This is a genomic window from Paraburkholderia bannensis NBRC 103871 (assembly GCF_000685015.1).
GTDB classification, from domain to species: domain Bacteria; phylum Pseudomonadota; class Gammaproteobacteria; order Burkholderiales; family Burkholderiaceae; genus Paraburkholderia; species Paraburkholderia bannensis.
In genome coordinates this window covers 56028-510538 of the sequence record NZ_BAYA01000003.1, presented here as the reverse complement: position 1 = coordinate 510538, position 454511 = coordinate 56028, and the positions used below count along the sequence as shown (strand labels likewise).

Below are 454511 nucleotides of genomic sequence, written 5' to 3'. Positions count from 1 at the left end.
TGATTCTCGACCTCAACATGCCGGGCATGGGCGGGCTGGGGCTGTTTCGCGAACTCAAGCGCAGCGGCCGCAACGTGCCGGTCATCTTCATCACTGCGCACCAGGACGAGGCACTGCGCGAGCGCCTGCTCAAGCAGGGCGCAATTGACTGTCTATACAAGCCCTTTAGCGATACCGCGTTGCTCGCGGCGCTCAAGACTGCACTGGGCGAAAGCTGAAAGTCCTTTCATCTTTGTACATCCGGATGGCTGGCGCCTATACCTGCGTATAGGCAATCCAACCAATCGCCGTATGGCGCGTGCCCCACCCGTGGTGCTAACCTGACGGCGGTATTTTCACACGTCCGATTCAAATAAAGTGTTTGAATCGACGTGGATATTATTATGGATTGCGAATTAATAAAACATGGATATTCGCAATCTGCCCTGCAGTGCCGCCCCGCAATTCATCAGGAACGTGGATCATGTCAGAACAGGTAAACGAGCGCCGACGGAAGATTCTGGGAACCAGCCTTGCTGGCGTCGCCATGGTGGGCGCAGGGCTGAGCGAGCTCGCCCGCGCACAATCGTCGCTGGCGGGCCCGACTGCCGCCTCAATTGGTGAAATTCGTCAGGTCGAGGCGAATGGCCTGAGTATCGGTTACGTCGATGCCGGGCCGAAGGACGGCCCGGTTGCGATCCTGCTGCACGGCTGGCCCTACGATATCCAGAGTTTCGCCGAGGTCACGCCGATTCTCGTGGCAGCCGGGCACCGCGTACTCGTGCCTTATCTGCGTGGCTACGGCTCGACGCGCCTGCTCTCGGCCGACGCGCCGCGCAACGGGCAACAAGCCGTGGTCGCCGTCGATATCGTCGCGTTCATGGACGCGCTGAAGGTCAAGCAGGCCGTGATCGGCGGCTACGATTGGGGCGCACGCACGGCCGATATCGTGGCCGCGCTGTGGCCCGAACGCTGCAAGGCGCTGGTTTCCGTGAGCGGTTACCTGATCGGCAGCCAGGCCGCCAATGAAAAGCCGCTGCCGCCGCAAGCGGAACTCGCCTGGTGGTATCAGTTCTATTTCTCCACGGCGCGCGGCGAAGCGGGGTACGCGCAGAATCGCCATGATTTCAACAAGCTCATCTGGCGTCTCGCGTCGCCGAAGTGGCAATTCGACGATGCAACCTACGATCGCTCGGCGGCTTCGTTTAACAACCCCGATCACGTCGCCGTGGTGATCCACAACTATCGCTGGCGTCTGGGCCTCGTGCAAGGTGAAGCGAAGTACGACGATCTTGAGAAAAAGCTCGCGCTTGCGCCTGCGATTTCGGTGCCTTCGATCACGCTTGAAGGCGACGCTAACGGGGCGCCGCATCCGCAGCCGGCAGCGTATGCGGGCAAGTTCACGGGCAAGTACCAGCACCGCAATATCGGCGGCGGCATTGGCCATAACTTGCCGCAGGAAGCGCCCAAGGCATTCGCGGACGCCATGCTGCAAGTGCAGCACCTTTAAACCGGAGACGACGACGGATGAAGTTATTTCGCTTTGGCAGCCCGATTATTGCCGCGCTGATGGTGCTCGTAGCGGGCGCGAATCAGGCCGCAGTCGCTGCGGACGCAACGCCTGCCGCATCGCCGATTTATGGCGTGACGATTCCCGAAGGCTACCGCGAATGGCAGATGATCGCGCCTGCGGCGGAAGCCGCGCCGCTCGACGAATTGCGCGTGGTATTGGGCAATCCGGTCGCCATCAAGGCGATTAAAGATGCCACCTTGCCGTTCCCGGACGGCACCATTCTGGTCAAGCTGGCGTACAAGAAAAAGCACTCGGATGACTTCGAACCGGCGACGGTGCCCGGCGCGCCCACCACGGTTCAAATCATGGTGAAGGACTCGCGCAAATACGCGTCGACGGGCGGCTGGGGTTTCGGGCGCTTCATCAACGGTATGCCCGCCGACCTGGCTCAGCATCAGACCTGCTTCGCCTGCCACGCCGCGCGCGTGAAGGATCGCGACTACGTGTTCACGCGTTACGCGCCGTGAATCGTCGCTCCGGGCGTCGGAGTGCCGAACGCCCGGAGCTTCCGGAACAACCGGCGCCTCAACGCGCGCCGGTTTGCACGGGCAGACTTGTCACGCCGCGCAGATTGTTGCGGCGATGCCATTCGAGTGCATCGATATCGACCGGACGTATCTCGGGAAAGCGTGCAAGCAGCGACCGAATGGCGACCTCCATTTCGAGCATGGCAAGCCGTGCGCCCAGGCAATAGTGAATGCCGGCGCCGAACGACAGCGATGTCGCGCCCGTCGTGCGCGCGAAGTCCAGCGTATCGGGCTGCGCGAACATGGCCGGATCGCGATTCGCCGAGCCTACCAGCATGAAAACGACCGAACCGCGCGCGAGCGTCACGCCGGCCACTGTCAGGTCTTCAAATGCCGTACGCACCAGCATCTGCACCGCGCCGTCGTAACGCATACATTCGGCGATGGCACGCGGCAACAGCGTGGGATCCTGCTGCAACGCCGCCATCTGCCGAGGATGGCGAAACAGCGCGATCATCGTGTTACCGATCATATTGGACGTCGTCTCGTGGCCCGCGATAAAGAGCAGGACTGCATTCGACACAATTTCCTCGTCGGTGAGCGTCGAACCCGCGTCCTCCACGCCCAGCATCGCGGAGATCAGGTCGTCGCCTGGTTGTGCGCGCCGCTGCTCCACAATCTCCTGAAAGTAGCGTTCCAGCGTGAGCGCCGCTTCGTCGGCTGCGCGCAGCGCATCGGCATCGAGCGGAGCAAGATCGAATGCGGCGACGAGCTGGCTGGCCGCGCCACCCAATATCGTTGCCTGCGCAACTTGAATGTTGAGCAGCCGGCAGATGATCTGCACCGGCAGCGGATAAGCAAAGTCACTCACGAGGTCGAACCCGGCTTGCGAGCCCACGCGCTCAAGCAATTCCTGCGTCGTCGCTTCGACAATCGACGTCAATTTCTCGATCTGCCGCGCGTTGAATGTCTTCATCAGCAGGGCGCGCAAGCGCGTGTGCGAAGGCGGGTTCATCATCAGCAGCGTGCGGTTCAGCGACTGAAAGACGGGTTGTGCCGTCGCTTGCGCGCCATAGCGGGCGGCAACGCTCTGCAGATAGGTCTTGCCCATGCGCGGGTCGCGCAGCAGGGCGTCCACCACTTCGAAACGCCCGGTCACGAAGGCATTCGGCGCCACCGGCAAAAGCGCCCCTGCCGCGCGAATCTTTTCATACATCGGATAGGGATTGGCGAAGAAAGCGGGCGAGGAGAAATCGGAAAATTGCATAGGAATGGTCGGGGCAATGAGCGTAGTGAGAGCGTAGCGCGCCAGTGGCGCTGCCGTCTCTTCGGGAACACGCGAAGCACGGCTTTTATTCCGTGAAATATTTTTAGAGCGAGCAGGCGAGGACGGCTAGAAACGAAGCTAGTAACACAGCGCCTCGCCGTCGATTTGCACGCTCGCGCCGCGCGTCGGCGGCTCGCGCATGTCGTGATGGACGGTGACCGCCATCGACAGCACATAGCCCTCGTTGCGCAGCGTCTTGATGTAGCGCGCTGCGCGCGCTGTGTCGTTGAGCTTTTGCCGCAGCCGGCTCACGAGCAGATCGATCGAGCGGTCGAACGAATCGGCATTGCGGCCCTGGGTGAGATTGAGCAACTGATCGCGCGTCAAGACCCGTTGCGCATGATCGAGAAACACGCGCAGCAAGCGATATTCGGCACCGCTTAGCGTCACCACCGTGTCGTCGGATTCCAGCAGATGGCGCGCGGTGGTATCGAGCCGCCAGTCGCCGAAACTCAGCACGCATGCGTCTTCCACGGGCTGAAGGGCGGGCGGCAGCATGCGCGTGCGGCGCAGTACCGCCCGGATGCGGGCGAGCAGCTCGCGCGCCTGGAACGGCTTGGCCATGTAGTCGTCGGCGCCCATTTCGAGCCCGATGATCCGGTCGGTGACATCGCCGCGGCCCGACAGCATCACGACGGGCACCATGCGATGGCGGCTTTCGCGCAGCGCGCGATAGAGCGCAAGCCCGTCTTCGCCAGGCAGGATCAGGTCGAGAAGAATCAGGTCGGGCGTGTGCCTGATGAGACTTTCATGCATTTCGCGCCCATTCGACGCGCTCGAAACCTGCATGCCGCTTCGTTCGAGATAAGTCGTGATCAGTTCGCGTATGCCGCGGTCGTCGTCGACAACCAGGATGTGGTCGATTTTTTCCATGATGGTCATAAGCGATGCTGCGGCATATCGATACCGCATGCATCAGGCTAACCCGATTGCGGAATTCGGGCTATTCCATGATGGATTGTGGCAAGCGATGACTAAGGATAGGCGCACCTATACCTTGGTATAAGCGGGCTGGAAAAGACGCAGCAGGCGTCTGCGGAAAATAGTCAGAAAATCGGCGGGGAATAATCTCACTGTTCGTGGCTTACGAAACATTACATTGCGGACACATACTAGATACATAGCCTGTTTTAAATGAGAGCCGACTTTCCGGAAATGATCGTCAACGGTTTTAGCCCGACATCGCCGGATTTCGGTATTGCCGCGTCGATATCAAGACCTCTCATAAACAGGATGCCAAAAATGCCCGAGAATACTTTTTCTCCGCTGCGCCGTACTTTGCTGGCCGCCACTGCCGCCGCCGGTGCGCTTGCGTTCTTCCCCAAAGCGATTTACGCCGCCACTGAAAACACGAAAATCCGCCCATTCAAGGCCCATATTCCTGATTCGGCGCTGGTCGACTTGAAGCGGCGTCTTGCCAATACGCGTTGGCCTGGCAAGGAAACCGTTGGCGACGAATCCCAGGGCGTGCGCCTCGCGCGCATGCAGCAACTGGTTCAATACTGGGGCAGCGATTATGATTGGCGCAAAGGCGAGGCAAAGCTCAACGGCTTTCCCATGTTCATCACGGAAATCGATGGGCTTGATATTCAGTTCATTCACGTGCGCTCGCGCCACGAGAACGCGTTGCCGATGATCATGACGCACGGCTGGCCCGGCTCGATTTTCGAACTGACCAAGGCGATCCGCCCGCTGACCGATCCGACCGCATTTGGCGGCAGCGCCGACGACGCTTTCCACGTCGTCGTGCCGTCCCTGCCGGGCTTCGGCTTTTCGGGCAAGCCGACCACGACGGGCTGGGGTTCCGACCATATCGCGCGCGCATGGGGCGAGCTGATGTCGCGGCTGGGTTACGAGCGTTTCGTTTCGCAGGGTGGCGATTGCGGCTCGGTCGTCTCGCATCGCATGGCGATGCAGCACGTCAAGGGATTGATCGGCATTCACGTCAATATGCCCGCGACCGTGCCGCCGGATATCGCTCGTGCGCTGGCGCTGAGCGAACCGGCTCCAGCCGGGCTTTCCGAAGACGAGAAGAACGCGTTCGACAAACTCAATGTGTTCTATCGTGACAATTGCGGTTATTCGGCGATGATGGTGACGCGGCCCCAGACCGTGGGTTATGCACTGGCCGATTCGCCGGTCGGTCAGGCAGCGTGGATGTACGACAAGATTTCGCAATGGACTTATAGCGGCGGCGTGCCTGAGCGCTCGTTGACGCGCGATGAAATACTCGACGATATTTCGCTTTACTGGCTGACCAATAGCGCGACTTCGTCGGCGCAGATTTACTGGGAAGATCACTCGAATAATTTCAACGCGGTGGATATTTCGCTGCCCACGGCGATCACCGTATTTCCTGGCGAGATTTATCAGGCTCCGCGCAGCTGGGCCGAACGCGCCTATCACAACCTCGTTTATTTCAACAAGGTCGATAAGGGCGGCCACTTTGCGGCCTGGGAGGAGCCGCAACTGTTTGCGCAGGAAGTGCGTGCGGGATTCCGTCCCATGCGCAAACTGGCGTAAATCAGGGCTTGGGGCTACGCGCGGGACTGAACCCCGGTAGCGCGGAACCTATACGTTCATATACTGGCGGTCACGTTCCACGTGCCCTATTCTGACGCTGCCGGGCAGGGCGTCGGCCGCCTTTCTGTTGCGCGTTCCTTCCCGTACGAATCGATTAGAACAGGAGAACGCCTATGAACGCGCACGCCATCGCCCCCGCCGGATCCTTCGACACTCGTGCGTGTGCGCTTGCGCGCTTTTCCTTCGATGCGTCGGCCCGGGCCTTGTGGGTGCTGCTCGCGCTTGCGTGTCTCTACGCGTCGTTCGCCACGCAGGCGCTCAGTTGGCGCATGCTGGTTAGCGTCGGCCTGCCGGTTCTGTTGCCTGCCTTGCTTGCGATTGCGCTTGTCGCGCTTAAAGTCGCTGAGTTGCGCATTCATCTTCAGCGTATGACCGACACGCTCGTACGCAACCCCGGCGAAGCAGCCGACACCGTTCTACCGGAGTCAATGGGGCCGACGCCAGTCGCGCACCTTGCTCGTGCCATCAATGCGTGCTCGCGCCATCGGGCGCGGCGTCAGGCGGAACTGCTGCACGTACTCGCCGCCTATGCGCACGATCTGCGCACGCCGCTCACGCGCATGAACATGCGAAGCGAGCTCGTCGAAGACGCAGCGCTAAGAGACGCGCTTGGCCGCGATCTCGCCGAAATGGCCGAACTGGTCGAGGGGAGTCTTTCGTGCGCGCGCATGCAGTGCAGCGCGGAAGAACCCATGCGCGCCGTCGATGCCGATGGCCTGCTAGATGCGTTGATTGCCGATTATCGTGACGCCGGGCGCCTCGTCAAACTCGAAGGACAGGTGGGGCGTGCGCTGGTGACGTGCCCGCATGCGCTGCGACGCGTGCTCGTGAATCTCATCGACAATGCGTTGCGCTATGGCGTGGACGTGCGTCTTTGCGTGCGCGTGGATGCTGAGCGTCTCGTGATTGCTGTGCTGGATTCCGGGCCGGGTATTGTTCCCGCGCGCCTGGATGCGGTCTTTGCGGCCTGGTATCGCGCACCGGAGACGGCAAGCGATGCGCACGGCAGCGGACTGGGCCTGGCGATTGCACGCCGCCTGACGCTTGCGATGCGCGGCGAACTTGAGCTGGCCAATCGCGCGACGGGCGGCCTGGAGGCGCGTTTGACGCTGCCGTTGTTGACAGCGTAAGCGCGCTGGCTAATTGGCTAATCCGCCGCGAGCGTGACCGTCACGATCGTCGTGCCTTGCAGGCGCTCGGCAAGATGGACGTGAGCGGGACGCTCGCTCCACCAGGCCGCGCGTTTGCCTCGCGAGCGATGGCCCAGTACGATCAAGTCGGGATTGAAGGTTTGCGCGTGACGCGTGACCACTTCGGCAATGCTGCCGAATTTTACGTATCCATTAGCCGCGATACCGATTTTCTCCAACTGGCTGACGGCGTCGCCCAGCGTCTGGCGGGCGTGCTCTTCCATATGCGTGTACGCGACATCGGAAAGCATGCCGCAGCAATTCGCGTTGGCGCGCTCGGCATCGACAATGGCGACGACATCGACGGGAGCGGACAATGCGAGCGAAAGCTGCGAGCAGCGCTCAAGCGCCGCGCGCGCTTCGCTCGTGCCGTCATAAACCAGAAGCATGCGGGAAAGGGAAGACATGGTGTGCCGATAACGTAACGGCGTCATGGCTGACGCCTGAATGAAGGTTGCGTCACCAGAACAGCCCGTTATGCGGATTTATTCCCTATCTTCGTTGCTTAGCCATCCTGTGTAGAAGGACGGGCGATCTGCTTGCCGATCTCAAGCAACTGACCGTCGTCCAGCGAACCGATCAAGGCGTAGCTGAGATTGGCGCGCCGCCAGGTCAGCACATTCATGCTTTCCACGCGCTGATGCGTCATCGTTGCGTCCGGCTTGTCGTCCTTCATCACGCACAAGGCGATGGGCAAACCGGCCTTGGGCAAATAGACGATCTGCACCAGCGGCTTGCCGTGAAAGCGCAGGCGCTGGATGCGCGTAAAGGTCAGGCCGGCAGCGCGCAGGTCGGGTATGTGGATCGGCACGCTGTCTTCTTGATGAATCTGCGCGACGACCTGCGAGGCCAAACTGGGTGCGGGTGAATCGAATGCGACCGTATCGCGCGTATAAAGCTGCTGATAGGTCACCGCCGCCGCGACCCATGGCGAAACGCCGGCCGCCGCTACGTGTTGTGCGTCGGCAGACGCGCCGCTTTCGGCGTGGGGCCAGTCGATCACGAAGCGCAATACAAATGCGCAACTGAGCGCACCCGCGGCGAACGTCATCGCGAGACGCGGCACGGAAAGGCCTGAAGACATGCGAAAGCGTGCGGCAAGACGCGAAAATACCTTGAATTTAGGGCTGGCATGAGAATCGCAGTGACTGGCTTCGTGCGCGCCGGCGTGCGCGCGACTGAGTTCAGCCAGCTCGATCTTGAGCCGCTCGGGAACGGCGGGGAGCTTCTGGTAAGCGAACGCCTGCCGATAGTTGAGCGCGGAAGCCGCGAATAGCGCCACACGCTGCGCGATCTCGGGCGATGCGCTGATCGACTGCTCTACGTCCTCGCGTTCGCGCGGCGTGAGTTCGCCGTCAACATAAGCCATGAGCAGGATGTCATCCATAGTCATGCGCCAATTTCCTTGCTGGTCGCTGCGCGTGTTGCGCGTCCTGCTTTTTTCTGTTCGCTGAACAGCGCGCCAATCGCCTGGCGTGCCCGGGAAAGCCGGCTCATGATCGTGCCGATCGGCACGTCCAGTGCTTCGGCGGCTTCGCTGTAGCTCAATCCTTCCACGGCCACGAGCAGCATGACGACGCGCTGCGTCTCCGGCAACTGCTGCACGGCCCGAATGATCTGGCCGTTCATCGCCTGTTCCTCCGGCGTCTTCGCGGAAGGATCCGGGACGGTCTCCAGCAATCCTTCGTCCCATTCCGTGCCCGAGCGGTTGCGCACGCCGCGCGCACGGACTTCGTTGAGCCAGGTGGATTGTACGATGGAGAACATCCAGCTCAGTGGCGACGTGCCCGGTTGAAGCTGGTGCGCGCGCTCCAACGCGCGCACACAGGCGCGTTGCACGAGATCTTCGGCGTCGTGCTGATCGCCCGAAATGCGCAGCGCGAATGCCCACAGGCGCGGCAGCATGGACGGCAGCTGCGCGGACAGTTCAGCAGCCGTCATCGTCCTGATTGAGTTCATGTGTCGACGATAGGGGTAAGCGGCGAAACCGTCGCCTTGACCAGAACACCCGGCGGGTGAAGGAAATTCCATCCACGACGGCTTTCGCGGCCTTCGACCAGGTGACGTCGAATCGGGCGCATGAGGCGTTGCAGACCCGTGCATTTAAACGGCGCCAGGTATCTGCTATATGTCTGATCGGACGTTTATTGAAAACCTTTGTATCAAGGCGCGAAAAGCAGATACATGGCGACACAAGTCCGTCCGCGCGGCAATGATGCGAACGCAATGGAATGGAGTGCTACGCATGAGTGTTCTGGGTCATGAGGCAAATTGATCAAGCGACGATCTCCGGCGCTTTCTTCTCTTTCATGAACACGGAATGCATATGCGAAACGAGCTCGCGGATATTCAAGGCACTCAGAAACCAGGGGCACCAGAACCCGCATTGATCCGCAAACTGGGCGCCACCGAACATCTGTTCTGGTTGATCGACCGGAATCGCCCGATTCATTTCACGCTGGTTGCGCAGATCGACCAGGTATTCGCGCCGCAAGAATGGCGCGCGGCGCTGCGCGCAGTCCAGCAGCGCCACCCGCTGCTTAGCGCACGTATTGCGATCGGCGCCGATTCGGCTCCGGCCTTTCACCACGATGTCGAGGCGCAGATTGCCTTGCGGCTGGTCGATGACGCGCCGGCGTCGTGGCAAGAGGAAGTGCGCCGGGAAATGGCCACGGCGGTGGACTGGTCATCGGCATCGCTTGTGCGCGCAACGGTTTTGCAGCGTGACGGACATTCGACCATCGTCCTGACTGCGCATCATGCGGTGCTGGACGGGCTGGGCGGTGCGTATCTGATGGAAGACCTGCTGCGAGCGTTGTCGGGCGCGACGCTCAAGGCGCAGCCGCTCGTCGCGCCGCTCGAAGGCATTCTACGAGCGCAAATGGAGGTGGCAACCGTGTCGGGCGAGATGGCGCCGGCGCCCGAGGCCAAGGCATTTCGCGCCGTTTCAGGGGCATGCCCTGACGTCGCGACGCTCGCGCTCAGTGCGCAACTGACGCACGCGCTGATCGAACGTTCGCGCAAGGAACGCACTACGGTGCACGGCGCAATTGCGGCGGCGGTTCATGAGGCGGGGCGGCGTCTGTCGCAGGGCTGGCGCGAGCGGCCCATTCGCACCGTGACGCCGATCGACCTGCGTAAATCGGTCGATGGCGTGAGCACCGCCAACGGTGTCTACATCACGCAGACCATTACGATAGACGACCGTGAGCTCGGTGCGCCGTTCTGGAATGCGGCTCGCGATGTCAAGGGACAGCTTGCTCCCGCGCAGAGTCATGAATTGGTTGTGCGCGAAACAAAAGCGCTCGATGGCTTCATGGCCTCGAATCCGTCGGTCGACGACGCAGCAGGCTTTCTCTCGCATATGCTCGCGTTCGACGTGCTGTTGTCCAATCTGGGCAGTGAGCCGATTGGCCTGGCGTACGAGGGCTTTGCGCTGGAAGCGTTGTGGGGGCCGTTCGTGAGCTCGGGTTTCGCGGACGACCAGGTCGTCGGCGTCTGCACGCTTGGCGGCGTATTGCGTCTTGCCCACACGAGCTATGACGCGATGCCGGGCTTGCTCGACGAAGTGCAGCGCGTATTGAGCGAGGCCGTGGCCGCTTGAAGCGCCAACAGGCGCGCGCCGGACAAACCGGCGCACGCCAACTGCGATCAAGCCCGCAGGATCAGGGTGCTGCGTAAAGCGTCAGCTTCGTTGCAACCGACTCGACGCCGGGCACTTTCGATGCGGTGTCCTGAGCAACCTGGTCTTGCGATTCGTCGAGAATCGTGCCTGCCAGGATGATCTTGCCGGTGCGCTTGTTGGCGAACACGGCGATGTCCGTATCGTTCAGGTCTTTGTTCTTGTACAGCGCGTCGTGTACCTGCTTCGCCAGCGCGTGGTTGGCGGCGCGGTCGGCGCGCATCTGGGCGCGAAGCTGGGCCCTGGTCGGAGCAGCCGTGTCGGCCGCGGGCGTGGCGCTCTGTGCGAGAGCGGCCGTGGAGAGCAGCACGGCGAGTGCGCCCGTCAGTACCTTGTAGCGAAGCGTCATGTAATCACCTGTTGACTTGAGGGATGAGCGGGAAGTCGTCATTGCGGGTCTTGTCCCGTCGAGAAGCATAATCTGCGGCTCCTGGCATCTCCATCAGACGTTCGGTGGCTCACCCTATACGAAAGTCAACAGGGCGTCATACGTTGGGTTGGTGGTGCGGGGTGCGAGTGAAGGCGCGAAAAATAGGGGTGTTGCAGGACGATTTACGTCGCGAGGCTGGTGGCGATGGCGTCGGCAAGATCGTTGCCCCTGACCGGCTTGATCAGGAACGCGATAGCACCGTTCTCCAGGGCCTGTTGCTGGAGTGCGGGCATGGGATAGGCAGTAATGAAGATCGTGGGCAGGCGAATACCGGCGTCGATCATGCGCAGAAACATCTGGACGCCGGTCATTCCGGGCATCTGGACATCCGATATGACGCAGTGGGGCTGCCGGTCGCCTGTTGCGTCGCCTATTGCGGCCAGCATGTCCGTTGCGGACTCGAATGTCACGACGTCATAGTCGAATGAGCGCAGGAAACTGGACAGCCCGCAGCGCACCGATGGGTCGTCGTCGACCACCCAGATCACGTGTGGCGTACACAAAGCATTTCTCCCTTGTCGTGCTGGGGCGCGGAATGGCGATGTGATTTGTGATCCGTCGCGTGTACCCGGCCCAAGCTTACAGGAGACCTCCAGTCGCCAAAATTATACGGAGGTATAGATAGGGTTAGCCGCTATCCGTGGGTAATATGCTGCAAGGATAGAGCCGCCAGGCCCGCGCCATCTCGCTCAGCCAAAGACGCTTACATAATGATTGCAAATAATCGCGCCTGCCAGGCGCGAGGCATTCCCTTGTACTGACGCCTGAAATCAGACACCGGAGGAGCTTGGCATGCCTATTCCCGAGAGCGATCGTGAATCAGGACGACATGGGGTGAACCGCGCCGTAATGGGATCGCTGTCGCCAATGAGTTTCGAGGCAAACGGCGCCGCGAATCGAATCTGCGCGGAACCCGCTGGATCCATCGTATTTGTCGTCGACGATGACGAGTTGCTTCGCGACGCGCTCAAGGGACTGCTGGAATCGGTGGGGTTTCATGTCGAGACCTTTGCCTCCACGGCGCAGTTCTGCGAGCGTGCACGCGCGGATATTCCGAGTTGCCTGATATTGGATGTGCGCCTGAAAGGCGAAAGCGGACTGGAATTCCAGAGGTGGGCGGCGGCCAATGATATTGTCATGCCCATCATATTCATGAGCGGCTATGGCGACATCGAAATGTCGGTGCGCGCCATGAAGGCCGGGGCCATCAATTTCCTGGCCAAGCCGTTTCGCGACCAGGACATGATCGAATCCGTGACCGAAGCGCTGGATCGCGACGCCGTGCGCCTGGCGAAATACCGGCAGGCAAGCGAGTTGAGGGAGCAGTTCGCGACCTTGACGCCGCGCGAGCGCGATATCGCCATGCTCGTCGCGGCGGGTTATATGAACAAGGCCGCCGCGAACGAACTGGAACTCAGCGAAATGACCGTGAAGATTTACCGTGCGCGCGCCATGAAAAAGCTGGCGGCGCGCACCACGGCGGAACTGGTGAGAAAGATTCGCACGTTGCAACTTGCCCGCGGGTAATCGCGGTTGCGGCCACGCGTGTGGTGAAAATAACCGGCAGGGCTGCATGGGGACGGTAATGGACAAGAACGCAATGCAGGTTGCGCCGATAATCGAAGGCGGAGTGGTCTACGTGATCGACGATGACGAGTCGATTTGCGAGGGCCTGTCCAGCTTGCTGCGCTCGTCCGGTTTCGTTGCCCGTACTTTTACGCGCATCGACGACTTTCTGCGTGCACCCAAAGAAGACCTGCCAGGCTGCCTGCTGCTGGACGTGCGCTTGCGCGGCGAAAGCGGCCTGAGTTTTCAGCAGAGCGCGAGCCGCTACGAAATCGACATGCCGATCGTCTTCATGACGGCGCATGGCGATATTGAAATGTCGGTGCGGGCCATGAAGGCCGGCGCGATCGACTTTCTCACCAAGCCGGTTCGCGAGCAGCGCGTGATCGATGCGGTGTCGACGGCACTGGGCCGTCATGCGGCGTGGCGCGAGCGCGCCCGCGCGGAGGCGTCGCTGCGCGCGCGTTACGACCTGTTGACCTCGCGTGAGCGCGAAGTCGTGTCGTACGTGGTGGAAGGCCTGCTGAACAAGCAGATTGCCGGCGAATTGAAACTCAGCGAAATCACGGTGAAGATTCACCGCAGCTCGGCGATGCGCAAGCTCGAAGCGCAATCCGTCGCCGATCTCGTGAGAAAAATGGAAGTGATCAGCGCCTCGCAATACGCGAACAATTGAACGTGCTGAGTGAAAGCGCTCACGCACGCGCAGCGATTAGTCTTGGGGAGACGTATGGCAGCAGGAGCGGGGCGGCTTCCGATCGCCGATATTCCGGGTTGGGAGGCGACGGGCGCCGCAGAAATTCACGGACGCATCTTGACTGCGGAAGTGCTCCAGCGCGAGGGCGACGTGGTGATGGTTCGCGTCACGACCGATGCGTGCGCGCAGCCGCTTATCGTCAAGGCGCCCTCCGAGGAACGCGGCTCTCGCGAGCTGCTCGCATCGTTCGAGAACGAACACGCCCTGCGAGTATCGATTGACGCGCAATGGGGCCTGCGTCCGCTGGGGCTGTTTCGCTCTGGCAGCCAGTTTCTGCTTACGTTGCAGCATTGCGACGGCGCGCCGCTGAGCAGCGAGATCGGCCCCGGCTGTTCGCCCGGCCGCTTCCTTGCGCTTGCGACGTCGCTTGCGGCTGCGCTCAAGAGCATGCACGCGTGCGGCATCGTGCACCATGAAGTGCGCCCAGCGAATATTTTCGCGGATACCCAATCGCGCGTCTGGATCACGGGATTTGGCAGCGCTAACCGCATTGATGGCCAACCTGTGGGCGGCAGCGATAGCGGCGTGATATCGGGCTACCAGTTGCCTTACCTCGCTCCCGAGCGCACGAGCGTCCTCAATCAGCGCGGCGACCCGCGCAGCGATCTCTATTCGCTCGGCGTCCTGCTGTATCAGTTGCTTTGCGGACATCTGCCGTTCGATGCGCAGGGGCGCGACGAATGGATCTATTCGCATCTCGTCACCACGCCGCGGCCATTGAGCCGCACGGTGCCGGATATTCGTGCGGAGATCGAATTCGTCATCAACAAGCTGCTGGCCAAGTTTGCCGACGACCGTTACCAGAGCGCCGCCGGCGTGGAGGCGGATCTCCAGCTTTGTCTGGAAGAAGCCGCCCACGGCGCGGAAGGCCCCGCCGCGCGATTCGGCCGGGCCGATCATAACGCGCCGGTGCTTTTCCCCGTGCGGACATATGGGCGCGAGCGCGAACTTGAGCAGCTTCACGGTGCGCTCGAACGTGTGCGCAAATCGGGCGAAGCCGCCGCGGTGATTGTCGAAGGCGATCCCGGCGTCGGCAAGACGTTCCTGATCGAAGAGTTCAAGCGCAATATCGGCACGGCGGGCGTGCATTTCACGCTCGGAAAATTCGATCAGTACAACGACAGCGTGCCCTATGCGGCGTTTGTCCAGGTCTTGCGCGGACTCGTGCGCCCGCTGCTGGGAAAGTCCGCGCCTGAAATCGCGCTCTGGAAACAGCGCTTCGACGAGGCCGTCGGCAGGAGTGGCGCGCTGATCGTCAGCCTGGTGCCGGAGATCGCGGCCGTGGTGGGCGCACAGCCCGAGGTCGAGGCATTGCCGCCGCAGGAAGCGACCAACCGCTTCATGATGACCCTGAAGCGCTTCCTGATGCTGTTTTCCGACCGTCAGCGCCCGCTCGTATTGATGCTCGATGACGTGCAGTGGCTCGATACGGGCACGCTCGATATCATCGATGGACTTGCGTCGGACACCGAAATTAATAATCTGCTGCTGGTGCTCGCGCATCGAAGTATCGATCCGGGCCGTTCGCGCGTGGCAAGCGAACGCCTCAACAGCATCCTGTCCGCTCGCAAGGCGACGGCCAGAATCGGCCTGTTGCCGCTGACACACGCGGACATCGTCATTCTGATTTCGGAGGCGCTGGGCGCGCAGCCCGAGGCCGTGACGCCGCTCGCTTCGGTGATCTTCGAAAAGACGGCGGGCAACCCCTTCTTCACGATCGAGTTCCTGCGCGAGTTGATGCAGGAGCGGCTGATCGTTGCCGCTTCGCCCGGCGAAGGCTGGACGTGGGATATCGACCGGATCCGCGACAAGGGCTACACCGACAACGTCGTCGACCTGCTGACGTTGCGGCTGACGCGCCTGAATGACGAGACCAAGCAGGTGCTGGCGTTCTTTGCCTGCGTGGGCGGCACGACGCGCATCGGCGCGCTGGCGCGCGTGCTGGGCGCAGATAGCCAGACGGTGCAGGAAACGCTGCAGGAGGCGGAGCATGCCGGTCTTGTCTCGCGCAAGGGCGATGCCTACCGTTTCGCGCACGACCGTGTGCAGGAAGCTTCGTACGCGCTGCTCGACGAAGCGGCGCGCGAGCGTGCACATGCACAGATCGGCGCGAGGCTGCTCAGTACGATGTCCGGGTCGCCGGGCGCCGCCGAGGTATTCGAGGTGGTCGGGCACTTGAACCGCTCGCAGCGCATCCTGTGCCGCGAAGACCTGGCACGGCTCGTCGAACTCGACGTGATGGCGGGCAATGCGGCCCGCGTGGCGGCCGCCTGGAGTTCGGCGCGCGAGTACCTGACTCACGCGCAGAATCTCATCGTGCAACGCGGCGTGAGCGCGGCGCATATCGACGTGTTTCGCTTGCAGCTCGACCTGGCCGAATGCGAGTACCTCACGGGCGACTACGCGCGCGCAACCGAAACCGCGCGCAATGCGGTTCGATGCGCGGGCAACCAGTTGCAGCGCGTGAGCGCGCGGCGCATGGAGATTCGCGTCCATCAGGCGTCGGGCGACTATCGGCGTGCGGTGGAGACGACGCTCGAAACGCTGGCGCTGCTGAAGATCGACGTGCAGGAAGCGAGCAGCGACCCGACATTCGTCGCGCAGAAGCTCGCGGCATTGCGCGAGCAATATCCGCCGCACGAAGTCGCCGCGCTGGCGACACGCGGCTGCGTGGAGGACGCCAGGCACGACGCCGTGATCGGCCTGATCGTCGATGCGATTCCCAGCGCTTATATCTGCAAGCAGGAGCTGTTTCCGCTGCTGGTCATCAAGGCAGCCGAGTTGTGCCTCGCGCGCGGAAACTCGCGGCTGGCGGGCTATATCTACGCGATTTACGCGCTGCTGCTAGTGGGGGTCTCGCGCGATTTCGAACTGGCCCTGCGTTTTTCCGAGCTTGCGCTGGCAGTCAACGAACGTCATGGCGAAGCACGCTTGACCGGCACGCTGCTGCATTTGCACGGCAACCATATTCTGATCTGGCGGCGGCCGTTTCGCGCGGCGATACCTGTCTTGAGCCATGCAATGAGCCATTGCGTGGAAGCCGGCGATTTCATTTACGCGGGCTATATCGCCTTCGAAAGCATCTGGCAGGCATACGAGCGCGGCGAGCACCTCGACGAGGTGACGCGCCTGTGCCGCGAGAACCTGCGCTTTGCAAGCGAACTGCGCAACCAGACGATCTGCGCCACGATCGAACTCGAACTGAAGTTCCTGCTGCGCTTGCAGGGCGTGGAAGCCGTCGAGGCCGTGGATTCGGACATGGCCGCCACGCCGGAACAACGGCTTGCGTTCCTGCACGAAACGCAGTTTGGTTGCGGGATTGCCTTTGCAGCGATCATGGAAATGAAGGCCGATTGCCTGCGCGGCCGGTTTGCCGATGCAGTTGCGCGCGCAAGGGAAATCGAGCCGTTGCTGGGCGCCGTGATGGCCATGCCGATCGAGGTGACCTATTACTTCCTGCGTGCGCTCGCACTCTTGCGCGTGCTGGATGACGAGCCGCAGGAAGCGCAGCGCAGCCTGATCGAGCGCGAACTGGCCGACGCCATCGGGCGGCTCAAGGCGTGGGCGCAGGGCGCGCCTGAGAACTACGGCAGCCGCTACGCACTGGTCGTCGCCGAACAGGCGCGCCTCGTAGGCGACTATGCGCAGGCGGAGCAGGAATACGAACGCGCGATCGAACTCGCGCGCGAGAACGGACAGCCGCATTACGAGGCGATGGCGCGTGAATGTTCAGCGCACTTTTACCGGCAGCGCGGGTTGACGTCGGTGGCGCATGCCTGCTTGCGTTCGGCGCGCGACGCCTACGCGCTATGGGGTGCGGACGCAAAGGTGCGCAGCCTTGAGCAGGAATATCATTTCCTGCGCGAAACCGCGCATTCCACGCGCCATGCCGCCGGTCAGGCCGCGCTGTTAGGCACGGTCGATGTGGCCGCGATGGTGCAACTGTCCCAGGCGGTGTCGAGTGAAATCGACCTCGACAAACTGGTGCACGCATTCATGCAGCTTGCAGTGCGCCACAGCGGTGCGCAGCGCGCATTGCTGATGCTCTGGTCGGGCGAGCGCCTGCAGATTGCCGCCGAAGCAGGTTACGAAGGCAATGGCATCATCGTCGAAGCCAGGGAAATGGATCTTTGCGAATCGCTGGCGCCGCTTGCTGTGATTCGCCACGTCATGCGGGCGCACGAAACGGTCGTGATCGACGATGGCACGGAGCCCAACGACTTCTGCGACGATCGTTACCTGAGTTCGGGGCGTTGCCGCTCGCTGCTGTGCATGCCCCTGTTGCGTCATGCGGGGCTGGTGGGCGTGCTCTATATGGAAAATGGCGTCACGCCTTTCGTATTCGATGCCGCGCGCGTCAAGCTGATGAATATGCTGGCGGCGCAGGCGGCCATTTCCATCGAGAATGCGCGGCTTTATTCGGAGCTCAAGCGCGAAAACGTCGAGCGCCGTCATACCGAACAGCGTTTGCGCCGCAGCGAGGCTTTCCTGGAGGAGGGCCAGCGCATCAGCAAGACCGGCACGTTTATCTGGAACACGGTGACGGGCCGCCTGCTGTGGTCGCGCGAAAACTACGAACTCTGGGGCATTGAATTCTCGTGCGAGCAGCCGACCATCGAAATGTGTCTCGCGCGCGTGCATGTCGACGACCATCCACGCTTTAAAGAGATCTTCGTACAGGCGGTCACTGAAGACGCGCTCTATCGCTTCGAATTCTCGACCGTCCAGGACGATGGCAGCTTGCGCCGCTTGCAGGTTATTTTCCGCCCCTGGTCGGGCGGTGAAAAAGGTACACGCGAATATATTGGCTCGACGACCGATATTACCGACCGGCGCGCATTTGAAGATGCTTTGCGGCGCAGCGAGATGTACCTTTCGGAAGCGCAGCGGCTCAGCAATATTGGCAGCATCGGCTGGAATGTCGATTCGCGCGAAATGACGTGCTCGGCGCAGACGTATCGCATCCTCGAAATGGACGAGCCGCTGCACGCGCATATGGGCCTGATCCTGGAGCGCATTCATCCCGACGACGTCGACCAGGTCAGGCGCGCGCTGCGCGAGGCCGAAGAGGGCGCATCGATTATCGAGGCCGAATATCGCGTGCAGGTCGCGACCGGCGCACTCAAATATCTGCGCATGGTGGCCAGGCCCATCGCGTCCGTTTCGCGCACCGTGGAGTATGTGGGCGCGCTCGCCGACATGACCGAGATTCATCAGGCGCAAAATGCCCTGCTGCGTGCGCAGGCGGAACTCACGCACGTCACGCGCGTGTCGACGCTGGGCGAACTGACGGCGTCGCTTGCGCACGACCTGAAACAGCCGCTCATGGCCATCATCACACACGGCGAGGCGGGCATGCGCTGGCTCAATCGCGCGGTGCCGTCAATCGACGAGGCGCGCAACAATCTCGCGCGCATCGTGAGCGACGCGGATCGCGCCAGCGAGGTCATCAATCGCCTGCGTGCGCTCGCGCGCAAGGAGCGCTCGAACCGCACGCCTATCGACCTGACGCAGACCGTGACCGAAGTGGTGGCGCTCGTGCGCCAGGAAATGGAGAAGCATGATATCCGCCTGCGCGTGGTGGGCGGCGACGATTTGCCGAAAGTGGCCGCCGACAAGATCCAGATTCAGCAGGTGGTGATGAACCTGGTGTTCAACGGCATGCATTCGATCCTGCGTTCGTCGGGCGGCACGCGGGTGCTGAAAATCTCGGCGGAACTGGCGGGTGCGCAGTCGGTGCGCGTGAGCGTGAGCGATTCGGGCACGGGCATCGCGGGCGATATCGTCGACAGGCTGTTCGAGCCGTTCTTTACGACGAAATCGGACGGCATGGGACTGGGGCTGTCCATTTGCCGCTCGATTATCGAGGAGCATCGCGGCTCCATCTGGGCGTTCAATAACGACGATGGCGGCGCGACGTTCTGTTTCGAATTGTGTGCGGCGGAAGCGGGCGCGGCCGACGGCGTGGCGGCGTGAGCGCTGCGACCCGTGCGTTTCGCTTCTAGCCCTGCGCCGCGATGGCGTTCTGCACATGCATCTCCAGGACGCTCCCGCTCACGGGTTTCGTGAGAAACGCGCGCACGCCCATCGACAACGCTTTGGCTTCGACCCCGGCGGTGGGATAGGCCGTGATCAGCACGAGCGGTGTGCGTATGCCCATATCGAGCATGCCCTGGTACATTTGCAGGCCCGACAGGCCCGGCATCTGAAGGTCGGAAACGATGCACGCGGTGCGGTTATACGCCAGCCAGCGCAGTACGTCGGTGCCCGATTCGAAGGTCTCGACTTCATATTCGAAAGAGCGGAGCAAACTGGCGAGGGCGACCCGGACTGACTGATCGTCGTCGACCACGCAGACGTGATGAGCGGCTGACACGCATGATCTCCTGAACAGCGATGTCGCGATGGAGCGGAATTCCAGCGCGTATCGACAGGATCGATATTAATGGCGGAATTCGTCAGGCGGAATCATACGCTTGTATAGCGTGGCGAAAATGCAGGCGTGAGGGCGCCAGACGCGCTCGCTGCGCTCAGGGTGCTTGAAGCGGCTCGGCCTTGACGGTGGCGAGGCGGGTGCCTGCAAACGGGTCGTCGCGCCAGTCCACGCCGGCGGGCTTGTTCGATGGTTTTTCCTGGGCCTTGCGAACCGAAAAATGTTCGAGGGACTGTCCTGCGCTGGTCGCCTGGACCACCCATTGCGGGGCTGCGCCTTCTCCGTCCCATCCATTGCCAAAGGCATCCCGATACTTCACCGCGAGAACACGGCGTTGATCTTCTGCGATCGATGCGGCGATCGCCTCGGGCGTGATATTGAATTCGGCCATCCTGCGCTGGAGGTAGGCCACGATGCTGTCGCGCTTTCTTTCATCCATTCTGGTTGTCTCCGCCTGCAACGAATCCGTCGTGCAGGCCGGTGTAAATCATACCTCACCAGGATAACACAAGGGACAAAGCCTACTATGCCAGGCGCATCCATTAATTATTGTGGGAAAGGTAACGTAACGGCGCATGCCGTATTCCAGCATTTGCCCCGACTCAAGAAGGCCGGCCCGGTGCCGATATGCATTAACCAAACGGTTAATTTTGACGCCGTGAACGCCGTGTTTCCAGACCTTTTCGAGCCGAAATGAAAGTCTCAACCAAGCTGATCCTTCTCGTGGGCACCGCGCTCGTCGGTGTCGTTTGCATCGCCGCGCTGACCCTGTCGCAATTGAAACAGTCGCTGGTTGAAAGCCGGCAGCAGGAAATCAGCAACCTGCTGCTGAAAGCCGAGCATCTGGCGCTTTATTACCAGGCTCAGGAAGCGCAGGGAAAACTCTCGCGCGCCGATGCGCAAAATGCCGCAAAAGCGGCCATTAGCGAGTTAAATGCCGATAGTAAAAGCTACTACTGGATCACCACGACGGACAGCATCAACCTCGTGCATCCGAATCCGGCGCTGATCGGCACGAAAACCGGCGGTAATCGTACGACGATTGGCGACCTTACCGACACGCAGGCGTATGCGCAGGGCCTTCAAAACCAGCATATTGCGCTCGTGGACGTGTTGATTCACCGCTCGGCCAATAGCCCGCTCGAACCGAAATTGCAGGGAGTGGTAGCGATTCCAGCGTGGCAATGGTGGATCGGCACGGGATTCTTTTACGACGATATCGACGCCGCGTTCTGGCGTGTCGCGCGCATCATGATCGTGATTGCCGTGCTGATTTTCGCGGTGGTCGGCACGATGGCGTGGCTCATGACGCGCAGTGTCCGCCGCGCGCTCGGCGGCGAACCTGCCGATGCCGCCGCGCTGGCCGCGCAGATCGCAGCGGGCAATCTCACGGCGCCTGTCTCGCTGGCGCATGACGACCGGTCGAGCCTGATGTACGCCCTCAACGAAATGCGCGGCCAGTTGCGCGAGCTGGTGCAGGGCATCCAGCAGTCGAGCGATTCGATCGCCACGGGTTCGTCGGAAATCGCGCATGGCAATGCCGACCTTTCGCAGCGCACCGAGGAGCAGGCCGCGTCGCTCGAAGAAACGGCCGCGAGCATGGAGCAACTCACGTCGACGGTCAAGCAGAACGCCGAAAACGCGCGCCAGGCGCGTCAGCTCGCGATGCTGGCATCCGAGGCCACGGGACGCGGCGGCAGCGCCGTCAGCGAGGTGATCGAGACCATGCAGGGCATTGCCGACGAGTCCCGGCGCATCGGCGACATTATCGGCACGATCGAGGGCATTGCATTCCAGACCAATATTCTGGCCTTGAACGCGGCCGTCGAAGCCGCGCGTGCGGGCGAAGAAGGCCGCGGCTTTGCGGTCGTGGCCGGTGAAGTGCGGGCGCTCGCGCAGCGCAGCGCGGCGGCGGCGAAGGACATCAAGGGCTTGATCGGCTCGTCGGTGGCGCGCGTCGATGTGGGTTCGGGCCAGGTCGCCGTAGCCGGTGAGCGGATGCGCGAAATCGTCCAGTCGATCTCGCGCGTGAGCGACATCATGGGCGAAATCGAAGCCGCGACGGTCGAACAGAGCACGGGCATCGAGCAGGTCAACCTGGCGGTTTCGCAGATGGATACCGTCACGCAGCAGAATGCGGCGCTGGTGGAGCAGGCGGCGGCGGCCGCGGCGGCGCTCGATGAGCAGGCGACGCGTTTGCGCTCGACGGTAGGGGTGTTCCGGATTGCCGCATAAGCGCGGCATTGCCTGCTTTCGCGGGCCTGTTGCAGCGGTGCAAAAAAAGCGCGGTCTGTTACGACCGCGCTTTTTAGCTTAAGAAACTCAGCTATAAACGGGGAAGCGCTGGGTCAATTCGGCGACCAGCCCTTTGACGCGCTCGATCGTTGCTGCGTCTTCCGGATTGTCGAGCACGTCGGCGATCAGGTTGCCGACCTGCTCGGCTTCCTTCACGCCAAAGCCGCGCGTCGTCATCGCCGGCGAACCCAGGCGGATGCCGCTCGTCACGAACGGCTTTTCCGGGTCGTTCGGGATCGCGTTCTTGTTCACGGTGATGTGCGCGCTGCCCAGCACGGCTTCTGCCGCCTTGCCCGTGATGTTCTTCGCACGCAGGTCGACCAGCATGACGTGGCTTTCCGTGCGGCCCGAAACGATGCGCAGGCCGCGCTTGACCAGCGTTTCAGCCAGCACGCGTGCGTTCTCGACCACTTGCTGCTGGTAGGTCTTGAATTCCGGCGATGCGGCTTCCTTGAACGCCACCGCCTTGCCGGCGATCACGTGCATCAGCGGGCCGCCCTGGATGCCGGGGAAAATCGCCGAATTGATGGCCTTTTCGTGCTCGGCCTTCATCAGGATCACGCCGCCGCGCGGGCCGCGCAGGCTCTTGTGCGTGGTCGTCGTGACGAAGTCGGCGAACGGCACCGGGTTCGGGTACACGCCCGCCGCGATCAGGCCGGCGTAGTGCGCCATGTCGACCATGAAGTACGCGCCAACGGCCTTCGCGACTTTGGAAATACGTTCGAAATCGATGCGCAGCGCGAATGCCGACGCGCCCGCGATGATGAGCTTCGGCCTGGTTTCGTGCGCGCGCTTCTCCAGCGCGTCGTAATCGATATCTTCGTTCGCGTCGAGGCCATAGCTCACGACGTTGAACCACTTGCCGCTCATGTTGAGCGCCATGCCGTGCGTGAGGTGGCCGCCTTCGGCGAGGCTCATGCCCATGATGGTGTCGCCCGGCTTGAGCACGGCGAAGAACACGCCCTGGTTGGCCTGCGAACCCGAGTTCGGCTGCACGTTGGCGGCTTCGGCGCCGAACAGCGCCTTGATGCGGTCGATCGCGAGCTGCTCGACGACGTCGACGTTTTCGCAGCCGCCGTAGTAGCGCTTGCCCGGATAGCCTTCGGCGTACTTGTTGGTGAGCTGCGAACCCTGCGCGGCCATGACGGCGGGCGAGGTGTAGTTCTCCGACGCGATCAGTTCGATGTGATCTTCCTGGCGGCGATTTTCGGCTTCGATCGCGGCGAAGAGTTCGGGATCGATATTCTCGATGGTTGAGACGGCTCGTTTGAACATGTCTTTTCCAGTTTCAGTGTGACGAGGCCGCCGCACTTAGTGGCTAATGGCGGCGATGTCAGCGGGTTAGGCTCTCAGGTTCTTGCGCTTTTTATGGGGCTGCGCTGCGCTGGCAGCACTGCGGCTATTTAAAGCCAGGCGGGGCGCGCCAAGATAGAACGATTGCGACAAGCCGAAGGGACGGGCGCTTATTCCACACGCTATGCGCGCGTCATTCCTCACACGCCATCACTTCCTGAACCGGAGGACGCGCGAGGCGATACGCGCTGGGCGAAGCGTCGAATTCCTTGCGGAATTCGCGCCCGAGATGCGATGCGTCCGAGAAACCGCACGACATGGCGATATCGGCGACGGTTCGATCCGAACCCGTGAGCATCCATGCGGCCATGCGCACGCGCATCTGGCGGCCATAGACATTGGGCGACTTGCCGGTCTCGGCGATGAACAGTCGTTCGAGCTGCCGCACGGACGTATCCACGCGCCGCGCCAGTTCCGTGAACGGCAGCGGATTCGCGATGTGCTGCTCCATGATGAGGATGGCGCGGCGCACCTTGGGATGCGAAGCGGGATCGAGACCGGGCGGGTACGGTTGGGGCGCGTTGCCGCGCTGCGCATCGTCGACGATCAGGATGCGCTGGGCCTTTTGCACGATCGACGCATCCAGGTGCCGCAACAGGATCGCAGCAGCCACGTCGATCGACGCCCGCCCGCCCGAGCAGGTAATGCGCCGCCGGTCGATCACAAACAGGCGGTCGGCGATCAGGCTCGATTCGGGAATCGTCGGGAAACGCTCGACAAAGTCCCAGTAGTGAAACCAGCTCACGCAGATGCGGTAGCCGTCCATGACGCCTGCACGCGCCAGCGCGAACGCGCCCGTGCAAATGCCCACGAGCGTCGCGCCGCTTGCCGCCGTGGCGCGAATGAAGCGATGCGTTGCCTCGCTGGCGGAAGGGCCGGAATGGAGCAGGCCGCCCACGACCAGCAGGTAGTCGAATGTACCGGCATCGTCGAAAGTCGCCCACGGCGTCACCTGAATCCCGCAACTCGCGCGAATCGGCGCGGGCGATTCCGCCACGATTGTCCACGTGCATCGCACGGGGCGACTCAGGTCGCCGTCGTCGCTGGCAAGCCGCAGCAGATCGACAAAGCCCGAGAAAGCCGTCAGCGTGAAATTGGGCAGCAGGACAATGCCGAAGCGAATTGGCCGTCGCGGTTCCTGGTGGTGAGGGGCGATCAGGTGAGGCATGGAATACGGTCAATCAACGAAAAACCCAGGGCGCCGATTTTCAATTCGGTATCCTATGTTTATGGGGCGAGGCACATTCGAAAACCGGTCGGCGCATGGGCGCGCCGACCGGCAGAATCAGGGAATCAGGCGAAACTCAAAGGCACTTCCAGCCCTTCCGGGATGGCGTAGTCCGTCATGTGGCGGCGCGAAAGCTCCCAGTGGGCGCGCACCAGTTCAGCGGCGCGCTCGGTATCGCGGCGCTCGATGGCGTCGATGATTTCGTCGTGCTGATGCGCTGCCTGATGCATTTCCTGCTGGGTGTTGTCGCTGGCCGGGTAGCGATAAAACGTCTTGCCCAGGCGGGCGTGATCGATCAGCAAACGGCGCAGGCTGGGCATCAGGTAATCGTTTTGCGCCATCGTGCCGATCTCCAGGTGGAACTGGTCGTTATAGAGCACCCGGTTTTCCACGTCGTTGGCGTCGATGGCCTCGCGAAAACGCTTCTGGATTTCGCGCAGTTTCGCCACGTCGGCGGCAGTGGCGTTGGCCGCCGCGAGTTGCGTCGTCGCCACGTAAATGAGCGGCGCGGCCAGGAAGAAGCTGCGCAGCGAGTGGTAGTTCATCGACGAAACCCGCGCCGCGCGGTTGGCTTCCAGTTCGATATAGCCCTCGGCGGCCATCTGGCGCATGAGTTCGCGCACAGGAGGGCGCGACAGGCCGAATTCGTCGCACAGGGCCAGTTCGTCCACCACGGCGCCAGGCTTCAGTTCCATGCTGACGATGCGTCGGCGCAGGGTCTCGGCCAGGACGGCCTTGCGGTCGGTGGGGACGTTGCTGTCGTTCTGGGATTCGTCGGGGCTCGTTTTCATCGCGATTCTCTGTCTACCTTTTGTGTACTATAAATCGCCGAGTCAAAAATCTCCAGACGACGCGCCCGCCCGGGCGCCTAGACTCGCTCCTCGATGCTTTTGGACTCGGTGACGGCACGTGTTTTAGCCGGGCGCGGCCGGGTCGCGATCCAGCACAGGATCGAGCCTGCGCACACCATTAACGCGCCGTGCCAGAACGCGTCGGACAGCGGCGCGTGCAGCAGCGTGGCGGCCAGCGCGGCGGATATCACCGGAATGAAATAGGACGCGCCTGCGAGCACCGTGGCATTCCCATGCAGAATGCCGATGTTCCAGGCCGCGTAACCAAAGCCCATCGCCGCGGCGGCCAGGAACAGATAGATCATCGCGTGCATATCGAAGTGCATTGCGCCGCCGCCTTCGAGCGCATATTTGAGCCAGAGGACGGCCGACACCAGCATGAAAAAGGGCGTGACGCCGTTCTTGCCTTTCGCGAGCCGCGCCGTCACTGTGCAATAGGCGGCCCAGATCAGCGCGCCGCTGAACGCCAGGCCATAGCTCAGCGGATTGTCCCTGACGTTCTCCAGCATGCCCGCGAGATCGATGCCCTGGTCGCCGCCCAGCACCCAGCCGATGCCCAGCATCGACAGCACGAAGCCTGGCACGACCAGCAGATTGGCCTTTTGCTTGTTGAACAGGATGGCGGCAACGAGCGTGAAAGTCGGCCAGAGATAATTGACCATGCCGACCTCGATCGCCTGCCTGCCGTTATTGGCGTAGCCGATCGACAGCGAAAGACAGAGTTCGTAGGCGACAAATAGCACGCTGCCCCAAATCAGGTAATTACGCGGAAATTGCCTGAGATTGGGGAAGCCGACCGTCAACGCGAGAAAAGCGGAGGAAACCGTATACATCATGGCGGCGCCGCCGGTTGCGCCGAGACTTTCGCTGACGCCGCGAATCAGGGCGACGATCGACGCCCACAACATGATAGCGACGAGCCCAATGAGCGTTGCCGTATCCTTTTTCATGCTTCGAACCTGCCTGGGTAAATCACTGCCTTATTGCCTTTCCCTGCGGTTTCGCCGTGGCCAGCTTGCATGGCCAGCCACGGCGAAACCGTCGAATGCCCCTGACGCGGCATCGTAATGTCGCGTCAGGCGGGTCTACGCATTCACACGGGCACGTCAATCCAGATCGTCTTGATCTCGGTGTACTGGTCGTGCGCCCAGACCGACTTGTCGCGGCCGCCAAAGCCCGATTCCTTGTAGCCGCCGAACGGTGTTGTGATATCGCCTTCGCCGAAGCAGTTGACGGTCACGACGCCCGCGCGAATTTCGCGCGACAGGCGGATCGCGTGATTCAGGTTGCTGGTGTAGACCGAGGCGGCCAGACCATAAACCGAGTCGTTGGCGAGTTCGATGGCTTCGTCGATGTCCTTGAACGTCGTGACGGACAGCACCGGGCCGAAGATCTCCTCCTGGAACAGGCGACTCGTCGACGCCACGCCGTCGACGACGGTTGGCGCCACGAAAATGCCGCGTTCCGTATCGCCGCCGAAGGCGACGCGCAGTTGCTCCGCCTGGGCCTGCTCCAGATAGGAGCGGACTTTTTCGAAGTGCGTCTGGCTGACCATCGCGCCGATGCGGTGTTCCGGATCGAGCGGATCGCCCATCTTCCATTCGCGCATCTGCACGCCGATGCGTTCGAGCAGGGCGTCCTTGACGTCCGCGTGCACGATCAGGCGCGAGGAAGCCGAGCAGTTTTCGCCCATGTTCCAGAACGCGCCGTTGACGACGTGCTGCGCGACGGCGTCCAGGTCGTCGGCGTCCTTGAGCACCACGGCCGGATTTTTGCCGCCGCACTCTAACACAATGCGCTTGAGATTGGACTCGGCGGCATAGTGCAGGAAGCGTCGGCCCGTGGCGGTGGAGCCGGTGAAGCTCACCATGTCGACGTCCATGTGCAGGCCCAGCGGCTCGCCGACTTCCTTGCCGCCGCCCGGCAGCACGTTGAAGACCCCCGCGGGCACGCCCGCTTCGTGCGCGAGTTCGGCCACGCGCAGCGCGGTGAGGGTGGTTTCCTTGGCGGGCTTCACGACGATGGAGCAGCCAGCCGCAAGCGACGGGCCGATCTTCCACGCCAGCATCAGCAGCGGGAAGTTCCACGGCAGCACCAGGCCGACCACGCCGATCGGCTCGCGCACGACCAGCGATAGCGCGTTCGACCCGACCGGCGCGGTGGCGTCATAGATCTTGTCGATCAGTTCGGCATGCCAACGAATCGTGTGGATCGTCTCGGGCACGTCGGTGTTCTGGCATTCGCGGATCGGCTTGCCGCTGTCGAGGCTTTCCATCGTCGCCAGTTCATGCGCGTTCGCTTCGAGCAGGTCGGCGAACTTGAGCAGGATCGACTTGCGGCGCGAGGGCGGCAGGGTGCGCCAGCGCCCGTCCTTGTACGCAGCGCGTGCGCTGGCGACGGCGCGATCGACGTCCGCCGCATTGCACGCGGCAATTTCCGCGAGCACTTCGTCGGTGGCCGGGTTGGTGGTCTTGAACGTTTCGCCCGAAACCGACGGCTGGAACGTGCCGTCGATGAAGGCCTGAGTCGGAAATTCCAGCTGCGCGGCGAGCGCAGCGTATTCCGTGGCGCTGAGCAGGTCGGCCATCAGACGTGGCCTCCGGTGACGGCTGCGACTTCGCGCTTGAGTTCGGTGACGATCGCTTGCAGGCGTTGCTTCTCGTCGTCGTTGAGACCCTTGAGCGGGGCGCGCACGCCGCCGCTGCGCAGGCCGACGATCTCGCAGCCGTGCTTGATCGACTGCACGAACTTGCCTTCTTCGAGGAAGTCCATCAGCGGCAGCATCGCGGACATGATGCGGCGGCCCTTCGCGAAATCGTTTTCCACGGCGCAGGCCTGGTACAGCGCGATGTGTTCGGCGGGCAGGAAATTGGAGCCTGCGCAAACCCAGCTACGCGCGCCCCATGCGAAGAACTCCAGCGCCTGATCGTCCCAGCCGCACGACAGGCCCAGTTGCGGGAATTCGCGCGCCAGCATATGCAGTTGACCCGTCTGGCCCGAGCTTTCCTTGATGGCGACGAAATTCTTCGACGCGGCGAGCACGGTGTTGAAAAACTCGCGGCCCATCGACACGCTCATGCGGCCGGGGTAGTTGTAGAGCATGATCGGCAGGTCGGCGGCGCGGTCGATCGCGAGCGCGTGCCCGGCGTTTTCCTGCTCGGTCGGCAGCGCGTAGGGCGGCGAGCCGACCAGGATCGCGTCGGCCTTGATCGCCTTGGCGGCTTTCGCGTATTCGACGGAATCTTCCGTGCGCACCGCGCCCGTGCCGATAATCAGCGCGGTGCGCGAGCCGATCACTTCCTTCGCGAGGCTGCCCAGGTCGAAGCGCTCCTGCGCGGTGTGCGCGTAATACTCGCCCGTCGATCCACCGATGATGATGCCGTGCACGCCCGCGGCGACCAGCGATTCCAGCACGTCGGCAAAGGCCTTTTTGTCGATCTGGCCGGCCGCGTCGAGGGGCGTGATGGCCGGAGTGTAGATGCCTTCAAAGTTCATGATGTCGTTCCGTATAAACAAGAATGAGGGGGATAGCCGATCGATGTGATCGGTGTTTCAGTGATTCAGCGAAGCGGCTTCCTGGAGACTGAGCGAGCGCGTTTCCGGCGCGAGCGCAAGCGATGCGGCGAGACCGACAAAGGACACGGCGGCCGCTGCATACATGGTGTTGCCGATGCCGATGCTATTGAGCGCGATGGGCACGAGCCACGTGCCGATTGCCGCGCCGATACGCGAGAGCGACGCGCCCATGCCCACCGCGAAGGCGCGAATATCGGTCGGGAAAATCTCGTTGGGATACACGAGTTGCAGCACTTGCGCGCCGCCGATCAGCACCGCATACGCGCCGAACAATACGAGAATCAGAATGGCCGATCCGTTCGAGCACGCGCCCAGCGCGAGCAGCGCAAGCGCCGACCACAGGAAGCTGTGAATCACCATCGCGCGGCGGCCAATCGTATTGATGATGCGCGTGGCGATGATGCAGCCGACCACGAACAGCAGCGTGATCGCCACCGAGCCAAGCGACTCCCATTGGCCGGTCAGGTTCAGGGCTTCAAGCACGCGCGGCGCAAACGAATAGACCGCAAACACCGGGATCACCGAGCAACTCCAGAACAGCGTGACGAACAACATGCGCTTGCCGTAACCGGAGTGCAGCAGCGCCAGCAGCGACGTCTTTTTTTCTGCCGTTTCTTCAGGCAGGTTCTTCAGCGAGAACGACGGGCCGTAGACCTTCTTGATGATGGCCTCGGCTTCCGTGCGGCGACCCTTGCTGAGCAGCCAGCGCGGTGACTCCGGCGTGCCGATGCGCACGATGAACAGCACGAAGCCGATCGCGGCGGGACTCGCCAGCACCCAGCGCCATGCGTCGGGCGCGCCGCCGCTCAGAATCAGGTTGCCGACGATATAAGCGAGCGCCGCGCCCAGGAACCAGATGATCGTCAGCAGCGCGAGGCGCGGGCCGCGGTACTTGCGCGGCATGAATTCGACCAGCAGCGAACCGGCCACGGGATATTCAATGCCCACGCCCACGCCGATCAGGAAGCGCAGCGCGAACAGCGCCTCGCCGGAATGCACCCACAGTTGCGCGAGCGAGCAGACGAAGAAGATCACGGGCCCGAAAAAATAGGGCTTTTGTCGACCAAGCCGGTCGGACAGCCAGCCGCCCGCAAAGCCGCCAACGAAGATGCCGATGAGCGCAGACGCGGCCACCATGCCCTCCCAGAAGCTGGTCAAGCCGAGCGCTGCGGAAAACTGCACCATCGCCACGCCAATGATGCTCAGGACATAACCATCCATGAGCCAGCCGCCGCTTGAGCGGATGGTCAGCAACTGATGGAACCCATTGAGCGGGACGTCCTCGATGGATACGTGATTGTTCGACATGCCAGTCTCCTTCCATGAAATGAGGCGCCATGTTTCGGGATCCGAACCATGTTTTCTGCGCGCTGTGCTTCGTATAAGGTGCGATCGGTCTCTATGTGCGGAACGGCCGTTTATCGCGTTCCTTCGCAGTCGGTTTGCGAATCAGCTTTCCAGTCCAGCCTTGCGCTGTCCCCACCAGAGCGTCGCGTTGACGCCCATCGACAGGAACGGTTCGGGCGGCGCCTTGTTTGGCCCCGAGGTCGCGAGCAGGAAATTCGTGAGTTCATTGGGCTTGCCCGCGAGCCAGTCGGCGAGCAGCGTGCCCGTCACCGTGCCGCGCGTAATGCCCAGGCCGTTGCAGCAGAGCGCGCCGTACACGTTCGGCGCGAGCTGGCCAAAGAAGCCCTTGTGGTTCTGCGAAAGCGCGAGCGAACCACTCCAGGTGTATTCGAAATCCACTTGCGGCAGCATCGGGAAGCGTCGTTCGAACGACCTGCGATGACGCTGCGCGAAACGCGCGAGATTCTGCTCTTTTGGGCGGCCGTCCGGATTGAACGAAAAGCTGTTGCGCACGAGGATGCGGTTGTCGTGCGTACGGCGCAGCGTGCTGCCGAAGGGATCGGCGGGAATCACGCCCCAGAACGGCTTGCCGCCCAGTTCGGACTGCTCGGCAGCGGTGAGCGGGCGCGTGAGGCTCGCGTAAAGGAACACCGGCAGCATCGTGCGTTCGAGAAAGCCAAAGCGCATGCCAAAAGCGTTATTCGCGAGCACCAACTTGTCGGCCACGATGCGGCCGTTGCGGTGCGCGAGCACGATTTTCTCGCCGTATTCGACGTCGGTGACCGGGGTGTGTTCGTAGAGCGTGACGTTGGGCGGCAGGCAATCGGCCAGGCCCTTCACGAGGCCTGAAGGCTGCACGAGCACCGTGCCCGGCGTAAACAGCGCCTGGCGATAGAACGACGTGCCGATGTGTTCGGGCAGCGCCGCGCCGTCGATGACTTCATAGGACTGGCCCAGTTTGTCGAGCCCGCGGCGATAGGCGTCGAGCACCGCGACGCCGCGCTCCTCCACCGCCGCCTGGTACTTGCCGGACGCGCTCATATGGCAGTCGATGCCGTGCTCGCCCACCAGCTCGCGCAGGATGTTCTGGCCGAGCAGGTTGAGCTTGAGCGTCGTCCTGGCCGTGTCGATGTCGCCGATGTAATCGTCCGCGCCGATGTCGTGCGGCAGGTCGATCGCGAAACCGGCGTTGCGCCCCGAGGTGCCGAAGCCAATCTCCTGGGCTTCGATGAGCACGACCTCATCGTCGGGGAAATTCAGCGCGAGCTGTCGGGCGGCGGCGAGGCCCGTGAAACCGGCGCCGATCACGGCCCAGCGGGCCTTCGATTCGCCCTTGTGACCCGCCTTGGGAGTGCGCGCGCGACTCGTGTGATACCAGCCACACATCTTGTCGTCCGCGGGGAGCGAGGTAACCGTATGCATTTCTAATTCCAATATCGCTTTTGAAACCCACTGCGCCTTCGGGTGATCGCGCACCGGCTACATGCGCCGTCCTTCGGGGCCGTACAGCTCGACGGCGTCTTCCAGACCGTCGGTTGGCATCAGAGTCTTCTAACGTCCAACATCGATGTATACAAATTGTAGACGGAGTATAGGATTCGATTAGGCATAGTAAAAATAAGGGTTTACGCTCTGCGATCGCGCATGGAACGGTGCAACGATGGATTAAGGGTTTTCCCTTGTGGGCGGCGGCGGGGCGGGGGCCAGAGGCAGGCGGGACGGGGCTTGGAGCTTTGCGGCAGGTGGCCAGGCATTGTCGCTGGCGTTCTACGGACGGTCGGAACGGTTCTATATCGGGCGTTTTTGGATCCCGATGATGAATGCGACCTGAAACGAATGCCTGACGATGTCCCCGAAAAAACCACGGAGGAAGACCCATGCGACAGATTGATAGCCCACCTGGCCTGATCGACGCAGCGAGCGCGGGTTACGCCAATCTCGACTCGCACACGGGCGCGAGCCCGGACTCGCACCGGCTTGCCGATGGACTCCAGCAGCGCCACGTCGTGATGCTTTCCATTGGCGGCAGCATCGGCGCGGGGCTGTTCGTCGGCTCGGGGCACGCGATTGCCGAGGCGGGCCCCGCCGCCGTGCTCGCTTATGTATTCGGCAGCCTGCTGGTGGTGACGGTGATGCGCATGCTCGGCGAGATGGCCTGCGCGATGCCCGATTCCGGCTCGTTCTCCACTTACGCGGATAAAGCGATCGGCTCATGGGCCGGCTTCACGATCGGCTGGATGTACTGGTGGTTCTGGGTGCTGGTCGTGCCGCTGGAAGCGACGGCTGCGGCCAACATTCTCAACGGCTGGTTGCCGGATGTGCCGGTCTGGCAGCTTTCCGTGCTGGTGACGGCGGCGCTGACGGTCGCGAATCTCGCGAGCGTCAAGAATTACGGCGAACTCGAATTCTGGTTTGCGATTATCAAGGTGACCGGCATTCTGCTCTTTATCGGCCTGGGCATTGCTGCGCTGTCGGGCCTGCTGCCGGCTGTGCATGTGACGCCGTGGCAGACCATGACGGGACATGGCGGATTCATTCCACGCGGCATGGCGCCGATTGTCGGCGCGCTGCTGACGACGATGTTCACGTTCCTCGGCACCGAAGTGGTCACGATTGCCGCTGCGGAATCGGAAAACCCGGCGCGGGAAATCGGGCGCGCGATTACCTCGGTCGTGTGGCGCATTTCGCTGTTTTATATCGGCTCGGTGCTGGTCATCATTTGCACGGTGCCGTGGAACGATCCGGACTTGACGCGCCTGGGCGCTTACCAGGCGGTGTTGCGCAGTTTCCACGTTCCCTATGCACAACTGATTACCGATGGCCTGATTCTCGTCGCCGTGGGGAGTTGCCTCAATTCGGCACTGTATACGGCGTCGCGCATGATGTATTCGCTCGGCAGACGACAGCAGGCGCCGCGCTTCGTGACGCGCACGACCGCCAACGGCGTGCCGGCGCGCGCGGTCATGGCGTCAAGTCTCGTGGCGTTCGTGGCGTGCGGTGCGAACTATCTCGCGCCGAAATACGTCTTCGATGCCTTGCTGTCGACGACGGGCGCGATTGCGCTGCTCGTGTATCTCGTGATTGCGGTGAGCCAGTTGCGTCTGCACAAGCGCCTGGTCGCGGCGGGCCCGTTGAAGGTCAAGATGTGGCTGCATCCGTTCCTTGGGGTGCTGGTTGTGGCGCTGATCGGCGGTGCGTTCGTAGTGATGGTGATGAGCGAAGACCACCGGCGCGAGGTGGCGGCCACGCTGGGCTGCTGTGCGGCGCTCGCTGCGGTGGGTTACCTGCGCCAGCGTCGTGCGCTGGCCAGGCATCCCACGCAGCGAATGCGCTGAATCAAGCCTTGAAATCGGCTCGAATTCGCGTCGTTCAGATAAACAGCGAAATCAGGCCGCCGATGGTGATGCCTGCCGCGACCCATCGGCCAAACGAATAGGCGTGGTTGGGGTCGGGCGGCTGGTCGGGCCGCGCGAGTCCCAACGCGCCGTAGACCAGGGAGCGCATGGGCTGCGCGTTTGCCTGGTCGGAACTTTCTGGAGTCGTTGTGCTGCCTTGAGCGTCGGTCGTGGCATCCGTCGCCTGATCCGTCGGATCGTCGGTATCGTCTGCCGATGGGTCGATTGATGCACCGGCGGACGTCCCGGTGGATGTCCCGGCGGACGCATCGTTCGACGCAGCGGCATAGCCTTGCGGCGATATCTCGACAGCGTCGTCCTGCGACGCCGGCGTGGCGCTGTTGCCCGCGTCTGTGTTTGCTACCCCGTTTTGTGTGGTGGTGGTCGTGACATCCGTATTACTGCTGCGGGTGTACGCGGCGCCGTCGCCCGCGGTCGTCGCCAAACTGCCGATTTCCATTTTTCACCTCTTTTATTTCATCGCTTTATCGCGACGCCCCGATATTCCCATGCCGCGATGCCAGACCGGCTGGCGAATAGGGCAGAGAAATGCGCGATATTCCGCAACCCATGCGCGTACACACGCGCTGGAAATCGCGACGCAGATCTGCGCGCAACGCCAGGCGTCGAACATTAATCAGGAAAGCAAAGCAGCGTGCCGTCTATGCGCGGGCGATATTCGCGCCGCGCTGGCGGACGTGGAAGACAGCAGTGTGTAAATTTGCCGCATGGCGCGACGAAGCGCTCAGGCCGCGTGCGGCGTCGGCATCAGCGCCATGTTGGCGCTGTTCTCCTGGTTGCGGCTTTCGAGCACCGCGCGCGTGACGCCCGCGCGCGAGGGCGGTGCGCAGACGCAGCACGTATAGGGCTTGTTGGCTTCACGCACCGGCCGCACGAAGCGGCCCGTGCAGGTGCCGCAACGCGTGAGCGTGAGCAGGCCGCCTTCGAAAAAGCGCAGCAGCGTCCATGCGCGCGTGAAGCTCAGCACGCGTTCGGTGTCGGCGCAATCGCAGTGTTCGAGATAGAGCCGGTAAGCACGCGTGAGCGCGTCGAGCCGGCTGCATTGCGCTTCATCGCGAAGATACAGGAAGATATTGTAGAAAAGCGAGGCGTGGATATTCGGCAACCACGTGAAATACCAGTCCGCCGAAAACGGCAGCATGCCTTTGGGCGGCGACGCATCCTTGAGCTCGCGATAGAGCCTGATCAAACGATTGCGCGACAGATTGAGTTCTTTTTCCAGCACCGGCATGCGTGCGCCAAGCTGGATCAGTTCAATCGCGCGCATGACCTCGCGCGCCTCTTCGGTGACACTGCCTTTGTACATGAAGTAGCACTCCCATGGGCAATAGTCCGCTGCCGGTTCACTTCTTCAGAAGCGTGGCGTCCATGCCTGAATTTCACGGGCGATTATAAAAGCGGGAAACCGAGCGTCAAGAATAATATTTTGGAAGTAATTGGAAGTTTCGTTAATGAAATCAAGGGCTTTTTGCATCGGGCCAAGCCCACTAAGGCGCGAGCAAACAAGGTGTTTCATGCAAACTTTCCCGCTGTGCCGAATTGGAAAGGAATAGAAATATTTGTGCACAAAAACGGCGGTGACGCGGGGTTTGTGGCGGGGCATGATGACGCCGGTGCGCCCTGGCGGTGCAATGCAAGGTAATACGGATTATTACTGTGTCTTGCAACGTAACCTTTTCACGGCCGTCTGCCGGTAAACTTCGGCTTTCCAATTTTTACGCGCGTGGCATACCTCGCCGCCGCGTGCTCGCCGGAATGCGAGCACCTCTCACTCGCTTTCTATCGATGATGCTTCCTTTTTCCGCCAGTACTCCTTCGTTCAGACACTTGCGCAAAGGTTTGCCCGGCAGCCAGTCCAGCGGCGTCACACCGGCTGCGCGCAGCGCGGCGGGTGCGCTGGCCAGCCCGCCGCGCCGCAGGCTGCTCAAGGGCACCATGAGCGTGCTGGCGCTAGGTGGTTGCGCAAGCACGCTCCTGAGCGCGTGTGGCGGAGATTATTCGGATGGCACGGGGCCACAGTTCGCGCCGACGCCCGCCGTGAACTCGGTGGCCAACTTCCGCGACGTGGGCGGCGCGGCGCCGGGGTATTCGACGAGCGACGGCGCGCACGTGCGCCGCGCATTGTTGTATCGCAGCGACGCGCTCACGCCCAATGCGGCGGATACGGTGACGCTGGAGCGCATGGCCTTCGCCTGCGTCTACGACCTGCGTACGCCCGCCGAGAACGACGCCACGCCCGATATCGTGCTGACCAGCGCGAACCGCGTCACGCTCAACGTGCTGGGTACGCCCACGCCGCGCTCATTTGCAGGTTATTCGGCGAGCGAATTGAATGCGGCGATGCTGGCGCAGTGGCGCGAACTCGTGACGGGCCGTATGCAGTGCATCGCCTATGGCGCGCTGCTCGAACATATTGCCGAGGCGCCGGGGCCGCAATTGATCGTTGGCGGCGACGGCGTGGATGTGGCGGGCTGGGCGTCGGCGTTGCTGTTGCTGATCGCGAATGTGCCGCTTGAAATCGTCGTGCAGGATTTTCTTCTGACGAATGCGTGGCGCTCGACGACGGTGGATTCGCAGAATCTCACGCCGCCTGTACAGGCGAGCTATCTGCAGGCGGCCTGCGATGCGCTGCAATCGGGCTACGGCGACATCAATCGTTATCTGCAAAGCGGCCTCGGCCTGGACGCGGTGACGGTGGGCCGTCTGCGCGCGCGTCTCGCCGTTTAATCTCGCGGTAAATCTGGAACGCCTGCGTTCAAGGCACGTAAACGCAGGCGCTTAAAGCACGGGCAGCGCGATACGCACGCGCAGCCCGCCTTCGGGGTGGTTGGAGAGTTCGCACTGGCCGCCCTGGTTGCGCACGAGTCGCGTGATGATCGCGAGTCCCAGGCCGCAATGGCCTTCGCCGCCGCGTGCTTCGTCAAGGCGCACAAAGGGCTTGATGGCTGCGGCCACGCGGTCGGCGGGAATGCCGGGGCCGTGATCGCGCACATCGATGATCCATTGCAGGCCTTCGCGGCGCGTGGAAATCTCGACCGGCGGCACGCCATGTTCGAGTGCGTTATCGACGAGATTCGAAATCAGCCGGTCAAGCAAGGTGCGCGGCATGCGAAACGCCGGCCCCGCGCGCAGGTCGAGCCTGAACAGCACGTCCTCGTCGCTGCCGGTGTCCGAATAGTATTGTTCGCGCAGCAGCGCATCCACTTCGACTTCCGGGCCGGCTTCAGGCCGCTGGCGCGCGAATTCGAGGAACTGCTGGACGATATCGTTGAGCGAATCGACTTCGCGATAAAGCTGCTGGCGCTCCACGTCCGAGCCCAGCAGCGATGCGCGCAGCTTGATGCGCGTGAGCGGCGACTTGAGGTCGTGCGCCACGCCGGCCAGCATGACGGCCTGATCGTCGTCGGCCTCGTTGAGCTGCTTCATCATGCGGTTGAACGAGCCGATCAACTCGCGCAGTTCGCGCGGCCCCTGTTCGTTCACGGGCGCGGGCCGATGGCCGGTGCCGAACGCACGCGCCGCCTGTGCGACGAGCGAAAGCGGGCGCTGCATTTGCCACATCGCGAGCAGCGCGACGAGCAGCGACATGGCGAGCAGGCCGCCTGCCATGGGCAGGACGTTGGGCGGCGGCGGCAGGTCGACGGGCGCGACGATCCACGTGGGATGGCCCGCAAAACGCACCCAGAGCGCGCCGCCGCGCTGGTGGTGCATGTCCGCGAGAATTTCGGTGCCCGGCGGGAGGTCGCGCAGCAACTGCTTGCGCAGGTCGGCGAGCGGCTCGCGCCGGGGCACTTCGAGCTTCACGTCGGCGGGCATGTTCCAGGTGGGCACGAGGTGCACGCGCAGCGCGGGCGCGAGTTCGACCTCGTTGGGCGCCGATCCGTTGGCCGCGTGCAGCATGAGCAGCAACCCGCGCTCGAAGCCTTCGACTTCATGGCGGCGCGGCTGCGGCGCGAACACGACAAACCAGCACGCCTGCACGATAAAAAGCACGAGCGCCGACATCAAGGCCATGCGGCCAAACAGCGTATTCAGCGGATTGTTCATGAACCGGCGCTAGCAGCATTGGCTACGCCTTTGCCTTCGATGTCATCTTCGCGCAGCGGCACGAATACATAGCCCTTGCCGCGCACCGTCTGCACGTAGCGCGGCTGGGCGGGATCGTCTTCGATCACGCGGCGCAAGCGCCAGATCGGCACGTCGAGGCTGCGGTCGTTGAACGGCACGCCGTCTTCGCGCAACAGGTCGTGCACCAGCACGCGCGAGAGAACGCGATAGGGATTGCGCGCGAAGATCTTCAGGAGAGCGAAGATGCTGTCGCGCAGCGGCACGCGCTCGCCGTCTCGCAGCAGCGAGCGGGTGGCGAAGTCGAGCTCGAACGGCCCGAACTGGCAGCGTTCGCGCGCTTCGGGCGCGCTGGGCGGCACCGCGCCATGACGGCGCAGCACCGTCTGGATGCGCAGCAGCAGTTCCTGCGGATCGAAGGGCTTGGCGACATAATCGTCCGCGCCGAGCGTGAGCCCGGCGATGCGGTCGGTCACCGCGCCGCGCGCGGAGGCGAAGATCACGGGAATGTCATCGCCTTGCGCGCGCAATGCGGCGAGCGTGCGCAGCCCGTCGGTGCCAGGCATCATGACGTCGAGCACGATGACCGAAGGTCGTTCGAGCTCAAGTCGCCGCGCGAGGTGGGTACCCTCGTGCAGCACGGATGTCTGGAAGCCGTGGGTTCGCAGGAAGCGGGAAAGAAGGTCGCGCACGACCGGATCGTCGTCGACGATGAGAACGTGTGGACTCATCGTGAAATTTTAATTGTTGTCGACGATTCGATGAATAGCGCCAGTGTGACTAATTCTTACCTTCGCTTACCAACGGGCCAGATCACGGCTATTTTCCCTGCGATTTCAGCGTGCTTGACGCTTACTTGACGGCAACAGCCGCTTCCTGAACCGGCGCCTGGGCCGATTTGTCAGCGGTCTTCGCTTCCGGGGCCGGAACCGCAGCCTTGGCTTTGGCGTTATTTGCAGCCTTGTTCACGGCCTTGTCCTTCGACTGTGCGATCGCTTCGTCGATCGACGCGACGCTCGTTGCGTTCGCAATGGCCTTGCTCGACGCTGCGCTTGCCTGCGCATTCGATGCCGACGGTGCGGGCACGGCAGCCGGAATGTGCTTCGCGAGCGCATCGGCGATGCGCTTCTGGCGCGCGTCGGCGGCGACGCCGCTCGGCATCTTGCGCAGGCGCAGTGCTTCGGCGCTGGCTTCCGCGTCTTCGTGCTTCGCGTCGGTGTGCTTGACGGCGGGCTCGATCCCCTTCATTTCGAGCACGGCGTCGCGCGCGGTCGGGGCGAGGTTCTGCGAGGCCACGCCGTCTTTCACGCGTTGCACCGTCGCCTGCTGGCCGTGCTTGAAGTCGCCTTCGAGTTCGGCGATGCGGCGGTTATACCAGTCCGTCACGCAAGCCTTGTCCTTGCAGTTGTGCTGGCGCCATTGCCACTGGCTCACGCGATCGGCTTCGAGCGCGGTGGAGTCGGGCGTTGCGTCGACGGCGGTTTTATAGAGCGCGGCGAGCTTGTCGTCGAGCGCGGACAGCGTCGGGTCGGTGCAGACGATGCGCTCCGACGCCGAAGCGTTGTGCGGGCAATGGAAGCTCGCCGCCTGTGCTGCCGTCGAAGCGGCAAGCGTGGCGAAGAGCGCAAGCGCGGCGGTGCTGAGGCCGCGATGCAGGGAGGTCTTTGCGCGGCGGTGGGTCAGTTCTCGGTTCATGGCGGACACGATGATGTTGAAATGGCAGGGGACGACAGGCGGCTCGTCCGGCGTCGCCACGGCGCACTGCGCCGCAAGGGAAACGATAGTCGCAGCGTCGTCGACACAAAGCCTCGCTCAACGGGGCGATTGCCAGGCCGCTTACGAATCATTTCAAATAGGGTGCGAGCGGTAAGAACTGGGGTGCGAGATTTTCGCTCGATGCCCGCCCAATGCCGCTGGCAGCAGGCGGACAGTTCAAAAATGCTTACCCGATGAGAGATTCGCGAAGAACTGGAAAGCCACTTTCAACATTGGCCCATGACTGCGCCATCGGCCGCCATGCTTTGCCGCGATGATGCACGTCGAGTCCTGCCGTCCGCGCTTGCCCGATGAGTGCCAGCGCGCCGTGCAGCCCATCGACGCGTTCTGCTTACGGTCTCCATGCTCAACGTTTTCCGCTCCTCACTTTGCGCGGCGGCGCTCGCACTCAACGGCTGCGCGTGGACGCTGATCACGGCCGCCGACGCCACCGGCTCGGTGATCCAGGCCGGTTATGCGGTCGCCTCGAATTACTCGTCGCCGAAATTCGTGACGGGACGGCCCGTGAATCTCACCGACGTCTGCATCGAGATCAATCCGATGGTGACGGCGGCCGATTTCGTGCCCTCGCTGCAATACGCGCTCGCGCAGCGCGGCGTGCGCTCGGATCTTTATAGTCCGGGCACCGAGCCGTCCAATTGCGCCGGCCGGCTGGTCTATAACGCGTCGATCGAGTTCGGGCGCCCGACCTTCAGCGACGACAGCAAGGCGTATCTTTCGACCATCAACATGACGATCTTCCTGCACAACCGTATCGCCGTCAGCGCGCGTTACGAGGTGCACGGGCTGAGCACCGACCGCTTTTCCAGCGCGACCGTGAAGCTTCAGGGCCTGATCGACAGCATGGTGGTCGACCAGACGCGCCTCGCGAGTTCGTTCGAGGCGGCTTCAAGCGGCCAGTGATCTTTCTCGCCGCATCTTTCAGGAAAGGAATGGGAAGGTAAGGGGTCTATGCCACGCGTGGCGAGTCCCTTACGATTTGCGCATGACCAATAACGTATTCCTCGTCGACGACGATCCCGTCGTGCGCGACGTCACCGCCGAGTATCTCCAGATGCGCGGCTTCACCGTCACCGCGCTGCCGTCGGCGCGCGCCCTGCAAAACAAGCTGCGTTCCGAGCGGCCCCAGGTGGTCGTGCTCGACATCATGATGCCGGAGGTCGATGGCATTACCGCGTTGCGCGAACTGCGCGCAAGCGGCGACGACCTGCCGGTGATCATGCTGACGGCGCGCAACGAGGTCATCGATCGCGTGCTGGGGCTGGAATTCGGCGCCGACGATTACGTGGGCAAGCCGTTCGATCCGGGCGAGCTGGCTGCGCGCATTCGCACGGTCATGCGCCGCCGCAGCGTGGCAAGTGCGACGGGCGCGCCGGAAAGCCGCGCGTCGTTCAGCTTCGGCCCTTTCGAGCTGGATTTCCGCTCGCGCGAACTTTATCGCGACGAGGAGCGCATTCCGCTGCGTTCGAGCGAATTCGCCTTCCTGAAGCTGTTCGTCAATCACGCGATGACGATTCTCTCGCGCGAGCAGATCATCGAAATCGTCTACGGCGAAGCGGGGAAATATCGTAACCGCAGCCTGGACGTGGCGATCTGGCGCCTGCGCCGCCTGATCGAGACCGATCCGTCCGAGCCGCGCTATCTGCAGACCGTGTGGGGCCACGGCTATGTATTCGTGCCCGACGGGGAAGTGGGCGTGGCGGAGCGCTACAGCGAATATAAGGGCGAATATAAAAACGACGTGAAAATCGAAGACGATTGACGTCAGGCGCCTGCGTTAATGTCAGGCGCCAGCAAAAAGGGCGAATCGCCGGTTAAAGCGATTCGCCCTTTTTTGCGTCCGTTGAAACCGGAGAATCAGAACGTCAGCACGCTCAGGAACATGCGCTGGAGCCAGCCCACGGTCGTGGCGTCGTTGAGCATGCCGTGGCCCATTTCCTCGATGCGGGCGTTGGCGATCTTGCCGGAATCGACGTAATTGTCGGCTTCCACATCGTTGGGATTCACGATGCCCGAAAGACGCAGGCGCTGATGCTCGCCGCTCATCGCAATGATCTTTTCGCCCGACACCACCAGGTTGCCCGTTGGCGTCTTGCTGATGATCGTCACGGCCAGCGTGCCGTTCATGCCGCTGGAAAGCGTGTGGCTGCCGCTGCCGTCGAAGCTCGTGGACGCCGAGCCGATATTGAACAGGCGTGCGAGGCGCGCCGCCGTGCCGGTCGATTGATCGGCGGCCGTGGCGGTGATGTCGCTCGAACGCTTGGCGGCGGCGGTGGCGGTATCGTTGCCGGTATAGGTCTCGGACAGGCGGATCGTCAGCACTTCGCCGATATGCTGCGCGCGCGGCGTCTCGTACAGCGCGACGGAGGTGCCCGCCTGGTAGATCGAGCCGCTCGTGTTGACGTTGAGCGGCGCTTCGGCGAGCGGCGGCGTCATCGGCGTCTCGACAATCGAGTCCGGCGTGGCGCAGCCCGAAAGCGCTGCGGCCGCAAGCGCGAACGACATGCACGACACGAACGACAGCGAATGTTTCGCCGCTTTCCGGTTCGTAATCGAAGGTAAGGAATCCGATGTAACGGAAAGGTGTTGAGCGCGGGAAGATTTCATCATTTTCGTCGGGATACGCGTAGTGGCGGGCTCGGTTTTATCGGCCTCTATAGCCAGAAGACAGCCAGACGGGATTCAGCCTTCGTCGAACTGGCTGACCTTCAACGCGCGCTCTAAGCCCTTGGGGCGCGGGCTGGGTGGTTTCAGCAAATAGGTAAGCGTGGCGCGTCCGCCATCGGGCAGCACGCAGATCGTGATGGTGCTGGCGGCGTTGTCCCAGACGAGCAACGGCACGTCGGCGGTGCCGCGCATATGCGGCTTGCCGTAGCGGGCCGCGAGCAGGTCGCGCAGGTCGAACGCGGTCATGCTGTCCACCACGAAAGACATTTCGTACAGGCGCAGCGGCTCGCCGGGCGCGTCGTGCGCGAAGCGCAGCACGTGATCGAGCGCGGGCGCTCCCGCCACGACCGCGAGCGACGGCGTCCAGCCATTCGACGTGCGGTGGGCCCAGCGGCAGGCCACATTCGGGCTGGCGTAGCTCTTGAGCATCATGCCGATGTCGCCGCCTGCCACATCGGTTTCGCACACCAGCGTGCTTTCGTGCGGCGTCGCGCGGATCATGTTCGCTTCGCGCAGCGCCGTGAGCGTAATGCCTAGCGCGATGCCGCGAAACGAGAACGGCGTATCGTCCTGCACGGCGGCACGCGTACGCGCGGCCGCGAGGCGGCGTGGCGACGGCGCAGATGATGCCGCATGCGATGGCGGCGGATTCGACGACTTTTGCTGGGCTTGCTCAAGCTCGGCCTTGTGCACGTTTTGCGTTGCTGCTGGCGCAGTAACGGGCGGCGCGGAGCCTGCTGCCCCGGCACACGCCGGCATGGCGAACGAGCCGGCGCATAGCGCACCGATGGCCCCTACCGTGCAGACAATCCACGACGCCCGTTTCATGATGCTGCTCCGCTTAGTCGACTGCCGCCGCGCACGCGTCGAACGGGATCGCCGCCGGATGTCCGACGACGGGCACGATCTTCAGCGTCGCCGAAGCGACACGGCAGGGAAATGCCACGACCGCGCAGCCGTCGAGCGGCAGCGCGAGGCTGGCAAGCAAAAGGGCTGTCGCGGTACGCGCGAAACCATTGGAAAGTTGCATGGTGGTCAGCCTGGACATTACCTGGGAGTACGACACGACAATCGACGCAGTGGTCATGCAGTGGTGTTGATGGTGTGGCCGAGCGGGCCGACCGGGGTCGGTAGCACGGATTCGGACTTGCCCGACGTGTTGCCGGCCGGTTGTTGCAGGCCGCTGGGTTTGCTGCTGCGATTGTTCGCGAGCGGCTCTAGCGAGGCCGGGCGGGTAAGGTTGCTGGAACCGATGGAGCTGGTCATGTGGGGCCTCCTTGGCACAATGAAACGAAGAGGAGGGCGCGCGCCGCCGCAGCGGCCGCCCCCGTGATGCACCGCCCGAAAATGGGTTTCGTGGCGGCGAGGGAATCTTCGCGTCAAGCGGCTTGCCATGAAGCAACAATCAAAGGGGCGCTTTACCGGAAGCCTTACGAGTCCTTTCGCGGGTATACAAATACCGGCGCGAAAGCGCCGTGCCACTGCTCGAAATGTTGCGCAACCTTGCCGCCGGTAAGGGCTGAAACCCTTACGTGGCGGGCCTTGCGCAAGCATGCGGAAAACGCATGCTTGCCTCGACAATTTATCGTTTGTGAGCCTTTCCGCGACGGCGGGATACTGCGCCAACCTCAGATGGCGACGATCAGGTTTCACATCATGCGAGCAGATTACAATTTCATTAACGGGACATTCCTCGAAACGGACGCGCAGCGCATCGCCGTCCATAATCCGGCAACGGGCGAACTCATCGCTCACGTGAGCGCCGCGAGCGCCGCCGACGCGATCCGCGCCGTCGAGGCCGCGGCCGCCGCGCAGCGCAGCTGGCGCCGCCTGCCCGCCGCCGAGCGCGGCGTGATCCTCAACCGCTTTGCCGATGCCATCGACGCCCGCTCGCCCGTGATCGGCGCGGTGCTGGCGGCCGAGTCCGGCAAGAGCGTCGCCGACGCCACCTCCGAAGCACATTACGCCGCCGAGATCCTGCGCTACCACGCGCAGTGGGCGCGCCGCATCGAAGGCGAGGTGATCCCGAGCGACAGCGCCAACGAGAATCTGATCCTGATGCGCGAGCCGATTGGCGTCGCCGCCTGCCTGATTCCGTTCAATTTCCCGATCTATTCGTTGCTGCGCAAGATCGCGCCGGCGCTCATCACGGGCAATGCCGTGGTCGCGCGGCCCAGCAACAACACGCCGTGCTCGGCGTTCGAAGTGGCGCGCGCCGCCCAGGACGCGCAACTGCCGCCGGGCCTCTTCAACGTGCTGGCGATGGATCACGACACCGCCGCCGTGCTCTGCACGCATCGCGACGTCGGCATGATTTCGCTGACCGGCAGCGTGGCGGCGGGCCGCAAGGTGCTCGACTACTGCAAGGAAAACATCGCGCGGCCTTCGCTCGAACTGGGCGGCAAGACGCCGGCCATCATCGAAGCCGACGCCGATCTCGAAGCGGCGGCCACGGCCATCGTGCGCTCCAAGACCACGCACTGCGGCCAGCTCTGCACCGCCATCGAGCGCGTCTATGTGCAGGCGTCGGTGCACGCGCGATTCGTCGAACTGTTGCGCGACAAGATGAAGGCAGTGAGCTTCGGCGACCGCGCGGTGAACGCGGATCACATGGGCCCGCTCATCAGCGAGCTGGCGCGTGCGTCGATCCACGCAATGGTCGAGCGCGCCGTGGCTGACGGCGCGAAGGTGGAAACGGGCGGCTACTTGCCCGAAGGCGCGGGCCACTTCTATCCGCCCACGCTGCTGAGCGCCTGCCGCCAGGACATGGAGATCGTGCAGGAAGAGATCTTCGGGCCGGTGCTGCCGGTGCTGTCGTACGAGACGCTCGACGACGCGCTGCGCATGGCCAACGATCACCAGTTCGGTCTGTCGTCGGTGCTGTACACGGAGCGATATCGCTCGGCGATGCGTGTCGCCAACGAGATCGAGGCCGGCGAGCTGTACGTCAACCGCACGCCCGCCGACCCGTACCAGGGCTACCACGCAGGCTGGAAGCGTTCGGGCCTGGGCGGCGACGACGGCAAGCATGGCATGCTCGAATTCACGCAGACGCGCCTCGTCGTCATGCCGTTTTAACGAAAGATAAAGACCCAACCCATTCGTTCGGATCACTGAGCGAATCTCGCACCTGCGAAAAAAGGGCGTCCGCTGCAACGGACGCCCGCTTGAAGAAACGCTGGCCGTTGCGTCGAAGGATGCAAACGAGCCTGCGGTATGGAGACAATCTTGCAGAAGTCCATCGCGAAACCTGTCGCACCCGTTGCGCCTGCGGCCTCGCCGCGCGCCGACGCCTCGTCCATCGCCACATCCGCGGGCAAAATGCAGCGCTACGGCCAGTTGCTGCTGCTTGTGCTGGCCGCGGGCGCCATCTATCCGATTCTCTATCTGCGCCAGGTCTATCAGACCACGATGCTCGATGTGTTCCACATCGACAACGCGCAACTGGGCTACCTGTACTCGGTGCTCGGCATCATTTTCTTTCTGTCGTACCTGCCGAGCGGCTGGCTCGCCGACCGCGTCGCGCCGCGCCTGTTGATCTGCTTTTCGCTGATCGGCACCGGCGCGCTGGGTCTCTGGTATTCGACCGCGCCGTCGTTTCACACGCTGCTCGTGATCTTTTGCTGCTGGGGGCTGACGACGGGCCTCACGTTCTGGGCTTCGGTGCTCAAGCGCGTGCGCATGATCGCGGGGGCGAACGAACAGGGCCGCTTCTTCGGCCTGCTCGACGGCGGGCGCGGCCTGGTCGAAGCGCTGCTCGCGACCGTCGCGCTGGCCTTGTTTGCGGCCGCAACGAGTTCGGGGCGTGGCGAAGCGGCGGGCCTGCGTCACGTGATCTTCCTGTATTCGTTCACGTGTATCGGCATCGGCGCGCTGATGAGTTTCTTCAAGGACGCCGCGCCCGTGCAGGACGATGCGCAAACCGCTGCCGATGCGGCGCAGACCAACGCACGCGGTGCGCTCTGGCGCGATCTCTCGACGCTCGCGAAGATTCCGCAACTGTGGCTCGTGGCAGCGGTGGTGTTCTGCGGCTACCAGATCTTCTGGGCGACTTATAGTTTCTCTGCGTACCTGCAGCAGGGCGAGATGCACATGACGGTCGTGGCGGCCGGCATGGTCACGACGCTCAAGCTCTGGATGCGTCCGCTCGGCGGCATCGGCGGCGGCTATCTGGGTGACCGCCTGTCGAATCTGCGCGTGCTGATCTGGGCGATGTTCCTGGCCGTCGCGGGCCTGATCGGCCTGATCGTGCTGCCGTCGCTGCGCAACATGGCGCTGCTGGGCGCGGTCGTGCTCTTCATCGGCCTTATGACTTACGCGATTCGCGGCCTTTACTGGACGCTGCTCGACTACTGCGCGATTCCCATGCGCATTACGGGCCTCGCCATCGGCCTCGTGTCCCTGATTGGTTATTCGTCGGACATTTTCCTGCCGCTCCTGAACGGTTACATCACGGAGCACTACGCGGGCATGCTCGGCTATCAGTTCTATTTCGCTTACGTGGCCGCTATCGGCACGCTCGGCGGCATTGCCGCGCTCGTGCTCAAGCGCATGTCCACGCGTATGTCCCCTTCACAACCTGCCTAATACGCCCGAACCATGAAAGTCGTTGCATTGCAAACGCACGTCGTCGCGGTGCCGCCTCCGCACCTCGGCGGCATGTACTGGATCTTCGTCACGCTGGAAACCGATTGCGGCATCCAGGGCGTCGGCGAAATTTACGCGGCTACCTTCCATCCGGACGTGATGGTGCCAGCCATCGAAGACGCGTTCTCGCGCTATCTGCTCGACCGCGATCCGCACCACGTCGAGCGTCTGTGGCGCGAAGCCTATTCGAGCGGTTTCACGCAGCGCCCCGACCTGACGATGATGGGCATTGTCAGCGGCCTGGAAATGGCCTGCTGGGACATCATCGGCAAGGCGGCGAACAAGCCGGTCTATGAACTGCTCGGCGGCATGGTGAACGAGCGTCTGCGTTCGTACACCTATCTTTATCCGAAGAACGCCCGCGGCGAGTACGACTACGACGACCCCGACCTCGCCGCCGAATGCGCCGCGCAGATGGTCAAGATGGGTTTCTCCGCCGTGAAGTTCGATCCGGCTGGGCCTTACACGGCGTACTCGGGCCACCAGCTTTCGCTGGAAGTGCTCGACCGTTGCGAAACGTTTTGCCGCAAGGTGCGCGAAGCCGTGGGCAACCAGGCCGATATCCTGTTCGGCACGCACGGGCAGATGGTGCCGTCGTCGGCGATCCGTCTCGCGAAACGCCTCGAAAAATACGATCCGCTGTGGTTCGAAGAGCCGGTGCCGCCGGGCCAGCCCGACGCGATGGCCGAAGTCGCGAAGCACACCAGCATTCCGATTTCGGCAGGCGAGCGCCTGACCACGAAGTACGAGTTCCACAAGCTGCTGGAAGCGGGCGCTGCGTCGATCATCCAGTTGAACGTCGCGCGCGTGGGCGGCCTGCTTGAAGCGAAGAAAGTGGCCACGCTCGCCGAGGTCTATTACGCGCAGATCGCACCGCATCTCTACAACGGGCCGGTTGGTGCAGCGGCGAGCATCCAGCTCGCGGCCTGCACGCCGAACTTCCTGATCCAGGAAAGCATCGGCACGTGGGGCGGCTTCCATGCGGAAGTCCTCAAGCAGCCGATCCAGTGGGAAGACGGCTACATCATTCCGTCGAAGGCGCCGGGCCTGGGCGTCGAGTTGAACATGGACGTCGTGCGCGCGCATACGCCTTACACCGGCAAGCGCCTGCACCTCCAGATGGCGAGCCAGCCGGCCGACGTGCGCGATACCTCGCCTGCACGTGGATGAGCGCGGATAGACGCGTGGGAGCATAGCGATGAATTACGACTACATTATTGTCGGCGCGGGATCGGCGGGTTGCATTCTCGCCGAACGGCTGTCGGCGTCGGGACGCCATTCGGTGCTGCTGCTCGAAGCGGGCGGCTCGGACAATTCGTTCTGGTTCAAGATCCCGATTGGCTTCGCCAAGCTGTACTACAACAAGGTGCACAACTGGATGTACTACAGCGAGCCGGAGCCGGAACTCGCGAACCGCCAGATCTACGCGCCGCGCGGCAAGGTGCAGGGCGGATCGGGCTCGATCAACGCGATGATTTACGTGCGGGGCGCGGCGCGCGACTTCGACGACTGGGCCGCGGCGGGCAATCCGGGCTGGTCGTATCAGGACGTGCTGCCGTATTTCCGCAAGCTCGAATCGCACCCGCTCGGCGATACGCCGTGGCACGGCGCGAACGGCCCGGTGCGCATCTCGCCGATGAAGGACGGCGCGCATCCGATCTGCAAGACCTTCCTGGAAGGCTGCGAGCAGCTCGGTTACGCGCGCAATGACGACTTCAACGGCGCGAAGCTCGAAGGCGTCGGCATTTACGACGTGAATACGCGTAACGGCCAGCGCGCGTCGAGCAGCTTTGCGTACCTGCATCGCGCTGGCGAGCGCCCGAATTTGAAGATCGAGCATCACGCACACGCGACGCGCGTGCTGTTCGATACGTCTGCGGATACACCGCGCGCGATCGGCGTGGAATTCATGCAGCAGGGCACGAAGCGCACCGTTCATGCAAAGCGCGAAGTGATCGTGGCGGCGGGGGCGGTCGACTCGCCCAAGCTGCTGCAACTCTCGGGCGTGGGCCCGGCCGCGTTGCTCAAGCAGCATGGCATCAGTGTGCTGCATGAACTGCCCGCCGTGGGCCAGAACCTTCAGGATCATCTGTGCGTGAGCTTCTACTATCGCTCGCGCGTGAAGACGCTCAACGATGCGTTCAGCAGCTGGGCCAGCAAGCTCAAGTTCGGCATGCAGTACCTGTTCAAGCGCACGGGCCCGTTCTCGATGAGCGTGAACCAGTCAGGCGGATTCTTCCGCACGCAGGCCGATGAAACGCATCCGGACATGCAGGTGTACTTCAACCCGCTGTCGTATCGGATTCCTAAGTCAAATCGTGCGCAACTGACGCCGGAACCGTATTCGGGCTTTCTCGTCTGCTTCAATCCGTGCCGTCCGACGAGCCGCGGCTCGATCGAGATTGCCTCGGGCAACGTGGCCGACGCACCGAAGATTCGCGGCAACTATCTGTCGACGCAGAAAGACCGCGACGAGGCGATCGCGGGCAGCCGCCTGGTGCGCAAGCTGATGCAGGCGAAGGCGCTCAAGGACATCACGGTGGAAGAAGTGACGCCCGCAGGCGAAGTCACCGACGACGCCAGCATGCTCAAGTTCTTCCGCGAACAAAGCGGCTCGATCTATCACCTGTGCGGCAGCTGTGCGATGGGCCCGGATCCGCAAACGTCGGTGGTGGATGCGCGCCTGCGTGTGCATGGCATCGACGGACTGCGCGTGGTCGATGCGTCGATCTTCCCGAACATCACGTCCGGCAACACCAACGCCGCGACCATGATGGTCGGGGAGAAGGGCGCCGACCTGATTCTCGAAGACGCAGACCGCACGATTGCTGCGCGCGGCCTTGCGGACAACGTTCAGCGGGCGGCGGCGATCTCGTCCTGAAGCCACTGCCGGAAAAGCTGGAGCGGCCTGGACGCTTTCTGTTCGGGCCGCACCACGAACCAGTAGGACTGCCGGCCATCCACATGGATGTCGCGCACCGGCGCAAGCAGGCCATCGGCCAGTTCGCGCCCGATCATGTTGCGATCGGCCATCGTCACGCCCAGTCCTTCGATGGCCGCGCGGATCGCGTGGTCGAGCAGGTCGAATTCATAGCCGCCCGAGGTGTCCACGTCCTCGATACGCGCGGCGTCCAGCCAGTGCCGCCACGTCATGTAGCGCTGGTTTTCCGCAGCCAGCACGTGCAGCAGCGTCTGCTGCGTGAGATCGACGGGGCCGTTCGCCATCAGCGCGGGCGCGCACACGGCGATATGCGACTCGTGCATCAGCAGCGAGCTTTCCAGCCCGTCCCATTCGCCGTCGCCAAAGCGGATCGCGCAGTCGAGCGCCGTCGAATCGGCGAGCGTGTCCTGCACCTGCGTCGTCAGGCTCAATTCGAGCGAGGGATGGCGCGCGTGCAGACGCGTGAGGCGCGGCACGAGCCAGCGGCTCGCGAAGGTAGGCGGCGCGTTCACGCGCAGGCGGTTCAGGTCGCTCTTTTGCTGGATCGTGCGCACCGTCACCTCGATGCGGTCGAACGACTGCTGGAGCGTGCGCAACAGCGCGCGCCCGGCCTCGGTCAGTTCGAGCCGGTGATGATGGCGTTCGAGCAGCGTTTCGCCGAGCTGTTCTTCCAGCTGGCGCACCTGGCGGCTCACCGCGCTCTGCGTCACGTTCAGCTGCTCGGCGGCGCGGGTGAAGCTGCCGCTCGTGCCTGCCGCCTCGAACGCCTTCAGGGCGTTCAGCGCCGGCATCTTTCGCTTCAAGGTCGTCTCCTCGCGGGTGGCGCTATCGCGAAAAGGCGCTGCGCCAAAACGACGGAGTATACCGGGACGCGCGGCCTCGGGGGCCGCTGCGGCCTGTGGGGCTTTTTCGACTTTTGAGGGTTTGGCGGCTTGTGGGGCTTTGGCGATTTGTGCGATTTGTGCGACCGCCCGCGCGGGCTTGCGACCGGCCGCCATTCAGCGCCGCGCCTTTGACAGCGCCGCGAGACCGAGCGTGATGGCCAGCGCGAAAACGTAAAGACCGCCGGGGCCGAGCAGGCGCATGAACAGCGACGCCAGCGTAGGCCCGGCTGCGCCGCCCAGCGAGAACACCAGCAGCAGCGTGGCGCTGGTCTGCACGCGGCGGCTTTGGTCGACGTGGTCGTTCACGTCCGAGACGATCACGCCATACAGCGTGAAGGTGAGCGCGACATACAGGAACAGCAGCGTATCGACGAGCCAGGGCACGCGCACGACGATCAGCGCCGCCGCAGCGACGGCCGCGACGAGCGAAACCACGCCGAGCGTGGTGCGCCGTCCGAGCCGGTCAGACAGCCTGCCCACGGGCCATTGCGAGAGCAGTGCGCCGATCAGCACAATGCCCATCGCGTGTGAAATATCGCCCGCCGGAAAACCGATGCGCGCGAGATAGACGGGCGTGAGCGCGTAGAAGGCGCTCGACAGCAAACCGGCGCCGATGCACGCAGGCACGCTGCGCGGCGCAACGCGTGCGAGTTCGCGCAGGCCGTCGAGCAGCAGCGTAGGGCGCTTGGGCGTGGCGAGCGGCGAGGCGCGCGCAGCCGCCTCGGTGACGGGCGGCGGCACGCTCTGCTGCCAGTCGCCGACCAGCGCGACAGGAATCAGCGAAATCACATACAGCCCGTTGACGAGCGCGTGTTCGACATTGCTGCCGGGCGCGCCCACGCCCAGCAGGAACTGCCCGGCGCTCACGCCCAGATAGGTCAGCACGAGATAGAGCGCGAACGCGCGCCCGCGCCGCTCGTTCGGCACGGCGCCGTTCACGCCGCTTTCGATCGACGTGAACACGCCGACCATGCTGAAGCCGGTCACGAACCGCAGCACGGCCCAGGCGTTGGGCGAATCGAAGGAGAGATAGCCGAGCGCGGCCAGCGCCGTGAGCGCGCCAAAACCAATGAAGGCGCGCTGCGGCCCGATCCGCCCGACCAGCGGCCCGAGTCCGAGCGCGCCCGCGATGAAGCCAACGTAGTAGCACGACTGCACCAGCCCCACGCCAAGCGCGCCATGCGCGGCCTCAAGCATGCGCAGCGAGATCAGCGTGGTGAGCAGGCTGTTGCCGCAGACGAGAACCGTGTAGCCGCCCAGCAGGCCATAGAGCGCCCGCATGAACGGGCGCTTAGTGCGTCACGGCGCTGCGTCGCTCGACGAAGCGGCGCACGTAATCGTCGGCGGGGCGCTCCAGGATGTCCTCGGGCGTGCCGCACTGGATCAGGCGTCCGTCGCGCAGGATCGCGATCTGGTTGCCGATGCGCAGCGCCTCGTCCAGATCGTGCGTGATGAAGACGATGGTCTTTTGCAGCGTCTTTTGCAGTTCGAGCAACTGGTCTTGCATTTCCGTGCGGATCAGCGGGTCGAGCGCAGAGAACGCTTCGTCCATCAGCAGCACGTCGGTGTTCGCCGCCAGTGCGCGCGCGAGGCCCACGCGCTGGCGCATGCCGCCGGAAAGCTCGTCGGGGTAGTGGTCGCCGTAATTGCCGAGTCCCACCTTGCCGAGCCATTCGCGCGCACTCGCGAGCGCCGCCGCTTTCTTTTCGCCGCGCGTGACGAGCGCGTACGCCGCGTTATTGAGCACCGTCTGGTGCGGCAGCAGGCCGAAGCTCTGGAACACCATGCTCACGCCATAGCGGCGCAGTTCGCGCAGGCCGTTGTCGTTGAGCTTGAGCACGTCCTTGCCGTCGATCAGGATCTCGCCGACGGTCGGCTCGATCAGGCGGTTGAAGTGACGCACGAGCGTCGACTTGCCCGAGCCCGACAGGCCCATGATGACGAAAATCTGGCCCGAGCCGATCGACAGGCTCACGTCGTTCAGGCCCACATTGCAGCGCGTCTTTTCCAGCACTTCGGCCTTGCCCGCGCCGCCGCGCAGCAGTTCCAGCGCGCGCTCGCTCGCGTCGCGCGCGCCAAAGATCTTGTACACGTGTTTGACTTCGATGCCGCTCATGTTCGTTACCTCTTTACGTGTTCGTAGGTACTGCGCTGGAGCGCATTACTTGGCCGGCTGGCCGCTCAGGTCGCTGGCCTTGGACGCGTCGGCGTTGCTGTCGGCCTGGTTGCGCGCACGGCGAAACGGAATGCGCGACGGCTGCTTGCCCTGGCGCGCGAGACCGCGCGTGCGGCGGCCCTGACCGTAGCCCTGGCTGATGCGGTCGATCACGATGGCGAGAATCACGATGGCGATGCCGGCCTGCGTGCCCTTGCCCACGTCGAGCGTCTGGATGCCCGCGAGCACGTCTTCACCGAGGCCGCGCGAGCCGATCATCGACGCGATCACCACCATCGACAGCGCCATCATCGTGGTCTGGTTGATACCGGCCATGATGCTCGGACGCGCGAGCGGCAACTGCACGCCGAACAGTAGTTGCGTGCGCGTCGTGCCGAAGGCGCGCGCCGCTTCGACAATCTCGCCGTCGACGTGACGGATGCCCAGATCGGTCAGACGAATCAGCGGCGGCAGCGCGTACACGACGGTGGCGAGAATCGCGGGCACCTTGCCGAGGCCGAACAGCATCAGCACCGGAATCAGGTACACGAAGCTCGGCAGCGTCTGCATCACGTCGAGCACCGGCAGCAGGATGCGGCGCAGCGTGGCGCTGCCGGCCGCCAGGATGCCGAGCGGCACGCCCAGCGCCACGGAAATGACGGTGGCGACCACCATCAGCGCGAAGGTCTGCATGAGCTTGTCCCACAGCCCGAAGCAGCCGATCAGCCAGAGCAGGCCGACGAACAGCAGCGCCACGCCTACGCGGCGCGAGGCATGCCAGCTCAAGAGGCCCACGAGGGCGAGCACGAGCAGCGGCGGCATGGCGCGCAGCAGGCCTTCGAGCGGCACGAGCACGTCGCGCAGCATCAGTACGCTGAAGTTGTGGAACGCGTCGCCGTATTGCTGCACGAACGCGGTGACCTGATCGTTGACCCAATCGGCGATCGACAGGTGGAGAAAGGGAGATCCCATGGTGAGCCTCATTCAGCGTGTGACATGTGATGCGGTAAGTGCGGATCAGGTCTTCAGACCGGCCTGCACGCGCGCCGCGACATCCGGCGTGACCCATTGCTTCCAGATTTCGGGGTGCTGCTCGAAGAAGCTGCGCGCGACCGTCGAGGCGTCGAGCTTCTTGTCGTGCATCTGCTGCACCAGCTGTTCGTCGAGCGTGAGCGGCAGGCTCAGTTTTTCGAAGAAGGACACGGCGTCCGGCTGGGCGTCGAAGAACGGCGTGGAGACCGCGACCTTCAGGTGCGAGACCTTGAACGCCGACGCGCACGGCGTGCCCTTCGGGTCGGCGATGGTGTTCCAGCAGGCGTCCGAGTAGGGCGCACCCGCGAGCTGCACGAAGTGGTACTTCGCCATCAGGCCGGCCGGTTGCCAGTAGTAAAAGAGGATGGGCTTGCCGCGTTCGTAGGCCGAGGCAATCGCCGCGTCGAGCGCGCCGCCGGTGCCGGGGCGGAAGTTGGTGTAATCGTCGCCGAGCTTGTAGGCCGACAGCAGGCGGTTGTTGAAACGTTCGCAATCCCAGCCTGCCGGGCAGTTATAGAAGCGGCCCTTGCCGGGTTCTTCGTCGTCGCTGAAAAGATCCTTGTATTGCGGCAGTTGCGCGATCGAACGCAGTTGCGGTGCGAGCGGCTTGATGCCGCGTTTGGCGTCGCCGTTGATCACGTAGTCGGGCACGTACCAGCCTTCCTTGTCGCCGCCGGGGATCAGCTCGCCGACCAGCTTCACGTTGCCGTCTTTCAGGCCGCGCGCAATGATCGGGCTGCGGCCTGTCCAGTGTTCGGCCCAGACTTGCAGGTCGTTATTGGTGAGCGCGGTTTCGGTGGCGGCGGTGGCGCCCGGCACGACTTCGGTTTTGCAGCCGTAGCCTTTTTCCAGCACCGTGCGCACCATTTCGGTCATCAGCGCGCCGCTTTCCCAGGTGACCTGGGCGAGCTTCACGGTCTTGCCTGACTGGCACCAGTTGCCTGCGCTATTGCCTGCTGCAAAGCTGCTCGTCGCGGCGCAGGTGAGTGCCAGCGCCGCGGCGAGGCGTACACCTGCTTTCGTGATTCGTTGCATGTCTCCTCCGTTCGTTGTCGGGGTCGCCGTGCGTGCCGCTGTATCAAGCGGCTTTTTGCGGTTTTTCATTTCGGCGCGAACAGAGTCTAACGGCAGCATTTTGGGTTGCGAAAGCCACGAAAAGTCATCGAAGCATTACCTGATCTCATGCCGATGATCCGGCGTCATGCCCCCATGAGATTTCATAGCTTTCAGCGCTGCGTGGCGTGTGCTGGAATTCGTCTCGACGCTCAGCCTGCATCGATAAAAACCGCACGTTGCAGCGCATCAATCAAACACTGGCACCACAGGAGACGGAGTCACTATGAAAGCCCTGGAAGTCTATATCGGCGAAGGTTTTGCAGGACCAGGCGTAAACGCTGCCCACATCAACATCATGATCGGCCCGCGCAACGGCCCCGTCGGTCAGGCGTTCACGAACAGCCTGTCTTCGCCGTCGCAAGGCCACGTGCCGTTCATGGTGGTCGCGCAGCCCAACGTGCCGGTCAAGCCCGCCACGCTCTACGTGAACAAGGCCGACATTCGCGGCGACCTGCACGGCAACGCCACGTGGGGCGCATCGCAGGCGGCCATCGCGAAGGCCGTCACGGAAGCGATGCTCGACGGCACGCTGCCGCCCGAAGCCGAAAACGAATGGTGCATCGTCACCGCGAACTGGGTGAACTGGTCGTGCGATGACCTGGACGCCGTCTACGAGAACAACTACGTCGCCTGCAAGACCGCGATCCGCGCTGCCATGAACGGGCTGCCGAAGCTCGACGACATCGCGAAGATCAAGGATCAGATCAGCAATCCGTTCTATACGCCCAAGGCCAAAGCGGCCTGAGTCGCGACTCCTCTATCAGGTGACTACGATGCAATACGTGCAACTCGGCCGCTCGGGCCTGAAAGTGTCGCGCCTGTGCCTCGGCACGATGAACATGGGCACGCCCGACTGGAAGCCGTGGATCTATAACGAAGAGCAAAGCGAGCCGATCGTGCGCCATGCGCTCGAAGCGGGCGTGAACTTCATCGACCTCGCGGACTTCTATTCGACGGGCGTGGGCGAGGAAGTCGTGGGCCGCATCGTCAAGCGCATCGCGAAGCGCGACGAGCTTGTGCTGACCACCAAGGTGGGCTATCCGATTGGCGGCGGCGTGAACAACCAGGGCCATTCGCGCAAGCACATCATGGACGGCATCGACGGTTCGCTGCGCCGCTTGCAGACCGATTACGTCGACGTTTATATGCTGCATTACTTCGACGTGAATACGCCCGTCGAAGAAACGATGGATGCGCTCAACGACATCGTGCGCTCGGGCAAGGCGCGTTATATCGGCGTCTCGACGATGTTCACGTGGCAGTTCGCGAAGATCCTGCAGGCGTGCGAGCGCTATAACTTCGCACGCCCGATCAACATGCAGCTGCAGCTGAACTGCGCGTATCGCGAGGAGGAGCGCGAAATGGTGCCGTTCTGCCAGGATCAGGGCGTGGGCGTATCGGTGTTCAGCCCGCTTGCTCGCGGCCTCTTGTCCGGCGATGCGAAGTCGGTGCGCAACCAGACCGACTTCTTCACCACGCAGATGTACGACGATCAGGTCTCGCGCGACGTGGCGCTTTCGGTGGCCGATGTGGCGCTGGCGCGCGGCGTGTCGTGCGCACAGATCGCCCAGGCGTGGGTGCTCAATCGTCCTGGCATTACGTCGATGCTCGTGGGCGCGGACACGGTCGCGCAATTCGACAGCGCGCTCGCAGCACTGGAAACGAAGCTCGACGCCGACGAACTCTATGAGCTCGACCGCAACTACACGCCGTGCGATGTCATCAACGACTACGTGACGTCGCGCATTCCGCGCGTGCCGCGCGCGTCGCGCCGCCTGGAGATCGCAGCATGATCGACGGCCTCAAGGAAACGCGCCTGCTGCGCACGTCGAGCTTCATCGACGGGGAATGGGTCGCGGGCGATACCACCTTCACGGTGACCGATCCGGCCACGGGCAAGCCGCTCGCGGAGGTCGCGCGCGCCGGGGCGCGCGAAACGCTGCAAGCCGTGGCGGCCGCCGCGCATGCGTTCCCCGCGTGGCGCGACGCCACGGCGGCGGAGCGCGCCGCGAAGGTGCGCCGCTGGGGCGAGCTGATGCTCGCGCATCGTGAAGACCTCGCACGCATCATGGTCGCGGAGCAGGGCAAGCCGTACGCGGAAGCGCTCGGCGAAGTCGGCTACGCGGCGAGCTTTCTCACCTGGTTCGCGGAAGAAGCGCGCCGTGCTTATGGCGACGTGATTCCCGCGCCGAAGAAGGGCGCGCGCATCGTCGTGACGAAGGAAGCCGTGGGCGTGGTCGGCGCGATCACGCCGTGGAACTTCCCGCTCGCGATGGTGACGCGCAAGGCCGGCCCGGCGCTGGCGGCGGGCTGCACGATGGTGCTCAAGCCGTCCGAGGAAACGCCGTTGAGCGCGTTCGCGCTCGCCGTGCTGGCCGAGGAAGCCGGCATTGAGCGCGGCGTGTTCAACGTCGTGACGGGCGATGCGCCCGCGATCGGCGACACGCTGATGGCGTCGAAGGCCGTGCGCAAGATCTCGTTCACGGGATCGACGCGCGTGGGCAAGCTGCTGATGCGCGCCGCTGCGGACAGCGTGAAAAAGGTTTCGCTTGAACTGGGCGGCAATGCGCCGTTCATCGTGTTCGACGACGCCGACCTCGATGCGGCCGTGGAAGGCGCGATGGCATCGAAGTTCCGCAACACGGGGCAGACCTGCGTGTGCGTGAACCGCTTCTATGTGCAGGCGGGCGTGCATGACGCGTTCGTCGAGAAGCTCACGGCGGCGGTGCGCGCGTTGCGTGTGTCGAGCGGCATGGAAGCGGGCGCGACGCAAGGGCCGCTCATCAATGTGGCGGCGTTGCGCAAGGTGCAGGCGCATGTCAGCGATGCGCGCGAGAAGGGCGGCGAGATCGTGTGCGGCGGCAAGGAGCACGCGTTGGGCGGCACGTTCTACGAGCCGACCATCATCACCGGCGCGCACGGCGGCATGATGCTCGCGCATGAAGAGACCTTCGGCCCGGTCGCGGCGATATTCCGTTTCGATACGGAAGAAGAAGCCATCCAGGCGGCGAACGATACCGAGTTCGGTTTGTCGGCTTACTTCTATGCGCGCGATATTGGTCGCGTGTGGCGCGTCGCGGGTGCGCTGGAAAGCGGCATGGTCGGCATCAACGAAGGGATCATTTCGACCGAGGTCGCGCCTTTTGGCGGCGTGAAGGAATCGGGTCTGGGGCGCGAAGGGTCGAAGTATGGCCTCGACGAGTACCTGGAGACGAAGTACATGATGATGGGCGGGTTGGGCTGAAGCCCGCTGTCAATGGCATCGGGTATTGAGCGTTCTCCACGCTTTGCCCCTCTGGGCGAAAGCCGCTACGTGAAAGCGTAGCGGCTTTTTTTGTGCCTTGAATCTAGCGACTTGCGGCGTGATGTCCGATCAGCCACTGACTGAAATTCTTCACCCGCACCGTCTCCTGCACCTCGGGCCGCACGTCGAGCCAATAGCCCGACGGCCCGTCCACCTCGACCTCGCTCAACTGCACCAGCGTGCCGTTCGCGAGTTCCTGCTCGATCATGTGCCGGTCTGCGACCGCGATGCCAAGCCCTGCCACCGCCGCATGAATCACCTGATCGAGCGTGCTGAATTCCAGCTCGCCGCGCGGGGCCATTTCCACGTCGAGCGCCGCGGCTTCGAGCCACGCTTCCCACACCAGCAGACGCCGGTCGATATCGAGGATATACAGCCACGGATGCTGCGCCAGGATCTCGCGCAACGCCTGCGTGCTGTCCGGCGCTTGCGAAAACTCGCGCGCCGATCCCACCAGCACATGACGCTCGCGCATCAGCAGCGTGCTTTGGCCGCCCGGCAGCGGTTCCATGCCGAAGCGGATCTGGCAGTCCTCGTTGCGCTCGCTGCCGTGCAGCGGCCCGTATTCGTTCGTGATGGAAATGCGCAGGTCGGGATGGAGCGTCTGGAAATCGCGCAGACGCGGCGTGAGCCAGCGCGTCGCGAGCGTCGGCGCGGCGTTCAGGCTCAGGAGACTGTTGGAAGGATCGGCGCGAATCGTATCGAGCGTATGAGCGATGCTGTCGAACGCGGCCTGGAGCGTGGGCAACAGGCGCTTGCCCGCAGCGGTAATCTCCAGCCGGTGGTGATGCCGCATGAACAGCGGCGTGCCCAGGTAGTCTTCGAGCAGGCGGATCTGGCGGCTGATGGCGCCCTGCGTGACGTGCAGGTTCTGCGCCGCCTTGGTGAAGCTGAGGGTACGGCTGGCTTCTTCGAACGAGCGCAGGGCCGAAAGGGAGGGAAGGCGGCGCATGCTGCAACCTCTTGATGCGAAATAGTACGGATCGCTAAATGGAGCGCGGAACGGAAAAACGCCGGCTTTACGCCGGCGTTTTGTCCACCGCAACCGTCAGAAGGAGTGGGTGATACCCACGCGGCTGACGACCTGGTTCTGCGTGCTCGACGGGTTGAAGCCCGTGATCTGGGCGTTTTCTGCGCCGCCTGCTGCGTGCTGGTACGAACCCATCGCGTAGACCGAGGTGCGCTTCGAGATCGAGTACTGCGCGATCAGGTTGACCTGGTGGTACTTGGGCGACGCGTCGGTGGCATGATCCTGGCCCATCGTGAACGTGTAGCCTGCACCCACCGTGAAGGCCGGCGTGAACGCATACGTGCCCGACAGCTCGTAGTTCTGGAAGTGCAGGTCGTGGCTGCCGTTACCCGAGGAGAAGTCCACGTTCGAGTAATTGGCCATCATCTTCAGGCTGCCCAGCACGTACGATGCGCCCGCCGAGAGAATGCCCTGGTAGCGCGCATTGGCCAGCGCGTTGCCGTAGATCGTGTTCACGTAGCCGCCGCCGCTGCCGTAACCGGCCACGGCCGAAATCGGGTCGTTGATGCGCAGGTAGCCCACGCCCGCGCTGAACGAACCCAGCGTGTAGGCCGCTGCCGCGCTATACGAAGCGTTGTTCGAGAACTGTCCGGCCTGGCCGCCGAACGAGTAGTGGCCCTCGAACTGGAAGCCTGCCATCACCGGGCTGATGTACTTGACGGCGTTGTTGACGGGGAACCCGTTGTCCAGGTTGTCCATGTCGTTCGGGTGCGCGAAGTACCAGCCGCCGTAATTGCCGTTGAGCGAGTACGGCTCGATCAGGTCGACCGTGGCGTCCCACTGCTTGCCCAGCGTGACCTGGCCATACTGCTCCGACTTCAGGCCGACATAGGCGTTACGCGAGAACATCAGGCCGCCGCCTGCCGATCCGGTTGCCGCATTGAAGCCGCTTTCGAGGCGGAAGATCGCCGAATAGCCGCCGCCCAGGTCTTCCGAGCCGCGCAGGCCCCAGCGGCTGCCAGCCGGCACGCCGCTTTGCATCTGCACCAGGCGGCCGCCGCTGCCCGGCACGAGGTTGCCGTTCGCGCCGTTGACGACGTTGTTGGCGTAGTCCACGCCGAGGTCGATGATGCCGTACAGCGTGACGCTGCTTTGCGCGTGGGCGCCTGCTGCGGCGAGCGCGAGCGGCAGCGCCGCGAGAAGTTTCTTCTTCACTCCGAGTCTCCTTGTCCGGACGCCGCTTTGCGGCGCCCATTTCTGGTTGGATGCTGACTTAGGTATTTACCTGGTATGGCGAATTAATTTGTGCCGATCCCGTTACGCGCCGAGCGACTGCTGCACCTTCGTCGCGACATCGGCGGGCACCCACGTCTTCCACATTTCCGGATGGGTCTTGAGGAACTTGAGTGCTTCGGCCTGCGCGTCGACCTTATGCTCGGTCATGTCCAGGATGGTCGTGTTCAGGAAGTCGATCGGGAAGTTGACCTTCGCGAAGAACGCCATCACGTCCGGTTCGGCCTGGCAGAAGGGCGTCGAGACACCGATCTTCAGCTGCGAAACCAGGTACGACGATGCGCACGGCTGCGTGCTGTTGGCGTCGCGCAGCGTCTTCCAGCAGGCTTCGTTGAACGGCGGCATCTTCAGCTGAACGAACTTGTACTTCGCCATCAGCGCGGCCGGTTCCCAGTAGTAGGTGAGGATCGGCTTGCCGCGCGCATAGGCCGACGAAATCGCCGCGTCGAGCGCCGCGCCCGTGCCGGGGCGGAAGTTCGTATAGCTGTCGTCGAGCTTGAGCAGCTTCAGGAGACGCGTATTCACGCGCTCGCAGTCCCAGCCCGACGGGCAGTTCAGGAAGCGGCCGCGATCCGGTTCCTCGTCGTCGGTGAAGAGAGCCTTGTATTTGGGCAGGTCGCTCACCGACTGCAGGTCGGGCGCGCTCGGCTTGATGCCGCGCTTCGGGTCGCCGTGGATCACGTAGTCGGGCACGTACCAGCCTTCCTTGGTGCCGCCCGGCAGCGTGTCGCCGACCAGCTTCACCGAGCCTGCCTTCACCGCGCCCGCGATGATTTCCGAGCGGCCCGTCCATTGCTCCGACCACACTTGCAGGTCGTTGCGCGACAGCGCGGTTTCGGTGGCGGCCGTGCTGCCTGGCACCGTGTCGGTCTGGCAGCCGTAACCGTTCTTGACGATGTAGCGCAGCACTTCACCCGTGAAGTTGCCGCTTTCCCAGGTCACGCCCGCGAAGTGAACCGGCTTGCCCTGGCTGCACCAGTTGCCTGCCGCGTGAGCGGGCATCGTGGCGATGGCGAGCGGGGCGGCAAGCAGCGCCGCCCGGATGGCGGCAATCAGCGGTCGAGTCAATTTTTTCACGACAGTCTCCTTCTATTGGAATTGTTTCGGAATGCTTCAGGTTTAGTCCGGTCGTTCGCGTTTATCTCGCTTCGCCGGAGCGGTGCGCTTGCGCGCTGTAATCGTCGGTGCTTAAGGGGGATCAGTCGTACCGGCTGTCGTGCGCGCGCGTGGCGGCCAGCACGGCTTCATCCAGTTCGATGCCGAGGCCCGGCGCGTCGCCCAGGTCGATCCAGCCCTGCGCGTCGGTTTCGATGGCGCGCGTGAGCGGGTAGTCGCGGCGCGCGGGCGTCCATTCGGGCGGGTCATAGGGAAACTCGACGAATGGCGCGTTGCCCGCACCGGCCACGACATGCAGGTTCGCCGCGAGGCCGATACCGTTGCCCCACGTGTGCGGCGTGAAGACCCGGCCGTTGGCCTCGATCTGCGCAGCGAGGCGTCGCGCCCCTTCCATGCCGAGCGAACAGACCACATCGGGCTGGTAGACGTCGAGGCAATCGTGCGCGAGCAGCGCCGCGAATTCGTGCGCTTCGCGCGTCATCTCGCCGCCTGCGATGCGCACTTCGGTCAACTGGCGCAGCCGCGCGTGGCCCGCGTAGTCGCCGCGATGCAGCGGCTCCTCGACCCAGTAAGGCCGATAGCGCTCGATCTGGCGGATCACGGCGAGCGCGTCGTCGACGCGCCACGGCGCCTGGGTGTCCCAGGGCATGCGCCAGCCTTGATTGCAGTCCACCATGATGTCGATGGCGTCGCCCGCGGCTTCGCGCACGGCGGCCAGCGCGGCGACGTCATCGGCGAGACTCGCGCGGCCAAAGCGCACCTTCAGCGCCGGAAAGCCGCGCTCCACCGCGTGCTGCGCCCAGTGCGCCATGCCGTCGAGCGAGCGATGCACGCCCGACGACGCATAGGCCCGCACCCGGCGCGCGCGGCCACCGGCCATCTGCCAGCACGGCTGGCCGAGAATCTTGCCGGCCAGATCCCAGAGCGCGACGTCGAGCGGCCAGAGGCGGCCCGCGTGGAAGCTCAGGTTGTCGAGCACCGCCGAGTGGCGCACGAGATCGAGCGGATCGGCGCCGATAAACAGATCGCGATAATCGTCGAAGCCATACATCGCGTCGCCCGAACCGATGCCCACACGTCCTTCGGTGTCCTCCACACGCACGATGGTCGCGGGGAAGGCGCGGCGCGGCCGGCTGTCCCAGGACGCCGGAAACGGCGGGTCGAGCGGCAGGCGATGCTGGCTGACCGTGATGCGGGCGATGCGATTTGTCATGGCGCGTATGGCGCCGCTCGTCGCGCTTGAAATGCAGCGCTGGGCGGCGATTGTCTCCTTGGCCTCTACAGGCGTTACCGCATCCTAGAGGGTCAATTTGTGGCACTCAATGAAGTCAATTGAAGTAAATGACAGCCTTCAATTCCCCGGATTGGGCGCGATAATGACCCAGCGGTCGCGCGGGAGCGCGGCGCGCTTCGACCCCTCGGGAAAACACCCATGAACGGCTGGATGCCCACGCTGCCTGCATTGCCACGCGGCGAACCCAAATACCGCGCGATCGCCTACGCCTACGCGCAGGCGATCAACGGGGGCCAGATGTTGCCCGGCGAGAAATTGCCCGCGCACCGGCTGCTGGCCCGCAAGCTCAACGTGACGACTGGCACCGTGAGCCGCGCCTATACGGAGCTGGAACGCTGCGGCATGGTGGTGGCGCGCGTGGGCGACGGCACCTATGTGGCCGAGCCGGACGCCGATGGCGGGCGCCTGCCGCAACGCACGCGCCAGGCGCCCGAGCCTGGCGGCGATGCGGCCGGTTTCGCCAGCGCTGCGGCAACGGGCGGCACGCCCACGCCGCCCGCGCCGGGGCGTCCCGTCGATCTCGGCCAGAACGTGCCGATGCCGACCGACGAAGCCCAGTTGCTCACGCAGACGCTGCGCGAACTGGCCGCCGATGAACGCCTCGCGGGCGAATTGCTGCTCTATCAGCCGGAGGGCGGCCGCCGCTCGCATCGCGAAGCGGGCGCGCGCTGGCTCGCGCGCATGGGCTGCACGGTGGCCGCCGAACGCGTGCTCGTCACGCAGGGCGCGCAGCATGGGCTCGCGTGCGTGCTGCGCGCGGTGCTGCGTCCCGGCGACACGATTTTCGCGGAAGCGCTGAGTTACCCCGGCATCGTCGCGCTTGCGCGGCAACTGCGCCTGAACCTGGTCGGCATTGAAATCGACGAGGAGGGCATCGTGCCCGCCGCGCTCGAACGCGCGTGCGGGCTGCTTGCGCCGCGTGCGCTCTTTTGCGTGCCGACGCTGCACAACCCGACCACGGCGACGCTCTCCGAAGCGCGCCGCGCCGCCATCGCCGATATCGCCGTGCGCCACAACCTCGTGGTGATCGAGGATCTCGTGCCCGCCGCGCTGCTCGACGCGCCGCCCACGCCGCTGGCCGCGCGCCTACCCGAGCACGGCATTGTCATCAGCAGCCTGTCGAAGGCGGTCGCGCCCGGCCTTCGCGTGGGTTACGTACAGGCGCCGCAGGATTGGGTCGGCAAGATCCTCGCGGTGATCCGTAGCGATTGCTGGATGACCTCGCCACTGAGCGCGGAAATCGCGGCGCGCTGGATCGTCAACGGCGAGGTCGACCGCCTCGTCGCGCAGCAGCGCGCCTGCGTGGACGTGCGCCAGGCCATTGCCGCCGAGGTGCTGTCGGGCTGGACGTATCGCACCGATCCCGCGAGCCCGCATCTGTGGCTGCCGCTCGCCGAGCCGTGGCGGGCCGCTGAATTCGCGGCGGCGCTGCGCCAGGCGGGCGTGCTCGCGAAGACGGCGGACAGTTTCGTGATCGGGCGCGGGTCTGCGCCGCATGCCGTGCGCCTGAGCCTGGGCGGCGCGCGTTCGCATGAAACCTTGCGCGACGCCCTGGAAGTGCTTGCGCGCACGTTGCGTAATGGGCCGGAGGGGCTTTATTCGGCGTGATTTAATCGTGGTTTGCCGCGCCTGGCCAGGCGTTTGATTCCCTTAACCATCGAGAAGCGAGCAAACCATGAGCAATGCGAAGGAAGCGAAGAAAAAACCGGCGCAAGGCAGCCAGTTAAAAACGCCGAAGGCGCAAACCGGAGCCGAAGCAGGCAAGGCCCGCCGCACCGAAGTCATGGGCGCAGCCTTCGTCGAGCGCGCGATGGGCTCGATGGATGGTTTCACGCGCCCGCTCCAGGAATGGCTCAACGAGCACGCGTGGGGCAGCACATGGCTGCGCGACGGACTCGACCTGAAGACGCGCAGCCTGTGCACCTGTTCGATGCTGGCCGCGCTTGGGCGCAGCACCGAACTCAAGGGCCACGTGCGCGGCGCGATCAATAACGGCGCGAGCGTGGTCGAGATTCGCGAGGTGCTGCTGCACAGCGCGATCTACGCGGGCGCGCCCGCCGCAAGCGAGGCGTTTCGCGCCGCAAAGGAAGTGCTGGCGGAGATGGGCGTCGAACTGCCCGAATGACGCACAGCACTTGCACTTGCACCGCAATCGCAAGGCTTACGCCGCCACGCCTTCCTCGACCTCGCGTTGCACGCTAGCCGCGAGGCCGTCCACTGCCACCGGCACGCGCCGCGCCACCGCGCACATCAACTCGTAGCCGATCGTCCCCGACGGTTCGGCCACTTCATCCACCTTCACGTTTTCGCCCCACAGTTCGACGTGCGAGCCGATGCCCGCGTCCGGGCACGGCGTGAGATCGACCGTGAGCATGTCCATCGACACGCGGCCCACCACGCGCGTGCGCACGCCATCGACGGCGATCGGCGTGCCGGTCGGCGCGTGACGCGGGTAGCCGTCCGCGTAGCCGCACGCCACCACGCCGATGCGCATGGGTTGCTCGACGGCGAAGGTGCGCCCGTAGCCGATCGTGTCCTGCGGAGCGAGCGTCTGCACGCCGATGATGCGGCTCGACAGCGTCATCGCCGCGCGCAGGCCCACGCCTTCGATGTGGCGCGCCGCGCCGGTGGGCGACGCACCGTAGAGGATCGTGCCGGGCCGCACCCAGTCGCGGTGTGCGCGCGGGTGCCAGAGCACGGCCGCCGAGTTCGACAGCGAGCGCTCGCCCGGAATGCCGGCCGTGGCGGCGTCGAAGCGGTCGAGCTGCCAGTCGACCCCGCCGTCGTCGGCGTTGGCGAAGTGGGTCATGAGGGTGATCGCGCCTATCGTCGGGATCGCGCGGGCGCGCTCCCAAGCGGCGCGATAGGCGTCGGGCTTGTAGCCGAGGCGGTTCATGCCCGAGTTCATTTTCAGCTGGATGTCGATGGGCTGCGTCGTCTGCGCCGCCGCGAGCAGCGCCAGTTGCTCGTCGCAATGCACGGCGAGGGTCAGACGATGCGCGACGGCGGTGGCCACGTCGGCAGCGTCGAATGCGCCTTCTAGCAGCAGGATCGGCTTCGTCCAGCCGAGTTCGCGCACGCGCACGGCTTCGTCGAAATCGAGCAGGGCAATGCCGTCCGCGTCCGCGAGCGCCGCGTAGATGCGCTCGATGCCGTGGCCGTAAGCGTTGGCCTTGACGACGGCCCAGACGCGCGCGCCCGCGGCGCTGCGTGCGGCGAGCTGGAGGTTGTGGCGGATCGCTTCGGGATGGATGCGGACGGAAATGGGACGCGGCATGGGCAATCCTGCGGACGAAGGTTGGAGGTTAGGCGGTTAATCCAGTGATTTGTGCAATCGTATTGATTTTCGTCCAGTTATTTTTAATGTATTTATCCAGTATTTTGGGTTTATCGACTGGGCTTGTGGTCTTTACGTCGATGCCTGCTGTTCGTGCGCCGCGTGGCGCAATGCCTCCAGCACGGTGGCGACGGCGGCGCTGTGCGGCTCGTGGCTCAGCGTACCCACGGCGGGCGCGATGGTCGTGAGCCGCAGCGGCAGCATGCGCAACTCGCGCATGGCGTCGCTGCGGGCCGCGCGCGTGGCCGACGTCACGAACAGGCACGGCATGCGTTGTGCGACCGCGCGATTGGTGTGATGAGAGGCCGATTCCATGACGATCTGCGGCATGGCGTGGCCGGCGCGCGCGAATTCGGCTTCGAGCGCAGTGCGCATCGGCGATCCCAGCGGCGGCGCGATCCACGGGAACGCCGCCGCATCGGGCCAGCTCACGCGCGTGTGTTTGTGCAACGGGTGACGATGGCTCGCCACGACCACCACTTCGTCGTGCAGCAGTTCGTCGGCGCGCAGTCCGCTGGCCAATGCCGTCGCTTCCAGCCGGCACACCAGCAGGTCGAGTTCGCGCCGTTGCGCGAGCGGCAGCAGGCGGTCGAGCGTATCGACGCGCACGTTGAGCTGGATCGGCGTGTCGTGCTCGCGCAGCCACGCCAGCACGGCGGGCAGGAACTGCTCGTCCATGTTGGGCAGCAGGCCGATCGTCAGCGGCTGGCCCAGGCCGTGGCGCAGCGCGTCGAAGGCGGGCTCGATATCGCGCAGGTCGTTGAGGATGCGCGCGATGCAGTCGAGCATCGCCTCGCCGTACAGCGTGGGCTCGACGCGCCGCGAGGTGCGCTCGAACAGCTTCAGGCCCAGCGATTCCTCCAGCTCGCGCAGCCACTTGGAGAGTGCGGGCTGCGAGATCGACGCGGTTTCCGCGGTGCGCGCGAAGCTGCGAAAACGGCCGAGCCATTCGAGCGTTTCGAGGTCGCGCAGACGCAGGCGGCGCAGCGCAACGGGCAGGGCGGCGAGGCGCGCGGCGTCGTGCGACGGCGCGGGTTTCAACGTGGGCTTTAGTGCGGGCTTTAGTGCGGGCTTCGGAGCAGGCTTCGAGGAGGACTTTGCAGCGGGCATGACCGGTCGATTCCATTCATATATCCACGGTTATGGATTATGCGCAATCTTTCATCGAATCTCACGCCGATCCGCGAATAATGAAAAGCCCCGAACAAGGCCCGCACGCAATGACGTCGGGCCACGAATGAAGGAGACGCACGATGAAAGACGGCACCAACGATGGCCGCCGCAATTTCCTCAAGGCAGCGGGCGCTGCTGTGGCGAGCGCGGGCGTGAGCGCCGCCGCGCCGGTGACGGGCATGGCCGCCGAAGCGCCGCGCGCCGCAAGCGCACCCACCGACGGCGTGCCCGCGTTTCGCCAGGCCGCCGCCGCGCCTGGGCAGGTGCCCGCGGGCTACAACATCCTCTTCATCCTCACCGACCAGGAGCGCCACTTCGATGCCTGGCCGTTTCCGGTGCCGGGCCGAACGGCGCTGCGCCGCGACGGCATCACGTTCACGAAGCACCAGATCGCGTCGTGCGTGTGCTCGCCGTCGCGCTCGACGATTTACACGGGGCAGCACACGCAGCACACCGGCGTGCTCGATAACGCGGGCGTGCCCTGGCAACCCGATATGTCGCCCGATATCCGCACGGTCGGCGACATGATGCGCGACGCCGGCTATTACGCGGCTTATCTCGGCAAGTGGCATCTGAGTTCGAAGCTGCACGAAACGGCCAGCCCCTATACCGCGCCCGTTTCCGATTACAACCACACGATCAGGGAATACGGCTTTGACGATTACTTTGGCGTGGGCGACCTGATCGGCATGGTGCGCGGCGGCTATAACTACGACGGCATCACGACCGAATCGGCGGTGAGCTGGATGCGCAATCACGCGCCGCGACTCGCGAACGAAGGCAAGCCGTGGTTTCTCGCGGTCAATCTCGTTAATCCGCATGACGTGATGTTCGTGAACACCGACCCGCCGGGATCGAAACTTCAGGACGCGAACAAGCCGATGCTCGGCAACGCGCATCCCCCCGAAGACGCGCTTTATCAGCAGAAATGGGATCGCGTGCCGCTGGCGGCGTCGCGCCATCAGCCCTATGACGAAGCGGGGCGCCCTGCCGCGCACGGTATGTTCAATGCGGCGCATGCCAACCTCGTGGGCAGCTATCCGTTCACCGACGAGCGGATTCGCGTCTATCAGGACAACTACTTCAATTGCCTGCGCGACTGCGATACGCATGTCGTGCGGCTGCTGCAGTCACTGCAATCGTTGGGGCTGGACGAGCGCACCATCGTCGTGATGACCGCCGATCATGGCGACCATGTGGGCGCGCATCAACTCGTCGGCAAGGGGGCGACGGCGTACCAGCCGCAAAATCATGTGCCGCTGGTGATTCGGCATCCTGCCTATCCGGGCGGCAAGCAGTGCGATGCGCTGACGTCGCATATCGACGTTGCGCCAACCTTGCTGGGCCTCACGGGACTCGACGATGCGCGCCGCGCGACGATCGGCGGCCCCGCGCTCAAGGGCAAGAATCTCGCGCCGTGGCTGGCCGCGCCCGAGAAGGCGCAGGTCAATAGCGTGCGCGACACCGCGCTGTTCAACTATGCGATGCTGCTTTACTACGACAGCGAATGGATGCTCAAGGAACTGGGCACGTTGCGTGAGAAAGGCGTGCCTGAGGATGAACTGCGCCGCCGCGCACTGGCGCAGCAGCCCGATTTTCGTTTGCGCGGCACGATACGTAGCGTATTCGACGGGCGATATCGCTTCACGCGGTATTTCTCGCCGCTGCAATTCAATACGCCGACGTCGCTGGAAACGCTGTTCGCGCGCAACGATGTCGAGCTATACGACGTGGCGAACGATCCCGGCGAGATGCGCAACCTGGCGATCGACCGCAAGCGCAATGGAGAATTGCTGCTTGCGATGAACGACAAGCTCAATGCCGCAATCGCCAATGAAGTCGGCGAAGACAGCCCCGATGTCATGCCGATTCGCGACGGGAAGGTGCAGGTTCAGGTGCGCGGATTTCACTGATTAGCGCACGCGGCGGGCCTCATTGCATCTTGTCGTTGATGCAGGAAGTCAGGACGTGATCGGCCCAGTTGCCATTGATCTTTAGATAGGCGCGTGCAGTCCCTTCGGTTTCAAAGCCGAGACGCGCCAGCAACTTCCCGCTGCGGATATTCTCAGGGCGATAGTTCGCCATCACTCGATGAAGCGCGCAGGTTTCGAAGACAAAGGCGAGTGCGTGCTCCAGCGCTTCATGCATCAGCCCTTTCCCCTGAGCGCTTGCCGAGATGGAAAACCCAAGGTGGCAGGCCTGAAAGGGGCCGCGCACGATATTCGTAAAATTGCATTCCCCAATTACTGACTGACGTTGGGCGTCCCGAATCAGAAGATAAAGCGCGTTGCCTTCGTGCATCTGCTGCACCATACCCGCGATTCTGCGCTGTATCGCCTCGATGGTGTAGAACACGTCGTCGCGCAACGGCTCCCATGGCTGCAAATGCTGCCGGTTATCGAGTTGATATTGCAGCAGTTCCGCAGCATCGGCGGGATTGAGTGGCTGCAAATTCAAGCGGTCGGTTACCAGGCCGGTAGGGGGAATATTTAGGGTGGACATTGTTATAAGCGCTCCTGATTCCTTGTGGTACTTGCGACGCCATTACGGGCGCGCGGGATCGAGTTGCTTATAGTAGAACGTCGTCGCACATAAGCCGCCTTCGGGCATCAGCGCATAGTCCGGCACCGTGCCCGCGCGCTGCCATCCTGCGCGCTGATAAAGCCGCTCGGCGTCGCCGCCTGTGACGGTGTCGAGCACCAGCACCGTCTTGCTCGCCTGCTGAGCGTGGGTATCGACGGCATGCATCAGCCGTGCGCCGATACCTCGCTGGCGCATCGCGCGCAGTACCAGCATCTTCGCGACATCGGCACGATGCGGCTGGTTTTCGGGCTGCGCCGTGACGAGCTGCACCGTGCCGACGATGCGGCCTTGCGCGTCTTCGGCGACCAGCAGGATGCGTTCGTTTGCGGCGACGCCGTCGGCTACGCGCTTCCAGAATGCGAGCGCCGTTTCGCGCGCGAGCGGCGCCATGAAGCTGACGGAAGCACCGCCATCGACGCAATCGATCAGCACGTCGGCGAGCGCATCGAGGCTCGCAGCGGCTTCATTCGCGCTCAGGCGGCGGACTGCGATGTCGGTGTTCGAGTCGTTCATGCAGCGCTCCTTTTTAGGTTCTATAAACCGCGGCTCAACGCTACGAGATAGCGTGCGGGCTGTCCAGTTCTTTCGCCAGCGACGTTTTGAGGATTGCCGATGCACTGGAGCGAATCACAGAAGCGCTTGAGCGGCCCAGTGAGTAACGGCGTTCGTTGAGTTGGAAATGAAAAAAGCCGTACGACATCGCACGGCTTTTTCTATTTGTCGTCGGACGATTAGCGGTAATCGAACGTGCTTGCAACCTTCGTGATCTTCCACACGCCTGCAATCTTGCGCATGAACACGACAACACCTGATTGGTTCTTTGAACCGAACATGACGGGCACCACCGCAACGTCACCCATCATCGTGACCTGACGGGGCGCAATGTGGCTCAACCAGTCCTGGTCGTCTTCGTCCTGCACCTTCAGAAAATAATCGACGTCTTCGGGCAGGCGGTTGTGTTTGTAGTCGCTCCGCAGTTTGGTGACTGTATCTTTGGCGACGTAATCCAGGATGCCCGGCTTGAGCAGCGGGAAGGTCAGGTCAGCGCCGGTCTTCAGGTACCACGTATAGAACTCGCTCGCTCGCGATTCCGGGGTGTCGGACGCGCCCGCTGCGAAGGCGTTGTGCGCTAAGGCAAGCAGGCAGAATGCAAAAATCGGGAGAAGACGCTTCATAGATCAGTCGTGACGGTAAATTTTGTACGGCGGATGCGCCGTGCGGTACGCCTGGCTGGGATAGAACCCGTTCGGCCCCGGATGCGTTTGGCGAAAATCCGAAATCCAGATATTCCCGTTGAATATTGCCATGTGACCGGCAGGGTGTCCGCTGATTGCCTGTATCACGGCAACATCGCCTTTGACCGGTGCGCCGGTAACCTCGTAAAAGCCAGCCGCTAGTAGGTTCGGGCCGTAATTCTTCGCCAATTCAGTTGACGTCACCACGACGCCGCCGAATTGAATCGCGTGTCGAACGTACTTCGCGCAGTGCCCCGTACTAGCGGGTTGTGCGTGATTAAACGCGTAAGCCGCCGCACTAGCGCCGTTATATGCCATTTAAATAATCCTTGCGAGCTGTCGAAGAGTGGCATGTATTTACCAGATTTCTGCAAACGTTGATTTGGCAGTGGGCGATTCCAGGCAGTTGCTTCGGTCAGACCTAATCCGCCCGTTTCGGGGGGAAGTATCGGTCTGTGGATCGACGCTCCCACCGCCAGGTATGCACTACCGATCGGACTCGGATACGGCGTCTTTAACACCTCCAACAACCCCGCCGCAATTTCTTCCAATACATCGCTCACAGTGTGCCGCATGATCGCGACTTTGCTCGCGCTTTCGTCACGTCATGAACCCCGCAACCAACGGCTTTCTGCTTTCTCTTTCGCTGTGCCTCGATATCGGCATCGCCAACATTGCGATGATGAACCTCGCCATGCAGCGCGGTTACTGGAACGGCTTCTGGCTGGGCCTCGGCTCGTGCTTCGGCGACCTGATTTACGCGGTGCTCGCGCTCGCGGGCATGACGGCGCTGCTGCAGTTTTCGGCCGTGCGCTGGGGCATGTGGCTGGGCGGATCGGTCGTGCTGGCGGTGCTGGCCGTGAAGATGATCCGGTCCGCGATGGCATCGGTGCGCGCGGGCTCTGTCGAGCAATCGCGCGAGGATCAAGGCTCGCCGTTGCAGCAACTCGCGAAGGGCGCGCTGCTCGCGCTGTCGTCGCCATCGGCGATTGTGTGGTTCGCGGCGGTGGGCGGCTCGCTGATCGCGCAGTCGGGCGTGAGCGGCTGGCAGGCCACGGGCAGCTTTCTCGGCGGCTTCTTCGCGGCAGGCGTGGCGTGGACTGTGGCGGTGTGCTTCGTCGCTCGCCAGGGCGGCAAGCGCTTTGGCGCGCGTGGGCTGTCGTTCTGCTATTTCGCGTCGGCGGCGCTGTTCGCGTTCTTCGCGTTCCAGGTCGTGACGTCGGGGTATCGGACGCTTATTCTGGGCGTCGCGCCATAGCAAAGCGCAGCGGGCTCACGCCCAGCGCCTTGCGGAATGCGTTGATGAAGTGGCTCTGATCGTAAAAGCCCAGTGCGAACGCGGCGTCCGCGATGCTCACGCCCGCGCGCAGCAGCCGGCGCGCTTCAATCAGGCGCAACTGCATGTGGTACTTGCCCGGCGACATGCCGAACGTGTCCTTGAATGCGCGGATCAGATGAAACTTGCTGACTTCGGCGATGGTTGCAAGCTCATCGAGTTTGACGGGCGCGTCCAGCCGTTCGCGCATGAAGGCCCGAACGCCGTCGAGGCGTTGTACGCTCACACGTTCGACGTGCGTTTGCGGGGCATGAGTACGGCCGTTAGCGAGTAAAGCCGCAGCAAGTTCCGTCAGCGCTGTGTCGTATTCGAGCGTATCCGGCTGCGCATTGCGATCTGCGCCGAGCGCACGCGTCGCGAGATAAAGATCGACGATACGCCGATGCAGCGACGTGTCGGCAAACACGCCCTGGCTGACCTCCTGCGCGCCATCACGCGACGTGAAACCGTTCGCACTGGCGACTTCAGCGAGCAATTGAGGTTCCAGGTACAACGAAACAAATTCAGTATCGCCCCGCGCGGGATCGAACGCCGAGGCCTGGATCGCGAAAGGGTTATAGACCGTCGCCGTACCTGCGGGCGAACTGAACGTCTTGCCATCGAGCCACACGTCCTCGCTGCCCGACAACGTCGCGCTGATCACATATTCGGCGTGCGTATGACGCGGAAACTCCGCCGTGCCCGAGGCCCGGATGCGCGCGACTTCCAGTGCGCCCGTGCGGTAGAACTCCGTGGTCTTGAGCATGCGTGAGCCTGGCGAGGCTATACAAAAAGCGGCGGCATTGCGCCACCGCTTGCGCGAGAAAACCTCAGGCGGCGGCGATCACGTCGATGCGCAGCGCCTCGCCGCCCGCCGCCACTTCCAGCAGGCGATCGACGTTCGGGTGCGCGCCGGGACGGTTGCGTGCGTCGGCGGTGTGCTCGGCGAATACGGCGAGACCGTGCTCCGCGGCTTGCGCGTCGAGCGAACCGAACACCCGTTTCAGGTAGTGATAGACAGCCAGCGAGCCTTGTTTGCCCGGCTTGTTTTCGATCGTCGACACCACTGCGCCCTGGCCGTTGACCAGGTCGATGCGCTCGATGCCGTCGATGGCGGGCAGTTGCGCGAGGTTGTCCTTGAAGACGTTGCCCGGCTGGATCGGTTGCGTGGAGGTAGCGGTCATTTCGGTCAAAAAGTGCCAAGTATAGTCGATCGGGTTGATGGCCCGCGCCCGTGAGGGGCGGCCAGCCGGTATCGCAGTAGAGAACCACTTCCCCGACGAGGTTAGCCAGTAATGGTTTCTCCTGGAACCAAATCGACTGGCTATTTTTGAAAAGTGCTTGAAGTAGCACCACTATTGAAATACATTGGTCTCTCCAAAACCAATTTTGTGAGACCAAGCCATGCGCCATCTCATGACTGCTCTGGCCGCCCTGGCGGCCTTCGGCGCGGCCGCCGCGCACGCGCAGGAAGTCGTTGTCATCGGCCATTCCGCGCCGTTGACGGGCCCACAGGCCGCCAATGGCAAGGACAACGAGAATGGCGCGCGTCTTGCGATCGATGAGCTGAACAAGCAGCACGTCACCGTCGCCGGCAAGGCGGTGACGTTCAAACTGGACTCGCAGGACGACCAGGCGGATCCGAAAGTGGGCGTGCAGGTGGCCCAGAATCTCGTCGACGAGAAAGTGGTCGCCGTGGTGGGGCCGTACAACTCGGGCGTCGCGATTCCCGCGTCGCGCGTCTATAGCAACGCGGGCATTCCGATGTTGCCGGTCGCATCGAACCCCGCGCTCACGCAGCAGGGCTTCAAGAACATCTTCCGGATCGGCGCGAGCGACGAGCAACTGGGCGGCACGATGGCCGAATTCGCGGTCAAGACACTGCACGCGAAAACCGCCGCCATCGTCGACGATCGCACGGCTTACGGGCAGGGCGTCGCGCAGCAGTTCGAGCAGGTCGCCAAGGCCAATGGTCTGAAGATCGTCGATCACCAGTTCACCAATTCGCAGGCCACGGATTTTCTCGGCATTCTCACGGCGATCAAGGGCGAGAATCCGGACGTGATCTTCTTCGGCGGCTATGCGGCGCAAGGCGCGCCGATGGCCAAACAGATGCGCCAGCGCGGCCTGCGCGCGAAGCTGCTGGGCGGCGACGGCATCTGTTCCGCCGATATGGGCAAGGTCGCTGGCGACGCCGCCTCGATCGTCTATTGCGCGCAGGGCGGCGTGGCGCTCGACAAGACGGCCGCGGGCCGCGAGTTCCTCAAGAAGTACCACGACACCTATCACATCGACACGCAGGTCTACGCGGTCAACTACTACGACGGCGTGAAGATGCTGGCCGATGCGATGGTCAAGGCGGGCACGACCACGGACAAGGCGAAGCTCATCGACCAGCTTGGCAAGGAAGAGTACAAGGGCGTGGCGGGCACCTATTCGTTCGACGCGAAGGGCGACCTGAAGGGCGCGCCGACCACCGTGTACGTCATTCGCAACGGCTTGCCGGTTCCGTTCGCACCGTAAACGCAGGGCAATGCGCAATCACCTGGCAGGAGAGCATCTGAATTCATGAAACCGACCCGCACCATTTCGACCGTCGAGGTTCACACCGGCGGCGAGGCGTTCCGCATCGTCACGAGCGGCCTGCCGCGCCTGCCCGGCGACACGATCGTCCAGCGCCGCGCGTGGCTCAAGGAGCACGCCGACGATATTCGCCGCGCGCTCATGTTCGAGCCGCGCGGCCATGCGGACATGTACGGCGGCTACCTCACCGAGCCGGTGTCGCCGGGGGCCGACTTCGGTGTGATCTTCCTGCATAACGAGGGCTATAGCGACCATTGCGGCCACGGCGTGATCGCACTGTCGACAGCGGCGGTCGAACTGGGCTGGGTGCAGCGCACGGTTCCCGAAACGCGGGTCGGCATCGATGCGCCGTGCGGTTTCATCGAAGCTTTCGTGAAGTGGGACGGCGAGCACGCGGGCACGGTGCGCTTCGTCAACGTGCCGTCGTTTTTGTGGAAGCGCGACGTGACCGTGGAGACGCCCACGTTCGGCAAGGTGACGGGCGATATCGCCTATGGCGGCGCGTTTTATTTCTACGTCGATGGCGCGCCGTTCGACTTGCCGGTGCGGGAAGCGGCGGTCGAGCAGTTGATCCGCTTCGGCGCCGAAGTGAAAGCCGCTGCAAACCAGGCCTTTCCCGTGCAGCATCCCGAGATTCCCGAGATCAACCACATTTACGGCACGATCATCGCCAACGCGCCGCGTCACGAAGGCTCGACGCAGGCGAATTGCTGCGTGTTCGCCGATCGCGAAGTCGATCGTTCTCCTACCGGTTCGGGCACGGGCGGGCGCGTGGCGCAGCTTTATCAGCGCGGCGAACTCAAGGCCAGCGAAACGCTGGTGAACGAGTCGATCGTCGGCACGGTGTTCAAGGGGCGCGTGTTGAAGGAAACCACGGTGCAGGGTATTCCGGCCGTAATCCCCGAGGTCGAAGGCGAGGCCTATATTTGTGGCTTCGCGCAATGGATCGTCGACGAGCGCGATCCGCTGACCTACGGCTTTCTCGTGCGTTGATGGCGATTCTCCCCGTACCAGGGGGCTTTGTGCGCGCGCCGGATCATTGCGCGCGCTTTTTTCGTTTGTCGATTTCCGTAGCGAGCCACCCCTGCCATGAAGCTGGATCTCGTTTTTTCAGAGCTTTGGACGTGTCTTGCGAACGGCACGCTGGCGGGCCATCAGCCGTTCAAGGTGATGCAGGCGGCCACGACCGGGCTCGATGGCGCGCCGAGCGTGCGTTCCGTGGTGCTGCGCCGCGTGAGCGAACCAGAGAACCTCATCACGTTTCACACCGATCTGCGCTCGGAAAAAATCGCGGAATTGCGCCGGCAATCGCGCATCGCGCTGGCGGGCGTGGATGCCACGCGCAACCTGCAAATACGCGTGTCCGGCGAGGCGAACGTCGTCGACGATGGGCCGACCAGACGCGAAGCATGGGAAACGAGCCGCCTGCAAAGTCTGGTCGTGTATCGCACCTTGCTCGCGCCGGGCACGCCGATCGATGAGCCGCGCGATGCATTCGACGACCCGCAAAAGCCGCACGACGCCGAGGCGGGTTTCGAGAACTTCTGCGTGGTCGAAGTGCGGCCCGATGCGCTGGAGTGGCTCGATTTGTCCGCTGTGGACGGACACGAGCGCGCGCGATTCGTGCGTGAAGGCGAGCGCTGGATCAGCGGGTGGATTGCGCCTTGAAGGCTCAGCCCGGTGCGATGTCGCGCTGTACGCGATGGATATGCTGCTCGACGTAAAACGCGGCGGCGTCCGCGTCGCCCGTCACGATGGCTTCGTAAATGAGGCGGTGCTCCGCCACGTACAGGCGGATACGCGCCGGATCGTAGATGCCGTCGTCCTTGATGCGCTTCCACAGGGACTGATCCATCGTGTCGGCGATTTCCTGCGCGATCTTGACGAGCAGCATGTCGCCCGTCATCACGGCTAGCTGCCGATGGAACAGGCGGTCGCTGTTGTTCCAGAGCGCGCGCTGTTCCGGATCGGCCACGTCGGTGAGCGTTTCCATCTGCTGAAGATAGTGCTCGGCGAGCGGATCGCGCTTCTTGTGGGCCGCGGCGCGCCGTGCGATGGCGGGCTCCAGGATCAGGCGCACGTCGAGCGTCGCGGACGGGCTGTAGTCGGCCTGCAGCGTGGCCGTGTCGCCGGCTGACGACGCAGCAGCGCGCGCGAGGATCTCGGGCGCGTCTTCGGAGACATAGGTACCCGAATTGCGGCGCGTAATGACGAGGCCCTCGTTCTGCAACGCGCCGATGGCTTCGCGCACCGCAGGCCGCCCGACGCCGAACATGGCTGCCAGTTCGCGCTCGGAAGGCAGGCGCGATTCGGGCAGGTAGCGGCCAGCGCGGATTTCTGCGCGCACCTTCTCGGACACCTGCTCGTAGATCTGGAGGGCGCGGAAATTCGCCGGGTAATCCGGCGTAGCGGTGGGAGCGGTGCGAGCGTCGATGCGTGCGGAAGCCATGTGGGAACCTTGCCAAGCGTTGGTCTCGAATATACCACTTAACCTCGCATGAAAAGTGATCTGGTTCTCCTTGCCGCAGTTCTTACTGAGATTTGGCGCTATTTTCGTGCCAGGTTGCGCCGGACACGCAGCATCATGGATTGATTTCTGCCCAGATGTGGTTTAATTTTGATCCACTTTTAGACCTGATTCACGCCATGTCCATGACCACGCAACTCAAATCGTTCGACGCCAGCGCGACCGCCGCGCTGTTGCCCTATCCGCAGCTCGTGCAGGTTCTGCGCGCAACGGTTCCCGATTACGCAGACGGCAAGATCGTGAGCCCCGAGCGGCTCGTCGTGCCGCTGCAAGAGGGCGGCGTGATGCTCTCCATGCCGTCGAGCGCCGCCGACATCGCCATTCACAAGCTCGTAAACGTCTGTCCCGGCAACGGCAGGCGCGGGTTGCCCACGATCCACGGTCAGGTGATCGCCTGCGACCCGGTCACCGGCGAGATGCTGTTCGTGCTCGATGGCCCGACCGTCACGGGGCGTCGCACGGCGGCGGTCAGCGCGCTCGGCATCCTGGCGCTGCATGGCGCGGCGCCGAAGGAGATCCTGATCATCGGCACCGGAAAACAGGCGGCCAATCACGTCGAAGCCTTCGCGGCGCTGTTTCCGCAGGCGCAGATTCTCGCGCGCGGCACGACGCCCGCAAGCGCGCAGCGTTTCGTGGCAGGGCTCGCGAACGTCGCGCCGAATCTGCGCGCGTTGGACGGCGACATTCCGGATTCGGTCGACGTGGTCGTGACGGTGACGACCAGCAAGTCGCCGGTTTATGACGCTCCGGCGCGTGCGGGGCGCATCGTGGTGGGCGTCGGCGCATTCACGCCGGATGCGGCGGAAATCGGCAAGGCGACCGTCGATAGCAGCTTCGTCGTGCTCGACGATCCGGCTGGCGCGAAGCACGAGGCGGGCGATTTGATCCAGGCGGGTTTCGACTGGAACCACGCGCACACGCTGGCGGACGCCATCCGGCAGAAGCTCGCGCCGGATGCGCCGGTGTTCTTCAAGAGCGTCGGTTGCGCCGCGTGGGATCTGGCGGCGTGCCGCGTGGCACGCGCCAATCTCTAAGCCGCGATTTAAGCCGCGAGCCGATCAGGGCTTCGCCTTATCGAGCGCTTCGAGGATCGCGTAAGCCGCCTTCACGCGCGCCTCGTTGGGATAGCTCTTGTTCGCGAGAATCACCACGCCGATGCGCCGCGCGGGCACATACGCCACGTAAGCCCCAAAGCCGTTGGTCGAGCCGGTCTTGTTGATGAGCGCGTCGGCCTGCGGCGCGAGCGGCGGCGTGAGCGCGTGGGCGGGCGTCGGCTTGAGGATCGCGTCGGGGCCGTTGCCGCGCGCGAGCGTGTCGAGCGCAACCGGCCACGGGTACTGTTCCCACACGAAGTCCTGCGTGAACGGCCCCGTCGTGTAGTAGCCCGTATGCGTGCAGTCGATGGCGCGCTTCCAGGCCACGTCGAGCGCCGCCATGCCCATGTTGGCGTCGATATAGCGCACGAGGTCGCCGGTGGTCGTGCGCACGCCATAGGCTTCGTCGGCGAATACGCCGGGGTTCAGGCGTTTAGGCGCGTCGGTTTTGTCGTAGCCCTGCGCGTAGTGCGCCTCGCTCGCAGCAGGCACGTCGAGCCACGTATGCGTCATGCCGAAGGCGGGCAGCAATTGCTGCTGCACCGCTTCGCGCACCGGCATGCCCAGGCTCTGCGCCGCCGCACGCCCCAGCAGGCCGATACCCATGTTCGAATAGACGCGCTGCGTGCCCGCCGGGTAGGCCGGTCGCCAGGCGCGCAGCCACGCGTTCATCTGCGCATCGTTGTTCACCGCGTCGGGTACGAACAGCGGCAACCCGGACGTATGCGTGCCCAGGTTGAGCACGCTCACGTGATCGAACACGCTGCCGCGCAGCGCGCTCAAGTAGTCGCTGGCGGGCGCGGCAAACGACAGCTTGCCTTGCGTCTGCGCATAGCACGCAAGCGTGGCCGTCACGGTCTTGGTCACGGAGCCGACTTCGAACAGCGTGTCGTTATCGACGCGCGCATGGGTTGCCTTCGACGCCACGCCGTAGTTGTAGAACGCATGCTGGCCGCCCACGCTGATGCCGACCGCCATGCCCGGAATGCCGTACTTCGCCTGCAACGGTTCGATCGCGGCGTCGACGGTGCTTTTGAAGTTGGGTTCGGCGGCCTGCGCGCCGGCCGCTGCGCAGATCAGAGCCATCACTAGCGCTTTTATCTTGAAAGTCATTTTGTCGGGCATGGTTGGGTTGAGAGCGCGTCGAATACGCTGTGTGCCGTGCATTCTCTGGCGTTGCCGCCGCATCGACAAGCGACGATAATTTGCCCCACCCACAAGCAAAACTTATGGATAGACCATGCGTCCCAATGTGCCCCTGCATGCGTTGCGCGCCTTCGAGGCGTCGGCGCGTCATTTGAGCTTCACGCGCGCGGGGCTGGAACTCAAGGTCACGCAGGCCGCCGTCAGCCAGCAGGTGCGCATGCTCGAAGACTGGCTCGGCGTGCCGCTGTTCCGGCGCTTGCCGCGCGGCCTGGGCATGACCGACGAGGCGCGCGCGCTGCTGCCCGTGCTGAGCGATGCGTTCGGCCGTATCGAGGGCGTGCTCAAGCAGTTCGAAGGCGGCCGTCTGCACGAGGTGCTGACGGTGGGCGTGGTGGGGACGTTCGCGATCGGCTGGCTGATGCCGCGCCTCAAGTCGTTTCGCGAGGCGCATCCGTTCGTCGAATTGCGGCTGCTGACCAACAACAATCTCGTCGACCTGGCGGGCGAGGGGCTGGATTTCGCGATCCGTTTCGGCGACGGCAAATGGCCCGCGACGCAGAACACGCGGCTGCTCGACGCGCCGCTCGCGGTGCTGTGCGCGCCGGGGATCGCGCAGCGTCTGCGCAGTCCCGCCGACCTCGCGCGCGAGACGCTGCTGCGCTCCTATCGCACCGACGAGTGGCTGCGCTGGTTCGAAGCGGCCGGGGTCGAGTCGTGGACGGTGAGCGGGCCGATCTTCGATTCGTCGCGGCTGATGGCCGAGGCCGCGATGCAGGGCGCGGGCGTTGCACTCGCGCCCGCGCGCATGTTCACGCGCGAATTGCAGGCGGGGCTGCTCGCGCGGCCCTTCGACATCGAAGTGCCCACAGGCAGTTACTGGCTCACGAGCCTGGCGTCGCGCGCGATGACACCGGCAATGCGCCTGTTCGAGACCTGGATCGTCGCGGCGGCGGCGGACTGAACGACGTTTAAAGCACGTTGAGCATCGCCAGCGCGGTCTCCTGCAGATGCGGCAGCACGCGCTGCACGGCGGCTTCAGGGCTTTCGTTGCCCATCGACATGTTCGTGCTCAACGCGGCGATCACGTCGCCGCCGCGGTTGCGCAGCGGCACGGCCACGCCGCGCACGCCTACCTGCAATTGCTGCTCGATGAGCGCGTAGCCATCGGCGCGTGCGCGCACGATTTTCTCGCGCAGGCGCGTGGCGCTCGTGAGCGTGTGCGGCGTGAACGGCGCAAGCTCCACGCCGTCGAGCCACGTGGAGACCGCCTGCTGATCCTCCTTGTAGGCGAGCAGCACGACGCCCGGCGAGATCAGCGGCGCGGGCACGCGCGCACCCAGCACGAAGCCCGTGGTCATCACGCGCGAGACGCCGTTGCGCGCGATCACGACCAGATCCCAGCCGTCGAGCACGCTCACGTACGCCGATTCGTTGAGCGTCGCGCTCAGTTGCTGAAGATAGGGCTGCACGGTGCGCGGCAGCCGCGCCGAATCGAAGTACGACCAGCCCACGCGCAGCACGCGCGGCGTGAGGCCGAACAGGCGTCCATCGGTATAGACATAGCCCAGCGATTCGAGCGTCAGCAGATAGCGCCGCGCGGCGGTGCGCGAGAGGCCGGTGCGCTCGGCGGCCTGGGTCGCGGTCATGCGCGCGTGCTCGCTGTCGAATGCTTCGAGAATCGCGAGGCCTTTTTCCAGGCCCGCGATCCAGTCGCGTTTGTCGAGGGTGGAGGTTTTCATGGTTCGCTTATCAGCGCAAAACGCAGCGCAAAAAGCCGGGCAAATGCCCGGCCTTTTTCATTCGACGAAATCGCGTGCCGTGGTCAGGCTCAAGCGGACTCAGGCCTGCGCGGGTTTCATGCGCGCGGCGACGATCAGCGAGATCAGGCAGCCAACCGCGAGGTACGCGGCCACCAGGTGCCACGAGCCGTTGCCCACGCCCACCAGCGCCACGGCGATGAACGGGGTGAAGCCGCCGCCCACGACGCTGGCGAACTGATAGCCCACGCCTGCGCCGCTGTAGCGGTATTCGGCGCCGAACAGTTCGGTGAACAGCGGCTGCTGCACGCTCACCACCATGTCGTGCGCGAGGTTCGCCAGCGCCACCGAGAAAATCACGATCCACAGCGTCGAGCGGGCTTCCAGCGCGAGGAAGAACGGCACCGCGCTGGCCAGGCCGATCACCGCGCCGATCAGGTAGATGCGGCGCAGGCCGAGACGGTCGGCAAGCCACGCGAAGCAGGGAATCGTCACGCACGAGATCGCGCCGACAAAGAGACCAATGCCCAGGAACAGGTCGCGCGAGAGGCCCAGGTTGGCCGTCGAATAGCTCAGCGCGAACGCCGTCACGATGTACATGGTGAAGAGTTCGGCCAGACGCAGCGCGACGATGTAGAGGAAGGCCTTCGGGTGACGCGTGAGCGCTTCGAGCACCGGCATCTTGAGCTTGCGATGGCCGTGCTCGACCTTCTCGACGAACTCCTTCGACTCGTCCATGCTCGAACGCACCCACAGGCCGATCAGCACCAGCACGACGCTGAAGAGGAACGGCAGGCGCCAGCCCCACGAGCGGAACGCTGCATCGCCCAGCAGGTGGCTCAGCAGCGCGACAATGCCGGTCGCCAGCACGAGGCCCACGCCGTAACCGACCTGCACGCCGCTGCTATAGAACGCTTTCTTGCCCTTGGGCGCGCTTTCCACCGCCATGAGCGCCGCGCCGCCCCATTCGCCGCCTACGGCGAAGCCCTGGATCGCGCGCATCAGTACGAGCAGCACGGGCGCCCACCAGCCGATCGTGGCGAAGGTGGGCAGCAGGCCGATGGCGACCGTGGACAGGCCCATCAGCATCACCGTGAGCACGAGCATGCGCTTGCGCCCGAGGCGGTCGCCATAGTGGCCGAACACCACGCCGCCGAGCGGGCGGAACAGGAAGCCCACGCCGAAGGTCGCGAAGGCCGCGAGCGTGCCCATGTTCTTGCCGATGGCGGGGAAGAATTCGGCGTTGAACACCAGCGCGGCGACGATGCCGTAGAGCAGGAAGTCGTACCAGTCGACGACGGCGCCGACGAAGCTGCCAAGCGCCGCTTTCTTCGCCTGGCTGCGTGCGTGGCGGGCGTTGGACGGTTCGGCCGCGCCCGTGGATTCGAGGGTGGGGGTCATGAGAGTGTCTCCAGTCCCGGCAGCGTTCTGTTCTGCCTGATGTTTCTGCGTTTGTGACCGCGTATGCGACGACGTATGTGACTGCCTGCCTGGTCACCTGGCTGCGTGTGGTCGGCAGCGGTGAAACGGAGCATAGGGCGGTGCACGCACCGGATCAATGCGTACAACGCGCGAAATGCGCGATTATCGCCCATAAGTGTGCGATTATCGAACGCTTTGAGGGTTAGCACGGAGGGTGATGCTCCGCGCGCGGCGCGACCGTCTTGGGTGCGGTGTACGAATTGGTTAAAATTGCCGCGCGGCGGCCGGGGGCCGCAACGCGTGGCCAGGCGCAGCGTAAGGGCTTGCGCCGCGCGCGTTCTGCACGCACTCTCTAGCTGTGTCCGCCGCCTCGTTTCATCGTTTTTATTCGACGCTTCAACGTCTGGTATCGGGAGCCTCCTGCATGTCGTCTACCCCTCTTTCCGCTTCGGCGGAGCAGGCCAATCCGCTCGGCATGGCCGGGCTCGAGTTCGTCGAATTCGCGGCGCCCGAGCCCGCGGCGCTGGCGGCGCAGCTCGCGCAACTGGGGTTCAAGGCCATTGCGCGTCATATCAGCAAGGACGTCACGCTCTGGCGCCAGGGCCAGATGAATTTCCTAGTCAACGCCGAGCCCGATTCGTTCGCCGCCCGCTATGCCGAGGAGTACGGCATGGGCGTGTGCGCGATCGGCGTGCGTGTCGACAGTGCGCGGCGCGCCTTCGAACACGCGTTGCGGCTGGGCGCCTGGGCCTATGAAGGCGAGCGCATCGGCGCGGGCGAGTTGCGCATTCCGGCCATTCAGGGCATTGGCGACTCGCATATCTATTTTGTCGACCGTTGGCGCGGCCGGGGCGGCCAGCGCGGCGGCGTGGGCGATATTTCGATTTTCGACATCGACTTTCGTCCCATCGACGTCGCCACGGCGCAAGCCGATCTCGAACACAGCGGCACCGGCCTGCAACGCGTCGATCACCTCACGCAGACGGTGGGCGCGGGGCGTATCGGCGAATGGCTCGACTTTTATCGCGACCTGCTGCATTTCCGCGAGATTCACGAAATCAACGCGAACTGGCACGTCGCGCAGGAGTCGCGCGTGATGGTGTCGCCGGACGGCGATATCCGCATTCCGGTCTATGAGGAAGGCACGCGCCGCACGGAACTCATGCACGACTACCTGCCCGATCATCCGGGCGAGGGCGTGCAGCATATCGCGCTGGCGACCGACGACATCGTGCCCTGCGTCGATGCGCTGATGGCCAGCGGCGTCGAGTTCGTCGAGCCGCCGCCCGCTTACTACGACTCCGTCGATGCGCGCCTGCCGGGCCACGGCGTCGATCTGGAGGCGCTGCGCAAGCGCCATATCCTGATCGACGGTGAAATTGGCGACGACGGCGTGCCGCGCCTGTTTTTCCAGACCTTCGTGAAGCGTCGCGCGGGCGAGATCTTCTTCGAGGTGGTGCAGCGCAGCGGCCACCAGGGCTTCGGCGAAGGCAATCTCGACGTGCTCGCGAAAGCGCGCGCGGCGCAGCAGGGCGCTTGAGTTCCGCGAAGGCCTGCTGCGCTCAGGCGGCTTAAACCGTCACGACGATCTTGCCGACCTGCTCGCCGGCTTCCATGTAGCGATGCGCGTCGGCGATCTGCTCGAATGCGAAGGTGCGATCGATCGCGGGCTTGAGCGCGCCCGACGCCAGGCCTTCCGTGATGAAGCGTTTGGCGCGTTCGAGCCGCGTCGCGTCGGTCGTGACTTCGAACAGCTCGTAGCCGCGCACGGTCAGGTGCCGGCCCAGCAGATCCATCACCGGTACGCTAAGGTCGCGCGTGTCGAGCGCACCGTACTGGAAGAACATGCCTTGACGCGCGAGCGCGCGCAGTTGATGCGCGACTTCAGGGCCGCCGACCGGATCGAAGGCGATCTGCGCGCCGCGCCCGTCCGTGAGTTCTAGCACTTGCTGAGTAAGCGCCGCGCCGCCGCCCGCGATCACGTGCTTCGCGCCCGCCTTGAGCAGCGCGTCGCGCTTCTTCTCGCTGCGCGTGAGCGCGATGGGCGTCGCGCCCACCATGTTGGCGATCTGGATGGCGGCGAGACCCACGCTGCTCGACGCCGCGCCCACCAGCACCGCTTCGCCCTGTTTGAGGCCGCCGAATTCGATCAGCGCGCCCCATGCCGTCGCATACATCATCCACGTGGCGGCGGCTTCCTCGAACGACAGCCCGGCGGGATTCTTCACGACTGCATGCACGGGCGCGTTGACGACTTCGCCATACATGCCGTATTCGATGAACGAAAACGCGGGCACCACGCTCACCGCGTCGCCGACGGCGAAGTCCTGCACGCCGCTGCCCACGGCTTCGATCACGCCCGAGCCTTCATAGCCGAGTTGCGCGGGGAATTGCGGCGCGTAGGTGTATTCGCCGCTGCGGTACATGACTTCGGCGCGATTGAGGCCGATGGCCTTGACGCGGATCTGGACTTCGCCGGCCTTGGGTGCGGGCACATCGATAGCCTCGATTTGCAGCACTTCAGGGCCGCCGATGCGGTTGAAACGGACGACGCGTGACATAACAGGCTCCTTCGATCAAACGGTTTCGAATGGACACTGTAGGCCGCAAGACGGCGCGGATAAACGCGCGACGCGATCACTCATTGTTATTCGATTAATAACAATTGGCGGCAGTTTGTTATGGGCGTTGCTGGGGCTTACGCGAGCCGCCGCGCCGCGAGTTCCGAAATCCAGTCGATGAACACGCGCACCTTGCCCGGCAGGTGATCGCGGTTCGGATACATCACGGACACTGGCTTGGGCACCGGCGCGACGTTGGGCAGCACTTCCACCAGATGGCCCGTGTCGAGATACGGTTGCAGCGCGGGCCGCAAGGCCTGCACGACGCCGCAACCCGCGAGTCCACAGGCGAGCAGGGCGTCGAAGTTATCGGTGAGCATGCCGCTGGGCAGCTTGAGCGTGACGGTCTTGCCGCCGTGCCGGAAGGCCCACTCCATCACGCGGCGATTGCGGCCGCTGAAGAAGTTCACGGCCTTGTGCGCCTGCAGGTCGTCGAGCGTGCGAGGCACGCCATGGCGCGCGAGGTACGCGGGCGACGCGCAGGTCGCCATCTGCACCATGCCGATCTGCCGCGCGATCAGGCCCGAATCCTTGAGCTCGCCGACCCGCACCACGCAGTCGATGCCTTCGCCGATCAGGTCGGCGGGCTGGTCGTTCACGCCCAGCACGATCTCCACTTGCGGATAGCGCTGCTGGAAGTCGGGCAACGCGGGCACCACCATCGCCTTGGCGAGCGCGACCGGCAATTCGAGCCGCAAGCGGCCCTTGGGCTGCGGCCGGTTTTGCGCGAATTGCGCGAACGAGGCGAAGGTGTCGTTCACGTTGGCGAGCAGTTGCACGCAGCGTTGATAGAACGCCTCGCCTTCGGCGGTCGTGCTCACGCGCCGGGTACTGCGGTTGAGCAGGCGGATGCCGAGTTCCGTTTCCAGTTGCTGCACGGCCTTGGTGACGGCGGGGCGGTGCAGCTGCAACGCTTCGGCAGCCTGTGTGAAGCTGCCGCGTTCGACGATGTTCACGTAGATCTGCATGGTTTGCAGACGATCCATGGGCGCTCCTCGGGCCGGTCGTGGATGGGGTGAGGGACTCTTGTTCGAGCCCGCATCTTCGCACGCGCGGGCGAGGGCACAGCGCCGCGTGTTGCCTGGCGCACGGATAGGCCGCATCGCATGGCGTAAGCTGTGAGCGGGCCTTTCCCTATGGCGGGGTCGAACAATGATAAGCAGGTGGCACATCTTCGGGACATGGCGCGCGACGCTTTGCGCGGCGATGCTATTTGCCGCCGCGAGCGTGACGCACGCACAGCCGCAAGCGCAGCCGCAAACCCCGGCCCCAAACCTCGCCGCCGAAGACCATCCCCCTATCTGGGTCGCGCGCTCGCCCGGCCATCCCACGCTGATCCTGTTGCCGACGATCCACGCGCTGGCGAGCGACGATCCGCGCGTGAACGCGGCGCTTGCCTCCATCGCGTCCGGCGTGCAGGCGATCGTACTGGAGACCCATACGAAGCCGACGCCCGAGGACACGCAGACGGTCAGGCGCATCGGCTTTTACCCCGCGAACGACAACCTCACCAATCACGTGAGTTCGATGACCGCCGAATCGCTCGCGCGTTGCGCACGCGACAGCGGCGCGGATATCCACGCGTTCTTCCAGACCAAGCCGTGGCTGGCGGGATTTGCGGTGCAGGCCGTGCGCCTGCATCAATGGCGCTGGGATACCGATGGCGCGAAGCACACGCATTTCGTGAGGACGGCGTCGCCGCTGGTGTTTCCTGGCATCGACGAGCGGCTCGAAACGCTGGCGCATCGCCGGCAGATTCCGCTGATTTATCTGGAGACGATGGAGCAGGGCATGCAACTGTTCGACGACATGCCCGCCGCCGACCAGGAAGCGTTTCTGGCAGGCGTTTGCGCGGGATTGCGCGGCGTGAAGACGCCGGGCGAAGTGTCATACGAATCGTTCCAGGCGGCCTGGGCCAGCGGCGACGTGACGGCGCTGGAGCATCTGGCGAACGCGCGTTATCCCGGCGAAAGCGACGCGCATTACGATTTCAGCCAGTACCTGTTCGCGCGCGGCACCGACATTTTCGCGGCCACGCTGGCGCAGGACGGCTACTTCTACGGCAAGGGGCCAATTCTCGTGGCGGTCGGCGCGGGGCATTTTTTCGGTGACCGTTCGCTGCTTGAGCATCTGCGCGAGGCCGGCTATACGATCACGCCGCCTGCCTCTTCTACGGCTCCTGCGCCACAGCTTCCGTCACCGCTGCATGAGGTCGCGGTGCGCTGAATCTTGCGTTTTGCTTTCGCCGTGCGCGCTAATTTCTTCCAGCGCCTTACCCTAAAGGTTCCATCCGCCACGCCGTTAGCCAGGATATGAAGACGCAATTCTCCAAATCCGAAGCGCAACTGATTCTCTCGATCGCCCACGAGCGGGCGGAGTATCGCGCCGCCGTCGCGGGTGTCGAACTGGAATCGGCGGCGGGTTCCGCGATCTACGACACCGTGATCTATTCGACGCTCTCCGAACTTGCCCCGGCGCTTTCGATGGAGGAATTCATCGGCTTGCTCGCACGTCCTGAAGTGCTGCACTGACGCTGGTGGAATTCATCCTGATTCCTGATCGAAGCGAATAGCCGTTCATCCGGACGGCGAACAAATAAATAGGGCACGCCGCGCTTTTGCGCCGCGTGCCCTGTTGCATTGTGGCGCTTAGAACTTCTGGCGGAAGCCCACGCTCACGATCGCCTGCGACTGCGCCGCCGACGAGTGGCTATTGCCCTTGTCCGACACCGATGCCGTCGCGGCCACCGGTTCGCCGATCGCGTTGAGCGTCATGCCCGAAGCGTGCTGGTAGCCCGCGAGCAGGTACACCGTCGAGCGCTTCGACAGGTCGTAGAGCGCGCCCATCGAGACGTTGTGGTACTGCGCTTCGTCGTCGAGGCCGTCGACGTGGCTGCCGCGCGTGTAGCTGTAGCCCGCGAACAGGTGCGTGCGCGGCTGCACGTTCCACATGCCGAACACGCCGGCGATGTTGAAGTTCGCCGTGCCCGAGTAGAGCGAGTTCGTGCCGGCCTTGTATTGCACGTTGCTGTAGTTCACGCCGACCAGCACCGCGCCGAAGTCCCACGTCGCGCCCGTTGCGATGACCTGCTGCGATTGCGCGCTTGCGTAGCCTTCGTTGATCGACGAGTTGAAGGTGCCGTCGTAGGTGCCTTGCCACTTGCCGTAGGTGGAATCGGCGAGGCTCGTCTTGCTGTTGTCCGAGCGCTCGTAGCCCACGCCCACGCGCAGCGGGCCGTTGGCGTAGCTGCCGCCCACGCTCCACGTGTTCTTGCGCTTGAGGCTGCCGGCCTGGCCGCCGAAGCCGTACAGTGCGCCGAACGTGAAGCCCGAGTAGTTCGCGCTCGTGTACTTGATCGAGTTGTCGACGCGCGTGGTCTGGTCGAGATCGTCGATGTCGCCCGGATGCGCGCCGAAGCCGCCGACCACGCTGACCGGCGCGACCGGTGCGACGAAGTCGTTGAGCGAGGTGTACTGGCGGCCCATCGTGAGCGAACCGTACTGCTTGTCGGACAGGCCCATGAAGGCCTGACGGCCGAACAGGCGGCCGCCTTGACCCGAGGTGCCGTTGCTGATGTCGAAGCCATCTTCGAGCAGGAAGATCGCGGCGAGACCATTGCCGAGGTCTTCCTTGCCCTTGAGCCCCCAGCGGCTACCCGAGAGGTTGCCGCTCGTCACGCCCACGTTCGAATGGCCCTGATACGCGCCAGCGGTGCCGGTGCGTTCATTGCTGCGGTAGGTGATGCCCGCGTCGACAATCCCGTAGAGCGTGACGGAGCCCTGCGCCGCCGCGACGCCGGCGAGCGACATCAGAATCGGTGCAGAGATCAGGTGTTTTTTCATCATGTGTTGTCTCGATGAGAGGTGGACCGCCATGATGCGGTCTCTTGTTATGCGCGCAGGAACAGGCCGCCTCGCTGAAAAACACGTGGCGGCCCGCGGCCTGCGCGCGGAAAAAAGGGCTGGATTTTACGGAGTCGTGGCGAAAGCGCCAGTGCTTTCTTTAGCGCGCGGCGCGATGCCGCGCGCTAAAACCCCTGTGCTTTAAGACCCGATTTAAGGCCTGGTTTAAAGGCCGCCTGAAGCCTTATCGCTTGAACGAAGCGCCCGGAGGCGTTTCCGGCGTGACGATGCTCACCGTCTTGCGCACCTTGGCGACATCGTCGGCGCTGACGGCCGCGCCGGTGTTGCCCCAGCTCGTGCGCACGAACGTGGCCACATCGGCGACTTCCTGGTCGGACAGACGCCAGCCGAACGGCGGCATGGTGAAGGTCGACGGCGCCGTCTTCGTGCCTTCCAGCGCGGCGCCCGAGAGCAGCACGTGGATCAGCGACGTGGCGTCCTTGCCCTGCACGACGGGGTTGCCGCCAAGTGCGGGGAACACGCGCGTGTAGCCATGTCCGTCGCTGCGGTGGCAGGCCATGCAGTTGTCGCGATAGATGGCTGCACCGCGTGCGCTTGCGTCGCCGCTTTGCAGCGCGTGACCGGCGGCGGCATCGTAGGCGTAGGGCGTTTCCTTCGCATCGCTCGACGGCAGCGTCTTCAGGTAGCGGGCCATCGCGAGCAGGTCAGCGTCGGTCATGTACTGCATGCTGTGCTGAACCACGTCGGTCATGCCGCCGAATGCCGCCGTGTGCAGGTTGCGGCCGGTTTTCAGGAACTGGACGATATCGTCCTCGCTCCACGCGCCAATGCCGGTACGCGGATTGCCGCGCAGGCTGGCGGGCACCCAGCCGTCGATCGGCGCGCCGCCTGCGAGGAAGTCGTCGCCTTCGAGATCGGTGAGCGCGAGTTCCTGCATCGTGCTCGCGCGCGGCGTGTGGCACGCGCCGCAGTGGCCGAGACCCTGCACCAGGTACGCGCCGCGCGAGACGATCGCATCGTTGTAGTGCGAGCCGTCGAACGCCTGCACCTTCGGCGCGAACATCGTGCGCCAGATGCCCAGCGGCCAGCGCATCGAGAGCGGCCAGGGAATGTCCACCGCACGGTTTTGCGCCGCGACGGGGGCCACGCCCTGAGTGAAGTACGCGTAGAGCGCCTTCATGTCGTCAGCGGACAGACGCGCATACGACGGGTAGGGCATGGCGGGATAGAGCGTCTCGCCGTTCGGGCGCACGCCTTCGCGCACGGCCTTGGCGAAATCGTCGTAACTCCACTTGCCGATGCCGGTATCGGCGTCGGGCGTGATGTTGGTCGAATAGATCGCGCCGATGGGCGTGTCGAATTTCAGGCCGCCGGCGAAGGGCTTGCCGCCTTTCGTGGTGTGGCAGGCGATGCAGTCGCCGGCGCGTGCGAGGTATTCGCCGTGCGCGATGAGCGCGGCATCGGCCTTCGCGGCGGGTGCAGCGGGGGCATCGGCGGCGCTTGCCGCGAGCGGTGCAGCCAGCGCGAACGCCGAGAACGTTGCGGCCGCAACCGTCATGCGCACGACGTTGCGCACGGACTGCTTCACGATGCGCGTGGGGAAAAGGATCGTCTTCATACGGCTCGTCACACGCTCACCAGGGGGCCGGGGTTCTTCAGGTACTGGTTACGGATGGCCTTCGCCGACCAGTAGGCAAGCGCGGCGACCAGACCCGTCGGGTTGTAGCCGATGCCCTGCGGGAACGCGGACGCACCCAGCACGAACACGTTGTGCACGTCCCAGCTCTGCAGATAGCGGTTGAGCACGCTCGTCTTCGGATCCGTGCCCATCACCGCGCCGCCCACAAGGTGGGTGGTCTGGTAGCGGCGCGAATCGAAGTGCGCGCCGAACTCGCGCGTATAGACGTTGATGGCCTGCGGCCCCATCGCCTCGGCGATCTTCTTCATCTGGCCCGTCACGTACTGCGCCATCTTGATGTCGTTGTCCTTCCAGTCGAAGGTCATGCGCAGCAGCGGCTGGCCGTACGAGTCGCGATAGGTCGGATCGAGGTCGAGGAACACATCGCGATACGACATGTTCGAACCGTGCGCATCCATCGACACCGTATGCGCGTAGTGATCCTTGACCGCCTTCTTCCACTGCGAGCCCCAGTTGGGCGTGCCCGCGGGCGTAGCGATGCCGCTGATCGGCTTGACGCCCGCCTGGTTCACCCACAGCGGCGAGCCGCCGACGAAGCCGAGCGGGCCGTGGTCGAAGTTATCGGCGTTGAAGTCGTCCACGGCCACGCCGTTGCCGCCCGCGCCGATGAACGGATTCGTGTACGTGTCCTTGTCGAAGAACGCGGTGATGGTCGAGAGGTTCTGGTACGCGAAATTGCGGCCCACGACGCCTTCGCCCGAGACCGGGTCATACGGCTTGCCGATGCCCGAGAGCAGCAGCAGGTGCACGTTGTGATACTGGAACGCCGAGACGATCACGAGATCGGCGGGCTGGAACACTTCCTGGCCCGACGGATCGACATAGGTGACACCGGTGGCGCGCTTCTTCGAATCGTCGAGCTCGACGCGCAGCACGTGGCATTTCGCCCGCAGTTCGAAGTGCTTTTCCTGCTTGAGCGCGGGCAGGATATTCAGGTTCGGCGAGGCCTTCGAGTACATGTAGCACGCGTAGCCGCTGCAATAGCCGCAGAAGTTGCACGGGCCCATCTGCACGCCGTACGGGTTCGTGTACGGCCCCGACGTATTGGCCGAGGGCAGGCGGTACGGATGCAGGCCGAGCGACTTCGCCGCATCGGAGAAGCGCTGCGCCGAGTACGTATTCAGTTGCGCGGGCAACGGAAAATTGTCGCTGCGGCGCGCTTCGAACACGTTGCCGTCGCCGACAACTTTATCGCCGACCTTGTAAGCCTGGCCCGAGGTGCCGAAGACCTTTTCCGCGAAATCGAAATGCGGCTCCAGTTCGTCGTAGCTGACGCCGTAGTCCTGGATCGTCATGCCTTCGGGGATGAACTTCTTGCCGTAGCGCTCTTCGTAATGGCTCTTCAGGCGCAGCTCTTCCGGCGTGATGCGAAAGTGCACGCCCGACCAGTGCAGGCCCGCGCCGCCCACGCCTTCGCCCGGCAGGAAGGCCGCGAGCTGGCGATAGGGCAGCGCCGTGTCGGCCGCGCTGTGGCGGATCGAAACGGTGGTCTTGGAGAGGTCGAGGAAGAGCTTCTTGCGGATGTTGTACGTGAGCTCGTCGATGGTGTTCGGGTACGCGCCGTCCGGATAGGTGTCGCGATACTCGCCGCGCTCAAGCGCGACCACGGACAGACCCGCTTCCGTGAGTTCCTTCGACATGATTGCGCCCGTCCAGCCGAAGCCGACGACGACCGCGTCCACATGAGGTTTCTTGATCGCCATTACGTGCGCTCCCCGTTGATCGAAACCGGACCGTACGGGTAGGCCTTACCGTTCTGGTTCACGAAATCCATGAAGTCGGCGCGTGCGCCGGGAAAACCGATCATCTTCCACGCGGCCATGTCCTTGTTGCCGCCGTGAACCGGATCGCAGAAGTAGCCTTCGCGCGTGTTTTGCAGCAACTGGCCGAAGAACACCTTGGCCGGCACGCCGTCGAGTTCGACCTTGCCCGCTTCGAGCGCGCCGAGCACGGCGTCGCGCGTGCTGGCGTCGAGCGCGTCGAATTCCTTGCCGTACGCCTTCGAGCAATACGCATTGACTGCCGCGATGCCCAGGCGATACAGGTCGCGCGGCACGAGTTTCAGCTGGTAACCAAGCTCCGGAATGCCTTGCTGGAACGGGCCCTGCATGTACCAGAGCGCGCCGTGCGCGTAGGGCGTATCCATCTGGCGATCGATGAACTCGGGCACGCCCGCGTCGAGGGCGCCAGGGCCCTCGGCATCGGCGGGAATCAGGCGATCGACGGCCGCGCGCAGGAAAGTCCATTCGCGGGCATCGAAGAAGCGGGGTTTGTATTCGGCCTGGGCGGACTGGCCTGCCGCGCCGGGCTGGCTGCCGCCTTGCGCGGAACCGGCAGGCGACTGTGAGCCGCCTTCGCAGGCCGCGAGCGCGCCTGTTGCCGGAACGAGCACCACCGCCGTGCGTAGGAAGCCCCGGCGTGACGTGAGAGGAGATTCGGACATGATTGGAGGATTCTGTATCAATTCGGCATGGCCTGATCCGGCCGTGCCGTTTGCGGGAACCGGCTTTTAGCCTAGGCCGCTTTGCGGGGCAATGGTAATTGGAACCGGTTCCATCATTATCGAAGAATTTTACAACAATCCATTTCAGTGTCCGTAGCGGTGGGGCTGGGGGAGGTGGTTTGGCGGGGTTTGGTGTGCGTGCTGGTTGAGGTGCGAGCGTGAGCTTTTTGCTTGTAAATCAGCGGGTTGGTAGCGTTGCGATTGGCGTCCCCCTATCTCGCGCCGATGAAGAAAAGCCGCTTTCTGGCAAGTGACGCGATGCCGCTTTTGTTGCTTTTAGGGGAAGAATGATCGCGCCGGGTTGTCAAGACGCAGGGGGATTTGTTATGCGGCCGCGATTGGCTTATTTGTCTGATGAAAATTGGAAGGCGAAGACTAGCGACGCGCGATGAAATAGCCGCTTATCGCCGCCGCTGCGACGGCAAAAGCGAGCCACATCGCGAAAAAGAGATTGGCTGACTGCGGACTCGCGTCGAACAGGCTTCCAGGCGGCTGTAATCGCCCATAGAGGTACAACCCTCCCCACGAGATTGCCGTAGCGAGGGTTGCGCCAAGCACTGCTCCAAGGAGGAATCTCAGGAATCTCATTTGAGAAAGGAAACAGGTTCGTGCAGGCAACCAACGGCTGCGAAACGATGGTTGCGAACTATCCTGTTTGAGACAACAAGAAGATTCTGAATTCGGCGAAGCAAAGTTTGGCCGCACGATGGGGCGAGCGCGAACCCATCGCCCCCTCCGAACAAACCCTAACAAATCTCAAAGTTGTTTGACAACTAAACGAGGCCGGTGCTACTGTTCAGTCCATCGACAACCCTCCCATCCAGCACGAGGCCTCATGAACGTGTCCCCGATCGTCGAGAGCGAATTCGCTTCGACCGTGATGGCGGTGCCCCCCCTGGCACGCCGCCCCGATTTCTCGCTCGACGTTGAAGCCAACGGCAAGCTCATCCGTCACATGGAAGCGGGCGGCATCCGCACGCTGCTCTACGGTGGCAACGCCAACCTCTATCACGTCGCCGTCAGCGAATTCCGCGAACTGCTGGACATGCTCGCCGACCTGACCGCGCCCGAAACGCGCGTGATCCCGGCCATCGGCCCGGACTACGGCAAGATGCTCGACCAGGCGCACATCCTCGCGCAGACGAAATACCAGACGGCCATGGTGCTGCCGCTCGCTGGCTTCACCACGCCCGCAGGCGTCGAGGCAGGCCTCACGCGCATCGCCGACGCCGCAGGCATTCCGCTCACGCTCTATATCAAGAGCGAGGACTACGTCGATGTGGACACGCTGGTGCGCCTGATCGACCGCGGCACGCTCATCGCCGTCAAGTACGCCATCGTGCGCGCCGATCCGGCCAACGACCCGTACCTGCGCCGCCTGCTGCAAAGCGTGCCGGCGTCGAAGGTGGTGTCGGGCATGGGCGAGCGTCCCGCGCTGGTGCACGTGCGCGACTTCGGTCTGGCTGCATGGACGACGGGTTCGGGCTGCATCGCCTCGCACGCCGTCATGGCGCTGCTCAAGGCCGCCAAGGAAGGCCGCGCCGATGAAGCGCAACGCCTCTACGACGCCTTCATGCCGCTCGAAACGCTGCGCGACGACATCTCGCTGATCCGCGTGCTGCACGACGCGGTGACGCTCTCCGGCATCGCCGACATGGGCCCGATCCTGCCGCTGCTGTCGCAGTCGCCCGCTGAAGCGCTGCCCGCCATCGGCGCGGCCGCGAAGGAACTGCTGGCGTTCGAGCAGTCGCTGGCGGCGGCGCACGCTTGAGCGTCCTGCAATCGATTGACCTGAACGGAGCGACCATGTCGTCTATTACCGGAAACATGCTGCTGGGCGCGCAGGCCGTGCGCGGCCAGGCAGGCGAGATGCGGGCCTTCGCGCCCGCGCTCGGCAAGGACATCGAGCCGTCGTTCGGCCTCGGCGGGAAGGCCGAGGTCACGCGCGCCTGCGAACTCGCGGCGCAGGCGTTCGACGCCTTCCGCGCCGCACCGCATGAGACCCGCGCGAAGCTGCTCGAAGCGATCGCCGAACGCATTCTCGGCATCGGCGACGAGCTGATCGAGCGCGCCCATCTGGAATCGGCGCTGCCCAAGGCGCGTCTCGAAGGCGAGCGCGGCCGCACGGTCGGCCAGCTGCGCCTGTTCGCGTCGCTGGTGCGCGACGGCCGCTGGTGCGGCGCGGTGCTCGATTCGGCGCTGCCGGATCGCAAGCCGCTGCCGCGTTCTGACCTGCGTGCGCAGCGCATCGGCCTCGGCCCCGTGGCCGTGTTCGGCGCGAGCAACTTTCCGCTGGCGTTCTCGGTGGCGGGCGGCGACACGGCGTCGGCACTGGCTGCGGGTTGCCCTGTGGTGGTGAAGGCGCACCTTGCGCATCCGGGCACCTCGGAGCTTGTCGGGCGCGCGATCCAGCAGGCGGTCGCCGATGTCGGCCTGCCTGAGGGCGTGTTCTCGCTGGTCTTCGGCGGCGGCAACGAGACCGGCGAAGCGCTGGTCGCGCATCCGGCCATCAAGGCGGTGGGCTTCACGGGTTCGCGCCGCGGCGGCCTTGCGCTGGCGCACATCGCCGCCCAGCGCGCCGAGCCGATCCCCGTCTACGCCGAAATGAGCAGCATCAATCCGATGTTCGTGCTGCCCGCCGCGCTGGCGGCGCGGGGCGAGGCGCTCGCCCAGGCTTTCGTCGATTCGCTCACGCTGGGCGTCGGCCAGTTCTGCACGAACCCGGGCCTCGTGCTGGCGATCGATTCGCCGGAACTCGACCGCTTCGTGCAGACCGCGAGCGCGGCACTCACGGGCAAGCCGTCGCAGAGCATGCTGACGGCGGGCATTGCCTCGGCGTACGACGACGCGGTGGCGGCGCGCAAGACGGCGCCGGGCGTCGAGCAACTGGCTGAAGGCACGCAGACCGACGCGCATTGCGCCGCGCTGCCGCTGCTGTTCAAGACGAACGCCCAGCAGTTCCTCGCGCAGCACGCGTTGTCGGACGAGATTTTCGGGCCGACCTCGATCGTCGTGGCCTGCCGCGACGAAGCCGAGCTCCTGCGCGTGGCTGAACAGCTCGAAGGCCAGCTCACGGCGACGCTGCACATCGACCACGACGACTACGCAATGGCCGCGCGTCTCCTGCCGACGCTGGAGCGCAAGGCGGGCCGCATTCTCGCCAACGGTTTCCCGACCGGCGTCGAGGTGTCGTACGCGATGGTGCACGGCGGCCCGTTCCCGGCCACGTCCGATGCGCGCACGACGTCGGTGGGCGCGATGGCGATCGAGCGTTTCCTGCGCCCGGTCTGCTATCAGGATCTGCCGTCGGAATTGCTGCCCGCCGCGTTGCAGGACGACAACCCGCTCGCGCTGTGGCGTCTGCGCGACGGCGAACTGGTGCGCAAGTAAGCGCTAAAAACCAGCCGAAGGCGCTTGCAGAACCGCTGCAAGCGCCTTCCTCACTGGGCCGCCGACAAGGCTTTCAGATTGGCCTCACAAAACCCTTCACGTTGCTTGACAACTTGATGTGTGGTTCGGCATCCTTTGACCGCGGCGCAGTCGACAAAAAAGCTGGCTCAAGAAGCTGGCGCAAGAACAAAGAACGAACAAAGACACTGCGGTAGCCGCGCAGAAAAAATTCCATAAACAGAGTGAGGAGATGCGATGTTCGATGGACGCTTGAAGGCTAGGATGCTGGCCGTTTGTGTGGCGGCCGTGGCGACGCTCGGCATGAGCGCGGCGCAGGCTGATCCCGTTTCCCTGAACATTGTCGACGTGGCCGGCAATCTGCAACTCACGCAGAAGGCCTTCGAAGCGTTCAAGGCGAAGTATCCGAACCTCGTCTCCAATATCACTTACACCAACGCACCCGCGCCGCAACTGCCCGGCAAGATCAAGGCAATGCAGGCCGCAGGCCGCGCCGATATCGACCTCGTCCTGACGGGCACCGACGCGCTCGCCGCGGGCATCGAGCAGAACCTCTGGACGAAGCTGCTGCCGGATCAGTCGGCGGCGCTGCCGGGCGTGCTCGACAAATATGCGCCGGGGCCGCGCAAGATGCAGGATCTTGCGCAGGGCTACGGGCTTGAAGTCTCGTATATGCCGGCGGGGCCGCTGGTCGAATACAACCCCGCGAAGGTCGCGAAGCCGCCGCACACGCCCGCCGAACTGCTGGCGTACTGCAAGGCCAATCCGGGCAAGCTGATCTACGCGCGTCCGGCCAATTCGGGCCCCGGCCGCACCTTCCTGATGGGCCTGCCGTATCTGCTCGGCGACAAGAACCCGCAAGACCCGATCAACGGCTGGGACAAGACCTGGGCCTTCCTTAAAGAGCTGAATTCGTGCGTGCCGTATTACCCGGGCGGCACGTCGGCGGTGATGAAGGAGCTGGGCGAGGGCACGCGCGACATGACCGTGACCGTCACGGGGTGGGACATCAACCCGCGCGCGCTCGGCATCGTGCCGGCCGAATTCAAGGTGCAGGCCTTCGACAACATGACGTGGGTGAACGACGCGCACTTCATGGTCGTGCCCAAGGGCGTGTCGAAGGAAAAGCTCGCGGTGCTCACGAAGCTGATGAACTTCATGCTGGAGCCGCAGCAGCAGGCCATGACTTACGACGACGGCTACTTCTATCCGGGCCCGGCCGTGAACGGCGTGACGCTCGCGATGGCGCCGAAGCAGAGCCAGGACGTGATCGCGAAGTTCGGTCGTCCTGAATATGCGAAGTGGCTCACGCAGTATCCGCACGTCCAGCCGCTTTCGGCGCAGGCGATGGTCGCGGCGTTCCAGAAATGGGATCGCGAAGTCGGCTCGCAGAAGTCGCAATAACCGGTTCATAGGGTTCAAAGGGCGCGAAGCCAGGTTTCGGCAAAGGCCTGAAACCTGGCTCTGAAAAGTGGATCACGTGGTCAGGAAGGTGTCATGAAGCATTCTTTCGATCGTCTGCGTCTGGACGCGGTATGTCGGAGTTTCACGAGCGCGGAGGGCGTGCAGCTCGCGGCGCTGCGCGGGCTCGATCTCGACATTCGCCGCGGTGAATTCATTGCGCTGCTCGGGCCTTCGGGCTGCGGCAAGTCGACGGCGCTCAACTGCATTGCGGGCCTGCAACCGCTCACGAGCGGCAGCATCTGGCTCGACGAACAACGCATCGACGTGCTGCCGCCCGAGAAGCGCGGCTTCGGCATGGTGTTCCAGAACTACGCGCTGTTCCCGCACATGACGGTGCTGGAGAACGTCGGTTTCGGCCTGAAAATGCAGGGCGTTTCCCGCGAAGAGGTGAAGCGTCGCGCGCGTGAAGCGCTGCAACTCGTGCAGCTCGTCGGCCACGAAAGCAAGCTGCCGGGCCAGCTTTCCGGCGGCCAGCAGCAACGCGTGGCGATTGCACGCGCCATCGTGATCGAGCCGCCGCTCGTGCTGATGGACGAACCGCTTTCGAACCTGGATACGAAACTGCGCATCGAAATGCGCGCGGAAATCCGACGCATTCACAGCCAGCTCGAACGCGCAACGATCTACGTGACGCACGACCAGGACGAAGCGCTGTCGATGGCCGACCGCATCGTCGTGATGAAAGAGGGCGTCGTGCAGCAGGTCGCCACGCCCAGGGAAGTCTATAGCCGCCCGTCGAACCTGCATGTCGCGCGCTTCATGGGCTATCGCAACGTGCTGCCGTTCGCGGTGAATGGCGAGCGCGGCGAGCATATCGCGATGTCGGCGTCGGGCATCACGCTCACGGGCGTGCCGATGGGCGACATCAAGGGCAACGAGATTTCCGTGGCCATGCGCCCCGAGGATTTCGAGCGCGCCAATACGGGCGACGCCAACGCCTTCGACGTCGAAGTCGAAATGGTCGAGTACGGCGGCCGCGATTCGCTGCTGCTCGCCAATGCGCCGTTCGGCAAGCTGTGGGCGCGCGTCGAGGGCGAATTCGAAGCGGGCGAGCGCGCCACGCTGCGCGTCGCGCCGTCGCGCGTGCTGGCCTATGCGGAGCGTGCCGCATGAGCACGCTCGTCACGTCGCTCACCAAAGCCCCGCGTGACGCGCGCGGCTGGCTCGTCGCGCCTGCGCTCGGCTTTATCGTCGCGCTGTTCCTGTATCCGTTCGCCTACGGCCTCGTGCTGTCGTTCAAGCCGATGAACGGCGGCGGCATGCTCGCGAACTACGTGCAGTTCTTCCACGATCTCGCGCTCTGGCCGACCGTGTTCGTCACGCTCAAGCTGGCCATTCCCGCGACGATCATCAACGTGGGGCTGTCGCTGCCAGTGGCGTTTGCGTTGCGCCGCAAGTCGCCGTACCAGAAGCTGGTGACGACGCTGCTCGTGATTCCCGTCACGCTCGGCACGGTGCTGATCGCCGATGGCATGCTGAGCTACTTCGGCCCGAACGGCTGGTTTCCGCAGGCGCTGCACGCGCTGCATCTGTACACGAGCGAAGAGATTCGTCTCACGCACAACTATTGGGGCGTGCTGATTTCGCTGATCGTGTCGGGCTTTCCGTTTGCGTTCCTGCTGACGCTGTCGTACGTGACGGGCATCGACCCGACGCTCGCGCGCGCGGCGGCGACGCTTGGCGCAGGGCCGTGGCAGCAGTTCCGCCTGATCTATCTGCCGCTGCTCGCGCCGGGTCTCACGATGGCCGCCTGTCTGTCGTTCGTGCAGGCGTATTCGGTGTTTCCTTCGGCGGTGCTGCTGGGTGCGCCGGCGGGGCCCACGCGCGTGATTTCGATTGCGGCTTCGGAAGCGGCATTCGAAAGCTACGACTACTCGCTCGCGTCGACCATCGCGATTGCGATGGGCTTCGTGCAACTGGTCGTGGTGGCCGCGATGCTCGGGGCGAAGCGCTACTTCTACTCGGGCCCGGTGAGCGGAGGCAAAGGCTGATGACCGCACATCAACGCAATGCAGCCGGCCTGCACGCGCATTCGTCGAATGCGACCAGCGCGTCCAGCGCGCCGCAAACGAAGCCTCGCGCTAGCATCCCCGACCTCCTCTGGAAAGTGATCGTCTGGGGCGGCGTGGTGTTCTTCCTGCTCAACGTGGTGCTGCTGATCGCCACCGTCGGCGTGAACTCCATCGCGACGCGCTGGTTCGGCACGCCGCTGCCGCAGGGCTTCACGCTGCACTGGTATGCGCAGGCGTGGCGCGACTTCCAGCTGGGCAGCGTGCTGTGGGTCACCTTCGAAGTGGTGGGCGCGGTCGTGCTGCTGTCCATCGCGCTGGGCGTGCCTGCCGCGTATGCGCTCGCACGCGCGCAGTTTCCGGGCAAGCGCATCTGCATGCTCGTGTTCCTGCTGCCGCTGATGGTGCCGCCCGTGACCTACGGCATTCCGATGGCCACGGCGATGTACCAGTTTGGCCTCGCGGGCACGTTGCCCGGCGTGATCCTCGCGAACCTCGTGCCCGCATTGCCGTTCGTGATCCTCGTGATGACGCCGTTCATCGAGCAGATCGACCCGAACCTGGAATCGGCCGCGCGCATCTTTGGCGCGAACACGCTGCGCTATTTCCGTTATGTACTGCTGCCGCTCCTCGTGCCGGGGATGCTGGCGGCCGGGCTGCTCGTGCTGGTGCGCACGATCGGCATGTTCGAACTCACTTTCTTTACCGCCGGCCCCGACACGCAGACCCTCGTCGTCGCGCTGTATTACGCAGTGTTCTCGACGGGCGTACGCGCGCCGCAGTCCATCGACGCCATGGCGATGATCTACATGGCGATCACGCTCGCATGGGTGCTGGTCGCGCTGCAGTTCGTCAGCCCGACACAACTCGTGTCGCGCGTGAAGGAACAACGCTAGCGTAGTCGGCCCGCGCCGGCGGTTTTATTGACACACCGCGGAAACACCTGGAGCAACGCAAGATGAGCAACAAGCGAAAGACCCCCGAAGAACTGCGCAGCCACCGCTGGTATGGCGTGAACGACCTGCGATCGTTCGGCCATCGCTCGCGCACGGCGCAGATGGGCTACAGCCGCGAGGAGTACGCGGGCAAGCCGGTCATCGCGATCCTCAATACGTGGAGCGAGATGAACCCCTGCCATACGCACTTCAAGCAGCGCGTGGAAGAGGTCAAACGTGGCATCTGGCAGGCGGGCGGCTTCCCGATCGAGCTGCCGGTGCAGACGCTCTCCGAGCCGTTCCAGAAGCCCACCACGATGCTCTATCGCAACTTCCTCGCGATGGAAGCGGAAGAGACGATCCGCTCGTATCCGGCCGACGGCGTCGTCCTGATGGGCGGCTGCGACAAGACCACGCCCGCCCTGCTGATGGGCGCGATCTCGATGGATCTGCCTACCATCTTCCTGCCCGCGGGCCCGATGCTCAACGGCAACTGGAACGGCGTGACGCTCGGTTCGGGATCGGACACGTGGAAGTACTGGGCCGACCTGCGCGCGGGCAAGATCACCGAAGAAGACTGGAAGGGCGTGGAGGGCGGCATTGCGCGCTCGCCGGGCCACTGCATGACGATGGGCACCGCATCGACGATGACGAGCGCGGCGGAAGCGCTGGGCTTCACGCTGCCGGGCTTCGCCTCGATCCCCGCGCCGGATTCGCGCCATGCGCAGATGTCGGCGAAGACGGGCATGCGCATCGTCGACATGGTGTGGGAAGACCTCAAGCCCTCGGACATCATCACGCGCCAGTCGGTCGATAACGCAGTGACGACCTGCCTCGCGCTGTCGGGCTCGACCAACGCGATCGTCCACATGATCGCGCTTGCGCGTCGCGCCGGCGTCGACCTGACGCTCGCGCAGTACGACGAGATCGCGCGCCGCACGCCGGTGCTCGCGAACATCCGTCCGACCGGCAAGTACCTCATGGAGGACTTCTATTATTCGGGCGGCCTGCGCGCGATGCTCAAGGAACTGGGCGACCTGATCGACGGCACGCAGATGACGGTCAACGGCAAGACGCTGGGCGAGAACATCGCCGATGCCGAGATCTACAACGAAGAGGTGATCTACCGCCGCGCCAAGCCGCTGATGCCCGATACGGGCCTGGCTGTGCTGCGCGGCAACCTCGCGCCGGATGGCGCGGTCATCAAGCCGGGCGCCGCTGAAAAGCGCCTGCACGTGCATACGGGCAAGGCCGTGGTGTTCAAGGACTACAACGACATGGCCGCGCGCATCGACAGCGAAGAGCTCGAATGCGACGAGAACAGCGTGATCGTGCTCCAGAACGCCGGGCCGGTGGGCGCGCCCGGCATGCCCGAGTGGGGCCAGTTGCCGATTCCGCAGAAGATCCTGCAAAAGGGCGTGCGCGACATGCTGCGTATTTCCGATGCGCGCATGAGCGGCACGAGCTACGGCGCGTGCGTGCTGCACGTGGCGCCCGAGTCGTTCATCGGCGGCCCGCTGGCGCTGGTGCAGGACGGCGACCTGATCGAGCTGAACGTGCCGGAGCGCCGCCTGAACGTGCTGATCTCCGATGAGGAAATGGCGCGCCGCAAGGCCGCCTGGGTCGCCCCGGAACCGCGTTTCAAGCGTGGCTATGGCGCGATGTACCAGATGCACGTGATGCAGGCCAACAACGGCTGCGAATTTGATTTCATGCAGCGCGACGGCGCGGGCGGTTGTAGCGGCGGTAGCGAAGCTGGCGGCGAACCCGAGATCCACTAAGGACAACGGGATTCGCAAGTGAAGGCATTGGGAACCGCGTTTAGCGGAACCCGATGCCGGAGCGGAGGAGCACTCTCGCAAAGAGATTCACGAGTAGTCAATAAAAAGCAAACTATCACAACGAAGAGATCAGGAGTACAGATGAAGAAGACCATTCTCGCTTCCACGCTTGGACTCGCCGCACTGGGCGCACATGCCCAGAGCAGCGTCACGCTGTACGGTATCGTCGATACCGGCATTGGTTATCAAAGCAGTTCGGCTGCGCTCGGCAGCAACTCGGGCGGCCACTCGGCCGTCAAGATGGTGCAGGGCGTGTGGGCCGGTTCGCGCTTCGGCCTGAAGGGCAGCGAAGACCTCGGCGGCGGCACGCGCGCGATCTTCCAGCTCGAAGAAGGCTACAACTCGGCGAACGGCGCGCAGTCCACCTCCAACCTGATGTTCAGCCGCGCGGCGTTTGTCGGCGTCGCCAACAAGGACTACGGCACGCTCACGGCAGGCCGCCAGTACGCACCGTATTACTCGCTGCTCTCGCCCTATAGCCCGACGACGTGGCTCACGGGCGCCTATGGCGCGCACCCGGGCGACCTGGATTCGATGGACACGATCTATCGCATCAACAACTCGCTCGTCTATACCTCGCCGAACTTCGCGGGCTTCACGTTCAGCGGCATGTACGCATTCGGCGGCGTGCCGGGCAGCGTCGGCGCAGGCCAGACGTGGAGCGTGGCGGCTAACTATATCCATGGCCCGGTTGGTCTCGCCGTGGGCTTCGAGCGCCTGAGCAACTCGACGAGCGGCGGCGGCGCGTGGGGCTCCAGCTCGACGGCGTACAGCAACGGCGAACCGGGCGTGTCGGGCGTGACCAACGGCTTCCAGACGGCGCAGACGCAGCAGCGCCTGGCGGTCACCGGCGGCTACGCGTTCAACTCGCAGTGGGACATTTCGGCGTCGTACTCGAACGTGCAGTACATCGCGGGCAACGGCTCGAAGTTCTTCGACACGCAGATCTGGAACACGGGCGGCGTCGTGCTGCACTACAAGCCGCTCGTCGCACTCGATCTCGCGGCAGGCTACAGCTACACGCGCGCGACCAAGGCCAACGGCATCCAGAGCGCGGCCTCGTACCAGCAGTTCAACCTCTCGCAGTACTACAGCCTGTCCAAGCGCACGGGCCTGTACTTCGTCGAGGCCTACCAGCGTGCGGGCGGCCAGACGCTGGGCACGAACGGCGCGGGCGACATCATCAACGCAACTGCCGATATCGGCGACGGCCAGAACAGCGCGCCGTCCTCGTCGCGCAGCCAGTTCGCGGGCGCAGTGGGCATCGTGCACCGCTTCTGATCTTCAGGCAGGATTTTCACGCTCCGAGGCAGGTTTGACGGCGGCACCGGGTGGTTCAATCCCGGCGCCGCCGTTTTTTCATGGGCTGAAGCGATGGCGAGCGTTCGGTCAGCTTTGGCGACATTGATTCGTCATCCTGATGAGTGTCCGTGAACTGTCGACGGTAGTCGAGCGGCGCCATCTCCTTGAATGCCCTGAATTGCCGGTTGAAATTCGCGGCATTGGGAAAGCCCGATCGCATGGCGATCACCGAAACCGGTGCTTGCGTGTCGGTCAGCATCCGGCAGGCATGGCCGATGCGAACGCGGTTGATATAACGCCCGACGCTTTCGCCGAGATGCTGAGTGAAATGCCGCGTCAACGAGCGCTCGGAAAGACCGGATGCTTTCGCCAATGTCGATAGCCGCAGCGGGCGCGCGAACTGTGTTTCGATGAGCGCGAGGACGCGGCTGATCTGGTCGGGTTCGTGACCGCTGGCCGCGCCGGTTTTCGCGTCGAATGCGCTAGGCGAAGCGAGCGGTGTGGCGGGCAACGTCGAAAGAAAGTCGAGGATATCGAGCGCGGCGTGCAGCCGTTCGCGAGGCGTCGCGCTGAGCAGGCGATCCAGATGATCGCGCATGCGCGCACCCGCGCCGTCAGCAAACGCCAGGCCGCACGCGGCGCGTCGCAACAGGTCGCACAGGCCGTTGTACTCGGGGCAAATGTCGGCCAGACGCCGTACCCACGCACCGTCGAACCACACGACGATGGCGACTTCCGGCTGCGTATCGTCGATCGAGCGGTTGGACGCCCACGTGTGCGGGAGGTTAGGCGGCACCAGCACCAGATCGTCCGCGCCGTAGCTCGCCACCGAATCGCCGATATAGCGCTTGGCCTGACTGTTCAAAGTGAGCGTGAGTTCATACGCCGGATGGTGGTGCCATTCGAAGGGAATGCGCCGCAATTGCCGGTGGTACACGCGCACCGAACAATCGTGGCCGAAATCGACAAATTCGAACGCTGCTTTCATGGCCGGATCGACGAAATCATTGGCCGGATAGTATCACGCAAGCACGGGCAGCTCGCGTACGCTCCCTCTATCGAAAACACCCATGGAGACGACGCAATGGCCTTGCATATTGACGACCTGCCGACTGCCATCCGCCAGGCGAAGCGCGAACTGCGCGCGATGCTGCCCAACTACCGTGAAGTATTCGCCGAAGTCGAAGCGGCCGTGACGAAAGAGGCCGACCGGATCGCGACGCTGCGCGACCGTGGCGAGGCGGTGATTCCGGAAATCGCGTTCAAGGACATTGTCGAAGGCCGTGTGAGCGACGCGCAGGTGGCGCTCGTCAAGCAGCGCGGTGCATGCGTGATCCGCAATGTGTTCGAGCGCTCGCTGGTGGAGCAATGGGACAACGAGATCGCCGAATACGTCGAGCGAAACAATCTCGACGCCCGCCTGCTCAATCGCGCCGAAGACAAATATTTTGGCCAGCTTGCGTCCAGCAAGCCGCAGATTTACGGCGTGTACTGGTCGAAGCCGCAAGTGCTCGCGCGTCAATCGAACGAACTCACGCAGGCGCGTGTGTTTCTCAACCGCCTCTGGCGCACGCAAAGCGAAGGGCGCGTGCATTTCGACCCGGATCACGTGCCGGTCTACGCGGATCGCTTGCGTCGCCGCCCGCCTGGTTCGGAGTCCCTGGGGTTGTCGGCGCACTGTGACGGTGGATCGGTCGAGCGCTGGATCGAGCCGAATTTCCGCAAGGTCTATCGGCACGTCTTTTCGGGCAACTGGCGCGACTATGACCCGTTCGACGCGGCATGGCGCACCGAGGTCGAGGAAATCCCGTCACCGGCGGTGTGCTCGATGTTCCGCACGTTCCAGGGCTGGACGGCGCTCACGCAGCAGGGGCCCGGCGATGGCACGCTGCAACTGGTGCCCATTGCGAATTCGATGGCCTACATTCTGTTGCGCGCGCTGCAGGACGATGTCGCCGAGGACGACCTGTGCGGCGCGATGCCGGGCCGCGCGCTATCGATCAAGGCCGACTATCACGCGCCGCTGTTCCGCGCGCTCAGCTCGATTCCGCTGATGCAGCCCGGCGACACGGTCTTCTGGCATAGCGACGTGATTCACGCGGTCGAGGACGCGCATCGCGGCAAGGGCTATAGCAATGTCATGTATATCGCGTCGCTACCCGGCTGCGCGAAGAACGATGCCTATTTGAAGCGGCAATTGCCGAGTTTTCTGGACGGCGCAAGCCCGCCCGATTTCCCGGCGGATCATTTCGAAGTGGATTTCGTCGGCCGGGCGAGCGCCGACGACCTCACGGCGCAGGGCCGCGCGCAACTGGGCTTCGATCTGTGAGCAACGGCTGTGCAGAGCCAGGGCGGCTTTAAAGCGCGTGCTGCACGGTGCGCGCCGAATCCGTGATGTCCTGGCCGAAACCGGCAATCGTGTTGCAGCCGGCCAGGCCAAGCGTCGTGGCGGCGACCAGAAGGATCGCCAGTGTGCGAATAGACATATCAACCCCGCGTTGTTATCGACTGCCGGTTGCGCGCTTTATGGCGTTCTCTGAACCGGCGTGGGCGCAAGTCTATCAGCACCTGGCGGGTTGGTGTCTTACATGAACTTCGCCGCTGGCGAGGGCGAAAGGGCGAATGGGACACGCGCCCCGGTGCGCTATCATGCCCCCCGGTATCGCAAAAAGCCCCTCGCCCAACGGCGTTCCTTCACGCAGCACCACGCATCCTTCGTCAACGATGTTCGATTTCCACCTTTCCGGGGGCGTGCTGCTCCCGCATATGCAGGCGCTCGACGCGCTGCAGCTCTGCGGTATCGCCATTGCGCTGGTGCTGGGCGGCATGGTGAAAGGCGTGACCGGCATTGGTGTGCCGCTCGTCGCCATGCCGATCCTCACGCACTTTCTGCCCGTCAAGCAGGCGGTGCTGCTGCTGTCCATGCCCATCATCCTCGGCAACATTCCGCAGGCGCTGGAGGGCGGCGAATTCTGGAAGACGGTCAAGCAGATTGCCGCGCCGCTGATCGGCACCGTGATCGGCAATGTGGTGGGCGTGTCCTTGCTGATCCGGCTGGAGCCGCATCACGCGCAGGCGGCGTCGGGGCTCGCGCTGATCGTGGCCGCGGCGCTGCTGCTTGCTTCGCCGAAGCTCACGCTGTCGCCCGCACTGGTGAAGCCGGTGGGTTTCGCGCTTGGTTTCGGCGCGGCGCTGATGGAAAGCATCGCTTCGGTGCCGGGCCCGCTGCTGGCGATGTACCTGATCGCCTCGGGCGCGACGGGGCGGGTGTTCACCAAGCAGATTGCGATTATCCTGGTGGTGTCGGTGCTCACGCTCATCACCACCTTCGGCAGCGGCGCGCATGCGAACAGTGCAGACCTGGGCATCTCCGCGCTCGCGAGCGTACCCGCGATCATCGGCATGTTTTTGATCCGGCCGTTGCGCGACAAACTGCATCCGTTGGCGTTTCGCGTCCTCGTGCTGGTGTGCGTGCTGGCGGCGGCGGTGCAGATGATCTTCACGTCGGGCGTGTTGTGATGGTGCGATTGCGCTCACACGCAGCACCATGAAAAAAGCGCCCATCTGGGCGCTTTTTCGTATCAGGCCTGGCAAGCGAAAGGACGCTTATGCTTTGCGTCCACGCTTTTCAACCGGCGTGAAATCGAAGCTTGCGAAACTGCCGCCTTGATAGCGCTGCGCCGTCGCGTCGAGCGGATTCGTTTGCGCGAGAATTTCGGCGGCCCAATCTTCGGCGTTCTGTTTAGGCTCATAGCCCAGACGCTTCGCGTCGTCGCTCGCGCCTTCCTGCACCCAGTAGCCGCGCGTGTTGTTCGACACGCCCCACACAACCGCGAAGCCGATCGATTCAACGTTGATCACGCGGTCGATCATATGGAACAGGTCTTCGTGACCGAACCACGTGCTCAGATGGCGGAATTCCGTGGGCTTGGGCAGGCAGCTGCCGATGCGCACGTTCACGGTTTCGATGCCGTGCTTGTCCCAGTAGAGGCGCGCGAGCGATTCGCCCCAGGCTTTCGACAGGCCGTAAAAGCCGTCCGGACGAAACGCACAATCGAGGTCGAGCTTGTCCTCGACCGGATACATGCCGATCGCGTGATTCGAGCTGGCGAACAGGATGCGCTGCGTGCCGTGGCGGCGCGCGCCTTCGTAGACTTCGACGAGGCCGCGCAGGTTGTTCTCGATGATCTCGGGCAGGGGGCGCTCGACGCTCGTGCCCGCCATGTGGATCAGCACGTCCACGCCGTCGAGCAGGCGGTCGACCACTGCGGGGTCGCGCAGGTCGCCGTGCATGACGTCTTCGCCGTCGAAAAGCGGTTCGAGCGGCCGGGTGCCGGCCGCGGAGCGCAGGTTCACGCCGCGCTCGTGCAGACCTTTGCGCAGGACGGTGCCGAGCTGGCCGGCCGCGCCGGACAATGCAACTTTCTTCACAGTGGTTTTACCTCACTTAAAAACGCCAAAAGCCGGCGCCCTCGCGGGCACCGGCCGATGATGGGCCGATCAGGCTTTCACGTTCTGCGCGGCCTGCAGCGAGGCGCTGGCGACATTGTCGCGCTGCTGGTTCGAGATCAGGCGCCAGGCGACGCAGGCACCGATCAGGTCGAACAGCATCAGGCACACGAACAGAGGGTTATAGCCGATCGTGCTGGCCAGTGCGCCGACGATGAGCGAAAACACCGTCGCGCCCAGGTAGCCGAACATGCCCGACAGGCCCGTGGCCGTCGCGACTTCATGCTGGCCGAACACGTCCGACGAGAGCGTGAACAGGGCGCCCGAGATCGTCTGGTGCGCGAAGGTGCCGACGCAGAACAGGGCGATGGCGGCATACGGGCTGGCGACGAGGCCCACGCAGGCCGGCCCGATCATCAGCACCGCGCCGGTCGTGATGACGAGCTTGCGCGAGGTGATCAGCGAGCAGCCGAACCAGCGGATAAACAGCGGCGCGAGGTAGCCGCCGATCAGGCAGCCGAGGTCGGCGGCAAGGAAGGGCAGCCACGCAAACAGCGCGATTTCCTTCAGGTTCATGTGGCGCACGGTGACCATGTAGAGCGGAATCCACGCACCGAAGGTCTGCCATGCCGGTTCGGCCAGCATGCGCGGAATGCCGATGCCCCAGAAGCGGCGCGTCTTGAGCACTTCCTTGAACGAGGCGCGCTTGCCGACGCTCGACTTCTGCGCATCGGTCTGGCCGGCGGCGATGTAGTCGGCTTCTTCTTTCGAGAGCTTGGGGTGCTCGGCCGGCGTCTTGAAGAACACGAGCCACAGCGCGACCCAGACCAGCGCCACGCCGCCGGTGAGCACGAACGCGAATTGCCAGTTGTACTTGAGAATGCACCAGACCACGAGCGGCGGGGCGATCATCGCGCCGATCGACGTGCCGGTGTTGAGCCAGCCGGTCGCGACCGAGCGCTCCCTGGCCGGGAACCACATGCTGATCGACTTCATGCCTGCCGGGAAGATCGCGGCTTCGCTCATGCCGAGCAGGCCGCGGAAGAACGCCAGTGCGGGCCAGCTGCTGGCGAGGCCATGCAGCATGTTGGCGATGGCCCAGCCGAACGCGAAGATCGCAAAGCCGATCTTGACGCCGACGGAGTCGAGCACGAAGCCGGCGATCGGCTGTGAGAGCGCGTAACAGGCCTGGAACGCGGTGACCACGTACGAGTACTGCTGCGTGGTCATGTGCATCGTCTGCGTGAGCGTGGGCGCGGCCACGGAAAGCGAACTGCGCGCGAGATAGTTGAACACCGTGCCGATCATGATGAGGCCGATGATCCACCACCGAACCCCTTTGAGTGTCTTGCGTTGCACTGCTCGTCTCCTGCTTGAACGGACGTCGATGCCGTGGGCGCGATGCCCGTGCTGCGTCCGGATGGATGTTGTAGGCGTGTGCTTGCTGGAGCGTAGTCGCGGGTTTGTCATGCAACCCGGCGATCCCGCTGCCGTTGTTCAGCCGTTTTTCGGTTCTCTCTACTTGGCCGTGACCGACCCGGATAGGGCCTGTCATGTAAGACATCATTCTATTTGCCGCAAAGTTGTAAAGCAAATCTTGTTTGAATGGGGATTTCCCTGGGATTCGTTGAGAGTTTGCGGGTGGTCATGCGGCAGAGGGAGCGGGGTTGCCGCGGCCGGATAAGGGCCGATAAGCCGTTGCATTGGGGCTTCTACAGGTTGTCCGATGACCGGCGGCAAAACGAGACGCAACGGGCTGGTTGACAATTTTCGTGTTGTATTACAACAATGCCGGCATTGCGCCCGATTCTGACTTTGAGGAAGCTCGGGCAACCCGCCTGCGCGACCCCGCGCGTCACAAAAATGGACGAGACACGATGAATTCCCCCGCCATCCCGTTAAGCGAACAAGCGCTCGAACAACTGCGTCACGTCTCCACGGCGACGCTCACCACCCAGCTTTTCAAGCACGGTCTGCGCAACGTCTTCATCCAGGGCGTGAAGCCGCTCGCGTCGCCCGCGCCCGGCACGCCCAATCTGGTCGGCCCGGCCTTCACGATGCGCAACATCCCGGCGCGCGAGGATCTCGACCAGTTGAGCGCGTTCCAGAACCCCGAGCATCCGCAGCGCAAGGGCGTTGAAACCGTGCCTGCCGGCGCGGTGCTCGTGCAGGACTGCCGTGGCGTCACCGATGCGGCGTCGATGGGTTCGATCCTCGCCACGCGCCTGAAGAAGCGCGGGGTGGCGGGCATGGTGTCGGACGGCCCGGTGCGCGACAGCGCGACCATCGCGGCGCTTGGCATGCCGGTCTATTGCGCGGGCGCATCGGCGCCGCTCAATCTCTGCAAGCACCACACCGTCGACCTGAACGTGCCGATCGGTTGCGGCGGCGTGGCGGTGTTTCCGGGCGACATCCTGGTCGGCGACGCTGACGGCGTGGTCGTGATTCCGCGCCATCTCGTCGAGGAAGTGGCGCAGGCGGCGACGGAACAGGAAACGCTCGAATCCTTCATCACCGAGCGCATCGAAGCGGGCGCGGCGCTGCCGGGCACCTATCCGCCGAACGAGGCGACGCTCGCCGCTTACGCCGAGTGGAAGAAGGCGCGCGCTTAAACCGTCCAGGCTGCGCCCGTCAGCGCACGCGTTCGCATGAGTTCGCCAGAGTCAAAAGTTTTCTCAATTTCCGATACGACATGCCGAAGTTTCAGGATCAGGACGTCATCGAAATCGTGCGCGGCGGCTCGCGTCTGCTGATCGCGCCGCAAGCGGGCGGGCGTTTGTTGTCGTGGCGCCTGCACGGCGCGCCCATCATCCACTGGCCCGATGCGGCCGACTGGAGCCAGCCCGCGCTGGTGCGCGGCGGCAATCCGCTGCTGTTTCCTTTCATCGCGCGACATCGCGTGGATGGTCGCATCGGCTTCTGGCGCGATGAGCAGGGCGTCGTGCGCGAGATGCCGTTGCATGGCTTCGCGCGCGACCTGCCGTTCGACGCGCAGGTGGACGAGCAGGGCGCGAGCGTGCACATGACGCTGACCGATAGCGAAGCGACGCACTCGCGTTATCCGTTTCGCTTCCGCTTCGAGGCGCAATATCGGCTGGTGGATGAGGCGACGCTCGAAGTGAGCCTGACCACGACCCACACCGATGAGGCGTCTTCCGATGCGCGTGCGCCTTCGCATATGCCTTACTACGCGGGCCATCACTTCTACTTCGCGCTGCCGCATACGCAGCGCAGCGAGGCGACGCTCGCATTGCCGCGCAACGTCTACCGCCATCAGCTAGCCGATGGCACGACGACCGCGCCGCAGCCTGGCGCGACGCGTTACAACTTTGCCGACCCGCAGATCGTCGACCGCTTCCACTGCCTCGACGGCGAGCCGCAAACGCCCGTACGCATCGACATGCCGACGCTCAATCGCGCTATCGAAATCGACCTGAAGCGTCCCGAGTCGCTGCCGTGGTACGCCGTGACGTCGTGGACGCTGGCGCCCGACGCCGATTTTTATTGCGTCGAGCCGTGGCTCGGCTTGCCCGATGCGATCCACAACGGCCTGGGCTTGCGCTGGCTCGCGCCGGGTCAGAGCGAAACGGCCACGCTGCGCATTGCGGTGAGCGCGCTCCGATAACGCGTGGAAGCCCGCGTGGCAAGAACGTTGTAAATGTGCAGAAGCCTTGCCGGATGGGGAGTTTCGTTCTGCGAGCGCCTCATATGACTTACAATCCACGACACACCTGACAACTCACCGCGTAGCACCAGACCATGGCTGAGCAGAAAGCGCCGAATATGCCGGCGCGGATTTACAGCGACATCCTGAACCGCATCATCGAAGGCGAATACAAGGAAGGCGAACGCCTGCCGACAGAGCACATGCTCGCGGAACGCTTCGCCACCTCGCGGCCGACCGTGCGCGAAGCGCTCGCGCAACTGCGCGCCGACGGCATCATCGCCACGCGCCACGGTTCGGGCACCACGGTCATGCGCCGTCCCGACCCGGACGTGCGCCGCTTCGCGCCGCTCGAAACGTTGTCGGACATCCGTCGCTGCTACGAATACCGCGTGGTGGTGGAGGCGGGCGCCGCCGCGCTCGCCGCGCAAAAAGCCGATGACGCCGACGTTGCCGCGATCCGTCGCGAGTGGGACAACCTCCAGACCATCATCGAAACCTCCGGCATTGGCGCGAAGGACGACTTTGCGTTCCATATGGCCGTTGCCCGCGCGTCGAAGAATTCGTTCTTCATCACGGCGCTCTCGGGCATCCAGGAGCAGATGGTGTTCAGCATGAATCTGTCGCGCAACCTTTCGCTGGTGAAGTCGATCGAGCGTCAGCGCATCGTGCAGCAGGAGCATCTGGAAGTGCTCGAAGCCATCCAGGCGCGCGACGCCGTGCGCGCGTCCGAAGCCATGCGCCAGCATCTGGAGCACGCGGTCAGCCGGATGTTCGGCTCGTGATCCTTGATTGAGGCCTGATTGAAAGGCGGCGCGATGCCGCCTTTTTTACGTGCTTGATTTGCGCGCCTTCTTTTCACGCAACGGTGTCGGCGCGTTTCCTTTGCGAACGTTTTATCCTGTGCTTTTCCAATGGGAAACACGATGGGTGCACCTGTTCTGCGCGCCGCCGTTGCGGCATTGCTGGCCTGCGCGTTGTCTGTCTTGCTCACCGATTCCGCAATTTCCGCCGAAGCGCACCGCGCGCATGCGTCGAACGAGCGTCCCGTCGATTCGATCGCCAGCGCGCGCATGCCGATCGACACGCCGCAAGGTCACGCTGATTTCGCGCTCGATCTGAGTGCAGACTGGAATGCGCCGCAACCCGAGGTGGAGCGGGCCGTGATCGTGCTGCATGGCCGCCTGCGCAACGCCAACGATTACTTCCGCACGGCGCAACGCGCGCGAGAAGCGGCAGGCGGCGATCCTGGCCGCACCTTGCTGGTCGCCCCGCAATTCCTTTCGACTGACGACACGCGGGCCTTTCACTCGCCGCCGGATCTCTTGAGCTGGCATAGGGACGCATGGATGGGTGGGGCGGCTGCAAAGACGGGCGCACCGATTGGCGCTTACGCCGTGCTCGATGCAATTGCGCACCGTCTAGCCGACAAACAGCGCTTCCCAAATCTCAAGACGATCGTGTTCGCGGGCCACTCGGGCGGGGCGCAAGTGCTGCAACGCTATGCGGAGGTCTCCGACGCGCCCGACGAACTCGCCCAGTCAGGCATCGACGTGCGTTTCGTGGTGGCCAGTCCGTCGTCGTATGCGTATTTCGATGCGCAGCGCCCGGTTGCCTTCGACGCCGCGAGTTGCCCCGGATTCGATGACTGGAAATACGGCATGCAGGCGCGCCCCGCGTTCCTGCGCGAACACTCGCCCGAGCAGCTGGAAGCGCGCTACGCGCAGCGCCATGTGCTCTACCTGGTGGGCGGCAACGACCACGATCCCGCTTCGGCCTCGCTCGACAAGAGTTGCGCCGCGATGGCGCAAGGGCCGCAACGTCTCGCGCGCGCAGAGGGATTTTTTCGCACGATGCAGGCGCGTCATCCCGCCGGGCTGAACCAGCAGTTCCATGTGGTGCCGGGCGTCGGGCACGACGAGGCGCGCATGCTGACCTCGCATTGCGCGCTCAATATGATGTTCGATGTGGGAAGTTGCGACGACTGACCTGCCACTGACGCCGCATTGCCGAAAGGAAACTGTCGGCGCGAAACGAAGCCAATCGGCAATATTTGCGCCCAAAAGAAAAACGGGCTTCGCGATGTGCGAAGCCCGTCTTTTTGCGCGGCTGGGACGCCGCCAGGGCATCCAGCCGATATCCTGCGTCCGGCTTAAGCGGCTTGCTTGGCAGCGCGCGTCGCTTGAGCGGCGGCCTTCGATGCTGCCTTGGTGACGGCGTCGATGTTGCTTTCGGCGATTTCGGTCGCTTGCTTGGCAGCCTTGTTCACCGAGTCAAATGCGCCTTGTGCTGCCGTGATGGCCGACTTGAATGCGGCGATCGCGCTTTCCGAACCTGCCGGTGCGTTCTTTGCCGCTGCATCGACGAGCGACTGGACGGCGCGTTGCTGCTGTTCGAACTGGCTCTGTGCGGCTTCGCTGAGTTCCGATTGCGTGGCCGAGACAATGGCGTACACGTTGCGGCCATAGGCCAGCGCCTTTTCGGCGGCGGGCTGCGCGAAGCCGGCTTGCAGCGCGAGGAAGCCTTGCGGATCCTTGGCCGACAGCGTGCGCTGGGCGTGTTCCTGACCTTCGGCGATAGCGGCGCGGGCCGTTTCGATGTTCAGTTCGGCGAGCTTGACTGCGCTCTCGAATGCCTTCGTCGTGAAGCCGAAGAGGGTTTCGAGGCCAGCTTTCTGGGTGGCGGCGAATTGTTCGGGAGTAGGCAGAGTCATGTCGTCGTTCCTGATGGGGGACCGCTACGCGTCGGTTCCGTTACGAAAAGAAGAAAACGTTCTATCGATCACCGGTTCGCGCATTGGTGCGATGCAGCAATCTGTGTCCATAATATCTCAAAACAACCGGGTGTCAAGCGTTATGTTGTGCATCGCAACATTTCAGTAAATGCTTGATTCGAATTAAAAATTCACTGACATCCGCAGCGATTCATCGGAGCAATCATTTCCGATTTGAAACGCATGAAATTTGCGCGTTGCAGGGGACTTTCTGATCGGAAACGACGCGCGTTTGTCGGTCTTCTCCGTCATGCCGCCGCGTCTCGCGTTGGTGCGCGGCACGCTTAAGCGCAGCGCTTTCGGCGCGGGTGCAGAATGTGCGCTCCCTGTCGCGCAGGCAAGCGCCAGGTCGTCCCCCCAACACAGAGTCGCGATTTAACAGAGCGCTATTGGTGCAGCAGCAGAGGTTCGCGTGCGAAGCGAACCGCACGGCGTTGCGCGGCTCGGCAATCCCAAAGGAGAGGTCACATGACTGATTCGAGCGGTAAGTCTCTCGGCAAATCCACGACGAGCGCGGGCGCACCGGCTGTCAGCGACCGCAATTCGCTGACGATCGGCGCAGATGGCCCGATCGTTCTGCACGACGTGCATTTCCTCGATCAGATGGCGCACTTCAACCGCGAGAAAGTGCCGGAGCGCCAGCCGCACGCCAAGGGCGCGGGTGCGTTTGGCGAGTTCAAGACTACCGAGGACGTCTCGAAGTACACGAAGGCGGCCTTGTTCCAGAAGGGCGCGAGCACCGAGATGCTGGCGCGCTTTTCCACGGTGGCGGGCGAGATGGGCAGCCCGGACACGTGGCGCGACGTGCGTGGCTTCTCGCTGAAGTTCTACACGACCGAAGGTAATTACGATCTGGTCGGCAACAACACGCCGGTGTTCTTCGTGCGCGACCCGATGAAGTTCCCGCATTTCATCCGCAGCCAGAAACGCCTGCCCGATTCGGGGCTGCGCGACGGCGAGATGCAATGGGACTTCTGGACGAACAACCCGGAATCGGCGCACCAGGTCACCTACCTGATGGGCGAGCGCGGCCTGCCGAAGACGTGGCGTCACATGAACGGCTACGGCTCGCATACCTATATGTGGGTGAATGCGCAGGGCGAGAAGTTCTGGGTGAAGTACCACTTCCACACCAATCAGGGCATGGAGTTCTTCACGAACGCCGAAGCCGAAGCGATGGCCGGCCGCGACGCCGACTTCCACCGCCGCGACCTGTTCGACTCGATCAAGCGCGGCGAATTTCCGGTGTGGACGCTCTCCGTGCAGGTCATGCCCTACGCGGAGGCGAAGCAGTACCGCTTCAATCCGTTCGACCTCACCAAGACCTGGTCGCACAAGGACTATCCGCTCATCAAGGTCGGCACGATGACGCTCAACCGCAACCCGGAGAACTTCTTCGCGCAGATCGAGCAGGCCGCGTTCTCGCCGGGCAATACGGTGCCGGGCATTGGCTTGTCGCCGGATCGCATGTTGCTGGGGCGCGCGTTTGCCTATAACGACGCACATCGCGCCCGTATCGGCACGAACTTCAACCAGCTGCCCGTGAACCGTCCGAAGGTGCCCGTGCAGACTTATCAGTTCGACGGTCACATGACGTTCGAGCACACCGGCAATGCGCCCACCTATGTGCCGAACAGCTTCGGGCGTCCGTGGGCCGACCAGACCGGCCCCGCCGACGATGGCTGGGAAGCCGATGGCGACATGGTGCGCAGCGCCTACACGCTGCACGCCGAAGACGATGACTTTGGCCAGCCGGGCGACCTCGTGCGCAACGTCTTCAACGACAAGCAGCGCGCGCTGCTCGTGGAGCAGGTGGTCGCGAGCCTGAGCGGCGTGCGCAGCCCGGTGCGCGAGCGCGTGTTCGAGTACTGGAAGAATATCGACGCCAATGTCGGTAGCCAGATCGAGGAGCGGGCGGGCAGCGGCAAATAAGCGGCCTCGCTGACTGGAAAGCCGGAGCGGTGCGCAAGCGCCGTTCCGGCTTTTTTGTGCCCGCTCGCGGCCGCTTCAGCGGGCCGCGAAACTGGCAATTCCGCCATTTTTCGGCTTCTGCGCTGACAGGCGCGAGGGCGCATAATGCGCGTGCGTCAACGACGGCGTCCCGCTTCAGTCACGCTTGCTGTTTGTTTTGCGCGTGCGGGGAATAAACCCTGCGCGCCGCGCGTTATCTCCTGGTGAAATCGTTACGGCCCGCCCACGTGAAAACTTCCTTCTCCGCCACATCGAGCTTTTCCGCCGCCGCGCCTGCGCAGAAATACACGCGCATCGCCGTACTGCTGCACTGGTCGATCGCCTTGCTGATGCTCGGTAATGTTGCGCTCGGCCTGACTGCCGCGCTGCTGCCCGACGGCACGCTTTCCGACGAAGGCATTCGCTTCGTGATCGACACGCACAAGTCCATCGGCATCACCGTGCTGGGTCTCGCGATCCTGCGCGTGCTGTGGCGCATCACCCACCGCCCGCCGCCGCTGCCTGCCGAATTCCCGATGTGGGAGCGCGCCGCCGCGCATGCCGCCCATATCGTGCTGTATGTGCTGATCTTCGCCATGCCGCTCACGGGCTGGCTGCACGACTCGGCGTGGGTGGCTGCGGCCTCGCATCCCATGTATCTGTTCGGGCTGTTCCAGTGGCCGCGCATCGGCTTCATCATGAATCTCGATCCGGCGACGAAGAACCAGTTGCACGAGCAGTTCGGCGCGCTGCATACGGCATGCAGTTATGCGCTCTACGGCGTGCTCGCGTTGCATATCGGGGGCGCCCTGAAGCACCAGTGGATCGATCGTCATTCGGTGCTGCGCCGGATGATGCCGTGAACGACGCAATAGCACGGAAAGAACCCAAAGGACAAAAAGGGACTGCCTTGAACGATTCGCTCGACCAGGCGCTGGCGCGCATTTCACCGCGCATTACGCCGCCGCCGACTCCGTTTATCAGCGTCGCGATCCACCTGGGCGTGATGGTGCTCTGGTGCGTGCTGTTCGCGCGCGCGTTTTTCCTGCAAGGCGTGGTCGCGTGGTCGACCGGCATCGCCTACGTGATCTACGACACCGTGCTGCTGGTGTTCGTGGCCTGGCAGGCGCGCGTGCTGCTGCGTCCTTATGAAAGCGCGAATGCGTCCGCGTCCGCGGCGTCGGCATTGCCGACGCTGGGCGTGATCGTCGCGGCCCACAACGAAGCGGGCGTATTGCCGATCACGCTCGACGCGCTGTTCGCGCAGACGCGCGCGCCCAGCCAGATCGTGATTGCCGACGATGGCTCGACCGACGGCACGGCCGCGTTGCTGATAAAGCACTATGGCCTGGCCGATCCGGGCGAAGGGCGCATGAGCGCGCCTTCCACGCGGTATCCGAATTTGCGCTGGCTGAAGCTTGCGCACGGCGGCAAGGCGCGCGCGTTGAACGCGGCGCTGTGCGCGATGGACACCGACGCCGTGATGACCGTCGACGCCGACACGCTGCTCGAACCCGACGCGTGCGCGGCGATGGCCGATGCCTTCGCGCGCCAGCCCACGCTCGTGGCGGCGGCGGGGCTGCTCACGCCGGTCTGCGGCACTACGGCGGAAGGACGTTTTTTCCAGTGGTTCCAGACTTACGAGTACATCCGTAATTTCATTTCGCGCTTTGCGTGGATGCGCGCGGACAGCCTGTTGCTGGTTTCGGGCGCATTCGCCGCTTTTCGCCGCGAGGCGGTCGTGACGGTGGGCGGCTTCGATCCGGATTGCCTCGTAGAGGATTACGAACTGATTCACCGCTTGCGCCGCTATTCCGCGCGCGAAGGCCTGGGGTGGGACGTGCGCGTAATCGGCTCGGCGCGGGCGACGACCGACGCGCCGGGCACGCTCGCGAGTTTTCTGCGCCAGCGCCGCCGCTGGTTCGCGGGTTTCCTGCAGACGCAATACTGGTATCGCGACATGACCGGCAATCGCCGCTACGGCAAGCTTGGTCTCATGATGCTGCCGGTCAAGGCTTTCGATACCGTGCAGCCGATCTACGGTCTTACGGCGTTCGTGCTGCTGCTGGGCTTCCTGTTCGATGGCCGCTTTACGATTGTCTTACCGGTGCTGGCGGTGATCGTCGGCAAGATCGTCATTGACCTCGCGTTCCACCTGTTTTCCGTGCATCTGTATCGACGCTGGAGCGGCGACCGCAAGAGCTCAAGCTTCGGCATGGCGTTCCTCGCCGCCATCTTCGAGCCGTTCTCGTTCCAGCTCATGCGCCATACCGGCGCGGCGATGGGCTGGGGCCATTTCCTGCTGGGGCGGCGCAAGTGGGGCGTACAGCAGCGCACCGGTCTGGGCACGCAACAGCGTGGCGGGACGGCGACGCAATCGCGCTGAATTCATGCTGGATGCGTGCTGACTGTGCGTTGAATGGGCGCTGAGTGCGCGCTGAGTGCGCGCCGACTGGGCAAGCGCTGCGCTTGCGACTAGACTGCACCATGATGAGGCGTCGAATCGTCATGCCGTCCGGTCGCGCGAACTCGCCTGAAAGGATGCACGGCTTCGTGCACCAATCGGGCGCGTGAATGAAGAAATAAGCGCGGGCGATCGCGTTCAGGTGATGGCATACGCCTTGCTTTTTGTAGCGTATCGCAGTGCGCGGCCCATGACGTAACGTCGTGGTTCAGGTCGCGTCGCTGCATCCACGCGCGAGAACGAGCGATGCAAGTCCATGACGAAATGCGCGACGAGGGCGCGGTGCGCCCGCATTACGGACGATTCCAGCAATGGCTGGAGCGCCAGACCGGCGAGACGATGGCGCGCAAACGCGCCGAGGCGGATCTGCTGTTCCGTCGCGTCGGCATTACTTTCGCGGTCAACGGCGATCTCTCGGGCACCGAACGGCTGATCCCGTTCGACCTGATTCCACGCATCATTCCCTCCGACGAATGGGCCACGCTCGAACGCGGGCTGCGTCAGCGCGTGCAGGCGCTCAATCTGTTTCTCCACGACGTTTATCACGACCGCAATATCGTGCGTGCCGGTGTGATTCCGGCCGAGCAGGTCTATACGAATGCGCAATATCGGCCCGAAATGCAGGGCATCGACCTGCCGCGGGGCGTCTACGCGCATATCGCGGGCATCGACATCGTGCGCGATGGACGCGACGGCGCGTTTTACGTGCTCGAAGACAATTTGCGTGTGCCCTCGGGCGTGTCGTACATGCTCGAAAACCGCAAGATGATGATGCGGCTTTTCCCCGACCTGTTCGTTCAGCACAAGGTCGCCCCCGTTGCGCACTATCCCGACCTGCTGCTCGAAACGCTGCGCTCGTGCGCGCCCGATGGCGTGGACGATCCGGTGGTCGTGCTGCTCACGCCGGGCATGTATAACTCCGCGTATTTCGAACACACCTTCCTTGCGCAGCAGATGGGGGTAGAGCTGGTCGAAGGTAGCGACCTGTTCGTAGAGGATAACTACGTATTCATGCGCACGACCAAGGGGCCGCGCCGCGTGGACGTGATCTATCGGCGCGTCGATGACGACTTTCTCGATCCGCTTGCGTTTCGCGCGGATTCCGCGCTGGGCGTGCCTGGGCTGCTCACGGCCTATCGCGCGGGACGTGTCGTGCTGGCGAACGCGATGGGTACGGGCGTCGCCGACGATAAATCGATCTACCCCTACGTGCCGGACATGATCGAGTTTTATCTCGGCGAGAAACCGATTCTCAACAACGTGCCCACCTGGCAGTGCCGCCGCCCCGAAGACCTGGCCTATGCGCTCGACCATTTGCCCGAGCTCGTCGTGAAGGAGGTGCATGGCGCGGGTGGCTACGGCATGCTGGTCGGCCCGGCGTCGACGCGCGAGGAAATCGAGGCATTTCGCGAGCGGTTGATCGCGCGGCCGGGCAATTACATCGCGCAGCCGACGCTTTCGCTTTCCGCTTGCCCGACCTTCGTCGAAGCCGGGATCGCGCCGCGCCATATCGATCTGCGGCCGTTCGTGCTGTCCGGCAAGACGGTGCAAATGGCGGCGGGCGGGCTGACGCGCGTTGCGCTCAAGGAGGGATCGCTGGTCGTGAATTCGTCGCAGGGCGGCGGAACGAAAGACACCTGGGTGCTCGAATGAGCGCCCTGGTGAAACCCGCAAAAAACCACGTAAAAATCGGAATGAAAGAGGAGCGAGCATGCTGAGCCGTACCGCCGATCACCTGTTCTGGATGGCCCGTTACATGGAGCGCGCGGAGAATACCGCGCGCATGCTCGACATCAATCTCACGGCGTTGCTGTTGCCCGGCAATGCCGACGATGAAGCGCGCACGCATCGCGCGATGCTGCGTATTTCCGAGCTCGATACGGCCTTCGACGAGCGGCACGAAAAGACGACGCGCAGTAACGTGCTGCAATTTCTCGTCGCCGATCCGACCAATCCTTCGAGCATCTACTCGTGCTTGCAGGCGGCGCGCGAAAATGCACGCGCGGTGCGCGGCACGCTGACCACCGAGTGGTGGGAAACCGTCAACGACACCTGGTTGCAGTTCTCCGAATTGTTGCGCGGCGATACCCTGGCGACGCATCCTGAGTCGCTGTTCGAGTGGGTGAAGTTCCGCTCGCATCTGTCGCGCGGCGTGCGCGTGGGTACCGCGTTGCAGGACGATGCGCTGTTCTTCACACAGCTTGGCACCTTCCTGGAGCGCGCCGACAACACCGCACGCATTCTGGACGTGCGTTTCGTCGAAGTGGATCAGGCTGATTCGCGCTCGGCGGCACGCCAGCTAGAGGACTTCTATTACTGGACGTCGATCTTGAGTTCGGTGTCCGCGCTGGAGATTTACCGCAAGGTCTATCGCGACGTCGTGACGCCCGCACGCGTGGTGGAACTGCTGATCCTGAACCAGCAGATGCCGCGTTCGCTGCTGGCATCGATGGAAGGGGTGTGCGTGAATCTCGCGATGCTGCGCACCGATGCGTCCCGTGAAGTCGAGCGCACGGCAGGCAAGCTGCGCGCCGAACTGCTGTATGCGGACTTGCGGCAGATCTTCTCGGTTGGCGTGCATACCTTTCTCACGCAGTTTCTCGCGCGCGTCTACGAACTGGGCAACCAGGTCGCCCGCACGTACCTGATGCTGCCGGTGGGCTAGCGCGATGCGAGGCCGTTCGGATTCCAGATCGATTCGTTGAAGGACATTCGCCATGCAGCTCGCGATTCGCCACGACACCGTCTATCGCTACGATGTGCCGGTGCATTACTCGATCCAGCAATTGCGGCTCGCGCCGCTCACGACGCCTACGCAGATCGTCACGCAATGGCATGTGGATGCGCCAGGCAAGCTCGATGCAAGCCGCGACGCTTACGGCAACACGCTGATGACGCTGGTGCTCTCGCGCCCGCACCGCGAAATACGACTGCGTGTGCGTGGCGAAGTGGAAACGGTGCCGCTCGCACAAGGACGCCTGACCGAAGGCGAAGGGCCGATTCCCACCTGGCACTTCACGTCGCCGACGCGTCTTACCGAGGCCGATGCGGCGCTCACGGCATTCGCGCAAAGCCTTGGGCCGCTTGACGATGCGGCGGCGATGCTTGAAGCGGCCGCACGCATCACTGAGCAGGTGCGCTACGAATCCGGCGTGACCGATGTGGCGCATACGGCCGCCGATGCGTTCTCGCTCGGTCGCGGTGTGTGCCAGGATCACGCGCATGTGATGCTGGCGGTGTGCCGCGCGCGTGGGATTCCAGCGCGTTACGTGAGCGGCTATTTCGCCCCCGGCGACGTGCCGGAAATGGCGAGCCACGCCTGGGTGGACGTCTGGCTCGACAATGGCTGGCTGACGGTGGACGTCACGCACGCGTGTTTCGCAAGCGAGAAATACTGCCGGATCGCGGTGGGGCGCGATTACGAGGCCGCGGCGCCGGTGCGCGGGCGGCGTATCGGCGGGCTGGGCGAGACGCTCGACGTCAGCGTGAAGGTGAGTGCGCTCGACGCTCAGCAGCAACAGCAGCAACAATAGTTTTCTCGTTATACGAAAGGAAACACCGAAGACGGCGCGGGTTTCTCATCAGCAACGCCGCGGCCGGAGCGTGCGAAAATCGCGGCTAGGTTGCAGACACGCACGAGCCGATTCGAAGGACAACTATGACGTACTGTGTAGCGCTTGCTGTGGACGAGGGCCTGGTTTTCCTTTCGGATACGCGCACGAATGCCGGGGTCGATCACATCAGCACATCGCGCAAGATGGCCGTGTTCGAGGAGCCCGGCGAGCGCGTGCTGGTGCTGCTCGTGGCCGGCAACCTGGCGATCACGCAGGCCACCTTGCAGGTGCTGACCGAACAGCGCGACAGCGCGCAGCCGTCGCTGTGGAGCGTGCCGGGCATGGTCGAAGCCGCACGCATCGTCGGCGAGGCGGTGCGCGAGGTGTACCGGCGCGATGCCGAGGCGCTCAAGCAGTTCAATGTCGATTTCAATTGCAGCTTCATCCTGGGCGGCCAGATCCGGGGCCAGGCCATGCGCGTGTTCCAGATCTACGCGGCCGGCAATTTCATCGAAACGTCGAGCGTCAATCCGTACTTCCAGATCGGCGAATCCAAGTACGGCAAGCCGATCATCGATCGCGTGCTCACGCCGCGCACGCCGCTCGACGAGGCCGCCAAGTGCGCGCTGATTTCGATGGATTCGACGTTGCGCTCGAACCTGTCCGTGGGACTGCCGCTCGACCTGCTCGTCTATGAGCGCGATTCGCTGCGGGTGACGCGTTACGCGTCGCTCGATCATTCGAACGCTTATTTCCAGATGCTGCATTCGACCTGGGGCGAGCGGCTGCGCCAGGTGTTCAGTGAAATTCCCGATCCGCTCTGGGCCGACGACGGCGACGTGCCGCGCCACGAACGCGTGGAATTGCCCGCCGTGCCGCGCCTGCCGCTCGACGGGCAGCGTCCGCAGTCTGCCGAAGCGCGCCCTGCCCAGACGCTCGCGCAGGGGCCGCAGCCCGCCACGCCGCCGCGCGGCACCTGAGTTTCTGTCCTTCCTGACGCGACCTGGACGCGCGGCCTTGTGCCGCGCAGGGCGGGTCGCGCGGTATCCTCCTGCTGGACGTTTGATCCGCGGCGCGCGCAGAGCCACAGAGCGCCCTTTGACCGGAACGAGGAGGCAGGCCGATGAAGCATGACGACCCGAAGGTAGAAGAGAACGAGCACCACGCGAGCGGCGTGACCGATGCAAGCGGCGCCCCGGACGACCCCGCGCGCCGCCGCGTCCTGGGCGGGATCGCGGCGGTGGGCGTGGGCCTCGCGCTCAGCGGTTGCCAGACGCCGGAGACGAATGCGGGCCTCGGCCCGCGCAGTGCGGGCGACGCGCGCGTCGATGCCGCGCTGCGCGACCAGGTGCGCCATATCGTCGTGATCTACGCGGAAAATCGCAGCTTCACGAACCTTTACGGCAATTTTCCCGGCGTGCAGACGCCGCTGTCGGGCGTGAGCGCGTCGCGCTACGCGCAGCTCGACCGTGACGGCAAGACGCCGCTCACACAGCTGCCGAAGATCTGGGGCGGACTCGTGCCGCAGGCGCAGGAACTCGACGGCAAGCGCTACATGATCGGCGAGCCGGCCATCGCGGGGCTGGCTAACCAGCCGTTTCGTATCGTCGACACGCATGGCGATCCGTTGCCGAACGGAATCATCACGCGCGACCTCGTGCATCGCTTCTATCAGAACCAGATGCAGATCAACGCGGGACGCAACGACCAGTTCGCTGCGTGGGGCGATTCGGGCGGCCTCGTGATGGGCTATTACGAGAACTCCGCCGAGACCTTGCGGCTCTGGCAACTCGCGCAGCAATACACGCTGTGCGACAACTTCTTCATGGCCGCCTTTGGCGGCTCGTGGCTCAACCATATCTATCTGATTGCTGCGCAGGCGCCGTATTACCCGAACGTTCAGTCGAGTCCGGCGAAGCACATGGTATCCGTGCTGGACGGCGACGATCCGCTCGGCACGCGCCTGAAGGTGGCGGCCAGCAGCCCGCCATCGGCGCTGGGCGGCCCGCCGAAGTTCGTCAACGACGGCGCGTTCACGCCCGACGGCTATGCGGTCAACACGATGGCGCCGCCGTACCAGCCCAGCAGCGTGCGGCCTGCCGAGGACGGCAATCCGGCCTGGGCCGACCCGTCCGATCCCCGTGTAATGCCGCCGCAGACCTTCGCCACGATTGGCGACCGGCTCTCGGCCAGGGGCGTCGATTGGGCCTGGTACAGCGGCGCCTGGCAGTTCGCGCTCGATCATCGCGACACCGGCTCCGTGCCCGATTTCCAGTACCACCATCAGCCCTTCAATTACTTCGCCAACTTCGCGCCGGGGACGACGGAGCGCGCGCGCCATCTGCGCGACGCGGGCGTGGGCGACGACCCCGCCACCAACCGCCTGCTCGCCGATATCGATGCGGGACGCCTGCCTGCTGTCACGTTCTACAAGCCGCAGGGCAACCTGAACATGCACGCCGGTTACGCCGATGTGGAGTCGGGCGACCGCCATGTGGCCGCCGTGATCGAGCATCTGCAGCGCAGCCCGCAGTGGGCCAACACCGTGGTCGTGATGACGCACGACGAGAACGGCGGCTGGTGGGATCCGGTCGCGCCGCCCACGGGCGACCGCTGGGGGCCGGGCTCGCGCATCCCGGCGCTGGTGATCGCGCCGTTCGCGAAGAAGGGGCATGTGGATCACACGTTCTACGACACGAACTCGATCCTGCGCTTCATCAGCCGTGTTCACGGACTCGCGCCGCTCGATGGCGTGGCGTCGCGCGACCGGGCTTTCGCCGCGCGCGGGCAGACGCCGCCGGGGGATCTCACGGCGGCGCTCGATCTGGCGTGACGGTATGGGGCAGACGTGGGCGGCAGGAGGTGCCGGAGGCAGCGCGCAAAATGTTGCCAATCGGAAACCTTCTGCTGAATCCGTGACTAAATCGACTAACTGCCCATCCGATCAATGAGTTGGCGCGCTAGTAAGAGGGTTATCAACAGGTTTATCCCAAGAAGCTGTGGACAACTTTTTTGCGCACTTTTTGTGCATTTTTGCTGGTGCGCGAGCGTTTATCGTTATGAATCATGGGTTTGGTTGCGATGTCCAGTACTTACCCACAAGGCTGTGAACAAAAACTGTGGACAAGCTCGGCGCCAGATTTCGGATCGGCGTCAAAACTGCTGCAATCGGCAACGCCGCAGACAATCCGCTATGCATCAGGTACTTACAGCACTCATCCCAGGGTTACGCACAGGGCTGCCAACAAATTCTGTGGATAGTCCTGCCCATCGAGTCACGCCCGGAACCTGGACGAGGCCCAGATGCTGATATCGATAACACTTGCCTTGCGCAGCTCGCAGTTTCAGTCCGATAATCGGGTTCGCAGTCAGGCTTCCCGGTTGCGTCGTTTGTGGTTTCACAGCCGGAACCAGGCAGTCTGAACAGTTCGCACCACGCATCACCGTACGCTTCGCACCACGCGTCGCGACTCATTCTCCCCGCCACTCTCCATCGCGCCGTGCTCAAGAACTCGCGCTTTGTCGGTCTCCTGCATATTCCTGGATTTTTGCCGCTTGCCGGCGCCACCCTGATGCTGGGCGTGGCCATGTCCTTCACCGCACCGTATCTCTCGCTCTTCGGCGTCGAGCGCGCCGGCATGACGCCGTTCCGGCTAGGCGTGTTCATGACCGCCATTGCCGCGAGCGGCGTGATCGCCAGCACGGCGGCGGGGCGCTGGAGCGACCGCACGGGCAAGCATCGCTTGTTGCTGCTGGCGTCGCTGTGCGCGGCCACGCTCGGGTATCTGTGTCTGTGCGTCGTGCGCGATTACCGGCTGCTGCTCGCGGTAGGCATTGCGTTCATCGGCGCGGGCGGCTGCGCGCTCTCGCTGGTGTTTTCGTTCAGCCGCGCGGCGCTGCCTGCCGCCGACGATGCCGAACGCACCTTCGCCAGCGCGACCTTGCGCACGATCCTCTCGGCGGCATGGGTGTTCGGGCCGGCGGTGGGCGCGCTGGTGCTCGCGGCCACCGGCTTCTACGGGCTGTTCCTGTTCGCCGCAGCCAGCTTCGCGCTGTGCGGCACGATCGTGTGGCGCATGCGCGAGCCGCGCCAGGATGAACATGCCACCCAGCACCTGATGACGCGGCCCACGGCTCAGGAAGTCGCGCAGGAGCGCGCCGAAGACGCCATCGCCCCATATGACGGCCAGCCGCTCACCCAGGCCGAAGTGCAGCCCGCCGTGAAGCAGCGCATCCACGACGCCGCGCCCGATGTCTCGCACAAGGACATCATGCGCGCGATCGTTGCGCTCACACTGATCGGCCTCGCGGCCAACGCGACGATGATCGTGCTGCCGCTCTATATCGTCCACGGCTTGCAGGGCTCGCGGATCGACGTGTCGATCATGCTCGGGCTGGGCGCGTTGATGGAGATTCCGATGATGCTCGCGCTCGGCGCGAAGGCGTCGCGCCTGAACAAGTCGCATTGGCTTGCGGCCTGCGCGGTCGTGCATGCGGTGTATTTCGCGGCCATGGCGGCTGCGCCTGGCGTGCATGCGCTCATTCCGATGCAGATTCTCAACGCCTTCGTGGTCGCGGTGACGTCGTGTCTCGGCATGACGTTCATCCAGGATCTGATGCCCGATGCGCCGGGGCGCGCGACGGCGCTGTTCTTCAACGCATCGCGGCTCGGTTCGATTCTGTCCGGCGTGTTGTCCGGGATGCTCGTGCAGGCATTCGGTTATCGCGGCACGTTTTTGTTCTGCGGCGTGCTCGCGCTGTGCGCGCTCGTATTGTTCGCGGTGCCAGGCGAGCAGTATCCGAAGATGGCGCGTGCGTTACGCGATTTCGTGCGCGAAAAGATGGCCTCGCGCGTGAAATAACGGTGCGCCATTTATCGATTCGATAAGCCATCCGAATCAACCGGCGCAAAAGCAAAGCGGCGCGATGAACGCGCCGCTTGGTGTTTTTTCAGGCGTCGGATTCGATCATCAAGCCGCTTCGGCCGTACGGACACGCGTAGTGTCTTCGACGGCAAAATCTTCGGCGTCCACATCGTAGCCCGACGGTTCCCAGCGCACCGAAAGCAGCGCCACCAGCCCCGCGAGCGGCGCGATCGCGATGATCCAGAACACCCGCGTATTGAGCGCGGCGGCCAGCACCGGGAACAGGAACAGCGAAACCGTGGAGCTTGCGCGCATCAGCGTCTGGTTCAGGCCGACGCCCACGCCGCGCAGCGATGTCGGGTAGCCCAGCGAAGCGAACGTCATGCTGTGCGAACCCGGCCCGATCCCCTGGCCGAACAGGAATGCCGCGAGCAGCGCGACGGCGCTCACGACCTCCAGCGTCGTCGCGGGCTTGCCGACGATCGCGAGGCCCACGAGCGCCACGAACTGGATCACGTAGCCGCAGACCGTCATGTTCCAGGCGCCGAAGCGCGGCACGGTGCGCACGGCGATCAGCCCGCCCACGAACGCAAAGCCCAGATTGAGCGCAAGCGAGGCGAGGATGGTCGTCAGCATCGACTGTGCAAGGAAACTCGAAATGATCACGGGTAGCCCGAACGCCACCGCGTTATAGGCGAACGACGAGGCCACGCCGATCACCGTCGCGAGCACCGTACGCCGCGCATAAACGCCGCGCAGCAGCGCGCCGTAGTTCTTCCACGACGCCACGCGCGCCGGTTTTGCGGCTGACTGGAGGGCTTCGGGTGCGACGTCGGCGTCGATGCCATAGGAGCGTTGCAGGATGCGCGCCGCGCCCGCCAGATCGCCCTGGTTCGCGGCCCAGACCGGCGACTCGCTGATGTAGCGGCTGCGGATCGCGATGATGATGAGCGCAGGCACCGCGCCGAAGCCGAGCGTCAGTCGCCACAGCAGATGCGAATGCGAGGCGGGCAGCGTCGCGTAGAACGCCAGCACGAGCAGATAGGAAACGCTGATCGCCGCGTACCAGACGGGGCACCACATCGCTACGCGCGCCGCTTTGTTGCCGCGGCCCGAGAGGCGCGAGAACTCGGCGAGGAAGGCCATCGCGACGGGCAGGTCGATGCCCACGCCCAGGCCCATCACGAAGCGCGCGCCGCCCAGCACCCAGGCATTGGGCGCGAGTGCGCAGGCCAGTGCGGCGACCACGAAGAAGAACATGTCGGCCATGAAGACGCGATAGCGGCCGATGCGGTCGGTGAGGAAGCCGCCGAGAAACGCGCCGACGATCGCGCCAAAGGTGATCGCCGAGGCAACGAAGCCCGTGCCCGCGGGCGAGAGCGAGAATTCGCGCGCGACGTCCTTCAGGCCGAAGGCGAGGGCGCCCAGGTCGTAGGCGTCGAGGAACACACCGCCCAGCGCGATCGCGACGACGATGCGTGCGTTGCTGCCGGGCGCGCCGCCCGCGTTGACGAGCCGCGAGACATCGGCGGCGCTGCGGATCAGCGCGCGGCCGGGGGAAGGGGAGGCAGAAGCGGGGGCAGAAGCGGAAGACATGCGGGCAGGCGGGCGGCGGCTGGAAAGTCCCGAATGCTACCGGCGGGCCGCCGCCCGCCCAAATCGTCTTTCGTAATGAGCTTATGCGGTGCGCATGCGGCCCGCATCGCCTTGAGTGAATTCCTAGTGCATATAGGTCACGCGGCGCGCGCGGTCGCTCAACTGCACGCCCGCGTCGAGCAGGCAGATGGCAAACCAGCGCGACGTCTTGAGCATGCCGCTTACGCTTTGCATCGGCAGCCAGTCGTTGAGCAACTGCACGGCGGCCTCGCTGCGCGTCGATTGCAGCAGCGCGATCACCTGGAGCAGCGAGCCTTCGTCCTTCGCCAGCTCCGACGCGCAGCGGCAGCGGGTATCGAGCGGGCGGCACGAAGCGCGGCAAAGCGTGCCCATCAGCAGGTCGAAATGGCCGATGCCTTCAGCGCCGAGTCCCGCGTCGGCCAGCACGCCGCGCCAGCTTTCGGCCTTGCCGTAAGCGTCGCAGTGCGGGCGCAGCCACGTGCGCACGGCGCGCAGGATGGTTTGTTCGGCGCTATCGGGGTGCTGGACGAAGGTGTCGTCGATCAGCGTGTCGTTTCTCGCGAAAGGGGCGGTGTAGTTCATGGGAGCCTCCGGCGAACAGGGCGGGTGCGCAAACGGGTGCGCGGATCAGCGGATCAATCCAAACAGGGCCGGCCTCGCCGGCATGGAAAGCATGATGCCCCAAAACGAAGTTAAATGCAAATGATTCTCATTTGTATAATGGGCATGCCGGATGACTGGGAATGCGCATGCGGCACCGCAGCAACACTGCGTGACGATGCAGCGCCGGTCGGCTGGCATCCGTCGTGCCGCGGGAAGGGACTGTTCCAGGCAAGCGGCTTAATTGAAGGGCCACAAGCCGCTACAGTGCCGCCCATGCGTGTTCCAGCGTCGCTGGCGCATCGTGAGAGTTCGCCCCGGCCCGAAGACGGCTGGGGCTTTTTTTTGCGTTGCCTGAAGGCGTGTCCAGCAAGCCTGGCGCGGCACCGGCGATTGCGCCCCTATGCATAAGTCATTGAGGGCAAAAGAACAAGTAAGGTATTATTCGGGCCGCGCGGTGTGACGGCGTGTCGCTTGCACAGGCGTTCAAGAGGTCGTCGGGGGCTCTTTTGAGAGCGGAGAAGCGCGGATGAGCAGTGCTTCACGTTTTTTGTACTAGCATAAAGTTGCAGAAAAACAATGACTTGTATCAGGCGCTGATCTGGAACGGGTTGTTGCGCTGCAAAAGTCTGGTATTCCGTTTACCCTCGTTAACCCTTGGACGTGTGTTGCATTTCGCCTCTCAGCTGACCGAACCATTGCAGCCAGCCTGGTCCGATTTTCACCCCGCGTTATCTTTCAGTTTGCTTGCGCGCCAGCCCGTGCGCAGACGAACTATGTGCCCCGCATTTTTAAGGTCATGTTGAAATGCAATCCGTTCCATTCCTGAGTCTGGCGATCTGGATTCCCATCCTGTTCGGCGTGGCTGTGCTGCGCCTCGGGTCGGACCGCCACCCACAGCGCACGCGCTGGTTGTCGCTGGTCGGCTCCATCGTCGGTCTGCTGGTGACCATTCCGCTCATTACCGGTTTCGACAACCATGTTGCCGCCATGCAGTTCGTCGAATTCCGTAACTGGCTGCCCGATTTCGGCGTGGCGTGGCGACTCGGGATCGATGGTATTTCGCTGTGGCTGGTCGTGCTGACCGCATTCACGACGCTCGTGATCGTGATTGCCTCGTGGGAGTCGATCACCGTGCGCGTGGCCCAGTACCACGGCGCGTTCCTGATCCTCTCGGGCCTGATGGTCGGCACCTTCGCGGCGACCGACGGCATGCTCTTCTTCGTGTTCTTCGAAGCGACCCTGATTCCGCTGTATCTGCTGATCGGCGCCTGGGGCCATGCCCGCCGCAGCTACGCCGCGGTCAAGTTCTTCTTCTTCTCGCTGGCCGGCTCGCTGCTGATGCTGGTGTCGATGCTGTATCTCTACAGCCAGGCACACACCTTCGACATGGCCGCATGGCATAACCTGTCGATGGGCCTCGTGCCGCAGCTACTGGTGTTCATTGGCTTCTTCGCGGCTTTCGCGGTCAAGGTGCCGATGTGGCCGTTCCACACCTGGCTGCCTGACGTCCACCTCGAAGCGCCCACCGGCGCGACCGTGATCCTGGCGATGCTCAAGCTGGGCGGCTACGGCTTCCTGCGCTTCACGCTGCCGATCACGCCGGACGCCGCGCACTTCTTCGCGCCCGCGATCATCACGCTGTCGCTCGTGGCCGTCGTGTACTCGAGCCTGCTCGCGCTCGCGCAGACCGACATGACGCGTCTGCTTGCGTACTCGACGATCGCCCACATGGGCCTCGTGACGCTGGGCCTGTTCCTCTTCAACCAGATCGGCACCGAAGGCGCGATCGTCCAGATGATCTCGTACGGCTTCGTGTCGGGCGCGATGCTGCTGTCGATCGGCATGCTGTTCGACCGCACCAAGACGCGCACGATCTCGGCGTATGGCGGCGTCGTCAACGTCATGCCGCGCTACGCCGTTTTCATGATGCTGTTCTGCATGGCCAATGTGGGCCTGCCGGGCACCTCGGGCTTCGTGGGCGAGTTCATGGTCATCATGGGCGCGATCCGCGTGAACTTCTGGGTGGGCGCGATTGCCACGACGACCGTCGTGATGAGCGCCGCGTACACCCTGTGGATGTACAAGCGCGTGATTTTTGGCGCGGTGGCGAACAAGAGCGTGGCAAAGCTGGCCGATATCGGCCGCCGCGAAACGCTGATCCTGGCTTCGCTGGCCGCGCTGGTGCTGGCAGTGGGCATCTATCCGAAGCCTATGACCGATGCAATCGAGCTGTCGGCAGCCAACCTCGTGACCCAGGCAGGCCGCACCAAGCAGCCCGCCGAGGACACGGCCAACGCGGACGCTGTGCGCACCGATGCCGCACGCTCCGCCTCGGAGACCCGCACGCCGCATTCGCCGACGTAAGCAGGGCAGGTGTTCACTGTAGAAGAATGACGACGCAGCGCGCGCCGTCCCGCTCACAAGGCGGTGCGGCGCGCGGTGCGTTCAACCGTTTCGGATTGTGCAATTCGGAAACAAAGCCGCTGCGGGTCTGAGTCAAGACTTAATTGGGGCATTACGTGCGTGTGTTGATGAGGCGCGACGAACCTCGCGAACGCATGCGACATAGTGTCTCACTTTTGTTTTGACAAAGATCATTTTCAGCATTCATTGATTGTCATGGATCAAAGCGGCTGTATGATTCGGGCGCGCTTCCTTTGCCGGATGTCAGGGGATGTGCCCGGAACTATTCAATGAATGAAATTCAGGCAAACGTGATGAAAAGAACAACCTTGCAAAGGTTATTGCTTCCCGTCAGCGCCGGATTGGCCATGTGTCTTTCCGGTTGCAATCTGGAAGTCCTCGACCCCAAAGGTAGCGTGGGCGTAGCGGAAAAGCAGCTGATCGCGACCTCCACCTGGGCCATGTTGATCGTGGTGATCCCTGTGATCATCCTGACGTTGTGGTTCGCGTACCGTTATCGCGCATCGAACCGCAGCGCCACCTATGCGCCGAAATGGTCGCACTCGACGGCGATCGAAGTCGTCGTCTGGACAGTGCCGTCGCTGATCATCCTGTTCCTCGCGGTGCTCACGTGGAAAACCACGCACGAACTCGATCCCTACAAGCCGCTTGAATCGAACGTCAAGCCGATCAACGTCGAAGTGGTCGCGCTGGACTGGAAGTGGCTGTTCATCTACCCGGATCTGGGCATCGCCACGGTGAACCAGCTGGCCGTTCCGGTCGGCACGCCGGTCAACTTCAGTATCACGTCGGACTCGGTGATGAATTCGTTCTTCATCCCGCAGCTTGGTACCCAGGTGTACGCGATGGCAGGCATGCAGACCCGTCTGCACCTGATCGCTGACCAGGCAGGCGACTACGCCGGCCTCTCGGCGAACTTCAGCGGCAAGGGCTTCTCGGATATGAAGTTCCGCACGCTCGCCACGAGCCAGCAAGACTTCGACGCATGGGTCCAGAAGGTGAAGGCGTCCTCGACGCAGCTTTCGATGGATCAATACGCGACGGTTGCGCAGCCGAGCGAAAAGGCACCGGTTGAATACTTCTCGACGGTGGATCCGAAGCTCTTCAACAACATCATCGCGAAGTACAACAACGGCCACGTCACGAATTTCAGTGACCCGTCCTGCGTGACCAAGGGGTAATCCAAGCATGTTCGGAAAACTTACACTAGCCGACATTCCGTATCACGAGCCGATTATTCTCGGCACGATGATCGGTATGGCTGTCATCGGCGCATTTGTGCTCGGTGGCATCACTTACCTCGGTAAGTGGAAATATCTGTGGACGGAGTGGCTGACGAGCGTCGACCACAAGCGTCTGGGCGTCATGTACATCGTGCTCGCCCTCATCATGCTGCTGCGCGGCTTCGCCGACGCAATCATGATGCGTACCCAGCTGGCTCTCGCGTACAACGCGCCGGGCTACCTGCCGCCGCACCACTACGACCAGATCTTCACGGCTCACGGCGTGATCATGATTTTCTTCATGGCCATGGCTTTCATGGTTGGCCTGATGAACATCGTGGTGCCGCTGCAAATCGGTGCCCGTGACGTCGCGTTCCCGTTCCTGAACTCGCTGTCGTTCTGGATGACGGCCGTTGGCGCCATCCTGCTGATGATCTCGCTCGTCGTGGGTGAGTTCGCCATGACGGGCTGGCTCGCATACCCGCCGCTTTCGGAGCTTGCATACAGTCCAGGGGTCGGTGTCGACTATTACCTGTGGGCGCTGCAGATCTCGGGTGTCGGTACGCTGCTGACCGGCGTGAACTTCTTCGTCACCATCATCAAGATGCGCGCTCCTGGCATGACGATGATGAAGCTGCCGGTGTTCACGTGGACGGCGCTGTGCACGAACGTGCTGATCATGGCTGCATTCCCGATCCTGACCGTCACGCTCGCGCTGCTGGGCCTCGACCGTTACATCGGTACGCACTTCTTCACGAATGACGGCGGCGGCAACGCCATGCTGTACCTGAACCTGATCTGGGCATGGGGTCACCCCGAGGTGTACATCCTGATCCTGCCGGCGTTCGGTATCTTCTCGGAAGTCGTGGCTACGTACGCCAAGAAGCCGCTGTTCGGCTACAAGGCCATGGTCTACGCAACGTGCGCGATCATGGTGCTGGCATTCGTCGTGTGGCTGCACCACTTCTTCACGATGGGTTCGGGCGCTGACGTCAATGCGTTCTTCGGTATCGCCACGATGATCATTTCGATCCCGACTGGCGTGAAGATCTTCAACTGGCTGTTCACGATCTACCGCGGTCGCCTTGAGTTCAACTCGTCGGTGCTGTGGACGCTCGGCTTCATGGTCACCTTCACCATCGGCGGCATGACCGGCGTGATGATGGCGATCCCGGGTGCTGACTTCGTGCTGCACAACTCGCTGTTCCTGATTGCTCACTTCCACAACGTGATCATCGGCGGCGTGCTGTTCGGCTACCTGGCTGGCTTCAACTACTGGTTCCCGAAGGCGTTCGGCTTCAAGCTCAACGAAAAGCTGGGCAAGCGCGCGTTCTGGTTCTGGCTGTCGGGCTTCTACGTTGCCTTCACGCCGCTGTACGTGCTGGGCTTCATGGGCGCAACGCGTCGTCTGAACCACTACGACAATCCGGCATGGCATCCGTGGATGATCATCGCCTGGGTTGGCGCCGTGCTCGTGGCAATCGGTATCGCTCACCAGCTGATGCAGCTGTACGTGTCGATCCGCGACCGCAACCTGCCGGAAAACCGCGACCTGACGGGCGATCCGTGGGGTGGCCGTACGCTGGAATGGTCGATGTCGTCGCCGCCGCCGTCGTACAACTTCGCGATCATCCCGAACGTGTCGGAACTCGATGAGTTCCAGCACCTGAAGGACACCGGCCGCGAGACCGTGGACGTCGCGAACACGCATTACACCGACATCCACATGCCCTCGAACACGAGCGCAGGCCTGTTCATCGGTTTCTTCAGCCTGGTGCTCGGCTTTGCTGGCATCTGGCACATCTGGTGGCTCATGATCGTTGGCTTTATCGGCATCGTCGGTACGGCTATCGCCTACAGCTTCCAGAAGAACGAAGGCTATTACATCCCGGCCGCCAAGGTTCGGGCAGACGAAGAAGCGCGTAGTCGCGCACTGGTCAAGGCGTTTGCTGACAAGCAACGCGGTGGCAAGGTTGAAGAAGCACTGGAGGCCAACTGATGTTGACGAAAACTGGTGCGGCCGCACTCGCGGAGCACGATCACCACGATCACCCGCCGTCACACTCGGTGTTCGGTTTCTGGCTGTACCTGATGACCGACTGCATTCTGTTCGGCACGCTGTTCGCAGTGTTTGCCGTGATGCAGCACCAGTTCGCTGGTGGCCCGTCGGGTAAGGACCTGTTCGACATCAACGGCGTCGCGATGGAAACGGCAGTGCTGCTGCTGTCGTCCATCACGTACGGCTTCGCGATGATCGGCGCGCACAAGCATCGCAAGGGCCAGGTGTTCTTCTGGCTGGCCATTACGTTCCTGCTGGGCGCAACGTTCCTGTATTTCGAACTCCATGAGTTCGCGAACATGATCGCCGAAGGCAACGGCCCGCAACGCAGCGCGTTCCTGTCGTCGTTCTTCACGCTGGTTGCCACCCACGGTATCCACGTGACGTTCGGCATGATCTGGATGGTCGTCCTGATGGTGCAGACGCTGAAGGCACCGGAACTGGGCGATCGCGAAATCCGCCGCCTGTCGTGCCTGAGCCTTTTCTGGCACTTTCTGGACATCGTCTGGATCTGCGTGTTCTCCTTTGTCTACCTTGCGAGCGTGATCTAAATGAGTGCTCATCCTATCCACGAAGAAGAAAGCCACGGCAGCTTCGGCGGCTATCTGGCTGGTTTCATCCTGGCGGTGGTGCTCACGGCAGCATCGTTCTGGGTGGTTCTGCATGGCGGCTTCGCGCCTGGAACCGCGCTGCTCGGCCTGGCCGTTCTGGCAGTCGTGCAGATTGTGGTTCACCTCGTGTTCTTCCTGCATATGAACACGTCGTCGGGCCAGCGTTGGAACGTGACCGCATTTGGCTTCACGGCCATGACGGTGCTGATCGTCGTGATCGGCACGCTGTGGGTCATGCACAACGTCAGCATGAACATGATGTCGCGTTAAGCGCATCGCGCTGATTCCGCATCCGCTGCGGGAGAAGCAAAAAAACGCCGCCTGGGTTTGCGCCCGGCGGCGTTTTTGTTTTTATGCGTTCGGTTGCCCCTGAGTGCGTTCAGTCGATAAAGCGCTGGCGCACGACGTTCGCCACGGCGTTGCCGAGTTTGTGATGCTGCTCCGCTTCGTAGTGAATACCGTCGGTCGAACTGACGCGCGCGAATTCGCCCGCATCGAGAAACGCCGAGCCGTATTTGACCGCCACGCGTTCATAGAGCGGCGCGAGCAGGCGCGACTTGGCCGCGCCGCCCGTGAAAATCTCGCCGAGAAAGCCTACTTCCTGGATCGGCGCGGGCGACATCAGCAGCACATGCGGTGTCGTACCGTCCGGCCCCGCGCGGCAGGCGACCAGCGTTTCAAGCAGCACGTCCACCGAATTGGCGACATCGGCAGGCGTGACGCAAAAGCGTGCCTTGAGGTCGTTGGTGCCGAGCATCAGCACGACCACGTCGACCGGCAACTGGCTCTCCAGGCACGGGCGCAAATAGGCGAGGCCGTTCTTGTGGCGTCCCTCGATCGGGTCGTCGTGAACCGTGGTGCGTGCGGGCAGGCCTTCTTCGACGATCTGCCAGCCGTCGCCAAGCGCGGCAGCCAGCACGCCGGGCCAACGGTCGGCAGGGCCGAAGCGTTCGAGCACGCCGGGAAGGTTCAGCGGCTTGGTGCCGTGGGTGTTCGAATCGCCAAAACAGAGCAGGGTGCGTAACGACATGGATGGCTCTCCTGGTGGTGAGTTTCCGATGCGAAATCTCCAGCTGCCGCGCGTTTTCTAGTGCGCGAACACGCGTGCCGGGCCGGTGCGATAAATCCACTTCGTGAGTCGGGAGATTACTAGACGACTGGTCTAATCCACCTGTAACATGGCAACCCATGAACGCAGCGCCAGCCGTCGAAGTGCGGCAACACATCCTCGATACCGCCATGCCCATCATTCTGGGCAAGGGTTTTTCGGCCGTCGGTCTCAACGAGATTCTCGCGACCGCGGGCGTCCCCAAGGGGTCGTTCTATCACTATTTCGGTTCGAAGGAGGCATTCGGCGAAGCCTTGCTGAAGTGCTACTTCGACGAATATGAAGAACGTCTCGAAGAACAGCTCGTGCAGCGCGGCGGTTCGCCCGTCGAGCGCCTGATGGGCTATTTCGAGGAATGGCGCGTGATGCAGTGCGCGGACGGCCCCGATGGCAAATGCCTTGCTGTGAAGCTCGGCGCGGAAGTCAGCGACCTGTCCGAGCCGATGCGCGCGGTGCTGCGCCGTGGCACCGAAGAGATCATCCGCCGCATCGCGGCCTGTATCGACGAGGGGCGCGCCGACGGCTCGCTGACCGGTATCGGCGATGCAGGCTCGACGGCGGCAACGCTTTACGAACTGTGGCTGGGCGCGACGCTGATGGAGAAAATCCGTCGCGATCGTCGCCCGCTCGACGCCGCGATGGTGACGACGCGGCTGCTTCTGAATCTGCCGCACGCCAGTTGAATCGCGAACGCATGACCCGGTCGTATCCGCAGGTTGTAGCCACAAGTTTTAACCAAAGGTCGTACTTCAAGGCGTAACCAATACGCCACATCGGCATGACATCATCGCTCGGACGTCCCTAAGCGGGCGTCTTCGTGAAGAGTCGTGTCATGCGGCAAGTAACTAGACGACCGGTCTAATTGAACGAGCGCTGAACATAGTGATGCAGCGCGAGAGACCGGTTCCATGGACGCGCAAGCGTTCCGGCATCATCGACACAAGGACACATCGATGAACGTACTGATCGTTTTGACTTCGCACGACGAACTCGGCAACACGGGCAAGAAGACGGGTTTCTGGCTCGAAGAATTTGCCGCCCCTTACTTCGCGCTGCGCGACGCAGGCGCGAAGATCACGCTGGCTTCGCCCAAGGGCGGCCAGCCGCCGCTTGACCCGAAGAGCAGCGATCCCTCGGCGCAGACCGATGCCACGCGCCGCTTCGATGCCGACGCGGCCGCAAAAGCCGAACTTTCCAATACGAAACGTCTCGCCGATATCGACGCGAACGACTTCGACGCGGTGTTCTATCCGGGCGGCCACGGCCCGCTCTGGGATCTCGCAGAAGATCCGCAGTCGATCGCGCTGATCGAAAAGACGCTTGCGGCAGGCAAGCCGGTGGCGGCTGTGTGCCATGCGCCGGGCGTGCTGCGTCACGTCAAGGGTGCGGATGGCCGCTCGATCGTGGCCGGCAAGAACGTCACCGGCTTCGCGAACAGCGAAGAAGACGCGGTGCAACTGACGGACGTGGTGCCGTTCCTCGTCGAGGACATGCTCAAGGCAAACGGCGGCAATTACTCGAAGGCGGCCGACTGGGCGCCGCACGTCGCCACCGATGGCCTGCTCATCACGGGCCAGAATCCGGCATCGTCCGAGCCGGTCGCCGAAGCGCTGCTCGCGCTGCTGGGCAAGAAGTAAGCGTCGCTTATCCCCGTTTCCTTTCGTCGACTTCAAGCAACTTCAAGTAACCCCGCGCGCCGCGACCTACGCGGCGCGTGGAGGGTTTTTTGTTGCTTGCCGCGATAACGCGTGACGAAAGGAAATCCCGATTACTCCATTCACCGTTTTTTCAAGGGCGCGAATGTCAGCCGGAATGCCGGTGCGCGCCGATCAAGGAGAGCAGTAGATGTCCGCATTGTTCGAACCGTTCAAGCTCAAAGATGTGTCCCTGCGTAACCGCATCGCCGTGCCGCCGATGTGCCAGTACATGGCCGTCGACGGCATGATTAACGACTGGCACCACGTCCATTACGCGCAGATCGCCCGTGGCGGCGCGGGCCTCGTGATCGTCGAGGCGACGGCGGTGTCGCCTGAAGGCCGCATCACGCCGGGCTGCACGGGTATCTGGAACGACGAGCAGGCCAGGGCCTTTGCGCCGACGGTCGCCGCCATCAAGGCTGCAGGCTCGGTGCCCGGCATCCAGATCGCACACGCAGGCCGCAAGGCGAGCGCGAACCGTCCGTGGGAAGGCGACGACCATATCGCCGAAGGCGACGCGCGCGGCTGGCAGACCATCGCGCCGTCCGCGATTCCGTTTGGCGCGAACTTGCCGAAGGTGCCGCAGGAAATGACGATCGACGACATCGCGCGAGTGCGCGAGGATTTCGTCGCGGCGGCAAAGCGCGCGCTGGATGCGGGCTTCGAATGGCTTGAACTGCACTTCGCGCATGGCTACCTTGGCCAGAGCTTTTTCTCGGAACATTCGAACCAGCGCACCGACGCCTATGGCGGCAGCCTCGAAAACCGCAGCCGTTTCCTTCTGGAAACGCTCGCTGCCGTGCGCAAGGTCTGGCCGGAACACCTGCCACTGACGGCACGTTTTGGCGTGATCGAATACGACGGCCGCGACGAGCAGACGCTCGCCGAATCGATCGAACTCACGAAGAACTTCAAGCGCGAAGGTCTGGACATGCTGAGCGTGAGCGTCGGGTTCTCGACGCCGACCGCGCAGATTCCGTGGGCGCCGGCGTTCCTCGCGCCGATCGCGCAGAAGGTGCGCCGCGCTGCCGGTCTGCCGGTGTCGTCGGCATGGGGTATCGGCACGCCGGAACTGGCCGAGCGTTCCGTCGCGTCGGAACAGCTCGATCTGGTGATGGTCGGCCGCGCACATCTGGCGAACCCGCACTGGCCGTATTTCGCCGCGCAGGAACTGAAGGTCGATCGCGCGGCGTGGACGCTGCCCACGCCGTACGCGCACTGGCTCGAACGCTACAAGGCGTAAGCTGCGTAGATACCGGACTTTCCGATCGGAAAGTCCGTTGACGATAAGGACATCCTGATGAGCATTTATCTCTTTGCGAGCCTCACGCCCAAGGCTGAGCACGTCGCCGACCTCGAAGCGGAACTGCGCCACATGGTGGCCGAAACGCGCAAGGAAGCGGGCAATCGCCGCTACGACCTGCTGCGTCGCGCAGATGGTGTGCCGGGCTTTCACCTCTTTGAGACCTACGTGGACGAAGCGGCGGTGCAGGCGCATCGCGACAGCGCGCACTACGTGGCGTTTCGCGGCAAGATCGGCGACTGGCTGGCCGCGCCGGTGGACGTCAAGACGCTGGTGGGCGTGGATATCGCCGCTTGACGTTGATGCATTGCTGACGCGCTGATCGCGTTCAGAAGAGAAAGCGCCGGGGCGATGTACTGCCCCGGCGCTTATTTTTTACGGCGTAAATCAAGCCGTTCTACGCATCAGTTAGCGAAATCGAGCACCACGCGGCCCTCGATTGCGCCGCGTTCCATGCGTGCAAAAACGTCGTTGATGTTTTCGAGCCGGTCAGTGCTGACGGTCGCCTTGACCTTGCCTTCCTGCGCGAACATCAGCGACTCTTCCAGGTCGAGCCGCGTGCCGACGATCGAGCCGCGTACGGTCACGCCGCTTAGCACCATGTCGAAGATCGGCAGCGGGAAGTCGCCCGGCGGCAGGCCGTTGAGCGACACCGTGCCGCCGCGCCGCACCATCCCCAGTGCCTGCGAAAAGGCGATCGGCGAAACTGCGGTCACCAGCACGCCATGTGCGCCGCCTATTTCCTTCTTTAGATAAGCCGCCGGATCGGTGGTTTTCGCGTTGACCGTGACGGTAGCGCCCAGACGTTTCGCCAGTTCGAGTTTCGTATCGTCAACATCGACGGCGGCGACGTTGAGGCCCATCGCCCGCGCGTATTGCACGGCCATGTGGCCGAGTCCGCCCACACCCGAAATCACGACCCAATTGCCGGGGCGCGTATCGGTCACTTTCAGGCCTTTATAGACCGTGACGCCTGCACAAAGTACTGGTGCGATATCGATGAAGTTCACGCCCTTGGGCAGCAGGCCCACGTAGTTCGCATCGGCTTTTGCATATTGCGCGAAGCCGCCGTTGACCGAATAGCCGGTGTTTTTCTGCTGTTCGCAGAGCGTTTCCCAGCCGCCAAGACAATGCTCGCAATGTCCGCACGCCGAGTAGAGCCACGGAATGCCCACGCGGTCGCCTTCCTTCACGTGCTTCACGCCGCTGCCCACACCCACCACGAAGCCGACACCCTCATGGCCCGGAATGAAGGGCGGTTGGGGCTTGACCGGCCAGTCGCCGTGTGCGGCATGCAAGTCGGTATGGCACACACCGCAGGCTTCGATCTTCACGATGAGTTCGCCGGGGCCTGGCTCGGGAATCGCCACTTCTTCGATAACCAGTGGCTTGCCAAAGGCACGAACCACGGCTGCCTGCATTGTCTTGCTCATCATCGGGCTCCTGTTTGCGGGGGCGCGCCGCGCAGAACTGGATGCTGGCGCAACGTTCGCCCACCTTGGTGCGCCGGCGACTGCCGGCACCGGATGCGGGGCGCAAGTGCCTCGATGAGGCGGGACTGGCACCTGCGCGCTCATGCTTTCGTGACTCTTTCAGTGTGCCAAATTGTGTGAAGGAATGCGCCGAATCTGCGCGTGTCAAATCGACGCAAATCTCCGTAAAGCGCCGATCAAGTTAATTAACGAGCGCATTTTCAATGTCATATCAGATGGCACTCCGAATCAAATGTTTGCTTTCAAAATGAAGGATTCATGGCATCGAGTGCCCGACACATTGGCCGATTACAATGGACGTTTATCCCATCGACCTGTGCGTCCGGATGCAAATAGAAGACCTTTTCCAGCAGGCACACGAGCGACATATCGCTGGCGACTTTGCTGCCGCCCAGGCGGCTTATGGGCGTATCGTCGAACTTGACCCTTTGCATGGCCCTGCGCATTTCCGGCTCGCGGTCATCGCGATCCAGCAGGGGCGCTATCCTGATGCCATCGCGGGTCTCGCGCGAGCCCTCGACATCGAGCCAGCCAGTCGGCGCTATCGCGAGGCCATCGGGCAGGCGTATGCGCTTGCGCATCGCCACGCCGAGGCCGCCGCAGCCTATCGCGCGTTGCTGGAGGAGGACGCCGCCGACCCGGATCACTGGTTCGGGCTGGCCAGCGCCTTGCAGGCGCAGGGCGCGCATCACGACGCGGCGCAGGCGTGGGACGGCGTCACGCAGCGCGATCCGCAGCGCGCCGACGCATACAACAACCTCGGCATTTGCCGCCAGTTGCTCGGCGATCCAGTGCGCGCGCAGCAAGCTTATGAACGCGCGCTTGCGGCGCAACCGGGCAATGTCGAAGCGCTGGTGAATCTCGGCACGCTGATGCGCGCGCAAGGTCAGCGCGCGCAAGCGCTGGCGTTGCTGCGCGAAGCCGCTGCGGCTGCGCCCGATTCGACAGCGGCGCTCGTGAACCTGGGCGCGTTGCTGCTCGACGAAGGCAATCCGCAAGAGGCCGCGAACGTGCTGGAACGTGCGCTGAAGATTGCGCCGCACTTCGCGCATGCGGCCTACAACTACGGCAACGCGCTGCACGCGCTTGGTCAACGTAGCGAGGCTCAGGCGCAGTATCGGCATGCACTGTCGATCGATCCGTCCCATGCCGAAGCGGCCAACAATCTCGGCAACGTGTGCCGCGAACTGGGCGAGCATAAAGCGGCCATGGACGCATTCGAGACCGCGATCCGTGCGCGTCCTGATTTCGTCGATGCCTGGAATAACGCTGCGAATCTGGAGCGCGCGCTGGGTCATCACGACAGGGCATGTGCGCTGCTGCGCAAGGCGCTTGAACTTGCGCCGGAGCATTCACCCACGCTCAACAATCTCGGCAACGTTTTAAAGGATCGCGGCGAGCTTGACGAAGGCGTCGCGTGTTTCCAGCGCGCCGTCAAGAGCGATCCGGACAATCTCACCGCGCACAGCAACCTGCTTTACGCGCTCTCGTTTCAGTCGTCAACGCCGGACGCAATCCTGGAAGAGGCGCGCCGCTGGTCGATGCAGCACGAGATGCCGTTGCGTGCACAGCGGTTTTCGCATGCACCCGCAGGCTTGCAGGAGCGCCGGCTAAAAATCGGCTATGTATCGGCGGATTTTCGTGAGCATTGCCAGGCATTGTTCATGACGCCGCTGTTGTCGAACCACGATAGAAGCCGCTTCGAGATTCACGCCTATTCGAGCGTCGTGCGACCCGATGAAGTCACCGCGCGTCTCGCGGGCTACGTGGACGTGTGGCACGACGTGCGCCATCTTGGCGATGCGGCGCTTGCCCAGCAAATCCACGCGGACGGCATCGATATTCTCGTCGACCTCACGATGCATATGGCCGATGGCCGGCCCTTGCTGTTCGCGCGCAAACCGGCGCCGGTGCAGGTCGCGTGGCTGGCCTATCCCGGCACGACGGGTATCGAGGCCATCGACTACCGCTTTACCGATGCGCAACTCGATCCGCCTTCGTTCGAGGCGCATTACACCGAACGCACGGTGCGCATGCCCGATACGTTCTGGTGCTACGACCCGCTCGCGAGCGAACCCGCGGTCAATGCGCTGCCCGCGATGAAAGCGGGGTACGTCACGCTCGGCAGCCTGAATAATCCGTGCAAATTGACGGACGCCACGCTCGAATTGTGGGCGCGCGTGTTGGCTGCGTTGCCGAATGCGCGTCTCCTGTTGATGGCCGCGCAGGGCGATGCCCAGGCGCGCCTGGCGGCGCGTCTCGCGCGTCACGGCATCGATGCGGCGCGCGTGCGTTTCGTGCCGTTCCAGCCGCGCGACGCGTATTTGCGTACGTACCATGAGATCGACCTTGGCATCGACACGCTGCCGTACAACGGCCACACCACGACGCTCGACGCGCTGTGGATGGGCGTGCCGGTGGTGACGCGGGTCGGCGCGACCTGCGCAGGCCGGGCCGGGCTGTCACAGTTGGCGAATCTGGGGCTGGATGCGCTCGCCGCATTTTCCGACGAGGATTTCGTGCAGACCGTGGTGTCGCTCGCCAGCTATTTGCCGCGTCTTGCTTATCTGCGCGCGACCTTGCGCGCCCGGATGGAGGCCTCGCCACTCATGGACGGCGCGCGGTTTGCGCGCGGTATGGAAACTGCGTACGAGGCGATGTGGCGCGAGTGGGCCGGCGCGCGCCAGGGCCCGCAGGAAACCGGGAACTGACGCAACTCAGCCGGATGGCCTAAGCCATCCGGCTGAGTTGCCGGGCCGCAAAGCCGCTGTGGGAGCGTTTCAGCACGTGCCCAACATGCTGTATAAATATACAGTAAAATCTCAAACACTCTGCCCGCCCGATCGGGCCGAAAGCGGCCGGGCCTGTCGCCCGGTTCCCACGCCTGTGATCCATCCGGAATGCCAGCGCAAGTGAGCGATAACCGATCCATCCGAATCCGCGGTGCCCGTCAGCACAACCTCAAGAACCTCGATCTCGACCTGCACACCGGCGAAATGACGGTGGTGACCGGGCCGTCCGGCTCGGGCAAGTCCAGCCTCGTGTTCGACACCCTTTACGCGGAAGGGCAGCGCCGTTACGTCGAAACCTTTAGTGCGTATGCACGCCAGTTCCTCGATCGCATGGATCGGCCGCAGGTCGATCGCGTCGATGGCGTGCCGCCTGCCATCGCGATTGACCAGACCAACCCGGTGCGCAGTTCGCGTTCGACGGTCGGCACGATGACGGAACTGAACGACCACCTGAAGCTGCTTTACGCACGTGCCGCGAACCTGTTCGATCGCGTCACGGCGCAGCCGGTGCGGCACGACACGCCGGAGACGATCTACGCCGAGCTGCTGGCGCGTACGGCGGTGGGCGATCCGCGCCTGGTGGTGACGTTCCCGGTCGAACTGCCGGACACAACGACCGAAGAGGAAGTCCAGCAATGGCTGTCCGCTAGCGGCTACACGCGCGTCCAGGCCCAGCGCGAGGTCAAGACCGCCGACGGCACGCGCAAGGTGCTCGACGTGGTGGCGGATCGCTTCCGTGTCCAGAAAGCCGAAAAGAGCCGCGTGGTCGAGGCGATCGAGGCGTCGCTCAAGCGCGGCGCGGGGCGCGTGAACATTTATGTCGTATCGGAAACCGACGCTGCGGGCGAGGTTTCCGATACGAAATCCGAGCCGCAGATCTGGCGTTTTTCCACTGGGCTGCATTGCCCCGACAGCGACCTGCGTTACGCAGACCCACAACCGGCGCTGTTCTCGTTCAATTCGGCTTACGGCGCCTGCGAAGTGTGCCGGGGTTTCGGCCGCGTGATTGGCGTGGACTGGGGGCTGGTGATTCCCGATGCGCGCAAGTCGCTGCGCGGGGGCGCGATCAAGCCGCTGCAGACGCCCGCATGGAAGGAGTGCCAGGACGACCTCATGCGTTATGCCGCCAAGGCCGGGATTCCGCGCGATACCGCCTGGGCCGAGCTCACGCAGGAACAGCGCGACTGGGTGCTCAATGGCACGCCGGACTGGAAGGGCAGCTGGCAATCGCAGTGGTACGGCGTGAAGCGTTTTTTCCAGTATCTGGAATCGAAAGCGTACAAGATGCACATTCGCGTGCTGCTGTCGAAGTACCGCAGCTACACGCCGTGCGAAACCTGCGGCGGCGCGCGCCTGAAGACGGAAGCGTTGCAGTGGCGCCTGGGCACGCAGGCAAATGCGGACGAAGTGCTCGCACCCTCCGCGCGTTTCCTGCCGCATGGCGTGGACTGGTCGCGCGCGCAACTGGAGGCGCTGCCCGGCCTCACGCTGCACGACGTGATGCTGTTGCCGATCGAGCGCATTCGCCGCTTCTTCGACAATCTTTCGCTATCGTCGGCACTCCTTGACGATGCACTCAAGCTGCTGCTCGCCGAAGTCCGCACGCGCCTCAAATATCTGTGCGACGTGGGGCTGGGCTATCTCACGCTGGATCGCCAGAGCCGCACGCTGTCGGGCGGGGAAGTGCAACGGATCAACCTGACCACGGCGCTCGGCACGTCGTTGACCAAGACGCTTTTCGTGCTGGACGAGCCGAGCATCGGGCTGCACCCGCGCGACCTGAACCGCATCGTCGAAGCCATGCAGCGCCTGCGCGACGCGGGCAATACGCTGGTGGTCGTCGAGCACGACCCTTCGGTGATGCTGGCCGCCGACCGCCTGATCGACATGGGGCCCGGCCCGGGCGAGCGCGGCGGCACGATCGTCTATGACGGCACGCCCAACGATATCCGCTCGTCCGGCACGCTGACCGGCGAGTACCTGGGCGGCCATCGCGCGGTGGCCGATGCTTCGCACTGGGAGCGTCGTCCTGTCGACGCGCAGACGCCCAGCCTGCTGCTGGAAGGGGCGAGCGAACACAATCTGCGCGACGTGACAGTGCAGATTCCCTTGCAGCGTCTTGTCTGCGTGACGGGCGTGTCGGGGTCGGGCAAATCGACGCTCGTGCAGGACGTGCTTTATCCGGCGCTCGCGCGTCATCTGGGCAAGGCCACGGAATCGCCGGGCGCGTATCGCGCGCTCACGGGCGCGGAGCAGATCACGGACGCCGTATTCGTCGATCAGTCGCCCATCGGCAAGACCGCGCGTTCGAACCCGGCCAGTTACGTTGGCGCGTTCGATGAAATCCGCAAGCTGTTCGCCAAGGCGCCACTCGCGAAGCAGCGCGGCTATTCGGCGGGGATGTTCAGCTTCAACTCGGGCGAAGGCCGCTGCCCGACATGCGGCGGCTCGGGCTTCGAACACATCGAAATGCAGTTCCTGAGCGACGTTTATCTGCGTTGTCCGGACTGCGATGGCAGCCGCTATCGCCCGGAAGTGCTTGAAGTGAAGATCGAGCGCGGCGGTCGCTTGCTGTCGGTCGCGGACGTGCTCGACCTGACCGTGAGCGAAGCCGCACAGTGCTTTGCTCAGGATGCCGAAGTATTGCGCGTGATCCAGCCGATCGTCGATGTGGGCCTGGAATACGTGAAGCTTGGCCAGCCGGTGCCGACGCTTTCGGGCGGCGAGGCGCAGCGCCTGAAGCTCGCGGGTTATCTCGCGGAAACGGCGCAGGCGCGCGGCAAGGACAAGGCCGCGGGCGGACGCCTGTTCATGTTCGACGAGCCCACCACGGGCCTGCATTTCGACGATATCGCCAAGCTGATGCGCGCGTTCGGCAAGCTGCTGGCGGGCGGTCATTCGCTGCTCGTCATCGAGCACAACCTCGACGTGATTCGCGCGGCGGACTGGCTGATCGACCTCGGCCCGGAAGGCGGCGATGCGGGCGGCGAAGTGGTCTGCGTGGGCACGCCAGACGATGCGATCGCGTGCCCGCGCTCGCACACGGGCGCTGCGCTGGAGCGCTATGAAGCCGCGCTCGGCCATGGCGTCGAACCCGTGCTGGCGGAAGAAGAGGGCATTGCGCTGCAAACCGCGATGCGCGCGGCGCAGGCACGCCGCGAAATCCAGGGCGAGGACGTCGTGCGCATCGTCAATGCGCGCGAGCATAACCTCAAGGCACTCGACGTCGATATTCCGCATGGTCGCTTCAATGTGATTACGGGCGTGTCGGGGTCGGGCAAGTCCACGCTCGCGTTCGACATTCTGTTCCATGAGGGGCAGCGCCGTTATCTGGAATCGCTGAACGCCTATGCGCGCTCGATCGTGCAGCCTGCCGGCCGTCCCGAAGTCGACGCCGTGTACGGCATTCCGCCGACGGTCGCAATCGAACAGCGCCTGTCGCGCGGCGGCCGCAAGAGCACCGTCGCGACCACGTCCGAGGTGTGGCACTTCCTGCGCCTGCTCTACGTGAAACTCGGCATGCAGCATTGCGTGCACGACGGCACGCCGGTCACCTCGCAAAGCGCCGATGCGATCGTCGCGCAATTGTTGCGCGAGCATCGAGGCCAGCATGTAGGCCTGCTTGCGCCGCTCGTCGTGAACCGCAAGGGCGTCTATACCGATCTCGCGAAATGGGCGAAGGGACGCGGCAATACGCATCTGCGTGTCGATGGCGAATTCGTGCCGGTCGCGCCGTGGCCGAAACTCGACCGCTTCCGCGAACACACGATCGAGCTGCCGGTCGGCGATCTCGTGATCGAGCCTGAAAACGAGGCTCAATTGCGCCAGATGCTCGAAACGACGCTCGAAGCGGGCAAGGGCGTCGTGCATCTGCTCGCGCCGCTCGACGGCCTCGACGACGCGCTCGGCAACGGCACGTCGACGTCGCAGATCGGCGCGGTGAAGGTGCTGTCGACACGGCGCGCCTGCCCGGTGTGCGGCACGAGCTATCCCGAGCTCGACCCGCGCATGTTCTCGTACAACAGCAAGCACGGCTGGTGCACGACCTGCGTGGGTACCGGTCTCGCGCTCACGCGCGAGCAGCGCGCCGCCTACGACGATACGGTGATGTCCGCCGACGACCGCGGCCGTGAACAGACGCTGCCTTCGGAAGAACAGGAACCCGAAGGAATGGCTGACGAGCCGTGTCCGGATTGCCACGGCACGCGCCTGAATCCCGAGGCGCGCGCCGTGACCTTCGACGAACACGCGATCGTCGAAGTCGCGCAATGGACGGTGGCGCAGACGCGTCAATGGGTCGAATCGCTCGAACTCAACGGCCGCGACGCGCAGATTGCGCGCGACGTCATCAGCGAAATTCGCAGCCGCCTGCAGTTCCTGGAGGAAGTCGGGTTGGGTTACCTGAGTCTCGATCGCGCCGCACCGAGTCTGTCCGGCGGCGAAGCGCAGCGTATCCGTCTGGCCGCGCAGCTCGGCAGCAACCTGCAAGGCGTCTGCTACGTGCTCGACGAGCCGACCATCGGCCTGCATCCGCGCGACAACCAGATTCTGCTCAACGCGCTGCGCAATCTCGGCGACAAGGGCAATACGCTGGTCGTGGTCGAGCATGACGAGGACACGATCCGTCGCGCCGATCACATCATCGATATCGGGCCGAGCGCGGGCAAGCGCGGTGGCCGCGTGGTCGCGCAAGGCAAGGTCGCCGATCTTGCTGCGCAGCCTGATTCGCTCACGGGCCGCTATCTCGCGAATCCGATCGTGCACCCGTTGCAGCCGCGCCGGGAAGTGAAGCCGGCGCGCGCGGGCCATGAAGCCGTGCCCGCGCAATGGCTCACCGTGCATGGCGGCAAACTGCACAACCTGCGCGACGTGACCGCGCAGATTCCGCTCGGCCGTCTCGTGGCGATCACGGGCGTGAGCGGCTCCGGCAAGTCGACACTCGCACGCGACGTGCTGCTGTCCAACCTGCTCGACGCCGTGGGCCGTTCGGTGCTGTCGTCGCCGGCGGAACGGCGCGCGCGCAAGTCCGCGAAGGAAAGCGCACCGAGCGCCGCTGAACGCCGTTCGAGCGTGCTCGCGCGCACGAGCGCGAAGCCGAAGCTCGAAGTCGCGCATGTGTGGCAGGGCTGCGATTCGATCACGGGATGGGAAAGCATCGACCGCGTGCTCGAAGTCGACCAGACGCCGATCGGCAAGACGCCGCGTTCGTGTCCGGCCACTTATATCGGCGTGTGGGATGCGATTCGCCGCCTGTTCGCCGATACGCTGGAAGCGCGTGCGCGCGGCTACAGCGCGTCGCGTTTCTCGTTCAATACGGGCGATGGCCGCTGTCCCGCCTGCGAAGGCCAGGGAGTCCGAACTATCGGCATGAGCTTCCTGCCCGATGTGAAAGTGCCGTGCGATGTCTGCCACGGCCAGCGCTTCAATCCGGAGACGCTGGCGGTGTCGTGGCGCGGCCGGAACATCGGCGAAGTGCTGACCATGGAAATCGACGAGGCCGTGGAGTTCTTCGCGTCGATCACGAGCATTTCGCATCCGCTGCAATTGATGAAGGACGTGGGGCTCGGCTATCTCACGCTTGGCCAGCCGTCGCCGACGCTGTCGGGCGGCGAGGCGCAGCGCATCAAGCTCGTGACGGAACTGTCGAAGGTGCGCGACGACATCACGCGGCGCGGGCAGAAGGCGCCGCACACGCTCTACGTGCTCGACGAGCCGACCGTGGGCCTGCACATGGCCGACGTCGCGCGCCTGATCCGCGTGCTGCATCGACTCGCCGATGCGGGTCATAGCGTGGTGGTGATCGAGCACGATCTCGACGTGATTGCCGAAGCCGACTGGATCATCGATCTCGGCCCCGAAGGCGGCGTGGGCGGCGGCACGATCGTCGGCGCAGCGCAGCCCGAAGGGCTCGTGAAAGTGGCGGCGAGTCACACGGGCGTCGCGCTCAAGCCGGTGCTCGCGCGCACGGCTGCCGATGCCCCGCAAACCGATGCGGCCGCGAACGGGGTTGCGAACGAAGTTGCGAGCGATGTTGCGGGCAAGCCAGAGGGCGCCAGACGGCGCGCGGGGGCGTCCCAGGGGTAACCCCGCCCGAAGGTCGGCAAAGACGCCTGCAACGGCTTTAAATGGCCTGCGCAGGCGTCAAATCGCTTGATCTGGGCAGTGGCGGCAAGGTATGATGGGTTCCGCTTGCAGCAAGCAGCCGCGCACCTTTGCGGCACATTCTGGCGAGCGGAGCAGCGGACTTCAGATCCCCTCCGACCGGCCACGGATTCCACCTCCTGGTCATCTCATCAGTGCAGCAAGGCTTCGCGCCAGAGAGCGAAGCCTTTGTCTTTTCAGGGCAGACGATTCGAAAGTCGATCGACGCCCGGCCCTTGGCGATGCGAGAGGAATTAACCGATGTTCGACCTCGACAGTGAGGCGCGCGAACGGCTCATCGTGTGGATTAAACGCCGCATGGACGAGTACGGCATTACGCTCGAAGTTCTTGAATCATCAATTGCAGAAAGCGAACGGCTTCCGAAGTACCGCGACGCATATGGCAACTCCTGGAATGGAGAAGGCGATATGCCGAGCTGGCTGTTGCGTTATAAGCATGCGGGTCAGGATATCGAGCATTTCCGCTGCTAGTGCAGTGTGGCGGGCCATTAAGCGCAAGTAACCCGACTGCCGGACACTCGTTTGGCGGATTGTGGCTTCTCCGATATTTCTTCAGTGGCGTTTTAAAATACCTTTCGGCGAATATTGCCCATTTAATCAATGGCGCTTCGCGTTGGTGCGCCCCGTGTTTGTGGCAGTGCTGTCCCGTCTTTGTGTTGAAGCCCAATAAACAGGTTCAAAAGCAGGCTCAAAAGCAGGCTCAAGCCTGCGTTGCGCAATAAGCGCCATAATCGTGCTCGCTGCGGCCTGGCGGCTGCAAGGGGGCGGATATGGCGTTGCTTGTCCTTGGGCTCGTGCTTTTTATCGGCGTGCATTCGATTCGTGTCGTGGCGGCGCCCTGGCGTGCTGCGCAGATCGAGCGCTTCGGCGTGCGTGCATGGCGGGGCGTTTTCGCGCTGGCCTCCATTCTCGGCATCGTGCTGATCGTGGTGGGCTATGGGCTCGCGCGCCGCTATCCGGTGCCTGTCTGGCTGCCGCCTCGCGGCATGGCGCACCTGACCGGGCTGCTGACCGCCATTGCGTTCGTGATGCTCACGGCGGCCTACGTGCCCGGCAATCACATCAAACGCGCGCTGGGCCAGCCTTTCGTGAGCGGCGTGGCGCTCTGGGCGTTCGCTCACCTGCTCGCCAACGGCACGCTGCACGCGATGCTGCTCTTTCTGGTTTTTCTTGTCTGGTCGCTGGTCGAAGTGCGCGCGGGCCGCAGGCGCGACCGCGAAGCGGGCGTCGTATACACGCCGGGCTCGTTCGCGCGCGACGGGCTGACCGTCGTTATCGGCCTTGTGGCGTGGGCCATATTCGCGTTCTGGCTGCATGGCCCGGTGATCGGCGTGAGACCGTTCGGCTGAACAACGCGCCGCCACAAAAAAAGAAGCCTGCTCAATGGCAGGCCTCATCAAGGTACAGCTCGGAGTTCCGCGATCAGATCGCAGTGGTAGCGATCTTAGGGCCGGTTCATGAAAGCCGCGTGAAAGTCCACGTGAAAGTCATCAAGCGGCGGCTCGCGAAGCGGTGCATCACAGGTCGAAGAACACCGTTTCGCCTTCGCCCTGCATGCGGATATCGAAGTGATAAACGATATTGCCGGCTTGCTCCGTGCGACGCGCGATCAGCGTATTGCGGCGTGCTTCGGGCACCGACGCGAGCACCGGATCGGCGGCATTCGCAGCGGCTTCGTCGTCGAAATAAATGCGCGTGAAGGTATGTGTGAGCATGCCGCGCATCATCACGATCACGTTGATATGCGGTGCTTCGCCGGCGTTTTCGCTAGCGGGTTTCACCGTACGCACGACGAAGCGCTGCTCCGGATCCGTGCCGGTGCCCGCGCGTGCGAAACCGCGAAAGCCCGTCTCGGCGATTTGTGCGCGCGACTCGGGGTAATGGCCTTGCGAGTCGACTTGCGAGAATTCCAGCATCGCGTCGAACACGGGCTTGCCGTCACCGTCGATCACATGACCCATCACCGTGATGTGCTCGCCGGGCGTTTGCGAGCCGACGACTTCGGGCGTGAACAGGCTCTTGTAGTCGAAGTTGTACTGCTGCGGGCAAAGGCCGTAGGCGAAGTACGGGCCGACAGTTTGCGAGGGCGTTTCCTTGAGTGCCATGATCAACGCTCCGTGGGGGTCTGGTTCGGGCCGCGCAGCACGATGTCGAATTCGTAGCCGAGTGCGTAGCTGTCTTCGGTGGTGTCGAGCGAGAAGCGCGAAATCATGCGCTCGCGCGCCTGCTCGGGCGTGCCCTGATAGATCGGGTCGAACGCGAGCAGCGGGTCGCCGGGGAAATACATCTGCGTCACGAGGCGCGAGCCGAAGTAATCGCCGAACAGCGAGAAGTGGATGTGCTGCGGACGCCATGCGTTGGGGTGGTTGCCCCAGGGATACGCGCCCGGCTTGATCGTCAGGAAGCGGTAACGGCCTTCGTTGTCGGTCACGCAGCGGCCTGCGCCGAGGAAGTTCGGATCGAGCGGCGCATCGTGCTGATCCTGCTTGTGAACGTAGCGTCCCGCCGCGTTGGCCTGCCAGATTTCCACGAGCGTGTTGCGCACCGGCTTGCCGCCGTCGTCGAGCACGCGGCCCGTCACGATGATGCGCTCGCCCAGCGGTTCGCCGTTGCGTGCCGCATTACGCGTGAGGTCGTGATCGAGCGCGCCGAGGTCTTCCGCGCCATACACGGGGGCGTGCAGATTGCGCAGCTTTTCCTTCAGCGGAATCATCGGCTGCGTCGGGCCGCGTTTGGTGGAGGAGCGATACGGGGGATAGACAAACGCCGGATGCGAATCGAAGTCGCGCGGCGACAGGATGGACTCGTCCATGGTGGGGTGTCTCCTGGCAGGATTTGTGGGAAGAAGTTATTTGCAGCGCGGCGCACCGTCGCATCACGTGCATGCCGCCACTTTATCCAATGCGAAAAGTTATGCAAAATGACGTTTTATCGCGTCTCGTATAACCAATCGTTATGCAAAACCGGCTCGCAGACTCACGCGTCAAATTTCGCCATCTCCAGTGCTTTCTTGCCGTTGCGCAGTTCGGCAGCGTGCAGCAGGCCGCGGAAAGCCTGTCGATTACCCAGCCCGCCGTTTCCAAGACGATCGCCGAACTTGAGGCGGCGCTCGGCGTGAAGCTGTTCGAGCGCGGCCGGCACGGCGCGCTGCCTACACGCGAAGGTCAACTTTTCATGCCGCACGCGAGCGCGTGCGTGAGTGCGCTGCGTCAGGGCGTGGCGCTGCTCGCGCGCGAGGAAGGGACGGTGGCGGCGACACTCGATATTGGCGTGCTGCCTACCGTGGCGACGGCACTGTTGCCCGCCGCGCTGCGTGGTTTCACCGGCGACTGGCCGCGCGTGAGCGTGCGGCTGGTGACGGGGGCCAATGCGGAATTGCTCGAATTGCTGAAGGCGGGCGCGGTTAGTTTCGCGGTCGGTCGGCTCGCGGATCCCGAGCGCATGGTGGGCCTGAGTTTCGAGCAGCTCTATAACGAGCCGCTCGCCGTGGTCGTGCGCAAGGGCCATCCCCTTGTCGCCGATTCCGATTCGGCACAGCCGCTCGCGCCATTTCCTACGGCTTTCCCGCTTGTCCTGCCGCCGTTCGGCACCTTGATTCGCCAGGCGGCAGACAGCCTGCTGGCGGCGTGGGGCGCGCCGCCGCTCACGTCCTTTGTCGAGTTGCTGTCGGTTTCGGTCGGGCGCGCGCTGGCGCTGGAGAACGACGCGGTCTGGTTCGTGCCGTCGGGTGCGGTCGAATACGATCTGCGCGAGGGCACGCTGGTGCGCTTGCCCTTGCCGAGTGCGGGTGGCGAAGAGCCGGTCGGCCTGATTCAGCGCACCGATACGCAGCCGACGGCGGCCGGGCGTGCGTTGATGGATGCAGTAAGGCAGTCGGCGCGCGAACGGGTCGGCGCGCAGGGTTCTGTTACAGCGAGGAAGGGGCGTTCGCGCGCAAAAGGCAAAGCGTGAATATTCACGCGTGTGGCGCGCCTGCGTTCACGCTGCCGGAAGTTTCCTTTTGGAACGCGACGGCTTGATGGTCGCATCAGGCGCAGCTGTTAAGGCCTGGGCGGCTTCCAGCGCGCCCGGCACGGTCTCGCCGGTGGACATCCAGAGCACCACGGCGTCTTCCTTGCTCGTGGACACGGCGTAGTGCCCGGTGCGGCTGTCGAAGTACAGGCTGTCGCCCGCATCCAGATGTGTGGGCGTATAGAGTTCCGTATACAGGCACACGCTGCCGCTGATCACATAGATAAATTCCTCGCCTTCGTGACGCCCCCAGTCATCGAACGCGTCGGCCGAGTGTGCCGTGATGCGCACCAGAAACGGCAACATGGCCTTGTGCGCGAGTTCCGTGGCGAGCAACTCCATCGCATAGCCGCGATACGCGTGCGGCTTGCCCGCGCCGCGCCGCGTGAGCGCGCGACGGCCGCCGGAATCGAGCTTGGGCGTGGAGCCGAACAGTTCGCCCAGATCGATCTTCAAGCCCGCGACGATTTTCTGCAGCACGTCGAAGGTGGGCGACATCAGCCCGTTTTCGATCTTCGACAGCGTCGAGCGCGAAACCCCGCACACGCGGCTGGCGTGCTCGATCGTCAGATCCTGGGCCAGGCGCGCGGCGCGGACGCGGCGGCCGAGATCCGCGGTCGATGAAGCGGCCGATTGCGTGAGCGTGGTGTCCATAAGTGGGGAACGTTAAAGAGGCCTTTTTGAGTGTTCTGGCACGTTTCCGATCATAGCAAAGCGCCGCCTTTCGGAAACATCGGCCAAACGGCTAACGTTTGCAATCGAATCGTCGATTCTGCGTGTTTTGTAGGTACTTTTTGTCGCAGCTGGGCGTTTTGAAGCTCGAATTAACACTGTTTGAAGATTGGCGCGGATCTTTGTGCCTGTCAGAAATGTCTTTCAATATAGTAAGGATGTGAATAGGCCTCGATCTGCGTCGAGGGGGCACGTAACGAACTGCATGGTGATCCTTACTGTTGATTTGAGTGACGAAGATTAAGCAAGGAGAAGCAAATGCGCGACGAACGTCTCGAACTACTGTTGGCCATCTCACGACGAACGCTAGGTGTTGAGCGCTTCGAACTGACCGGCAAGCAAACCGCTGACTACCACCTGGTGAGCTCGGAGGACGTCGGTCGCGCGCTCGAATCCGCTTATGACGCGGGCTTGATCGTCGGACACCGCATCGGCCGCGCCGAATGTGTGCAAGAGTCATAGGCGCTGCTGGCCGCCGTTGAACGCCGGGGCTCAATGCCTCGGCGTTTCCCACAAGAAACCTCCTCTGAACTATTGAGAGCCGCCAGGTTAGCCGGGCGGCTCTTTTTGCTTTTGCGGTCTGTCCGAGGCGAGTGGTTTCTATTTTTTCTTATCGGAAACCCGCGTTTGCTGGTTGTTGTTTCTTAAATGAAACTTCAGGCAACGGGTGGAGTTGAAGTGAAAATTGACGAGAAAGCCGCATGATGTGCGCTTTTTGCATGATGTCAGGCCGTCATGGGGGCAATCGATAGCCGTCTTGCTGCACCATCGCCCCCCGTGTATAGTCGGCTCACCAGAGTTTTGTTTCTTATCGGAAATAAAGGATCGGTCATGGACGCAACACGCATTCTTGCCGACCTCGGCATTTCAGAAGAGGCCAGGTCGGGTGACATCGAAGTGAAATCGCCGATATCCGGCGAAGTGATTGGGCGGGTGGCGAGCCAGTCGGCGGCGGACGTCGACGCGGCGCTGGCACGCGCGCATCAAGCGTTTCTTCACTGGCGCAACGTACCGGCGCCGCGCCGCGGCGAACTTGTGCGCCTGCTGGGCGAGCGCTTGCGGGCACGCAAGGAGGCCCTGGGCAGCCTCGTCTCGCTGGAGGCAGGCAAGATCCTTCAGGAAGGCCTGGGCGAAGTGCAGGAGATGATCGACATTTGCGATTTCGCGGTCGGTCTCTCGCGGCAACTGTATGGCCTGACGATCGCGTCGGAGCGTCCTGGCCATCGCATGGCCGAAAGCTGGCATCCGATGGGCGTGTGCGCCGTGATTTCGGCATTCAACTTTCCCGTTGCGGTGTGGTCATGGAATGCGGCGCTTGCGCTGGTCTGCGGCAATCCGGTGATCTGGAAACCTTCGGAGAAAACGCCGCTGACCGCGCTGGCCGTCCAGAAGATCATGGACGACGCCGTGCGGGCGTTTGGCGACGCGCCTGAGGGGCTCGCATCGCTCGTCATCGGCGGGCGCGAGACAGGCGCGAAGCTCGTGGCCGATCCGCGCGCCGCGATTGTGAGCGCAACCGGCAGCACGGCAATGGGCCGCACGGTCGGCGTCGCCGTGGCGCAGCGCTTTGGCCGCTCGATCCTCGAACTGGGCGGCAACAACGCAGGCATCGTGACGCCCAGCGCCGATCGCGAACTTGCGTTGCGGGGGATCCTCTTTTCGGCGGTCGGCACGGCGGGGCAGCGCTGCACGTCGCTGCGCCGGCTGTTCGTACACGAGAGCGTGTATGACGCGACCGTCGACCGGTTGAAGCAGCTTTACGCCAAGGTTCCGATCGGAAACCCGTTGCAGGCCGGCACGCTGATGGGGCCCCTCATCGATTCGCACGCGTTCGAAGGCATGCAGTCCGCGCTGCAGCAGGCGCGTGCGGAAGGCGGCGCGGTCACGGGCGGCGAGCGGGTGCAGGTCGAGGGCCTCGCCAACGGCTATTACGTGCGTCCTGCGCTCGTGGAAATGCCCGCGCAAAGCGCGATTGTCCTGAAGGAAACTTTTGCGCCGATTCTCTACGTCATGAAGTATCGCGACTTTGACGAAGCCGTTGCGGCGAACAATGCCGCCTCGCATGGTCTGTCGTCGTGTGTATTCACGACCGACCTGCGCGAAGCGGAGCGTTTCCTGTCAGCATCGGGTAGCGACTGTGGCATCGCGAACGTGAATATCGGCCCGAGCGGCGCGGAAATTGGCGGCGCGTTCGGCGGCGAGAAGGAAACCGGCGGCGGACGCGAGTCCGGTTCGGATGCGTGGAAGGGCTATATGCGGCGCGCGACTAACACGGTCAATTATTCGTCGGCGTTGCCGCTCGCGCAGGGTATCGACTTCTCGCTCGATTGATTCGCTTGATTCGCTTGATGCGATAGATTGCTGGGAAAGCAGCAAAAGGCGGGCGACGCTTGAATGCGTCGCCCGCCCGTTTCTTCATCCAATTATTTCGGATTCCAGATCAAGAGGCCAGCCGTCGCAGCGGTTCGAGCGACCAGCCATGCGGCACGCCATGCACCGCAAAGAACCACGCGGCGACCCACGAAGCGGCGATCACTATGAGATCGCAACGGCCACTGCGCCACAGGTTCAGCGAATGGCGCCGCGCGATCCACGGCACGCCAAGCGGATTAGGCCAGTCGGCAAAGAGATGGATTATGCCGCCGCATGCGAAGCCGAATGCCGGCGCGGCGATCAACCAATGCCCGAGTTCGCGATACGCGCATAGCAGCAACGCCACCCAGCCGATACCCCAATGCGTGAGCGTGCGATGCGTGATCCAGAGCTTGCGCTTCTTGCGCCACCAGGCGACTTCGAGCCAGTCGGGCGCCGTACCGCCCGCGACGCCGGCAACGAAAGCTAAAGCAGCCGCAAGGTGCCACGGGGTGTCCGCTCCCGAGTGCGTGACGATAGCGGCGGCGATGACGCCGGCGGCCCAGCCGGTGGCGTGATGTGCGGACCCAGAAGCCATGAAGCGATGTCGTGCAAAATCCAGAGAGGGCGCAATCTTCGCAGATGTGACGACATCATGACAGAGGTTTTATGCGAGTTTTTCGCTAAAAAAGCGTCGTTAGTTGCAACGAGAGAAATTAAGTCGTGCAACGCGCCACGGCGAAGCGAAATTCGGCTTCCGGCGGGTTGTCCGAACTCGACGCGCCATGCGTCACGCGGATCACCGAACCATAGCCGTTCGGGGTGAGCGAGACGAGGTAGGACGCATCCGAACTCGAACCGATCGCGAGTTCCATCGCGTTGCCATTGCGCGATTCGTGCACGCTCGACAAACGGTCTTCAAGGCAATTCGCGATCGAAGAAGGCGAGCGTGCCGACGATGCGTAGATCATCGTTTCGCCATTCGAGGCAGTGCTGGATGGCGACGATCCACAAGCGGCGACCAGTGCGAGCGGAAGGGCGGCGATGAGGCGTTGCGTGAGGGTATTCATAAGCGGCGTGACCAGGGCGGAACAGAGCGCAACGCGAGATGCGTAGCGAGTATGTGCTCATGAGTATACGCACGCGTTGGCTAACGCAGCCGCATGGAGAAGTAAAAAGATGCAACGGTGCGAGCGCTGGCCCGCATTCGCGGGAGAGTGCCAGCGCGTCGAAAGCGCGACAAAAGTTGCCGATACGAAATTGAAAGCGCACGCGCAGCCAGCGCATCAAGCGCAGAAAGAAAAAACGCACATGCGCTCGTGACGCATGTGCGTTTTTGCTGGAGCCGGGCAACGCAGCGGATTGCGTTGCTTGCCCGATCAGTCCGATGGATCCGACAACTTCGATGACGCTCGTTTTGATGCGAGCGCCAGTACGCTTTAGAAGCGGTGACGCAGGCCGACCGTTGCGGCGATCTGGTTGTTGGTCGTCGAAGGCGACAGCGTGTTGATCGCTGCGACGTTCGCGATTGCCTGACCCGAACCGTTCACGCCCATCGAACCCGAAGCGTGCTGGTACACGCCCGCGACGTAGACGTCGGTGCGCTTGCTCAGCGAGTAGTCGCTGCCGATCATGACCGTGTGCCACTTCGGGCTCTGGTCGCCGTTGCCCGTGCCGGTCACGGTGCCGTCGGTGAACGTGTACGAACCCACGAGGGCGAGTGCCGGCGTCAGGTGGTACGCGCCATTGAGTTCGAAGTTGTCCATGTGCAGGTTCAGGCCGCTCACGCCAGCCAGCGTCGCGCCGCCGCTCGACAGGCTCTGAAGGCCGTCGATCTGCGAGTGCGACCACACGAAGCCGACTTGCGCCGGGCCGTAGGTGTAGTTCGCGCCTGCGCCGAACGTGCGTTGCTGGCGTGCCGAGATGTTCTGGTCAGCCGACGCCGCGCCGCTCGTGTTGCCGCCCACGGTGCCCGAGTTGTTCAGTTGCAGGTAACCGGCCGCGACGTTCAGCGGGCCGTTGCTGTACGACGCGCCCGCGCTCCACGCGCGGCTGTTCGCGAAACCGTCAGCCTGGTTCGAGAAGCCGTACAGGCCTCCGAACTGCAGACCCGAGTAGTTGGCGCTCGAGTACTTGACTGCGTTCTTGATCGAGAAGGTCTGGGCGAAGTTGTCGTTGTCGAACGGGTGGCCCGCGAGGTTGTTGCCGAAGCCCGCGCCCGCTTCGGACAGCGGCGCGAGGTACTGGTTCATCGAGTCGTACTGGCGGCCGAGCGTCAGCGTGCCGTACTTGTCGCTTTGCAGGCCGACGAACGCCTGGCGGTTGAAGCCGCTGTCGCCGTTCTTGTAGCCGCCGTTGTTGAGGTTGAAGCCGCTTTCCAACGTGAAGATCGCCTTCAGGCCGCCGCCGAGGTCTTCAGCGCCTTTCAGGCCGAAGTAGTTGTTCGACATGGCGCCGCTGCCTTGCGCCCACATGCTGTGGCCGCCGGCATTGTTGGCATAGACGATACCTGCGTCGAGCGAGCCGTACAGGGTCACGCTGCTTTGCGCGTGTGCGCTCATTGCAAATGCACCGAGAACACCAGCGAGGATAAGGGTTTTTTTCATGGTTTTAACTCCGGACAGTACTTGGGAATCTCACGAAATGCGATTGCCGGGCAATGGCTTCCGTGGTCTGACGATTCGGGATGAAGTGTATTCCGGGGATTCCGCTGATTGGCTTTGCTACGAGCAACAATACTTTCTGAAAATTGTAATAGCCGCATTAATGCACGTAAGTATCTGCGCATAAAGGGATTTTTCTTAATCGTTAGAGATGCGACAAAATGTGACAACGATTATTTTGTTGCGCAAGTGCGACGACTCTGTCTCGCTTATGCAGCAACGTATTGCTGGGATCGCGTGATTTTTACGGGATATTTCTGCCGTTTTCTGAAAGGTACTGTTCCAGATTATGCGAACTACGAGCGTGGGATTGGGCGGTACAATTCGCTCACCCCTTGACCAAGGGTGGTCTTTTTTCATCTGTTTTACGCGGCTCTCGGGCCGCGTTTTTTTTGCGCGTTGATCCAGGTCATTAAGAGTTCGATTTGCGACGCGAAAGACAGTATTGCGAAAACCGAAATAAGCTGAATGCAGACGGGAATAGCTGCGCCTCTGTATACGTAATCGGCGATAGCGCCTCATTCGACTGGAACTTGAATGCCGACATTATCGAAATGTCAGTTTCCTGATTTCGCGGATTAATTCCAGAAGCGGCGGTGCGAATGACATGAGCGGTTCGCGAACCCGCGATGCGCGGACGACGTGGCCGCCGTCACGGCGCTTGCGGGTAAAATCCTGCCCCTGCCCACCGAAATCGGGCAGGCCCGCAGAACCCGATGGAACCCGCCATGACCGATGCTTCGCCCGCCGCTTTTCCCGACGACTCCCTCGAACCGACCGAAGACGACGTGATCCAGGATCCGCGCCTGTGGCGCAAGGACGGCTGGACGGCGCGCGTGATCAAGAACGAAGACGACGACGGCTGGGCTGTCGCGATGATCAAGGACGGCGAGCCCGAGCCCGCGCTGGTCGGCCCGTGGACGATGGGGCGCGACAAGAAGAATCCGAAGCCGCTTGATACCTCGGCGTTTAATACGCTCGTGAAGACCGCTTCGGAAGTGTTGCGCCGCCATGAGCAGCAGTTGCACGCACTGCTGCACAAGCGCATCGGCCTGCAAACCGGCGATGGCGATATCGATGTCACGCTCGACATCGTGCCCGACGAGTACGAACCCTACGCCGTGCTCACGGCGCTCGACACGTTCGGCGAGCAGATCGCGCAGGTGCGTGTCGCGCCCAACTTCAAGCTGACCAAGGCGCGCGCCGAGTCGTGGGCCGAGGGCGGATTTGGGCGCATCGAATAACGCGCCCTGAGGTCGGGCCGCTTAATGCCGACTAATCCTGCTGACAGAAGATGGCGGTCAGCAGCGGCCCGGCATGATGCACGATAGCCGTATTGCCAACTGCGTCCAGCGCTGCCTGAACCTTGGCTGTCGTGCCCACCACCACCGCGCCATAGGCCGAACGGGCAATCGGTTTGCCGTCGCCTTTCTTGAACAGTGGGTCGTCCTGCTGGAACGCCACAATCGCAAACACACTGTAGCCGTAGGCCGTCAGATGCTCGCCGTGCGCGGGCCAGAAGGCGTTGATCGAATTCTTCTCGACGCGCATGGGCTTGTCGTCGATCAGCTTCTGGTCGATCAGGCCGGACACGAAATCATGCGCCGACTCCTTGCAGGTCAGCGCATCGTCGAGCGCGGCGGCGTGGCCGGTGAGCGGCACAAATGGCAGCACCGCAAGCAGCAGGGCAGCGAGGGAAAGACGTTTCATCGGAATTCTGGCGATTAAGCATGGCGCCGATGCAGCCCTTTTACATTCTGGCGGGGCCGGCGCGAAGGGATGCACACTGTACGCGGGTTTGCGCAAGCGTGCTTGCGTAGCCGCATCGGGCTTGTCCGCCTCGATGCAGGCAAACGTTCGCCCATTCTGGAACGGACAATCCAGCGACATCGCGCTGCCGACGGTTTCGCTGTCGGTCTCCTGGCGGTAAAATTGATGCATTCTGAATGAAAATCGCTCTCATTCGGTAAATAATGCCGAGTCACGCGAGGCCTGGCTGTAACGCTTCGAAAGCTCGAAGATCGCCCTGAAAGCATGCATCGATGGCGCGGGCGTCCAATTAGAACCAGAAAGTGCAACATGAAAAACACCGCGTTCGCCGCATCGGCCTTTGTGGCCGTCGACGTATTCCTCGTCGCGTACATCGCCATGCTCGTTTACGGATTCAGCATCGCCTCGGGGGCCTGCAAGGCGCTTCAGGCTGACGCCGCCGGCATCGTGGAACTCGCGGATCTCAAGAGCGTCTGCGAGCAGCAGACCGACCCGGTGAGCTGGCTCACGCTGGCATCGGGCAGGCTGCTCCACGGCTAGAACACACGCCGCCGTCGGGGTATTGTGCGTCGCAGCAAAACACCCTTACATTTCTCGCGAAAACGACACACTTCCGGATCGGTGAGTTACACGCAAGTGTGCTAGGCCCGAGAGCATATCGAGACGGCTTACACTATACTTCCGGGTTATGACTGGAAAAGACCAACCTGCGGAAACGCTACCGCGCGCGGTACCGCTGCCGCGCACGTGGGATGCGCGCGCGGCGCGCTGGCTCGTCACGCCTCTCGTGCCGACTCGCGTTACGCCAAATCACCTGACGACCCTGCGCCTGTTGATCGGGCTCGCTGGCGCTTTCTATCTGGCGCGCGGCGATTTCCTGCACGCCAATATTGGCGCATTTCTGATCGTTTTGTCGAATTTTGTCGATCATACCGACGGCGAACTCGCACGAATCAGCGGTAAAACCAGCCGAATCGGGCATTTCTATGACCTCGCAGCGGATGCCGCTACGACGATCCTGTTGTTCCTCGGCATGGGCTATGGCCTGGGCGTCGTTGCAGCCTCCGGCGCGACTGCGGCCGAATGGCGCGTGCCGCCGGCAGTGCTCGGCGGTATCGCGGGCGTGGCCGTCGCGGTAATCTTCTTCCTTCGCATGCGGATCGAGGAAATGGCGGGCAAGGCCGGTACGCAGCAGGCTTTCGTCGGCGGTTTCGAGACGGAAGACGTGCTGTATCTGTTGCCGCTCGTCACGCTCACCGGTATCGCATCGCCGTTCGTCGTGGCCGCGTCCATCGGCGCGCCGTTGTTTGCGGCTTACGTGGTGCTCGATTATTGGCGCGTGACGCGCCGCGCGGCCGGCAAGGAAACCCGTCAGGTTTGGATCAGCAGATGAGTGTGCAAGCAGAAGAAGAACAGGCAGTAATGGCTAATGTGCGTGGCGCAGGCGGCGAAGCCGCTGCGAACGGCACGGCCGACGCCTCGATTGGCCGCGCCCTGGGCGGTCTGGACTCGGCGCGTCTGCGCGACGAGTACGTAAATCAGGGTTCGTTCCTGTATCTCTCCGAATTCCTGCCCGCGGACGCGACGCAGCGGCTCATCGACGCCGCCAACGCGCTGATGCCCGAGGTCAATCGCAATTTCATTCCGGGCCACAAGGCGGGCGGCAGCGTCAGCCGCCACACGATCGATCGCCTCCAGCCGTATATCGCCGAGCTGTACCGCTCGCCGAAGCTGATCGCCTGGCTCGAAAAGATGACCGGCGACAAGCTCCAGCTTTCGCCCGAAGACGATCCGCACGCGTACGCGCTCTATTACTACACGCGCGCGGGCGATCACATCGGCTGGCACTACGACACGTCCTATTACGATGGCCGCCGCTATACGGTGCTGCTGGGCGTGATCGACGACTCGTCGTGCATTCTCGATTACGAACTGCACACGCGCGACCAGAACAAGGCCGACGAACCCGGCGCCGTGCAATATCCGCCGGGCGCGCTCGTGCTGTTCGACGGCGACAAGCTGCGCCACCGCGTCACGGCCAGCCGCGAGGGCGAGGTACGGGTTTCGCTCACGTTCGAATACGTGACCAACCCGAACATGCGCCCGTGGCGGCGTTTCATCTCGAACATGAAAGACGCGATTGCGTACTTCGGCTTCCGCCAGGTGTTCCGCAAGGCGCTGCAGTCCGCGACGGGCGGCGCGCGCAAGACCGGAGAGCGGGTGTGAGTCGTGTCGCCATCCTGCTGCTGTCGATCGGCACAGCACTCTTTATCGCGCTGCTCGCCTGGCAGGGCCTGGGCTCGATAACGAGCACGCTGGCGGCCGCCGGCTGGGGCCTCGCGCTCGTCGCGGCGTTCCACGTCGTGCCGCTCGCGCTCGATGCGGGTGCGATCGCGGTGATGTTCCGCAAAGGCGAGCGTGTCGACCAACGCGACGCGCTGCTCGCGCGCTGGAGCGGCGAATCGGTCAACAGCCTGCTGCCGGCCGGCCAGATCGGCGGCCCGGTGGCGATGGTGCGTCAGCTTGCGCAGCGCGGCATGGCCATGCGCGACGCGGCCGCGGCGATCACCGTGAGCACGACGCTGCAAGCGGTCGCGCAGATCGTCTTCGCCGTGTTCGGCATTGCGCTCTTTTCGGCTTACGCCGCCAACGGCGCGCCGCGCGATCTCGGCCTTGCCGCGATGATCGCCACGGTCGTGCTCGGCGGCATGATTGCCCTGTTTTACGTGGCGCAGCGCCGTGGCCTGTTTGGCCGCCTGCTGCGTATCGCGGCGAAGCTGTTCGGCAAGCGCGACTGGTCGTCGCTTGCCACGCGCGCCGATGCCATCGACGCCGCCGTGACGGAGCTTTACACCGAACGCGGCCGCGCCGCGGCCAGCTTCGTGCTGAGTCTCGCGGGCTGGCTCGTCGGCACGGCGGAAGTGTGGCTCGCGCTGCATTTCCTCGGCCATCCGGTCGGCTGGATCGACGCGCTGCTGCTGGAAAGCATCGGCCAGGCGATCCGCGGTGCGGCGTTTGCCATTCCTGGCTCGCTCGGCGTGCAGGAGGGCGGTTATCTGCTGCTGGCGCCGCTCGTTGGCCTGCCGCCCGAGGCGGCACTCGCGCTCTCGCTCACCAAGCGCGCGCGCGAAATCGTGCTCGGTTTGCCGGGCCTTCTGTATCTGCATTTCAGCGAACGTAGCTGGCAACGCCGTCGCGCTCCGCGCGTCCCCGCTGTCGAAGTCGCCGATTGACCTTTTTCTCCCAAGGAACGTTGCGCATGCGCGCCATCATTCTCGCGGCAGGCCTCGGCCTGCGCCTTCAGCAACGCGCTGGAGAACAGTTTCCGAAATGTCTGCTGCAATTCGAGGGCGTCTCGCTGCTCGAACGCCATCTGCAAATGCTCGAATCGGCGGGCGTCACCGAAGTCGTGCTCGCGCTCGGCTTCCAGCCCGAGCTGGTCGAGGCGGAACTCAAGCGCATTGGCTGGCCGCACAAGGTCGAAGTGGTGCTGAACCCGCGCTTCGATCTGGGTAGCGTGCTGACGGTGCATCGCACCGCCGAGGCGATGACGCGCGGCGGCGACGTGCTGCTGATGGACGCGGACGTGCTTTACGACGAGCGCGTGTTCGCGCCGCTCGTGGCAGGCGAGGCACCGGCCAACCGGCTCCTGATCGACCGCGACTTCGAAGCGGGCGACGAACCCGTGAAGCTGTGCCTGCGCGACGGCGTGCCCGTCGAGCTGCGCAAGCAACTGGCCGTGGGCCTGCAATACGACACGATCGGCGAATCGGTCGGCTTCTTCCGCCTGAATGAAGCGACCGCAATGCGCTTTGCGCAGATCGTCGAAGGCTATGTCGATACGGGCCGCGCGAACCTGCCGCACGAAGAAGCGCTGCGCGACCTGCTGCTCGAACGCGGCGCCGAATTCGAAACGGCCGACGTCACCGGCGCGCCGTGGATCGAAATCGACTTCCCGAACGACGTGACGCGTGCCGCCGAACAGGTGCTGCCGCAACTCACGCCGGTCGCAAGTCGCGTGAAGCAGGTCGCCGAGTAATCGCGCATCGATCCTGCATCGCTGGGTAAAAAAGCCACCTCAACAGGTGGCTTTTTTGTTTGCGTTGCGCCGCTTCATCTGTTGCCGTGTCCCCGCTTTCTGCAACACGGTGCCATAATGGCAGCTTTACGCCATCAGCCGCGCTGATTGTCGTTCCTGCCCATGCCACTAGCCCTCGGCGCTTTCATCGTTCCGCTCATTGTCGCGTGCTCGATGTTCATGGAGAACGTGGACGCGACCGTCATCGTCACTTCGCTGCCCGCGCTGGCCCGCGATCTCGGCCAGGATCCCATCACCCTCAAGCTTGCCGTCACGAGTTATGTGATCGGCCTCGGCGTATTCATTCCGATCTGCGGCTGGGTCGCCGATCGCTTCGGCTCCCGCAACGTGTTCCGCACGGCCATTGGCATTTTCATGACGGGGTCGCTGCTGTGCGCGGCGTCGCGCTCGCTCGAAATGTTCGTGGCCGCGCGCTTCGTGCAGGGCATCGGCGGCGCGATGATGGTGCCGGTCGGGCGCATCATCATTTTCCGTTCGCTGCCGAAATCCGACTTCATTCGCGCGGTCAACTACCTGACCGTGCCCGCGCTGCTCGGGCCCGTCGTGGGGCCGCCGCTCGGCGGGTTCATCACCACGTATCTGCACTGGCGGCTGATTTTCTTCGTCAACATTCCGATTGGCGTGCTCGGCATCTGGCTCGCGAACCGGCATATCGCCAACATGCACGAGGAGCATCCGGGGCCGCTCGACTGGATGGGTTTTCTGCTGTCGGCAGGCGGCGCGTCGCTGTTCATGCTGGGACTGTCGCTTGTTGGCGGCGAGCTGGTTTCCAATACGAAAGCCGTGACGATGTGCGTAACCGGCGCGGTGTTGCTGGCGGCTTACTGGTTCTACGCGCAGCGCGCCGAGCGGCCCGTTCTCGACCTGAAATTTCTGCGCATCCCCAGTTTCAACGCGAGCGTGGCGGGTGGCTCGCTGTTTCGTATCGGACTCGGCGCGGTGCCGTTCCTGTTGCCGCTCGCGCTGCAGGAGGGGCTGGGCATGACGGCGTTTGCATCGGGGGCGATCACCTGTGCCTCGGCGTTCGGCTCGATCTTCATGAAGGCGATTGTGTCGCGCGTGCTGGGGCGCTTCGGCTTTCGTAACACGCTTGTCGTGAACGCAGCGATCGCGGGGGCGGCCATCGCGATCTACGGCGCGTTTTCACCGGGCACGCCCGTGTGGCTCATCTGGTTCATCGTGCTGGCGGGCGGCATCTTTCCTTCGCTGCAATTCACGGGCCTCAATTCGCTGGCTTACGCCGATATCCCGAGCAAGGACATTGGCCGCGCCACCAGCGTGGCGAGCGTGATCCAGCAGGTCTCGCTGGGCCTGGGCGTGACGATCGCGGGGATCGTGCTGCAAGTTTCGCATCGGCTACAAGGCCATTCGACGATCGTGTGGTCGGACTTCTGGCCGGCGTTCCTGGTGGTCGGCCTGTTTTCGGTGGCGTCGATTCCGGTCACCTTGCGGCTGCCCGCCAATGCGGGCGACGAGATCGCGCGCGGACGGCGCGGGTCGGCTTGAACGGAGGCATTCAAGCGCTGCGAGCTATCGGAGGATGGCCGGATCGCAAACGATTTCTGTGCGTGCTATAAGCGTTGGGGCTGGGTCACAAGCCTGGTGAAAGCTGGGCAAGTACGCGTTATACGATGAACCGAATCATGGAGGTCACTCAATGAAGCTGGTCGATAGAACGAAAATTTCCGCTGCCGCTCTCGCACTCGTTTCACTCTCCGCTTTGTCCGCGGGCTTTCTCGAAGCCACGCCGGCCTTCGCCAAGGACACGCAACAACATCCCGCCGTACTGAACGCCTCGGCCGTTGCCGTCGCCGACAAGTACGCCGCCGATGCCGCCGAACAGATCTTCAAGGAAGGTGGCAACGCCGTCGACGCGGCAGTTGCCATCGCCTTCTCGCTCGCCGTGACGTATCCCGAAGCCGGCAATATCGGCGGCGGCGGTTTCATGACGCTCTATGTGAACGGCAAGCCTTATTTCCTCGACTATCGCGAGCGCGCGCCGCTGGCCGCCACGCGCACGATGTACCAGGACGAACAGGGCAACGTGATCGCCGGCAAGAGCCTTTATGGTTACGACGCCGTGGGCGTGCCGGGCACGGTCGAGGGCATGTGGGAAGCGCAGAAACGCTTCGGCAAGCTGTCGTGGAAGCAGGTGCTGCAACCCGCCATCAAATACGCGCGCGACGGCTTTGTCGTCGACGAGCTGCTGGCGAAGCGCCGCGAGGAAGCGTCGAAGGAATTCGACGGCAAGACCAACTTCGACCAGTACTTCGGCAACATGAAGGTGGGCGAGAACTTCAAGCAGCCCGATCTCGCCAGCGTGCTCACGCGCATCGCCAATCAAGGCGCGAAGGACTTCTATGATGGCAAGACGGCCGACCTGATCGCGGCCTCGATGAAGGGCCACGGCCTCATTACGAAGCGCGATCTGCAGGAGTACAAAGCGGTCTGGCGCCAGCCGGTCGAAGCGAAGTGGAACGGCTATGAAGTGATCACCGCGCCGCCCCCGAGCTCGGGCGGCGTGGGCCTGGTGCAACTGCTCAAGATGAAGGCCGATCTTGCGCCGCAGTTCAAGGACGTGCCGCTCAATTCGCCGCAATACATCCACTTGATCGCGGAAATCGAAAAACGCGTGTTCGCGGATCGCGCGCAATACCTGGGCGACCCCGACTTCTACAAGGTGCCGGTCGCGCAGTTGACCGACGACGCCTATATTGCCAAGCGCGCCGCCGAAGTCGATCCCGACAAGCCTTCCGACACCAAGAGCGTGCAGGCGGGCCTTGGCACCTCGATGCCGGAAAAGGCCGAGACCACGCACTTCTCGGTGGTCGACAAATGGGGCAATGCGGTGTCGAACACCTACACGATCAACGGCTACTTTGGTTCGGGCGTGGTGGTGCCGGGCGCGGGCATCGTGCTCAACGACGAGATGGACGACTTCTCCGCAAAGCCGGGCGTGCCGAACATGTTCGGCGTGGTCGGCAGCGACGCGAATGCGATCGCGCCGAAGAAGCGCCCGCTGTCCTCGATGTCGCCGACCATCCTCACGAAGGACGGCAAGGTGTCGCTCGTGATCGGTACGCCGGGTGGCTCGCGCATCTTCACGTCGATCTTCCAGGTCATCAACAACATCTACGACTTCAAGATGCCGTTGAAGGACGCCGTGGGCGCGATGCGTTTCCATCATCAACTGCTGCCGCCCAACACGATCTTCTGGGAGCCGTATGAGCCGATCAACGGCGACCTGGCGAAGGAAGTCGAGGCCAAGGGTTATGTGCTGAAGGGGCAGGACTTCAACGGCGATATCCAGGCAATCCGCATCGATGGCGACACGCCTGAGGCTGCCGCCGATCCGCGCGGCCGCGGCGTGACGCGGGTGGTGCAGTAAGCGGACAAGCATCGCCGGTCAATGCTACCGGTTGCGCGCGCACCTTGTTGCCGATGGGAAATATTTGCCGTACGAGTTTTCCTGAAATTCCTTGGGCATAGGGTGCGCGTGCGCTTCGAGCATGAAAAGTTCGCATGAGATGCGCGTTTGTCCTTTTTAATGAGGATCCCTGTGCCGCATGCATCGCGTAATATGCAATCTCCGGCGACGTGAACACCTAGCCGGCGTGTGTTTGACTGGGCAGCTTCGGCTGCCCATTTTCTTTTCTTCTCCTGATTTTCCCTCGTGTTGCGTGCGCGCACGGCGCCTTGAGTTCGCCGAAACCGCTCGATAAGCTTTAGCGGTTGTGGCGCCCAGCCGCCGCATGTGCACAGGGGCGTTGGCCCCGTTATTGCGCCACCTGGGCTGCCTCGTCACCCGTCAATCGCACTCCAACGCAGAGCACTTGCGCCGCGAATGTATCTGACAAGCCGCGAACTGGCGTTGCTCGCCGACGCTTTCAAGCTGCTCGCCGACCGCACCTTGCCGGAGGATGTGTTGCGGCTCGAAGTGGGTCGGCGCCTGCTCGACTTGCTGCGCGCGGACTTCCTCGGTTCCTATGTTTGGGACGACGCCCAGCGCATGTTCACGAACCGCGTCGCCATCAATATGTCCGCCGACAATCTCGGCGATTACGAGCGCTATTTCCAGTACCGCGATCCACTCACGCCGCGCCTCCAGCATCGGCGAACGGCAGTGCGCGTGACCGATGTGGTCGCGCACGACGAACTTGTGCAGACCGAGCTGTTCAACGACTTTCTGCGGCGCGACGGTCTGCACTGGGGCATGAATCTGTTCGCGTGGGACGGCGACACCAACATCGGCGATCTGCGCATCTGGCGCGGTGCGCACCGCGAGAATTTTTCCGATCACGAACTGGCGATGCTCGACCTGATCAGGCCGGCGTTTGCGGCTGCGTTGGCGCGCTCGCGCAGCGAGGCGGGCCTCGCGAAGGCATTGCCTGCTGGCGCGACGGGAGAACCGGCGGAGGGTGACCCGCTTGCCCGCCTGACGCGGCGCGAGCGCGAAGTCGTGATGCTGGCCGCTGAAGGGCTGCTAGACAAGGAAATCGCCGAGCGGCTCGGGATTTCCTATACGACCGTGCGTACCCATCTCGACCGGTCGTTTCAGAAGCTGGGCATCGGCAATCGTTCGCGGCTCGCGCGGCTGCTGAAATAGCCGGAAGTTGGCGATCGGAAACGTGCGGCTTACTGCGTGGCCTGCATGTCTTCCTGGGCTGCTTCGATCAGGTTCAAAGCGGCCTGTGCGTCGCCGATGCGTTGCACGGCGAGCAGCGCGAAGCGCGCGAGAAAGAGCGGTGCGTTCGCTTCGCCCAGGTTTGTCATGGTCTTGCAGAGCCGCGTGTAGACGGCGTCGAGTTCGCTGTCGGTCATGGTGTTCTCCGGTTTTGTTGGGTGAGCGTGCTCAGGCGTGCAGTGCGCGTTCGAGCGCTTCTCTGGCCTGCTGCGCCAGCTTTGCACCGTTGCCTTGCCAGCGGCCAAGCACGTGGCCGTCGGGGCGCACGAGATAGAGCGTGTGCGCCGTTGCGCCGTACATTGGAAACAGGCGGCCTGTATGATCCCAGCCGCTTCGCCGGGTGGTATCGGCGGGTGCTTGTCGCGCGATCGGCACCAGTGCGATTGGCGTGTCGCAGGAGGTTTCAAGTGCGGCCAGCTCGGGCGTGATGGTGCCGTCTTCGCTGAAATAAAACGCCGTGAAATGCGGGCCGACCAGGTCGGTCACGTGGCCAGCGCGCACGTCGCCGCCATCGACGATGCTGATGGGACACTCCGGTAGCACCGTGCCCGGCGCGGGGCCGTTCGCGAGCGGATCGGAAACCGCGTTGAGCGGCGAGTCCCTGTACGCAATCGCCGAGGTCTGGCGCGGGTTGATCAATGAACGCACGCCGGGATGACGCGCGGCGAGGCTCAGCACCGCCGTGCGCATCAGTTCGAATGCGAACGAGGGCGGCGCCATGAATTCGGTGCTTTTGGTGCCGTAGCTGAGGTTCTCGTGCGCAGCGAATACGCGCTCGTCGGAATAGCTGTCGAGCAGTTGTTCGTTGGCGCGTCCGTTAATGACATACGCGAGTTTCCACGCGAGATTATCGGCGTCGTCGATACCGGAGTTCGCGCCGCGCACGCCGAAGATCGGCACGAGATGCGCCGCGTCGCCCGCGAACAGCACGCGCCCATGACGATAGCGCTCAAGCGTCAGCGCATTGGCCTTGTAAATCGTGATCCAGATGGGCGACCACGCAGCGGTCTCGCCCATCATGTCGAGCAGGCTTTGCACGCGCGGCATTACATTGTCGGGCTTCACAGCGGACTCTGCGTCTTCGCCGTCGCGCAGTTGATAGTCGATGCGCCAGACGTTGTCGGGCTGCTTGTGCACGAGCACCGTCGAGCCGGGATTCGACGCCGGATCGAAATACGCGAGGCGTTCTGTGGGCCGCGCGCTGTCGAGCAGGATATCGACAATCACGTAGCGGCCCTCGTAGCTCGTGCCCGTGAGCTTCAGGCCCAGTGCCTCGCGCACCGTGCTGCGTCCGCCGTCTGCCGCGACGAGCCAGTCCGTTCGCGCTTCATAGTCGCCCGCGGGCGTCGAAAGCCTGAGCGTTGCGCCCTGGGCGTCGTGCTGCACGGCGCTCACTTTGGTGCGCCAACGAATATCGATGAGATCCGCGTGGCGCTCTGCAGCGTCAAGCAGGAATTGCTCGATGTGGTACTGCGCGAGATTGACCATCGGCGGCAGCTTCTGGTTCTCGTCCTGCGGCATCGTGAAGTGCAGGACTTCGTCACGGCGATAGAAGCTGCGCCCGCCAGTCCACGGCAGGCCTTTGGCGAGGAAGCCGTCGAGTGCGCCCAGGCGTTCGATGATTTCCAGGCTGCGTCGCGAGATGCAGATGGCGCGGCTGCCGTGGCATACCGATTCGTCGGCTTCGATCAGCACCGAGCGCACGCCGTGCTTCGCAAGGCCCAGCGCAATGGCGAGCCCGACCGGGCCGCCGCCGACGATCGTGACCGCGTGTCGCTGCGTTTCGCGGCCATCGGCGAGTTCGGGCAGGCGGGCGTCGTACTGCTTCGCCTCGAAGGGATAGGGCTTGAATGTGACGCTCATCGCGCGTTGTCTCCGATCGGAAATTTTTGTTCGCGCGGCGTGGAAGAGGGGAAAGGGGCAAGGGACGCCGCGCGGTGTTGCGACGGAGTATCGCGTGTGAGGAACGTGGCGCTGTCCTCATTTTGGGTACAGCGCGATGGCGGAAGAACGGAGCGGGGCCGCGATTCGCGACTATCGCGACTATCGCGATTCGTTGGCGAGGCAGAGCGCGAAGAGCTGGCGCTGGCTCGAAATGCCCAAACGCTGATAGGCGCGTTTCTGGTAGGTCACGACGCTGCTGGGTTTCACGCCCATGCAGTCGGCGATTTCTGCGGCGCTATGGCCTTCCAGGACGCCGCGCAGCGCATCGAGTTCGCGCTTCGATAATTCGGGGCAAAGGCTGCGCAAGCGCGCGAGCATCAGTTGCGGAATCCCCAACTGGCTTTGGCCGCGCAGCGCGTAATGATGTTTCGTGGCCTCGCCGATCAGGGGCGCGAGCGACTCGACCAGTTCGACTTCGCCGGGCTGGAAATTGCCCGCGTCGCGTTCGCGGTAGAGGTTCACAGAGAGCCAGATATCGGCGGCGGGCTGCATGAGCAGGGAGAGCCGATCGGAAACATTGGGCGTCGCGTAACAGGTCTGGCGGTAGCCATCGTGGGCGATGTCTTCGCTCGATTGCCAGTGCAGCACGAGCGATGAAGCCGCCGTGTCCCTGCTTTCGCCGTCGCCGGTGACGATGCGCTGGTTGCCGTCCAGCGCGTAAAAGAGGCGCGCGTAGGTGTCGGCGACATCGCGCAGGAAGCGGCCGCCGCGATGGTCGGCCACTGAAACCGTGCGCGGCCGGTTGCCGAATTCGTACGCGAACACCGTGCATTGCGATACCGACGTGGCCGGGCCGAGCAGATTCAGCACTTCCGTGGCGAGCGCATTGGCGTTGTCGCCGCCAATTGCGGCGACGAGGCTGGTGACGCGGGCCAGGTCGAATGAGCCGGACGCGCTCGCAGGGCGCGTCCGGTCGAGACGCCAGTAACGCATGTTTCGTAAAGGAAGTCGGCGGAGAACGGTCTTCGAGCGTAGCACCGAACCGGCGCACCGCGTTAGCGCGCGTGGGCAGGGAAAGCACTAGCGGCGTCTGGCAGCATTGATCGATACCCGTTTAGCTGGCGCGGTCTACGGCTAGGCAGCAAGCAAGAATTCGCCCACTTGCGGTAATCTCCGTACTTGCGCCGAAATGGCGCGAATGTTTCCTTTCTTCTCAGGTCGCTTCAAGCCGGAAACCCCGCCATGTGGACTCTCCCCAGCGCCATCCCGCCCGATTTTGGCACCGGGGCGGTATTTCTCAGCGTGCTCGTGACACAACTCGGCGTGCCGGTTCCCGCTGCGCCGGTACTGATCCTGGCGGGCACGATGGCGGCGGGCGGGGAAGCCTCGTATGCGAGCCTGTTGCTGGCGGCGGTGGTCGCGACCCTGTTCGCGGATTCGCTCTGGTTTACGGCGGGCCGCCTGCGCGGGCGGCGCCTGCTCAACGGTCTCGTGCGTTTTTCGCTGTCGCTCGATACGACGATCCGTGTCGCGCGCAACGTGTTCGAACGCCACGGCGCGCCGATTCTCGCGGTGGCGAAGTTCGTGCCAGGGCTGGGGCTGATGTCCGCGCCGCTGCTCGGCACGACATCAATGGACGTGCGCATTTTCCTGCTGTGGGACGCCATCGGCGCAACGCTCTGGGCGGGCACCTGGCTGATCGGCGGGGCGGCGCTGCATACGGAAATCGCGCGTTTTGCGATGTTCGTGCGCGCCAACGGCTGGACTATTTTCGACGTGCTCGCGGTCGCAGGCGTGCTGTTTCTCGCCTGGCGCTGGGTGCGCCGTCTGCAGTTGCGCCATTGGCTCGCCACGCACCGCATTTCGCCCGATCAGCTCGACGACATGATGAAATCCGCGTCGCCGCCGATCGTCTTCGACGCGCGCCCGCAGGCCGTGCGTGAGAAAGAGGCCTATCGCATTCCGGGAGCGCAGCCGCTCAATCTCGATTCGAGCGAGGCCTTGCCCGCCGAGTTGATCGCGCGGCCCATCGTCGTGTATTGCGTGTGCCCGAACGAGGTGACGGCCAAGCGCATCGTCAACCGCCTGCGCGACAAGCACATCTATCACGCGCACGCACTTCGCGGCGGGCTCGATGCGTGGGAGCGGCGCGGTTATCCGGTTGAGCCGCTGTCGTCGGAATTCCACCGCGCGCATGGGCTGGTGGACGAAGAATTCGAGGCCGAAGCCGCGCAGGAATTCACCGTACGCGCGAGCCTGTCGAAGTAAGCGCGTGACCTCGTGCCATGCGACGGAGCATCGTCGCATGGCATCGCCATCAATCCGGCAGTCAGCGCCAATCAGGCGCTATTCACGCTTCACGCACGCTGGCGGCGCGATCCGCCGCCGACATTCTGGCCCGCATCGCGCGCCATCTGTGCATATCCCCACACCGACAGCAGCGTAAGTACGCCCGCGCCCAGGAATGCGAGGCGGAAGTCGTCCAGCGTGAAGACGTGGCCGCTTGTTTCGCCATGGAAACTCGCGGCGACGCGCAACGCCAGTGCACCGAACGCGATGCCCAGGCCATTGGTCATCTGCGCCGCCGCGCTCCAGAGCGTGCTGGCGGCGCTCATCTGCGGCTGCGCGACGTCGGCGTAGGCGAGCGTGGCGAGCGTCGAGAACTGCATCGAGCGCGTGACGCCATAGACGAACACCACGATCAGCACGATGGCGAGGGGCACCTCGGGCGTCAGCAGCCCGCAGGCGATCATCGACAGGCCCGCGATCGTGACGTCGACCATGGCCACGGCGCGAAAGCCCCAGCGTTCGAGAATGCGCGTCGTGAGCGCCTTCATGCCGAGATTGCCCAGCGCGCTCGCAAGCAGCAGCAGCCCCGATTTGAACGCCGACAGCCCGAAGCCGATCTGGAACAGCAGCGGCATCAGGTAAGGCGCCGCGCCGATACCGATGCGCGTGATCGAGCCCGTCACGACCGTCACCGAAAAAGTCGGGATTTTCAGCGTGGAAACATCGACGAGCGGCGTGGGATGGCGTCGTGCATGGACAAAAGCGATTGCGCCGACCAGCACGCCCGCCGCCACGAGCGCCGCCGCGCGCCACGGATTCTCGCCGGGCTGGCTTGCGAGTTCCGCGCCGTAGAGGATGGCCGTGAGCGCTGCGCCGCTCAGCACGAGACCCACGACGTCGAGCGGGCGACGCTGCTCGCCGCGCAGGTTCGGCACGATCGTTGCGATCGCAACGAGCACCGCAAGCCCGAACGGCACGTTGAGCAGGAAGATCCAGCGCCATGACGCATAGGTCGTGATGAACCCGCCCACCGGCGGCCCGACCACGGGCGCGGCGATCGCGGGCCAGGTGATGGTGGAGATGGCCTGCATCAGGCGGCTCTTGTCGGTGCTGCGCACGACGATCATGCGGCCGACCGGCACCATCATTGCGCCGCCCATGCCTTGCAATATCCGCGCCGCGACGAACTCGCCGAGGTTCTGCGAGATGCCGCACAGCACCGATGCGACCGTGAACGTGACCACCGCGCCGAAGAACACGGTGCGCGAGCCGCAGCGGTCGGCGACCCAGCCGCTCGCGGGGATAAAGATGGCGAGCGCCAGCATGTAGGCCGTGACGCCCAGGCTCAGGCTATTGGGCCCGACGCCGAACGAGTGCGCCATCTGCGGCAGCGCCGTGGCGATCACGGTGGTGTCGAGGTACTCCATGAAGAACGTCGCCGCGACGATATAAGGCAGCCAGCCGATGGCGGCCGCACGTGCGGATCCCGGTTGCGCGGTGTCGTTCATCGCGCCGCCTCGGGCGAGGCCGCTTGAACGTGCTTGAAACAGGCGTGAAAAGTCATGGTGCATCGGATCAGAAACAAACGAGGCCACAGTTTCCGATACGAAAGGTGCCTCTGTACAGCCTTCGGCGAATGTCCAGGCGGCTGGAAGATCGCGTCGGCCTCGGGGCAGCCCCGCCAGGACGCGCGTACACTCATCGGCGCTTCTTCAACGCACGATTTGTGGAGGATAGGAAATGGAACACCGTTTTCTGGGCGCATCGGGCTTCAAGGTGCCGGTGCTGAGCTTCGGCACGGGCACGTTCGGGGGCAAGGGCGAATTCTTCGAAGCATGGGGCGCGACCGACGTGGCCGAAGCGAGCCGGCTGATCGACATCTGCCTCGATGCGGGCGTCACGATGTTCGACACCGCGGACATCTATTCGCGCGGCGTGTCCGAGTCGGTGCTCGGTGAGGCGCTCAAGGGGCGTCGCGATAAAGCGATCATCTCGACCAAGGCGACGTTTCGCTTCGACGATGCCGATGCCAATAACGTCGGCTCGTCGCGATTTCATCTGAAGCGCGCCGTTGACGCCGCGCTCAAGCGTCTGCAAACCGACTACATCGACCTGTTTCAATTACACGGTTTCGATGCGAAAACGCCTGCGGAAGAAGTGCTTTCCACGCTCGACGAACTCGTGCGCGCGGGCAAGATTCTCTATACCGGCGTATCGAACTTCTCGGGCTGGCACCTGATGAAGTCGCTCGGCGTGGCCGATCGTTATGGCTATCCGCGCTACGTCGCCAACCAGACCTATTACTCGCTGATCGGGCGCGACTACGAATGGGAGCTCATGCCGCTCGGTCTCGATCAGGGCGTGGGCGCGGTGGTGTGGAGCCCGCTCGGCTGGGGGCGCCTGACCGGCAAGATTCGCCGCGGCCAGCCGCTGCCGCAGACGAGCCGCCTGCACAAGACCGCCGAGCAGGGGCCGCCGGTACCGGACGACTACCTGTTTCGCGTGCTCGACGCCATCGACGAAATCGCCGAAGAAACCGGCAAGACCGTGCCGCAGATCGCGCTGAACTGGCTGCTGCAACGGCCGACGGTCGCGACCGTGCTGATCGGCGCGCGCGACGAAGCCCAGCTACGCCAGAACCTGGGCGCGGTGGGCTGGAACCTCACGAAGGAACAGGTCGCGAAGCTCGACGCGGCGAGCGCCGTGCGACCCGTCTATCCCTACTGGCATCAGGAAGGGTTCAGCGAGCGCAATCCGTCGCCAGTCTGACGACGTTGCTGTGCGCCGCGCCGCTTATTCCGATTCGGCGGAACGCAGGATTTCCGCCGCGCCAAGGTGGATCGCCAGCGCGTAGAAGTCGCGCTCGGCGAGATTGGCGGCCTTGGCGATGGCCATGGCGCGGTCGTGGTCGTGCGGGTGCAGCAGCAGTTTGACTTCGATCTTGGCGGGCGGCTTGAGGCTGAATTCCACGGCACATCTCCTTCGGTAATCGGGCGCATTGCCCGTGTCGGGTGCGAAGCCCATTACCGGCCGCCAGTGCGCGCGCGAGCGCGAGCCGTCTGCCGTGGCGCATGCCGCGGCGGGTCGAACGGCGATTGACGAGGAGTGGGCCTGAGTTTCGGGCCGGCCGCGACTAAAACGGCGCGGCGGCGCGATGCGCGTGCCGGCGTTAGCGCGGCGCGGGCGATCGTCCTGCGACTGCAAAAGAAACCAGAGAAACCAGAGAAACAAATGGACTGCGGGTGGTACGGGTCGTACGGATGATGCGGGTGTTCGGTGTCTTGTACGGCGGATACGGCAGGGAAGCACACTGCATGGGTAACCAACCTCCGGAATTATTTTTCTGCTGCGGCTGGGCACCGCATATGGTACGGACGAGAGTATAGCCAGATCGCAGTCTAGGGTAAACACCTATATCGTTACCTGGGCGTCAATTCATTGTTGCGGCAAATGAGAAGGTCGAGCGCCAATACCGGGCGACGCCTGTGCGGCGTGGCCCGGTGCGGTGTGATGCGCTTTGACGCGATGGGGGATGCAGCGAAGACGGGCGGCCAGGCCGCCCGTGGGCGGTTTAGCCCGTGGTTTCCTTGCGCAGGCGCGCGCGCGCCTCGCCGAGCGATTCGAAGCGGCCGTGCGTGTCGTCGAAGATCGACACGGTGCCCTGGCCGATGTCGTACACCCAGCCTTGCAACTGCAACTGGTTTTGCGCCACGCGGGCCGCGACGGCCGGATGAGTGCGCAGATGCGTCAGTTGCAGACGCACGTTTTCTTCCACCAGGGCCTGCACGATCTGGTTTTCGTCCAGGCCGCGCGTCTGCACGACGCTGCGCGCCGCTTCGGCGTTGCGCAGCCAGGCCGTGACCGTAGGCATGCCGGCGGTGGCCGCGCCACCCGACGCCAGGCCCTTCATCGCGCCGCAGTCGGTGTGGCCGCACAGCACGATCTGCTTGACGTTCAGCGCCATCACGGCGAATTCGACGACTGCCGACACGCCGCCCAGCATTTCGCCGTAAGCCGGCACGATATTGCCGATGTTGCGGCAGACGAACAGCTCACCGGGGCGCGCCTGGGTGATCATTTCCGGCGACACGCGCGAGTCGGCGCAGGTGATGAACAGCGTGTGCGGCGCCTGGCTGTGGGCGAGGCTGCGGAACAGATCCTGATTGCCCGGGAACACCTGATGAGTGAACTCGTCCACGCCGTCGAGGAGGTGCAGCAGATCGCAGCCGCACGATTCGGAGTGATCGTCGTGCGAGTGGTTATGGTCTGGCATGGAAGTTTCTCTCTCTATCATGAATCGACACAATCGAATGGCAACAGCGGAAGTTTACGCTGGGCCGCCGTGTTTCGCTTCGGAAACAAGCGGACGGGCGTGCGTTTTTTCCGCGTTTCCGGTTCTCGCCGTGGAGCGCGAACCGGATGCTGCATGTGCATTCGAAGGCGTATTTTCTCACGCGCCCTGCGTTCCCTGCATCACATCAAAAGCTATGTTCCGCATCGGTGCACGCGGGTGCGTGGGCATTTGTCATACGACCGGCCAGTCGGTTGCAGGCGCTTTTGCGCATGGCTCCGACGCCGGGCGGGCAGCATTGTACGCGACGCGGCGATTTATGCGAGCGGGGGTTTCCAGAAGGAAACTGGGCGGCATCGACGGGCTGGCGGGCGGATTTCTCCCGTTCCATCGAATTGATCTGGATGGCGAAATAATAATCGCAATAAAAAAGCCTGCCGCGAGCGTGCGCGACAGGCTTCATTGGCACGGCGCAGCGGATCAGGATTCCATCGCGGGTTGCGCGGTTGCGGCGCGTCGGCGCGGCATGAAGTACCACACGCCTGCGACCACTTGCAGCACGATGAGCGCCGCCCAGACGGCCTGATGCGCCACGACCGGATAGTGGCCGTCGACGGCGCTCCAGTGGCCGAGCGCCGCGCCGACGGCGATTTGCGTGACGAAGATGCCCACAAAGATCACCAGCGTGAAGGTCGTGTTGACGCGGCCGATCAGGCGCGCCGGGAAATACTCGGCGAGCACGGCATAGGTGAGGATGCCGGTACCGCCCAGCGCACCGTAGGCGGCCCACAGCAGCGTGGCGGGCAACGGCACCCGCGCGGCGAGCAGCGCCTGGACCACCACGAACAGCGCCATGGTCACGCCGGAAAAGCGCGCGACGTTGACGCCGCGCCGCTCGAAGGCCCGCGCGAGCGCCCCGAAGCCGATATTGCCGACGATGAACGCGCCGCCCAGCACGGACACCAGCGACGCCGCGCGCGAGGCCACGTCGACGGTGCCTGCGGGCGTCACGTCGCGCAGGAACGCGCCGACCCAGAGCGATTGCATCGCGTAGAACACCGTCTGCGTGAACGCCGAAAACGTCGCCGTCTTCCAGAATGCGTGGCTGCGCAGGATGTGCGCGGTGCCCTTGAACTGCTCAAGCACGCTCGCCTGATGATGGGTGTCGCGCGCGCGCGGCCCGCCGATCCAGATGATGGCGGCGACGGCCGTGGTGAACACGGCCAGGCCGAGGCTGATCGAGCGCCACGGCGCGATCGTCAGCAGCCACGAGAGCGGCGCGCCCACCGCCACGCCGCCAAGGCCGCCTACGGCCATCACAAGGCCGTTGACGAGCGTGAGCTGGGCGACCGGAAAGTGCTGGGCCGTGGCCTTGAACGCGCCGCCCAGGCACACGGAAACGCCCACGCCCACCAGCAGGCGGCCGACCATCATCGCGGCCATGCTGTGCGAAAGCGCGAAGACGAGCGCGCCGGCGGCCGCCACCAGCATGACGCAGGCCGTGACGCGGCGCGGGCCGAAATGGTCGAGCAACACCCCGGCCGGAATCTGTGCCCCCGCGAAGCCGAGGAAGTAGAGGCTCGTGAGCGTGCCGAGATCGGTGGCGGTGAAGCCCATTTCGTGCGTCAGGAACGGCGCGAAGCCGAGGTTGACGCCCCGGAACAGATACGAGACGAAATAGCCGAGCGCGAAGACGGCGAATACGCGCAATCTGAGAGCGGTCATGATGCGGACGGTCGATGGGCGGTCGGGCGGCAAGCGAATCTGCCGGGCAAGGTTTCCAGGCCGGTTTTCCAAACCGGGTTTGCAAACCGGCGCGGCCCGAAAGCGTTTTGAATGGCTGGGACACGATTATTGGCGAAAGCCGGGCATGAGGCCAGCGAGAGATTTCAGCCGCGATTGTGAGTAGAATTTGACGTCATGTCCCGATCGCTCCCTCCCTTGCAGGCACTGCGCGCGCTAGAAGCGGCGGCCCGGCGGCGCAGTTTTAGTCGCGCGGCTGAAGAATTGCATTTGACGCACAGCGCCGTGAGCCACCATTTGCGCGCGCTCGAAGCGGAGCTGGGCGTCGAGCTGTTTCGCCGCGCGGGCAGCCGCATGATTCCCACGGCGGCAGGCGCGCAACTCGCCGAGCGCGTGCGGCGCAGCCTCGACGATCTGCGCGAGGCGCTCGACGCCACGCGGCCCGGCGTGAGCGGGGTGACGCGGCTCGAACTGAGCGTGATGTCCGATTTTGCGTCGGTCTGGCTGATTCCGCGTCTGGGGGACTTCTACGACCGGCATCCCAACGTCGATCTTTCGCTACGCATGCACGCCGACGTCACGCCGCCCGACCCGTATCCGTTCGATATCGGCATCTGGCATCGGCGCGTGGACGAGCCTGGCTTCCAGATCCGCAAACTGCTCGACGACCAGGTGGTGGCGGTGTGCAGTCCCACGCTGCTCGCGCGCTATCCGGACTTTCGCATCGAGGATCTGGCCGCCATGCCTTTGCTGCGCTTTTCTCGCCGCTCGTGGCGCGACTTCTTCGAAGCCGCGGGCGTGGCCGGCGACGAGCCCGAACGCGGCCCGGTCTTCGACGATGCAGGGTTGCTGCTGCAGGCGACGGTCGCGGGCCAGGGTGCAGCCACGGCGCGCCTGCAACTGGCGCGCGGTTTCATCGAGCGCGGCCAGTTGGTGCAACTCGGGCAGGCCCGCATTCCCGCTTCGCTCGATTACTACTTCACCTGGCGCGAGGGGCATCCCCGCGAAGCGGCGATCCAGCAGTTCTATCGCTGGGTGAAGGCGCAACTCGCCACCTGATGCGATGGCTCACACGTGAACCACGCATGAGCCTCCTATGAACTACACCGCGCGCACTTTTTTCTTTCGTGAGTAAATGCGGGTAAAACCTGTGTTGGGGTTTGTCAACGCTGCGTGAATGACATGCGTTGCTGGTCGATAAGGGCGCAGTAAAAGCACGCACTCAGGAAGCACAAAGGTTGCAAAGCAGGATGCAAAACGCGCTTGAATGAATTGTGCCAATCCGGCTTATTCACGCTGCATGCACCGGATTGGCGCGTCCTTAAACGCTATTCAATAACATTTGATTGAAGCGGTTGTCCTGGCATGCGGGACGGCGTGCGGGCGCGGGTTTGCCGGTCGCGGCGATTCCTCTGTGGAATCGAAGCATTTCACCCACACTTGAATAGTCATAGCGGCAGCTTTCGCATCAGACTCGTAATAAATAGAGTATCGTTAGAGCCCAATGTGCCTGGCAGGGCGAATGGACGGCAATGGCCGCAATGCCGGCAGCGTGGTTTCGGTAGTGAAGGGTGTGTAGCGCAAGGGCCCGGTTTCCTATTGGGCCGTCAAAAAACTGTGACAACAGGAGAAACTGCATGAAGGCAATTCAGGCGTTCAAACTGGCAGCCGGCACGATGCTGGTCGCTGCTTCGCTTCACGTCTATGCGCAGGACGCCGCCAGCGCGCCCGCAGCCGCGCCGACCGACAGCGCCAAGGCCCAGGTCAAGGAATCGAAACAGCAACTGAAGTCGGCCAAGGCTGCTAACCGTGCGCTCTCGCGCAAGGTTCGCGCTGCACTCGCGAAGGACAAGGACATCAGCGTGGCCAACATCACCGTGCGTGCCAAGGACGGCGCCGTGATCCTGCAAGGCACCGTGCCCGAGCAAGGTCAGGTTGACCACGCCACGGACGTGGCGAAGGGCGTCGCTGGCGTGACGTCGGTGAAGAACGCACTGACGATCCGTCCGGTCGGCACCTGATCGCCGATGCGCGACACGCGCCGGCCGCTGCGCGCGGCGGGCCAGTGTCACGCAGCGTCAAGGCCGCACAGGCAATCCGCACAGCGGGTTGTCCGTGCGGCTTTTTTTATTGTCAGGGCTCGACGTATTGCATCTTTGACGATTCGCCCAGCAGCAGCGCCTCGTTCGCATCGGCGGCCGCGCGCAGATAGTCCCAGAGCGACGTGATGCGCCGCAATTTGCGCAACTCTTCGCGACTGCATAGCCAGAAGCGCCGCGTCACCATGACCTCGTCGGGCAGGATGCTCGTGAGTCGCGGATCGGGTTCCGCCATGAAACACGGCAGGATCGCGAGCGCGCTGCCTTGCAGCGTCGCGTGATATTGCGCGATTACGCTGGTGCTGCACAGGCTTGCCGTCACGTTGGGCGCGGTGCGTTCGAGGTAGAGCAGTTCGTGGCTGAAGGCCAGATCGGCGACGTAGTTGATGAACGCATGCTGGCGCAGGTCTGCCGCCGAGCGAATCGGCTCATGCTGCGCCAGATATTCAGGTGTCCCATACAGTCGAAGACGGTAGTCGCATAGCTTCGTATAGACATACTGGCCGCGTTCGGGGCGTTCCAGCATGATCGCCAGATCGGCCTCGCGTTTCGACAGGCTCACGAAATGCGGCACCGGCAGCAGGTCGATCGACATGTCCGGATGCTTGCCGGTGAAACGCGCCAGTTGCGGCGCGAGAAAGAAGCAGCCGAATCCCTCCGTCGATCCCACCCGCACATGCCCCGAGAGCGATTGCGCACCCAGCGCGAATTGTTCGCTCGCCGATTGCACCGTGGTTTCCACGGCATCGGCATACGCCAGCAGGCGCTGGCCTTCCGCCGTGAGCACGAAGCCGCCCGAGCGCGACTTGTCGAACAGCACCGTTCCCAATGCGGCTTCCAGTTCGCGCACGCGCCGCGCGACCGTGGTGTGATCCACGCCAAGTCGCTTTGCGGCAGCGCTCGCACGCTGCGTGCGCGCCACTTCGAGGAAGTAGCGCAAATCGTCCCAGTTCAAAGTCTCCATCTGTCCCGTTGTGTTTTTTTGCATATCGGATGGGCTTTTTCGTCTCTATGCCGTGGATATTCGAATAACTATACTCGTTAGCAGACCGCTTCATAAAAGCTTTCCAGCCGCTACGGCAGACGGTCGCCTACTATAAAGATGGAGACAAACGATGCACATGGAGTCCACCCCCCAAGGGGCGGCTGTGGCCGTTCCCGTTTCTGGACAAAAGCGCCGCGCGCGCGATTATCTGATCGCCGGCTGGGCCAGCATGGCCGGCACGACGATCGAGTGGTACGACTTCTTCCTCTACGGCACCGCCGCCGCGCTCGTCTTCAACAAGATTTTCTTTCCCACGCTCGATCCGATTCTCGGCACGCTTGCCGCGTTCGCGACGTATGGCGTGGGCTTCATTGGCCGACCGATGGGCGGCATTGTGTTCGGCCACTTTGGCGACCGTATCGGGCGTAAATCGATGCTGCTCGCCACGCTCCTGCTGATGGGCATTCCGAGCATGGTGATCGGCCTGATCCCCTCGTATGCCAGCATCGGTTACTGGGCGGCCGTGCTGCTCGTGGCGATGCGCTTTTTGCAGGGCATGGCGGTGGGCGGCGAGTGGGGCGGCGCGGTGCTGATGGCCGTTGAACATGCTCCACCGGGCCGCAAGGGTTTCTTCGGTTCGCTGCCACAAACGGGCGTGGGTTTCGGCCTGATTCTTTCGTCGATAGCGATGGCGGCCGTCACCTCGCTACCCGAAGCAGACCTGCTCTCATGGGGCTGGCGCGTGCCGTTTCTCGCGAGCATCCTGCTGGTGCTGGTCGGCTGGGTGATCCGTGTGCGGGTGCCGGAATCTCCCGATTTCGAGCGCGTGAAGCGCGAGGGCGAACCGGTCAAGGCACCGGTGCTCGAAGTGTTCCGTCGCCAGCCGCGTGAGCTGCTGACCATCATCGGCGCACGCACCGCTGAAAATACCTGGTTCTACCTGGTAGTGGCTTTCGCACTGGCCTACGCTGCGAACCAGCTCAAGATTCCCAAGGTGCAGATCCTGCACGCGATCACGGCGGGCGCAGTGCTTTCGCTCGTGACGATGCCGTTCTCAGGATGGCTCAGCGACCGTATCGGCCAGAAACGCCTGTTTCTTGCGGGTCTCGTGATCATGGCGCTGTTCGCCGCGCCGTTCTTCACGATGCTGGAAACGCTGCATCCGGCGACGGTCTGGTGGGCGATGGTGCTGGGCGTGGGCGTCGTGTTCCCGATTCTCTATGCGCCGGAATCGCAGCTTTTCGCCGCGCAGTTTCCTGCAGAGATCCGCTATTCGGGCATTTCGGTGTCCGTGCAGGTGGCCGGTGTGCTCGGCGGCGGCGTCGCGCCGATGATCGCAACCGCGCTGCTTGCCTACGGCGGCGGCAAGCCGCATTACGTGGTGGCCTATATGGTCGCGCTGGCCGTGATCGCCTTCGTCTGCACGCTGATGATGCGCTCACGCCACGATTGAATAATAAGCAGCAATCCTATGTAATGGGACGAGGCGCGGCCAAGGCCGGATCGTTCGAACCTTTGAGAGAGAGTTCAAGATGAACGCAGTCACCCAGGCATCCAACGCACATGTGTCGACCGTCAAGCTGCTGATCGACGGCGAATTCGTCGAATCGAAGACCACGGAATGGCGCGACATCGTCAATCCCGCCACCCAGGAAGTGCTGGCCCGCGTGCCGTTCGCGACGGTGGCGGAAGTCGACCAGGCCGTGCAGAGCGCGCACGCTGCGTTCGCCACCTGGAAGAACACGCCGATCGGCACGCGCCTGCGCATCATGCTCAAGTTGCAGGCGCTGATTCGCGAGAACATGTCGCGCATCGCGCAAACGCTCACGGCCGAACAGGGCAAGACGCTGCCCGACGCCGAAGGCGATATCTTCCGCGGCCTCGAAGTGGTCGAGCACGCATGTTCGATCGGCACGCTGCAACAGGGCGGTTTTGCGGAGAACGTTGCGGGCGGCGTCGATACCTACACGTTGCAACAGCCGATTGGCGTGTGCGCTGGCATCACGCCGTTCAATTTCCCCGCGATGATCCCGCTCTGGATGTTCCCGATGGCGATTGTCTGCGGCAATACCTTCGTGCTCAAGCCGTCGGAACAGGATCCGCTCTCGACCATGCAACTGGTCGAACTCGCGCTCGAAGCGGGCGTGCCCAAGGGCGTGCTCAACGTCGTGCACGGCGGCAAGGAAGTCGTCGATGCGATCTGCTCGCACCCGCTCATCAAGGCGATTTCGTTTGTGGGCTCGACGGCGGTGGGCACGCATGTCTATCGCCTCGGCAGCGAGCATGGCAAGCGCGTGCAGTCGATGATGGGCGCGAAGAACCACGCCGTCGTGCTGCCCGACGCGAACCGCGAACAGGCCATCAATGCGCTCGTCGGCGCGGCATTCGGCGCGGCAGGCCAGCGCTGCATGGCGACTTCGGTGGTCGTGCTGGTCGGCGCGGCGCAGCAATGGGTGCCCGAGCTGATCGAAAAAGCGAAGACGCTCAAGGTCAACGCGGGCCACGAGCCGAAGACCGATGTGGGCCCGGTCGTCTCGCGCGCGGCGAAGCAGCGCATTCTGGGCCTGATCGAAGCGGGCGTGAAGCAGGGCGCGACGCTCGCGCTCGATGGCCGCGACGTCAAGGTGCCGGGTTACGAGAGCGGCAACTTCGTCGGCCCGACGGTCTTCACCGATGTGAAGACGGACATGGACATCTACACGAACGAAATCTTCGGGCCGGTGCTGGTGGTGCTCACGGCCAATACGCTCGATGAAGCCATCGCCATCGTCAATGCGAATCCGTTCGGCAATGGCGTGGGCCTGTTCACGCAAAGCGGCGCGGCGGCTCGCAAGTTCCAGAGCGAAATCGATATCGGCCAGGTGGGCATCAACATTCCGATTCCGGTGCCGGTGCCGTATTTCAGCTTCACGGGTTCGCGCGGTTCGAAGCTCGGCGATCTCGGCCCCTATGGCAAGCAGGTCGTGCAGTTCTACACGCAGACCAAGACGGTCACGGCGCGATGGTTCGACGACGCGACCGTCAACGACGGCGTGAACACGACCATCAGCCTGCGCTAACAGGCTCCATAGCAAACCGAATCGCGAACCGAATAGCGAACCATCGAGGGAGAGTCGCTCATGAAAATAGGTTTTGTCGGGCTGGGCCATATGGGGGCGCCCATGGCGCTCAATCTGCTCAAGGCCGGGCACACGTTGACTGTGTTCGACCTGAGCAAGGAAGCGATGCAGACGCTGGCCGATGCGGGCGCAACGAAAGCCGCGTCGCCCAAAGCGGCCGTGAGCGGCGCCGAGTGGGTCGTCACGATGCTGCCCGCCGCCGCCCACGTACGCAGCGTCCTGAGCGCCGAGGACGGCGTGCTGGCGGGCATTGCGAAGGGCGTGACGATCATCGATTCGAGCACGATCGATCCGGCCAGCGCACGCGAGTTCGGCAAGCTGGCCGCCGCGAACGGCAACAGCTTCGTGGATGCGCCGGTGTCGGGCGGCACGGGCGGCGCGGCGGCGGGCACGCTCACCTTCATGGTGGGCGGCAGCGCGGCGCTCTACGAGAGCGTGAAGCCGGTGCTCTCGGGCATGGGCAAGAACATCGTCCATTGCGGCGACACGGGCACCGGGCAGGTCGCCAAGATCTGCAACAACCTCGTGCTGGGCGTGACGATGGCGGGCGTGGCGGAGGCGATGGCGCTGGGCGAGGCCCTTGGCATCGACGCCAAAGTGCTGGGCGGCATCATGAATACGTCGACGGGCCGCTGCTGGAGCTCGGACACGTATAACCCGTTTCCCGGCGTGATCGAGACGGCGCCGTCGACGCGCGGCTATACGGGCGGCTTCGGCACCGATCTGATGCTCAAGGATCTGGGTCTTGCCACCGACGCGGCAAAGAGCGCGCATCAGCCCGCTTTCATGGGGGCGATTGCGCAGCAGCTTTATCAGGCGATGAGCAGCCAGGGTGACGGCAAGCTCGATTTTTCGGCGGTCATCAAGCTGTATCGCGGCTCGAAGGGATAAACGTCGAGCAGCGAACAGGCAAGCGGCGCGGGCGGATCGTTTTCCGCCCGCGCCGCTTTATTTTCAGGCCCGGTCGATGGCGGCCATGCGCGCTTCGATGCGCGCGAGCAGGCGCTTGAACCACGCATTGAGCAGCGTGTTGGACGTCGCCGCGAGCGTCGAGCACGCGAGAATCCGGTAGACGTCGTTGCGCGTGAGCTTCGAGGGCCGCGCGGGATCGAGCCAGTCCTCGTTGGCGACCAGCAGCTCCAGCGTCTCCAGGCCGATCAGGATCGGCCACAGGCACGCGAGGCGCAAACGCACCGAAAGACGCGGCAGCGCGAAGGTGTAGTCGATGGCTGCGCGGAAGTGATCGAGCGCGATGCGCACGAGGCTGAACATGAGCGGGCGCGCACGCGCCGAGGTGCCGGGCTGCAGCAGGTCTTCGGGCGTAAGCGCAGCCTGCGCGAGCATCGTCGTGGGCAGATAGCAGCGACCGATGCGCAAGTCCTTGCCGCAATCGCGCAGCACGTTCACCAGTTGCAGCGCCTTGCCGAAGCGCACGCCGCGCTGGTACATCGTCTCGCGCAGCTCGGGCGCGAGCGTGCCCGGCAGATGCATATACGTCATCTTCGTCCAGAACTCGCCCACGCAGCCCGCCACCAGATACGTGTAGCGGTCGAGCGCGTCCCAGGTGCCGAGCGCGGCCACCTGGCCCGAGCGTTCGTCGGGGAAAGTGTGCAGGTCGAACTCCATGCCCTCGGTGAGCGTCGTGACGATGTCGCGCACGGCCGCACGATCGGCGTCGTCGAGCTGGGCCAGCACGTCGAGCGCGCCGCCAAGCGATTCGAGCAGCAGCTTTTCGTCCGACTGCGCCTGCTGGCCCGCGACTTCGCTGGCGATGCGGGCGAGGGCGTCGTCGTTCTGCGCGCCGTTCTGGCTCGTGCCGTTTACGCGTTCGCGGAACGCCAGCAGCAGCGCGAGGCGCTGGGCGGGCGGGATCAGCGAGGTATCGGCGATGGTGTCGGCGGCGCGCGCGAGCAGATACGCCTCGCCCACGGGATCGCGCATGCCGGGGGGCAGCACGCGCATCGTGAGGTAGAACGAGCGGGAAACGCCCTTGAGCAAGGGGCCGAGCAGGAAGGCCCGATTGGAATTCTGCATGTTGGTTGGGGCAGTGAAGCGGCAGCGGCATTGTAGCGTGGACAAGGGTAAGTCCCTGACAAGGCACCCCATCGACGCACCGCTTTCGCGCCGATGCGTCCCCATACTCCGCCGGTTACGCGCATTCATCCGGATGTCTGCAAGGTGTTTGGACTCTGTCAGCGTTGGTAATCCATCTCATTACTGTGAATTTCGAATTCCGTTCGCCGCGCGAGCGCCTCGCGCGCAACTGAAAGGCGGCGCAGCCCCGCTTGCCCGGTCGATTCGCCGTTTTTGCGCTTCCTGCGCGTAGCTCCACGCAATATTGATGAAAGTAATCCGCGTAACGTCCGGGTAATTCCCGGGCGCGCCGCGCCCACTAGACTCCGCCGATGCTTTTGTCACGGAGTGCCGTTCATGTCCACGTCCACGTCACTTGCCATCGATTCGCTGCGCGGTTTCGAGCTGACCGCGGACGGCCAGTATCTGATGGTCAACGGCAATCAGCCGGACAGCGTCGCGCTGCATTGCTCCGTCCTGCACGAGATGCTGGCCGCACTGTCCAACGCCATCGGCCGTTCCGAGCGCATTCGCCACAAGACCGCGAGCGTGAAGTTCGCCATGCCCTGCGAGGCCTGGGAGGTGGGCCGCGAGAACGGCGCCGTGCAGCATCTCGTGGTGAGTTTCCGGCTGCCGGGCGGCGCGGAACTCTCGTTCCGGCTTCACCCCGCGCAGGCCGCGCATATGACCGAGGTGCTGTCGCTCGCGACCGGCCTGGCCAAGCCGCTGCGCCCCAACGGGATGCGCATGCAATAGCCCGCTCATAACACGACGCACGCGTCTTGACGACGTGCGCCCGATTCGTCACGCGCTGGCGCGGCCTGCCGCGCCGCGTCTCTCGCGTCGCGCCGGTTTGCGCGGCGTATTCGTTTGTCTTCGCTGGCCTACTTCTCGATCTCCCGCATGACGGTTTCATCTTCTACGCGCTACGCGCGCGCGCTGACCTTCGCCGGCTTCGGATTCGGCATCGCCGCGACCGCGCAAGCCACCGAGCCCTTCGTGGTCCAGGATATCCGCATCGACGGACTGGCGCGCATCGAGCCGGGCACCGTGTTCGCCTACCTGCCGATCAAGCAGGGCGACACCTTCTCCGACGACAAGGCGTCCGACGCCATCCGGGCGCTCTACGCCACGGGCTTTTTCAGCGACGTGCGCGTCTCCGCTGAAGGCCGCACGGTGGTCGTGCAGGTGCAGGAGCGCCCGGCCATCGGCACGATCGACTTCGCGGGCATCCACGAATTCGACAAGGACAACCTCACCAAGGCGCTGGGCGCCGTGGGCCTCTCGCCGGGTCGCAGCTTCGACAAGGCGCTCGTCGACCGCTCCGAGCAGGAGCTCAAGCGCCAGTACCTCACGCGCGGCTATTACGCCGCCGAAGTGAAGACCACCATCACGCCGATCGACCGCAACCGCGTGGGCCTGCTGTTTTCCGTGGTCGAAGGCCCGAGCGCGAAGATCCGCCAGGTCAACTTCATCGGCACCAAGGTGTTCAGCGAGAGCACGCTGCGCGACGAAATGCAGCTCTCCACGCCGAACTGGTTCTCGTGGTACACGAAGAACGATCTGTACTCCAAAGAGAAGCTGACGGGCGACCTGGAGAACGTGCGCTCGTACTACCTGGATCGCGGTTACCTGGAGTTCAACATCGACTCGACCCAGGTGTCGCTGTCGCCCGACAAGAAGGACATGTACCTGACGATCTCGGTGCATGAGGGCGAGCCTTATACGATTTCGAGCGTCAATCTGGCGGGCAACCTGCTCGATCGCGAGGCGGAATTGAAGAAGCTGGTCGGCGTGAAGGCGGGGCAGCGCTTTTCGGCGCAGAAGCTCAAGGACACCACCAAGGCGCTGGTCGACAAGCTCGGCGAATACGGCTACGCGTTTGCGACCGTCAACGCCGAGCCGCAGATCGACCAGCTGCATCACACCGTCGCGCTCACGCTGCAGGTCGATCCGAGCCGCCGCGTCTATGTGCGTCGCGTGAACGTGGTCGGCAATACGCGTACGCGTGACGAAGTCGTGCGCCGCGAGATGCGCCAGCTCGAAAGCTCGTGGTTCGATTCGAACCGCCTTGCGCTGTCGAAAGACCGTATCAACCGTCTCGGCTATTTCACCGATGTCGATGTGAGCACGGTACCCGTGGAAGGCACACAGGACGAAGTCGACGTGGACGTGAAGGTGACCGAGAAGCCCACCGGCACGCTGTCGCTGGGCGTGGGTTACGGCTCGGGCGAAGGGCCGATCATTTCGGCGGGGATCTCGCAGGACAACGTGTTCGGCACGGGCAAGAGCCTGTCGCTGAACGTCAATACGGCGTCCACGTATCGCACGCTGTCGGTCACGCAGGTCGACCCGTATTTCACGGTCGACGGCATCAAGCGCATCACCGACGTCTACTACCGCACGACCGAGCCGCTCTACTATTCGAGCACGAATGACACGAGCTTCCGTATCGTCTCGTATGGCGCGGACATGAAGTTCGGCATTCCGTTCTCCGAGACCGACATGGTGTATTTCGGCCTCGGCATCGAGCAGGATCGCCTCGACATCGACTCGGAAACGCCGCAGACGTACAAGGACTACGTCGCCGATTTCGGCCGCGTGTCCAACACAGTGCCGTTCACGGTGGGCTGGTCGCGCGACAACCGCGACAGCGCGCTGGTGCCGAGCCGCGGCTACTTCGCCCAGGCCAACGCCGAAGTCGGCACGCCGGCCGGCACGGAATACTACAAGGCCGATGCGCAACTGCAGTACTACTACTCATTCGCGCGCGGCTTCGTGCTGGGGATGAACTTCCAGGGCGGCTACGGCAACGGCATGGGCGGCAAGCCGTATCCGATCTTCAAGAACTACTACGCGGGCGGTATCGGATCGGTGCGCGGCTACGAGTCGGGCTCGCTGGGGCCGCGCGACACGTCGACCAATGACCCGATCGGCGGCTCGAAGATGGTGGTCGGCAATATCGAGCTGACCTTCCCGCTGCCGGGCACCGGCTACGACCGCACGCTGCGCGTGTTCACGTTCCTCGACGGCGGCAACGTGTGGGGCAGCGAGGGCAGCAGCACCGGCGCGAACGGCCTGCGTTACAGCTATGGCGCCGGTCTGGAATGGATCTCGCCGATCGGGCCGCTCAAGCTCGACCTCGGTTTCCCGCTCGTCAAGCACGCGGGCGACCAGTACCAGAAGTTCCAGTTCCAGATCGGCACATCGTTCTGAGCGAGGTTGCTCAGAAGTCGATCGTCGAAGTCAGCTCGACCGTGCGGCCAAGGCCCACGGCGATCTGGTTCGAACCCGCCGCGCTCCAGTAGCGCTTGTTGGTGGCGTTCTCCAGATTGGCCTGCACGGACACGCGCTTGCCATGCACGCGCGTTTCATAGCGCAGGCCCGCCGTGAAGAGCGTATAGCCGCCGATCCACGCCTGGTTCGCGCCGTTCACCGCGCGCGGCCCGGTGTAGTAGAGGCCGCCGTTGACGGCGAGACCCGTGAGCGCGGGCACGCGGTATTCGGCGAACAGGCTGGCCGTCACGTGCGGGGTGTTCTCGGGCACCTTGCCGAGCAGCGTCGGGTCGCTCGATTCGGTGGTCTTCGCATCGAGATACATCGCCGAGGCCGACACCGACACGTTACGCACCGGCTCGCCCTGCACCGAGAACTCCAGGCCACGATAGCGCGCCATGCCGTCAAGCGTGTAGACGTTGCTGGTATTCGTTTCCGCCGACGGTTGGCGCAGGTTGAACAGCGCGACCGACACAAGCGTGTTGCCCGGCAGGCGCGTGCGCACGCCCACTTCTTCCTGGCGGCTCACTGCGGCGGGCAGGATCTGATACGCGTTCGAGGCCGTTGCGGGCGCGCTGCCCGGCGATTCGAGCGCTTCCACATAGCTCGCATAGACGCTCGTGTTAGGCGTCAGGCGATACGTAATGCTGCCCGAAGGCGAGGTGCGGTTGATGTTCTGGCTCGGCGTGCCGGCCTGCGAACTCGTGTACTGCGAGTAGCGCACCGCGCCCATCACTTGCAGGCGCGAAGTCAGGTCGATCTGGTCGAACAGGTACAGGCCGCTGTTGCGCACGTGCTGCGCGTAAAACGCCTTGCTGGTAGCGCTTTTCGTGAGCTTCGTAATGTCGATCGGATCGTAGAGGTTCTGCGTCGCCGTGTACGTGTAGGTCGTGAAGTCCGGCTGGAACAGCCAGTTTTGCGTACCGCCCACGGTCACGGTGTGCGTGAACGGGCCGGTCTTGAAGTCTCCGTTGACTTCAAGACGCACGTTCTTGTTCTCGTACATCTGGCCGTTCTGCTGGCTGCCCTGCAACGTGCCGGTGCCCGTCGCCACGTTGTACTTCTGGAACACCCACGCCCAGCGGTCGCGCCGCGTGATCGACTGGCCGATCGAGAAGTTCGCGCTCCAGTGATCGTTGAACGTGTAGTCGGCGCGCACGAGCTGCGAGGTCGCGCTTGCGTAGGTCGGGCGGTTGTTCGGCACCAGCAGGCGGCTCGGATCGGGCATCGCGGGCAGTGTGATGACGCCGTTGACGGCGGTGAGCGGCGCAATGCCGGCCTGCTCGACGACTTTCGTTTCGATGTGTTCGAGGTCGTATTGCAGCTTGAGCTGGCTGTTGACGCGCCAGTCGAACGCCGCGCTCACGAACTTGCGATAACCGCGGTCGCCGTCGATGGGCGTCTCGACGTGCTCGTCCATCGCGTTCACGCGCAGGCCGAACTGATCGTCCGGCCCGAAGCGGCGCGCGATATCCACGGCCGCGCCAATCGATCCATTCGAATCGCCGAGTACGCTCAGGCTCGTCACCGGGTCGCTGCCCGCGCGCTTCATCACCATGTTGACGATGCCGGCGGGCACCGTGAAGCCGTAGTAGAGCGCCGACGCGCCCTTGAGCACTTCCACGCGTTCCTTGTCTTCCATCGGCATCCAGATGTTGTTGTCGATGGGGAGCAGGCCGTCGATGTAGAAGCTCGAACGGTTGTCCAGCGCAATGCCGCGCACCGAGAGGTTGTCGTAGGCCAGGCCGTTCAACTGCTGGCGCGAGACGCCCGCGACGTTGCGCACGGCGTCGAACAGGCCGGTCGCGCCCTGGGCGTCCAGCAGGTCGCGCGTGACGACGTTCACGGTGGCCGCTACGTCGAGCGCGTCCTGGCCGCGGTACTGGCCGGTTTCGACGCTTTTCGGCGCGAAGCCCTGGGTCTTGCCGCTGGTGATCTTGATGGGCGCGAGCTGCGCGCCGGGTTGGTCGCCGGATTGGGCGTCGCTGCTCTTTGCATCAGCGGCGCTGGCGCTGGCCGCGACGGCGGCGTCCGCCTGGTCGGTCTGGGCGACCTGGGCAGCTTCGGCAGCGAGCGCGGGCAGGGCCGCGAAGCCGCTTGCACCGATCACACCCGCCGCGAGCAATGCGTTGATCAATCTGTTGCGGCGGCCATTCGGCCCCTGTGCGGCATACGACATCGAACCCAACCCCTGTTTATGTGCCCGACGCGCGAGTCCGCCCGGCCATCACCGGCAAGGCGGTGCGTGGGCCGAGATCATGTCTCGCGGGTCAAAGCTGTTTGAAAGGCCGTAATATTAATGCGAATCATTCTTATATGCGAATGTAATATTTATGTCGGCAAGAAGCGTGGGGTCGCAACAACAGTGGGCGAAACGTCGCGGGGAAGTCGTCAGATCAGCAATTCAAGCGAGTGATAGAGCCGCCGCCGCTCCGGATCCTGCGAGGCCTCGCCTGCGCGGATCGCCTCCTTGAGGCAATCGAGAAAGCATTCGGCAGCGGCGGAGAGCGGCACGCCGCGCCGCGCGACCACGCTCACCACCGTGCGGTCGACTTCTTCCTTGAGCGTGAGCGCGCGCAGGTTCTCGCGGGCGACGCGCGTCTCGACCAGTGGCCAGGGAAAGATGCTCACCATGTCGGTGTTCATGATGAGACCCATCGCCACGATGAACGAATGCGCCAGGTGCACCGTGCGCGGCAGCGGCAGGCCGTGGCGGCGGAACACGTCGTCGGTGACCATTTCCTTGCTGGCCGGATCCCAGTTGAGCAGCCATTCGCTGTCCTGCAGTTCCACGAGCGAATGCGCGTGCGCGAGCGGATGGCCCTTGCGCACGACCACGGCGGATTCGGTCGCGAAAATCGGCGTCTGCGAAAACTCGCTGTGCAGCGACGCGAGCCCAGGCTTGCCGAGCGAGAAGTCGAGCGTGCCGTCACGCAGGCGCGGCATGACGATATTCAGGAGTCCCTCGTAGAACTCCAGCTGCATCCCGGGCATGCGCTCGCGAAAGCGCGTGACCGCGTCCGGCAGGAAAGAGAGCGCGAGCCACGGCGTCACGCCGATCGACAGCTTGCCGCCGCCGCTGCCACGCCGTGCGTCGAGTTCGTCCTGCGCGCGCCCGAGCTGATGGACGATCGCGCGAGCATGCACGAGCAGCGCCTGGCCGGCTTCGGTGAAAGCGATGCCATTGGCGTTGCGCGTCACGAGCGGGATCTGCTGCTCGGCTTCCAGCTCGCGCACGGCCTTGGTGGCGGCCGCCGGCGAGATGCCGAGCGCGCGTGCCGCCGCGCGGATGCTGCCGGTGTCGGCCATGGCGACGAGCGCCCGGAACTGGTGGAACTTCATGAGGGAAAACCCGGGTGAAAACCTGCGGTTGTCGGGCTAACCATTTTAGGGCTGTCGGCGACAAATCGGCGTCATTATCCTGAAGCCATCAGGCAATCACCCGCATCAGGAGACGACGGATGAACACGATGGCGATCCCCCCCGCAATCGCAGCGATCGAAGAGGAAATGATCGCGCTGCGCCACGCGATCCACGCTCACCCGGAACTCGGTTTCGAGGAGTTCGTGACGAGCGATCTCGTCGCGCAGAAACTCGCCGCGTGGGGCTACGAGGTGCATCGCGGGCTGGGCGGCACGGGCGTCGTCGGCACGCTGAAACTGGGCAACGGTGCGCGCCGCCTCGGCCTGCGCGCCGACATGGACGCCTTGCCGATCCACGAAGCCACCGGCCTCGACTACGCGAGCCGCATCCCCGGCAAGATGCACGCATGCGGCCACGATGGCCACACGGCGATGCTGCTGGCCGCCGCGAAACACCTCGCGCAGTCGCGCACCTTCGACGGCACGTTGCACCTGATTTTCCAGCCCGCCGAAGAAGGCCTGGGCGGCGCGAAGCGCATGCTCGACGAAGGTCTGTTCGAGCGCTTTCCGTGCGACGCCGTTTTTGCGATGCACAACATGCCGGGCTTCCCGACCGGCAAGCTGGGCTTTCGCGCAGGGCCGTTCATGGCGTCGTCGGACACGGTCATCATCGACATCGATGGACGCGGCGGCCACGGTGCGGTGCCGCACAAGGCGATCGATCCCGTGGTGGTGTGCGCGAACGTCGTGCTCGCGCTGCAGACCATCGTCTCGCGCAACGTGCCGCCGCTCGACATGGCCATCGTGACCGTCGGCGCGATTCACGCGGGCGACGCGCCCAACGTGATTCCGCAGACGGCGCAAATGAAGCTCTCGGTGCGCGCGCTGCGCCCCGAAGTGCGCGACCTGCTCGAAGCGCGCATCACGGCGCTCGTGCATGCGCAGGCGAGCGCTTATGGCGCAACGGCGCGCATCGATTATCAGCGTCGCTATCCGGTGCTGGTGAACGACGCGGAAATGACGGCCTTTGCGCAGGACGTTGCGCGCGACTGGCTCGGCGACGATGGCCTGATCGACAACCTCGATCCGCTCACGGGCAGCGAAGACTTTTCCTTCCTGCTCGAACAATGCGCGGGCAGCTACCTGATCATCGGCAATGGCGACGGCGAGGGCGGCTGCATGGTGCACAACCCGGGCTACGACTTCAACGACGATTGCCTCGCGACGGGCGCCGCGTACTGGGTGCAGCTCGCCGAGCGTTTTCTGCGCGCCTGACGCGCCGCGCAACCGAGCCTGTCATGAGAGCAGGCGAAGGCGCTTGAGCGCCGACCCTGCCCAGGAGGACACACACGATGAACGCCAGCACTCTGCACACCGATCCGGACGCCGCCTCGCACGCCCCAACACGGGTATCGCGCGCGAAGGCCATTGCCGCGATCACGCTCGGCAACGGCCTGGAGTTTTTCGACTTCACGGTTTATAGCTTTTTCGCCACGACCATCGGCACGCTGTTCTTTCCGGTGCATGGCGCGCTGAACCAGTTGTTGCTCGCCGTCGGCAGCTTCGGCGTGGGCTTCATCGTGCGGCCGATCGGCGGCGTGATGATCGGTGCGTTCGCCGACCGCGCGGGCCGCAAGGCCGCCATGACGCTCACGCTGTGGCTGATGGCGCTCGGGTCGGCGCTGATCGCGTTCGCACCCACGTATGCCCAGATCGGCCTCGCGGCGCCTGCGCTGATCGTCTTCGCGCGGCTCGTGCAGGGCTTCGCGGTGGGCGGCGAAGTGGGCGCTTCGACGGCGATGCTGCTCGAATACGCCGACGACCGTTCGCGCGGGTTCTACGGCAGCTGGCAGTTCGTGAGCCAGGGCCTCAACACCGTGTGCGGCGCGCTGTTGGGCGTGGCGCTGTCCACGGCGCTCACGCCGGCGGCGCTGCACAGCTGGGGCTGGCGTGTGCCTTTCGTGATCGGCATGCTGGTGGTGCCGGTGGGCGTGTATATCCGCCGCCATCTGGACGAAACGCTGGAACACGCCGAACCCGTCGATGCCGATACGCCTGTCGCCGTTGCCGCGCGCCCGCTGCGCGAGATCTTCGCGCATCATCGCACGGCGCTCGTCGCGGGCGTGCTCACGACCATCGGCGGCACGGCGGCGAACTACATCGTGCTGTTTTATATGTCGACGTATGCGATCAAGATTCTGGGTCTGCCGATGTCGGTGGGCATGAGCGCGGCGCTCGTGGCCGCGCTTGTGACGGCGTTGTGCTCGCCGTTTGCGGGGATGCTGTCCGACCGGCTCGGGCGCAAGAAGGTGCTGGGCGTGTCGCGCGTGCTGCTGATCGCGGTCATCTATCCGGCTTTCATGCTGATTCATTCGGTGCCCACGGTGCCCGCTGTATTGGGCGTGGTCGCGGTGCTGGGCGCGATTGTCGCCTTCACGGCGGTGCCCAATATCGTCATGCTCCCCGAGCTCTTTCCGCAGTCGATGCGCGTGACCGGCATGTCGATCGTCTATTGCGTGGGCGTGTCGATCTTCGGCGGCTTCGCGCAGTTCTTTGCGACCTGGCTCATCCAGCTGTTCGATAACCCGCTCGCGCCTGCGTGGTATCTGATCGGCTGCGGCGCGGTCTCGCTGGTCGCGTTGCCGTGGATTCGCGAACCGGCGGGACGTCCGCTCGATTGAAGCGCCAGGCGCAAAACGCGAGGCAGAGGGCGGATTACAGGCGGCTAAATCAGGTGGCGCTCGCTATGGATTCCTGGCGCGCGCCACATGTTTCTTTACGCGGCATTTGCACGCGGCTTTCTAGAATCGAGTCATGTCCAACAACACGGCGCGCCGGCTCTGCTGGCATGCGCCTCGCGCTTATGGCTTCGCTCTTGCCGCATCGCCCTGGTTCCCCTCGCACGCTTGCCCCGCGTGCGCCTCGTGCAACGCTGGCTAAACAGCCCGGGGCATCGCGTCACGTGACGGTGCAAATGGTGGTGCGCGTCGCCACCCAGGATGCCCAGCTCGCGCGTTGCCTGCTGCATGGGCTGCTAGGCGCCGCGCTGGGCGTGCACACAATCGATATCGACCACCGTAGCGAGTGCGCCTGTCTGCATGTCGAGCTCGAACGCGCGCGCGTGCCCGACGCGATGGCGCTGCTGATTCGCACGTTGCCAGGTGCGGAGTTCGGCTCCATTCGTCGGCTTGATAGGCGTCGATAAATACGAATTGCATTTCTTCAACAGGCTGTCAATTTATCTCAAATGTTTGCAATCCATATATCAGCGTTTATTGCTTTGATCGCAACACATGATGTGATTATTTCTCAGTCTGCATTTAACCTTGACTAACAATAAGGATGGCTTGCTTTTAATGGGCAGTGTGATCGTTCGCCCTGAAGAAACGCAGTAAGATCTGCTCCGAGCTTGAGGCGGCGCAGCACGTCCTGCTTTTGCAGGATTCGCCTGAGGTTCGTCGGTCCAGCGTAGATCGTCGATAACGGAGAAAAGCATGACATGCGGATATCGGGTAGCACGTTTGTGCTTGTCCATGGGTTTGGTGATCGGGGCCGCTGCGTGCCACGATAAAACACCGGTTGCGTCGGCGCCTCCGCCGGCCAACGTTGATGTAATGAACGTCGCGCTGCGCGACGTTCCCGTTGTATTTGATTATGTCGGTCAGACAGAAAGCTCCCAGCAGGTCGAAATACGCGCACGCGTAAGCGGCTTTCTTGAAAAACGCATTTACGAAGAAGGCTCGATGGTTCATCAAGGGGACGTCATGTTCCAGATGGATCGCAAGCCGTTTCAGGCCGCACTCGACGCAGCGCGCGCCGAATATGCGCAACAGAAGGCGCGGCTCGACACCGCGCAGGCCAATCTCAATCGCGTCAAGCCGCTCGTTGCCAAGAACGCGTTGAGCCAGAAGGATCTCGACGATTCGATCGGCCAGCAGCAAGCGGCCGCGGCCGCGCTCGAACAGGCGCGCGCCAACGTCACGAGCGCGTCGCTCAATCTCGGCTATACGACCATCACGGCGCCGGTCACGGGGCTGTCGAGCTACGCGAAGAAGCAGGACGGTTCCTATATCGACGCGTCCAACAGTCTGCTGACTTACGTGGCGAAGCTCGATCCCATGTGGATCAACTTCTCGCTTTCGGAAAACGAGATGCTGACTCTGCGCAAGCAGACGGCAAACGGCACGCTCAAGGTGCCGGAAATGGGCAAACTCGAAGCGCAAATCGTGCTTGCCGACGGCAGCACGTATCCGTATACCGGTCGTATCGCGTTCGCCGATGCTTCGTTGAGCGACAAGACCGGCACCTATCTGATTCGCGCCGAGGTGCCGAACCCCAAGGGCTCGCTGCGCCCCGGCCAGTTCGTGCGGATCAAGCTGCACGGCGCAGACCGTGCAAACGCGATAGCAGTGCCGCAGAACGCGGTGATTCAGGGGCCGCGTGGGGCATTCGTATGGACAGTCGATAATGACAACAAAGCACAGCAGCGTTCGATCGAAACCGGCGAGTGGAACGGCAACGACTGGGTGGTGAGCTCTGGCCTGCATGCGGGCGATCGTGTCGTGGTGGACAACACGCTGCGGCTCATGCCGGGCGCGCCGGTCAATCCGCATGTGGTGCAGGCGCCTGCGAACGCGGACGCGGGCGGTGCGGAAGGTGCGGCTGACAACGGCGGTGGTGCAGCGGCCGCGAGCGGCGCTGTGAATGCCACCAACGCCACGGCTGCGGCCGGCACCAGGACGGCGACGTCCAGCGCCACGGCCAGCAACGCTTCAGGCTCGACGCCGCTCTACTTCACGAGCGGCAGCGCGAGCCTCGACGCGCAATCGGCGTCCGCGCTCGCTGCGGTTGCGCAGCGCCTTGCCGCATCGCCCGATTCGCATGTCGTGGTTTCCGGCTATGCCGATGCGACCGGCTCCGCTGCGCAGAACGAACGTCTTGCCCACGCGCGCGCCGACACCGTGCGCTCGGCGCTCATCGTCGCGGGCGTGCAGGACGCTCGCATCGAAATGCGCAAGCCCGCTCGTGTGGTGGCCTCCGACCCGGCCGACAAGTCCCGACGCGTGGACGTGACCCTCTCGCCCGCAGCGGGAGGCTAAGCGATGAAGCTTTCTCACTTTTTTATTGACCGGCCGATTTTTGCGTCGGTGCTGTCGATCATCATCGTGGTCGCCGGCTTCGTGTCGCTGCTCAATCTGCCGATTGCGCAGTTTCCTGACATCTCGCCGCCGCAGATCACGGTGAGTGCGACCTATCCGGGCGCGAGCGCGGATATCGTCGCGCAGAACGTGGCCGCGCCGATCGAGCAGCAGGTCAACGGCGCGGACAACATGATGTACATGAACTCGTCGAGCTCCTCGACGGGCAACATGACGCTGACCGTGTATTTCAACATCGGCACGGATCCGTCGCTCGCGCAGGTGGACGTGCAGAACCGCGTGAACCTCGCGCTGCCTACGCTGCCCGACGCCGTGACGTCACAGGGCGTGTCGGTGCAGAAGCGCTCGTCGGCGTTCATGATGGTGGTGGCGATTTATTCGCCCGACAACGCTTATGACCAGGCCTACGTCGCGAACTACGCCAACGTCTATGTGCTCGACGCGCTCAAGCGCATTCCGGGCGCGAACCAGGCGAGCATTTTCGGTTCGGCGGACTACGCGATGCGCGTCTGGCTCAAGCCCGATCGCATGGCCAAGCTGGGCATCACGGTCTCGGATGTGCAGAACGCCATCAGTAACCAGAACCAGCAGTTCTCAGCCGGGCGATTAGGGCAGTCTCCAACCGATACCCCCGTGCAGCAGACCTTCCCGGTGGCGACGAAAGGACGGCTCACCGAACCGTCGCAATTCGACGACATCATCCTGCGCGCGGCGTCGGGCGACGCGGCCATCGTACGTATCAAGGATATCGGCCATACGGAACTGGGCGCGAAGGACTACTCGCTGCGCGGCCGCTATAACGGCAAGACCGCCACGCTGATCGCCGTCTATCAGCAGCCGGGCGCCAACGCGCTGCAGGTGGCCAAGCAGGTGCACCAGACGCTTGAGCAACTGTCGAAGAACTTCCCGCCGGGCCTCAAGTACGAGGTCGCGCTGGATACGACGGAGTTCGTGCGCGAGTCCATCGGCGAGGTCGTCCACACGCTGCGCGACGCCGTGATCCTCGTGATCATCGTGGTGTTCATCTTCCTCCAGAGTTTCCGCGCGACGCTCGTGCCGATTCTCGCGGTGCCGGTGTCGATCATCGGCGCGTTCATCGGCATGGAGGCGTTTGGCTTTTCGATCAACATGCTGACGTTGTTCGGGATGGTGCTCGCTATCGGTATCGTCGTGGACGATGCGATCGTCGTGATCGAAAACGTCGAGCGCAACATGAGCGAGTTCAAGCTGCCGCCACGCGAGGCCGCCAAGCGCGCCATGGACGAAGTGAGCGGGCCAGTGGTCGCGATCGTGCTCGTGCTGCTTGCAGTGTTCATTCCGGTGGCGTTCCTCTCGGGCATCACGGGGCAGCTCTATAAGCAGTTTGCCGTGACGATCGCGGTGTCGGTGGTGCTCTCCGGCATCTGTGCGCTGACGCTCTCGCCGGCGCTGGCCGCCATCCTGCTCAAACCGGGCGAAACGACGAAGAACCGCTTTTTCCTCTGGTTCAACGACAAGTTTGCGAAGCTCACCAACGGCTATGCGAGCTGGGTGCAGACGGCGATCCGCCGTGTGGTGCTGTCGATCGGCCTGATCGTCGTGATGATCATCGCCACGGGTGGCCTCTTCAAGTCGATTCCCTCGTCGTTCCTGCCGGTGGAGGACCAGGGCTATCTGCTGGGCGCGGTCGTGATGCCCGATGCGGCCAGCCTCGACCGTACCGGCGACTTGTCGAAGAAGGCCGAGGACTGGTTCGCGAAGCAGCCTGCCGTGAGTTCGGTGGCGGCGCCGATTGGCTACAGCCTGATCGACTCGCAGTACAAGTCGAACGCGGGTGCGCTCTTTATTACGCTCAAGAGCTTTAGCGAGCGCGGCAAGAACGGCTCGGCGGAGGACTTGATCCGCGCATCGCAGAAGTACTTCTCGACCTTCAAGGAGGGCGCGGTCGTGGCGCTCAATCCGCCGTCGATTCCGGGTCTCGGTACGACGGGCGGCTTCGAGTTCTGGCTGCAATCGACGGGCGAGGGCAGCTATCAGGACCTGGAGCAGAAGGTTCGCGCGATGATGGCAAAGGCACGCCAGAACCCGGCGTTGCGCAGCGTGAATTCGACCATCAACACGAGTTCGCGGCAGTTGCTGGTCGAAGTAGACCGCGAGCGCGCGGAAACGATGGGGGTGCCGGTTCAGGATGTCTATACGGCACTGCAAACGATGTTCGGATCGTCTTACGTCAGCCAGTTCCCCAAGGGCAGCCGGCTGTTCCAGGTGATCGTGCAGGCAGAGCCGCAGTACCGCACGCGTCCCGACGACATCCAGCAGCTTTACGTGCGTAACCGTTCCGGCGACATGGTGCCGATCAAGGCCATGGCGACGGTGCGTTTCGTGCCGGGCCCGGACATCGTCAATCGCTTCAACAACTTCCCGGCGGCCAAGATCACCGGCGACGCGGCTCCTGGCCATAGCTCGGGCGAGGCGATCGCGGCGATGGAAGAAATCGCTAAGGAGACGCTCGGCGACGGCTATAGCTATGAATGGAGCGGCCAGGCTTACGAAGAGAAGAAGGCAGGTTCCACGGCGGCGATGGTGTTTGCGTTCGCGCTGCTGATGGTGTTCCTGATTCTCGCGGCGCAGTACGAGAAGTGGTCGCTGCCGATTGGCGTGCTGCTGGCGGTGCCGTTCGCGTTGTTCGGCGCGTTGGTGGGCATCCTGATACGCGGCATGGAAGATGACGTGTATTTCCAGATCGGCTTGACGGTGCTGATCGCGCTCGCGGCGAAGAACGCCATTCTGATCTTCGAGTTCGCGGTCGAAATGCGCGAGAAGGAAAACATGTCGCCGTACGATGCAGCCATCGCTGCTGCCAAGCTGCGTTTGCGGCCGATCATCATGACCTCGCTCGCGTTCATCCTGGGTTGCGTGCCGCTGGCGATCGCCAGCGGGGCGTCGGCGGCGAGCCGGCGCTCGCTCGGCACGGGTGTGATCTTCGGCATGCTCGGCGCCACGCTGATCGCACTGTTCTTTATTCCGATGTTCTTCTGGGGTCTCGAAACCTTGTCGTCCCGCAAGAAGTCGAAGGCGCAAGCACCGATGTCGCCGCCGGCCGTGCCGCCTGCGCAGGAGGGTTGAAGCCATGAACCCTAAACTCAAGCGAACCTGGTTTCCCGCCTGGCGCCGCACTGCACTCGCCGCGAGCGTGCTGTGCCTCGCGGCCTGCGCAGTCGGGCCGGACTATCACCGGCCGACGGTCGACACGCCAGCGACCTACCGTTTCGCCTCGGGAAGCGGCGAAGTGGTCGATCCGTCGCTCGACTGGTGGAAGCAGTTCAACGATCCCGTGCTCGACGGCCTGGTCGAAAAGGCACTTGAGCAGAACAAGGATCTGGGCATTGCGGCCGCTCGCGTCGAAGAGTATTACGGCAAGTACGTTGTGACGCGTGCGGGTCTGTTCCCGCAGATCAACGGGAATTTCGGCGCGACGCGCAGCCGTGGCGTGCCCGCACCCGGCTATCCGCCGTTGGTCGGCAACCAGTTCCAGCTGCAGGGAACGGTGTCCTGGGAACTCGATCTGTTCGGGCGGCTGCGGCGTCTGACCGAGGCTGCGCGCGCCAGTTATCTCGGCACGCAGTCGGCGCAGCAGGCCACGCGTATCGCGATCATCGCCAACGTGGCGACCAGCTATCTGCAATTGCGCGATCTCGACAATCAGCTGACGATTGCCAACGAGACGCTCAAGAGCCGCGAAGGCTCGGTGAGTCTGTTCGAGGAGCGTTTCGCGGGCGGCGTGGTATCCCAGTTGCAGGTGAGCCAGGCGAAGTCCGAGTACGAATCCGCGCAGACCTCGGTGTATTCGATCCAGCAGCAGATCGCACAGCAGGAAGATGCGATTTCGCTGTTGCTCGGCCAGAATCCAGGGCCGATTCCGCGCGGCAAGCCCATTACGCAGCTTTCCGCGCCGGCAATTCCGGCCGGGTTGCCGTCGACGCTGATCGAGCGCCGGCCCGACATCCTCGAAGCGGAGCAGGCGCTGATCGCGGCGAACGCGTCGATCGGCGCGGCGCGCGCGCAATATTTCCCGGATATTTCGATTACGGGGCTATTCGGCGCAGCCAGCACGGCGCTTTCCGGGCTGTGGACAGGGCCGGCGCGCGTCTGGTCGTTTGCGGGTGCTGTCACGCAGCCGATTTTCCAGGGCGGCGCGATCGCGGGATCGGTGCATGAGGCCGAGGCGCAGCATCAGGAAGCGCTGTTGAGCTATCAGCAGACGATCCAGCAGGCGTTCGCCGACGTCGAAAACGCACTCGTCGGCGTTGCGCGCACGCGCGATCAACTCGACGCCACGACGCGTCAGGTGGCGGCGCTCTCGCAGTATTCGTCGCTGTCGCGCGACTTGTACGAGGGCGGCTACACGAGCTACCTCGAAGTGCTGGACGCCGAGCGCAGTCTCTTCTCGGCGCAGATCCAGCAGTCGCAGTTGCAGGATCAGCAGCTTGCGCAGATCGTCAGCCTCTACAAGGCGCTCGGATACGGCTGGACGCCGAAGACGAGCGCAACCGCAGACGCCAAAGCCGCGCCGCAGTCATAGCGGGATTGAACCGTGTCGATCGCCTCGCGCCGCCGTAAATGGCGGCGCGAGGCGTTTTTGCATGGCGTTTCCGCTGCGCGTTTTTATCGTCTCAGGGCGCGTCAGAAACCAGATAGCGCAGCGATTGCGGCGCGGGTCGGCCGATTTTGGCGATCTGCTGCGGCTTGCGGTCGGTGCGGGAGATTTTCTGCACCTGCTTGGCGGCGCCTGCGCCGGGCGTCGCCGCGTTGCCTTGCGCCCACGCCGAGGCGCTGATCGACGTGGCGCACGCACACAGCGCGACCGTCGCGAGCGTGGACATCAAGGGGGATGAGATCTTCGAGACCATGGGAACGCTCCCGCCTGTGCGCTGGCGGGGGCCGGCGCTGCGTTCCTGAGTATGGTTCGACGAAAACGCCGCCGCCTCCATCGTTTGATGGAGAAACGTGCGGCGAGTTTATGCGGGCAGTTTCAGTGCGGCGTCACGCAGGGTCAGTCGGCGGCGCGGCGGTCGGCGAGTGCGAGCTCGCAATCCTTGAGCACCTGAAGCACGAGCTTGGCCTGATAGTTGAGATCGTCGGTGTCGAGAATTTCCTCGACCGCGTCGCGCGCCCAGGCGGCGTCCACGAACCAGGCGTGCTGCTTGGCGATCTCCTGGGCGACGGCGGTGAGCCGCGCGATGGCGAGCCAGTCGGCCTCTCGCGCGTGGCGGTCGAGCCACTTGTGCGCGGCCTGCACGTGGAAGGCCGCATTGGGCCAGGATTCGTTGAGATAGTACGCTCCGAGGCTCCCGCAGGTGAGCCAGCAGAGCAATTCCACGCGGTCGCGCGGACTCAGGTGGTGGCGTACATCACTCATGGCGACGCTCGCGAAGGTGACAGAGTTCGATTGACGGGCACTTGTGCGCTACGACTCCGGTAACCCAACGATATCACGGGTTACACACTCTGTCAGAGCAATACACGTGCCTCATCGCGGGCTACAGGGATAGCGTCGCCTGGCTGGGCCTGGTATGCAAACCAGGACTGACACCAGGGAGACAATTGCGGCCAGGATGCGCGAGCGGATCAAATCCGCGAATTCGCCCGAAGATTTAAAACGTCCGGCCGCTCGCGTGTGCGAGCCGGGCGGCGGCGTCGGTCGCGCCCATGCCGTTGGCGACGTCGAATGCGGTATTGCCGGCGCCGTCCTGCGCACGCGGATTGGCTCCGCGCGACAGCAGTTGATCGACGATATCGACGCGGTTGAACATCGCCGCGATCATCAGCGCCGTGCGGCCGTCCGGTGATGCGCCTTCCACGTCCGCGCCGTTGTCGAGCAGCGCGCTGATCACTTCCGCATAACCCTTGTAGGCCGCGCCCGCGAGCGGCGTCTGGCCGCTATCGTTGCGCAGGTCGGGATCCGCGCCGCGCTGCACCAGCGCGCGCACCGCATTGGCGTGGCCGTGATAGCTCGCCAGCATGACGAGGCTATCGCCCTTTTCGTTGCGCAGATTGGGCGGCAATCCCTGGTCGATCAGCGACGCGAGCGTGGCGGCTTCCCCGCGGCGGGCCGTATCGAATACTTCGTGCGCGAAGTCGATGAGGCGCGGGTCGATGTCGTCGCTGGGCGGCTGGTGTGCGGTCACGGCAGGCTCCTTTTCCCGGGCACGTGAAGGGCGTGCGGGCGTCTGTGCATTGTGGCGCAATTGCGCGGCGGGTGCGCGCAAGCGATGGCGCAATGAAAAACGGCGCCGCGTGCAGGCACACGCGACGCCGTTTCAGCCAGGGCTCATGCCCGATGCTTCAACTCGCTGCAGCTGACTTCAACCTGCTCAAGGCACGAGCCACAGCGCAACCGCGTAGATCACGAGCGACACCGCGAACGTCACGGCCGTATAGCCCATCACGCGCTGGATGCGAATGCCCGCGATGGCGACGATCGGCACGGCCCAGAACGGTTGCAGCATGTTCGAGACGTTTTCGGCCATCGCCACGCCCATGGCGGTGCGGGGCACCGACGCGTGCAGGCTTAGCGCAGCCGGCAGCACGAACGGCCCTTGCACGGCCCAGTGGCCGCCCGCGCTCGGCACCAGCAGCGTGATGATGAGCGAGCTCAGGTAGCTCCAGATCGGCAGCGTGACGGGCGTGGCGATCGTCACGAAGGCCTTGGCGATCATCGACGCGAGACCCGTGCCCTTCATGATGCCCATGATGCCGCCATAGACGGGGTACTGAAGCAGCATCGAACCGGTCTGGCGCGCGGCGCGGCGGATCGCGTTCGCGTAGGCGATCGGCGTGCGCTGCAAGGCGAGACCGATCAGCAGGAAAATCAGGATCGTCGTGTTGATGTCGAGATCGAAGCCTTTTTCGCTCCATTCCATCGCCAGGTAACCCACGCCCAGCGCGAGCAGCAACAGCGTGCCGAGCATCGACTGTTCGAGGCGCGTGGCGAACGAGGGCGACTCGTCGACACCCGCGTCGGCGCGCGCGTGCGGGTCGTCGCTGGGGGCGTTGTCTTCGCTTTCCTTGCTCTGGTTGAAGGCCACCACGTCTTCGGCCTTCGGGTGCATGCGAATGAAGATGAAGGTCATCACGACCACTACGAGCACCGTCGGCACGAACACGAACGGCGCGAACACCGTCTGCGCGAGCGGCACGACCTGGCCCGTGGCCTTTTCGACCAGATTGAGCGCGTTGCCGTGCGATGCCTGCGACAGCGCAATCGAGCTGGACAGACCGCTGTTGCAGATCGACCACGCCGAATAGCTGCCAGCGACCAGCCACGCGAAGTCCACCTTCACGCGCCGCGCGATTTCGCGCGACAGCAGTGCGCCGACGATCAGGCCAAGCCCCCAGTTGAGCCACGCCGCGACGGCGACGACCGGGAACACCAGCAGCGCGGCGCGCGCGGGCGTTTGCGCGCGGGCGGCGAGTGCGCGCAGGCCGCGTTGCACGACGGGCGCTTCGGCGATCGCATAGCCGGTCGCGAGAATCAGGATCATCTGCAACGCGAAACCGAGGATGCCGAAGGTGCCCGTGTACCAGGCGTCCAGCAGCGTCGGCACATTGCCGTGCGGCGCGAAGACGAACGCGATGACGGCAACGAAGGCGGTCAGGCAGATCGAGAGGACGAAGGGATCGGGCATGACCCGTTCGAACACGTAGACGAGGGCGGCGACCACGCCGCGCCCCTTGACGGATTGCGCTTGCGCGCCGGGAGTGTTGTCTCTTTTCATGCTGTTATAGCTCACGCAGCGTGTGGCAGTTTGTGGCTGTCTCTAGCTGTTGCTGGCCGGTGTGCTCCGGATTGGCGTGCGTGTGCGGGCGGCCCGGCCCCATGCGGCCGCGCTGGCAGATGGCTGGTTTAGCGGACTGGCAGTCGGTCTTCGAGCGTGGTGGTCGGGAGGGCAGTTGCGGCGCTCCTCCAGGGCGCGAGGCGTGATGCCCCGGCGCAGCGGGTTCGTATGCGACTCGCGCGGCAAACAAAGGAAAGCTTTGCGCTCGCGAGGCGGCCAGGCCCGTTGTTGTTATTAGATGTTCGATATAAGAACATCGTTTCGTTTATCGAACCGGCCAATAGTCGCCTTATGCGATGTGAATGTCAAGCCGCAATGGCGTGCGCACACGGCGATTTCACGGCGGATCGACGCGAAATCGCTGCGAATTGAATGCTAATTGAAAGAATTGGGTGCGCGGGAATTGCGCAGGGGCGCCCGGAAACCGGGGCAGCGATCCCGCTGCAGAGCGGGCGGGATCGTGCGTGATACAGCGCTTCAGGCCGGGATGCCCAGGCAGAGATCCCGGCGCGACGATCAGCCTTTACGGTCGTCGTCCTTGCCTTCGTCTTCTTCCTCGTCCTCGTCCTCGTCGTCGTATTCGTCGTATGCGTCGTCATCCTCGTAGGCGGCGCTGCTGCCCAGCAGGAATTCGTCGACGAGCGGCGCGAGCACGCGCGCATGCACATTCGCGAGGTCGTGGCCGCCGCCGTTCACCACGTCGAGCTCGGAGTTCGGCAGGAGTTCGAGCAGGCGTTCGCCGACCGCGAGCGGGCTGACCGGATCTTCGTCGCCCCACAGCAGCATGACCGGCTGCTGGATATAGGCGAGCTCGCCCGTGAGGTCTTCGCGCAGCGTGAGGAACCAGTCCGGCATTTGCGGGTTCTTCGCAGCGAAATCCGCACGCCAGTCCTGCGCGCCGAGCGCCTCGGTGTCGAGGCCGCCCGAGGTCACGGCCAGCACGATGTGCGTGACGAGCGCCGTTTTGGCGAGCGCCGCGCGCAGTGCGATCACGCCGCCCATCGACTGGGCGATCAACGCGGTCGGCTGGTCGATCTGCTGGACGATCTTGCGCACGAGGTCTTCGAAATTCTCGACTTCGGGATCGGCGGGCACGCCGCCGAAGCCGGGATATTCGGCGAAACGGTGCGTGGCCGTGTGCGTGAGCTGCTCAGCGAGCGGTTGCCAGAACGCCGGGTCGCCCGAAGCGCCGGGCAGGAACAAAAGTTGGGTCGGTGCGTGCAAGATGGTTCGCCGGATGCGCGCAGGGTCGCGGGGCGCGGCGGTGCGCCGGAACCTGCGCGGGGTTGTGAGATTGGATAGCGGCCGATCTTAGCACGCTGCCTGCATGTCAACTTCGCGCCAACTCCGTACCAACCCGGCGCCAGCCCCGTGCCGTCCCGGCGCCTTGCCCGGCGGGCCGCTGCGTGGGGGACGGTACAATGTGCCGCGGCCAGCCTGGCCGCTTCGTCGCGGACTCCTCGCGACGCCGCCTAATTCCCGATCGAAGACCATGCAAAAAAAGCCGGCCAAAGACGCGTCATTGCCCGCCTACGAACAGATCAAGCGTCACGTACTCGCGCAAATCGAGAGCGGCGCGCTCAAACCCGGCGACGTCGTGCCTTCCGAAACGGAGATGGTCAAGGAATTCGGCGTGGCGCGCATGACCGTGTCGCGCGCGCTGCGCGAACTGATGGCCGACGGCGTGCTGAACCGCGTGCGCGGCTCGGGCACCTACGTCGCGCCGCGCCAGTATGAATCGACGATCCTGCAGATCCGCAATATCGCCGACGAAATCGCCGCACGCGGCCATCGCCACGCAGCGCGCGTGCTGGCGCTCGAAGCGAGCGACGATGCCAGCGCGATCGCCGCGCTCGAACTCGACGCCGGCCCCGTGTACCACTCGCGCATCGTGCACAGCGAGGAGGGCGAGCCGATCCAGTATGAAGATCGCTACGTGAATCCCGAAGTGTTTCCCGAATACCTGGAGCAGGACTTCACGGTCGAAACACCCAATCACTATATGGTGCGTCTTGCCCCCATCCAGCGCGCGGAATTCCGCATCTACGCGCAGAAGCCCGATGCGCGCGTGCGCCAGTACCTGGAAATGGAAATCGGCGAGCCCTGCCTGCTGCTGCTGCGCCGCACCTGGGTCGGCCGGCACGTGGCGACGTCCGTGCGGCTCTGGCATCCCGCTTCGCGCTTCCATCTGGCCGGCACGGTCTGATATCTCCTCTGCATTCCCTCCGCTTGTCTAGTCAATGAGCGCCGCCTCTGGCGCTCGATTCCCGTCCTGACGTCCAAAATACCCCGCGAAATCGCCAGGGTATCTACCTACGCTCGTTTTATTGAAACGAGTTGTATATACAACTTAACGGCGATAGACTAGTTCTCACGTTGCCGCGACACCGATGCAACCCGGTCGCGCCAGTCCTTCCTTCCCGAGACGAACGAACGCCATGAACCATCCCAACTTCACCGATCCCCGCCTCGACCCGTCCCGCACGATCCGCGCGCCGCGCGGCAGCGAGAAGGTCTGCAAGACCTGGCTGGCCGAAGCCGCGTACCGCATGCTCCAGAACAATCTGGATCCGGAAGTGGCCGAGCATCCGCACGCGCTGGTCGTCTACGGCGGCATCGGCCGCGCCGCGCGCAACTGGGAATGCTTCGACCAGATCCTCGCCTCGCTCAAGGACCTGAACGAAGACGAAACGCTGCTGATCCAGTCGGGCAAGCCGGTTGGCGTGTTCCGTACGCATGCGGATGCACCGCGCGTGCTGCTCGCGAATTCGAATCTCGTGCCGCACTGGGCCACGTGGGAACACTTCCACGAACTCGACCGCAAGGGCCTCATGATGTACGGCCAGATGACGGCGGGCAGCTGGATCTACATTGGCTCGCAGGGCATTGTTCAGGGCACCTACGAAACCTTCTTCTCGGTGGCCAACCAGCATTTCAACGGCGATCCGAAGGGCCGCTGGATCCTCACGGGCGGCCTCGGCGGCATGGGCGGCGCGCAGCCGCTGGCGGCGACGATGGCGGGCTTCTCGATGATCGCGGTGGAATGCGACGAGACGCGCATCGATTTCCGCCTGAAGACGCGCTACGTGGATCGCAAGGCAAAGACCATCGACGAAGCGCTTGCCATCGTCGAAGAAGCGAAGAAGACCGGCAAGCCGGTTTCCGTGGGCCTGCTGGGCAACGCGGCTGACGTGTTCGCGGAATGCGTTGCACGCGGCATCACGCCGGACTGCGTGACCGACCAGACCAGCGCGCACGATCCGATCAACGGTTACCTGCCGCAAGGCTGGAGCGTCGAGCAATGGCGCGAGGCGCAGAAGGTTGCGCCCGAAACCATCGTCAAGGTGGCGAAGCAGTCGATGGCCCACCAGGTCAAGGCGATGCTCACGCTGCAGGAACGCGGCGCGGCCACGCTCGATTACGGCAACAACATTCGCCAGATGGCGCTGGAAATGGGCGTCGAAAACGCCTTCGATTTCCCGGGCTTCGTGCCGGCGTATATTCGCCCGCTGTTCTGCGAAGGCAAGGGGCCGTTCCGCTGGGTCGCGCTTTCGGGCGATCCTGAGGATATCTACAAGACCGACGCGAAGGTCAAGGAACTGATTCCGGACGATCCGCACCTGCACAACTGGCTCGACATGGCGCGCGAACGCATCGCGTTCCAGGGCCTGCCCGCGCGTATCTGCTGGGTGGGCGTGAAGGATCGCTATCGTCTGGGCCAGGCGTTCAACGAGATGGTCAAGAACGGCGAGCTGAAAGCGCCGATCGTGATTGGCCGCGATCACCTGGATACGGGTTCGGTCGCCAGCCCCAACCGCGAAACCGAATCGATGAAGGACGGCTCGGACGCCGTGAGCGACTGGCCGCTGCTCAACGCGCTGCTCAACACGGCAGGCGGGGCATCGTGGGTCTCGCTGCACCACGGCGGCGGCGTCGGCATGGGCTTCTCGCAGCACTCGGGCGTCGTGATCGTCGCTGACGGCACGCAGGCTGCGCACGAACGTCTGGGCCGCGTGCTGCACAACGATCCGGCCACGGGCGTGATGCGTCACGCGGACGCCGGCTACGAACTCGCGCAGCAGACCGCGCGTGAAGCCGGTCTCAATCTGCCGATGCTGGGCCGATGAGCCGCACGCCCGCACCGCAAGCCGAACACGCCGCGCGGCTGACGCTGCTGCGCGGTGCGGACCTGGTGGCGTCGCCGTGGAAGAACGGCGGCGGCGTCACGCGCGAAATCGCGCTGGGTGGCTCGCCCGAGGCGTTCGCGTGGCGCGTGAGCGTCGCCGATGTCGCGCAGGCCGGGCCGTTTTCGCGCTTCGATGGTGTGGCGCGCACGCTCGTGCTGCTCGAAGGCGCGGGCATGGTGCTCGACGAAACGGGCGACAATGCGCGTACGCACGCGCTTATGAAGCCGCTGGATGTCGCGCGCTTCGACGGCGAAGCGCCAATTTCCGCGCGCCTCATCGACGGCGCCACGCGCGACTTCAACCTGATGGTGCGTCGTGACGTTGCGCGCGCAACGTTCGAGATCTGGCGTGAACCTGTTAAGCGTGACCTGGTTTGCGAGGCGTCGCTGCTTTATTGCGCAAGCGGTGTCGTGAACGTACGCGTGAATGGCGGCGAACACGTCCCGCTGGCGGCTGGTGATACGCTGCGCATCGACACCACGCTTGCGGCGCGCACCCTGCAAATCGAGACCGAAGGCGAGGGCGCGTTGCTCGCGATCGCCCTGGAGTCCATCAAGCCATGAACCAGACAGTCTGGCATCACCTGAATCTGTGCGCGCAGGGCGACCCGCGCGACACCCTGCAAAATGCGGCGATTGCCGTGGAAAACGGCGCGATCGTATGGATGGGCGCCGCTTCGGCATTGCCCGAGCCGTTCGCGCAATGGCCGCGCGAGGATCTTCAGGGCGCGTGGGTCACGCCCGGCCTTGTCGATTGCCATACGCATCTCGTGTACGGCGGCCAGCGCGCCGACGAATTTGCGCAACGCCTCGCGGGCGTGAGCTACGAAGAGATCGCCCGCAATGGCGGCGGCATCGTCTCAACCGTCCGCGCTACGCGCGCAGCGAGCGAGGAATCCCTGTTCGCGCAATCGGCGGCGCGTCTCGAACCGCTGCTCGCCGAAGGCGTCACGGCCGTCGAAATCAAGTCGGGCTACGGCCTCGAACTCGATGCGGAGCGCAAGATGCTGCGCGTTGCGCGTCAACTCGGCGAGCGTTATCCGGTTACGGTGCGCACGACGTTTCTCGGCGCACATGCGTTGCCGCCCGAATTCGCGGGCCGCGCCGACGCTTACATCGACGAAGTGTGCGAACGCATGCTGCCGGTGCTGGCCGACGAAGGCCTCGTGGATGCCGTCGATGTGTTCTGCGAGCGCATCGGCTTCACGATTGCACAGAGCGAGCGCGTGTTCGAAGCCGCCGCGCGCCGCAACCTGCCGGTCAAGATGCACGCCGAGCAACTGTCGAATGGCGGTGGCGCGGCGCTCGCAGCGCGTTATCGCGCGCTTTCCTCGGATCACCTGGAGTTCCTCGATGAAGCTGGCGTGGCCGCGATGAAAGAGGCGGGCAGCGTTGCCGTGCTGCTGCCGGGCGCGTACTACTTCATCCGCGAGACACAACTGCCGCCGCTCGATCTGCTGCGCCGGTACGAAGTGCCGATTGCGATTTCGACCGACAGCAATCCGGGCACGTCGCCCGCGACGTCGCTGCTGCTCATGATGAACATGGCGACCACGCTGTTCCGCATGACTGTCCCTGAAGTGCTGCAAGGCGTGACGCAACACGCGGCACGCGCATTCGGCGATGCCGAACGACACGGCACGCTGGCCGTGGGCCGTCCCGCCGATTTCGCGGTGTGGCAGGTGCAGTCGCTCGCCGAACTCGCTTACTGGATCGGCCGCCCGCTTTGCACGCGCGTCGTGCGCGGCGGCAAGACCGTCTTCGATCGCACTTTGTTCGCTCATTGACCGCATGAACCACGACACGAACATGAATGCTTCTTCGCGCGCGCTGTTCGCGGCGCAGGCCTGGTTGCCGCAAGGCTGGCAGCGCAATGTGCTGCTCGAATGGGACAGCGCCGGCACGCTGCTGCGTGTGCAGTCCGGTCTGGAAGCCGCGCCTGCGGGTGTCGCGCAGGCGTCGGGCCCGGTATTGCCAGGGATGCCTAATCTTCATTCGCATGCGTTCCAGCGCGCAATGGCCGGACTCACCGAATACCGCGCTAATCCCACCGACAGCTTCTGGAGCTGGCGCGACCTGATGTACCGCTTTGCGGCGCGCATCACGCCCGACGATCTGGGCGCGGTTGCGCGCTGGCTCTACGTGGAAATGCTGAAGGCAGGCTACACCTCGGTCTGCGAATTCCACTATGTGCACCACGCGCACGACGGGCAGCACTACGCCAATCCGGCCGAACTCGCGCAACGCGTCGTCGATGCCGCGAGCGAGACCGGCGTCGGCATGACGATGCTGCCGGTGCTCTATCAGTACAGCGGCTTCGGCTCGCGTGCCCCGCGCGACGATCAGCGCCGCTTCATCAATACGCCCGAGCAGTTGCTGGGCATTGTCGAAACGCTGCGCGGCGCACGGCCCGAGCATGGCGCATTGCGCTACGGTGTCGCGCCGCACTCGCTGCGCGCGGTATCGGAGGCGTCGCTGCGTTCGCTGCTGAACGGACTCGATGCGATGTCGCCGGGTGCGCCAGTGCATATTCATATTGCCGAACAGACCGCGGAAGTCGAGGCCTGTATCGAGACCGAAGGCGCCCGCCCGGTGCAATGGCTGCTCGATCGTTTCGACGTGGATGCGCGCTGGTGCCTCGTCCACGCCACGCACGTCGATGATCAGGAAACCCAGGCACTTGCGCGCAGCGGCGCAGTGGCCGGCCTGTGTCTCACCACCGAAGCAAATCTTGGCGACGGCATCTTTCCGGCGCATGACTATCTCGCGGCGAACGGCGTGTTCGGCGTCGGCTCGGACAGCCATATCGGCGTGGACTGGCGCGCGGAACTGCGCCTGCTCGAATATGGCCAGCGTCTCGTGCGCCGTGAGCGCAACGTGCTGGCCGCGTCGCAGCAGGCGAACGTGGCAGACCGGCTGTTCGACGCCGCGCTGGCGGGCGGTGCGCGGGCGACCGGGCGACACGTGGGCGCGCTCGAAGCGGGCGCACGCGCCGACTGGATCGTGCTCGACCCGCAGCATCCCGATCTCGCGGAAAAGGCACCGCAAAGCTGGCTCTCCTCGGTCGTCTTCTGCGAGCACGGCGAGACACCGGTGCTGGACGTCTACACAGGCGGCGAGAAGGTCGTGGCAGGCCGCCGCCATCGCGATGAAGCACGTCTGTACGCGGACTATCGCGCGGCGCTGGCGCGGCTGCTTGCGGCTGGTTGAGCGCACAACTAATAACGGAGCGACTCATGACCGATCTCTACACCCTTGAGCGCGGCGATGCGCCGTTGCTCGTCTCGATTCCGCACCTCGGCACGGCCATTCCCGAGGCATTGCGCGGACAGTACACCGATGTTGCGCTGAGCGTCGCCGATACCGACTGGCACCTCGATCGCCTTTACGCGTTCGCGAAGTCGCTGGGCGCGACGATTCTGGGTGCCCGTGTCTCTCGCTATGTCATCGACCTGAACCGCCCGCCTAACGACGAAAGCCTCTATCCGGGCCAGACGACCACCTCGCTCTGCCCGACGGAAACGTTTCGTGGCGAGCCCATTTATCGCGACGGTTGCGCGCCCGATGCGACGGAGCGCCAGCGCCGCGTCGAAGCCTACTGGCAGCCGTACCATCAGACGCTGCGCGCGGAGTTGCAGCGCCTGCGCGGCCAACACGCGAACGTGCTGCTGTGGGAAGCGCATTCGATTGCGAGCGTGCTGCCGCGATTGTTCGACGACAAGCTGCCGGACTTGAATATCGGCACGCAGGAAGGGCGCACGACGCACGCTTCGGTGCAGGCACAGGCCGAAAAGGCAGCCGCAGAAAGCGCTTATACGTGGATCGCGAACGGGCGCTTCAAGGGCGGTTACATCACGCGTCACTTTGGCGCGCCGCAGGACGGTGTGCACGCCATTCAGCTTGAAATGTGCCAGTCGACTTATATGGACGAGCATGCGCCGTTCGACTATGTGCCGTCATTGGCTGGGCGTGTCGAGCCGGTGCTGCGCAAGATGGTGGGCGGTGCGCTGGATGCGATTCACGCGCTCAACGCTGCGGGCTGATTGCGAGTAGTTGGACGCAACCCCAAAACAAAAGGCTCTGGATTAATAATCCAGAGCCTTTTTCGTTAAGCAAAACTGCTATTTCATTTGTGCTCGACCGGCAGGATCAGCCGCTCCGGCATCGTCTGCGGCGCGCGGCGCATCGTGACGTAGTAAATCACGCCAGGCACGATCAAGCCGAGAATCCACGAGATATCCGTGCCACCCAGCGCATCGACAAAAGGCCCCGTATAAAAGCTCGTGGAAATGAAGGGCATTTGCACCAGCACGCCAAGCACGTAGATCCCGATGGCCTTGCCGTTCCAGCGGCCGTAACGGCCATTGGGGTCGGACAGCGCGGGCACGTCATAACGCGATTGCGTAAAGCAGTAGTAATCGACGAGATTGATCGCGCTCCATGGCGTGAAGAACGCAAGCAGGAAAAGAATGAACGCCGTGAATTCCTTGAGAAACGAATGGCGTCCGGCGAGCGCCACGAGCGTGGACAGACCTACCATGCCGATGATGTAGACAAAGCGGTGACGCGTGGAGATGGCACGTTTCGCGCGGAACGCGCTCACGACGGTCGCCATCGACATGAAGCTGCCGTACGCATTGAGCGTCGTGACGGTCAGCTTGCCGAAGGCGATGCTGAAATACAGCATCGCAGCCACTGCGCCGCTGGCCCCCAGGCCGACGATATACGCGACTTCGTGATGGGCGAATTCATGCCCGGCGAGTGCAGCGGCAAAAACGCCGAACACCATCGCAGCCTGCGCGCCAATCACCGAACCAGCGCCGACCGCGAGAAAGGTCTTGGCGGGCGAGGTCGAGCGCGGCAGGTAGCGCGAATAGTCCGCGACATACGGGCCAAAGGCGATTTGCCACGACGCCGAAAGCGACATGGAGAGCAGGAAGCTCGCCATCGTGAAGTGCCGGTTGGCCAGCAGCGCGCCAATGTCGTGATGCGCGAACAGTTGCGCGAACATGTAGCAGAACGCCAGTACGCCAATCACGCTGGCGACGCGGCCCACGAAGTGAATCGAGCGATAGCCGAGAATCGTCAGCACGACGATCAACGCGGCGAACAGGCAGATGCCGGTCGTATCGGAAACAGACAGCAATTGCGCCGTCGCCTGGCCCGCGAGCACGGTGCCGCTCGCGGAAAAGCCCACGTACATGAGGCAGACGAGCACGATAGGAATGGCGGCGCCATGGACGCCGAACTGCACGCGGCTGGAAATCATCTGCGGCAGGCCGAGCTGCGGCCCTTGCGCACCGTGCAGCGCCATGACCGCGCCGCCAATCAGTTGTCCAATCAATAGCGCGACGAGCGACCAGAACACGTCGCCGCCAAGCACGACCGCAAGCGCTCCCGTGATGATCGCCGTGACCTGCAGGTTGGCGGAGAGCCAGAGCGTGAACTGGCTGAACAGGCTGCCGTGGCGTTCCGCATCGGGAATGTAGTCAATCGTGCGGGATTCCAGCAGCTTGCGGCCTTCCGGCTCTAGCCTGGCGACGGATTCGGGAATAGCCACGCGCGGCTCCAATGGATAGCGGGGGAGATGACGCTCGTCAGAACGAGCGCAGGGATCGTCCAATCATGTTGTATAGACAACTAGCGCGAAATTGGGGATTACCCCTGAGCGCGATGCTGTGCCTGCGCATTGTGCGCTGCGTTTCGCATCGGAAAAAAATGATTGTGCGAGTGCTGCGGCCTTACAGCAGCCACTCGATAGGGAGTATTGAAAAGAACCACACAGCCAGGCGCGTGCTCCAGCGCGAGTTTGGCTCCGTGTCGTAACGCGTGGTTCCGTCCGCGGTCTGGCGGATCCAGTAGAGTGAGCCGCCTGCGTCGAGTTTCGCTTGATAGGCGAGTTGCGGCACCTGGTTCCAGAATGCCGTTTCGATCTTGCCCGCAAGTGAGGGGCTTTCGATCACGAGACCCAGTTCGGTATTGAGGTTGGCGGAACGCGGGTCGAAATTGAGCGAGCCGACGAAAACACGCTGACCATCGACGGCGAAGGTCTTCGCATGAAGACTCGACCCGGAACTGCCGAACGCGCCCGGCGCCTGTTCCCGGGTGGTCTGCGTGCCCGCGGCGCGACGTAGCTCGAACAATTCCACACCGCCTTCGAGCAACGCTTTGCGGCGGCGCGCGTAGCCCGCGTGCACGGGCAGCACGTCGGTTGCTTCGAGCGAATTCGTGAGCACGCGCACTGTCACGCCGTTTGCGGCAAGTTGCGTGAAATACTGCGTGCCCACCTCGCCAGGCACGAAGTACGGCGAAACCAGGTCGAGTTCGCGCTTCGGCTCGCCCAGGATGTCGCGCAGCTGGCTGAGCACGAGCGATTCCGGCGCGGCCTTGCCTTGCGCTTTCGCGGGATCGTCGCTTACGAGGCGCGTTGCCGCCCATTCGAGTGGCAGCGTGCCGTCCAGCAGGCGGCGCACATCGGTCTTTTCCTGCAAGGCCGCAATGAAGGCCGCCGCCGAGGGATGGGTCTGCACGGCCTGCGCCGCACGATCGAGCGCTTCGAGCTGTGCAGGCTGCGGCGCGGGCAGGATCTCGTGAGCAGGCCATGCCGGAGCGCTCGACCAGTAGCGGTCGAAATCACGCGCGACATCGCTGGCGGCGGGGCCGATGGCGAGCACGTCCAGGTCGGCGAACACGACGCCATCCGTCGCGCCAAAATATTCGTCGCCGATATTGCGGCCGCCCAGGATCGTCGCCATGCCGTCGGCGGTCATCGACTTGTTGTGCATGCGGCGGTTGAGGCGCGAAAAATCGGTAAGGAATCCAATCGATTTCGGGCGCCGGACGGCAAACGGATTGAACAGCCGAACCTGGATGTTCGGGTGTGCGTCCAGAGCCGCAAGCGTGGCGTCGAGCGAAGAGGGAATGCCGTTGTCGTCCAGCAGGAGCCGCACGCGCACGCCGCGGTCAGCGGCTTCGCGCAGCGCTTCCAGCAGCAGCGTGCCGGTGAGATCGTCGCGCCAGATGTAGTACTGCACATCGAGCGTGCGCTGCGCCGTGCGAACGAGGTCGACGCGCGCGGCAAAGGCCTCCAGCGGCTTCGCAAGCGGGTCGATGCCGCTCAGGCCCGGATGCGCGGCGAGTTCGCCTGCGATGGCGGCGCCCAGCGGCGTGGTTTGCGCCTCGCTGACGCCCAGCGCAGTCGAGGCGGTGCGTGGGCCCGGCGTGGGCAGCTGGCAGGCCGTGAGCGTCAGCGCGCAGAGCAACGGCAAGGCGCGCACGCACGGCGTTCGGTCGAAGCGGGCAATCGACAGGTAGGGCGATCTTTGCATGGAGCGTGCGCGCGGAAGTTGGCGTTAGCTTACGCGAATGCCTGCGGCCTTTGCGCGAGCGTGCGCCGCTGCGACGGCCGAGCTATTCGCGCAGCATTTGCGCGAGCGTATTGAAGAGCACCGTGCGCCGGTTCGCCTTTCGATGAATCATGCCCACGCTGCGCAGAAATGGCGGCTGGCTCAACGCGATGAGCTTCAGGTTCGGATCGTCGCGCCAGTTGCCGTTGTGCAGCTTGGGCAGCACGCTCACGCCCACATCGTTGCGCACGAGCGAGACGATCGTTTCAATCGAGTTGAGTTCGAGATATTCCTGCGGCTTCATGCCAAGCGTGCGCAGCGCTTCGTCGATCACGGCGCCGGTTGGCACGCGCCGGTCGAAGCGCAGGAAGCTGCGCTCGCGCAGGATGCGGCGGGCGTCGTGGCCTTTGGTCGAGCGGCTGGTCACGAGCACGAGCGGTTCTTCGTACAGCAGCGTCCACGCGAGCGATTCGTGCAGCGTGCCGTCTGCATTGCCGACCACCACGGCGACGTCGACTTCCCCTGTCTGCACCATCTCTGCAAGCTCCGCCGAGCGCGCGGAAGTCAGCCGCACGTCCAGTTCGGGATGGCCGGTCTTGAGGTGCGCGACGGCGAGCGAAAGCGCGCCGATCACCGACACCACCGCGCCGACGATGACCGAACCGCGCAAGGTGTCGTCGGCGCTGGCCGGCAGTTCATCGATCAGTTCGAGGATGCGCTCGACCTTCGCGCAGATGTCCTGTCCTTCGCGCGTGAACGCGACCTGGCGCGCGCGGCGGTCGAACAGCTGGCGTCCGAGCGCTTCCTCCAGGCCGCGCATCTGGAGGCTGACGGCCGCTTGCGTGAGCGCCGTGTTTTGCGCGGCAAGCGCGAACGAGCCGCTACGCGCGACCGCCTGCAAGGTACGCAGCATTCGCAGGGAGAGCATGGAAGAAATATTTAAGTATCGAAAACAAAATATTAATGTTTTTTTGCGTGCGCCTTCAAGATAATCACCAGGTTGACCTGACCGACGCGCCCGCCCTGCGCGGCGCCGTGCTCCGACCCATTCGACCGATACCGTCATGACACGCTTCAACTGGCACAACCCCTATCCGACGCCGCGCCTGCCGGTGTTCGCGCGTAATGTCGTTTCGACTTCCCACCCGCTGGCTGCGCAAGCGGGCTTGCGCATGCTCTGGCAAGGCGGCAACGCCGTCGATGCCGCAATCGCGGCGGCAGCGGCGATCACGGTGGTCGAACCGGTGTCATGCGGTCTGGGCGGCGACGCCTTCGCGCTCGTCTGGGATGGCGCGCGTCTGCATGGCCTGAACGCATCGGGTAACGCGCCGGCGGGCTGGAGCCTCGACTATTTCCGGCGCAAATATGGCGAAGAACACGGGCTGGCCAGACAGCCCAAACGCGGTTGGGACACGGTGACGGTGCCCGGCGTGATTGCTGGTTGGGAGGCGCTGCACGCGAAGTTCGGCTCGCTGCCGTTCGCAGACCTGATGGCGCCCGCCATCGAGATTGCCGAGCGCGGTTACGCGGTCGCCAGCATCGTCGCGCGCAAGTGGCAGGCCGCCGTGCCGGAACTGCACGATCAGCCGGGTTTTGCAGACACCTTCATGCCGCGTGGCCGCGCGCCGGAGATCAGCGAGCATGTGCGTCTGCCAGGCCACGCAGCGACCTTGCGACGCCTCGCCGAACTTGGCCCGCGCGCGTACTACGAAGGTGAAATCGCCGAGCGCATCGCGGCGTTCGCACGCGAAGGCGGCGCGGCGCTCACGCTCGACGATCTGCGCAACTATCGCGCTGAATGGGTCGAGCCTATTTCTAAGCGTTATCGCGGCTATCGCGTGCATGAGATTCCGCCCAACGGGCAGGGCATCGCGGCGCTCATCGCACTTGGGATCCTGGAGCAATTCGACGTGGCTTCGCTGCCCTGTGACGGCATCGAATCGCAGCATCTCCAGATCGAAGCGATGAAGCTCGCATTCGCCGACGTCTATCGCTATGTTTCCGATCCGAAATCGATGGAAGTGACGCCAGAGCAGATGCTCGACGACGCGTACCTGAAGTCGCGCGCGAAGCTGATCGACCCTCAGCGCGCGACGCAATTCGACTTCGGCATGCCGCGCTCCGGCGGCACGATCTACCTCAGCGCCGCCGACGAGCGCGGCATGATGGTGAGCTTTATCCAGTCGAACTACATGGGCTTCGGTTCGGGTGTGGTCGTGCCGGGAACGGGCATTGCCATGCAGAATCGGGGCTGCGGATTCTCGATGGATCCGGCCTCGCCGAATGTGGTCGACGGCGGCAAGCGCCCGTTCCATACGATCATTCCTGCGTTCCTCACGCAGCAAGTCGATGGCCGCGATGAAGCCGTGATGAGCTTCGGCGTAATGGGCGGCGACATGCAGCCGCAAGGCCATTTGCAGACAGTCGTACGCATGCTCGATTACGGCCAGCAGCCGCAGGCCGCGTGCGATGCGCCGCGCTGGAAGGTGAACCGCGACTTCACGCTCGATATTGAATCGACTTTCGATCCGGGCACGGCGCAGGCGCTCCAGGCGCGTGGCCATGAAATCCAGGGTATCGACGATCCGTACATGGATTTCGGCTCCGGCCAGTTCATCTGGAAACTCGATCGCAACGACCCGGAACGCGGCTACGTCGCGGCGAGCGACACGCGACGCGATGGCCTGGCCGCTGGTTTTTGAGCGGCGCTTAACCGGCGTTCAATGGCACTCGAATTTCGATTGCCTACTAGACTGAACGTATTGCAGAGCAGTGCTATATTTGCGCGGGCCGTTGCGGTGCAGCAACGAGTGATGCTTACGTTTTGTCAGGTGGCGGAGAGTTAAATGGCAATCGAATACCGAGGCTTTCAGATCAATGTCGATACGAAAGCGGACGCGACGGACACGCAATGGCTGTGCCGCGCGGATATCAAAGGCATGGAAGACAAAGTGCGCGACGTGGCGCTGCCTGCCGTCGAGCTGGAGTTTCCCAAGCTGAAGATCGACGTGCTGATGGTGGTTAGCATGGTGGAGCACAAGGCGCGTCAATCGATCGACGACTGGCACACTGCGCATCCTGCGGCTGCCTGAATGCGCTGATGGATGTAGCACGGTAGAACGAAAAGGCCCGTAAGGGCCTTTTTGCTTTGCCGCATGCAATCAGTCGCGTCCCACGATATTGCGCGGTACACCCGCGTGGAAAGCCACGATGTTGTCGATGAGTTGATCGGCGAGCGCCTGCATGGCTTCGTCGCTGGCCCATGCGACGTGAGGCGTGAGAATGAAACCCGGGTGAGCAAGAATCGCCTGGAACGGATGTTGTGCAGGCAACGGTTCCTGCGATACGACATCGAAGCCCGCGCCGGAAATTTGCCCTGATTGAAGCGCATCCACCAGCGCAGCTTCATCCACGAGACCGCCGCGCGCCGTGTTGATCAAAAGCGGACGGCGCTCCATACGTTCGAAAGCCGCCGCGTCGATCAGGTTACGCGTGGCCGGAGTTAGCGGACAGTGAAGCGAGATGATGTCGCTTTGCGCCAGCAACGTATGCAGCGGCACGTAATCTTCATCCAGACCCACGCGGCTTCCATGCGCCGCGAACAGTACGCGCAAGCCCAGTGCACGCCCAATAGCCGCAGTCGCCTGCCCAAGCGCGCCCGCGCCGACGATCCCTAGCGTCGAACCCGCCAGGTTTCGGATCGGAAAATCGAAGAAACAGAACTGTCCCGATTCGAGCCAGCGCCCCGCGCGCACTGCTTCGCGATAAGCGACCAGGCTGCGTCGCAGCGCGAAAATCAATGCGAACGTGTGTTCCGGCACGGTGTTGAGCGCATAGCCGCGGATATTGCTCACGACGACGCCCCGCGCGGCGCAGGCGCCCAGATCGATATTGTCGGTGCCGGTGGCGGCCACCGCGATCATGCGCAAACGTGGCGCCCTGTCGAGCGCTTGTGCCGTGATGGGCGCCTTGTTGGTGATGACGATGTCGGCGTCGCGAATACGTTCTGCGATTTCCTCGGGCAGTGTGCGTTCGTGCGTTTGAAGCCGGTGCGCGAACGGCAGGGCGTGCAAGCGGGTTTGGGGAGAAAGCGTGGCGCGGTCGAGGAAAACGACACGCAAGGGCGCGGCCTGATCGGTCATGGGCGATGAAGGAACAATGAGCGGAAGACGCACGCATTGTGCGGCGCACGCCGCAACGGTGGTTTGCTCAATGCGCGACACAAGTTTCCGATCGGGAAATTCGCATTGAGCCTTTCCATTTGCTCAACCCCGATTGAGCAACGATCGATTATCAAGGCGACCGATCACGCCTATGATGACGTCCAGAGTCAAAACCAGTCTGGAGACAATCATGTCACGACCCCTTTCGGGAATTCGCGTCCTGGAACTTGGGCAACTGATCGCGGGCCCGTTCGCCGGGAAAATGCTCGCCGAGTTCGGTGCGAACGTCATCAAGGTCGAGCCGCCGGGCAGCGGCGATCCGCTGCGCAAATGGCGGCTGCTGCACGACGGCACGTCCGTCTGGTGGGCGGCACAGTCGCGCAACAAGCAGTCGCTCACGCTCGATCTGCGCTCGCCCGAAGGGCAGGACGTGATCCGCCGTCTCGTATCGGAAACAGACGTGCTGATCGAGAATTTTCGCCCCGGCACGCTCGAAGGCTGGGGCCTGGGCTGGGACGTGCTTAGCGCGATCAATCCGGGCCTCATCATGCTGCGCGTGTCCGGCTACGGCCAGACTGGCCCGTATCGCGACCGGCCGGGCTTCGGCGTGGTGGCGGAAGCGATGGGCGGCCTGCGCCACCTGAGCGGCGAGCCGGAGCGCACGCCCGTGCGTGTGGGTATTTCGATCGGCGATTCGCTTTCGGCGCTGCATGGCGTGATCGGCATTCTGCTTGCGCTGCGTCATCGCGAGCAGCAGGGCGGCAAAGGCCAGGTCGTGGACGTCGCGCTCTACGAATCCGTGTTCAACATGATGGAGAGCCTGCTGCCGGAGTATTCGGTGTTCGGCGCGGTGCGCCAGCCGGCTGGCAGCAGCCTGCCCGGCATCGCGCCCAGCAATGCGTACCGTTGTCGCGACGGCAAGTACGCGCTGATCGCGGGTAACGGTGACAGCATCTTCCGCCGTTTGATGGAACTCATCGAGCGTCCCGATCTGGGCGCCGATCCCGCGCTTGCGGCCAACGATGGCCGCGTCGCACAGGTCGCGCGTATCGACGAGGCGATTGGCGAATGGTGCGCGCATCGCACGCTCGACGATGTGCTCGCCGCGCTCAACGAAGCACGCATCCCCGCGGGCCGTATTTACGACGTCGCGGATATCGCAGCCGATCCGCATTACCACGCACGCGAGATGATCGTCGAAGACCGCTTGCCCGACGGCACACCCATCCAGGTGCCAGGCATCGTGCCGAAGCTCGATGCGACGCCTGGCACCATCGAGCACAGCGCTCCGCAACTCGGCGAGCATACGGATGCGGTGCTCGAATCGATCGGCGTCGACGCAACGACACGCGACGCCTGGCGCGCGCGCGGCGTGATCTGAACAGGAGGCCCACACCATGACGACCCAGACCCATCGCTTGTACCTGAACGAAGTCGCCACGCGAGACGGCTTCCAGAACGAGGCTGTCTTTATCGATACCGACGAGAAGATCGCGCTGATCGATGCGCTGAGCGCATGCGGCTACGCGAAGATCGAGGTGACGTCCTTTACCTCCCCGAAAGCGATTCCCGCGCTGCGCGACGCGGAGGCCGTGATGCACGGCATCGCGCGTGCGCCTGGCGTGGTCTACACCGTGCTCGTGCCGAACGTGCGCGGCGCGGAGCGCGCGCTGTCGTGCAACGTGGACGAAGTGAATCTCGTGATGTCCGTGAGCGAAAGCCACAATCGCGCCAATCTGCGCATGACGCGCGAGCAATCGTTCGCACAACTCGTCGACGTGATCGATGCAGTGCGCGGCGCGGGCGTGGCGATCAACGTCTCGCTGTCCACGGCGATGGGCTGCCCGATGGAGGGCGACGTGTCCACATCGACAGTGCTCGACTGGATGGCGCGTTTCGCGGAGCGCGGCGTGTATGGCGTCACGCTGTGTGACACGACCGGCATGGCCTATCCCAGCCAGGTGCGCGAGTTGTGCGAGCGCGCGCGTGCCCAGTTCGGCGCGCTGGAGTTGACGCTGCATTTCCACAATACGCGCGGCATGGCGCTCGCCAATACGCTGGCGGCGCTCGACGCGGGGATCGTGCGCTTCGACGCGTCGCTTGGCGGCCTGGGCGGCTGTCCGTATGCGCCTGGCGCGACGGGCAACGTCTGCACCGAGGAGCTGGTTCACATGCTTGAACTGGACGGCTACGATACTGGCGTGAATCTCGCCGCTGTGCTCGATGCCGCCGCGCGTCTGCCCGCGCTGATCGGCCACGATGTGCCGAGCCAGCTTCTCAAGGCCGGACGCCGTACCGATCTTCACCCGCTGCCGGCCAGCGTGCAGGGCATGCCCGAGCAGCGCGCATTCTCATAAGGAGTGAATCAATGGCATTGATCGATCATCTCGACCATCTGGTACTGACCTGCGTGGATCCCGAAGCGACAAAGCACTTCTACACCGAGGTGTTGCAGATGCAACTGGAGACCTTCGGCGCGGGACGCCTGGCGTTTCGCTTCGGCAACCAGAAAATCAACCTGCATGTGCGCGGCGCGGAATTCGAGCCGAAGGCGCATGTGCCCGTGCCTGGCGCGCTCGACCTTTGCTTCATCGCCGCGGTGCCGCTAGACGCAGTGATTGCACACCTCGACAAGCTCGAATGGCCCATCGTCGAAGGGCCGGTCGAGCGCACCGGCGCGACGCAAAAGATCCGTTCGGTCTACGTGCGCGACCCTGACCTGAACCTCATCGAGATTTCGGAACTGATCTAGGACGCGCGTTTCCGATCGGAGAAAAAGTTTTCCTGGTTTTCGTGCCGATCTATCGTGGCTTGCCGGGGGGCGCCGGCAAGTCGTCGAAGACATGGGCCAGACGCTACGGCCCATGCACGGACGCGCCGCGTGCGCGTCCGCCTCTTCCGTTTCCTCCGCCTCTTCCTCCTTGCCTGCCCGCTATCCCTCCTGAACCGTTTCCTGATGGAAACTCGCGCCGCAGGCATGCCGCGCCGCCGCTTTCATACGCGCGCCGTATGCCGCACAATGGCCTGTCGCTTCAGCCTCGCTGGCAAACTTCGTTGGCAAACTCCATCCCGGGCATCATGGTCAATCCGCTTCATTTCGATCTGCAATCGCTGCGCGTATTTCTGCTCGTCGCCGAACACGGCAGCCTGACCAAGGCCGCCGAGCACGGCCAGCTCACGCTGTCCGCCGTGAGCAAGCGCATCGCGGAACTGGAGAGCGTGACGGACTGCGCGCTGTTCATCCGGCGTGCGCGCGGCGTCGAACTCACGCCGGCGGGCATTGCGCTGCTCGAACATGCCAGCCGCGTGATCGACCAGGTCAACCGCATGGCGAGCGAGATGGGCGACTACGCGGCCGGCGTGCGCGGCCACGTGCGCATGTGGGCCAATACGTCCGCGATCGTGCAGTTCCTGCCCGTCGATCTCGCGGGCTTTCTCAACGGGCATCCCGGCATCAAGGTGAGCCTGGAGGAACGCCTGAGCCATGAGATCGTGGAAGCGCTGGGCGCGGGCAAGGCCGATATCGGCGTGTTCGCGGACAACGTTCCGGCGCCGGGCATTGAGCGCCGCCTGTACCGGCGCGACGAACTCGTGCTGCTGGTGCCGCAGGGACATCGCTTCGCGCAGCAGGACGTGATGCGCTTTGCCGATACGCTCGACGAGGACTATGTGGGCCTGAGCGACGGCAGTTCGCTGCTCGCGCGCATGACCGACGCGGCGTTCGCCGCCGAGCGCTCGCTCAAGCTGCGCATCCAGGCGTCGAACTTCGACGGCGTGTGCCGCATGATCGAAGCGGGGCTGGGCATCGGCATCCTGCCGCGCGATGCGGTAAGCGACGAGCGCGGCAAGATCGGCGTTTCCAAAGTGAAACTGGCGGACGGCTGGTCGACGCGCACGCTTTGGGTCGGCATAAAAGCGGGCAACACGCCGAAGTCGGATGTCGCGAGCCTGTTCGACTATATGTCTGCGCGTAGCTAAAAACGCGGTTGAAAACGTAAAAAGGCCGGGCGAACCCGGCCTTTTTCACGCTGACGCACCACGCAGCGCGACTGCCTCAAACCGGATTGATCTCATCCTGGCTGCGGCGCGTCGTGAGCGGCCCGAGCAGCCGCAAGGTCACCGCCACGATCGCCAGCGCCGCCGAAATCACGCCGAACATCGCTAGCGGGCCGTGCTGCGTGAGCACGGGCAGCAGGATAAACGGCAGGGCGCTGCTGACGATGCGCGAAAGCGAATAGGTGCTGCCGATTGCCGTCGAACGCACGCTCGCGGGGAAGATTTCCGCCTGATAGACGTGGTAGGCGTTGCTGAACACGTTGGATGCACAAGTCGTCAGCACGCCGAAGCAGATGATGATGGTCGGACTGCTGGAATACGCAAAACCCAGTCCAAAGAGCGCAATCGTCACGAGCGAGGCGATCACCAGCGTGCGCCGCTCGATCCAGTTGAGCAGGGGCACCGAAAGCAGCGACCCGATCGGATAGCCAAGGAACGAGAGCGCGACGAACAAGGTGCTGCCCGTCACGTCGAAGCCGCGGCTTTTCACGACCACGCCCGCAAGCGATCCGAAGCCGTAATAGCCGAAGCCCTGAAACAGGTGGAAGATCACCAGCATCACATAGCGCTTGTCGTAAGGCGCCTTGCCGAGCACCGCGATGCGCTCGCGCAGGCTCAAGGGATGCTTGCGCTCGCCGGCCTGCTCGAACGCGGCGGGCATGGCGACACCGGCGCTGTCCGCGAAGCGGCGCAGCGTGGCGTGCGCTTCCTGCGTGCGGCCTTGCGCGAGCAGCCAGCGTGGGCTTTCGGGCAGACGGTGCTTGACGGCCAGCACGAACACCGCGCCCAGCCCGCCAAGCGCGAGAATCACGCGCCAGCCCGCAATGTCGCCGTAGTGCAGGGGATTGAGCCACACGGCCAGGAAGCCCACGATCGGCACGGCAACATAAGAGGTCGTATAGGCCCATGCGGCCAGGCGCCCGCGTCGATCCTTCGGCAGGATTTCGGAGAGATAGCTGTCCGCCACTGGATAGATCGCGCCCACGCCGATGCCGGTGAGAAAGCGGCACAGCACGAGCATGCCCGCGTTGACCGAGAACGCGCCCAGCAGCGAGAACGCGCTGTACCAGACGAGCGTGAACAGGAAGGCACGGCGTCGGCCGATGCGGTCTGCGAGACTGCCCAGGCACAGGGAGCCGAAGAACATGCCGATAAACGCCGACGCCAGCAGCAACTTGAAATCGGTGCTGTGGCTGTCGAGTCCATATTCATTCTGCAGCGCGGAGCCGATTGAACTGACGAGAAAGATCTCGTACATGTCGAAGAAGAGGCCGATGCCGACGACCCACACCACGAAGCGGTGCAGCGCGCCCACCGGCATGTCGTCCATGAACGCGCCGAGCGTGGTGCCGCGCGGGGCACGGTTTTGAGAGGCGCTGCTGGCGCCCGCGGTGGGGTCGCCTGGGGCCGCGTGGCCGCCCAGATCCAGAGGTTGGCTGTTCATCGTGTCTCCTGGTGTAGGTATGCCGCGGCTCGCTGTGGCCGACGGTGGACGCGCGCACGCAATGACCGGAACGAAAGCGGGGACGAATCGCGGGGCGAATCGTGATCGGGTCGTGCGGCACTGTCGCCTGATACCAGTGTCGGCGATTTCCGCGTGAGCGAAAATTGAGGATGGATCAAGCCTCCTTTCTTGCCGGGAAAGCCTGTGATCGTGTCCCGAAAATCCATGCGCCAAGCCGGAATCGGTGCAATATATTGACGCGCATCACTGTTTCGCGTGGCCGCTTAACGGCGGCTACACGCCGTAAGCCAGGCTGTACGGGCTTATAACGACCCCAATAAGTTGTCTATGTGAAGATCGCTATGGGATCGTATGAGCCTCAATGCCAGAATGCGGGCCGCTTAGCAAGCCGCGACACTCTGTCGCCCTTGTGAGTCGCGCACGCACCTGGAGGTCCCCTCATGAAAAACCACGGCCTGTCACGGCGGGGTTTTCTCAAAGCCAGCATGCTGGCGGGCGTGGCGGTATATGTGGCGCCATTCGGCAGCCGCGCATTCGCTGCCCTGTTCGAAGAAAAACTCCTCACACCGGTCAAATGGGATAGCGCCACCGGCGCGCCCAAGTTCCGTATCGACGGTATCGCTAAAGTCACGGGCTCGAAAGTCTTCGCGCGTGACGTACGCGCTGCCGACATGCCTCACTGGCCGCAGCAGCAGGCCCATGCGCTGATCCTGCGCACGACCCAGGCCGACCGCCTTTACGAAGGCTTCGACCTCGGCTTGCTGGGCGACGATCTCAAGCCCGACCGCGTCGTCACCGCCGACGATCTCGCGCGTGACGGCCTCGCGTTTCCGGCCTTCTATGGCGACGACATGCTGCTGCCCGCGGGCAAGACGCCCGCCTACCTGGGCCAGGCGGTCGCCATCCTGATCTATCACGACTTCGCGCGTTTTCGCTTTGCGAAGAACGTGCTCAAGTTCCGCGACGACGTGATCCGCTACGGCGCGCAGACGGGCCCGCTTGAGCGCGATCCGTGGGGCACCTTCCGCTTCGTGCGCGTGGGCGGCAAGACCGCCTATGACGACGACGTCTATTCGAGCCTCAAGGACGCGCCGATCTTCCCGAGCATGATGCGCAAGCACGCGCCGGTCTGGCCGGACGGCAACGAGCACGGCAAGCTCGACGAGCAGGGCATGTTCCACGCCGGGCGTATCGCCGACGAACTCGATCATCCGTCGGCGGACTGGCTCGTGTTCGATCGCGAGTACAACACGCAGTCCGTCGATACCGCCGCGCTTGAGCCCGATAACGCTAACGTCTGGTACGACGCCGCCACGCAGTCGCTGCATATGGTGGTGCCCACGCAGTCGCCGCTCGAAGTGGCGGACGCCGCTGCGGGCATGGTCGCGAAGTGCCGCTTCCCGGTGAAGCAACTGTTCCTGCACCCGTGCTACACGGTGGGCTACGGCTCGAAGGATCACTTCAACGTGCCGTATTACGGGCTCGTGGCCGCGCTGTATGGCGACGGCCGGCCGGTGCGTTTCGCCAACGATCGCTACGAGCAGTTCCAGACCGCGATCAAGCGCCACGCGTTCAAGATGCACTACCGCATTGCCGTCGACCGCAAGACCGGCATGCTGCAGTCGTTCAAGGGCGACTTCGAGGCCAACGGCGGCGGGCGCTGCAACTTCTCGCCTTCGGTGGCGATGGTGGGCGCGACGGCGGCGCAATCGATCTATTACTTCCCGAAGAACGACTTCGCGGCGGTGGCGATCGCTTCGCGGGCAATCGATGCGGGTTCCGCGCGCGGCTACGGCACGCTGCAAAGCATGGCGGCGACGGAAATGGCCGTCGACGAAATTGCCGCGCAACTGGGCGTCGATCCGATCGACTTCCGCATCAAGAACGCGCTGCGCTCGGGCATGAAAAACACCCAGGGTGCGATTCCCGCAGGCGCGATCCGCGTGGACGACGTGCTCGAACGCGCGAAGGCGCATCCGTTGTGGACGCAACGGGCGAAGCGCAAGACCGAATACGAAGCAGCCAATCCCGGCAAGCGCTATGGCGTCGGCTTTGCCTGCGTGCAAAAGGACTTTGGTACGGGATCCGAAGCATCGCTGGCGAAAGTCGAGATCGACGAGAACGGCCATATCTCGCTGCAGCATACGGGCGCGGAAATCGGCACGGGCATGTCGACCTCGCAGGCCGTGGCGGTGGCGAAGTGGCTCGGCAAGCCCGCGGCGGACATTCGCGTCGCCGTGACGGACTGGCCTGACCTGCCGGTGGTGACGAGCGGCGACCCCTACATGATGAGCCAGGCCGACCAGGACAAGGCCAGCGCCAATCCGCGCTGGACGCCCAATATCGCCTCGCCGTCGAGCGCCACGAACTCCGCGTTCTACTTCACGCATAGCACGCGCGAAGCGGCACGCGCCGTGTTCCGCTTCGGCCTCTGGCCGGCTGCCATGGCGATCTGGGGGCAGGGCATCGGCGGCGGCCAGGCTGCGCCGCTCGTGGTGCGTATCGAGGACGCGCGCTGGGTGGACGGCAAGCTCACCGCTGCCGGGCTCGAACCGCTGCCGCTTGAGCAGGTCGCGAAACAGGCGCATGCAATGGGTCTCGCGACGGGCGCTGCCGTGCACGTGTTCAACCGCTGGCAATGGGCGGAAGCCGAGTTCGATATCGGCGCCGGTACGCTCGAACGCATGCCGATCGACGCGCTTTCGCTGCGCTACGGGAAGGGCGATGGTAACGCGGCGGGCACGGCATCCGTTGCGCCCACAACGTTGCCCGTCACCGCGAACGGCTACCGTGTGCTCGACCGCAAGCGCGTGTTCATCCCGCCGATGAGCCGCAACAATGCGGCGGTGACCTATTACAGCGCGGTCGGCACGCTGGTCGAGCTGGCCGTGCACGAGGCGAGCGGCAAGGTCGAACTGCTCACGCATCACTCGATCATGGAGTGCGGCAACCAGATCTCGCCGCAACTGGTCTCGGGCCAGTTGCAGGGCGGCCTGGCGATGGGCATTGGCCACGCGCTGCACGAGTATCTGCCGCTGTACGAAGACGGCCCCGGCAACGGCACATGGAATTTCAACCGCTACCAGCTGCCGCGCGCGTCGGACGTCGCCGTCTGGTCGCAGAGCGGCGAAGTGTTGCCGCCGCTGTCCGAAACCGATCCGCCCAAGGGCATTGCCGAAGTGGTGATGATTCCGGTCGTGGGCGCGGTCGTGAACGGCATCGCGCACGCCATCGGCCATCGTTTCACCGACCTGCCGGTGACCCCGCAAAAAATTCAGGAGGTGCTCGCATGACGCTGCCCCAATCCGCTGCTTCCGCGGTGAGCGCCAGCGCCGCCGCAGCCTCTGCTGCTTCTGCACCGCAAACGCAGACACAAACGCAAACACAAACGCAAACGTCCGCTCCAGTCGAGCGCCCGCTGGTTCAATACAAGCCGAAGGCGCTCTCGCTCACGATCAACGGCAAGGCAGTCGGCCCGATGCAGGTGCCCGAAGGCCTCATGATGATCGAGTTCCTGCACGAGTACGCGGGCCTGACCGGCTCGCGCCTGGGGTGCGGGCAGGGCGTATGCCACGCGTGCGTGGTGATCCTCGACAAGACCGACGGCACGAGCGAGGAAATGCGCACCTGCATCACCGGCGCGCATTTCTTCAACGGCCGCACCATCCGCACGGTCGAAGGCCATGCGAAGCGCAATGACGCCGGCGAAGTCGTCGAACTCTCGCCGATCCAGCAGAAGTTTCTCGAACACTTCAGCTTCCAGTGCGGCTACTGCACGCCGGGTTTCGTCAACGCGGCCACCGTGCTGATCGAACGCCTGAAGCGCGAGCCGGTCGCGAAGGCCGATGTCGAAAGCACGATCCTGAGCGCACTGGACGGCCATCTGTGCCGCTGCACCGGCTACGTGCGTTACTACGAGGCCGTGAAGGACGTCGTGATGACCACGCCAGGTCTCGTGAAGGACGCAGCATGAAGCGCGCCCTCATTGATCGCCTCGTGCGCGGTGCAGTGCTCGCTGCATGTGCGCTGACGCTCGCGGCCTGCGGGCAGCACGAATCGCCGGATTCGAATGCGTCCAGCGCCGCGTTCACGCCGACGCCTGATCAGGTCGCTCATGGCCGCTATCTGGTGAAGGCCGCCGACTGCGCGGCCTGCCATACCTCGCAGGACGGCGCGCCGTTCGCGGGCGGCGTGAAGATCGCCTCGCCTTACGGCGCGTTCTACGGCTCGAACATCACGCCCGACAAAGCGCATGGCATTGGCGACTGGAGCGCAGACGACTTCTGGCACGCGCTGCACGACGGCAACGCGCGCGGCAAGCGCCTGTATCCGTCGATGCCGTACACGTCCTACCGACAGCTCACGCGCGCGGACTCGGACGCGATCTACGCCTACCTGATGTCGGTGAAGCCGGCGCCGGTGGCCAACCACGAGCACGACCTCAAGTTCCCGTACAACCTGCGCTTCGGCATGGCGTTCTGGGACATGGTGTTTCTCAAGGATGCGTTGCCCGACGCGTCGAAGGGGCAATCGGCGGACTGGCAGCGCGGACGCTATCTGGCCAACGCGCTGGGCCACTGTGCCGAATGCCATACGCCGCGCAATTTCGCGGGCCAGCTGGTCGATGCGAAGCCGCTCTCGGGCGCGGCGCTGGGGCGTGTGATCGCGCCGGATATCACACCGGCGGGTCTCGCCGGACGCGGCTGGACGGCTGCCGATCTGCAGACCTTCTTTAGCGTAGGTATCGCGCCGCAAGGCTCGGCGTTCGGCGAGATGTATCCGGTCGTGCACCTGAGCACGCAGTACCTCTCGAAGGACGACGTGCGCGCGCTGAGCGTCTATCTGCTCGGCGATACGCCGCCCGCGCCGCAGCCGGTGGCGGCGGTGTCCGCCGACGGCGCGGCGCTGGCGGCCGGTCGCTCGGTGTATCTGGCGGTCTGCGCGGGTTGTCACGGGCTGGCGGGCGAGGGCAAGCCGCACGTCGCGGTGCCGATGAACGGCAACTCGACGCTGCGTCAGGCCGATCCGCACAACCTGCTGGTCGCGATGCTCGACGGTATCGATACGCAGAAGTTTGCGGGCGTGGAGAACATGCAGGCGATGCCGGCGTTCTCGTCGACCTTGAGCGACGACGAACTTGCGCAACTGGCGAACTATCTGCGTGCGACCTGGGGCGGCCAGGCGGCGAACGTCACGGCAAACGACGTGAAGGCGCTGCGTTGAAATAGCGGCGGCAGGACAGCGTCGCTGTCCTGCCGCTACGCTTTAACGGCGCAAATACCGCTGCGCCAGCGCTTCATAAAGCGGCGGCGCAAACAGCTTCGACACCTGGCTCGCAATCAGCGCAGTCGCCATCAACGAAAGCACCAGCGCGTGCCCGTTGATCATTTCAATCACGATGACGAACGCCGTGATCGGACTTTGCGTGACGGCGGCCAGGTAGCCCACCATGCCGAGCGCAATCAGCATCGGCAGTTGCATCTGCCCGAACACCATATGCAGGGCGTTGCCGATTCCGGCGCCAATTGCCAGCGAAGGCGCAAACAGGCCGCCCGGCGTGCCCGGCAGATACGATCCCACCATCGACGCCATCTTGAAGAGCGGATACGCCGCGCTAAACTGCGAATGCCCTTCGAGCATGCCGCGCGCCTCCGCGTAGCCGCTGCCGAACAGATGGCCGTGACTGGCCACACCGAGGACAGCGATAAAGAGTCCACACGCCGCGCCGAACACAACCGGTCGTTGCTCGCGCAACGAAAGCAGGCGAGCGGGCATCCAGCGCGGCGTATTGAGCAACAGCCAGCAGAAGATCCCTCCTGCGATTCCCGTCAGCACGCCCACGAGCACGACCGCAGCCGCGAGCAGGTCAGGAAAATGACCGTCGATGGCGATAGTGCCGAAATAGACGTAATTGCCTTGCAGCGCGAGCGACACGATGCCCGCGAAGATGATCGCCGTGATGAGCACGCCGCTCGTGCGCTGCTCGAAGCTGCGGGTGAGCTCCTCGATGGCGAATACGACGCCCGCGAGCGGGGCGTTGAACGCCGCCGACAGGCCGGCCGCCGCGCCCGCAAGCGCGAGCTTGTGTTCGAGACCGACCCCATAGATGCTGCGCAGACGCGCCGGATAAAAGCGCCGCAGGCTGAACATCAGCGCGGCGCCCACATGAATCGTCGGGCCCTCGCGGCCAATCGTGAAGCCGCCGAGAATCGCCAGGAACGACAGCACGATCTTGCCAACGAGGATGCGCAGCGTCAGCAGGCGGGGCCCGAGCGTGCGAACGTCATGCAGCGTGGCGATGACCTGCGGAATGCCGCTGCCTTCCGAGCCGGGAAACCAGCGGCGTGTGACCCAGACGCCCAGCGCCGCGACGGCGGGCGTGACGATGAGCGGCAGCCAGGCGGCGTGCGCGCACATTTTCAGGAACAGGTCGAAGCCAAAGTCAATGAGCCGCGCATAAAGCACCGCCACGAGTCCGGTCGCGACCGCGCCCAGCCAGAACACGCCGAAATACAGCCAGCGCCGCTGGCTGCGCTGAATCGAGCGGCGATCGATAAGGGTCAGGATTCGCATGGGCGCGCGGAGAAAGAGCGATTTATGGCACATTGTGACATAAATCGCTCTGGCGTCCGAAAATCCCGTGCAGAGGCTACCCGGCGTGCTCGCCGAAGACCCAGTGGAACGCGCCATAGAGCGCCTTATGCTGGGCCGCGAGTTCCATCAGGAAAGACTCGCCCGTGGGCGTGAGATGCACCTGCACCTGGCGGCGGTCGGAGGGATCGGGCTTGCGCGCGACGAGTCCTGCCGCTTCGCAGCGCGATACGAGCGCAGCCGTGCCGTTGGGTGCGGCTTGCAGACGCTCGGCCAGTTCCCCCACGGTCGCCCATTTGCGGTCGGGGAAGCCGCAGACGTGCAGCAGCAGTTGATATTGCAGCGTCGTAATGCCCGCGGCGTTGGCGATCTCTTCCGACGCGCGCAGGAATTTGCGCAGGTCGTAGCGGAAGGCCGACATGGCTTCGAGATCGTGCTTGTTCATGTGCGCTCCTGATTGCTTGACTGGCCGCAGTGGCGACAGCCGGTCGCCAGGAGGTTACCACGCACATGAAAACAAGCGCTTCAGTCTCTGAGAACCAGCGGCATCAGCGTCGCAATGCAGATGCCCAGACCGACCACCGGGTTGCCGAACGCGATCAGCGTCATGGCGGCAATCGAACCGAGCACCGCGAGCACATCCAGGCGCAGGCGCGCCAGGCGTCGGCTTTCGATCGACATGAATCCTCCTCGAATGAGTGCCGAAATCAAGGCAACCATGCTAGCCATCTGCGCATCAAAGGTGCGCTTTATTCAGCGGCGAGAATGTAAACGTGCCGTATAAGGCAACGTTTTTGCGGGTGTCCCTGCGATTTTTACGCCTGCTTTACGCGAAGCCCGATACGCTGGTTTCATCGACACAACGCACGCATCCCGTGCCCGATCGCATGCAACTCGCACACTCCTTCGCCGTTCCCGAAACGCGTACCGCTACGCAACGTTCGAGCGCCACGGTCTTGCCGTTCCGTACGCCGCGCGCCTGGTTCGATATTGCGCTCAATGGCAAAACGCTGGCCGAATCGCGCGCCCACCTGGCGACGCTGCTGCACTCGGCGCTGGGCGTCTATGTCACGCGCACCGCGGAACGCGGCGATTCGATCGTGGTTCGCATCGACATCGCGCCGGAGGACTTTGGCTTCACGTTGCATACGCTGCTGGGCGTGGTGCCGGAGGCGACGATCAGCGCCTTGCGCGCGCGTACCGACGAGGAGAAAAACTGATATGTACTCCGGAATCTGGTTGCCGCTGGTGACGCCGTTTCGTGACGGCGAAGTCGACGTGCCCGCACTCGAAGCGCTGACGCAGCGTCATGTGGAACGCGGAATTGCGGGGATCGTCGCATTGGGGACGACTGCGGAAGCGGCGCTGCTCGACAGCGGCGAGCGCAACGTGGTGATGCAGGCGATCACCGCAACCGTCGCGGGGCGCGTTCCGGTCATCGCGGGCGTGGGCGGGATCGACACTGGCGGATTTGTCGACGAGATTCATCGTCTGGAAGTGTGGGGCCTCGCCGGTTACCTGGTCAGCGCGCCCGCGTATCTGTGCCCCGACCAGGCGGGCCTGCTCTGGCATTTCCGGCAGGTCGCGCAGGCCACCGAGCGCGATATCGTGCTTTACGACGTGCCGCATCGCACCGGTGTCGGGATCGCGGAATCGACGGTTGAACAGTTGCTGCGCCTGTCCAATATCCGCGCGATCAAGGCCTGTGCGCGCGAGCGTTTCGCGGCGTTCGGCAAGTTGCCCATCGCGCTGTTGTGCGGCAACGACGATGCGTTTCTCGACTGCCTGCAAGCGGGCGCAACGGGCGGCATCCTGGCGAGCGCCCATATTTGCGCCGATCTACTAGCTGAAGTGCAGGCGCTGTTCCTGGCCGGAAAAGAGCGCGACGCGAGCTGCCTGTTCGCACGGCTCGAACCCATTCTCAAGCTGCTGTTTGCCGCGCCCAATCCGAGCGCGATCAAGGCGATGATGGCGCTGGACGGCGGCGTGTCGGCACAGACCCGCATGCCGGTCACGCCCGCCGCCGGATCGCTGGTGCGCCGACTGGACGCGGCGCGCGCAGTGCTGGAAGAATTGCGCTCGGTGTCGATCAGCTAGCGCGTCGTCGCCGTCGCGGTTGTTGCCGACGCAACGACACGCTGGCGAGCGTTCGCGATATCGTCGCTCACCAGCAGCGCGACGGATTCCGCCGTCGCCGCCGACAGCGTCCAGCCCAGGTGTCCGTGCCCCGTGTTGTAGAAGACGTTGCGCTGCCTGCCGCGCCCGACCCTCGGCAACATGCTGGGCAGCATCGGACGCAGTCCCGCCCACGGAATCACGCGGGACGTCGAAATCGACGGGAAGTGCGTGCGCGCCCAGCGCACCAGCGGTTCGATACGATCCGAGCGGATATCGCGATTCGCACCGTTGATTTCTGCCGTGCCCGCAATCCGGAAACGATCCGCGCCCAGCCGGCTCGTGACGATCTTCGCCGCGTCGTCGAGCAGGCTGACCCACGGCGCGCCTTGCTGGCTGGCCGCATCGTCGAGACAGACGGTGATCGAATAGCCCTTCACCGGATAGACGTTGACGTGGTCGCCCACTTGCGCGGCGAGGGCGCGGCTGCCCACGCCCGCGCAGATCACCACGCGATCGAATGTGGAAACGCAGGGCAGTGCATCACGCGACGTAGCGATCGAGACCGTGCCGTTGTGCGCATCGCCGATTGACTGCACCGTGGTGTCGTACTGGAACTCGACGCCAAGACGTTCGCAAGCCTGCGCGAGACCGCGCGTGAACTTGTGAATGTCGCCGGTCGAATCGGATTCGGTAAAGAAGCCGCCGTGGAAATCGCCTTGCAACGTGGGCTCGATTGCCCGTATTTCATCGGGCGTTACCGCACGCCGATCGAGGCCGCCTTCGCGCAACAGCGCATTCACCCTGGTCGCTGCGTCGAATTCCTTGCGCGTTGCGTAGAAGTGCAGAATACCGCGCTGCTCGTGATCGAATTCGATCGATTCACGTTTCGCAATCGAGAACAGATGCTCGCGCGCGGCAATGGCAAGGCGCACCGTGTCGATCGTATTGCTGCGGTAATTCGGAATCTGGCGCAGAAATTCGCCGATCCAGCTGTACTTGTGCCAGTTGGGACGCGGGTTCATGAGCAAAGGCGCATCGCGCCGCGTCATCCAGCGCAGGCCCTTGAATACCGTGGCGCGGCTGTTCCAGACTTCCGCGTTGCTCGCGGAAAGCTGCCCGCCGTTGGCGAACGAGGTTTCCATTGCGGCGTAGCGGTGACGATCGATGACGGTGACGCGATGGCCGCGCCGTGCGAGCGCATAGGCGGTGGTGACGCCGGTAATCCCGGCGCCGATGACGGCAATTCGTGACATGACAGAGTCCAGAGAGCATTGACTGCGTTAGGCATCGCCGGCCGGTTGCAACCGGCGCCAATGCCCCATCTGTCCATGTACCTGAGAGTTTCGCCCGCGCGCTTACGACGCGCGTGGCTCCCCTTCGGTGGGCGCCATCGTTGCAATGCGCCGCTCTCCAGATGTTCCGGCTGCGTGGTCCTTTTGCCTGAGAGTTTCCGGGGCGGTTGCTCCGTCGGCGTCGTTCCGGTAGGACGATCTCTTCCATGCAGCGTGTGAGAACGGGACAAGATTAGCCGTGTGCCGCGCGCGCGGCAACCATTTTTCAAAATTCGGTCTGCGATATTTCGCACGAGGGTTTTGCCTGATTGAGCCTCGACAGCGTGCTAAAGCCGCACGCGCTTGCGGTTAAACTGCGGCTTGCCGTCTGTCCCTCCCACTGTCCAAATATGAAACTGCATCAACTGAGAGCGCTCGCCGCCGTTGCGGAAACCGGCAGCATCCTGGAGGCGTCGCGCGTGCTGCACGTCACGCAATCGGCGCTGAGCAAGGCGCTCAAGGAACTCGAAGGGCAGGTGGGCGCGACGCTGTTCGTGCGCTCCAGCAAGGGCGTTCAATTGACTGCCTATGGTCAGCGGCTCGTCGGCCATGCGCGGCTCATCAGCGAGAACGTGCGCCGCGCCCGCGACGATATGGAGGAAATGAAAGGCAACGCGATCAGCGAAATCCGCATCGGCGTGACGCCCGTCACCGCGCTGCTGCGCCCGCTGGCCGATTGTCTTTCGGCATTCAGGCGCGATTATCCGCAGGTGCGCCTGCGCATGCTGGAGATGCGGCCGAACCAGCTGCTCGAACAGGTTCGCGAAGGCACGCTCGATTTCGCGCTGACCTCGCAGCGCATGGCGCCCGACAGCCTGCTCGACTGCACGCCGGTCGTGAGCATGGCGACGCTGGTGGCGGCGCGCAAGGGACATCCACTGAGCGCCGAGCGCTCGCTGGCCGCCTTGAGCGATGCCGAGTGGATCGTGCTCGATCCGCTTGCGGACGCGAGCACGCCTTTCGTGCAGGTCTTTGCCGATCACGGCCTGCCATTGCCCGCACGCGTGATCGAATGCTCGTCGATGTCGCTCGCGCTGGCCATGTGTTCACAGATGGACACGCTCATTCTGCTGTCCGCGGAATCCACGAGCAGCCGTTTCATGCGTGAAACGATGGACTTTCTCGAACTCGACGAATGCCTGCCCGCGCGCGCAATTTCGCTCGTCACGCGCGACCGCCATACGCTACCGGGCTCGGCGGAGCGCCTGCATGACGCCATTGCCGACGCGTTGCGCGACTACGACCCCACAGGTCTGCTGAGTCTCAAGCCGTGACGCCGCTATAACCGGACGTCAATGGATTGAAAATCCGTCACTTGTCGCGTTGATTTTGGCAACAAACACTGGTTTCCGGTGCTGCATGCCGCTATCCGATCGCTCCGACAAGAGGACGTCAATGAATGAACTGCCCCACGCGCTGAACGACGGCGTGTCCGCCCTGAGCCATGCCCTGGGTCGCGCCGAACCTCAGGCTGAACCTCAGGCCGAGCCCGTCCGGCGCGCGCCCACGCGACGTGCCATCGTTGCTGCCTCCATTGGCAACGGGCTGGAAATGTACGACTTCACGTTGTACAGCTTCTTCGCCGTGACCATCGGCAAGCTGTTTTTTCCGACTGGCAATGCGCTCACGTCCTTGCTGCTGTCGTTCGCGACCTTCGGGGCGGGCTTCCTGATGCGCCCGATAGGCGCGGTCATCATCGGCAATCTCGCTGACCAGCGCGGACGCAAGGCGGCGCTCACGCTGACCATTGCACTGATGACCGCGGGCACTGCATTGATCGCGCTCACGCCCAGTTACGCGAGCATCGGTGTGAGCGCAACGATCCTGGTGGTGATCGGGCGCTTGTTGCAGGGCCTGTCGGCGGGCGGCGAAATCGGCGCGGCCTCCGCGCTGTTGATGGAGTCGGGCAGCAAGTCGCGGCGCTGCTATTACGTCAGCTGGCAGGCCGCTACGCAAGGCGGCGCGGCGCTCGTGGGGGCGCTGGCAGGCGTCGCGATTTCCGCGTCGCTGTCGCCCGAAGCGCTGCAGTCGTGGGGCTGGCGCCTGCCGTTCCTGCTGGGCCTGCTGATCGCCCCGGTCGGCATGTATATCCGCAAGCATCTGGAAGAAACGCATACGCGGGCAAAGCCCTCAGCAATGAGCGGCGTGGGCGCGGTGTTTCGCGAGCACGCCCGCACGCTGGTCATCGGCACGTTCCTGATGACGAGCACGACGTCGGCGATGTACGTGATCGTGCTTTATATGCCGACGTATCTGGTGCGCACGCTGCACATGCCGCAGGTCACGGCGTTCGCGGCGACCTGTGTGTCGGGCCTGACGATGCTGGTGCTCGCGCCGATATTCGGCCGCCTCGCCGATAAACTGCCGCGCCGCAAGCCGCTGTTGATCGCCAACAGCATGCTCTCCATGCTGATCGTGATCCCCAATTTCACGCTGCTGTCGTCGAGGCCGGGCCTGCCGCTCGTGATGATGTGCGTGGCGATCTCGGGCACGTTGATGTCGATTGGCACCGGCGCGGGCACGGCGATGATGATGGAGGCGCTGCCGCGTCATCATCGCGCCACGGGCATGTCGATCATGTACAGCTTCGGTGTGACGATCTTTGGCGGCTTTGCGCCGCTGGCGGTGACGTGGCTCATCAGCGCGACGGGTAGCCGGATGGCGCCTGCCGGATACCTGCTGTGCGCTTCGCTCATCAGCTTTATCGCGCTGCTGCTGTATCCCAGCAATCCGGGCCGCGATTAAGCGCTCGCGCCGCATCGATCCCTCCAAAACTCGAATTCCTGCCATGAACCAGCGCGAACCTGCTTCTGTTCCTCTTTCTGTTCCTGTTGCCGTGCCTGCCGCCATCGAGGCTTCGGCACAACGTTTTGCCGCGATTCGCCATCGCATTCACGCTCATCCCGAGCTTGGCGCAGAGGTGCCGGATACCGCCGGTCTCGTCGCGCAACTGCTGGCCGAGTGGGGCTACGACGTGCATACCGGCATTGGCGGCCACGGCGTGGTGGCGCAGTTGAAAGTGGGCGAGGGCGCGCGCCGGATCGGCCTGCGCGCGGACATGGACGCGCTGCCGATGCAGGAGCGCACCGGCCTGCCGTACGCGAGCACGGTCGACGGCCGCATGCACGCGTGCGGCCACGATGGCCACACGGTGACGCTGCTTGCCGCCGCCGAATATCTCGCCGCCACGCGCGCCTTCGACGGCACCCTGAACCTCATTTTCCAGCCCGACGAGGAAGGCCTGAGCGGCGCGCTCGCGATGATGAACGATGGCTTGTTCGAGCGCTTCCCGTGCGACGCCGTCTACGCCTTTCACAACGCGCCGGGGCTGCCGGTCGGCAAGGCGGTTGTGCAGGCGGGGCCGCTGGGCGGCTCGTCCGATCGCGTAACGGTGACGTTTCGCGGCAAGGGCGGCCACGGCGCGATTCCGCATCGCGCGATCGATCCGACGCTGGCCCTGTGCATGACGGTGGTGGCGTTGCAGGGCATTGTCTCGCGCAACGTCGCGCCGGTGGATGCGGGCGTGATCAGCGTGGGGCAGATCTCGGCGGGCAGCACGTATAACGTGATCCCCGAGACGGCCACGCTGAAACTGACCGTGCGCGCGACCGTCCCCGCCGTGCGCGACCTGCTTGAGACGCGCATTCGCGCCGTGGTGGAGCATCAAGCGATGTCAGCAGGCGTGCAGGCGGAGATCGTCTACGAACGCATGGTTCCGGCGATCATGAACACGGCCGCCGAGGCGCAGGTCGCGCGCGCGGCGATCGCCAGCGTGCTGGGTGCGGACAAGGTCATTCAGGTTCCGCCGTCTACGCAGATGGGCAGCGAGGATTTCGCGTGGATGCTGGAGCGCATGCCGGGCTGCTATTTTTCGCTGGGCAACGGCACGGGCGAGTGGGTGGGCTGCTCGCTGCACAACGACGGCTACGACTTCAACGACGAAGTGATTCCGCTTGGCGCGGCCTGCTGGGTGGCGCTCACCGAGTCGTACCTGCGTAGCGACAGCTAGGCCAGCAAGCGCGGATCCACGGAGTCCGCGCGAAATAATTAATTCGGATAGCAAATTAAATAAGAACCGTAAAACCCGGAGATCTTTTCATGTGTAATCGCGCAGTCGCAGTGACGGTGGGGATGGTGGTGACGGGGATGCTTGCAGGCACGGCGCACGCACAGTCGAGCGTCACGCTTTACGGCGTCGCCGATGTCGGCATGGTGTTCAATTCGAATGCGGGCGGCAAGCAGCAATACGCGCTCGCCAGCGGCAACGCGAGTTCGAGCGTCTGGGGGCTAAAAGGTGTCGAAGACCTGGGCGGCGGGTTATCAGCGATCTTCACGCTGGAGAACGGCTATAGCGCGACCACGGGAACGATTTCGCAGAACGGTACGTTCTTCGCGCGGCAGGCATTCGTCGGGCTTTCCGGCAACGCAGGGACGCTGACCTTGGGCCGCCAGTATTCCCCCGCCTACTGGTACACAGGCTATCTCACGGCGGGCGGCAGTTGGGCCGGGTCGGGCGCGGGCTATGGCGCGCACCCCGGCGACGTCGATAACCTCGACACCTTTGCGCGCGTCAACAACTCGGTCAAGTACACGACGCCGAGCTTTTACGGCTTCTCGCTTGCCGGCATGTATGCGTTCGGCAACCAGGCGGGATCGATCGCGACCAACCGCATCGTTGCGGTGGGCGGCGGTTTTGCGCGCGGGCCGCTGAAAATCGGCATCGGCTATCAGGACGCCGACCGCCCGAACTTCTCTTTCTTCGGCAACAAGGCGAACGACAGCGCAACCGCGAACAATATCTATAGCCCCGTTTATGCCGGGTTCGCATCGGCGGGCGCACAGAAGATTTTCTCGGCAGCGGCGGCTTACACCATCGATCAAGTCACGCTGGGCGCGGCCTACAGCAATACGCGTTTCACGGATCTAGGCACGGTTGCGGTAACGGGGCTTAGTGCGGCAGAGAAGGCATTTCGCGGCACGGCGATCTTCAATATCGGCGAGGCCAACGTGAAGTTCCAGGTAACGCCCGCGTTAATGCTGGGCGCGGCTTACTCGTACACGCAGAGCAGCGGCGTGACGCACGCGCACTATCAGCAGGTCGATCTCGCGCTGGACTACGCGCTGTCCAAGCGCACCGATCTCTACACGATGGCGTTCTACCAGCATGCCAGCGGCACCGATTCGCGCGGCCTGCCGGCGGTCGCCGCGCTGGGTGGCGTGACGGCTTCGCGCACCAGCATTCAGACGCTCGTGACGGCGGGGATTCGCCACCGGTTCTGAGCGGCGCATCAACGCGCACGGATCTGCTCGAAAGGCCCGTGCGCGTTAGCGTTAGAAGTTGTGGACGAGGCCGACGATTTCGGTCGTGATGTTCCTGCCCGCACCCACGGCGATGCCGGGGCCCGCCGCGTCCGTGACGGTGAAGGCCGTCGTCCCGTGATTGCGCACGCCTGCGACGCCCGCATAAAAGCCGGTGCGCTTCGAGAGCAGATAGTCGTAGCGCAAGGCCCACGACAGCGCGTGACCGTCGCCGCCCGAGCGCAGCCAGTACTGGCCGAAGCTTGCGAGCAGCGAGCCGCCCACGACATGGCGGATCAGCGCGTTCACTTCGTAGAAGTCGTGATTGGGCGTTGCGTAGGCGCTGGAAATCGAACTGCTCACGCCGGTCGCGTTGCGATGCATCTGATAAAGCGCGGCGGTCTTCACCGCGCCGAAATCGTACGAAGCGCCAATCAGGTAATAGCGGCCCGTCGCGACGGGCGTGGTCGTCGTGAGCGTGGCCGTTGGCGCGAAGCGTTGCTGCAGATAGTCGATATCGGCGGAAAACGCGCCCGCCTTGAAGTTCACGCCTGCCGACAGCGTGTCGCCCAGCGACGCCGGCACGCCGCTCGATCCGTTCGCGCCGCGCGCGTAGAGCGCCCTCAGCGTGAAGCCCGCGAGGTCGGGCGAGGCATAGCGCAGCGAGTTCGCCGTGCGCGCGACCGGCACGAACACGTAGTTGTTGGTCGCGTTGCCCCAGGCGAGCGCGTTGAGCTCGCCGATCGAATAGGTCACGTAGCTCAGGAACAGCGGCGTGTAGTTGTTGCCCGCCTGGATCTGGCCGAACGGGCCGCGCACGCCGATCCAGGCCTCGCGGTTGAACAGCGCCGTGGTGTTCGCCATCGCCCCCGAGTTCGCGTTGAAGCCGTTCTCCAGCTTGAAGACCACGGTATAGCCCGCGCCCAGATCCTCCTTGCCGAAGAAGCCCCAGCGCGACGGCGCGACGGAGCTCGACGCCTCGCGCACGACGGTCTGGCCGCCCGTATTGGCGACCTGGATCGCGGTATCGATGATCCCGTACAGCGTGACCGACGACTGGGCGTGAGCGCTGGACGCGCCCAGCGCGGCGGCGGCCGTGACCAGGGCCGTGGTGGCGAACGGTGCAAATTTCATCTCGTCTCCTGAACGGTGCCGTCGAAATGCGGCACTCTCTGGAAACAGGAGTTTTGTGTACGAGCGAGCGATGGTCAATAAAAAATATACAAAACTATCGAAAACGCCAGGTTGTGTATTCGATCATCGAAAAAAGCAAACAGGCGTGCGAACGCCCGCCCTGGCGCGCCAGGAGGCGCGCGGAGGGCGTTTTCCAAAAGGAAAAAGGAGGCGGGCAGTGCGCGTCAGCCGTGGGCAGGCTTAGCGCGAAGGCGGAAACAGGTCGGCGTCCGCGAGGATGATGTCCGCCGTCTGGCGGTAGTGCGTCGTGAGGAGCTGGATGGCGAGCGCGGCGTCGCCCGCCACGACGGCGTCGAGCATCGACTTGTGCTCCGCGCCCTCATGGCGCTTCGGGAACACGCGCCGCACCGAAAGCTGACGGTAGCGGTAAAGCTGGTCGGCCAGTTGCTCGCAGAAGCTGATGAGCCAGCGCGACTGGCAGCCGCCGATCAACGCGCGATGAAATTCGCGGTGGCGGCGCTCCCACTCGGGGTTCTCCTTGTATTCGCTCTCGCTGAGCGAGCGCGGCACCTTGGAGAGGCGGTGGTAGGCCAGCACGACATCCTCTTCCCATTCGACGGAGCGGCTCGCGAACGCCTCGCGCAGTGCGACTTCCTCCAGCCAGCAGCGCGTCTTCGTAATCTCCTGGAGATCGCTCGCGCTGATGCCGGCGACCGCGAACCCGCGCTGGTCGCGGCGCTCGACCAGGCCGTCCGACGTGAGACGGTTGAGCGCTTCCCGCACCGGCGTCTGCCCGGCCTGATACTGGTCGCACAGGAACTCGATCTGCAACTTGCGGCCCGGTTCGAGCTTGCCGTCGAGCAGGTCGGCCCGGATGCGGTCATACAGGTTCGTGGCCAGCGTGGCGGCGCTCGCGCCGCCCGCGCCCGCGGGTGTCGCGGGGTAACTCACTGTGCGGGACAAGTTCACACCTCTGTCATGTTTCGTTTGCGGGAAAGTATATCCGATCCGCGCATCGTTCCCGTCGTCCGGCGATGCCATGGGGTTTTCCCGATGTAAATACACAAAATCATCGACATTGTTGTTTTGTATATATTATGATCGGCAGCAGATCGAATCGCAGGACGACTCGCAGGAGACTCAAGAGATGGAGACGTTGACGCTGGAGCAGACCAACCGTATCGCCGCCGCCGCGCTGGGCGCGGCCCGCCGTGACGGCTTGCGCGCCATGGCGCTCGTTGTGCTCGACGAAGCCGGGCACGTGAAACTGGCGACGCGCGAGGACAACGCCACGCCGCTGCGTATGGAGATCGCGCACGGCAAGGCGGCGGCCGCATTCGGCATGGGCGTCAACACGCGCACGCTGCATGAGCGCGCCACGGGCAACCCGGTGTTCTTCAGCGCGATTGCGCCCGCGACCGGCGGCAAGTTCATCGCCCAGACCGGTGCGGTCGCGATCGTCGCGGCGAACGGGCAGGTGCTCGGCGCGATAGGCGCGAGCGGCGGCACCGGCGACGAGGACGAGGCCATCTGCATCGAGGGCCTGCGCGCAGCGGGCCTCGCGCATCGTTGAGGCAAGCCGCGCCATGCAAGTCACTCAATCCGCTCAATCTACTTACCGCTGCGCCTGTCACGGCATCGACGTGCATGCGCACATCGTGCCCGCAGCATTTCCCCGTTACCTGGGCGCAAAAGTACCGCGCGACTGGCCCTCGATGCAGCCCGCGCACGCGTGCCATCGCCATGTGGTGATCGACGAGAAGATCTATCGCACGGTGTCCGACCTGTGCTGGGACACAGACAAGCGACTTGCCGACATGGACGCGCAGAACGTGGCGATCCAGGCGATCTCGCCGATGCCCGAGTTGCTGTCGTACTGGATGGAAGCCGCCGACGCGCTGCCGCTGCTGCAATACCTCAACGACACCATCGCGAGCATGTGCGAGGCGAGCGCGGGCCGCATGGTCGGTCTGGGCGCGGTGCCGTTGCAGGACGTCGATATGGCGATCCGCGAACTCGAACGGCTGATGCGCATGCCGGGCTTCGCGGGTGTGGAGATCGGCAGCAATATCAACGGTGCGCCCATCGGCGCTGCGCAGTTCGAGGCTTTTTTCGAGGCTTGCGAGGCACTGGGCGCGGCGGTGTTCGTCCATGCGCTGCGGCCAGCAGGCAAGGAGCGCCTGGTCGGCCCCGCGCAACTCGTGCAGGCGTTGGCGTTTCCCACCGATGTGGGTCTTGCCGCCGCATCGGCCATCACGTCCAACTTGATCGTCAGGTATCCGAAGCTTCGCATCGCCTTCAGCCACGGCGGCGGGACACTGGCTTCGCTGCTGCCGCGCCTGGAGCAGGCGAGCCAGGTGTTCGCGCCGCTGCGCGAGTCGCTGGTGCTTGCGCCGCGCGAGCAGGCGCGGCGCCTCTGGTTCGACTCGCTCGTGTTCGACGCGCCCACGCTGCGCCATCTCGTCGAGACCTTCGGCGATACGCGCTTGATGCTGGGCACCGATTATCCGTTCGCATTCCGCGAGCGCGACCCCGTAGGCGGCGTGCAGGCGCTCGGCCTGGACGCGGCCGCCACGGAGCGACTCATCTATCGCAACGCCCGGGAATTCCTGGGCATCAGGAATGGAGCATGACATGACGCAGTGCCTCGTCACTGGCCTCAGAGGCATCGAGATCGGCGTGCCCGATCTCGAACTGGCCGCGCGCTTCTACGCGGACACCTGGCATCTCACCGAACTCACGCGCCGCCCGGAAAAAGTCTATTTTCGCGGCACCGGCGCGGCGCATCACATCCTCACGCTTACGCAAAGCGAGCGCGCCGATGTGCGTGCCATCGAGTTCAGCGTGGCCGACGCGGCCGATCTGGATGCGCTCGCTCAGTCCATCGTCGAGCACGGCGGCCAGATCGTCTCCGGCCCTGCGCCGACGGACATGCCGGGCGCCGGAACGCTGCTGGAAGCGCTCGACCCGCAAGGGCGCGTGCTGCGCTTCATCGCGGGCGACCGCAGCCACGCAAACACGGAAAGCGTGAAAGACCGTCCCATCAAGATCACGCACGTCGTGCTCAATTGCGAGAACGTGGCCGTGGCGCAGGCGTTTTTCGAAAACGCGCTGGGCTTCAGGCTCTCCGACCGCACGCGCATCATGGCCTTCATGCGGTGTTCGAGCGACCACCACAGCATCGCGCTGGCGGACGCGCAGGAAAACAGCCTCAATCACATTGCCTTCGTCATGCCGGATCTCGATTCGGTGATGCGCGGCGGCGGGCGCATGAATGATGCGGGCTATCCGATCGAGTGGGGCGTAGGGCGTCATGGCCCCGGCAATAATGTATTCGCATATTTTCTCGGGCCATTCGATTTCGTCATTGAATATACGGCCGAAGTGCAGCAGGTGGACGACTCCTATCCCACCGGCGGCCCGGACGACTGGAAGTGGCCGCCGGGACGCATCGATCAATGGGGCGTGGGACGCAATCCGTCCGACAAGCTGAAGACCGCGCAGAAGACGATCTTCTTTCGCCCGCAAAAGGCTGAATAAAGAATAGTTCGGATACCAGATCAACCTAATCGAATCACAGAAAACATCATGAAACTCGTTACGTTCCGATCGGGCGACGCTACGCGTCTTGGCGTCATCGACGGCGACGATGTCGTCGACCTCAACAAGGCCGATGCATCCGTGCCCGCCGACCTGCGCGCGGCGCTCAAGGCCGGCGTCGACCTCAATGCCGCCGCGCAGCGCGCCATCGCCAGCGGCGAGCATCGCGCGCCGTATGCCTCGCTCGACCTCGCGCCGGTCGTGCCGGAACCCGGCAAGATCGTCTGCCTCGGGCACAACTTCTACGATCACGCGAAAGAAGGCGGCAATCTCAAGCCGGTCTATCCGCTGATCTTCTTCCGTGGCGCGTCGTCGCTGATCGCGCATGAAGACCCGGTGGTGCGCCCGCGCGTGTCGGAAAAGCTCGACTACGAAGCGGAGCTCATGATCGTGATTGGCAAGCGTGCGCGCCACGTCAAGCGCGAAGACGCGCTCGATTACGTGTTCGGCTACGCCTGCTTCAACGATGTGTCCGTGCGCGACTACCAGAAGCGCACGTCGCAATGGACGATCGGCAAGAACTTCGACGGTACGGGGTCGTTCGGCCCGTGGCTCGTGACCGCCGACGACCTGCCGCCGGGCGCGGAAGGCCTGTCGCTGCGCCTGATCCTCAACGGCGAGGTGATGCAGCAGGCCAGCACGAGTGACATGATCTGGGGCGTGGCCGAGACCATCGAGCTGCTCAGCGAATGCCTCACGCTCGAACCCGGCGACGTGGTTGCGATGGGCACGCCTGCCGGCGTGGGCTGGGCGCGCCAGCCGTCCGTGTGGCTCAAGCACGGCGACCGCGTGGAAGTCGATATCGAGCGCGTAGGCCGCCTGCAAAACACGGTGCAGGATGAACAGGACGCCGTGAGCGCATGACGATGGCGGCGAACAACCATTATGAAGTGGTCGTGGTCGGCTTCGGGCCGTCCGGTGCGGTCGCGGCGGCCCTGCTCGGCCAGCGCGGACGCAAGGTGCTGTGCGTCGACCGCGCCCGCGAGGTCTACGACAAGCCGCGCGCCATCGCCGTCGATCACGAAATCATGCGCGTGTTTCAGGGCCTGGGCGTGGTCGAGCGCATCGCCCAACACGTCGCGGTGTTTCCGCCTTCGGAGTATTACGGCGTCGATGGCCAGCTGATCAAGCGCATCGACACGGTGCCCAAGCCCTGGCCGCTGGGCTACATGCCGACGATGGTGTTCACGCAGCCGCCGGTCGAAGCCGCGCTGCGCGAGCACGCAAGCGCCTATGAATCGGTCGAGGTCGCGCTGGGCACGGAACTCGTGAGCTTCGAGGAAACCGCGCAAGGCGTGACGGTGAATCTCAAGGACGATGCGGGCAATACGCGCACGGTCACCAGCGATTACCTGATCGGCTGCGACGGCGCGTCGAGCACGGTGCGCACGCAACTCGGCATCGCTTACGAAGACCTCGTGTTCGACGAGCCGTGGCTGGTGGTCGATGTGCGCGTGAACGAGAGCGGCATCGCGAAGCTGCCGAAGGTGGCGGTGCAGTATTGCGAGCCGTCGCGCCCCTGCACCTATATCGTCGGGCCGGGCGGGCACCGGCGCTGGGAAATCATGCTCATGCCGGGCGAAGACCCGCGCGACATGCAGACCGAGGCGCAAGTCTGGAGGCTGCTGTCGCGCTGGCTCACGCGCGAGGACGGCGAACTGTGGCGCGCCGCGAGCTATCGCTTTCACGCGCTGGTCGCGCAGGAATGGCGGCGCGGGCGGGTGTTCATCGCGGGCGATGCGGCGCATCAGCAGCCGCCGTTCATTGGCCAGGGCATGTGCCAGGGGATCCGCGACGTGGTCAATCTCGTCTGGAAGCTCGACGCGGTGATGCAGGGCGACGCGCAACCCGCGTTGCTCGACAGTTACGCCGAGGAACGCGGCCTGCACGTGCGACGGCTTACCACGCGCATCAAGGAGATCGGCAAGCTGATCTGCGAGCGCGACGTGACGGCGGCGCGCGAGCGCGATGCGCGTCTGTTGCGCGAGGCGGGCGGCCAGGTCAAGACGATTGCGCGCCAGGACATCGTGCCGAAGCTCGAAGCGGGATTGCTCGCGAGCACGCAGCACGCGGCCAATGGCGCGCTTTTTCCGCAGCCGCGCGTGCTGCATGGCGACGGGGCGAACGATGGCGCGTTGCTCGATATCGCCGCGGGCGGCAAGTGGAGTAATTGGCGCGTCGTGACGCTGGGCGGCGAAATCGTCACGGACGCGGTGCAGCAAGGCGCAAAGCGTATCGGCGCGCAACTCATCGAGCTGGCGCCAGACGGCGACGTGCAGCACGCCGCCGTCCTCCCCGATACACACCGTGTTGCCGAAATCGAAGGCGTCCTCGCCGCCTGGTTCCAGCGTCACGAGTGCCGCGCGGCGATTGTGCGCCCGGATCACTACGTCTATGGCGTAGCTGCCGATGCAACGGCGCTTGCGGCGACGCTCGCGCAACTGGACGCGGCACTGCACGGCTGACGTACCTGCATCGCGGGGCGCTCATAGCAGCGTCCCGCGTGCGCCCACCGGTCAATCGCCCACAAGAGGCGGTGCCGGATCAATCACAACATGGAGACAACCTTGGCAACCTCGATCAATGTCAGGGAGGAGCTGGCGCACGCGCGCATCGGCGGCTTCCATCTGCGCTTCGCCGTACTCGTCGCGTTCATCATGTTCTTCGACGGGTACGATCTCTTCAACGCTGCCTATGTGATTCCGCTCGTGCGGCACGCGTGGCAACCGTCGCCCGCGATGATCGGCATGATGCTGGCCAGCGGCATCGTCGGTCTGTCGATTGGATCCGTGTTGCAAGGCGTGATCGCGGATCGCATCGGCCGCCGCAAGGTCATGCTCGGCGCCCTCTGGACGCTCACCGCCGCAAGCGGGCTGCTCGCGACTGTGGTGCATTCCGCCGTGGCCTTCGCGCTCGTGCGCCTTGTGCTGGGCACGGCGCTGGGCATGGTCACGCCGCTCGCGCTCACCTGCATCAACGAATGGGCGCCCCGGCGCAACGCCAACACTTTCGCTACGTGGGTATTCCAGTTCGGCTTCTCGGCGGGCGGGATTTTTGCGGGCATCGCGGGGCTGACGCTCACGCCGCATCTGGGCTGGCAATCGCTGTATTTCGTGGGCGTGCTGTCGGCGTTCGTCGCGCTGGCGGCGTGGCGCTGGCTGCCGGAATCGGCGCAATTTCTCGCGCTGCGTGGCCGTACCGACGAGGTGCGCGCATTGCTGGCGGCGGCGCGGCCCGAGCGCGCGGACGTCTATCGCGGCGCCACGATCCAGTCGATGCGGCCCGCCTCGCGCACCGGTTCCGTCGCCGACCTGCTCTCGCGCGACTATCGCCACAACACGCTGGTGCACTGGATCGCGGGCGCGCTCAGCCTGTTCTGCATTCACGGCCTCACGGGCTGGTTGCCGGCGCTCGTGGTGGCGGGCGGCGGCGCGGTGTCGTCCGCGTTTGGCTACGGCACGCTTGTGATGATCGCGTCGGTGTTCGGCGGGATCTCGATGGGCTGGCTCGCGGATCGCCTGCATAGCCGTATCCGCGCGATGGTCGTCGGTTATCTCGGCGCGGGGCTGTTCATGGCGGCGCTGTCCGTGGCGCTGGGCAAGCCGTTTGCGATGGTGCTGGTGGCGGGCGCGGGTTTCTTCGTGTTCGGCGCGCAGGCGGTCATGAACAATTACCAGGCGATGTGCTATCGCACGGAAATTCGCGGCACCGGCATGGGCGTGGCGGTCGGGTTGAACCGGATAGGCGGGATACTCGGGCCTGTTATCGTGGGCGTCGTCGCGTCGATCAATCCCGATCCGATGTGGACGTTCGCGCTGTTCACGCTGGCGCTCGTGCTGGCCGCGGGCGTGATCGCGCTGGGCCGCGCCGAGATCGCCGCCATGCCCGCCGAAGCCGGACAGGAACGCGCGATCGATGCCGGGCAAGGCCATGTAAGCCACGATCCCGGCGTGGCGGGGTAAGGTTGCAATGTGCCCACGCCTATGAGCGTGGCGCGTATGCCTTGTGCAAGCACGTTTGTGCATGACTGGATAACGCCAGGCCGCCCGACGAGGCGGCCTTTTGCATGGAGACGCGCGCGATGCGCTTCAACAGACTGGACTTGAATCTGCTCGTCACGCTCGATGCGTTGCTCGACGAGCGCCGCATCACGCGCGCGGCGGAGCGTCTGAACCTGAGCCAGTCGGCGATCAGCGGCATGCTCGCGAAGCTGCGCGAGTATTTCGACGATGAACTGCTCGTGCCTGTCGGGCGCAACCTGGAGCTCACGCCGCTCGCACAGGAACTCGTGCAGCCGGTGCGCGACCTGCTGCTGCAGGTGCAGACCATCGTCGCCATCGACCCGGCCTTCGAGCCCGCGCAGGCGCGCCGCCACTTCAAGATCGCCACCTCCGATTACGTGATTAACGTGCTGATGCGCCGCCTGATTCCGATGATCGAACAGAGCGCGCCGCACGTGACGCTGGAATTCATGCCGCAAGTGGAGGATTCGGCGGAAAAGCTGCGGCGCGGCGAATACGACCTGCTCATCATCCCCGAGCCGTTCATCGCGCCGGATCATCCTCATCTGCCGCTGTTCGACGACAGCTATACGTGCGTGGTGTGGTCGGGCAACACGTCGGTCGGCGAGCGCCTGGGCGTGGAGGAATTCGAGCGTCTCGATCACGTGGAGGCGCTGCTGGGCTGGCCGCGCGCACCCACTTACGACAGCCGCTTTATGGAAGCGCAGGGTATCAGGCGGCGTGTGCGCATCACGACTTCGGACTTCAGTTCGATTGCGCCCGCGCTGATCGGCACCCAGATGGTTGCGACGATGCACCGGCGTTTCGCAGGCGAACTCGCGAAGTTGCTGCCGCTGCGGCTGGTCGAGCCGCCGCTGGCGATTCCCGCCGTGCGCGAGTTTCTGCAATGGCACGAGTATCGCGAGAAAGACCCGTGCCATCGCTGGTTGCGCGAGCGCCTCGTCGAAGCGGCGGGGGCGCTCGCGGGTTGAGCGGCATGGTGGCCGGTTAGAACTTCACGAAGAGATTGAGCCAGAGCAGGTCGCCTTTGGCGGTGTTGCGTGCATAGACCTGGTGCTGCCAGGCGACGTAGCCGCCGTACTTCTGCGTGCCCCAGCCAAGCTGCGGGCCCACGGCGACATCGCGCACGCGATAGCCGTCGCTATCGACCACATTGCCGTTGAGCGTGTCGTTGGTGAGCTGGTTGTGCCAGTAGCCGCCCACGCCCGCGAAGAAGCCATAGGGGAGGTGATAGTTGAGCGCGTAGTCCAGGTCGGTTTCGATACCGGATTTATAGCCATCCGAATGGTTCTTCGCGTTGAAGATCACCTTGAACATGCCGCTCAGTTCCCAGCCGCGCGCGAAGAACCAGCTCGCGGCGTAGTCGGCTTGCAGCGCGTAGTAGTTGCGGCCCACGTTGACGGCGCGCGTCGCTTCGTAAGAGCCGGTCGGCAGCACCGCGAGCAGCGAGACCATCTGGTGAAACGTCGGGCTGTGCCAGCCGATCGACGGCCCGAGCGAGGTGTCGCCGATGCCGCTGTTGTGGCCGTTCGCGTAGAGCGAGCTGAGCGTCGAATCGACATAGGCCGAGGCGACCTCGAACGCCGTGTCGCCGCCCGCGATCTTGAAGTTGTCGAAGACGTGCAGGTAGCGCAGCGAGTGCGCCTGCACGCGCAGGTTGCCGTCGGGCAGCGAGTTCTTGCCGTCGTTGTTGGGGAAGCTGCTGGCGTAGACCCAGGTGTTGTAGTTGAGCAGGTAGTCGCCGGGATCCTGCAGCACGCCCGAGGCGATGGTCTGCACGCCGATCGGCACCACGGTGCCGCCGCCTTCGGTGGCGTGCGCCGTTGCTGCGAGGCAGGCCGATAATGTAATAGTTTGGAATGCGAAAGAAGTGAGCGTTTTCAAGGCCGATGTCTCCATGTCTTTGTTGTGTTGTTTTGTGTTGTGTTGTGAGCGTGGGTTGTCTAGTGACGCCGCATGAAATCGATGAGCGTCTGCGCCAGCGTGTCGTCGACGGTATTGATCGCTTCCAGCTGGGAGAGATGGTTGTGTCCGGCAATCACGGCGACGTCCGGATCGAAGCCGTGCTGCGTGACGAGGCGCGCGAACAGTTCGCCCGCCTGAACCTGCATCTGCGGCGGATCGAGTTCGGCCCACGTGACGAGCAGCGGAAACGGCGCGCTGTCGATCAGCTCCACCGTGGACATCGCCGGATAGCTCGCGAAATCGCTGCCGAAATAGGCTTCGTTGCGCGGATCGGGGCTCGGGACGCCGAACTGGCGGCGCGCGAGTTTTTCCAGCTGCACGTTGTAGACGCCGGAAACGAGCAGCGCGGCGCGCGGCGCGGGCACGTTCGCGGGGCGCAGGCTTTGAACCAGCGTGGCGGCGGCCACGTGCGCCGCGCCTGCCGATTCTCCGGCCACGTAGATGCGCTGCGGATCTGCGCCCAAAGCTTCGGCGTTCGCATAGGCCCAAGCCCAGGCGGCCGCTACGTCCTGCGCGCCTGCTGGCCAGTGGTTCTGCGGGCCCAGGCGGTAGCTGGGCAGCACGGTCACGAAGCCCGAGCGCGCGAAGCGCCAGCCCACGTTGGCGCGCTCGCGGCGGTCGCCGCGCACGAACCCGCCGCCGTGTACGAACAGCAGCAGCGGGCGGCCTTTCGCGACATGGGTGTCGTCGGCGTCATGACCATCGGGCTGCGCAGCCGGCAGATAGACGTCGAGCTTCTGCCGCTCGTCGTCGCCATAGGCGATGTCGGCGCGAAGCTGCGCGCCTTCGCGCGATTGCGTCTCGCGAAACGGCGCGTACCAGCCTTTCACCAGCGGCGGGTCGATCACTGCGCCGGTCGTGCGGATCAGCTCGGCAAGCTGTTGTGCGGTGGGGAGTGCGTTCTGGCTCATCGTCTTGAGTCTCGATTGTTGGGGCGTTACCGCGCGACGCGCAGGGCGTGCGGCGTCTTGTGAAAACGCCCGTCTTTCATGATGGCGGCGAGGCGCTGCTTGTCCTGGAGGATCGCCACATCGACGCTCGGGTCGCCATCGACAAGCAGCAAATCGGCGAGATAGCCCGGCGCGATGCGTCCGAGTTCGCCTTCCAGGCCCATCAGCTCGCCGCCCAGCGCCGTCGCCGCATGCAGCGCCTGCGCGGGCGTATAGCCGAACAGCTCGACGAACAGTTGCAGGTCGCGCGCGTTGCGCCCGTTCGGATTGAACGGGAAGCCATAGTCGCCGCCCGGCAGCACGCGCACGCCACGGCGGCGCAGCTCGGGCACGAGACGCTGTTGCAGCTCGCGCACTTCGGCGGCGCTTTCCTTCATGTGCTTCATGTCGAAGTGCGGCGGCGGCACTGCGTCCAGCGTCGCCTGGATGATGCCGATGGCGGGCGCGACGAAGATGCGCTCGCGCGCGGCTTCGAGCATGTCGAGGGCTTCTTCGTCGGCGTACGTGCAGTGGTAGAGCACGCGAAAGCCGTTGCGCAGCGCCATCTTCACGGCCTCGCCAGCCTGGGCGTGCGCGGCGAGCCATACGTTCGATTCAGCGGCTTGCTCGCCTGCGGCGCGCGCTTCTTCCTCGGAATAGAGCAACTGTTGCGATGCGCCAGGTTGCAGCGCGTCCTCGCCCGACAGCAGGAACTTGACCGAGCGCGCGCCCATTTCCGCGCACGAGCGCACGAAGGCGCGCACGGCATCGGGGCCGACGCCGTGCGGGTCGACTTCGCCGGGATTGAGCGCCTGCTCGTCGGCGGCGACGGGCGGCGTGCGCTCGATCGACGACGCCACAAGGCGCGGGCCCGGCATGCCGCCGCTTTCGATCTGCTCGCGCAGCGCGACTTCGACACGCTTGCTCAACGAGCCCGCCGAATACGCGCTCGTGAAACCGTGATCGAGCAGGATGCGGGCGTTGCGCGCGGTCGTGAGCACGAGTTCCTCGGGCGGCAGCGCCATGCCGGGCACGAACTTCTCGACCGAGCTGGGCCAGGACAGATGCGCGTGCGCCTCAACCTGGCCGGGCATCAGCGTCGCGCCGTTGCCGTCGTAGATCTCGTCGTGCGCTTGCGCGAGCGAGGGCGCGCCGGGTGCAGCGAGCGCGTCGATGCGGTTGCCTTCGATGCGCACCTGCGAGGGAAAGGGCGCGCTGCCGCTGCCGTCGAATACGCGAACGTTGTGGAAAACGATGCCTGCCATTTTGGAGCCTCAAATAAGGTGCGAATGCGGAATTGCGGGGGGGCGAAAAATCAATGCGCCGGGGGGAGATCGAGGCGCGTCTGCGCAACGCCGAGCGCTCGCAGACGGCCAAAACACAGAAGACTGACGAATGCGATGCAGACGGCTGCAACGCCGAGCGCGCCAAAGCCGAAGCGCACGATCAGCATGCCGCCAAGCAGCGGCCCGACCGCCGAGCCCGCCATCAGCATCGCCGGGGTATAGGCGACGGCGCGGCCCGTGGCGTCGAGCTTTGCGAGCAGGCCGAACAGGAAGGTGTGCGTGAAGATCATCGCGAACACCCACAGGCTGGCGGCGAGCGCATAGGGCGCGAATGCCGGGCTGTTGGCGAGCACGAGCGCGAGCACGCCTTGCGCGAGCGGCCCGGCCAGCGCCACGTTGCGCGCGTCGAACCGGCGCTGGAGCAGCGCCGCAAGCACCGGCGGCAACAGGTTCACGAGGCCGACCGCGACCAGCACCGCGTTCACGTGCGCCTCGCCGAAGCCGCGCGCAAGGCCGATGCGCTGCGCGAAGCTGAACACCATCGCCTGGTTGATCGCCATGAACACGATGCCGGCAATGGCGCTCCAGCAGCCGCGTTCGAGCGGCGCGCGGCGCGTTGCACGGGGACTCGCGACACGCTGCGCGACCTCGGTGCCTGGCAGGCTGGCAGGCCACGCAACGGCCAGCGCGATGCACGCGACGAGCGACAGCCCGACGAACACGCCGAACAGCAGCGCGCCGCCCTGCGTGCTCACCAGCGGCGGCACGGCGGCGAAGTAGACGACGCCGAACACGGCGAGCGCGAGGTGCCCCATCGCAAAGAGGCGATGCGGATTGGCGGTCTTGCCAATCGCGCCATGCACGACGGACAGGCCGCAGCCAATGCCCGCGCCCGCGATGGCGTGCGCCGCGAGCATCGTGCCGAACGTCGTGGCCTGCGCCGCAAGAGCGAAACCGGCTGCCGCGACGGCAAAGCCGGGTGCGGCGGCAAGACGTCCTGGCAGGCGCGCGATCAGCGGCGCGACGCATACGGAACAAAGCACGGCGCACGCGAGATAGGCCGTGGCGAGCGCGCCCGCGCGCTGGGCGTCGAAGTGAAACCAGTCGATGAGGGTGTTGACCCAGACGGGCAGCGCCACGAGATCGATCATTCCCGCGACGTGGGCAACCACCAGTGCGCCATTCGAACCTCGGCGTGGGGGCATGTCTGTCTCCATTTGTTTTGATTTCGCGCAAAGTGGGGCGCGTCGCGAAAGTGTAAGGAGACATCGCCGCGCCAGCCCGCGCGTTTTGCGATGCGACGTATCGCGATTTGCGAGGGTTCGTGCGCCGCCGGTCGGGCAAGCTCCTGAGCACGCCGTGAGATTCGGCGTGATCGATTCGAAAACAAGACAATGGAGACGGAGATGCCCAGGCACCTCGGAGGCGGGCGCGCGAGTGCGCCCCGTATGCGCGCTCGCGCGAACTATGGCGTAACCCCAGGCTTGACCCACGGTATGACGCTTGCAGCAGCCCTCGCGCTCGCGGCCTGCGGCGGCACGCTCGGCAGCGCGGACAGCACCACGCCGTGGCCCGCGAACGTGAGCGCGGCCAGCTATCTGCCCGATACGGGCAACGTGCGTCCGGTGAAAGTGGTGAGCGTGTCGGGCTCGGTGACGGGCGCGGATTCGCTGCTCACCGGCGGCGCCGTGACGTTGAAGTACGTGGCGGGCGGCGCCGCGCCGACCGTCGTGCTCGACTACGGCCACGAAGTGGGCGGCCTGCCGGTCTTTGGGATTGCGGCGCAAAGCGGCTCGCCGACGCTATCGGCGACCTTCAGCGAAAGCCGCACCACGGCGACGACGGGCGACGTCAGCGCCGGGTTGACCGTCTCGGTCGATCCGCAGCGCACGAGCCTCTTTCCCATCAGCGCGACGGGCACGCTCAAGTCGAGCGCCGTGCAGGGCGGCGAGCGCTACGAGACGCTCTCGCTCGCCACGCCCGGCGAAGTGACGCTCAACAGCGTCGCCATTCAATCGCTTTACGCCGCGCCCGCGTCGGCTGCTGCGGCTGCCCCAGCCACACTCGGCAGCTTTGTTTCCAGCTCCGATACGCTCAACCGCATCTGGACAGCGGGCGCGTACACCGTCGAAATGGATCGCCTGGCCGCCAACGCGCTGCCGCTCGCATGGCAGGTCTCGGCCGAAGGCACGACGATCGGCAGCACCGGCACGGGCATTGTGCAAAAGAGCGGCGGCTGGCCCTCCGACTACGCGATGGCCTTCGACGTGCGCGTGAACAGCAACAGCGCGGGCTGGACGATGCGCGACTCGGGCAATCTCACGAGCCTGCGCTTCGTGCTGCATTCGGCGAGCGACACGCAAGGCACGCCGAATACGCTCGAACTCGATGCCTACAGCACCTTCGCGGGCGGCGCCGTCAAGCTCGGCGAGTTGCCGGTATCGGCGGGGATTGCGACGGGGACGTGGCATAGCGTGAGCACGTCGCTGAGCGGCAATACGGCGAGCGTGACGCTGGACGGCACGAATCTGGGCACGCTGGACGCGTCGGGCGCGGCGTCGGTGCTGCTCACCAACTACGGCAGCGCGGGCTTTTTCAACCTGCCCGCAAGCCAGGCCACCTACCGCAACCTGGCGATCACGGCGAACGGCGCGTCGCTCTATGCGAACACGTTGATGACGGCGAGCGCGCTCGATGATTTCTCGGCGAATACGAATGCGTTGCCCTTGCTGATCGATGGTGCGAAACGCGACCGGACGGTCTGGTCGGGCGATATCGCCGTGGAAGCGCCGACGTTGTTCTACACGTCCGCGCAGTACGATGCCGTTGCGGGATCGTTACGTCTGCTCGGCAGTTATCGACTGGCAAACGGCGAAGTGTCGACCACGCATAGTCCGCAAGACCCGCTGATTTCCACAACTGCCGATGCGTATGGTTCGTCGAGTTTCTATTCGACGCAATACTCGATGTATTTCGTCACCGCGCTGCACGATGATTACCTGTATTCAGGCGACGCCACGCTGCTGGCGCAGCAATGGGCCGCCGCGCAGGGCGAGTTGAATTACCTGCAGACGCAGGTCGATTCGAATGGCTTGATTGCGGTCGATGCGAGTAACGCGCAGGACTGGCTGCCGGATTTTGCCAGCCCGGTCACGGGCGAAGTGGCGTCGACCAATATGTTGTACTACCAGGCATTGACCGATGCCGCCGAGCTGGCCACCGCGATGGGCGATGCGAGCACGTCCGCCACTTATGTTCAGCGCGCCGCTGCGTTGAAGCAGGCGATCAATTCGCGGCTATACAACCCGGCGGGAGGGTATTACGGCATGAGCGCGACCAGCATGGGCGCCGTCGCGCAGGACGCCAATGCGCTGGCAGTCATCACGGGCGTCGCGCCGCAAGCGCGCGCCGCGACCGTGCTCGCCAACGTCGCGCAGAAGCTGGCAAATCCGTACGGGCGCCTGGCGTTTTCGACGGACAGCGGCCGTACCGCCGTCGTCAGTCCGTTTGCGAGCGACATGGAAGTGCGTGCGCGCATGGCAAGCGGCGACACGCGCGGCGCGCTGAGCCTGATCGGCACGCTCTGGGGCGCCATGGTCGCCGATGGCGACCACTACACGGGCACCGTGTGGGAGGCGCTCGGTACGAATGGCCTGCCGGTGAGTTCGCAGACGAGTCTTGCGCATGGCTGGTCGTCGGGGCCGACTTCGGCGCTCTCGCGCTATGTGCTCGGCGTGCGTCCCGTTACGGCAGGCTTCAGGCAGTGGCTCGTCAAGCCGCAGACCGGCGACCTGCAATGGGCCGTGGGCGCCGTGCCGACGCCATCCGGGGCGATTTCGGTGAAATGGGGCCGCGCGCAGAACGGCGCGTTCAGGATCGATGTGAGCGTTCCGGCGGGCACGACGGGGACAATTGCATTGCCCGCTGGCGGCACGGTCAAGGTCAACGGCATTGCCACGGCGGCTTCGACATCGTCGGATCTCGATTCCGCAGGCGTGGCGTCCGATGGGACTGCTTATCAATATCTCAACGGCATGCAGCCGGGGAGCTATTCGATTGTCGTGGGTGGATGAGTGAGGGAAAGGGTGGCGCATGGCGCCATCTGCTTCCCCTTGACGATGCGCACGCGTGCAGCGTGCGATCACGAATGCGCGTACACCACCGAGTCCAGGTAAGCCAGCTGGCCGTCGTTCTCGGCCTGGATCAGTTCCTGGTAGACCTGGGCGCGCGTCTTCTGCGCAACGGGCTGGCCATACGGCGGCACCCACGCGCCAGCGGCGACCTTGACCTGCGTGGCCGTTTGCGTGGCCGGGGCCGCTTGCGGCGCGGACTGTGCGTGTGCGAGAGCCGAAACGAGCAGCGTGGCAGCGATACCGAATTGAATAGCGATCTTCATGACGTTCCTTTAAATATCAGGGGAGGGCAGGGCGCCCACGGAAGCCACGATAGCCGAGGCCTGGCTACACAAGCCCAGCATTAACATGAAGAGAAATTCATATTGCCCCAATCAGCGAGCCCGCCTGATTCGCGCCGGTATGAAAATAAATTTAAGTTCACGCAATATCGGCTTGTGTCGAGGCCGCGTGCCGGATCAGGCCTTGCGAACGCGTTTGAAGAGCGACAGCAGGATCAATGGCAGAGGCAGGGAAAGCAACAGAATCCAGACGAGGACGTAGACCGACTGCAGGCCGTCGTTCTGCAGATTCACGAACAGCTTCACGGGAATGCCTTGCGGGAAGTACGAGAAGACGGCGGCGATGCCAAACTCGCCGATGATTCTCACCCACGCGATCATGGCGCCCGTGGCGATCTCCCGGGCCGCGATAGGTAGGCTCACGCACCAGAATACGCGCCACGGGGTGCAGCCCAGATCCTGCGCGGCTTCTTCCAGTGTCGGCGGTATGTTTTCGAATGCCGTTCGGGCGGACACGACGAAATAAGCGAGTCCGCCATATATCTGCGCGACGATAAACGATGCCGCGTTATTGTTGAGCGACATGCCCAGGCCGGAGAGCCACTCGCCGACTGGCCCATAAGGGCCGTACGCGCAGACCAGCAGGATCCCGGTTGCCAGCGAAGGCGTGAGCAAAGAGACCAGCACGAGCGTCTCGGCCATGCGGCCCGCCCATCCGCGCGCCCTGGCCAGCCAGACCGACAACGGCGTGCCAACGCCGACGATGACCACGAGCGCGCAGGCGCTCAGCACCAGCGACACGCGCACGGCTTCCCAGTCGCCGTAAGCGGCCTTGAATTGATGCCAGTGAGTCTGGCCAACCAGGGCAAGAAATGGGACGACCAGAATGACGAGCGCGGGAAGACTCGCCGCCCAGCCGAACAGACGCTGTCGGTTCTGGCTGGATGCGGAAAAAGACGGCGACATGGCCTTAACGCAGCACGTCACCCTTTGGCTGTCCATATCCGCGCTGTTTGAAGATGGACTGTCCTTGAGGACTCAGCGCAAACGCAGCGAACTTCTTCGCTTCGACGGGGTTCGGCGCATTTTTCAGCACCGCCACATAGAACACCAGGGGTTGTGGCGTGATTGGCTTCAACTCGCCAGCGGGATTGCGGATGTTGAAGGAGACTGTGTTGTACCAGTCCTGCGCGTAGGCGGGATTGCTGAGATTGATCTGCTCCGGCAACGGGATATAGGGCAGCCCGGCAGATTTAACGGCGCTCTCATAGCCCGACGAGGCATCCACCTGGCCCGCTTCCAGTCGGGTCAGCAAGCCGCCTTCCGCGAACACTTCCTGCGGATTCTCCGTGTCGCCGAGCAGCTGTTTTTCAAGGCCCGGTTGCTGGTAATAGCGCTCGGCCAGCTTCATCGTGAAGATGATGTTCTGGCCTTGCGGATCGATCTTCGGATCCGTTCGCCCGAAGCGCAGCCCCGGTTGCGCGAGGATCCGCCACCAGGGCTGGCCGCCCGCTGTCTGGCTCGCCGCAAGCTGCTTCGCGTAAGCGCTCTTCGGGTTGTAGGCGATCACCATGCTGGTGCTCGCAACGGGAATCGCTTCGTCGATCAGTCCTGCGCGCTTCAGGATATCCATTGGCCCGGGCGTAATCGAAAAGAACACGTCGGCGACGAGTTGCTTCGAGGCCAGAAGCCGCGCCATGCCATAAGCGCCTTCGCCCTGGCCCTGGTACTGCACGTTGTTCTGCGCCGCAAAGGCGGGGCCAAGCCCCTTATCCATCACGACACCCATCGAACCGGCGTAGGTGACTCTGACCGCTTCATCGGCGTGCGCGCTTCCCAGCGGCAGCGCCAGGACTGCCGTGGCCGCGATCGCCGCAATACTCGATTTCATGCTTTTTCCTTATGCCGTGTTCTTCAGGTGAGGCTTTCAGCCGCTGTCGAATGTAGCGTGGCGGCAATCGTCGGGACGATTACAGTTCGAGGCATTTGTGTGGGCCACAGTGTCGTCGCGATGCAGGCGTTTGCCTCTGATCGCGCAATGTCTATAACCGATCGGGCATCAAGAAAGTGTCAAGAAATAAGGTTTTTTTTCGTTTTAAGGCTATGCATTTTTCTCATCGCCTCATGAGAAACAAGACTTGGACGTGTGCCGGTTTTGTGGCTACATTTCGACGCCTTCAAGTATTGGATTTAAATATGCCAGGTCGACTTCACGCAAACATGAAGATCGATTTAAACAGTGAAATGGCGGATATTCCTGAAGCCTTGCAGCGATATGATGCGGCGGATCTATTCTGTTATCTCGTCTCAGGCCGCCTGGCACCGCTGGCATCGCTGGAATCGAAACATCATGGAACATGACAAGAGGCTTCGCCCCCAGCGACTCGTTTCGAGCTGCCGGAACCCGTATACGCGCAGGAAATTCCTGAAACTCGGTGCGTCCGCACTGGTGGTGGGCATTCGCCCCGAACTGGCGACGGCGAATACCCAGCCGAAAATCGTCGGCGTCAGGGTGTGGCCCGCCGCGGACTATACGCGCGTCGCGATTGAATCCACGCAGCCGCTGGAAGTGAAGGAGCATCAACTCGGGACACCTGAGCGTCTTGTCGTCGATCTTCAAGGCTTGACGCTCGACCAGCGCCTGCGAGATATCGTGGCGCAGATTCATCCGGACGATCCGCATATCAAAGGCGTGCGCGTGGGGCAGTTCACGCCGGACACCGTGAGGCTGGTTGTCGACCTCAAGGGCGCCGTGTCGCCAAAGGTGTTCTCGACCGCGCCCGCGGGCCACTATGCTTACCGCTTGATGGTCGACCTTTATCCGCCGTCTTCATCGTCGCCATCGCCATCTACATTGCCATCGCAGCAGGTCGCGCATGAAAACCCGGCGAAGGCTTCACATGCACCCGCGTCTGCCGCCCGCAAACTGACGGTCGCCATCGACCCGGGCCACGGCGGCGAGGATCCTGGTGCGATTGGCGGAGGGGGAACCTACGAGAAGCACGTCGTCCTCGATATCGCGCGCCGTCTGCGCGAGCGCATTCGCGCCAGTGACAACATGCAGGCCATGATGACGCGTGACGACGACTTCTTCGTCCCATTAGGCACGCGTGTCGCCAAGGCGAAAGGCGCTGGCGCGGACTTGTTCGTGTCCATTCACGCCGACGCTTTTACGACATCGGCTGCGCACGGCTCTTCGGTTTTTGCGCTGTCCGAACACGGTGCGTCGAGCGCCGTCGCGCGCTGGATCGCGAAGAGTGAAAACAATTCGGACGCGGTAGGTGGTCTCGACCTGAAAGTCGCCGACCGTCATTTGGCGCCGGTGCTATTCGACATGTCGACGACTCAGCAAATCAACGATTCGCTCAAGTACGGGGCATTCGTTCGCGACGCGATCGGGCAGGTCAATCACCTGCACGGCAGCGGCGTCGAACAGGCCGCCTTTGCGGTGCTGAAAGCACCGGACATTCCGTCGATTCTGGTGGAGACGGCTTTCATCAGTAATCCGGAAGAAGAGAAGAAACTCCTGAATGCCGAGTATCGGCAAGAGATGGCCGATGCGATCTTCAATGGCATCCAGCGATATTTTGCGAGCAACCCGCCTCTGGCGCACCGCGTCCAGGTTTAACGCACGAACCGCAGCCATGCAGGCGGCGAGAGTGGTTGCCGCGCCGCTCACGATATATGCGCAAAAATCATTGATTAAGAAAAATAAGTAACAAAGCGCATGCATCAACCGGGATACCATTCGGGTAATCCCGTAATACACGCATTCCAGGCCGTACCCATGAATACCGCTGCAAGCTCCGCTTCAACCTCGACTCCTTCCAGCAAGCCCCTCGCGTTCGCCCTCGTCACCGTCCTGACTGGCGTCGGCGCGGGCCTGAGCGGCATGGCGCTCGCGCTATTGCTTCACGCCGTACAGCACCTCGCGTACGGCTACAGCATCGGACAGTGGGTGGGACACGAAAGCTTTCTGGAAGGCGTGAGCGCCGCGTCGCCGATGCGCCGCGTGGCCGTGCTCGCGCTCTGTGGCGCGGTCGCGGGCTTCGGCTGGGCCGCGCTGTATCGCTATGGCCGGCCGCTGGTCAGCATCCGCAAGGCGGTGGGTTCTGCCGATCCGCGCATGCCTTTCGTGAGCACGACGGTTCACGCGCTGCTGCAGATCGTGACGGTCGCGCTAGGCTCGCCGCTTGGACGCGAAGTCGCGCCGCGCGAAATCGGCTCGCTGTTCGCGGGCCGTCTTGCGCATCGTGCAGGGCTCACGAGCGCCGACTGCCGTCTCATGGTGGCGTGCGGCGCGGGCGCAGGCCTCGCGGCGGTCTACAACGTGCCGCTGGGCGGCGCGGTCTTCGTGCTTGAAGTGCTGCTCGGCACGTTTGCGCCGCGCGCGCTCATCGTCGCGCTCGTGACTTCGACTATTGCCGCGATGGTGGCGTGGAGCGGTCTGGGCAACGAGCAGCAATACCTCGTCCCCGCGTTTGTTTCCAGCAGCCCGCTGATGATCTGGGCCGCCGTTTGCGGGCCGCTGTTCGGGCTTGCTGCATGGGGTTTCGTCAAGCTGACCTCCAGTGCGCGGGCGCACGCGCCGCGAGGCTGGACGCTGGTGGCGTGGTCGATCGTGAACTTCGTCGTGATCGGTGGGCTGGTCGTGGTGTTCCCGCAGCTTGCGGGCAACGGCAAAGGCGCCGCGTCGCTGTCATTTGGCGGCGATCTCACGATCGGCCTGGCCGCTGTGCTGCTCGTGCTGAAAGTCGCCATCGAAGCGTCGAGCCTGCGTGCGGGAGCGGAAGGCGGTCTGCTCACGCCCGGCTTGACCAATGGTGCGTTGTTCGCCGTGGTGCTCGGCGGCGTGTGGAGCCATTTTTTTCCGGCGCTCGCACCGGGCGCATGTGCGCTGATCGGCGCGGGCGCGTTTCTCGCGGCTTCGATGCAAATGCCGCTGACCGCCGTGGTGCTGATCGTCGAATTTACGCATGCGAATCACAACCTGTTGTATCCGCTGTTGCTTGCGGTTGCGGGGTCGGTGATGACGTTTCGCGCAATGCCCGTCGTTCTCGCTTATTTGCACAATTTGCGCGTCCCCGCGCAAATGCCTGAAAAGCAGATCGAGCGTACGAGCGCCTGATCATTCCTCGAACTGTTGCGAACCCAATGTCATCTCGCCAGAACGCTGCTGTTGCGCTGTGCTCGATCAGCGCGTTTATCGCCGTGTTTGCCCTCGCGGCATTGTGCTACGCGTTTTCCGGACGCGTAGCCGTTGATGCGATATCGAAAGATAATCGGTTCGTCGCCTGGTTCTTGCATACCACGTATCAACGTTCGCTCGACCGGCAATCGGCGTCGGTAGTGGTGCCCGCTTATCTGGCGACACCGGAACGTATCGAGGCCGGTGCAAAGCTCTATGATCGGCACTGCGTCTATTGTCACGGCGCGCCAGGCGTGCCGCCCGATGCTATTGGCGCGGGTATCGCACCCAAAGCCCCCGAATTGCTCGCGGCTTCGCGCAAGAATAATCCGCAATCGACCTGGTGGGTCATGCGGCATGGCGTGAAGATGACCGCGATGCCTGCATTCGGAAAATCGCTCCCAGACAGCGAATTATGGAATCTCGCCGCTTTCCTTCAAGCCGGGAAAGGCATCGACGCCGGTCACTACGCAGCGTTGATTAAATAAGCCCAGGCAGGGACGCGATTCTGGTCGCGTCCCTTCAGGCTATTTAAAAGTTGTGCCGCAAGCCCGCAACAAGCAGCAGCTGGTGACCGTTCGCGGAAGGCGTCACGTTGAACATCGACGCATTGAAGACCGTGTTTCCACCGCCGCCGCTCACTGTCTGGTAGAGGCTTTCGAGGTACACGTCCGTGTGATGGCTGAAGCGATAATCGGCCTGCAGGATCGCTTCGTGCCACTTCGGGTTCAGGCTCGAATCCGATGCGTCGAAGTGACCGTCCGTGTAGGTGTACGACGCGGCGAGACTCAATGCCGGAGTGACGAAATAGCGCCCGTTGATTTCGAAATTATCGAAACTCAGCAGGTCGCCTACGAGCGGCACGAGATTGCCGCCTTGCCAGACGCTGCTCACGTCGCGCGTCGAAGAGTGAGTCCAGACGACACCTACTGCCGCGTGGCCAAACGTGTAATGCGTGCCCAGACCCCAGACGCGTTCGCGCCCGCCCGTGATCGTTGCATCGCCGTCGCTGTTGCTGATTGCGCCATCCGCATTGAAATTGGCCGTGCCCGCAGAGCGGTCGGTTTCGCCGTAGCTGGCGACCAATGCGAGCGGGCCATTCTCGTAGCGCGCGCCAAAACTATAGGCGCGATTGTTGGCGAATTCCCCTGATTCATTGGAGAAGCCATACATCGCACCGAGTGTCAGCCCGCGCCAGGTCGGACTCACATAGCGAACCGAATTGCGGATGCTGGTGTGACGAATCATGTCGTCGTTATTGAATGGGTGAGAGGCGAGGTTGCCGCCCCAGCCGCGTCCTTCGGCGCTCAGTGCGGACAGCCACTGCGACATGAAACTATATTGACGTCCGACAGTGAGCTTGCCGTCCGTAGCGGAGGACAGGCCGACATACGCCTGACGGCCGAAAATATCGCCGGTATTGCCGAGCTTGCCATTCGTGCTGGAAAAACCGTCTTCGAGTTGAAAGATCGCGAACACGCCACCGCCTAGATTCTCCTTTCCTTGCAGGCCCCAACGCGAAGCATGCGTGCCGCCGCTGTCCATTTCGACGCCACTTGTGCCGCGGCCCGCTGTGCCGGTCGCCATGTTGTTCGCGTAGATCAGTGCGGTATCGATCGTGCCATATAAGGTCACACTGCTTTGCGCGTAGCTATGGCTCGAAAACACGGCAAGCACCGCTGAGGCCAGGATTAATTTTTTCATGTCTAGAGTCTCACTTCGCCGGAACCAGAACCTGGATCGGCCTGGTTCGCTATATCCAGGTAGATATAGCGAAGGCGAAAAATTTGGCGCCCGATGTGCGCCTTAACAAAAAAATCACAAAACCATCAATTCAATGACGAGTCTTTCTTTAACAAAAGATTCAAGATAAATGATTCCTGAAAAATGGATTTCGCAATTGCAAAAAGTTTTTAATTTGCGATCCGGATGTTAAGCGGCCGAGTCGAGCAATTAGCGGTACAGTCGCGGCCTTAAAAAAGAAGTACAGTTCAGCGAGGAAAAATCATAATTTTGCATGATGGTTTCGTTTCGAATATTTGAATATCTTTTGGAAACGTGAGGCCCTAACATCAATTTCAAGGACGACGACATCCACGAACGAATGAAGCGTCCTGAAGCTAAGAGCCCGTTTTCATCACTTGTATTCAGGTATTTGCCAGGAGCTATCCATGACCGATTTGTCCCGACGAAAAATGCTGGTAGGCGCCGCGGCGGGCGCCGCAGCGCTTGGTGTTGCCGCGACTGCCAAAGCCGCGACGTTCGGCAATCCGGATCGTCCGCCGGAAGGCCGGATCAACGCTAAAAGTCCTACCAGCCTCGACGATCCGGGGCCGCAGAACCCGACGCTGGCCAACGAATTTCCCGATTTCCAGAATCCGCCTGCGACCGATATCAACGGCATGGATCTCTTCTGGGCCTCGTTCAATAATGCCCATAAGCGCTATCAGAATGGCGGCTGGGCGCGCGAAGTCACGCAGAACGACTTCGCCATTTCGGAAGACATCGCAGGCGTCAATATGCGCCTGTCGCAGAACGGCATTCGCGAGATGCACTGGCACCAGCAGGCCGAGTGGGCCATCATGCTCGAAGGCGAATGCCGCATCACGATTCTGGACGAGCAGGGCCGCTGCCAGGTCGCCGATGTGAAGAAGGGCGATCTCTGGTATTTCCCGCCGGGACTGCCGCACTCGCTGCAAGGTCTGGGGCCGACGGGCGCCGAATTCATGATCGCCTTCGATAACGGTAAGTCATCCGAATTCAATACGCTGCTGGTGACCGACTGGATCGCACATACGCCGCCCGAAGTGCTCGCGGCGAACTTCAACGTGCCGCAGGACGCGTTCAGGAATATTCCGACCGACAACCTGTGGATTTTCCAGGGCGACGATCCCGGCCCGCTCGCGGCGGCGCAGGCAGCGGTCAAGTCGCCGCTCGGCGCACCGGATTTCCCGTTCGTGTTCTCGCTCGGCTCCATGAAGCCGTTCAAGGAAACGAAGGGCGGCACAGTGCGTATTGCAGACAGCCGCAACTTCAAGGTGTCCACCAACATCGCCGCTGCGATGGTGACGATCAAACCGGGCGGGCTGCGCGAACTTCACTGGCACCCGAACGCGGACGAATGGCAATACTGGATCCAGGGCGAAGGCCGCATGACGGTGTTCGATACGGGCCCGAAGGCCGCCACGGCGGATTTCCGTGCAGGCGATATTGGCTACGTGAAGAAGAGTCTTGGCCACTACATCGAAAATACCGGCGACACGGATATCATCATGATCGAGGTCTTCAAGGCCGATCATTTCGCCGAAGTCTCGCTGTCCGACTGGCTCACGCACACGCCGCCGAAGCTGGTCATGGAGCATCTGAACATCACGGAAGACGTGCTCAAGCGCTTCCCGAACAATCGGCCCGATGTTCTGCCGGCGTGATGTCTTGATGCATTGAATGACGCCCACGCCCTGTAAAAAGGGAGTGGGCGTTTGAACGCCGCCGGTAGCCGGGGTTGATTCAGGCTGCGGCTGCGACCTGCAAGGCAGGGAGCGTTGCGTATCGACCCACAGTCGGACGGGCAATGAGCGCGGCGCCTTCTTCCAGCAGAAAAGACCTGAACGCCTGCGCGACGGGCGACAGCGACTTACCTGTCATTCGCGCGATTTTCAATTGGCGGATGACCGGCAGCCCGACGACATCGAGTACGGCCAGCATCTGCGCACGTACTTCCAGCTCGATTGCGGAAGCCGGCAGGAAGCTGATGCCAAGTCCGGCCATGACGGCCTGTTTGATGGCTTCGGTGTTGGGGATTTCGGTTGTGTCGGTCAGCGAGTCGAGCACGTCCGGCATGCTGCTTTCCATTGCCGAGCGCGTATCGGAACCTTGCTCGCGCAGCACGAAACGCTCGCCGCCAAGTTCCGCGCGCAAGATCCGTGGCTGGCGCGCGAGCGGATGGTCGGCGGCCGCGATCACCACGAATGGCTGCGGTGCGAAGCACTCAACGGCCATGCGGCTGTTGGTCGGCGTTTCGGACATGATGGCAAGATCGATTTCATTCGCTTCCAGCAAGCGTAGCAATTCGTCCCGGTTTCCGACCTTCAATTCCAGCTTCGCGCCCTCGTTGCGCCGCCGGAATTCGGCAATCAGGCGCGGAAAGAAGTAGCCGCAAGCCGTCACCACACCGATCTTGAGGCATGCTCCTGAGCGCCCCTTCATCTGCGCAAGAATCTGTTCAACCTGGTTGAACCGGTCGATGATTTCGCGAGCATGCCGCGCCATTTCCTTGCCCGCGTCGGTCAGAAAGATTTTCTTTCCCAATTGTTCGAATAAGGCCACACCGGCGTGCTCCTCCAGGTTCTTTATCTGGGTCGACACTGCGGGCTGGGAAAGATGCAGCTCGATTGCTGCGCGCGAGAAGCTCAAACGTCGAGCAACGGTTTCGAAAGTCTTGAGCTGACGTAGTGTTGCATTTTTCACGGTAATTGGCCTCGAATTCTGGAGCAATCGCCTCGTGTCGAATCGGGGCGATCGGTACGTCGAACTTGCACGCCGCAGCATAGAAGACCCGTCCGCGAACGGCCATGTTCGCAAGATTGAAGAATGTTCATTTTCGCTACCCGGAATTCCCTGGCATTACATCTGTAACGCAGGGGCGCGTTTATGCAATCAATGCGCAACTGGCAATGACGAAACTCCACAGCTACGTCGATACGCGCCGTGCGCGGCGTCGGCTATGTACCCGATTGATCGTCGAAGCGGAGAACCATGATGCGCATTCTTTTTATCGGCCCAAACACGCCCGAATCGGAATGGCTCTGCAAGGCACTGCGCGAGAGTGCGCATAGTGTCCTGTGGAGCACGAATTTTGCTGCTGGGATTCGCGGCGCTCAGGAAGAAACATTCGATGTGGTGATGATCGTGCCGCAGGCGTCGGCGCCATTGGCGGGGTTAAGTGAGGTCGTCAGCGATATCCGCCAGGTGTCGCCGGACGCCATATTCGCGCTCGTCGTGAGGGAGAGTTCCGCAGCAGAACGGGCGGCTTTTCTGAGGAGCGGTATCGATATGTGCTTTGCGAAACCATGGTCGTTCGTCAACATGCACGAAAAGATCCTGGCCCTGCATCGCTCGGCAACGCACGGCCGACGCGGCGCGCATGACAGCGAACCACGCTTGAGGCTCGACACGCAGACTCGCGAACTGGTGGATGGTGCGGCCAGACTGGCGGTCACGAAACGCGAATTTCTGGTACTCGAATGCCTGCTCAGGCATTTCGAATCGCCCGTCAAGCACGAGCAGATACTGCGCTACGCGTGGTGCGACGAAGACGAAAGCGATATCGCCACTATTCCACCGCTTATCTGGCGACTGAGGCGCAAGATTCAGGGCCGCCTTCCGGACGTCGCCATCGTGACGGAGCAGGCGTGCGGATACAGGCTTGCCCATCGCCGTGAATCCCCAGCTCTGCCTTTTCGCGCCGAAAGCACGACGATGGCGCATCGCGCATACGTGTGAGCGCCAGGCCGCATTCGCAGATCAACGCGCGATCTTGCTCCATTTGAAACTGCCGAATTGCAGCTTGTCCTGGCTGAATTCAGCGCGGCGTCGCCCGGCACTCAGTTGCTGGGTGACGATTGCATTGACCTGTTGCAGCCGCTTTCCCGCAATCTTGATGGCGCGGATGGGGGCGATGCTCAACTGGAAATCGTGCACGGTGACGAGGGTCTTGTAGTTTTCGATGCCTTCCGGAGAAAATCCCCAGCCTTTACCGGCCAGGCCGTCGCGCAACGCGGCGGAGAGCGCATTCTGGCACCCGAGCACATCGGCATGCGTCAAGCGTCCGTAACCGGCCTCCGCAAGGAAACTGGTCACGAACATCAAAGTAGTCAGCGCCTGCGCCGCACCGAGCCAACCCCGGCCCGTGCGCATCGCCTCAAGCGAGACGTGATAGCGCAGCGAGAGTGCATCGGCGCTCGCCGCAGGCAGCGGCAAGACGGTCTCTGGAGTCTTCGTCATTGGATCCCTCGGATAGCCGGAAGCCGGCGCTGGCGTTGTCTGGAAACGAAATGGTATCCAGACGATGCGGGCTGGCGAATTTCCGTCGATGAAAACTTATTTAATGTCTCCTCGCCCAGTATTCGGGATGAAAACTATTTCACGATTTTAAAAGCAATAAAAATCGAGTCCAGGACTACGATTCATGTCGTCAACTATTCGGAATGAAACCATGAAACTCAAATACCTGGTATCCCTGACGTTCCTTGCCGTGAGCGCCTCTGCCGTGGCTGCGCCTCACCTGACCCCTCAGCAGTGCAACGACTATCCCTTCAAGCCACTGAAAAAAGAGGTGACGCATGCCCAGCTGGAGCAGGAGCTGGGAGAGCTGGAAGCCGTGGGATATCAACCGTCCGATGACGACAACGAATATCCGCAGGACTTGATGACTGCACAACACCGGCTTGCACGCGAATATGCGCGCGATTGCCGTAGCTCGATCGCGGCGCAGCAATAGCTCAAGCGGTGCTTTCAGGTTGCAAGAACCTGATTCAAGGCGCGTGCAATGTCGATTTGCTGAAGCGGCTTTCGCAGCAGCATCCGCACGCCGGCCTCGATGGCCTGCTTTTCGAGTTCTGGCGTGCCATAGCCGCTGCACAGGAACACCGGAATCGCAGGGCGAATGCGCAGTATGTGCGCGGCGAGTTGCAGCCCGCTCATGTCGGGCATCGTCTGGTCGGTCATCACGGCGTCGAAGCGTTCAGGGTGGTGCGCAAACGCTTCCCATGCGGCGCTGCTCGATTGAAAGCCCACCGGCTCGTAACCGAGTTCGGCGAGCAGTTCTTCCGCGAGACTGACGAGGGCGGCTTCGTCGTCGACAACGAGCACCACCTGGCCGTCGCCGTGGGGCAGCATGGCAGGTTCGCGGACGACGTCGTGAGCCAATTCAGTGCTTAGAGGTAAATACACGTCGAACCGGCTTCCCTGGCCAGGCGCGCTGGTGACGGACACCGCGCCGCCGTATTCGCGCACGATGCTGTCGACCAGCGACAGGCCCAATCCCGTGCCTTCACCCGCTTTGCGTGTGGTGAAGAACGGATTGAAAATCCGCTCGATCAAGTCCGGGCTCATGCCCGCGCCGGTGTCGGCCACGCCAAGTTTGACATAGTCGCCCGCAACGATCGGCCCACTGGTGAGGCTCGCCGCCGTTTCTATGTACGCGTGTTCGAGCGTGACGGTGAGCGTGCCGCCATGCGGCATCGCAAGCAGCGCGTTGCTGCAGAGATTCATCACAACCTGATGGAGGTGCGTCGTGTCACCCATCACGACGACGTCGCCCGCCTGCAATTTCAGGGCGATTGCGATGCCAGCAGGCAGACGCGCTTCAAGTAGTTCGATGGTTTCCGCGACGATGGGCGAGAGACGCACGGGCAGGCGCGCAACCATGCCGCTGCGGCTAAAGGTCAGGATGCGTTCGACCAGGCTGCGGGCGCGGTTGCCTGCATTCATGACCTGTTCGATGTAGCGATGCTCGGGCGCCTGCGTGTTTGATGCATTGAGGGCGCGCTCGCCGTAACCGAGGATCGCGCCCAGGATGTTATTGAAGTCGTGGGCGATGCCACCTGCGAAGGTCCCCAATGCTTCGAGTTTCTGCGCCTGCATGAGTTGCGCCTCCAGGCGGCTGCGCTCGATTTCCGAGAGCCGGCGTTGCGTCACGTCTTCGAGCGTCGCCACCAGCACATCCTCGTGTTCTTGCGAGGAGTGTTCGAGTCGATATTCCGCCGAGGATACCCGCGCGACGCTGACGTCGGCCCAGATAATGCTGCCGTCACGATGCATAAAGCGTCTTTCGAAGCGCGTGGTCACGGTATTGCCGTGCATCAGCGTGGCGACCTGCTGTTTAATCTCGGCTGCGTCTTCGCCATAGACGAGATCGATGGCGTTGCGCGTAGTGAGCTCGAATGCGCTGTAGCCCACCATGCGCTGAAATGCAGGGTTACTCGCGATGAAGCTGCCTGCGGTTCGCAGAACGACGACGCCTATTGGCGCATTTTCGAAGACCGCTCGCCAGCGTTGTTCGCTGGAATGCAGGCGTTCGGCGAGCGTCTGCTGGCGACGCAGTTGCCGGGTCAGCGCCAGCGCCAGCACGGCGACCAGCAGCGAGATGGAGCCGGTGCGCACGATCGCGTTGATGAAGCTGTCGTGCCAGTCCGCGAGGACGACCTGGCGATCGCGCGATACGGTTACGCCAAGCGGAAAACCGCTGACGGCGCGATGCGCAGACTGAAGGTCTGCGGCGCGGACGCCATCGGGCTCGCGTGAGAAGGCCACAACGGGCGTGCCGTCGTCGAGCGAGAGTTTGATCAGCGTGCCGCGGCCCAGGTCGATTTCGCGGTAGAAGCGCTCGAAATAGTTGTCTTCAACGAGCGCCCGCACAGCGCCCTGGAAATGCCCCGAAGCGTCCCATATGCCGATCGCAACGGCGAAGGTGGGCTGGCTGTCGGCGAGGCTCCTGAGCGGCCCGCTGATGACTGTCGCGCCGGGCGGCGCATGCTGGATCTCGCGGAAATACGCGCGCGGCGCAATATCGATGTCGGGCTGGCCAGCAGGCTGGGAACTGGCAATACGATTGCCGGCCGCATCGAACAGGCTCAATTCGCGGATCTGTGGAACGTCGGCGACTTCGCGCTGCAGAAAACCTTCAATCGATTTGTCCGGTGCCTGGCGGCGTTGCGGCACGGTTGCGGTCACGCTCGTGCGGCGCAGGATCAGTTCGATTTCCTGCAGCGAACGCGCGGTCTGCTCGGCGAGTGCACTGGCGATACTGGCGAGTTCGCGGCCGTTGCCCGCAAGCGCCAGGTTTCTCGCACGCCAGCTGTCCCAGGCTGAGGCGACACACACGCACACCACGATGACGCACGCACCCACCGGGACGAGCCATCGCCAATGATTGCTGGCTATCTTGATCTTCGTGAACTCGGTGGGTTTCATGTCGGCGCAATCCGGTGCCGGTAGTGGAGTAAATCGTCGATCACAGCGACGAGAGCTGCACCGTGGAAAGGCTTGGCCAGCACCCGGGCGACACCGAACTGGCGCGCCGTTTCGGCTTCCATACCGGGGCCGACAAGGAAATAGCCCGATGTCGCCACGACCGGCGTACCCGGAAAGGCGCGAATGAGCGAGGCGATTTCGTCGCGCGCCTGCGTTTCCGGGCAATTCAGGTCGATGACAATCGCGCCCGGCGCATTCGCATGATGATCTTCGGCAGACCCAAGCCACTGACGATCCATGACGCGGTATCCCGAGTCCTGAAGCCAGAGAGAAACCAGGCCGAACATGGCCAGGTCGCTGTCCAGCACGAGTATGTTCCTTGAACCGGCCATATTGTAATCCCCGTCGAGATCCTGCGATTGCACCCGGTTCGCCGGGGCCCGGTCATGATTTAAATGGCCGGTCATTGCAAGGTTGTTTCATGAAATTATCCGATCGTTTCATTTGAAACAGAGGGGTGGGCGTCCGTGGATCTGCAATCTGTGTTTCAAATGAAATGCAGGCGTGACGCCGTGAAACGAAGCGGTAACCCTCGCACTTTCAAATAGGGTCTATATCGAATCTTTTTCGTAAGGAGGCTTTATGGGCAGCCTGAGTATCTGGCATTGGATCATCGTGCTGGTTATCGTGTCGCTGGTGTTTGGCACTAAAAAGCTGCGCAATATCGGCGGCGACCTGGGGGGCGCCGTGAAGGGCTTCAAGGATGGAATGAAAGAAGTCAATGCGCTGCCCGAAGCCATCAAGGCGGAGGCAGGCGATGCGCAGCGCGAGGACGCCGCCGCGACACGGATGTCGTGACCGCATATGGATCGCGCGACAAGCGCCACAGGAGTTCGGTATGCTTGATTTTGCACTGTCCAAAATGGCGGTGATTGGCGTCGTGTCGCTGGTGGTGCTCGGGCCTGAGCGGCTTCCCCGTGTCGCGCGCACGAGCGGTGCGCTGCTCGGGCGCGCGCAGCGCTACATCGCCAGCGTGCGCGAAGAAGTGACGCGTGAAATCGAACTCGCGGAAATCAAACAGGCCGCGCAAGAAGTGGCTTCGTCGGCGCGTTTGCTGGAATCGTCGATTCGCGAGGGCGTTGCCGGAATCGAAGCGGACACGAACGTTCATACGGTCGTGAAGCCCGAAATCTTGCCGTCGGCGGTAGCGACGCCCGGTTGGGAACCGCCGCCTGTGCGAAATGATGAAGTTATCGCGCAGACGCTGGCCCGACGCCGCCGCTGGCGCAGCAGGCAGGTGGCGTTACCACAGTGGTACAAGCGGGCCTCGACGCCGCGGCGCAAGGTGGCGTCCGATGCCGCGCGTGCTGCCTTGTCGCCAGCCATGGCCGCGCCGGGAGATTTCGCGTGAACGAAATCCAGTCCGTTATTGAACGCGAATCCGAATCGCTGGTTTCGCACCTCGTCGAATTGCGCACGCGGATCGTGCGCGCGGGAATCGCGGTGATGGTGCCGTTTCTTTGTCTGGTTTACTGGGCCCCGAATATTTTCCGCTTGCTCGCGCGGCCGCTGATGGAAAACCTGCCGCATGACGGGAAACTGATCGTCACGGACGTGACGGGGTCGTTCTTTGCACCGATGAAGGTCACGCTGCTGGTTGCATTCATTATCGCGCTGCCTTTGGTGCTCTACCAGATCTGGGCGTTTATCGCGCCCGGACTTTACCAGCACGAAAAGAGGCTGATTGCGCCACTTGTGTGCAGCAGTTACGCGCTGTTTCTAGCTGGAATGGCATTCGCTTATTTCGTGGTGTTCCCGAATATCCTGCGCGTGATGGCCCACTATAACGCCCCATTGGGCGCGGCAATGAATACCGATGTCGACAAGTACCTTGGCTTTGCGATGACGATGTTTGTTGCGTTCGGCGTGACGTTCGAAGTGCCGGTCTGCGTCGTCCTGCTGGTGCGGATCGGTCTGGTAACGGTCGCGCAGTTAAGAGCGAACCGGGCCTATGTCGTCGTGGGGGCGTTTGTTGTTTCCGCCGTTGTGACGCCGCCGGATGTGTTTTCGCAGTTGATGCTTGCGGTACCCCTGATCGCCTTATATGAAGTCGGGATCGTTGCGGCGCGACTCTTTGCCCGCGCCCGACTCGATGATAAGGCCTAGACCGGCAACGCTAAACTCTACTAATCGATACGCAGCGCAGAGATCCCGCCGGTCTTTGCGCTGTGCGCCGTTTACCGCGTTTAAATCGACACGGAGCGGATCTTTTCGACCTGGTCGAAAAACACGTAGCCTGCGCCTCGAACGGTCTTGATGTAGCGTGGATTCGACGGATCGGCCTCGATTTTCCGGCGCAGACGCAGAATCTGCACATCGATCGAGCGGTCGAATACATCGTCGTACATCCGGCTCGCTTCGAGTAACTGGTCGCGCGTCAGGATATGGCCTGGCGCAGCAAGAAAGGCCGTCAGGAGCGAGAATTCGCCGTTCGTGAGCACGATGGCCTCGCCGGACGGCGAGACCAGGCGGCGCGTGCCGGTATTCAATTCCCAGCCGTCGAAGCGATAAGCCCGGGTATCGGCACTGCGTCCCGTCGTCATGGCCGTTGCAGCGGTGAGCGACGAGCGCCGCAGCACGGTGCGGATTCTCGCGAGCAGTTCGCGCAGGCTAAAAGGCTTGGTCAGATAATCGTCGGCGCCGAGTTCCAGCGCCATGACGCGATCGGCTTCATCCAGCCGCCCAGTGACGACAATGATCGGCAGCGAAGAGGTTTCGCGCATGCGCCGTGCGATCTGCGCGCCATCTTCGTCGGGCAGTTTCAGGTCGAGAATCACGAGGTCGAGCGCATGTTCCTGCAACGCAGTGGCCAGTTCCGCGCCATTCGACGCGCTCGTCACCCGGAAATCGTTTTCGCTCAAATAATCGCCGATGAGTTCCCGCATGGCAGGGTCATCGTCCACGACCAGAATATGGGCCAATGTCGGCATGCGCTCGCTCTGGTTGTCTGTCGAAAGGCTCAAAACAGGACAGGCGCCGCCATCCCTGGGGATCTCGATGAGACCCCGGAATGGTCGGCGCCCAGCCATGCTCCTTGCGGAGCTGGCAGCGTCATTTTACGCCGTCGGCAAACCGGGAATGGCGCAGCCAAACGTCTGGAGAATCAGCACGGCATTGAGCATGAGCACCACGGTCGTGCCCGCGAGCGCGGCGTAGTGGACGACGCGGCTATTGGCGAATTCGCCCATGATGTCGCGACGGCTCGTGAATACGATCAGGGCAATCATGGGCACCGGCAGTGCAAAGCTCAGGACAATCTGGCTGTAGACCAGCGCATCGGTTGCATTCATGCCCAGCGCAATGACTGCAAATGCGGGGATCATCGTCACCAGGCGGCGCACCCAGACGGGGATCGGGAAGCCCACGAAACCCTGCATGATCATTTGCCCGGCCATGGTGCCGACCACCGAACTGGAGATGCCGGAAGCGAGCAGCGAAACCAGGAAGACCGCAGCCGCGCCTGCGCCGAGCAGCGGCGTGAGCGTGCGATAGGCGGTTTCGACTTCGGCAATATCGGCGTGGCCGGCATGAAATGCGGCCGCGGCCATCACGACCATCGCCATATTGACCATTCCCGCAATCGTCAATGCGATCACGGTTTCCTTATTCGAAAAGCCGAGCAATTTGCGGCGGTCTGCATTGTTTTTTGCCGGTGCGCGATTTTGCGTGAGTCCGGAATGCAGATAAATGGCATGAGGCATGACGGTCGCACCGAGAATGCCGGCGGATACGGCCAGCGCATGACTCGACGCCAGCTGGGGAACGAGCGTGCCGTGCACCGCCGCGACCCAGGAGACGGGCGCGACAAACATCTCAAGCAAATAGCACAACGCAATGATCGCAACGAAGGCGCCAATGGCGAGTTCGATGGGCCGATAGCCTTGCTGCTCCATGAGCAGGATCGCATAGGTGACGATGCCGGTGATAACCATGCCTTCCACCAGCGGAAGGTGCAAAAGCAAGGACAGGCCAATTGCACCGCCGAGAAATTCGGCAAGATCGGTGGCCATCGCGGCAATTTCGCTCACGGCCCACATTGCGTAGACGAGATTGCGCGGCAGTTGCTCGCGGCAGATCTGCGCAAGGTTTTTTTGCGTGACGATGCCAAGCTTTGCCGATAAGGCCTGAAACAGCATCGCGATGATATTGGCGCACAGCACCACCCAGAGCAGCGAATAGCCGAATTCGGATCCGGCCTGGAGATTGGTGGCGAAATTGCCGGGATCGACATACGCAATGGAGGCGATCACGGCGGGCCCGGCAAACAGGAGCCGCGACAGCACGCCTTTTTTCTTTCCCGCAAGCACGTCCTGAATGGCGCGCGTAGTTCGCTCGGTCAGCCCAACAGGTTGTCCGGTGCTCATGAATCCCGTCCCTCATCAAATTTGGAAAGTGCCGTACGCGTCCAGGCAGGGCGCAGGCTCGCAGTCGCGCGCTGATTGCCGGGCGAAGCGCGACGGCGGATTCAGCTGTCCAGCAGAATATCGAGGGAGGGGGGGCGCGTTGAATGCCGCAAGGATTAAAGATCCTTCATATTGGGCGCGGCGTGCTGGCGTCTTCGTTTCTTAACGTTTTCTTGACACCTGTTTTCTTACTATTGCAAATGATTTTCATTTGCGACTTATTGGCGAGAACAGGATAACAACATGGTGTTTAGTCGGGGAACGCGGGGCCGGCAGTCGGCGCTGTTGACGAATCCGCTGTTGACGAATCTATTGAGCGCGACGGTGGGCTGTGTTGCCATGGCGAGCGCGCACGCGCAGACCGCGGCCAGCGCGCCGCCCGCCGTGGTGGCGGATGCGGCGGCCGCATCGGGTGCATCGGGTGCATCGGACGCATCGGCGGTATTGCCCGCCGTGAAGGTCAGCGGACAAAGCTCGCCGTATCAGACGAAGTATCTGGAATCCGATCAATTCACGGCGCCGCTGCTCGATATTGCGCAGAGCGTGGCGATCGTTCCCAAGCGCGTGCTCGACGAGCAGCAGGCGCAGAGTCTTCAGGACATTCTCAAGAACGTGCCGGGCATTACCTTCACGTCCGGCGAGGGCAACCTGGGCTGGGGCGATATGTTCACGATTCGCGGCTTCTCCGGCGAACAGAGCATCACGATCGACGGTCTGCGCGATGCGGGGCTGGCGAGCCGCTCGGATACCTTTGACGTCGAACGCGTCGAGGTCTTCAAAGGCACAGGCACGATCGAATCGGGCGTGGCCGCGCCTGGCGGCAGCGTGAATCTCGTGACGAAAGAAGCGCATCTGGGCGACGCGTACCATCTTTCGACCACGCTCGGCAGCGCGCGTTATCGGCGCGTAACGGCCGATCTGGATAAGCAGATCGGCGAGCATTCCGCGCTGCGCCTCAATTTGATGCGTCATACGCAGGATGTCGATGAGCGCGCCAATGTTCACGATGATCGCTGGGGCGTGGCCGGATCGCTCGCGATGGGTCTCGGCACGCCGACGCGCGTGACGCTCGACTATTTCCATCAGCAGGACAACAACGTTCCCGATACGGGCGTACCCATCGAGCGCGGTACGGGCGGCAAGACGTTCCCGGGCGTCGCGCGCAATGCGTGGTATGGCGACCCGAACCTGTACAAGGATCATTCGACGACCAACCGCGCGACCGTCAAGATCGAACACGATTTCAACGACAACACGCGCATTTCGAATATCACCCGCTGGGAGCAGACCGATCGCACCACGGTGCTCGCGCCCGCGCGTTTCAATTCGACGAGCGGCACGTCGTACGGTTATACGGGCACGGGATCGCTGGTGACGAGCGGCTCGGGCATTCTCTCGTACAGCGGCGCGACTGCAGACGCGAATCTTTCGCCGCTCGCGGTCTTGCGCGGCAATAACTACGGTACGTCGAAGCGTTACGACATTCTCGCGAACGAGACCAATCTCAACACGTCGTTCGACACGGCTGGGTTGCATCACGACCTGGTGATTGGCGCGGAGTTTTATCACGAGCGTTATGGCGACCTGCCGCGCAGCGTGCTCGCGCCGTCGACGAATCCGGTCATGGATCTCACCAATGCGTATGGCACGTCCATGGGCGGCGTGGAGACGATGGAGGGCACAACCGGCGATTACGCAGCGGTCAACGATGCGGGCGTCTATCTGCGCGATACCGTCACCATCACGCCTAAGTGGATCGTGGAAGGCGCTGCGCGTTATGACCGTTTCTGGGTCAAGCAGGTGAGCGGCGCGGCCAATGCGCATTCGGTTCTGCACAGCAGCGATGGCGCGTTCAGCGGGCGTATCGGCGTGACTTACAAGCCGTTGCCGTTCGGCAGCATTTACGCGAGCTATGCGCGCGCGGCGCAGCCTTCGGCCGTCGGCGCGACGACCAACAACACGATTTATGGCGCGACGTCGGCAGCGACGGCGAATCTCAAGCCGGCCGTCGCGCAGACCTACGAACTGGGCACGAAGTGGGACTTGCTGAACCAGCGTCTCTCGCTCACGGGCGCACTGTTTCGCACCGAACTCAGCGATTCGTGGGACTACGGCGATACGACCTCAAGCGTGGTGCGCGAATTGCCGCCCAAGCGCGTCGATGGCATTGAAGTGGGCGTGTCGGGGAACATCACGGAGAAGTGGTCGGCGTTTGCGGGCGTAGCGGCAATGCGCGGGCGCATCACGAAGGGCGTCAACGAAGGCCAGCGGCCCGCCAATGTGCCGAACGCCACTTTCAATCTGTGGACGACCTATGCGGTGACGCCGAAATTCTCGGTGAGCTATGGGCTGCAATATGTCGGCACGCGTCGCTATACGGACAATGAGTACGTAGGCGGCCAGAACAACAACAGCAGTACCGTGAGCGGCGCGAACGGCACGCATCCGGCCTACGTCTACGATGCCGAGAAGGCTCCGGTTTTCTGGCTGCATTCGCTGGCGGCGCATTACACCGTCAACAAGAATCTTTCGCTGGGCCTCAACGTGCAGAACCTGTTCAACAAGTTCTATTACTCGGCGGTGGGCGCCTCGCTCGATGGGTTCCAGCTCTATGGCGTGCCCGGTGCGGGCCGCACGGTGCTGCTCTCGGCTGACGTGCGTTTCTGATCCTGCAGGTCGAGCGGCGGCCCGCACAGAGTGGGCCGCCGCATTGCGTTTTTCAAAGAGTCGAAAATGATCGTGGAAATTCCGGGCGTATTCAGCCCGCAGGAAGCGCAGGTGCTCGTGGAGAAGCTGCGCGCGACGTCGTGGATCGACGGCAAGGTCACCGCAGGCGCGCAATCGCAGCGCGTCAAGCACAACCGGCAACTGGACGGCGATAATCCGCTTGGCCGTGAAATCGGCGATGAGATCATCAATCGCCTGGCCAAGGATGCGGTGTTCATGTCGGCGGCGCTGCCAAAGCGCATCTATCCGCCATTGTTCAATCGTTATGGCATGGGTGAATCGTTCGGATTCCATATCGACAATGCCGTGCGTGGCATTCGTGCGTCACGCGAGCGCGTGCGCACTGACCTTTCCGCCACGCTATTTCTCTCCGATCCCGAAAGCTACGACGGCGGCGAACTCGTCATTCGCGATACCTATGGCGAGCAGCGCGTGAAGCTCAAGGCCGGCAGCATGATCCTTTATCCGGGTTCGAGCGTGCATAAGGTCGAGCCCGTCACGCGCGGCGAGCGCATTGCTTCGTTCTTCTGGATCGAAAGCCTGGTGCGTGACGACGCGCAGCGCAGCGTGCTGCTCGATATGGATGTGGCGATTCAACGGCTCACGCAGCAGGAGGCGAGCGAGGAGTCGCTCGTGCAGCTCACGGGCTGCTATCACAACCTGCTGCGTATGTGGGTCGATTGCTGATGTTCAGAGGGTTGCTGGCGGCGCGAGGTCGATGTGAAAGCGCGCGCCGCGTCCCGGCTGGGAGTCGAGCGTGACGCGCCATCCCTGATGGTCGCAAATGCGCTGCACGAGCGACAGGCCGAGGCCCAGGTTGTCGATGCGCGCCGCGCCGCCAGTTATGAACGGCGCGAAGATGTGGGGTGCGATATCGGCGGCGACGCCCGGGCCGTCGTCCGTCACGTCGAAGCTGCTGGCCCTCGCGCGAATCACGATCTGCGTGCCGCTGGAGGCATGCTGGAGCGCGTTGCGAATGAGGTTGGACAGGGCAATGCGCACCAGTGCGGCGGGGAAAGCCGGGTCGGCTGACGAGTCCGCTGTTTTGTCGCGTTGTGTGTCGTACTGCGCGAACAGTCGCAAGCCCAGTCGTTCCGCGCGGCTGCTCCAGTGCGCGCGTTCCTTTTCGACAGCATCGGCAATCGTGCTGCGCGAGAATCCGCTCGCATCGGAGGAGTCGCGCGCGAGCATCAGGTACGCGGCGAGCTGCTGATGAATGTCGAGCGACGCTGTGTGCACGCGTTGCAGTTTCTGCTGCTGGATGGGCGTCAGTTCGGGATCGTCGAGCAACAGTTCGCAGGAGCTCGATATCACGGTGAGCGGCGTACGCAGTTCGTGGCTGACGTCGGCGGTAAAAAGCCGTTCGCGTTGCAGCGCCATTTCCAGCTGGTTATAAGTGGCGTCGAATGCCGCTGCGAGCCGCCCGATCTCATTGCCGGGATACGCCTGGGCAATCTGCGTCTGTGGCGGCAGTGCGGGACGCTTGATGACCTGTTCGGCAAGACCGGCGAGCGGGCGCACGAGCCGGCGCGTGACTGCGCCACCCAGCAGAAAGGCGACAAAGAGGCTCGCGCCCACGCAGACCACGGTGAGCCAGTGCGAGCGCACGCGCCGCTGTTCGAATGCTGTGTAATCGCGCAGCAGCATGTAGCGCACACCGTCACGGTCGTCGGCCATGATGTGCCAGTCGCGATCGTCGTGCTGGATGCGCGTGAATCCCGGCTCGACCTGGCGCAGCCAGGCGGGGAAGGTCTCGCTGCCGGGTTCGCCGTGGAAGAAGCGGCTGCCGCGCCCGACGTCCTTGCCCGCGAGATATTCACCGCGTACGCGATCGAGCGCCATGCCCATGTCGATCTGCTGGAGGTGCGTTTCGAGGCGGTTCACCGTCCACATCGAAACAAGCGAAAGCAGCGCGCCCACCAGCACGGCGACGATCAGGTACGCGAGCACCAGTTCGCGTGCGAGCGTGCGCTGCGTGGCGCGCGGCGCTGGCCCGGCCTGCTCAACCGGCATGGCCCGCACCGCCCTGGAGTTGATAGCCCACGCCGTGCACCGTATGCAGCAAGGACTCGTTGAAAGGCTTGTCGATCACCTGGCGCAGTTGATGGATGTGCGTGCGCAGGCTGTCGCTATCGGGCGGCGAATCGAGCCAGAGCGCTTCTTCGAGGCGCTGGCGCGAAACGACGGCGGGACTCTCCTGCATGAGGATCTTCAGCACGGTCATGGGCGCGGGCGGCAGGCGCAGCGTGACGCCCGCGCGTGAGAGGGCGCGCGTATCGATGTCGAGCACGAGATCCGCGACCTGGAGCGTGCGGGCGGCGGCGCGCTTGCGCGGACGCTGGAGCAGCGCGTTGACGCGCGCGGCGAGTTCGGCGAGCGCGAAGGGCTTGATGAGGTAGTCGTCGGCGCCTGCGTGAAAGCCGGTCAGGCGTTCATCGAGCGTATCGCGAGCCGTCACCATGATGATCGCGGTATCGCATTGCGCTTCGGTGCGAAGGCGGCGGCACAGCTCGTAACCGTCCAGGCGGGGCAGGGAAAGGTCGAGCACGATCAGGTCGTACTCGTTGCGGGTCGCCAGTGCGTAGCCCTGCATGCCGTCGAGCGCGCAATCCACCAGATAATTTCGGGCCCCCAGATAACTGGCGATATTGCCGAGAATATCGGGGTCGTCTTCGATTGCGAGAATACGCATGTTGCTTTGTTGCTAATAATCGGTGGAATTCAGTATGACGGATTTTATCAGCGGGCCCGCTATTTTGCCGCGACGATGCGATCGCAAAGAACTCCTTAGTGTCATTTGTTGTTGATGACCTCGCATGCAGGCGTGTCTTGACGTTTTCTTGACGCGACATCGTGGACACTGTGCGCCGGAGTCGCAACGGCTTTCTTAAATGCGGGGGCGAGAAGATCAGTTTTACTGATTAATTTAGGCGGCGCTGATGCATGGTCAGCTATTCGAGTCAGGAAGGCAGGGTTGCGCGACCTGACAGGAAATGGCCCCGTTTAATCGCCCATTTGGGCTGGCTCGCCCGCTGCGGCCGTCCGATTTCCCGGCCAGATGGCCCACCAATCAGTGGCCGAACGTCGAGTGGAGCCCTTTCACCAGCAGCCGAAAGGGCTTTTCATATTGCGAAATTCGCACGAAATTTTCGCGCCGCCCGCTTTTCGTCGCTTGAAAACCTGTTTTGCATTGCAAAAAATGCATTCTATCTCGTTGAAAAATAACGAGAAATTATGTCTTATGTCTTATATAAGAGTTGGAGGGAAGGCGGTACTATTTAGTCATGGAGTTCGCTTCGACAGACGCAGCGAAACGCCCAACTAACCAGTCAAACGCGCTTTCCTCCCAGGAGATACTCATGTCCCAATACCAAGACGACATCAAGGCAGTTGCCGGTTTGAAGGAGCAACAAGGCAGCGCCTGGAATGCGATCAATCCGGAATCCGCTGCGCGCATGCGTGCCCAGAACAAGTTCAAGACGGGCCTGGACATTGCGAAGTACACGGCGAGGATCATGCGCGCCGACATGGCCGCCTATGACGCCGACCCGGCAAAGTACACGCAGTCGTTGGGCTGCTGGCACGGTTTCATCGGCCAGCAGAAGATGATCTCCATTAAGAAGCACTTCAACACCACCGAGCGCCGCTATCTGTACCTGTCCGGCTGGATGGTGGCCGCGCTGCGCTCCGAGTTCGGCCCGCTGCCCGACCAGTCGATGCACGAGAAGACCTCGGTGAGCGCGCTGATTCGCGAGCTGTACACGTTCCTGCGTCAGGCCGACGCCCGCGAACTGGGCGGCCTGTTCCGTCAACTGGACGCTGCGCAAGGCCCGGCCAAGGCCGCCATCCAGGAAAAGATCGACAACCACGTGACCCACGTCGTGCCGATCATCGCCGACATCGACGCCGGTTTCGGCAACGCTGAAGCCACCTATCTGCTGGCGAAGCAGTTCATCGAGGCGGGTGCTTGCTGTATCCAGATCGAAAACCAGGTGTCGGACGAAAAGCAGTGCGGCCACCAGGACGGCAAGGTCACCGTGCCGCACGAGGACTTCCTCGCCAAGATCCGCGCGATCCGCTACGCGTTCCTCGAACTGGGCGTGGACGACGGCATCATCGTGGCGCGTACCGATTCGCTGGGCGCGGGCCTCACGAAGCAGATCGCCGTGACCAGCAACCCGGGCGACCTGGGCGACCAGTACAACTCGTTCCTCGATTGCGAAGAGCTGTCGGCTGACGAACTGGGCAACGGCGACGTCATCATCAAGCGCGACGGCAAGCTGCTGCGTCCCAAGCGCCTGCCGAGCAACCTGTTCCAGTTCCGTTCGGGCACGGGTGAAGCGCGTTGCGTGCTGGATTGCGTCACGGCCCTGCAAAACGGCGCCGACCTGCTGTGGATCGAAACCGAAAAGCCGCATATCGCACAGATCGGCGGCATGGTCAGCGAAATCCGCAAGGTCATCCCGAACGCCAAGCTGGTGTACAACAACAGCCCGTCGTTCAACTGGACGCTGAATTTCCGTCAGCAGGCCTATGACGCGATGAAGGAAGCAGGCAAGGACGTGTCGAAGTACGATCGCGCAGCGCTGATGAGCGTGGAGTACGACCAGACGGAACTGGCGACGCTTGCCGACGAAAAGATCCGCACCTTCCAGGCCGACGCATCGCGCGAAGCCGGTATCTTCCATCACCTGATCACGCTGCCGACGTATCACACGGCCGCACTGTCGACCGACAATCTGGCGAAGGAATACTTCGGCGACCAGGGCATGCTGGGTTATGTGGCTGGCGTGCAGCGCAAGGAAATCCGCCAGGGCATCGCCTGTGTGAAGCACCAGAACATGTCGGGCTCGGACATCGGCGACGACCACAAGGAATACTTCAGCGGCGAAGCAGCGTTGAAGGCCGCAGGCAAAGACAATACGATGAATCAGTTCTGATTCCTGTCGTAGCCAGAAGCGAAAACGCCAACCCGTGCGGGTTGGCGTTTTTTATTGCTGAAAAAACGGCGCGGGGCGCAATCAGCCGCGGTGTCGCGGGCGCGACGAACCCGACGAGCCGCCGCCTGTCGACGAACCCGTCGTGCTGCCCGTCGTGCTACCAGACGTACCACCCGTCGAGCCGCTGGTTGAACCACCGGACGTCGAAGAAGCCGGCGTGCCCGAGTAGTAGCTGGAGCCCAGCTTGGCCTTCGTGGTATCCGAATTGACGCCGAACTGCGTGAGGCTCCAGCGCTTGCCCGTGCTGACGTCGCCCAGATAGAGCTGGTAGCCGCCTGCCGTGGTCGACGAGAAGAAGACGTAGTTCGTGCCGTTCACCGGGCCCGCATCGTCGTTGTTGCTGATGCAGTCGTTGATGCTCAACTGGTTCGGCGTATCGGACGGATTGGTCTTCGTATAAAGCTGATCCAGCTGTTGCGAGGCGTTGTTCCATTTCGTGTAGAACACCGTACCATCGGCGCGCACGACCGGGTAGTACGTGCTGATGCCGCTCACCGCGTCGAACGGCACCGTGGCGCCCGTTGCGATGGTTTCCTCATAGAGGCCGAGGTTGGCGCCCCCCGTTCCTTCCGAGAACAGAAGCTTCGTGCCGTCCGGCGTCATGTACGGCATCGAGTCCTGCGTCTTGTTGTTCGTGATGTTGATGACCGACGTGAACTGCGGAATGCCGCTGGGGTAGGAGAGCGTACCCTGCATGACGTTGGCGCTGTTCTGCTTGAAGATCACCGTCGAGCCGTCGGGCGAGAACTTCGGGTCTTCGTTGCGCGTTGCGCCCGTGCTGTTGGTCAGGCTGTACGGGGCGTGGCTGCCGTTCGTCGGCCACATGAAGACATTCCACGCATTGTTCTGGATGCCCATGAAAAGCAGCCATTTCCCGTCGGGCGAGAAGCTGGCATTCATCGGGTCGGTGATGCCCCACGACGCATTGCTGACCTGCGTGAGCGTACGTGCGCTGAAGTCATAAATGAACAGCTGGCTCGTACCGTCGCCGTAGCTGACGTAGCTGTGATACACCAGCTTGCCGGTCAGGCTGCTGGGGAACGATGCATTGGATTGATTAGGCGGATTGCTGACGCAGGCTGCGTTGCTTTCGCTGGCGAACATGGCGGCAAAGAGGCCGATGGCGAGCGTGAACGGAATGGATCTCAGCTTCAACTACTAGTACTCCTAAAATATGTATGTAGTGTGAAATTCGATGGATCATCGCGTCTGCGCATGCGTGCGCGACGCGTCAAGCGACGACATGGGCCGCAAGGCCACTGCCCGAATGGCTTCGCAATGGACTAGAGACGACGATTCGCCAAAAAGACCGGAGCGCAGATGAGACGGGCTGAATTCACGGCGAGTCCCAACGACAGGGACTGGCGAAATGAAAGCTCCCGTGGGAGACAGGGAAAAATTCCCTTACAGGTCGAATGATGTATCGACATACTTCGAGGAAGCCAAATTATGCCCGCTCAATCGTGAAAAAAAAAGAAACCAGAAGGAAAGATAAACGGGGCCGCGCCCCATGCCACATGGCGTGGAGTGTAAATTGAGCGCAGTAGAAGGATTAATTTGGGGCCGCTCCCTTGCGGGGGCGTTGGGGCAGGAGCAGTCAGTCTTCGCGTGGGCAAGACTCACTGCGCAGAGCGTGCTTTAGCGGTTGCGTTGATGCGCACGATGCGATGCACCAGCGTCGGCAATCGCGCTGCTTCAATGCGCTTATCGCGGCGCATTTTGGTCGTGGCAGCCTGGGCATTACAATTTCAGGCCTTGCTCCAACACCATTACACCAACCATGACGAATCAAGACATTCAATTCACGCCCGACGCCGACCCGGAATCGATTTCTTCCGACGTGGCGGCATTCGGCGGCGTGCTGATGAGCACGCAGGTTCCCGTTCGGGCTGACGGCAGCCTGGAGCTAGGCGATATCGAGGCACAAAGCACCTGCACGCTTCAGGCGCTGAAGAACGCTCTCGAAGGTGCGGGCAGCTCCATGGATCGCGTCCTGCACCTGACGATCTACCTGACGGACATGGCGGATCGGGCGGCCTTCAACGAGGTCTACAAGCGATTCTTCAAGAAGCCCTGGCCGGTGCGCGCTGCAGTAGGCGTTGCCGCACTGGCGGTCGAAGGCATGCGTGTCGAAGTCACCGCAATGGCGGCTGGGCCCAGCAAGGACTGAGTGGGCGCGAGGCCTGCCGGGCGAGTATTGCGCCGTGCGCCGTTCGATATTTTCGGCAGGCTTCCGTTGACGTGCAGATCGGGTGCGCCGGTATCAGCCGCCGCCTTTCTGCAATTTCGAAAAATAGTCGAGTGCGAAAAGGCGGAAGCGCTCGACTGCCGCATTGTTCTGCTCCTCGTTCCAGACGAGATCGAGTTCGGCCCACGCATCCGTGCTCCAGAGCGGCCGGAACACCACGTCGCGAAACCCCAGCTCACGTGCCGATGCGGGCACGATAGCCATGCCGTGTCCCGCGCGCACGAGCGCGACGATGCTATGCGTCTGGTCGATGAACTGGACGTGACGCACGCGCACGTTGGCGGCGGTGAGCAGCCCCGTGATGCGGTCGTGAAAATACTTGCCGCCATCGGGCGAATACATCACAAAGGCTTCGTCCGCCAGGTCGCGCGCGGCGATGTTGCGACGCCGTCCTGCGAGCGCATGTCCCGCAGGCAGCGCGAGCAACAGCGGCTCGCGTGACAGTTGCCGATACACCAGGCCCCGGCTCGCATACTGCGAGCGCATGACGCCCAGGTCGATGGCGCGCGTTTCCAGCGCCCGCACCTGCGCGCTCGACACCATTTCGCGCAGCACCACCGTAATGCCGGGCAGGTGCGTGCGCGCCGCCGCGAGCAACGCGGGCACCATCTGATACCCCGAAACCGCCGTGAAGCCAAGGCTGACCTGCCCCGCGTCGCCACGCGCGACACGCCGCGCCGAATCGGCGGCCTGATCGGCGAGGCGCAGGATGCGCAGCGCGTCGTCGTAGTAGATACGGCCCGCCTCGGTCAATTTCACGCTGCGGCTATTGCGCTCGAACAGCACCAGCCCCAGCGCTTCTTCAAGCAGATGGATCTGCCGGCTAAGCGGCGGCTGCGTCATGAAAAGCCGTGCGGCGGCGCGCCCGAAGTGCAATTCCTCGGCGACAGCCACAAAACAGCGCAGGTGATTGAGGTCGACGTTCATTTCAATTGTTGTATTGATCGATGCTGAATATAGCTTAGACCTCAATCAATCGCCTGCCTATACTCGATCTCACTCAATTCACTTAACGCCCCCGTCCGTGACGATTTCAGCCGCTTTGCAACGAGGAACGCCCGCATGACCTTCGAAGTGTTACTGATCAACCCGGTGATCCCGATGCTCGACGAGGCGTTGCGCGCCCGTTACACCGTCCACCGCCTCTACGAGCACGCCGACAAACAGGGCTGGCTGCGCGAGGTCGGCGCGAATATCGAGGGCGTCGTCACGGGGGGCGCGAGCGGTATCGACAACGACACCATGAGCCGCTTGCCGAAACTGCGCATCGTCGCGATCAACGGCATCGGCACCGATGCGGTGGATCTGGACTACGCACGCGCTCGCGGCATCCACGTCTCCACGACGCCTGGCGTGCTGACCGACGACGTGGCCGACCTCGCCATCGGCTTGCTGCTCGCGGCGACCCGGGGCTTGTGTACAGGCGACCGCTACGTGCGCGATGGCCAATGGGTGGCAAAGGCGCCGCTGCCGCTTGCCCGCAAGTTCAGCGGCATGAAACTGGGCATCGTCGGTCTTGGGCGGGTTGGGCGCGCGATTGCCGCGCGCGCTGCCGCGTTCAACTGCGAGATCGCTTACACGGATCTGCGCGCGATGTCCGATGTGCCGTACCGGTTCGTCGACGACCTGCACACGCTTGCGAGCCAAAGCGACGCGCTGGTGCTCGCGGCGTCGGCGGACAACGCGCAAGGGATCGTCGATGCGCGCATTCTCGACGCGCTCGGCCGCGACGGCTGGCTCATCAACGTGGCGCGCGGCAAGCTCGTGAACGAAACCGACCTGGTGCAGGCGCTCGCGGACAAGCGCATCGCGGGCGCCGGTCTCGATGTGTTCGTCGATGAGCCGAATGTGCCCGCGGGGCTGCTGTCGTTCCCCAACGTCGTGCTGCAGCCGCATCGCGCCAGCGCGACGGTGCAGACGCGCGAAGCGATGGCGGCAATCGTGCTCGAAAGCCTTGAAGCGAGTTTCGCGGGGCGTCGTCCGGAGACCAGCGTGACGCCTTGATCGACGCCACGCGCGCCAGGTGAAAAACCGCCGCGCGCATCAAACCGGCAGTGCAAAGCGCGCCGGGACACCATCCCGAAACAGGGAGGAGACACATGGAAGCCTTCGATATCGCCGCCGCGAAAGCGTCCCGTTCGTCGGTCGAGCAGGGCCGCATCGGGCACTTTCGATACTGTATTCTGGGCCTGATCTTCTGCGTCACGGTGCTCAACTACGCCGATCGCGCCACGCTGTCGATCGCCGGCACCTTCGTCGCGAAAGACCTTCACCTCACGCCTGCGGCGCTCGGCGTGGTCTTTTCCGCATTTGGCTGGGCCTACGCAATCGGGCAGATTCCGGGCGGCTGGCTGCTCGACCGTTTCGGCGCGCGGCGGGTCTATGGCGCGAGTATCCTGCTCTGGTCGTTCTTCACGATGTGCCAGGGAACGGTCTCGATCTTCGGTTCCGTGGCCTCGGCAACGGCGGCGCTCTTTGTGATGCGCTTCATGCTCGGCCTTGTCGAATCGCCTGCGTTTCCGGGCAATGCGCGCGTGGTGGCAGCGTGGTTCCCGACTGCGGAGCGCGGCACGGCCAGCGCGCTTTTTAATTCGGCGCAATATCTCGCCGTGGTGATTTTCACGCCGTTGATGGCGTGGTTCACGCATGCATTCGGTTGGCACTACGTATTTTTCCTGATGGGCGCGCTGGGCGTGGTAGCGGCCTTGATCTGGTTCGCGACGATGCACGAGCCGTCGACGCATCCGCGCATGAGCCGCGCGGAACTCGACTACATCGCCGAACGCGGAGCGCTCGTGAACCTCGATTCGCGGCGCAACGACCAGGGGGGCGCACGTCGCCGCTTCACGCGCGCCGAGATCGCCACGCTGTTCACCGACCGCAAGTTGTGGGCGCTCTATATCGGCCAGTACTGCATCACGGCGCTCACGTACTTCTTCATCACATGGTTCCCGATCTATCTCGTGAAGGAACGCGGCATGAACATCATGACCGTGGGCCTTGTCGCGGCGTTGCCAGCCATTTGCGGATTCTCGGGCGGGGTGCTGGGCGGCGCGTTTTCGGACTGGCTGATTCGCCGTGGCGTGTCGATGTCGGCCGCGCGCAAGACGCCTTTCATGATCGGCATGGTGCTGGCGACGACGCTCATGGCCGCGCCGTTCGCGAGCTCCGACACCGCCGTCGTCGTGCTGGTGTCGCTGGCATTCTTCGGCAAGGGGCTGGGCGCGGTCGGCTGGGCGGTGCTCGCCGATGTCGCGCCGCGCGAAATGACAGGGCTCAGCGGCGGGGTCTTCAACGGGATCGGCAACGTGGCGGGGATTGTGACGCCCATGGTGATCGGGTTCGTGGTCGCGACGACGGGGTCATTCGACCGCGCGCTGTGGTTCGTCGGCGCGCATGGAGTCGTCGCGATACTGGCCTACGGCGTGCTGGCGGGGCGCTTCGCGCGCGTCGAGCTGCCTGTGAGCGCGCGCGCGTGAGCGTTGTGGCGAACGTGTTTTGCGAGGGCCGCGCATCCCAGGCCCGTAGTGAGCCTTCGACTTCGGATGCGCGGCGCTCAGAGCGTCAGGACGAGGCTTTCACCAGCTTCACGATGGTCGGTGCGCCATTCACGTTTTCCACGCGCACCTTGACCTTCTCGCCCGGATGCGCGCCCAGTACGATCGCGGCGTCCTTTGCCTTATAGGCCATCGTCATCGCGGGCATGCCGATGTTGGCGAGTTCGCCATGCTTGAGCGTCACCATGCCCGATGCTGCATCGACCTTGACGACTTCCGCGTTGCTCAAGGCCGTGTCCGATGCCGGCTTCGATGACGATGGTTTCATCTGCATGTTCATGGCACCCATGTCGTCGCCTGCGAGCGCATACGAAGCGTAGGCGCCGGTTGCGCAAGCAAGCAGAACGGGGATGAGGAAGCGCTTCATTGAGTTTCTCCTGGGGTGAGGGAAGGCACTTGCGTGCCGGAAGGTACTGCGTGGGATGAAAGGGTTGGGTGCGCCTGGGCGAGCCTGCGCGCGCGCCGGCGTTGCAGCAGGTACCAGGCGGCGGGAATGACGAACATGGACAGCAGCGGTGCCGTGACCATGCCGCCGACCATGGGCGCTGCGATGCGCTGCATGACTTCCGATCCGGAGCCGTGGCCGGTCATGATCGGAAGGAGCCCGGCCAGCACGACCGCGACCGTCATCGCCTTGGGCCGCACGCGCAGCACGGCGCCTTCGCGGATCGCGTCCACGAGCGTGGCTTCGTCAAGTGGCGCGCCTTCGGCCAGACGGCGATCGAGCGCGCTCTTGAGGTAGAGCAGCATGACCACGCCGAACTCGGCGGCCACGCCCGCAAGCGCGATAAAGCCCACCGAAGTGGCCACCGAGACCGCATGGCCGAGCGCCCAGATCAGCCAGAAGCCGCCGACCAGCGCGAACGGCACCGTCGACATCAGCAGGGCCGCGTCGGCCGCCGAATTGAAGGTCAGGAAGAGCAGCAGGAAGATCACCGCGAGCGTGACCGGCACCACCATGCGCAGCTTCGCGGCAGCGCGTTCGAGGTACTCGAACTGCCCCGACCAGGCGATCGAATAACCGGGCGGCAACGTCACCTTCTGCGCGACCGCGCGCTGCATCGCCTTGACCGCCGATTGCAGGTCGACGTTGCGGATATCGACATAGACGTAGCCGGACAGGCGCGCATTCTCGCTGCGGATCATCGGCGGCCCGTCGTCGATCTGGATGCGGGCGACGTCGCCCAGCACGATCTGCGCGCCGCGCTCGGTCACGATCGGCAACTGGCGGAGGTTGTCCACCGAATCGCGGATCTCGCGCGGGTAGCGCACGTTGATCGGGAAGCGCTCGCGCCCCGCGATGACTTCGCCGACATCGTCGCCACCCACCGCCGACGCTACGACCGACTGGATATCGGCCACCGACAGGCCATAGCGCGCCGCCGCGAGCCGGTCGATGTCCACGTCGATGTAGTGGCCGCCGTTCAGCCGCTCGGCCAGCGCCGAGGTGACGCCCGGCACGGTCTCGACCGCGGCTTCCACCTGCGTCGCGATGCGATCGATGCCGCCCAGTTCCGGGCCGGAAATCTTCACGCCCACCGGCGTCTTGATGCCCGTCGAGAGCATGTCGAGCCGGTTGCGGATCGGCGGCACCCAGACGTTCGAGAGGCCGGGAACCTTCACGCGCGCATCGAGTTCGTCGACCAGCTTCTGCGGCGTCATGCCGGGCCGCCACTGGCTGCGCGGCTTGAACTGGATCGTGGTCTCGAACATTTCGAGCGGCGCGGGATCGGTAGCGCTATCCGCGCGGCCCGACTTGCCGAAGACCGTCGCCACCTCCGGGACGGTCTTGATGAGCCGGTCGGTCTGCTGCAACAGCTCGGCCGCCTTGTCCGCCGAAATCCCGGGCAGGGCGGTCGGCATATACAGCAGGTCGCCTTCGTCGATCAGCGGCATGAATTCCTCGCCGAGCCGCGACACGGGTATCGCCGTGAGCGCCAGGGCGCAGGCGGCGAGGCCGATCACGAACCAGGGTCGACGCAGCGTCGCTTCAAGCAGCGGACGATAGGCGCGTACCAGCACCCGGCTGATCGGATTGGACGCCTCGCGCGGAATGCGCCCACGGATCAGATAGCCCATCAGGACGGGCACCAGCGTCACCGACAGCCCGGCAGCAGCGGCAATCGTGTAGGTCTTCGTGAACGCGAGCGGCGAGAACAGCTTGCCTTCCTGCCCTTCGAGCGAGAACACAGGAATGAAGGAGAGCGTGATGATCAGCAGCGAGAAGAACAGCGCCGGGCCGACCTCCGCGGCGGCCTGGGCGATCAGTTCCCAGCGCTGCGCCGCCGTGATCGGCGTATCGGGATGCTCGTGCTCGAACGCCTCGATGTGCTTGTGGGCGTTCTCGATCATCACGATGGCCGCGTCGATCATGGCGCCAATGGCGATGGCGATGCCGCCGAGCGACATCAGGTTCGCGTTCACGCCCTGGTAGCGCATCACGATGAATGCGGCGAGCACGCCGAGCGGCAGCGACAGGATCGCGACGAACGCGCTGCGCAGATGGAACAGGAACACGGCGCAGACCAGGCCGACCACGATGAACTCTTCGACGAGCTTGTCGGTCAGGTTGCCGACCGCGCGTTCGATCAGTTGCGAGCGGTCGTAGGTCGTGACGACCTCGACGCCGGGCGGCAGCGAGCGCTTCAGGTCGGCGAGTCTCGCCTTGACCGCGTCGATCGTCGTCAGCGCATTCTTGCCGGAGCGCATCACGATGACGCCGCCCGCGACTTCGCCCTGGCCGTTCAGCTCGGCAATGCCGCGGCGCATCTGCGGGCCGATCTGGATGCGCGCGACGTCGCCGAGCAGGACGGGGGTTCCCGCCGCGTTCGTGCGCAGCACGATGTGTCGGAAATCGTCGAGCGTTTTCAGGTAGCCGGACGAGCGCACCATGTATTCCGATTCGGCCAGCTCGACGACCGAGCCGCCCGATTCCTGGTTCGCATTCCTGATGGCCTGCGAGACGGCCTGCGGCGTGATGCCGTAGGCGCGCAGCCGGTCTGGATCGAGCACGACCTGGTATTGCTGCACCATGCCGCCGATACTCGCGACTTCGGACACGTTGGGGACGGCTTTCAGCTCGAACTTCAGGAACCAGTCGTTGAGCGCACGCAACTGTCCGAGATCGTGCTGGCCGGTCTTGTCGACGAGTGCATATTCGTAGATCCAGCCCACGCCGGTCGCGTCGGGGCCGAGCGAGACTGTCGCGCCCGGCGGCAAGCGGCTTTGCACCTGGTTCAGGTACTCGAGCACGCGCGAGCGCGCCCAGTACGGATCCGTCTTGTCGTCGAACAGCACGTAGACGAAGGCGTCGCCGAACGACGAATACGCGCGGATCGTGGTGGCGCCAGGCACGCCGAGCAGTGTCGTCGTGAGCGGATAGGTGACCTGGTCTTCGACCACCTGGGGCGCCTTGCCTGGGTACGAGGCCTTGACGATTACCTGGGTATCCGAAAGATCTGGCAACGCGTCCAGCGGCGTGTGCTGCACCGAATACACGCCCCATGCCGTGAGCAGCACCGTGGCGAGCAGGACAAGAAGGCGGTTGCGGATCGACCAGCGAATCAGGCGCGCGATCATGGCTGGTCTCCCAGCGGCTCGACCTTTGTGAGCTGGTAGCCGCTGTCGGTTTGCCGGAACGCGAAGCGCACGGTTTCGCCCGTATGGATATCGGCGAAGGCGTCCGCGGAGGGCTTGCCGAACGCCATGGTCATCGCGCTCCAGTGCAGCGCAGGCACCGGCTGGTGCGAGAGCGTGATGGTCTCCGGCGTGATTTGCTCGATTTTTCCGGTCGTTTCGTAACCTGGTGCGGTGCTCGATGCGGCGCTTGAGGCGGCTTCTGCTCTGCTGGCCCCGAGACGCGGCAGCACCGATTTCAGGCTCGCCTCTGAATCGATCAGGAACTGGCCCGATGCGACGACCTGCTGGCCCTCGGTCAGTCCGGAGACGATCACCGTATTGCTGCCCGCATCGCGTCCGATCGCGACCTCAACGGGGCGCATCTGTCCGTCGTCGCCGCGCACGATGACGAGCGAGCGCTTGCCTGTCGTGATGACCGCTTCCGACGGAACTACGAGTTGCGTCGACGGCGACGCGGAACTCACGCGCACGCGCATCAGCATGCCGGGCGTGAGCTTGCCCTGGGCGTTGTCGATCTCCAGGCGCGCCTGGAGCGTGCGGCTGTCCGCGCTGATGCCCGGCAGGATTTCCCGGATGCGGCCGCTGAAATGCTGGGTGCCGTCCGCGGCGGCGGTCGCATCGACGCTCATGCCGGGCCGCGCCTGCAAGGCCAGCGACTCGGGAATTTCGACGATCAGCCAGAGTGTCGTGAGGCCCGTGATCTTCGCGATGGTCTGGCCGGGCGTGACCATCGCGCCTTCGCGCACGTTCAATTCGCTCAGCACGCCGGTTTCGGCTGCGGTGAGCGTGAGGTGCGTCTGCACCTGGCCGGTGCGATCGAGCGCGGCGACCAGCGCATCGGGAATCGAAAGCGCTTTCATGCGCGCACGCGCCGCCGCGAGCAGCGACGCGTCCATGCCGGAGCGCCGCAGCGCGAGGTACTCCTCCTGCGGCGCGAGCCAGTCAGGCACATAGAGCGATGCGACCGGCGCGCCTTTCGCGATGTGCTGCAAGGGCGCGTTTGCTTCGAGCCGGTCGATGTAACCGGTCACGCGCGACTGCACGACATCGGCGCTCGATTCGTCGAATTGCGTCGTGCCGATCGCATCGAAGCCGTCAGGGGCGTTCACGCGTTGCACCGTCGCGTAGCGCACGCCGAGGTTCTGTTGCAGCGTCGGGTCGATCTTGATGCCATCCGGGCCGGCCGCGTCGGCGTAGACCGGCTGGAGCTGCATGTCCATGAAAGGCGACTTGCCGGGTTTGTCGAAATGCTGGTTAGGCACCATCGGGTCGTGCCAGTAGAGCACCTTGCGGGCGGCGCCTGTATCGCTGTGTTCGGCGCTTGCCGATGTTGCAGGCGACGCATGGCGGCTGCCGGCCACATAGCCTGTGCCGAGCAGCGTCGCACCGGCGGCGAGCGCCGCCACGGCGCGAACGAGGGGTTTCGGGTTCATGGTTGTTCTCACGGATTGGCGGCGAGTGCGGGCGGCACGACCTGGTATTCGAGTTGCGCCCAGGTGAGCGCAACTTCGCGTTGCAGATCGAGCACCTGGAGTTGCGCGTCGAGTTGCGCGCGTCGGGCGGCGAAGGTCTCGGCGAGCGAGCCCGTTCCTGCGCGGTACGCGGCAACGGCGAGATCCACGCGGGCGTCGGCGGCCGGCAGGAGGGCGCCCTGCAAACCGGCAATGCGCTCGCGGCCGCTGGCCAGCGTCGTCGCCAGGGTCTGGATATCGGCTTCGACCTGGCGCTGCGTGTCCTCGTAGGTCAGGCGCGCCCTGGTGGCCAGATCGGCTTTGCCTGCGATGTCGCGATCCTCGACGCTCGAACGGTGGATCGGCAGTGGAATGCTCACGCCCACGGACACGAAGCGCGAGTTGCCGCCGCCTTGCAGATACGAGACGTTCCACGTCCAGTTGGGGCTGCGGCGGCTGGCGGATACGGCTTCATCTGCGTCCGCGACATGGATGTCCGCGGCCGCTGCGATCAGCGCGGGTTCGACGCTGCGCAGCTGCTCGACGGGCAACGTGGCGACGGCCGACTGCAGGGCGGGCGGGTCGCCCGCGACATCCGCCACGGGGACGGCAGTCCAGCGCGACAGCGCGATGAGCGAGGTCTGGAAACGCTGGCGGGCCTTGAGCAGGTCGTCGTTGGCCTGCGCGCGCATCAGCCGGGCCTGGGTGACGTCGGTTGCCGTCGCTTTCGCGCCGCGATACGAGGCCTCGGTCGCGGCCAGTTCGTGCGACATGTGCTCGACCAGCGCCTCGCGCAGCGTGACGGCGCGCTTCGCATAAGTGACGTCGAGCCATGCGCTGGCGGTGCGCTCGCGCACTTCGGCAAGCTGGGCGAGATAGCCGGACTGCTCGCGCTCGGCCATCTTGCCGGCGAGGTCGGACTGAAGCGCGCGCTTGCGCGAGGACACCCATTCCTGCTCCACGCCGACGCGGCGCATCGTCAGGATGTTCTGCCCGATCGTAAAGGCCTGATTGCCGTTGATGGGCAGCGTGTCGATGCCCGCCGTCAGCTTCGGATTGGGTAGCTGGCCTGCGCTGACGATGGATTGCGTGCTGGCCTCGACGGAAGCCTGGGCGGCCTGGATGGCGGTGTTGCGCGTGGTCGCGCTTTCCAGCGCGGCTTCGAGCGTCAAGGCCGGGGGATAGGCCACGGCATTGGCCACGGTAGAGGCCACGGTAGAGGCCGGGGTCTGCGCATAAGCGGCCAGGCCGTGCGCGAGCGACAGCGCGAGCACGAGCGCGCGCGGCCGCAGCCTGCCGCGCCGGTATGCCGGCACGGCTTTGACTGGTTGCATGTTGAACTCCGTTGGGTCGAGCCCGTGCCTGCCGTCAAATGGCTGATGCGGCCGGTGAAGGCCTATGAATCGGCAGGAGGGCTCACGCCCCGCGTTGGGGCGACATCACCGCCAGTTGGCGGCGTACCGGATGGGCGGAGTCAGAGCGCGCGAGGCGGGCGCCACAAGCCGTCGGGGCTGCGGGCGGGGCAAGCCTGCGTGTAGTGGAAGCGCAGTTCGCTGACGCGTCCTGCGGGACGCGAAACAACGGGGAGGGAAACCGGGTGGTAGAGGCTGCCGGCCTGGCATTGGGCCGTCATCTTGCAGAGCGTGCCGGCGGACTTGCCGTGGCCGGTGGCCGGGGATTTCATGGCGTCGCAGCCGGGCATGGCCTGCATGCCGGTGTCTGCGGTATCGGTGCTCGAAACCATTGACGTCTGCATCGGACACGGCCCGGCCAGACCGCTGGCTGCCAGCCCGGAGAGGGGCAGCATCGCGCACAGCAGCAGAACGAGGAGTGTCCGGAACCATTTCATCGGGAGCCAGTATAGCCGACGATCCAGGCGTTTTGCGCTGCAAGGTGGGGGCTGGCGACGATCGCGTCAGGGCGGCCAGAAATGCGAAACCCGGCAAGGATGCCGGGTTCGTTCATGCGCAGGCTCTTGATCAGCACTCGCCTTTCTTGGCGTGTCCGGGCGGGCAGTGCCAACCCTTATCGTGATGGTGGTGCCTTTCCCACTCGTCGCGCTGCCAGTAGCGGTGGCCGTCCCAATAGCGGTCGCCATGCCAGCCCGGCGTCACAACGACGGCGGCAGGCTGGGGGGCGACGACAACGGGCGCTCCCACGTTGATGCCCACGTTGACATCGGTCGCATGCGCTGCACCAGTCAGTCCGAGTGCGACGGTTGCGAGCGCCAACCGTGCCAATACCTGTTTCTTCATCGAGTAGTTCTCCCTGAATTGCGTGTGTTGGAGCCGGATTTTGCTGAACGACGAACGATACCCAAAAGCAGGTTGCCTCGCTCGAAAGTTGCATGCCGGGTTTGCCCGTCTGCTGACCCGAGTCGGAAACAACGCAGACGCGACTTCACACTCCGTCCTCGCGAGGCGTCGAATCGAGCGGCGCGCCGCGTCCGATTTTCGCCATGCGCCGGGCCTTCTCGTTGAGGATCTGGTGGCGGCGGTGGTCGGTCATCTTTTTCCAGCCGCGCGCTTCCTCGCGTGTGCGCAGGCAGCCGGTGCAAAAACCGGTCTTGCCGTCGAAGGCACAGAGTTCGATGCAGGGAGACTTGACTGCCATGGCCTTACTTGAAGTAGCTGTGCACGACTTCGATCAGCTGCTCGGTGCCGCTGCCGTGCTCGTCGGCAGGCTCTGCATCGACGAGGTGCGTGCGGATATGGTCTTCGAGCACCACGGCGAGCAGACCGTTCATCGCGCCACGGCTGCTCGTGATGAGCTGCAGCACGTCCATGCAGCCACGTTCGTCTTCGAGCGCGCGCTCGATGGCTTCGACCTGGCCTTTGATCCGGCGTACGCGGTTGAGCAACTTCTGTTTATCGCGAATCGTGTGACTCATGCCTGATCCCGGTGGAGTGAATGTCCGGGCCCGAGGCCCGCAATTGCAAAGTCGAAGATGTTAACCGCATTCCGCTCGAATCCGCATCTCAATCGACGATGCCGCCACGCCGGCGCGCTGTCCGCCGCTCAGGCCGCAAGCGCGGCGATGCCCTGATAGCCGACGAACAGGCCGACAAGCATGATCAGCGCGCCGGAGAAGTACGGCGCCTTGCGCGCGAAATCGCCGAAGCCGCCCCATTTTTTCGACACATGTTTCACGCTCAGCGCGGCGAGGGTGCCGGAGGCCACCATCGTGAGCGCAAGGCCGATGCTGAAGCACAGCACGAGCGACGCGCCCAGCGCGAACCGCTTGAGTTGCAGGCACAGCAAGAGCACGGTGATGGATGCCGGGCAGGGAACGAGGCCACCGGTGAGGCCGAACATGACGATCTGGCCGGTGCTGACGTCGCGATTGGCGAAGCGGCGGCGAATATCGTTCGCGTGAGCGCGCTCATGGGCATCCTGATATCCGGTCGATGCGATATCGAGGCCCGAATGATCGTGCGTGTGCCCATGCTCGTGGTCGTGGTCGTGGTCGTGATCGTGATCGTGATGATCGTGGTCGTGATCGTGGTGATGCGAATGAGCGTGCCGATGCTCGCGCCAGGTGCGCCAGATCATCCACGCCGCGACGCCGACGATCAGCACGGCCGATGCCACCTGGAAATAGGGCTCGCTGGCCGTGGCATTCCAGTTCCGCCCGAAGTACATACCGGCCAGTGCGATTGCCCACACCACGGCGGTGTGCGAAAGCGTAGCCGACAGTCCCAGCAGAATGGCCTGCCCAACGGTGCCGCGAATCGCGACGATGAACGCGGCCATCATGGTCTTCGAATGGCCCGGCTCCAGGCCATGCAGCGCGCCCAGCAGGATCGCGCTGGGGATGAACAGCCACGCACTGGATGCGCCTTGTGAAAGAAGGGTGGAGAAGTCCGTCATGCTGTTTTCCTTGTTCCTTGCGTGAGTCCGCGTGGACTGTGTACGTCGCGTCGATGCTGCGTATGAGATAGGGGGGTATACTATACGAAATAGGGTGAGGGGGTATACTAAATTCTCGTCGCGATGGAAACGACGGGATCGCCAGGCGCATGACTCCGACTAGCTTGTTAGCATTCCGAAAAGTATTGGGCGAAGATCGATGCGGTCGCGGTCGCGGTCGCGGTCGCGGTCGCGGTCAGGTCTGGCGACGCGAGTGATCGCCGGGCTGCGCCGCATGGAAGCTGGCGCAGCCGGACAATCATGGTGCTTCTGGAGGGAGAGGTCGAAACTCGAAAGCGAGAAAGGTCAAGGCAAGAGCAAGGCGGCTTGCCGCATCAACGTAGGCTTGATTCGCTAAAGACTCACGCACCGAAATCCCGCGTAGACATACTGATATCTCGGCTGAAACCAGTTTCGGAATGTCGGCCGCAACATGCAGGCCGCGGTGCGCGAGGATCCGCCTTTCATCGCGTAGTGCTGCCCGTCGAAGAAGTTCGCCGAATATCCTTCGTAAAACGGAAACGCCTCGAAGCCAGGCAGCGGCCCAAATACCGTCGACGTCCATTCCCAGCCATTTCCGTACAGTCCTTCGACGCCCCAGGTGCTCGCGCTGTCCGGCGACGCGTCCACGGCCACCGGGTTCCAGTTGCGGAAATCGAAGTTATCCGTTGCGCAAGGCAATGCGCCATGCGCCGCGCGCTGCCACTCGGCTTCGCTGGGCAGGCGGGCGCCACGCCAGCGGGCGAATGCGGTCGCTTCGGCGTGGCTTACATAGACGGGCCACGACAGCGGCAGCGGAATGTCTTCGAACATCGTCCGCAGGCGCCATGATCCGTCCTCGTCGCGTATCCAGAAGACCGGGTGCTCGATGCCTTCGGCTTCCTTCCACGCCCAGTTGGCCTCGTCCCACAATGCCTTGCGCCGATAGCCGCCATCGGCGACAAAATCGAGGAAAGCGCCGTTGGAAACCATATAGCGGTCGATCTCGAACGCCGGCACTTCGACCTGCTGCTCGCCGAACTCATTGTCCCAACCGAAGATTCCGCGTTCGCGCGTCATGCCCAGTTCGGTGCGTCCGGCCGGCACGCTCACCATTGCAGGCTTCGCGGCGTAGAGATGATCGGCAAGTTCCCGGCTGCCCTCAGGCGCCAGTTTTTGCGCGAACGGCAACTGGTGGAGCATGTAGGCGAGCGTTTCCACATGCATGAGGCGGTGCTCGATCGCCACATTGAGGAGCTGGGCCGGCGTGTCGTGCTGCGGCGCGTCAGGCGGCAAGTCGAGCGCGGCGAGCTGTTCGTCGATGCGCAGGCGGGCGTCGCGCGCGTAATCGCGCACTTCCGTCATGCCCGGCCAGTCGGCGGGCGTGTCGGTGGGAAGCTGGCCATCGATGGGATCGATGCCGAAGGCGAACAGCTGGTCGAGCCTGGCATTGGCCGACGGAATCTGGAACAGGCGCTGGTCGAGCAGGTTACGGTCGAATGCTTCGAGATGGCCGATATAGAACACGATCCGGTTGCGCTCGCGAATCGGGCGTTCGTACAGGAACTCGGGCCTGACGATATCGAAGAGGGCGTCGCTGGCGGCGCGGGCTTGAGCGAGCCGGGCGGCGAGCGTTGGCGTGAGCGGGAGCTGCATTGCGGCGAGTCTCCATACAGAGCGGTGTGTTTGAGAATGTAACCGCTGCGCAGGAGTTGTGCCAACGCGCCTTCATCTGCAAAAGCGAACGCGCCGCCAGGAGAGGCGGCGCGCTGCACAAGGTCGGGGATGCGCCTTAGAGGTGGCGCAGGCCTTCGAGATCGATGATCCGGATGAGCTTGCCCTGGGCGTCGATCAGGCCACGCTTTTGAAATCTTGACAGGGTACGGCTGACCGTTTCGAGCGTCATGCCGAGGTAGCTGCCCATGTCCTCGCGCGTCATGCGCAGGTTGAATTCTGCGTACGAGTAGCCGCGCTGGCCGTTGCGTTCGGACACGTCGAGCAGGAAGGCCGCGACGCGCTCGTCGGCGGACAGCGAGCCGAGCACCATCATCTGCGACGATTCGCGGATCAACTGGTCGCTCATGAGCCGGTGCAGGCGATCCTGCATCGCGCCGGTTTCGCGGCACATGTGCTTGAGCGCCGAGTAGGGGATGATGCACACGGAACTGTCCTCAAGCGCCACGGAACTCCAGGTGTGGAAATCGGTGCTGATGCCATCGATGCCCAGCGGGTCGCCCGCGAGGCGCAGTCCCGTGACCTGCTCGCGGCCGTCGCGATGGGCCATGACCGTCTTGAGCGAGCCGGAACGCACGGCGTAGAGCGTATCGAACGCGTCGCCCGCGCGATAGAGCGACTCGCCGCGGCGCACGCTGCGCGCATTGCAGATCAGCGCTTCGAGTTTCGGCAGGTCGTCAGGCGCCAGGCCCTGCGGCATGCACAGATGCCGCATTGCGCAACTCGAACAGCGCGCCGTGGTGCGCGGACTGGCGGTGGGGGTGCGGCCGGAGCGGCGCACGGTGGTGTGAGTAACGACGGTCGGGGTCAGCATCGGCTTGCTCCTGTAATCGGTTTCGGAGCATTCTTGACCTGGTTTAAATCTTAAAAACGGCGGCAAAACGCCGCGCTTTTGAGATGCCGCCGCTTGCGCCTTGTCAGAAGCCGCTTTCGCGGAAAATGATCAGGCGCAAGTGGGTGACGAAAGGCGCGAATCGGCGGCTTATCTTTTTATTCCGCTTCCGTTGCGGCGATGCCGGCGGCGGTCGGGATCAGCAGCACGGGCAGCGTCGACTGGCGCACGCAGCGCTCGGCCACGCTGCCGAGGATCAGGCGCTGAAAACCGCGTCGTCCATGCGTGCCCATTACGATCAGGTCGGCGCCCTGCGCTTTTGCGGCGCTGAGCACGAGCGAGGGGACATCGTCCAGCGAGGAAGCTTCGCCCGTCACCATGGCGCCTTGCACGCCCCGTTCGCGCATCGCCTTGTCCATGTCCTCGGCGAGTTCGTTGCCCTGGGCGATCATCTGGTTGCGCAGGATCGACGGATCGTAGCCCGGCGCGTCGAAATACATCGGCGTGTTTTCGACGACGTAGAACGGCTGGAGCGTCGAGCCCATCGCTTTCGCCAGGTCAAGCGCGGCTTCGAACGCGCGGCGCGACGTTTCACTGCCGTCGACCGCGACCAGAATACGTTTGTACATGGAACCTCCGCTAGGGTTGAACGGGGATGCGCACCGCTGGAGCGTGCGCTGGCGGCCTTGCCCGGCCAGAATCGATCTCTGCTGAGCTTAAAGGATCGGCTGAAAAGATGCAGTGCCGCTGTATGAAATGTGGAAGACAGCTGAAGGAGATCAAGCGGGCTGTGTCGGAGGGCCACGTTCATTTTCTGACGGAATAAAATGTCAGATTGCCTTGAAGGTCGTGGCGCCCGCTACGAGGCAGATCGATTTAGTCCGGTTGCGTCAGCAACGTCTGGCCGTTATCGTTGCGTCTCTTTCGCATACCCGCGCCGCAGCAATCCTACCCGTGACTTCTACCCATTCCCCCTTGCCGTTTCGCGACGCGCTGCTGGCCATGCTTGGCATCGGCCTCGTCAACATGCTGGTCGCCCTCGACCAGACCGTCGTCAGCACCGCTTTGCCGTCTATCGTCGCCGAACTGCACGGTTTCCAGTATTACGCATGGATCGCGAGCGCCTATTTGCTGGCCTCGGTCGTGACGGTGCCGGTGTTCGGCCGGCTGGGCGACTATTTTGGGCGCAAGCGTTTTGTGCTGGCGGCCGTGATCGTGTTCACGGTGGCTTCGGTGCTGTGCGGACTCGCGACCGACATGCGTTTCCTGGCGGCGGCGCGCGCGTTGCAGGGTGTGGGCGGCGGGATGATGGTGGGCACCGCATTCGCCTCGATTCCCGATCTTTTCCCGGATCCGCGTGCGCGCGTGCGCTGGCAGGTGGTGATGGCGGCGGCGTACGGCATCGGCACGGCGGCGGGGCCCTCGCTGGGCGGCTGGCTGTCCGAGCATTTCGGCTGGCGCTCGACCTTCATGGTGAATCTGCCGGTGGGTGCGCTGGCGCTGTACTTCATCTGGGCGCATCTGCCCACGTATCGGCCCGCGCGCACGGGCGAAGTGCGCATCGACTGGACGGGCGCGGTGCTCGTCGCGCTCGTGCTGGGCGGCTTTCAGACCGTCATCGAAGCGGTGCCGAAGGACGGGCTCACGACCGGCAATCTCGTGCTGATCGTGCTGGTCGCCATTGGCGCAGCGGCCTTGCTGATCTGCGAGCGGCGCGCCACGCACCCGATCATTCCGCTTGATCTATTTCGCGATCCGCAACTCGTCACGCTGTTCACCCTGTCGACGCTGTCCGGCTTCGTCATGTTTTCGCTGATCTTCTTTGCGCCGCTGTTGCTGCAAGGCGGCTTCGGGCTGTCGCCGCAGGAGGCCGGTCTGCTGGCGACGCCGATCGCGGCGTGTATCGCTCTGGGCAGTCTCGTCAACACGCGGATCGTGATCCACCTGAAAAAGCCGACGGCCATTCTGAGCGTCGGCTTTGGGCTGCTGGTGGCGGCTTCGGTGGGGCTGGCGTTCACGACGCGCGGGACTGCTTATATATGGCTCGAACTCTCGATGGCCGCGGTGGGCGTCGGGTTGGGTTTTATCCTCAACAACCTGAATATCTTCGGGCAGGAGATTGCCGGGCGCGAGCGCTTCGGCATTACCACGGCGCTGCTGCAATCGACGCGCATGGTGGGCGGCATGCTCGGCACGAGCATCGTGGCGACGATCGTGAATGATCGCTATGCGGCGGGTATCGGCGATGCGCTTGCGGTACTGGGGGCGCCCGGCGCCGCGCGCTGGCAACCGCAACTGTCGGATCCGCGCGTCCTGATCGATCCTGCGCTGCGCGACGGCCTGACGCTCCATATGAAGCAAGCGGGGCTCGACGGCGCGGCGCTGATCGAAGCGGTGCGGCACGTGCTGGTGGACGCCATTCACCTGGGCATCGGCTTGACGGGGTTTGCCGCACTGGTTGCGGCATTGTGCGTACGGCGCATTTCGCACATCCGGTTCAGCCGCGCCGCCGCGCCTGCACCGGCTGAATCCGAATAACTGTCGTTTTTATTTCACTTGTCATCCGTGTAAGCGATCCGCCCGCTGCGGTGGTTTCGGCCACCTTTGGCACAATTCGTCAGACAAAAGTGTAAGCTAGCTGACGGGTGCCGCGGATCGCGACACGAAAGACAAGCTCGCTGCCGCCGCATCCGGCGGCGTCACGCGGCGTCAAGCAGCGTCGGCCATCTGGCCGAACAGCGCGTTGCGCGTTTGCGTGCTCACGGCAATTTCCAGTGCGACGGCGTTTTCCACGCCGATACGAACCGGCGCGCCAAGGCGTCCAACCTCGATCCCTGTGCGGCGCAGCATGCGCTCGATCGGCGTCGTCGTGACCGTGACATAGCGCGAGATCCCCATGCGGTCGGCAAACCAGACCAGCGAATGGATCGCGCGCATCGTCACGTCCGCAAAACCGAAAGCGTGTTCATTGCTGGATTCGATGGCAAAGCGGCTGAGTTCCCAGATGTTGCGCCCCGTTGGCGCATCTTTGCCATGTAGAAGCTGCGGAAAGGTGTCGCGCAGCATGTTGGGGCCCTCGGTGGGCATGAGACGCCAGCAGCCCCGCACCTTGCCGCCTCCATCCTGGATCAGCATGTAATGGGGCCCGAGCGCGTCGTACCCGTCGATTTCCATGCCGGCAATGGTGGGAATGTCCCAGCCCATGCGGTCGCGGAAGACCCGCGCACGCAGCCGGTACATCTCGTTGATGTCCTCGTTGTCGAATTCCTGACGCAGTCCGATCCGAATCGCAGCTTGCATGACAACTCTCCCTTTTTGGTGTGGAGGGGGCAGCGGTATGGATCGAAAGCTATGCGTATTGGATATAAAAAAACACCTATCCAGATAGGTAGGTGCGGAGGGAGGGGCATGTCTGGAGAATGGCTGTGCGGCGTCACTCAACAGGCATATCTGACAGCGAGATACAAAATGGAACTTCTGGACAATCAATGGCAGGCGGGCACGAACTCCCTTCACAATGCAGGGGACCTCTCGTCGGTAATCGACCGTGTCCTGATCATCGCGTATCGGAAAAAGAAGAAGGAGAGCCAGCGCCGTTTCTGGGCGCGGTTTGGCGTGACGCAGTCGCGCGGTAGCCGTTTTGAATCGGGCGCGGAAATTCCGCCGCCGGTTTCGATTCTGCTGGGGCTTTACTTCAACAAGACGATTTCCGACGGCGATCTGGGCCGTGCCGAGCGCGTGCTACGCCGCCCGGACGTGCCGTCGTCGATGATGATGCTTAGCCCGGGTCAATAAGACCCATCTGGGTTGCAATCACGGCCGCCGCGCGCCGTGAATTCACGCCGAACTTCCCGCGAATGTTCTTCATGTGGAAGTTCACGACTGCTTCGGAGCAGTTGAGAATGTGCGAAATCTCCCAGGTGGACTTGCCAAGGGCAGTCCACTTGAGGCATTCCTTCTCGCGCGGCGTAAGTTTGGGAATCATCGACTGAGCGTGATCGCTCAGATGGCGCTGGCTGGTGTCCAGCACCAGATCGCGCAGCAGCACCAGATTTGGCAGCGCCCGGTTGACGTCCTGCCAGAACGAGTCCGACGGACTCGCATCATTCACGAAGCACAGCATGCCCGCCTCCTGGCGCGGGCCATGGATCGGCAGGGTAATACCTGCCGCAGGCCATGGGAACGGGCTTCTTCATACATCGTTTGCTGCTGCTCGGTAGCAAACAATTCCGGCGACCAGATCAGCGGGGACGACCGCGTTGTGCAATGCGCAACGGTCGGGTCGAAATACGCCATGTTGTGGTCGTTATAGGACTGCCGCCAGGCGGACGAGTAATTCGTGCGGATAAACGCGTCTTCTAGCCGCATGCCCGGGCGCGGCAGGATCGCCAGCATGACCTGGCCGAAACCCCACGAACTGGCGAGCTGAGACACCGCGTCGAACCACGCCGAATCCTCGGGTGCTTCGAGCACGGAAGACATCTGCTCAATGAAATGTAGAGGCACGTCAAGACTCTCCATCGGCGGTGGGCCAGACCGCAGGCGTCGCACGGGCGAAATGCTGCTGCCCTTGCTAGCCTCGCTTCTTATGATGTAACAATTTATCACTAAATTCTGCAATGATCGTTTTTATCCCCCAGAGCCACGGGTTTTGCGCCAGGGATTTGCCCGGCCTCTGGGGAAGTCCCTGACGCGAAATCGGTCGTTTGTGAACAAAAGTGCCGATTTCGGGGGCTCTGCGACCGCTTACATCCGCCGAAGACGGAAATGCATTGCCGCTTTCATTACCGATTTCGCAAATCGCTAAATCGTAATTGGCAATAATTGTTAAGGCCCAAATCGGCTTAGCGGAACAAGTGGTCAAAATCGCCGCGTGCATTTTTTTGCACGCGGCGATTTTGTTATTCAATACGCATAAAATTTCGACATTCGAAATCTTTTCGCGGTAAACGCAACACACCCGTATGACGAAATGTGGCTGTCATACGGGTGCATTGAGGGTGCATTGGAGGGCCAGGCGCAATCGTGCGGCAATGCATCAATTTTTGCGGTGCAACTCGAAGATGCGGGTGGGGCGCAGATGATTCATCGCGTAGTGCAGCCGCCCCGGGCTGCGCCGCTGCACCGGCACGCCGGAATCGGCTAGCTGACCTTCCAGCTCATAGGGCATTTCGGGCGCGGTCATCCCCAGGTCGACTGCCTCGAAATTCGTTTGCGGCGCAAACGGCATGCGATGCGCAAGACCGCGGCTGTCGAAGCCAGCCAGACCGTCGGCGCTTTCAGGCACGCTGTTGTCGAGCGACGCATTGCTCGTGGTGACCTCGTCCGGGCCGATTGGACTCGCACCAGCAAGACGCGCGGCTTCCCGGTTCTTGCCATCGGTGTCGACGGTACTGTCATGAGTGCGGTCGTTGTGCGATTCCGCGCTGCGCGGTGAGGCGGTTGAGGCAGGCATGGCCGCTGGGCGACGGGTGCCATCGGAAGGAGCCATAGTCATGTCCTCCATGAAAATGACGACAAGAAAGTGTCTGCTGGAACCTCTTACCCGACGCCGCGCAAGAGGCGTTCCAGTGCGCCTGCTGCAAAGCCAAAAAAACGGCGGAAATGCAAGCCCGGCCGCCAGGAAAACGCTTCCAGCCGCCGCGGATTTTTTTCGTTGGATCGCCGTATTTCCTCGGAGTATGATCCTCTTTCAACGAGTTGGCGCGCTTTAGATAGACGGCCCCTAAAGGGCCGCGCTGTGGCTTTGCCGCACGATCCTGTACGCGCCTACGAAAACGGACAAGGCAGTCAGGGGCGGACGAGACACATGCACTTCGACGCTGCATTCACGCATCGCGGTTACTTGCTCAATTGCGCGCCGGCGCGCGCTGGCGACGGCACGTATCAACCCTATGTGGTGATCTCGCGCTCGAGCGACGGCGAACTGGTCGCCAACCGTTTTTTCCCCGCCGAGCTGCGCTTTCCCGACGAGGCCGCCGCCATCGCCCATGCGCGCGACTGGGCCGTGCGCTGGATCGACGCGAGCAGCGTCACGCTCTGACTCCGCCAGGCCGGCCAAAGGTGCCTTCGGCGAACTCTCCTGAAAAGCGGTAACCTCTGGGGTCGATACACTCTCATGTGACGCGCATGCGCCGCGTCGCAGCATCACCATGTCAAATGCCGATTTCCCCAACTGGGGGCTCGAACAGATCGTCGCCGATCTGCGCGCGTCGCGCGAAGAACGCCATCGCACGCGCCATCCCCTCGGCATTCGCGAGCTGCCTTCGCGCGAAGCCGTCGTCAACATCGTGGCGGGCCTGCGCGCCGCGCTCTTCCCGACGCACTACGGCGCACCCGATCTCACCGACGAAAGCGTCGATTACTACGTCGGCCATACGCTCGAAAGCACGCTGCGCCTGCTCGCCGAGCAGATCCGCCGCGCGCTGCGCTTTCTGCCCGAGAACGCCGACGCCAGCGACGATGTCCTGCGCGCACGCGCCTTCGAGGTCGCGCGCGAATTCGGCCATCAACTGCCGGATATCCGCGCGCTGCTGGTGAGCGATATTCAGGCGGCTTTCACGGGCGACCCGGCCGCGCAGCACATCACCGAAATCCTGCTCTGCTACCCGGGCGTCTGGGCGATGACGCATCATCGGCTCGCGCATGCGTTGCACCGGCTGGGCGTGCCTCTGCTCGCACGCTTCATCAACGAGATCGCGCATTCGGCGACGGGCATCGACATTCACCCCGGCGCGCAGATCGCGTCGAGCTTCTTCATCGATCACGGCACCGGCGTCGTGATCGGCGAAACGGCGATCATCGGCGAGCGTGTGCGCGTCTATCAGGCGGTCACGCTGGGCGCGAAGAGCTTTGCGGCCGATCTGGACGGCACGCTCGTGAAGGGCAATGCGCGCCATCCGATCGTCGAAGACGATGTGGTGATTTACGCGGGCGCGACGATTCTGGGCCGCGTGACGATCGGGCGTGGATCGGTGATTGGCGGGAACGTGTGGCTCACGCACAGCGTGCCGCCGGGCAGCAGCGTGCGGCAGGGCAAGATCCGCGAGATCGAGCGCGGCAACGAAGCGCCCTGAAAGAAAACCCCTTGTTTTAAAGGGTCGCGCGGGACGTTGCCGAGGCAGCGTCCCGCGCGTGTCTGCTGTTTCCGTTCTGAAAAGCGCAGTGAAAATCAGGTATTCGGCACGCTCATCACGCCGGGGCTGCCGACGATCGAGAGAAACTCGCGCCGCGTCGAAGGATCGCTGCGGAAGGTGCCGAGCATGCGCGACGTCACCATCGTCACGCCCGCCTTGTGCACGCCGCGCGTGGACATGCACTGGTGCGCCGCTTCGAGGATCACGCCCACGCCTTTGGGCTGAAGCACTTCGTTGAGCGTGTCGGCGATCTGCGCCGTCATCTTTTCCTGGATCTGCAGGCGCTTGGCGAAGGCGTCGACGAGGCGCGCCAGCTTCGAGATCCCCACCACGCGATGCTCGGGCAGATAGGCCACGTGCGCGCGGCCGATGATCGGCACCATATGGTGTTCGCAGTAGCTCTCGAAACGGATGTCCTTCAGCACGATCATCTCGTCGTAACCGTCGACTTCCGAGAACGTGCGCGACAGGATTTCGCGCGGATCGTGCTCATAGCCCGCGAAGAATTCTTCATAGGCGCGCACGACGCGCGCGGGCGTATCGAGCAGTCCTTCGCGCGAGGGGTCGTCGCCGGCCCAGCGCAGCAGCACACGCACGGCATCTTCCGCCTCTGCGCGCGAGGGGCGCTCGACGCTCGCGGGCGCCGCGGCGATAGTGGTCTTCGACTTACGTTTCTTCGTCTTTTCTGCGTTCTTTTCGTCGCTCATGCATCGGCTCCTGTCAGGTGGGCCACGCCGCTGCGACGCGCACCACGAACGCGCATTGTTCCATGATTCGCGCGCGTCCGCGCAGCTTCACTGCGCGCTCACCTTATTTGGGCTTACAGGCGCCTCGTCGGGCCTCGCCGGGCCTATTTGGGCCATTCATCCATCGCATCGTTGAACAGCTCCGCGACGACGCTGCGCAGCCACGCGCCGCGCGGCGTATTGTGAAACTTGCGATGCCAGTGCTGCTTGAGATCGAAGCGCGGCAAGGGCAGGGGCGGCTCCACGAGCGTGATCGACGCGTGCTCGGATACATAGGCGAAGCCGATCGCGTGCGGCACCGTCGCGATCAGGTCGGTGCGCGTGAGAATGAACGGCAGGCTCATGAAGTGAGGCGTTTCCAGCACCGCGCGGCGGCGCAGGCGGTTCTTCTCCAGATAATGTTCAAGCACTTCCTGGCTGCGGCCTTCGGCGCGCACGACCGCGTGGCCGAGCGAGAGGAACTGTTCCGTCGTCATCTTCTTGCCCGCGAGTGGGTGGCCGCTACGCATCAGGCAGATGAAGCGGTGCGTGAAGAGGCGCTGCTGGAAGAAGTTGTTGCCGCCCAGATCGGGGAAGAAACCCACGGCCAGATCGACGTCGCCCGATTCCAGCCCGCGCTCGACCTGGTTGGGCGGCAGCGAAACCGAGCGCAGATTCGCATTGGGCGCGCGCATCGCGAAGAGTTGCAGCAGTCGCGGCAAGAACACGATTTCGCCGACATCGGACAGCGCAATCGAGAACGTATGCGTGCTGGTGGCCGGATCGAAGTCCTGCGCTTCGAGCATGCCTTTCTCGATGCGCACAAGCGCGTCGCGCGCGGCCGGGATCAGGCCGAGCGCACGCGGCGTCGGCTCCATGCCGCGCGAGGTGCGCACGAACAGCGGATCGCCGAAATACTCGCGCAGCTTGCCGAGTGCCGTGCTCACGCGGGGCTGGCTGACGCCTAGCCGTTCGGCTGCGCGGCTCACGTTGCGCGTCTCTTCCATCGCGACGAGATAGGGGATCAGGTTCAGGTCGAGGTCTTGCATGGAGCGGCCGGACGGAAAGCGACGGAGAAAAGACGGGCAGGAGCACTATGCCGAAACGGGATAAACCATAGTCGACGAATCCAGATTCCGGATATTGGGGTATGTGCGCAGAGACGGCCGCATCGGGTTGACCCCGCCTTGACAAGCGCACATTCACACTCCGATAATGCGCTGGACGTTCGCTAAACGAATCAGTGTTCGTATATAGAACTTTTCGCGATCGAGTGGCGCGGGCTTTCCGCGAGGCGCATCGCTTTCAGGAACAGGCATGATCAACAAGATTTTTGATTCGCTTCAAGCCGCCGTCGCCGGCATCCAGGACGGCGCCACGGTCATGATCGGCGGCTTCGGCACGGCCGGCATGCCGGCGGAACTGATCGACGCGCTGATCGCGCAAGGCTCGAAAGAGCTGACGATCGTGAACAACAACGCCGGCAACGGCGACACGGGCCTGGCCGCGCTGCTCAAGGCGAAGCGGGTGCGCAAGATCATCTGCTCGTTCCCGCGCCAGACCGACTCGTACGTGTTCGACGGCCTCTATCGCGCCGGCGAAGTCGAGCTCGAACTCGTGCCGCAAGGCAACCTGGCCGAGCGCATCCGCGCGGCGGGCGCCGGTATCGGCGGTTTCTTCACGCCCACGGGCTACGGCACGAAGCTGGCCGAAGGCAAGGAAACGCGCCTGATCGACGGCCGCCACTATGTGCTGGAAGCGCCGCTGCACGCCGACTTCGCGCTCATCAAGGCGTACAAGGGCGATCGCTGGGGCAATCTGGTCTATCGTAAAACGGCGCGCAACTTCGGCCCGATCATGGCAAGCGCGGCGAAGGTCGCCATCGCCCAGGTCTCGGAAGTCGTCGAACTCGGCGCACTGGATCCCGAAAACATCGTGACGCCGGGCATTTTCGTGCAGCGCGTCGTTGAAGTGCCGCAGGCCGCGCATCAAGCGCTGCAAGCCGGTCAGGCCGCCTGACGCTACGGAGTTAAGCAATGAAACGGTTGAATCGCGACGAAATGGCTCAACGCGTGGCTCAGGATATTCCTGAGGGCGCCTATGTGAATCTCGGCATTGGCGTGCCGACGCTGGTGGCCAACCACCTCGATCCGAGCAAGGAAATCTTCCTGCACAGCGAGAACGGTCTGCTCGGCATGGGCCCGGCACCGGCCCCCGGCGAAGAAGACGACGAACTCATCAACGCAGGCAAGCAGCACGTCACGCTGCTCACCGGCGGCGCGTTCTTCCATCACGCGGACTCGTTCGCGATGATGCGCGGCGGCCACCTCGACTACTGCGTGCTGGGCGCGTTCCAGGTGTCGGTGAAGGGCGACCTCGCGAACTGGCACACCGGCGCACCCGATGCGATCCCGGCAGTCGGCGGCGCGATGGATCTCGCGCTGGGCGCGAAGCAGGTCTTCGTGATGATGGAACTGCTCACGAAGCAGGGCGAGAGCAAGCTCGTGAGCGAGTGCTCGTACCCGGTGACGGGCGTGGGCTGCGTGGGCCGCATCTACACTGACCTCGCGGCTTTCGACGTCACGCCGGAAGGCCTCGAAGTGCGCGAGATCTATTCGGATATCGACTTCGACGCGCTGCAGAAGCTCGCAGGCGTGCCGCTGATCGACGCGACGCAGAACCGCCGCGCGGCATAAACTACCGCAACGCGCTCTACTCGCATGTGACTTCAGCGTGGCGCGGCGTCTGGCGGCAATCGTCGCCGGGCGTCGCGCCATCTGCATTTGTGCCCGCGCGAAACCCGCGCAGTGCGCATCCAGACTTTTTTCATATCGATCCATGATTGAACGCCTCACGAGCCTGATCTGCGGCACCGAGCCGATGAACGCCGTCTGGTCGCCCGACGCCACGCTGCAGCGCATGCTCGACGTGGAAGCGGCGCTGGCGCGCGCCTCGGCGATTCATGGCGTGATTCCGCACAGCGCCGTGGCCGCCATCGTGGCGACCTGCAAGGCCGACAAGCTCGATGCCGAAGCGCTTGCGCGCGACGCCGCGCTTGGCGGCAACCTGGCGATTCCGCTCGTCAAGCAATTGACGGCGCGCGTGAAGGACGCCGACCCCGAAGCCGCGAAATACGTGCACTGGGGCGCGACGAGCCAGGACATCATCGATACGGCCACGGTGCTGCAACTGCGCGATGCGCTGGTGCTGATCGAAGGCGGTCTCGACGCGACCTGCGCGAAGCTCGCCGATCTCGCGCGTGCGCATCGTGCGACGCCCGCTGTGGGCCGCACGTGGCTCCAGCAAGCGCTGCCGATCACGCTCGGCCTGAAGTTCGCGCAGTGGCTCGACACGCTGCTGCGCCATCGCGAACGCCTGGCTGCGCTGCGCGAACGCGCGCTGGTGCTGCAATTCGGCGGCGCGGCGGGCACGCTCGCGAGCCTGCGCGACGCCGCTGCAAACGTCAGCGCCGAACTCGCCAAAGACCTTGGCCTTGCGCAGACCGCGCTGCCGTGGCACACGCAGCGCGACCGTATCGCGGAAGCCGCGTCGTTCTTCGGCATGCTGATCGGCACGCTCGGCAAGATCGCGCGCGATATTTCGCTGCAAATGCAGACCGAAATCGGCGAACTGGGCGAGCCGGCCGCAGCAGGCAAGGGCGGTTCCTCGACCATGCCGCACAAGCGCAATCCGGTGGGCTGCGCCGCGGTGCTGACCGCCGCCACGCGCGCCCCGGGCCTCGTCGCCACGGTGTTCGCGGGCATGGTGCAGGAGCACGAACGCGCGCTCGGCGGCTGGCAGGCCGAATGGGACGCGCTGCCCGAACTCGCGCGTCTCGCGGGCGGCGCGCTCGCGCAGATCGAACAGATCGCGGGCGGCCTCGAAGTGCGGCCCGAACGTCTCGCGGCCAACCTCGACGTCACGCACGGCCTGATTCTTGGCGAGGCCGTGATGCTCGCCCTGGGCGACCGCATCGGCCGCCTCGACGCGCATCATCTCGTTGAGCGCGCATCGAAATCGGCGGTGCAGTCGGGCCGCACGCTTTACGACGTGCTGGCGGCCGAACCCGCCGTCACGCAACACCTGGACGACGCGCGCCTGAAGGCGCTGCTCGATCCCGCCAATTACGTGGGCGAGGCGCACGCCTTTGTCGACGCGGTGCTCGCGCTGTACGAGGCATCCGCGGCATCCGTGCAGCGCACGCCTCATTCTTCATCGCAGACTCATCAGGAGTAACCGCATGCCTTACGCAGCCGTCAATGACACGCAGCTGTTCTATCGCGTCGATGGTGCCGAAAACACCAACGCGCCGTGGCTGGTTCTGTCGAACTCGCTCGGCAGCGACGTGTCGATGTGGACGCCGCAGCTCGTCGAATTCTCGAAGCACTTCCGTGTGCTGCGCTACGACACGCGCGGCCACGGCCACTCGGCCGCGCCGCAAGGCCCGTACACGATCGAGCAACTGACTGGCGACGTGATCGGCCTGCTCGACCATCTCGGCATCGCGCGCGCGCATTTCTGCGGCGTGTCGATGGGCGGCCTGACGGGCGTGGGTCTCGGCGCGCGTTTCGCGAGCCGCATCGACCGTCTCGTGCTGTGCAACACGGCCGCGAAGATCGGCTCGCCGCAAGTGTGGGAGCCGCGTGCGGCGAAGGCCCGCAACGAAGGCATGCTGGCGCTGGCGGACGCGGTGCTGCCGCGCTGGTTCACGGCCGGATTCATGGAGCGCAACCCGCTCGTGATCGCGCAGGCGCGAGACGTGTTCGTGCACACGGACAAGGACGGCTACGCGGCGAACTGCGACGCGCTCAACGCCGCCGACCTGCGCGGCGAAGCGGCTTCGATCCAGGCGCCGACGCTCGTGATTTCCGGTACGCACGATCTGGCTGCCACGCCCGCACAGGGCCGCGAACTGGCTGAATCGGTGCAGGGCGGCCGTTATGTCGAGCTGAACGCCTCGCACATCTCGAACGTCGAACTGACCGACGAATTTAACAAGGTACTCCTGAACTTCCTGCTGGAGTCGAAATGAACGAAGACGATCGCTACGAAGCCGGACTGAACGTGCGTCGCGCCGTGCTGGGCGACGCGCACGTCGATCGCTCGATCGCCAACCGCACCGAGCTGACCGAGGAATTCCAGAAGCTCATTTCGCGCTATGCGTGGGGCGAGATCTGGACGCGCGAAGGCCTGCCGCGTCATACGCGCAGCCTGCTGACGATCGCGATGATGGTCGCGCTGAACCGCAACGAGGAACTGGCGCTCCATCTGCGTTCGGCGAAGAACAACGGCGTGACGCGCGACGAAATCAAGGAAGTGCTGCTGCAGACCGCGATTTATTGCGGCGTGCCGGCGGCGAATTCGGCATTCCACCTCGCCGATACGATCTTCCGCGCGGAAGACGCATCGGCTGCCGACAAGCCGGCCTGATCGGGCTTGAATCGGGCGTAAATCAGGGCACGCATTGCGCGTGCCCTTAACGTGCTTATTCGGCGGCGTCGTGCTCCGCCACATACCGGCGCAGCACGGCGAGCACCGCCGCATCTTCGGCGCGGCTCGCCTCGTCGCTGGCCGATCCCGCTTCGTCCTCTTCGCCCAGCAGCGCGGGCGGCGCCGCGATCGTCTCGAACTCGCGGCCTTCGCGGAACACGCGGATCGCGTGCGTTGCCGCCGTGTATTCGGCCACCCAATGGACGCCTTCGATATGCGCGCCCACGCGGATCGGTGTCTTCATCGCCATGCCTCCCGCCTTGCGGTTTCCCAGACTCGAAACGATACGCCGATGCCGCGCGCCGTGCGCGAACGATGATCGGACGATAAGCGAACGTATCTGGGCGCGCCGAAAGCAAAACGGCCCGCTCGAAGCGAGCGGGCCGTTTCACCGGCTTGAAACTGCGTCAAATCAGCGACGGGTTACTGCACCTTCGCCAGCACTTCACGCACCGTGCCGAACAGGCGTTCGATCTCTTCCTCGGTGATGATGAGCGGCGGCGAGAACGCCAGGATGTCGCCCGTGAAGCGGATCAGCACGCCCGCTTCGAAGCACTTCACGAACACCTCATAGGCGCGCGCGCCCGGTGCGCCGTCGCGCGAATCCAGCTCGATGCCCGCGACCATGCCGAGGTTGCGCACGTCCTTCACATGCGGCGCATCGCGCAGCGCGTGAGCGGCGGCCTCGAACTTCGGCGCGAGGCTGTGGGCGCGCTCGAACAGGCCTTCGCGGCGATACAGGTCTTGCGTCGCAATCGCAGCGGCGGCGGCCAGCGGGTGCGCCGAATACGTGTAGCCGTGGAACAGCTCGATCGCGCCGGGCGCACCGCTGTTGACCACCGTGTCGTGGATCGTGCGGCTCACGGCCACGCCGCCCATCGGCACGGCGGCGTTGTTGATCGCCTTGGCCATCGTGATGATGTCGGGCGTGACGCCGAAGTATTCGCTCGCCGTGGCCTTGCCCAGGCGGCCGAAGCCCGTGATGACTTCATCGAAAATCAGCACGATGCCGTGCTTCGTGCAGATCTCGCGCAGGCGTTGCAGGTAGCCTTGCGGCGGGATCAGCACGCCCGTCGAACCGGCGACCGGCTCGACGATCACGGCGGCGATGGTCGAGGCGTCGTGCAGCGCGACGATGCGTTCGAGGTCGTCGGCGAGATGCGCGCCCCATGCGGGCTGGCCCTTGGTGAACGCATTCTGTTCGAGATTGTGCGTGTGCGGCAGATGATCGATGGCGGGCAGCAACTGGCCCGAGAACGTCTTGCGGTTCGCGCCGATGCCGCCAACCGAGATGCCGCCGAAGCCCACGCCGTGATAGCCGCGCTCGCGGCCAATCAGCTTGGTGCGCTGGCCTTCACCGCGCGAGCGATGGTAGGCGAGGGCGATCTTCAGCGCCGTATCGACCGATTCCGAACCCGAGTTCGTGAAGAACACGCGATCGAGCCCCTCGGGCATGATCTCGGCGATCTTGCTGGCGGCTTCGAAGGCGAGCGGGTGGCCCATCTGGAAGGTCGGCGCGAAGTCGAGCTTGCCCGCCTGTTGCGCAATCGCCGCGACGATTTCCTCGCGCCCGTGACCGGCGTTCACGCACCACAGACCCGCGCTGCCGTCCATCACTTCACGGCCGTCGGTCGTGCGGTAATACATGCCCTTGGCCGATTCGAGCAGGCGCGGTGCAGCCTTGAACTGGCGGTTGGCCGTGAACGGCATCCAGAACGACGACAGATCGTCGATGACGGGGCGCGAAGTCATGAGTGTTCTCCTCCAAAGTGGTTGGACAGAATGTAGCGTCCGGGCTTGAAGCGCGGCATATACAGTCTCTATACTGCCCTGATAACCGTGCTGGACAATCTGGCTCAACTGTATTGGTCGGCGCGCTCTCCGGCGCTTACATCCCTATGATCGAATTCGAACTGGAACGCGGCCGCGGCGGCGCCGCAACGCTCGTCGAGCAACTGGTGCGGGCCTTTGCGCAGGCCATCGAGGCGAATTCGCTGCGGACGGGCGCGCTGCTGCCATCCGTGCGTCAACTGGCGCAATCGCATGAACTGTCCACCTATACGGTGACGGACGCCTACAACCGCCTGGTGTCGATGGGGCTGGTCGTGGCGCGGCGGGGCTCCGGTTATCGCGTGGCGCCGCGCGAAACCGCCCCACGACCGAGCGCGGCGGTCTGGCAGCCGCCCGCGCTCACGGCCACCTGGCTGCTGTCCGACGTATTCGCCGATCATTCGGTGCCGATCAAGGCGGGCTGCGGCTGGATGCCGGGCGAGTGGATCAACGAAACCGGCCTGCATCACGCGTTGCGCGCGACGAGCCGCGTGCCTGCGGCGCGCCTGGGCGACTACGGGCATCCGTATGGCTTCGCGCCGCTGCGCGAGCGGATCGCCGCGCAACTGGATCGCCAGGGCTTGCCGGTCGAAGTCGGCAATGTGCTGCTCACGCAGGGCGCGACGCAAGGGCTCGACCTGATCGTGCGCACGCTGCTGCGCCCCGGCGACGCGGTGCTGGTCGAAGATCCCGGCTACTGCAACCTGCTGCAGATTCTCAAGCTCGCCGGTCTCACGGTGCATGGCGTGCCGCGCACGCCTGCGGGCCTCGACCTCGACGCGCTGGAGCAGCAGGTCGCCGCGCATCGCCCCAAGGCCATCTTCGTCAACACGACGCTGCAGAACCCCACCGGCGCGACCTACACGATGGCGAACGCGTTCCGCCTGTTGCAGATCGCGGAACGCGAGCGCATGTGGGTCGTGGAGGACGACGTGAGCCGCGAACTCGCCCCGACGGGCGCGCCGCTGCTGGCCGCGATGGAAGGGCTGCGCCGCGTGCTGTACGTGAGCGGTTTTTCGAAGACGGTGACGCCGTCGCTGCGCTGCGGCTACGTGGTCGCCGAGCGCGACGTGCTGCGCGAACTCGCGCGCGCGAAGATGGCGGTGGGGCTGACCTCGTCGGAGACGATCGAGCGCATCGTCGACAAGGTGCTGGTGGAAGGGCGCTACACGCGCCACGTCGAGATCGTGAACGAGCAGTTGAAGACCGCGCATGCGGCGTTCGAGGATCGCATCGATGCGCTTGGGCTGGAGCCGTTTTGCCGGCCGCGCGCGGGCCTGTTCATGCTGGTGCGTTTGCCGGTCGAGGCGTCGCGTGCGAGCGCGATTGCGACCGAGGCGCTGCGCGACGGCATCTGGCTTGCGCCCGGCTCCTACTTCCGGCCCGACGACGCGGCCAGTGCCTGGTTCCGCTTCAATGCGCCGTATTCGCTCGACGATGCGCTCTGGCGGTTCATCGAGCGCATCGGCAGGACGGGTTGAACTGACAGCGCGGCTCAGCGTTGCAGCAGGTGCGCGAGCAGCGGATACATCGACGCGACCAGCGCCAGCGCCATTGCGATGTTGAAAGCGCGCAGGCGTCGCGGATCGGCGAGAAAGCGCCGCATGCCGGTGCCGAATGCGGCCCACACGCAGATGCAGGGCAGGCCGACCACGTAGAACACCACGGCCATCGCCACGGTATTCAGGCCGAAGTCCGTCGACAGGCGGATCGTGGTGGCGGCCGTGAGCACCATCATCCACGCCTTGGGGTTGATCCACTGGAACGCGATGGCTTCGTGAAAGCGCATGGGGCGGCGCTCGCCGGTCTTGAGCTTGATGTCGCCCGACGTGCCGATCTTCCATGCGAGCCACAGCAGATAGGCCACGCTCGCGGTTTCCAGCACCGTGTAGAGCACGGGAATGCGCCGGAACACCTCGCCCAGCCCGAAACCCACCGACAGCATCAGCACCACGACGCCCGCACTGATGCCCAGCATATGCGGCACCGTGCGGCGAAAGCCGAAATTGACGCCGGAGGTCAGCAGCATCGTATTGTTGGGGCCGGGCGTGATGGACGTCACGACCACGAACAGCATGCCTGCGGGCAGCGCGCTGAGCATTTCGGGCAGCATGGGCTAAAGGCTCCAGAGAAAGGACGGAGATCCTGACGAATCGTTGTCGAGCCAGTTTAGCGACAGGTGTCTGTACAGTACCGGTACAGATTGACAGTTGGAAGCCGGTACGGACTAGCCGACGCAATGGCAGACTGTCATGCTGCTTTCCGCGCCCAATGATCCGCTCAAACGATCAGCTTCGAGCCGTAGGCGTCTCCGGCAGCGATATCTCGATGCCCCGGCGATGCAGCGCCGAAAGGACGTGATACACGGCTTTGAAGCACATCACCGGCAATACCGCGCGCCAGCTTCCCCGCAGGTTGCCGGCCAGCAGGTTGACGATGCCGTCGCGCATCCACAGACGGTTGGAGGGCGCCATGAACAGCGTGCGCATGACGGGATCGTTCACGCGGTAGATCAGCCAGCTGATCCTGTCCATGGCCTGCGACAGTTCCTCATTGGCGGCTTGCGCCAGCTTGCGGCCGCGCGCCGGATCGTCGAGCCAGACGTCCGCCACTCCGGCGCCGAGCTCTCCGCCGGTCATCGCCATCAGTACGCCGGTCGAGAACATCGGGTCGACGAAACCGTAAGCATCGCCGATCATCAGAAAACCGTTGCCATTGCCCACACCCGCGCGATAGCTGTAGTTGGCCGTGCTATGGACGTCCGATACGCGCTGGGCGCCCTGCACGCGGGCCGCGACGGTTGGGCTTGCCGCGATGCGTGCGGCGAGCAGTTCGGCAGGCGTGCCCTTGCGTTCTTTCCACGCTGATTGATTGCCGACGAAGCCAATGCTCATCGTGTCGTCGGGCAGCGGGATCAACCAGAACCAGCCGTCCTCCGCGAGATGGATGCTGATATAGCCCTCAAGTTCGCCTTCCCGGCGCGCGACGCCGGTGTAGTGCGCGTAGACGGCTGCCGTGTTGTTGTACTTGTTCGAGGTCTTGACCTTCATTTGCGACGCCAGAAACGTGTCGCGTCCCGAAGCGTCGAGCACGTAACGCGGACGCCATTCGCGCAGCTCGCCCGCTTCGTTCTGGGTCGTCACGGTATGGCGCGCGCCCGATTCGTCCAGGTCGACCGCTGTGACGCGGGCGCGCTCGAAACACCGCGCGCCCAGCGTGGCGGCGCGCTTGAACAGCACGGCGTCGAAGTCCGCGCGCCGCACCTGCCACGCGTGCGTGCGATCCTGGTTCAATGCGTGAGCGAACGGAAACGCGCAGCTGCGGCCCGTACGGTCGGAGACGAATTCCGCACCTGGCTTGTGGACGCCGATCGCGCGCACCTGCTCCAGGATGCCGAGCCGCTCGAAAATGTCGAGATTGCGCGGCAGCAGGCTCTCGCCGATATGGAAGCGGGGATGCGCGTCCTTTTCGACAAGGACGACATCGCGTCCCTTCATCGCCAGGAAGGCCGCGGCCGTGGCGCCGGCAGGGCCGCCGCCGATAATCAGCACGTCGGCCAGGTTCGAATCGCTTTGCGGGGAGTTCATTGCACGGGCTTCCATAAATTGGCGTATTCAACGCGCAAAGCTAAAAGAGACTCGGGCTTGCGAGTCAGGCTATTGATTAGTCACCCTGATCGTTTCCGCGATTCAACGCAGAGCGGACAGCGCAACCGTGACCGAAAATGCGCCGAGTATGAGCGAGGCGCTGCGCAGCAGGTACTTCGGCATGCACGCGCCCGCGCGCCCCGCGCCGATCTGCGCGCCCACGCCGATCCAGAGCAGCCCGACCGGAAACACGAGGGCGACAAACAAGCCTGCCGCTTCGAGCCAGGCCGTGCCGCTCGTGAAGGCGGCCTTGGGAAAAATCGTCCCGCCGAACAGAATTGCTTTCGGATTCAGCAAGGTGGCAAAAAACAGGTCGCGCATGCCGATCACGCGCTGCGTGCCATCGGCGAGTTCCAGCGTCGTGTTCCACAGGCGCACCGCAAGCCAGGCGATGTAAATGGCGCTCGCCACGCGGATCACGGCGGGAAGCCAAGGCAGGCCATGCGCGAGCGTCGTGAGGCTCATGCCCCAGAACGTGATGGCGATGACATAGCCGCACGATTCCGCGAGCGTCAGGCGAGCGGAGCGGCGCAATCCGCTGGTCAGTCCTGCGGTGGCCAGCAGCGTATTGGTGGGGCCGGGCATGATCAGCACCAGAAGCACGCCAGCGAGGAACAAACCAGGGCTGTGAAGTGGAGTCATCGTGTTGTCGGCAAGCGCGTCGCTGCCTGGACATGAAATCTGCGGAAGTGGCGGGCGGCAACGCGGGAAATGGGGCGCGCCGCGTGGAGCAATTTGCGTTCCCGATCGGGGGCTGAAACAGGCTGATCGGCTAGCCGACGACCTGCGGCGAACGATCGCGGTATTTTGCCATCGCGTACGCCTGGCGCGCACATGCGCCCTGGGTTTCAGGCAAATACCTGATTTATCGGAAGATTGGTTTTTTCAATCAACCGGCATTGCGCAGATCGACGGGGTTGCAACATCATTCATCAATCGTCTGCAAATTACGTGTAACTTCCTGTTAAAAACAGGGATTCAACATTTTTGACGTTTTTTAAGTTTCGCTTAAGAATCGTCCATTAGTCTCGGTGCCTTCGCTCATCGGCGCTGCAACGGTGCCGGTGTCTCTTCGAAAGTCGCGCGTCGCGCGCGCGGCTTTCTGCCAAGTATTTCCGTACCCAGTAGATGCCCAAGCTCGTATCGACGACATCTTCGGGAGTCGCGGGCAAAGCGTTCATCGTGGCCGCTCTCAGCACGGCCTGCACAGCATGGCTTTCGCACCAGATGCCGAGCCAGTCCGTCGATGTCTCGCTGCATGCATCCGACGACCTGCCCGAGCAACTGGCGCGCCGTGCTTCCGCACCTGCCGCCGCTGTCCCTGCCCCCGTTCCCGCTGCCCTTCTGGTTGGGCCGCCCGCACCCGCTTTTCGCGTCGAGACCGTGCAGGTCACGCACAGCTTCTCCGAAGCCGCCGACCAGTTGGGCATTGACGCCGCGACCACGGCGAAGCTCGCGCATGCGCTGCAAGGGCGTCTCGACTTCCGCCGCGACCTGCAGCCCGGCAGCGAAGTGCGCTTCGTGTTCCGCAACGACGCGAGCGCTGCAACGGTCGCGACTGCATCGAAGACGTCGGACGCCAATGACACGCCGGTCGCGATGCGCATTTCGACGGGCAAGGAATCGCACGACCTGTTCCTGTTTCGCAAGCTCGACGGCAAGGCGTTCTATTACTCCGCCGACGGCAAGCCGGCCACGCCGACCTTCCTGCGTTATCCCGTGAACTTCACGCGCGTGTCGTCGGATTTCTCGCCGCTGCGGCTCGACCCCGTCACGCATCGCTGGGCGGCGCACGAAGGCGTCGATCTCGCCGCGCCCATCGGCACGCCCGTGCGCGCGACCGCGCAGGGCACGGTGACGTTCGCGGGCTGGGAACTTGGCTATGGCCGCGTCATCAAGATCAAGAATTTCGGCGACTACTCGACGACCTTCGCGCATCTTTCGCGTTTCGCGAAGTCACTGAAAGCCGGAGCGCAGGTGAAGCAGGGCGACGTAATCGGCTATGTCGGCAAGACCGGCTGGGCGACCGGCCCGCATCTGCACTACGAGGTGCACGTGGACAATGTGCCGCAAGACCCGCTGACCGTCGACCTGCCCGTGCGCACCGCGCTGGACGGCGACGACAAGCAGCACTTTGCGCAGCAAGTCCAGAAGATCGCGCCGCTGCTTTAAGCGCGCGTCGAGTTGCGTAATTCAGGCGCGTAATACCGCCGCGCAATTCAGTTGCGCAATTCAAGCCTGCAATTCATGCATGCACAGCGGGCGCGTTCAACGATCGATCGCGCTCGTCCGTTTCCTGCCTGCCCGCTTCGGGCGGGGCATTGCGCGCCCGCCGTCATTCTCCGCTTCATCGATCTCGACGTCGCTATCGGGATCTTCCGCGCCGATGCGTGCGCACGCACGCAAATGCTCCAGCGCAAGCGCCACCGCGACGCGGTTCACGCTGTCCGCGCGCCAGTACATCGACACCGATCCAAAGCCCGTCAGCCGCATCGGCAGCACGCATAGCGCGTTGAGCCGCGCAAAGCGCATGGCCGCGCGATGCGAGGCCACGCCCAGCAGTTCGGTCTGGTTGAGCAGCGTGACGTTGAGAATCGACGAGTTCGATTCCACGCAATGACGCGGCAGGCCGCGTCCCGCCGCCGCGAGCGCTGTCTCCAGCGCCTTGCGCACCGGCGTGCCCTCCGGCCAGATGATCCACGGATACGCGAACGCATCGTCCCAGCCAATCGCACTTCGTGAGGCGAGCGGATGCTCCAGCCCCGAGACGAAATTGATGCGCTCGCGATAGAGCACTTCGCCTTCGAGCAGCGGGTCGATGGCGTCGCTGGACGTGCGTCCGACCACGATATCGAGTTCGCCGCGCACGAGCTGCGGCATCATCAGGTTCATGGTGCTCTCGACGAGGCGCACCTGTGCGCGCGGCAAGTCCTTCACGAGCCGCGCGACGGCCATCGGCACCGTATCCGCCGCCGACACCCCCGACGTCCCAATCGCCACCAGCCCGCTGCCGCCATCGCGTTGCGCCGCGAGATCGTCGCGTGCGCTGTCCAGATGGCCGGCGATGCGCCGCGCGTGCGCGATCAGCGCCTCGCCATAAGACGTGGGCCGCAGCCCGCGCGCGTGCCGCTCGAACAGCGGCAGGCCGATGTCCTCCTCCAGTTCCTTGAGCCACTTCGACAGCGCGGGCTGCGTGGTGTTGAGCGCTGCCGCGGACTGGCTCAGGTTGCCCGTTTCGCCGACCTTCAGCAGCAATTCCAGATGCCGCAGCCGCAGCCGATGAGTCCAGTCCGTCATGTCGCGCGCCCCAAGGTATATCCAGAAATATATGGATGAGATGAATTTGTCATTTTACAGGGTATGGCTCGCGGATCTATAAATTCAATCGTTGCAGATCGAATCCGGCCGCGCGAGAAAAACGACAGACGCGCGCCGATATAAAGGAGACACCGATGTCGACGGTACAGAACGAATCCCGCGCCGCCTATTACGAGCGCATCGCGCGCCAGCAACTGTCCCCGCTGTGGGAGTCGCTGCACACGCTCGTCTCGGCGTCGCCGCAACCGAAGGCGCAGCCCGCGCACTGGCAATACGCGCAGATCCGCGAACTGGTCATGCAGGCGGGCAGCGTCATCAGCGCCGCCGAAGCCGTGCGCCGCGTGCTGGTGATGGAGAATCCCGGCCTGCCGGGCAAGTCGGCGGTCACGCCCAATCTCTACGCCGGCCTGCAATTGATCCTGCCCGGCGAGATCGCGCCGAGCCATCGGCACACCCAGTCGGCGCTGCGCTTCATCGTGGAAGGCAAGGGCGCGTGGACGGCCGTGAACGGCGAGCGCACCACCATGCACCCGGGCGACTTCATCATCACGCCGTCGTGGACGTGGCACGACCACGGCAATCCTTCGCTCGACGAAGGCGGCGAACCGGTGATCTGGCTCGACGGCCTGGATATTCCGCTGGTCGCGCATCTCGATGCGAGTTTCGCCGAGAACTTCCCCGAAGACACCCAGCCGCTCACGCGCCCCGAAGGCGACAGCTTCGCGCGTTACGGCAGCAACATGCTGCCGGTGCGCCACAAGGTGAGCGACCCGACTTCGCCGATCTTCAGTTATCCGTACGAACGCAGCCGCGAGGCGCTTGACACGCTTTACCGCCACGGCGATCTCGACGCATGGGACGGTGTGAAGCTGCGTTACGTCAATCCCGCCACGGGCGGCTGGCCAATGCCGACCATCGCCACGTTCATGCAGTTCCTGCCGAAGGATTTCCGCGGCCGCACGTACCGCAGCACGGACGCCACCGTCTACAGCGTGGTCGAAGGGCGGGGCACGGCACATATCGGCGACAAGGCATTCGAATTCGCGCCGCACGATGTTTTCGTTGCGCCCTCGTGGACGCCGGTGCGTCTCGACGCCGACGAAGACTGCGTGCTGTTCAGCTATTCGGATCGTCCGGTCATGGCCGCGCTGAACCTGCTGCGCGAATCGCGCAGCTGATCGGCTTTTATTTCCGGCGCCGCCGCGCCATTCCTTCATTTAAACGAGTATTCAGAACATCATGGCATTCGTCTTCACACCCGAGGCACCCGTTGCCGTTCCCGTCGCCGGTTCAAGCGACCATTTCGCCGTGCGCCGCGTCTATTGCGTCGGCCGCAACTACGCAGCGCATGCGCGCGAAATGGGCTTCGATCCCGACCGCGAACCGCCGTTCTTCTTCTGCAAGCCCGGCGATTCGATCGTGCCCGTCGCCGATGGCGAAACGCTCGAACTGGCCTATCCGGCACAGACGTCGAATTACCACTACGAAGCGGAGCTGGTCGCGGTGATCGGCAAGAGCGGCGCGGACATCGCCGTCGAGAACGCGCTTGAATACGTGTGGGGCTACGCAGTCGGCCTCGACATGACGCGCCGCGACCTGCAAATGAAAATGCGCGAAATGGGCCGTCCTTGGGAAATCGGCAAGGCTTTCGACCGTTCCGCGCCGATGGGCCCGATCCATCGCGCGAGCGAAGTCGGCCATTTCGAACAAGCCGGGCTCTGGCTGACCGTTGATGGCGCAACGAAGCAGAAAAGCGATGTTTCGCACCTGATCTGGTCGGTAGCGGAAACGGTTGCGTATCTCTCGAAGTTTTTCCGCCTGGAACCGGGTGACGTGATTTTCACGGGCACGCCCGAAGGCGTAGGCCCGGTCAAGGCGGGCGAGACGATGAAGGTGGGCGTCGAACGCCTGGGCGAACTGAGCGTGCGCGTGGTCTAAGGCAGCAGGAGTATCGATCGTGGAGCTTTACAGTTTTTTCAATAGCTCGACGTCCTGGCGCGTGCGCATTGCGCTCGCGCTCAAGGGACTCGACTACACCACGCTGCCGGTGAATATCCGCACGCTCGCGCATCGCGAGACGCCGTATGTGAGCGAGGTGAATGCCTCGGCGGCGGTGCCCGCACTCGCGGACGATGCGTTGGGCGCGGGCGGCCCGCTCGGGCAGTCGCTCGCGATCATCGACTGGCTCGATGCGCGGCATCCCGAGCCGCGCCTGATTCCGGCTGATACGTTGCTGCGAGCTCGTGTGCTCGAATTCGCGAACCTGATCGCCTGCGATATTCACCCCATTAACAATCTGCGCGTGCTGCGCTATTTGCAGGACGTGCTGAAGGTCACGCCGCAGCAGAAGGACGACTGGTATCGCCACTGGATCGCCGAAGGCATGGCGGGCGTCGAGCGCCTGCTCGTGCGTGCAGGCAACCAGGGGCCGTGGTGCTTCGGCGCGCAGCCTACGCTGGCGGATTGCTGCCTGATTCCGCAGATCGGCAACGCCTTGCGCATGGGCTGCGACCTCAAGGCGTATCCGCGTGCGCTGGCGGTGTACGAGCATGCGCAGGCGCAGCCGGCATTCATTCAGGCGCAGCCGCAACGGCAGCCCGACTATATCGCGTGATCCGGTCAGAGGAGACATTGACATGAGTACAACGAATCAAACCGGGCCGCGCGTGATCGTGGTGGGCGGCGGCATTGGCGGGCTGGCGGCGGCGCTCGCGCTTGCACGCCGCAACGTGCGCGTGCTGCTGCTGGAGCAGGCCGAAAAGATCGGCGAAATCGGCGCAGGCATCCAGCTCGGCCCCAATGCGTTTCATGCGCTCGACGCGCTGGGCGCGGGCGATGCGGCGCGCGAGCGCGCCGTCTATACCGACTGCCTCAACCTGATGGACGCGACCGACGCGAGCGAAGTGGCGCGCATTGAAACCGGCGCACGTTTTCGCGAGCGCTTCGGCAATCCGTATGCGGTGATCCATCGTGCGGACATTCATCTGTCGATCCTCGAAGCGGTGCAGGGCAATCCGCTGATCCAGTTCCGCACCAGCACGCAGGTGCAGTCGCTCGAACAGGACGAGCGCGGCGTGACGCTCACCGACCAGCACGGCGAGCGTTACCGCGCCGATGCAGTGATCGGCTGCGACGGCGTCAAATCGGCGATCCGCGCGAAGCTGATCGGCGACGCCGCGCGCGTGACGGGCCACGTGGTCTATCGCGCCGTGGTGGAAACGCAGAACATGCCTGAGGATCTGCGCATCAACGCGCCCGTGGTGTGGGCCGGCCCGCATTGCCACCTCGTGCACTATCCGCTGCGCGGCGGCCGCCAGTACAACCTGGTGGTGACGTTCCATAGCCGCGAACAGGAAGAGTGGGGCGTGCGCGACGGCAGCAAGGAAGAGGTGCTGTCGTATTTCGAGGGCGTGCATGAGAAGCCGCGCCAGATGCTCGATCGGCCGACGTCGTGGCGGCGCTGGGCGACGGCTGATCGCGATCCCGTCGAGCGCTGGAGTTTTGGCCGTGCCACGCTGCTCGGCGACGCCGCGCATCCGATGACGCAATATATTGCGCAGGGCGCGTGTCAGGCCCTTGAGGACGCCGTGGCGCTGGGCGCTGCCTTCGAAGCCGCTGACGGCGACTTCGAAAAAGCTTTCGCGATCTACGAAAAGGCGCGCATTCCGCGCGCGGCGCGCGTGCTGTATTCGGCCCGGGAAATGGGCCGTATCTATCACGCGAAAGGCGTCGAGCGACTGGTGCGCAACGCGCTGTGGGACGGGCGCACGCAGGAGCAGTTCTACGACGCCTTGCAGTGGCTCTATGGCTGGCGCGAAGAAAACTGCTTGCAGGGCGCGCTATAAAAAAATCAACACGGCGCGAACAAATTCGCGCCTGTTGCCAGCCGTGCACCGTTTTCGTCTTCAGAGTGGCCGCTTTATGGACTACAGTGCGAGAGCACGCAGTCACGCGTGACGTCCACCAAGGAGCACAAGCCATGACGACCGGGCACGGGCAACACCCCTCATCCGTCGTGACGCTCAAGAGCGCCCACGACTTCGACGCGACGATCGCCCGTATCAGGACCGCACTCGATGGTGTAGGCGCCGTCGTGTTCGCCGACATAGACCAGCGCGAGGCCGCCGCGCTCGTGGGCATGGAACTGCGGCGCACGCGGCTGATCCTGTTCGGCAATCCCAAGGCAGGCACGCCGATCATGGCGGCCAATCCGCATTCGGCGCTTGAATTGCCGCTGCGGCTCGTGGTGTGGGAGGACGATACCGGTCACACCCATGTGGACTATCGCGACGTCTCGCAGACTCTCGGGCCGCTCTACGCCATTGCGCCCGAATTGCTCGCGCCGCTGCAGCGTATCGCGGGGCTGTTGCAGAACACGGTGCAGTAGTACGTTGCGCCCTTCGTCCAGCGCTTAAAGAAATCGCTCGTGTGGCACCCTGTAACCAGGCAGGACGGGGGCTGCAAGGACGCATGCCTGCACAAGGTTAACAGGCAATAGACCGATCTGCGCCAGCGCGATCACGTTGGTTGCGTGCGCATCGTTCTGCGCCGCTATCGAGGCTCGCGAGTTTCCTGTTGACGCTGGAAGAAAACGGGCTGCCGCGTCCCGAGGCCGCGGCGCTAGAGGCCAGTCCGCATCGACGTGCCACGCAGGGAATGTCCCATGCTTTCCGCGGGAAAAGGCCCGCAATCGACCCGCGCCCGGCACACGCAAGACGCATAGCTTGGCGCTGCCGGTTTCGCAGCGCTAGAACACCCTGAATGAAGGCGTTTCGCGAGTTTGCGACAACGCCTTCATATCCCGATCTTTACTGCCCGAAATAAATGTCGCAGTCCGAACGAGGCCAGCAGGCCTTGCCGATGCGATGACCCGATGCGCTGCGCGTATCGGTCATGCCGCCATACGACATATCGGTGCCTGCCTGGGCGGACGCGTTTGCATCGTTAGTCATCATCTGGTGCGCGCGTTCCTGCGAAACGGGCTCGTCTTTCGCCTGGGCCGTGCCCGGCGCGGTTGCGCTCGCCAGTGCCACGAAGGCGGCGAGAAACGCCAATCGGATCTTCATTTCCACACTCCTTCTTGAACGCCGGGGCCGCATCACGCGCCTCGCAGAACGTGACGCGACAAGACGCAATGCCCGGCGCGCGCACGGCATGCATTGCCGCGCCGTGCGCGCTCTCGAGGAAGGCCGGAATGCCGGCGCGATCGCCAGGCTGCCGAACGTGTTAGCTCAAGCCTTACAAAAGGCTTTTAAAAAGGCCTTACCAAAGGCCTTACATAGAAGGCCCGCCTCCGCCGGATCGGGAGGCGGCGCAGCGCGGCGCGGCGCAAGAAGAAGGGGATGGAGCGGGCGCGCAGAGAACGTCCACGCTGCAATTCCAGTTATAGCTCGCGCGCGGACGAGTGCAAAACGCCTCCTTCCCACATGTTGTTAAAACTTCCCGATGCTTTCTAAATTGAAATGAAGCGAAAGCTTAAGGAAATGGAATGGTCGCCGTGTAGTCATGTTCGGATGTTGTAATTCGCTCGCCCTGATGTCTGGCGCATTACCTGAAACGCGCTCAATACGAAAGGCAGCCCCACACGTCTGGTATGACGCGTCCAGGACTCTAAAACCAACTCGAAGAATCGATGGAGCCCAACAACATGTATCGCCGAGCATTACTCGCCGTGCCGTGCGCTGGCCTTGCCGCCGCACTGTTCGCGTGCGGCAGCAGCAACTCGAACAATGGGTCGTCCGCTACCGCGGCGGTGTCCGCGCAAGACGCTCTTACGACCGCTACGCCGATCAAGCATCTCGTGGTGATCTATGGCGAGAACGTCTCGTTCGACCACTACTTCGCGACCTACCCGAACTCGACGAACCCGTCGGGCGAGCCGGCTTTCACGGCCGCTTCGGGCACGCCGAGCGTCAACGGCCTGACGGGTACGCTCCTCACGTCGAACCCGAACTTCACGAACACGGCCAACGGCACGAACGCAGCGAACCCGTTCCGCCTGGATCGTTCGCAGGCCGCCACGGCTGACCAGAACCACGCCTACACCGCCGAGCAGCAAGCCGGCGACAACGGCGCACTCGACCTGTTCCCGAAGTACACGGGTAACGGCACGAGCGGCGGCGCAGGCGCCTTCGGCACGAAGGGCCAGGTGATGGGTTACTACGACGGCAACACCGTCACGGCGCTGTGGAACTACGCGCAGAAGTACGCGATGAGCGACAATGCGTGGACGACGACCTACGGCCCGTCGACGCCGGGCGCACTCGAAGTCGTGTCGGGCCAGACCAACGGTCTTGAGCTCGTCAACTCGTCGAAGCAGCCGGCTACGGCCACGACCTCGTCCTACTACATCCAGGACGGCGTGGGCGGCCTCACGATGATCAACGACGTCGATCCGGGCTACGACACCTGCTCTAGCACGACCGACTCGGGCATGATCAACGCGCTCAACATCGGCGACCTGCTGAACGGCCAGAAGATCAGCTGGGGCGGCTTCATGGGCGGCTTCAACCTCCAGACCGTGAACGCCAACGGCACGACGGGTTGCAAGCGCAGCACGACGGCCACGGCCGTCAACGCAGCAACGGCCGACTACATCCCGCACCACAACTGGTTCCAGTACTTCAAGTCGACGTCGAACCCGCAGCACACGCGTCCGAGCTCGACGGCTGCGATCGGTTCGAGCCTCGAAACCGACGGCAAGACGGCTGAGCCGGCCAACCACCAGTACGACACGGATGACTTCTTTGCCGCTGTGAAGGCCGGCAACTATCCGTCGGTGAACTTCCTGAAGGCTCCGGCTGCACAGGACGCGCACGCTGGCTACTCGGATCCGCTCGACGAACAGGCGTTCGTCACGAAGGTCGTCAACTTCCTGATGCAGCAGCCGGACTGGAAGAACACGCTCGTCGTCGTGACCTATGACGATTCGGACGGCTGGTACGACCACCAGTACATGGCGCCGGTTCACTCGTCGCTGGCAGCAGCTGACCAGCTTGGCGGCAACGGCGTGTGCGGTTCGGGCACCCAGCCGACGGGTATTGCAGGCTCGCCGGTCAACGGCCGCTGCGGCCCGGGCACGCGTATCCCGTTCGTCGTGATCTCGCCGTATGCGAAGACGAACTACGTCGATCACACGTTCATCGACCAGGCTTCGGTGGTTCGCTTCATCGAAGACAACTGGCTCGGCGGCGCACGTCTGGGCGGCGGTTCGTTCGACGCAGCAGCCGGCGACCTGCGCGGCATGCTGAACCTGACGGGCACGCCTGTCACGACGCCGCTGTACCTCGACACGGCGCTCGGTACGCAAGTGAGCTCCGCACCGGCGAACTGATCGCTGCCCGGCGCGAGACCTGGTTGCGCGCGCATCGATCCAGTCGATCCGATGCGTGCGTGCACCCGGTCTTCGCGCCGGGTTTTCGCCGTTTATTCAGGCCGGTTCGGGCAATACGAACCGGTACAGGTAGAGTCCGACGCCGTGTCGTGCGCCATTGGTTAACACCGGGTGCCCACGGCTTTCGGCATTTTTGTCCCGCCAGGAAGAACGCTTCATGTCCGAGCTTTCCGCATCGCCCACCCCGTCTTCGCCCACGCCGCGCGCGAATGCGAAGCCCGCGCGCCTCGTGCTGCGCGCCGCCGCGGCCATCGTGGTCGCCGCGCTGGGTTTCTGTGCCTACGCCGCCGCGTTTCCCGCCGATGTGCCCGAGAAAGTGGGCGAGGTCGTCGAGAACCTGACCGGCGCGAATCCGCATCCGGTCGTGCTGCAGCGCCTGCCGGTCGCGCCGCTTTCGGCGATGGCGCAGCTCGGCAAGCAACTCTTTTTCGACCCGACGCTTTCGGCGTCGGGCAGGCAGTCGTGCGCCTCGTGCCACAGCCCCGATCATGCATATGGCCCGCCTAACGGCCTCGACGTGCAGAAGGGCGGCCTGGCGATGACGCAGCAGGGCTATCGTCCGCCGCCTTCGCTGATGTACCTGTATCGCCAGCCTAATTTCAGCATTGGCCCCGATGCGGGCGAGAACGACGACGCACCGACGGTCGCGCAACAGGCGAGCGCAGCGGCCAATGTCGTGAAGTCGCAGAAGACGGCGGGCGGCGCTTCCACGTCAGTGGAAATGGTGCCGCAGGGCGGCCTGTTCTGGGACGGCCGCGCCGACACGCTCCAGCAGCAGGCGTATGGCCCGCTGCTCAATCCGGTGGAAATGGCCAACACGAGCGTCGATACGGTTGCCGACAAGCTCAAGAACGCGCCGTACGCGAAGCGATTCACCGAACTGTTCGGATCCCGAATCTTCGACGATCGCAAGCTGACCGTGGCCGAAGCGATGTTCGCGATCTCGCGCTACCAGGTGGAAGATCCGTCGTTCCATCCGTATAACAGCAAGTACGACCGCTGGCTGGAAGGCCGTGCGCACCTGAGCCAGGCCGAGCTGCACGGCCTGCGCCTTTTCAACGATCCGGACAAGGCCAATTGCGCTGGCTGCCACTTGTCGAAGCCGGGCAAGGACGGCCTGCCGCCGATGTTCACCGATTACCAGTACGAGGCGCTGGGCGTGCCGCGCAACACGAAACTCGCGCAGAACAAGGATCCGAAGTTCTTCGATCTGGGCGTGTGCGGGCCGTTCCGTTCGGACTTCAAGGATCAGACGCAATATTGCGGCATGTTCCTCACGCCGACGCTGCGCAATTCGAGCACGCGCACGGTGTTCTTCCACAACGGCATCTATCACAACCTCGACGACGTGATGGCGTTCTACAACGAGCGCAATACCGATCCGGGCAAGTTCTATCCGCACGGCGCCGACGGCAAGATCGACAAGTACAACGATATTCCGCCGCAGTTCCAGAAGAACGTGGACGTAACCGACGCGCCGTTCGACCGCAAGTTCGGCGACAAGCCCGCGATGACCGCCGATGAAATCCGCGATATCGAGGCGTTCCTGAAGACGCTCAACGACGACCCGCCCGCGTCGAACTGAGTCTGCTGCCTTGAACAACGTCCCGAGCCTGCGCGGCGCGGGACGTTGCATCCGGTCATTGCGTGGCCGAAAGCGCTTGCGGTGCTTCAAGGAAGCTGGCGATGGCCGACATCGTCGGTGCTGGCGCTTCCTCCATCAGCCAGTGTCCGGCTCCCGGCACGACCACGGCCTGCACGTGCGTATCCACGAGTTTCGCCTGATCGACCAGGAACGTGCCTGAGGCCTTTTCACCGGCGACCACGAGCATCGGCATGGTCAGCGGCGTTTGCGCAAACGCCGCGAAATCCGTCGCGTCCTGGCCGAACGCGTGGAAATACTCAAAGCCCGCCTTCATCCGGCCAGGACGTGCATAAGCGGCGGAGTAGTATTCGCGGTCTGCTTCGGATAGCGAATGATCTGGCGTCGCGGCGAAGTCGTTCCAGAAGTGCTCGAAGTACACGCGTTCGCGTCCGTGGACGAGTGCGAGCGGCGTGGCGCCGTAGAAGTTGAAATGCCATTTGTCGCGCAACAGGAAGACCTGTTGCCAGTCGCCGACGCCAGGCAGGAACGCGTCCATCAGCACGATGCTTTGCACTTCGTCGGGATATTGCGCGGCGTACGCATAGGCCACCATCAGGCCGATATCGTGGCCGACGAGTTTGACCTTGCGATAGCCGAGCGCATGAACCATCGCGTGAATGTCCTGGGCGAGCGCTTTCTTGTCGTAGCCATTCGCAGGGATCGCCGAATCGCCCGCGCCGGGCAGGTCGGGCGCGATGACCGGGCCGCTGGCGGCAAGGCGTGTCATGAGCGGGCGCCACATATGGCTCGTTTCGGTGTAGCCGTGCAGCAGCACGATGGCGGTGGCGTCGCTCGATTCGCGATCCGCTTGCTGACCCGCCTGGAGATAGTGCAGGCGCAGGCCGTTCGCTTCGATATCGTGGGCGGCGATCGTTGCCGGTGGCGTAGCTGCCTGGGTGGTTTGTGCGACGCCAGCGAGCGTAGCGACGCTAGCCAGAGCGACCGCGGCGCGTTTGAAAGTGGAAGACAGGTTCATTTACGAGGCTCCAGAAGAAGCGGTCGATGGAATGTTCGACACGTTGGAGCCCATGATGGACTTCGATGCAGCGCCTGCCGTACGAGGTTCGCGATGAAGATATTCGAAATAATCGAATAAGTTGGATGAGGCCAATTTCATTAGACAAATAAGCGCCAGGTCGTGGAAAATCCGCGCGGCACAAGCGCACGTCGCGCCGCCACGACAGTCATATTTACCCGATAGACGAAGCAGTTCTCTACACGGAGCGCCATCCTCGCGCGGCAACCTTCCCGCCATCGCGTCCATCGCGAGCGAGTTTTCCCTTTTTGCCAAACGTTTGCCACCGGGCTATCAAGTCCACGTAAAAATGGCCGAAAACGCGCTTGTAGCCATGCAACTCTGGAGAATGGGACGTGAAGCGCGTTGTCTTTTTACTCGCCGTACTGGCCATGACTGGCTGCGCGCAATTGCGTCCGGCCGATACGGCGCAGGCTGGCAAAGCCGCCGTGTCGAATGCGATCCTGCGCTTCGATATTCCCGCTGACGCACTCGGTGCGCGCGACCCGCAACTGAGCGCCGTGCTCGCCAAGGCGGGGGCGCTGGCCGCCGCGCAAAAACATCCGGCCCTGATCCGCGTGACCGCGCTCGGCCAGGATCTCCGCTATATCAACGAAGCGATCTGGAAGGGCGTGCCGGTGCACCAGGCCAACAAGCCGGTACTGGAGAACCTGACGGCCGGCGCGAACCAGACGTACAGCGTGTCGATCGAGCCGCTGCAATCGGGAGGCTGACGCCATGCGCATGATCGCTTTCGCCGCCGCCGCGTGGCTCCTTTGCATGACCGCCACGAGCGCCTGGGCAGGCCAGGCGGATGCGGCTGGAACCAGCCTGCAAGCTTCGACGGGCTTTTCCGCATCGCCGTCCACCGACAAGGTTTATCCGCCACTTCCCACGCTTGCCATGCTGCCGCCTTCGGCCAGCGCGGGCAGCGATGACGATGATGCGCCCGCGCCGCGCACGTCGTCGCGCAAGAAGAAGCTGCACCCGCATGACCTGCGTCCCGTCGGCCCGACGGCGCGCCTCGTGGTGTCCGATGCGTCGCGCACCTACCTCAAGGACATCGAGCATCAACTCGACGTCGCACTGGCGCGCTAATTCAGGAGATCCGGGCGATGTCTGAAAACAACTCACGCAAGGCGCGTCGCGCGCGTATCGGCGCGCTGGCCAAGGTGGCCACGGTTGCAGCGGCGGCGATGGCATTCGGTGCCTCGACGGCGCAGGCCGCGACTGCTGAAAACGACTGCTTCGAAAAAGCAGGCGCCTACCAGGGCGTGAATCCGCTCGTGCTGCGCGCGGTTGCCTGGCGTGAATCGAAGGGCGACGCCGCAGCCGTGAACCGCAATACCAACGGTTCGATCGACGTCGGCCAGGCGCAGATCAATTCGATTCATTTCCCGGAGCTGGCGCGCCAGGGCATTCCGCATCGCGCACTGACCGACCCCTGCGTGAATATCTTCGTGGCTGCATGGCTCTTGAAGCAGAAGATGGTGCGCTATGGCAATACGTGGCGCGCAATTGGCGCGTATCACTCGGAATCGCCGGGCGAGCGCGATTCGTACGCGCGCAGCATCCAGAAGATTCTCGTGAGCTGGGGCCAGTTGCAGCCTGGCCGCTGAACGGCGGATTGACCGGAAGCGCTATTGCCGCTCGTGCGCGAGGTGGATCGTCACGATAATCGACGCGTCGTCGAGCGCTTCGAGCGCGTGCGCTTCGCCCGTATTCAGCAGCAGCATGTCGCCCGCGTGCATGGTGCGCGGCTCGCCATTGATAAACAAGCGGATCACGCCTTCAACGCAGAGCACCGTGATTTCGCCCGGCGCGCGATGCTCGGGCACGCGCTTGCCCGCTGGCAGCACGATGCGAAGGACTTCCAGGTGTGAGGCGCGAATCAGCGTGATCGTTTTCGCGTTCTTGAGCGCGGCGCCAAGTGGGCGGACGTCGAAGACCTCGCCCGGTGCGGCATGAGGAATGGCCATGACGGTTTCTCCACCAGGACGGCGAGACCGGCGCGCGCGAGCACGCCCAGTCCGCCGCCTGATCGCTTACACGGATGCTTGATCCAATTTAGCTCGCGAGCGTCGCATTCAAAGAAATTTTCGCGTTGTTCGCGAACAGTTTGGAGACCGGGCAATTTTCTTTCGCACCGGTCGCGAGTTTCTCGAAGGTCGCCTGGTCGATGCCCGGAATCTTTGCGGTCATGTCGAGCTGGCACGCCGTAATCGAGAAACCTTCGCCGACTTTTTCGAGCGTGACCGTCGATTTCGTTTCGATGCTGTCGGCTTTAAAGCCGGCTTCGGTCAGGAACAGCGAAAACGCCATCGTGAAGCAGCCCGCATGCGCTGCGCCGATCAGTTCTTCCGGGTTGGTGCCGGGGCCGCCTTCGAAACGCGAGGCGAAGCCATACGGTGCGTCGCGCAGCACGCCAGTCTGGGTCGAGATGCTGCCCTGGCCGTCCTTGATGCCGCCGTGCCATTTGGCGCTTGCCGTCTTGTGCATGATGTCTCTCCGCGATGAGTGGGAACTACAGCGAATGAAGCGCGCAAGCAGCATGCCGCGCGCGGGGGGAAGGTAATTCGTCTGCGTAAATGCGTCGATGGCGATGCGCGCGATACTGCGCAGCGGCCCGGAAACAGTAAACAGCATTGTGGCGCGTGCCGTTCGCTCATGTCGCGAACCGTGCCTTCGTATAGGCAGCGGGCTGACAGGCGATGGGCGTCGCGACCGCGCCAGGCCGGGTTGTCCGATGACCTCGACGCATTGACGCTCAGCCGTCCAAGCCTTGGAGGGCGTGTTCAAACGCCGCTCGTTCACACGGTTGTCCGACGACGTATAATGGAGCGCAACCCGCATACCAAGGAGAGGACGATGGCCGATCCGCTCGCCGCGCCCATGCTCAACCGTCCACCCCGCAATCGCAATCTCGCCGAACACGTCGTCCATTACGTCAACGAGCAGATCGCCTCGCGCGCACTGAAACCCGGCGACAAGCTGCCGACCGAAAGCAGTCTCATGACCTTATTGGGCGTGAGCCGCACCGTCGTGCGCGAAGCCATTTCGCGCCTGCAGGCAATGTCCGTGATCGAGACGCGCCATGGCATCGGCAGCTTTGTGCTGGAGCCGCGCCGCGAGCCGCTCGATCTCGACGTCGTGCCCGCGAGCACGCTCAACGACCTGTTGTCCGTGCTCGAACTGCGCATCAGCCTCGAAACCGAATGTGCAGGTCTCGCCGCCCAGCGCGCCAGCGAGCGCGATCTCGCGAATATCCGCACGGCGCTCGATGCGATTTCCGCGGCCACGCGTAGCGGCGGTGACAGCGCGGGCGCCGATCTCCAGTTTCACGTTTCCGTGGCGCGCGCGACGGGCAATCGTTATTTCGTCGATATCCTCACGCAGATGGGCGCGGCGCTGATCCCGCGTCATCGCATCGACTCGGCCGGCATTGCGCACAGCGACCCGAAGGCATACGCCGAACTCGTGAACCGCGAGCATGAGAGCATCTTCGAAGCCATCGCGCGGCAGGATCCCGAAGGCGCGCGCGCCGCGATGCGCATGCACCTGTCGAGCAGCCGCGAAAGGCTGCGCCGCGCAGCGGCGGCGGCAGGCGAAACCGCTTAAAGCACGCAAGCCCATATAAAACCGGCGGCCAGATGCTGAACATCTGGCCGCCGGTTTTTTTGTGCGTGCCGTACGCCGAGTCCGGCTTTATCCGCGCACGATCTCGCCGTTCCTGCGGCGCCACAGTTCAAGCGGATTGCCGTCCGCGAGCGCCTCGGGCAGCAGACCCGCCGGGAAGTCCTGATAGCAGACCGGGCGCAGGAAGCGCTCGATCGCGCTCGTGCCCACCGACGTCGCGCGGCTGTCGGACGTCGCCGGGAACGGGCCGCCGTGCACCATCGCATGCGTGACTTCGACGCCGGTCGGGAAGCCGTTGACGAGCAGACGGCCTGCCTTGCGTTCGAGAATCGTCACGAGGCGCTGCGCGGCGGGCAGGTCGTCGTTGTCCATCTGGATCGTCGCGGTCAACTGGCCTGCGAAGTGTTCCGCCACCGCCAGCAGCTGCGCTTCGTCCTTGCAGCGCACCAGCGTCGAGGCCGGGCCGAACACTTCGTCTTCGAGCGCGGGCTGGGCGAGGAACGTCTGCGCATCGGTGACGAAGAGGGCGGCGCACGCCTGGTTCGGGCCGCTCTCGGGCTGACCCTTGGCGAGCGCATTTACGCCAGGCGTTTGCGCCAGACGCTGCGCGCCTTGCTCATACGCCGTGTGGATGCCCGCCGTGAGCATGGTCTGCGCGGGCTTGCCGCCTAGCGCGCCCGTCGCGGTCTCGACAAACTGCGCGAGCGCCGGACTGTCGATGGCGATGGCGAGCCCCGGGTTCGTGCAGAACTGCCCCGCGCCCAGCACCAGCGAATCGACGAAACCCTGCGCGATGGCCGCGCCGCGTGCGGCGAGCGCCTGCGGCAGCAGGAACACCGGGTTGATGCTGCTCATCTCCGCGTAGACGGGGATCGGCTCGGGGCGCTGCGCGGCGATGCGCATGAGCGCCGTGCCGCCCGCGCGCGAACCGGTGAAGCCCACGGCCTTGATCGCCGGATGCGCGACCAGCGCCTCGCCCACCGTGCGGCCCGCGCCGACGATCAGCGAGAACACGCCTTCGGGCAGGCCCATGTCCTTGACCGCCTGCTGGATCACGCGGCCCACCATTTCGGAGGTGCCCAGGTGCGCGCCATGGGCCTTCACGACCACGGGGCAGCCAGCGGCCAGCGCCGCGGCCGTGTCGCCGCCCGCCACCGAAAACGCCAGCGGGAAGTTGCTCGCGCCAAACACCGCGACCGGGCCGACAGCAATCTTTTGCAGGCGCAGATCGGAGCGCGGCAGCGGCTTGCGATCGGGCAGGGCGGAATCGAGCGTCGCCGTCAGCCACAGACCCTGACGTACTTCCTGCGCGAACAGCTTCAACTGGCCGACGGTGCGGCCGCGCTCGCCTTCGAGCCGGGCTTTGGGCAGACCGGTTTCCGCGTGCGCGCGCTCCGTGAGTGCGTCGCCGAGCGCGGCGATGCCGTCCGCGATGCGTTCGAGGAAGGCCGCACGGGTGGCGAGCGGCAACTTGCGATACGCGTCGAAGGCGGCGGCGGCCAGCTCGCAGGCCTGCGCGACGTCATCGGCGCTGCCGGTGCCGAAGGACGGCGTGGGAATGTCCTCGCCGGTGGTGGGATTGAAGGCCAAAAGGGGCGGGTTGGCGCCGCGCACCGCACGGCCTCCGATCAGCATGTCGCCGGTGATCTGCATGTCTTCTCCTGACGCGGTTAGATGAGTTATGTCATCGTACAACATAAGTCTTCCGCGATACAATCGCAGCCGCATAAGTCACTGATATGACCGCAGAATAAGCCAATAAAGGGTAAACACCACATTGGAGTTGTCCGATGACTTGGCTATGATGTCATCAGACAACGTACCACGGTGCCCGGCACCGACAGGAGACAACCTCGATGTCCGCTTCCCCCACCCGCTACGACGAGCTGCTGGATTCAGCCAGCGCCAAGGTCAAGCGGCATATCCTGCCGCTGTTCCTGATCATGTTCATCGCGAACTATATCGACCGTGTGAACGTCGGTTTCGCCAACACCCATATGGAGGCCGATCTCGGCCTGTCGGCGGCGGCTTATGGGCTGGGCAGCGGGTTGTTCTTCATCGGCTACGCGCTGTTCGAAGTGCCGTCGAACATGCTGATGCAGAAGTTCGGCGCGCGCGCCTGGCTCACGCGCATCATGGGCACGTGGGGCATCGTCGCCGCCTCCATGGCTTTCGTGCGCAACGACACCTCGTTCTATCTGCTGCGCTTTTTGCTGGGCATCGCGGAAGCGGGCTTCTTTCCCGGCGTCGTGTATTACTTCGCGCAGTGGCTGCCGCAGAAGGAGCGCGGCAAGGCCGTGGCGATCTTCCTGGCGGGGTCGGCCTTCGCTTCGGTTCTTTCGGGGCCGATCACGGGCGCGCTGCTGTCGGTGCGTGGCCTGGGCCTCGCAGGCTGGCAGTGGATGTTCCTGATCGAAGGCGCATTTTCGATCGCGCTGTGCGCGGCCAGCTGGCTGCTGCTGAAGTCGCATATCCGCGACGCGCACTGGCTCAGCGGCGAGGAGCAAAACGCGCTGGAAACCTACCTGACGCGCGAACAGGCCGAACGCGAAGCCGCCACGGGCGCGCATGTGCCGGTCATGCGCCTGCTGCGCGACCCGCAGATCGTGCTGTTCTGCTTCCTCTACTTCGCGATCCAGTTGACGATTTACGCGGCCACCTTCTGGCTGCCCACCATCATCCGCAAGATGGGCGGGCTGACGGATTTCCAGGTCGGTCTCTACAACGCGATTCCGTGGATGATCGCCATTGTCGCGATGTACTGCTTCGCGCTGCTTTCCGCGAAGTATCGCCATCAGCAACGCTGGCTCGCGCTTACGCTGGTCATTGCCGCGTGCGGGCTGTTTGCTTCGACGTCGGCTAACCCGGTGTTCTCGTTTGTCGCGATCTGTTTCTCGGCGATCGGCTTCAAGGCGGCTTCGTCGCTGTTCTGGCCGCTGCCGCAGGGCTATCTCGACGCCCGCGTCGCGGCTGCCGTGATCGCGCTGATCAATTCGCTCGGCAACCTGGGCGGCTTCTTCGCGCCGGCCACGTTCGGTTATCTCCAGCAGCACACCGGCTCGATCGCCGGTGGCCTCTACGGCCTGGGCGTGACCTCGCTGATTGCCGCCGCTGCCGCGTTCCTCGCCCGCAACAAGCCGTCGCGGCGCGCGTTCACCGACGAAGCGGACTCTGTCCATCGTGGCGCACACTAACGCCTTTCGCCACGACCGTTAAGGACAACGCTCATGCAAGACCGCTACTTCGTCTACGTTTCGAACGCCAACGACGGCGAGATCGACGTGCTGCATCTGGACGCCAACGCCGGCACGCTCACGCCGCACGCACGTACGACCATTGCGCCGACCGTCATGCCGATGGCGCTCGCGCCGGATCGCCGCCATCTCTACGCCGTCACGCGCGGCAGCGACCTGCATCTGTATCGCTACGAGATCGACGCGCGCAACGGCACGCTCACGGCGCTGGGCCGCGCGCCGCTCGATTCGAGCTTCGCCTATCTGTGCGCCGATCCGCTGGGCCGCTTCCTGCTGGGCGCGTCGTATGGCGAGCATCGCGTGTGTCTGTATCGCACCCAGGACATCGAAAACGGCCAGGGCGCGCCGCTGCAAACCGTCGAAGGCATCCAGAACGCGCATGCCGTGATCGTGACCGCCGATGGCCGCTTCGCCTATGCGTCGTCGCTCGGCAGCGACCGCGTGTTCTGCTTCGCGCTGGAAGAGGAAGGGCGCCTGCGCGAGATCGGCACGGTAGACCTGGGCAAGGGCTTCGGGCCGCGCCATCTGTGCCTGTCGCCCGATCAGGACACGCTCTACGTGCTGAGCGAGTTCCGCGCGACCGTGGCCGCGCTGGCGCGCGACGAGCAAAGCGGCGAACTCGTGCTGCGCCACGTCTCGCCGCGCGCCTCCGACCTCGCGCACCTGAACGATGGTTTTGCGCGCCCGAGTTCGTCGGATCCGGTGCAGCCCGATCCGGCCGAGCTGGCAAAACTCGTCTGGGCCGCCGACATCCATGTCTCGCCCGATGGCCGCTTCGTCTATGCCTCGGAACGCACGACGAGCCGGCTGCTGACCTATGCCGTGCAGCCCGACGGCTCGCTTGAGTACGCCGGTTCTGTCGATACCGAAACCCAGCCGCGCGGCTTCCGGCTCGACCCGACCGGCCGCTTCGCGGTGGCCTGCGGGGAGAAGTCGCCGCATGTGTCGCTCTATCGCGTCGACTTGCGCAGCGGGGCGCTCACGCTCGCCGCGCGCTGCGCGGGCGGCCACGGCGCGAACTGGGTGGAGATCGTCGCCGCACCTTGATTCGCTTCGATTGATTGACTGGCGCATGACATTCGCAGGACTCCAGAATGCGCCGCTTTTTAACAGGTAATGCTTTCATGACCACACAAAACGTCTCGCCGAATGCGACCCCTGTCGTGACCGAACTGCGCGTCGTGCCCGTTGCGGGCCGCGACAGCATGCTGATGAACCTCTCCGGCGCGCATGGCCCGTTTTTCACGCGCAACGTCGTGCTGTTGCGCGACAGCGCCGGCAACACCGGCATCGGCGAAGTGCCGGGCGGCGAGGCGATCCGCAAGACGCTCGACGATGCGCGCGCGTTCGTGGTCGGCCAGTCGATCGGCAATCTCCAGGCGGTGCTCAACACGGTGCGCAAGCAGTTCGCGGATCGCGACTCGGGCGGCCGCGGCCTGCAGACCTTCGACCTGCGCACGACGATTCACGCCGTCACCGCGCTCGAAGCGGCGCTGCTCGACCTGCTCGGCCAGCATCTGGGCGTGCCGGTCGCCGCGTTGCTGGGCGAAGGCCAGCAACGCAGCGAAGTGGAGATGCTGGGTTACCTGTTCTTTATCGGCGATCGCAACAAGACGGATCTGGCGTACGCGAGCGGCGCCGATGGCCGCGACGACTGGGAGCGCCTGCGCACCGAAGCGGCGATGACGCCCGAGGCCGTCGTGCGCCTGGCCGAAGCCGCGAAGGCGCGTTACGGCTTCAACGACTTCAAGCTCAAGGGCGGCGTGCTGGCGGGCGATGCGGAAATGGAAGCGGCCACGGCGCTGGCCGAGCGCTTCCCGGAAGCGCGCGTGACGCTCGACCCGAACGGCGCGTGGTCGCTGGCGGAAGCGATCCGTCTGTGCCGCGACAAGCATGACGTGCTGGCCTACGCGGAAGATCCGTGCGGCGCGGAAAACGGCTACTCGGGCCGCGAGGTGATGGCCGAGTTCCGCCGCGCGACCGGCCTGCCGACGGCCACCAACATGATCGCCACGGACTGGCGCCAGATGGGCCACGCGATCCAGTTGCAGTCGGTCGACATCCCGCTCGCCGATCCGCACTTCTGGACGATGCAGGGTTCGGTGCGCGTCGCGCAGATGTGTAACGACTGGGGCCTCACGTGGGGCTCGCACTCGAACAATCACTTCGACATTTCGCTGGCGATGTTCACGCATGTGGCCGCCGCCGCGCCCGGCAAGATCACCGCAATCGACACGCACTGGATCTGGCAGGACGGCCAGCGCCTCACGCGCGATCCGCTGCAGATCGTCGGCGGCAAGGTGCAGGTGCCGCAGAAGCCGGGTCTTGGCATCGAGATCGATCTCGACGAGCTGGAAAAGGCGCACGCGCTTTATCAGCAGCATGGCCTCGGCGCGCGCGACGACGCCGTTGCCATGCAGTACCTGATTCCCGACTGGAAATTCGACAACAAGCGTCCGTGCCTCGTGCGCTGACCGGCTTCGCCTGAACACACTCATCAATCAATCGACAGGATCAACACCATGACCACCCCGCAAGAGCTCAAGCAAATCGTCTCCGAAGGCCTGCTTTCGTTCCCCGTCACCGACTTCGACGCGCAAGGCAACTTCCGCGCCGACACCTACGCCGAGCGCCTCGAATGGCTGGCTCCGTATGGCGCGAGCGCGCTGTTCGCGGCGGGCGGCACGGGCGAATTTTTCTCGCTGACGAAGAGCGAATACTCGCAGGTCATCAAGACCGCGACGGAAACCTGCAAGGGCAAGGTGCCGATCCTCGCGGGTGCGGGCGGCGCGACGCGCGTGGCGATCGAATACGCCCAGGAAGCGGAGCGCAACGGCGCGCAGGGCATCCTGCTGATGCCGCATTACCTCACGGAAGCGTCGCAGGAAGGCATTGCGAAGCACGCAGAGGAAGTCTGCAAGGCCGTGCCGAAGATGGGCGTCATCATCTACAACCGCGCCAATTCGAAGCTCAACGCGGACAACCTCGAACAGCTCGCCGAGCGTTGCCCGAACCTGATCGGCTTCAAGGACGGCGTCGGCGATATCGAGTCGATGGTGACGATCCGCCGCCGCCTGGGCGAGCGCTTCTCCTACCTGGGCGGCCTGCCCACGGCGGAAGTCTACGCCGCAGCGTACAAGGCGCTGGGCGTGCCGGTGTACTCGTCGGCGGTGTTCAACTTCATCCCGAAGACGGCGATGGACTTCTACCGCGCGATTGCGGCCGATGACCACGCAACGGTCGGCAAGCTGATCGACGAATTCTTCCTGCCGTACCTCGCGATCCGCAATCGCCGCGCCGGTTACGCGGTCAGCATCGTCAAGGCGGGCGCGAAGCTGGTGGGCCACGACGCAGGCCCGGTGCGCGCGCCGCTGACCGACCTGAACGAAGAAGAACTCGCGCAACTCGACGCGCTCATCAAGAAGCTGGGCGCGCAGTAATCGCGCAGTAGTCGCGAGGGATTCGCAAGGCAACAGGCCCGCGAGCATGGACGGCTCGCGGGCCTGTTGCGTTTGGGAGCGTGCGGTTTGTTTTCTGCTTTAGCGACTGAATCATGGCTGGCTGCCATGCCGCGATATTGCGCAAGCGCAAGTTTTGACAATCGCTGGCTGTTCCGAATAAGAGATATCTGTAGTTTGTCGCTCCGATCCGTTTCCGCCTGGGGCAACACCATGAATCAACCAATCTTCAACCCGTCGGGGGACGTCCCGAGTGCCGTTCAGCCCGCGCCGTGGCCCGCGCGCGTGTCGCCCGGCAGCACCCACGATCTCGAAGCCATGCATCGCCAGGCCGTCGACGACCTTGCCGGCTGCGAGCAGGCGATCGCCCGTCTGGAGGCGGAAGCCGCCCAGGCGCACACCGACAGGCGTGCAGCCGGCATCAGGGTGAAGCGGCTAGGGGACTTGATGGACGAACTGCGCGGGATGCACGCCGCGCCGGCCGCAGCGGCGGTGGGGAGTTTCGACCCGGTCGCCGAAGCCGGGAGTCAGTCCGCTCAGCCAGTTCGGCCAGTTCGACCCGTGCAGCGTTCGCGCGAGAGGCATCTTGTTGCGATGGCCGCTGTGGTCGTGCTCGTGGTCGCAGCCGCGGCAGTGCTGGCCGTTCAGACCCGGTATGACGGCAACTGGCACCGCTTCGTGGATCACGCGGCAACCCGCATCCAGTCGGGCGCCGTGTCGTTGCGCTGAAGGGGTTGGCCGAACGTGTTAGCCGAAGGTGTTAGCCGGATCGGGTGGCGTCAATGCCCGGCAGTGTCGCCGAACAGGTCGAAGTTGCCCTGGTCGGCGTTGGCGGTTTCGGGGGCGGCGGTGCGCTTGCGCTGTGCACCTTTTGCCTGGGCCCTGGCCTTGCGCGGCTTGCCGAACAGGTCGTCCGGCGTGAAGCCGAATTCGGCGATGGCCGAGCGGGCAGCCGCGAGCGCTTCTTGAGCCGCCTCGGCGTGCGCCGCTTCGATGCGCGCATCGAGGGCGCGTTTTTCGGCGAGCAATTCGAGGTAGGTAGCCATCTGCGGTCGGGTCGGGTTGGGTGAAGTGGAGCGCCGATTTTACGCCATGCGCCGCGCCACGTGTCAGGTCGCCACGCCCGGAAGACGCCGCGGGGCATAGGGTTTGCTACAGCCGACGGCTGTGCGCACTTTTCCCCTACGCCTCTCATGACTGCATTTTCACTGCTGTTCCGGCGAAGTTTCCTCGCCGCCGCCCTGTGTCCACTTCTCATGACGTCAGGCTGTGCCTGGTTCGGCCCGCATATGCTGCGCACCGATCAGGTCGATTACGAACGTGCGCTCGGCGACGCGAAGAAACGCGAAATGCTCGCGACCATCGTGGGCCTGCGTTATGGCGACTCGCCGTCGTTCGTGGCGGTCAGCCAGATCATTGCGTCGTACACCTTCGAGGCCAACGCCGCCGCCCTGGCCGAAGGCGGTTCGCGCAACGCGGGCACGAGCTACGGCCAGGCGAGCGTGGGCGCGTCGTACTCGAATCACCCGACCTTTACGTTCACGCCGACCACGGGCGATGCGCTCGCGACCGGCTATATCCATCCCTTGCCGACCGAACTCGTGCTGCCGCTCGCCGATAGCGGCGTGCCCGTCGACCTGCTGCTGCGCCTGTCGGTGCAGTCGATTGGCGGCCTGCAGAACGCCGCGCCGCTGGGCGGGCCGACCAGCGACGGCAATCCCGCCTTCTTCGAATTGCTGCGCGCGCTGCGCCGCCTTCAACTGGCGGGGCAACTAACGGTCAGCTACAAACAGGACGACAAAGATCACCGCGGCCACGTGACGATGAGTCTGGGCGCCGATGGCGCGCCGCCAGAATCGGCCGCCGATCTCGCCGAGGTGCGCCGCCTGCTGCATCTGTCGCCCGTGGTGCGCGAATATCAGGTGGCCTACGGGCCCGCATCGGGCGGCAACGGCCACACGATCAACATGGTGACGCGCTCGCTCATGGGCATCCTGAGCAATCTGGGCGCGCAGATTGCCGTGCCGGAGGCCGACGTCTCGCGCGGCGCGACCATGGCGACGGTTCATCTCGTCGGTGGCGAGACGCGGCCCACGATCGTCGTGCACGTCGGCAGGAAAGCGCCCGCCGATGCGTATGCCAGCATCGATTATCACGGCGCGACCTACTGGATCGACAACGACGATTTCGATTCGAAATACGCGCTCACGGTGCTGCAGAACCTGATCGCGCTTTCGCAGGCCAACCAGGATCAGAAGGCGCCGATCCTCACGGTTCCGGCAGGCTAAAGATAGAAGGCGAGCAGCGCGGTCACGAGCGCCGCGCATCCCAGCAGCAGCGCCGCGAGCCAGAGCGACGCGCGGCGCGGCACGCGCGTCGTTGCGGGCAGGGGCTTGGTGCCCGTCACCATCGGGCCCACGAGGTGATGGCCTTTCACGAGCGCGTACAGGGCGATTGCGCAGAGGTGCAGGACGACGGCGGCGGCCAGCACGTCCCAGCCCACCGCGTGAATCGCCGATATCGCGTTGGCGATGGCGGCGGGCACGATCTCCGAGAGCGGGCCTTCATCGGCGACATCGTTGTTGACGTAAAGGCCGCTGAGCGTTTCGACGAGCAGCAGCGCGAGCAGAAGCAGCACCATCCAGCCACCCGCAGCGTTGTGGCCGACCTGCACGTCGGGCTCGCGCCGCGCGAGGTGGCGCAGGTGCCGCCATGCCGCTTTGGGCGAGGCGAGGAAACGCGAAAAGCGCGCGGTCTCGCTGCCGCAGCAGCCCCACAGTAGACGGAACAGCACAAGTGCGAGCAGCGTTTCGCCGGCGCGTACGTGCAACTGCATCCAGTTCATGCGTTGCGAGAGCCACGCGATCGCGACCAGCGCAACGGCGAGCCAGTGAAAGAGCCGCGTGGGCAGATCCCATACGCGCACGCGCCGCCAGTCGACGGCGGGCGGCGTGGGGGCTGGCGAGGGCGGTGGGCCCGGTTCGATCTCCATACCGATTCTCCTTGCGCGCCCGGCGCCACGTGGCGTCGCTGCGCGCTTTCGGCCATACTTTCGGCAGCCTTTCCGATCGTGCGAAGCCGCAGCGCCCAGCGTAGTCAGCGTTCTCAGCGTATCCAGCGTACCAACAGCCCAGATGAACAAAAACCGACTCGAAGCATTCAGCGATGGCGTGCTCGCCATCATCATCACCATCATGGTGCTGGAACTCAAAGTGCCGCACGGCGACGACATCACGGCGCTCGCGCCGCTGTGGCCGACTTACCTGAGCTACGTGCTCAGCTTCATCTACGTGGGCATTTACTGGAACAACCATCATCACATGATGCACGCCGCGCGCAGCGTGAACGGGGCGGTGCTGTGGGCGAACCTGCACCTGCTGTTCTGGCTCTCGCTGCTGCCGTTCACGACGGGCTGGATGGGCGAGAACCATTTCGCGCGCTGGCCCACCATGCTGTACGGCTTCAATCTGCTGCTCTGTGCGATCGCGTACGTCGTGCTGCAGGCGACGCTGGTGCGCTATCAAGGCCTGGAAAGCCCGCTGGCGCGCGCGCTCGGACGCGACCTCAAGGGCAAGGCGTCGGTGGTGGGATATCTGCTGGGGATCGTGCTGGCGGCGCTGGACTGGCCGCATATCGGCGCACTGTTTTTCGTCGCCGTCGCTCTGCTGTGGCTGATCCCCGACCGGCGCATGGAGCGGCTCGTGACGCTCGCGCAGGAACACAACGAAGAATAGAAACGCAAAGGGCGCGGGCCGTGAAAGCGCCGCGCCCTCGGGTGACGTCAAGCCACCGGTTTAGCCCGCGACTTAGCCCGCGAGATGCTTGCGCGTGGCCAGTTCCTTAGCCTTGGCGATATCGGCCTGGATCACCGGCAGACCGGCGCTGGCGGCCTTCTTGAGGCCCGCGTCGCGACCCGAGGCGATTTCCGCCTGGAACGCCGAAAGCGTCTTCTGCTGGCCGCCCAGCGCGACCTGTTCGATATAGGCCTTGTCGAAATCGGCGCCGCGCAGATTCTTGATGCTGTCGATCACCGCAGTGTCGGGATCGTTGCGCGGCACGTCGACGCCACGCGGGCTGGCGGCGCGCATCGAGTCCGAGAGCTTCGAATAATCGGCGACGAGCTGTTCCGCGAAGGCCTTCACTTCACGGTCGGTCGAGCGCGAGTCGGCGATGCGCGCGGCGTCGCGCTGGGTCGCGACGGTTTGCGTGCCGTCCGAGATGAAGCTCTTGTCGGCGGCGTGCAGTTCCGGCGACGCGGCAGAGGCGGCGGGAGCGGCGGTCTGTGCATGGGCGCTCATCGAGAGTGCGAGGAGACCGACAGCGGAAGCACTGGCAAGCGTTGCAAGCGAGAGGCGAATCATAGGAACTCCTGTTCTGCGTGAAATGCCACGCAATTGGTATCGGTAAACACATTCCGGTTCAACGGCACGACCGTTCGGCGGTTTTGCCGCGCAACGGTCTGAGGAATTCTAGGAAGTCAGCGCGTGTACAGGTGCAACGACGGCGTCGCTTCTGTAACGGTTGGTAAGAAGACGGGTAATTCGCGGCACAAGGCAAGTGGCGAGCGGCGATTTCATCGCAATGTCATATGCCGATGCAACGGGCCTCTAAAAGGCCGCTACGCATGGCGCATGCAATGGCACAATGGCCGCTTTCCCGTCTTCATGCCGTGCAACGGGCGCGGCAAGATCAGCAGGACTGAACGTCCGGGCAGAACAAGTCAACTATTCGAGCATGAAACCGAGCACGCACCCCATGGCCGGCAAAGGCAGGCGTTTCGTCGAACGCATCTGGCGCCTGCGCATGGTGGGGCTGGCGCTGGGCTTCTTCTGCGTGGCCGCGGTTTTCGCGCAGCAGGGGCGTGGCGCGGTGCTGTGGTCGCTGCTGGTCTTTCATGGTTTTATCTGGCCGCACGTGGCGCGCCGCGCCGCGCATGCCTGCGTCGTGCCGTATCGCGGCGAACGCTTCAACCTGATGATCGACGCGGCGCTGGGCGGTTTCTGGGTCGTCGCGATGCGCTTCGATCTGCTGCCCAGCGTGCTGATCCTCGTGATGCTCAGCATGGACGACATTGCTGCGGGCGGGCTGAAGCTGTTCCTGCGCGGTGTGCTCGCGCATCTGGTGGGGCTGGCGGCAGGATTCCTCACGCTCGGCTTCGCGTTCGAGCCGCAAACGCGTATGCCGACCATCGTCGCGTGCCTGCCGATCCTGATTGTCTATCCCATTGCGCTGGGCTGGAGCACGTACCGCATATCGAAGAAGCTCGCGGAGCAAACGCGCACGCTCGAAGGCCTGAGCCGTACTGATGGCCTCACGGGCCTGCTCAACCGGCGTCAATGGGAAATCCTGCTCGCCGATGAATTCGAGCGTTGCCGCGCGACGCGCTATGCGTCGTCGCTATTGCTGGTGGATCTCGATCATTTCAAGGTCGTCAACGACACGCGCGGGCACCAGGCGGGCGACGCGGTGCTGTGCGCATTCGCCATGTTATTGCGCGAGCATTTTCGCGTGAGCGACTGCATCGGGCGTTATGGCGGCGAGGAGTTCGGCGTTGTGTTGCCGGGCGCGACGCTTGCCGAAGCGCGCTCGGTTGCCGAGCGTTTCGTCGCCACGGTGCGGGAGAAGAACAAGGAAGCGGGCGGGCAATGCCCGTGCACGGTGAGCGTCGGCGTTGCGCAATGCGACGAATCGATGATGGATCACGCGGCGTGGCTCAAGCTGGCCGACGCGAACCTTTATCGCGCGAAGATGACGGGGCGTGACCGCGTAGTGACGGCGTAGTGACGGCATAGGCGCGCTTCAAAAAATTTTGAAACGCGCCTGGGCGATTGATTAGCTTGCCGAACTATCTATCAGGATTACGGCAGCGAAATCGTGAGGTTGGCCGATTGCGGTCCGAGCTTCACGATATTCGTGTACGGCGCGAGCGTACGCACCGTGCTGTCGCGCAGCCAGGTATTGAGCCCCGTCCACGCAAGAATGCCCACAAGCGCAAACACCGCGCCGATGCTCCAGAGCGGCACTTCGCGCTTGAGGCGGTGCGCAACCTGATCGGGCAACGGCCAATGCGGCGCGAACGGCGCACGCTTGCCCTTGATATGCGAGATTTCGTCGCCCACGCGCGCCGTGAGATAGGCGAGCTTTTCCGGCCCTTCGAGCATGTACTTGCCCTGGAAACCCAGCAGCAGGCACATATGAAACACTTCGAGCGATTGCAGGCGCGCGGGGCCGCGTGCGCGGCAATCTTCCAGATACTGGAAGAACTTCTCGCCCGCGAGTTGCTCGCCGAACAGCGCGAGCTGCAACGGACGGCGTTCCCAGTCCGAGCGGATCTTGAACTGCGACGACAGCACCGATTCGTCCACCGCCGCGCAGAACGCGAACTTCGCTGCATAGACGTCTTCGGCGGACGCATTGAGCTTCTTCGCGCCGCGTTCGAAATCGCCGAGGAACTGCTGCACGCATGCGCTGAATTCAGCGGCTTCGCCAGGCTCGCGGCCGTTCTTCAACAGAAACAGCATGAAGAAGCCGTCGTAAAGCAGGTCGAGCAGCGAACGCACCTGATAGGCGGGATCGCTCGCCGGCATTTGCGGCGCGAGGGACGGCGGCGGGGCGTCGCCAAAGAGGGAAGGCGCGTTGCTCATGACGTCACCGCAATCAGTTCGAGTTTGAGATCGTTAATGCCCGAGGGCGTGTACACCATCGCCGATTGCGCCTGGATCATGCGCTCGTAGAGCGCGCTGCGCGACTCCAGCGCGAAGTAGCATGCGCCCGGACGCACGGGAATCGCGGGCGGCACTTGCGGCGTGTAGACGAGGCGCACGCCCGGCATGGCGGACAGCACGAGCTTGTCCACGTCGTCGGGCGCGCCCACCTTGAAGCGGGCGGGCACGGCTTCGACCAGGTCGACGGCCTGCATGTCGGCGGATACCGCCAGATAAAAGGTGGTTTTCTCGTCGATCTTGCCGGAGTCGAGCCGGCCGATATGGAACGACGCACGGACTTCTTCCAGCACGATCAAGAAGTATTGCGTGGAGATCACCGTCTCCAGCAGGTCGCGCAGGATCGCATCCAGACGCGCGAAACCGGGGCCCGGATCGTCGTGACGATAGGCGGGCAGATCGGCGAGCGTATGGTTCTTCGAGAACGTCAGCAACTGGCCCGCGAGACGCAGGAGTTCCTGATACAGCCGCTCCGGGTGCAGCGCCGAATGCTGGTACAGGTGCGCGAGCGTCGCGAATGCGCCGCTCGCGGTGTGCAGCAGCCAGAACGAGGCGATATCGCCCGAGCGGAATTCGATGATGTTCTTGGTCGGCTCGCGATGGAAACCGTAAAGCGCATTGACCTTCGCCTGCAAGGCGTCGATCAGGCGGCGCAGGCGCTGGTGCAGCAGCGGCGACGCCTCGATCGCGAGGCTCGGCGGCACGAAGCTTTCGTCGGCCTCGAAACCCGAGGACGCCGTGCGGCGCACGCGCATGACCGGTACCGACAGCAGCTGGTCGCGCGGCTCGGTGTGCGCGACGAGTTTCACGTTGTTCTTGAGGAACGTGATGTCGGCTTGCGCAGCGTCCGTGTAGTGATCGGTCACACTCGCCTGGTCGCTGACGTAGCGCGCAACGAAACCTTCGTTGCGGTCGCTCACGTAATTCGAGCCGCTTTCGCGCACCTGATGCAGCGCGAGATAAAACGTGAATTCGTTGATGCCTTCGGGCAGCGCGTCGAGCGCGACCGGCGGCGGCAGGTCGTCCGCCTGCGGCGCGGAATAGAGCGTGCCGTCGGGAAACACCAGCGACAGTTCGCTCAGGCGCAGAATGTTGCTGCCGAGCGAATCGTGATCGATGCGGATCGAACGCACGCCCCAGTTATATGGCTGGATCGCCTGGATCGATTCGAAGAGCCGGGCTTCGTGATAGGCGTCCTGCCGCTGGAAGTGCTGAGGTCTGAGAAACAGACCTTCCCCCCAAAGCACTTTCGAGGAATAGCTCATGATGATTCAGCTTATGCGTCGATCTTGTCTCGCCATGCGTGCCGGCGGACTGATTGGTTGGTTGAAGTGATCCCGTGTTTGCTGCCGCTTATTGCCGCTAACCGTCGTTTCTACTTCGACTGTTTTGCTGCCTGTCCTGCTTCTTTACTGCACGTCTATTGCATCCCTATTGCGCACCTGTCGCGTGCTTCTGGCCCGCTTTATAGCGCCATTGGAAAGCGACGATAGAACGGCCATTCAGCCGCACGATATCGAAGAAAGCAGATTGAGCGGCTGCGCGGTTTGTGTCGCATCGACCGGTATCACCGTGCCGCTCGTCACCGTCATGGCGCAGTTGTGCAGCCCAACCATTATGCCGGATTTCTCCGATTTCGCAGGATCGAAAGCGAATTTCCAGCGCTGCATTGCAGGATCTCTGAATAGCGCGACGATACCGAATGCCTGCGCTTCACGCGAGACCTTTTCCGTGGCGTTATAACGCTGGCCCGGGATCAGCGTGATTTCGCGCACGCTCAACAAGTCTGCGCCCAGCGTGGTTTTTTCCTTGGCCGGATCGGTAAACGTGTCGAACGGCGCCTGCTGGAACGAAGTGGGATCCTTGAGCGCGTAGAGGCGAACCACTAGTGCGAGCGGCTTGTTGTCCGTGGCAGCATTGAGGTTGCGCGCGGCGTACAGCGTGATGCCCAGATTGCGCGGCGGCTTTTGTGCGTCCGGTACGTCGGGTTTGCCAATGCCTACGATTTGCAGGGCGGCGGACGCTGCGCTGCCGATTGCGGGCACTGCCGCTGCGCAACCGCCTAGCAAGGCGGCAGCAGAACAAAGCAAGGCCGTGGTCGATGCAATTTGAATAATGCGCGCGGTCATTTTTATCGCGGGCCTCAAGCCCGACTCTCCAGCTTCGTTAAATACGCAGGGTCACGGGTAATGCGAAGTGCATTGCTAATGCACATTGTTTGAGCATTATCCCCGTGATGCTCGCTTTAATAAAATGCGGAAAACTTTGCTTCTCTGAATGCAGCTTCAATCAGGTATTCCGGAAATAATTGCCTTATTTTCCGCTCGGGCGCATGCAGCCGGCTTCTAAACTTCCACTCAACTGCCTTTTTTCTTTCTTTGCCTTTTCAAACCCAGTTGAATTATAGAAAATTGGCCTGTACTATACCCGCGCGCTGGGGGATAAGTAAAACTCTGGCTTCTCTCCTTGAATTAAAAATCAAACGGCGGTGAAAGAACGATGAAAAAGCGGGTCTTTTCGATGCTCACGGGGGCTGTGATCGCTTGCGGCGTAATGGCAGGTTGCACCACCCCGGCAAACACTCTCTCCGCATCGCCTGACGCATTCAATAAGGCGCTCGCTGACGCAGATGCGCTGTCGAAGGCGGGCAATCAGGATCAGGCTCTCGACGCATATCAGAAGCTCGCGGCCGCCGATCCGACGCGTGAGGAACCGTGGTCGCGCATCGCGCAGGTCCAGTTCCAGCAACAACACTATGGTCAGGCGATCGTCGCGGCGCAGGAAGCGCTGCAACGCGACCAGACCGATCGCGGCGCGAAGAGCGTGCTCGCGGTAGCGGGTCTGCGCGTGGCGACGGAGTCGCTCGGCGAACTGCGCCAGGATGCGTCGCTGCAAGGCGATGCGAAGTCCGACGCCCAGGCGCTCGCGAAGCAACTGCGCGACACGCTTGGCGAAGATTCGCTGTTCCCGCCCGAGCAGAAGGCGAAGACGTCGTACAAGCGCCGCCCGATCAAGAAGATCGCAAAGAAGGCGCCGGAAGCCGCCGATACGGCCGCTGCCGCCGCTCCGGCCACGCCTGCCGCACCGGCAGCGCCCGCCGCGACGGCGCCTGCCAAGGCAGCCGGCAGCGCAGCCGACCCGTTCAGCGCACTGCGTTAAACGGCGGCGCGGATTACACGCTACGTAGCACCAGTCGATAACAAGAAGCAGGGAGCCGACGATGGCCAAGAAAGAAAGCATCCAGAAGCGCTTGCAGAAAGTGCGGCCGCCGCGCGTGCAATTGACCTATGAGGTCGAGCGCGGCGATGCGATCGAAGTAAAAGAACTGCCGTTCGTCGTCGGTGTGATGGGCGATCTGGCCGGTCAATCGGAAATCGAGCAGCCCAAGCTGCGCGACCGCAAGTTCATCAGTATCGATCGCGATAACTTCGACGACGTGATGAAGGGCATCGAGCCGCGCGCGGCGTTCCAGGTGGAAAACCGCCTGAGCCCGGAAGGCGGCAAGTTCGCGGTCGACCTGCGCTTCAAGTCGATGGCCGATTTCAGCCCGGACGAAGTCGTCGCCCAGGTCGAGCCGCTGCGCCGCCTGCTGGAAGCGCGCTCGAAGCTTGCCGACCTGCGCAACAAGCTCGCGGGCAACGACAAGCTTGAAGACCTGTTGAGCGAAGTGCTCTCGAACACGCAGCACCTGCAGACGCTCGCGGGCGGCACGCGCACGGAATCCACGGACGCGCCGTCGGCACATCCGGCTGACGACGAACCCAAGGGCGACTGAGGCGGGGCACCATATGAACCAGCAAACTGCAGCCGCGCAAGGCGCGGCGTTCGACGACACGCAAACCGAAGTTTCGTCCTCGCTGCTCGACGATATTGTCGAAAAGAGCAAGGTCGCGAAATCCGATTCGGAGCACGCGCGCGCCAAGGATCTGATCGGCGAACTCGTGCATCAGGTGCTGGACGGCACCGTGGTCGTCTCGAACAACCTTTCCGCGACCATCGACGCGCGCGTGGCCGAGCTCGATCGCCTGATTTCGGCGCAGCTCAGCGCCGTGATGCATGCACCCGAGTTCCAGCGCCTCGAAGGTACGTGGCGCGGGCTCGATTATCTGTGCAAGGAAAGCAATACCGGCCAGACCATCAAGATCAAGGCGCTGCACGCACCGAAGCGCGACGTCGTGCGCGACTTCAAGAACGCGGTCGAATTCGACCAGAGCGCGCTCTTCAAGAAGGTCTATGAAGAAGAGTTCGGCACGTTCGGCGGCGCGCCGTTCGGCACGCTGATCGGCGACTACGAAATCACGCGCCAGCCCGAAGACATGTACTTCATCGAGCAGATGTCGCATGTCGCCGCGGCCGCGCACGCGCCGTTCATCGCTTCGGCTTCGCCGGAACTGATGGGCCTTGAATCGTTCGCCGATCTCGGCAAGCCGCGCGATCTCGGCAAGGTGTTCGACACCGTCGAATACGCGAAGTGGAAGTCGTTCCGTGATTCGGAAGATTCGCGTTATGTCGGCCTCACGTTGCCGCGCTTCCTCGGCCGCCTGCCGTTCAACCCGAAAGACGGCGCGACCGCGGAAGGCTTCAATTTCGTCGAGGACGTCGACGGCACCGACCACAGCAAGTACCTCTGGTGCAATGCTGCGTGGGCATTCGCTGCGCGCCTTACGGCCGCGTTCGACGACTTCGGCTGGTGCGCGGCGATTCGCGGCGTGGAAGGCGGCGGTCTCGTTGAAGACCTGCCGACGCACACGTTCAAGACCGACGACGGCGAAATCGCGCTCAAGTGCCCGACCGAAATCGCCATCACGGACCGTCGCGAGAAGGAGCTGAGCGACCTCGGCTTCATTCCGCTCGTGCATTGCAAGAACTCCGACTACGCCGCGTTCTTTGCCGCGCAATCGGTGCAAAAGGCCAAAAAGTACAGCACCGACAGCGCCAATGCGAACGCCGTGCTTTCCGCGCAATTGCAGTACATCTTCTCGGTTTCGCGCGTGGCGCATTACCTGAAGGCGATGATGCGCGACAAGATCGGCAGCTTCGCGTCGGCACAGAACGTCGAGGTGTTCCTGAACCGCTGGATCTCGCAGTACGTACTGCTGGACGACAACGCGAGCCAGGAGCAGAAAGCGCAGTTTCCGCTGCGCGAAGCCTCGATCCAGGTTGCGGAGATTCCGGGCCGTCCGGGTTCGTACCGTTCGGTTGCGTTCCTGCGCCCGCACTTCCAGCTCGACGAACTGTCGATCTCGCTGCGTCTCGTGGCGGATCTGCCGAAGCCGGCCGGCTCGTAAAGCGACTCGAATCACGGGAATTCGACACAAGAAATCGTTGCAGCGGGGCGTTGCGTAGTACGGCAATGCCCTGGAGCTGCACAGACAGGCCGCGTGGGTCAACCGTCGTGACTCACGCCGCCTGACGCATCCAGCGCAGGCTTCGACGGTATTCGGGTCTGACGTTTGAGTTGCGGTCCATCTGGCGGGCAGTCATCGCGCCTGTCACCGCCGTACACACCACCTTTATGGGGAGCGATACGTTATGAAGGACATCTACCTAAAATTCGGTAATCCTGCGATCAAGGGCGAGTCGCAGGACAAGGATCATGCGAACTGGATCGAAATTGATTCGTGGAATCACTCGATTCTCCAGCCGCGTTCGGCAACGGCTTCGACGGCAGGCGGTCACACGTCCGAGCGTTGCGAGCACGCCGACATGCGTTTCACCAAGGACATCGACGTCGTCAGCCCGCTGCTGTACCAGCACGCTTCGGGCGGCACGACGTTCGACGAAGTCACCATCGACTTCATGCGTTCGGACGGTGAAGGCAACCGCATCAAGTACCTTGAGGTCAAGCTCAAGTACGTGATCATTTCGAGCATCACGCCGTCCGTGGTGGGCGAAGGACTGCCGAGCGAAGAGTTCTCGCTCAAGTACGCTGCCGTGCAGTGGAAGTACACGCAGCAGAAGATCGGCGGCAACCAGGGCGGTAACGCTCAGGGTGCATGGAGCCTGACGAAGAACGACAAGACCTACGCGGTCTAAAGTCGTAATAGCCCGGACGGTGCGCGCGATTCAACCCGTGCGCGCCGCTCGGGCTTTTGCCTTGAATGGCGCCGCGTGCCGGCGTCATATCGATCGATGAAGCGATTCGAGCCTAGTTTTTTCGACAAGTTGTTCGACGACGAACCGCACTCGCCGGCGCCTGCCGCGATGCGGCAATTGTCGCTGGACGAATTGAAAGCCACGGTTGCGCGCGACCTGGAGTCGATTCTGAATACGCGTATCGCGATGACGGAAGAGATGCTCGCGCAACTGCCGGAATGCCGCAAATCGGTGCTCACCTATGGGCTCAGCGATTTCGCGGGGCTGAGTCTCGCGAGTCATTACGACCGGGCGTTTATCTGCAAATCGATCCAGCAGGCCATCGAGCGGCATGAGCCGCGCCTGCAACGGGTCAACGTCTCGCTCGAATTGAATTCGCGCTCGACCAGCGTATTGAATTTTGCCATTCAAGCATTATTGGTCGTCCATCCGGCCGAAGAGCCGGTAAACTTCGACGCATTGCTGCAGCCATCGACGTTGCAGTATTCGGTCTCGCGCGCACGCGCAAAGACATAAGCAAGGCCGCGCCCGGCGCCGCGTGACGATGCGGTCTGGACGAGGGGCGGCGCAAAGCAGTTTCTGGGGGGCGGGGAATCGCGATGGAAGAGTTGTTGCCGTATTACGAGCGCGAATTGTCGTTCCTGCGACGCTATTCGCGCGAATTCGCCGAGCGCTACCCGAAGATCGCGGCGCGGCTCGCGATGACGGGCGAGCATTGCGAGGATCCGCACGTCGAACGCATGATCGAATCGTTCGCGCTGCTGGGTGCGCGCATCAACAAGCGGCTCGACGACGACTACCCCGAATTCACCGAGGCGCTGCTCGAAGTCCTCTATCCGCATTATCTGCGGCCCTTTCCCTCGTGTTCCGTCGCGCAGCTCGGCACCTCGGCGGCGTTCAGCCACCTGACCGCGCCCGCCGTCATCGCGCGCGGCACGGAACTGAAGTCGCGTCCCCTGCGCGGCGTGCAGTGCCGGTTCCGCACGGCTTACGACGTCACGCTCGCACCCATTCGCGTAGCCGAAGCGCGTTATATGCCGGTGGCGATGGCGCCAGTCTCGATCGTGTTGCCCGGCGACGCGACGGGCGTCATTTCCATTACGTTTGAATCGACTTCGCCGCAACTCGATATTGCCGCGCTGAAAGTGCCGAAGTTGCGCGCGCACCTGAGCGGCGAACAATCGTTTATTGCCGCGCTCGGCGACTGCCTGTTCGTCAATGCGATTGGCGCGTGGGTGGAGCCGGAGCGCTCGGGCCGCTGGACGGCGCTGCGCGAATTGCCGTTCGTCCAGGCAGGTTTCGGCGAAGACGAAGCGCTGATCGATTTCCCCGCGAAATCGCATCCCGCTTACCGCCTGCTGACCGAATATTTTGCGTATCCGGCCAAGTTCGATTTCGTCGACTTCGATCTTGCGGCCATGAGCGCTGCGACGGGCCGCTGCCATCGCATTACGCTGCATGTCGTGCTCAAGGAAGTGCGTGGCGATTCGCACGAGGCGCGTCTGCTCGATACGCTCGCGGCGCATCATCTGCGCCTGTTCTGCACGCCGGTCGTGAATCTCTTCAAGCAGCACGGCGAGCCGATCCGCCTCAATCATCAGGCGATCGCCTATCCCGTGATTGCCGAAGCGCGTCGTGCATTCGCCTACGAGGTCTATTCGATCGATACGGTGAATCTCGTGCAGCAGCGCGCCAACGAAGAAACGGTGGTGGAATTCCGGCCGTTCTATTCGCTGCGTCACGGCGAGGCTGCGCGCGCGGGCCATTACTGGTTTGCACGCCGCGACGAATGGGTTGCGCAAAAAAGTCCCGGTTACGAAACCGAAATTTCGATTGTCGATATCGACTTCGATCCGGCCGCCGAGCAGACCGATACGTTGAGTCTCGAACTCACCTGCACGAACCGCGACCTGCCCGCGGGCCTCGCGGTGGGCCTGGAGGGCGGCGACCTGTTCATGGAAGGCGGCTCGCTGACCAACCATATTTCCCTGCTCGCCCGACCGACGCCGTGCGTGCGTTTCGAGCGTCGCCAGGCGGCACATTGGCGCCTGATTTCGCATCTCTCGCTGAGCCACGTTTCGCTCACGGGCGGCGGCGCAGGCACGCTCAAGGAAATGCTGGCGCTGTACGACATGCGCCGCTCGGCGGTGTCGTCGCGCCATATCGACGGCATCGTCGACGTGGAGCAGCGGGCGGCCGTGCAATGGCTGCCCGGCAAGCCGTTCGCCACTTTCGTGCGCGGCGTGGAGATTCGTGTGACCGTCGACGAGGATCATTTCGTCGGCACGAGCCTTGGCACCTTCGTGCGCGTGCTCGATGTGTTCTTCGGGCTTTACGTTCATATCAACAGCTTTGTTCAACTGGTGGTGATTTCCGAACTCACCGGCGAGGAGATCCTGCGATGCAAGCCCCGCAGCGGCGAATCGATCCTGGTGTAATCGAGCGCCTGCTCGACGAGCCGCACCGCTTCGAGTTTTTCCAGGCGGTGCGCCTGCTCGAACGCTGGTTCGTCGACAAGGCCCAGGATCGTCAGCGCGATGTGCTCGCGCAGCGCGTATCGTTTCGCAATACGCTGTCGCTGGGCTTTCCGCCGAGCGAAATCGAACAGGCGACTTCCTACAATGACGCGGGCGAGCCGCTCGCAGAAAAGGACGCGCGCGATGCGGCCATCGACGCCGGGCAACTTGCCAGGGTGTCGATTACGCCAGCGTTTTTCGGGCTGACGGGTGGGCAGGGCGCGCTGCCGCTGCACTATACGGAGCAGTTGATCGCGCGCGAGCAGATCAAGCGCGACCGCGCCGCGCGCGAGTTCTTCGATGTGTTCTCGAATCGCGCCACGGCGCTGTTCTACAACGCGTGGAAGAAGTACCGCCTGCCGTTTCATTACGAGCTCGATCGCGACGAGCGCTATTTGCCGTTGCTGCTCGCGCTCGCGGGCGTCGCCAACGACGAATCGCGTGACGGTCTGCACGAAGGCCGTGGCGCGCTGTTCGACGAGGCCATCGCGGGACATGCCATCGCGGCGCGCCATCGGCCGGTTTCGGCGGCGTATTTGCAGAACACGTTGTCCGAGTATTTCAACGTGCCGGTGCGTATCGAGCAGTTCGTCGGCAAATGGTACGACGTGCCGCCCGACCAGCTTTCGATGCTCGGCCAGCGCAACGTTGCGCTGGGCGCGACGGCGCTCGCGGGGCAGCGCGTCTGGCAGCGCGACATGCGCGCGCGTCTCGTGATCGGCCCGCTATCAAGAAAGGATTACGAAGCATTTCTTCCCGGCGGCGAGCGTGCGATCGCGCTCGAACGCATGCTGACGCTGCTCGGCCGCGTGACGCTCGAATACGAGGTGCGGCTCGTGCTGCGACGCACGGAAGTCGGGCAGAGCCAGCTTGGCGGCGGATCGCGGCTTGGCTGGGACGCGTTCCTCTGTACGCATGCCGCCGACCGCGACCGCGCCGACGCGCATTACGAATTGCATGTCACCCATTGACGCCTGAACCGAATTTCGCCCGGAACGCCATCACGACATGAGCACGCCACTCAAGACCCTGATTACCAAGCTCAACACGACCTGCCGCCTCGCGGCCGAACGCGCGGCCAGTTCGTGCCTGTCGCGCGGGCACTATGAAGTCGATCTGGAGCATCTGTTTCTCGCGCTGATCGAGGAGCCGGCCAGCGATCTGGTGTGTGCGCTGCGCGCCTCGCGCATCGATGTGCATGCGGTGCGCGCCGATCTCGAACGCGAATTGCAGAGCCTGAAAACGGGCAATACGCGCACGCCGGTGTTCTCGCCGCATCTGATCGCGCTGTTCGAGCAGGCGTGGTTGATCGCGTCGCTCGATACGCAGATTGGGCGTATCCGTTCAGGGCATTTGTTGCTGGCGTTGCTGAGCGCGCCCGACCTGGCGCAGTTCGCGCAGCGCATGTCGAGTCGTCTGGCCGAGGTGCCGGTCGCCGAACTCAAGCATCGTTTCGACGAGCTGACCGAAGGTTCCGTGGAAGCCGCGCCGCGCGATGCGGAGCGTGGCGCGGCGGCGCAGGAAGAGCAGGTGCACGACCCGATTGCGGCCGGCCCTTCGAAGACGCCCGCGCTCGACACCTATACGACCGATCTCACGCAGCGCGCGCGCGAAGGCCGCGTCGATCCCGTGATCGGGCGTGAAGGCGAGATTCGCCAGACCATCGACATCCTGATGCGCCGCCGCCAGAACAACCCGATTCTCACGGGCGAGCCTGGCGTCGGCAAGACGGCCGTCGTGGAAGGCCTTGCGCTGCGTATCGCCGAAGGCGACGTGCCCGAGCCGTTGCGCAATGTCGCGCTGCGCGTGCTCGATATGGGTCTGCTGCAGGCGGGCGCGAGCGTGAAGGGCGAGTTCGAAAACCGCCTGAAAAGCGTGATCGACGAAGTCAAGAAGAGCCCGCAGCCTATCGTGCTGTTCATCGACGAAGCGCATACGATCATTGGCGCGGGCGGCCAGGCTGGCCAGAACGATGCGGCCAACCTGCTCAAGCCGGCGCTTGCGCGCGGCGAACTGCGCACGATCGCGGCCACCACCTGGAGCGAGTACAAGAAGTACTTCGAAAAGGACGCGGCGCTCGCGCGACGCTTCCAGGTCGTGAAGATCGAAGAGCCCGGCGAAACGCTCGCGGCCGCCATGCTGCGCGGCATGACGGCGCTGATGGAGCGCCACTTCAACGTGCGCATTCTCGACGAGGCGATTACCGAGGCCGTGCGTCTTTCGCATCGCTATATCAGCGCACGCCAACTGCCGGACAAGGCTGTGAGCGTGCTCGACACTGCCTGCGCAAAGGTCGCGCTCGCGCATAGCTCGACGCCAGGGCTGATCGACGACGGCAAGCGCCATATCGAGCGCATCGATGCGGAAATCGCATCGCTCGAACGCGAAGCGGCAAACGGCGCGGCGCACGACGAACGTCTCGCGGATCTGCGCGCGCAACGCGCCGAAGCCGCCGCCGAAGTCGCCGAAGACGAAGCGCGCTATGCGCAGGAACGCGAACTCGTGACGCAGATCGCGGCGCTGCGCAACCGTATCGACGCGGCGCGCGAAGAGGGTGTGGAGGGTACGGCGGCCGATCTCGCCCGCGACGCTGACGCCGCGCGCGAAGCGCTGCCCGCGCTGGTCGCGCAACTGCATGCGTTGCAGGGCGACGGCCCGATGGTGCCGCTCCAGGTCGACGGCCACGTCGTCGCCGAAGTGGTGGCGTCGTGGACAGGCATTCCGCTGGGGCGCATGGTGAAGGACGAGATCAAGACGGTGCTCAACCTGAGCCCGCTGCTCTCGGAGCGTGTGATCGGCCAGGATCATGCGCTCGACGCGATTGCGCAGCGCGTGCGCACGGCCAACGCCAGCCTTGAAGATCCGAACAAGCCGCGCGGCGTGTTCATGTTCGTGGGGCCGTCGGGCGTAGGCAAGACCGAAACCGCGCTCGCGCTCGCCGATATTCTTTACGGCGGCGAACGCAAGCTCGTGACCATCAACATGAGCGAGTACCAGGAAGCGCATAGCGTGTCGGGGCTGAAGGGCTCGCCGCCGGGTTATGTGGGTTACGGCGAGGGCGGTGTGCTGACCGAAGCCGTGCGCCGCAATCCGTATTCGGTCGTGCTGCTCGACGAAGTCGAAAAGGCCCACCCTGACGTGCTGGAAATGTTCTTCCAGATCTTCGACAAAGGGACGATGGACGACGCCGAAGGGCGCGCAATCGACTTCCGCAATACGCTCATCATCCTGACCTCGAACGTCGGTTCGCAGGCGGTGATGCAGGCCTGCCTGAACAAGCCCGCGGAAGAACTGCCCGACGCCGACGCACTCGCAGAACTGTTGCGCCCGCAACTGTACAAGACCTTCAAGCCCGCGTTTCTCGGGCGCATGAAGGTCGTGCCGTATTACCCGATTTCGGACGACGTGCTCGCCGAGATCATCGAACTCAAGCTCGAACGCATCCGCCGGCGCATCGAGGCGAACCATGGCGCGGTGTTCGAGTGGGACGATTCGCTCGTCGACGCCGTGCTGGCCCGCTGCACCGAAGTGGATTCGGGCGCCCGCAATGTCGATCACATCCTGAACGGCACGCTGCTGCCCGAACTCGCGCAGCAGGTGCTCGAACGCATGGCGCAAGGCACGGCGCTGCAGCGTGTGAGCGTGCGTGCGAACGAGGCCGGTGAGTTCGAATACACCGTGAATTGATTATGTCGACCGATTACACCGCGCTGCTCGCGCCCATCAATGAAAGCTCGCCATGCGGCGAGGATATGCTGTTTTCTGCCGACTTCGATGCGATTGCCTACGCGCGCCGCTTCGACGATCCGTCGCTCGACCAGGGCGAGTGGGTCACGGAAATCAAGGAAGCCGATTGGCCCTTCGTGGTCGAGCGTTGTTCGGCGCTGCTCGCCACGCAGACCAAGGATCTGCGCGTGGCGGTGTGGCTGACCGAAGCGCTGGCGATCCAGGAGGGCGTGCCCGGCCTCGCGCAAGGTTATGCCGTGTTGACCGGCCTGATCGAGCGTTACTGGGAGCAGGTGCATCCCTTGCCCGAGGGCGACGATGTCGAATCGCGGCTGGGCAACGTGGCGTGGCTCGCGGGACGTTCGGCGGAATTGCTGCGCGCCGTGCCGCTCACGCAATCGGACATGGCTTTCAGCACGCTGGACTGGGACGTGGCGCAACACGTCGCGCAGGCCGTCAAGCGCGATCCCGAGAACGCCAGCGACATCGCGCGCGGCAAGCCTTCGGTCGAGCAGATCGACGCGTCGCGCCGCGCGACGTCGCGCGCGTTCTACGAGAAGCTGCTAGCCGAGTTCAAGTCTTTCGAGAAGGCGCTGGCCGCGCTCGACGACGAACTGGAGCGCAAGGCGGGTGATTCGGCGCCGAGCTTCCGCCAGGCGCGCGACGCGTACGAAACGGTCTATCGGCTTGCGGAGCGCTTCGCGCGCGACGTGGGTGTCGATCCGGATGCGGCGCTCAAGCAGACCGAACCTGTGCAAACGACGCAAGGCGGCCAGAGTGGCCAGGGCGGTGCAGCGGCTGCGCCCGAACGTACCGAGCCGAGTTTCCTGACGCCATTGCCCCACGAGGATTTCGTGCAGCCTCCGACCCGCGTTTCCAGCCGCGCTCATGGCGGCATTCAGAGCCGCGCGGACGCGGTTTCGCAACTGCGCGCCGTGGCCGATTATTTCCGCGCCACCGAACCGCATAGCCCCGTGGCGTACCTCGCCGACAAGGCCGCCGAATGGGCCGGCATGCCGCTGCACGAATGGCTTGCGACGGTGGTGAAGGACGACGGGACGCTCTCGCATATCCGCGAGATGCTGGGCGTGAAATCGGAAAGCTAAACCGAAGGCGACAAAACTCCGTGAGCGATCATCCTATCTATATCGTCGACCGCGACGCTACTCTGGAAGAGGCACCCGAGCTCGCAGCCAGGGTCATGCAATGGTTGGAAGAGCAGGGAATCGCTGCTCCTTCAGCGGACGCGGAAGTCGCCTTTTCTCCGGCGACACATTGCGCGGGAGCCAATGCAAAAGACTGGGTTGAATGGCTGGATCAATTCAACCGGTGTGGCGTCAGGGCGGAGATTGAGCGCCAGGTATTTCATGCCGGAGGCAATGGCATTCAGGGGCTGGAATGCCCTCAATGCCAGACAGTCCACGATCCTGATGACGTCGATTGGAGCGAGGCGGTGGGAGGATGGTACGAAGAACGGGATGATCGCCTCGCGTGTCCAGCCTGCGAAAAATCATCAAGCATTACCGATTGGCGGTTCTCCGAGATGGAATGGGGATTCGGCAATCTGGGATTCGCTTTCGATGGTTTTGGGGTCGAGCAAAAGCTTGCCGATGCAATTGGCGAGGTTCTCGGACATCGGGTCGTGATGGTGTTTCAGGCAATTTGACGGGGCACGAGAGAACGCCAGGCGCCCAAAAAAAACAAAGCCCAGGGATTGAGCCCTGGGCTTTTTTTACGCCGCGTGAATTCAAAGACCCGCGCGGAATTCAATGCGCCGATTGCGCGCGCGTCCGTCCGTGGTGTCGTTCGACGCGACCGGCTGATCCGGGCCGACGCCGTTGGTCGTCAGTTGCTGCGGCGAAATCCCCTTGGCAACGAGATAACCCTTCACCGCGTCCGCACGCGCCTGGCTCAGCGCGATATTCGAATTACGGTTACCCGAATTGTCGGTGTGGCCGATGATTTCCACCGTGCGCGTGTTCATCTTCGCAAGCACGGCAGCCATCTGGTCGAGAATCGCGCGGCCTTCGGGGGCGAGCGTGGCGCTACCCGTTTCGAATTCGATCGTGCGGTTCGCCAGCGTCTGGTCGAGCAGGCCCTGCTCGGACGCGCTCACGCGCAGGCCATTGCGGATCGTGTAGGTGGGGTTCAGCGCGTTCGCCATGTCGCTGGCGATCTGCTGGCGTTGCGCTTCATTGCCCACTTCACCACGCACGTCGATCTGCGTGCCGTCGATCTTCAGTTGTCCTTTGTGGATCTGCTTGAGTTGCGCGCCAATCAGCTTCTGCACGTTCGACGACCAGTTGGGCGGCGTCGCCACGTCGCCCACTTCGATCTGGTCGACCACGTTGCCTGCGCCATAGGTGTCGCGCAGACGTTGCAGCACGGCCGCGTGGGTCGCTTCGTCGGGCACCTTGCCGCCGGCTACGACCTGACCCGGCGTCGCGTCGACCGGTGCGGGCGTCGAGGTCGCGGTGCTGCGCGGGGCGGAGGCCGACGGCGCGGCGGCGTTGGCTTGCATGCCCGCGTTCCCGGCAGCGCCAGCGCCCGAGGCGGGCGGAATCGTCCCGCTGACCGTCACGCCGTTCGAGCCGATGGGCGAGACACGCGCGGGGCTGGCGTCATCGGCCCATGCCACGGTCGAGAACGAGGCGAACGCGCCGAAAGTCAGCGCCGCCGCTGCGGCCAGGCCGCTGCGTTTAGCCGCGGCGGCCATTGACCGGCTCCCCGATGAACACTTCGCGGAACGTGTCGATGGCGACGCGCAGCGAGAGTTGCGGTTGATCGAGGTAGCTGACGAGTTTGCTGATGCCATGGTCGCTTTGTGCATGATCGTCGACCCACTCGGGATCGTCGATATCGATGTTGTGTGCTGAATAGGTTTGCGGATCGACCACGCTATGCAGGGTCTTCGCGGACGCGCCGTTAAAGCCGATGATGAGCCGCTCGCGCTGCGCGATGGTGCCGAGAAAAATCGCCAGTTCGAAATCGGCCTTCGATACGAACGGTGCGATCAGTTCGAGCCAGAACGCGCCCACCAGGCTGCGATAGAACGGATCGGTCGGCAGCGGCAGCGTGAGACCGCGTTCGAGATGCGCGGTGCCGCTTTGCATCACCGGGCGCAGCAGCGAGCCGAGCGCGAGCATCGCGCCTTTGAGGCGCACCGGATGGCCGCTGTTCAGCAGCATCTGTTCGAGGCCCGAGAGCGTCTGGTGCTCGATGAAATCCGCGAAGGTGCCGTCGTGCGGATTGCCCGAGCCGCCCACGTCGACCGGCACATAGGTTTCGCCGAGCGCCTGCAACGCGCCTGCGGGCTCGCTCGTGCCCAGCAGCGGCTGCATCTGCGAGGACACGCGCGACCAGAGGCGTGCGAAAGCCAGCGGGCTGCGCGCGAGAAACGCGAGCGGCTGCTCGACTTCCAGCGCGGTGGCCGCGAGGAACGGGAAGCGCCGCGACGACTGGTCGTGGCTCGCGACCATATGGCCCGCGATCGCCAGGCGGCTTTGCGAGCCGAGGAACGCAAAGTGCATCGGCTGCGCTTCTTCGTAGACGATCTTCCAGCGCGGATCGTCGGTGAGCATGTTCATCGCTTCGGCGATCCAGTTGTCCAGCGTCTGGAGCAACTGCGGATTGTGCGCGCTCTTCACGAAGTCGCCGCGCGACGGAATTTTGCCGAAGTAGGCGATCTGCGCCTGAACGGTTTGCGTCATTGCGCAACTCCCTGCGAGTTGGTTGAGCCTGCAACGGTTGCGGGCGCCGTGGCTTGCGGCGCGCTCGTGGCGGCCTGCGCGTCGACACTCGCGCTGGCGCCCGACGTGTTCTGGGCGCTTTGTGCCCCTTGTGCACCACCCCCCGCGCCGACGCCGGCGATCGACGACGGCAGCTGCACGCCCTTCAGGCCCTGCTGTTGCGGCGCATCGCCGCTCGACGCCGTGGGCTGCGAGGTGCTGATGATGCGCATGCTCATCGACACCGATACGCTGCCTTGCGTCCACGTCAGGTCGAAGGTGCCGTCCGGACGGCGGCTGCGTTGCGCCGAATTGATCAGCTTCTCCAGACCGTAGCGGCCCGGCTCGTTGACGAGCTGGATCGTGCGGCCGTCGAAGGTGGTCGCCGACAGCGTCGCGCCAGGCGAGCCGTTCGGGTTCGGCCACACGAAGTTCGTCCACTGCGGCGGCGTGTTGCGGTAGCGCAGCTGCTGGCCGTCGATCGCGATCGTGTATTCGGTCGTGCCGCTCGAAGGCTGCGGCAGGATCTGGAACACGGTCTGCGGCTCGGTCGAGCCGCCGCTTGCGCCTGCTGCGCCGCCCGCGAGCGGTGCGACCCAGCGCGCAAAGCCACCCGTGAAGTCCGGCGTGAGCGCGAGGCCCATGTCGCCCCAGGTGCGGGCGGTGAGCGTGTCGCCGCGGCGAACCGCGAGCGGCCCGAGCGTGGTGCTCACGAACTTCGAGATCGCGCCATCGGGGCCGAACATGCCCGCGATTTCGCTCGCGCCGGCTTCGACCTTGGCCGTGCCCGCGAACGGGTACTTGCTGGCGAGCGACGCCTGGAACGGCTGGTACACCTGCGCGTTCCACACCTTGTTCACTTCGACGCTGGCCGGCTGGATCACCACGGCGTAGGCCTGCATGAGCGGACGCACGAGCAGGGGACGCAGCGCCTTGCGCTGATCGTCGGTCAGGCCCGTGAGCATCTGCTCATCGACGAACTTCAGCGAATCCGAGAGTTCCGAGCCGTTGCCGTCGAGCGTCTGCTGCATCAACTGACGCGCGCCCGGGCCCGGATCGCCCTGGTTCTTGATGGTGTTGAAGCGCGTGCGCACCTTCGAGAGCGAATCCATGTAGCCCTTGAGCATCGAGCCGTTGTCGTGCGTGACGACGATGCGGCCGAGGCCCGCAAACGCCTGGCCGACCGGGCCCATCGGGATCTCGACCGGATTGCCGTTGATGTCGATGTTCGCTTCCATCTTGCCGCTGGTCGCGCGCGAGAACAGGTTTTTGAACCAGCCCTTGATGCCGCTTTGCGCCTGCTTGATGGTGGTGTTGACGAGCGACGGGTTATCCCACGACGTCTGGTCGTACGCGGTTTCGAGGATCTTGCGGATCGGCGAATCCTGCGGGTCGCCCAGGCGGTTCATCGCATCGACGGCCTGGCCGAAGCTGCCGAAATCCTGCACGGCGATGCCCTGCATGAACTTCTGCCAGTGCTGCGCGTATTCGGCCTTGTACATGCCCACGAGCGTCTTCTGGATCTGCTCCGGGCTGCCTTCGAGCGTGAGGTCGTCGGACGCCGAGGTGTTGAGCACCCAGTCCTTCGCCTGAAGCTCCTTGGTCGCCGCATCGCGGATCGCGGGCTGCACGTACTGGAACCACGCTTCGCGCGTGAAGGTGCCGGGGATCGCGTAGCTGCCCGCGACCAGCGCCGTATTGCCGTCGCCGACGATACGTGCAACCGTCATCGGCGCGAAACGCGTGGAGGCGCGCGCCTTGATCTCTTCATACACGCGCTGGCGAGCCGGCATGCCGCGCACCACATGACGCAGGTTTTCGCGCGTCTGGTCGATGAGCGAGAGGTTCGCGTCGACCATCGGCCAGTCGTCGTCGTTCACGCGCGCGAGGTAGAACGTGATCATGCGCTCGGCGCTGCGGATCATCTCGTCGCGAGGCATGTTGCCGCGATTCTGTTCGAGCCAGCCGCGCCAGAAGCGGGCGATCTGGTCAGTGAGGTGAGCGGTCTCGACGTGGCGCTTGTCCGACAGCATCAGGTACGTCTTGAGCGCGTTGTAAGCGTCTTCCACGCTGGAAGGGGAGGCGTCGCTATACAGGCCGCCCTGGCTCGTGTTCGCCATGGCCGCGTGTGCGGAAACCGGCACGGCGCCCGAATCGGGCGTGTGCGTCATCGGCGCGAGCTGGTCGGGATGTGCGTCGACGTCCTTGAGGAACGATGCGAGATTCTGCGAGACCGGCGTGAGCATGATCTGGCGCACGCCGTTGTAGTACTCCTCAAGCAGATGCTGTTCGACGCGATCGCCCTGATACAGGCCGAGCGACACCGCGAGCGGCTTGTCGCGGCGGAACTGTTCGAGCTGATCGATACGGTCTTCCAGAATGTCCATCGCCTGCAGGCGCGATTGCAGGTCGTTGCGGTTCTGCTGCAGACGCTGGACGTTGTCGAGATCGGCCTGGACGTTCGCCACCAGCTGCTGGTTATTGACGGCCGACCATGTCCAGCCGCCCAGCGCGAGCGCGAGCGCCGCCACCACGCCGAAGAACGTCGCGTAGCGCAGACGCGTCTTGGCCGGGCTCGCGAACTGACGCACGGTCTGCTTGTCCGCGAAAATCACCTTGGAAAACAGGTCTTTCAGGAAGAAACCGTTCTTGGAAAACGCGGGTTGCGCCTTGGGCAGGCCTTCGGCGGACAGGGCAAAACGGTTGGCGATGCGCTGCGCGGCGGCGCTGTTGGTTTCGCCTTCCTGGAGCGCGCTCGTGAAGTAGAAGCCACGGAAAATCGGCTTGTACTGGAACGGGTTGTTCTCGAACAGCGTGGCGAGGAACGCGCGCAGCGCCGGCTTGATGGTCGAGAATTCGAGCGGGAAGCTCAACTGGCCAGGCGTCAGCGCGTTGCCGCGGCTGATCGACATTTGCGCAATGCTGATTTCCTTGAGGCCTTCGTACAGTTCCTCGAAACGCTCGTCGAATTGCGCGACGACATCGCGCTTTTCATCGGGTTCGTAGGGCAGGGTCGCGCCCCAGACGCGGTCGTATTCGTGGCGGTCGTTGGCGCTGAAGAATTCGGTAAAGCCCGTGATCAGGTCGACCTTCGTGAACATCACGTAGACGGGCGCGAATACTTCGAGTTTTTCGGTGAGTTCCTGCACGCGCTGGCGCAGGTTCTTCGCGAGATTGATGGCGAATTCGGGGCGATTGCCGGTGAGCTCCGCAATGCTCGCGGTCACGATGATGCCGTTGATCGGCGCCTTCGGACGATAGCGCTTGAGCAGGCCGAGAAAGCCGAGCCATTCGCCGCGATCTTCCTCGTGAATCGAATAGCGCCCGGCGGTGTCGAGCAGGATGCCTTCAGTCGTGAAGAACCAGTCGCAATTACGCGTGCCGCCGATGCCATGCACGATGGCTTCTTTTTTATCGGCGAAAGGAAATTGCAGGCCGGAATTGATCACCGCGCTGCTTTTGCCCGCAGCCGGATTGCCGATGACGATGTACCACGGCAGTTCGTAGAGCGCCGAGCCGCCGGAAAGCTGGCCGATCTTCGAGGTCTTGATGGTCTTGACTGCATCGGTCAGGCGCGTGCGCAGCGCGTCGAGCTCGGCCTGGGTGCCGTGTGCTGCTGCGGCGGCGGGCGCCTCGACCTGGGCCTGCTGTTCCAGCATGTCGCCCAGTTTTCTGTTGGCGCGGCGCACGCGAATGCGGCGCACGATCCAGACGATCAGCCAGAGCCCGATCAGCACGCCGAGCACGACCGCGACCCAGACGAGCCCGATTTGCAGCGTGTCGGCCGCGATATAGAGCACGGCTGCCAGCGCAATGAAGCCGATGATGGAAAGCGTGCGCTTATGAGTCAACACGTTGAGGAAGCGTTGCATATGCCGGTCAGGTCCTGATGCTTTGAGTGCTGTTCTGGTGATTCATGCGTGACGATGTGGCCAGGTGGCGAGACACGCGGCGGGCAGGGCGCGCGCGTGCAGCCGGTCATGTGCTGTACATGACCGGCTGGCGAGGTGAAAAACGTGAGAGGCCAGGGAAGGAATGGTGCGAATGGCGCAAATGATACGAATGGCGGAGTTTCCTCAGCATGTCGCTCAAAGCAATGAAAGAACGCCCCATATCCATCCTCTTTATTGTCCGCTTTGCGTCTTGCTTCGGCCCAATCTGCATATACGCATGCATGCTTATCGGCTGCCGGTTACATGCGCATGTCATTTTGCGTTTGCCGGTTTGCGTCCCAGCACGAATCCGGGCTTGTGATATTCGACGTGCCCGAGGTCCATCATTTTCCATCGGCCGCCCCATGTGAGGCCGACTTGTTCCGCAACCTGCCCATATAACTGATAGCCGCGCATGGCCCACGGATCTTTTTCTGAAATGACGAGCTTGCCGTCGCGCAGGAATGCGTTATCGGCCGCGAGACCGTATTGGTGATAGCTCTGGAATGCCGCGGCATTGGTCACGCTGCCGCCCATTCTTGCCAGCCGGTCCTGCCGATCGGGGCTGCGATAACCTTCCAGCAAAGCCATTTCGTAACCGTATTGCTCGCGCATGATTTTATAAACGAGCAACAGACGCGTACGGAAATCTGCATCGAGCAGATTCCAGTCGCGGCTCGCGTCCACCAGGGCCGGGCGAATCTGCTCGACTTCCTGTGTGGCGAACACCTCGGGCGGCAATGGCGGCGGTGGAACAAGCTGCTCGCCATTGAGCAGTGCCGCGATTTTTTCATCGGGCACACGAGGCGTGTCATCGTATTGGAATAACTGGTGGCCGCGAAGCGCAATAGCGATCAGCGGCGGCGTCGCAAGAATACCTGTCGTGGACAAAATCAGCAAGCGCCGCTTAATCAGCAAATTTTGCATATCGACCATTGTCGATTGGGAATATTTTGCCGATTTAGAAATATGCTTTCGCGCATGTATGGAACTCGCGGAAATACGTCGCGTGATCACATTATGCAGGTTGAATACGGCGTCGAAAAAAGACGCCCGCACGCCCGGCAGCAGCAGAATTGCGGCTATCGGCACGGTAATGACGAAATAGACTACGAGTGCAATGGCAACCAAAAGCGACCCCGTGAACTGAGGCAATTGTTTTTTGTAATGCTTGATTTTAGAATCAGGCCTGCCCGAACTCGGGCCGACACGTATTATTACGGCGAAACAGGCCCGATTCAATGTGCACGATCCGAATGAGACTCTAAAGTAATGAGTGTGCCGGACAATTCCCGACCCAAAGCTCCACCCAGTCTGCTTGCCGATGGCCCTGGCAAGCCGGCCGGCGCACCTGCCAGCGGCAGCACGCCGAATGGCTCCCGCATCCTCGCAAATCTCGAAGGGCGCGTGGTGCCGCCTGCATCACCTGCCAGCAAGCCGCAGCGGTCTTCCAAAGCCGCTGGCCTGGTGGCGCTGCTCGTGATTGGCGCGGGCGCATTCGGTGCATGGCACTGGATGTCGCGCACGCCGTCCAGTACGTCGGGCGTCGCGGCGACAGCGGCCAGCGTGCCTGCCGTCGTGGCGGCTTCGGCTGTGGCCGCATCGCATGCGGTCGTTGCGAGCGCACAGAAAAGCGCGCCTGACGAAGCCTCCGCGTCACAAGCGGCCACAATCGTCGCCGACGACGATGCAGCCAAAGGCAGTGACAGCGATCGTCTCTCGCGTGCGCTCACGGACGGCGCCGCGAGTGGCGCGAGCGCGACGGTTGCGCCTCTTGCCGCCGCTGCGCAAACAAAGGCCGTGCAGCAGTCCCAGACGCCTGAAAAGAGCACGGCAAAGCACAAGAGCGCCGCCGAAGCAAAGCAGGAGAAACAGGAAAAGCAGGAAAAGGCGAACGCGCACAAGAACGAAAGCAAGACGGCCGTCGCACAAGCGAAGGCGAAAAAGGCGCCGGCCAACGGCAAGCGTGACGATTCCGACGCCGATCTGCTCGCCGTGCTGGTTGCGCGCACCAAGCCTGCCGACGCGAAGCAAGGCAGCACGCATGGCTCGAAAACGGCCGCCAGGGCGACCGACGCCAACGCGTCGTTGGCCCAGCAGGTCAAGGCGTGCAGCGAACGCGGTTTCTTCGAGGATCAACTGTGCCGCTGGCGCGTCTGCGACGGCCATTGGGGCAAGGATCCAGCATGCCCGCAAGCGGCGAAAGCCAGTAACGAACATTGAGGCCGTGACGGTGTGTGCCAGCACCGTTGCGTGGCTTGCCGGAGGATCGCAGGATTCTTCGGCATGCCAGGCAATTTGCGGAGTGACTGGGTAGCGGGCGGCAGCCTTGTTGGCCGATCTGCTTGATTTGACATAATGCAAATTATCGCAGTTTTGAAACTGTGCTAAATAGAGATGTCGTCCTTGGCGACGCTCAAGAATCCGTTGCGTAAAGCCCCAGCAGGTTCGCGCCGCCCTGTATAACGCCGAGCTTGCCGCCGATTTCACCGACTCCGCATCCCATCGACTTCAGCAGGTTTCATGGACGAAAACCGACGCCCAATCAAATCGCGCTCCAACACGGCCATCGTGGCGCTGGCGAAGTTCCTGGCCAGCACGAGTGTGACGCCCAACCAGATTTCCTGCGCGAGCGCCGTCTTTGCGGCAATCGGCGCGGTCGCGCTGTTGCGCATCGACAGCGTGATCGACCTGATCGTCGCAATCGTGTGCATTCAGTTGCGCTTGCTCTGTAACGTCATCGACGGGCTGGTTGCCGTCGAAGGCGGCAAAAAATCGATCTCCGGGCCGATCTTCAACGAGTTCCCGGATCGCATCGCGGACAGCTTTTTGCTGGTCGCCGCCGGTTATGGCGTGGGCTTGCCGTCACTGGGCTGGGCTGCTGCGCTGTTCGCGGCGCTGACCGCCTATGTGCGCGTATTCGGCGGCTCGGTGGGCGTGCCGCAGCGCTTCATTGGGCCGATGGCCAAGCAACATCGCATGGCGCTGCTCACGCTTGCCTGCGTTGCGACGATCGTCGAAATTGCGCTGCATCGGCATCCTGTCTGTCTTGCCGTGGCGCTGGCGATCATCGCTGCCGGCAGCGCGATGACCTGTGCGACGCGCACGCGCGCGCTGGTGCAGGATCTTCATAAGGTCGCGGAGGACAATCCCCATGCGTAACGTGATGCAGCGCTGGCTGCTGGGTGTCGTGCGTCTCGTCGTGGGCGCGCGCGGGCGCTACGCGAGCACGCCGCCGACGGCGCGCCAGACGATCTATTTCGCCAATCATTCGAGTCATGTGGATACGCTCGCGATTCTCGCGGCGTTGCCGCCCGATCTGCGCGCGAGCGTGCGCCCTGCCGCCGCGCGCGATTACTGGGACGCGTCGCCCGCGCGCCGCTTCATCGCCAATCGCGTACTGGGCGTGGTGTACGTGACGCGCAAGGGCGAAGGCGACGACCCGCTTCAGCTCGTGCGCGATGCACTGGCGTCGGGCTGGTCGATCATCATTTTCCCCGAAGGCACGCGCAGCCAGACCGGCGAAGTCGGCCCTTTCAAAAGCGGGCTTTACTGGCTCTCGCGCGAGTTTCCCGAGGTGCAGCTCGTACCCGTGCATCTTTCCGACCTGATGCGCGCCATGCCCAAGGGCAAGCTGCTGCCGGTGCCGATCAATTGCAGCGTGTCGTTCGGCGACGCGGTGCCCGGGGCTGCGCAACTCGAAAAAGAAGCATTCCTCACCATGGCGCGCGACGCCGTGATCAAACTTCAAAATTCGGTACGGGGATAAGCATGCCGCACGTATTCTGGATCACGATTGTGGGCGTGGTCGGCCTGCTGTGTTTCTTTACCGTGGTGGGCGCGGTGCTGCGCATGAAGTTCGGCTCGGCCAATTCGACCGTTGCCAACATGAACCAGCGCATCGCCGCATGGTGGGTCATGATCGCCGTGGTCACGGCAGCGCTGTGGCTGGGGCCTTATGCCACGCTGTTCCTGTTTTTCATCTGCTCGTTCTTCGCGCTGCGTGAGTTCATCACGCTCACGCCAACCAAGCCCGCCGATTACTGGTCGCTCGTGCTCGCCTATTACGTCGCGCTGCCGGGCCAGTTTCTGCTGGTCGCGCTGCACTGGTACGGGCTGTTTGCGATTTTCATGCCGGTGTATATGTTCTTCGTGCTCTCGGCGGCGGAGGCTTTTTCGCAGGACACCGCCGAGTTTCTCGAACGCAATGCCAAGATCCAGTGGGCCCTGATGGTGTGCGTGTATTCGTTCAGCTACGCGCCCGCCCTGCTCCTGTTGCCGCTGCCGCACTACTTCGGCAACAACGGGCCGCTGCTGCTGTTCTTCCTGCTGGTCGTGCAATCGAGCGACGTGTTCCAGTACGTGTGCGGCAAACTCTGGGGCAAGCGCAAGCTCTCGCCGCTCGTGAGTCCGTCGAAGACGTGGGAAGGCCTGATTGGCGGCGGCGCGCTCGCCATCGCGCTCGGCACCCTGCTGCATGGCCTCACGCCGTTCAATCTGTGGCAGGCGGCGCTCATGTCCGCCGTGACGGTGATCGGCGGCTTTATCGGCGGGCTCGTGCTGTCGGCCGTCAAGCGTTCGATGGGCGCCAAGGACTGGGGCGTGATGATCGCCGGGCACGGCGGCATGCTCGATCGCATCGACTCCATCTGCTTTGCCGCGCCGATTTTCTTTCACCTCACGCGCTATTTCTTCGCGACGCCAACCTGAGGCCCGCTGCGGCGCGACTCCGGCACGCACAGCGTCATTACAGGCTATAGACTGTATTTTGCATTTACAGCTTTTGGGTTGTATTTTGCATTTACAGTCTATAGACTGTAAGCACGCTGTTTGCCCCATTTCCCCTGCCGGAGCTTCGCGTGGACTACCCGCTCAAGACCGTCAGCCAGTTGCGCCCCATGCTGCTCGGCTTTCGCAAGAAAGCCGGCCTGACCCAGCAGGAGCTCGCGCAGCGGCTCGGCATATCCCAGCAAAGCTACGCCGCATTCGAAGCCAACCCCGCCGCCGCAAGCGTCGATCGCCTCTTTCACGTATTGCGGCTGCTCGCGGTCGACATGCTTCTTAGCGCCGGCGCAACGCCAGCCGAAGCGGCCCCGCGCGCAACCGCTATCAGGAAGCCTGCCGCGAAGAAGGTGGCGGCAAAAAAGGCGAAGACTAAAACGGTTGCCAGCAAGGCCGCAAAGACCACGAAGGCCGCGAAGCGCCCGGAAGCCGTGAAAAAAGCGCCAGAAAAAGCATCAAAACCCGCCGCCCCGCGCAAGGCCGCCGCCAGGTCGACGCAACGCGAGGACTGGTAAATGGCGCGCGCCCGCCTGACGAACCGCCTCGACCTGTGGATGAACGGCCTGCCCGTCGGCTACTGGGAAATCGTGCGCGGTGTCGAGAGGCTCGTGTACCTGCAAAGCTGGCTCGATGACGAGCAAGGCCGCCCGCTCTCGCTTTCGCTGCCCTTCACGCCGGGCAACCAGCCCTTGCGCGGCCCTGTTGTCACCGATTACTTCGACAACCTCCTGCCCGACAGCGAACGCATCCGGCGGCGCATCGCGGCCCGTTACCGCACGGCGGGCATCTCCCCGTTCGAGTTGCTGGCCGTGCTGGGGCGCGATTGCGTCGGCGCGCTGCAACTGCTGCCGGCGGGCGAAGAGCCGGTTGGCCTGGAGTCGATCGAAGGCCGGCCGCTCGACGAAGCCGCCATCGCCCGCCTGCTGCGCGAGACGACGTCCACGCCCCTGCTCGGCGTGCACGAACCCGTCGACGACCTGCGGCTCTCGATTGCCGGTGCGCAGGAAAAAACTGCACTGTTGCAGCGTAATGGCCGCTGGCTGCTGCCCACGGGCAGCACGCCCACCACGCACATCTTCAAGCTGCCGCTCGGCCTCGTGGGCAACATGCGCGCCGACATGCGCACGTCGGTCGAGAACGAATGGCTCTGCGCGAAGATCGTCGCCGCGTTCGGGCTGCCGATCGCGCCATGCGAGATCGCCCATTTCGAAGACATGAAAGCGCTCGTGGTCGAGCGTTTCGACCGGCGCATGGCGCGCAACGGCCGCTGGATCGTGCGCCTGCCGCAGGAGGATCTGTGCCAGGCCACCGGCACGCCGGGCATCGTCAAATACGAGGCCGATGGCGGCCCCGGCATCAACGCCGTGATGGCGGTGCTGGGCGGCTCATCCCATTCGAAGGACGACCGGCGGCATTTTTTTCTCGCGCAGATGCTTTTCTGGCTGCTCGCGGCCACCGACGGCCACGCCAAGAATTTCAGCATCGCGCATCTGCCGGGCAGCCGTTTCGTGGCCACGCCGCTCTACGACGTGCTGTCCGCGCATCCGATCATCGGGCGCGGCCGCAACCAGCTCGCGGCGCAGCGTGCGAGTCTTGCGATGGCGGTGCGCGGGCGCAACGCGCATTACCGTATTGCGCAGATTTTTCCGCGTCACTGGATCGCGCAGGGACAGCGCGTGGGATTTACCGTCGAGGAAGTCGAGCAGATGATGGCGACGCTCGCGCAACAAACCGAGCGGGTCATCGATGAAGTCGGCGCGCAACTGCCGGACGATTTCCCCCTCGATGTCGCCGAGGCGATCTTCGCGGGCATGCGGCGTCAGGCGCGGATTCTGGAAGGCGCGGCTTAGCGGCCTGGGAAGCTCAAGGCTCAACGCACAATGCCACGCAAAATAGCGCCGGTCGTACTGACCGGCGCCTGATCGGGATCTAAGCCCCGCGTAGTGACGAGCTTTGACGAGCTTAGTGATGACGCTTCGTCATGTCCTTGGCGGCTTCCTTCATGTCGCCATAGTTCTTGCGTGCTTCGCCTGCGGCCTGTTGCAGGTCGCCCTTGAGCTCGCGTTTCGGGTTGTCGGTGGCGCGGCCCACAGCTTCGTTGACCTTGCCCTTGATCTTTTCTGCCGTGCCCTTCACCTGGTCCTTGTTCATGGCGCTTCTCCACGTAAAAGCGACAGTTGCGTCGCGACGTCTTCTCTAGCGCACGGGCCGTGCCCACGAAACCGGCAATCCTCCAGGTGTTCAGCAAATGAACGCTTTTACGACGCCCGCCGCGTGGCAGCGGGCGATCCAGCGCCGGGAACTATTCCCGATTGCGACGCTGGCCCCGATTCCCTAACGTCACGGCTTTGTGGCGCCTTCGTGGCACCTTTGCAGCACCGCGCCGCCACTTCCCCGGCATTCGCCCGAGACCAACAGGAGTCAGCATGAGCGTTACCTCTTCCACCCGCCTCCTCGACAATGACAGCTGGCACGGCCGCGTCTTCACTGGCGAATGGCGCACCGGCACCTCTGCCGCCGACGTGCTCGAACCGGCCACGGGCGAGCGTCTCGCGCGCATCGGCATGGCCGACGCTGCACTGGTCGCGGCGTCGTCGAAGGCCGCGTTCGATGCGCAGCAGGCCTGGGCTGCATTGCCCTACGACGAGCGCGCCGCCGTCCTGCGCCGCGCGGCCCGTCTGGCCGAGGACGCCGCCGACGAGATCGCCGGCTGGATCGTGCGCGAAAGCGGCTCGACGCGCGGCAAGGCAGCCGCCGAAACGCACGTCACCATCAAGGCGCTGCACGAAGCCAGCGCGCTGCCGTCGCGTTCGGCGGGCGAAGTGCTGCCGTCGGCGCCGGGCCGCCTGTCGCTGGCGCGCCGCCGCCCGCTGGGCGTCGTCGGCGTGATTTCGCCGTTCAATTTCCCGCTCTACCTGGCGATGCGCGCGGTGGCCCCGGCGCTCGCGCTCGGCAACGCCGTCGTGCTCAAGCCGGATCCGCGCACCTCGATCTGCGGCGGCTTCACCATCGCGCGCCTGTTCGAGCTGGCCGGCCTGCCCGCGGGCGTGCTGCATGTGCTGCCCGGTGACGGCGCGGCGGGCGCGGCGCTCACGAGCGATCCGCACGTCGCCATGATCCAGTTCACGGGTTCGACAGGCGCGGGCCGCAAGGTCGGCGAAGCCGCGGGCCGCCACCTCAAGAAAGTGTCGCTGGAGCTGGGCGGCAAGAATTCCCTGATCGTGCTCGACGATGCCGACATCGATCTGGCCGTCGCCAACACGGCCTGGGGCGCCTATCTCCACCAGGGCCAGATTTGCATGGCGACGGGTCGCGTGCTCGTGCAGCGCAAGATTTACGATCAATTCGTGCAAAAACTGGTAGCGAAGGCCTCGGCCCTCACGGTCGGCAACCCGGCCAAGGGCGATGTCGCGCTCGGGCCGATCATCAACGCGGCGCAGCGCGACCACATCGCCCGCGTGCTCGCGGACGCGCAGCAGGCCGGTGCGCGCGTCGAAACGGGCGGCGGCTATCGCGACCTCTTTTTCGAGCCGACCGTGCTGAGCGGCGTCACCCAGGACAACCCGGCGTTCAACGAGGAAATCTTCGGGCCGGTGGCCGTGGTCGTGCCGTTCGACACCGACGAGGACGCCATCGCGCTTGCCAACGACACGGAGTACGGACTGTCGATGGCCGTCGTGACCGCCAACGTGGGCCGCGCGCTGCGCATGGGCGAGCGCCTGCGCACGGGCCTGCTGCACATCAACGACCAGACCGTGAACGACGAAGTGATCAACCCGTTCGGCGGCGTCGGCGCGTCGGGCAACGGCACGAGCATCGGCGGCCCGGCCAACTGGGAAGAGTTCACGCAATGGCAGTGGCTCACCGTCAAGGGCGAAGCACCGCTCTACCCGATCTGAGGAGGCACGCATGAGTACAGCCATCACAGCGGTCGTCGCGCGCGCCAAGGGCGAGCCGTTCACGATCCAGAAGGCGCGCCTGCGCGACCCGCAGGACGACGAGGTGCTGGTGCGCGTGGTCGCCACCGGCCTGTGCCACACCGACCTGATCGTGCGCGACCAGTTCTATCCGGTGCCGCTGCCCGCGGTGCTGGGCCACGAGGGCGCGGGCGTGGTCGAGCAGGTCGGCCCGAACGTGAAGAACCTCAAGCCCGGCGATCACGTCGTGCTGACCTACGGCGCGTGCGGACACTGCCAGCCCTGCGTGGGCGGCCACGGCGCGTATTGCAGCCACTTCTTCGGCCTGAACTTCGGCGGCGGCGATCTGGAAGGCCGCACCGCCATCGAGGACGAAGAAGGCCGGCCGCTGCACGACCACTTCTTCGCGCAGTCATCGTTCGCAAGCCACGCGCTGGCCCGCGAGAACAACGCGATCAAGGTGCCGCAGGATGCGCCGCTCGAATTGCTGGGGCCGCTCGGCTGCGGCATCCAGACCGGCGCGGGCGCGGTCATCAATTCGCTGAAGGTCACGCCGGGCAGCCGCTTCGCGAGCTTCGGCGCGGGCGCGGTGGGACTGTCCGCCGTGATGGCCGCGCGCGTGGCGGGCGCATCGACGATCATTGCCGTCGATGTGGTGCCGTCGCGGCTCGAACTCGCGAAGGAGCTGGGCGCGACCCACACGGTCAACAGCCGCGAAGTCGACATGGTCGAGACGATCCGCGAGATCACCGGCGGCGGCGTGGATTTCGCGCTGGAATCGACCGGGCATCCGCAGGTGCTGGCCGGTGCAATTGAGGCGCTCGGCACGCTGGGCGCAATCGGCGTGGTGGGCGCGCCGCCGCTGGGCACCAAGGGCGAGTTCGACATCAACAGCCTGCTGCTGAACGGGCGCACGATCCGCGGCATCGTCGAAGGCGACAGCGTGCCGCAGCGCTTCATTCCGCAACTCGTCGAGCTGTATCAGCAAGGGCGTTTCCCGTTCGACAAGCTGGTGAAGTTCTACCCGGTCGAAAGCATCAACGAGGCCGCCGAGGACAGCACGCGCGGCGTCACGCTCAAGCCGATCCTGCGCTTCGCGCACGCGTGAGCGGCCTGAAACGCCTGCGGCCGGACATCCGGTAATCCCCCCGCTGCTGCGCGCATGGCGGCTGCGGTATGCTCGCAGTTCCCGGCGCGGGCCGTTGTGAGTCGTCGCTCGACGCGTAGCTCGATTTGTAGCGGCCTGCGCCCCGGACGGGCGGCATGGTGCCCTTTAAAACGGCATCGTGCCGCCCGTCCTTGCTTTTGCCGCCTTCGATCCGGCTCGAAGATTCGTTTCGATTCGTTCCGATTCGTTCCGTTACCCATCGCATGAAATCGCCTGAACGGGAGCCCGCATGAACAGCAAGTCCGCGCCTCAATTCCCGGCGGATCCCGTGGCGCAAAGTGCGTTGGCTCAATTGCATTCGGTTCGCGAACGTTTCGGCGGCGGCGAGCATCTGCCTGCCGCGCTGACGCCAGGATTGCTGCCCGATTCCGTCGCGCGTTCGTGGGCGCGCTCGCGCGATGCGGGCGTGCGGCCCTGGCAGGCGCCCGAATACGAACTGCTGAAGAGCGCCCGCAGCGTGCGCGAATCGCACGAAGACCGACGGCTTTACAGCTGCGTCGTCGACGAAATCGAACAGTTGTGGGACGCGTTCGGCGGCGACGACTGGACGATCTTCTGCGTCAATCCACAGGGCACGGTGATCCACGCGCGCCGCAGCCCCGCCTGCGACGACGACCTGATCCTGCCGATCATCGCGGGCCGCCGCATCCTCGAATCGCACATCGGCACCACGGCGCCGAGCTGCGTGCTGCACGAGGGCATCGAAGTGACCGTCGCGGGCGGCCAGCACTACCTCGACGAATTCGAGCGCGCGTCCTGCATCGCGGTGCCGCTCTACGGGCTGCACGGCGAAGTGATCGGCGCGCTCGACCTGACCGGCACGGGGCAGCGCGATCTGTCGCAGATCCGCGAGCAGTTCCGGCTTGCCGCGCTGGCCGCCGAGCAGCGCCTCTTTGCGACCTTACGCGGCTGCCATCTGCTGCGCGTGCAGCACGATCCGCGCTGGCTGGCTACGCCGCTCGCGGGCGTGCTGGCCGTCGAAGAAGACGGCACGTTGCGTGGCGCGAGCCGCGTGGCGCGGCGCATGTTCGGGCTGGCGCATGGCGTGCCCCTGCCCCAGCTTGCGCTGCGCGATCTGTTCGACGATGCGCCGCTCGCGCAGTTGAGCCGCCTGCTGCGGCCGCAGCGCAATCCGCTGCGCGTCGCGCGCGCGGACGGCAGTCATGTGTGGGTGCAATACGCACGCGCGCCGCTCAACCGCAGCACGGCGCGGCGCATGGACATGCCGCTGGCGACGGACGGCGATTTGACGCCTGCGACGCCCGTGGGCGGTGCGCAGAACGGTTCGACGCTGGAGGAGCAGACCTTGATCGCCGTGCAGAACGCCATGCGCGAGCATGGCGGTAACGTGGCGGCGGTCGCGCGGCAATTGCGCGTGTCGCGCACGACGGTCTATGCGCGATTGAAGCAACTGCGCGAGACGGGAATGGAGACGGGGTTGTTTGGTGAGGCGCAATAAGCTCTAAGCCCACTGCGTACATAAACAGAAAACCCCGCGCAGCCCGATCCCAAAGAACCGAACCCACGCGGGGCGACCTGCGCAACGCAGCGTCACGCTACGCGGCGTACCTCATCAATCGTGCGCCATCGCGCGTTCGACGCTGATCTGCGACGGCATCATGTTGACGTTGGCGTTATGCATGACCCACAGCGACAAGCCGACGATCACCGCAATCAAAAACGCTGTGCAGATGAAAATGCCAGTGTTCGCACGCTGGCTGCGCGCCGCGCCAATATGCAGGAAATAAAACAGCTGCACGACAAGCTGCGCGACGCACAGCACGACGATCGCCGTTAAACCCTGCGCGGGCGGAATCACGTGAAACATGACCACGCCGAATGACGCGAGCGTGAGCACGAGCGACAGCACCGTGCCGATCATGTAGCCCTTGAGGCTGCCATGCCCGTCATCGTGGCCGGCAGAATGAGAGGAATGAGAGACGTGGGAATGACTCACAGCATGCCTCGCAGATAAACAAAGGTGAAAACGCAGATCCACACGAGATCCAGGAAGTGCCAGAAAAGGCTCAGGCACGCGAGGCGGCGGCGCACCGTGCCGGTCAGGCCGAACTTCCAGGTCTGGTGCATCATGACCGCGATCCACAGCAGCCCGGCGCTCACGTGCAAACCGTGCGTGCCGACCAGCGTGAAATACGCCGACAGATACGCGCTCGTATGCGGGCCTGCGCCATCGGCGATGAGCTTGGCGAACTCGTTGATTTCCATGCCGACGAAGCCCGCGCCAAACAGGAACGTGATCACGAGCCAGAAAATCACCTGGCCGCGCCGCTGCGCGTGCAGTCCGAGCATCGCCAGACCGAACGTGACGCTGCTCGCGAGCAGCAGCAGCGTTTCGCCGAGCACGTACGAAAGCTCGAACAGTTGTTTCGCACCGGGGCCGCCTGCCGTCGCATTCGCCAGCACGCCGAAAGTGGCGAACAGCGTCGCGAAGATGAGGCAGTCGCTCATCAGGTAGATCCAGAACCCGAACGTGGTCTTGGTGCCGTCGTCGTGTTCGTGACCATGGCCATGATCGTGGCCGTGATGTGTCGTTGCAGCGTGAGCCATGACTTACGCGACCTCCTTCATTTCCAGTGTTTTTTGCGCGGCCTTGAGCTGCTGGAAGCGGGCGTTTTCGATGCGCTCGACTTCGGCAGCCGGCACCCAGTAATCGACGTCCTGGTTATAGGTGCGCGCGAGGAACGTGCCGATCATGCCGATCAGGCCCAGCGCCGCGAACGGCCACATATGCCACACCGCGGCAAAGCCGAACACGAAGCTGAACATCGCGATGACGAAGCCCGCACCGGTATTGCGCGGCATGTGGATGTCCTCGTATTTCTGCGGCTGCACGTAGGCAATGCCCGCTTCCTTGTTGTCCCAGTGCTGTTCCATCGACGTGATCTTCGGCATCACGGCGAAGTTGTAGAACGGCGCGGGCGAAGCCGTCGCCCATTCCAGGCTGCGGCCGTCCCACGGATCGCCCGTGACGTCGCGGCTCAGGTCGCGGTCGCGCACGCTTACATAAAGCTGCACGATCAGCGCCAGGATGCCGAGACCGACGAACACCGCGCCCACCAGCGCCACCACGAGCCACATATGCCAGCTCGGGTCGGAGTAGTGGTTCATGCGGCGCGTCATGCCTTCGAAGCCCAGGATATAGAGCGGCGTGAAGGCGAGCCAGTAGCCGATCAGCCAGCACCAGAACGACACCTTGCCCCAGAACTCGTTGAGCGTGAAACCGAACACCTTCGGGAACCAGAAGCTCACGCCCGCAAGGCAGCCGAACACCACGCCGCCGATGATGACGTTGTGGAAGTGCGCGACGAGGAACAGCGAGTTATGCAGCACGAAGTCCGCGCCCGGCACGGCCAGCAGCACGCCGGTCATGCCGCCCACGGCGAACGTCACCATGAAGCCGATCGTCCACAGCGTCGCGCTGTGATAGCGGATACGGCCGCGGTACATCGTGAACAGCCAGTTGAACAGCTTCACGCCCGTCGGGATCGAGATGATCGTCGTCATGATGCCGAAGAAGGCGTTGACGTTCGCGCCCGAGCCCATCGTGAAGAAGTGATGCAGCCACACGAAGAACGACAGGATGCCGATGGAGGACGTCGCGTACACCATCGACTTGTAGCCGAACAGCGGCTTGCCCGAGAACGTGGCGATGATTTCCGAGAACGCGCCGAACGCGGGCAGGATCAGGATGTACACCTCGGGGTGGCCCCACACCCAGATCAGGTTGATGTACATCATCGCGTTGCCGCCCAGCTCGTTCGTGAAGAAATGCATGTCGAGATAGCGATCCATCGTGAGCAGCGCGAGCGTGCCGGTCAGCACCGGGAACACCGCGACGATCAGGATGTTGGTGATGAGCGCCGTCCACACGAACACCGGCATCATCATGAGCTTCATGCCCGGCGCGCGCATGCGCAGGATCGTCACGATGAAGTTGATGCCCGAAAGCGTCGTGCCCAGCCCCGATATCTGCAGCGACCAGATGTAGTAGTCCATCCCGACGGTCGGGCTATAGCCCAGCTCCGAGAGCGGCGGATACGCGACCCACCCCGTCGCCGCGAAATCGCCGACGAACATCGACACCATCACCAGCACCGCGCCCACCACGGAAAGCCAGTAGGACAGCGAGTTGACGAACGGATACGCCACGTCGCGCGCGCCGATCTGCAGCGGCACGACCACGTTCATCAAGCCCAGGATGAGCGGCGTGGCCACGAAGAAGATCATGATGACGCCGTGCGCCGTGAAGATCTGGTCGTAGTGATGCGGCGGCAGGTAGCCCGCCGCGTCGTTATAGGCGATGGCCTGTTGCGCGCGCATCATGATGGCGTCGGCGAAACCGCGCAGCAGCATCACGATCGCGAGAATGATGTACATGATGCCGATGCGCTTGTGATCGACGGACGTCAGCCATTCGCGCCACAGATAGCCCCACTTGCCCGCGAGCGTGATCGCCGCGAGCAGGGCCAGGCCGCCGAGCGCCACGACGGCGCCGGTGCCCATGATGATGGGCTCGTGCCAGGGAACGGCATCGAGCGTGAGTTTTCCGAACATGATGTGATTACTCCGCTGCCAGGGGGGCGGGCGCGCGAGCGCCGCTTCGATCAACGCTGCTATTCAGGGTGAGCGCCGGAATGCTGGTTCCGGCGCCTGTGCTTGTGGCGGTGCCCGTGCCGCAGATCGGGTTGCCGTGCACGTCGCGCATGTACTTGTCGACCACGCCTTCGAAGAGGCCAGGCGCCACGTTCGAATAGAGCGCGACCGGCGCCTTTTCGCCCGGCACGGCGAGCTGCTCGTAAGCGCCGCGGCTGAGCATCGCGGGCGACGCCTTGGCGCGCGCGATCCAGGCGTCGAAGTCGGCGCGGCTGGTAGCGAGCGTGTCGAAGTGCATATCCGAGAAGCCCGGGCCGCTGAACGCCGCCGAACGTCCCGCGTAGGTGCCGGGCTGGTTCGCGATCAGGTGCAGCTTCGTTTCCATGCCCGACATCGCGTAGACCTGGCTGCCCAGTTGCGGGATGAAGAACGAGTTCATCAGCGATTCGGCGGTCAGGCGGAACGAGACCGGCGTATCGACGGGAATCGCCAACTGGTTCACCGATGCGACGCCGTAATCCGGATAGATGAACAGCCACTTCCAGTTGAGCGCCACGACATCGACGCGAACCGGCTTGACCTGCGACTCGATCGGCTTGTACGGATCGAGCGAGTGCGTCGTGCGCCAGATCAGCGCGGCGAGCGTGACGACGATGATGCACGGGATCGTCCAGACCACGATTTCGATGGCGGTCGAATGCGACCACTTCGGCGCGTAGGTGGCGCCGGTGTTGGACGCACGGTAGCGCCACGCGAACCAGAGCGTGAGCGCGATCACCGGAATCACCACGAGCAGCATCAGGCCGAGCGCGATGAGGATGAGGTTTTTCTCCTGCATGCCGATGTCGCCTTTCGGATCCATCAGCACGGAGCTGCAGCCGCCGAGCAAGGCAAGCGCGCCCGTCGATGCGAGCGGCGCGAGGCGGCGCAACAAGGCGGTCGTGCGTGTGGGTGGTTGAGGAAATGATGGAAGTGGCGGGTCGGCTTCGACGGCCGGTCTTCTTCGTTTGGGGAAGTTGCGCATGTCGGGTTCCATGGTTGACGATCGCGCAAACCCATCCATACCTGCCCACATCGCCTTCGCGCCTGCGCCGTCAGGACGCCGGGCAAAGACCCATACATAGCCTATATGTATGGATTTACGCGCTTCGTGTCCGCATGCTAGAGTAAGACATGACACATACATCTGCGACAGAATGACGCGAAAAGACCGCATCGATCCGGACAAGAAAGACGCTGCTTCGGCGTGGACGGCGGCGCTGCAAGGCGGCGACGGGCCGCGCTATCTGCGGCTGGTCGATTTCATCGAGCGCGCCGTGGCCGACGGCACGCTCTCGCCCGGTGAGCGCGCGCCCGCGCAGCGCACGCTGGCCGACCTGCTCGACGTCGACCTGACCACCATCACGCGCGGCTTCAACGAGGCGCGGCGGCGCGGGCTGATCGAGGCGCGCGGGCCGCTTGGCACTTTCATCGCCGCACCGCGCGCGGAGCTTGCGCAGCGTGTCGACCTGAGCATGAACATTCCGCCGCCGCCGCAGGGGCTCGACGCGGACGCGCTGCTGCGCGAGGGACTGTCGCGCCTTTTGCTGCGCAGCGACGCCGACCTGCTGATGACGTACCACGTCGGCGGCGGCGCGGCGGCCGATTGCGCGGCGGGCGCGAAGTGGCTCGAACCGGTGCTGGGCAAGGTCGATCCAGCGCGGCTGGTGGTCTGTTCGGGCGCGCAGTCGGCGCTGGCGGCGCTGATTCTCGCGTTCACCGCGCCGGGCGACGTGGTGCTGAGCGAGCCGCTCGTCTATCCGGGGCTGCCGCACGCGGTGGCGCAACTGGGGCGGCGACTCGTCATCGTGGCCACGGACGCCGAAGGCATGCTGCCCGACGCGCTCGATGCCGCGTGCGGCCTGCACGGCGCGCGCATGCTTTACCTGAACCCCACGCTGCAAAATCCCACCGCCGCCACGCTCTCCGAAGCGCGCCGCCGCGACCTGCTGCGCGTGGCGCAGCGCCACGGCGTGCGTATCGTCGAGGACGATCCGTACTGGCGTTTCGCGCCCGACGCCCCGCCGCCGCTCGCGCGCATGGCGCCCACGCAGGTCTGCTATCTCTCGACGCTTTCCAAGACGCTCTCGCCGGGACTGCGCACCGCCTTCCTGACGTTGCCGGACAGCACCGCGCATGCACGCGTGCTCGCCGCGTTGCGCTCGTTCTCGCTGATGGCCGCGCCGTTGACCAACGCACTGGCGATGCAGTGGATCGAAGACGGCGTCGCCGACGCGATCTTCCAGGGCGTGCGCGCGGAGGCGCAGGTGCGCCAGCGCATGGCGGCGCAACTGCTCGGGCCGGCGGCGGGCGAGAACGCCGGGATTCACCTCTGGTACGCGCTGCCGAGCTACTGGCACGCGCGCGAACTGGCGGCGGCGGCCAGCACCGAAGGCCTGGCCGTCGCGCCCTCCACGGCTTTCGACCAGGGCGGCGGCGCAGCCAACGCCATCCGCATCTCGCTGGGCGCGGCGGCGGATCGCGCGCAGTTGCAATCGGCGTTGCGGCGTCTGTCGGCGCTGCTCGCCAACGACCGCTCGGCGCAGGCGCAGGTGATTGTCTGAGCTGGCATCGCGCTTGCTTGCTCTTCGCGTTTGACCTGCGTATGACCCGCGGGTGACCGGCTGACCGCCCCCGCCGTCACATTGGCGCAGACGCTGTCACGCGGCGCCGGTACACTCGTCGAATCGGTTTTCTGGATCGCGCCACGGGCGCTTATTTTTCGGGAGATGAAAAGATGGCCAACGACAAGATGTTGCAGCAGATGCGCGATAAACCCGGTTTCATCGCGGCGCTTGACCAGAGCGGCGGCTCGACGCCGGGCGCGCTCAAGCAATACGGCATCCCGGAAAGCGAGTACAGCAGCGACGCCGACATGTTCCGCCTGATGCACGAAATGCGCGTGCGCATCATCAGCGCACCGGCGTTCACGGGCGAGAAAGTGATCGGCGCGATTCTGTTCGAGCAGACCATGGACGGCCAGGCGCACGGCAAGCCGGTGCCCGCGTTCCTCTGGGAAGACCGCGGCGTGGTGCCGTTCCTGAAGGTCGACAAGGGGCTGGAGAGCGAAGCCGACGGCGTGCGCCTGATGAAGCCGAATCCCGGCCTCGACGCCCTGCTCGATCGTGCCGTGAAAGCGGGTGTTTTCGGCACCAAGATGCGCTCGGTGATCGAGCGCGCGTCGGCGTCGGGCATTGCGGCGATTGCGCAGCAGCAGTTCGAAGTGGGCGCGCAGATCGTTGCGAAGGGTCTCGTGCCGATCCTCGAACCCGAAGTCTCGATCAAGGCCCCCGACAAGGCCGAAGCCGAAGCGCTGCTGCGCGACGCGCTGCTCAAGGGTCTGGACGCCCTTCCCGCCTCCAGCAACGTCATGATCAAGCTGACGATTCCCGATGTGGCCGACTTCTACAAGCCGCTCATCGATCACCCGCGTGTGGTGCGCGTGGTCGCGCTGTCGGGCGGCTACTCGCGCAGCGACGCCTGCGAGCGCCTCACGCACAACCACGGCATGATCGCGAGCTTTTCGCGCGCGCTCATCAACGACCTGACGAAGCAGATGAGCGACGCCGAGTTCGACGCCACGCTGGCGGCGAGCATCGACGAGATCTACACCGCCTCGGTGCGCAAAGGCTGATGGTTCTGCGCTCGATCAGGAAAATCAGGCAATCGCGTTGGTATAAGTTGCGGTAAGTTGATCGAAGGACAGCTAGGGTCATATCCCGGCTGTCCTTTTTCCTGGACGGTTATACTGTGCGCCTCCCATCGTTCACGACGCGCACTGGCCATGAGGCGCCTACTCTGCCTGCTTGCCTTGCTGCCCGGCCTCGTGCATCACGCATCGGCGCAGCAGGCTCCCCCGCAAGGGGACGACAAGAAACTCCCCACCTATCTGACCCAGAAGTTCGGGCTGGCGAAGGAAAAAGCCGCGCAGATTTCGGAGGCGGTCACTACGGCTGCCGCCAAGTATTCGCTGCCACCGGCGGTGCTGCTCGCCATCATCTCGGTCGAATCGAGGTTTCACGAGAAGGCGCGCGGCGGGAACAACGCCACCGGGCTGATGCAGGTCGTGCCTTCGGCGCACCGCAATCTGCTGCGCAACGTTAAAGACCTCACCGATCCCGATGTCAATATCGATGTGGGCTCATCGATTCTCTACGGCTACAAGCGCGCCGCGGGCGGCGACCTGGATGCGGCGATGAAGAATTACGGCGGATCGAAGGCCTACGCCGAAAAGATCCGTACGCGCGCCGCCGAATTCAGCCGCGTGCTGGACAGCGCGAGCGGCACGTCTGCAGCGGGTGCTGTGGGTGATGCGGATAGCGACGACGCAGCCACGAACTTCAGCGGCGCGTTTTCCGCCATTATCGCGGCGAGCGAGGTGGCCGCGACGGTTGCGCAAGGCGCGTCGGCCCCGGCTTCGTCCGGGCCTGCGCAGGCGACTTCCACCACTTCCGCCGCTTCGGGCGCCGATCCGCTTGCCGGACGCCACAATTCGCGCTCGCGCGAACGCTGAACCGGTTTAAACCGAACGTGAAAAAGCCGCCCGGCGAGTGAACCTCGCCGGGCGGCTTTTTGTATCGTCGGAGCTTGAACGCAGCGCCTGGTCGGCGCCGGGCGCTTAAGCGTCGGCTGCGGGCGTGGCGCCTTCGTTGCCTTGTGCTTCGGGCTTGGCTTCGGCTGCGTCGACATTAGCAGTGTCGGCGGCGTTGGCAGCGGCTTCGGCAGGAGCGTCAACTGCGGGTGCGGCGGGCGCTTCGGGAGCCGCGGGCGCTTGTGCAGCAGCTTCCGGTTGCGGTGCCTTCGCGGCTTCCTGTGCCTTGGCTTGTGCTTCGGCCTTGGCCTTCTGGCGCACGAGCGCGGCGTTGGCGCGGCCGACGTGCGACGGATCGATGCCCGGGCCTTCCGACACGCTGCCGTCCAGTTCGAAGCGCGAGCCGCCTGCGGCGACGCGCTCGTGATAGCGCGGATGATTCACGTGGCGCTTGAGCACGGCGACGATCAGCGTGCGCTCATAGTCGGGATGCTTCGTGACCAGGTCTTCCGCGACGCCGATCTTCAGCGGCAGGCGATCGCGGAACGCCGGGTACAGCTTTGCGAATACGTTCCAGACCGTGTTGAGCTGGCGGTTGCGCTCGATGCGCGCCTTTTCGGCTTCGCTCAGGTTGGCCAGTTGCTGCGGCGCGCGCTGCGGGCGCTGGCGGTTGTTGGTGCGCTCGCCACGATCGCTGCGCTCGCCGTCGCGCGGGCCGCGCGACTGGCGCGGCTTGCCGGCCTGACCCTGGGCGTCCTGCGGCTTGCCGCCTTCGCCCGCGGGCTTGCCTTGACCTTGACCCTTCGCGTGCTGCGCACGGCCGCGGCCGCGCGCCTCGTCGGCGCCTGCCGGACGAGGGCCCTTCGGCCCCTTGTGGCCGGGCGCGCCCTGCGCGCGACGCTGGCCTTGTGCGCCTTTCGGTGCGCCCTTGGGCGCGTGCTTGCCTTGCGGCGACTGCGCCTGTTCTTCGGGCGGCTGACCCGTGCCCAGCCCCATGCTCTTCTTGAGTTCAAGCAGCCCGTCTTTGAGGCTCAGGGGTCGGCGTTGTTGCGATGCGGCTTTCACGTCCAGCTCTCTTCCTTATTGGATCGGACGCTATGATACAGAATCGCGCGCCGCATTTCTGTCTCGTCGCGCGTTATGGCCGCGATCCGCATGATTTGGCGCGGCGTTTAACCTCGGTTTTAGCGCGAAAAATGCGCTGTTTGGCCCCTGCCGGCTTGCCTGATTCTCTCGTTTTCGTGCGCGTGCACCGCAAATAAACCGCTTGTTCCAGCCTGAATCGCATCGCGTCCGACCCTCGATCCCGCGCGATGAATGCGACGATGCGGCGCTGTCGCCGCTCACGCAGCCTGCGCTTATTGTTTGTTTTTCCTCTGTAAATCATGACCCAACCCGATTTTTCCCTTTCTCCGGTGCGCGCGATCGTCACCGGCCATTCGCGTGGCCTGGGCGCCGCGCTGGCGGAACTGCTGCTCGAACGCCAGATCGCTGTGCTGGGCGTGGGACGTAGCTTGCATCCGTCGCTTGGGCAAAGCGAGCGCGCTGCATCGGCACCGCAGTTTGTAGAGGCATCCCTCGATCTCGCCGATCCCGCTGCCGTCGAACAATGGCTCGCGAGCGGCACGCTGCAGCGCTTCGCGCAGGGTGCGCAGTGCGTACTGCTGTTCAATAACGCAGGAACCGTCGATCCGATCGCGCCGCCCGGCGCCCAGGATGCGGGCGCGATAGCCCGTGCGGTCACGCTCAACGTCGCCGCGCCGCTGATGCTGGCCAACGCGCTCACAAGCGTGCAGGCCCACGAGCGCCGCATCATCCATATTTCGAGCGGCGCGGCGCGCAACGCCTACGCGGGCTGGAGCGTCTACTGCGCGACAAAGGCCGCGCTCGATCATCATGCGCGTGCCGTTGCGCTCGACGCGCCCGCTGGTCTGCGCATCAGCAGCATCGCGCCTGGCGTCGTGGACACTGGCATGCAGGCGACGATTCGCGCAACAAACGTCGATCACTTCCCGACGCGCGGACGTTTCGAAGAACTCAAGCAAACGGGCAAGCTCGCAACACCCGAAGACGCCGCGCGCCAGTTGATCGACTACGCGTTGAGCGACGGATTCGGTGCGTTGCCCACCACCGATGTGCGCGAACTGGCGCAGTCGTAAAAGACTTCAGGTAAGCGCCACGCGCGGCCGCACCGCTTTCCAGCGGCGCGCGCCGCCTGCGAGCATCACCAGCGCGGCGATTGCAAGCACATCGCCCGCAAGGCGCCCTGGCAGCAGCGTGTTCGAATGCATCGCGCGCAACAGCGTATCGATCGTATTCGACGCCAGCGCGCCGCCCACGAAGCAGATAAGGCCCTGCTGCCCCACCGTGACAATGCCCGGCACACGCTGCGCGAGCCAGCCGACCCAGCCAAGCCGCGTGGCCTGCAACGCCAGCCACGCGACAGCCGCAAAGCTGACGATGCGCACGCTCGCGAGATTCTGTTTCATGTAGCCGGGCTGCGGATCGACTTCGACAAAAAGACGCACGAACGCAAACGTCGCGACCAGGATGCATGCGAGCAGCGTCAACGTGCGTCCAAAGCGCGACACCTGGAACGCATCCGAAACCGGATAGAGCCTGCACAGCAGGCCGAGCATGAACATCGCCTGCCACGCGAACGGATTGAACGGCCAGATCGAGCCGGGCACCGAGGGCAGATAGCGGCACAGCCAGCTACTGGCGAACCAGAGCGCAAAACTGCCGAGCAACGTGGCCTCGGGCGCGCGCCGCGCAAGCGGCATCACTACGGGCAACGCGAGCACGAGCACGACATAGAGCGGCAATACGCCTGCCAGATAGGGCTGATCGCGAAAGATCGCGATATTGCCGAGCATCGCAAAAGGATGCGCGGCAAAACGCGTGAAGCCCGACACGCTCACGAGCGGCGAATCCACGTGCAACGCTACGGCTGCCGCACCAGAAAGCAGCATCAATACCGCCGCGCACAGATACGCGGCATAGATTTCACGCGTGCGTCGAAAAAAGCGCCAGTTTGCAGCATCGACGCCCTTGCGCGCAGCAATCGCGAGCCAGCTTGCCGCCGACACATAACCGCTCACGAACACAAAGACCTCCGCCGAGTCGCAATACGCGAAAGTGTGCAGCATGCCATGCGAAAGGACGCTGGAAGGAATATGGTCGAGAGCAATCGCAATCAACGCGAAGCCGCGAAAGAAGTCTATTTCGATCGATCGCTGCGCTGTCTGGCTCATCAATGAAGGCTCCCGCTCGGTTGGGATCGTACGGTTGAGAGACGAAAAAGAACGGATTGCGACTGCTCGATGCATCGGCGCGAGGGACGCGCGCGAATTGATTCGTAAGGATGGCTGATCGATAAACAAGAAGCGGCGCGCCGTGGAATCTATTTGAAAGCCGTGCAACAGGGCGCACTGCTAATTTCGCGCCCGCTTGCGTATGCGAATTCAATGCCAGCTTTAGTCCACTCGTGTCGACACAATCCTCGACAACATCGTTGGCAACTTCGTCGACAACTTCGTCGGTAACTTCGTCGGTAACTTCGTCGGTAACTTCGTCGACAACGAATGGCAGCATCGCATATTCGTCTGAGCGACTGCAGTTTCTGCCCAAAGTGCAAGACACCCGTAAGTTTGGCCGTCCTTTCGCCATCCGCCAGGGCTTACCCGCGCTTCCGGTAAATTACTTGACACCTAAAGTATTCGCGCCTACTCTGACCTCACAGATTGAGCGAGGAAGCGAGCATGCGTATCGTTTGTATCGGTGGCGGGCCGGCCGGACTGTACTTCGGCCTGTTGATGAAGCGGCGTCACCCCGGCTACGACATCACCATCGTCGAGCGGAACCGTCCTTACGACACATTCGGCTGGGGCGTGGTGTTCTCGGATCAGACACTCGGCAACCTGCGCGCAGCCGACCCGGAAAGCGCCGCCGAGATCCTCGACGCATTCAATCACTGGGACGACATCGAAATTCATTTTCGCGGTCATTCCGTGCGCTCGTCGGGCCACGGTTTTTGCGGCATCGGGCGCAAGCGGCTGCTCAACATCCTGCAGGCGCGCTGCGAGCAACTGGGCGTGAAACTCGTATTCGAATCGCAGATCAGCGACGACGACATCCAGAACGCCGATCTCATCATCGCCAGCGACGGCCTCAATAGCGCCACGCGCCAGAAATACGCCCACACCTATCAGCCCGATATCGACATGCGCGATTGCCGCTTTGTGTGGCTGGGCACCTCGAAGCTGTTCGACGCCTTTACGTTTGCATTCGAAGAAACCGAATTCGGGTGGTTCCAGGCGCACGCCTATCGCTTCGACGACAACACCTCCACGTTCATTGTCGAAGCGCCGGAGCATGTCTGGCGCGCCGCGGGCCTTGAGGACATGAGCAAGGAAGACAGCATCGCCTTCTGCGAAAAGCTGTTCGCGCGCTATCTGGACGGCCACGCGCTGCGCTCGAATGCTTCGCATCTGCGCGGCTCGTCGCAATGGATCCGCTTTCCGCGTGTTGTCAATCGCGAATGGGTGCATTGGAAGACGACCGCCGACGGCCAATCCGTTCCCGTCGTGCTGATGGGCGATGCGGCGCATACGGCGCATTTTTCGATTGGCTCGGGCACCAAGCTCGCGCTTGAAGACGCCATCGAACTGGCCAACAGCATGGACACGCATCCCGGCGACCTGCGCGCCGCGCTGCATCACTACACGAGCGTGCGCAGCGTCGATGTGCTGCGCATCCAGAACGCCGCGCGCAATTCGACGGAATGGTTCGAGCACGTCGATCGTTATGCGAAGTTCGAGCCGGAGCAGTTTGCGTATTCGCTGCTCACGCGTTCACAGCGCATCTCGCACGAGAACCTGCGTGAGCGTGACGCCCAGTATCTGGGAGGCTTTGAAGCGTGGCTTGCGCAGCGCGCGGGCGCTGGCGCACGCGCCATACCGCCGATGTTCACGCCTTACACGCTGCGCGGCGTCACGCTCAAGAACCGCGTGGTCGTTTCGCCGATGGCGCAATATTCCGCGCATGAGGGCGTCGCGGGCGACTATCACCTGATGCATCTGGGCGCGCGCGCGATGGGCGGCGCAGGCCTTGTCATGACCGAGATGACCTGCGTGTCGCCCGAGGCGCGCATCACGCCCGCCTGCCCCGGCATGTACACGGCCGAGCATTTGAATGCGTGGAAGCGCATCGTCGATTTCGTGCATGCGCAGTCGGACGCGAAGATCGGGATTCAGTTGGGGCACTCCGGGGCGAAGGGTTCGACGCGCGCGGCCTGGGAAGGCATCGACCAGCCACTCGACGACGGCAACTGGCCGCTCGTGTCCGCTTCTCCCCAGCAGTATCTGCGTGGCGTGAGCCAGTGGTCGCATGAAGCCAGCGCTAGCGAACTGCGTGAAATCGAAGCGCAATTCGTGCGCTCGACCCAAATGGCCGCCGAGGCCGGTTTCGACTGGCTCGAACTGCATTGCGCGCACGGCTATTTTCTGTCGAGTTTTCTTTCGCCGCTCACGAACCAGCGCAGCGACGAATATGGCGGCTCGCTCGAAAACCGGCTGCGTTATCCGCTGCAGGTGTTCAAGGCGATGCGTGCGGTGTGGCCTGAAGACAAGCCAATTTCCGTGCGTATTTCCGCGCACGATTGGGTCGAAGGCGGCGTCACGCCCGACGACGCGGTAGAGATCGCACGCGCATTCAAGGCGGCCGGGGCGGACATGATCGACGTCTCGTCGGGGCAGGTCAGCAAGGACGAAAAACCCGTGTTTGGCCGCATGTTCCAGACGCCTTTTGCCGACCGCATCCGTAACGAGGCGGGTATCGCCACGATTGCAGTCGGCGCGATTTCCGAGGCCGATCATGTCAACGGCATTATCGCGGCGGGCCGCGCAGACCTGTGCGCCGTGGCGCGCCCGCATCTGGCGAATCCGGCCTGGACGCTCAACGAAGCCGCAAAAATAGGTTATTTCGACGTGATGTGGCCGCCTCAATACACCGCGGCGAAGACGCAGCTCGAACGCAATATCGAGCGTGAACGCGCCGCTGCTGCGGCAGCGGCGGGCCTCTCGCCGCTTGAACGCGCACAGCGCGCGGAAGGAACCGTTTGACCATGAGCGAACTGATGCTGGCTGAACACCACGCCGTCGTGACCGGCGGCGGCAGCGGAATCGGCGCGGCGACCGCGGCCATGCTGCTGCGCGCGGGCGCGCGCGTCACGCTGATGGGCCGTGATGCGGCGAAGCTGGAGACGCAGCGCGACGCACTGGGAGGCGGCGACAAGGTCGCCTGCGTGAGCGTCGACGTTGCCGACGAGAACGCCGTAGCCGCCGCCTTCGCCCACGCTGTCGAGGGTCTGGGCGACATCGACATTCTGGTCAACAACGCGGGCCAGGCCACGGCCGCACCGTTCGTGCAGACCGATCTCGCGCTGTGGAAACGCATGCTCGACGTCAATCTCACCGGCGCTTTTCTCTGCACGCGCGCCGTGCTGCCCGCGATGCTCGCGAAGAAAAGCGGGCGCATCGTGAACGTGGCGAGCACGGCGGGTCAGGTCGGCTATCCCTATGTGGCGGCCTATTGCGCCTCGAAACACGGGGTGATCGGCATGACGCGCGCGCTTGCGCTCGAAGTGGCGACGCAGGGCGTCACCGTCAACGCCGTGTGTCCTGGCTACACGGAAACGGAATTGTTGCAGGCTTCGCTCGATCAGATCACCCGCAAGACCTCGCGCAGCGAGGCCGAGGCGCGTAGCATCCTCGTGCGCCACAATCCGCAGCAGCGCTTCGTGCAGCCCGACGAAGTCGCCAACGCGGTGCTGTGGCTCTGCGCGCCTGGATCGTCCGCGATCACCGGGCAATCGATATCCGTTTCCGGTGGAGAAATCACATGACCTCGCCCCTGCCCTCCCGCAAACATGCGGCCGCTAAAGTGACGCGCAAGGGCGTCGAAAAACCCGCGGAAAACGTGGTCGACATGGAAATGAGCACCGGCGCCGATAGCCATATGGGGCTGCGCCTGTGGCTGCGCCTGCTCACCACGACCAATCTCGTGCAGACCGAATTGCGCCGCCGCTTGCGCACGGAATTCGACACGACGTTGCCGCGCTTCGATTTGATGGCCCAGCTCGAACGCCATCCGGAAGGACTCCGTATGACTGAGCTGTCGCGCCGCTTGATGGTGACGGGCGGCAACGTCACGGGCATTACCGACCAGCTCGAAAAAGAAGGCCTCGTCGTGCGCGACACCGCGCCGGAGGATCGCCGCTCGACTGCCGTGCGTCTCACGCCAGAAGGACGCGCCGCATTCGACAAAATGGCGGCGGCGCACGAGCAATGGGTCGTGGAGATGTTCGGCGGCCTCTCGCTCGACGAGAAAGCGAAGATGCACGACCGGCTCGGCAAGCTCAAACAGCATTTGCGCAACAGCCTCGAAGACTGAGCGCCGCGCAGACAGGAACACGAGGAAGGAGACCCATCTTGACGACAGAACGCTCCGGTGCGCAAGCGCTTTTTGCGGGCAACCGCACGACGCTCGCCGGTTATGAGGCGACGCATTTCGGCTGGTCGGTCGAAGCGCGCGTCGCGACGATCACGCTCAATCGTCCCGAGCGCAAGAACCCGCTGACGTTCGAATCGTATGCGGAGCTGCGCGACCTGTTTCGCCAGCTCGCCTACGCGACCGACGTAAAAGCGGTCGTGCTGCACGGCGCGGGCGAGAACTTCTGCTCGGGCGGCGATGTGCACGACATCATCGGCCCATTGGTCGACCTGCCGATGCCCGAACTGTTGATGTTCACGCGCATGACCGGCGATCTCGTGAAAGCGATGCGCCATTGCCCGCAGCCGGTCATCGCCGCCGTGGACGGCGTGTGCGCGGGCGCCGGGGCGATTCTCGCGATGGCCTCCGACATGCGCTACGCCACGGCACGCAGCAAGCTCGCGTTCCTGTTCACGCGCGTGGGGCTCGCAGGCTGCGACATGGGCGCGTGCGCGATCCTGCCGCGCATCATCGGCCAGGGCCGCGCGGCCGAACTGCTCTATACGGGGCGTTCCGCGAGCGGCGAGGAAGGCCATGCGTGGGGTTTCTATAACCGTCTGTGCGAGCCCCATGCGCTGCTGGCCGACGCGCAGAAACTCGCCGCCGATCTCGCATCGGGGCCGACTTTCGCGCATGGCATCACCAAGACGATGCTACATCAGGAATGGACGATGAGCATCGACGAAGCGATCGAATCCGAAGCGCAGGCGCAGGCGATCTGCATGGCAACGCGCGATTTTGGCCGCGCATATGAGGCTTTTGCGGCGAAATCGCGTCCGGTTTTCAAAGGGGATTGAGCACGTGAATCCATCGGATGAACAAGACCTGCATGGCGCGCTGGCGTGGCCGTTTTTCGAGGAGCGTCACCGCGCGCTCGCCACGGACGTAGAAGCGTGGGCGCGCGAACATCTCGCACACGTGGCGCATGACGATGTCGACGACACCTGCCGCGCACTGGTGCGCAAGCTGGGTGCTGCGGGCTGGCTGCGTTACGGCGTGGGCGGCACGGCTTACGGCGGCCACGGCGACACCATCGATACGCGCGCCGTGTGCCTGCTGCGCGAAACGCTGGCGAAGCATTCCGGTCTGGCCGATTTCGCGCTGGCGATGCAGGGGCTCGGATCGGGGGCGATCTCGCTTGCGGGCAACGACGCGCAGAAAGCGCACTACCTCCCGCGCGTCGCGAGAGGCGAAGCGATTGCCGCCTTCGCGCTTTCCGAGCCAAACGCGGGCTCGGATGTGGCCGCGATGGCGCTCGCGGCGCGCGAGGACGGCGACCATTACGTGCTGGACGGCGAGAAAACGTGGATCTCGAATGGCGGCATCGCTGACTTCTACGTGGTGTTCGCCCGCACTGGCGAAGCTCCGGGCGCGCGCGGCATCAGCGCATTCATCGTCGATGCGGATACGCCCGGACTGGAAATCGCCGAGCGCATCGACGTGATTGCGCCGCATCCGCTCGCTCGCTTGCGCTTCACCAACGCGCGTGTCAGCAAACAGCAATTGCTGGGCTCTGCGGGGGAAGGCTTCAAGATCGCCATGCGCACGCTCGATATTTTTCGTACATCGGTGGCGGCGGCGTCGCTGGGATTCGCGCGCCGCGCGATGGCCGAAGGGCTTGCCCGCGCGGCGTCGCGCAAGATGTTCAACCAGACGCTCGGCGACTTTCAGCTGACGCAGGCGAAGCTCGCGCAGATGGCGCTCACCATCGACAGCAGCGCCCTGCTCGTCTACCGCGCCGCGTGGCTGCGCGACCAGGGCGTGAGCGTGACGCGCGAAGCGGCCATGGCGAAGTGGCACGCGAGCGAAGGCGCGCAACAGGTGATCGACGCTGCCGTGCAGCTCTGGGGCGGCATGGGCGTGCAAAGCGGCCAGGTGGTCGAGTCGCTTTATCGCGAGATCCGTTCGCTGCGCATTTACGAAGGCGCGACCGAAGTGCAGCAACTGATTGTCGGGCGCGACCTGTTGAAGGACTATCACGCGTCTCAAGGCGCGGCCTGACGCTGCCGACGCGGCTTTAATCGACAAAGGCGGAACCTCTATGAAACAAGCCCTTCTTCCAGTGGGTTGGGTCAAGCCGCGCGGTTACGCCAATGGCGTCGCCGCGCGGGGCACACAGGTTTTCATCGCCGGCCAGATCGGCTGGGACGAAAACGCCCGCTTCACGAGCCGCGAATTCGGCGCGCAGGCGGTGCAGGCGCTGCGCAACATTGTCGCCGTGCTCGACGCGGCGGGCGGCAAGCCCGAACACCTCGTGCGCCTGACCTGGTACGTCGTCGACAAGAAAGAATACCTGGCATCGCTAAAGGAAATCGGCGCGGCGTTTCGTGAACTGATCGGCGACTACGATATTGCCATGAGCGCCGTCCAGGTGGTCGCGCTCGTGGAGGACGAAGCAAAAGTGGAGATCGAGGCGACCGCCGTGATTCCAGACGACGCGGGCCTTTCCGCCTCCTAGGCGCAGACCGGCCTCAAAGGCCTATTCAGCCCGCTAAAGCGCAGCAGTACTACACAAGAGAACTGTTCGACAAGCCTGACGGAGACACCATGCAACCGACCGCTCACGTGGATACTTTCGCACGCGATCACTTGCCGCCCGAGTCGCAATGGCCCGTACTGCTGCTCGACAATGCCGACGTGGCCTATCCGGCGCGCCTGAACTGCGCGGCGAAATTGCTCGACGATGCGATCGCGAGCGGACATGGCGATCGCCCCGCCATCTGGTCGGACGTGGACGGCCAGCCTCAGGCCACGACCTATACGCAGTTGCGCGAGCTTGTCGATCGCAGCGCGCACGTTCTGCTTGAGGATATGCGCCTGCAACCCGGCAATCGCGTGCTGTTGCGCGGCCCGAACACGCTGCAAATGGCGGTGGCGCTGCTGGCGACCTTGAAAGCGGGACTGGTGGCCGTGCCGACAATGCCGCTGCTGCGCGCCAAGGAACTCAAGCAGATCATCGACAAAGCGCAAGTGGGCGCGGCGCTGTGCGACGTGCGGCTCACGGAAGAGCTGGCGCGCTGCACCAACCCGGACGACGAATTTTTCTGTGCGGATCTCAAGCAGGTCTGCTACTTCCACGACGACGCGCCGCGGAGCCTTGAAAGCCTCGCCGTCGATAAACCCGCTGAATTCCGCGCCAGCGATACGGCCGCCGACGATGTCTGCCTGATCGCGTTCACCAGCGGCACGACGGGCACGCCCAAAGGGTGCATGCACTTTCATCGCGACGTGATGGCGATGTGCGACCTGTTTCCGCGCCACGTGCTCAAGCCCACCGCAGACGACGTGTTTTGCGGCACGCCGCCGCTGGCCTTTACGTTCGGGCTGGGCGGACTGCTGTGCTTTCCGCTACGCGTGGGCGCATCGACCGTGCTGATCGAAAAACTCACGCCTGCGCTGTTGCTGCAAACCATCGAGCGCTTTCGCGCGAGCGTCGTATTTACCGCGCCCACTTTCTATCGGCAAATGGCTCCCCTCGTGCAGGACGCCGATATCGGCAGCCTGCGCAAGACCGTGTCGGCGGGCGAAGCCTTGCCGCAAGGCACGCGCGACCTGTGGCGCGCGGCGACCGGCATTGAAATGATCGACGGTATCGGCGGCACGGAGATGATCCACATTTTCGTATCGTCGGCGGGCGGCGAAGTGCGGCCCGGCTCGATCGGGCGTGCGGTGCCGGGCTATGTCGTGCAGGCGCTCGACGACGAGCTGCAGCCGGTGCCTCCGGGCGTGACCGGCAACCTGGCGGTGCGCGGCCCGACCGGCTGCCGCTATCTGGCCGACGAGCGCCAACTGAAGTTCGTGCGCGAGGGCTGGAATCTGCCTGGCGACGCGGTGTCGATCGACGCCGATGGCTACGTTTTCTACCAGGCGCGCGCCGACGACATGATCGTCTCCTCCGGCTACAACATCGCCGGGCCGGAGGTGGAGACCGTGCTGATGCAGCATCCTGCCGTCGCCGAATGCGGCGTGACGGGCGTGCCCGACGACGTGCGCGGACAGGTGGTCAAGGCTTTCGTCGTGCTTCGGCCCGGTTTCAAGGGCGACGAGGCGATGGTCGCGGACTTGCAGAACTTCGTGAAGAGCGCGGTGGCCGCGTACAAATACCCGCGGCTGGTTGCGTTTATCGACGCCCTGCCGCGCACGGAGACTGGCAAGCTCAAGCGTTCTCTATTGAAAACGATGTGAGGCGTGCCGCAGTTTTCTCAGTTTCAGATACGAGAGCGGTCAGATTCGTAGGTAATATGACATAAACCATAAGAGATACAACTATCGTGGATATTTAATTAGACATTATTCATATAATGTTGGTATCAATTTAGGCGCAGCAAAAAATAACGCGGCGGCGAGATTTCGAGTCTCGCCGCCGCGTTCAGTCGTTTCCAGTCCGATAAAGAGAAAACTTTCGTCGCAACCCTGGCTTCAGGTCTGGGGCGCAAACGACAGCTGTTTTTGCGTGGCGTCGTACCGGCACACGACCTTCGCGCCCTCCTTCACCTCGCCCTTGAGCATTTCCTTCGCCAGTTCGTTCTCCACGCTCTGCTGGATCTGCCGCTTCAGCTCGCGCGCCCCGTACTCGGGGCGGTAGCCGTCGGCGGCGAGATAGTCCACCACGCTCTCGTCGAACGTGAGGTCGATATCCTGGCTGCGCGCCATGCGCCGCACCTGCTCCAGCTGCAGGCGCACGATCGAGCGCAGTTCGTCGTCGGTGAGCGGCTTGAAGATGATGATGTCGTCGATGCGGTTGAGAAATTCCGGCCGGAAATGCTGGCGCAACTCGCCCATCACCGCGCCTTGCATCGAGGCGTCGGCGCTGGCCAGGAATCCCGGCCCCGAGCGCTTCTGCCCGGACACCGACTCCGAGCCGAGATTGCTCGTCGCGATCACCACGGTGTTGCTGAAATCGACCACGCGGCCCTTGCCGTCCGTCAGGCGGCCATCGTCGAATACCTGCAACAGCACGTTGTAGACATCCGGATGCGCTTTCTCGATTTCGTCGAGCAGGATCACGCAATACGGCCGGCGGCGCACGCGCTCGGTCAACTGGCCGCCTTCGTCATGGCCGACATAACCCGGCGGCGAGCCGATCAGGCGCGAGACCGCATGGCGCTCCATGTATTCGCTCATGTCGATCCGCACGATGGCGTCTTCGTCGCCGAACACCACTTCGGCCAGCGCCTTCGCCAGTTCGGTCTTGCCCACGCCCGTGGGCCCGAGGAACAGGAACACCGCCGTGGGTCGCCTGCCGCGCCGCAAGCCCGCGCGCGAGCGGCGCACCGCATCGCTCACCGCGACGATCGCCTGCTCCTGGCCGATCACGCGTTCGTGCAGGCGCTTTTCCATTTCGAGCAGGCGCGTGCGTTCCTCGGCGGTGAGTTGCGTGACGGGCACGCCCGTGAGCTTCGAGACGATTTCGGCAACCTGTTCGGTCGTCACGTCCGAGGTCACCGAACCGAGCCGCCCCTTCCATTCCCCGGTCGCTTCGACGAGGGACTTTTCCTTGTCCGCGATCGGCTCGTCCAGCGCGTGGGCGCGCTCGAAGTTCTTGCGCGTGGCCGCGTAGTCCTGCTCGCGTTTGAGCTGCGCGAGTTCGGCTTCGAGTTCGAGGATCGCCGCGGGTCGCGAGGTCGCCGAAAGATGCACGCGCGCCGCGGCCTGGTCGATGAGGTCGATCGCCTTGTCGGGCAGGAAGCGCCCGGTGATATAGCGGTCGGAGAGTTCGGCGGCGGCAACGAGCGCGTCGTCGCGGATCGTCACGTGATGATGGACTTCGAGCTTGTCGCGCAGCCCGCGCAGGATGTTGATGGTCTGGTCGACGCTCGGCTCGGCGACGAACACCGGCTGGAAGCGGCGCTCCAGGGCGGCGTCTTTTTCGATGTACTTCTGGTACTCGGAAAGCGTGGTCGCGCCGATCAGGTTGAGCTCGCCGCGCGCCATCGCGGGCTTGAAGACGTTGGCGATGTCGAGGCCGCCTTCGCTGCCGCCCTGTCCCGCGCCGACGATCATGTGCACTTCATCGATAAAGAGCACGAGGCTCTCGCGCTGCGCCGAGATTTCCTCCATCACGCCCTTCACGCGCTCCTCGAATTCGCCGCGATATTTCGCGCCTGCAATCAGGCCATTGACGTTGAGTTCGACAAGACGACGCCCGCGCAGCGATTCCGGCACGTCGCCGTTGAGCATGCGTTGAGCGAGCCCTTCGGCAATCGCGGTCTTGCCCACACCCGGTTCGCCGATCAGCACGGGATTGTTCTTGCGCCGCCGCGCCAGCACTTCCACGACGGTCTCGATTTCGCTCGACCGCCCGATCACGGGATCGAGTTTGCCTTCGCTTGCGAGCGCGGTGAGGTCGCGGCTGTATTGATCGAGCTGCGGCGTGGGGCTGGGCGCTTTCGCGGCGGGCCGCTCGCGCGGGTCGCCTTGCGCTTCGACGAGACGCTGCAGCACTTTCTGTGGCGTCACGCCGTAGCGCGCCAGCAGATGTCCCGCAAAGCTGTCCGGCACCTGCGCAAGACCGAGCAGCAGATGCTCGGGCGCCACGTAGCTATGGCCCAGTTCGCGCGAGATGAGAAACGCGCGATCGAGCGCGCCCTTCAGGCGCGGCGATACGGCCACGCGGCCTTCGTCGCCGGCGGCGATCGGGTCGCGCTTCTGCGCATTGGCGTCGATGAAGGCGCGCACGTCGGTGGGCTCGATGCCCAGCCGCGTGAGCATGGCCGCGCCCGCGTCGTTGCCAGCGAGTTCGTACAGCAGGTGTTCGGTATCGACCTCGCGGCGGCCGAATTGCAGGGCGCGTTCCGCGGCCCGTTGCAGCAATTCGCGCGCGACATCGCTGAAATGACGCTCGACAATGGCGCCGTCGCCTGCTTCCATCGTCTGCGTGGGAGGTTCGCCGGGCGCTGCTTCCGCCTGTTGCTGCGCGGCGCGGAACAGCGACTCAAGCGGGCTTAGCGTGCGCTGATGGCGCGTGAGCTGGTTGTAGTGGTAATCGCAGACGTCGAGAAAGCGCCGCCTGCCGTCCTGCAACACGGCTACCCGCACGGTCGCGGGCCGCACGCCGCATATGTCGCAGTTGAACTGAGCCATTTCCCCTCCTGGAAGCGCGGCGCCGCGCGTGCCCACGCGAGCGCTCCGAGGAAACGGGACGACGTGTGCAGCGAATCGGCGCAGATGAGCGCAAGTGAACGCGAAGAACGCAAGAGCAAAGCGAAGTCCAGCCGTCATCCTAACGTCGAATGAACGGGCGTGTCGTTAAGCTGCCTGGCTGTGGGAGGGGGGAAGCGAAGGGGGAAGAAACGATCTGATGAATCCGCGCATCGAGACTTTTTTCGTCTCGATGCGCGGAAAATAACAGCGTCAGGCGTCGGCGGCGGGGGCCGCAGGCGTGTTGATCCAGGCAGACAGCAGCGTGGACGACACGGCAAGAATGACCGGGCCGATGAACAGCCCCACGATGCCAAACGCGAACATGCCGCCCAGCACGCCCGAAAGGATCAGCAGCATCGAAAGATTCACGCCGCGCCGGATCAGCACCGGGCGCACGAAATTGTCGAGCATCACGACCATCACCGACCAGACGGCCAGCAGGATCGCAGCGACATGCGAGTCGTGCATGAACAGCCAGATCGCGCCGCCGAACAGCGGCAGGCCCGGCCCGATCTGCGCAAGACAAAGCATCAGCATGAGCGCGGTGAGCACGCCCGCGCCCGGCACACCGGCAATCGCCAGGCCAATGCCGCCCAGCGCCGATTGCAGCACCGCCGTCACGACAATGCCGAGTGCGACCGCGCGAATCGCCGCGCCGGCCAGGCGCACGGCCTCCTCGCCATAACGCGGGCCGACGCGTTGCGCGAAGCGCAGCACGTACGCGGCGGCCTTTTCTCCCTGCATGTAGAGAATGCCGGTGATGATGACGGTCACGACCATGTGGATCACGAACACGCCAACCGAAGCCGCATGGCCGATGAGCCAGTGCGCCGCGATGGACACGTAAGGTTCGAGTCGCGCGAGCAGGCCGCCGGGGCCGGCATCGGACAGCGTCTGCCATTCGCCCGCGATGCGCGTGCCGATCATCGGCAGGTCGTGAATCCACATGGGGGGCGGTGGCAACGTGTAGCTGGGCAGGTTGCGGATCAGGCCCATGATCTCGCCGCCGTGCTCGGCGAGCGTGGAGATCGCCGAGTACAAGGGCAGCACGATCACGACCAGCAGGATCAGCAGCATGACGAGCGTAGCGATGCCACGCCGCTTGCCGCAACGGCGCTCGACGGCGAGCATCGCGGGCCAGGTCGCGACCACGATCATCGTCGCCCAGATCAGGCCCGGCAGGAATGGACGCATGACGTAGAGAGAACCGACCGTCAATGCGCAGAGGATCGCGATGATAAAGAGCGCGCGAGCGATATCTGGCGAGTCTTGGGGCTTCACGGGGTCTCCTCGCGGCAAGCGCCGCAACAACGGGATGGATACATAAAACAAGGGCTCGCAGCCCGCACGCCCGGCAGGAGGCGACGTCCGCTGCGCGCTAGTCTATATCCATTGCGTCTTGATCCGTCGCGAAATAGCGCGGCTTCTCCCATAATGTCCGCTGCTGCATCCGCCTGCCTTCCTCCCCTGAAAGAGACTTGCCATGTCCGCACCCGATTCGAAACTCCCCTGTGTGCTCCTCACCAACGATGACGGCATCGATGCGCCCGGCCTCGCGATCCTCGAAGCCGTCGCCGCCGAACTCGCGCATGAAGTGTGGGTCGTCGCGCCTGAACACGACCAGAGCGGCACCTCCCATTCGATCAGCCTGCATTCGCCGCTGCGCGTGAGCCGGCGCGGCGAGCGCCGCTTCGGCGTGATGGGCACGCCAGGCGACTGCGTGGTGATGGCCGTGCGTCACCTGATGGGCGACGTGACGCCTTCGCTCGTGCTTTCGGGGATCAATCGCGGGGCGAACCTGGGCGTCGAGACCATGTTCTCGGGCACCGTGGGCGCGGCCATGACGGGCCTGCTACTCGGCCTGCCGTCGATCGCGTTGAGCCAGGCCTTCCGCGATCGCGAGCACGTGCGCTGGGACACCGCCCGCGCGCTTGCGCCCGATGTGATTCGCCGCCTGGCGGCCGTTTCGCACGACGCGCCGGTCTGCCTGAACGTGAATTTCCCCGATGTCGACGCGAGCGCTGCCGGCCCGCTGACCGTCTCGCGCCAGGGCGTGGGCCTTGTGCAAGGCATCGATGTCGTCCCGCAGATCGATCCGCGCGGCATCGACTATCACTGGCTGCGCTTTCATCGCGGGCCGCGCGAGAACGGGCCGGATTCCGAAACGGCCGTCGTCAATTCGGGCAGCGTGTCGGTGACGCCGCTGCACTTCGACCGCACCGACGAGCGCACCTTCGCGACGCTGCAAAACGCGCTGGGCTAATTTGCCTCAAGCGCCTGCGCGGGCCGCTGAAGCGACGATCGCCTCGCGCAGATCGTCGGGGATGGCGATGGCCTTGTGCGTGTCGAGCGACGTCGTGACGATGGTCTGCGTCGCGCTCATGCGCAACACGCCGTCGCTGCCCGTGCAGGCCCACGCCAGCGACAGCGACGCCTGCCCCACACGCTGGACGTAGAGCGCAAGCGTCACCCGGTCGCCCATCTTGCTGACCGCCTTGAAGTCCACGTCGAGGTGAACCGTGGGCATGCCCACGCGCCGTGCGCCGAGAATGTCGTGATAGCCCTCGGGCATCAGTTCGTCGATCCAGGCCTCGACCAGATCGTTGAACAGCACGAAATACTGCGGATAGAACACGATCCCGGCCGGATCGCATTCCGAAAAATGAATCTTGTGCTGACGGCTGAAAGTCGGGTTGGCCGTTTCGCTCATCGTGTCGTCTCCCTGTCTGCTTCGCGGTGCGCGCGGCGATTATGCCAGCGCGCGAACGCGACCGGCTTTGACGGCCGGCCGCGTGCCTGCAGGCCAGGCCGGCCAGACAGCGCGCCCGCTCAGATCACGAGACGCGAGACCTTCACGCCTTCGAGCGAGACGCCCGCCATCAGGCCGGCGTTGGTCAACACGAACGCTTCGACGGGACTGGTCGCCGTCGACGTATCGACATTGCCGTTCGCGCCCACGGTCACGACCGCGACCGTCGCGTCCGCGCCCGCCGCCCAGCCCTGGCTCTTCAGGAAGTCGTCGAGCGCGCCCTGGTTCATGAACGCGAAGATGATGGCCTTGGACTGCGCACCGATCTGCAGGCCGAACGAACCCGCCACCGTGCTGTAGTAGCCATCGGTGCGGCCGCCCACGCGCAGCGCGCCGGTGCCGTACTGGCCGCCGATCCAGAAACCCGCCGAGATCACGCTCGGGAACACGAGCACGCCGCTCGCCTTCGAGATGAGCTCCTGCGAGCCCGTCACGGTGTTGAACAGGCGGGTGAGCGTGGCGTCCACGCTGGCGTCGATCGAATTGCGCTTGGCGGCGTTCTGGGCCGCGCTATTGCCCGATCCCAACGGGGTCGTCGTGCAACCGGCGAGAGCGAGGCCGCTCGCGGCGACCGCGGCGCTGGAGCTGAGAAGAAATTGACGTCGGCGCATTGAGATGTTCCTGTAGAAGCGGTTCTTCGATGATCCCCGCGCACATCGCGTTCCGGGACGCCATGGCGCGGCGCAACAGGATAGCGCGTGTGGTCGCCGGCCGCACCGTCGGGTCGTGAACCGGCGTTGCGACGACGCACGATTCGCCTGGGCGGCAGCGGCGACCACGCTCGCTTCCCTGGCGGGTTACGACCATGCGCCGCGCATGAAGTTCGCTGTCTTAGGGAAAGCCCGGCTGCCAGAGTGCCCAGCGTCTCGCGCGCATTTCCTACATTGAATCTCCGTTATTTCTCAGAATCATCCGATTTTCCCTGTCAGTGCGCGTCGCTAAAGTTGAATCGTGGCCAGCAAGACATCGCTCGTCACGTTTTCTAACCACCCGATAGAGCCTCTGCCATGTCCGCCGCCCCGCTTCGTCCGAGTTTCTCCACGCCCATGTCGTGGGCGCTGAGCGCCTGCGAATGGGCCAGCCGCCTGGGCATCTATCTGCTGCCGCTGTTCTACGTCGCTTTTTTCGCAGCACTTTTTCTGCTGTGGCACGAGCCGAAGGCCAACTTCTGGCTGATCGCAGCGGGCGGCGTGCTGGGTTGGACGATGGCGCTCTGGGCGCTGGTGTTCAGCCTCGCCAGCCTGCGCAGCGCCGTGGCGCCCTCTGGTGTCCCGGCGGTGCCCCGTATCGGACGCGAGGTTGCCGAAGCAAGCCGCTCAGGCCGCTAGTCGCCCGACAAAGCGCCAAGAACCAAGCTTGCATACTGTCAGCATAAAATGGGATAACCTTCAGAAAATGCTGAACGGTATGCAGGCCCGGCGATGCACGCCGCCCACCAGACTGCGAATGCCAGGCAACACGCTCACGCCCATGACGAATGCCACGCAAGACCTGCGGATCGTAGTGGCCGACGACCACCCAGTCGTCCTGACGGCTATCACCGATTATCTCGACCAGTTGCCGGGCCACCGCGTCGTAGCGACCGCGGACTCGGGCGCGAACCTCGTCGATATCCTGCGCAAGATGCCGTGCGATCTGCTCGTGACGGACTTTTCGATGCAAGGCGAGCTCGAAGACGAAGACGGCCTGCGCCTGATCGGCCGCGTACGGCGGCTTTACCCTGATCTGCCCGTCGTGGTGTTCACGATGCTCACCAACGGCGGCATCCTGCACGAGCTCGCGGAACTGGGCGTAGCGGGCCTGGTCGGCAAGGACGAGCCGATTCCGACGCTTGCCGACGTCTGCCGTCGCGCGCTGGTCGAGCCGGGCACCACGTTGTCCGCGCGTATCGCCGAGCGCCTCGCGATAGAAGGCTCGACCGCCGACGACTTCCGCCGCAGCAACCCGCTCTCGCCGCGCGAACTCGAAGTCGTGCGCCTGTTCGCGCTGGGCCTGAGCGTCACCGAAATCTCGAAGCGGCTCAATCGCTCGGTCACCACCGTCGCCACACAAAAGCGCGCCGCCATGCGCAAGCTGCACCTCGACTCCAACGCCGACCTCATAAGTTGCAGAAGCCCGATAGTTGCAAAAAAGGCTTATTTTTCAATAAACATCCCGCGCCGGTCAGCCAAGGATGTGCCAGTTTACTTCGATTTGTGACCTACGCGTGGGCACAGTTTGGTCACGCTCCCGCCGTCAAGAATCGCTACATATCAGCCTATCCTCACGTCACATCACCCAGTTTCTTGATATAGATCAAGGCGACACGGACGTGCCCCCTCGATCTGAAAGTCACCTCTAAATCTCACTGCGCATAAGCCAATAGACTGCCTGCGCGCATCAATTTCGGTGCGCATCAGGCTCGGATCGACTGCGTACCAGCAGTCATCACGGCCGTTCTATGGAGAGTGAGATGAGGAAGTTGACGATCGCGCTTGGTGCAATTCTGGCTACAGCGTCCGTTGCCACGGTCATCGCGACCGCCTATGGAGGATTACCGACTCCAACTCAACAGGCAGCCAGCGCTGTTGGAATGGCGAACCCAACTCCGCGTTGCAGGGAGGTAAAAAATCAGTGCATCGAACACTGCCACAAGGTCTTGCCTACGACCGACTTCGGTACCACCTTCGACAGGTGTATGCAAGCCTGTGAAGATGGCAAAGGTTGCCCGCATGGTCTTTCAAGTGGCAAAGATCCCGACGAAAAAAAGGCAACGCCATGATCTCTAACAGGATCCTGGCCGAAAAGATGAATGCCGCTCTTCTGAAGTCGAGGCGAGATCTAAACGATGCTCTGTTGGAGATCGCCACCCGACTTCCCGAGGATGAACTCATGGCATGTCAGATAGCGCTCGGAAGGATTATGGGCGAACTTATTACGGAGGGATTGGGGCCGCTTCGGGCGGCCCATACTGATCTCGAACAGTATTAAAAAGTAGAAACAACCAGCACAGAATACGTGACACGTGCGCAGGAGACCTCCAATTGAAATATCTTCCACGACGATATTCAAAAAATACAGCCCATACCCTGTATCGGTGAAATACAGGCTATGGGCTGTATCGAAGCTACTTGCCGGGCGCTTTCCAGCCGCAGTTCTTCACGCCCGCGAGGTTGTGCGCGAGGATCTGACGCGCAGTGTCGTCGCTGAGAATGTCGGTCTTGCTGACAAGAATCGGCTTGGTCCAGTCGCAGCCGCTGTCAATGACCCGCGTTCGGGTTACCACCTCCGGCGCTGCCGCCGCGGCCGGCGTCTTCGCCTGGCCTGCTCCACTCGTTGAGCAGCTCGCTTGCAGCACCGCCGTCAGGCAAAGCATCCACATCAGATTGCGCATTGCTGGCTCCTGAAACTGCCTTCGCGCCCGCCTGTGCGGCTGCGGCGTTCGCCTGGGCTTCGGCGTTCTGGTTATCGGCCACCTTCTGGTTAGCCTGCGCTACCTGCTCGCCCGCGGCGGCGGTAGCCGCCTTTGCCTGCTGATGACGAAACATGCCGAAGATGACGCCGCTGGCGCCCATGAGGCCACCGAGGATCGCGCCCATGTGCGCGACCAGGAATCCGACGATCAAGGTCATGACTTGCTCCACGTTCCGGTGAGAAAGAGATCGGTCTCGCGCTTGCGGCGCGCAACGAGGCCGGATACGACAACGCCGCCCGACTTGTTCCAGACGGCGAACTGTGCGGCCGCGCCCGCGCGATCGCCGCCGTTCAGCAGGCGCAGCAGTGTCGACGAGCCGAATGCACCGACGCCGATGTTGTAGCGAAGGTCGGCCAGAGCAGCCTTCTCGCGCGCGATCAGCGAGACCTTCACCGCGAAGTCGATGTCGTCGCCGCAATGCGCGAGCGTCTGTTCGAGCCGCGCGTCGGCCTGTGCCTGCGTCCAGACAGTGCCCTGCTTCACGTCCGGCCCGGTTTGCCCCCAGCCGCACGTCCACGGCGCGCCGCTGAGCTTGCGCAGCACCTCGTCGGCGGGAATCGGCATGCCGCCCAGCACCTTCGGCCAGATACCGCGCGCCTGGAGCGCCTTCGCAAGCGGCGACGCAGGATCGGGATAGGCGGTCAGGTAGCAGTTCTCCGAGAACTGCGTCAGCGGTCGGCAGAGATCAAGCCACGTTGGCTCGGTCGCTGGAACGCCAGGTGGTTCAGGCTTCACCGTCGGCGTTCCAGTCGGCGTGGGCGCGGCACTGGGCGGCGGCGTCACTGGAACAGGCTCCGGTACAGCGCTCGACGCGCTACTTGGCGAAACTGACGGCGGCTGCGTTTCCGCTACGGGCGCCTGCGCCGCGCGCGCGCCGAACAACCGCGCAATCATCGCGAACAGGTCACTGAGTGCCATCGTGGTCGCCCTGCCCGTCTGCCGGCGGCGCGCCGCGACGTACCGTCGTGTAACGCACACCGATGATCGTTGCGAAGAGAATCGCGTAGGCGATTGCCTGCTGCACGTGCGCGGGGATCACGGTCTTGAGGTCGTCCGGCATGCTGCGCCACGCGTCGCGCAGCACCGGGCCGAATGCCGAGACGAGGCCGAATGCACCGGACACGATCACGGTGCCGCGTCGATGAAGACGCTGCCAATCATCTGCGAGAGTGATTTTCCAGATCATTTATTTCGTCCACCGTCTTGTATCAGGCCGATTCGCGGCTGAATTTGATACCAGCTGCAAAACCATGCCTTTAATGTCCTTCAGGTCATCACGCATCGCCTGATTGCTCTGCTCAAGCACCGTGACACGGTTCGAGAGGCCCGAATAAAGCCCGATACACCACGCTGAAGCACCTACCAGTGCCGTCAAAATCGATAAAACACCGGCAATAATGGCAATTACGGTCTTAATGCTAACCAGCCATGAAGCCGGATTATTCGCAGCATTTTGGCCCTGAGACATAAAACCCCACACGGATTTATAGGTAGATGAATGCCGTGATTATCTACGATTAAATCCAATGGTTTTCTCGCGATTAAATGAGGCGCACAGCGCTATCGTTTGCCGTCGCATTTGCACGTCAGCGCGGCGAAGATCGTGCTTGACATGAGTTCCCTTAAGGAACTAATCTGACCTCGTTGGGCGCGCTCTCCGCGACTGCCCGCCACTCCGAAAGGACGATCACCATGAAGCTCACTTTTCGCCCGCGCGCGGCGCGCCCCTATTTCGATGTCAATTCGATACACGCCACCCAGCCCGCAAAACCTGCGGGATCTGAAAGAGCGCCTGAACCTGTCCGGCAAGCAGATGGCCGACCTATTTGGGCTCGCAAGTGCGCAGCAATGGCACAAGTACTGCGGCGGCAGCGAACCCCGCGAAATGAGCCTGCCTATGCTTTTCCTGGCCGGCGCCGTCGTCAACCCGGACGCGACCGTCGTCGAGGTGTTCGAGTGGTGCCGTCAGGTGGGCGCGAGCGTGGATATGAGTCCAAGGGACGCGTAGTCGTCGCAAATTGTGCGCGCGGCATCATCTCGCGCTTGAAAAATCACAGGGCAAAAGACCTCATGGCTCGTGGCATCATCGTTTCATTCCTCGGTATGTTCGTCATGGCTTGTAGCGGCTGTGGCGGCGGCGGTGGCTCATCGTCGTCATCGCAGACGACTACTTCGGCGCAGGCTCAAACGGGTGCGCAGATCGTGCCCACGACTCCCGTCCAATACGCCGATGGACGCCCATCGACCTCTCTGCGAGTTCCATCAACCGACTACGGCGTCGTGCTTCCGCATGGCACCGCGCCCGGCGGCGTCGATTCGCTCGGCGCGAGAGACGTGTACGTCTACCAGAGCGGCTCGACGTACTTCATGACTTACGATGGCTCTGGCGGACCATCTTGGAACACCGTTCTTGCAACGAGCGACAATCTGACTGCCTGGACGGTGAAAGGCAACATCGTGCCGCTTGGCAACGCCGGATCGCCTGACTCCGACTGCGTTTGCTATGCACAGACGTTCTTCGACGGACAACAGTGGCGCATGTACTACACGACGTCCACGTCGCAGAGCAGTTCGCCGGTTGTGCCCCTCGCGCCGTACAAGGCTATGCTTGCCACGGCGTCCGCTCCGAGCGGACCGTGGACAAAAGCACCCGGACCGTTGATCGATACGCAGGCCGGCACCTACTACGCTGATACCGCGTCGCCGGGCTCAATCGTTACGTATCAAGGTCAAAGCCTGCAGTTTTTCAGCGCCGGGCAGATTGTCGACGGGAAGATGATGCGAACGATTGGGATTGCCCGCTCCTCATCGCTTGACGGCCCATGGAAACCTGACTCCCAGCCTGCTCTTCCGGCGACGGAGCAGATTGAAAACGCGGTCGTCTGGCTCCAGCAGTCCACCGGCACATATTTCATGTTTGTCGACCACATAGGGCTGAACAACGGATCGGAGATCGGCGACGCCGCATGGGTCTATTGGACAAAAGATCCGACCCAATGGAATGCTGCAAACAAGGCCGTAGTGATGGACGGTCAGGCCTCGAATTGGTCGAAAAACGTGATCGGAATTCCTTCAGTTCTGCAGGTTGGCGATCGTCTCGCGCTTTTCTACGACGGCGATAAATCTCCTGTCTTGCGTACGGGGCTCGATGGGAACCTGAATCGAGATATCGGCATGGCGTGGATCAACCTTCCTATTGCGACGCCTGCTCAGTGAGTATCTACACGACTTGGCCTTATTTTGTCGTCCTAGCGGCGGTCCTCGCGGTGATGACGCTGCCCGCCTTTTCGCATGTCGATGAACCGATCAATCCCGGTGTCGCGCGCCGGGTTCAGTCACTCGACGGGTTGCGCGGCATTCTCGCGTTGAGCGTCGTTGTGCATCACCTCGTTACCGCCTACAAGTATCACTTCGACGGCATATGGGGATGGCTGCCGTCGGGTTTTTACAACCAGCTCGGCGAGGCCAGCGTCGCCATGTTCTTTATGGTGACCGGCTACCTTTTCTGGCGACGCCTTGTGGTCGACGATGGGCGCACGGATCTCCCACGGCTCTACGTCGGTCGATTCTTCCGCATCGCGCCGATGTATCTCGTTGTCGTTCTGTGCATGTTCGCCGTCGTCGCCCACCGCACCGGCTATCGCTTGAACGTCCCGATCCACGAACTTATGACCTCGGTAGGACGCTGGTTGGCGCTCGGCATTGGCGGCGCGCAGATCCCTCTGAACGGTGACGCTCACGCCAATCTGGTGCTCGCTGGCGTCACGTGGACAATCGGCTATGAGTGGGCGTTCTACGCGTCGCTAGTCGCACTGTCTTTTGTGGCTCGCCGCAAGATCCATCTGTTTGTGGCAGCCGCAGCGTTCGCGGTCTTCGCAGCCTGTACCCACCCAGGCTTGGCCATTCCCGGCTTTTGCCTGTTGTTCGCGTCCGGCGCGCTGGCCGCGTCGCTTGGCGTGAAGGGGTATAAGGCTGAAGGCAAGGTATCAGCGATCCTCGCAATCGCTGCGCTCGTGGCGGCGGTGCACACGTCCCCTTCGACGTATGGGCATGTGCCTCAGATCGTCGGACTGGCGATTTTCTTTACGATCGTGTCGTCTGGCAATTCGCTGTTTGGCCTGCTGACCACGCCTGCGGCAGAGCGCCTCGGTAACATTAGCTACAGCGTCTATCTCGGACAGGGGCTCGCAATTACGGGTTTCTATGCCCTGCCATTCGTCCGGTCGTGGGCGTATCAAACTCCCCTGCTGTACTGGATCAGCGCAATTGCTTGCAGCGTGCTACTCGCGATTGTGGCCAGCATTAGCTACGCGTTTATCGAGCGTCCGGCGATCCGGCTTGGCAAGCGGATAACCGGTCGCGGGCGCTCTGCTGCATCAACCGACCTCAAAACTTGTAACCGTTGATATAAACGCTGGCCGTCGGTGTTCCCGAACTGTTCTGCGCGCTGTAGTAGAGGGTCTGAGCAGAGGCGACAAGCACGTCCGCGAAGTTGTCGATGATCGAGCTTCCAGCGCTTGCGCCGTAACCGCTCAAGTTCTGTTGCCCACTTCCATTGACATCGCTGGCAATCGAAATAGCCATGGTGCTGGTCGACGTCGATTTGATCTGCAACTGCCCAGAAACGGTGACGGCATTCTTCGGCACGATTGATGACAGCGACAGGCTCGTGAAGGTCGCCGGAGGCGAGGTGCTTTGAACAGCATACGAGCCAACAATGCTGATCGCTCGATCGCGCTGAACGCCGACGATCAATTGGCTGCTCGCATTGGTCGGCCATACGCTGACGAGCGCGCTCGCTGTGTAGCCGCTCGGCATGTTCGCCCCACCGTACACGCTCGGCGCAGCAGCACTCGTTGCGTTCGTCGCGAGCAATGCGCTCGCACCATTGGACGGGTTGTAGATCGCATAGAGCGCAACGAATCCAGATGCTGGCGCGCTTCCGGTATCCATCCCGCCCGCGCCAGTCGTCGCGAGGTTGATCGTCTTGCTGAACGACGACAAGCAGTACCGAATGCCGCCGAGCGCGGTCTCGACAACGATTTCGTCAGCCGTCGGCGTGTTAGAGACCGCAGCGGCCGAGACGGTCATCGCGAAATTGCGCACGCTGCCAACCACACCTGCTACCTGCGACATCTGCGGCGCGTGGTTATTCGCCGTGGCGGCTGCTACGACGAGCGGGTTGAATTGGCGGAGGGCTGAGCCATCAACCAAATCCCAGCCGGTACTGGTGGAGGGCGCGCGAGCAACGACACGCAGATCGTCGCCTGGTTGTAGCGTGATTGTCGTGGGCGTGCTTCCGGCGTTCACAAATACGTCGGTGCTTTGGGTTACTACCGTGGCAGGGACGGCCCCATAGTTCACGATCTTGAGGCCTTGTGTAACCATCGTGCTGGCAACGGGCAACGTGAGCTGGGCGCCTGCCGAAAGACGGATGATTTGCCCTGCCGATGCGGCCGTTAGGGTCGTATTTGCGCTCAGCGTCGTGGCTCCCGCCGCGCCATTCGCCTGCGCCTGCAATTGCGCGAGATTGACGGCTTGCTGGATTGAAGTGGCCGATGCGATGCTTTCCGACGGCTGAGTGATGTTCGTGCCATCGCCGGTAACTTTTTGCTGGCCTGGCGCGAGCACGAGACCGCCGCCGCTCGCAGTCTTTGCCGTCACCGAGAAAGCGCCAGTCGTGTTGTTCACGACATTCCACTCGCCCACCCACGTCGGGAAGATGATCTGCACGTTCGCCGTCAACGTGCCTGCGAGCGTGATGCGCTTCTTCATCGCCTGCGCAGGCGTGAGCGTCACGTTCGTGTTCGTGAGCCCCGTGATGGCCGTCGCGCCGTAAGCATGCTGCGGCACCCACTTCGTGCCCGCGCCAGTATCGGGGTTGTCGGTGTTCGAATCGTTGAGGCTGAGCCACGAGCCTTGCAGATCCGCGCTCATGAGCACAGCACCCTGCGGATAGCCGCCAACATTCGCGTCGGCGACGAAAGCCGAACTGTACGCGTAGCGGCCGCCGCCGTGTGCCCAGCGGATCGACGCGGTGATCAGGTTCAGGATGCCGTTGAAGTCTGCGCCGAACGGCGGCACGCCGCCCGCCGCGACCGGCGTGAACGTGAGCGGCGGGAAGCCATCGTTGAGCGACGCGGCGCCGGGCGTCACCGTGATCTGTGATGCCTCCGGGATCGTGTTCTTCGTGCCATTGGCCGCGAACGCGAGCGGGACGAGAGTCGGGGTCTGGCTAGCTTGCATATTGAACTCCGGTGAAGAATGAGCCTTGGCCGAATGGTGCGGCTGATGCACTGCCCGCTTCCGCGAAGCCGAAAACGTTCGGCAATGGCACCTGCATGATCGAAGCGAGAACGCCAGTCGGGCGTGGCATTGCGCCGGACTGCGTGAGAATGGCGACTTCGTAGGGTTCGAGATAAAACTCGAACGTGTAGCGCATCTGCATATTGCCGAGGTCGCTCACATAACAACGCCCACGACCTGCGAAAAGGTTTTGCAGCAACTGGTTGTAGCTCGGGATCGAACCGTCCGAGATGTTCGCCATTGCCTTGACGAGGATGAGCACACGGAACGCGTCGTCGCCCAGGTAATAGCTCTGCGTGACGGTGCTTCCCGTATAGAACACGCCCGATCCGAATGGCGTCGCGCTCGCGGTGCCCGCTTCGGCGAACCCGAGCTTCAGTTCTGCGCTGGGGATCTTGAGCAGTCGACCGTTATCGAGCCCGACAATTTTTCCCCAGATATCAAGGCCGAATCCTTGCGCGCTATCGATGTCCCACACCATGCTGTAGAACGCGTCGATATCAGCCGACGGGTCGATATAGCCGTTCATGTTCTGAATCAGCTGTACGAGCGTCGGGCTGTTCGCGTATTGCGAAATGATCGTCGATTCGACGTTATCCAAGATGGTCTAGAAATAGAGAGGATTTCGAAATCATACGAGGTTCACAGCAATGTTTGCTGCTGTAATCGTAGGGGTTTGATCAATTCCCATCACGACACTGTTCGCGTTCGCCGCCGTCGTGCCGAGCTGAATCGAGAGCAGTTCGACGGACGGGTCGATCGCGATAACGCCCGGGTAATAGCGGCCCGCGAAGATCGTCGAATTGCTGCGCGCGCGCGAGCCGCCGTCGGCACCCGTGAATGCGGCGATGATCGCGTTCTGAACGAGCGTAATGATGTTCGCCGGCAGGTTCGGGTTGTTCGCGAGCTGCACCGCAAACAGGATCGGCACTGCGGTGAGCACCTGGTATTTCACGGTGTACTGCGGGTAGGGCTGCGAGCCGACGCTCGTATCCTGCACCGTGACGGGCGTCGTGCCTGCGTAGTTGCAGCCCGGGCTCTTCTTCGTCCAGATCGCATTGCCGATGTCCTGCGCCGCGCCGCCGTAGACACCGACGTACAGCGAATTCGCCGGCAGTGTGAAATCACCGTTGACGACCGGCGTGCCGAGCGGATTGTCGAGCACGCACGCGTCTAGCACATTCGCGACGTTGAGCACCGCCGCGCGCACGGCGGGCACCGAGCCCGCCGCGTTCAGCGCGACCGACTGGCGGCGCCGGTATTCGAAGTCCGCGCGCGACTCGACGTCGTTGCCCACCACGCCCGACACCACGCTCACGGTGTCCCACCCAGAGATCGCCTGGTAGATTGACACTTGATTCGCCGCAGGCACCGCCGTCGGGCCAGTCGTCTTGCATGCGAAGCCGAGCGTAATCGTGCCACTCGCGGGGATCGTCCCGGCCTGCGTGCACAGATAGACGTTGTTGCTGGTGTCGGCGATCATCGCGCCAACCGGAATCACCGTGCCAGCGAGGCCCACGCACGCCACCTGCAGCGCCGTCGGCTCGGCCGGATTGCGCTCGATGAAGTAGATGCGCGCAATGCCGTCCTGGAAGCGGCCGTCGGCGGTATCCGGGTCGACGCCGTTCACCACTTCGAGGATGTCGTCGTTCTTTGCACCGATGATTGCCGCGGTGCTCGACGCGAGCTGCCCCTGCGCCGTCTTTAGGTTCGGCGTGCCGTCGGCGTTCGCGATGTTCATGTTTCCGCCGAATGCCGCATTGGCGTCTGCGAGCACGCCCGCGACGATATCCGACTCGGCGGGCACGACCGGCCCGGTGGTTGCCCACGTGATTGACGGAACGCTGCTGGAGGGAGTCGACATATGCGCCTCAGAAATCGATCAGGATGGGGTTCGGGCTGTCTGCGGTGTAGGCCTGAACCTGCCCGGTGAGCACGCGCGAGGCGTACGAAAATCCGGTGATGAAGCAGCGCGCAGACGTGACGGTCTGGACGGTCATCGCTGCGTTCACGATGTCTTTCTTGACGATCGAGAGCGGCGAGAACTTGCCGAGGATGTCCTGCCAGTAAGGCACGCCCTGCGTCGTTTCGAACCAGACTTCGCCAAGGAACGTGCGCACGGCGCTGGCGACGTCCTGTGCGACCGCATACGGCGCAGACGCGAGCGCGATATTGCCGCTGGCATCAAGGCAGAGATCCCAGCGCGTGCGGTCGAGTAGAAGAGTCGTGATCATGTTCGCTCGCTCACTGCGGTGGGCCGCCGAGGCCCGAGCCGCCAGAATTGGTGTGCTGGTGAGTGCTGTCGATCGCGTGGCCGTTCGAGGTGATCGTACCGACGAACTGCACCGCCCCGTTGATCACCGAGGCGACGCCGCTCGCGATGCTGCCCGTCATGCCGCCGAGCCACGACAGCAAGCCTTGAATGATCACCGTCCCGCTGAAGCCTGACTGCGGCGAGTTCACCGTGAACGACGTCGACGCATCGACCTCGACGAGCGGCGCCTGCAACTTGACCTTCGTTGGCGAGACCACGGCCACGCCCGCGCTGCTGAACTGGACGTATTGCTGCGGCGCGCCGTTGAGGAAACCGCCCAGATAGAGCCCGTCGGCCAGGTCGAAGATGCGCTTCGACCCAGGGTTCGCCTGGGCCTTGTTCGCCTTCACCGACGATATGTCGCGATCCTCGACGATGGCCACGCCAATGTCGCCGACCTGCGGGTCGATGATCACGGCGTTCGCGCCGCCCTGAAGCCGAAAGTACGGCAGGTGATAGATCGTGCCGTGCGGCACCGCGTTGTTCCAGCCGTCGAGCTGGTTCACGAGCGGCTGCACGTCCACGAAGCCGACCGGCGAGACGCCGCCCGCGTTCGTGACGGCCATCACCTGCACGAGCCGCGCGCCGCTGATCGACCGCAAGGTCTGCCAGATGAGGAAGGACTGCTCGTTGAAATCCGACGTCCCGTCAGTCTGATCCTGCGCGCCGCGGTATCCGTTGTCTTGAACGTCAGACATTCATGGGCCTCCCGAGCACGCGCGTGAACCACTGGCCGTTGGGCGTCTCGCTCTCGATCGTGTGCACGACCTCGGAGACGAACCACGTGCCGTTCGCGACAGGCAGCGAGCTTTCGACTTGGATCTGGCCGCCCGGTTTGATGTGCGGATTGAAAAGCGTCGTCAGCGAAATGCCGTTGCTGGAGAAGGTCGGATAGCCAACCATGCCGGTCGCCACCGAAATCAGCGGCACGTCCTCCTGCTGCAGGCGCGACGTGGTCTTCGGCCAGATCGCGAGCGTGCCGCGATCGATCGTCATGTAGATGTCGGCCGCCCGGGCACACGCGCGCGCCTGCGCGAGCGCGGTGCCGGGGAAGTACGGATTCGCGAGCTGCACCTGCACGCCGTTGTTCTCGAACGCGAAGCCCATCGTCTGCGCGAGGCTCGACATGATCGTCGCGACATCGGCCTGCCCCTGAAAGCTGATGGCGTTCACCGGCTTCAGTGAGGCGGCCAGCCCTGCCACGGCGATCACGTTCAGCGGGACGTCCGGCATCCCCTCGAACTGCCCCCACGACTCGTTGATCGTGCCGTCGTAGATCGTGGTCAGCCCGGTCTCGTCGTCGCCCGCCGCAATTAGCATCGTGTTCTGGAGTCGCACGGCGGCGTTGACGAGCCCCACGGACGTGAGCTGGTTCACCATGTCGAGCGGAAGGCCGAAGACCTGCACCTGCGCGGCCGGCATAGCGTCGCCGGGCGCGGCCTGAATCAGCGCTTTCACGCGCAGCCCAGACAGCGTGACCGTATTCGCACCGCTCTCTCCGAACTGGCCGGTGCCGAGCGAGATCGTCACATCGATGCGCTTTTTCGTGAAGCTCATGACAGGTCGCTCGCTTCGAGGTAGACGAGCTGATAGCGCGAGCCCAGACCAGTGTAGGTCGGGTCGGTCACGCCCTGTGTGTCGAAGAACGCGAGATCGCCGGTAAAGCCTAGATACGCGTGCCGGATGAGCTTCACGCGGTCGCGGCAGATGATGCCGGTCTTGATCGGCGCGTTGTTGACCGAGAGGTCGAGGTAAAGCCCCGTCGTTTTCTGGTAGACGGAGATCTGGCAGTTCTGGCCTGCGAGCAGCACGCTCAACTTAGGCCAGGGCTTGGCAGGCAACGGAATAATCAGCATCACACCACCCCGCCGACGCCGCTGGCGACCGACACCGGGCCGAACAGCGCTGACTGCGCCGCCGTGGGCGTCTGCGTCTGCACCTGCCCCTGGTTCACTGGATCCGCCGATGCCGGGTTTTGCGTGTTCGCGAACGCCGCCGTGCCGGTCTGGCGAATTTCCTCGATGTGCAGGTTGACGATCAGCAGCGCGGCGCCGTTCTTCGTCGTGCGCCGATAGTCGTAGGCCACGATATTCGCGTCGGCGTATGTCGCATCCGGCGTCGCGATCGTATAGAGGTCGGTCGACTGCTTGGCCGCGTCGATTGCAGCGAGAAACGCTTCGCGATCGGCGACGGTACGACCGCACACGAGCGAGACTGTGCCGCGATACGGCACTTGCACCTTGTTATACGAGCCGAACGCGCCCTGCTCCTGCGGGTAGTTCGCAACGCGCGAGTCCGCCATGTATTCGAGCATCAGCGTCGTGTCGGCGATGGCCACAGGCAGACCGGTGTCATCGAATACGCCCCAGACCGGCGTGAGCACGTTTTGCAGGATGCCGATGGCGTCCGCGAGGATCAGCGCCGGATCGGTTGAGATAGTCACCGTGCCGGGCGCGCGCAACACAGAGGGCACGCCGTCTGCAAAAGGGACGTCCGGATAGAGCGGCACGGAAATAATCGGCATCGCCATATCAGCTCAACCCCGTATTGGCTTGCGGCAGCGTGAAGTTCGCCTTCATCTGGCGCCCGAAGTCGCGCGCGATGCCCGCGGCGTCCGTAGACTGCGTCTGGATGGTGATAGGCCCGTTGATGTTCGTCTCGCTCGTCGACGTGCTGGTCGAGACGTTGGACGTGCTAGACGATGCGACGGACGGCGCGGCCGACGTCTGCTGCGCGATCTGCGCAGCGTTGCCCTGGCCGATGCTGCCGGCCACACTCGCGGCATACCGCTGGCGCTGCGCGATATTGGCTTCGTCGGCGCCCGGGCGCTCGTATTCGCGCGCGTGGATCTCGGCGGCCTGCGCGGGCGTCTGCGCCATACGGATGCGCTGATCGGCGCGCTTCTCGGTGTTCTTCAGCTCCCAGAGCATGAAGTCGACCTGCTCGCCGAAGGTCGAATCCTTGAGCGAGTGGCCGAACTGCTGCTGGAACTGTGCGGCGCGGGCGCCGCCCCACTGCGCGATTCCAGCGTTGCCCGACTTCTTGTTGACGGCGGTCGGATCAAGCTGGCTCTCCTGCATGAGGCTGCCGATGACGCCCGCCGCCTGCGCGTCGCTATAGCCAGCCTCTTTGAAGCGCTTGGCGATGTATGCCTGGCGGTCGGCCAGCGATCCGCTGTTGGCCGCCTGCCGGGCTTGCCCGACAGGATCGCCGTCCCAGGTGTCGCCGGGCTGCGTTGTGCGCGTGTTTTCCTCTCCCGCATTCAGGCTTTCGCTGTGCAGCGCCAGCGCCGCCGGCCCGAGCAAGCGCATCAGGATCGGCAGCGCAGCGGCGCCCGCCGTGGCAATGCCCCCGAGAGCCCCGCCAAGGCTCGTGAACGCGCCCGCGAGCGAAACCACACTGCCAACGAACGACAGGAGCTTCAGCGCCACCAACGCTTCGAGGATGGTCTTCCAGCCGCCGAGCGATTGCGCGGCCTTGTCGAGTTGCTCGAAGAACGCCTTCACGTCGGCGATCACCTTGTCCCAGTCCACGCCGGTAATCCACGCGGCGAAGCGGTCGGCGAGATCCTTCACCTGCGTGCCGATCTGGTCGGCGTGCGCGGCGAACCAGTCGGACATCCGCGTGAGCAGTCCGACGACGACGTTGAACGCCGGTTCGAGCGCGATCACGATGCGCTGGCCGGTTGTGACGAGACCTTCCTTGAAGTCCTTCCAGCGATTGTCGAGCGCGCGCAGCCGGTCGGTCTCGTCCTGCGATAGCTGGTTGAGCTTCTGCTGCCGCTGCACTTCCGCCTGCAAAGCCTGCGGGCCTTGCATGAGCGCGTCGGCCATCGCGCGCGTGTAGCCTTCCTGCTGAAGCGAAAGGATCGCGAAGCCGCGGCCCTGCGTCTGGGCAAGCCGCTGCGCGATCACGGCGTCCTGCTCCAGCTTCTTCATCGGGTCGTCAACGTCGTGCACGTTGGCACTGACGCCCGCGCGACTGGCGTTCATCAGATACGCGTGCAGCCGGTCGTCGAGCTGGCCGTTCTTCAGCTTCGCGGCCTGTTCCTGAATGCCCTTCAGTGCGTCGTCGGCGTCGGTCGTGGAAGCGCCCAGGCGGTCGAACGCCTGTTCCACCGCGCGCACCTGCCCGGGCACCATGCCGAGGTCGCGCGCAAGCTGGCCGGTGGCGATGGCACCCTTGATGGTCTGTTCGGTGAAGTCCTTGATGCCGAGACCGGCGGTGAAGAGCGCCAGCAGCGCGAGAAGCTCGTTGCGCACGGCGCGGAAAGAGTCGGCCGCCTTCTTGTTGCGGGCCTCGATCTCTTTGGCCGCCCGCAGTTCTTCGGCGGTGAGCTTCTTCGTGCTGTTGGTGGCCTCGGACTTGCCGCGCTTGAATGCGGCAGCGTCGAGGCCCAGCGTAACGATGAGAGCGTCTACGATCGTCGGCACGGTCAATTCCTATTCTCGGTCGCGACGCGCTCGTTGTGCGAATCCACCAGAATTATTTCGAGCAGGTCATGCAGGTCGGCGAGCCCGTACACGGTTTGCAGTTCGATCAGCGTTGCCCGTCGGCGCGAAACCACTACGCCGATCGAGCGCGGCACGTTCGGATACTCGATCAGGCGGGAACTGCCGCCGCCCCAGAAGCCTGTGTCGATGGGGCGGCGCCCAGAAAAGCATCCAGATGGAGCTGCAGCACGGCCTTGCGCAGCTTCAGGCGCGTGGCGACTTCCTCGATGTCGTCGTCCATGAGCGCCCGCGCGCCGCCGTCGCGGCCAGCCTCGAACTCGTACTGCACGCAGGTCATCATTTCGTCGAAGAGCGGCTTGGCGAGTTCGAACGGCACCTTCGTCATCGACTTGATGCCAATGGCGGCGATTCCCGCAAAGCCCGCCTTCAGAATGTTGTCGGGCACATTAATGCCGCAACTCATAACCGAGAACAGTGCGCGTGCGGCCCATTCTTCCGCGCGCGCCGCCGACATTTCGGTGATGAGGAACCGCTTGCCCTTATCGCGGCCCTCGTCCGTCACGAGGTAGCTGATTGTTTTTCGCATCGCATTACACCGGAGCCGGAAGCACAGATTCCCACGTGATTTCGTAGGTCTGCGGTTGAAGGGTCTTCTTCGCGTCCGGGATGACCTTGCCGCGCGTCAGAGTGCCGTTATTCATCGCGAACTTCTTTCCGGGGCCAGGGAGCTTGACATTGGCCTGCGCGATATAGACGTCTTTCAGCACGTTCTGCGCGGTGATCCACGTGTCCATCACAAGGATGAATGGCGAATTCGGCATGAGCGTGAAGCGCCATTTCACGTTGAACGGCACCCAGCCGCTGCTTTGCTTTCCGTCGAGCCCGAGCACGACTTCCGCAAGATCAACGTCATCGGTGTCGAAAATGTCTTCTGCCGCATAGCCTTGCATCTGCTGTGCGGTCGTGTAGATGGTTTCAACGCTCAGCATGATCGTGCTGTTGGCGCTCGTAATGGATCCAGACATATCGTTCCCCTTATTGAACCATCACTGAGCCGACGTTCAGCTTCTGCACGCTGCCGCCGTCCATGTACCACCATGTGCAGGGCGGCGACGAGCGCGCGCCGCGTACCTGCGCTGACGCTTGCGACGCAAGCACCTGAAGGTAGTTCCCGTTCGTGAAAAGCGCACTGCTGATGTCGAGGCCTGCATCCTGCTTCACTTCTGCCGCCTGCGCTGCCGAGAGCTGGACTCCCTTCTGGAAGCCGCCGAAATTACCAAACTGAGTGATCGGATCGTTTAGCCACGCTTCGATCAACGTGTCGCCTGCCACGTTGTACGGCACCGATTTCGTGTTCTTCAGGCCAGTCATGATGGCGAGCTGGAACTGGTTATTCACCCAAACCTGATTGACGAACGAGTCGATCCAGTCGTATTGGCCGCCAATTGATCCGGGGTAGAAGAACGTGAATTCATCATTGGCCGTCGCGAACGCGCCATACATGTTGTAGCCGTTGGCGAGAAGATTGTTGTACACGCCATCGTCGGTCACCGTCGCGGCGAGGCCGGACTGCGATTTGAACGCACACGTGATGCGGCCGTTCTGTTCCGTAAAGTCGATCGAGGCAAGCATGCCCATGAGGAACGCCGCCTGGTTGATGTCCTGATAGATCGGACACACGCCACTCATCTGGTTTTGCTTGACGATGTAGCCGAGCGACGTCGTTGCGGAGTTGGACGCCGCGGGGCTCTGGTCGGTGTCCCACGCGGCATACACATAGCGGCTATTCTGCTGCGCTGTCCAGTTCGCGAAGAGCAGCTTGTTTGCATTGCCGGTGCCGTTGTCCGGATCGAAATCCGTCATGAACGATACCCAGTTCTGGGTAGCCTTCACAAGCGCCGCCATCGCGGTTGCAGGTGTCGACGGCGCCGCGCCCTGAGATAGCACCGCGCCAGTAGCCAGCGTGAGCGCGAGGCCTGCGGCGAGCGTTCCGGTCGCATACGCCACGGTCGACGGTGCACCCGTGATGCCGGAAGTGATGACGAAAGCGCTCGACACGCTGTCGAACGTCACCGCGACTGCTGCGGCCGCGCCGGTGATCGACGTGCTCGCGACCGTCTGCGATTGGTCGATCGTGTACGTGCCAACACCGCCAGAACCCGTCAGGAAGCCGGTGATCTTCGTGCCGGCGGTTATGCCGCTGCCCGTCAGCACCTGGCCGATCGCCAGCGCGCCGGATGTGACCGCAGAAACCGTGAGCGTCGTGCCAGCGATCGAGCCCGTTACGACGGCCGGCGTCGGCGGCGTTGCGTTCAGTGCGGTCTGGATCGCGGCGGCCGCAGCCGAGAAGCTCGACGCGCTCGACAAATTGATCGATGCGGCTGCGCGCGCGAAGCCATCGATGGAAACCGAGAGCGAACCTGACAATGCCTGGAGTTGCGCGAGGGTCATCGACGCGAGCGAGCCGCCGCGCAAATAGCCAGCGACAGCCGATTGCGCGTATTGCATGAAGCCGAGTTGTCCGGGCTTCACGTTCGAATTATCGAATCCGCCGAAATAAACGCCAGCAAGTTGATATTGAAGCGACGACTCGCCGAAATAATTTCCGACTGCCGCCTGGCTTGAGAAAGTAGGAACACTCCCCATCGGAACGCGCGCGCTGTTCGTGAGAATGATGCCGTTAATATCGAGCGCCGACCCGCCTGCACTGATAACGCTGGGCGTTGAGGACGCGATTTCGGATGCCGGGATCGACATGTCTTATGCTCCGGGAGGATATGCCGCGTCAACGCTGATAATTCCGACCTCTACCTGATCGGCAAAATCTTGCGGCGTTTGCGTTACTGGATTGTACTGAATCGCAGCAGTGATAATCCAACGCTGCTCGTACAGATTTTCTCCGTTAATAAACGGAACCTGTTTCGGCTCGTCGCAATATAACGGCTGAATATCGGGATTAATTGCTGCAAATTGAATGCACGCATATTCGTCGCGGAGCAACGTGGTGATCATCGCTGAGTTGTCCGCAGAATTCGGGCCGTGCACGTCGAGCTGCACGCCCATCTTGATCGACTGCATCGAATTGCGCGTGCCCGGATTCGTACCGGGATCGGTGTAATCGTCGACGTTCGTGGCGAGCCGCGGCAGCGAGATCACGTTCATCATGACGAAGTCGGGCCCCTGCGGCTCACCGACGTCGTTATCCTGCGCGCGCACGACCTCGACGCCGCTCGCGAGGATGCCGAGCAGAAAGCTGCGCAGCGCGGCGCACACGTTCGCTTCGGTAATGGAGATCGTGGCGGCCATCAGCCCACCTGCAATTGAATCGCGAGCGCGCACCAATCCGGCCACGTCTCGAACACGGTGACGACCTTCCACGTCGTGCCCTGCAACGACACAGGGACGTCGCTGGTCGTGCCGAACACGAGCCGGTCGCCGCCCTGGTTGTTGGGGCGATACACGCCGCGCCAGTCGCCGTTGAGATACGCCTTGCGCAGCACGCCCTGAATGTTGAGACCGTCGAGGTGCTGGATCTCGGGCGCGCTGAGCGCCTGCACCTGCGCCGACTGCGCGGACGTGGTGAACGCTGGTGTGCGCGTGCCGTCGTCAGCCGTGGAGTATCCGGCGCTCTGGTTGAGCGTCACCGGCACGAACGGATTGATCGTGCCAATGATGCTGGAGACGAGGCCATGGAGATTCATAGGTTGATTTCTCGCAACGCAGTTCGACGCGCGGCCTTCCGTGCGCGAATTTTGTCCGCATTTCTTTGGTCATACGCGCGTTGAACGGCTTTGACGTGCTCCAGATTCACTGCGCGCCATTGATCGCGATATTCGCGAATCCGTTCGCCGTTTGCACGCCGCCAAGTTTTGTGCTGGGCGAGCAACTTTTCTCGCTTTGCAGCGTACCGGCGCGCATCATATTCGCGCTTGCACGCCTTGCACGAAGAACTCAGGCCGTCAGGCTTCAATTTCGCGGAAGTGAATTCAACTACGGCGAGCATCTTTTCGCAGTGGCAGCAACGTTTTAGCTGGGTCATTCTTCAGGCGCTCCATCGACGATGTCGTATGCGACCGCGTGCTGCATCGGAGCTGCGGCCGATCCGCGCAGCGGGCCGTCGAAGCCCTTCTTCGCGATCGTGGATTCTGCGTTCGGCGGATTCGTCCAGGTGCCGATCGTCTGCTGGATATCGACGACAGCCGCTTCGCCCGCGATGCGCAGCGCGGCTTCGAAATCTCCACCGTTGCGCTGCATGGTTACGCCGACGATCTTCGCCCAGCGCGTGCCGTTGCTCTCCGCGGTCGTGCGCATGAAAGGACGCGGCGGGACATGCTCGGTGTGCCCGTCTGCTGTCTTGCGCGTGGTGCCGTACTCGTTCCAGAAGCCGACAAGCGCGGTGGGCGTGCCGTCCGGCTCGGTCGAGCCTTCGAGCAGACCGGCGCGCATCGTCTTCGTTGCGGTGTCGAGATAGCGCGCGAGCGCGGCGTCGAGCTTTACGCCGCCGGCGACCTTAGGCGCGCCCATAGCAGGGAGCCGGGAAATAGCGGAACGTGCGATACGGCAGCGCCATCTGCCAGAACATGAGGCCGTACTGGCTCTGCGCCCAGAAGGCGGCGTTCTTCGCCTGCACCGCAACGAATGACGCGTTCACCGTGCCCTCGCCCGCCGATTGGATCTGGCCGACGGCCGCCGCGTTCGCGCCGTTATTCGACGCGGCGCGGCCCAGCAGGAAAGCGATGTGCGCGGTGATGAGGTTGAGCATCTGCGCGCGTGCGTTGAGATCCTGCACCACCGAGCACGGCGTGTTGTTGAGGTAGAGCTCGGCCAGCGCAAAGTCGGCCGTGAGGGTGTCCGCTGACGTCGTCGCAAAAGCGGGAAAAGCCGCCTGGAAGGCGGCCGGGTCAAACACGACGACGCCAGCGGGCGTGCTCACTTCGTGGCGCTCGCCGTGCCAAGGTTGCGCGCGTTCGCGTCCTTGTCGTTGGTCGGATCCTTGCTCGGATCGATCGGCTCGAAGCCAGTCGCCTCACCGGACTTCTCGCTCGCTTCAGCTGCGCCCGAATCTGCGTCGTTCACTTCCTGCGCGAAGATCAGCTTGTTCTTGTGCGCGACCGAATCGCCATGGTTATCAACGACCCACGCCCACGCGGCCGGATCGACGTTCTTCGTCACGCCGAAGCCAGCGACGCTATCGCGACCGGGCATGCCGCTGACCTGCAACGGCGAGCGCTCCTCGCCCAGCGAGCCGATCAGGCGCAACGTCGAGCCGTCGGGCAGGTTGTAGCGAATGCCGTGCGGCAGCTTGCAGTACACGGTGATGGTGTTGCCCTGCGTCGTCTTCTTGCTGCCAGCGGGCTTTTCGAGCGCCTTCGTGTTCGTCTTGTCGACGGTCGAGGTGCTTTCGTTCTGTTTCGTGTCGTCCATTCTTAAACCCCCAGCATTTGCGCGACGAAGATCGGGTAGTAGATGACGGCGCCCCAGTTGCGGCCCGACTTCTTCTCCGAGTAGGACGACTCGTGACGCACCACGCCGTGCGCGCGCATGCGTTCGGCGTAGCCCAGCTCACCGGTCGGCTGACCTTCGACATCCTGCGCGATCATCTGCACGAGGTTGCCGCTGGTCGTCGCGAACTCGGGGATCGTCTCGATTGTCATGTTGGGATAGGCCAGCTTCAGCCGGTCGCGGAGCACCTGCCCGTAGGTGTTCTGCTTCGTGAGGTACTGCTCGACGATGTTCGGAATGCCGACTTTCACCGCCGATTTCGTGTTGATGAGGCCATTGCCCTGCGCGATGAGGTCCGCCCACAACAGCACGAAGTCGTTGTAGATTTCGTCCGACGTCTTCAGCGCCCACGTGTTGCCCGCGACACCGGTCGTCGGCGCGACCGGCGTGATAAGCGCCGGATCGTTCATCAGGCCGTAGTTCTGCAAGCCCGAGACGCCGAACAGGTTGATCGCGTTTTCCTTCTTGCGCAGGATGAGCGCCGAGGCGATCTGCTGGCGCGACGCATAGTCGAGGCGTGCCTTAGCGGCGACGGCCATCTGGCGATCGCCCCATTGCGTGTTCGTCTGGAAGCCATACGCCTGGCGCTGCGGGAACACTGCGTTGTGGCTCGACTGGCCGTTCTGGCTGAAGTCGCCGTACGTCGCCGTTTCACCCGTGTTTTCGACCACGAGGAACGTCGTCGTGTCGGTGGCCCAGTCGCCCTTCTGCACGGCCGGGTAAAGCAGTTCCGAGTTCATCGGCGCGACGAGCACCTCGATCACGCGCGGATCGAAGTAGTTCGTGAGCATCTGCGGAATGCCGTTGTTGGGCATCGTCACCATCGGGCCCGCCGCGTCCATGGCCGCGATGACCTTGGCGCGCAGCTCGTCCGTGAGCAGTTGCGCATCGTGCGCGAGCACAATGCCGTACTCGCGAAGTTGATTGAGTTTCATGCGAGGTTGCTCCAGGTCGAGATCTTGATGACGGCGTTCGCTGCGCCGCCGCGCGTGACGACGTACGGCGTTTCGACGGCGCCGGTGATCGTGGCGCCGGCCGCGCCGAACTGCAGCGTGCCGTCGGCGAGCGTCGCGAAAACCTTCTGGCCGAGCGTAGCGGCGTTGGCCGAACTCGCGAAGTACTCGCCCTGCTCGGCGACCTGCACCGGGAAACCGGCGGGCACCTGCATGCTGTATTCAGCGAGGTAGTTCGGGATGACGCCGACCTGATCGGTGATGGCGAGGCCGAGCGGCGCGCCGGTGCCCGTGTTCTGCACCTGGTTGTCGGTGTCGGTGCCGGGCCACACGAAACGGGCGACGGTGACGGCGCTCTGCGCGATACGCGAGATCACCGAAATCGGATTCATCGAAGCGCGCGTGCCGGGCACGCCAACTTCGGGCTGCAAACGAACAGCGGTCGGGAAGCTCATGGCGTGATCCTTACGCGTGGTTGATCTTGGCGAGCGCCGGGAACATCTTCAGCAGTTCGCCGTTAGCGGCCGAGTCCTGCGCGCCATGCGGCGTCGGCTCTGCGCGCTTCGTGAGCAGCACATCGACGATGCCGCTATACGCCGCCGCGTCGTGCTTCTCGGGCTCCATGCCGCCGACCTTCAGCGCGTGCGCGAAGATCGCGTCGGCCGAGTCGAAGGCCATTGCATCGAGCTTGCCGGTGATCGGCTCGACCTTTTGCGCGGCGCGGAAGCGGCTTTCGATCGAGACGCGCGCGCCGTCGGCGGCGGCCTTGATCTTGGCGTCCATGGCGCCCGCGTTCTTGGCTTCGTCGGCCTTGCGCGCTTCTTCAGCGCGCTTAGCCGCTTCGTCGTCGGCAGGCTTCTTTTCCTCGTCGCTCGCGCCCGTCGAGCCAGCGCCCTCGATCAGCTTCTTCAGCTTTTCGAGCAGCGTGCCTTCTTCGTCGTCGGTCGTTTCCGGTTCGCCGAGCGCCTGGACTTCTTCGAGCGCTTCTTCGAGGGCGTTTTCGACGGCTTCGGTGTCGAGACCCTCGTCCATCGCCACCTTGAGCTTCGGCATGCGCGCCTTCAGCGCGGCCTTTTGCTTGGGATTCAGTTTCACGGTATGTGCCTTTTGAGGGGGGTGGATCTGGGTATCAGCGACCATCACTTCCGGGCCGGCGCGACCCTCGACGACTAAAGCGACGTGATTACCTTCAATCGCCGTCATTTTTAGATCGTATGGCGAGCCATTATAGGAGCCGTTTTCGATAATCGGAATATAACGATAAGAGCACGATAATTCTCGCTGTGAATCGTCGTCGATTTTGTCGATATACTGCGCATCCCAAAATCCGAGCGCATTATCAAGCCACGTCCCGTCAAACACCGCATTTGACCCGGTTGAGCCGATAATCTCTTCTTTTTGCGGGTTTTCTGCCGTTACGTGCGTGTGGATGGCAAGGATCGGCAACGTGTTGAACGTGTGGGCGCCCTTCTGCAGCTCCTCGGGCGGCCGGAACACCTGATAGACGCGGTCGGGATCGAGACCGAGTTCGTCCCACGTCGGGATTTCCCGACCGTAATAGGGATTAACGTCGGCTCGGGTAATGTGGCTCGTCTTAACAAAAAGCCGCCCGTCGGTATCAACACGACGGACGGTCATTTTGTCGAACGCGAGAATAACTGGCTTATTCGGCTTCATCGTCTACGCCCGGGATAAGAGGTGCCCCGACGCAGCCGCAGTTAATCAGTTCGCCGGGGAAAATATATTCGCCGTCGATTTTAAGACCTTTATCCAAATCAAAAACCTTCCCGTTTGCCTGCACGTGAGAATGGCGCGGATTTTTACCGCCGCCCACGTGAAGCCAGCGCGCCTTCTTGATCCCCATGCCGAGCTGGCGCACGCGCGCCATCTGCGCCGTGGCCTTGTTGTTCTGGTCGGTGGCGATCAGCTGCGCGCGGCGGCGCGTCACGCCGAAGCGCTGCTGCAACTGCTCGGTGACGTATGAGAGGTCGCGGCCCGCCGTGACGCTGCGCATCACGATGCCCTCGACGTCGGTCGCGTATTCGGACTGGATGGACTGGATGAGCGAGACGTTCTCGCGTACCGACGCCTGGAGCACCGTGTTCGACACCAGCGTGTCCTTGACCGAAACGCTCATGCCGGTCAGCGCGACGGCAGCCTGCTTCGTGGCGTTCGTGGCGTGACGATCGACCTTGGAAATGAACTCGCGGGCGAGATCCGGCGCGCGCTTCGCGAACATCTTGCGCCACTGCGAGGCGCGACGCGCGAGCTGCGCGGCCAGGTCGGCGGCCGGCGACGCGTCCATGGTGATTTCGGATTCGCGATCGCGGTAGGTGGCGCGCAGCCAATACAGCGTCGAGCGGTGCATCTCGTCGACGAGGCGTTCGAGCTGGCGCTGGTAGGCGACGCGCAGCGCAGCGCTCGGGCGCGCCGGGCGCATTTCGCCCTTAACCTTCGGCGCGCGCGCGGGCATCAGACGTTACCGGCGCTGTCCGCGTCCGGCTCGTTGCCCTCTTCGGCGCCCGGCAGCCCCTCAGGCAGCTCGTCAACGTCGAGCGATTCGAAACCGCTGTCGGGGTCGGCGGCCAGCTGTGCGCGGACTTCCTCGGGCGACACGACGCCGCGGTCGAGGTAGATCGCGTTGGTGTCGGCGTTGCTCTTGCGGTTCGTCGCCTTCTCGACCTCGCTCTGCTCGTGCAGCGGCACGAAGCGATGCGTGAGATCGTCGTCGATCTTGCCGTTCTCGGAAAGCTGGATGATCTTCGTGGCGCGGTCGAGGTTGTCGGCGAAAACGATCTGCTGCTGGCTCGACACATGGTCGTACCAGTTCGCCTCGTCGTACTCGCCGGTCGAATTGAAGCCCTTCGGCGAGATCCCGAGCAACTTCACGGCGGGCGTGCGGCTGATCGCGGCGAGCAGTTCGAGCTGCTGCGACACGAGATCGGCCAGGCCCGACACCGGCGTGTTGACCTGGACGAAATCTTCGGCCTCCATGTCGAGCGTCATCAGGCCGTCGTTCGATCCCATCATCGACCAGAGCAACGCGCGCGCCTTCAGGCTGGTCGCGTCGTCATAGCCGCCGCCGTTGAGCATCTGGCTCATGTCGGTCTTCAGGATCGACGTGCTGAACCTCTTGACGAGCTTCGCGACGGCGATGCGCACGGTGTCGAAGCGGTCGACGTAGTCCAGCGCCATCTGCGCGAGCGGGATGCCGAAGAAGTTGTACGCGGGCTTGAGCAGGATGGGCGGTTCGTTCTGCGTGAAGTGCAGCAGGCGCGACGCGTGCACCTTGCGGCCCTGCACGAGCCACGCGTCCGGCTTGTAATAGCCGTCGGCGAGCGGATTGTCGGCGTTGTAGGGCGCCGGGTAGCAGTTGATCGGCTCGATGAGACGGAAGCCCTTGAACGAGTCCTTCGTGATCTTGGCCGAATCGAGCGTCAGCGGCGTCTGGATCTCGCGCTTGCCCGCCTCGGAATAGGTGTCGTCTCCCATGTCGATGAAAAGCATGCAGCCACCGAAGTAGCCGGTCTTCTTCATCGCGCGGTTGAACTGCTTCTTGAGGTGGAATTTCTCGGTCGCGGCCTGCAGCGCCTTCACGCGCTCGGCGTCCGATTCCTCGGCGCCCTGGCCGCTGAACTCGATCCACTTGCGCGTCATCTCGTCGGCCAGCGTCTCGACCATCGCGCGGATCAGCGGGTGCTGCGCGAGCAGCGATAGCGCGGCGTAGCCGATGAAGTCGACGCCCTGCATCTGGGCGTAGCCGCTGTAGAGGCCGAGCGTGCCAGGAATGTTGTCGCAGATCGAATCCATCGCGACGGCTGGGGCGCCCTTCTCGTCGCCCTTGGTGCCGGGCATCACGTCAGCTGGCTTGAACTTCGCGGGCCAGTCGATGACGGCGTGCTGCGCGCCCTGCATGGATTGAAGCTGTTCGAGCAGCGCCGGGCTGATGCTGAGCCCGCGGCGCGGGCCTTCGACTGTCGGCCAGTTAGGCTCGATGCGCGGCGCGCTGTCGAGCGCGATACGCGGTGTTGCAGGAGACGGCGGCAGGAGCGGCGCGCCACGAACGAGAGAACGGAGTTTATCGAGCATGGCGCGCGCCGCAGTGGGTTACGACAGGTCGGTGGCCTTGTAGTCGCCGGTCAGCGCGGCGTCCGTCGAGGCCTTCGAGTGCAGGTGCAGCAGCGTGCCGATGGCGAGCAGCTCGGTGCGCAGCTCGTCGACGGTGTCCTGCTCGAACTGATGCAGCTTGGCGAGCAGCCCGGCGAAACGGTCTTTCGCTTCGGCGTGCGAGTCCGCCTCGACCTCGACCTTGCCAGTGTTTTCGTTGATGGGGGCCGTCGGCTCGGGCGTCACGTCGGCTTCCTGGGCGGCTGCTGCGGCGGGGGCAGCTTCGGCAGCGGCGGTCGTCGTCTCGACATCAGCCGCTTCAGCATCGGGCGCGGCTACTTCAGCGGCGGTTTCCGTCGGCGCGACTTCGGCGGTTGCAGCTGGTTCATCGGCAGCCGTATCGGTCAGCGTTTCGGGAGCAGCGTCGTCGGTCGCCGGGGCAGCAGCCTCGGCGTCCGGCGTCGATTCAGCGGGGGGCGCGTCCGTGGTGCCGGTGGCGCTGTCGTCCGGTGCAGTCGTCGCAGACGACGTCGTGTCGCTTGCGGGGACGTCTGCCGCAGGCGATGCACCAGCGTTTGGGTCTTCTGCCGGCGCAGCGGCTGCGGTCACGTCGGACATGTAAAACGGCAATACCGCGCTCAAAGCGGCAATCAAAAGCGATTTACGCATGAATAACTCCGATTATCGGGATGAAACGGAAAATCGCCGCATTAAGCAGCGGCGGCAGCTTGAAGTGCTTCGCTTGAGATATTAAGGCCGTTGCGCCCTCGAATATAGCCGTCCATGCTGTATCGAATGCCGTCGATGTGGTGATTATGCTTGTCGACGATTATCGGGAGAATATCGCCGGTCTGTTTATCGACCTTGTACGAATATCTTTCGAACTCTTTAATCGTCTCGACGCAGCGCGGGTGAATCACGATTTCATCGAAGCCGCGCAGGAACGTAATACCGTCCTCGACGGAGCCGCCCCACTTCGCTGCGGCGCTGATGTTGAAGCCCTGCTTCGCGACCAGGCTGATGGTCTCTGGCCGCGCCGAATCGGCCTTGATCTTCCACTGCCGTGCGCCGGGGATGCCCGGGTATTTCAGCGCGTCGCCCGGCTGCCACTGCTCGCGCTGCTTCGGCCGCATGCCTTCGTTGCCCGCGAACAGCTTCCAGATCTCGTCGAGGTCGACGCCTTTGCCGTTGTTCTGGCGCAGGCTGTTGGCCTCCCAGTCGATGAACAGCGTATTGCCGCGCACGAACGACCGGTTAAGCGTGGTCGGATCCTGCGCGAAGCCCCAGTCGGCGCCGAAGAAGAAGCGCACGTTGGCGGGCGTCTCGAACGCCTCGCTGCGCCACTTGCCAGCGAAGATGATTTCGTCACTGCGCCGGTTGAACTGCCCGAGCCAGATCCAGTTGTAGCGGTCTCTGTCGGTGCGCTCCATCTTGGCGCGCTCGATCTCCAGTTCCGCTGTGAACCAGGGGTTGTCGGTGTAGTTCGCGCGAATGATGAGGACTTCGTCGTCCTCGTAGCAGCCGTCATCGTCGAGCAGGTTTTCGTACGGGCCGATCAGGTCTACCCACGTCGGATCGGTCGGCTTGTTCGGGTTGAACGAAACGATGATCTCGGAGCCGGGCTCGCGGATCGTCGGCATCAGGACGCCCCACGACTCGCGCGAGACGGTCTCCGCTTCGTCCACCCAGGCCTTCGTGGCCTTGGCGAAGCCCTTGACGCCGGTGACGTTGCGATAGAGCCCGCGGAAGCTGAAGCTGCTGCGGGTGGCCGGCACGCGGATGATCTTGCGCCCGACCACGAACGAGCCGGACAGGTCGCGGCGCTCGATCTCCTCGGACAGCTCGGCATGGCTCGATTCCTCGATCGAATTCTGGATCTCGCGCAGGCAGAGGACACGCTCACGGCGCGCCGACGCCTGGGCTGTCAGGATCGACACAATGCTCCGCGTCTTGGCCGAGCCACGGCCGCCGTAGACGATCTTCAAGCGCTTCGGGTAGATCAGGCGTTCGAGCTTTTCGGGGATCAGGACGGTGGGCGGCGCGTCGGTGACGTTGCCGTCGATGTCGACGCGCCGGATGATCTCGCGCTGCATGTTGCAGATGCCGAACACGGCCGGTTCGGCTTTGGTCGCGATGCCCTTGAAGTACTGCTCGACGCGGGCAATCGCGGCATACGAGATCCGGCGGCGGCTCATGCGAGAAACGCCGCTTCAATTCGAATTTCGTCAGCAAGCGATACGCCGCTGATCGGCCGCAACCACGAGTCCAGCAAACCGCCATCGAGGAACATCACGCCGTGATCGTTGAACCACGCGCGCTTCCATTTGCACCACCATGCTGGCCGTTGATCCCAGCACGCCTCCGGCCCGCGCGGCGGAACAAAACTGACGACCTCAACCACCAGTCCGTCAAGCGTCTTGCGCGGCCAGTCAGCAGGCACGACAACAATCGCCATGTCTCCCGCTTTGACGTTCATGGCTCACTTATCCTGCGCGAGCTGGCGCTCAATGGCCGCGAGGCGGTCGGCGAGCTCGCTGATTTCCAGCACGTCGAGCTTCGCGCGGATCATGTTCACGAGCATCTGGCCGACGTCGGCGGGCACCTTGCCGAGCGAGACTGCTTTCATGATCGCGTCGACCTGATCGACGGGCGAACCGGTCTCGGGGAAGTCGAAGTGCACCTCCGGCGTGACGGGGCGCGCGACCGGCGCAACGCGCATCATCAGCTCTTTCATGAGCACGACGTCGCCCTGATTGACCGCGCGTGTCGCGATTTCCTGATAAAACGCGCCCTCATTTTTGCCGGTGACCTTTTTAATCGCCTCCAGCATTTTCGTGCGCACGTCTTTTCCGCGTCGGCTTTTCGGCTGATTCGTTTTCGAAAATTGCGTGCTGGGGTTCCCGTTGCCTGCCATATCGTTCTCAATCCCGAGTTATCGGATGTCGGTTTGATTATCAGATAAACGGACGCCATAAAATCGACGCCCGATTATCTCGGGCGAAATCAGTACGGCGCGAGCGCGAATTCAGCGGCCTCGTTGGCGACGGCTTCGAGCACGACTGCGGCGCGCGCCGGTTCGAGCGGCGTGAGCTGCTGCGACAGGAACAGCATCGTGTGGAAGCCAGCGAAGAACGCGCGGCGGGCGGCGGCGCGCTCGGCCGCAGTGGCGTCGGCCGCCACGGTGCGGCGCTCGAAGATCTCCCAGGACGACTGGATGGCGGTGCGGGTGTTGGACGTCTGCATGGTGGCCTCAGGTGGCGGGTGTAAAAGCGGAAGTCAGGCTCGACGCAGCAGCGTGCCGACGGGGACGTTGTGGTCGAGAATATGGATCTGGCCGTTTTCCCGCACCTTGGCGACAGGCTGCGCATCGGCATCTTTCTCATCGAACTGCGCATCCACCGCGTGCGCTGCGGCGATCACAGCCTTCGCACCGCGCACGACTTCCCTCTCATCGTGGCCTTCCTTGGCAAGTTCGCGCGCCACGTTCATAGCCTCGTCGAACGCACGATTCTGTTGCTCTTTCGTCAGCATGGTTTCCTCGCATGGTTTCGCCCGTGTCGCAGGAGCCAGCGGCCGAGTGCGCATCGGCGTAGCGTGGTGCTCAGTGCGACGGCCGTTCGACCGTCTTCGCTCGGACGCCCCGCATTACCCGGCGCGTCACACGTTTCATGTCGGGCTCGAGCTGGGTGATTTGCGCAATCAGCCACACCGTCTTGAGGTATGGCCGCACCCACCATGCGATGCGAGCATTGAACGTAACGATGATCGTGGTATTGCCGAATCGGATCTTCTGCCGTTCCATCGTCAAACCTCCAGCGGATCGAAGAGATCGGCGCGCGGCGTGGGCAACTCCAACGCGGCCTGCGGCTGCGCGGCAGCAATCGGCTCGATCGTCACCACGACGCGAGCCTCGCCATCCGGCTCGCAGCGATCCGCGCTGTCCGACCAGATCCACTTGTCGTCGACGATCAGCACGCCCTTGAACGCGTCGTAGAGCACCTTGCGCGCGTTGTCGATGTCGATGCACATGACGTTGTCGTCCCAGTTCGAGCCGAGCTTTCGCTGCCGCGCCTGCCAGTCCTTCGGGCGCTGCGGATAGAGGTCGAGGTGGATCTTCACGCGGCCGTCGATGGGCTTGCGCACGCCAGCGTCGCGCAACAGCCACGCGATCTCGGTCTTGAACGCCTTGGCTTCTTTCGTCGGCACGATCATCGCGCGGCCGTTGATGGTCACCGGGCGCCAGTATTTGTTCGCCGACAGCGGATACGGCAGCGTGACGGTCAGCATTGCAGCGCCCTCGTGTCGTTGTTCGCCTTCAGCCGATCCGCGATGGCGCGCAGCACGGCCATTTCCTCGTCGCTGACCTTCACGCCCGCCAGGCGGATGAAGCTGTGCTCGATCAGGATGCACTGCTCGGGGCCGCGCGCGGCGCGGTCGTCGGTGGCGAAGCGCATGCCAGCGAGGATCGCCTCCTGCAGGATCGCGACGAACTGCGTGGTGCTGCCGGGCAGTCGCGCGCGGTCGATGCTGGCGAGGCTGCGCGCGGTCTTGAGCGCGTGGCGATCCCACTCGGCGGGGATGGTGTGTGCGGTCATGCGGGCACCTCGTCATGGACGTCATCAGTCACTGGCACGCCACTGATCGGGCGCATCCACGCATCAGGACACCAGGCGTAAGTGTCGTGTTCCAAACGTGCAATCACGCCGCCATTGATTTCGATAACGCAGGGAGACGCAGCGTCACCAACAATCCGCGTATTCCAGGAAGGCATATCCATAACAACTTCAAACTGCGGCAAAACTTCGACAATGCGGCCGATATTTTCAACGCAGTAGGCTCTCGTTATGAAAGCCAAGTCACCCGGTTTGCAGTTCATGCATCGGTCTCCGTGAAGGCAGGCTCGGCGTGCGTCGGGCCGACCACGCCAGCGGTGGGAATGGATTGCTGACGGCCGATCTCGTGCGTGTGGCCGATCAGCTCGTCCTCAAGGGCTTTGATGTCCGCATACCCGGCGCCAGTGCGGCGCGCGAGCAGCAGCGCGTCGACGACGCCGCGGTGACGGTTCAGCTCGGCGGTGATCGCATCGTTGACGGCCGCATTGGCGCGGAAGTGGCAAACGCAGAACCACTTGCCGCCCACGCCGAACGAGCCCAGCAGCGGGCAACCGTAGGCGGCGCAGGTGTCGGTGCGGACGTCGTCGAGGCTCATGCGTGGCTCGCCTCGTACGCGGCGACGCGAGCGGCCGTCTGCTGCTTCGCGCGGGCCAGGTCGTCGATCGCCTCACGTGCGCGCTCGGCTCCGGCCACTGCTGCGCGTGCACTCACCGCCCCTATCCCGGCACAGATCGAGCGCAGTTTCGCGAGCTGCTGCTCGGCCTGCGGCGTGACCGCCGATTCTTCGCTGGGCCCGGCCAGCAAAGGCACAGCGGCTTTCGCGTGAGCGATCGACAGGCGGTTCTGCCGCACCGCTTCGGTGACGATTTGTTCGCGCTGCTCGACGTCCCAGCCCAGCGTGACGACCCATTTCGCAGGCGTGTTCAAGGCTCGTGCACGGTCTAAAACGTCGGCATAAGCGGCCCGAAATGCCATTCGAGCAGCAGTTTCGTCACCGTCAGCAAGGTGCGAAATCTTTCCCCAAGCCTCGGCGATTTGCGAATTCCAGACGACGGTGTTGCGCTCGTCGAGCAGCCGCACGGCAATCGACCATGCCTCGTCAGGTTGCACGTGACCGTCGGATTCGCGCGGCAGCAGCTTCAGGATCGCAGCAGGAACTGGGGGGAATTCGCTCGTGTCGATGTGGCGCGAGAACGCTGCACATACGACTTCGATCGGGAAAGGCTCAAGCTTCGTCCACCAGACGGTGAGGACATCGCCGCTGGGCAGTGGCTTGCCGAACGTCTCGAACGTGCGGGCGAGCACTGCGAAAAATTCCTTGCGGTCAGTGGCTTTCATGGGCTGTCTCCATGTCGATCGTGCGTCCGTCGTCCTGCGGCTCTTCACCGAGCCATTCGCGCGCTACGCGCTCGTTCTGCATCCGGATGCGGTCGCTCTGCGTGAGCGGCGTTCCGCTGCCCTGCGCCGGCGGGTTGTCGTCGATCGCGATGAACGCGTCGATTTTTTCGGCATTGCGAAGGATCAGGTCGAGGCCGTTGTACTTCGTCTTCCGGTCGTTTTCGCCCATGTGGAACGGCGAGCGCGAGCAGCCTCGAATCGCTTTGCAGACGTCGGCAGGGCTGTAGCTTTTGAGCGCCTGCCGGATCATTCGACGGCGCTTGTCGTCGAGCGAGCTGCGAGGCGATTGCATCCGCTGCTGCCAGTACGAAAAAATTTCCTCGACGGGATCGGATTTTTTCGGAGCGTCCGGAACGAGCGAGAGCGACATCGTTGTTGGCTCTCTCTCTGGCTCTGGTTCAGGCTCTGGTTCAGGCTCTGGTTCAGGCTCTGGTTTTCGATAGGCTTTGGGAGTGGTATCGAAAGGGTTCGCAAAGGGTTTGAATTTGGCCAGTTTTTCGAGGCTGAATCGCGGCTCAAATTCGGCTACAGCCCAAGCCAGTAAAGGCTTTACGCCACATTCGTCCGGAATCTGGTCGAACAATTTTTCAGCAGCCTTCACCACATTCGGGTTTTCAGGCTGGTTCCACTTCAAAAACTTGTGGATAACTAGCCAATTAGACCCTTCGGAAAGGGTTGCCCAACCCTTTCGATACAGTTCGGCAAACCCTTCCATAACCCTTTGCAAAGGCCAGTTGAGGTCGTCCGAAACGTAGGCCGGCGGCACGCGAAAACAGCCCAGCATGTTCGAATGCGGGCTCGTCAAAAGATAGGATGCGAGTGTACGGCCATCCTCCGTCATGGATCGGATGTCCTGGCTCGTCCAGAAAGATGCGTGGATTTTTCCGTATTCGCGCATATCAGCACCTGCGATTCATGAGGTCGTGCATCGAGATGCCGAGACGCAGGCACGAGAGAACGAGCGCCGTGAAGACCGCGGCGCGACGTTCAGGCGTGCTCATTTGAGATGCGAGCGCGAATGCGCGATGCCAGATCACGACGTCGTCGTCGCAGACCTGGCGAAAGGTGAGCTGATTCGGGATTTGATTCATGCGGCCTTCTTGCGGCGAGCACGCGTGAGCCCGAGCTTTCGAGCCTTCGCGTACAGACCAGCGTGCGTATGGCGCGCGAGCAATGCGCGCAGGTCATCAATGCGAACGGCTCGCGCATACTCTCGCGCGAGCGTTGCGATTTCGGTTGTTGTCCATCGGCTCACGCCTTCCCCCGAAGAACACGGCCCAGCACCAGCGCGGCAACACACGCCACTACGCACCAGGCGGCAAGAGCTTTCACAAGAAGCATCACGCGTCCTCCGCGTCAGTCCCTGTTTGTCCCGCGATGGGACGCTGTTCGAACTCGATCACGGCTGGGTGCAAAGCCCCGTAGGCGCTGCGCAGCACGTGATAGCCGAGAAAATCCGCACCCGAAACGCCCCGCGCTGCGGCGCGCGTCGCCAGATCGGCGGCCTCCGCAATCGGCAGCAGCACGGGCTGCTCGACCTTTTCGCTCATGCGTTCACCGCCGGGCCGTTGTGTCCCACGTCGGCACTGACGGCGACGAGCTGCGGCGGCAAAGTTCCGACTGCGCCGAGGAGAAACAGCTCGGCGATGCGGTTAAGCGCGGCGGAATCACTGTCGATACCGTGCAACACCTTCCAGGCCTGCATGGCCTCGTAGGGACGGTCGCTCATCCGCGTTTTGACTTCGTTGCGATAGGCCGCTCGGCGGCTGGCTGGTGTGGATCTCATGCCGCCGCCGATTCGGTCGAGGTTGCCCGGACGTAGGCCCAGTCAACCGTGTTGTTCAGGACTTCGCACTTCACCCGGCCGCCCGAGAACTTCTCGATCTCCGGGCAGTGTTCCGGAGCGAAATTGCCGCGACGGATGAAGTCGTAGATGGCGCCGCGCGACAGCCGCAGATGTTCGGCCAGCGCGCTGGCCCCCCCGGCCAGTTTTACGGCGTCGCGCAGTTCGTCTTGCCGCGCGCCGCCATTGGTAGCTTCGTCCATGACGATTCGCTCCGAATTTGTGAAGAGTCGCTACACATGATAGGCGAAGCAATACTACACAATCAAGTGTTAAGTTTCCCTGCACTATGAATATGGGTTCTTTAATTCGCGAAAAGCGCAAGGCGCTTGGCTTCACGCTTCAGGAAATTGGCGATGTTTTCGGCATTTCCCGAAGCGCAGTGGCCTCCTGGGAACGCGGCGACACGCGGCCAGACCAGGACAAACTCATCGCTCTGGCGAGGAAGCTGCGCACGTCCGTGCAGTATCTGGTGACTGGCGACAAGCGCTACGATCTCACGCAGCCACTCGTCCTGAATCTTTCGAAGGCAGGCGACGAGCCAAGCTTCGTTCAGGACGTGCCAGGCACCTCCACTGCTGTTCCACGTGTTTTGATCGACGGTTTTGCCACCCCAGAACTTGATGAGCGAATGCGGCTCATCATTTCCGAGGCGCGCGCGACGCCCACGCAGCTAGCCGAGTCGGCTGGTGTGGACATCGATACTGTCCTGACGTGGCTCGACGGAAGCGGGAAAATTAAACTTGAGCACGCGGTAGGCATACAGCAGCGCTTCGATTACAACCCGGTTTGGCTTCTCACGGGTCGAGGCGAGAAGAAGATGCCGGGCATTCATCATGACGATCCCTTCGATCCAATTCCGGTGCCGGAGGGCGTTCGCATTCCAGTAGTGGGGACAGCACAGTTGGGAGACGATGGACACTGGGCCGAGCTGGACTATCCGGTCGGTCATGGGGACGGTTACCTCGACTTCCCGTCGAAAGACCGTGATGCGTACGGCATTCGCTGCAAGGGCGACTCGATGATGCCGCGCATCAAGGATGGCGAGTTCGTCATCGTCGAGCCGAATCGCAAGGTCGAGCACGGCGACGAGGTGCTCGTTAAGGCTAAGGACGGGCGCGTTATGGTCAAGATTTTTCTCTATGCTGCGCAGGGCCGCACGCACCTGATGTCGGTCAACACGGCACACATGCCTATCGCCATCAACTCGGATCAGATTGAGCGTCTGCATTACGTCGCCGCGATCGTGAAACCAGCCATGTGGCTTTTCGGATGAAACACGCCCTCGTCTCCCTAGCGCTTCTCGGCGCCTGCTCTGTGGCAAGCGCCGAGCAATGGATTGGCGCGCAAACGAGTGTCACCCAGATCGCACTCGACTATGAACGCAGTCCGGCGCTCGCCGACCAGAAGTACCGCAACGCAGAACTGACGATTCCGCGCGCAGCCGTTCTTGGCGCACCGGCCAGCTTTCCCTCAGGTCGCACGTACCTTCCGCTTATGGGCCTCGGTGCGGACGCTCCGGCTGTGCGAGCTATCCTGCCGTCCGCAGAAATCCCCGCTTCGATCGGAAAGAGCTCAGAGGTGAGCCTGACTTGCACGGTTCAGGGCCTTTATTCTCCAGATGGCCGCGCTGTCGCGTCTCAAAAGGATGGTCTTCTGGTGCTTGCATGCGGTAATTTGCGCACGCTTCGCTGACCCGAATAGCTGCGGTCTGCCCCGATCCCGCCCACGCGGGATTTTTTTCTACCCAATTGTGTAGCGACGCTTGACATAAAGCGAAGCATCTCTATACTTGCCTTGTGTAGCGAGACTTCACAGCGAGGAAGAAATGCGAATCGTGCTCTGGGACGAATTGGACGTCAAACCCGACGTCGAGCGCGCGCCGCGCTTCTACTGCGCCGAATGCCGCCGCGCGACGCTGTTCGATCGCGACTTGGACGGCTACCCGATCTGCCGCGAGTGCGCCGAAGACGAGGTCGAGCATGTGTGACGCCCAAGACCTCAAGCCCACGTGCGAAAAGTGCGGCGGCCACGGAATGATCGGCGGCTTGCTGCCTAACGGTGGAGGCTACGACGGCGAGGAATGCCCCGACTGCTCGAAGCCCACGTGCGACCTCTCGCGCGAGCTGCGCGGCTACGACGCCAGCGGCAACGCGATCGGAGCTGAGCGAAAGATGGCCCAGGCGGCTGACGCGATCGACGCACTGGTCGAGGCGCTTTCCACTATCGCCGCGCGCAACCCGCTGAAGTCGGGCGAGCGTCTGCTGCTGGATCTGGCGCTGGCCAAGACGGAGCTGTCATGAACGGCCCCTCCTATCGAATCGTCCTGCTGGCCAACGGCTACATGGAAATGGCGTTCGTCGGCTGGTCGCAGAAGTGGGTCTATCGACGCACCGTCGATTTCAACGATGTCGTGTGGTGCTAACTAAATACGGGGAACCAACGTGAGCGAACAGAAAACTCTCTACGTCGAAAAAAGCGGAAAGATTGCCGCCGACATAAAGGCGCTTGTGCGTGAGCTGCATCGCCAAATTGTGGCGCAATCGCACCCGTTCACGACGGAGTTTCGACTCGTCATAACGCACGAAGGTGCAGACGTCTCCTACGTCACGAAAGGCCCTGATTTTCTGGCTGCTCACGACGAGACGGCAGTCAACGTCCGTGGCGAGCGAATTGATCTGATGCCCGGAGCGCAGTCGTGATGCCCGCAACCGAACAGCAACTGCGCGGCACGTTGCTGCTGCTTTCCTTCACCGCCGGCGCGAGCCTGATGGGCGTCGCTGTCCTGGCCTTTCTCATGTGCACCAGGGGAATCGCATGCTTCTGACCATGATCGACTTGCGCACCATCGAAACGGGTGTGCGCCTCACCGATGCCGAGCGCATGGAAGCGCAGATGCGTCACCTTGCGGCCATGAACGCCGCAAAACTTGCGGCGAAAAAGGCACTCAATCGCCGCATGGGCCTCACGCCCATGGCGATCGGCACGATGTATGTGCCGCCGCACGTCGCGCGCCACTACCAGCACAGCGATTCGGTCGGGGGCGTGCTGTGAAGCGCATCCGTCAGTTCTCCGACGCACACCCGCTGCTCTCGGCGCTCGTCGGCATGGCCGCGCTGTTCCTGTTCGCGCTGGCCATGATGCCGGCAGACCCGCCGTATCTCGATCAACCCCACCACTTCAGCAAAGGTGCCGTATGAACACGCCCGCCGTTGAAACACCCGTGATCGCGATGGACGCGGTCGAATCGTCGCAGATCCACAGCATCGGCTACGACGCCGCCACGTGCACGCTCGCGGTTCGCTTCAAGAACCGCACGACCGGTGCGCCGACGTCGCTCTACCACTACTCGCAGTTCACGGCCGAGAACTGGGAAGCCTTCCGCGGCGCCGAGTCGTTCGGCTCGCACTTCGGCAAGTACATCAAGGCCTTCCCGCTGCGCTTCCCGTACGTGTGCATCGAGAAGATGCCCGCGCCGGTTGCCGAGTAACCCATCACCATCCACGAGGAACCCCATGTCCACCGCAGTCACAACCCAACGCGCGAGCCTGGTCTCGAAGTTCGCCGACAAGTACTCCATCGAGCCGACGAAGCTCATGGACACGCTCAAGTCCACGTGCTTCAAGCAGCAGAACGACAAGGAAGTCTCCAACGAGCAAATGGCCGCGTTGCTGATCGTCGCCGATCAGTACGGCCTGAACCCGTTCACGAAGGAAATCTACGCCTTCCCGGACAAGGGCGGCATCGTGCCGGTGATCGGCGTGGACGGCTGGGCCCGCATCGTCAACGAGCACCCCATGTGCGACGGCTTCGAGTTTTCGTATGCCGAAGAACTCGTCGACTTTTCCAGCAAGAAAGTGCCGGTCTGGATGGAAGTGCGCGTCTATCGTAAGGATCGCCAACGTCCGGTGATCGTGCGCGAGTACTTCGACGAAGTCGTGCGCCGCAATATGCAGCCGTGGCAATCGCATCCGAATCGCATGCTGCGCCACAAGACGTTCGTACAGGGCGCTCGCCTCGCGTTTGGCTTCGCTGGCGTTTTCGACGAAGACGAGGCGCAGCGCATCGTGGAGCGCGACATGGGCGCGGCCCAGGAAGTGCCCGCCGCTGTCCAGCAGCCGCAATCGCGCAGCCAGCGCGCGGCTGCAAAACCCGCGCTTGAACAGGCAGACGCCGACGGCGTTATTGAGCAACCCATCACGCACCGCGAAGCCGAGCCGGTGCAACAGAACGAGCAGCCCGCGCAGCAGCAACGCACGGCCGCCCCGCGCTCGCGCGCCCAGCGCGCCGAGCAGGAACAGTTCGAAGATGCACCGGCCACGCCGATCAGCGACAGCGTGCTGCGCGTGCTCAAGACGAAGATGGAGCAGAACGCTGTCGGCGAATCGGACATCCTGAAGAAATTCGGCTTCGATCTCGATGGCGTGACGACCGCGAATTACAACGCGGTGGTCGAGTTCATCGAAAACCCGATGGGGTCGTGATGCTCGCATTCGATCCTGTCGCGCACGCTTACACGCTCAGCGGCGAACGCCTGCCGAGCGTGACGCAGATGCTCGCGCCGCTTGTCGATTACTCGAAGGTGCCTGCCGCCGTGCTCGAACGCGCGCGCCAGCTCGGCACCGCCGTACACCGCATGACGGAACTGTACGACCTCGACGACCTCGACACCGACAGCCTTTCGGACGAGCTTCTGCCCTACCTCACCGCCTGGACGAAATTCCGCGCTGATACGGGTTTCGTGCCCGAGACGATCGAATGCCGGCTTCACCATCCGACGCTGCGCTACGCGGGCACGTCGGATCGCACGGGCCTGATCCGCGGGCGCCGTGCCGTCGTGGACATCAAGAAGATGCTCACGCTTGGCCCTGTGATCGGCCCGCAACTGGCCGCGTACAAGGAACTGCACATCAAGAACGGCACGCCAATCGAGGATCGATATGGCCTCGGGCTGCGCGCAGATGGGACGTATCGGCTCGTCCCCTTCAACGACAAGGGCGACTGGCCGGTGTTTCTGGCGCTCCTCACCCTTCGTAACTTCAAGGACAAACATGGAACCGCTTGCGAGTTTGCAAATTCAGCAGCCTGACCAGGCGCTGTTCAAGTCGGCGAGCAACGCGCTCGCGACGGCCAAGGCCTACACGATCGACAGCGCAGACATGCGCGACCTCGCCGCGCGCGAGCTCACGAAGATCAAGTCGATGCAGAAGAACCTCGACACGACGCGCAAGAACATCACGTCGCCGCTCGACGCCGTCAAGAAGTCTGTGATGGATCTCTTCCGCGCGCCCACCGATTACCTCGAACAGGCCGAGGCTGTGCTGAAGACCGCCATCAGCACGTACGACCGCGAGCAGGAGCGCCGGCGCATCGCCGAGCAGGCTGCGCGCGAAGAAGCCGCACGGCAGGAGCGCGCGCGTCTCGAACAGGAAGCAGCCGCGCGAGACGCCGCTGCGCGCGCCGAAGCCGAGCGCATCCAGCAGGAAGCCGAGGCTGCCGCGCAGGCCGGTGACGTCGAGAAAGCCGCGCGCCTCGAAGCTGAAGCCGTAAGCCGAGTCGAGCAAGGCGCTGCCGAGGTCGAGACGTTGCAGCAGACCGCCACGCTCATCACCGCACCGATCGTGGCGCCCATGCGCGCGACGAAGGGCGTGTCGACGCGCAAGGTCTGGAAGACCGAGATCACCGACAAGCTCGCACTGGTGAAGTTCGTCGCTGAGCATCCGGAATACCTCGAACTGCTCGACGCCAACATGCCGGCCATCAACAAGATCGGCCTGGCGCTCAAGGCCGCGT

At 63.7% G+C, this 454511-nt stretch carries 430 protein-coding genes, 3 pseudogenes and 1 riboswitch (2 of these 434 cut by a window edge); of the genes and pseudogenes, 221 read left to right on the top strand and 212 right to left on the bottom strand.

Features of this window, described 5'->3' with window-relative positions; all coding sequences use genetic code 11:
- From BBA01S_RS05555 to BBA01S_RS05545, 3 genes are all read left to right on the top strand, one after another.
- Nucleotides 1-218: the 3' portion of a response regulator transcription factor gene (locus BBA01S_RS05555; protein ID WP_027815565.1), read on the top strand. 142 nt of this gene lie to the left of the window's left edge; 218 of the gene's 360 nt are visible here — the last part of the coding sequence; the start codon falls outside the window, past its left edge; it ends in the stop codon at nt 216-218.
- A 245-nt stretch (nt 219-463) separates the two neighbouring features.
- Nucleotides 464-1489 (top strand): alpha/beta fold hydrolase, encoded by a 1026-nt coding sequence (locus BBA01S_RS05550; protein WP_027815564.1) that lies wholly within the window; start codon nt 464-466, stop codon nt 1487-1489.
- Between the two features lie 17 nt (nt 1490-1506).
- A complete protein-coding gene (locus BBA01S_RS05545; protein WP_027815563.1) occupies nt 1507-2019 on the top strand; it encodes a cytochrome P460 family protein in 513 nt (170 codons plus the stop codon).
- A 58-nt stretch (nt 2020-2077) separates the two neighbouring features.
- Here the strand turns inward: BBA01S_RS05545 and BBA01S_RS05540 are convergent, their stop codons facing one another.
- Together BBA01S_RS05540 and BBA01S_RS40155 are read right to left on the bottom strand one after the other, a co-directional pair.
- Complete coding sequence (locus tag BBA01S_RS05540; protein WP_027815562.1) at nt 2078-3286, bottom strand: cytochrome P450; 1209 nt, start codon at nt 3284-3286, stop codon at nt 2078-2080.
- A gap of 138 nt (nt 3287-3424) precedes the next feature.
- On the bottom strand, nt 3425-4219 hold the full coding sequence (locus BBA01S_RS40155; protein ID WP_042296171.1) for a response regulator: 795 nt from the start codon (nt 4217-4219) through the stop codon (nt 3425-3427).
- A 369-nt stretch (nt 4220-4588) separates the two neighbouring features.
- On the opposite strand from BBA01S_RS40155, the gene BBA01S_RS05530 reads away from it, so the two are divergent.
- Both BBA01S_RS05530 and BBA01S_RS05525 read left to right on the top strand, forming a co-directional pair.
- Nucleotides 4589-5869 (top strand): epoxide hydrolase family protein, encoded by a 1281-nt coding sequence (locus BBA01S_RS05530; protein ID WP_027815561.1) that lies wholly within the window; start codon nt 4589-4591, stop codon nt 5867-5869.
- A 173-nt stretch (nt 5870-6042) separates the two neighbouring features.
- Nucleotides 6043-7059, top strand: a complete 1017-nt coding sequence (locus BBA01S_RS05525) for a sensor histidine kinase (RefSeq protein ID WP_027815560.1) — start codon at nt 6043-6045, stop codon at nt 7057-7059.
- Between the two features lie 17 nt (nt 7060-7076).
- Here BBA01S_RS05525 and BBA01S_RS05520 read toward each other — a convergent pair whose 3' ends face one another.
- From BBA01S_RS05520 to BBA01S_RS05510, 3 genes are all read right to left on the bottom strand, one after another.
- Nucleotides 7077-7526, bottom strand: coding sequence for a universal stress protein (locus BBA01S_RS05520; RefSeq protein ID WP_245641427.1), 450 nt, complete (start codon nt 7524-7526; stop codon nt 7077-7079).
- 98 nt (nt 7527-7624) lie between these two features.
- The gene (locus tag BBA01S_RS40150) at nt 7625-8512 is read right to left on the bottom strand and encodes an anti-sigma factor family protein (protein ID WP_042296036.1); all 888 of its coding nucleotides are present in this window, start codon (nt 8510-8512) and stop codon (nt 7625-7627) included.
- Nucleotides 8509-9060, bottom strand: a complete 552-nt coding sequence (locus BBA01S_RS05510) for an RNA polymerase sigma factor (protein WP_027815558.1) — start codon at nt 9058-9060, stop codon at nt 8509-8511. The genes BBA01S_RS40150 and BBA01S_RS05510 overlap by 4 nt, the downstream gene beginning before the upstream one ends.
- A gap of 445 nt (nt 9061-9505) precedes the next feature.
- Here BBA01S_RS05510 and BBA01S_RS05505 point away from each other — a divergent pair, with 445 nt between their 5' ends.
- A complete protein-coding gene (locus BBA01S_RS05505) occupies nt 9506-10723 on the top strand; it encodes a phthiocerol/phthiodiolone dimycocerosyl transferase family protein (protein ID WP_245641426.1) in 1218 nt (405 codons plus the stop codon).
- A gap of 61 nt (nt 10724-10784) precedes the next feature.
- Here BBA01S_RS05505 and BBA01S_RS05500 read toward each other — a convergent pair whose 3' ends face one another.
- Complete coding sequence (locus BBA01S_RS05500; RefSeq protein ID WP_027815556.1) at nt 10785-11150, bottom strand: BON domain-containing protein; 366 nt, start codon at nt 11148-11150, stop codon at nt 10785-10787.
- A gap of 203 nt (nt 11151-11353) precedes the next feature.
- Nucleotides 11354-11710 (bottom strand): response regulator transcription factor, encoded by a 357-nt coding sequence (locus tag BBA01S_RS05495; RefSeq protein ID WP_245641425.1) that lies wholly within the window; start codon nt 11708-11710, stop codon nt 11354-11356.
- A gap of 313 nt (nt 11711-12023) precedes the next feature.
- On the opposite strand from BBA01S_RS05495, the gene BBA01S_RS05490 reads away from it, so the two are divergent.
- Genes BBA01S_RS05490 through BBA01S_RS05480 form a run of 3 tightly spaced genes read left to right on the top strand, consistent with a single transcriptional unit; the run spans nt 12024 to nt 19530 of the window.
- Nucleotides 12024-12758 carry a response regulator transcription factor gene (locus BBA01S_RS05490; protein ID WP_245641424.1) on the top strand — a complete coding sequence of 245 codons (735 nt, stop codon included), beginning with the start codon at nt 12024-12026 and terminating at the stop codon, nt 12756-12758.
- Between the two features lie 58 nt (nt 12759-12816).
- The gene (locus BBA01S_RS05485; RefSeq protein ID WP_042296030.1) at nt 12817-13473 is read left to right on the top strand and encodes a response regulator transcription factor; all 657 of its coding nucleotides are present in this window, start codon (nt 12817-12819) and stop codon (nt 13471-13473) included.
- A gap of 54 nt (nt 13474-13527) precedes the next feature.
- A complete protein-coding gene (locus tag BBA01S_RS05480; protein WP_042296029.1) occupies nt 13528-19530 on the top strand; it encodes a trifunctional serine/threonine-protein kinase/ATP-binding protein/sensor histidine kinase in 6003 nt (2000 codons plus the stop codon).
- A 25-nt stretch (nt 19531-19555) separates the two neighbouring features.
- Here BBA01S_RS05480 and BBA01S_RS05475 read toward each other — a convergent pair whose 3' ends face one another.
- Both BBA01S_RS05475 and BBA01S_RS05470 read right to left on the bottom strand, forming a co-directional pair.
- Nucleotides 19556-19930, bottom strand: coding sequence for a response regulator transcription factor (locus BBA01S_RS05475; protein ID WP_027815551.1), 375 nt, complete (start codon nt 19928-19930; stop codon nt 19556-19558).
- 154 nt (nt 19931-20084) lie between these two features.
- On the bottom strand, nt 20085-20426 hold the full coding sequence (locus BBA01S_RS05470) for an H-NS family nucleoid-associated regulatory protein (RefSeq protein ID WP_027815550.1): 342 nt from the start codon (nt 20424-20426) through the stop codon (nt 20085-20087).
- A gap of 254 nt (nt 20427-20680) precedes the next feature.
- On the opposite strand from BBA01S_RS05470, the gene BBA01S_RS05465 reads away from it, so the two are divergent.
- Entirely contained in the window at nt 20681-22222 is a 1542-nt protein-coding gene (locus tag BBA01S_RS05465) for a methyl-accepting chemotaxis protein (protein ID WP_027815549.1), read from the top strand.
- An 87-nt stretch (nt 22223-22309) separates the two neighbouring features.
- On the opposite strand, the gene glyA is transcribed toward BBA01S_RS05465, so the two are convergent.
- The 8 genes from glyA to BBA01S_RS05425 all read right to left on the bottom strand — a co-directional run bounded on the left by glyA (nt 22310) and on the right by BBA01S_RS05425 (nt 32059).
- On the bottom strand, nt 22310-23557 hold the full coding sequence (gene glyA, locus BBA01S_RS05460) for a serine hydroxymethyltransferase (RefSeq protein WP_027815548.1): 1248 nt from the start codon (nt 23555-23557) through the stop codon (nt 22310-22312).
- Between the two features lie 211 nt (nt 23558-23768).
- Entirely contained in the window at nt 23769-24803 is a 1035-nt protein-coding gene (locus BBA01S_RS40145) for a GlxA family transcriptional regulator (protein WP_042296027.1), read from the bottom strand.
- 125 nt (nt 24804-24928) lie between these two features.
- The gene (locus BBA01S_RS05450) at nt 24929-25654 is read right to left on the bottom strand and encodes a GntR family transcriptional regulator (protein WP_027815547.1); all 726 of its coding nucleotides are present in this window, start codon (nt 25652-25654) and stop codon (nt 24929-24931) included.
- Nucleotides 25655-25731: 77 nt separating this feature from the next.
- Nucleotides 25732-26664, bottom strand: coding sequence for an aromatic amino acid DMT transporter YddG (gene yddG, locus BBA01S_RS40140; RefSeq protein WP_042296024.1), 933 nt, complete (start codon nt 26662-26664; stop codon nt 25732-25734).
- Nucleotides 26665-26807: 143 nt separating this feature from the next.
- Nucleotides 26808-28301, bottom strand: a complete 1494-nt coding sequence (locus tag BBA01S_RS05440) for an aldehyde dehydrogenase (protein WP_027815546.1) — start codon at nt 28299-28301, stop codon at nt 26808-26810.
- Complete coding sequence (locus BBA01S_RS05435; protein ID WP_027815545.1) at nt 28301-29209, bottom strand: dihydrodipicolinate synthase family protein; 909 nt, start codon at nt 29207-29209, stop codon at nt 28301-28303. Before BBA01S_RS05435 ends, BBA01S_RS05440 begins: the two co-directional genes overlap by 1 nt.
- A gap of 57 nt (nt 29210-29266) precedes the next feature.
- Nucleotides 29267-30598 (bottom strand): MFS transporter, encoded by a 1332-nt coding sequence (locus BBA01S_RS05430; protein WP_027815544.1) that lies wholly within the window; start codon nt 30596-30598, stop codon nt 29267-29269.
- A gap of 141 nt (nt 30599-30739) precedes the next feature.
- On the bottom strand, nt 30740-32059 hold the full coding sequence (locus BBA01S_RS05425) for an NAD(P)/FAD-dependent oxidoreductase (RefSeq protein WP_027815543.1): 1320 nt from the start codon (nt 32057-32059) through the stop codon (nt 30740-30742).
- A gap of 455 nt (nt 32060-32514) precedes the next feature.
- On the opposite strand from BBA01S_RS05425, the gene BBA01S_RS40135 reads away from it, so the two are divergent.
- Nucleotides 32515-33972, top strand: a complete 1458-nt coding sequence (locus BBA01S_RS40135) for an amino acid permease (RefSeq protein WP_084161854.1) — start codon at nt 32515-32517, stop codon at nt 33970-33972.
- A gap of 34 nt (nt 33973-34006) precedes the next feature.
- On the opposite strand, the gene BBA01S_RS45105 is transcribed toward BBA01S_RS40135, so the two are convergent.
- The 3 genes from BBA01S_RS45105 to BBA01S_RS46690 all read right to left on the bottom strand — a co-directional run bounded on the left by BBA01S_RS45105 (nt 34007) and on the right by BBA01S_RS46690 (nt 35569).
- The gene (locus BBA01S_RS45105) at nt 34007-34492 is read right to left on the bottom strand and encodes a hypothetical protein (RefSeq protein WP_156965871.1); all 486 of its coding nucleotides are present in this window, start codon (nt 34490-34492) and stop codon (nt 34007-34009) included.
- 285 nt (nt 34493-34777) lie between these two features.
- Complete coding sequence (flhC, locus tag BBA01S_RS40125; protein ID WP_063750522.1) at nt 34778-35359, bottom strand: flagellar transcriptional regulator FlhC; 582 nt, start codon at nt 35357-35359, stop codon at nt 34778-34780.
- A gap of 45 nt (nt 35360-35404) precedes the next feature.
- Entirely contained in the window at nt 35405-35569 is a 165-nt protein-coding gene (locus BBA01S_RS46690) for a hypothetical protein (protein ID WP_156965870.1), read from the bottom strand.
- A 311-nt stretch (nt 35570-35880) separates the two neighbouring features.
- Here BBA01S_RS46690 and BBA01S_RS05400 point away from each other — a divergent pair, with 311 nt between their 5' ends.
- A complete protein-coding gene (locus BBA01S_RS05400) occupies nt 35881-36780 on the top strand; it encodes a tyrosine-protein phosphatase (protein WP_167336001.1) in 900 nt (299 codons plus the stop codon).
- 51 nt (nt 36781-36831) lie between these two features.
- Here the strand turns inward: BBA01S_RS05400 and BBA01S_RS05395 are convergent, their stop codons facing one another.
- From BBA01S_RS05395 to BBA01S_RS45100, 3 genes are all read right to left on the bottom strand, one after another.
- Entirely contained in the window at nt 36832-38100 is a 1269-nt protein-coding gene (locus tag BBA01S_RS05395) for an ATP-binding protein (RefSeq protein WP_027815540.1), read from the bottom strand.
- The gene (locus BBA01S_RS05390) at nt 38097-38849 is read right to left on the bottom strand and encodes a response regulator (protein ID WP_027815539.1); all 753 of its coding nucleotides are present in this window, start codon (nt 38847-38849) and stop codon (nt 38097-38099) included. The genes BBA01S_RS05395 and BBA01S_RS05390 overlap by 4 nt, the downstream gene beginning before the upstream one ends.
- Nucleotides 38850-38970: 121 nt before the next feature.
- Complete coding sequence (locus BBA01S_RS45100; protein WP_156965869.1) at nt 38971-39813, bottom strand: lysozyme inhibitor LprI family protein; 843 nt, start codon at nt 39811-39813, stop codon at nt 38971-38973.
- A 423-nt stretch (nt 39814-40236) separates the two neighbouring features.
- Between BBA01S_RS45100 and BBA01S_RS05380 the strand changes: the two genes are divergently transcribed.
- Together BBA01S_RS05380 and BBA01S_RS40115 are read left to right on the top strand one after the other, a co-directional pair.
- The gene (locus tag BBA01S_RS05380) at nt 40237-40797 is read left to right on the top strand and encodes a hypothetical protein (RefSeq protein ID WP_027815538.1); all 561 of its coding nucleotides are present in this window, start codon (nt 40237-40239) and stop codon (nt 40795-40797) included.
- An 82-nt stretch (nt 40798-40879) separates the two neighbouring features.
- Complete coding sequence (locus tag BBA01S_RS40115; RefSeq protein WP_042296021.1) at nt 40880-41656, top strand: response regulator; 777 nt, start codon at nt 40880-40882, stop codon at nt 41654-41656.
- Nucleotides 41657-41751: 95 nt separating this feature from the next.
- On the opposite strand, the gene BBA01S_RS05370 is transcribed toward BBA01S_RS40115, so the two are convergent.
- The 4 genes from BBA01S_RS05370 to BBA01S_RS05355 all read right to left on the bottom strand — a co-directional run bounded on the left by BBA01S_RS05370 (nt 41752) and on the right by BBA01S_RS05355 (nt 43827).
- Nucleotides 41752-42399, bottom strand: a complete 648-nt coding sequence (locus BBA01S_RS05370) for a flagellar basal body L-ring protein FlgH (protein ID WP_042296019.1) — start codon at nt 42397-42399, stop codon at nt 41752-41754.
- 177 nt (nt 42400-42576) lie between these two features.
- Nucleotides 42577-43389 (bottom strand): hypothetical protein, encoded by an 813-nt coding sequence (locus BBA01S_RS40110; protein WP_156965868.1) that lies wholly within the window; start codon nt 43387-43389, stop codon nt 42577-42579.
- Nucleotides 43390-43402: 13 nt separating this feature from the next.
- On the bottom strand, nt 43403-43591 hold the full coding sequence (locus tag BBA01S_RS05360) for a DUF6726 family protein (protein WP_027815536.1): 189 nt from the start codon (nt 43589-43591) through the stop codon (nt 43403-43405).
- Nucleotides 43592-43644: 53 nt separating this feature from the next.
- Nucleotides 43645-43827 (bottom strand): hypothetical protein, encoded by a 183-nt coding sequence (locus BBA01S_RS05355; RefSeq protein WP_027815535.1) that lies wholly within the window; start codon nt 43825-43827, stop codon nt 43645-43647.
- A gap of 390 nt (nt 43828-44217) precedes the next feature.
- On the opposite strand from BBA01S_RS05355, the gene aldA reads away from it, so the two are divergent.
- The 4 genes from aldA to BBA01S_RS05335 all read left to right on the top strand — a co-directional run bounded on the left by aldA (nt 44218) and on the right by BBA01S_RS05335 (nt 50089).
- Nucleotides 44218-45639, top strand: a complete 1422-nt coding sequence (gene aldA, locus BBA01S_RS05350; RefSeq protein WP_027815534.1) for an aldehyde dehydrogenase — start codon at nt 44218-44220, stop codon at nt 45637-45639.
- 138 nt (nt 45640-45777) lie between these two features.
- A complete protein-coding gene (locus BBA01S_RS05345; protein ID WP_042296015.1) occupies nt 45778-47148 on the top strand; it encodes an MFS transporter in 1371 nt (456 codons plus the stop codon).
- A gap of 12 nt (nt 47149-47160) precedes the next feature.
- Nucleotides 47161-48378, top strand: coding sequence for a mandelate racemase/muconate lactonizing enzyme family protein (locus BBA01S_RS05340; RefSeq protein ID WP_027815532.1), 1218 nt, complete (start codon nt 47161-47163; stop codon nt 48376-48378).
- A gap of 28 nt (nt 48379-48406) precedes the next feature.
- Nucleotides 48407-50089, top strand: coding sequence for a GMC family oxidoreductase (locus tag BBA01S_RS05335; protein WP_027815531.1), 1683 nt, complete (start codon nt 48407-48409; stop codon nt 50087-50089).
- On the opposite strand, the gene BBA01S_RS05330 is transcribed toward BBA01S_RS05335, so the two are convergent.
- From BBA01S_RS05330 to BBA01S_RS05310, 5 genes are all read right to left on the bottom strand, one after another.
- A complete protein-coding gene (locus tag BBA01S_RS05330) occupies nt 50062-50940 on the bottom strand; it encodes a LysR substrate-binding domain-containing protein (RefSeq protein ID WP_042296014.1) in 879 nt (292 codons plus the stop codon). The genes BBA01S_RS05335 and BBA01S_RS05330 overlap by 28 nt on opposite strands.
- 207 nt (nt 50941-51147) lie before the next feature.
- The gene (locus BBA01S_RS40105; protein ID WP_042296012.1) at nt 51148-52314 is read right to left on the bottom strand and encodes an MFS transporter; all 1167 of its coding nucleotides are present in this window, start codon (nt 52312-52314) and stop codon (nt 51148-51150) included.
- 10 nt (nt 52315-52324) lie between these two features.
- The gene (locus tag BBA01S_RS40100) at nt 52325-53149 is read right to left on the bottom strand and encodes a quaternary amine ABC transporter ATP-binding protein (protein WP_052391673.1); all 825 of its coding nucleotides are present in this window, start codon (nt 53147-53149) and stop codon (nt 52325-52327) included.
- A 45-nt stretch (nt 53150-53194) separates the two neighbouring features.
- The gene (locus BBA01S_RS40095; protein WP_042296010.1) at nt 53195-54160 is read right to left on the bottom strand and encodes an ABC transporter permease; all 966 of its coding nucleotides are present in this window, start codon (nt 54158-54160) and stop codon (nt 53195-53197) included.
- A gap of 45 nt (nt 54161-54205) precedes the next feature.
- A complete protein-coding gene (locus BBA01S_RS05310) occupies nt 54206-55255 on the bottom strand; it encodes an ABC transporter substrate-binding protein (RefSeq protein ID WP_042296008.1) in 1050 nt (349 codons plus the stop codon).
- A gap of 304 nt (nt 55256-55559) precedes the next feature.
- Between BBA01S_RS05310 and fae the strand changes: the two genes are divergently transcribed.
- The 3 genes from fae to BBA01S_RS05295 are packed head-to-tail and all read left to right on the top strand — an operon-like array spanning nt 55560 to nt 58580.
- Nucleotides 55560-56081: a formaldehyde-activating enzyme gene (gene fae / locus BBA01S_RS05305; protein WP_027815528.1), complete on the top strand. Its 522-nt coding sequence runs from the start codon at nt 55560-55562 to the stop codon at nt 56079-56081.
- Between the two features lie 28 nt (nt 56082-56109).
- Entirely contained in the window at nt 56110-57129 is a 1020-nt protein-coding gene (locus tag BBA01S_RS05300) for an aldo/keto reductase (RefSeq protein ID WP_027815527.1), read from the top strand.
- Nucleotides 57126-58580, top strand: coding sequence for an NAD-dependent succinate-semialdehyde dehydrogenase (locus tag BBA01S_RS05295; RefSeq protein ID WP_027815526.1), 1455 nt, complete (start codon nt 57126-57128; stop codon nt 58578-58580). Before BBA01S_RS05300 ends, BBA01S_RS05295 begins: the two co-directional genes overlap by 4 nt.
- Before the next feature lie 103 nt (nt 58581-58683).
- Here BBA01S_RS05295 and BBA01S_RS05290 read toward each other — a convergent pair whose 3' ends face one another.
- From BBA01S_RS05290 to BBA01S_RS05275, 4 genes are all read right to left on the bottom strand, one after another.
- On the bottom strand, nt 58684-59592 hold the full coding sequence (locus tag BBA01S_RS05290) for a LysR substrate-binding domain-containing protein (RefSeq protein ID WP_027815525.1): 909 nt from the start codon (nt 59590-59592) through the stop codon (nt 58684-58686).
- Between the two features lie 96 nt (nt 59593-59688).
- Nucleotides 59689-60825 (bottom strand): porin, encoded by a 1137-nt coding sequence (locus tag BBA01S_RS05285; protein ID WP_027815524.1) that lies wholly within the window; start codon nt 60823-60825, stop codon nt 59689-59691.
- Between the two features lie 102 nt (nt 60826-60927).
- On the bottom strand, nt 60928-61980 hold the full coding sequence (locus tag BBA01S_RS05280; protein WP_245641423.1) for an ABC transporter substrate-binding protein: 1053 nt from the start codon (nt 61978-61980) through the stop codon (nt 60928-60930).
- 121 nt (nt 61981-62101) lie between these two features.
- Complete coding sequence (locus BBA01S_RS05275) at nt 62102-63232, bottom strand: mandelate racemase/muconate lactonizing enzyme family protein (RefSeq protein ID WP_042296005.1); 1131 nt, start codon at nt 63230-63232, stop codon at nt 62102-62104.
- Between the two features lie 219 nt (nt 63233-63451).
- Between BBA01S_RS05275 and BBA01S_RS05270 the strand changes: the two genes are divergently transcribed.
- Together BBA01S_RS05270 and BBA01S_RS40090 are read left to right on the top strand one after the other, a co-directional pair.
- The gene (locus BBA01S_RS05270; RefSeq protein WP_027815521.1) at nt 63452-64921 is read left to right on the top strand and encodes an aminotransferase-like domain-containing protein; all 1470 of its coding nucleotides are present in this window, start codon (nt 63452-63454) and stop codon (nt 64919-64921) included.
- A gap of 175 nt (nt 64922-65096) precedes the next feature.
- Nucleotides 65097-65438 carry a carboxymuconolactone decarboxylase family protein gene (locus BBA01S_RS40090; RefSeq protein WP_042296153.1) on the top strand — a complete coding sequence of 114 codons (342 nt, stop codon included), beginning with the start codon at nt 65097-65099 and terminating at the stop codon, nt 65436-65438.
- A 36-nt stretch (nt 65439-65474) separates the two neighbouring features.
- On the opposite strand, the gene alr is transcribed toward BBA01S_RS40090, so the two are convergent.
- On the bottom strand, nt 65475-66590 hold the full coding sequence (alr, locus tag BBA01S_RS05260; protein ID WP_027815520.1) for an alanine racemase: 1116 nt from the start codon (nt 66588-66590) through the stop codon (nt 65475-65477).
- A 132-nt stretch (nt 66591-66722) separates the two neighbouring features.
- Nucleotides 66723-67691, bottom strand: a complete 969-nt coding sequence (locus tag BBA01S_RS40085; protein ID WP_052391672.1) for a LysR substrate-binding domain-containing protein — start codon at nt 67689-67691, stop codon at nt 66723-66725.
- Between the two features lie 212 nt (nt 67692-67903).
- Between BBA01S_RS40085 and BBA01S_RS05250 the strand changes: the two genes are divergently transcribed.
- On the top strand, nt 67904-69736 hold the full coding sequence (locus tag BBA01S_RS05250) for a sulfatase-like hydrolase/transferase (protein ID WP_027815519.1): 1833 nt from the start codon (nt 67904-67906) through the stop codon (nt 69734-69736).
- A gap of 19 nt (nt 69737-69755) precedes the next feature.
- On the opposite strand, the gene rimJ is transcribed toward BBA01S_RS05250, so the two are convergent.
- The 4 genes from rimJ to BBA01S_RS40080 form a co-directional block, all read right to left on the bottom strand.
- Nucleotides 69756-70325, bottom strand: a complete 570-nt coding sequence (gene rimJ / locus BBA01S_RS05245; RefSeq protein WP_027815518.1) for a ribosomal protein S5-alanine N-acetyltransferase — start codon at nt 70323-70325, stop codon at nt 69756-69758.
- Between the two features lie 42 nt (nt 70326-70367).
- On the bottom strand, nt 70368-70919 hold the full coding sequence (locus BBA01S_RS05240; RefSeq protein WP_027815517.1) for a GNAT family N-acetyltransferase: 552 nt from the start codon (nt 70917-70919) through the stop codon (nt 70368-70370).
- A gap of 218 nt (nt 70920-71137) precedes the next feature.
- Nucleotides 71138-71581, bottom strand: coding sequence for a DUF3828 domain-containing protein (locus BBA01S_RS05230; RefSeq protein ID WP_027815516.1), 444 nt, complete (start codon nt 71579-71581; stop codon nt 71138-71140).
- Between the two features lie 3 nt (nt 71582-71584).
- The gene (locus tag BBA01S_RS40080; protein WP_042295999.1) at nt 71585-71959 is read right to left on the bottom strand and encodes a CHAP domain-containing protein; all 375 of its coding nucleotides are present in this window, start codon (nt 71957-71959) and stop codon (nt 71585-71587) included.
- A gap of 289 nt (nt 71960-72248) precedes the next feature.
- On the opposite strand from BBA01S_RS40080, the gene BBA01S_RS05220 reads away from it, so the two are divergent.
- A complete protein-coding gene (locus BBA01S_RS05220; RefSeq protein ID WP_027815515.1) occupies nt 72249-72899 on the top strand; it encodes a LysE family translocator in 651 nt (216 codons plus the stop codon).
- Here BBA01S_RS05220 and BBA01S_RS05215 read toward each other — a convergent pair.
- Complete coding sequence (locus BBA01S_RS05215; RefSeq protein ID WP_027815514.1) at nt 72877-73722, bottom strand: AraC family transcriptional regulator; 846 nt, start codon at nt 73720-73722, stop codon at nt 72877-72879. The genes BBA01S_RS05220 and BBA01S_RS05215 overlap by 23 nt on opposite strands.
- Before the next feature lie 64 nt (nt 73723-73786).
- Complete coding sequence (locus BBA01S_RS05210) at nt 73787-74140, bottom strand: DUF2322 family protein (RefSeq protein ID WP_042295997.1); 354 nt, start codon at nt 74138-74140, stop codon at nt 73787-73789.
- A gap of 220 nt (nt 74141-74360) precedes the next feature.
- Here BBA01S_RS05210 and BBA01S_RS05205 point away from each other — a divergent pair, with 220 nt between their 5' ends.
- The 3 genes from BBA01S_RS05205 to BBA01S_RS05195 all read left to right on the top strand — a co-directional run bounded on the left by BBA01S_RS05205 (nt 74361) and on the right by BBA01S_RS05195 (nt 77207).
- Complete coding sequence (locus tag BBA01S_RS05205) at nt 74361-75479, top strand: branched-chain amino acid ABC transporter substrate-binding protein (protein WP_027815512.1); 1119 nt, start codon at nt 74361-74363, stop codon at nt 75477-75479.
- 45 nt (nt 75480-75524) lie between these two features.
- Nucleotides 75525-76532, top strand: a complete 1008-nt coding sequence (gene lhpH / locus BBA01S_RS05200; protein ID WP_027815511.1) for a trans-3-hydroxy-L-proline dehydratase — start codon at nt 75525-75527, stop codon at nt 76530-76532.
- Between the two features lie 96 nt (nt 76533-76628).
- Nucleotides 76629-77207, top strand: a complete 579-nt coding sequence (locus BBA01S_RS05195; RefSeq protein ID WP_027815510.1) for a pyridoxamine 5'-phosphate oxidase family protein — start codon at nt 76629-76631, stop codon at nt 77205-77207.
- A gap of 4 nt (nt 77208-77211) precedes the next feature.
- On the opposite strand, the gene BBA01S_RS05190 is transcribed toward BBA01S_RS05195, so the two are convergent.
- A complete protein-coding gene (locus BBA01S_RS05190; RefSeq protein WP_042295995.1) occupies nt 77212-77988 on the bottom strand; it encodes a FadR/GntR family transcriptional regulator in 777 nt (258 codons plus the stop codon).
- Nucleotides 77989-78185: 197 nt separating this feature from the next.
- Between BBA01S_RS05190 and lhpI the strand changes: the two genes are divergently transcribed.
- On the top strand, nt 78186-79100 hold the full coding sequence (gene lhpI / locus BBA01S_RS05185; protein WP_027815508.1) for a bifunctional Delta(1)-pyrroline-2-carboxylate/Delta(1)-piperideine-2-carboxylate reductase: 915 nt from the start codon (nt 78186-78188) through the stop codon (nt 79098-79100).
- A gap of 24 nt (nt 79101-79124) precedes the next feature.
- Here lhpI and ampC read toward each other — a convergent pair whose 3' ends face one another.
- A complete protein-coding gene (gene ampC / locus BBA01S_RS05180; RefSeq protein WP_042295992.1) occupies nt 79125-80285 on the bottom strand; it encodes a class C beta-lactamase in 1161 nt (386 codons plus the stop codon).
- Between the two features lie 115 nt (nt 80286-80400).
- Between ampC and BBA01S_RS05175 the strand changes: the two genes are divergently transcribed.
- On the top strand, nt 80401-81267 hold the full coding sequence (locus BBA01S_RS05175; RefSeq protein ID WP_027815506.1) for a LysR family transcriptional regulator: 867 nt from the start codon (nt 80401-80403) through the stop codon (nt 81265-81267).
- Between the two features lie 7 nt (nt 81268-81274).
- On the opposite strand, the gene BBA01S_RS05170 is transcribed toward BBA01S_RS05175, so the two are convergent.
- Nucleotides 81275-82045 (bottom strand): IclR family transcriptional regulator domain-containing protein, encoded by a 771-nt coding sequence (locus tag BBA01S_RS05170; RefSeq protein WP_027815505.1) that lies wholly within the window; start codon nt 82043-82045, stop codon nt 81275-81277.
- 99 nt (nt 82046-82144) lie between these two features.
- On the bottom strand, nt 82145-83464 hold the full coding sequence (gene shiA, locus BBA01S_RS05165) for a shikimate transporter (protein ID WP_027815504.1): 1320 nt from the start codon (nt 83462-83464) through the stop codon (nt 82145-82147).
- Nucleotides 83465-83909: 445 nt separating this feature from the next.
- On the opposite strand from shiA, the gene BBA01S_RS05160 reads away from it, so the two are divergent.
- Nucleotides 83910-85025 carry a 4-hydroxyphenylpyruvate dioxygenase family protein gene (locus BBA01S_RS05160; RefSeq protein WP_027815503.1) on the top strand — a complete coding sequence of 372 codons (1116 nt, stop codon included), beginning with the start codon at nt 83910-83912 and terminating at the stop codon, nt 85023-85025.
- A 31-nt stretch (nt 85026-85056) separates the two neighbouring features.
- Here the strand turns inward: BBA01S_RS05160 and BBA01S_RS05155 are convergent, their stop codons facing one another.
- Both BBA01S_RS05155 and BBA01S_RS05150 read right to left on the bottom strand, forming a co-directional pair.
- Nucleotides 85057-86046, bottom strand: a complete 990-nt coding sequence (locus BBA01S_RS05155; protein ID WP_027815502.1) for a zinc-dependent alcohol dehydrogenase family protein — start codon at nt 86044-86046, stop codon at nt 85057-85059.
- 137 nt (nt 86047-86183) lie between these two features.
- On the bottom strand, nt 86184-87092 hold the full coding sequence (locus BBA01S_RS05150) for a LysR family transcriptional regulator (RefSeq protein ID WP_027815501.1): 909 nt from the start codon (nt 87090-87092) through the stop codon (nt 86184-86186).
- A 220-nt stretch (nt 87093-87312) separates the two neighbouring features.
- Between BBA01S_RS05150 and BBA01S_RS05145 the strand changes: the two genes are divergently transcribed.
- Nucleotides 87313-88332: a TraB/GumN family protein gene (locus BBA01S_RS05145; RefSeq protein ID WP_027815500.1), complete on the top strand. Its 1020-nt coding sequence runs from the start codon at nt 87313-87315 to the stop codon at nt 88330-88332.
- Between the two features lie 86 nt (nt 88333-88418).
- A complete protein-coding gene (locus BBA01S_RS05140) occupies nt 88419-88637 on the top strand; it encodes a hypothetical protein (protein WP_027815499.1) in 219 nt (72 codons plus the stop codon).
- 117 nt (nt 88638-88754) lie between these two features.
- Here the strand turns inward: BBA01S_RS05140 and BBA01S_RS05135 are convergent, their stop codons facing one another.
- The 4 genes from BBA01S_RS05135 to BBA01S_RS05120 form a co-directional block, all read right to left on the bottom strand.
- On the bottom strand, nt 88755-89948 hold the full coding sequence (locus tag BBA01S_RS05135; RefSeq protein WP_027815498.1) for a porin: 1194 nt from the start codon (nt 89946-89948) through the stop codon (nt 88755-88757).
- Between the two features lie 244 nt (nt 89949-90192).
- Nucleotides 90193-91527: a c-type cytochrome gene (locus tag BBA01S_RS05130; RefSeq protein ID WP_245641436.1), complete on the bottom strand. Its 1335-nt coding sequence runs from the start codon at nt 91525-91527 to the stop codon at nt 90193-90195.
- Between the two features lie 68 nt (nt 91528-91595).
- On the bottom strand, nt 91596-93371 hold the full coding sequence (locus BBA01S_RS05125; RefSeq protein ID WP_027815496.1) for a GMC family oxidoreductase: 1776 nt from the start codon (nt 93369-93371) through the stop codon (nt 91596-91598).
- Entirely contained in the window at nt 93371-94111 is a 741-nt protein-coding gene (locus tag BBA01S_RS05120; RefSeq protein WP_027815495.1) for a gluconate 2-dehydrogenase subunit 3 family protein, read from the bottom strand. Before BBA01S_RS05120 ends, BBA01S_RS05125 begins: the two co-directional genes overlap by 1 nt.
- A gap of 895 nt (nt 94112-95006) precedes the next feature.
- Between BBA01S_RS05120 and BBA01S_RS05110 the strand changes: the two genes are divergently transcribed.
- The 8 genes from BBA01S_RS05110 to BBA01S_RS05075 all read left to right on the top strand — a co-directional run bounded on the left by BBA01S_RS05110 (nt 95007) and on the right by BBA01S_RS05075 (nt 105109).
- Nucleotides 95007-95942 carry a dihydrodipicolinate synthase family protein gene (locus BBA01S_RS05110; RefSeq protein WP_027815493.1) on the top strand — a complete coding sequence of 312 codons (936 nt, stop codon included), beginning with the start codon at nt 95007-95009 and terminating at the stop codon, nt 95940-95942.
- A gap of 35 nt (nt 95943-95977) precedes the next feature.
- Nucleotides 95978-97561, top strand: a complete 1584-nt coding sequence (locus BBA01S_RS05105; RefSeq protein WP_042295988.1) for an aldehyde dehydrogenase (NADP(+)) — start codon at nt 95978-95980, stop codon at nt 97559-97561.
- A 255-nt stretch (nt 97562-97816) separates the two neighbouring features.
- Complete coding sequence (locus tag BBA01S_RS05100) at nt 97817-98983, top strand: ABC transporter substrate-binding protein (protein WP_027815491.1); 1167 nt, start codon at nt 97817-97819, stop codon at nt 98981-98983.
- 93 nt (nt 98984-99076) lie between these two features.
- Complete coding sequence (locus BBA01S_RS05095; RefSeq protein ID WP_027815490.1) at nt 99077-100156, top strand: ABC transporter ATP-binding protein; 1080 nt, start codon at nt 99077-99079, stop codon at nt 100154-100156.
- Nucleotides 100153-101034 (top strand): ABC transporter permease, encoded by an 882-nt coding sequence (locus BBA01S_RS05090; protein ID WP_027815489.1) that lies wholly within the window; start codon nt 100153-100155, stop codon nt 101032-101034. Before BBA01S_RS05095 ends, BBA01S_RS05090 begins: the two co-directional genes overlap by 4 nt.
- A complete protein-coding gene (locus BBA01S_RS05085) occupies nt 101034-101948 on the top strand; it encodes an ABC transporter permease (RefSeq protein WP_027815488.1) in 915 nt (304 codons plus the stop codon). Before BBA01S_RS05090 ends, BBA01S_RS05085 begins: the two co-directional genes overlap by 1 nt.
- A gap of 62 nt (nt 101949-102010) precedes the next feature.
- A complete protein-coding gene (gene araD, locus BBA01S_RS05080; RefSeq protein ID WP_027815487.1) occupies nt 102011-103768 on the top strand; it encodes an L-arabinonate dehydratase in 1758 nt (585 codons plus the stop codon).
- A gap of 141 nt (nt 103769-103909) precedes the next feature.
- Entirely contained in the window at nt 103910-105109 is a 1200-nt protein-coding gene (locus BBA01S_RS05075) for a porin (RefSeq protein WP_027815486.1), read from the top strand.
- 55 nt (nt 105110-105164) lie between these two features.
- Here the strand turns inward: BBA01S_RS05075 and BBA01S_RS05070 are convergent, their stop codons facing one another.
- Nucleotides 105165-106118 (bottom strand): helix-turn-helix domain-containing protein, encoded by a 954-nt coding sequence (locus tag BBA01S_RS05070; RefSeq protein WP_027815485.1) that lies wholly within the window; start codon nt 106116-106118, stop codon nt 105165-105167.
- 96 nt (nt 106119-106214) lie between these two features.
- Between BBA01S_RS05070 and BBA01S_RS05065 the strand changes: the two genes are divergently transcribed.
- Entirely contained in the window at nt 106215-107459 is a 1245-nt protein-coding gene (locus BBA01S_RS05065) for a DUF1479 domain-containing protein (RefSeq protein ID WP_027815484.1), read from the top strand.
- A 28-nt stretch (nt 107460-107487) separates the two neighbouring features.
- Here BBA01S_RS05065 and BBA01S_RS48425 read toward each other — a convergent pair whose 3' ends face one another.
- Nucleotides 107488-107616: a hypothetical protein gene (locus BBA01S_RS48425; RefSeq protein ID WP_281176938.1), complete on the bottom strand. Its 129-nt coding sequence runs from the start codon at nt 107614-107616 to the stop codon at nt 107488-107490.
- Nucleotides 107617-107854: 238 nt separating this feature from the next.
- Here BBA01S_RS48425 and BBA01S_RS05055 point away from each other — a divergent pair, with 238 nt between their 5' ends.
- Nucleotides 107855-108649 (top strand): sulfite exporter TauE/SafE family protein, encoded by a 795-nt coding sequence (locus BBA01S_RS05055; RefSeq protein WP_027815483.1) that lies wholly within the window; start codon nt 107855-107857, stop codon nt 108647-108649.
- Nucleotides 108650-108736: 87 nt separating this feature from the next.
- On the opposite strand, the gene BBA01S_RS05050 is transcribed toward BBA01S_RS05055, so the two are convergent.
- Both BBA01S_RS05050 and BBA01S_RS05045 read right to left on the bottom strand, forming a co-directional pair.
- Nucleotides 108737-109561: an NAD-dependent epimerase/dehydratase family protein gene (locus BBA01S_RS05050; protein ID WP_027815482.1), complete on the bottom strand. Its 825-nt coding sequence runs from the start codon at nt 109559-109561 to the stop codon at nt 108737-108739.
- Nucleotides 109562-109630: 69 nt separating this feature from the next.
- On the bottom strand, nt 109631-110938 hold the full coding sequence (locus BBA01S_RS05045; protein WP_027815481.1) for an MFS transporter: 1308 nt from the start codon (nt 110936-110938) through the stop codon (nt 109631-109633).
- Nucleotides 110939-111456: 518 nt separating this feature from the next.
- Here BBA01S_RS05045 and BBA01S_RS05035 point away from each other — a divergent pair.
- The 4 genes from BBA01S_RS05035 to BBA01S_RS40075 all read left to right on the top strand — a co-directional run bounded on the left by BBA01S_RS05035 (nt 111457) and on the right by BBA01S_RS40075 (nt 115231).
- A complete protein-coding gene (locus tag BBA01S_RS05035; RefSeq protein ID WP_027815480.1) occupies nt 111457-112191 on the top strand; it encodes a ribonuclease activity regulator RraA in 735 nt (244 codons plus the stop codon).
- Between the two features lie 80 nt (nt 112192-112271).
- The gene (locus BBA01S_RS05030) at nt 112272-113204 is read left to right on the top strand and encodes an aldose epimerase family protein (protein ID WP_027815479.1); all 933 of its coding nucleotides are present in this window, start codon (nt 112272-112274) and stop codon (nt 113202-113204) included.
- A gap of 134 nt (nt 113205-113338) precedes the next feature.
- Entirely contained in the window at nt 113339-114028 is a 690-nt protein-coding gene (locus tag BBA01S_RS05025) for a FadR/GntR family transcriptional regulator (RefSeq protein ID WP_027815478.1), read from the top strand.
- Between the two features lie 141 nt (nt 114029-114169).
- The gene (locus tag BBA01S_RS40075) at nt 114170-115231 is read left to right on the top strand and encodes a hypothetical protein (protein WP_063750521.1); all 1062 of its coding nucleotides are present in this window, start codon (nt 114170-114172) and stop codon (nt 115229-115231) included.
- A gap of 164 nt (nt 115232-115395) precedes the next feature.
- Here the strand turns inward: BBA01S_RS40075 and phaP are convergent, their stop codons facing one another.
- Nucleotides 115396-115956, bottom strand: coding sequence for a TIGR01841 family phasin (gene phaP, locus BBA01S_RS05015; protein WP_027815477.1), 561 nt, complete (start codon nt 115954-115956; stop codon nt 115396-115398).
- A 528-nt stretch (nt 115957-116484) separates the two neighbouring features.
- Here phaP and BBA01S_RS05010 point away from each other — a divergent pair.
- From BBA01S_RS05010 to BBA01S_RS04970, 9 genes are all read left to right on the top strand, one after another.
- Complete coding sequence (locus BBA01S_RS05010; protein WP_027815476.1) at nt 116485-117948, top strand: catalase; 1464 nt, start codon at nt 116485-116487, stop codon at nt 117946-117948.
- Nucleotides 117949-118214: 266 nt separating this feature from the next.
- Nucleotides 118215-118829, top strand: coding sequence for a cytochrome b (locus BBA01S_RS05005; protein ID WP_027815475.1), 615 nt, complete (start codon nt 118215-118217; stop codon nt 118827-118829).
- A 47-nt stretch (nt 118830-118876) separates the two neighbouring features.
- Complete coding sequence (locus tag BBA01S_RS05000) at nt 118877-120352, top strand: glycosyltransferase family 2 protein (protein WP_027815474.1); 1476 nt, start codon at nt 118877-118879, stop codon at nt 120350-120352.
- Nucleotides 120353-120676: 324 nt separating this feature from the next.
- A complete protein-coding gene (locus tag BBA01S_RS04995; protein WP_027815473.1) occupies nt 120677-122083 on the top strand; it encodes a circularly permuted type 2 ATP-grasp protein in 1407 nt (468 codons plus the stop codon).
- A gap of 58 nt (nt 122084-122141) precedes the next feature.
- Nucleotides 122142-123095 carry an alpha-E domain-containing protein gene (locus BBA01S_RS04990; RefSeq protein WP_027815472.1) on the top strand — a complete coding sequence of 318 codons (954 nt, stop codon included), beginning with the start codon at nt 122142-122144 and terminating at the stop codon, nt 123093-123095.
- A gap of 52 nt (nt 123096-123147) precedes the next feature.
- Nucleotides 123148-123963, top strand: coding sequence for a transglutaminase family protein (locus tag BBA01S_RS04985; protein ID WP_027815471.1), 816 nt, complete (start codon nt 123148-123150; stop codon nt 123961-123963).
- Nucleotides 123964-124088: 125 nt separating this feature from the next.
- Entirely contained in the window at nt 124089-124964 is an 876-nt protein-coding gene (locus BBA01S_RS40070; RefSeq protein ID WP_042295984.1) for a proteasome-type protease, read from the top strand.
- A 143-nt stretch (nt 124965-125107) separates the two neighbouring features.
- Nucleotides 125108-126817 carry an acid phosphatase gene (locus tag BBA01S_RS04975; RefSeq protein WP_042295983.1) on the top strand — a complete coding sequence of 570 codons (1710 nt, stop codon included), beginning with the start codon at nt 125108-125110 and terminating at the stop codon, nt 126815-126817.
- 667 nt (nt 126818-127484) lie between these two features.
- Nucleotides 127485-128846 (top strand): sugar efflux transporter, encoded by a 1362-nt coding sequence (locus tag BBA01S_RS04970; RefSeq protein WP_027815469.1) that lies wholly within the window; start codon nt 127485-127487, stop codon nt 128844-128846.
- Nucleotides 128847-128954: 108 nt separating this feature from the next.
- On the opposite strand, the gene BBA01S_RS04965 is transcribed toward BBA01S_RS04970, so the two are convergent.
- Together BBA01S_RS04965 and BBA01S_RS04960 are read right to left on the bottom strand one after the other, a co-directional pair.
- Nucleotides 128955-130445, bottom strand: a complete 1491-nt coding sequence (locus BBA01S_RS04965; protein WP_027815468.1) for an MFS transporter — start codon at nt 130443-130445, stop codon at nt 128955-128957.
- A 123-nt stretch (nt 130446-130568) separates the two neighbouring features.
- The gene (locus tag BBA01S_RS04960) at nt 130569-131048 is read right to left on the bottom strand and encodes a hypothetical protein (protein WP_027815467.1); all 480 of its coding nucleotides are present in this window, start codon (nt 131046-131048) and stop codon (nt 130569-130571) included.
- An 825-nt stretch (nt 131049-131873) separates the two neighbouring features.
- On the opposite strand from BBA01S_RS04960, the gene BBA01S_RS04955 reads away from it, so the two are divergent.
- The 5 genes from BBA01S_RS04955 to cyoD (BBA01S_RS04930) all read left to right on the top strand — a co-directional run bounded on the left by BBA01S_RS04955 (nt 131874) and on the right by cyoD (BBA01S_RS04930) (nt 137656).
- Nucleotides 131874-133433 carry an NADH-quinone oxidoreductase subunit M gene (locus BBA01S_RS04955; RefSeq protein WP_027815466.1) on the top strand — a complete coding sequence of 520 codons (1560 nt, stop codon included), beginning with the start codon at nt 131874-131876 and terminating at the stop codon, nt 133431-133433.
- A 353-nt stretch (nt 133434-133786) separates the two neighbouring features.
- A complete protein-coding gene (gene cyoA / locus BBA01S_RS04945; protein ID WP_042296143.1) occupies nt 133787-134674 on the top strand; it encodes a ubiquinol oxidase subunit II in 888 nt (295 codons plus the stop codon).
- A gap of 7 nt (nt 134675-134681) precedes the next feature.
- Nucleotides 134682-136715: a cytochrome o ubiquinol oxidase subunit I gene (gene cyoB / locus BBA01S_RS04940; protein WP_027815464.1), complete on the top strand. Its 2034-nt coding sequence runs from the start codon at nt 134682-134684 to the stop codon at nt 136713-136715.
- Nucleotides 136715-137326, top strand: a complete 612-nt coding sequence (cyoC, locus tag BBA01S_RS04935) for a cytochrome o ubiquinol oxidase subunit III (RefSeq protein ID WP_027815463.1) — start codon at nt 136715-136717, stop codon at nt 137324-137326. Before cyoB (BBA01S_RS04940) ends, cyoC (BBA01S_RS04935) begins: the two co-directional genes overlap by 1 nt.
- Complete coding sequence (gene cyoD, locus BBA01S_RS04930; protein WP_027815462.1) at nt 137327-137656, top strand: cytochrome o ubiquinol oxidase subunit IV; 330 nt, start codon at nt 137327-137329, stop codon at nt 137654-137656.
- A gap of 109 nt (nt 137657-137765) precedes the next feature.
- On the opposite strand, the gene BBA01S_RS04925 is transcribed toward cyoD (BBA01S_RS04930), so the two are convergent.
- Nucleotides 137766-138416, bottom strand: a complete 651-nt coding sequence (locus tag BBA01S_RS04925) for an SGNH/GDSL hydrolase family protein (protein WP_027815461.1) — start codon at nt 138414-138416, stop codon at nt 137766-137768.
- 158 nt (nt 138417-138574) lie between these two features.
- Here BBA01S_RS04925 and BBA01S_RS04920 point away from each other — a divergent pair, with 158 nt between their 5' ends.
- From BBA01S_RS04920 to BBA01S_RS04905, 4 genes are all read left to right on the top strand, one after another.
- Nucleotides 138575-139177 carry a TetR/AcrR family transcriptional regulator gene (locus BBA01S_RS04920; RefSeq protein WP_027815460.1) on the top strand — a complete coding sequence of 201 codons (603 nt, stop codon included), beginning with the start codon at nt 138575-138577 and terminating at the stop codon, nt 139175-139177.
- Nucleotides 139178-139447: 270 nt separating this feature from the next.
- Nucleotides 139448-140131 carry a type 1 glutamine amidotransferase domain-containing protein gene (locus tag BBA01S_RS04915; RefSeq protein WP_027815459.1) on the top strand — a complete coding sequence of 228 codons (684 nt, stop codon included), beginning with the start codon at nt 139448-139450 and terminating at the stop codon, nt 140129-140131.
- 208 nt (nt 140132-140339) lie between these two features.
- Complete coding sequence (locus BBA01S_RS04910; protein ID WP_027815458.1) at nt 140340-141434, top strand: NADH:flavin oxidoreductase/NADH oxidase; 1095 nt, start codon at nt 140340-140342, stop codon at nt 141432-141434.
- 57 nt (nt 141435-141491) lie between these two features.
- The gene (locus BBA01S_RS04905) at nt 141492-141791 is read left to right on the top strand and encodes a putative quinol monooxygenase (RefSeq protein WP_027815457.1); all 300 of its coding nucleotides are present in this window, start codon (nt 141492-141494) and stop codon (nt 141789-141791) included.
- A 107-nt stretch (nt 141792-141898) separates the two neighbouring features.
- Here the strand turns inward: BBA01S_RS04905 and adhP are convergent, their stop codons facing one another.
- Complete coding sequence (gene adhP, locus BBA01S_RS04900; protein WP_027815456.1) at nt 141899-142927, bottom strand: alcohol dehydrogenase AdhP; 1029 nt, start codon at nt 142925-142927, stop codon at nt 141899-141901.
- A gap of 353 nt (nt 142928-143280) precedes the next feature.
- On the opposite strand from adhP, the gene BBA01S_RS40065 reads away from it, so the two are divergent.
- The 4 genes from BBA01S_RS40065 (at nt 143281) to BBA01S_RS04880 (ending at nt 153290) form a co-directional block, all read left to right on the top strand.
- Entirely contained in the window at nt 143281-145698 is a 2418-nt protein-coding gene (locus BBA01S_RS40065; protein WP_245641420.1) for a tetratricopeptide repeat protein, read from the top strand.
- Between the two features lie 189 nt (nt 145699-145887).
- Entirely contained in the window at nt 145888-151863 is a 5976-nt protein-coding gene (gene uvrA / locus BBA01S_RS40060) for an excinuclease ABC subunit UvrA (protein WP_407668290.1), read from the top strand.
- A 318-nt stretch (nt 151864-152181) separates the two neighbouring features.
- A complete protein-coding gene (locus BBA01S_RS04885; protein ID WP_027815455.1) occupies nt 152182-152412 on the top strand; it encodes an H-NS family nucleoid-associated regulatory protein in 231 nt (76 codons plus the stop codon).
- Between the two features lie 299 nt (nt 152413-152711).
- Entirely contained in the window at nt 152712-153290 is a 579-nt protein-coding gene (locus tag BBA01S_RS04880) for an NnrU family protein (protein ID WP_027815454.1), read from the top strand.
- Nucleotides 153291-153458: 168 nt separating this feature from the next.
- On the opposite strand, the gene pcaG is transcribed toward BBA01S_RS04880, so the two are convergent.
- Together pcaG and pcaH are read right to left on the bottom strand one after the other, a co-directional pair.
- Nucleotides 153459-154049: a protocatechuate 3,4-dioxygenase subunit alpha gene (gene pcaG, locus BBA01S_RS04875; RefSeq protein WP_027815453.1), complete on the bottom strand. Its 591-nt coding sequence runs from the start codon at nt 154047-154049 to the stop codon at nt 153459-153461.
- On the bottom strand, nt 154049-154753 hold the full coding sequence (gene pcaH, locus BBA01S_RS04870; RefSeq protein WP_027815452.1) for a protocatechuate 3,4-dioxygenase subunit beta: 705 nt from the start codon (nt 154751-154753) through the stop codon (nt 154049-154051). The genes pcaG and pcaH overlap by 1 nt, the downstream gene beginning before the upstream one ends.
- Nucleotides 154754-154896: 143 nt before the next feature.
- On the opposite strand from pcaH, the gene pcaQ reads away from it, so the two are divergent.
- Complete coding sequence (gene pcaQ / locus BBA01S_RS04865; RefSeq protein ID WP_027815451.1) at nt 154897-155892, top strand: pca operon transcription factor PcaQ; 996 nt, start codon at nt 154897-154899, stop codon at nt 155890-155892.
- 27 nt (nt 155893-155919) lie between these two features.
- Here the strand turns inward: pcaQ and BBA01S_RS40055 are convergent, their stop codons facing one another.
- Nucleotides 155920-156606 (bottom strand): helix-turn-helix domain-containing protein, encoded by a 687-nt coding sequence (locus BBA01S_RS40055; protein WP_042295978.1) that lies wholly within the window; start codon nt 156604-156606, stop codon nt 155920-155922.
- 336 nt (nt 156607-156942) lie between these two features.
- Here BBA01S_RS40055 and BBA01S_RS04855 point away from each other — a divergent pair, with 336 nt between their 5' ends.
- Nucleotides 156943-157146, top strand: coding sequence for a DUF6900 domain-containing protein (locus BBA01S_RS04855; RefSeq protein ID WP_027815450.1), 204 nt, complete (start codon nt 156943-156945; stop codon nt 157144-157146).
- Nucleotides 157147-157515: 369 nt separating this feature from the next.
- A complete protein-coding gene (gene amaB, locus BBA01S_RS04850; RefSeq protein ID WP_027815449.1) occupies nt 157516-159015 on the top strand; it encodes an L-piperidine-6-carboxylate dehydrogenase in 1500 nt (499 codons plus the stop codon).
- A 109-nt stretch (nt 159016-159124) separates the two neighbouring features.
- Here amaB and BBA01S_RS04845 read toward each other — a convergent pair whose 3' ends face one another.
- From BBA01S_RS04845 to BBA01S_RS04835, 3 genes are all read right to left on the bottom strand, one after another.
- On the bottom strand, nt 159125-159634 hold the full coding sequence (locus tag BBA01S_RS04845; RefSeq protein WP_027815448.1) for a metal-dependent hydrolase: 510 nt from the start codon (nt 159632-159634) through the stop codon (nt 159125-159127).
- 118 nt (nt 159635-159752) lie between these two features.
- A complete protein-coding gene (locus tag BBA01S_RS04840; protein WP_027815447.1) occupies nt 159753-160106 on the bottom strand; it encodes a hypothetical protein in 354 nt (117 codons plus the stop codon).
- Between the two features lie 369 nt (nt 160107-160475).
- Nucleotides 160476-161642, bottom strand: a complete 1167-nt coding sequence (locus BBA01S_RS04835; protein WP_027815446.1) for a porin — start codon at nt 161640-161642, stop codon at nt 160476-160478.
- Between the two features lie 785 nt (nt 161643-162427).
- Here BBA01S_RS04835 and BBA01S_RS04830 point away from each other — a divergent pair.
- The gene (locus tag BBA01S_RS04830; RefSeq protein ID WP_027815445.1) at nt 162428-162943 is read left to right on the top strand and encodes a hypothetical protein; all 516 of its coding nucleotides are present in this window, start codon (nt 162428-162430) and stop codon (nt 162941-162943) included.
- 31 nt (nt 162944-162974) lie between these two features.
- Here BBA01S_RS04830 and BBA01S_RS04825 read toward each other — a convergent pair whose 3' ends face one another.
- The gene (locus tag BBA01S_RS04825) at nt 162975-163640 is read right to left on the bottom strand and encodes a hypothetical protein (protein ID WP_322787808.1); all 666 of its coding nucleotides are present in this window, start codon (nt 163638-163640) and stop codon (nt 162975-162977) included.
- Between the two features lie 138 nt (nt 163641-163778).
- On the opposite strand from BBA01S_RS04825, the gene BBA01S_RS04820 reads away from it, so the two are divergent.
- The 8 genes from BBA01S_RS04820 to BBA01S_RS04785 all read left to right on the top strand — a co-directional run bounded on the left by BBA01S_RS04820 (nt 163779) and on the right by BBA01S_RS04785 (nt 172174).
- Entirely contained in the window at nt 163779-164009 is a 231-nt protein-coding gene (locus BBA01S_RS04820) for a hypothetical protein (protein WP_027815443.1), read from the top strand.
- A 148-nt stretch (nt 164010-164157) separates the two neighbouring features.
- A complete protein-coding gene (locus BBA01S_RS40050; protein WP_042295974.1) occupies nt 164158-164862 on the top strand; it encodes a CDP-alcohol phosphatidyltransferase family protein in 705 nt (234 codons plus the stop codon).
- Nucleotides 164859-165695 (top strand): HalD/BesD family halogenase, encoded by an 837-nt coding sequence (locus tag BBA01S_RS40045; RefSeq protein ID WP_156965867.1) that lies wholly within the window; start codon nt 164859-164861, stop codon nt 165693-165695. Before BBA01S_RS40050 ends, BBA01S_RS40045 begins: the two co-directional genes overlap by 4 nt.
- Entirely contained in the window at nt 165692-166702 is a 1011-nt protein-coding gene (locus BBA01S_RS04805; RefSeq protein WP_027815442.1) for a flippase-like domain-containing protein, read from the top strand. The genes BBA01S_RS40045 and BBA01S_RS04805 overlap by 4 nt, the downstream gene beginning before the upstream one ends.
- A 26-nt stretch (nt 166703-166728) precedes the next feature.
- Nucleotides 166729-167508, top strand: a complete 780-nt coding sequence (locus BBA01S_RS04800; protein ID WP_027815441.1) for a phosphocholine cytidylyltransferase family protein — start codon at nt 166729-166731, stop codon at nt 167506-167508.
- A 162-nt stretch (nt 167509-167670) separates the two neighbouring features.
- Nucleotides 167671-169074 carry an MFS transporter gene (locus tag BBA01S_RS04795; RefSeq protein WP_027815440.1) on the top strand — a complete coding sequence of 468 codons (1404 nt, stop codon included), beginning with the start codon at nt 167671-167673 and terminating at the stop codon, nt 169072-169074.
- A gap of 151 nt (nt 169075-169225) precedes the next feature.
- Nucleotides 169226-170956, top strand: coding sequence for a gamma-glutamyltransferase (ggt, locus tag BBA01S_RS04790; protein ID WP_027815439.1), 1731 nt, complete (start codon nt 169226-169228; stop codon nt 170954-170956).
- A 456-nt stretch (nt 170957-171412) separates the two neighbouring features.
- Nucleotides 171413-172174, top strand: a complete 762-nt coding sequence (locus BBA01S_RS04785) for a helix-turn-helix transcriptional regulator (protein ID WP_027815438.1) — start codon at nt 171413-171415, stop codon at nt 172172-172174.
- A gap of 29 nt (nt 172175-172203) precedes the next feature.
- On the opposite strand, the gene BBA01S_RS04780 is transcribed toward BBA01S_RS04785, so the two are convergent.
- The 3 genes from BBA01S_RS04780 to BBA01S_RS04770 all read right to left on the bottom strand — a co-directional run bounded on the left by BBA01S_RS04780 (nt 172204) and on the right by BBA01S_RS04770 (nt 175129).
- The gene (locus tag BBA01S_RS04780; RefSeq protein WP_027815437.1) at nt 172204-172389 is read right to left on the bottom strand and encodes a hypothetical protein; all 186 of its coding nucleotides are present in this window, start codon (nt 172387-172389) and stop codon (nt 172204-172206) included.
- Between the two features lie 31 nt (nt 172390-172420).
- A complete protein-coding gene (locus tag BBA01S_RS04775; RefSeq protein WP_027815436.1) occupies nt 172421-174115 on the bottom strand; it encodes an FAD-dependent oxidoreductase in 1695 nt (564 codons plus the stop codon).
- Between the two features lie 180 nt (nt 174116-174295).
- Entirely contained in the window at nt 174296-175129 is an 834-nt protein-coding gene (locus tag BBA01S_RS04770; RefSeq protein WP_027815435.1) for a helix-turn-helix transcriptional regulator, read from the bottom strand.
- Between the two features lie 249 nt (nt 175130-175378).
- Here BBA01S_RS04770 and BBA01S_RS04765 point away from each other — a divergent pair, with 249 nt between their 5' ends.
- The gene (locus BBA01S_RS04765; protein WP_027815434.1) at nt 175379-176404 is read left to right on the top strand and encodes a VTT domain-containing protein; all 1026 of its coding nucleotides are present in this window, start codon (nt 175379-175381) and stop codon (nt 176402-176404) included.
- Between the two features lie 89 nt (nt 176405-176493).
- Here BBA01S_RS04765 and BBA01S_RS04760 read toward each other — a convergent pair whose 3' ends face one another.
- On the bottom strand, nt 176494-177933 hold the full coding sequence (locus BBA01S_RS04760; protein WP_027815433.1) for a DHA2 family efflux MFS transporter permease subunit: 1440 nt from the start codon (nt 177931-177933) through the stop codon (nt 176494-176496).
- Between the two features lie 232 nt (nt 177934-178165).
- Between BBA01S_RS04760 and BBA01S_RS04755 the strand changes: the two genes are divergently transcribed.
- Nucleotides 178166-179194: an aldo/keto reductase gene (locus BBA01S_RS04755; RefSeq protein WP_027815432.1), complete on the top strand. Its 1029-nt coding sequence runs from the start codon at nt 178166-178168 to the stop codon at nt 179192-179194.
- A gap of 24 nt (nt 179195-179218) precedes the next feature.
- Here BBA01S_RS04755 and BBA01S_RS46685 read toward each other — a convergent pair whose 3' ends face one another.
- From BBA01S_RS46685 to BBA01S_RS04740, 3 genes are all read right to left on the bottom strand, one after another.
- The gene (locus BBA01S_RS46685; protein ID WP_156965866.1) at nt 179219-179395 is read right to left on the bottom strand and encodes a hypothetical protein; all 177 of its coding nucleotides are present in this window, start codon (nt 179393-179395) and stop codon (nt 179219-179221) included.
- A 601-nt stretch (nt 179396-179996) separates the two neighbouring features.
- Entirely contained in the window at nt 179997-180698 is a 702-nt protein-coding gene (locus BBA01S_RS04745; RefSeq protein WP_042295971.1) for a carbonic anhydrase, read from the bottom strand.
- 498 nt (nt 180699-181196) lie between these two features.
- On the bottom strand, nt 181197-182441 hold the full coding sequence (locus BBA01S_RS04740; protein ID WP_027815429.1) for an MFS transporter: 1245 nt from the start codon (nt 182439-182441) through the stop codon (nt 181197-181199).
- Between the two features lie 195 nt (nt 182442-182636).
- Here BBA01S_RS04740 and BBA01S_RS04735 point away from each other — a divergent pair, with 195 nt between their 5' ends.
- Together BBA01S_RS04735 and BBA01S_RS04730 are read left to right on the top strand one after the other, a co-directional pair.
- Nucleotides 182637-183518, top strand: coding sequence for a LysR substrate-binding domain-containing protein (locus BBA01S_RS04735; protein WP_027815428.1), 882 nt, complete (start codon nt 182637-182639; stop codon nt 183516-183518).
- Nucleotides 183519-184096: 578 nt separating this feature from the next.
- Nucleotides 184097-184480: a BON domain-containing protein gene (locus BBA01S_RS04730; RefSeq protein ID WP_027815427.1), complete on the top strand. Its 384-nt coding sequence runs from the start codon at nt 184097-184099 to the stop codon at nt 184478-184480.
- Between the two features lie 112 nt (nt 184481-184592).
- Here the strand turns inward: BBA01S_RS04730 and BBA01S_RS04725 are convergent, their stop codons facing one another.
- A complete protein-coding gene (locus tag BBA01S_RS04725; protein ID WP_027815426.1) occupies nt 184593-185546 on the bottom strand; it encodes a LysR family transcriptional regulator in 954 nt (317 codons plus the stop codon).
- A 127-nt stretch (nt 185547-185673) separates the two neighbouring features.
- Between BBA01S_RS04725 and BBA01S_RS04720 the strand changes: the two genes are divergently transcribed.
- The 3 genes from BBA01S_RS04720 to mmsB all read left to right on the top strand — a co-directional run bounded on the left by BBA01S_RS04720 (nt 185674) and on the right by mmsB (nt 189553).
- Nucleotides 185674-186996, top strand: a complete 1323-nt coding sequence (locus BBA01S_RS04720) for an MFS transporter (RefSeq protein WP_027815425.1) — start codon at nt 185674-185676, stop codon at nt 186994-186996.
- Nucleotides 186997-187075: 79 nt separating this feature from the next.
- Nucleotides 187076-188602 carry a CoA-acylating methylmalonate-semialdehyde dehydrogenase gene (locus tag BBA01S_RS04715; RefSeq protein ID WP_027815424.1) on the top strand — a complete coding sequence of 509 codons (1527 nt, stop codon included), beginning with the start codon at nt 187076-187078 and terminating at the stop codon, nt 188600-188602.
- Nucleotides 188603-188662: 60 nt separating this feature from the next.
- On the top strand, nt 188663-189553 hold the full coding sequence (gene mmsB, locus BBA01S_RS04710) for a 3-hydroxyisobutyrate dehydrogenase (protein WP_027815423.1): 891 nt from the start codon (nt 188663-188665) through the stop codon (nt 189551-189553).
- 63 nt (nt 189554-189616) lie between these two features.
- Here mmsB and BBA01S_RS04705 read toward each other — a convergent pair whose 3' ends face one another.
- Nucleotides 189617-190696: a phytoene/squalene synthase family protein gene (locus BBA01S_RS04705; RefSeq protein WP_027815422.1), complete on the bottom strand. Its 1080-nt coding sequence runs from the start codon at nt 190694-190696 to the stop codon at nt 189617-189619.
- A gap of 396 nt (nt 190697-191092) precedes the next feature.
- Here BBA01S_RS04705 and BBA01S_RS04700 point away from each other — a divergent pair, with 396 nt between their 5' ends.
- Nucleotides 191093-191491 (top strand): hypothetical protein, encoded by a 399-nt coding sequence (locus BBA01S_RS04700; protein ID WP_027815421.1) that lies wholly within the window; start codon nt 191093-191095, stop codon nt 191489-191491.
- 147 nt (nt 191492-191638) lie between these two features.
- Nucleotides 191639-193951, top strand: a complete 2313-nt coding sequence (gene bamA / locus BBA01S_RS04695; protein ID WP_027815420.1) for an outer membrane protein assembly factor BamA — start codon at nt 191639-191641, stop codon at nt 193949-193951.
- Between the two features lie 10 nt (nt 193952-193961).
- On the opposite strand, the gene BBA01S_RS40040 is transcribed toward bamA, so the two are convergent.
- Complete coding sequence (locus BBA01S_RS40040; RefSeq protein WP_052391671.1) at nt 193962-196190, bottom strand: TonB-dependent receptor; 2229 nt, start codon at nt 196188-196190, stop codon at nt 193962-193964.
- Nucleotides 196191-196402: 212 nt separating this feature from the next.
- Nucleotides 196403-197353 carry a LysR substrate-binding domain-containing protein gene (locus BBA01S_RS04685; protein WP_027815419.1) on the bottom strand — a complete coding sequence of 317 codons (951 nt, stop codon included), beginning with the start codon at nt 197351-197353 and terminating at the stop codon, nt 196403-196405.
- 119 nt (nt 197354-197472) lie between these two features.
- Between BBA01S_RS04685 and BBA01S_RS04680 the strand changes: the two genes are divergently transcribed.
- The 6 genes from BBA01S_RS04680 to BBA01S_RS04655 all read left to right on the top strand — a co-directional run bounded on the left by BBA01S_RS04680 (nt 197473) and on the right by BBA01S_RS04655 (nt 207093).
- Nucleotides 197473-198648, top strand: a complete 1176-nt coding sequence (locus BBA01S_RS04680) for a M20 aminoacylase family protein (RefSeq protein WP_027815418.1) — start codon at nt 197473-197475, stop codon at nt 198646-198648.
- Nucleotides 198649-198725: 77 nt separating this feature from the next.
- Entirely contained in the window at nt 198726-200054 is a 1329-nt protein-coding gene (locus tag BBA01S_RS04675) for an MFS transporter (RefSeq protein ID WP_042295965.1), read from the top strand.
- Nucleotides 200055-200347: 293 nt separating this feature from the next.
- Nucleotides 200348-200578 (top strand): hypothetical protein, encoded by a 231-nt coding sequence (locus BBA01S_RS04670; RefSeq protein ID WP_052391670.1) that lies wholly within the window; start codon nt 200348-200350, stop codon nt 200576-200578.
- A gap of 289 nt (nt 200579-200867) precedes the next feature.
- Entirely contained in the window at nt 200868-202472 is a 1605-nt protein-coding gene (locus BBA01S_RS04665) for an efflux RND transporter periplasmic adaptor subunit (protein ID WP_052391669.1), read from the top strand.
- A 3-nt stretch (nt 202473-202475) separates the two neighbouring features.
- On the top strand, nt 202476-205637 hold the full coding sequence (locus BBA01S_RS04660; protein WP_027815414.1) for an efflux RND transporter permease subunit: 3162 nt from the start codon (nt 202476-202478) through the stop codon (nt 205635-205637).
- Nucleotides 205638-205641: 4 nt separating this feature from the next.
- Complete coding sequence (locus tag BBA01S_RS04655; protein WP_042295961.1) at nt 205642-207093, top strand: efflux transporter outer membrane subunit; 1452 nt, start codon at nt 205642-205644, stop codon at nt 207091-207093.
- A 91-nt stretch (nt 207094-207184) separates the two neighbouring features.
- Here the strand turns inward: BBA01S_RS04655 and BBA01S_RS04650 are convergent, their stop codons facing one another.
- From BBA01S_RS04650 to BBA01S_RS40035, 5 genes and pseudogenes are all read right to left on the bottom strand, one after another.
- Nucleotides 207185-207421: a hypothetical protein gene (locus BBA01S_RS04650; protein WP_156965865.1), complete on the bottom strand. Its 237-nt coding sequence runs from the start codon at nt 207419-207421 to the stop codon at nt 207185-207187.
- Between the two features lie 143 nt (nt 207422-207564).
- The gene (locus BBA01S_RS04645) at nt 207565-207930 is read right to left on the bottom strand and encodes a hypothetical protein (RefSeq protein ID WP_027815411.1); all 366 of its coding nucleotides are present in this window, start codon (nt 207928-207930) and stop codon (nt 207565-207567) included.
- 235 nt (nt 207931-208165) lie between these two features.
- A complete protein-coding gene (locus BBA01S_RS04640) occupies nt 208166-208699 on the bottom strand; it encodes an ankyrin repeat domain-containing protein (RefSeq protein WP_027815410.1) in 534 nt (177 codons plus the stop codon).
- A gap of 186 nt (nt 208700-208885) precedes the next feature.
- The gene (locus BBA01S_RS04635) at nt 208886-210289 is read right to left on the bottom strand and encodes a TIGR00366 family protein (RefSeq protein WP_027815409.1); all 1404 of its coding nucleotides are present in this window, start codon (nt 210287-210289) and stop codon (nt 208886-208888) included.
- Nucleotides 210290-210973: 684 nt separating this feature from the next.
- Nucleotides 210974-211573: pseudogene (locus BBA01S_RS40035) on the bottom strand (alpha/beta fold hydrolase); the annotation flags it as partial.
- A gap of 268 nt (nt 211574-211841) precedes the next feature.
- On the opposite strand from BBA01S_RS40035, the gene hutC reads away from it, so the two are divergent.
- The 6 genes from hutC to hutG all read left to right on the top strand — a co-directional run bounded on the left by hutC (nt 211842) and on the right by hutG (nt 218578).
- Complete coding sequence (gene hutC / locus BBA01S_RS04625; protein ID WP_042295958.1) at nt 211842-212555, top strand: histidine utilization repressor; 714 nt, start codon at nt 211842-211844, stop codon at nt 212553-212555.
- 232 nt (nt 212556-212787) lie between these two features.
- A complete protein-coding gene (gene hutU, locus BBA01S_RS04620; RefSeq protein WP_027815407.1) occupies nt 212788-214476 on the top strand; it encodes a urocanate hydratase in 1689 nt (562 codons plus the stop codon).
- Complete coding sequence (locus BBA01S_RS04615; protein ID WP_042295957.1) at nt 214473-215099, top strand: HutD/Ves family protein; 627 nt, start codon at nt 214473-214475, stop codon at nt 215097-215099. Before hutU ends, BBA01S_RS04615 begins: the two co-directional genes overlap by 4 nt.
- Nucleotides 215096-216322 (top strand): imidazolonepropionase, encoded by a 1227-nt coding sequence (gene hutI, locus BBA01S_RS04610; RefSeq protein ID WP_027815405.1) that lies wholly within the window; start codon nt 215096-215098, stop codon nt 216320-216322. Before BBA01S_RS04615 ends, hutI begins: the two co-directional genes overlap by 4 nt.
- A 22-nt stretch (nt 216323-216344) precedes the next feature.
- Nucleotides 216345-217745, top strand: coding sequence for a formimidoylglutamate deiminase (locus BBA01S_RS04605; protein ID WP_027815404.1), 1401 nt, complete (start codon nt 216345-216347; stop codon nt 217743-217745).
- Nucleotides 217746-217771: 26 nt separating this feature from the next.
- Complete coding sequence (hutG, locus tag BBA01S_RS04600) at nt 217772-218578, top strand: N-formylglutamate deformylase (protein ID WP_027815403.1); 807 nt, start codon at nt 217772-217774, stop codon at nt 218576-218578.
- Nucleotides 218579-218661: 83 nt separating this feature from the next.
- Here the strand turns inward: hutG and BBA01S_RS04595 are convergent, their stop codons facing one another.
- The 3 genes from BBA01S_RS04595 to BBA01S_RS04585 all read right to left on the bottom strand — a co-directional run bounded on the left by BBA01S_RS04595 (nt 218662) and on the right by BBA01S_RS04585 (nt 222809).
- Nucleotides 218662-220047, bottom strand: coding sequence for a purine-cytosine permease family protein (locus tag BBA01S_RS04595; protein WP_027815402.1), 1386 nt, complete (start codon nt 220045-220047; stop codon nt 218662-218664).
- A 229-nt stretch (nt 220048-220276) separates the two neighbouring features.
- Nucleotides 220277-221863, bottom strand: a complete 1587-nt coding sequence (locus BBA01S_RS04590) for a phospholipase D family protein (RefSeq protein ID WP_084161824.1) — start codon at nt 221861-221863, stop codon at nt 220277-220279.
- A gap of 82 nt (nt 221864-221945) precedes the next feature.
- Nucleotides 221946-222809, bottom strand: a complete 864-nt coding sequence (locus tag BBA01S_RS04585; RefSeq protein WP_027815400.1) for a LysR substrate-binding domain-containing protein — start codon at nt 222807-222809, stop codon at nt 221946-221948.
- 136 nt (nt 222810-222945) lie between these two features.
- On the opposite strand from BBA01S_RS04585, the gene BBA01S_RS04580 reads away from it, so the two are divergent.
- Nucleotides 222946-224583, top strand: coding sequence for a gamma-glutamyltransferase family protein (locus tag BBA01S_RS04580; protein ID WP_027815399.1), 1638 nt, complete (start codon nt 222946-222948; stop codon nt 224581-224583).
- A gap of 144 nt (nt 224584-224727) precedes the next feature.
- Nucleotides 224728-224973, top strand: a complete 246-nt coding sequence (locus BBA01S_RS04575) for a hypothetical protein (RefSeq protein WP_027815398.1) — start codon at nt 224728-224730, stop codon at nt 224971-224973.
- Nucleotides 224974-225042: 69 nt separating this feature from the next.
- On the opposite strand, the gene BBA01S_RS04570 is transcribed toward BBA01S_RS04575, so the two are convergent.
- Nucleotides 225043-226023 carry a D-2-hydroxyacid dehydrogenase gene (locus BBA01S_RS04570; protein WP_027815397.1) on the bottom strand — a complete coding sequence of 327 codons (981 nt, stop codon included), beginning with the start codon at nt 226021-226023 and terminating at the stop codon, nt 225043-225045.
- A gap of 211 nt (nt 226024-226234) precedes the next feature.
- Here BBA01S_RS04570 and BBA01S_RS04565 point away from each other — a divergent pair, with 211 nt between their 5' ends.
- The 4 genes from BBA01S_RS04565 (at nt 226235) to BBA01S_RS04550 (ending at nt 230022) form a co-directional block, all read left to right on the top strand.
- The gene (locus BBA01S_RS04565) at nt 226235-227425 is read left to right on the top strand and encodes a CaiB/BaiF CoA transferase family protein (RefSeq protein ID WP_027815396.1); all 1191 of its coding nucleotides are present in this window, start codon (nt 226235-226237) and stop codon (nt 227423-227425) included.
- Between the two features lie 16 nt (nt 227426-227441).
- Nucleotides 227442-228401 carry a hydroxymethylglutaryl-CoA lyase gene (locus BBA01S_RS04560; protein WP_027815395.1) on the top strand — a complete coding sequence of 320 codons (960 nt, stop codon included), beginning with the start codon at nt 227442-227444 and terminating at the stop codon, nt 228399-228401.
- Between the two features lie 11 nt (nt 228402-228412).
- Nucleotides 228413-228796: a VOC family protein gene (locus BBA01S_RS04555; RefSeq protein WP_027815394.1), complete on the top strand. Its 384-nt coding sequence runs from the start codon at nt 228413-228415 to the stop codon at nt 228794-228796.
- A 326-nt stretch (nt 228797-229122) separates the two neighbouring features.
- The gene (locus tag BBA01S_RS04550) at nt 229123-230022 is read left to right on the top strand and encodes a LysR family transcriptional regulator (RefSeq protein WP_027815393.1); all 900 of its coding nucleotides are present in this window, start codon (nt 229123-229125) and stop codon (nt 230020-230022) included.
- A gap of 76 nt (nt 230023-230098) precedes the next feature.
- Here the strand turns inward: BBA01S_RS04550 and BBA01S_RS04545 are convergent, their stop codons facing one another.
- Entirely contained in the window at nt 230099-231544 is a 1446-nt protein-coding gene (locus BBA01S_RS04545) for an MFS transporter (RefSeq protein ID WP_027815392.1), read from the bottom strand.
- Between the two features lie 461 nt (nt 231545-232005).
- Here BBA01S_RS04545 and BBA01S_RS04540 point away from each other — a divergent pair, with 461 nt between their 5' ends.
- The 3 genes from BBA01S_RS04540 to BBA01S_RS04530 are packed head-to-tail and all read left to right on the top strand — an operon-like array spanning nt 232006 to nt 236788.
- Nucleotides 232006-234858 carry a xanthine dehydrogenase family protein molybdopterin-binding subunit gene (locus BBA01S_RS04540; RefSeq protein WP_027815391.1) on the top strand — a complete coding sequence of 951 codons (2853 nt, stop codon included), beginning with the start codon at nt 232006-232008 and terminating at the stop codon, nt 234856-234858.
- Complete coding sequence (locus BBA01S_RS04535) at nt 234855-235538, top strand: (2Fe-2S)-binding protein (RefSeq protein ID WP_027815390.1); 684 nt, start codon at nt 234855-234857, stop codon at nt 235536-235538. The genes BBA01S_RS04540 and BBA01S_RS04535 overlap by 4 nt, the downstream gene beginning before the upstream one ends.
- Nucleotides 235535-236788, top strand: a complete 1254-nt coding sequence (locus BBA01S_RS04530; RefSeq protein WP_027815389.1) for a cytochrome c — start codon at nt 235535-235537, stop codon at nt 236786-236788. Before BBA01S_RS04535 ends, BBA01S_RS04530 begins: the two co-directional genes overlap by 4 nt.
- Nucleotides 236789-236830: 42 nt before the next feature.
- Here BBA01S_RS04530 and BBA01S_RS04525 read toward each other — a convergent pair whose 3' ends face one another.
- The 3 genes from BBA01S_RS04525 to BBA01S_RS46680 form a co-directional block, all read right to left on the bottom strand.
- Entirely contained in the window at nt 236831-238138 is a 1308-nt protein-coding gene (locus BBA01S_RS04525; protein WP_027815388.1) for a chloride channel protein, read from the bottom strand.
- A 76-nt stretch (nt 238139-238214) separates the two neighbouring features.
- Nucleotides 238215-238601 (bottom strand): MarR family winged helix-turn-helix transcriptional regulator, encoded by a 387-nt coding sequence (locus BBA01S_RS04520; RefSeq protein ID WP_027815387.1) that lies wholly within the window; start codon nt 238599-238601, stop codon nt 238215-238217.
- A gap of 80 nt (nt 238602-238681) precedes the next feature.
- Entirely contained in the window at nt 238682-238837 is a 156-nt protein-coding gene (locus BBA01S_RS46680) for a hypothetical protein (RefSeq protein WP_156965864.1), read from the bottom strand.
- Nucleotides 238838-239043: 206 nt separating this feature from the next.
- Between BBA01S_RS46680 and BBA01S_RS40030 the strand changes: the two genes are divergently transcribed.
- Together BBA01S_RS40030 and BBA01S_RS04505 are read left to right on the top strand one after the other, a co-directional pair.
- Nucleotides 239044-239376, top strand: a complete 333-nt coding sequence (locus BBA01S_RS40030) for a hypothetical protein (protein ID WP_042296132.1) — start codon at nt 239044-239046, stop codon at nt 239374-239376.
- Nucleotide 239377: 1 nt separating this feature from the next.
- Nucleotides 239378-240253, top strand: a complete 876-nt coding sequence (locus BBA01S_RS04505; protein WP_027815386.1) for a dihydrodipicolinate synthase family protein — start codon at nt 239378-239380, stop codon at nt 240251-240253.
- Here the strand turns inward: BBA01S_RS04505 and BBA01S_RS40025 are convergent.
- On the bottom strand, nt 240250-241527 hold the full coding sequence (locus BBA01S_RS40025; RefSeq protein ID WP_042295956.1) for a D-amino acid dehydrogenase: 1278 nt from the start codon (nt 241525-241527) through the stop codon (nt 240250-240252). The two genes, BBA01S_RS04505 and BBA01S_RS40025, sit on opposite strands and share 4 nt — an antisense overlap.
- Before the next feature lie 165 nt (nt 241528-241692).
- Nucleotides 241693-241783, bottom strand: a riboswitch (glycine riboswitch).
- 172 nt (nt 241784-241955) lie between these two features.
- Here BBA01S_RS40025 and BBA01S_RS04495 point away from each other — a divergent pair.
- The 4 genes from BBA01S_RS04495 to BBA01S_RS04480 all read left to right on the top strand — a co-directional run bounded on the left by BBA01S_RS04495 (nt 241956) and on the right by BBA01S_RS04480 (nt 246885).
- On the top strand, nt 241956-242879 hold the full coding sequence (locus tag BBA01S_RS04495; protein ID WP_027815385.1) for a LysR family transcriptional regulator: 924 nt from the start codon (nt 241956-241958) through the stop codon (nt 242877-242879).
- Between the two features lie 121 nt (nt 242880-243000).
- Nucleotides 243001-244350 carry an MFS transporter gene (locus BBA01S_RS40020; protein WP_084161821.1) on the top strand — a complete coding sequence of 450 codons (1350 nt, stop codon included), beginning with the start codon at nt 243001-243003 and terminating at the stop codon, nt 244348-244350.
- 43 nt (nt 244351-244393) lie between these two features.
- Nucleotides 244394-245614 (top strand): M20 aminoacylase family protein, encoded by a 1221-nt coding sequence (locus BBA01S_RS04485; protein WP_042295955.1) that lies wholly within the window; start codon nt 244394-244396, stop codon nt 245612-245614.
- Between the two features lie 89 nt (nt 245615-245703).
- Nucleotides 245704-246885, top strand: coding sequence for a porin (locus tag BBA01S_RS04480; protein ID WP_245641418.1), 1182 nt, complete (start codon nt 245704-245706; stop codon nt 246883-246885).
- A 51-nt stretch (nt 246886-246936) separates the two neighbouring features.
- Here the strand turns inward: BBA01S_RS04480 and BBA01S_RS04475 are convergent, their stop codons facing one another.
- A complete protein-coding gene (locus BBA01S_RS04475; RefSeq protein WP_027815382.1) occupies nt 246937-248037 on the bottom strand; it encodes a porin in 1101 nt (366 codons plus the stop codon).
- A 240-nt stretch (nt 248038-248277) separates the two neighbouring features.
- The gene (locus BBA01S_RS04470) at nt 248278-249006 is read right to left on the bottom strand and encodes a GntR family transcriptional regulator (protein ID WP_084161818.1); all 729 of its coding nucleotides are present in this window, start codon (nt 249004-249006) and stop codon (nt 248278-248280) included.
- Between the two features lie 178 nt (nt 249007-249184).
- Here BBA01S_RS04470 and BBA01S_RS04465 point away from each other — a divergent pair, with 178 nt between their 5' ends.
- The 7 genes from BBA01S_RS04465 to BBA01S_RS04435 all read left to right on the top strand — a co-directional run bounded on the left by BBA01S_RS04465 (nt 249185) and on the right by BBA01S_RS04435 (nt 256630).
- On the top strand, nt 249185-249610 hold the full coding sequence (locus BBA01S_RS04465; RefSeq protein ID WP_027815380.1) for a GlcG/HbpS family heme-binding protein: 426 nt from the start codon (nt 249185-249187) through the stop codon (nt 249608-249610).
- Between the two features lie 13 nt (nt 249611-249623).
- Nucleotides 249624-250670: an amidohydrolase family protein gene (locus BBA01S_RS04460; RefSeq protein WP_027815379.1), complete on the top strand. Its 1047-nt coding sequence runs from the start codon at nt 249624-249626 to the stop codon at nt 250668-250670.
- A 1-nt stretch (nt 250671) separates the two neighbouring features.
- Nucleotides 250672-251577 (top strand): VOC family protein, encoded by a 906-nt coding sequence (locus BBA01S_RS04455; RefSeq protein ID WP_174479158.1) that lies wholly within the window; start codon nt 250672-250674, stop codon nt 251575-251577.
- Between the two features lie 48 nt (nt 251578-251625).
- The gene (locus BBA01S_RS04450) at nt 251626-252501 is read left to right on the top strand and encodes a fumarylacetoacetate hydrolase family protein (RefSeq protein ID WP_027815377.1); all 876 of its coding nucleotides are present in this window, start codon (nt 251626-251628) and stop codon (nt 252499-252501) included.
- Complete coding sequence (locus BBA01S_RS04445; protein ID WP_027815376.1) at nt 252498-254102, top strand: bifunctional 3-(3-hydroxy-phenyl)propionate/3-hydroxycinnamic acid hydroxylase; 1605 nt, start codon at nt 252498-252500, stop codon at nt 254100-254102. Before BBA01S_RS04450 ends, BBA01S_RS04445 begins: the two co-directional genes overlap by 4 nt.
- Before the next feature lie 102 nt (nt 254103-254204).
- Complete coding sequence (locus tag BBA01S_RS04440; protein ID WP_027815375.1) at nt 254205-255599, top strand: MFS transporter; 1395 nt, start codon at nt 254205-254207, stop codon at nt 255597-255599.
- A gap of 119 nt (nt 255600-255718) precedes the next feature.
- Nucleotides 255719-256630 (top strand): LysR family transcriptional regulator, encoded by a 912-nt coding sequence (locus BBA01S_RS04435; protein ID WP_027815374.1) that lies wholly within the window; start codon nt 255719-255721, stop codon nt 256628-256630.
- A 16-nt stretch (nt 256631-256646) separates the two neighbouring features.
- On the opposite strand, the gene BBA01S_RS04430 is transcribed toward BBA01S_RS04435, so the two are convergent.
- From BBA01S_RS04430 to BBA01S_RS40015, 4 genes are read right to left on the bottom strand one after another with little or no spacing between them, the layout of a single operon-like run.
- Nucleotides 256647-257543, bottom strand: a complete 897-nt coding sequence (locus tag BBA01S_RS04430) for a SphA family protein (protein ID WP_042295953.1) — start codon at nt 257541-257543, stop codon at nt 256647-256649.
- A 59-nt stretch (nt 257544-257602) separates the two neighbouring features.
- Nucleotides 257603-258535, bottom strand: a complete 933-nt coding sequence (locus BBA01S_RS04425; protein ID WP_027815372.1) for an alpha/beta hydrolase — start codon at nt 258533-258535, stop codon at nt 257603-257605.
- Nucleotides 258536-258561: 26 nt separating this feature from the next.
- Nucleotides 258562-259818: an amidohydrolase family protein gene (locus BBA01S_RS04420; protein WP_027815371.1), complete on the bottom strand. Its 1257-nt coding sequence runs from the start codon at nt 259816-259818 to the stop codon at nt 258562-258564.
- A 50-nt stretch (nt 259819-259868) separates the two neighbouring features.
- On the bottom strand, nt 259869-261044 hold the full coding sequence (locus tag BBA01S_RS40015) for an MFS transporter (RefSeq protein ID WP_042295951.1): 1176 nt from the start codon (nt 261042-261044) through the stop codon (nt 259869-259871).
- Nucleotides 261045-261335: 291 nt separating this feature from the next.
- Between BBA01S_RS40015 and BBA01S_RS04410 the strand changes: the two genes are divergently transcribed.
- The gene (locus BBA01S_RS04410) at nt 261336-263912 is read left to right on the top strand and encodes an alpha-L-rhamnosidase-related protein (protein ID WP_027815370.1); all 2577 of its coding nucleotides are present in this window, start codon (nt 261336-261338) and stop codon (nt 263910-263912) included.
- A 68-nt stretch (nt 263913-263980) separates the two neighbouring features.
- Here BBA01S_RS04410 and BBA01S_RS04405 read toward each other — a convergent pair whose 3' ends face one another.
- The 3 genes from BBA01S_RS04405 to BBA01S_RS40010 all read right to left on the bottom strand — a co-directional run bounded on the left by BBA01S_RS04405 (nt 263981) and on the right by BBA01S_RS40010 (nt 266144).
- Nucleotides 263981-264235, bottom strand: coding sequence for a DUF4148 domain-containing protein (locus BBA01S_RS04405; protein WP_027815369.1), 255 nt, complete (start codon nt 264233-264235; stop codon nt 263981-263983).
- Between the two features lie 195 nt (nt 264236-264430).
- Nucleotides 264431-265219 (bottom strand): molybdate ABC transporter permease subunit, encoded by a 789-nt coding sequence (locus BBA01S_RS04400; protein WP_042295949.1) that lies wholly within the window; start codon nt 265217-265219, stop codon nt 264431-264433.
- 4 nt (nt 265220-265223) lie between these two features.
- A complete protein-coding gene (locus tag BBA01S_RS40010) occupies nt 265224-266144 on the bottom strand; it encodes an extracellular solute-binding protein (protein WP_042295947.1) in 921 nt (306 codons plus the stop codon).
- Nucleotides 266145-266492: 348 nt separating this feature from the next.
- Between BBA01S_RS40010 and BBA01S_RS04390 the strand changes: the two genes are divergently transcribed.
- The 3 genes from BBA01S_RS04390 (at nt 266493) to BBA01S_RS04380 (ending at nt 269929) form a co-directional block, all read left to right on the top strand.
- Entirely contained in the window at nt 266493-267881 is a 1389-nt protein-coding gene (locus tag BBA01S_RS04390; RefSeq protein ID WP_407668288.1) for an N-acetylmuramoyl-L-alanine amidase, read from the top strand.
- A 159-nt stretch (nt 267882-268040) separates the two neighbouring features.
- Entirely contained in the window at nt 268041-269381 is a 1341-nt protein-coding gene (locus tag BBA01S_RS40005; RefSeq protein WP_084161812.1) for a chloride channel protein, read from the top strand.
- 26 nt (nt 269382-269407) lie between these two features.
- The gene (locus tag BBA01S_RS04380) at nt 269408-269929 is read left to right on the top strand and encodes a c-type cytochrome (protein ID WP_042295943.1); all 522 of its coding nucleotides are present in this window, start codon (nt 269408-269410) and stop codon (nt 269927-269929) included.
- 43 nt (nt 269930-269972) lie between these two features.
- Here BBA01S_RS04380 and BBA01S_RS04375 read toward each other — a convergent pair whose 3' ends face one another.
- Nucleotides 269973-271145, bottom strand: coding sequence for a porin (locus BBA01S_RS04375; protein WP_027815365.1), 1173 nt, complete (start codon nt 271143-271145; stop codon nt 269973-269975).
- Nucleotides 271146-271612: 467 nt separating this feature from the next.
- Between BBA01S_RS04375 and BBA01S_RS04370 the strand changes: the two genes are divergently transcribed.
- Entirely contained in the window at nt 271613-272869 is a 1257-nt protein-coding gene (locus BBA01S_RS04370) for an oxalate decarboxylase family bicupin (protein WP_027815364.1), read from the top strand.
- A gap of 79 nt (nt 272870-272948) precedes the next feature.
- On the opposite strand, the gene BBA01S_RS04365 is transcribed toward BBA01S_RS04370, so the two are convergent.
- Nucleotides 272949-273914: a LysR substrate-binding domain-containing protein gene (locus BBA01S_RS04365; RefSeq protein WP_027815363.1), complete on the bottom strand. Its 966-nt coding sequence runs from the start codon at nt 273912-273914 to the stop codon at nt 272949-272951.
- Nucleotides 273915-274196: 282 nt separating this feature from the next.
- On the opposite strand from BBA01S_RS04365, the gene BBA01S_RS40000 reads away from it, so the two are divergent.
- A complete protein-coding gene (locus tag BBA01S_RS40000) occupies nt 274197-274943 on the top strand; it encodes a response regulator transcription factor (RefSeq protein ID WP_052391667.1) in 747 nt (248 codons plus the stop codon).
- A 21-nt stretch (nt 274944-274964) separates the two neighbouring features.
- Here BBA01S_RS40000 and BBA01S_RS39995 read toward each other — a convergent pair whose 3' ends face one another.
- Nucleotides 274965-275444: a hypothetical protein gene (locus tag BBA01S_RS39995; RefSeq protein ID WP_042295941.1), complete on the bottom strand. Its 480-nt coding sequence runs from the start codon at nt 275442-275444 to the stop codon at nt 274965-274967.
- Nucleotides 275445-275655: 211 nt separating this feature from the next.
- On the opposite strand from BBA01S_RS39995, the gene BBA01S_RS04350 reads away from it, so the two are divergent.
- Complete coding sequence (locus BBA01S_RS04350; RefSeq protein WP_027815362.1) at nt 275656-275940, top strand: DUF4148 domain-containing protein; 285 nt, start codon at nt 275656-275658, stop codon at nt 275938-275940.
- A gap of 14 nt (nt 275941-275954) precedes the next feature.
- On the opposite strand, the gene BBA01S_RS45095 is transcribed toward BBA01S_RS04350, so the two are convergent.
- Both BBA01S_RS45095 and BBA01S_RS39985 read right to left on the bottom strand, forming a co-directional pair.
- Nucleotides 275955-278414, bottom strand: a complete 2460-nt coding sequence (locus BBA01S_RS45095; RefSeq protein ID WP_027815361.1) for an ATP-binding protein — start codon at nt 278412-278414, stop codon at nt 275955-275957.
- Nucleotides 278411-278881, bottom strand: a complete 471-nt coding sequence (locus BBA01S_RS39985) for a DNA-binding transcriptional response regulator (RefSeq protein WP_027815360.1) — start codon at nt 278879-278881, stop codon at nt 278411-278413. Before BBA01S_RS39985 ends, BBA01S_RS45095 begins: the two co-directional genes overlap by 4 nt.
- Nucleotides 278882-279056: 175 nt before the next feature.
- Here BBA01S_RS39985 and tatA point away from each other — a divergent pair, with 175 nt between their 5' ends.
- Genes tatA through tatC form a run of 3 tightly spaced genes read left to right on the top strand, consistent with a single transcriptional unit; the run spans nt 279057 to nt 280580 of the window.
- On the top strand, nt 279057-279272 hold the full coding sequence (tatA, locus tag BBA01S_RS04335; protein WP_027815359.1) for a Sec-independent protein translocase subunit TatA: 216 nt from the start codon (nt 279057-279059) through the stop codon (nt 279270-279272).
- Nucleotides 279273-279312: 40 nt separating this feature from the next.
- Complete coding sequence (locus BBA01S_RS04330) at nt 279313-279825, top strand: twin-arginine translocase TatA/TatE family subunit (RefSeq protein ID WP_027815358.1); 513 nt, start codon at nt 279313-279315, stop codon at nt 279823-279825.
- Nucleotides 279822-280580: a twin-arginine translocase subunit TatC gene (tatC, locus tag BBA01S_RS04325; protein ID WP_042295936.1), complete on the top strand. Its 759-nt coding sequence runs from the start codon at nt 279822-279824 to the stop codon at nt 280578-280580. Before BBA01S_RS04330 ends, tatC begins: the two co-directional genes overlap by 4 nt.
- Nucleotides 280581-280660: 80 nt before the next feature.
- Here tatC and BBA01S_RS04320 read toward each other — a convergent pair whose 3' ends face one another.
- Both BBA01S_RS04320 and BBA01S_RS04315 read right to left on the bottom strand, forming a co-directional pair.
- Nucleotides 280661-281404, bottom strand: a complete 744-nt coding sequence (locus BBA01S_RS04320; RefSeq protein WP_027815356.1) for a response regulator — start codon at nt 281402-281404, stop codon at nt 280661-280663.
- A 126-nt stretch (nt 281405-281530) separates the two neighbouring features.
- Entirely contained in the window at nt 281531-282838 is a 1308-nt protein-coding gene (locus tag BBA01S_RS04315) for an Nramp family divalent metal transporter (RefSeq protein WP_027815355.1), read from the bottom strand.
- A 339-nt stretch (nt 282839-283177) separates the two neighbouring features.
- Between BBA01S_RS04315 and BBA01S_RS04310 the strand changes: the two genes are divergently transcribed.
- Together BBA01S_RS04310 and BBA01S_RS04305 are read left to right on the top strand one after the other, a co-directional pair.
- A complete protein-coding gene (locus BBA01S_RS04310) occupies nt 283178-285544 on the top strand; it encodes a TonB-dependent receptor (RefSeq protein ID WP_245641417.1) in 2367 nt (788 codons plus the stop codon).
- Nucleotides 285545-285610: 66 nt separating this feature from the next.
- Nucleotides 285611-286291, top strand: coding sequence for a Fe2+-dependent dioxygenase (locus BBA01S_RS04305; protein WP_027815353.1), 681 nt, complete (start codon nt 285611-285613; stop codon nt 286289-286291).
- Nucleotides 286292-286294: 3 nt separating this feature from the next.
- On the opposite strand, the gene BBA01S_RS04300 is transcribed toward BBA01S_RS04305, so the two are convergent.
- Entirely contained in the window at nt 286295-287617 is a 1323-nt protein-coding gene (locus tag BBA01S_RS04300) for a sensor histidine kinase (RefSeq protein ID WP_042295932.1), read from the bottom strand.
- A complete protein-coding gene (locus tag BBA01S_RS04295) occupies nt 287607-288296 on the bottom strand; it encodes a response regulator transcription factor (RefSeq protein WP_027815351.1) in 690 nt (229 codons plus the stop codon). Before BBA01S_RS04295 ends, BBA01S_RS04300 begins: the two co-directional genes overlap by 11 nt.
- A gap of 667 nt (nt 288297-288963) precedes the next feature.
- On the opposite strand from BBA01S_RS04295, the gene BBA01S_RS04285 reads away from it, so the two are divergent.
- A complete protein-coding gene (locus BBA01S_RS04285) occupies nt 288964-290544 on the top strand; it encodes an isocitrate lyase (RefSeq protein ID WP_027815350.1) in 1581 nt (526 codons plus the stop codon).
- Nucleotides 290545-290643: 99 nt separating this feature from the next.
- Here BBA01S_RS04285 and BBA01S_RS39980 read toward each other — a convergent pair.
- Nucleotides 290644-291708: pseudogene (locus BBA01S_RS39980) on the bottom strand (TolB family protein); the annotation flags it as partial.
- A gap of 676 nt (nt 291709-292384) precedes the next feature.
- On the opposite strand from BBA01S_RS39980, the gene BBA01S_RS04270 reads away from it, so the two are divergent.
- Nucleotides 292385-292774, top strand: a complete 390-nt coding sequence (locus BBA01S_RS04270) for a RidA family protein (protein ID WP_027815349.1) — start codon at nt 292385-292387, stop codon at nt 292772-292774.
- Nucleotides 292775-292867: 93 nt separating this feature from the next.
- Here the strand turns inward: BBA01S_RS04270 and BBA01S_RS04265 are convergent, their stop codons facing one another.
- Nucleotides 292868-293779, bottom strand: a complete 912-nt coding sequence (locus tag BBA01S_RS04265) for a LysR substrate-binding domain-containing protein (protein ID WP_027815348.1) — start codon at nt 293777-293779, stop codon at nt 292868-292870.
- 135 nt (nt 293780-293914) lie between these two features.
- Between BBA01S_RS04265 and BBA01S_RS04260 the strand changes: the two genes are divergently transcribed.
- The gene (locus BBA01S_RS04260) at nt 293915-294856 is read left to right on the top strand and encodes a 2-hydroxyacid dehydrogenase (RefSeq protein ID WP_027815347.1); all 942 of its coding nucleotides are present in this window, start codon (nt 293915-293917) and stop codon (nt 294854-294856) included.
- Nucleotides 294857-294951: 95 nt separating this feature from the next.
- Nucleotides 294952-296331 (top strand): MFS transporter, encoded by a 1380-nt coding sequence (locus BBA01S_RS04255; protein ID WP_027815346.1) that lies wholly within the window; start codon nt 294952-294954, stop codon nt 296329-296331.
- A gap of 85 nt (nt 296332-296416) precedes the next feature.
- Here the strand turns inward: BBA01S_RS04255 and BBA01S_RS04250 are convergent, their stop codons facing one another.
- The 13 genes from BBA01S_RS04250 to BBA01S_RS04190 all read right to left on the bottom strand — a co-directional run bounded on the left by BBA01S_RS04250 (nt 296417) and on the right by BBA01S_RS04190 (nt 308582).
- On the bottom strand, nt 296417-296776 hold the full coding sequence (locus tag BBA01S_RS04250; RefSeq protein WP_027815345.1) for a copper-binding protein: 360 nt from the start codon (nt 296774-296776) through the stop codon (nt 296417-296419).
- Nucleotides 296773-299988: an efflux RND transporter permease subunit gene (locus BBA01S_RS04245; RefSeq protein WP_027815344.1), complete on the bottom strand. Its 3216-nt coding sequence runs from the start codon at nt 299986-299988 to the stop codon at nt 296773-296775. The genes BBA01S_RS04250 and BBA01S_RS04245 overlap by 4 nt, the downstream gene beginning before the upstream one ends.
- Nucleotides 299985-301481, bottom strand: a complete 1497-nt coding sequence (locus BBA01S_RS04240) for an efflux RND transporter periplasmic adaptor subunit (protein ID WP_027815343.1) — start codon at nt 301479-301481, stop codon at nt 299985-299987. Before BBA01S_RS04240 ends, BBA01S_RS04245 begins: the two co-directional genes overlap by 4 nt.
- Nucleotides 301482-301489: 8 nt before the next feature.
- Nucleotides 301490-302833 carry a TolC family protein gene (locus BBA01S_RS04235; RefSeq protein WP_042295928.1) on the bottom strand — a complete coding sequence of 448 codons (1344 nt, stop codon included), beginning with the start codon at nt 302831-302833 and terminating at the stop codon, nt 301490-301492.
- A gap of 140 nt (nt 302834-302973) precedes the next feature.
- Entirely contained in the window at nt 302974-303348 is a 375-nt protein-coding gene (locus BBA01S_RS04230; RefSeq protein ID WP_027815341.1) for a hypothetical protein, read from the bottom strand.
- A complete protein-coding gene (locus BBA01S_RS46675) occupies nt 303345-303485 on the bottom strand; it encodes a hypothetical protein (RefSeq protein WP_156965863.1) in 141 nt (46 codons plus the stop codon). Before BBA01S_RS46675 ends, BBA01S_RS04230 begins: the two co-directional genes overlap by 4 nt.
- Nucleotides 303479-303754, bottom strand: coding sequence for a hypothetical protein (locus tag BBA01S_RS04225; RefSeq protein ID WP_027815340.1), 276 nt, complete (start codon nt 303752-303754; stop codon nt 303479-303481). The genes BBA01S_RS46675 and BBA01S_RS04225 overlap by 7 nt, the downstream gene beginning before the upstream one ends.
- Before the next feature lie 145 nt (nt 303755-303899).
- Complete coding sequence (locus tag BBA01S_RS04220; RefSeq protein ID WP_027815339.1) at nt 303900-304112, bottom strand: DUF1289 domain-containing protein; 213 nt, start codon at nt 304110-304112, stop codon at nt 303900-303902.
- A gap of 4 nt (nt 304113-304116) precedes the next feature.
- Nucleotides 304117-304389 (bottom strand): metal/formaldehyde-sensitive transcriptional repressor, encoded by a 273-nt coding sequence (locus BBA01S_RS04215; protein ID WP_027815338.1) that lies wholly within the window; start codon nt 304387-304389, stop codon nt 304117-304119.
- A 128-nt stretch (nt 304390-304517) separates the two neighbouring features.
- Complete coding sequence (locus BBA01S_RS04210) at nt 304518-305369, bottom strand: nickel/cobalt efflux transporter (RefSeq protein ID WP_027815337.1); 852 nt, start codon at nt 305367-305369, stop codon at nt 304518-304520.
- Nucleotides 305370-305762: 393 nt separating this feature from the next.
- Nucleotides 305763-307043: an SUMF1/EgtB/PvdO family nonheme iron enzyme gene (locus BBA01S_RS04200; RefSeq protein WP_027815336.1), complete on the bottom strand. Its 1281-nt coding sequence runs from the start codon at nt 307041-307043 to the stop codon at nt 305763-305765.
- Between the two features lie 136 nt (nt 307044-307179).
- Nucleotides 307180-307935 carry a helix-turn-helix domain-containing protein gene (locus BBA01S_RS04195; protein WP_084161809.1) on the bottom strand — a complete coding sequence of 252 codons (756 nt, stop codon included), beginning with the start codon at nt 307933-307935 and terminating at the stop codon, nt 307180-307182.
- 176 nt (nt 307936-308111) lie between these two features.
- Nucleotides 308112-308582: a universal stress protein gene (locus BBA01S_RS04190; protein ID WP_027815334.1), complete on the bottom strand. Its 471-nt coding sequence runs from the start codon at nt 308580-308582 to the stop codon at nt 308112-308114.
- A 373-nt stretch (nt 308583-308955) separates the two neighbouring features.
- Between BBA01S_RS04190 and BBA01S_RS04185 the strand changes: the two genes are divergently transcribed.
- A complete protein-coding gene (locus tag BBA01S_RS04185) occupies nt 308956-310491 on the top strand; it encodes an MFS transporter (RefSeq protein WP_027815333.1) in 1536 nt (511 codons plus the stop codon).
- 171 nt (nt 310492-310662) lie between these two features.
- Here BBA01S_RS04185 and BBA01S_RS04180 read toward each other — a convergent pair whose 3' ends face one another.
- Nucleotides 310663-311253, bottom strand: a complete 591-nt coding sequence (locus BBA01S_RS04180) for an acyl-homoserine-lactone synthase (RefSeq protein WP_027815332.1) — start codon at nt 311251-311253, stop codon at nt 310663-310665.
- Nucleotides 311254-311421: 168 nt separating this feature from the next.
- On the opposite strand from BBA01S_RS04180, the gene BBA01S_RS39975 reads away from it, so the two are divergent.
- A complete protein-coding gene (locus BBA01S_RS39975) occupies nt 311422-311748 on the top strand; it encodes a helix-turn-helix domain-containing protein (protein WP_042295924.1) in 327 nt (108 codons plus the stop codon).
- Here the strand turns inward: BBA01S_RS39975 and BBA01S_RS48420 are convergent.
- The 3 genes and pseudogenes from BBA01S_RS48420 to BBA01S_RS04160 form a co-directional block, all read right to left on the bottom strand.
- Nucleotides 311732-312435: pseudogene (locus tag BBA01S_RS48420) on the bottom strand (helix-turn-helix transcriptional regulator). The gene BBA01S_RS39975 and the pseudogene BBA01S_RS48420 sit on opposite strands and share 17 nt — an antisense overlap.
- Nucleotides 312436-312526: 91 nt before the next feature.
- Nucleotides 312527-312862 carry a hypothetical protein gene (locus BBA01S_RS46670; protein WP_156965862.1) on the bottom strand — a complete coding sequence of 112 codons (336 nt, stop codon included), beginning with the start codon at nt 312860-312862 and terminating at the stop codon, nt 312527-312529.
- A gap of 129 nt (nt 312863-312991) precedes the next feature.
- Nucleotides 312992-313408, bottom strand: a complete 417-nt coding sequence (locus BBA01S_RS04160; RefSeq protein WP_245641416.1) for a DUF3005 domain-containing protein — start codon at nt 313406-313408, stop codon at nt 312992-312994.
- A 354-nt stretch (nt 313409-313762) separates the two neighbouring features.
- On the opposite strand from BBA01S_RS04160, the gene BBA01S_RS04155 reads away from it, so the two are divergent.
- Together BBA01S_RS04155 and epsC are read left to right on the top strand one after the other, a co-directional pair.
- Nucleotides 313763-313996 (top strand): hypothetical protein, encoded by a 234-nt coding sequence (locus BBA01S_RS04155; RefSeq protein WP_027815329.1) that lies wholly within the window; start codon nt 313763-313765, stop codon nt 313994-313996.
- A gap of 109 nt (nt 313997-314105) precedes the next feature.
- Nucleotides 314106-315029: a serine O-acetyltransferase EpsC gene (gene epsC / locus BBA01S_RS04150; protein ID WP_027815328.1), complete on the top strand. Its 924-nt coding sequence runs from the start codon at nt 314106-314108 to the stop codon at nt 315027-315029.
- A 95-nt stretch (nt 315030-315124) separates the two neighbouring features.
- Here the strand turns inward: epsC and folE are convergent, their stop codons facing one another.
- A complete protein-coding gene (gene folE, locus BBA01S_RS04145; RefSeq protein ID WP_042295922.1) occupies nt 315125-315796 on the bottom strand; it encodes a GTP cyclohydrolase I FolE in 672 nt (223 codons plus the stop codon).
- Between the two features lie 143 nt (nt 315797-315939).
- The gene (locus BBA01S_RS04140; protein WP_027815326.1) at nt 315940-316863 is read right to left on the bottom strand and encodes a LysR family transcriptional regulator; all 924 of its coding nucleotides are present in this window, start codon (nt 316861-316863) and stop codon (nt 315940-315942) included.
- Between the two features lie 268 nt (nt 316864-317131).
- Between BBA01S_RS04140 and BBA01S_RS04135 the strand changes: the two genes are divergently transcribed.
- The 5 genes from BBA01S_RS04135 to pcaC all read left to right on the top strand — a co-directional run bounded on the left by BBA01S_RS04135 (nt 317132) and on the right by pcaC (nt 321244).
- Nucleotides 317132-317833, top strand: a complete 702-nt coding sequence (locus BBA01S_RS04135; protein WP_027815325.1) for a 3-oxoacid CoA-transferase subunit A — start codon at nt 317132-317134, stop codon at nt 317831-317833.
- Between the two features lie 17 nt (nt 317834-317850).
- Nucleotides 317851-318510: a 3-oxoacid CoA-transferase subunit B gene (locus BBA01S_RS04130; RefSeq protein ID WP_027815324.1), complete on the top strand. Its 660-nt coding sequence runs from the start codon at nt 317851-317853 to the stop codon at nt 318508-318510.
- A 142-nt stretch (nt 318511-318652) separates the two neighbouring features.
- Entirely contained in the window at nt 318653-320050 is a 1398-nt protein-coding gene (locus tag BBA01S_RS04125) for a 3-carboxy-cis,cis-muconate cycloisomerase (protein ID WP_027815323.1), read from the top strand.
- A gap of 4 nt (nt 320051-320054) precedes the next feature.
- On the top strand, nt 320055-320846 hold the full coding sequence (pcaD, locus tag BBA01S_RS04120) for a 3-oxoadipate enol-lactonase (RefSeq protein ID WP_027815322.1): 792 nt from the start codon (nt 320055-320057) through the stop codon (nt 320844-320846).
- The gene (gene pcaC / locus BBA01S_RS04115; RefSeq protein ID WP_027815321.1) at nt 320843-321244 is read left to right on the top strand and encodes a 4-carboxymuconolactone decarboxylase; all 402 of its coding nucleotides are present in this window, start codon (nt 320843-320845) and stop codon (nt 321242-321244) included. The genes pcaD and pcaC overlap by 4 nt, the downstream gene beginning before the upstream one ends.
- Before the next feature lie 55 nt (nt 321245-321299).
- Here pcaC and BBA01S_RS04110 read toward each other — a convergent pair whose 3' ends face one another.
- Nucleotides 321300-321548 carry a hypothetical protein gene (locus BBA01S_RS04110; RefSeq protein ID WP_027815320.1) on the bottom strand — a complete coding sequence of 83 codons (249 nt, stop codon included), beginning with the start codon at nt 321546-321548 and terminating at the stop codon, nt 321300-321302.
- A 179-nt stretch (nt 321549-321727) separates the two neighbouring features.
- A complete protein-coding gene (locus BBA01S_RS04105) occupies nt 321728-323056 on the bottom strand; it encodes an aspartate aminotransferase family protein (RefSeq protein ID WP_027815319.1) in 1329 nt (442 codons plus the stop codon).
- 146 nt (nt 323057-323202) lie between these two features.
- Here BBA01S_RS04105 and BBA01S_RS04100 point away from each other — a divergent pair, with 146 nt between their 5' ends.
- Nucleotides 323203-324615 carry an aminotransferase-like domain-containing protein gene (locus BBA01S_RS04100; protein WP_027815318.1) on the top strand — a complete coding sequence of 471 codons (1413 nt, stop codon included), beginning with the start codon at nt 323203-323205 and terminating at the stop codon, nt 324613-324615.
- 14 nt (nt 324616-324629) lie between these two features.
- On the opposite strand, the gene BBA01S_RS04095 is transcribed toward BBA01S_RS04100, so the two are convergent.
- The 3 genes from BBA01S_RS04095 to BBA01S_RS04085 all read right to left on the bottom strand — a co-directional run bounded on the left by BBA01S_RS04095 (nt 324630) and on the right by BBA01S_RS04085 (nt 327423).
- Nucleotides 324630-325247: a LysE family translocator gene (locus tag BBA01S_RS04095; protein ID WP_027815317.1), complete on the bottom strand. Its 618-nt coding sequence runs from the start codon at nt 325245-325247 to the stop codon at nt 324630-324632.
- 175 nt (nt 325248-325422) lie between these two features.
- Nucleotides 325423-326721, bottom strand: a complete 1299-nt coding sequence (locus tag BBA01S_RS39965) for an NAD(P)/FAD-dependent oxidoreductase (RefSeq protein ID WP_042295919.1) — start codon at nt 326719-326721, stop codon at nt 325423-325425.
- 102 nt (nt 326722-326823) lie between these two features.
- A complete protein-coding gene (locus BBA01S_RS04085) occupies nt 326824-327423 on the bottom strand; it encodes a LysE family translocator (protein ID WP_042295917.1) in 600 nt (199 codons plus the stop codon).
- 1 nt (nt 327424) lies between these two features.
- On the opposite strand from BBA01S_RS04085, the gene BBA01S_RS46665 reads away from it, so the two are divergent.
- Entirely contained in the window at nt 327425-327772 is a 348-nt protein-coding gene (locus BBA01S_RS46665) for a hypothetical protein (protein ID WP_156965861.1), read from the top strand.
- 137 nt (nt 327773-327909) lie between these two features.
- Entirely contained in the window at nt 327910-328953 is a 1044-nt protein-coding gene (locus tag BBA01S_RS04080) for a peptidoglycan DD-metalloendopeptidase family protein (protein ID WP_084161806.1), read from the top strand.
- A 96-nt stretch (nt 328954-329049) separates the two neighbouring features.
- Here the strand turns inward: BBA01S_RS04080 and BBA01S_RS39960 are convergent, their stop codons facing one another.
- Nucleotides 329050-330078 carry a LysR family transcriptional regulator gene (locus tag BBA01S_RS39960; RefSeq protein ID WP_084161803.1) on the bottom strand — a complete coding sequence of 343 codons (1029 nt, stop codon included), beginning with the start codon at nt 330076-330078 and terminating at the stop codon, nt 329050-329052.
- A 155-nt stretch (nt 330079-330233) separates the two neighbouring features.
- Between BBA01S_RS39960 and gtdA the strand changes: the two genes are divergently transcribed.
- From gtdA to BBA01S_RS04050, 5 genes are all read left to right on the top strand, one after another.
- Nucleotides 330234-331277 carry a gentisate 1,2-dioxygenase gene (gtdA, locus tag BBA01S_RS04070; protein ID WP_027815314.1) on the top strand — a complete coding sequence of 348 codons (1044 nt, stop codon included), beginning with the start codon at nt 330234-330236 and terminating at the stop codon, nt 331275-331277.
- Between the two features lie 61 nt (nt 331278-331338).
- Nucleotides 331339-332037, top strand: a complete 699-nt coding sequence (locus tag BBA01S_RS04065) for a fumarylacetoacetate hydrolase family protein (RefSeq protein ID WP_027815313.1) — start codon at nt 331339-331341, stop codon at nt 332035-332037.
- Between the two features lie 19 nt (nt 332038-332056).
- On the top strand, nt 332057-332713 hold the full coding sequence (gene maiA, locus BBA01S_RS04060) for a maleylacetoacetate isomerase (protein ID WP_027815312.1): 657 nt from the start codon (nt 332057-332059) through the stop codon (nt 332711-332713).
- A 22-nt stretch (nt 332714-332735) separates the two neighbouring features.
- Nucleotides 332736-333944 (top strand): 3-hydroxybenzoate 6-monooxygenase, encoded by a 1209-nt coding sequence (locus tag BBA01S_RS04055; protein ID WP_027815311.1) that lies wholly within the window; start codon nt 332736-332738, stop codon nt 333942-333944.
- A gap of 134 nt (nt 333945-334078) precedes the next feature.
- Entirely contained in the window at nt 334079-334486 is a 408-nt protein-coding gene (locus BBA01S_RS04050; protein ID WP_027815310.1) for a DUF302 domain-containing protein, read from the top strand.
- A gap of 421 nt (nt 334487-334907) precedes the next feature.
- On the opposite strand, the gene BBA01S_RS04045 is transcribed toward BBA01S_RS04050, so the two are convergent.
- Nucleotides 334908-335165, bottom strand: a complete 258-nt coding sequence (locus tag BBA01S_RS04045) for a hypothetical protein (RefSeq protein ID WP_027815309.1) — start codon at nt 335163-335165, stop codon at nt 334908-334910.
- A gap of 581 nt (nt 335166-335746) precedes the next feature.
- Here BBA01S_RS04045 and BBA01S_RS04040 point away from each other — a divergent pair.
- Together BBA01S_RS04040 and BBA01S_RS04035 are read left to right on the top strand one after the other, a co-directional pair.
- Nucleotides 335747-337432: a phospholipase C gene (locus tag BBA01S_RS04040; RefSeq protein ID WP_027815308.1), complete on the top strand. Its 1686-nt coding sequence runs from the start codon at nt 335747-335749 to the stop codon at nt 337430-337432.
- A 217-nt stretch (nt 337433-337649) separates the two neighbouring features.
- Entirely contained in the window at nt 337650-339077 is a 1428-nt protein-coding gene (locus BBA01S_RS04035) for a cytochrome-c peroxidase (protein ID WP_027815307.1), read from the top strand.
- A 55-nt stretch (nt 339078-339132) separates the two neighbouring features.
- On the opposite strand, the gene BBA01S_RS04030 is transcribed toward BBA01S_RS04035, so the two are convergent.
- Nucleotides 339133-340113, bottom strand: coding sequence for an alpha/beta fold hydrolase (locus BBA01S_RS04030; protein WP_027815306.1), 981 nt, complete (start codon nt 340111-340113; stop codon nt 339133-339135).
- A 395-nt stretch (nt 340114-340508) separates the two neighbouring features.
- Here BBA01S_RS04030 and BBA01S_RS04025 point away from each other — a divergent pair, with 395 nt between their 5' ends.
- The 3 genes from BBA01S_RS04025 (at nt 340509) to BBA01S_RS04015 (ending at nt 341771) form a co-directional block, all read left to right on the top strand.
- Nucleotides 340509-340886, top strand: coding sequence for a hypothetical protein (locus BBA01S_RS04025; RefSeq protein WP_027815305.1), 378 nt, complete (start codon nt 340509-340511; stop codon nt 340884-340886).
- A gap of 4 nt (nt 340887-340890) precedes the next feature.
- On the top strand, nt 340891-341250 hold the full coding sequence (locus BBA01S_RS04020; protein ID WP_027815304.1) for a hypothetical protein: 360 nt from the start codon (nt 340891-340893) through the stop codon (nt 341248-341250).
- Between the two features lie 98 nt (nt 341251-341348).
- Nucleotides 341349-341771 carry a lytic transglycosylase domain-containing protein gene (locus tag BBA01S_RS04015; RefSeq protein WP_156965876.1) on the top strand — a complete coding sequence of 141 codons (423 nt, stop codon included), beginning with the start codon at nt 341349-341351 and terminating at the stop codon, nt 341769-341771.
- Nucleotides 341772-341792: 21 nt separating this feature from the next.
- Here the strand turns inward: BBA01S_RS04015 and BBA01S_RS04010 are convergent, their stop codons facing one another.
- Together BBA01S_RS04010 and BBA01S_RS04005 are read right to left on the bottom strand one after the other, a co-directional pair.
- Entirely contained in the window at nt 341793-342131 is a 339-nt protein-coding gene (locus BBA01S_RS04010; protein ID WP_027815302.1) for a cupin domain-containing protein, read from the bottom strand.
- An 88-nt stretch (nt 342132-342219) separates the two neighbouring features.
- Nucleotides 342220-342651, bottom strand: coding sequence for an OsmC family protein (locus BBA01S_RS04005; RefSeq protein WP_027815301.1), 432 nt, complete (start codon nt 342649-342651; stop codon nt 342220-342222).
- A 369-nt stretch (nt 342652-343020) separates the two neighbouring features.
- On the opposite strand from BBA01S_RS04005, the gene BBA01S_RS04000 reads away from it, so the two are divergent.
- Nucleotides 343021-343770 (top strand): FadR/GntR family transcriptional regulator, encoded by a 750-nt coding sequence (locus tag BBA01S_RS04000; protein ID WP_027815300.1) that lies wholly within the window; start codon nt 343021-343023, stop codon nt 343768-343770.
- Between the two features lie 87 nt (nt 343771-343857).
- Here the strand turns inward: BBA01S_RS04000 and BBA01S_RS03995 are convergent, their stop codons facing one another.
- A complete protein-coding gene (locus BBA01S_RS03995; protein ID WP_027815299.1) occupies nt 343858-345441 on the bottom strand; it encodes an aldehyde dehydrogenase (NADP(+)) in 1584 nt (527 codons plus the stop codon).
- 203 nt (nt 345442-345644) lie between these two features.
- On the opposite strand from BBA01S_RS03995, the gene BBA01S_RS03990 reads away from it, so the two are divergent.
- From BBA01S_RS03990 to BBA01S_RS39955, 5 genes are all read left to right on the top strand, one after another.
- Nucleotides 345645-346982: an MFS transporter gene (locus BBA01S_RS03990; RefSeq protein ID WP_027815298.1), complete on the top strand. Its 1338-nt coding sequence runs from the start codon at nt 345645-345647 to the stop codon at nt 346980-346982.
- Between the two features lie 33 nt (nt 346983-347015).
- Nucleotides 347016-348089, top strand: coding sequence for a lactonase family protein (locus BBA01S_RS03985; protein WP_027815297.1), 1074 nt, complete (start codon nt 347016-347018; stop codon nt 348087-348089).
- 77 nt (nt 348090-348166) lie between these two features.
- Entirely contained in the window at nt 348167-349516 is a 1350-nt protein-coding gene (gene gudD / locus BBA01S_RS03980; RefSeq protein WP_027815296.1) for a glucarate dehydratase, read from the top strand.
- Between the two features lie 48 nt (nt 349517-349564).
- Nucleotides 349565-350482, top strand: a complete 918-nt coding sequence (kdgD, locus tag BBA01S_RS03975) for a 5-dehydro-4-deoxyglucarate dehydratase (protein ID WP_027815295.1) — start codon at nt 349565-349567, stop codon at nt 350480-350482.
- Nucleotides 350483-350713: 231 nt separating this feature from the next.
- Nucleotides 350714-351229, top strand: a complete 516-nt coding sequence (locus tag BBA01S_RS39955; RefSeq protein ID WP_027815294.1) for a hypothetical protein — start codon at nt 350714-350716, stop codon at nt 351227-351229.
- A 50-nt stretch (nt 351230-351279) separates the two neighbouring features.
- Here BBA01S_RS39955 and BBA01S_RS39950 read toward each other — a convergent pair whose 3' ends face one another.
- Nucleotides 351280-351546, bottom strand: coding sequence for an H-NS family nucleoid-associated regulatory protein (locus BBA01S_RS39950; RefSeq protein ID WP_052391665.1), 267 nt, complete (start codon nt 351544-351546; stop codon nt 351280-351282).
- A 165-nt stretch (nt 351547-351711) separates the two neighbouring features.
- On the opposite strand from BBA01S_RS39950, the gene BBA01S_RS03960 reads away from it, so the two are divergent.
- A complete protein-coding gene (locus BBA01S_RS03960; RefSeq protein ID WP_027815293.1) occupies nt 351712-352788 on the top strand; it encodes a hypothetical protein in 1077 nt (358 codons plus the stop codon).
- Here BBA01S_RS03960 and BBA01S_RS03955 read toward each other — a convergent pair.
- A complete protein-coding gene (locus BBA01S_RS03955) occupies nt 352785-353492 on the bottom strand; it encodes a cytochrome b/b6 domain-containing protein (protein ID WP_042295908.1) in 708 nt (235 codons plus the stop codon). The two genes, BBA01S_RS03960 and BBA01S_RS03955, sit on opposite strands and share 4 nt — an antisense overlap.
- A 142-nt stretch (nt 353493-353634) precedes the next feature.
- Between BBA01S_RS03955 and BBA01S_RS03950 the strand changes: the two genes are divergently transcribed.
- A complete protein-coding gene (locus tag BBA01S_RS03950) occupies nt 353635-354234 on the top strand; it encodes a TMEM175 family protein (protein WP_027815291.1) in 600 nt (199 codons plus the stop codon).
- Nucleotides 354235-354306: 72 nt separating this feature from the next.
- On the opposite strand, the gene BBA01S_RS03945 is transcribed toward BBA01S_RS03950, so the two are convergent.
- The gene (locus BBA01S_RS03945; RefSeq protein WP_027815290.1) at nt 354307-354861 is read right to left on the bottom strand and encodes a DUF4142 domain-containing protein; all 555 of its coding nucleotides are present in this window, start codon (nt 354859-354861) and stop codon (nt 354307-354309) included.
- A 373-nt stretch (nt 354862-355234) separates the two neighbouring features.
- Here BBA01S_RS03945 and BBA01S_RS03940 point away from each other — a divergent pair, with 373 nt between their 5' ends.
- Entirely contained in the window at nt 355235-356281 is a 1047-nt protein-coding gene (locus BBA01S_RS03940; RefSeq protein ID WP_027815289.1) for a diguanylate cyclase, read from the top strand.
- A 77-nt stretch (nt 356282-356358) separates the two neighbouring features.
- On the opposite strand, the gene icmH is transcribed toward BBA01S_RS03940, so the two are convergent.
- The 3 genes from icmH to tssJ form a co-directional block, all read right to left on the bottom strand.
- Nucleotides 356359-357144, bottom strand: a complete 786-nt coding sequence (gene icmH / locus BBA01S_RS03935) for a type IVB secretion system protein IcmH/DotU (protein WP_027815288.1) — start codon at nt 357142-357144, stop codon at nt 356359-356361.
- Entirely contained in the window at nt 357141-358487 is a 1347-nt protein-coding gene (gene tssK, locus BBA01S_RS03930) for a type VI secretion system baseplate subunit TssK (RefSeq protein WP_027815287.1), read from the bottom strand. Before tssK ends, icmH begins: the two co-directional genes overlap by 4 nt.
- A 237-nt stretch (nt 358488-358724) precedes the next feature.
- The gene (gene tssJ, locus BBA01S_RS03925; protein ID WP_042295905.1) at nt 358725-359351 is read right to left on the bottom strand and encodes a type VI secretion system lipoprotein TssJ; all 627 of its coding nucleotides are present in this window, start codon (nt 359349-359351) and stop codon (nt 358725-358727) included.
- Nucleotides 359352-359721: 370 nt separating this feature from the next.
- Here tssJ and BBA01S_RS03920 point away from each other — a divergent pair, with 370 nt between their 5' ends.
- From BBA01S_RS03920 to BBA01S_RS03875, 10 genes are all read left to right on the top strand, one after another.
- Nucleotides 359722-360381, top strand: a complete 660-nt coding sequence (locus tag BBA01S_RS03920; RefSeq protein ID WP_042295902.1) for a tetratricopeptide repeat protein — start codon at nt 359722-359724, stop codon at nt 360379-360381.
- 61 nt (nt 360382-360442) lie between these two features.
- Nucleotides 360443-360997 carry a type VI secretion system contractile sheath small subunit gene (gene tssB / locus BBA01S_RS03915; RefSeq protein WP_027815284.1) on the top strand — a complete coding sequence of 185 codons (555 nt, stop codon included), beginning with the start codon at nt 360443-360445 and terminating at the stop codon, nt 360995-360997.
- A 13-nt stretch (nt 360998-361010) separates the two neighbouring features.
- Nucleotides 361011-362510: a type VI secretion system contractile sheath large subunit gene (gene tssC / locus BBA01S_RS03910; protein WP_027815283.1), complete on the top strand. Its 1500-nt coding sequence runs from the start codon at nt 361011-361013 to the stop codon at nt 362508-362510.
- A 244-nt stretch (nt 362511-362754) separates the two neighbouring features.
- Nucleotides 362755-363258 (top strand): Hcp family type VI secretion system effector, encoded by a 504-nt coding sequence (locus BBA01S_RS03905; protein ID WP_027815282.1) that lies wholly within the window; start codon nt 362755-362757, stop codon nt 363256-363258.
- Between the two features lie 96 nt (nt 363259-363354).
- Nucleotides 363355-363834 (top strand): type VI secretion system baseplate subunit TssE, encoded by a 480-nt coding sequence (gene tssE / locus BBA01S_RS03900; RefSeq protein WP_027815281.1) that lies wholly within the window; start codon nt 363355-363357, stop codon nt 363832-363834.
- An 83-nt stretch (nt 363835-363917) separates the two neighbouring features.
- Nucleotides 363918-365756, top strand: a complete 1839-nt coding sequence (tssF, locus tag BBA01S_RS03895) for a type VI secretion system baseplate subunit TssF (RefSeq protein WP_027815280.1) — start codon at nt 363918-363920, stop codon at nt 365754-365756.
- Nucleotides 365720-366805 (top strand): type VI secretion system baseplate subunit TssG, encoded by a 1086-nt coding sequence (gene tssG, locus BBA01S_RS03890; protein WP_027815279.1) that lies wholly within the window; start codon nt 365720-365722, stop codon nt 366803-366805. The genes tssF and tssG overlap by 37 nt, the downstream gene beginning before the upstream one ends.
- Nucleotides 366806-366842: 37 nt before the next feature.
- Entirely contained in the window at nt 366843-369521 is a 2679-nt protein-coding gene (gene tssH / locus BBA01S_RS03885) for a type VI secretion system ATPase TssH (RefSeq protein WP_027815278.1), read from the top strand.
- Nucleotides 369522-369523: 2 nt separating this feature from the next.
- Nucleotides 369524-370666 carry a type VI secretion system protein TssA gene (gene tssA / locus BBA01S_RS03880; RefSeq protein ID WP_027815277.1) on the top strand — a complete coding sequence of 381 codons (1143 nt, stop codon included), beginning with the start codon at nt 369524-369526 and terminating at the stop codon, nt 370664-370666.
- Nucleotides 370667-370686: 20 nt separating this feature from the next.
- A complete protein-coding gene (locus BBA01S_RS03875; protein WP_052391664.1) occupies nt 370687-371226 on the top strand; it encodes a hypothetical protein in 540 nt (179 codons plus the stop codon).
- Between the two features lie 81 nt (nt 371227-371307).
- On the opposite strand, the gene BBA01S_RS03870 is transcribed toward BBA01S_RS03875, so the two are convergent.
- From BBA01S_RS03870 to BBA01S_RS03855, 4 genes are all read right to left on the bottom strand, one after another.
- Nucleotides 371308-372276 (bottom strand): OmpA family protein, encoded by a 969-nt coding sequence (locus BBA01S_RS03870; RefSeq protein ID WP_042295898.1) that lies wholly within the window; start codon nt 372274-372276, stop codon nt 371308-371310.
- A complete protein-coding gene (gene tagF / locus BBA01S_RS03865; RefSeq protein WP_027815274.1) occupies nt 372260-373270 on the bottom strand; it encodes a type VI secretion system-associated protein TagF in 1011 nt (336 codons plus the stop codon). The genes BBA01S_RS03870 and tagF overlap by 17 nt, the downstream gene beginning before the upstream one ends.
- Nucleotides 373267-377160, bottom strand: a complete 3894-nt coding sequence (tssM, locus tag BBA01S_RS03860; RefSeq protein ID WP_027815273.1) for a type VI secretion system membrane subunit TssM — start codon at nt 377158-377160, stop codon at nt 373267-373269. The genes tagF and tssM overlap by 4 nt, the downstream gene beginning before the upstream one ends.
- Before the next feature lie 333 nt (nt 377161-377493).
- Nucleotides 377494-378351: a M15 family metallopeptidase gene (locus BBA01S_RS03855; protein ID WP_027815272.1), complete on the bottom strand. Its 858-nt coding sequence runs from the start codon at nt 378349-378351 to the stop codon at nt 377494-377496.
- Nucleotides 378352-378492: 141 nt separating this feature from the next.
- Here BBA01S_RS03855 and BBA01S_RS03850 point away from each other — a divergent pair, with 141 nt between their 5' ends.
- The 6 genes from BBA01S_RS03850 to BBA01S_RS03825 all read left to right on the top strand — a co-directional run bounded on the left by BBA01S_RS03850 (nt 378493) and on the right by BBA01S_RS03825 (nt 383852).
- Nucleotides 378493-379443: a hypothetical protein gene (locus BBA01S_RS03850; protein ID WP_027815271.1), complete on the top strand. Its 951-nt coding sequence runs from the start codon at nt 378493-378495 to the stop codon at nt 379441-379443.
- Between the two features lie 300 nt (nt 379444-379743).
- Nucleotides 379744-380382: a CDP-alcohol phosphatidyltransferase family protein gene (locus BBA01S_RS03845; RefSeq protein ID WP_027815270.1), complete on the top strand. Its 639-nt coding sequence runs from the start codon at nt 379744-379746 to the stop codon at nt 380380-380382.
- On the top strand, nt 380369-380989 hold the full coding sequence (locus BBA01S_RS03840) for a lysophospholipid acyltransferase family protein (RefSeq protein WP_027815269.1): 621 nt from the start codon (nt 380369-380371) through the stop codon (nt 380987-380989). Before BBA01S_RS03845 ends, BBA01S_RS03840 begins: the two co-directional genes overlap by 14 nt.
- Before the next feature lie 2 nt (nt 380990-380991).
- Nucleotides 380992-381930 carry a phosphatidate cytidylyltransferase gene (locus tag BBA01S_RS03835; protein WP_027815268.1) on the top strand — a complete coding sequence of 313 codons (939 nt, stop codon included), beginning with the start codon at nt 380992-380994 and terminating at the stop codon, nt 381928-381930.
- Between the two features lie 188 nt (nt 381931-382118).
- Entirely contained in the window at nt 382119-382517 is a 399-nt protein-coding gene (locus tag BBA01S_RS03830; RefSeq protein ID WP_245641415.1) for a helix-turn-helix domain-containing protein, read from the top strand.
- Nucleotides 382518-383852, top strand: a complete 1335-nt coding sequence (locus tag BBA01S_RS03825; RefSeq protein ID WP_027815266.1) for a type II toxin-antitoxin system HipA family toxin — start codon at nt 382518-382520, stop codon at nt 383850-383852.
- Nucleotides 383853-383964: 112 nt separating this feature from the next.
- On the opposite strand, the gene BBA01S_RS03820 is transcribed toward BBA01S_RS03825, so the two are convergent.
- A complete protein-coding gene (locus tag BBA01S_RS03820) occupies nt 383965-384153 on the bottom strand; it encodes a CsbD family protein (RefSeq protein ID WP_027815265.1) in 189 nt (62 codons plus the stop codon).
- A 275-nt stretch (nt 384154-384428) separates the two neighbouring features.
- On the opposite strand from BBA01S_RS03820, the gene BBA01S_RS03815 reads away from it, so the two are divergent.
- The 3 genes from BBA01S_RS03815 to BBA01S_RS03805 all read left to right on the top strand — a co-directional run bounded on the left by BBA01S_RS03815 (nt 384429) and on the right by BBA01S_RS03805 (nt 388546).
- Nucleotides 384429-385901 carry a benzaldehyde dehydrogenase gene (locus tag BBA01S_RS03815; protein ID WP_027815264.1) on the top strand — a complete coding sequence of 491 codons (1473 nt, stop codon included), beginning with the start codon at nt 384429-384431 and terminating at the stop codon, nt 385899-385901.
- 10 nt (nt 385902-385911) lie between these two features.
- Complete coding sequence (locus BBA01S_RS03810) at nt 385912-387027, top strand: NAD(P)-dependent alcohol dehydrogenase (RefSeq protein WP_027815263.1); 1116 nt, start codon at nt 385912-385914, stop codon at nt 387025-387027.
- A 289-nt stretch (nt 387028-387316) separates the two neighbouring features.
- Nucleotides 387317-388546, top strand: coding sequence for a helix-turn-helix domain-containing protein (locus tag BBA01S_RS03805; protein ID WP_042295894.1), 1230 nt, complete (start codon nt 387317-387319; stop codon nt 388544-388546).
- 114 nt (nt 388547-388660) lie between these two features.
- Here the strand turns inward: BBA01S_RS03805 and cyoD (BBA01S_RS03800) are convergent, their stop codons facing one another.
- From cyoD (BBA01S_RS03800) to cyoA (BBA01S_RS03785), 4 genes are read right to left on the bottom strand one after another with little or no spacing between them, the layout of a single operon-like run.
- Nucleotides 388661-389044, bottom strand: coding sequence for a cytochrome o ubiquinol oxidase subunit IV (gene cyoD, locus BBA01S_RS03800; protein WP_027815261.1), 384 nt, complete (start codon nt 389042-389044; stop codon nt 388661-388663).
- Nucleotides 389041-389655 carry a cytochrome o ubiquinol oxidase subunit III gene (gene cyoC / locus BBA01S_RS03795; protein WP_027815260.1) on the bottom strand — a complete coding sequence of 205 codons (615 nt, stop codon included), beginning with the start codon at nt 389653-389655 and terminating at the stop codon, nt 389041-389043. Before cyoC (BBA01S_RS03795) ends, cyoD (BBA01S_RS03800) begins: the two co-directional genes overlap by 4 nt.
- A gap of 3 nt (nt 389656-389658) precedes the next feature.
- Nucleotides 389659-391662 (bottom strand): cytochrome o ubiquinol oxidase subunit I, encoded by a 2004-nt coding sequence (cyoB, locus tag BBA01S_RS03790; protein ID WP_027815259.1) that lies wholly within the window; start codon nt 391660-391662, stop codon nt 389659-389661.
- A gap of 7 nt (nt 391663-391669) precedes the next feature.
- Nucleotides 391670-392737, bottom strand: a complete 1068-nt coding sequence (cyoA, locus tag BBA01S_RS03785) for a ubiquinol oxidase subunit II (RefSeq protein WP_281176934.1) — start codon at nt 392735-392737, stop codon at nt 391670-391672.
- Between the two features lie 160 nt (nt 392738-392897).
- Between cyoA (BBA01S_RS03785) and BBA01S_RS03780 the strand changes: the two genes are divergently transcribed.
- From BBA01S_RS03780 to BBA01S_RS39945, 3 genes are all read left to right on the top strand, one after another.
- Entirely contained in the window at nt 392898-394304 is a 1407-nt protein-coding gene (locus BBA01S_RS03780) for an aminotransferase-like domain-containing protein (RefSeq protein WP_052391663.1), read from the top strand.
- Between the two features lie 173 nt (nt 394305-394477).
- Nucleotides 394478-395374, top strand: a complete 897-nt coding sequence (locus tag BBA01S_RS03775; RefSeq protein WP_027815256.1) for a fructose bisphosphate aldolase — start codon at nt 394478-394480, stop codon at nt 395372-395374.
- A 150-nt stretch (nt 395375-395524) separates the two neighbouring features.
- Nucleotides 395525-396253, top strand: a complete 729-nt coding sequence (locus BBA01S_RS39945; protein ID WP_042295891.1) for a transglycosylase SLT domain-containing protein — start codon at nt 395525-395527, stop codon at nt 396251-396253.
- A 105-nt stretch (nt 396254-396358) separates the two neighbouring features.
- Here BBA01S_RS39945 and BBA01S_RS03765 read toward each other — a convergent pair whose 3' ends face one another.
- Nucleotides 396359-397336, bottom strand: a complete 978-nt coding sequence (locus tag BBA01S_RS03765) for a ProQ/FINO family protein (RefSeq protein ID WP_027815255.1) — start codon at nt 397334-397336, stop codon at nt 396359-396361.
- Nucleotides 397337-397656: 320 nt separating this feature from the next.
- On the opposite strand from BBA01S_RS03765, the gene BBA01S_RS03755 reads away from it, so the two are divergent.
- A complete protein-coding gene (locus BBA01S_RS03755; protein ID WP_027815254.1) occupies nt 397657-398430 on the top strand; it encodes an SDR family oxidoreductase in 774 nt (257 codons plus the stop codon).
- A 6-nt stretch (nt 398431-398436) separates the two neighbouring features.
- Here BBA01S_RS03755 and opgC read toward each other — a convergent pair whose 3' ends face one another.
- Entirely contained in the window at nt 398437-399525 is a 1089-nt protein-coding gene (opgC, locus tag BBA01S_RS03750; protein ID WP_027815253.1) for an OpgC domain-containing protein, read from the bottom strand.
- A 507-nt stretch (nt 399526-400032) separates the two neighbouring features.
- On the opposite strand from opgC, the gene BBA01S_RS03745 reads away from it, so the two are divergent.
- The 7 genes from BBA01S_RS03745 (at nt 400033) to BBA01S_RS03715 (ending at nt 408007) form a co-directional block, all read left to right on the top strand.
- Nucleotides 400033-402393, top strand: a complete 2361-nt coding sequence (locus BBA01S_RS03745; RefSeq protein WP_027815252.1) for a bifunctional salicylyl-CoA 5-hydroxylase/oxidoreductase — start codon at nt 400033-400035, stop codon at nt 402391-402393.
- Nucleotides 402394-402395: 2 nt separating this feature from the next.
- The gene (locus BBA01S_RS03740; RefSeq protein WP_027815251.1) at nt 402396-403175 is read left to right on the top strand and encodes an SDR family NAD(P)-dependent oxidoreductase; all 780 of its coding nucleotides are present in this window, start codon (nt 402396-402398) and stop codon (nt 403173-403175) included.
- On the top strand, nt 403172-403723 hold the full coding sequence (locus BBA01S_RS03735) for a MarR family winged helix-turn-helix transcriptional regulator (RefSeq protein ID WP_027815250.1): 552 nt from the start codon (nt 403172-403174) through the stop codon (nt 403721-403723). Before BBA01S_RS03740 ends, BBA01S_RS03735 begins: the two co-directional genes overlap by 4 nt.
- A gap of 38 nt (nt 403724-403761) precedes the next feature.
- Nucleotides 403762-404619: an enoyl-CoA hydratase family protein gene (locus BBA01S_RS03730; RefSeq protein WP_042295888.1), complete on the top strand. Its 858-nt coding sequence runs from the start codon at nt 403762-403764 to the stop codon at nt 404617-404619.
- 4 nt (nt 404620-404623) lie between these two features.
- Nucleotides 404624-405823 (top strand): acyl-CoA dehydrogenase family protein, encoded by a 1200-nt coding sequence (locus BBA01S_RS03725; protein ID WP_027815248.1) that lies wholly within the window; start codon nt 404624-404626, stop codon nt 405821-405823.
- Nucleotides 405824-405863: 40 nt separating this feature from the next.
- Entirely contained in the window at nt 405864-406280 is a 417-nt protein-coding gene (locus BBA01S_RS03720) for a RidA family protein (RefSeq protein ID WP_027815247.1), read from the top strand.
- Between the two features lie 89 nt (nt 406281-406369).
- Nucleotides 406370-408007: an AMP-binding protein gene (locus tag BBA01S_RS03715; protein ID WP_027815246.1), complete on the top strand. Its 1638-nt coding sequence runs from the start codon at nt 406370-406372 to the stop codon at nt 408005-408007.
- A 234-nt stretch (nt 408008-408241) separates the two neighbouring features.
- On the opposite strand, the gene BBA01S_RS03710 is transcribed toward BBA01S_RS03715, so the two are convergent.
- Both BBA01S_RS03710 and ydiK read right to left on the bottom strand, forming a co-directional pair.
- Nucleotides 408242-410905 (bottom strand): ATP-dependent Clp protease ATP-binding subunit, encoded by a 2664-nt coding sequence (locus BBA01S_RS03710; RefSeq protein ID WP_027815245.1) that lies wholly within the window; start codon nt 410903-410905, stop codon nt 408242-408244.
- 270 nt (nt 410906-411175) lie between these two features.
- Nucleotides 411176-412246 (bottom strand): AI-2E family transporter YdiK, encoded by a 1071-nt coding sequence (ydiK, locus tag BBA01S_RS03705; protein WP_084161791.1) that lies wholly within the window; start codon nt 412244-412246, stop codon nt 411176-411178.
- A 202-nt stretch (nt 412247-412448) separates the two neighbouring features.
- On the opposite strand from ydiK, the gene surE reads away from it, so the two are divergent.
- Nucleotides 412449-413228: a 5'/3'-nucleotidase SurE gene (gene surE / locus BBA01S_RS03700; protein ID WP_027815243.1), complete on the top strand. Its 780-nt coding sequence runs from the start codon at nt 412449-412451 to the stop codon at nt 413226-413228.
- A 6-nt stretch (nt 413229-413234) separates the two neighbouring features.
- On the opposite strand, the gene BBA01S_RS03695 is transcribed toward surE, so the two are convergent.
- Both BBA01S_RS03695 and BBA01S_RS03690 read right to left on the bottom strand, forming a co-directional pair.
- Nucleotides 413235-413675, bottom strand: coding sequence for an acyl-CoA thioesterase (locus BBA01S_RS03695; protein WP_027815242.1), 441 nt, complete (start codon nt 413673-413675; stop codon nt 413235-413237).
- Between the two features lie 119 nt (nt 413676-413794).
- Nucleotides 413795-414385, bottom strand: a complete 591-nt coding sequence (locus BBA01S_RS03690) for a BPSL1445 family SYLF domain-containing lipoprotein (protein WP_027815241.1) — start codon at nt 414383-414385, stop codon at nt 413795-413797.
- 396 nt (nt 414386-414781) lie between these two features.
- Between BBA01S_RS03690 and BBA01S_RS03680 the strand changes: the two genes are divergently transcribed.
- The 3 genes from BBA01S_RS03680 (at nt 414782) to BBA01S_RS46660 (ending at nt 416535) form a co-directional block, all read left to right on the top strand.
- Entirely contained in the window at nt 414782-415102 is a 321-nt protein-coding gene (locus tag BBA01S_RS03680) for a hypothetical protein (RefSeq protein WP_156965859.1), read from the top strand.
- 142 nt (nt 415103-415244) lie between these two features.
- Entirely contained in the window at nt 415245-415973 is a 729-nt protein-coding gene (locus BBA01S_RS39940; RefSeq protein ID WP_084161871.1) for a response regulator transcription factor, read from the top strand.
- A gap of 253 nt (nt 415974-416226) precedes the next feature.
- The gene (locus BBA01S_RS46660) at nt 416227-416535 is read left to right on the top strand and encodes a hypothetical protein (protein WP_156965858.1); all 309 of its coding nucleotides are present in this window, start codon (nt 416227-416229) and stop codon (nt 416533-416535) included.
- Nucleotides 416536-416880: 345 nt separating this feature from the next.
- Here BBA01S_RS46660 and BBA01S_RS47995 read toward each other — a convergent pair whose 3' ends face one another.
- From BBA01S_RS47995 to BBA01S_RS46655, 5 genes are read right to left on the bottom strand one after another with little or no spacing between them, the layout of a single operon-like run.
- Nucleotides 416881-417039: a hypothetical protein gene (locus BBA01S_RS47995; protein ID WP_245641414.1), complete on the bottom strand. Its 159-nt coding sequence runs from the start codon at nt 417037-417039 to the stop codon at nt 416881-416883.
- Nucleotides 417014-417385 carry a hypothetical protein gene (locus tag BBA01S_RS47990; protein WP_245641413.1) on the bottom strand — a complete coding sequence of 124 codons (372 nt, stop codon included), beginning with the start codon at nt 417383-417385 and terminating at the stop codon, nt 417014-417016. The genes BBA01S_RS47995 and BBA01S_RS47990 overlap by 26 nt, the downstream gene beginning before the upstream one ends.
- Nucleotides 417382-418146, bottom strand: coding sequence for a lysozyme (locus BBA01S_RS03660; RefSeq protein WP_027815237.1), 765 nt, complete (start codon nt 418144-418146; stop codon nt 417382-417384). Before BBA01S_RS03660 ends, BBA01S_RS47990 begins: the two co-directional genes overlap by 4 nt.
- Nucleotides 418133-418414, bottom strand: a complete 282-nt coding sequence (locus BBA01S_RS39930) for a DUF7940 domain-containing protein (RefSeq protein ID WP_042295883.1) — start codon at nt 418412-418414, stop codon at nt 418133-418135. Before BBA01S_RS39930 ends, BBA01S_RS03660 begins: the two co-directional genes overlap by 14 nt.
- Complete coding sequence (locus BBA01S_RS46655) at nt 418415-418696, bottom strand: hypothetical protein (protein ID WP_042295880.1); 282 nt, start codon at nt 418694-418696, stop codon at nt 418415-418417.
- Between the two features lie 267 nt (nt 418697-418963).
- Here BBA01S_RS46655 and BBA01S_RS03645 point away from each other — a divergent pair, with 267 nt between their 5' ends.
- The 3 genes from BBA01S_RS03645 (at nt 418964) to BBA01S_RS03635 (ending at nt 421634) form a co-directional block, all read left to right on the top strand.
- Nucleotides 418964-419236, top strand: a complete 273-nt coding sequence (locus tag BBA01S_RS03645; protein ID WP_042295878.1) for a helix-turn-helix domain-containing protein — start codon at nt 418964-418966, stop codon at nt 419234-419236.
- Nucleotides 419237-419298: 62 nt separating this feature from the next.
- Complete coding sequence (locus BBA01S_RS39925) at nt 419299-420444, top strand: glycoside hydrolase family protein (RefSeq protein ID WP_052391662.1); 1146 nt, start codon at nt 419299-419301, stop codon at nt 420442-420444.
- Nucleotides 420408-421634 (top strand): acyltransferase family protein, encoded by a 1227-nt coding sequence (locus BBA01S_RS03635; RefSeq protein ID WP_156965857.1) that lies wholly within the window; start codon nt 420408-420410, stop codon nt 421632-421634. The genes BBA01S_RS39925 and BBA01S_RS03635 overlap by 37 nt, the downstream gene beginning before the upstream one ends.
- Here BBA01S_RS03635 and BBA01S_RS47985 read toward each other — a convergent pair.
- From BBA01S_RS47985 to BBA01S_RS03425, 41 genes are all read right to left on the bottom strand, one after another.
- Nucleotides 421615-423474 (bottom strand): hypothetical protein, encoded by a 1860-nt coding sequence (locus BBA01S_RS47985; protein ID WP_245641412.1) that lies wholly within the window; start codon nt 423472-423474, stop codon nt 421615-421617. The two genes, BBA01S_RS03635 and BBA01S_RS47985, sit on opposite strands and share 20 nt — an antisense overlap.
- The gene (locus BBA01S_RS03620; protein ID WP_027815233.1) at nt 423464-424135 is read right to left on the bottom strand and encodes a DUF2612 domain-containing protein; all 672 of its coding nucleotides are present in this window, start codon (nt 424133-424135) and stop codon (nt 423464-423466) included. The genes BBA01S_RS47985 and BBA01S_RS03620 overlap by 11 nt, the downstream gene beginning before the upstream one ends.
- Nucleotides 424136-424165: 30 nt before the next feature.
- Nucleotides 424166-425398 carry a baseplate J/gp47 family protein gene (locus BBA01S_RS03615; protein WP_027815232.1) on the bottom strand — a complete coding sequence of 411 codons (1233 nt, stop codon included), beginning with the start codon at nt 425396-425398 and terminating at the stop codon, nt 424166-424168.
- A gap of 7 nt (nt 425399-425405) precedes the next feature.
- Entirely contained in the window at nt 425406-425768 is a 363-nt protein-coding gene (locus tag BBA01S_RS03610; RefSeq protein WP_156965856.1) for a hypothetical protein, read from the bottom strand.
- A 10-nt stretch (nt 425769-425778) separates the two neighbouring features.
- Nucleotides 425779-426546, bottom strand: a complete 768-nt coding sequence (locus tag BBA01S_RS03605; RefSeq protein WP_027815230.1) for a hypothetical protein — start codon at nt 426544-426546, stop codon at nt 425779-425781.
- Nucleotides 426539-427405 carry a baseplate hub protein gene (locus BBA01S_RS03600; protein ID WP_027815229.1) on the bottom strand — a complete coding sequence of 289 codons (867 nt, stop codon included), beginning with the start codon at nt 427403-427405 and terminating at the stop codon, nt 426539-426541. The genes BBA01S_RS03605 and BBA01S_RS03600 overlap by 8 nt, the downstream gene beginning before the upstream one ends.
- Nucleotides 427402-427704 (bottom strand): phage baseplate plug family protein, encoded by a 303-nt coding sequence (locus BBA01S_RS03595; RefSeq protein WP_027815228.1) that lies wholly within the window; start codon nt 427702-427704, stop codon nt 427402-427404. Before BBA01S_RS03595 ends, BBA01S_RS03600 begins: the two co-directional genes overlap by 4 nt.
- Nucleotides 427704-428372, bottom strand: coding sequence for a phage baseplate protein (locus tag BBA01S_RS39915; protein WP_156965855.1), 669 nt, complete (start codon nt 428370-428372; stop codon nt 427704-427706). Before BBA01S_RS39915 ends, BBA01S_RS03595 begins: the two co-directional genes overlap by 1 nt.
- Nucleotides 428373-428379: 7 nt before the next feature.
- The gene (locus BBA01S_RS03585; RefSeq protein ID WP_156965854.1) at nt 428380-430281 is read right to left on the bottom strand and encodes a phage tail tip lysozyme; all 1902 of its coding nucleotides are present in this window, start codon (nt 430279-430281) and stop codon (nt 428380-428382) included.
- Nucleotides 430282-430283: 2 nt separating this feature from the next.
- The gene (locus BBA01S_RS03580; RefSeq protein WP_245641411.1) at nt 430284-430436 is read right to left on the bottom strand and encodes a transcription elongation factor GreA; all 153 of its coding nucleotides are present in this window, start codon (nt 430434-430436) and stop codon (nt 430284-430286) included.
- A gap of 14 nt (nt 430437-430450) precedes the next feature.
- Nucleotides 430451-430888, bottom strand: a complete 438-nt coding sequence (locus BBA01S_RS03575) for a hypothetical protein (RefSeq protein WP_027815225.1) — start codon at nt 430886-430888, stop codon at nt 430451-430453.
- 4 nt (nt 430889-430892) lie between these two features.
- Nucleotides 430893-431327 carry a phage tail fiber protein gene (locus tag BBA01S_RS03570; RefSeq protein WP_027815224.1) on the bottom strand — a complete coding sequence of 145 codons (435 nt, stop codon included), beginning with the start codon at nt 431325-431327 and terminating at the stop codon, nt 430893-430895.
- 10 nt (nt 431328-431337) lie between these two features.
- On the bottom strand, nt 431338-433059 hold the full coding sequence (locus tag BBA01S_RS03565) for a DUF3383 domain-containing protein (RefSeq protein WP_027815223.1): 1722 nt from the start codon (nt 433057-433059) through the stop codon (nt 431338-431340).
- A gap of 3 nt (nt 433060-433062) precedes the next feature.
- Entirely contained in the window at nt 433063-433608 is a 546-nt protein-coding gene (locus BBA01S_RS03560; protein ID WP_027815222.1) for a phage neck terminator protein, read from the bottom strand.
- Nucleotides 433608-434003 (bottom strand): hypothetical protein, encoded by a 396-nt coding sequence (locus BBA01S_RS03555; RefSeq protein ID WP_027815221.1) that lies wholly within the window; start codon nt 434001-434003, stop codon nt 433608-433610. Before BBA01S_RS03555 ends, BBA01S_RS03560 begins: the two co-directional genes overlap by 1 nt.
- Nucleotides 434000-434341: a hypothetical protein gene (locus BBA01S_RS46650; protein ID WP_156965853.1), complete on the bottom strand. Its 342-nt coding sequence runs from the start codon at nt 434339-434341 to the stop codon at nt 434000-434002. Before BBA01S_RS46650 ends, BBA01S_RS03555 begins: the two co-directional genes overlap by 4 nt.
- Nucleotides 434338-434826, bottom strand: a complete 489-nt coding sequence (locus BBA01S_RS03545; RefSeq protein WP_027815220.1) for a hypothetical protein — start codon at nt 434824-434826, stop codon at nt 434338-434340. The genes BBA01S_RS46650 and BBA01S_RS03545 overlap by 4 nt, the downstream gene beginning before the upstream one ends.
- Nucleotides 434813-435235, bottom strand: a complete 423-nt coding sequence (locus BBA01S_RS03540) for a DUF4054 domain-containing protein (RefSeq protein ID WP_027815219.1) — start codon at nt 435233-435235, stop codon at nt 434813-434815. The genes BBA01S_RS03545 and BBA01S_RS03540 overlap by 14 nt, the downstream gene beginning before the upstream one ends.
- Nucleotides 435232-435726, bottom strand: coding sequence for a hypothetical protein (locus BBA01S_RS39910; protein ID WP_042295875.1), 495 nt, complete (start codon nt 435724-435726; stop codon nt 435232-435234). Before BBA01S_RS39910 ends, BBA01S_RS03540 begins: the two co-directional genes overlap by 4 nt.
- A 2-nt stretch (nt 435727-435728) precedes the next feature.
- Nucleotides 435729-436739: a hypothetical protein gene (locus BBA01S_RS03530; protein ID WP_027815218.1), complete on the bottom strand. Its 1011-nt coding sequence runs from the start codon at nt 436737-436739 to the stop codon at nt 435729-435731.
- Nucleotides 436736-437212: a structural cement protein Gp24 gene (locus BBA01S_RS03525; RefSeq protein WP_027815217.1), complete on the bottom strand. Its 477-nt coding sequence runs from the start codon at nt 437210-437212 to the stop codon at nt 436736-436738. The genes BBA01S_RS03530 and BBA01S_RS03525 overlap by 4 nt, the downstream gene beginning before the upstream one ends.
- A gap of 10 nt (nt 437213-437222) precedes the next feature.
- Entirely contained in the window at nt 437223-438434 is a 1212-nt protein-coding gene (locus BBA01S_RS03520) for a DUF2213 domain-containing protein (RefSeq protein WP_027815216.1), read from the bottom strand.
- Nucleotides 438421-439230, bottom strand: a complete 810-nt coding sequence (locus BBA01S_RS03515) for a phage head morphogenesis protein (protein ID WP_027815215.1) — start codon at nt 439228-439230, stop codon at nt 438421-438423. The genes BBA01S_RS03520 and BBA01S_RS03515 overlap by 14 nt, the downstream gene beginning before the upstream one ends.
- Nucleotides 439230-440846 carry a DUF1073 domain-containing protein gene (locus BBA01S_RS03510; RefSeq protein ID WP_027815214.1) on the bottom strand — a complete coding sequence of 539 codons (1617 nt, stop codon included), beginning with the start codon at nt 440844-440846 and terminating at the stop codon, nt 439230-439232. Before BBA01S_RS03510 ends, BBA01S_RS03515 begins: the two co-directional genes overlap by 1 nt.
- A gap of 18 nt (nt 440847-440864) precedes the next feature.
- Nucleotides 440865-441533, bottom strand: coding sequence for a hypothetical protein (locus BBA01S_RS47505; RefSeq protein ID WP_027815213.1), 669 nt, complete (start codon nt 441531-441533; stop codon nt 440865-440867).
- 41 nt (nt 441534-441574) lie between these two features.
- Nucleotides 441575-443059 (bottom strand): PBSX family phage terminase large subunit, encoded by a 1485-nt coding sequence (locus BBA01S_RS03500; protein WP_042295873.1) that lies wholly within the window; start codon nt 443057-443059, stop codon nt 441575-441577.
- Nucleotides 443056-443340 (bottom strand): hypothetical protein, encoded by a 285-nt coding sequence (locus BBA01S_RS03495; protein WP_027815211.1) that lies wholly within the window; start codon nt 443338-443340, stop codon nt 443056-443058. The genes BBA01S_RS03500 and BBA01S_RS03495 overlap by 4 nt, the downstream gene beginning before the upstream one ends.
- Nucleotides 443341-443343: 3 nt before the next feature.
- Entirely contained in the window at nt 443344-443706 is a 363-nt protein-coding gene (locus tag BBA01S_RS03490; RefSeq protein ID WP_245641410.1) for a hypothetical protein, read from the bottom strand.
- Nucleotides 443707-443867: 161 nt separating this feature from the next.
- Nucleotides 443868-444107: a hypothetical protein gene (locus BBA01S_RS03485; RefSeq protein WP_027815209.1), complete on the bottom strand. Its 240-nt coding sequence runs from the start codon at nt 444105-444107 to the stop codon at nt 443868-443870.
- A gap of 33 nt (nt 444108-444140) precedes the next feature.
- Entirely contained in the window at nt 444141-444395 is a 255-nt protein-coding gene (locus BBA01S_RS03480) for a hypothetical protein (protein WP_027815208.1), read from the bottom strand.
- A gap of 70 nt (nt 444396-444465) precedes the next feature.
- Nucleotides 444466-444666 (bottom strand): hypothetical protein, encoded by a 201-nt coding sequence (locus BBA01S_RS03475; RefSeq protein WP_027815207.1) that lies wholly within the window; start codon nt 444664-444666, stop codon nt 444466-444468.
- Nucleotides 444667-444668: 2 nt separating this feature from the next.
- Nucleotides 444669-445151: a RusA family crossover junction endodeoxyribonuclease gene (locus BBA01S_RS03470; protein WP_027815206.1), complete on the bottom strand. Its 483-nt coding sequence runs from the start codon at nt 445149-445151 to the stop codon at nt 444669-444671.
- Nucleotides 445145-445459 (bottom strand): hypothetical protein, encoded by a 315-nt coding sequence (locus BBA01S_RS03465; RefSeq protein ID WP_027815205.1) that lies wholly within the window; start codon nt 445457-445459, stop codon nt 445145-445147. The genes BBA01S_RS03470 and BBA01S_RS03465 overlap by 7 nt, the downstream gene beginning before the upstream one ends.
- On the bottom strand, nt 445456-445740 hold the full coding sequence (locus BBA01S_RS03460; RefSeq protein ID WP_027815204.1) for a hypothetical protein: 285 nt from the start codon (nt 445738-445740) through the stop codon (nt 445456-445458). Before BBA01S_RS03460 ends, BBA01S_RS03465 begins: the two co-directional genes overlap by 4 nt.
- Complete coding sequence (locus BBA01S_RS03455) at nt 445737-446072, bottom strand: hypothetical protein (protein ID WP_027815203.1); 336 nt, start codon at nt 446070-446072, stop codon at nt 445737-445739. The genes BBA01S_RS03460 and BBA01S_RS03455 overlap by 4 nt, the downstream gene beginning before the upstream one ends.
- Nucleotides 446069-446815: a hypothetical protein gene (locus tag BBA01S_RS03450; RefSeq protein ID WP_027815202.1), complete on the bottom strand. Its 747-nt coding sequence runs from the start codon at nt 446813-446815 to the stop codon at nt 446069-446071. The genes BBA01S_RS03455 and BBA01S_RS03450 overlap by 4 nt, the downstream gene beginning before the upstream one ends.
- A complete protein-coding gene (locus tag BBA01S_RS47785; RefSeq protein WP_156965852.1) occupies nt 446802-447716 on the bottom strand; it encodes a hypothetical protein in 915 nt (304 codons plus the stop codon). Before BBA01S_RS47785 ends, BBA01S_RS03450 begins: the two co-directional genes overlap by 14 nt.
- Nucleotides 447717-447774: 58 nt before the next feature.
- Nucleotides 447775-447966 (bottom strand): hypothetical protein, encoded by a 192-nt coding sequence (locus BBA01S_RS03440; RefSeq protein ID WP_027815200.1) that lies wholly within the window; start codon nt 447964-447966, stop codon nt 447775-447777.
- 249 nt (nt 447967-448215) lie between these two features.
- Entirely contained in the window at nt 448216-448425 is a 210-nt protein-coding gene (locus tag BBA01S_RS03435) for a hypothetical protein (RefSeq protein WP_027815199.1), read from the bottom strand.
- Nucleotides 448422-448661 (bottom strand): hypothetical protein, encoded by a 240-nt coding sequence (locus tag BBA01S_RS39900; protein ID WP_042295868.1) that lies wholly within the window; start codon nt 448659-448661, stop codon nt 448422-448424. The genes BBA01S_RS03435 and BBA01S_RS39900 overlap by 4 nt, the downstream gene beginning before the upstream one ends.
- Nucleotides 448658-448921 carry a YdaS family helix-turn-helix protein gene (locus BBA01S_RS03425; RefSeq protein WP_042295866.1) on the bottom strand — a complete coding sequence of 88 codons (264 nt, stop codon included), beginning with the start codon at nt 448919-448921 and terminating at the stop codon, nt 448658-448660. The genes BBA01S_RS39900 and BBA01S_RS03425 overlap by 4 nt, the downstream gene beginning before the upstream one ends.
- A gap of 86 nt (nt 448922-449007) precedes the next feature.
- On the opposite strand from BBA01S_RS03425, the gene BBA01S_RS39895 reads away from it, so the two are divergent.
- The 13 genes from BBA01S_RS39895 to BBA01S_RS03360 all read left to right on the top strand — a co-directional run.
- Nucleotides 449008-449994 (top strand): XRE family transcriptional regulator, encoded by a 987-nt coding sequence (locus BBA01S_RS39895; protein ID WP_084161782.1) that lies wholly within the window; start codon nt 449008-449010, stop codon nt 449992-449994.
- Nucleotides 449991-450413: a hypothetical protein gene (locus BBA01S_RS03415; protein WP_027815196.1), complete on the top strand. Its 423-nt coding sequence runs from the start codon at nt 449991-449993 to the stop codon at nt 450411-450413. Before BBA01S_RS39895 ends, BBA01S_RS03415 begins: the two co-directional genes overlap by 4 nt.
- 142 nt (nt 450414-450555) lie before the next feature.
- Nucleotides 450556-450708, top strand: coding sequence for a hypothetical protein (locus BBA01S_RS46635; protein ID WP_156965851.1), 153 nt, complete (start codon nt 450556-450558; stop codon nt 450706-450708).
- Nucleotides 450701-451021, top strand: a complete 321-nt coding sequence (locus BBA01S_RS03405; protein WP_042295864.1) for a hypothetical protein — start codon at nt 450701-450703, stop codon at nt 451019-451021. The genes BBA01S_RS46635 and BBA01S_RS03405 overlap by 8 nt, the downstream gene beginning before the upstream one ends.
- A complete protein-coding gene (locus BBA01S_RS48415) occupies nt 451018-451143 on the top strand; it encodes a hypothetical protein (RefSeq protein WP_281176932.1) in 126 nt (41 codons plus the stop codon). The genes BBA01S_RS03405 and BBA01S_RS48415 overlap by 4 nt, the downstream gene beginning before the upstream one ends.
- A gap of 19 nt (nt 451144-451162) precedes the next feature.
- Nucleotides 451163-451420 carry a hypothetical protein gene (locus tag BBA01S_RS03395; RefSeq protein ID WP_027815194.1) on the top strand — a complete coding sequence of 86 codons (258 nt, stop codon included), beginning with the start codon at nt 451163-451165 and terminating at the stop codon, nt 451418-451420.
- Nucleotides 451420-451545, top strand: coding sequence for a hypothetical protein (locus BBA01S_RS48410; RefSeq protein WP_281176931.1), 126 nt, complete (start codon nt 451420-451422; stop codon nt 451543-451545). The genes BBA01S_RS03395 and BBA01S_RS48410 overlap by 1 nt, the downstream gene beginning before the upstream one ends.
- Entirely contained in the window at nt 451536-451772 is a 237-nt protein-coding gene (locus BBA01S_RS03385; RefSeq protein ID WP_027815193.1) for a hypothetical protein, read from the top strand. The genes BBA01S_RS48410 and BBA01S_RS03385 overlap by 10 nt, the downstream gene beginning before the upstream one ends.
- Complete coding sequence (locus BBA01S_RS46630) at nt 451769-451918, top strand: hypothetical protein (protein ID WP_156965850.1); 150 nt, start codon at nt 451769-451771, stop codon at nt 451916-451918. Before BBA01S_RS03385 ends, BBA01S_RS46630 begins: the two co-directional genes overlap by 4 nt.
- Complete coding sequence (locus BBA01S_RS03375; protein ID WP_027815192.1) at nt 451915-452208, top strand: KTSC domain-containing protein; 294 nt, start codon at nt 451915-451917, stop codon at nt 452206-452208. The genes BBA01S_RS46630 and BBA01S_RS03375 overlap by 4 nt, the downstream gene beginning before the upstream one ends.
- A 25-nt stretch (nt 452209-452233) precedes the next feature.
- A complete protein-coding gene (bet, locus tag BBA01S_RS03370) occupies nt 452234-453202 on the top strand; it encodes a phage recombination protein Bet (RefSeq protein WP_027815191.1) in 969 nt (322 codons plus the stop codon).
- On the top strand, nt 453202-453807 hold the full coding sequence (locus BBA01S_RS03365; protein ID WP_042295859.1) for a hypothetical protein: 606 nt from the start codon (nt 453202-453204) through the stop codon (nt 453805-453807). Before bet ends, BBA01S_RS03365 begins: the two co-directional genes overlap by 1 nt.
- Nucleotides 453770-454511, top strand: partial view of a hypothetical protein gene (locus BBA01S_RS03360; protein ID WP_042295857.1) — the 5' portion only. Its footprint extends 59 nt past the window's final position; the window shows 742 of its 801 coding nt (coding positions 1-742); it begins with the start codon at nt 453770-453772; the stop codon falls past the right edge of the window. Before BBA01S_RS03365 ends, BBA01S_RS03360 begins: the two co-directional genes overlap by 38 nt.

Coding starts and splice junctions, on each gene's coding strand:
- BBA01S_RS05550 (WP_027815564.1), top strand. CDS start 464: ATGTCAGAACAGGTAAACGAGCGCCGACGGAAGATTCTGGGAACCAGC.
- BBA01S_RS05545 (WP_027815563.1), top strand. CDS start 1,507: ATGAAGTTATTTCGCTTTGGCAGCCCGATTATTGCCGCGCTGATGGTG.
- BBA01S_RS05540 (WP_027815562.1), bottom strand. CDS start 3,286: ATGCAATTTTCCGATTTCTCCTCGCCCGCTTTCTTCGCCAATCCCTAT.
- BBA01S_RS40155 (WP_042296171.1), bottom strand. CDS start 4,219: ATGGAAAAAATCGACCACATCCTGGTTGTCGACGACGACCGCGGCATA.
- BBA01S_RS05530 (WP_027815561.1), top strand. CDS start 4,589: ATGCCCGAGAATACTTTTTCTCCGCTGCGCCGTACTTTGCTGGCCGCC.
- BBA01S_RS05525 (WP_027815560.1), top strand. CDS start 6,043: ATGAACGCGCACGCCATCGCCCCCGCCGGATCCTTCGACACTCGTGCG.
- BBA01S_RS05520 (WP_245641427.1), bottom strand. CDS start 7,526: ATGTCTTCCCTTTCCCGCATGCTTCTGGTTTATGACGGCACGAGCGAA.
- BBA01S_RS40150 (WP_042296036.1), bottom strand. CDS start 8,512: ATGACTATGGATGACATCCTGCTCATGGCTTATGTTGACGGCGAACTC.
- BBA01S_RS05510 (WP_027815558.1), bottom strand. CDS start 9,060: ATGACGGCTGCTGAACTGTCCGCGCAGCTGCCGTCCATGCTGCCGCGC.
- BBA01S_RS05500 (WP_027815556.1), bottom strand. CDS start 11,150: ATGACGCTTCGCTACAAGGTACTGACGGGCGCACTCGCCGTGCTGCTC.
- BBA01S_RS05490 (WP_245641424.1), top strand. CDS start 12,024: ATGCCTATTCCCGAGAGCGATCGTGAATCAGGACGACATGGGGTGAAC.
- BBA01S_RS05485 (WP_042296030.1), top strand. CDS start 12,817: ATGGACAAGAACGCAATGCAGGTTGCGCCGATAATCGAAGGCGGAGTG.
- BBA01S_RS05480 (WP_042296029.1), top strand. CDS start 13,528: ATGGCAGCAGGAGCGGGGCGGCTTCCGATCGCCGATATTCCGGGTTGG.
- BBA01S_RS05470 (WP_027815550.1), bottom strand. CDS start 20,426: ATGGATGAAAGAAAGCGCGACAGCATCGTGGCCTACCTCCAGCGCAGG.
- BBA01S_RS05465 (WP_027815549.1), top strand. CDS start 20,681: ATGAAAGTCTCAACCAAGCTGATCCTTCTCGTGGGCACCGCGCTCGTC.
- glyA (WP_027815548.1), bottom strand. CDS start 23,557: ATGTTCAAACGAGCCGTCTCAACCATCGAGAATATCGATCCCGAACTC.
- BBA01S_RS40145 (WP_042296027.1), bottom strand. CDS start 24,803: ATGCCTCACCTGATCGCCCCTCACCACCAGGAACCGCGACGGCCAATT.
- BBA01S_RS05450 (WP_027815547.1), bottom strand. CDS start 25,654: ATGAAAACGAGCCCCGACGAATCCCAGAACGACAGCAACGTCCCCACC.
- yddG (WP_042296024.1), bottom strand. CDS start 26,664: ATGAAAAAGGATACGGCAACGCTCATTGGGCTCGTCGCTATCATGTTG.
- BBA01S_RS05440 (WP_027815546.1), bottom strand. CDS start 28,301: ATGGCCGACCTGCTCAGCGCCACGGAATACGCTGCGCTCGCCGCGCAG.
- BBA01S_RS05435 (WP_027815545.1), bottom strand. CDS start 29,209: ATGAACTTTGAAGGCATCTACACTCCGGCCATCACGCCCCTCGACGCG.
- BBA01S_RS05430 (WP_027815544.1), bottom strand. CDS start 30,598: ATGTCGAACAATCACGTATCCATCGAGGACGTCCCGCTCAATGGGTTC.
- BBA01S_RS05425 (WP_027815543.1), bottom strand. CDS start 32,059: ATGCATACGGTTACCTCGCTCCCCGCGGACGACAAGATGTGTGGCTGG.
- BBA01S_RS40135 (WP_084161854.1), top strand. CDS start 32,515: ATGCGACAGATTGATAGCCCACCTGGCCTGATCGACGCAGCGAGCGCG.
- BBA01S_RS45105 (WP_156965871.1), bottom strand. CDS start 34,492: ATGGAAATCGGCAGTTTGGCGACGACCGCGGGCGACGGCGCCGCGTAC.
- flhC (WP_063750522.1), bottom strand. CDS start 35,359: ATGTACAAAGGCAGTGTCACCGAAGAGGCGCGCGAGGTCATGCGCGCG.
- BBA01S_RS46690 (WP_156965870.1), bottom strand. CDS start 35,569: ATGAAACACCTTGTTTGCTCGCGCCTTAGTGGGCTTGGCCCGATGCAA.
- BBA01S_RS05395 (WP_027815540.1), bottom strand. CDS start 38,100: ATGAACAATCCGCTGAATACGCTGTTTGGCCGCATGGCCTTGATGTCG.
- BBA01S_RS05390 (WP_027815539.1), bottom strand. CDS start 38,849: ATGAGTCCACACGTTCTCATCGTCGACGACGATCCGGTCGTGCGCGAC.
- BBA01S_RS45100 (WP_156965869.1), bottom strand. CDS start 39,813: ATGAACCGAGAACTGACCCACCGCCGCGCAAAGACCTCCCTGCATCGC.
- BBA01S_RS05380 (WP_027815538.1), top strand. CDS start 40,237: ATGCTCAACGTTTTCCGCTCCTCACTTTGCGCGGCGGCGCTCGCACTC.
- BBA01S_RS40115 (WP_042296021.1), top strand. CDS start 40,880: ATGACCAATAACGTATTCCTCGTCGACGACGATCCCGTCGTGCGCGAC.
- BBA01S_RS05370 (WP_042296019.1), bottom strand. CDS start 42,399: ATGTCGTTCGCGCTTGCGGCCGCAGCGCTTTCGGGCTGCGCCACGCCG.
- BBA01S_RS40110 (WP_156965868.1), bottom strand. CDS start 43,389: ATGAAACGGGCGTCGTGGATTGTCTGCACGGTAGGGGCCATCGGTGCG.
- BBA01S_RS05360 (WP_027815536.1), bottom strand. CDS start 43,591: ATGCAACTTTCCAATGGTTTCGCGCGTACCGCGACAGCCCTTTTGCTT.
- BBA01S_RS05355 (WP_027815535.1), bottom strand. CDS start 43,827: ATGACCAGCTCCATCGGTTCCAGCAACCTTACCCGCCCGGCCTCGCTA.
- aldA (WP_027815534.1), top strand. CDS start 44,218: ATGCGAGCAGATTACAATTTCATTAACGGGACATTCCTCGAAACGGAC.
- BBA01S_RS05345 (WP_042296015.1), top strand. CDS start 45,778: ATGGAGACAATCTTGCAGAAGTCCATCGCGAAACCTGTCGCACCCGTT.
- BBA01S_RS05340 (WP_027815532.1), top strand. CDS start 47,161: ATGAAAGTCGTTGCATTGCAAACGCACGTCGTCGCGGTGCCGCCTCCG.
- BBA01S_RS05335 (WP_027815531.1), top strand. CDS start 48,407: ATGAATTACGACTACATTATTGTCGGCGCGGGATCGGCGGGTTGCATT.
- BBA01S_RS05330 (WP_042296014.1), bottom strand. CDS start 50,940: ATGCCGGCGCTGAACGCCCTGAAGGCGTTCGAGGCGGCAGGCACGAGC.
- BBA01S_RS40105 (WP_042296012.1), bottom strand. CDS start 52,314: ATGCGGGCGCTCTATGGCCTGCTGGGCGGCTACACGGTTCTCGTCTGC.
- BBA01S_RS40100 (WP_052391673.1), bottom strand. CDS start 53,149: ATGAGCGGCATCGAAGTCAAACACGTGTACAAGATCTTTGGCGCGCGC.
- BBA01S_RS40095 (WP_042296010.1), bottom strand. CDS start 54,160: ATGGGATCTCCCTTTCTCCACCTGTCGATCGCCGATTGGGTCAACGAT.
- BBA01S_RS05310 (WP_042296008.1), bottom strand. CDS start 55,255: ATGCAACGAATCACGAAAGCAGGTGTACGCCTCGCCGCGGCGCTGGCA.
- fae (WP_027815528.1), top strand. CDS start 55,560: ATGAAAGCCCTGGAAGTCTATATCGGCGAAGGTTTTGCAGGACCAGGC.
- BBA01S_RS05300 (WP_027815527.1), top strand. CDS start 56,110: ATGCAATACGTGCAACTCGGCCGCTCGGGCCTGAAAGTGTCGCGCCTG.
- BBA01S_RS05295 (WP_027815526.1), top strand. CDS start 57,126: ATGATCGACGGCCTCAAGGAAACGCGCCTGCTGCGCACGTCGAGCTTC.
- BBA01S_RS05290 (WP_027815525.1), bottom strand. CDS start 59,592: ATGCGCCGCCTTCCCTCCCTTTCGGCCCTGCGCTCGTTCGAAGAAGCC.
- BBA01S_RS05275 (WP_042296005.1), bottom strand. CDS start 63,232: ATGACAAATCGCATCGCCCGCATCACGGTCAGCCAGCATCGCCTGCCG.
- BBA01S_RS05270 (WP_027815521.1), top strand. CDS start 63,452: ATGAACGGCTGGATGCCCACGCTGCCTGCATTGCCACGCGGCGAACCC.
- BBA01S_RS40090 (WP_042296153.1), top strand. CDS start 65,097: ATGGGCGCAGCCTTCGTCGAGCGCGCGATGGGCTCGATGGATGGTTTC.
- alr (WP_027815520.1), bottom strand. CDS start 66,590: ATGCCGCGTCCCATTTCCGTCCGCATCCATCCCGAAGCGATCCGCCAC.
- BBA01S_RS05250 (WP_027815519.1), top strand. CDS start 67,904: ATGAAAGACGGCACCAACGATGGCCGCCGCAATTTCCTCAAGGCAGCG.
- rimJ (WP_027815518.1), bottom strand. CDS start 70,325: ATGTCCACCCTAAATATTCCCCCTACCGGCCTGGTAACCGACCGCTTG.
- BBA01S_RS05240 (WP_027815517.1), bottom strand. CDS start 70,919: ATGAACGACTCGAACACCGACATCGCAGTCCGCCGCCTGAGCGCGAAT.
- BBA01S_RS05230 (WP_027815516.1), bottom strand. CDS start 71,581: ATGAAGCGTCTTCTCCCGATTTTTGCATTCTGCCTGCTTGCCTTAGCG.
- BBA01S_RS40080 (WP_042295999.1), bottom strand. CDS start 71,959: ATGGCATATAACGGCGCTAGTGCGGCGGCTTACGCGTTTAATCACGCA.
- BBA01S_RS05220 (WP_027815515.1), top strand. CDS start 72,249: ATGAACCCCGCAACCAACGGCTTTCTGCTTTCTCTTTCGCTGTGCCTC.
- BBA01S_RS05215 (WP_027815514.1), bottom strand. CDS start 73,722: ATGCTCAAGACCACGGAGTTCTACCGCACGGGCGCACTGGAAGTCGCG.
- BBA01S_RS05210 (WP_042295997.1), bottom strand. CDS start 74,140: ATGACCGCTACCTCCACGCAACCGATCCAGCCGGGCAACGTCTTCAAG.
- BBA01S_RS05205 (WP_027815512.1), top strand. CDS start 74,361: ATGCGCCATCTCATGACTGCTCTGGCCGCCCTGGCGGCCTTCGGCGCG.
- lhpH (WP_027815511.1), top strand. CDS start 75,525: ATGAAACCGACCCGCACCATTTCGACCGTCGAGGTTCACACCGGCGGC.
- BBA01S_RS05195 (WP_027815510.1), top strand. CDS start 76,629: ATGAAGCTGGATCTCGTTTTTTCAGAGCTTTGGACGTGTCTTGCGAAC.
- BBA01S_RS05190 (WP_042295995.1), bottom strand. CDS start 77,988: ATGGCTTCCGCACGCATCGACGCTCGCACCGCTCCCACCGCTACGCCG.
- lhpI (WP_027815508.1), top strand. CDS start 78,186: ATGTCCATGACCACGCAACTCAAATCGTTCGACGCCAGCGCGACCGCC.
- ampC (WP_042295992.1), bottom strand. CDS start 80,285: ATGCCCGACAAAATGACTTTCAAGATAAAAGCGCTAGTGATGGCTCTG.
- BBA01S_RS05175 (WP_027815506.1), top strand. CDS start 80,401: ATGCGTCCCAATGTGCCCCTGCATGCGTTGCGCGCCTTCGAGGCGTCG.
- BBA01S_RS05170 (WP_027815505.1), bottom strand. CDS start 82,045: ATGAAAACCTCCACCCTCGACAAACGCGACTGGATCGCGGGCCTGGAA.
- shiA (WP_027815504.1), bottom strand. CDS start 83,464: ATGACCCCCACCCTCGAATCCACGGGCGCGGCCGAACCGTCCAACGCC.
- BBA01S_RS05160 (WP_027815503.1), top strand. CDS start 83,910: ATGTCGTCTACCCCTCTTTCCGCTTCGGCGGAGCAGGCCAATCCGCTC.
- BBA01S_RS05155 (WP_027815502.1), bottom strand. CDS start 86,046: ATGTCACGCGTCGTCCGTTTCAACCGCATCGGCGGCCCTGAAGTGCTG.
- BBA01S_RS05150 (WP_027815501.1), bottom strand. CDS start 87,092: ATGGATCGTCTGCAAACCATGCAGATCTACGTGAACATCGTCGAACGC.
- BBA01S_RS05145 (WP_027815500.1), top strand. CDS start 87,313: ATGCTATTTGCCGCCGCGAGCGTGACGCACGCACAGCCGCAAGCGCAG.
- BBA01S_RS05140 (WP_027815499.1), top strand. CDS start 88,419: ATGAAGACGCAATTCTCCAAATCCGAAGCGCAACTGATTCTCTCGATC.
- BBA01S_RS05135 (WP_027815498.1), bottom strand. CDS start 89,948: ATGAAAAAACACCTGATCTCTGCACCGATTCTGATGTCGCTCGCCGGC.
- BBA01S_RS05130 (WP_245641436.1), bottom strand. CDS start 91,527: ATGACGGTTGCGGCCGCAACGTTCTCGGCGTTCGCGCTGGCTGCACCG.
- BBA01S_RS05125 (WP_027815496.1), bottom strand. CDS start 93,371: ATGGCGATCAAGAAACCTCATGTGGACGCGGTCGTCGTCGGCTTCGGC.
- BBA01S_RS05120 (WP_027815495.1), bottom strand. CDS start 94,111: ATGTCCGAATCTCCTCTCACGTCACGCCGGGGCTTCCTACGCACGGCG.
- BBA01S_RS05110 (WP_027815493.1), top strand. CDS start 95,007: ATGAACGTGTCCCCGATCGTCGAGAGCGAATTCGCTTCGACCGTGATG.
- BBA01S_RS05105 (WP_042295988.1), top strand. CDS start 95,978: ATGTCGTCTATTACCGGAAACATGCTGCTGGGCGCGCAGGCCGTGCGC.
- BBA01S_RS05100 (WP_027815491.1), top strand. CDS start 97,817: ATGTTCGATGGACGCTTGAAGGCTAGGATGCTGGCCGTTTGTGTGGCG.
- BBA01S_RS05095 (WP_027815490.1), top strand. CDS start 99,077: ATGAAGCATTCTTTCGATCGTCTGCGTCTGGACGCGGTATGTCGGAGT.
- BBA01S_RS05090 (WP_027815489.1), top strand. CDS start 100,153: ATGAGCACGCTCGTCACGTCGCTCACCAAAGCCCCGCGTGACGCGCGC.
- BBA01S_RS05085 (WP_027815488.1), top strand. CDS start 101,034: ATGACCGCACATCAACGCAATGCAGCCGGCCTGCACGCGCATTCGTCG.
- araD (WP_027815487.1), top strand. CDS start 102,011: ATGAGCAACAAGCGAAAGACCCCCGAAGAACTGCGCAGCCACCGCTGG.
- BBA01S_RS05075 (WP_027815486.1), top strand. CDS start 103,910: ATGAAGAAGACCATTCTCGCTTCCACGCTTGGACTCGCCGCACTGGGC.
- BBA01S_RS05070 (WP_027815485.1), bottom strand. CDS start 106,118: ATGAAAGCAGCGTTCGAATTTGTCGATTTCGGCCACGATTGTTCGGTG.
- BBA01S_RS05065 (WP_027815484.1), top strand. CDS start 106,215: ATGGCCTTGCATATTGACGACCTGCCGACTGCCATCCGCCAGGCGAAG.
- BBA01S_RS48425 (WP_281176938.1), bottom strand. CDS start 107,616: ATGTCTATTCGCACACTGGCGATCCTTCTGGTCGCCGCCACGACGCTT.
- BBA01S_RS05055 (WP_027815483.1), top strand. CDS start 107,855: ATGTTCGATTTCCACCTTTCCGGGGGCGTGCTGCTCCCGCATATGCAG.
- BBA01S_RS05035 (WP_027815480.1), top strand. CDS start 111,457: ATGAATTCCCCCGCCATCCCGTTAAGCGAACAAGCGCTCGAACAACTG.
- BBA01S_RS05030 (WP_027815479.1), top strand. CDS start 112,272: ATGCCGAAGTTTCAGGATCAGGACGTCATCGAAATCGTGCGCGGCGGC.
- BBA01S_RS05025 (WP_027815478.1), top strand. CDS start 113,339: ATGGCTGAGCAGAAAGCGCCGAATATGCCGGCGCGGATTTACAGCGAC.
- BBA01S_RS40075 (WP_063750521.1), top strand. CDS start 114,170: ATGGGTGCACCTGTTCTGCGCGCCGCCGTTGCGGCATTGCTGGCCTGC.
- phaP (WP_027815477.1), bottom strand. CDS start 115,956: ATGACTCTGCCTACTCCCGAACAATTCGCCGCCACCCAGAAAGCTGGC.
- BBA01S_RS05010 (WP_027815476.1), top strand. CDS start 116,485: ATGACTGATTCGAGCGGTAAGTCTCTCGGCAAATCCACGACGAGCGCG.
- BBA01S_RS04995 (WP_027815473.1), top strand. CDS start 120,677: ATGCAAGTCCATGACGAAATGCGCGACGAGGGCGCGGTGCGCCCGCAT.
- BBA01S_RS04990 (WP_027815472.1), top strand. CDS start 122,142: ATGCTGAGCCGTACCGCCGATCACCTGTTCTGGATGGCCCGTTACATG.
- BBA01S_RS04985 (WP_027815471.1), top strand. CDS start 123,148: ATGCAGCTCGCGATTCGCCACGACACCGTCTATCGCTACGATGTGCCG.
- BBA01S_RS40070 (WP_042295984.1), top strand. CDS start 124,089: ATGACGTACTGTGTAGCGCTTGCTGTGGACGAGGGCCTGGTTTTCCTT.
- BBA01S_RS04975 (WP_042295983.1), top strand. CDS start 125,108: ATGAAGCATGACGACCCGAAGGTAGAAGAGAACGAGCACCACGCGAGC.
- BBA01S_RS04965 (WP_027815468.1), bottom strand. CDS start 130,445: ATGTCTTCCGCTTCTGCCCCCGCTTCTGCCTCCCCTTCCCCCGGCCGC.
- BBA01S_RS04960 (WP_027815467.1), bottom strand. CDS start 131,048: ATGAACTACACCGCCCCTTTCGCGAGAAACGACACGCTGATCGACGAC.
- BBA01S_RS04955 (WP_027815466.1), top strand. CDS start 131,874: ATGCAATCCGTTCCATTCCTGAGTCTGGCGATCTGGATTCCCATCCTG.
- cyoA (WP_042296143.1), top strand. CDS start 133,787: ATGAAAAGAACAACCTTGCAAAGGTTATTGCTTCCCGTCAGCGCCGGA.
- cyoB (WP_027815464.1), top strand. CDS start 134,682: ATGTTCGGAAAACTTACACTAGCCGACATTCCGTATCACGAGCCGATT.
- cyoC (WP_027815463.1), top strand. CDS start 136,715: ATGTTGACGAAAACTGGTGCGGCCGCACTCGCGGAGCACGATCACCAC.
- cyoD (WP_027815462.1), top strand. CDS start 137,327: ATGAGTGCTCATCCTATCCACGAAGAAGAAAGCCACGGCAGCTTCGGC.
- BBA01S_RS04925 (WP_027815461.1), bottom strand. CDS start 138,416: ATGTCGTTACGCACCCTGCTCTGTTTTGGCGATTCGAACACCCACGGC.
- BBA01S_RS04920 (WP_027815460.1), top strand. CDS start 138,575: ATGAACGCAGCGCCAGCCGTCGAAGTGCGGCAACACATCCTCGATACC.
- BBA01S_RS04915 (WP_027815459.1), top strand. CDS start 139,448: ATGAACGTACTGATCGTTTTGACTTCGCACGACGAACTCGGCAACACG.
- BBA01S_RS04910 (WP_027815458.1), top strand. CDS start 140,340: ATGTCCGCATTGTTCGAACCGTTCAAGCTCAAAGATGTGTCCCTGCGT.
- BBA01S_RS04905 (WP_027815457.1), top strand. CDS start 141,492: ATGAGCATTTATCTCTTTGCGAGCCTCACGCCCAAGGCTGAGCACGTC.
- adhP (WP_027815456.1), bottom strand. CDS start 142,927: ATGAGCAAGACAATGCAGGCAGCCGTGGTTCGTGCCTTTGGCAAGCCA.
- BBA01S_RS40065 (WP_245641420.1), top strand. CDS start 143,281: ATGGACGTTTATCCCATCGACCTGTGCGTCCGGATGCAAATAGAAGAC.
- uvrA (WP_407668290.1), top strand. CDS start 145,888: ATGCCAGCGCAAGTGAGCGATAACCGATCCATCCGAATCCGCGGTGCC.
- BBA01S_RS04885 (WP_027815455.1), top strand. CDS start 152,182: ATGTTCGACCTCGACAGTGAGGCGCGCGAACGGCTCATCGTGTGGATT.
- BBA01S_RS04880 (WP_027815454.1), top strand. CDS start 152,712: ATGGCGTTGCTTGTCCTTGGGCTCGTGCTTTTTATCGGCGTGCATTCG.
- pcaH (WP_027815452.1), bottom strand. CDS start 154,753: ATGGACGAGTCCATCCTGTCGCCGCGCGACTTCGATTCGCATCCGGCG.
- pcaQ (WP_027815451.1), top strand. CDS start 154,897: ATGCAAAACCGGCTCGCAGACTCACGCGTCAAATTTCGCCATCTCCAG.
- BBA01S_RS40055 (WP_042295978.1), bottom strand. CDS start 156,606: ATGGACACCACGCTCACGCAATCGGCCGCTTCATCGACCGCGGATCTC.
- BBA01S_RS04855 (WP_027815450.1), top strand. CDS start 156,943: ATGCGCGACGAACGTCTCGAACTACTGTTGGCCATCTCACGACGAACG.
- amaB (WP_027815449.1), top strand. CDS start 157,516: ATGGACGCAACACGCATTCTTGCCGACCTCGGCATTTCAGAAGAGGCC.
- BBA01S_RS04845 (WP_027815448.1), bottom strand. CDS start 159,634: ATGGCTTCTGGGTCCGCACATCACGCCACCGGCTGGGCCGCCGGCGTC.
- BBA01S_RS04840 (WP_027815447.1), bottom strand. CDS start 160,106: ATGAATACCCTCACGCAACGCCTCATCGCCGCCCTTCCGCTCGCACTG.
- BBA01S_RS04835 (WP_027815446.1), bottom strand. CDS start 161,642: ATGAAAAAAACCCTTATCCTCGCTGGTGTTCTCGGTGCATTTGCAATG.
- BBA01S_RS04830 (WP_027815445.1), top strand. CDS start 162,428: ATGACCGATGCTTCGCCCGCCGCTTTTCCCGACGACTCCCTCGAACCG.
- BBA01S_RS04825 (WP_322787808.1), bottom strand. CDS start 163,640: ATGCATCAATTTTACCGCCAGGAGACCGACAGCGAAACCGTCGGCAGC.
- BBA01S_RS04820 (WP_027815443.1), top strand. CDS start 163,779: ATGAAAAACACCGCGTTCGCCGCATCGGCCTTTGTGGCCGTCGACGTA.
- BBA01S_RS40050 (WP_042295974.1), top strand. CDS start 164,158: ATGACTGGAAAAGACCAACCTGCGGAAACGCTACCGCGCGCGGTACCG.
- BBA01S_RS40045 (WP_156965867.1), top strand. CDS start 164,859: ATGAGTGTGCAAGCAGAAGAAGAACAGGCAGTAATGGCTAATGTGCGT.
- BBA01S_RS04800 (WP_027815441.1), top strand. CDS start 166,729: ATGCGCGCCATCATTCTCGCGGCAGGCCTCGGCCTGCGCCTTCAGCAA.
- BBA01S_RS04795 (WP_027815440.1), top strand. CDS start 167,671: ATGCCACTAGCCCTCGGCGCTTTCATCGTTCCGCTCATTGTCGCGTGC.
- ggt (WP_027815439.1), top strand. CDS start 169,226: ATGAAGCTGGTCGATAGAACGAAAATTTCCGCTGCCGCTCTCGCACTC.
- BBA01S_RS04785 (WP_027815438.1), top strand. CDS start 171,413: ATGTATCTGACAAGCCGCGAACTGGCGTTGCTCGCCGACGCTTTCAAG.
- BBA01S_RS04780 (WP_027815437.1), bottom strand. CDS start 172,389: ATGACCGACAGCGAACTCGACGCCGTCTACACGCGGCTCTGCAAGACC.
- BBA01S_RS04775 (WP_027815436.1), bottom strand. CDS start 174,115: ATGAGCGTCACATTCAAGCCCTATCCCTTCGAGGCGAAGCAGTACGAC.
- BBA01S_RS04770 (WP_027815435.1), bottom strand. CDS start 175,129: ATGCGTTACTGGCGTCTCGACCGGACGCGCCCTGCGAGCGCGTCCGGC.
- BBA01S_RS04765 (WP_027815434.1), top strand. CDS start 175,379: ATGTGGACTCTCCCCAGCGCCATCCCGCCCGATTTTGGCACCGGGGCG.
- BBA01S_RS04760 (WP_027815433.1), bottom strand. CDS start 177,933: ATGAACGACACCGCGCAACCGGGATCCGCACGTGCGGCCGCCATCGGC.
- BBA01S_RS04755 (WP_027815432.1), top strand. CDS start 178,166: ATGGAACACCGTTTTCTGGGCGCATCGGGCTTCAAGGTGCCGGTGCTG.
- BBA01S_RS04745 (WP_042295971.1), bottom strand. CDS start 180,698: ATGCCAGACCATAACCACTCGCACGACGATCACTCCGAATCGTGCGGC.
- BBA01S_RS04740 (WP_027815429.1), bottom strand. CDS start 182,441: ATGACCGCTCTCAGATTGCGCGTATTCGCCGTCTTCGCGCTCGGCTAT.
- BBA01S_RS04735 (WP_027815428.1), top strand. CDS start 182,637: ATGTCCCGATCGCTCCCTCCCTTGCAGGCACTGCGCGCGCTAGAAGCG.
- BBA01S_RS04730 (WP_027815427.1), top strand. CDS start 184,097: ATGAAGGCAATTCAGGCGTTCAAACTGGCAGCCGGCACGATGCTGGTC.
- BBA01S_RS04725 (WP_027815426.1), bottom strand. CDS start 185,546: ATGCAAAAAAACACAACGGGACAGATGGAGACTTTGAACTGGGACGAT.
- BBA01S_RS04720 (WP_027815425.1), top strand. CDS start 185,674: ATGCACATGGAGTCCACCCCCCAAGGGGCGGCTGTGGCCGTTCCCGTT.
- BBA01S_RS04715 (WP_027815424.1), top strand. CDS start 187,076: ATGAACGCAGTCACCCAGGCATCCAACGCACATGTGTCGACCGTCAAG.
- mmsB (WP_027815423.1), top strand. CDS start 188,663: ATGAAAATAGGTTTTGTCGGGCTGGGCCATATGGGGGCGCCCATGGCG.
- BBA01S_RS04705 (WP_027815422.1), bottom strand. CDS start 190,696: ATGCAGAATTCCAATCGGGCCTTCCTGCTCGGCCCCTTGCTCAAGGGC.
- BBA01S_RS04700 (WP_027815421.1), top strand. CDS start 191,093: ATGTCCACGTCCACGTCACTTGCCATCGATTCGCTGCGCGGTTTCGAG.
- bamA (WP_027815420.1), top strand. CDS start 191,639: ATGACGGTTTCATCTTCTACGCGCTACGCGCGCGCGCTGACCTTCGCC.
- BBA01S_RS40040 (WP_052391671.1), bottom strand. CDS start 196,190: ATGTCGTATGCCGCACAGGGGCCGAATGGCCGCCGCAACAGATTGATC.
- BBA01S_RS04685 (WP_027815419.1), bottom strand. CDS start 197,353: ATGAAGTTCCACCAGTTCCGGGCGCTCGTCGCCATGGCCGACACCGGC.
- BBA01S_RS04680 (WP_027815418.1), top strand. CDS start 197,473: ATGAACACGATGGCGATCCCCCCCGCAATCGCAGCGATCGAAGAGGAA.
- BBA01S_RS04675 (WP_042295965.1), top strand. CDS start 198,726: ATGAACGCCAGCACTCTGCACACCGATCCGGACGCCGCCTCGCACGCC.
- BBA01S_RS04670 (WP_052391670.1), top strand. CDS start 200,348: ATGGTGGTGCGCGTCGCCACCCAGGATGCCCAGCTCGCGCGTTGCCTG.
- BBA01S_RS04665 (WP_052391669.1), top strand. CDS start 200,868: ATGACATGCGGATATCGGGTAGCACGTTTGTGCTTGTCCATGGGTTTG.
- BBA01S_RS04660 (WP_027815414.1), top strand. CDS start 202,476: ATGAAGCTTTCTCACTTTTTTATTGACCGGCCGATTTTTGCGTCGGTG.
- BBA01S_RS04655 (WP_042295961.1), top strand. CDS start 205,642: ATGAACCCTAAACTCAAGCGAACCTGGTTTCCCGCCTGGCGCCGCACT.
- BBA01S_RS04650 (WP_156965865.1), bottom strand. CDS start 207,421: ATGGTCTCGAAGATCTCATCCCCCTTGATGTCCACGCTCGCGACGGTC.
- BBA01S_RS04645 (WP_027815411.1), bottom strand. CDS start 207,930: ATGAGTGATGTACGCCACCACCTGAGTCCGCGCGACCGCGTGGAATTG.
- BBA01S_RS04635 (WP_027815409.1), bottom strand. CDS start 210,289: ATGAAAAGAGACAACACTCCCGGCGCGCAAGCGCAATCCGTCAAGGGG.
- hutC (WP_042295958.1), top strand. CDS start 211,842: ATGCAAAAAAAGCCGGCCAAAGACGCGTCATTGCCCGCCTACGAACAG.
- hutU (WP_027815407.1), top strand. CDS start 212,788: ATGAACCATCCCAACTTCACCGATCCCCGCCTCGACCCGTCCCGCACG.
- BBA01S_RS04615 (WP_042295957.1), top strand. CDS start 214,473: ATGAGCCGCACGCCCGCACCGCAAGCCGAACACGCCGCGCGGCTGACG.
- hutI (WP_027815405.1), top strand. CDS start 215,096: ATGAACCAGACAGTCTGGCATCACCTGAATCTGTGCGCGCAGGGCGAC.
- BBA01S_RS04605 (WP_027815404.1), top strand. CDS start 216,345: ATGAATGCTTCTTCGCGCGCGCTGTTCGCGGCGCAGGCCTGGTTGCCG.
- hutG (WP_027815403.1), top strand. CDS start 217,772: ATGACCGATCTCTACACCCTTGAGCGCGGCGATGCGCCGTTGCTCGTC.
- BBA01S_RS04590 (WP_084161824.1), bottom strand. CDS start 221,863: ATGCAAAGATCGCCCTACCTGTCGATTGCCCGCTTCGACCGAACGCCG.
- BBA01S_RS04585 (WP_027815400.1), bottom strand. CDS start 222,809: ATGCTCTCCCTGCGAATGCTGCGTACCTTGCAGGCGGTCGCGCGTAGC.
- BBA01S_RS04580 (WP_027815399.1), top strand. CDS start 222,946: ATGACACGCTTCAACTGGCACAACCCCTATCCGACGCCGCGCCTGCCG.
- BBA01S_RS04575 (WP_027815398.1), top strand. CDS start 224,728: ATGGCAATCGAATACCGAGGCTTTCAGATCAATGTCGATACGAAAGCG.
- BBA01S_RS04570 (WP_027815397.1), bottom strand. CDS start 226,023: ATGACCGATCAGGCCGCGCCCTTGCGTGTCGTTTTCCTCGACCGCGCC.
- BBA01S_RS04565 (WP_027815396.1), top strand. CDS start 226,235: ATGTCACGACCCCTTTCGGGAATTCGCGTCCTGGAACTTGGGCAACTG.
- BBA01S_RS04560 (WP_027815395.1), top strand. CDS start 227,442: ATGACGACCCAGACCCATCGCTTGTACCTGAACGAAGTCGCCACGCGA.
- BBA01S_RS04555 (WP_027815394.1), top strand. CDS start 228,413: ATGGCATTGATCGATCATCTCGACCATCTGGTACTGACCTGCGTGGAT.
- BBA01S_RS04550 (WP_027815393.1), top strand. CDS start 229,123: ATGGTCAATCCGCTTCATTTCGATCTGCAATCGCTGCGCGTATTTCTG.
- BBA01S_RS04545 (WP_027815392.1), bottom strand. CDS start 231,544: ATGAACAGCCAACCTCTGGATCTGGGCGGCCACGCGGCCCCAGGCGAC.
- BBA01S_RS04540 (WP_027815391.1), top strand. CDS start 232,006: ATGAAAAACCACGGCCTGTCACGGCGGGGTTTTCTCAAAGCCAGCATG.
- BBA01S_RS04535 (WP_027815390.1), top strand. CDS start 234,855: ATGACGCTGCCCCAATCCGCTGCTTCCGCGGTGAGCGCCAGCGCCGCC.
- BBA01S_RS04530 (WP_027815389.1), top strand. CDS start 235,535: ATGAAGCGCGCCCTCATTGATCGCCTCGTGCGCGGTGCAGTGCTCGCT.
- BBA01S_RS04525 (WP_027815388.1), bottom strand. CDS start 238,138: ATGCGAATCCTGACCCTTATCGATCGCCGCTCGATTCAGCGCAGCCAG.
- BBA01S_RS04520 (WP_027815387.1), bottom strand. CDS start 238,601: ATGAACAAGCACGATCTCGAAGCCATGTCGGCCTTCCGCTACGACCTG.
- BBA01S_RS46680 (WP_156965864.1), bottom strand. CDS start 238,837: ATGTCGATCGAAAGCCGACGCCTGGCGCGCCTGCGCCTGGATGTGCTC.
- BBA01S_RS40030 (WP_042296132.1), top strand. CDS start 239,044: ATGCAACTCGCACACTCCTTCGCCGTTCCCGAAACGCGTACCGCTACG.
- BBA01S_RS04505 (WP_027815386.1), top strand. CDS start 239,378: ATGTACTCCGGAATCTGGTTGCCGCTGGTGACGCCGTTTCGTGACGGC.
- BBA01S_RS40025 (WP_042295956.1), bottom strand. CDS start 241,527: ATGTCACGAATTGCCGTCATCGGCGCCGGGATTACCGGCGTCACCACC.
- BBA01S_RS04495 (WP_027815385.1), top strand. CDS start 241,956: ATGAAACTGCATCAACTGAGAGCGCTCGCCGCCGTTGCGGAAACCGGC.
- BBA01S_RS40020 (WP_084161821.1), top strand. CDS start 243,001: ATGAATGAACTGCCCCACGCGCTGAACGACGGCGTGTCCGCCCTGAGC.
- BBA01S_RS04485 (WP_042295955.1), top strand. CDS start 244,394: ATGAACCAGCGCGAACCTGCTTCTGTTCCTCTTTCTGTTCCTGTTGCC.
- BBA01S_RS04480 (WP_245641418.1), top strand. CDS start 245,704: ATGTGTAATCGCGCAGTCGCAGTGACGGTGGGGATGGTGGTGACGGGG.
- BBA01S_RS04475 (WP_027815382.1), bottom strand. CDS start 248,037: ATGAAATTTGCACCGTTCGCCACCACGGCCCTGGTCACGGCCGCCGCC.
- BBA01S_RS04465 (WP_027815380.1), top strand. CDS start 249,185: ATGGAGACGTTGACGCTGGAGCAGACCAACCGTATCGCCGCCGCCGCG.
- BBA01S_RS04460 (WP_027815379.1), top strand. CDS start 249,624: ATGCAAGTCACTCAATCCGCTCAATCTACTTACCGCTGCGCCTGTCAC.
- BBA01S_RS04455 (WP_174479158.1), top strand. CDS start 250,672: ATGACGCAGTGCCTCGTCACTGGCCTCAGAGGCATCGAGATCGGCGTG.
- BBA01S_RS04450 (WP_027815377.1), top strand. CDS start 251,626: ATGAAACTCGTTACGTTCCGATCGGGCGACGCTACGCGTCTTGGCGTC.
- BBA01S_RS04445 (WP_027815376.1), top strand. CDS start 252,498: ATGACGATGGCGGCGAACAACCATTATGAAGTGGTCGTGGTCGGCTTC.
- BBA01S_RS04435 (WP_027815374.1), top strand. CDS start 255,719: ATGCGCTTCAACAGACTGGACTTGAATCTGCTCGTCACGCTCGATGCG.
- BBA01S_RS04425 (WP_027815372.1), bottom strand. CDS start 258,535: ATGAGCCAGAACGCACTCCCCACCGCACAACAGCTTGCCGAGCTGATC.
- BBA01S_RS04420 (WP_027815371.1), bottom strand. CDS start 259,818: ATGGCAGGCATCGTTTTCCACAACGTTCGCGTATTCGACGGCAGCGGC.
- BBA01S_RS40015 (WP_042295951.1), bottom strand. CDS start 261,044: ATGCCCCCACGCCGAGGTTCGAATGGCGCACTGGTGGTTGCCCACGTC.
- BBA01S_RS04410 (WP_027815370.1), top strand. CDS start 261,336: ATGACGCTTGCAGCAGCCCTCGCGCTCGCGGCCTGCGGCGGCACGCTC.
- BBA01S_RS04405 (WP_027815369.1), bottom strand. CDS start 264,235: ATGAAGATCGCTATTCAATTCGGTATCGCTGCCACGCTGCTCGTTTCG.
- BBA01S_RS04400 (WP_042295949.1), bottom strand. CDS start 265,219: ATGTCGCCGTCTTTTTCCGCATCCAGCCAGAACCGACAGCGTCTGTTC.
- BBA01S_RS40010 (WP_042295947.1), bottom strand. CDS start 266,144: ATGAAATCGAGTATTGCGGCGATCGCGGCCACGGCAGTCCTGGCGCTG.
- BBA01S_RS40005 (WP_084161812.1), top strand. CDS start 268,041: ATGAATACCGCTGCAAGCTCCGCTTCAACCTCGACTCCTTCCAGCAAG.
- BBA01S_RS04380 (WP_042295943.1), top strand. CDS start 269,408: ATGTCATCTCGCCAGAACGCTGCTGTTGCGCTGTGCTCGATCAGCGCG.
- BBA01S_RS04375 (WP_027815365.1), bottom strand. CDS start 271,145: ATGAAAAAATTAATCCTGGCCTCAGCGGTGCTTGCCGTGTTTTCGAGC.
- BBA01S_RS04370 (WP_027815364.1), top strand. CDS start 271,613: ATGACCGATTTGTCCCGACGAAAAATGCTGGTAGGCGCCGCGGCGGGC.
- BBA01S_RS40000 (WP_052391667.1), top strand. CDS start 274,197: ATGATGCGCATTCTTTTTATCGGCCCAAACACGCCCGAATCGGAATGG.
- BBA01S_RS39995 (WP_042295941.1), bottom strand. CDS start 275,444: ATGACGAAGACTCCAGAGACCGTCTTGCCGCTGCCTGCGGCGAGCGCC.
- BBA01S_RS04350 (WP_027815362.1), top strand. CDS start 275,656: ATGAAACTCAAATACCTGGTATCCCTGACGTTCCTTGCCGTGAGCGCC.
- BBA01S_RS45095 (WP_027815361.1), bottom strand. CDS start 278,414: ATGAAACCCACCGAGTTCACGAAGATCAAGATAGCCAGCAATCATTGG.
- BBA01S_RS39985 (WP_027815360.1), bottom strand. CDS start 278,881: ATGACCGGCCATTTAAATCATGACCGGGCCCCGGCGAACCGGGTGCAA.
- tatA (WP_027815359.1), top strand. CDS start 279,057: ATGGGCAGCCTGAGTATCTGGCATTGGATCATCGTGCTGGTTATCGTG.
- BBA01S_RS04330 (WP_027815358.1), top strand. CDS start 279,313: ATGCTTGATTTTGCACTGTCCAAAATGGCGGTGATTGGCGTCGTGTCG.
- BBA01S_RS04320 (WP_027815356.1), bottom strand. CDS start 281,404: ATGCCGACATTGGCCCATATTCTGGTCGTGGACGATGACCCTGCCATG.
- BBA01S_RS04315 (WP_027815355.1), bottom strand. CDS start 282,838: ATGAGCACCGGACAACCTGTTGGGCTGACCGAGCGAACTACGCGCGCC.
- BBA01S_RS04305 (WP_027815353.1), top strand. CDS start 285,611: ATGATCGTGGAAATTCCGGGCGTATTCAGCCCGCAGGAAGCGCAGGTG.
- BBA01S_RS04300 (WP_042295932.1), bottom strand. CDS start 287,617: ATGCCGGTTGAGCAGGCCGGGCCAGCGCCGCGCGCCACGCAGCGCACG.
- BBA01S_RS04295 (WP_027815351.1), bottom strand. CDS start 288,296: ATGCGTATTCTCGCAATCGAAGACGACCCCGATATTCTCGGCAATATC.
- BBA01S_RS04285 (WP_027815350.1), top strand. CDS start 288,964: ATGTCCCAATACCAAGACGACATCAAGGCAGTTGCCGGTTTGAAGGAG.
- BBA01S_RS04270 (WP_027815349.1), top strand. CDS start 292,385: ATGACGAATCAAGACATTCAATTCACGCCCGACGCCGACCCGGAATCG.
- BBA01S_RS04265 (WP_027815348.1), bottom strand. CDS start 293,779: ATGAACGTCGACCTCAATCACCTGCGCTGTTTTGTGGCTGTCGCCGAG.
- BBA01S_RS04260 (WP_027815347.1), top strand. CDS start 293,915: ATGACCTTCGAAGTGTTACTGATCAACCCGGTGATCCCGATGCTCGAC.
- BBA01S_RS04255 (WP_027815346.1), top strand. CDS start 294,952: ATGGAAGCCTTCGATATCGCCGCCGCGAAAGCGTCCCGTTCGTCGGTC.
- BBA01S_RS04250 (WP_027815345.1), bottom strand. CDS start 296,776: ATGAAGCGCTTCCTCATCCCCGTTCTGCTTGCTTGCGCAACCGGCGCC.
- BBA01S_RS04245 (WP_027815344.1), bottom strand. CDS start 299,988: ATGATCGCGCGCCTGATTCGCTGGTCGATCCGCAACCGCCTTCTTGTC.
- BBA01S_RS04240 (WP_027815343.1), bottom strand. CDS start 301,481: ATGAACCCGAAACCCCTCGTTCGCGCCGTGGCGGCGCTCGCCGCCGGT.
- BBA01S_RS04235 (WP_042295928.1), bottom strand. CDS start 302,833: ATGCAACCAGTCAAAGCCGTGCCGGCATACCGGCGCGGCAGGCTGCGG.
- BBA01S_RS04230 (WP_027815341.1), bottom strand. CDS start 303,348: ATGAAATGGTTCCGGACACTCCTCGTTCTGCTGCTGTGCGCGATGCTG.
- BBA01S_RS04225 (WP_027815340.1), bottom strand. CDS start 303,754: ATGAAGAAACAGGTATTGGCACGGTTGGCGCTCGCAACCGTCGCACTC.
- BBA01S_RS04220 (WP_027815339.1), bottom strand. CDS start 304,112: ATGGCAGTCAAGTCTCCCTGCATCGAACTCTGTGCCTTCGACGGCAAG.
- BBA01S_RS04215 (WP_027815338.1), bottom strand. CDS start 304,389: ATGAGTCACACGATTCGCGATAAACAGAAGTTGCTCAACCGCGTACGC.
- BBA01S_RS04210 (WP_027815337.1), bottom strand. CDS start 305,369: ATGACGGACTTCTCCACCCTTCTTTCACAAGGCGCATCCAGTGCGTGG.
- BBA01S_RS04200 (WP_027815336.1), bottom strand. CDS start 307,043: ATGCAGCTCCCGCTCACGCCAACGCTCGCCGCCCGGCTCGCTCAAGCC.
- BBA01S_RS04195 (WP_084161809.1), bottom strand. CDS start 307,935: ATGCTGACCCCGACCGTCGTTACTCACACCACCGTGCGCCGCTCCGGC.
- BBA01S_RS04190 (WP_027815334.1), bottom strand. CDS start 308,582: ATGTACAAACGTATTCTGGTCGCGGTCGACGGCAGTGAAACGTCGCGC.
- BBA01S_RS04185 (WP_027815333.1), top strand. CDS start 308,956: ATGCTTGGCATCGGCCTCGTCAACATGCTGGTCGCCCTCGACCAGACC.
- BBA01S_RS04180 (WP_027815332.1), bottom strand. CDS start 311,253: ATGCAAGCTGCGATTCGGATCGGACTGCGTCAGGAATTCGACAACGAG.
- BBA01S_RS39975 (WP_042295924.1), top strand. CDS start 311,422: ATGGAACTTCTGGACAATCAATGGCAGGCGGGCACGAACTCCCTTCAC.
- BBA01S_RS04160 (WP_245641416.1), bottom strand. CDS start 313,408: ATGCCTGCCTCAACCGCCTCACCGCGCAGCGCGGAATCGCACAACGAC.
- BBA01S_RS04155 (WP_027815329.1), top strand. CDS start 313,763: ATGCACTTCGACGCTGCATTCACGCATCGCGGTTACTTGCTCAATTGC.
- epsC (WP_027815328.1), top strand. CDS start 314,106: ATGTCAAATGCCGATTTCCCCAACTGGGGGCTCGAACAGATCGTCGCC.
- folE (WP_042295922.1), bottom strand. CDS start 315,796: ATGAGCGACGAAAAGAACGCAGAAAAGACGAAGAAACGTAAGTCGAAG.
- BBA01S_RS04140 (WP_027815326.1), bottom strand. CDS start 316,863: ATGCAAGACCTCGACCTGAACCTGATCCCCTATCTCGTCGCGATGGAA.
- BBA01S_RS04135 (WP_027815325.1), top strand. CDS start 317,132: ATGATCAACAAGATTTTTGATTCGCTTCAAGCCGCCGTCGCCGGCATC.
- BBA01S_RS04130 (WP_027815324.1), top strand. CDS start 317,851: ATGAAACGGTTGAATCGCGACGAAATGGCTCAACGCGTGGCTCAGGAT.
- BBA01S_RS04125 (WP_027815323.1), top strand. CDS start 318,653: ATGATTGAACGCCTCACGAGCCTGATCTGCGGCACCGAGCCGATGAAC.
- pcaD (WP_027815322.1), top strand. CDS start 320,055: ATGCCTTACGCAGCCGTCAATGACACGCAGCTGTTCTATCGCGTCGAT.
- pcaC (WP_027815321.1), top strand. CDS start 320,843: ATGAACGAAGACGATCGCTACGAAGCCGGACTGAACGTGCGTCGCGCC.
- BBA01S_RS04110 (WP_027815320.1), bottom strand. CDS start 321,548: ATGAAGACACCGATCCGCGTGGGCGCGCATATCGAAGGCGTCCATTGG.
- BBA01S_RS04105 (WP_027815319.1), bottom strand. CDS start 323,056: ATGACTTCGCGCCCCGTCATCGACGATCTGTCGTCGTTCTGGATGCCG.
- BBA01S_RS04100 (WP_027815318.1), top strand. CDS start 323,203: ATGATCGAATTCGAACTGGAACGCGGCCGCGGCGGCGCCGCAACGCTC.
- BBA01S_RS04095 (WP_027815317.1), bottom strand. CDS start 325,247: ATGCTGCCCGAAATGCTCAGCGCGCTGCCCGCAGGCATGCTGTTCGTG.
- BBA01S_RS39965 (WP_042295919.1), bottom strand. CDS start 326,721: ATGAACTCCCCGCAAAGCGATTCGAACCTGGCCGACGTGCTGATTATC.
- BBA01S_RS04085 (WP_042295917.1), bottom strand. CDS start 327,423: ATGACTCCACTTCACAGCCCTGGTTTGTTCCTCGCTGGCGTGCTTCTG.
- BBA01S_RS04080 (WP_084161806.1), top strand. CDS start 327,910: ATGCCCAAGCTCGTATCGACGACATCTTCGGGAGTCGCGGGCAAAGCG.
- BBA01S_RS39960 (WP_084161803.1), bottom strand. CDS start 330,078: ATGACGGACTGGACTCATCGGCTGCGGCTGCGGCATCTGGAATTGCTG.
- gtdA (WP_027815314.1), top strand. CDS start 330,234: ATGTCGACGGTACAGAACGAATCCCGCGCCGCCTATTACGAGCGCATC.
- BBA01S_RS04065 (WP_027815313.1), top strand. CDS start 331,339: ATGGCATTCGTCTTCACACCCGAGGCACCCGTTGCCGTTCCCGTCGCC.
- BBA01S_RS04055 (WP_027815311.1), top strand. CDS start 332,736: ATGAGTACAACGAATCAAACCGGGCCGCGCGTGATCGTGGTGGGCGGC.
- BBA01S_RS04050 (WP_027815310.1), top strand. CDS start 334,079: ATGACGACCGGGCACGGGCAACACCCCTCATCCGTCGTGACGCTCAAG.
- BBA01S_RS04045 (WP_027815309.1), bottom strand. CDS start 335,165: ATGAAGATCCGATTGGCGTTTCTCGCCGCCTTCGTGGCACTGGCGAGC.
- BBA01S_RS04040 (WP_027815308.1), top strand. CDS start 335,747: ATGTATCGCCGAGCATTACTCGCCGTGCCGTGCGCTGGCCTTGCCGCC.
- BBA01S_RS04035 (WP_027815307.1), top strand. CDS start 337,650: ATGTCCGAGCTTTCCGCATCGCCCACCCCGTCTTCGCCCACGCCGCGC.
- BBA01S_RS04030 (WP_027815306.1), bottom strand. CDS start 340,113: ATGAACCTGTCTTCCACTTTCAAACGCGCCGCGGTCGCTCTGGCTAGC.
- BBA01S_RS04020 (WP_027815304.1), top strand. CDS start 340,891: ATGCGCATGATCGCTTTCGCCGCCGCCGCGTGGCTCCTTTGCATGACC.
- BBA01S_RS04015 (WP_156965876.1), top strand. CDS start 341,349: ATGGCATTCGGTGCCTCGACGGCGCAGGCCGCGACTGCTGAAAACGAC.
- BBA01S_RS04010 (WP_027815302.1), bottom strand. CDS start 342,131: ATGGCCATTCCTCATGCCGCACCGGGCGAGGTCTTCGACGTCCGCCCA.
- BBA01S_RS04005 (WP_027815301.1), bottom strand. CDS start 342,651: ATGCACAAGACGGCAAGCGCCAAATGGCACGGCGGCATCAAGGACGGC.
- BBA01S_RS04000 (WP_027815300.1), top strand. CDS start 343,021: ATGGCCGATCCGCTCGCCGCGCCCATGCTCAACCGTCCACCCCGCAAT.
- BBA01S_RS03995 (WP_027815299.1), bottom strand. CDS start 345,441: ATGCAGATCACCGGCGACATGCTGATCGGAGGCCGTGCGGTGCGCGGC.
- BBA01S_RS03990 (WP_027815298.1), top strand. CDS start 345,645: ATGTCCGCTTCCCCCACCCGCTACGACGAGCTGCTGGATTCAGCCAGC.
- BBA01S_RS03985 (WP_027815297.1), top strand. CDS start 347,016: ATGCAAGACCGCTACTTCGTCTACGTTTCGAACGCCAACGACGGCGAG.
- gudD (WP_027815296.1), top strand. CDS start 348,167: ATGACCACACAAAACGTCTCGCCGAATGCGACCCCTGTCGTGACCGAA.
- kdgD (WP_027815295.1), top strand. CDS start 349,565: ATGACCACCCCGCAAGAGCTCAAGCAAATCGTCTCCGAAGGCCTGCTT.
- BBA01S_RS39955 (WP_027815294.1), top strand. CDS start 350,714: ATGAATCAACCAATCTTCAACCCGTCGGGGGACGTCCCGAGTGCCGTT.
- BBA01S_RS39950 (WP_052391665.1), bottom strand. CDS start 351,546: ATGGCTACCTACCTCGAATTGCTCGCCGAAAAACGCGCCCTCGATGCG.
- BBA01S_RS03955 (WP_042295908.1), bottom strand. CDS start 353,492: ATGGAGATCGAACCGGGCCCACCGCCCTCGCCAGCCCCCACGCCGCCC.
- BBA01S_RS03950 (WP_027815291.1), top strand. CDS start 353,635: ATGAACAAAAACCGACTCGAAGCATTCAGCGATGGCGTGCTCGCCATC.
- BBA01S_RS03945 (WP_027815290.1), bottom strand. CDS start 354,861: ATGATTCGCCTCTCGCTTGCAACGCTTGCCAGTGCTTCCGCTGTCGGT.
- BBA01S_RS03940 (WP_027815289.1), top strand. CDS start 355,235: ATGAAACCGAGCACGCACCCCATGGCCGGCAAAGGCAGGCGTTTCGTC.
- icmH (WP_027815288.1), bottom strand. CDS start 357,144: ATGAGCAACGCGCCTTCCCTCTTTGGCGACGCCCCGCCGCCGTCCCTC.
- tssK (WP_027815287.1), bottom strand. CDS start 358,487: ATGAGCTATTCCTCGAAAGTGCTTTGGGGGGAAGGTCTGTTTCTCAGA.
- tssJ (WP_042295905.1), bottom strand. CDS start 359,351: ATGACCGCGCGCATTATTCAAATTGCATCGACCACGGCCTTGCTTTGT.
- BBA01S_RS03920 (WP_042295902.1), top strand. CDS start 359,722: ATGAAAAAGCGGGTCTTTTCGATGCTCACGGGGGCTGTGATCGCTTGC.
- tssB (WP_027815284.1), top strand. CDS start 360,443: ATGGCCAAGAAAGAAAGCATCCAGAAGCGCTTGCAGAAAGTGCGGCCG.
- tssC (WP_027815283.1), top strand. CDS start 361,011: ATGAACCAGCAAACTGCAGCCGCGCAAGGCGCGGCGTTCGACGACACG.
- BBA01S_RS03905 (WP_027815282.1), top strand. CDS start 362,755: ATGAAGGACATCTACCTAAAATTCGGTAATCCTGCGATCAAGGGCGAG.
- tssE (WP_027815281.1), top strand. CDS start 363,355: ATGAAGCGATTCGAGCCTAGTTTTTTCGACAAGTTGTTCGACGACGAA.
- tssF (WP_027815280.1), top strand. CDS start 363,918: ATGGAAGAGTTGTTGCCGTATTACGAGCGCGAATTGTCGTTCCTGCGA.
- tssG (WP_027815279.1), top strand. CDS start 365,720: ATGCAAGCCCCGCAGCGGCGAATCGATCCTGGTGTAATCGAGCGCCTG.
- tssH (WP_027815278.1), top strand. CDS start 366,843: ATGAGCACGCCACTCAAGACCCTGATTACCAAGCTCAACACGACCTGC.
- tssA (WP_027815277.1), top strand. CDS start 369,524: ATGTCGACCGATTACACCGCGCTGCTCGCGCCCATCAATGAAAGCTCG.
- BBA01S_RS03870 (WP_042295898.1), bottom strand. CDS start 372,276: ATGGCCGCCGCGGCTAAACGCAGCGGCCTGGCCGCAGCGGCGGCGCTG.
- tagF (WP_027815274.1), bottom strand. CDS start 373,270: ATGACGCAAACCGTTCAGGCGCAGATCGCCTACTTCGGCAAAATTCCG.
- tssM (WP_027815273.1), bottom strand. CDS start 377,160: ATGCAACGCTTCCTCAACGTGTTGACTCATAAGCGCACGCTTTCCATC.
- BBA01S_RS03850 (WP_027815271.1), top strand. CDS start 378,493: ATGAGTGTGCCGGACAATTCCCGACCCAAAGCTCCACCCAGTCTGCTT.
- BBA01S_RS03845 (WP_027815270.1), top strand. CDS start 379,744: ATGGACGAAAACCGACGCCCAATCAAATCGCGCTCCAACACGGCCATC.
- BBA01S_RS03835 (WP_027815268.1), top strand. CDS start 380,992: ATGCCGCACGTATTCTGGATCACGATTGTGGGCGTGGTCGGCCTGCTG.
- BBA01S_RS03830 (WP_245641415.1), top strand. CDS start 382,119: ATGCTGCTCGGCTTTCGCAAGAAAGCCGGCCTGACCCAGCAGGAGCTC.
- BBA01S_RS03825 (WP_027815266.1), top strand. CDS start 382,518: ATGGCGCGCGCCCGCCTGACGAACCGCCTCGACCTGTGGATGAACGGC.
- BBA01S_RS03820 (WP_027815265.1), bottom strand. CDS start 384,153: ATGAACAAGGACCAGGTGAAGGGCACGGCAGAAAAGATCAAGGGCAAG.
- BBA01S_RS03815 (WP_027815264.1), top strand. CDS start 384,429: ATGAGCGTTACCTCTTCCACCCGCCTCCTCGACAATGACAGCTGGCAC.
- BBA01S_RS03810 (WP_027815263.1), top strand. CDS start 385,912: ATGAGTACAGCCATCACAGCGGTCGTCGCGCGCGCCAAGGGCGAGCCG.
- BBA01S_RS03805 (WP_042295894.1), top strand. CDS start 387,317: ATGAACAGCAAGTCCGCGCCTCAATTCCCGGCGGATCCCGTGGCGCAA.
- cyoC (WP_027815260.1), bottom strand. CDS start 389,655: ATGGCTCACGCTGCAACGACACATCACGGCCACGATCATGGCCATGGT.
- cyoB (WP_027815259.1), bottom strand. CDS start 391,662: ATGTTCGGAAAACTCACGCTCGATGCCGTTCCCTGGCACGAGCCCATC.
- cyoA (WP_281176934.1), bottom strand. CDS start 392,737: ATGGAACCCGACATGCGCAACTTCCCCAAACGAAGAAGACCGGCCGTC.
- BBA01S_RS03780 (WP_052391663.1), top strand. CDS start 392,898: ATGACGCGAAAAGACCGCATCGATCCGGACAAGAAAGACGCTGCTTCG.
- BBA01S_RS03775 (WP_027815256.1), top strand. CDS start 394,478: ATGGCCAACGACAAGATGTTGCAGCAGATGCGCGATAAACCCGGTTTC.
- BBA01S_RS39945 (WP_042295891.1), top strand. CDS start 395,525: ATGAGGCGCCTACTCTGCCTGCTTGCCTTGCTGCCCGGCCTCGTGCAT.
- BBA01S_RS03755 (WP_027815254.1), top strand. CDS start 397,657: ATGACCCAACCCGATTTTTCCCTTTCTCCGGTGCGCGCGATCGTCACC.
- opgC (WP_027815253.1), bottom strand. CDS start 399,525: ATGAGCCAGACAGCGCAGCGATCGATCGAAATAGACTTCTTTCGCGGC.
- BBA01S_RS03745 (WP_027815252.1), top strand. CDS start 400,033: ATGCGTATCGTTTGTATCGGTGGCGGGCCGGCCGGACTGTACTTCGGC.
- BBA01S_RS03740 (WP_027815251.1), top strand. CDS start 402,396: ATGAGCGAACTGATGCTGGCTGAACACCACGCCGTCGTGACCGGCGGC.
- BBA01S_RS03735 (WP_027815250.1), top strand. CDS start 403,172: ATGACCTCGCCCCTGCCCTCCCGCAAACATGCGGCCGCTAAAGTGACG.
- BBA01S_RS03720 (WP_027815247.1), top strand. CDS start 405,864: ATGAAACAAGCCCTTCTTCCAGTGGGTTGGGTCAAGCCGCGCGGTTAC.
- BBA01S_RS03715 (WP_027815246.1), top strand. CDS start 406,370: ATGCAACCGACCGCTCACGTGGATACTTTCGCACGCGATCACTTGCCG.
- BBA01S_RS03710 (WP_027815245.1), bottom strand. CDS start 410,905: ATGGCTCAGTTCAACTGCGACATATGCGGCGTGCGGCCCGCGACCGTG.
- surE (WP_027815243.1), top strand. CDS start 412,449: ATGTCCGCACCCGATTCGAAACTCCCCTGTGTGCTCCTCACCAACGAT.
- BBA01S_RS03695 (WP_027815242.1), bottom strand. CDS start 413,675: ATGAGCGAAACGGCCAACCCGACTTTCAGCCGTCAGCACAAGATTCAT.
- BBA01S_RS03690 (WP_027815241.1), bottom strand. CDS start 414,385: ATGCGCCGACGTCAATTTCTTCTCAGCTCCAGCGCCGCGGTCGCCGCG.
- BBA01S_RS03680 (WP_156965859.1), top strand. CDS start 414,782: ATGTCCGCCGCCCCGCTTCGTCCGAGTTTCTCCACGCCCATGTCGTGG.
- BBA01S_RS39940 (WP_084161871.1), top strand. CDS start 415,245: ATGACGAATGCCACGCAAGACCTGCGGATCGTAGTGGCCGACGACCAC.
- BBA01S_RS46660 (WP_156965858.1), top strand. CDS start 416,227: ATGAGGAAGTTGACGATCGCGCTTGGTGCAATTCTGGCTACAGCGTCC.
- BBA01S_RS47990 (WP_245641413.1), bottom strand. CDS start 417,385: ATGACCTTGATCGTCGGATTCCTGGTCGCGCACATGGGCGCGATCCTC.
- BBA01S_RS03660 (WP_027815237.1), bottom strand. CDS start 418,146: ATGGCACTCAGTGACCTGTTCGCGATGATTGCGCGGTTGTTCGGCGCG.
- BBA01S_RS39930 (WP_042295883.1), bottom strand. CDS start 418,414: ATGATCTGGAAAATCACTCTCGCAGATGATTGGCAGCGTCTTCATCGA.
- BBA01S_RS46655 (WP_042295880.1), bottom strand. CDS start 418,696: ATGTCTCAGGGCCAAAATGCTGCGAATAATCCGGCTTCATGGCTGGTT.
- BBA01S_RS03645 (WP_042295878.1), top strand. CDS start 418,964: ATGTCAATTCGATACACGCCACCCAGCCCGCAAAACCTGCGGGATCTG.
- BBA01S_RS39925 (WP_052391662.1), top strand. CDS start 419,299: ATGGCTCGTGGCATCATCGTTTCATTCCTCGGTATGTTCGTCATGGCT.
- BBA01S_RS47985 (WP_245641412.1), bottom strand. CDS start 423,474: ATGCAAGCTAGCCAGACCCCGACTCTCGTCCCGCTCGCGTTCGCGGCC.
- BBA01S_RS03615 (WP_027815232.1), bottom strand. CDS start 425,398: ATGTCGACTCCCTCCAGCAGCGTTCCGTCAATCACGTGGGCAACCACC.
- BBA01S_RS03610 (WP_156965856.1), bottom strand. CDS start 425,768: ATGATCACGACTCTTCTACTCGACCGCACGCGCTGGGATCTCTGCCTT.
- BBA01S_RS03605 (WP_027815230.1), bottom strand. CDS start 426,546: ATGTCTGACGTTCAAGACAACGGATACCGCGGCGCGCAGGATCAGACT.
- BBA01S_RS03600 (WP_027815229.1), bottom strand. CDS start 427,405: ATGAGCTTCACGAAAAAGCGCATCGATGTGACGATCTCGCTCGGCACC.
- BBA01S_RS03595 (WP_027815228.1), bottom strand. CDS start 427,704: ATGCTGATTATTCCGTTGCCTGCCAAGCCCTGGCCTAAGTTGAGCGTG.
- BBA01S_RS39915 (WP_156965855.1), bottom strand. CDS start 428,372: ATGCCGATTATTTCCGTGCCGCTCTATCCGGACGTCCCTTTTGCAGAC.
- BBA01S_RS03575 (WP_027815225.1), bottom strand. CDS start 430,888: ATGCGAAAAACAATCAGCTACCTCGTGACGGACGAGGGCCGCGATAAG.
- BBA01S_RS03570 (WP_027815224.1), bottom strand. CDS start 431,327: ATGTCTGGATCCATTACGAGCGCCAACAGCACGATCATGCTGAGCGTT.
- BBA01S_RS03565 (WP_027815223.1), bottom strand. CDS start 433,059: ATGTCGATCCCGGCATCCGAAATCGCGTCCTCAACGCCCAGCGTTATC.
- BBA01S_RS03560 (WP_027815222.1), bottom strand. CDS start 433,608: ATGGCCGCCACGATCTCCATTACCGAAGCGAACGTGTGCGCCGCGCTG.
- BBA01S_RS03555 (WP_027815221.1), bottom strand. CDS start 434,003: ATGAATCTCCATGGCCTCGTCTCCAGCATCATTGGCACGATCAATCCG.
- BBA01S_RS46650 (WP_156965853.1), bottom strand. CDS start 434,341: ATGACCCAGCTAAAACGTTGCTGCCACTGCGAAAAGATGCTCGCCGTA.
- BBA01S_RS03545 (WP_027815220.1), bottom strand. CDS start 434,826: ATGGGCGCGCCTAAGGTCGCCGGCGGCGTAAAGCTCGACGCCGCGCTC.
- BBA01S_RS39910 (WP_042295875.1), bottom strand. CDS start 435,726: ATGGACGACACGAAACAGAACGAAAGCACCTCGACCGTCGACAAGACG.
- BBA01S_RS03530 (WP_027815218.1), bottom strand. CDS start 436,739: ATGAAACTCAATCAACTTCGCGAGTACGGCATTGTGCTCGCGCACGAT.
- BBA01S_RS03525 (WP_027815217.1), bottom strand. CDS start 437,212: ATGAGCTTCCCGACCGCTGTTCGTTTGCAGCCCGAAGTTGGCGTGCCC.
- BBA01S_RS03520 (WP_027815216.1), bottom strand. CDS start 438,434: ATGAAGCCGAATAAGCCAGTTATTCTCGCGTTCGACAAAATGACCGTC.
- BBA01S_RS03515 (WP_027815215.1), bottom strand. CDS start 439,230: ATGCCCGCGCGCGCGCCGAAGGTTAAGGGCGAAATGCGCCCGGCGCGC.
- BBA01S_RS03510 (WP_027815214.1), bottom strand. CDS start 440,846: ATGCTCGATAAACTCCGTTCTCTCGTTCGTGGCGCGCCGCTCCTGCCG.
- BBA01S_RS47505 (WP_027815213.1), bottom strand. CDS start 441,533: ATGCGTAAATCGCTTTTGATTGCCGCTTTGAGCGCGGTATTGCCGTTT.
- BBA01S_RS03500 (WP_042295873.1), bottom strand. CDS start 443,059: ATGAGCCGCCGCCGGATCTCGTATGCCGCGATTGCCCGCGTCGAGCAG.
- BBA01S_RS03495 (WP_027815211.1), bottom strand. CDS start 443,340: ATGAACGTCAAAGCGGGAGACATGGCGATTGTTGTCGTGCCTGCTGAC.
- BBA01S_RS03485 (WP_027815209.1), bottom strand. CDS start 444,107: ATGCAGACGTCCAACACCCGCACCGCCATCCAGTCGTCCTGGGAGATC.
- BBA01S_RS03480 (WP_027815208.1), bottom strand. CDS start 444,395: ATGCTGACGAAAGAGCAACAGAATCGTGCGTTCGACGAGGCTATGAAC.
- BBA01S_RS03475 (WP_027815207.1), bottom strand. CDS start 444,666: ATGGAACGGCAGAAGATCCGATTCGGCAATACCACGATCATCGTTACG.
- BBA01S_RS03470 (WP_027815206.1), bottom strand. CDS start 445,151: ATGCTGACCGTCACGCTGCCGTATCCGCTGTCGGCGAACAAATACTGG.
- BBA01S_RS03465 (WP_027815205.1), bottom strand. CDS start 445,459: ATGACCGCACACACCATCCCCGCCGAGTGGGATCGCCACGCGCTCAAG.
- BBA01S_RS03460 (WP_027815204.1), bottom strand. CDS start 445,740: ATGAACTGCAAACCGGGTGACTTGGCTTTCATAACGAGAGCCTACTGC.
- BBA01S_RS03455 (WP_027815203.1), bottom strand. CDS start 446,072: ATGAGCCTCGACGACGTCCGCACCGACACCTGCGCCGCCTACGGTTGC.
- BBA01S_RS03450 (WP_027815202.1), bottom strand. CDS start 446,815: ATGAAAGCCACTGACCGCAAGGAATTTTTCGCAGTGCTCGCCCGCACG.
- BBA01S_RS47785 (WP_156965852.1), bottom strand. CDS start 447,716: ATGACGGAGGATGGCCGTACACTCGCATCCTATCTTTTGACGAGCCCG.
- BBA01S_RS03440 (WP_027815200.1), bottom strand. CDS start 447,966: ATGAATCAAATCCCGAATCAGCTCACCTTTCGCCAGGTCTGCGACGAC.
- BBA01S_RS03435 (WP_027815199.1), bottom strand. CDS start 448,425: ATGAGCGAAAAGGTCGAGCAGCCCGTGCTGCTGCCGATTGCGGAGGCC.
- BBA01S_RS39900 (WP_042295868.1), bottom strand. CDS start 448,661: ATGAGATCCACACCAGCCAGCCGCCGAGCGGCCTATCGCAACGAAGTC.
- BBA01S_RS03425 (WP_042295866.1), bottom strand. CDS start 448,921: ATGGACGAAGCTACCAATGGCGGCGCGCGGCAAGACGAACTGCGCGAC.
- BBA01S_RS39895 (WP_084161782.1), top strand. CDS start 449,008: ATGAATATGGGTTCTTTAATTCGCGAAAAGCGCAAGGCGCTTGGCTTC.
- BBA01S_RS03415 (WP_027815196.1), top strand. CDS start 449,991: ATGAAACACGCCCTCGTCTCCCTAGCGCTTCTCGGCGCCTGCTCTGTG.
- BBA01S_RS03405 (WP_042295864.1), top strand. CDS start 450,701: ATGTGTGACGCCCAAGACCTCAAGCCCACGTGCGAAAAGTGCGGCGGC.
- BBA01S_RS48415 (WP_281176932.1), top strand. CDS start 451,018: ATGAACGGCCCCTCCTATCGAATCGTCCTGCTGGCCAACGGCTACATG.
- BBA01S_RS48410 (WP_281176931.1), top strand. CDS start 451,420: ATGCCCGCAACCGAACAGCAACTGCGCGGCACGTTGCTGCTGCTTTCC.
- BBA01S_RS03385 (WP_027815193.1), top strand. CDS start 451,536: ATGCTTCTGACCATGATCGACTTGCGCACCATCGAAACGGGTGTGCGC.
- BBA01S_RS03375 (WP_027815192.1), top strand. CDS start 451,915: ATGAACACGCCCGCCGTTGAAACACCCGTGATCGCGATGGACGCGGTC.
- bet (WP_027815191.1), top strand. CDS start 452,234: ATGTCCACCGCAGTCACAACCCAACGCGCGAGCCTGGTCTCGAAGTTC.
- BBA01S_RS03365 (WP_042295859.1), top strand. CDS start 453,202: ATGCTCGCATTCGATCCTGTCGCGCACGCTTACACGCTCAGCGGCGAA.